The organism is Amycolatopsis orientalis (assembly GCF_000943515.2).
In the GTDB taxonomy this organism is placed as follows: Bacteria; Actinomycetota; Actinomycetes; order Mycobacteriales; family Pseudonocardiaceae; genus Amycolatopsis; species Amycolatopsis orientalis.
Genome location: NZ_CP016174.1, coordinates 7346825 through 7808197, shown reverse-complemented (window position 1 = coordinate 7808197; position 461373 = coordinate 7346825). Strand labels below are relative to the sequence as shown.

373 protein-coding genes, 1 tRNA gene, 3 rRNA genes, 6 pseudogenes and 1 riboswitch (2 of these 384 only partly in view) are annotated in these 461373 nt (G+C 68.9%); of the genes and pseudogenes, 224 read left to right on the top strand and 159 right to left on the bottom strand.

Features of this window, described 5'->3' with window-relative positions:
• From SD37_RS33835 to SD37_RS33825, 3 genes are all read right to left on the bottom strand, one after another.
• Positions 1-2836, bottom strand: the 5' portion of a protein-coding gene (locus tag SD37_RS33835; protein WP_044851306.1) for an AfsR/SARP family transcriptional regulator. 344 nt of this gene lie to the left of the window's left edge; 2836 of the gene's 3180 nt are visible here — the first part of the coding sequence; the start codon lies at positions 2834-2836; its stop codon lies beyond the left edge, outside the window.
• 32 nt (positions 2837-2868) lie between these two features.
• Positions 2869-3420: a YbhB/YbcL family Raf kinase inhibitor-like protein gene (locus tag SD37_RS33830; RefSeq protein ID WP_044851305.1), complete on the bottom strand. Its 552-nt coding sequence runs from the start codon at positions 3418-3420 to the stop codon at positions 2869-2871.
• Between the two features lie 205 nt (positions 3421-3625).
• On the bottom strand, positions 3626-4423 hold the full coding sequence (locus SD37_RS33825) for an NBR1-Ig-like domain-containing protein (protein WP_236725180.1): 798 nt from the start codon (positions 4421-4423) through the stop codon (positions 3626-3628).
• Positions 4424-4652: 229 nt separating this feature from the next.
• Here SD37_RS33825 and SD37_RS33820 point away from each other — a divergent pair, with 229 nt between their 5' ends.
• Positions 4653-5474: a peptidoglycan-binding domain-containing protein gene (locus SD37_RS33820; protein ID WP_044851304.1), complete on the top strand. Its 822-nt coding sequence runs from the start codon at positions 4653-4655 to the stop codon at positions 5472-5474.
• 67 nt (positions 5475-5541) lie between these two features.
• On the opposite strand, the gene SD37_RS33815 is transcribed toward SD37_RS33820, so the two are convergent.
• Both SD37_RS33815 and SD37_RS33810 read right to left on the bottom strand, forming a co-directional pair.
• Positions 5542-5760, bottom strand: a complete 219-nt coding sequence (locus SD37_RS33815; RefSeq protein WP_044851303.1) for a hypothetical protein — start codon at positions 5758-5760, stop codon at positions 5542-5544.
• Positions 5761-5838: 78 nt separating this feature from the next.
• Positions 5839-6456 carry a TetR/AcrR family transcriptional regulator gene (locus SD37_RS33810; RefSeq protein WP_044851302.1) on the bottom strand — a complete coding sequence of 206 codons (618 nt, stop codon included), beginning with the start codon at positions 6454-6456 and terminating at the stop codon, positions 5839-5841.
• Positions 6457-6523: 67 nt separating this feature from the next.
• Here SD37_RS33810 and SD37_RS33805 point away from each other — a divergent pair, with 67 nt between their 5' ends.
• The 3 genes from SD37_RS33805 to SD37_RS33795 all read left to right on the top strand — a co-directional run bounded on the left by SD37_RS33805 (position 6524) and on the right by SD37_RS33795 (position 8481).
• Complete coding sequence (locus SD37_RS33805; protein WP_044851301.1) at positions 6524-7165, top strand: MSMEG_1061 family FMN-dependent PPOX-type flavoprotein; 642 nt, start codon at positions 6524-6526, stop codon at positions 7163-7165.
• A 13-nt stretch (positions 7166-7178) separates the two neighbouring features.
• Positions 7179-8087 carry a PDR/VanB family oxidoreductase gene (locus SD37_RS33800; protein ID WP_044851300.1) on the top strand — a complete coding sequence of 303 codons (909 nt, stop codon included), beginning with the start codon at positions 7179-7181 and terminating at the stop codon, positions 8085-8087.
• 97 nt (positions 8088-8184) lie between these two features.
• The gene (locus tag SD37_RS33795) at positions 8185-8481 is read left to right on the top strand and encodes a DUF1540 domain-containing protein (RefSeq protein WP_044851299.1); all 297 of its coding nucleotides are present in this window, start codon (positions 8185-8187) and stop codon (positions 8479-8481) included.
• A gap of 58 nt (positions 8482-8539) precedes the next feature.
• Here the strand turns inward: SD37_RS33795 and SD37_RS33790 are convergent, their stop codons facing one another.
• Positions 8540-10720, bottom strand: a complete 2181-nt coding sequence (locus tag SD37_RS33790) for an RICIN domain-containing protein (protein ID WP_044851298.1) — start codon at positions 10718-10720, stop codon at positions 8540-8542.
• A gap of 156 nt (positions 10721-10876) precedes the next feature.
• Complete coding sequence (locus SD37_RS33785) at positions 10877-11770, bottom strand: helix-turn-helix domain-containing protein (protein ID WP_044851297.1); 894 nt, start codon at positions 11768-11770, stop codon at positions 10877-10879.
• A 176-nt stretch (positions 11771-11946) separates the two neighbouring features.
• On the opposite strand from SD37_RS33785, the gene SD37_RS33780 reads away from it, so the two are divergent.
• Complete coding sequence (locus SD37_RS33780; protein WP_044851296.1) at positions 11947-13299, top strand: hypothetical protein; 1353 nt, start codon at positions 11947-11949, stop codon at positions 13297-13299.
• A 34-nt stretch (positions 13300-13333) separates the two neighbouring features.
• Here the strand turns inward: SD37_RS33780 and SD37_RS33775 are convergent, their stop codons facing one another.
• A complete protein-coding gene (locus SD37_RS33775) occupies positions 13334-13957 on the bottom strand; it encodes a TetR/AcrR family transcriptional regulator (protein ID WP_236725179.1) in 624 nt (207 codons plus the stop codon).
• A 79-nt stretch (positions 13958-14036) separates the two neighbouring features.
• On the opposite strand from SD37_RS33775, the gene SD37_RS33770 reads away from it, so the two are divergent.
• The 21 genes from SD37_RS33770 to mpaM all read left to right on the top strand — a co-directional run bounded on the left by SD37_RS33770 (position 14037) and on the right by mpaM (position 63132).
• Positions 14037-14750, top strand: a complete 714-nt coding sequence (locus SD37_RS33770; protein ID WP_044851294.1) for an alpha/beta fold hydrolase — start codon at positions 14037-14039, stop codon at positions 14748-14750.
• Positions 14751-14978: 228 nt separating this feature from the next.
• Positions 14979-16019, top strand: coding sequence for a VanH-AOV family D-lactate dehydrogenase (vanH, locus tag SD37_RS33765; protein ID WP_044851293.1), 1041 nt, complete (start codon positions 14979-14981; stop codon positions 16017-16019).
• On the top strand, positions 16012-17052 hold the full coding sequence (gene vanA / locus SD37_RS33760; RefSeq protein ID WP_044851292.1) for a D-alanine--(R)-lactate ligase: 1041 nt from the start codon (positions 16012-16014) through the stop codon (positions 17050-17052). The genes vanH and vanA overlap by 8 nt, the downstream gene beginning before the upstream one ends.
• Entirely contained in the window at positions 17049-17657 is a 609-nt protein-coding gene (gene vanX / locus SD37_RS33755; RefSeq protein ID WP_037311005.1) for a D-Ala-D-Ala dipeptidase VanX, read from the top strand. The genes vanA and vanX overlap by 4 nt, the downstream gene beginning before the upstream one ends.
• 325 nt (positions 17658-17982) lie before the next feature.
• Positions 17983-18546, top strand: a complete 564-nt coding sequence (locus SD37_RS33750) for a M15 family metallopeptidase (RefSeq protein ID WP_083255162.1) — start codon at positions 17983-17985, stop codon at positions 18544-18546.
• A 1274-nt stretch (positions 18547-19820) separates the two neighbouring features.
• Positions 19821-20786: a ParB/RepB/Spo0J family partition protein gene (locus tag SD37_RS33745; RefSeq protein WP_083255161.1), complete on the top strand. Its 966-nt coding sequence runs from the start codon at positions 19821-19823 to the stop codon at positions 20784-20786.
• 109 nt (positions 20787-20895) lie between these two features.
• The gene (locus SD37_RS33740) at positions 20896-21735 is read left to right on the top strand and encodes a prephenate dehydrogenase (RefSeq protein ID WP_044851290.1); all 840 of its coding nucleotides are present in this window, start codon (positions 20896-20898) and stop codon (positions 21733-21735) included.
• 196 nt (positions 21736-21931) lie between these two features.
• Positions 21932-23890 carry an ABC transporter ATP-binding protein gene (locus SD37_RS33735; RefSeq protein WP_044851289.1) on the top strand — a complete coding sequence of 653 codons (1959 nt, stop codon included), beginning with the start codon at positions 21932-21934 and terminating at the stop codon, positions 23888-23890.
• Positions 23891-23892: 2 nt separating this feature from the next.
• Positions 23893-33324: a non-ribosomal peptide synthetase gene (locus SD37_RS33730; RefSeq protein WP_044851288.1), complete on the top strand. Its 9432-nt coding sequence runs from the start codon at positions 23893-23895 to the stop codon at positions 33322-33324.
• Between the two features lie 432 nt (positions 33325-33756).
• Positions 33757-45924: a non-ribosomal peptide synthetase gene (locus SD37_RS33725; RefSeq protein WP_044851287.1), complete on the top strand. Its 12168-nt coding sequence runs from the start codon at positions 33757-33759 to the stop codon at positions 45922-45924.
• Positions 45925-46299: 375 nt separating this feature from the next.
• Positions 46300-51891: a non-ribosomal peptide synthetase gene (locus SD37_RS44165; RefSeq protein WP_044851362.1), complete on the top strand. Its 5592-nt coding sequence runs from the start codon at positions 46300-46302 to the stop codon at positions 51889-51891.
• Positions 51888-52097, top strand: a complete 210-nt coding sequence (locus SD37_RS33715; RefSeq protein ID WP_037311030.1) for an MbtH family protein — start codon at positions 51888-51890, stop codon at positions 52095-52097. Before SD37_RS44165 ends, SD37_RS33715 begins: the two co-directional genes overlap by 4 nt.
• Positions 52098-52234: 137 nt before the next feature.
• Positions 52235-53410 carry a cytochrome P450 gene (locus tag SD37_RS33710; protein ID WP_044851286.1) on the top strand — a complete coding sequence of 392 codons (1176 nt, stop codon included), beginning with the start codon at positions 52235-52237 and terminating at the stop codon, positions 53408-53410.
• A 115-nt stretch (positions 53411-53525) separates the two neighbouring features.
• On the top strand, positions 53526-54722 hold the full coding sequence (locus SD37_RS33705) for a cytochrome P450 (RefSeq protein ID WP_044851285.1): 1197 nt from the start codon (positions 53526-53528) through the stop codon (positions 54720-54722).
• A 128-nt stretch (positions 54723-54850) separates the two neighbouring features.
• Positions 54851-56071 (top strand): cytochrome P450, encoded by a 1221-nt coding sequence (locus SD37_RS33700; protein ID WP_044851284.1) that lies wholly within the window; start codon positions 54851-54853, stop codon positions 56069-56071.
• A gap of 44 nt (positions 56072-56115) precedes the next feature.
• Entirely contained in the window at positions 56116-57591 is a 1476-nt protein-coding gene (locus SD37_RS33695) for a tryptophan 7-halogenase (RefSeq protein WP_044851283.1), read from the top strand.
• 31 nt (positions 57592-57622) lie between these two features.
• The gene (locus SD37_RS33690; protein WP_044851282.1) at positions 57623-58849 is read left to right on the top strand and encodes a glycosyltransferase; all 1227 of its coding nucleotides are present in this window, start codon (positions 57623-57625) and stop codon (positions 58847-58849) included.
• A 67-nt stretch (positions 58850-58916) separates the two neighbouring features.
• Complete coding sequence (locus tag SD37_RS33685; RefSeq protein WP_044851281.1) at positions 58917-60146, top strand: glycosyltransferase; 1230 nt, start codon at positions 58917-58919, stop codon at positions 60144-60146.
• Positions 60147-60187: 41 nt separating this feature from the next.
• Positions 60188-61414 (top strand): class I SAM-dependent methyltransferase, encoded by a 1227-nt coding sequence (locus SD37_RS33680; protein ID WP_044851280.1) that lies wholly within the window; start codon positions 60188-60190, stop codon positions 61412-61414.
• A 5-nt stretch (positions 61415-61419) separates the two neighbouring features.
• Positions 61420-62232 (top strand): PIG-L deacetylase family protein, encoded by an 813-nt coding sequence (locus tag SD37_RS33675; protein WP_044851361.1) that lies wholly within the window; start codon positions 61420-61422, stop codon positions 62230-62232.
• A 51-nt stretch (positions 62233-62283) separates the two neighbouring features.
• Entirely contained in the window at positions 62284-63132 is an 849-nt protein-coding gene (mpaM, locus tag SD37_RS33670) for a daptide-type RiPP biosynthesis methyltransferase (protein ID WP_044851279.1), read from the top strand.
• Here the strand turns inward: mpaM and SD37_RS33665 are convergent.
• Positions 63113-64399 carry an aminotransferase-like domain-containing protein gene (locus SD37_RS33665; RefSeq protein WP_044851278.1) on the bottom strand — a complete coding sequence of 429 codons (1287 nt, stop codon included), beginning with the start codon at positions 64397-64399 and terminating at the stop codon, positions 63113-63115. The genes mpaM and SD37_RS33665 overlap by 20 nt on opposite strands.
• 359 nt (positions 64400-64758) lie before the next feature.
• On the opposite strand from SD37_RS33665, the gene SD37_RS33660 reads away from it, so the two are divergent.
• From SD37_RS33660 to SD37_RS33590, 15 genes and pseudogenes are all read left to right on the top strand, one after another.
• Positions 64759-65589 carry an alpha/beta fold hydrolase gene (locus SD37_RS33660; RefSeq protein ID WP_044851277.1) on the top strand — a complete coding sequence of 277 codons (831 nt, stop codon included), beginning with the start codon at positions 64759-64761 and terminating at the stop codon, positions 65587-65589.
• A 35-nt stretch (positions 65590-65624) separates the two neighbouring features.
• A pseudogene (locus SD37_RS33655) lies at positions 65625-67349 on the top strand (amino acid adenylation domain-containing protein); the annotation flags it as partial.
• A gap of 14 nt (positions 67350-67363) precedes the next feature.
• Positions 67364-68554, top strand: coding sequence for a cytochrome P450 (locus SD37_RS33650; RefSeq protein ID WP_044851276.1), 1191 nt, complete (start codon positions 67364-67366; stop codon positions 68552-68554).
• Between the two features lie 110 nt (positions 68555-68664).
• Complete coding sequence (hppD, locus tag SD37_RS33645; protein WP_083255160.1) at positions 68665-69723, top strand: 4-hydroxyphenylpyruvate dioxygenase; 1059 nt, start codon at positions 68665-68667, stop codon at positions 69721-69723.
• A complete protein-coding gene (locus tag SD37_RS33640) occupies positions 69720-70796 on the top strand; it encodes an alpha-hydroxy acid oxidase (RefSeq protein WP_044851275.1) in 1077 nt (358 codons plus the stop codon). The genes hppD and SD37_RS33640 overlap by 4 nt, the downstream gene beginning before the upstream one ends.
• 30 nt (positions 70797-70826) lie before the next feature.
• Entirely contained in the window at positions 70827-72179 is a 1353-nt protein-coding gene (locus SD37_RS33635; RefSeq protein WP_065913034.1) for a cation:proton antiporter, read from the top strand.
• A gap of 642 nt (positions 72180-72821) precedes the next feature.
• Positions 72822-74234: an NDP-hexose 2,3-dehydratase family protein gene (locus SD37_RS33630; RefSeq protein WP_044851273.1), complete on the top strand. Its 1413-nt coding sequence runs from the start codon at positions 72822-72824 to the stop codon at positions 74232-74234.
• A gap of 1 nt (position 74235) precedes the next feature.
• Positions 74236-75213, top strand: coding sequence for an NAD-dependent epimerase/dehydratase family protein (locus tag SD37_RS33625; protein WP_044851272.1), 978 nt, complete (start codon positions 74236-74238; stop codon positions 75211-75213).
• On the top strand, positions 75210-76319 hold the full coding sequence (locus SD37_RS33620; protein WP_044851271.1) for a DegT/DnrJ/EryC1/StrS family aminotransferase: 1110 nt from the start codon (positions 75210-75212) through the stop codon (positions 76317-76319). Before SD37_RS33625 ends, SD37_RS33620 begins: the two co-directional genes overlap by 4 nt.
• A 23-nt stretch (positions 76320-76342) precedes the next feature.
• Positions 76343-76960 (top strand): dTDP-4-dehydrorhamnose 3,5-epimerase family protein, encoded by a 618-nt coding sequence (locus SD37_RS33615; RefSeq protein ID WP_044851270.1) that lies wholly within the window; start codon positions 76343-76345, stop codon positions 76958-76960.
• Between the two features lie 108 nt (positions 76961-77068).
• Positions 77069-78169 (top strand): 3,5-dihydroxyphenylacetyl-CoA synthase DpgA, encoded by a 1101-nt coding sequence (gene dpgA, locus SD37_RS33610; RefSeq protein WP_044851269.1) that lies wholly within the window; start codon positions 77069-77071, stop codon positions 78167-78169.
• An 11-nt stretch (positions 78170-78180) separates the two neighbouring features.
• Positions 78181-78834, top strand: coding sequence for an enoyl-CoA-hydratase DpgB (gene dpgB / locus SD37_RS33605; RefSeq protein ID WP_236725177.1), 654 nt, complete (start codon positions 78181-78183; stop codon positions 78832-78834).
• Complete coding sequence (gene dpgC / locus SD37_RS33600) at positions 78831-80135, top strand: (3,5-dihydroxyphenyl)acetyl-CoA 1,2-dioxygenase DpgC (RefSeq protein ID WP_052674913.1); 1305 nt, start codon at positions 78831-78833, stop codon at positions 80133-80135. The genes dpgB and dpgC overlap by 4 nt, the downstream gene beginning before the upstream one ends.
• Positions 80132-80929, top strand: a complete 798-nt coding sequence (gene dpgD, locus SD37_RS33595) for an enoyl-CoA-hydratase DpgD (protein ID WP_044851267.1) — start codon at positions 80132-80134, stop codon at positions 80927-80929. Before dpgC ends, dpgD begins: the two co-directional genes overlap by 4 nt.
• 165 nt (positions 80930-81094) lie before the next feature.
• Positions 81095-82186 carry a 3-deoxy-7-phosphoheptulonate synthase gene (locus SD37_RS33590; protein ID WP_145926798.1) on the top strand — a complete coding sequence of 364 codons (1092 nt, stop codon included), beginning with the start codon at positions 81095-81097 and terminating at the stop codon, positions 82184-82186.
• Positions 82187-82192: 6 nt separating this feature from the next.
• Here the strand turns inward: SD37_RS33590 and SD37_RS33585 are convergent, their stop codons facing one another.
• Positions 82193-83107: an oxidoreductase gene (locus SD37_RS33585; RefSeq protein WP_044851265.1), complete on the bottom strand. Its 915-nt coding sequence runs from the start codon at positions 83105-83107 to the stop codon at positions 82193-82195.
• A gap of 94 nt (positions 83108-83201) precedes the next feature.
• On the opposite strand from SD37_RS33585, the gene SD37_RS33580 reads away from it, so the two are divergent.
• Complete coding sequence (locus SD37_RS33580; protein ID WP_044851264.1) at positions 83202-83879, top strand: helix-turn-helix domain-containing protein; 678 nt, start codon at positions 83202-83204, stop codon at positions 83877-83879.
• 62 nt (positions 83880-83941) lie between these two features.
• On the opposite strand, the gene SD37_RS33575 is transcribed toward SD37_RS33580, so the two are convergent.
• Positions 83942-85402, bottom strand: a complete 1461-nt coding sequence (locus SD37_RS33575; protein WP_174567874.1) for a trypsin-like serine protease — start codon at positions 85400-85402, stop codon at positions 83942-83944.
• Positions 85403-85921: 519 nt separating this feature from the next.
• Between SD37_RS33575 and rph the strand changes: the two genes are divergently transcribed.
• A complete protein-coding gene (gene rph / locus SD37_RS33570) occupies positions 85922-88510 on the top strand; it encodes a rifamycin-inactivating phosphotransferase (RefSeq protein WP_044851263.1) in 2589 nt (862 codons plus the stop codon).
• Positions 88511-88665: 155 nt separating this feature from the next.
• Here the strand turns inward: rph and SD37_RS33565 are convergent, their stop codons facing one another.
• The 4 genes from SD37_RS33565 to SD37_RS33550 form a co-directional block, all read right to left on the bottom strand.
• Positions 88666-93228 carry a DUF6531 domain-containing protein gene (locus tag SD37_RS33565; RefSeq protein WP_052674912.1) on the bottom strand — a complete coding sequence of 1521 codons (4563 nt, stop codon included), beginning with the start codon at positions 93226-93228 and terminating at the stop codon, positions 88666-88668.
• A gap of 153 nt (positions 93229-93381) precedes the next feature.
• The gene (locus SD37_RS33560) at positions 93382-94593 is read right to left on the bottom strand and encodes an amidohydrolase family protein (RefSeq protein WP_044851262.1); all 1212 of its coding nucleotides are present in this window, start codon (positions 94591-94593) and stop codon (positions 93382-93384) included.
• A 396-nt stretch (positions 94594-94989) separates the two neighbouring features.
• Positions 94990-95784 carry a hypothetical protein gene (locus SD37_RS33555; protein ID WP_145927002.1) on the bottom strand — a complete coding sequence of 265 codons (795 nt, stop codon included), beginning with the start codon at positions 95782-95784 and terminating at the stop codon, positions 94990-94992.
• A 216-nt stretch (positions 95785-96000) separates the two neighbouring features.
• Positions 96001-96741, bottom strand: coding sequence for a lipase family protein (locus tag SD37_RS33550; protein ID WP_037311140.1), 741 nt, complete (start codon positions 96739-96741; stop codon positions 96001-96003).
• A 172-nt stretch (positions 96742-96913) separates the two neighbouring features.
• Here SD37_RS33550 and SD37_RS33545 point away from each other — a divergent pair, with 172 nt between their 5' ends.
• Positions 96914-97681, top strand: coding sequence for a class I SAM-dependent methyltransferase (locus SD37_RS33545; RefSeq protein WP_044851261.1), 768 nt, complete (start codon positions 96914-96916; stop codon positions 97679-97681).
• A 110-nt stretch (positions 97682-97791) separates the two neighbouring features.
• Positions 97792-98619, top strand: a complete 828-nt coding sequence (locus SD37_RS33540) for an alpha/beta fold hydrolase (RefSeq protein WP_044851260.1) — start codon at positions 97792-97794, stop codon at positions 98617-98619.
• Positions 98620-98623: 4 nt separating this feature from the next.
• On the opposite strand, the gene SD37_RS33535 is transcribed toward SD37_RS33540, so the two are convergent.
• Positions 98624-99295 (bottom strand): NAD(P)H-binding protein, encoded by a 672-nt coding sequence (locus SD37_RS33535; RefSeq protein WP_044851259.1) that lies wholly within the window; start codon positions 99293-99295, stop codon positions 98624-98626.
• A 24-nt stretch (positions 99296-99319) separates the two neighbouring features.
• Entirely contained in the window at positions 99320-99748 is a 429-nt protein-coding gene (locus tag SD37_RS33530) for a GNAT family N-acetyltransferase (RefSeq protein WP_044851258.1), read from the bottom strand.
• A gap of 105 nt (positions 99749-99853) precedes the next feature.
• Between SD37_RS33530 and SD37_RS33525 the strand changes: the two genes are divergently transcribed.
• Positions 99854-100348, top strand: a complete 495-nt coding sequence (locus SD37_RS33525) for a SigE family RNA polymerase sigma factor (protein ID WP_044851257.1) — start codon at positions 99854-99856, stop codon at positions 100346-100348.
• Positions 100349-100359: 11 nt separating this feature from the next.
• A complete protein-coding gene (locus SD37_RS33520) occupies positions 100360-101208 on the top strand; it encodes a hypothetical protein (RefSeq protein WP_044851256.1) in 849 nt (282 codons plus the stop codon).
• Between the two features lie 192 nt (positions 101209-101400).
• Here SD37_RS33520 and SD37_RS33515 read toward each other — a convergent pair whose 3' ends face one another.
• The gene (locus SD37_RS33515; protein ID WP_044851255.1) at positions 101401-102384 is read right to left on the bottom strand and encodes a phage baseplate protein; all 984 of its coding nucleotides are present in this window, start codon (positions 102382-102384) and stop codon (positions 101401-101403) included.
• Between the two features lie 182 nt (positions 102385-102566).
• Here SD37_RS33515 and SD37_RS33510 point away from each other — a divergent pair, with 182 nt between their 5' ends.
• Together SD37_RS33510 and SD37_RS33505 are read left to right on the top strand one after the other, a co-directional pair.
• On the top strand, positions 102567-103742 hold the full coding sequence (locus tag SD37_RS33510) for an oxygenase MpaB family protein (RefSeq protein WP_044851354.1): 1176 nt from the start codon (positions 102567-102569) through the stop codon (positions 103740-103742).
• A gap of 441 nt (positions 103743-104183) precedes the next feature.
• Entirely contained in the window at positions 104184-105521 is a 1338-nt protein-coding gene (locus SD37_RS33505) for an IS1380 family transposase (protein ID WP_236725074.1), read from the top strand.
• Positions 105522-105784: 263 nt separating this feature from the next.
• On the opposite strand, the gene SD37_RS33500 is transcribed toward SD37_RS33505, so the two are convergent.
• A complete protein-coding gene (locus SD37_RS33500; RefSeq protein ID WP_044851520.1) occupies positions 105785-106750 on the bottom strand; it encodes an Lrp/AsnC family transcriptional regulator in 966 nt (321 codons plus the stop codon).
• Positions 106751-106865: 115 nt separating this feature from the next.
• On the opposite strand from SD37_RS33500, the gene SD37_RS33495 reads away from it, so the two are divergent.
• Positions 106866-108305, top strand: coding sequence for an FAD-dependent monooxygenase (locus SD37_RS33495; RefSeq protein ID WP_044851519.1), 1440 nt, complete (start codon positions 106866-106868; stop codon positions 108303-108305).
• Positions 108306-108311: 6 nt separating this feature from the next.
• Here SD37_RS33495 and SD37_RS33490 read toward each other — a convergent pair whose 3' ends face one another.
• The gene (locus SD37_RS33490) at positions 108312-108824 is read right to left on the bottom strand and encodes a MarR family winged helix-turn-helix transcriptional regulator (protein ID WP_044851518.1); all 513 of its coding nucleotides are present in this window, start codon (positions 108822-108824) and stop codon (positions 108312-108314) included.
• A 69-nt stretch (positions 108825-108893) separates the two neighbouring features.
• Here SD37_RS33490 and SD37_RS33485 point away from each other — a divergent pair, with 69 nt between their 5' ends.
• Entirely contained in the window at positions 108894-109280 is a 387-nt protein-coding gene (locus SD37_RS33485; RefSeq protein ID WP_044851517.1) for a tautomerase family protein, read from the top strand.
• Positions 109281-109320: 40 nt separating this feature from the next.
• Here SD37_RS33485 and SD37_RS33480 read toward each other — a convergent pair whose 3' ends face one another.
• The 5 genes from SD37_RS33480 to SD37_RS33460 form a co-directional block, all read right to left on the bottom strand.
• Entirely contained in the window at positions 109321-109761 is a 441-nt protein-coding gene (locus SD37_RS33480) for a VOC family protein (RefSeq protein WP_083255158.1), read from the bottom strand.
• Positions 109758-110264 (bottom strand): SRPBCC family protein, encoded by a 507-nt coding sequence (locus SD37_RS33475; protein WP_083255157.1) that lies wholly within the window; start codon positions 110262-110264, stop codon positions 109758-109760. Before SD37_RS33475 ends, SD37_RS33480 begins: the two co-directional genes overlap by 4 nt.
• Positions 110261-110596, bottom strand: coding sequence for an ArsR/SmtB family transcription factor (locus tag SD37_RS33470; RefSeq protein WP_044851516.1), 336 nt, complete (start codon positions 110594-110596; stop codon positions 110261-110263). Before SD37_RS33470 ends, SD37_RS33475 begins: the two co-directional genes overlap by 4 nt.
• A 186-nt stretch (positions 110597-110782) precedes the next feature.
• Positions 110783-111844 (bottom strand): alpha/beta hydrolase, encoded by a 1062-nt coding sequence (locus SD37_RS33465; protein ID WP_044851515.1) that lies wholly within the window; start codon positions 111842-111844, stop codon positions 110783-110785.
• Positions 111845-111878: 34 nt separating this feature from the next.
• Positions 111879-113204, bottom strand: a complete 1326-nt coding sequence (locus tag SD37_RS33460) for a cytochrome P450 (RefSeq protein WP_044851514.1) — start codon at positions 113202-113204, stop codon at positions 111879-111881.
• Between the two features lie 157 nt (positions 113205-113361).
• Between SD37_RS33460 and SD37_RS33455 the strand changes: the two genes are divergently transcribed.
• A complete protein-coding gene (locus SD37_RS33455) occupies positions 113362-114183 on the top strand; it encodes an SAM-dependent methyltransferase (protein ID WP_083255156.1) in 822 nt (273 codons plus the stop codon).
• 40 nt (positions 114184-114223) lie between these two features.
• Here the strand turns inward: SD37_RS33455 and SD37_RS33450 are convergent, their stop codons facing one another.
• On the bottom strand, positions 114224-116368 hold the full coding sequence (locus tag SD37_RS33450) for a putative bifunctional diguanylate cyclase/phosphodiesterase (protein ID WP_044851513.1): 2145 nt from the start codon (positions 116366-116368) through the stop codon (positions 114224-114226).
• A 405-nt stretch (positions 116369-116773) separates the two neighbouring features.
• On the opposite strand from SD37_RS33450, the gene SD37_RS43295 reads away from it, so the two are divergent.
• Entirely contained in the window at positions 116774-116935 is a 162-nt protein-coding gene (locus SD37_RS43295; RefSeq protein WP_167369679.1) for a hypothetical protein, read from the top strand.
• Positions 116936-116968: 33 nt separating this feature from the next.
• Here SD37_RS43295 and SD37_RS33445 read toward each other — a convergent pair.
• Positions 116969-117880 (bottom strand): annotated as a pseudogene (locus tag SD37_RS33445) (terpene synthase family protein).
• Between the two features lie 551 nt (positions 117881-118431).
• Between SD37_RS33445 and SD37_RS33435 the strand changes: the two are divergent.
• Together SD37_RS33435 and SD37_RS33430 are read left to right on the top strand one after the other, a co-directional pair.
• The gene (locus SD37_RS33435; RefSeq protein ID WP_044851511.1) at positions 118432-119808 is read left to right on the top strand and encodes a hypothetical protein; all 1377 of its coding nucleotides are present in this window, start codon (positions 118432-118434) and stop codon (positions 119806-119808) included.
• A 117-nt stretch (positions 119809-119925) separates the two neighbouring features.
• On the top strand, positions 119926-120267 hold the full coding sequence (locus SD37_RS33430; protein ID WP_044851510.1) for a hypothetical protein: 342 nt from the start codon (positions 119926-119928) through the stop codon (positions 120265-120267).
• A gap of 5 nt (positions 120268-120272) precedes the next feature.
• Here SD37_RS33430 and SD37_RS33425 read toward each other — a convergent pair whose 3' ends face one another.
• Both SD37_RS33425 and SD37_RS33420 read right to left on the bottom strand, forming a co-directional pair.
• The gene (locus SD37_RS33425; RefSeq protein WP_145926797.1) at positions 120273-121043 is read right to left on the bottom strand and encodes a hypothetical protein; all 771 of its coding nucleotides are present in this window, start codon (positions 121041-121043) and stop codon (positions 120273-120275) included.
• 150 nt (positions 121044-121193) lie between these two features.
• A complete protein-coding gene (locus SD37_RS33420) occupies positions 121194-121583 on the bottom strand; it encodes a peptidase inhibitor family I36 protein (RefSeq protein ID WP_083255155.1) in 390 nt (129 codons plus the stop codon).
• 184 nt (positions 121584-121767) lie between these two features.
• Here SD37_RS33420 and SD37_RS33415 point away from each other — a divergent pair, with 184 nt between their 5' ends.
• The gene (locus SD37_RS33415) at positions 121768-123939 is read left to right on the top strand and encodes an NACHT domain-containing protein (protein WP_145926796.1); all 2172 of its coding nucleotides are present in this window, start codon (positions 121768-121770) and stop codon (positions 123937-123939) included.
• Here the strand turns inward: SD37_RS33415 and SD37_RS33410 are convergent.
• Positions 123864-125231, bottom strand: coding sequence for a flavin monoamine oxidase family protein (locus SD37_RS33410; RefSeq protein ID WP_201788857.1), 1368 nt, complete (start codon positions 125229-125231; stop codon positions 123864-123866). The two genes, SD37_RS33415 and SD37_RS33410, sit on opposite strands and share 76 nt — an antisense overlap.
• A 167-nt stretch (positions 125232-125398) precedes the next feature.
• Entirely contained in the window at positions 125399-125839 is a 441-nt protein-coding gene (locus SD37_RS33405) for a MarR family winged helix-turn-helix transcriptional regulator (protein WP_167369678.1), read from the bottom strand.
• A 73-nt stretch (positions 125840-125912) separates the two neighbouring features.
• Between SD37_RS33405 and SD37_RS33400 the strand changes: the two genes are divergently transcribed.
• Positions 125913-126410, top strand: coding sequence for a hypothetical protein (locus SD37_RS33400; RefSeq protein WP_044851507.1), 498 nt, complete (start codon positions 125913-125915; stop codon positions 126408-126410).
• 433 nt (positions 126411-126843) lie between these two features.
• Here SD37_RS33400 and SD37_RS33395 read toward each other — a convergent pair whose 3' ends face one another.
• Genes SD37_RS33395 through SD37_RS33385 form a run of 3 tightly spaced genes read right to left on the bottom strand, consistent with a single transcriptional unit; the run spans position 126844 to position 129486 of the window.
• Complete coding sequence (locus SD37_RS33395) at positions 126844-127500, bottom strand: winged helix-turn-helix domain-containing protein (RefSeq protein WP_044851506.1); 657 nt, start codon at positions 127498-127500, stop codon at positions 126844-126846.
• Between the two features lie 31 nt (positions 127501-127531).
• Complete coding sequence (locus tag SD37_RS33390; RefSeq protein ID WP_044851505.1) at positions 127532-128221, bottom strand: helix-turn-helix transcriptional regulator; 690 nt, start codon at positions 128219-128221, stop codon at positions 127532-127534.
• The gene (locus tag SD37_RS33385) at positions 128218-129486 is read right to left on the bottom strand and encodes an AfsR/SARP family transcriptional regulator (protein ID WP_052674940.1); all 1269 of its coding nucleotides are present in this window, start codon (positions 129484-129486) and stop codon (positions 128218-128220) included. The genes SD37_RS33390 and SD37_RS33385 overlap by 4 nt, the downstream gene beginning before the upstream one ends.
• A 57-nt stretch (positions 129487-129543) precedes the next feature.
• Here SD37_RS33385 and SD37_RS33380 point away from each other — a divergent pair, with 57 nt between their 5' ends.
• From SD37_RS33380 to SD37_RS33370, 3 genes are read left to right on the top strand one after another with little or no spacing between them, the layout of a single operon-like run.
• Positions 129544-130215: a response regulator transcription factor gene (locus SD37_RS33380; protein ID WP_145926794.1), complete on the top strand. Its 672-nt coding sequence runs from the start codon at positions 129544-129546 to the stop codon at positions 130213-130215.
• Positions 130212-131462: a sensor histidine kinase gene (locus tag SD37_RS33375; RefSeq protein WP_044851504.1), complete on the top strand. Its 1251-nt coding sequence runs from the start codon at positions 130212-130214 to the stop codon at positions 131460-131462. Before SD37_RS33380 ends, SD37_RS33375 begins: the two co-directional genes overlap by 4 nt.
• A gap of 56 nt (positions 131463-131518) precedes the next feature.
• Positions 131519-133342 carry a fibronectin type III domain-containing protein gene (locus SD37_RS33370; protein WP_044851503.1) on the top strand — a complete coding sequence of 608 codons (1824 nt, stop codon included), beginning with the start codon at positions 131519-131521 and terminating at the stop codon, positions 133340-133342.
• Between the two features lie 12 nt (positions 133343-133354).
• Here the strand turns inward: SD37_RS33370 and SD37_RS33365 are convergent, their stop codons facing one another.
• Positions 133355-134617, bottom strand: a complete 1263-nt coding sequence (locus SD37_RS33365; protein ID WP_052674939.1) for a serine/threonine protein kinase — start codon at positions 134615-134617, stop codon at positions 133355-133357.
• Positions 134618-134774: 157 nt separating this feature from the next.
• On the opposite strand from SD37_RS33365, the gene SD37_RS33360 reads away from it, so the two are divergent.
• The 8 genes and pseudogenes from SD37_RS33360 to SD37_RS33330 all read left to right on the top strand — a co-directional run bounded on the left by SD37_RS33360 (position 134775) and on the right by SD37_RS33330 (position 144568).
• Positions 134775-135587, top strand: coding sequence for a hypothetical protein (locus SD37_RS33360; protein WP_145926792.1), 813 nt, complete (start codon positions 134775-134777; stop codon positions 135585-135587).
• Between the two features lie 4 nt (positions 135588-135591).
• Positions 135592-135912 carry a hypothetical protein gene (locus tag SD37_RS33355; RefSeq protein WP_044851501.1) on the top strand — a complete coding sequence of 107 codons (321 nt, stop codon included), beginning with the start codon at positions 135592-135594 and terminating at the stop codon, positions 135910-135912.
• A gap of 124 nt (positions 135913-136036) precedes the next feature.
• Positions 136037-138976, top strand: a complete 2940-nt coding sequence (locus SD37_RS33350) for a polymorphic toxin-type HINT domain-containing protein (protein WP_145926791.1) — start codon at positions 136037-136039, stop codon at positions 138974-138976.
• Complete coding sequence (locus tag SD37_RS42875; RefSeq protein WP_145926790.1) at positions 138976-139395, top strand: hypothetical protein; 420 nt, start codon at positions 138976-138978, stop codon at positions 139393-139395. Before SD37_RS33350 ends, SD37_RS42875 begins: the two co-directional genes overlap by 1 nt.
• Before the next feature lie 402 nt (positions 139396-139797).
• Positions 139798-140757, top strand: coding sequence for an AAA family ATPase (locus SD37_RS33345; protein ID WP_044851498.1), 960 nt, complete (start codon positions 139798-139800; stop codon positions 140755-140757).
• A gap of 2 nt (positions 140758-140759) precedes the next feature.
• A complete protein-coding gene (locus tag SD37_RS33340) occupies positions 140760-141884 on the top strand; it encodes a DUF58 domain-containing protein (protein ID WP_044851497.1) in 1125 nt (374 codons plus the stop codon).
• Entirely contained in the window at positions 141881-144010 is a 2130-nt protein-coding gene (locus SD37_RS33335) for a transglutaminase TgpA family protein (RefSeq protein ID WP_044851496.1), read from the top strand. The genes SD37_RS33340 and SD37_RS33335 overlap by 4 nt, the downstream gene beginning before the upstream one ends.
• A 7-nt stretch (positions 144011-144017) precedes the next feature.
• A pseudogene (locus SD37_RS33330) lies at positions 144018-144568 on the top strand (SAM-dependent methyltransferase).
• A gap of 50 nt (positions 144569-144618) precedes the next feature.
• On the opposite strand, the gene SD37_RS33325 reads toward SD37_RS33330, so the two are convergent.
• Positions 144619-145017, bottom strand: a complete 399-nt coding sequence (locus SD37_RS33325; protein ID WP_236725176.1) for a TetR family transcriptional regulator C-terminal domain-containing protein — start codon at positions 145015-145017, stop codon at positions 144619-144621.
• Positions 145018-145049: 32 nt separating this feature from the next.
• Here SD37_RS33325 and SD37_RS43975 point away from each other — a divergent pair.
• A pseudogene (locus SD37_RS43975) lies at positions 145050-145651 on the top strand (SDR family oxidoreductase).
• Between the two features lie 189 nt (positions 145652-145840).
• Positions 145841-146872, top strand: coding sequence for a hypothetical protein (locus tag SD37_RS33315; RefSeq protein ID WP_145926789.1), 1032 nt, complete (start codon positions 145841-145843; stop codon positions 146870-146872).
• Positions 146873-147035: 163 nt separating this feature from the next.
• On the opposite strand, the gene SD37_RS33310 is transcribed toward SD37_RS33315, so the two are convergent.
• Positions 147036-147914: an alpha/beta fold hydrolase gene (locus SD37_RS33310; protein ID WP_044851494.1), complete on the bottom strand. Its 879-nt coding sequence runs from the start codon at positions 147912-147914 to the stop codon at positions 147036-147038.
• A gap of 112 nt (positions 147915-148026) precedes the next feature.
• Here SD37_RS33310 and SD37_RS33305 point away from each other — a divergent pair, with 112 nt between their 5' ends.
• Positions 148027-148548, top strand: coding sequence for a CGNR zinc finger domain-containing protein (locus SD37_RS33305; protein WP_044851493.1), 522 nt, complete (start codon positions 148027-148029; stop codon positions 148546-148548).
• A gap of 149 nt (positions 148549-148697) precedes the next feature.
• Here SD37_RS33305 and SD37_RS33300 read toward each other — a convergent pair whose 3' ends face one another.
• The gene (locus SD37_RS33300; protein WP_044851526.1) at positions 148698-150212 is read right to left on the bottom strand and encodes a non-reducing end alpha-L-arabinofuranosidase family hydrolase; all 1515 of its coding nucleotides are present in this window, start codon (positions 150210-150212) and stop codon (positions 148698-148700) included.
• 647 nt (positions 150213-150859) lie between these two features.
• On the opposite strand from SD37_RS33300, the gene SD37_RS33295 reads away from it, so the two are divergent.
• The gene (locus SD37_RS33295; protein WP_145926788.1) at positions 150860-151282 is read left to right on the top strand and encodes a hypothetical protein; all 423 of its coding nucleotides are present in this window, start codon (positions 150860-150862) and stop codon (positions 151280-151282) included.
• 91 nt (positions 151283-151373) lie between these two features.
• Positions 151374-151697, top strand: a complete 324-nt coding sequence (locus SD37_RS42260) for a hypothetical protein (protein ID WP_272481912.1) — start codon at positions 151374-151376, stop codon at positions 151695-151697.
• 53 nt (positions 151698-151750) lie between these two features.
• On the opposite strand, the gene SD37_RS33285 is transcribed toward SD37_RS42260, so the two are convergent.
• From SD37_RS33285 to SD37_RS33275, 3 genes are read right to left on the bottom strand one after another with little or no spacing between them, the layout of a single operon-like run.
• Positions 151751-152593, bottom strand: coding sequence for an alpha/beta fold hydrolase (locus tag SD37_RS33285; RefSeq protein WP_044851490.1), 843 nt, complete (start codon positions 152591-152593; stop codon positions 151751-151753).
• Between the two features lie 22 nt (positions 152594-152615).
• Positions 152616-153620: an NADP-dependent oxidoreductase gene (locus SD37_RS33280; RefSeq protein WP_044851489.1), complete on the bottom strand. Its 1005-nt coding sequence runs from the start codon at positions 153618-153620 to the stop codon at positions 152616-152618.
• 1 nt (position 153621) lies between these two features.
• Positions 153622-154440, bottom strand: coding sequence for an oxidoreductase (locus tag SD37_RS33275; protein ID WP_044851488.1), 819 nt, complete (start codon positions 154438-154440; stop codon positions 153622-153624).
• Positions 154441-154567: 127 nt separating this feature from the next.
• On the opposite strand from SD37_RS33275, the gene SD37_RS33270 reads away from it, so the two are divergent.
• The 3 genes from SD37_RS33270 to SD37_RS43550 all read left to right on the top strand — a co-directional run bounded on the left by SD37_RS33270 (position 154568) and on the right by SD37_RS43550 (position 156457).
• Positions 154568-155152, top strand: a complete 585-nt coding sequence (locus SD37_RS33270) for a TetR/AcrR family transcriptional regulator (RefSeq protein WP_236725174.1) — start codon at positions 154568-154570, stop codon at positions 155150-155152.
• A 238-nt stretch (positions 155153-155390) separates the two neighbouring features.
• Entirely contained in the window at positions 155391-155828 is a 438-nt protein-coding gene (locus SD37_RS43555) for a helix-turn-helix domain-containing protein (protein WP_236725173.1), read from the top strand.
• An 80-nt stretch (positions 155829-155908) separates the two neighbouring features.
• Positions 155909-156457: an integrase core domain-containing protein gene (locus tag SD37_RS43550; protein WP_044851525.1), complete on the top strand. Its 549-nt coding sequence runs from the start codon at positions 155909-155911 to the stop codon at positions 156455-156457.
• Positions 156458-156909: 452 nt separating this feature from the next.
• Here SD37_RS43550 and SD37_RS33255 read toward each other — a convergent pair.
• Positions 156910-156982, bottom strand: a tRNA-Ala gene (locus SD37_RS33255).
• Positions 156983-157251: 269 nt separating this feature from the next.
• On the opposite strand from SD37_RS33255, the gene SD37_RS33250 reads away from it, so the two are divergent.
• From SD37_RS33250 to SD37_RS33215, 8 genes are all read left to right on the top strand, one after another.
• Positions 157252-159405 carry an RICIN domain-containing protein gene (locus SD37_RS33250; RefSeq protein WP_044851486.1) on the top strand — a complete coding sequence of 718 codons (2154 nt, stop codon included), beginning with the start codon at positions 157252-157254 and terminating at the stop codon, positions 159403-159405.
• A 100-nt stretch (positions 159406-159505) separates the two neighbouring features.
• Positions 159506-160060, top strand: coding sequence for an HdeD family acid-resistance protein (locus tag SD37_RS33245; protein WP_044851485.1), 555 nt, complete (start codon positions 159506-159508; stop codon positions 160058-160060).
• A gap of 52 nt (positions 160061-160112) precedes the next feature.
• Complete coding sequence (locus SD37_RS33240; RefSeq protein ID WP_044851484.1) at positions 160113-161768, top strand: NAD(P)/FAD-dependent oxidoreductase; 1656 nt, start codon at positions 160113-160115, stop codon at positions 161766-161768.
• Positions 161765-163186 (top strand): ATP-binding protein, encoded by a 1422-nt coding sequence (locus SD37_RS33235; protein ID WP_044851483.1) that lies wholly within the window; start codon positions 161765-161767, stop codon positions 163184-163186. Before SD37_RS33240 ends, SD37_RS33235 begins: the two co-directional genes overlap by 4 nt.
• A 140-nt stretch (positions 163187-163326) precedes the next feature.
• Entirely contained in the window at positions 163327-164415 is a 1089-nt protein-coding gene (locus tag SD37_RS33230) for a hypothetical protein (RefSeq protein WP_044851524.1), read from the top strand.
• Entirely contained in the window at positions 164415-165569 is a 1155-nt protein-coding gene (locus tag SD37_RS33225) for a toxic anion resistance protein (RefSeq protein WP_044851482.1), read from the top strand. Before SD37_RS33230 ends, SD37_RS33225 begins: the two co-directional genes overlap by 1 nt.
• Positions 165566-167191, top strand: coding sequence for a VWA domain-containing protein (locus SD37_RS33220; protein ID WP_044851481.1), 1626 nt, complete (start codon positions 165566-165568; stop codon positions 167189-167191). Before SD37_RS33225 ends, SD37_RS33220 begins: the two co-directional genes overlap by 4 nt.
• Positions 167188-167784, top strand: a complete 597-nt coding sequence (locus SD37_RS33215; RefSeq protein ID WP_044851480.1) for a hypothetical protein — start codon at positions 167188-167190, stop codon at positions 167782-167784. Before SD37_RS33220 ends, SD37_RS33215 begins: the two co-directional genes overlap by 4 nt.
• On the opposite strand, the gene SD37_RS33210 is transcribed toward SD37_RS33215, so the two are convergent.
• Both SD37_RS33210 and SD37_RS33205 read right to left on the bottom strand, forming a co-directional pair.
• Positions 167781-168575: an LmeA family phospholipid-binding protein gene (locus SD37_RS33210; protein WP_044851479.1), complete on the bottom strand. Its 795-nt coding sequence runs from the start codon at positions 168573-168575 to the stop codon at positions 167781-167783. The two genes, SD37_RS33215 and SD37_RS33210, sit on opposite strands and share 4 nt — an antisense overlap.
• Positions 168576-168620: 45 nt before the next feature.
• Positions 168621-168875: a hypothetical protein gene (locus SD37_RS33205; RefSeq protein ID WP_016331969.1), complete on the bottom strand. Its 255-nt coding sequence runs from the start codon at positions 168873-168875 to the stop codon at positions 168621-168623.
• 176 nt (positions 168876-169051) lie between these two features.
• Between SD37_RS33205 and SD37_RS33200 the strand changes: the two genes are divergently transcribed.
• Complete coding sequence (locus SD37_RS33200) at positions 169052-169630, top strand: class I SAM-dependent methyltransferase (protein WP_052674937.1); 579 nt, start codon at positions 169052-169054, stop codon at positions 169628-169630.
• On the opposite strand, the gene SD37_RS33195 is transcribed toward SD37_RS33200, so the two are convergent.
• Positions 169617-170654, bottom strand: coding sequence for a LacI family DNA-binding transcriptional regulator (locus SD37_RS33195; RefSeq protein WP_044851478.1), 1038 nt, complete (start codon positions 170652-170654; stop codon positions 169617-169619). The genes SD37_RS33200 and SD37_RS33195 overlap by 14 nt on opposite strands.
• Before the next feature lie 100 nt (positions 170655-170754).
• On the opposite strand from SD37_RS33195, the gene SD37_RS33190 reads away from it, so the two are divergent.
• From SD37_RS33190 to SD37_RS33180, 3 genes are read left to right on the top strand one after another with little or no spacing between them, the layout of a single operon-like run.
• Complete coding sequence (locus SD37_RS33190) at positions 170755-171567, top strand: ABC transporter permease (RefSeq protein ID WP_044851477.1); 813 nt, start codon at positions 170755-170757, stop codon at positions 171565-171567.
• Positions 171568-171579: 12 nt separating this feature from the next.
• Entirely contained in the window at positions 171580-172575 is a 996-nt protein-coding gene (locus tag SD37_RS33185) for an ABC transporter substrate-binding protein (RefSeq protein ID WP_044851476.1), read from the top strand.
• Positions 172572-173342 (top strand): ABC transporter ATP-binding protein, encoded by a 771-nt coding sequence (locus tag SD37_RS33180; RefSeq protein ID WP_044851475.1) that lies wholly within the window; start codon positions 172572-172574, stop codon positions 173340-173342. The genes SD37_RS33185 and SD37_RS33180 overlap by 4 nt, the downstream gene beginning before the upstream one ends.
• A gap of 9 nt (positions 173343-173351) precedes the next feature.
• Here SD37_RS33180 and SD37_RS33175 read toward each other — a convergent pair whose 3' ends face one another.
• Both SD37_RS33175 and SD37_RS33170 read right to left on the bottom strand, forming a co-directional pair.
• The gene (locus SD37_RS33175) at positions 173352-173942 is read right to left on the bottom strand and encodes a maleylpyruvate isomerase mycothiol-dependent enzyme family protein (RefSeq protein WP_044851474.1); all 591 of its coding nucleotides are present in this window, start codon (positions 173940-173942) and stop codon (positions 173352-173354) included.
• Between the two features lie 6 nt (positions 173943-173948).
• Positions 173949-175358, bottom strand: coding sequence for a M20/M25/M40 family metallo-hydrolase (locus SD37_RS33170; protein ID WP_044851473.1), 1410 nt, complete (start codon positions 175356-175358; stop codon positions 173949-173951).
• Positions 175359-175443: 85 nt separating this feature from the next.
• Here SD37_RS33170 and SD37_RS33165 point away from each other — a divergent pair, with 85 nt between their 5' ends.
• From SD37_RS33165 to SD37_RS33155, 3 genes are all read left to right on the top strand, one after another.
• The gene (locus SD37_RS33165) at positions 175444-176649 is read left to right on the top strand and encodes a hypothetical protein (protein WP_052674936.1); all 1206 of its coding nucleotides are present in this window, start codon (positions 175444-175446) and stop codon (positions 176647-176649) included.
• Positions 176650-176725: 76 nt separating this feature from the next.
• Positions 176726-177013, top strand: a complete 288-nt coding sequence (locus SD37_RS33160; protein ID WP_044851472.1) for a hypothetical protein — start codon at positions 176726-176728, stop codon at positions 177011-177013.
• Positions 177014-177135: 122 nt separating this feature from the next.
• Positions 177136-178395: an HNH endonuclease signature motif containing protein gene (locus tag SD37_RS33155; protein ID WP_044851471.1), complete on the top strand. Its 1260-nt coding sequence runs from the start codon at positions 177136-177138 to the stop codon at positions 178393-178395.
• Positions 178396-178983: 588 nt separating this feature from the next.
• Here the strand turns inward: SD37_RS33155 and SD37_RS33150 are convergent.
• The gene (locus tag SD37_RS33150; RefSeq protein ID WP_044851470.1) at positions 178984-181335 is read right to left on the bottom strand and encodes a helix-turn-helix transcriptional regulator; all 2352 of its coding nucleotides are present in this window, start codon (positions 181333-181335) and stop codon (positions 178984-178986) included.
• The gene (locus SD37_RS33145) at positions 181332-182474 is read right to left on the bottom strand and encodes an Hsp70 family protein (protein ID WP_044851469.1); all 1143 of its coding nucleotides are present in this window, start codon (positions 182472-182474) and stop codon (positions 181332-181334) included. Before SD37_RS33145 ends, SD37_RS33150 begins: the two co-directional genes overlap by 4 nt.
• Before the next feature lie 315 nt (positions 182475-182789).
• Here SD37_RS33145 and SD37_RS33140 point away from each other — a divergent pair, with 315 nt between their 5' ends.
• From SD37_RS33140 to SD37_RS33130, 3 genes are all read left to right on the top strand, one after another.
• The gene (locus SD37_RS33140; RefSeq protein ID WP_044851468.1) at positions 182790-183866 is read left to right on the top strand and encodes an IniB N-terminal domain-containing protein; all 1077 of its coding nucleotides are present in this window, start codon (positions 182790-182792) and stop codon (positions 183864-183866) included.
• 126 nt (positions 183867-183992) lie between these two features.
• The gene (locus tag SD37_RS33135; protein WP_044851467.1) at positions 183993-185759 is read left to right on the top strand and encodes a dynamin family protein; all 1767 of its coding nucleotides are present in this window, start codon (positions 183993-183995) and stop codon (positions 185757-185759) included.
• Complete coding sequence (locus tag SD37_RS33130; RefSeq protein WP_037303290.1) at positions 185756-186961, top strand: GTPase; 1206 nt, start codon at positions 185756-185758, stop codon at positions 186959-186961. Before SD37_RS33135 ends, SD37_RS33130 begins: the two co-directional genes overlap by 4 nt.
• Here SD37_RS33130 and SD37_RS33125 read toward each other — a convergent pair.
• Entirely contained in the window at positions 186958-188358 is a 1401-nt protein-coding gene (locus SD37_RS33125) for a glycoside hydrolase family 28 protein (RefSeq protein WP_044851466.1), read from the bottom strand. The genes SD37_RS33130 and SD37_RS33125 overlap by 4 nt on opposite strands.
• A gap of 95 nt (positions 188359-188453) precedes the next feature.
• Positions 188454-188855, bottom strand: coding sequence for a PPOX class F420-dependent oxidoreductase (locus tag SD37_RS33120; protein ID WP_044851521.1), 402 nt, complete (start codon positions 188853-188855; stop codon positions 188454-188456).
• A 141-nt stretch (positions 188856-188996) separates the two neighbouring features.
• Between SD37_RS33120 and SD37_RS33115 the strand changes: the two genes are divergently transcribed.
• The 5 genes from SD37_RS33115 to SD37_RS33095 all read left to right on the top strand — a co-directional run bounded on the left by SD37_RS33115 (position 188997) and on the right by SD37_RS33095 (position 194722).
• The gene (locus SD37_RS33115) at positions 188997-190214 is read left to right on the top strand and encodes a family 8 glycosyl hydrolase (protein WP_044851465.1); all 1218 of its coding nucleotides are present in this window, start codon (positions 188997-188999) and stop codon (positions 190212-190214) included.
• A gap of 169 nt (positions 190215-190383) precedes the next feature.
• Positions 190384-191349 carry an ABC transporter substrate-binding protein gene (locus SD37_RS33110; protein WP_044851464.1) on the top strand — a complete coding sequence of 322 codons (966 nt, stop codon included), beginning with the start codon at positions 190384-190386 and terminating at the stop codon, positions 191347-191349.
• The gene (locus tag SD37_RS33105) at positions 191336-192235 is read left to right on the top strand and encodes an amino acid ABC transporter permease (protein ID WP_044851463.1); all 900 of its coding nucleotides are present in this window, start codon (positions 191336-191338) and stop codon (positions 192233-192235) included. Before SD37_RS33110 ends, SD37_RS33105 begins: the two co-directional genes overlap by 14 nt.
• The gene (locus SD37_RS33100) at positions 192228-192995 is read left to right on the top strand and encodes an amino acid ABC transporter ATP-binding protein (RefSeq protein ID WP_044851462.1); all 768 of its coding nucleotides are present in this window, start codon (positions 192228-192230) and stop codon (positions 192993-192995) included. The genes SD37_RS33105 and SD37_RS33100 overlap by 8 nt, the downstream gene beginning before the upstream one ends.
• Positions 192992-194722, top strand: coding sequence for an aminotransferase class V-fold PLP-dependent enzyme (locus tag SD37_RS33095; protein ID WP_044851461.1), 1731 nt, complete (start codon positions 192992-192994; stop codon positions 194720-194722). The genes SD37_RS33100 and SD37_RS33095 overlap by 4 nt, the downstream gene beginning before the upstream one ends.
• Positions 194723-194906: 184 nt before the next feature.
• Here the strand turns inward: SD37_RS33095 and SD37_RS33090 are convergent, their stop codons facing one another.
• Positions 194907-196079, bottom strand: coding sequence for a macrolide family glycosyltransferase (locus SD37_RS33090; protein WP_044851460.1), 1173 nt, complete (start codon positions 196077-196079; stop codon positions 194907-194909).
• 289 nt (positions 196080-196368) lie between these two features.
• Here SD37_RS33090 and SD37_RS33085 point away from each other — a divergent pair, with 289 nt between their 5' ends.
• Positions 196369-197931 carry an alpha/beta hydrolase gene (locus SD37_RS33085; protein ID WP_044851459.1) on the top strand — a complete coding sequence of 521 codons (1563 nt, stop codon included), beginning with the start codon at positions 196369-196371 and terminating at the stop codon, positions 197929-197931.
• Between the two features lie 56 nt (positions 197932-197987).
• On the opposite strand, the gene SD37_RS33080 is transcribed toward SD37_RS33085, so the two are convergent.
• Positions 197988-199205: an IS30 family transposase gene (locus SD37_RS33080; protein WP_418189824.1), complete on the bottom strand. Its 1218-nt coding sequence runs from the start codon at positions 199203-199205 to the stop codon at positions 197988-197990.
• 130 nt (positions 199206-199335) lie between these two features.
• On the opposite strand from SD37_RS33080, the gene SD37_RS33075 reads away from it, so the two are divergent.
• From SD37_RS33075 to SD37_RS33050, 6 genes are all read left to right on the top strand, one after another.
• On the top strand, positions 199336-200238 hold the full coding sequence (locus SD37_RS33075; protein ID WP_044856207.1) for an ABC transporter ATP-binding protein: 903 nt from the start codon (positions 199336-199338) through the stop codon (positions 200236-200238).
• A complete protein-coding gene (locus SD37_RS33070; RefSeq protein ID WP_044856206.1) occupies positions 200235-200966 on the top strand; it encodes an ABC transporter permease in 732 nt (243 codons plus the stop codon). The genes SD37_RS33075 and SD37_RS33070 overlap by 4 nt, the downstream gene beginning before the upstream one ends.
• A gap of 41 nt (positions 200967-201007) precedes the next feature.
• The gene (locus tag SD37_RS33065) at positions 201008-201631 is read left to right on the top strand and encodes a hypothetical protein (RefSeq protein WP_418189793.1); all 624 of its coding nucleotides are present in this window, start codon (positions 201008-201010) and stop codon (positions 201629-201631) included.
• Entirely contained in the window at positions 201628-201951 is a 324-nt protein-coding gene (locus SD37_RS33060) for a transcriptional regulator (RefSeq protein ID WP_016332004.1), read from the top strand. The genes SD37_RS33065 and SD37_RS33060 overlap by 4 nt, the downstream gene beginning before the upstream one ends.
• On the top strand, positions 201938-203254 hold the full coding sequence (locus tag SD37_RS33055) for a DNA polymerase IV (protein ID WP_044856205.1): 1317 nt from the start codon (positions 201938-201940) through the stop codon (positions 203252-203254). Before SD37_RS33060 ends, SD37_RS33055 begins: the two co-directional genes overlap by 14 nt.
• Before the next feature lie 136 nt (positions 203255-203390).
• Entirely contained in the window at positions 203391-204542 is a 1152-nt protein-coding gene (locus SD37_RS33050; protein ID WP_044856204.1) for a CapA family protein, read from the top strand.
• 58 nt (positions 204543-204600) lie between these two features.
• Here SD37_RS33050 and SD37_RS33045 read toward each other — a convergent pair whose 3' ends face one another.
• Positions 204601-205626, bottom strand: a complete 1026-nt coding sequence (locus SD37_RS33045; protein WP_044856203.1) for a family 2 encapsulin nanocompartment cargo protein polyprenyl transferase — start codon at positions 205624-205626, stop codon at positions 204601-204603.
• 435 nt (positions 205627-206061) lie between these two features.
• On the opposite strand from SD37_RS33045, the gene SD37_RS33040 reads away from it, so the two are divergent.
• Complete coding sequence (locus tag SD37_RS33040; RefSeq protein WP_044856202.1) at positions 206062-206826, top strand: bestrophin-like domain; 765 nt, start codon at positions 206062-206064, stop codon at positions 206824-206826.
• A gap of 5 nt (positions 206827-206831) precedes the next feature.
• On the top strand, positions 206832-208043 hold the full coding sequence (locus SD37_RS33035) for a DUF6923 family protein (protein WP_236725490.1): 1212 nt from the start codon (positions 206832-206834) through the stop codon (positions 208041-208043).
• 1 nt (position 208044) lies between these two features.
• Here SD37_RS33035 and SD37_RS33030 read toward each other — a convergent pair whose 3' ends face one another.
• Complete coding sequence (locus SD37_RS33030) at positions 208045-209061, bottom strand: autoinducer 2 ABC transporter substrate-binding protein (RefSeq protein ID WP_174567873.1); 1017 nt, start codon at positions 209059-209061, stop codon at positions 208045-208047.
• A gap of 271 nt (positions 209062-209332) precedes the next feature.
• Between SD37_RS33030 and SD37_RS33025 the strand changes: the two genes are divergently transcribed.
• Positions 209333-209779: a DUF4396 domain-containing protein gene (locus SD37_RS33025; protein ID WP_418189832.1), complete on the top strand. Its 447-nt coding sequence runs from the start codon at positions 209333-209335 to the stop codon at positions 209777-209779.
• 3 nt (positions 209780-209782) lie between these two features.
• Here SD37_RS33025 and SD37_RS33020 read toward each other — a convergent pair whose 3' ends face one another.
• The 3 genes from SD37_RS33020 to SD37_RS33010 form a co-directional block, all read right to left on the bottom strand.
• The gene (locus SD37_RS33020) at positions 209783-211006 is read right to left on the bottom strand and encodes a glycoside hydrolase family 88 protein (RefSeq protein ID WP_044856235.1); all 1224 of its coding nucleotides are present in this window, start codon (positions 211004-211006) and stop codon (positions 209783-209785) included.
• Between the two features lie 220 nt (positions 211007-211226).
• A complete protein-coding gene (locus tag SD37_RS33015) occupies positions 211227-212453 on the bottom strand; it encodes a hypothetical protein (protein ID WP_044856198.1) in 1227 nt (408 codons plus the stop codon).
• 132 nt (positions 212454-212585) lie between these two features.
• Complete coding sequence (locus SD37_RS33010) at positions 212586-215537, bottom strand: AfsR/SARP family transcriptional regulator (protein WP_145926785.1); 2952 nt, start codon at positions 215535-215537, stop codon at positions 212586-212588.
• A gap of 143 nt (positions 215538-215680) precedes the next feature.
• Between SD37_RS33010 and SD37_RS33005 the strand changes: the two genes are divergently transcribed.
• A complete protein-coding gene (locus SD37_RS33005; protein ID WP_044856197.1) occupies positions 215681-216337 on the top strand; it encodes an SH3 domain-containing protein in 657 nt (218 codons plus the stop codon).
• A gap of 42 nt (positions 216338-216379) precedes the next feature.
• Positions 216380-217951, top strand: coding sequence for an alkaline phosphatase D family protein (locus SD37_RS33000; protein ID WP_044856196.1), 1572 nt, complete (start codon positions 216380-216382; stop codon positions 217949-217951).
• Positions 217952-218170: 219 nt separating this feature from the next.
• On the opposite strand, the gene SD37_RS32995 is transcribed toward SD37_RS33000, so the two are convergent.
• Both SD37_RS32995 and SD37_RS32990 read right to left on the bottom strand, forming a co-directional pair.
• Complete coding sequence (locus SD37_RS32995; protein ID WP_044856195.1) at positions 218171-219175, bottom strand: winged helix-turn-helix domain-containing protein; 1005 nt, start codon at positions 219173-219175, stop codon at positions 218171-218173.
• 143 nt (positions 219176-219318) lie between these two features.
• Positions 219319-220479 (bottom strand): glycoside hydrolase family 88/105 protein, encoded by a 1161-nt coding sequence (locus SD37_RS32990; RefSeq protein ID WP_044856194.1) that lies wholly within the window; start codon positions 220477-220479, stop codon positions 219319-219321.
• A 273-nt stretch (positions 220480-220752) separates the two neighbouring features.
• On the opposite strand from SD37_RS32990, the gene folP reads away from it, so the two are divergent.
• Positions 220753-221619, top strand: a complete 867-nt coding sequence (folP, locus tag SD37_RS32985; RefSeq protein WP_083255152.1) for a dihydropteroate synthase — start codon at positions 220753-220755, stop codon at positions 221617-221619.
• Here the strand turns inward: folP and SD37_RS32980 are convergent.
• Positions 221616-223136 (bottom strand): sensor histidine kinase, encoded by a 1521-nt coding sequence (locus tag SD37_RS32980; RefSeq protein ID WP_145926998.1) that lies wholly within the window; start codon positions 223134-223136, stop codon positions 221616-221618. The two genes, folP and SD37_RS32980, sit on opposite strands and share 4 nt — an antisense overlap.
• Positions 223137-223389: 253 nt before the next feature.
• On the opposite strand from SD37_RS32980, the gene SD37_RS32975 reads away from it, so the two are divergent.
• From SD37_RS32975 to SD37_RS32960, 4 genes are all read left to right on the top strand, one after another.
• Entirely contained in the window at positions 223390-224448 is a 1059-nt protein-coding gene (locus SD37_RS32975; RefSeq protein ID WP_044856193.1) for an ABC transporter substrate-binding protein, read from the top strand.
• Between the two features lie 16 nt (positions 224449-224464).
• Positions 224465-225247 (top strand): ABC transporter ATP-binding protein, encoded by a 783-nt coding sequence (locus tag SD37_RS32970; protein WP_044856192.1) that lies wholly within the window; start codon positions 224465-224467, stop codon positions 225245-225247.
• Positions 225234-226130 carry an ABC transporter permease gene (locus SD37_RS32965; RefSeq protein WP_044856191.1) on the top strand — a complete coding sequence of 299 codons (897 nt, stop codon included), beginning with the start codon at positions 225234-225236 and terminating at the stop codon, positions 226128-226130. Before SD37_RS32970 ends, SD37_RS32965 begins: the two co-directional genes overlap by 14 nt.
• Positions 226131-226218: 88 nt before the next feature.
• Positions 226219-227148 carry an acyl-ACP desaturase gene (locus SD37_RS32960; protein ID WP_044856190.1) on the top strand — a complete coding sequence of 310 codons (930 nt, stop codon included), beginning with the start codon at positions 226219-226221 and terminating at the stop codon, positions 227146-227148.
• Between the two features lie 102 nt (positions 227149-227250).
• Here the strand turns inward: SD37_RS32960 and SD37_RS32955 are convergent, their stop codons facing one another.
• Positions 227251-228891: a DEAD/DEAH box helicase gene (locus tag SD37_RS32955; protein WP_037303320.1), complete on the bottom strand. Its 1641-nt coding sequence runs from the start codon at positions 228889-228891 to the stop codon at positions 227251-227253.
• 276 nt (positions 228892-229167) lie between these two features.
• Between SD37_RS32955 and SD37_RS32950 the strand changes: the two genes are divergently transcribed.
• Together SD37_RS32950 and SD37_RS32945 are read left to right on the top strand one after the other, a co-directional pair.
• Complete coding sequence (locus tag SD37_RS32950) at positions 229168-230505, top strand: serine hydrolase domain-containing protein (protein WP_044856189.1); 1338 nt, start codon at positions 229168-229170, stop codon at positions 230503-230505.
• A 25-nt stretch (positions 230506-230530) separates the two neighbouring features.
• Positions 230531-232261, top strand: a complete 1731-nt coding sequence (locus SD37_RS32945; protein ID WP_044856188.1) for an acyl-CoA dehydrogenase — start codon at positions 230531-230533, stop codon at positions 232259-232261.
• A gap of 66 nt (positions 232262-232327) precedes the next feature.
• Here SD37_RS32945 and SD37_RS32940 read toward each other — a convergent pair whose 3' ends face one another.
• Positions 232328-234706, bottom strand: a complete 2379-nt coding sequence (locus SD37_RS32940; RefSeq protein ID WP_044856187.1) for a Tex family protein — start codon at positions 234704-234706, stop codon at positions 232328-232330.
• Between the two features lie 161 nt (positions 234707-234867).
• Between SD37_RS32940 and SD37_RS32935 the strand changes: the two genes are divergently transcribed.
• Positions 234868-236361: a chitinase gene (locus SD37_RS32935; protein WP_044856186.1), complete on the top strand. Its 1494-nt coding sequence runs from the start codon at positions 234868-234870 to the stop codon at positions 236359-236361.
• Positions 236362-236431: 70 nt separating this feature from the next.
• Here the strand turns inward: SD37_RS32935 and SD37_RS32930 are convergent, their stop codons facing one another.
• The 3 genes from SD37_RS32930 to SD37_RS32920 all read right to left on the bottom strand — a co-directional run bounded on the left by SD37_RS32930 (position 236432) and on the right by SD37_RS32920 (position 240737).
• Positions 236432-238099 (bottom strand): GMC oxidoreductase, encoded by a 1668-nt coding sequence (locus tag SD37_RS32930; protein ID WP_044856185.1) that lies wholly within the window; start codon positions 238097-238099, stop codon positions 236432-236434.
• The gene (locus SD37_RS32925) at positions 238096-239553 is read right to left on the bottom strand and encodes a flavin-containing monooxygenase (protein ID WP_044856184.1); all 1458 of its coding nucleotides are present in this window, start codon (positions 239551-239553) and stop codon (positions 238096-238098) included. The genes SD37_RS32930 and SD37_RS32925 overlap by 4 nt, the downstream gene beginning before the upstream one ends.
• 80 nt (positions 239554-239633) lie before the next feature.
• Complete coding sequence (locus SD37_RS32920; protein ID WP_044856183.1) at positions 239634-240737, bottom strand: winged helix DNA-binding domain-containing protein; 1104 nt, start codon at positions 240735-240737, stop codon at positions 239634-239636.
• Positions 240738-240815: 78 nt separating this feature from the next.
• Between SD37_RS32920 and SD37_RS32915 the strand changes: the two genes are divergently transcribed.
• Positions 240816-241844: an AraC family transcriptional regulator gene (locus SD37_RS32915; RefSeq protein ID WP_044856182.1), complete on the top strand. Its 1029-nt coding sequence runs from the start codon at positions 240816-240818 to the stop codon at positions 241842-241844.
• Here SD37_RS32915 and SD37_RS32910 read toward each other — a convergent pair.
• Positions 241771-242436: a TetR/AcrR family transcriptional regulator gene (locus tag SD37_RS32910; protein ID WP_044856181.1), complete on the bottom strand. Its 666-nt coding sequence runs from the start codon at positions 242434-242436 to the stop codon at positions 241771-241773. The genes SD37_RS32915 and SD37_RS32910 overlap by 74 nt on opposite strands.
• Positions 242437-242523: 87 nt before the next feature.
• Between SD37_RS32910 and SD37_RS32905 the strand changes: the two genes are divergently transcribed.
• Together SD37_RS32905 and SD37_RS32900 are read left to right on the top strand one after the other, a co-directional pair.
• Complete coding sequence (locus SD37_RS32905) at positions 242524-243420, top strand: phosphotransferase (RefSeq protein ID WP_044856180.1); 897 nt, start codon at positions 242524-242526, stop codon at positions 243418-243420.
• 112 nt (positions 243421-243532) lie between these two features.
• Complete coding sequence (locus SD37_RS32900; RefSeq protein WP_044856179.1) at positions 243533-243811, top strand: hypothetical protein; 279 nt, start codon at positions 243533-243535, stop codon at positions 243809-243811.
• A 10-nt stretch (positions 243812-243821) separates the two neighbouring features.
• On the opposite strand, the gene SD37_RS32895 is transcribed toward SD37_RS32900, so the two are convergent.
• From SD37_RS32895 to paaI, 3 genes are read right to left on the bottom strand one after another with little or no spacing between them, the layout of a single operon-like run.
• Entirely contained in the window at positions 243822-244415 is a 594-nt protein-coding gene (locus tag SD37_RS32895; protein ID WP_044856178.1) for a TetR/AcrR family transcriptional regulator, read from the bottom strand.
• The gene (gene paaK, locus SD37_RS32890; RefSeq protein WP_044856177.1) at positions 244412-245695 is read right to left on the bottom strand and encodes a phenylacetate--CoA ligase PaaK; all 1284 of its coding nucleotides are present in this window, start codon (positions 245693-245695) and stop codon (positions 244412-244414) included. Before paaK ends, SD37_RS32895 begins: the two co-directional genes overlap by 4 nt.
• Positions 245692-246084 (bottom strand): hydroxyphenylacetyl-CoA thioesterase PaaI, encoded by a 393-nt coding sequence (paaI, locus tag SD37_RS32885; protein WP_044856231.1) that lies wholly within the window; start codon positions 246082-246084, stop codon positions 245692-245694. The genes paaK and paaI overlap by 4 nt, the downstream gene beginning before the upstream one ends.
• A 204-nt stretch (positions 246085-246288) precedes the next feature.
• On the opposite strand from paaI, the gene paaZ reads away from it, so the two are divergent.
• From paaZ to paaE, 6 genes are read left to right on the top strand one after another with little or no spacing between them, the layout of a single operon-like run.
• Complete coding sequence (gene paaZ, locus SD37_RS32880) at positions 246289-248319, top strand: phenylacetic acid degradation bifunctional protein PaaZ (protein WP_044856176.1); 2031 nt, start codon at positions 246289-246291, stop codon at positions 248317-248319.
• Positions 248316-249260, top strand: coding sequence for a 1,2-phenylacetyl-CoA epoxidase subunit PaaA (gene paaA / locus SD37_RS32875; RefSeq protein WP_044856175.1), 945 nt, complete (start codon positions 248316-248318; stop codon positions 249258-249260). Before paaZ ends, paaA begins: the two co-directional genes overlap by 4 nt.
• Entirely contained in the window at positions 249257-249541 is a 285-nt protein-coding gene (paaB, locus tag SD37_RS32870) for a 1,2-phenylacetyl-CoA epoxidase subunit PaaB (protein WP_037303338.1), read from the top strand. The genes paaA and paaB overlap by 4 nt, the downstream gene beginning before the upstream one ends.
• A 1-nt stretch (position 249542) precedes the next feature.
• Positions 249543-250400: a 1,2-phenylacetyl-CoA epoxidase subunit PaaC gene (gene paaC / locus SD37_RS32865; RefSeq protein ID WP_044856174.1), complete on the top strand. Its 858-nt coding sequence runs from the start codon at positions 249543-249545 to the stop codon at positions 250398-250400.
• The gene (paaD, locus tag SD37_RS32860; protein WP_044856173.1) at positions 250394-250882 is read left to right on the top strand and encodes a 1,2-phenylacetyl-CoA epoxidase subunit PaaD; all 489 of its coding nucleotides are present in this window, start codon (positions 250394-250396) and stop codon (positions 250880-250882) included. The genes paaC and paaD overlap by 7 nt, the downstream gene beginning before the upstream one ends.
• Before the next feature lies 1 nt (position 250883).
• On the top strand, positions 250884-251954 hold the full coding sequence (gene paaE, locus SD37_RS32855; protein ID WP_044856172.1) for a 1,2-phenylacetyl-CoA epoxidase subunit PaaE: 1071 nt from the start codon (positions 250884-250886) through the stop codon (positions 251952-251954).
• Here paaE and SD37_RS32850 read toward each other — a convergent pair.
• Together SD37_RS32850 and SD37_RS32845 are read right to left on the bottom strand one after the other, a co-directional pair.
• A complete protein-coding gene (locus tag SD37_RS32850) occupies positions 251932-253518 on the bottom strand; it encodes an ABC-F family ATP-binding cassette domain-containing protein (RefSeq protein WP_044856171.1) in 1587 nt (528 codons plus the stop codon). The genes paaE and SD37_RS32850 overlap by 23 nt on opposite strands.
• Positions 253519-253645: 127 nt before the next feature.
• Entirely contained in the window at positions 253646-254884 is a 1239-nt protein-coding gene (locus tag SD37_RS32845) for an HNH endonuclease signature motif containing protein (RefSeq protein WP_236725169.1), read from the bottom strand.
• Between the two features lie 283 nt (positions 254885-255167).
• Between SD37_RS32845 and SD37_RS32840 the strand changes: the two genes are divergently transcribed.
• On the top strand, positions 255168-256256 hold the full coding sequence (locus SD37_RS32840) for a dihydrofolate reductase family protein (protein WP_044856169.1): 1089 nt from the start codon (positions 255168-255170) through the stop codon (positions 256254-256256).
• Positions 256257-256458: 202 nt separating this feature from the next.
• On the opposite strand, the gene cobN is transcribed toward SD37_RS32840, so the two are convergent.
• From cobN to SD37_RS32820, 4 genes are all read right to left on the bottom strand, one after another.
• Positions 256459-260040, bottom strand: coding sequence for a cobaltochelatase subunit CobN (gene cobN, locus SD37_RS32835; RefSeq protein WP_044856168.1), 3582 nt, complete (start codon positions 260038-260040; stop codon positions 256459-256461).
• A 53-nt stretch (positions 260041-260093) separates the two neighbouring features.
• A riboswitch (cobalamin riboswitch) is annotated at positions 260094-260171 on the bottom strand.
• Positions 260172-260281: 110 nt separating this feature from the next.
• Positions 260282-260527 (bottom strand): helix-turn-helix transcriptional regulator, encoded by a 246-nt coding sequence (locus tag SD37_RS32830; RefSeq protein ID WP_065913026.1) that lies wholly within the window; start codon positions 260525-260527, stop codon positions 260282-260284.
• 3 nt (positions 260528-260530) lie between these two features.
• On the bottom strand, positions 260531-261382 hold the full coding sequence (locus SD37_RS32825) for an ABC transporter permease (protein WP_044856166.1): 852 nt from the start codon (positions 261380-261382) through the stop codon (positions 260531-260533).
• On the bottom strand, positions 261379-262287 hold the full coding sequence (locus tag SD37_RS32820) for an ABC transporter ATP-binding protein (protein ID WP_044856165.1): 909 nt from the start codon (positions 262285-262287) through the stop codon (positions 261379-261381). The genes SD37_RS32825 and SD37_RS32820 overlap by 4 nt, the downstream gene beginning before the upstream one ends.
• 98 nt (positions 262288-262385) lie before the next feature.
• Here SD37_RS32820 and SD37_RS32815 point away from each other — a divergent pair, with 98 nt between their 5' ends.
• Genes SD37_RS32815 through SD37_RS32805 form a run of 3 tightly spaced genes read left to right on the top strand, consistent with a single transcriptional unit; the run spans position 262386 to position 265590 of the window.
• Positions 262386-263468 (top strand): precorrin-3B synthase, encoded by a 1083-nt coding sequence (locus tag SD37_RS32815; protein WP_044856164.1) that lies wholly within the window; start codon positions 262386-262388, stop codon positions 263466-263468.
• Entirely contained in the window at positions 263465-264088 is a 624-nt protein-coding gene (locus SD37_RS32810) for a precorrin-8X methylmutase (RefSeq protein ID WP_044856163.1), read from the top strand. Before SD37_RS32815 ends, SD37_RS32810 begins: the two co-directional genes overlap by 4 nt.
• Entirely contained in the window at positions 264085-265590 is a 1506-nt protein-coding gene (locus tag SD37_RS32805; protein WP_044856162.1) for a precorrin-2 C(20)-methyltransferase, read from the top strand. The genes SD37_RS32810 and SD37_RS32805 overlap by 4 nt, the downstream gene beginning before the upstream one ends.
• Here SD37_RS32805 and SD37_RS32800 read toward each other — a convergent pair.
• Complete coding sequence (locus SD37_RS32800) at positions 265581-266210, bottom strand: response regulator (protein WP_236725168.1); 630 nt, start codon at positions 266208-266210, stop codon at positions 265581-265583. The genes SD37_RS32805 and SD37_RS32800 overlap by 10 nt on opposite strands.
• 94 nt (positions 266211-266304) lie before the next feature.
• On the opposite strand from SD37_RS32800, the gene SD37_RS32795 reads away from it, so the two are divergent.
• Both SD37_RS32795 and helR read left to right on the top strand, forming a co-directional pair.
• The gene (locus tag SD37_RS32795) at positions 266305-269970 is read left to right on the top strand and encodes a WD40 repeat domain-containing protein (RefSeq protein WP_052675152.1); all 3666 of its coding nucleotides are present in this window, start codon (positions 266305-266307) and stop codon (positions 269968-269970) included.
• Between the two features lie 163 nt (positions 269971-270133).
• Entirely contained in the window at positions 270134-272308 is a 2175-nt protein-coding gene (gene helR, locus SD37_RS32790) for an RNA polymerase recycling motor ATPase HelR (protein ID WP_174567872.1), read from the top strand.
• Between the two features lie 11 nt (positions 272309-272319).
• Here helR and SD37_RS32785 read toward each other — a convergent pair whose 3' ends face one another.
• From SD37_RS32785 to SD37_RS32765, 5 genes are read right to left on the bottom strand one after another with little or no spacing between them, the layout of a single operon-like run.
• A complete protein-coding gene (locus SD37_RS32785; protein ID WP_083255151.1) occupies positions 272320-275424 on the bottom strand; it encodes an arabinosyltransferase domain-containing protein in 3105 nt (1034 codons plus the stop codon).
• A 33-nt stretch (positions 275425-275457) separates the two neighbouring features.
• Positions 275458-276213, bottom strand: coding sequence for a cobalt-precorrin-6A reductase (locus tag SD37_RS32780; RefSeq protein WP_044856226.1), 756 nt, complete (start codon positions 276211-276213; stop codon positions 275458-275460).
• Positions 276210-277205 (bottom strand): Gfo/Idh/MocA family protein, encoded by a 996-nt coding sequence (locus SD37_RS32775; protein WP_044856161.1) that lies wholly within the window; start codon positions 277203-277205, stop codon positions 276210-276212. Before SD37_RS32775 ends, SD37_RS32780 begins: the two co-directional genes overlap by 4 nt.
• Positions 277202-277963, bottom strand: a complete 762-nt coding sequence (cobM, locus tag SD37_RS32770) for a precorrin-4 C(11)-methyltransferase (RefSeq protein ID WP_044856160.1) — start codon at positions 277961-277963, stop codon at positions 277202-277204. Before cobM ends, SD37_RS32775 begins: the two co-directional genes overlap by 4 nt.
• Positions 277960-279108, bottom strand: coding sequence for a bifunctional cobalt-precorrin-7 (C(5))-methyltransferase/cobalt-precorrin-6B (C(15))-methyltransferase (locus SD37_RS32765; protein WP_044856159.1), 1149 nt, complete (start codon positions 279106-279108; stop codon positions 277960-277962). The genes cobM and SD37_RS32765 overlap by 4 nt, the downstream gene beginning before the upstream one ends.
• A gap of 59 nt (positions 279109-279167) precedes the next feature.
• Between SD37_RS32765 and SD37_RS32760 the strand changes: the two genes are divergently transcribed.
• From SD37_RS32760 to SD37_RS32740, 5 genes are all read left to right on the top strand, one after another.
• A complete protein-coding gene (locus SD37_RS32760) occupies positions 279168-281132 on the top strand; it encodes a putative cobaltochelatase (RefSeq protein ID WP_044856158.1) in 1965 nt (654 codons plus the stop codon).
• A complete protein-coding gene (gene cobO, locus SD37_RS32755; RefSeq protein WP_037303363.1) occupies positions 281132-281746 on the top strand; it encodes a cob(I)yrinic acid a,c-diamide adenosyltransferase in 615 nt (204 codons plus the stop codon). Before SD37_RS32760 ends, cobO begins: the two co-directional genes overlap by 1 nt.
• Positions 281740-283074, top strand: coding sequence for a cobyrinate a,c-diamide synthase (locus SD37_RS32750; protein ID WP_044856157.1), 1335 nt, complete (start codon positions 281740-281742; stop codon positions 283072-283074). The genes cobO and SD37_RS32750 overlap by 7 nt, the downstream gene beginning before the upstream one ends.
• The gene (cobC, locus tag SD37_RS32745) at positions 283067-284074 is read left to right on the top strand and encodes an Rv2231c family pyridoxal phosphate-dependent protein CobC (RefSeq protein WP_044856156.1); all 1008 of its coding nucleotides are present in this window, start codon (positions 283067-283069) and stop codon (positions 284072-284074) included. Before SD37_RS32750 ends, cobC begins: the two co-directional genes overlap by 8 nt.
• Before the next feature lie 62 nt (positions 284075-284136).
• A complete protein-coding gene (locus SD37_RS32740; protein ID WP_044856155.1) occupies positions 284137-284775 on the top strand; it encodes a hypothetical protein in 639 nt (212 codons plus the stop codon).
• 91 nt (positions 284776-284866) lie between these two features.
• On the opposite strand, the gene SD37_RS32735 is transcribed toward SD37_RS32740, so the two are convergent.
• Genes SD37_RS32735 through SD37_RS32725 form a run of 3 tightly spaced genes read right to left on the bottom strand, consistent with a single transcriptional unit; the run spans position 284867 to position 287262 of the window.
• Positions 284867-285628 carry an adenosylcobinamide-GDP ribazoletransferase gene (locus SD37_RS32735; RefSeq protein WP_145926783.1) on the bottom strand — a complete coding sequence of 254 codons (762 nt, stop codon included), beginning with the start codon at positions 285626-285628 and terminating at the stop codon, positions 284867-284869.
• Entirely contained in the window at positions 285625-286644 is a 1020-nt protein-coding gene (gene cobT, locus SD37_RS32730; RefSeq protein WP_044856154.1) for a nicotinate-nucleotide--dimethylbenzimidazole phosphoribosyltransferase, read from the bottom strand. The genes SD37_RS32735 and cobT overlap by 4 nt, the downstream gene beginning before the upstream one ends.
• Before the next feature lie 12 nt (positions 286645-286656).
• Positions 286657-287262 (bottom strand): bifunctional adenosylcobinamide kinase/adenosylcobinamide-phosphate guanylyltransferase, encoded by a 606-nt coding sequence (locus SD37_RS32725; RefSeq protein ID WP_037303371.1) that lies wholly within the window; start codon positions 287260-287262, stop codon positions 286657-286659.
• 36 nt (positions 287263-287298) lie between these two features.
• On the opposite strand from SD37_RS32725, the gene SD37_RS32720 reads away from it, so the two are divergent.
• A complete protein-coding gene (locus tag SD37_RS32720) occupies positions 287299-288231 on the top strand; it encodes a cobalamin biosynthesis protein (RefSeq protein WP_044856153.1) in 933 nt (310 codons plus the stop codon).
• Positions 288228-289685: a cobyric acid synthase gene (locus SD37_RS32715; protein WP_044856152.1), complete on the top strand. Its 1458-nt coding sequence runs from the start codon at positions 288228-288230 to the stop codon at positions 289683-289685. The genes SD37_RS32720 and SD37_RS32715 overlap by 4 nt, the downstream gene beginning before the upstream one ends.
• A gap of 33 nt (positions 289686-289718) precedes the next feature.
• On the opposite strand, the pseudogene SD37_RS42250 reads toward SD37_RS32715, so the two are convergent.
• Positions 289719-290279: pseudogene (locus SD37_RS42250) on the bottom strand (TetR/AcrR family transcriptional regulator); the annotation flags it as partial.
• 60 nt (positions 290280-290339) lie between these two features.
• Here SD37_RS42250 and SD37_RS32710 point away from each other — a divergent pair.
• Entirely contained in the window at positions 290340-291149 is an 810-nt protein-coding gene (locus SD37_RS32710) for an SDR family NAD(P)-dependent oxidoreductase (protein ID WP_044856151.1), read from the top strand.
• Here the strand turns inward: SD37_RS32710 and SD37_RS32705 are convergent.
• Positions 291130-291912, bottom strand: a complete 783-nt coding sequence (locus tag SD37_RS32705; protein WP_044856150.1) for a CbtA family protein — start codon at positions 291910-291912, stop codon at positions 291130-291132. The two genes, SD37_RS32710 and SD37_RS32705, sit on opposite strands and share 20 nt — an antisense overlap.
• A gap of 14 nt (positions 291913-291926) precedes the next feature.
• Positions 291927-292136 (bottom strand): CbtB domain-containing protein, encoded by a 210-nt coding sequence (locus tag SD37_RS32700; protein WP_037303377.1) that lies wholly within the window; start codon positions 292134-292136, stop codon positions 291927-291929.
• Positions 292137-292344: 208 nt separating this feature from the next.
• Between SD37_RS32700 and SD37_RS32695 the strand changes: the two genes are divergently transcribed.
• Positions 292345-293238 carry an ROK family protein gene (locus SD37_RS32695; protein WP_083255150.1) on the top strand — a complete coding sequence of 298 codons (894 nt, stop codon included), beginning with the start codon at positions 292345-292347 and terminating at the stop codon, positions 293236-293238.
• Between the two features lie 4 nt (positions 293239-293242).
• Here the strand turns inward: SD37_RS32695 and SD37_RS32690 are convergent, their stop codons facing one another.
• The 3 genes from SD37_RS32690 to gltB form a co-directional block, all read right to left on the bottom strand.
• The gene (locus tag SD37_RS32690) at positions 293243-294028 is read right to left on the bottom strand and encodes a DeoR/GlpR family DNA-binding transcription regulator (RefSeq protein WP_044856148.1); all 786 of its coding nucleotides are present in this window, start codon (positions 294026-294028) and stop codon (positions 293243-293245) included.
• A gap of 349 nt (positions 294029-294377) precedes the next feature.
• Positions 294378-295829 (bottom strand): glutamate synthase subunit beta, encoded by a 1452-nt coding sequence (locus SD37_RS32685; protein WP_044856147.1) that lies wholly within the window; start codon positions 295827-295829, stop codon positions 294378-294380.
• Positions 295822-300363, bottom strand: a complete 4542-nt coding sequence (gene gltB, locus SD37_RS32680; RefSeq protein WP_044856146.1) for a glutamate synthase large subunit — start codon at positions 300361-300363, stop codon at positions 295822-295824. The genes SD37_RS32685 and gltB overlap by 8 nt, the downstream gene beginning before the upstream one ends.
• A gap of 551 nt (positions 300364-300914) precedes the next feature.
• On the opposite strand from gltB, the gene SD37_RS32675 reads away from it, so the two are divergent.
• Positions 300915-301544 carry a YigZ family protein gene (locus SD37_RS32675; RefSeq protein ID WP_037303383.1) on the top strand — a complete coding sequence of 210 codons (630 nt, stop codon included), beginning with the start codon at positions 300915-300917 and terminating at the stop codon, positions 301542-301544.
• A gap of 17 nt (positions 301545-301561) precedes the next feature.
• Here the strand turns inward: SD37_RS32675 and SD37_RS32670 are convergent, their stop codons facing one another.
• The 3 genes from SD37_RS32670 to SD37_RS32660 all read right to left on the bottom strand — a co-directional run bounded on the left by SD37_RS32670 (position 301562) and on the right by SD37_RS32660 (position 303076).
• Positions 301562-302146: a GNAT family N-acetyltransferase gene (locus tag SD37_RS32670; RefSeq protein WP_044856145.1), complete on the bottom strand. Its 585-nt coding sequence runs from the start codon at positions 302144-302146 to the stop codon at positions 301562-301564.
• Between the two features lie 41 nt (positions 302147-302187).
• Positions 302188-302454, bottom strand: coding sequence for a hypothetical protein (locus tag SD37_RS32665; protein ID WP_037303385.1), 267 nt, complete (start codon positions 302452-302454; stop codon positions 302188-302190).
• 142 nt (positions 302455-302596) lie between these two features.
• Complete coding sequence (locus tag SD37_RS32660) at positions 302597-303076, bottom strand: Lrp/AsnC family transcriptional regulator (RefSeq protein WP_044856144.1); 480 nt, start codon at positions 303074-303076, stop codon at positions 302597-302599.
• 111 nt (positions 303077-303187) lie between these two features.
• Between SD37_RS32660 and SD37_RS32655 the strand changes: the two genes are divergently transcribed.
• Entirely contained in the window at positions 303188-304255 is a 1068-nt protein-coding gene (locus SD37_RS32655; protein ID WP_044856143.1) for a Glu/Leu/Phe/Val dehydrogenase dimerization domain-containing protein, read from the top strand.
• On the opposite strand, the gene SD37_RS32650 is transcribed toward SD37_RS32655, so the two are convergent.
• The 7 genes from SD37_RS32650 to SD37_RS32620 form a co-directional block, all read right to left on the bottom strand.
• A complete protein-coding gene (locus SD37_RS32650) occupies positions 304197-305447 on the bottom strand; it encodes an ABC transporter substrate-binding protein (protein ID WP_037303387.1) in 1251 nt (416 codons plus the stop codon). The two genes, SD37_RS32655 and SD37_RS32650, sit on opposite strands and share 59 nt — an antisense overlap.
• Complete coding sequence (locus SD37_RS32645) at positions 305444-306613, bottom strand: branched-chain amino acid ABC transporter permease (protein WP_044856142.1); 1170 nt, start codon at positions 306611-306613, stop codon at positions 305444-305446. Before SD37_RS32645 ends, SD37_RS32650 begins: the two co-directional genes overlap by 4 nt.
• Positions 306606-307484, bottom strand: a complete 879-nt coding sequence (locus tag SD37_RS32640; protein ID WP_044856141.1) for a branched-chain amino acid ABC transporter permease — start codon at positions 307482-307484, stop codon at positions 306606-306608. The genes SD37_RS32645 and SD37_RS32640 overlap by 8 nt, the downstream gene beginning before the upstream one ends.
• Entirely contained in the window at positions 307481-308257 is a 777-nt protein-coding gene (locus tag SD37_RS32635) for an ABC transporter ATP-binding protein (protein WP_174567871.1), read from the bottom strand. The genes SD37_RS32640 and SD37_RS32635 overlap by 4 nt, the downstream gene beginning before the upstream one ends.
• Positions 308254-309063, bottom strand: coding sequence for an ABC transporter ATP-binding protein (locus tag SD37_RS32630; protein WP_044856224.1), 810 nt, complete (start codon positions 309061-309063; stop codon positions 308254-308256). The genes SD37_RS32635 and SD37_RS32630 overlap by 4 nt, the downstream gene beginning before the upstream one ends.
• 182 nt (positions 309064-309245) lie before the next feature.
• Positions 309246-309872, bottom strand: coding sequence for a response regulator (locus SD37_RS32625; RefSeq protein ID WP_037303391.1), 627 nt, complete (start codon positions 309870-309872; stop codon positions 309246-309248).
• On the bottom strand, positions 309857-311026 hold the full coding sequence (locus SD37_RS32620) for a GAF domain-containing sensor histidine kinase (RefSeq protein WP_044856223.1): 1170 nt from the start codon (positions 311024-311026) through the stop codon (positions 309857-309859). The genes SD37_RS32625 and SD37_RS32620 overlap by 16 nt, the downstream gene beginning before the upstream one ends.
• 94 nt (positions 311027-311120) lie before the next feature.
• Between SD37_RS32620 and SD37_RS32615 the strand changes: the two genes are divergently transcribed.
• Positions 311121-313886: an FAD-binding and (Fe-S)-binding domain-containing protein gene (locus tag SD37_RS32615; RefSeq protein WP_044856139.1), complete on the top strand. Its 2766-nt coding sequence runs from the start codon at positions 311121-311123 to the stop codon at positions 313884-313886.
• A gap of 93 nt (positions 313887-313979) precedes the next feature.
• On the top strand, positions 313980-315182 hold the full coding sequence (locus SD37_RS32610; RefSeq protein WP_063774606.1) for a cytochrome P450: 1203 nt from the start codon (positions 313980-313982) through the stop codon (positions 315180-315182).
• Here SD37_RS32610 and SD37_RS32605 read toward each other — a convergent pair.
• Complete coding sequence (locus SD37_RS32605; RefSeq protein WP_044856138.1) at positions 315163-316077, bottom strand: phosphotransferase family protein; 915 nt, start codon at positions 316075-316077, stop codon at positions 315163-315165. The genes SD37_RS32610 and SD37_RS32605 overlap by 20 nt on opposite strands.
• A 41-nt stretch (positions 316078-316118) precedes the next feature.
• Positions 316119-316685, bottom strand: a complete 567-nt coding sequence (locus tag SD37_RS32600) for a TetR/AcrR family transcriptional regulator (RefSeq protein WP_037303397.1) — start codon at positions 316683-316685, stop codon at positions 316119-316121.
• Positions 316686-316798: 113 nt separating this feature from the next.
• On the opposite strand from SD37_RS32600, the gene SD37_RS32595 reads away from it, so the two are divergent.
• The 4 genes from SD37_RS32595 (at position 316799) to SD37_RS43970 (ending at position 320512) form a co-directional block, all read left to right on the top strand.
• A complete protein-coding gene (locus SD37_RS32595) occupies positions 316799-317989 on the top strand; it encodes a cytochrome P450 (RefSeq protein WP_044856137.1) in 1191 nt (396 codons plus the stop codon).
• 2 nt (positions 317990-317991) lie between these two features.
• Positions 317992-318207 (top strand): ferredoxin, encoded by a 216-nt coding sequence (locus SD37_RS32590; RefSeq protein WP_083255149.1) that lies wholly within the window; start codon positions 317992-317994, stop codon positions 318205-318207.
• Positions 318208-318260: 53 nt separating this feature from the next.
• Entirely contained in the window at positions 318261-319481 is a 1221-nt protein-coding gene (locus SD37_RS32585) for a GNAT family N-acetyltransferase (RefSeq protein WP_044856135.1), read from the top strand.
• 149 nt (positions 319482-319630) lie between these two features.
• Entirely contained in the window at positions 319631-320512 is an 882-nt protein-coding gene (locus tag SD37_RS43970; RefSeq protein ID WP_236725167.1) for a nuclear transport factor 2 family protein, read from the top strand.
• On the opposite strand, the gene mtnA is transcribed toward SD37_RS43970, so the two are convergent.
• Positions 320484-321449 (bottom strand): S-methyl-5-thioribose-1-phosphate isomerase, encoded by a 966-nt coding sequence (gene mtnA / locus SD37_RS32570; RefSeq protein WP_044856134.1) that lies wholly within the window; start codon positions 321447-321449, stop codon positions 320484-320486. The two genes, SD37_RS43970 and mtnA, sit on opposite strands and share 29 nt — an antisense overlap.
• 56 nt (positions 321450-321505) lie before the next feature.
• Between mtnA and SD37_RS32565 the strand changes: the two genes are divergently transcribed.
• Positions 321506-321904: a RidA family protein gene (locus SD37_RS32565; protein ID WP_044856220.1), complete on the top strand. Its 399-nt coding sequence runs from the start codon at positions 321506-321508 to the stop codon at positions 321902-321904.
• A gap of 146 nt (positions 321905-322050) precedes the next feature.
• Here SD37_RS32565 and SD37_RS32560 read toward each other — a convergent pair whose 3' ends face one another.
• From SD37_RS32560 to SD37_RS32545, 4 genes are all read right to left on the bottom strand, one after another.
• Complete coding sequence (locus SD37_RS32560) at positions 322051-322509, bottom strand: YfbM family protein (RefSeq protein ID WP_236725166.1); 459 nt, start codon at positions 322507-322509, stop codon at positions 322051-322053.
• A gap of 9 nt (positions 322510-322518) precedes the next feature.
• Positions 322519-323313, bottom strand: coding sequence for a PIG-L family deacetylase (locus SD37_RS32555; protein WP_044856132.1), 795 nt, complete (start codon positions 323311-323313; stop codon positions 322519-322521).
• Positions 323314-323407: 94 nt separating this feature from the next.
• Positions 323408-324097, bottom strand: coding sequence for a dienelactone hydrolase family protein (locus SD37_RS32550; protein WP_044856131.1), 690 nt, complete (start codon positions 324095-324097; stop codon positions 323408-323410).
• Positions 324094-324978, bottom strand: coding sequence for an arginase family protein (locus SD37_RS32545; RefSeq protein ID WP_044856130.1), 885 nt, complete (start codon positions 324976-324978; stop codon positions 324094-324096). Before SD37_RS32545 ends, SD37_RS32550 begins: the two co-directional genes overlap by 4 nt.
• 77 nt (positions 324979-325055) lie before the next feature.
• Between SD37_RS32545 and SD37_RS32540 the strand changes: the two genes are divergently transcribed.
• On the top strand, positions 325056-326408 hold the full coding sequence (locus SD37_RS32540) for a TrpB-like pyridoxal phosphate-dependent enzyme (protein WP_044856129.1): 1353 nt from the start codon (positions 325056-325058) through the stop codon (positions 326406-326408).
• An 82-nt stretch (positions 326409-326490) separates the two neighbouring features.
• Here SD37_RS32540 and SD37_RS32535 read toward each other — a convergent pair whose 3' ends face one another.
• The 4 genes from SD37_RS32535 to araD all read right to left on the bottom strand — a co-directional run bounded on the left by SD37_RS32535 (position 326491) and on the right by araD (position 332802).
• The gene (locus SD37_RS32535) at positions 326491-327702 is read right to left on the bottom strand and encodes a GGDEF domain-containing protein (protein ID WP_236725165.1); all 1212 of its coding nucleotides are present in this window, start codon (positions 327700-327702) and stop codon (positions 326491-326493) included.
• A gap of 138 nt (positions 327703-327840) precedes the next feature.
• Complete coding sequence (locus tag SD37_RS32530; RefSeq protein WP_044856127.1) at positions 327841-329052, bottom strand: MFS transporter; 1212 nt, start codon at positions 329050-329052, stop codon at positions 327841-327843.
• Between the two features lie 80 nt (positions 329053-329132).
• Entirely contained in the window at positions 329133-330935 is a 1803-nt protein-coding gene (locus SD37_RS32525) for a VanW family protein (protein ID WP_044856219.1), read from the bottom strand.
• A gap of 148 nt (positions 330936-331083) precedes the next feature.
• Positions 331084-332802, bottom strand: a complete 1719-nt coding sequence (gene araD, locus SD37_RS32520; protein WP_044856218.1) for an L-arabinonate dehydratase — start codon at positions 332800-332802, stop codon at positions 331084-331086.
• 35 nt (positions 332803-332837) lie between these two features.
• Here araD and SD37_RS32515 point away from each other — a divergent pair, with 35 nt between their 5' ends.
• From SD37_RS32515 to SD37_RS32505, 3 genes are read left to right on the top strand one after another with little or no spacing between them, the layout of a single operon-like run.
• A complete protein-coding gene (locus tag SD37_RS32515; protein WP_044856126.1) occupies positions 332838-333494 on the top strand; it encodes a GntR family transcriptional regulator in 657 nt (218 codons plus the stop codon).
• A gap of 2 nt (positions 333495-333496) precedes the next feature.
• On the top strand, positions 333497-334000 hold the full coding sequence (locus tag SD37_RS32510) for a metallophosphoesterase family protein (RefSeq protein WP_044856125.1): 504 nt from the start codon (positions 333497-333499) through the stop codon (positions 333998-334000).
• A gap of 18 nt (positions 334001-334018) precedes the next feature.
• Positions 334019-335014 (top strand): PHP domain-containing protein, encoded by a 996-nt coding sequence (locus SD37_RS32505; protein WP_044856124.1) that lies wholly within the window; start codon positions 334019-334021, stop codon positions 335012-335014.
• Here SD37_RS32505 and SD37_RS32500 read toward each other — a convergent pair.
• The gene (locus SD37_RS32500) at positions 335011-335862 is read right to left on the bottom strand and encodes a chitosanase (protein WP_044856123.1); all 852 of its coding nucleotides are present in this window, start codon (positions 335860-335862) and stop codon (positions 335011-335013) included. The genes SD37_RS32505 and SD37_RS32500 overlap by 4 nt on opposite strands.
• 105 nt (positions 335863-335967) lie before the next feature.
• Positions 335968-336609 carry a GOLPH3/VPS74 family protein gene (locus SD37_RS32495; RefSeq protein WP_044856217.1) on the bottom strand — a complete coding sequence of 214 codons (642 nt, stop codon included), beginning with the start codon at positions 336607-336609 and terminating at the stop codon, positions 335968-335970.
• 198 nt (positions 336610-336807) lie between these two features.
• Between SD37_RS32495 and SD37_RS32490 the strand changes: the two genes are divergently transcribed.
• The 6 genes from SD37_RS32490 (at position 336808) to hrpA (ending at position 345646) form a co-directional block, all read left to right on the top strand.
• The gene (locus tag SD37_RS32490; RefSeq protein WP_044856122.1) at positions 336808-338286 is read left to right on the top strand and encodes an APC family permease; all 1479 of its coding nucleotides are present in this window, start codon (positions 336808-336810) and stop codon (positions 338284-338286) included.
• Positions 338283-338846: a GNAT family N-acetyltransferase gene (locus SD37_RS32485; RefSeq protein WP_044856121.1), complete on the top strand. Its 564-nt coding sequence runs from the start codon at positions 338283-338285 to the stop codon at positions 338844-338846. Before SD37_RS32490 ends, SD37_RS32485 begins: the two co-directional genes overlap by 4 nt.
• A gap of 49 nt (positions 338847-338895) precedes the next feature.
• Positions 338896-339207: a hypothetical protein gene (locus SD37_RS32480; protein ID WP_044856120.1), complete on the top strand. Its 312-nt coding sequence runs from the start codon at positions 338896-338898 to the stop codon at positions 339205-339207.
• Positions 339208-339249: 42 nt separating this feature from the next.
• Entirely contained in the window at positions 339250-340458 is a 1209-nt protein-coding gene (locus tag SD37_RS32475; protein WP_044856119.1) for a cation:proton antiporter, read from the top strand.
• A 13-nt stretch (positions 340459-340471) separates the two neighbouring features.
• Entirely contained in the window at positions 340472-341635 is a 1164-nt protein-coding gene (locus SD37_RS32470) for a lactate 2-monooxygenase (protein WP_044856118.1), read from the top strand.
• A 180-nt stretch (positions 341636-341815) separates the two neighbouring features.
• A complete protein-coding gene (gene hrpA, locus SD37_RS32465) occupies positions 341816-345646 on the top strand; it encodes an ATP-dependent RNA helicase HrpA (protein ID WP_236725489.1) in 3831 nt (1276 codons plus the stop codon).
• Between the two features lie 74 nt (positions 345647-345720).
• Here the strand turns inward: hrpA and SD37_RS42870 are convergent, their stop codons facing one another.
• Together SD37_RS42870 and SD37_RS32460 are read right to left on the bottom strand one after the other, a co-directional pair.
• Complete coding sequence (locus tag SD37_RS42870) at positions 345721-346119, bottom strand: hypothetical protein (protein WP_145926781.1); 399 nt, start codon at positions 346117-346119, stop codon at positions 345721-345723.
• A 181-nt stretch (positions 346120-346300) separates the two neighbouring features.
• Entirely contained in the window at positions 346301-348007 is a 1707-nt protein-coding gene (locus SD37_RS32460) for a bifunctional 3'-5' exonuclease/DNA polymerase (RefSeq protein WP_044856117.1), read from the bottom strand.
• A 149-nt stretch (positions 348008-348156) separates the two neighbouring features.
• On the opposite strand from SD37_RS32460, the gene SD37_RS32455 reads away from it, so the two are divergent.
• Complete coding sequence (locus SD37_RS32455) at positions 348157-349794, top strand: acyl-CoA synthetase (RefSeq protein ID WP_044856116.1); 1638 nt, start codon at positions 348157-348159, stop codon at positions 349792-349794.
• 330 nt (positions 349795-350124) lie between these two features.
• On the opposite strand, the gene SD37_RS32450 is transcribed toward SD37_RS32455, so the two are convergent.
• Positions 350125-351063: a hypothetical protein gene (locus tag SD37_RS32450; RefSeq protein WP_174567870.1), complete on the bottom strand. Its 939-nt coding sequence runs from the start codon at positions 351061-351063 to the stop codon at positions 350125-350127.
• 256 nt (positions 351064-351319) lie between these two features.
• Between SD37_RS32450 and SD37_RS32445 the strand changes: the two genes are divergently transcribed.
• From SD37_RS32445 to SD37_RS32425, 5 genes are all read left to right on the top strand, one after another.
• Positions 351320-352570: a S8 family peptidase gene (locus SD37_RS32445; protein ID WP_083255148.1), complete on the top strand. Its 1251-nt coding sequence runs from the start codon at positions 351320-351322 to the stop codon at positions 352568-352570.
• Positions 352571-352669: 99 nt separating this feature from the next.
• The gene (locus SD37_RS32440) at positions 352670-353422 is read left to right on the top strand and encodes an SDR family oxidoreductase (protein WP_044856115.1); all 753 of its coding nucleotides are present in this window, start codon (positions 352670-352672) and stop codon (positions 353420-353422) included.
• Positions 353419-354483: a phosphotransferase family protein gene (locus SD37_RS32435; RefSeq protein WP_044856114.1), complete on the top strand. Its 1065-nt coding sequence runs from the start codon at positions 353419-353421 to the stop codon at positions 354481-354483. Before SD37_RS32440 ends, SD37_RS32435 begins: the two co-directional genes overlap by 4 nt.
• Positions 354484-355140, top strand: a complete 657-nt coding sequence (locus SD37_RS32430) for a histidine phosphatase family protein (protein ID WP_044856113.1) — start codon at positions 354484-354486, stop codon at positions 355138-355140.
• Positions 355141-355150: 10 nt separating this feature from the next.
• The gene (locus tag SD37_RS32425) at positions 355151-356068 is read left to right on the top strand and encodes an SMP-30/gluconolactonase/LRE family protein (RefSeq protein WP_044856112.1); all 918 of its coding nucleotides are present in this window, start codon (positions 355151-355153) and stop codon (positions 356066-356068) included.
• A 580-nt stretch (positions 356069-356648) separates the two neighbouring features.
• Here SD37_RS32425 and SD37_RS32420 read toward each other — a convergent pair.
• Positions 356649-357119: a VOC family protein gene (locus tag SD37_RS32420; RefSeq protein WP_044856111.1), complete on the bottom strand. Its 471-nt coding sequence runs from the start codon at positions 357117-357119 to the stop codon at positions 356649-356651.
• A 62-nt stretch (positions 357120-357181) separates the two neighbouring features.
• On the opposite strand from SD37_RS32420, the gene SD37_RS32415 reads away from it, so the two are divergent.
• Positions 357182-358129, top strand: coding sequence for a helix-turn-helix transcriptional regulator (locus SD37_RS32415; RefSeq protein WP_044856110.1), 948 nt, complete (start codon positions 357182-357184; stop codon positions 358127-358129).
• A 23-nt stretch (positions 358130-358152) separates the two neighbouring features.
• On the opposite strand, the gene SD37_RS32410 is transcribed toward SD37_RS32415, so the two are convergent.
• Genes SD37_RS32410 through SD37_RS32395 form a run of 4 tightly spaced genes read right to left on the bottom strand, consistent with a single transcriptional unit; the run spans position 358153 to position 361890 of the window.
• Positions 358153-358980, bottom strand: coding sequence for an enoyl-CoA hydratase family protein (locus SD37_RS32410; RefSeq protein WP_044856109.1), 828 nt, complete (start codon positions 358978-358980; stop codon positions 358153-358155).
• Complete coding sequence (locus SD37_RS32405) at positions 358977-359669, bottom strand: SDR family NAD(P)-dependent oxidoreductase (RefSeq protein WP_044856108.1); 693 nt, start codon at positions 359667-359669, stop codon at positions 358977-358979. The genes SD37_RS32410 and SD37_RS32405 overlap by 4 nt, the downstream gene beginning before the upstream one ends.
• The gene (locus SD37_RS32400; RefSeq protein ID WP_044856107.1) at positions 359666-361168 is read right to left on the bottom strand and encodes a benzoate-CoA ligase family protein; all 1503 of its coding nucleotides are present in this window, start codon (positions 361166-361168) and stop codon (positions 359666-359668) included. Before SD37_RS32400 ends, SD37_RS32405 begins: the two co-directional genes overlap by 4 nt.
• Complete coding sequence (locus tag SD37_RS32395; RefSeq protein ID WP_044856106.1) at positions 361165-361890, bottom strand: creatininase family protein; 726 nt, start codon at positions 361888-361890, stop codon at positions 361165-361167. The genes SD37_RS32400 and SD37_RS32395 overlap by 4 nt, the downstream gene beginning before the upstream one ends.
• Positions 361891-361938: 48 nt before the next feature.
• Between SD37_RS32395 and SD37_RS32390 the strand changes: the two genes are divergently transcribed.
• From SD37_RS32390 to SD37_RS32375, 4 genes are all read left to right on the top strand, one after another.
• Positions 361939-362760 (top strand): PaaX family transcriptional regulator, encoded by an 822-nt coding sequence (locus SD37_RS32390; RefSeq protein ID WP_044856105.1) that lies wholly within the window; start codon positions 361939-361941, stop codon positions 362758-362760.
• The gene (locus SD37_RS32385) at positions 362757-363539 is read left to right on the top strand and encodes a tryptophan 2,3-dioxygenase (protein WP_044856104.1); all 783 of its coding nucleotides are present in this window, start codon (positions 362757-362759) and stop codon (positions 363537-363539) included. Before SD37_RS32390 ends, SD37_RS32385 begins: the two co-directional genes overlap by 4 nt.
• Complete coding sequence (locus tag SD37_RS32380; protein WP_044856213.1) at positions 363536-364729, top strand: kynureninase; 1194 nt, start codon at positions 363536-363538, stop codon at positions 364727-364729. The genes SD37_RS32385 and SD37_RS32380 overlap by 4 nt, the downstream gene beginning before the upstream one ends.
• Before the next feature lie 159 nt (positions 364730-364888).
• Positions 364889-365959: a Glu/Leu/Phe/Val family dehydrogenase gene (locus SD37_RS32375; RefSeq protein ID WP_044856103.1), complete on the top strand. Its 1071-nt coding sequence runs from the start codon at positions 364889-364891 to the stop codon at positions 365957-365959.
• Between the two features lie 81 nt (positions 365960-366040).
• Here the strand turns inward: SD37_RS32375 and SD37_RS32370 are convergent, their stop codons facing one another.
• On the bottom strand, positions 366041-366229 hold the full coding sequence (locus SD37_RS32370; protein ID WP_037312797.1) for a DUF5302 domain-containing protein: 189 nt from the start codon (positions 366227-366229) through the stop codon (positions 366041-366043).
• A 74-nt stretch (positions 366230-366303) separates the two neighbouring features.
• Entirely contained in the window at positions 366304-367269 is a 966-nt protein-coding gene (locus SD37_RS32365; protein WP_044856102.1) for a winged helix-turn-helix transcriptional regulator, read from the bottom strand.
• Positions 367270-367400: 131 nt separating this feature from the next.
• Here SD37_RS32365 and SD37_RS32360 point away from each other — a divergent pair, with 131 nt between their 5' ends.
• Positions 367401-368888, top strand: a complete 1488-nt coding sequence (locus tag SD37_RS32360) for a carotenoid oxygenase family protein (RefSeq protein WP_044856101.1) — start codon at positions 367401-367403, stop codon at positions 368886-368888.
• 16 nt (positions 368889-368904) lie between these two features.
• Positions 368905-370128: an acetyl-CoA acetyltransferase gene (locus tag SD37_RS32355; protein ID WP_044856100.1), complete on the top strand. Its 1224-nt coding sequence runs from the start codon at positions 368905-368907 to the stop codon at positions 370126-370128.
• Here the strand turns inward: SD37_RS32355 and SD37_RS32350 are convergent.
• Entirely contained in the window at positions 370044-370454 is a 411-nt protein-coding gene (locus SD37_RS32350) for a hypothetical protein (RefSeq protein WP_044856099.1), read from the bottom strand. The two genes, SD37_RS32355 and SD37_RS32350, sit on opposite strands and share 85 nt — an antisense overlap.
• 331 nt (positions 370455-370785) lie before the next feature.
• The gene (locus SD37_RS32345) at positions 370786-371655 is read right to left on the bottom strand and encodes an alpha/beta fold hydrolase (protein WP_044856098.1); all 870 of its coding nucleotides are present in this window, start codon (positions 371653-371655) and stop codon (positions 370786-370788) included.
• 58 nt (positions 371656-371713) lie between these two features.
• On the opposite strand from SD37_RS32345, the gene SD37_RS32340 reads away from it, so the two are divergent.
• On the top strand, positions 371714-372463 hold the full coding sequence (locus SD37_RS32340) for a TetR/AcrR family transcriptional regulator (protein WP_044856097.1): 750 nt from the start codon (positions 371714-371716) through the stop codon (positions 372461-372463).
• A gap of 98 nt (positions 372464-372561) precedes the next feature.
• On the opposite strand, the gene SD37_RS32335 is transcribed toward SD37_RS32340, so the two are convergent.
• Both SD37_RS32335 and SD37_RS32330 read right to left on the bottom strand, forming a co-directional pair.
• A complete protein-coding gene (locus tag SD37_RS32335; RefSeq protein ID WP_037312814.1) occupies positions 372562-373194 on the bottom strand; it encodes a TetR/AcrR family transcriptional regulator in 633 nt (210 codons plus the stop codon).
• A gap of 201 nt (positions 373195-373395) precedes the next feature.
• A complete protein-coding gene (locus SD37_RS32330; RefSeq protein WP_044856096.1) occupies positions 373396-374760 on the bottom strand; it encodes a sensor histidine kinase in 1365 nt (454 codons plus the stop codon).
• A 77-nt stretch (positions 374761-374837) separates the two neighbouring features.
• Here SD37_RS32330 and SD37_RS32325 point away from each other — a divergent pair, with 77 nt between their 5' ends.
• Genes SD37_RS32325 through SD37_RS32315 form a run of 3 tightly spaced genes read left to right on the top strand, consistent with a single transcriptional unit; the run spans position 374838 to position 377133 of the window.
• On the top strand, positions 374838-375365 hold the full coding sequence (locus SD37_RS32325; protein WP_236725164.1) for a P-loop NTPase family protein: 528 nt from the start codon (positions 374838-374840) through the stop codon (positions 375363-375365).
• Positions 375362-376021, top strand: a complete 660-nt coding sequence (locus tag SD37_RS32320; RefSeq protein ID WP_044856094.1) for an ATP-binding cassette domain-containing protein — start codon at positions 375362-375364, stop codon at positions 376019-376021. The genes SD37_RS32325 and SD37_RS32320 overlap by 4 nt, the downstream gene beginning before the upstream one ends.
• Positions 376018-377133 (top strand): FtsX-like permease family protein, encoded by a 1116-nt coding sequence (locus SD37_RS32315; protein ID WP_044856093.1) that lies wholly within the window; start codon positions 376018-376020, stop codon positions 377131-377133. The genes SD37_RS32320 and SD37_RS32315 overlap by 4 nt, the downstream gene beginning before the upstream one ends.
• Before the next feature lie 13 nt (positions 377134-377146).
• Here the strand turns inward: SD37_RS32315 and SD37_RS32310 are convergent, their stop codons facing one another.
• From SD37_RS32310 to SD37_RS32290, 5 genes are all read right to left on the bottom strand, one after another.
• On the bottom strand, positions 377147-377848 hold the full coding sequence (locus SD37_RS32310) for a response regulator transcription factor (RefSeq protein WP_044856092.1): 702 nt from the start codon (positions 377846-377848) through the stop codon (positions 377147-377149).
• A 76-nt stretch (positions 377849-377924) separates the two neighbouring features.
• Complete coding sequence (locus SD37_RS32305; protein WP_044856091.1) at positions 377925-379397, bottom strand: apolipoprotein N-acyltransferase; 1473 nt, start codon at positions 379395-379397, stop codon at positions 377925-377927.
• Between the two features lie 69 nt (positions 379398-379466).
• Positions 379467-380273: a sugar phosphate isomerase/epimerase family protein gene (locus SD37_RS32300; RefSeq protein ID WP_044856090.1), complete on the bottom strand. Its 807-nt coding sequence runs from the start codon at positions 380271-380273 to the stop codon at positions 379467-379469.
• Positions 380273-381424, bottom strand: a complete 1152-nt coding sequence (locus SD37_RS32295) for a dihydrodipicolinate synthase family protein (RefSeq protein WP_044856089.1) — start codon at positions 381422-381424, stop codon at positions 380273-380275. The genes SD37_RS32300 and SD37_RS32295 overlap by 1 nt, the downstream gene beginning before the upstream one ends.
• Positions 381425-381502: 78 nt before the next feature.
• Positions 381503-382543 (bottom strand): LacI family DNA-binding transcriptional regulator, encoded by a 1041-nt coding sequence (locus tag SD37_RS32290; RefSeq protein ID WP_044856088.1) that lies wholly within the window; start codon positions 382541-382543, stop codon positions 381503-381505.
• Positions 382544-382581: 38 nt separating this feature from the next.
• Between SD37_RS32290 and pip the strand changes: the two are divergent.
• The 4 genes and pseudogenes from pip to lpdA all read left to right on the top strand — a co-directional run.
• Positions 382582-383520, top strand: a pseudogene (pip, locus tag SD37_RS32285) (prolyl aminopeptidase); the annotation flags it as partial.
• A gap of 66 nt (positions 383521-383586) precedes the next feature.
• Positions 383587-383994: a nitroreductase family deazaflavin-dependent oxidoreductase gene (locus SD37_RS44385; RefSeq protein ID WP_438938464.1), complete on the top strand. Its 408-nt coding sequence runs from the start codon at positions 383587-383589 to the stop codon at positions 383992-383994.
• Between the two features lie 63 nt (positions 383995-384057).
• Positions 384058-384831, top strand: a complete 774-nt coding sequence (locus SD37_RS32280; RefSeq protein WP_044856087.1) for a lysophospholipid acyltransferase family protein — start codon at positions 384058-384060, stop codon at positions 384829-384831.
• Between the two features lie 51 nt (positions 384832-384882).
• Positions 384883-386268, top strand: a complete 1386-nt coding sequence (gene lpdA, locus SD37_RS32275; RefSeq protein ID WP_044856086.1) for a dihydrolipoyl dehydrogenase — start codon at positions 384883-384885, stop codon at positions 386266-386268.
• A 77-nt stretch (positions 386269-386345) separates the two neighbouring features.
• Here the strand turns inward: lpdA and SD37_RS43965 are convergent, their stop codons facing one another.
• Positions 386346-386561 carry an AMED_5909 family protein gene (locus SD37_RS43965; RefSeq protein WP_335622496.1) on the bottom strand — a complete coding sequence of 72 codons (216 nt, stop codon included), beginning with the start codon at positions 386559-386561 and terminating at the stop codon, positions 386346-386348.
• A 121-nt stretch (positions 386562-386682) separates the two neighbouring features.
• Here SD37_RS43965 and SD37_RS32270 point away from each other — a divergent pair, with 121 nt between their 5' ends.
• Positions 386683-387426, top strand: a complete 744-nt coding sequence (locus SD37_RS32270; protein ID WP_044856085.1) for a DUF5919 domain-containing protein — start codon at positions 386683-386685, stop codon at positions 387424-387426.
• 10 nt (positions 387427-387436) lie between these two features.
• Positions 387437-387907 carry an NUDIX hydrolase gene (locus SD37_RS32265; RefSeq protein ID WP_044856084.1) on the top strand — a complete coding sequence of 157 codons (471 nt, stop codon included), beginning with the start codon at positions 387437-387439 and terminating at the stop codon, positions 387905-387907.
• Here SD37_RS32265 and SD37_RS42240 read toward each other — a convergent pair.
• The 5 genes from SD37_RS42240 to SD37_RS32245 form a co-directional block, all read right to left on the bottom strand.
• The gene (locus SD37_RS42240) at positions 387895-389751 is read right to left on the bottom strand and encodes an AAA family ATPase (protein ID WP_083255147.1); all 1857 of its coding nucleotides are present in this window, start codon (positions 389749-389751) and stop codon (positions 387895-387897) included. The two genes, SD37_RS32265 and SD37_RS42240, sit on opposite strands and share 13 nt — an antisense overlap.
• Before the next feature lie 766 nt (positions 389752-390517).
• Complete coding sequence (locus SD37_RS32260; protein ID WP_037312929.1) at positions 390518-390889, bottom strand: PH domain-containing protein; 372 nt, start codon at positions 390887-390889, stop codon at positions 390518-390520.
• Positions 390890-390941: 52 nt separating this feature from the next.
• On the bottom strand, positions 390942-391238 hold the full coding sequence (locus SD37_RS32255; protein WP_037312856.1) for a hypothetical protein: 297 nt from the start codon (positions 391236-391238) through the stop codon (positions 390942-390944).
• A gap of 76 nt (positions 391239-391314) precedes the next feature.
• Positions 391315-392400, bottom strand: coding sequence for a winged helix DNA-binding domain-containing protein (locus tag SD37_RS32250; RefSeq protein ID WP_044856083.1), 1086 nt, complete (start codon positions 392398-392400; stop codon positions 391315-391317).
• Positions 392400-393536: an epoxide hydrolase family protein gene (locus SD37_RS32245; protein WP_044856082.1), complete on the bottom strand. Its 1137-nt coding sequence runs from the start codon at positions 393534-393536 to the stop codon at positions 392400-392402. The genes SD37_RS32250 and SD37_RS32245 overlap by 1 nt, the downstream gene beginning before the upstream one ends.
• A gap of 62 nt (positions 393537-393598) precedes the next feature.
• Here SD37_RS32245 and SD37_RS32240 point away from each other — a divergent pair, with 62 nt between their 5' ends.
• Entirely contained in the window at positions 393599-394552 is a 954-nt protein-coding gene (locus tag SD37_RS32240) for a helix-turn-helix transcriptional regulator (protein WP_044856081.1), read from the top strand.
• On the opposite strand, the gene SD37_RS32235 is transcribed toward SD37_RS32240, so the two are convergent.
• Positions 394530-394991, bottom strand: coding sequence for a GNAT family N-acetyltransferase (locus tag SD37_RS32235; RefSeq protein WP_044856080.1), 462 nt, complete (start codon positions 394989-394991; stop codon positions 394530-394532). The genes SD37_RS32240 and SD37_RS32235 overlap by 23 nt on opposite strands.
• Before the next feature lie 100 nt (positions 394992-395091).
• Here SD37_RS32235 and SD37_RS32230 point away from each other — a divergent pair, with 100 nt between their 5' ends.
• From SD37_RS32230 to SD37_RS32215, 4 genes are all read left to right on the top strand, one after another.
• Entirely contained in the window at positions 395092-396003 is a 912-nt protein-coding gene (locus SD37_RS32230) for an NADP-dependent oxidoreductase (RefSeq protein WP_044856079.1), read from the top strand.
• Between the two features lie 260 nt (positions 396004-396263).
• Complete coding sequence (locus SD37_RS32225) at positions 396264-397520, top strand: HNH endonuclease signature motif containing protein (RefSeq protein ID WP_065913025.1); 1257 nt, start codon at positions 396264-396266, stop codon at positions 397518-397520.
• Positions 397521-397995: 475 nt separating this feature from the next.
• On the top strand, positions 397996-399891 hold the full coding sequence (locus tag SD37_RS32220) for a S8 family serine peptidase (protein ID WP_044856077.1): 1896 nt from the start codon (positions 397996-397998) through the stop codon (positions 399889-399891).
• 78 nt (positions 399892-399969) lie between these two features.
• The gene (locus SD37_RS32215) at positions 399970-400710 is read left to right on the top strand and encodes an SDR family oxidoreductase (protein ID WP_044856076.1); all 741 of its coding nucleotides are present in this window, start codon (positions 399970-399972) and stop codon (positions 400708-400710) included.
• 4 nt (positions 400711-400714) lie between these two features.
• Here the strand turns inward: SD37_RS32215 and SD37_RS32210 are convergent, their stop codons facing one another.
• Complete coding sequence (locus SD37_RS32210) at positions 400715-401749, bottom strand: SDR family oxidoreductase (protein WP_044856075.1); 1035 nt, start codon at positions 401747-401749, stop codon at positions 400715-400717.
• Between the two features lie 71 nt (positions 401750-401820).
• Between SD37_RS32210 and SD37_RS32205 the strand changes: the two genes are divergently transcribed.
• Complete coding sequence (locus SD37_RS32205) at positions 401821-402720, top strand: LysR family transcriptional regulator (protein WP_044856074.1); 900 nt, start codon at positions 401821-401823, stop codon at positions 402718-402720.
• Here the strand turns inward: SD37_RS32205 and SD37_RS32200 are convergent.
• Complete coding sequence (locus SD37_RS32200; protein WP_083255146.1) at positions 402700-404145, bottom strand: peptide ABC transporter substrate-binding protein; 1446 nt, start codon at positions 404143-404145, stop codon at positions 402700-402702. The two genes, SD37_RS32205 and SD37_RS32200, sit on opposite strands and share 21 nt — an antisense overlap.
• Before the next feature lie 101 nt (positions 404146-404246).
• Between SD37_RS32200 and SD37_RS32195 the strand changes: the two genes are divergently transcribed.
• The 3 genes from SD37_RS32195 (at position 404247) to SD37_RS32185 (ending at position 407185) form a co-directional block, all read left to right on the top strand.
• Positions 404247-405584, top strand: a complete 1338-nt coding sequence (locus tag SD37_RS32195) for an LVIVD repeat-containing protein (RefSeq protein ID WP_044856073.1) — start codon at positions 404247-404249, stop codon at positions 405582-405584.
• Positions 405585-405598: 14 nt separating this feature from the next.
• A complete protein-coding gene (locus SD37_RS32190) occupies positions 405599-406039 on the top strand; it encodes a hypothetical protein (RefSeq protein WP_044856072.1) in 441 nt (146 codons plus the stop codon).
• A gap of 66 nt (positions 406040-406105) precedes the next feature.
• A complete protein-coding gene (locus SD37_RS32185; protein ID WP_044856071.1) occupies positions 406106-407185 on the top strand; it encodes a hypothetical protein in 1080 nt (359 codons plus the stop codon).
• Here SD37_RS32185 and SD37_RS32180 read toward each other — a convergent pair.
• The 7 genes from SD37_RS32180 to SD37_RS32150 form a co-directional block, all read right to left on the bottom strand.
• On the bottom strand, positions 407151-408620 hold the full coding sequence (locus SD37_RS32180; protein ID WP_044856070.1) for a sensor histidine kinase: 1470 nt from the start codon (positions 408618-408620) through the stop codon (positions 407151-407153). The two genes, SD37_RS32185 and SD37_RS32180, sit on opposite strands and share 35 nt — an antisense overlap.
• A complete protein-coding gene (locus SD37_RS32175; protein WP_044856069.1) occupies positions 408617-409306 on the bottom strand; it encodes a response regulator transcription factor in 690 nt (229 codons plus the stop codon). Before SD37_RS32175 ends, SD37_RS32180 begins: the two co-directional genes overlap by 4 nt.
• Before the next feature lie 105 nt (positions 409307-409411).
• A complete protein-coding gene (locus SD37_RS32170; protein ID WP_083255145.1) occupies positions 409412-409957 on the bottom strand; it encodes a DUF4232 domain-containing protein in 546 nt (181 codons plus the stop codon).
• Between the two features lie 12 nt (positions 409958-409969).
• Positions 409970-411748: a choline/carnitine O-acyltransferase gene (locus SD37_RS32165; protein ID WP_044856068.1), complete on the bottom strand. Its 1779-nt coding sequence runs from the start codon at positions 411746-411748 to the stop codon at positions 409970-409972.
• Entirely contained in the window at positions 411745-412593 is an 849-nt protein-coding gene (locus SD37_RS32160; RefSeq protein WP_044856067.1) for a class I SAM-dependent methyltransferase, read from the bottom strand. Before SD37_RS32160 ends, SD37_RS32165 begins: the two co-directional genes overlap by 4 nt.
• Before the next feature lie 16 nt (positions 412594-412609).
• A complete protein-coding gene (locus SD37_RS32155; RefSeq protein ID WP_044856066.1) occupies positions 412610-413461 on the bottom strand; it encodes a HalD/BesD family halogenase in 852 nt (283 codons plus the stop codon).
• Positions 413462-413611: 150 nt separating this feature from the next.
• Positions 413612-416167, bottom strand: coding sequence for a bifunctional FO biosynthesis protein CofGH (locus tag SD37_RS32150; RefSeq protein WP_236725488.1), 2556 nt, complete (start codon positions 416165-416167; stop codon positions 413612-413614).
• A 185-nt stretch (positions 416168-416352) separates the two neighbouring features.
• On the opposite strand from SD37_RS32150, the gene SD37_RS32145 reads away from it, so the two are divergent.
• On the top strand, positions 416353-417960 hold the full coding sequence (locus tag SD37_RS32145; protein ID WP_083255144.1) for an IS1634 family transposase: 1608 nt from the start codon (positions 416353-416355) through the stop codon (positions 417958-417960).
• Here the strand turns inward: SD37_RS32145 and SD37_RS32140 are convergent.
• Together SD37_RS32140 and SD37_RS32135 are read right to left on the bottom strand one after the other, a co-directional pair.
• Positions 417899-418657 (bottom strand): SDR family oxidoreductase, encoded by a 759-nt coding sequence (locus SD37_RS32140; protein WP_044856208.1) that lies wholly within the window; start codon positions 418655-418657, stop codon positions 417899-417901. The genes SD37_RS32145 and SD37_RS32140 overlap by 62 nt on opposite strands.
• A gap of 8 nt (positions 418658-418665) precedes the next feature.
• Positions 418666-419463: an alpha/beta fold hydrolase gene (locus SD37_RS32135; protein WP_044856064.1), complete on the bottom strand. Its 798-nt coding sequence runs from the start codon at positions 419461-419463 to the stop codon at positions 418666-418668.
• Positions 419464-419922: 459 nt separating this feature from the next.
• Here SD37_RS32135 and SD37_RS32130 point away from each other — a divergent pair.
• The 3 genes from SD37_RS32130 (at position 419923) to rrf (ending at position 425100) form a co-directional block, all read left to right on the top strand.
• Positions 419923-421437: ribosomal RNA gene (locus SD37_RS32130) — 16S ribosomal RNA — on the top strand.
• Positions 421438-421765: 328 nt separating this feature from the next.
• Positions 421766-424900, top strand: a 23S ribosomal RNA gene (locus SD37_RS32125).
• Between the two features lie 83 nt (positions 424901-424983).
• Positions 424984-425100: ribosomal RNA gene (gene rrf, locus SD37_RS32120) — 5S ribosomal RNA — on the top strand.
• Together the 16S, 23S and 5S rRNA genes form the textbook arrangement of a ribosomal RNA operon.
• Positions 425101-425446: 346 nt before the next feature.
• Here the strand turns inward: rrf and cobF are convergent.
• Positions 425447-426214, bottom strand: coding sequence for a precorrin-6A synthase (deacetylating) (gene cobF, locus SD37_RS32115; RefSeq protein ID WP_044855842.1), 768 nt, complete (start codon positions 426212-426214; stop codon positions 425447-425449).
• A 96-nt stretch (positions 426215-426310) separates the two neighbouring features.
• Here cobF and SD37_RS32110 point away from each other — a divergent pair, with 96 nt between their 5' ends.
• Genes SD37_RS32110 through SD37_RS32105 form a run of 3 tightly spaced genes read left to right on the top strand, consistent with a single transcriptional unit; the run spans position 426311 to position 428867 of the window.
• On the top strand, positions 426311-426517 hold the full coding sequence (locus SD37_RS32110; RefSeq protein WP_037305529.1) for a heavy-metal-associated domain-containing protein: 207 nt from the start codon (positions 426311-426313) through the stop codon (positions 426515-426517).
• Positions 426514-426675 carry a hypothetical protein gene (locus SD37_RS43290; protein ID WP_167369677.1) on the top strand — a complete coding sequence of 54 codons (162 nt, stop codon included), beginning with the start codon at positions 426514-426516 and terminating at the stop codon, positions 426673-426675. The genes SD37_RS32110 and SD37_RS43290 overlap by 4 nt, the downstream gene beginning before the upstream one ends.
• Before the next feature lie 32 nt (positions 426676-426707).
• Entirely contained in the window at positions 426708-428867 is a 2160-nt protein-coding gene (locus SD37_RS32105; RefSeq protein WP_044856038.1) for a heavy metal translocating P-type ATPase, read from the top strand.
• Here the strand turns inward: SD37_RS32105 and SD37_RS32100 are convergent, their stop codons facing one another.
• Positions 428868-429149, bottom strand: a complete 282-nt coding sequence (locus tag SD37_RS32100; protein WP_009081418.1) for a metal-sensitive transcriptional regulator — start codon at positions 429147-429149, stop codon at positions 428868-428870.
• 167 nt (positions 429150-429316) lie between these two features.
• On the opposite strand from SD37_RS32100, the gene SD37_RS32095 reads away from it, so the two are divergent.
• Entirely contained in the window at positions 429317-429679 is a 363-nt protein-coding gene (locus tag SD37_RS32095) for a YciI family protein (protein WP_044855843.1), read from the top strand.
• On the opposite strand, the gene SD37_RS32090 is transcribed toward SD37_RS32095, so the two are convergent.
• Positions 429676-430341: a M protein gene (locus SD37_RS32090; RefSeq protein ID WP_236725162.1), complete on the bottom strand. Its 666-nt coding sequence runs from the start codon at positions 430339-430341 to the stop codon at positions 429676-429678. The two genes, SD37_RS32095 and SD37_RS32090, sit on opposite strands and share 4 nt — an antisense overlap.
• A 304-nt stretch (positions 430342-430645) precedes the next feature.
• Here SD37_RS32090 and SD37_RS32085 point away from each other — a divergent pair, with 304 nt between their 5' ends.
• On the top strand, positions 430646-431254 hold the full coding sequence (locus SD37_RS32085) for a maleylpyruvate isomerase family mycothiol-dependent enzyme (RefSeq protein ID WP_083255143.1): 609 nt from the start codon (positions 430646-430648) through the stop codon (positions 431252-431254).
• 7 nt (positions 431255-431261) lie between these two features.
• On the opposite strand, the gene SD37_RS32080 is transcribed toward SD37_RS32085, so the two are convergent.
• The 4 genes from SD37_RS32080 to SD37_RS32065 form a co-directional block, all read right to left on the bottom strand.
• Positions 431262-432596 carry a copper resistance CopC/CopD family protein gene (locus SD37_RS32080; protein WP_044855846.1) on the bottom strand — a complete coding sequence of 445 codons (1335 nt, stop codon included), beginning with the start codon at positions 432594-432596 and terminating at the stop codon, positions 431262-431264.
• Positions 432593-433171, bottom strand: a complete 579-nt coding sequence (locus SD37_RS32075) for a hypothetical protein (protein ID WP_044855847.1) — start codon at positions 433169-433171, stop codon at positions 432593-432595. The genes SD37_RS32080 and SD37_RS32075 overlap by 4 nt, the downstream gene beginning before the upstream one ends.
• Before the next feature lie 109 nt (positions 433172-433280).
• On the bottom strand, positions 433281-433967 hold the full coding sequence (locus SD37_RS32070; RefSeq protein ID WP_044855848.1) for a winged helix-turn-helix transcriptional regulator: 687 nt from the start codon (positions 433965-433967) through the stop codon (positions 433281-433283).
• A 46-nt stretch (positions 433968-434013) separates the two neighbouring features.
• A complete protein-coding gene (locus SD37_RS32065) occupies positions 434014-434853 on the bottom strand; it encodes an AfsR/SARP family transcriptional regulator (RefSeq protein ID WP_174567869.1) in 840 nt (279 codons plus the stop codon).
• Positions 434854-435075: 222 nt separating this feature from the next.
• Here SD37_RS32065 and SD37_RS32060 point away from each other — a divergent pair, with 222 nt between their 5' ends.
• The 16 genes from SD37_RS32060 to SD37_RS31990 all read left to right on the top strand — a co-directional run bounded on the left by SD37_RS32060 (position 435076) and on the right by SD37_RS31990 (position 457773).
• Positions 435076-437349, top strand: coding sequence for a TOMM precursor leader peptide-binding protein (locus SD37_RS32060; protein WP_044855849.1), 2274 nt, complete (start codon positions 435076-435078; stop codon positions 437347-437349).
• Between the two features lie 42 nt (positions 437350-437391).
• Positions 437392-438852: a SagB/ThcOx family dehydrogenase gene (locus SD37_RS32055; protein ID WP_044855850.1), complete on the top strand. Its 1461-nt coding sequence runs from the start codon at positions 437392-437394 to the stop codon at positions 438850-438852.
• Positions 438853-439164: 312 nt separating this feature from the next.
• The gene (locus tag SD37_RS32050) at positions 439165-440067 is read left to right on the top strand and encodes a helix-turn-helix domain-containing protein (protein WP_044855851.1); all 903 of its coding nucleotides are present in this window, start codon (positions 439165-439167) and stop codon (positions 440065-440067) included.
• Positions 440068-440209: 142 nt separating this feature from the next.
• Positions 440210-441187, top strand: coding sequence for a DUF1702 family protein (locus tag SD37_RS32045; protein WP_083255141.1), 978 nt, complete (start codon positions 440210-440212; stop codon positions 441185-441187).
• Positions 441184-443151, top strand: a complete 1968-nt coding sequence (locus SD37_RS32040) for a CRTAC1 family protein (RefSeq protein WP_044855852.1) — start codon at positions 441184-441186, stop codon at positions 443149-443151. Before SD37_RS32045 ends, SD37_RS32040 begins: the two co-directional genes overlap by 4 nt.
• 5 nt (positions 443152-443156) lie before the next feature.
• Positions 443157-444143 carry a hypothetical protein gene (locus SD37_RS32035; protein ID WP_044855853.1) on the top strand — a complete coding sequence of 329 codons (987 nt, stop codon included), beginning with the start codon at positions 443157-443159 and terminating at the stop codon, positions 444141-444143.
• Positions 444140-445492: a cytochrome P450 gene (locus tag SD37_RS32030; RefSeq protein ID WP_044855854.1), complete on the top strand. Its 1353-nt coding sequence runs from the start codon at positions 444140-444142 to the stop codon at positions 445490-445492. Before SD37_RS32035 ends, SD37_RS32030 begins: the two co-directional genes overlap by 4 nt.
• A 5-nt stretch (positions 445493-445497) precedes the next feature.
• Positions 445498-446055, top strand: coding sequence for a DUF5987 family protein (locus SD37_RS32025; RefSeq protein ID WP_044855855.1), 558 nt, complete (start codon positions 445498-445500; stop codon positions 446053-446055).
• Positions 446052-447704 carry a GMC family oxidoreductase N-terminal domain-containing protein gene (locus tag SD37_RS32020; protein ID WP_044855856.1) on the top strand — a complete coding sequence of 551 codons (1653 nt, stop codon included), beginning with the start codon at positions 446052-446054 and terminating at the stop codon, positions 447702-447704. Before SD37_RS32025 ends, SD37_RS32020 begins: the two co-directional genes overlap by 4 nt.
• Before the next feature lie 2 nt (positions 447705-447706).
• Positions 447707-448663 (top strand): carboxymuconolactone decarboxylase family protein, encoded by a 957-nt coding sequence (locus tag SD37_RS32015; RefSeq protein ID WP_052675144.1) that lies wholly within the window; start codon positions 447707-447709, stop codon positions 448661-448663.
• A gap of 165 nt (positions 448664-448828) precedes the next feature.
• Entirely contained in the window at positions 448829-454651 is a 5823-nt protein-coding gene (locus SD37_RS32010; protein WP_044855857.1) for a type I polyketide synthase, read from the top strand.
• A gap of 2 nt (positions 454652-454653) precedes the next feature.
• On the top strand, positions 454654-455094 hold the full coding sequence (locus SD37_RS32005) for an acyl-CoA thioesterase (RefSeq protein WP_044855858.1): 441 nt from the start codon (positions 454654-454656) through the stop codon (positions 455092-455094).
• 1 nt (position 455095) lies between these two features.
• Positions 455096-455686, top strand: coding sequence for a flavin reductase family protein (locus SD37_RS32000; protein WP_044855859.1), 591 nt, complete (start codon positions 455096-455098; stop codon positions 455684-455686).
• Between the two features lie 16 nt (positions 455687-455702).
• Entirely contained in the window at positions 455703-455870 is a 168-nt protein-coding gene (locus SD37_RS43285; RefSeq protein ID WP_167369676.1) for a DUF6222 family protein, read from the top strand.
• A complete protein-coding gene (locus SD37_RS31995; RefSeq protein WP_044855860.1) occupies positions 455867-457570 on the top strand; it encodes an acyl-CoA carboxylase subunit beta in 1704 nt (567 codons plus the stop codon). The genes SD37_RS43285 and SD37_RS31995 overlap by 4 nt, the downstream gene beginning before the upstream one ends.
• Positions 457571-457581: 11 nt before the next feature.
• On the top strand, positions 457582-457773 hold the full coding sequence (locus SD37_RS31990; protein WP_044855861.1) for an acyl-CoA carboxylase subunit epsilon: 192 nt from the start codon (positions 457582-457584) through the stop codon (positions 457771-457773).
• A gap of 64 nt (positions 457774-457837) precedes the next feature.
• On the opposite strand, the gene SD37_RS31985 is transcribed toward SD37_RS31990, so the two are convergent.
• Positions 457838-458023 carry a hypothetical protein gene (locus tag SD37_RS31985; RefSeq protein ID WP_044855862.1) on the bottom strand — a complete coding sequence of 62 codons (186 nt, stop codon included), beginning with the start codon at positions 458021-458023 and terminating at the stop codon, positions 457838-457840.
• A 290-nt stretch (positions 458024-458313) separates the two neighbouring features.
• On the opposite strand from SD37_RS31985, the gene SD37_RS43280 reads away from it, so the two are divergent.
• From SD37_RS43280 to SD37_RS31965, 5 genes are all read left to right on the top strand, one after another.
• On the top strand, positions 458314-458463 hold the full coding sequence (locus tag SD37_RS43280) for a hypothetical protein (protein ID WP_167369675.1): 150 nt from the start codon (positions 458314-458316) through the stop codon (positions 458461-458463).
• Between the two features lie 112 nt (positions 458464-458575).
• Complete coding sequence (locus SD37_RS31980; protein ID WP_044855863.1) at positions 458576-458884, top strand: DUF6235 family protein; 309 nt, start codon at positions 458576-458578, stop codon at positions 458882-458884.
• A gap of 309 nt (positions 458885-459193) precedes the next feature.
• On the top strand, positions 459194-459679 hold the full coding sequence (locus tag SD37_RS31975) for a DUF6423 family protein (protein WP_037305508.1): 486 nt from the start codon (positions 459194-459196) through the stop codon (positions 459677-459679).
• Positions 459680-459687: 8 nt separating this feature from the next.
• Positions 459688-461007: an FAD-dependent oxidoreductase gene (locus tag SD37_RS31970; RefSeq protein WP_044855864.1), complete on the top strand. Its 1320-nt coding sequence runs from the start codon at positions 459688-459690 to the stop codon at positions 461005-461007.
• A protein-coding gene (locus SD37_RS31965) for a DUF6187 family protein (RefSeq protein WP_044856042.1) crosses the window boundary here: on the top strand, positions 461000-461373 show its 5' portion. 100 nt of this gene lie beyond the right edge of the window; 374 of the gene's 474 nt are visible here — the first part of the coding sequence; the start codon lies at positions 461000-461002; its stop codon lies beyond the right edge, outside the window. Before SD37_RS31970 ends, SD37_RS31965 begins: the two co-directional genes overlap by 8 nt.

Genomic DNA, 461373 nt, shown 5'->3' with positions numbered 1-461373 from the left:
TGATGGCACGGACGTGCCCGAGCTCCGCTTCCTCGCCCATCACACTCGCCGCGACGGCGAGCTGCCGGGACGCCTCCTCGGTTTCGCCGCGCCAGTGGGCGAGTTCCGCCCGCGAAAGGGCCAGCATGCCCAGCGCGTCCGGCCAGGTGACCCGCTCGACGTAGCGCAGCGCTTCGGCGGTGGAGGCCGCGCTGGCCTCCTCGTCACCCAGCAGCCAGTACAGCTGGGCCTGTCGCGACCGCAGCCGGATGAGGTCCTCGACGGCACCGACCTCGGTCACGACCGTGATCGCCTCTTCGTAGTAGTCGCACGCGCGCGCGAACTCGCCGCGCATGGCCATCCGGTCCGCCAGCTCGGTCAGGGCGAACGAGATCCCGAACCGTTCGCCGATCGCCCGGAACTCGGTGAGCGCCTGCTCGAGATGGATCTCCGCGTCCGGTCCGGGGTGGCCGAGCACGATCCGCATCTTGCCGAGGTGCAGCCGGGCCAGTGCGCGCACCCAGGGGTCCGCGTCCTCGAGCACCGGTTCCCACGCGGACAAGAAGTCCGCCCCCTCCAGCATGCGGACCAGCGGCACCACGAGCCCCGTCAGCGGATGGGCCGACTCGCTGAGCCTGCTCAGCCGGTACGACTCGTGGATCCACTTCGCCGCGGTGTGCTCGTCGGCGAAACCCGAGCTCACGAACAGCGAGACGAGCCCGTACACGACGGCCGCGACCTCATCCGGCGACTCGCCGGGTGTCGCGACGGCCGCGCTGACCAGCTCCATGCCTTCGGCCCGATGGCCACTGAGCCACCAGTACCAGCCGGAGGCCGCCGCGAGCCGCATTGCCTCGGGCGCTTCGCCCGCCGCGAGTGCGCCGCGCATCGCGGCACTGATGTTGTCGTGCTCGGAGTTGAGCTTGGCGAGCCATTCCAGCTGTTCCGCGCGGCGGAGCATGGGCTCCGCGGCCTCGGCGAGTTCGGTGAAATAGGTGAGATGCGCGTGGCGCGCCAGTTCCGCTTCCCCCGCTTCGGCGAGCCGCTGCGCCGCGTACTCCTTGATCGTGCCGAGCATCCGGTAGCGCGGTGCCTCGTCGCCCGCGGCGACCAGCAGCGACTTTTCGGTCAGCGCGGTGAGCAGTTCGAGGACCTCGTACTGCTCGACGGCCTCGCTGATGCACACCCGCTCGGCCGCTTCCAGACTCGCGCCACCCGAAAAGACCGAGAGCCGGCACAGGACCGTCCGCTCGGCCTCGGACAGCAGTTCCCAGCTCCAGTCGACCATCGCGCGCAACGTCCGGTGCCGGGGCAGCGCCGTCCGGCTGCCGCCGGTCAGCAGGCGGAACCGGTCGTCGAGCCGGTTGGCGAGCTGGTCGATGGACATGGTGCGCAACCGGGCCGCGGCCAGTTCGATCGCCAGCGGCATCCCGTCCAGTACCCGGCAGACGCGCGCCATCGTCGACAGCGTGCCCTCGTCGGCCACGAAATCCTTGCGCACCACGCGCGCCCTGTCGCGCAGCAGCCGGACGGCGGGGGAGGACTCGATATCGCCGGGGGAGGCGTGCTTGTCCGGCAGAGCCAACGGCACGACGTGCCACAGGGCTTCCCCGGTGATGCCGAGCGGTTCCCGGCTCGTCGCCAGGATCCGCAGGCGGCGGCATTCGCCGAGCACCCGGTGGGCGAAGGCCGCGGCCGATTCGATCACGTGCTCGCAGTTGTCCAGGATCAGCAGCACTTCGCGTTCGCGGATCGCGGCGATGACCCGGTCGGCGGGTTCGGCGCCGCTCGAGTCGCCGAGCAGCGCGTCCCGCAGGCTGAGCGCGGCGAGCGTCGCCTGCGCGATGTTGTTCCCGCCCCCCTGCCCTTCGGGCCCACCCCCCTTGTTGTTCCCACCCTTGTCGTCACCGTCCGGGCCGAGGGGGGCGAGTTCCACCAGCCAGGCCCCGTCCGGCAGGTCACCGAGCAGGGTGCGGGCGGTTTCCGTGGCGAGCCTGGTCTTTCCCGAACCGCCCGGGCCGATCAGCGTGGTGAGCCGGTGCTCGGCGACGAGATCGCGGACCGCTGCGACATCGGCGTCCTTGCCGACGAAACTGGTCAGTTCGGCGCGCACGTTGGTCTTGCGGTTCTCCTCGCGCCGTCCCAGTTCGCCACGCAGCAGCGCGACGTGCACCGCGGACAACTCCGGCGAGGGATCGACGCCCAGCGCGTCGGCCAGTGCTTCCCTCGTGCGCTGGTAGACGAGCAGCGCCTCGGTGTCGCGGCCGGTCGCGGCGAGGGCCCGCATCAGCGCGGCGACGAGCCGCTCGCGCATCGGATGCGCGGCCACCAGGTCGGTCAGCTCCGTGACCAGGTCCGCGCCGTGGCCGAGGTCGAGTTCCGCGTCGAACCGGTCCTCCATGGCCGTCAGGCGCAGCCCTTCGAGCCGGGTGACCGCCGCGTCGAACGCGCCGCTGTCCGGCAGACCGACGTCCTGCATGGCCGCACCACGCCAGAGGCCGAGCGCCTCGCGCAGCCGTCGCGGCCCCTCGTCGCCGCGGGCCTGCCCGACAAGCCGTTCGAACCGCACCGCGTCGACGTCGTCGGGCGCCACCTTCAGCCGGTAGCCGTCCGTCTGGCCCTCGACCACGCCGTCCGGAAGCACCTTCCGCAGGCGGGAAACCAAGCGCTGCAAGGCATTCGTCGCGTCGGCCGGTGGCTGTTCGCCCCAGATCCAGTCGACGAGCGTCGCCTTCGGGACCACCCGGCCCGGTTCGAGCGCGAGGGCGATCAGCAACCCGCGCAGCCGGGCGCCCGGCACGTCGGCGAGGCCGCCGTCCGTGCGAACCTCGAAGGGGCCCAGCATCCCGATCTGCATTTCGCCGATTTTGCCACGATGATCGGCCGGTCTTACGACTTACCGCTGATCCTGGCCGAACCGACCGACGCCGCGGTGATCGCCCTGGCCGCGGTCTGGGTCGACGAACTGGAGTTCAGGCTGGTCAGCGACGTCCGGTCGAGGGCGTGCACGACGAATTCGTAGGTGTTCACCGTCGAGGGCGAGCAGGGGCCCTGGTAGCCGTAGAGGCTCGCGCTCCCGCGGTAGTAGACCTGCCTGGCTCCCGCGGGCACCGGCGGGCGGTAGGCGTGCTGGACGTTCTGGGGGAGCGAGGTCGTGCTCACCGGGATGTCGTAGATGACCCAGTGGATGAGGTTGGCGTTGTCGAGGTCGCGCATGACGATCGCGTAGCTCTTGGCGTCGGCGGGGGCGCCTGACCAGGCCAGTGGCGGGGACTCGTTCCGCTTGGCCGGATCGTTCCCGCCGCCGCTGGTGCACTCGTGGACCTTGGGGATGACGCCGCCGTCGGCGAAAGCGGTGCTGGACACGGTGAACGCGCTTTGTGCCGCCGACGCGGCCGGGGAAAGGGCGGTGGCGCCAAGGACGAACAAGGCGCAGAGCACGATTTTTCTCACTGGAGGCTCCCGACGATACTTCGGTCCGTTGGGGTGAGGGCTGCGCGCGCTGGACTTCAGCGTAGGGATCCCGGAATCCGGCGGCTAGCGCACTTTCCGGGGCTAACAAGGTGAATTCGCCGGTTCCGTGGCTCGTGAGTGGTAATGACGGTTCTAACCGTCATTACCACTCACGAGAACTGGACTCAGGGCGTCAGGGGCGTACGAGGACGGAGAAGTAGATCGGCTTGCTGGCGGGGAACAGTTCCCGGTCCTGTTCGTCGACCATCTTCCAGAAGACCTTGCAGTCCACCGGCGCGGTCGGCGGGGTGCTCACGGTCACCGTCACCTGCACGTGGCCCTGCGGGGCGGTGTCGTTGACGGGGATCCGTTCCGGGGTGCGGCAGGCGCCGGGCGCGACCGGGAGGTCCGTGCGCCGCAGGTACCGCTTCCGCCACTCGACCGTGCCGGTGTTCTTGATCTCCCACACCTTCACGAACTGGCTGCCCGGCTTGACCACGGTGTCGTCGGGGATCGTCACGTCGCTGACGAACCGGCTGGAGTCCCCGGGATGTGGTGGCTCGGCGACGTCTTCGCCGCCCGGCGCCACCAGGAGCACGACGACGGCGGCGATCGCGGCGACGAGGACGAGGGTCAGCGGCACCAGCACGCGTTTGGACCGCCACCGCGACCGCCACCGGGCGGGCGCGGGCGCGGGGTCCGGCTCGCGGTCGGCGGAGAGGACGTGCTGGACGCCCTGCCATCGGGCGTGCCATTCCTCTTCGTCACCGTCGCAGGCGCGGACGAACTCGCGGACGGTCTCCCACGGCTGAAGCCGTCTGCCGGTGACGGTGAGGTGCAGTGTCGCGTGGGACACCGCACCGGACTTCGCGGCCATCTTCCGGAAGGACGGCTCACCGGCCCGCGTCCGTAGCTTCCGGAGCTCGGCCATGAACGCTTCCAGCTCCGGTGCCCGTTCTCCCGGCACGCTCCCCCTCGCGATCGTGTCCAACGTGACAACGTTTTCCGTCACTCTGCGCGGCCGCGTAAGCATATCGCGAACCGCGCCCCGATCGCCGTGCCGACCAGCGGATTCGGCCGGGCGACGCGGCTGTCAAACGCTGTCAACCTGCGCTTTTGACGTCAGACGTTCCGTACAGGTGGTTCCGGACGCCCCCTCGCCGGGGCCAGTGTCGATCACGAGCTGTTCACCGGGAGCAGCACCGAGAGAAGGAGCAGTCATGCGCAAGGTGGCAACCGCCGCGATATTCACCGCTCTGTCCGGAGCCGCGCTCATGGGGGCGACGGCGGGACAGCCCGCGGTGGCCGCGCCGTCGGTCGACATGGAGGCCGTCGTCAAGGCCGCCATGTGGGACCCGTACAAGGCCGACCAGTCGATCACGCCGGGTTCCGGTCCGAGCGTCAAGGTGGTCGAGGAAGCGCTGGCGGCGAAGAACCTGCTCGACAAGAAGCAGGTCGACGGTCACTTCGGCACCTCGACGGTGACCGCGTACAAGAAGTACCAGAAGTCACTGGGACACAGCGGCCTGGCCGCGAGCGGTCTGCCCGGCAAGGGCTCGCTGACCGAACTGGGCAAGGGCCGCTACACCGTGTCGGCGCCGATCGGCGTCGGTGCGAAGACCAGCCTGGACGGCAAGACGGTGAACAAGCGCACCGCCGACATGATCGCGGCCGCGGAGAAGAAGGCCGGGGTCAAGTTCACCGTCACCCAGGGTTCGTACAACGCCGGCGGCGTCGGCGCCTCGGGTGGCACGCACGACGGCGGCGGCGCGGTCGACATCTCGGTGAGCAACCTGTCCAACAAGACCGCGGCGGTGAAGGCGCTGCGCGAGGTCGGGTTCGCGGCTTGGCACCGGACCCCGAGTCAGGGGAACTGGGCGGAGCACATCCACGGTATCGCGATCAGCGACACCGACATGTCGCCGCAGGCGCAGGCACAGGCCGGTGACTACTTCGAGGGGTGCAACGGCCTGGCGAGCCACGCCAAGGATGACGGTCCCCAGGTGAAGAAGGTGACCTGGGAGGAGTTCAAGCGCGGATGACCGCGGTGACCCGGGCGGGGCGGGCGGATTCGGCCGTCCGCCCGCTCGCGCCGGGTGAGCGTGAGCCTCAAGGCTCTCGACGCCGTGGTGCTCCTCGCCGTCGGGTGCGGGCCACGCCGACCCACAACAGCACCGACACCAGCGCGCTGGGCACCACGATCAGATAGACGGGCCACGCGCGGAATCCCGACACCCACAGCATCGTCGCCAGGCCGAGGGTGATGAGCGTCCACGCCATCGCGAGGGTGTTGCCCCGTCGCCTCCAGCGGAGGATGAGGCTCCGCACCCCCGCTGTTCTTCTCACACCGCTCGGCTGGTCCACGTCGGCTGGATACCCGTTCTTCGCCTGGTCAACCCCAAAAAATCAGCCGCGGAGGTAACCGGTGATCATCGCCACGAGTTCGTTCTCCAGCCGGGTGGTGTCGATGGAGGCTGGCGCGGCGATGAGCTGATGCACGGTCAGCTCCACGGTCGACGCCACGAGCCGAGCCGCGGTGTCCTTGTCCTCGACGTGGACCTCGGGGTGAGCGTGGAACAGATCGCGCAGATCGGCGATCATCTCCCATTCCAGCCTGGTGACCCGCGCCAGCACCTCTCCGGAGCGGGGCGCCTGCTCGATCATGATCCGCAGCAGTTGCGGATCGTCGAGATGGTTGTCGATCACCACGCGCACGAACTCCCGGACGATGGTCTCCAGCGGTTCCGGCGATTCCTTGTACCGGCGGAGGGTCACGGCGGCCCGGTCACCGTCGAGGTGGCGGGTCAGCAGCTCGGCCAGGATCGCGTCCTTGTTCGGGTAGTACTGATACAGCGAGCCGATCGAGATCCGCGCCCGTTCGGCGATGCGGTTCGTCGTCCCCGCGGCGTACCCGTACTCGGCGAAAATGTGAGCAGCGGCGGTGAGGATGCGCTGCCGGGTCAGCTCGGCCCGGACTTGACGCGGTCGTTTACGTGGCTGAAGCCGTCGTTGCTCCGACGTCATGACACCCCCTGTGAAGTGGCTTGAAAGCGAGTAGCCAGCGCACTGAACAATTGCTCATAATTATGGCATGACCAGCAGTTATCTCGTCCGTGACCGGCGTCCGCGCCGCCTCTCCTTCGACGAGGTGCGTGCCCGGCTCGGCGAGCCAGAGGCCATGATCAAGGCCAAGGTCCACGACCGCCTCGACCGGCACAGCCACCGCTTCATCGCCCATTCCCCGTTCCTGGTGACGGCCACGGCGGACGCGACCGGCCTGCCCGACTGCTCACCGCGCGGCGACTACCCGGGCTTCGCCAAGGTGCTCGGCGAACGCACGCTCGCGATCCCGGACCGGCCGGGCAACAAACTCGCCGACACCTTCCGCAATCTGGCCGAGAACGACGGGATCGGGCTGATGTTCGTGGTCCCCGGCGTGCGGGAAGTGTTGCGGGTCAACGGCCGCGCGTACCCGACCGACGAGCCGGACGTGCTCGCCAGGATGCGGACCGAGGGCAAGGCCGCGGAACTCGCGATCATCGTGGACGTGGCGGAGGTCTTCTTCCACTGTGGACGCGCGCTGATCCGGTCCCGGCTCTGGGATCCCGCGAGTCAGGCGCTGGCGGAGGAACTGCCGTCCGTCGGCGAGATCGCCGCCGACCAGATGGGGCTCGACGTCGAGCCGTCGGTGCTGGAGGACATGCTCGAAGCCGGCTACCGGCAGTTGTACTGAGGGGAACCCGCTGATGCAGCGAACGATTCTCGACCACGTGGAGCCGGTCGCCGAGGGCACCGTCTCGCTCGTCCTGCGTGCTGCCGAAGGCCCATTAGCCGCCTGGGAGCCGGGAGCGCACGTCGATCTGGCGCTGCCGAACTGGCTGACGCGGCAGTATTCGCTGTGCGGGGACCCGGCCGATCGCGAACGCTACCGGGTCGCCGTCCGGTACGACCCGCTCAGCCGGGGCGGCTCGGAGTACGTCCACCTCTTCCTGCGGACGGGCCGCACGCTCGAAGTCTCCTTGCCGCGCAACAACTTCCCCTTGCTACCCGCGCCGGAGTACCTGTTCCTCGCCGGCGGGATCGGCATCACCCCTCTCGTGCCGATGCTGGCGGAGGCCGTCGAGGCGGGCGCGTCGGCGAGGCTGGTGTACGTGGGCAGGTCGGCGGCCACCATGCCGTTCGCCGCCGACCTCCAGGCCACCTACGGCGACAGGGTGCGCGTTTACGCCACCGACGACGACGGCAGGCCCGATTTCGCCGCGTTGGCGGCCGGACTCGGCCCGCGGGCGCTCGTGTACTGCTGTGGCCCCACATCGATGCTCGACGCGGCCGAGGCGGCGTTCCCCTCGTCGCGGCTGCACATCGAGCGTTTCCGGCCCGTCGCCAAGGAGTTCGGGCCCGACGAACCGTTCGACGTTCGGTGTGTCCGATCAGGACGGACGGTGCCGGTCGCCGCGGGGGAGTCCGTGTTGGACGCGTTGACCCACGCGGGATACCCGATTCCCTCCGGTTGCCGAGAAGGGGTTTGCGGCAGCTGTGAGATCGCGGTCGTCGGCGGTGAGCCCGAGCATCGCGACGACATCGGCGCACCACCAGGACGCATGTACTGCTGCGTTTCGCGTGCGTCGTCGTCCACTCTCGACGTCGACCTCTGACCGGGCGGAGATCGACGTTTCGAATTGCCGGGGGCAGGCAGCGGTGTAACCCTGGAGGTACCGAACGACACCACCACCACGAAGTACAGGAGTCGTTATGACCACCACCGAAATGCCCGCTGTCCACGAATGCACCGTCAGTGGCTGTTCGTACAACCACGACGGGTGTCACGCTTTCGCCATCACGGTCGGCGGGGGCAACGGATCGGCCGATTGCGGCACCTTCGTCCCGCTCAACACCAAGGGCGGTCTCGATCGGGTGACCGCGCAGGTGGGCGCCTGTTCCCGTACCGACTGCCGCCACAATTCGTCGCTGGAGTGCACCGCGTCGAGTGTGCGGGTCGGCCCCGGCGAAGGTGACCACGCCGCCAACTGCCTGACTTACGCTCCGTAACGCCGGTCGTGAGTGGTAATGACGGTTCTAACCGTCATTACCACTCACGACCCGCTGGTCAGCCGATCGCCCACGACTGAAGGGCGGAACCGGTATCGGCCCGTTGTGTCACGGCCGCTCCGTCCGAAGTGGACGCCGTGGTCAGCAGCAGGCCGGAGCGCACACTTGTGAGCTTGTACAACCCTGTGGACTGCTTCGCCGCGGTCCACCGTTGGTTGGCGCCACCGGTGCACGTCCACTGGATGACGCGCGCACCCGCGGCGGTGGACCCGCCCTCGACGTCGGCGCACAGCTTCGAATGTACGTTCGTCAGGGTGTAGGAACCGTCGGACTGCCTGGTGAACAGCCACTTCTGGTTGTCGCCCGCGTTCGGCGCCCAGGTGATCAAGGGCGTGCCCGCCGAGGTGGACGAGTCCGGGTCGTCGAGGTTCTTGCCGGACGCGGCCAGGGTGTGGATCCCGTCGAGGGCGTCCGCGCCGAGATCGGTGAACTTCAGCGTCTGCTCGGCCGCGGTCCGGCCGCCGCCGACGGTGTTTCCGGTGGTGTCGGTCCATGACCGCAGCGGGGTGGTCTCCGCCAGGCGCGACGTCTTGCCGGACAGGCCGAGCACGAGCCCGCTGTAGCGGTTCACCAGCCTGAAGGTTCCTGCGTCCACAGTGGACGGGATGACGAACCACTGCTGGCCCACGGTCGTCGACGACGTCACGGTGGGCTTCGCGCCCCAGGCCCGGCCCGCCTGCACGGCGTCGACGCCGAGGAACTGGCCCGTCGCGGCGTTGGTGACGCGGTACGAGCCGTCGCCGTTGGCGGAGAACTGCCACGCCTCGCGGCCGGAGCCGGTCGCCGCCGCGACGGACGTCGCCTCGGTTCCGGCGCCCTGCGCGAGAACCCGGCCGTCGCCGAGGCCGATGCGGTACTTGCGGGAAGTGTCCACAGGGGACGGTGTCGGTGCGGACGACGTGATCGTCTGGGTGGTGTACTCGCCGCCCGCGCCGCCGGAGCACGCCACCGCGCAGTACGACCGGAACTGCTTGCCGACGATGGTGGAGTTCGTCTTGTTCGCGGCGTCGACGAACCAGCGGTACCAGGACTGGTTGGTGTAGCCGCCGGTGTCGCCGATCAGCCGCCATTTCTGGGTCGACAGGTCATCGGTCGCGTAATAGCGCTGCGGGACGACGCTGTCGACGGCCTCCGGCGCGCCGATGTAGAGGCCCAGATGCGCGTTGTAGGCGATGTTCATGATGAACAGATCGGATTTCCGCGGCAGTTGACCCGCCTCGATCTGCTGGCTGACGTTACCGGTGTTGGCGGGGTCGTAGTCGTCCGCGACAGGGGTGTAGCCGGTGTCGCCCGCCGAAACCACGGGCACCATGTTGCTCTCGCGGCCGCCGACGCCGGGCTGGCTCCAGCCGCCGTCGAACCACTTCTGCCACGAGCCGGTCGCCATCTTGCCCGAGATCGGCGCGCGGGCGACGTGGGCCAGCCCGGTCATCGGGCCGCCCGCGCCCGCCTTCGGCACGATGCGCGAGCCGTAGTAGACGTAGAAGTAGCCGGAAGCGGTGTCGACGAACAGGCGCGGGTCGCCGTCGCCGTAGTCGAACGTCTGGTGCGGGAACACCGAGGTGTCCCCGCGTTTCGTGCTGTAGGGCGAGGTGATCGCGTGGTCCTTGATGGCCCAGGTCCGGCCCTGGTCCTTCGACACCGCCCAGTCGATCGCGTCGTAGTGGGAGAACGAATACGCGCCGAACGGCTCGGGGGTGAACTCGTTGTGGATCAGGCCGTACCAGTCGCCGGTGTCGGGATCCACCCAGACGCCGACGAGGTCGCAGAAATTGCGCTGCGAATAGCCCGATCCGGCGGGCGGGTAGGTGGATTCCTTGCCGGTGGGGCTGTTGTTGCACCGCCAGGTCGTGTCGTCGTTGCGGTCGGCGGGGTTGGCCGGGTTCACCGCGTCGCTGATCGCGTTCTTGGTGAAACCGTCGAAATCGCGGCCGCTGTAGAAGTCCCATTCGCGCGGCTGGTCCGCGCCGTAGAGGGCGGCCGCTTGCTGGAAGTAGAAGGTGCCGTCCTTGTCGATGTAGGAACTGGCGGGCGTGTCGGTGGTCGGGCTGAACGACTTCTTGGCGTCGACCGTGACGGTGTACGTCGCGTCCGGCGGCGCGGCGTCAGACGACGCCGGTGCCACCATGGTCGCCGCCACGGCCAACGCCGCGGCGCCGAGAAGAGGCAGGGTCCGCATGACTCTCTCCCAAGGGTGACCCGCACCACAGTTGGCGGGGCGGTCGCCGATGTTATGAACGTTACTGCGCGTAAGTCAACGCGTTCGCTCAACTTCGCGCGTTGTTCATGCACTCAATGCGCGGAAAGTCCAAGCGGTGCCGTGTGAAGTCCAACCTCAGCCGGACTCGTCCGTCGGCACCAGCGGCGGGTCGTCGGGAGAGGGGATCCGCGAGCTCCAGCCGCCGGGGACGGCCTGGGCACGGGACTCGCGGAAGCGGCCGGGGGAGACGCCGACCCGGCGGGTGAAGAGCCTGCTGAAGTAGGCGGCGTCCTCGTAACCGATCGCCTGGGCCACTTCCTGCACCGGCATCCGCGTGGTGGCCAGCAGCTCCTTCGCACGATTCAGGCGAAGTGTCAGGAGGTGATCCTTCAGTCCCGATTCGGTGCTCCGGCGCACCGCCGCGCGCAGTTCGGGCAGGGTCATGCCGCGGCGGGCCGCGATCTCCGCGACGCTGATCGGCAGCAGGGCGTCCCGCGCCAGCGCCTCCAGCAGGGAACCGCCGCTGGGCGTGCTGTCGGCGCGGGCCCGCCGCAGCGCCACCAGCAAGTCGTGCACGGCCGCCGAGGCGTCGACCTGGGCCAGCGGGCTGCCGCCCCGCGCGCAGCGCACGATCCGGCTCACGATGTCGCGGACCGGCACGACGTCGCTCAGCGCCACCACCGGCGCGCCGGGCGTGACATAACCGAGCTCCACATAGGACTCGACGGCACTGCCGTCGAAATCGACGAAGCATTCTTCCCAGCCCTGCACCGGATCGGGCGCGTAGTGGTGCCCGACGCCGGGGACCAGCCACAGCAGTGCGGGCGCGACGACCTCCTGCCGTTCCCCGCCCGCCACCGCGAACCAGCCGCGGCCCTTGGACACCACGACGGCCACGTAGTGGTCGAGCACGCGCGGTCCCACGACGGGAAGGACGCCGTGCTGCAGTCCGACCCCCAGGCACACCAGGCCCAGCCGTCGGTGCACGGCGGAGGGCGTGAAGTACCGCATCCAGGTCCGGTAACCCATCTCCGCATCTTCGCGCAGGGATCCGCCCGCTGCCCGCCTGGCCGCCGAAAACTCCCTTTGGATCTTGTTTCACGGCGAAATCCTCGGCCGTGCTCCGCCGGTGGAAATTCAGGTATATGTGGAAGGAACAGCGTTGCCGGGGAGGACGGCACGCTGATTCAGCAAGGGGGAAATCGATGTACGACACACGTATCGCCATTGATCGACTCAGTCCGGCCGCCAAGCCGAAGATCAGAATCCTGTTCTACACGGATTTCGTCGGTTTCACCGGGAACAATGGCTTCGCACTGGGCATTCTCCGTGATCTGATCTTGGGGAACCAGCCGTTCTTCGCGGAGTTCGAAGTCGATTTGATCAACCGGCACGACGGGGGTCACGCGGCCAACAAACTCACCGCCGACCTGCTCGGCCGGTACCAGCAGGTGTGGTTCTTCGGGGTGCGGCTGTGCGATCTGCCGAATGAGCCGGAGAACGAACTCGTGGACGCCGAGGTCGCGGCACTGCGGTCCTGGATGGACGCCGGTGGCGGTGTCCTCGTCTGTGGCGACCACTCCAATCCGCGTCCGGTGGAAGCGGATCCGTCGCTGCCCGATTACCTGAATCTGGGGCGCGCGCTGGGTCATCGCATTCCGCGCGCGGGTGAATTGCGGGAATGGAACGACCGTCCGGACTCGAGTATCGAATTCAGTCACAACACCCATCAGCCCGACCCGTGGGGCAGCGACGTCAACATGCCCATCCCGAACGATCTCGACCCTTATCCGCAGGAACTGATCCTGCGCAAACGGGGCGGCAGGCCGCACGCGTTGTTCCAGGGCAGACGCGGTCCGATCACCGTCTTCCCGGACCACATGCACGAAGGTCAGCTGCTCATTCCCGAGCGGTATCCGGCCCAGGTGTGGCCGTCGGGACGCGCGGGGCAGCCGAAACCCGAGATCGTCGCGCGCGGCACCGACAAACGCAACGGTCAGGTCTACGGCGTGACCAGCGCGTACGACGGGGCGGCGGCCGGGGTCGGGCGGATCGTCGCGGACGCTACCTGGCACCACTACTTCGACCTCAACCTGTGGGGTTTCCAGAAGGGTGGCGAGGTGCTCGACAGGCTCACCGAGTACTACGTGAACCTCACGCTGTGGCTGACGCCGAAGCCGGTCAAGCAGGAGGTCAACGCGCAGTTGCTGTACTGGCTGTCGCACAGCATGAGCGTCCGCGCGGTGTTGCCGGAGGGCTTCCGGGTGCCGGGGATCACCGCGGCGGGCCTGGTCCGCGAAGTCGGCGGGCAGGGGGTGCTGGACGATCTCGTCTGGCCGCTGGAAGGGACACCGGCGGTGCCCGGGGAGCTGCTGCTCGGTGCCGTCGTCAAGGAATCCGTCGCCGCGCTGGACGGTGGGGACGTCGAGTCGTTCGACAGCGTCGGCGTCGTCGAGCGGGGCCTGCGCGCCGGGGCCGGGGAGTACGCCGCCGAACTGCGGGCGGCGCTCGGCGAGCTGGACGGCCTGGACGAGTTCATCTCGCAGGGGCTTCGCTGATCCACCGGACGGCGGCCCTGGCGCATCCGGTGTGTCAGGGCCGCCGTGCCGCGCGGTCCCCGGCCGGTTCGAGGCCGAGCGCGAGGTGCAGCTGACGTGCCCACCAGCGAACCTGGGCGGCCGGATCGTCCGCCGCCTCGCCCGTGAACCCGGCGCTGCGCCGGAAGTCGCTTCCGTACAGGGCCTCCATCGCCATCGCCTGGTGCAGGGCCGCGACCGCGAGCCGGGTGTCGTCGATCGGACTGCCGGGTGGCCGGAGTCCGTGGAGGGCGTCGACGAGCGGGGCGAGCATGCCGCTGCCCGGGTCGCGCCAGCCCGCCGCGTGCAGTGCCACCGCCAGCTCGCCGAAGCCGTCTTGGTACAGGGAATGGAGCGCCTCGACGAGTTCGAGCAGGTCGGCGTCGTGGTCCAGCCAGCCGGCGAGGAGTTCCCGGAGCGCGTCACGAAGGCGACGGCCCCCGTGCCGGAGGAGTTCGGCGAGCAGTTTCTCGCGATTGCCGAAGTGGTGCGCGACGCCGGCGTCGGTCATGCCGACCCGCGCGGCCACCGCGCGCATCTGGACGGCGGCCACCCCGGACTCGGCGAGCAGCGAAGCCGCGGCGTCGAGGATCTGACGGCGAGCCTCCTCGGGCGTCCTCCGTGCTCGGGGTGTCGTCACGATCGGCATCCTACCTTGAGCCGCCAAGGTGTCTGCGCTACCTTGACATCTCAAGGTAGCGGCGGCGGAAGGGTTCCCCATGACTCGATCAGCGACGGCCGAAGTCAGTCTCGACCTGGGCGAAGTCACCCTGCGGGGCACGGTGACCGGAGCCGGTCCGACGATCCTGTTGCTCCACGCGGGCGGGGAACGCCGAGACGTCTGGGTGCCGGTCGCCGCGGTGCTGGCCCGGCACGGGCTCCGGACGGTGGCCTTCGACCTGCGCGGCCACGGCGAAAGCTCCGGCCGGGCGACCACGCTCCAGGCCCTCGCCGGCGACGTGGTCGCGATGATCGGCCGCGAACCGGCGCCGATCGTCCTCGTGGGCGCCTCGATCGGCGGACTGGCCGCCATCGCCGCCCTCGCGGATCCGGCCGTCGCGGCCCGTGTGGCCGGTCTCGTTCTCGTCGACGTCGTCCCGGACCCCGCTCCGGCCCGGGTGCGCTCGTGGCTCGACTTCCATGGCCTCAGCGGCCGCTACACCCAGATCGTGGAGGACGTCCTCGGCTCGGGTCCGGCTCTGTTCGCGACGGCCGGGGCGCTGGACCTGCCGATCCTGGTCGTGCACGCCGGGCGGGATTCGCCGCTCAGCGAGTCCGACGTGCGCCGTCTGCGCGCCGCCAACCGCCGGGTCTCCGTCGCCCGCATTCGGGCCGCCGGGCATCTCGTGGCCAGGGACGCGCCGGAGGAACTCGCGAAGTTGGTGCTGGAGTACGCGGCGTTGTGGCGGGGTCACACTGGGTCGCGCAGCTAGGTCGGCGCTTGAGGTGCATGTGACCCGAGGCACGAGGCTCGCGGGGCGCTGATCGTGACCGTCAGTGACGACTCATGGCCGCCCGTGATCGACAACGCCGATGACCAGGCGTGTGACCACCGGGTTGTCGACGCCCCGAGTTCGTCACTCTACCGGTCGGTAACCTACCGTTGGCCTATTGAGAACCACGTAAGGGCCGGGATCGGCGCGCTGCTTACACTGCTGGGCATGACCTACAGCGAACCAGCACCGGCCGCGGACAGCCGCACGCGTTCGCTGGCGTCCGCGTCCTCCTCGGCCGTCCTGGCAATGGGGATCACGATTTACGGATGCGGACAGGACGAGGCCGCCTTGTTCCGGGAGATGGCACCCCGTTTCGGTGTGCTGCCCACCATCGTGGACGCGCCGGTATCCGAGGCCAATATCGATCTGGTGGCCGGAAACCGGTGCATCAGTGTGGGTCACAAGACTCGAATCACGAACTCCACGCTTCGCGCGCTCAGTGAGGCGGGCGTGGCGTATGTCTCCACCAGGAGCATCGGGTTCAACCATATCGACGTGGACTACGCCGCGAGCGTCGGCATCACCGTCGGAAACGTCTCCTATTCGCCGGACAGTGTCGCCGACTTCACGTTGATGTTGATGCTGATGGCGATCCGGAACGCGAAATCCATCATCCGCAGGGCGGATGTGCACGATTACCGGCTGCAGGACGTACGCGGGAAAGAACTGCGCGATCTGACGGTCGGCGTGATCGGAACGGGGCGCATCGGCGTCGCTGTCCTCCAGCGGCTTCGAGGCTTCGGCTGCGAGGTGCTGGCCTACGACAAGTACCCCCAGGCCGACGCCGATTACGTTGCCCTCGACGAATTGCTGCGGCGGAGCGACATCGTCACGCTCCATGCCCCACTCGACGCGGACACCTACCATCTCCTCGATCGGCACAAGATCGAGGAGATGAAGCACGGCGCGTTCATCATCAACACGGGACGCGGTGCGCTGATCGAAACCGAGGCCCTCATCGCGGCTTTGGACAGCGGCAAACTGGGCGGTGCGGCGCTCGATGTCGTCGAGGGAGAGGAAGGGATTTTCTACGCCGACTGCAGCGACAAGGCCATCGACAGCAAGCCGTTGCTGCGGTTGCAGGAGCTGCCGAACGTGCTCATCAGTCCGCATACCGCCTATTACACGGATCACGCACTGAGTGACACCGTTGAAAACTCTATCGTCAATTGCCTGAAATTTGAAAGCGGGAAACAGCATGGGTAGGTTGAAACTCGGCATCATCTTCGGGGGAACTGGCGAAGAGCACCCTATCTCCGTCAAATCCGCGCATGAGGTCGCGAACAGCCTCGACATCGAAAAGTACGAGCCGTACTACATCGGTATCACCCTGAACGGCGAATGGAAGCTCTGCGACGGCCCGAGCGCGGACTGGGAGTCCGGCAACTGCCGCCCCGTCATCGTGTCGCCGGACCGGAGCGCGCACGGCCTGCTGGTCCTCGACGAGGGCAAGTACGAAACGATCGCCCTCGACGTGGTGCTGCCGGTCCTGCACGGCAAGTTCGGCGAAGACGGCGCGATGCAGGGCCTGCTGGAACTCTCCGGCATCCCCTACGTGGGCTGCGACGTCCAGAGCTCCGCCCTGTGCATGGACAAGTCCCTCACCTACACCGTCGTCCGGAGCGCGGGCATCGCCACGCCGAACTTCTGGATCGTCACCGCGGACAACGACGTCAACCCCGACGAACTCACCTACCCCGTGTTCGTGAAGCCGGCCCGTTCCGGTTCGTCCTTCGGTGTCAGCAAGGTGTCCAGCAAGGAAGAACTGGCGGCCGCGCTGGAAACCGCGCGCGAGTTCGACTCCAAGGTGCTGATCGAAGAAGCCGTCATCGGCAGCGAGATCGGCTGCTCCATCCTGGGCAACGACGGGGATCTGCTGGCCGGTGAGGTGGACCGCGTCGCGCTGACCCACGGCTTCTTCAAGATCCACCAGGAAGAGAGCCCCGAGACCGGCTCCGAGAACTCGACCTTCATCGTGCCCGCCGACATCCCGGCGGAGTCGCGCACGCTCGTCCAGGAGACGGCGAAGGTCATCTACCGCACCCTGGGCTGCCGGGGACTGGCCCGCGTGGACCTCTTCCTCAAGGAAGACGGCAGCGTGGTGCTCAACGAGGTCAACACCCTTCCGGGCCTGACCTCGTACAGCCGTTACCCGCGGATGATGGCCGCCGCCGGTATCCCGCTCGGTGACGTGATCGACCGGCTGGTGGCGCTGACCCTGGCGGGCCGTAACGGATGAAGGATGATTTCGTCTACGTAGACGAGGTCGTGCCCGGAATCCGCTGGGACGCCAAGTACGCCACTTGGGACAACTTCACCGGCAAGCCGGTGGACGGGTACCTGGTGAATCGGATCGTCGGTACGAAGGCGCTGTGCGCGGCCTTGGAAAAGGCGAGGGACAAGGCCGAGTCGCTCGGCTTCGGCCTGCTCCTCTGGGACGGTTATCGTCCTCAGCGTGCCGTGAACCGCTTCATGAGCTGGGCGGAAGAGCCCGAGGACGGCCGGAAGAAGTCCCGGCACTACCCGAACATCGACCGGCCCCAGATGTTCGAAAAGGGCTACGTGGCGACGAAGTCGGGGCACAGCCGGGGTAGCACGGTGGATCTGACGATCTACCACCTGGCCACCGGCGAACTCGCCCCGATGGGCGGCGACCATGACCTGATGGACGTCGTCTCGCATCATGGCGCCGAGGGGGTCACGCCGGAAGAGGCGAAGAACCGCCTGCACCTCCGCGCCATCATGGAGGACTGCGGCTTCAACTCGTACGAGTACGAGTGGTGGCACTACAACCTGAAGGACGAGCCTTACCCGGACACCTACTTCGACTTTCCGATCGAATAGCCGGTCGGTTCGGAGCAGAGGGCCGAAGGGCGCTTTCCCCGCATGTGATGCGGGGAAAGCGCCCTTCGTCGCGTGAGATGCGGTGAAGGCCCCCTTCGGCCCGCGCCCACCCTCACCGCGCGGTCTGCGCGTGGGTCCGCTGGCCGTGAAGGACTCCTTAAGGGACTCAGGGTCCCTCAAAGTTCCCCTCACCCGGCTCGGACCAGCGCGACCAGGCTCAGTGACACCACCAGCCACAGCGGTAGCGCGTGAAGGCCCCCTTCGGCCCGCGCCCACCCTCACCGCGGCCTGCGAGGGTGCCCGCGGGCGGTGTTGACTGGACGGCATGATCAGCAGTGAACGAGTACGGACCACGGCCCGCCGGGTTCCCGGGCTCCTCGTCTCGGTGTTCCGCCGGGTCCGGAGGATCCTCTCGGCCGAGCGGCGCGGCGCGCTCGGCAAGGAACACGGAGCCGTCCCCCGCGGCACGACCGTTTTCGACGACGGGGTGCCCGGCGTGGCCAACCTCGATCCGGCTCTCCTCGCCGCTCTGCGCAAGGCCGCGAAGGACGCCGCGGACGACGGTGTCGAGTTGTTCGTCAACAGTGGCTGGCGCTCACCGGAGTATCAGACCAAGCTTCGCCGCGACGCGGTCTCGAAGTACGGATCCGAAGAGGAAGCCGCCCGGTGGGTCGCCACGCCGGAGCGGTCCATTCACGTGGCGGGCCGCGCGGCGGACATCGGGCCGCCCGCTTCCGCGGCGTGGCTGTCCGAGCACGGCGCCCGGTACGGGTTGTGCCAGATCTACCGCAACGAACCCTGGCACTACGAACTGCGCCCCGAGGCGATCGAGCACGGCTGCCCGCCCATGTACCCCGACCCCAGTCACGACCCGAGGCTGCGAGACTGATCCGAATGGGTGGCGGGTGAATCCCGTTGGAAGATTACCCACCACGCACCGCGACGTCGGACGGCTGCCCATCACGGGCCGCTAATCCGAAATCCACGCAGGGGTCGGGCAACGTCGGGAGGAAACACCACATGCCATCGCCGCAGGCCGGCCGCTCACGGCACCGAACAGGGCATCCCGAATTTCCGCTCGGCGAACTCGGGTAAAAACACACCGACGGGACGTTTGTTGTCAATCCCGGAGACACCTCGGCGCCATTCGTCACCAATGACGCTCTGCGGTATCCGCGTTTTCACTCACGCAGAGTGTCCATTCTTGCCGGACCGGACCACCTTTCGCGGCGCTGCCGCACGATCAGCCTGTGCCCACCCTGTGCCGGACGGGCCGGGAACGCCGGCACCCTGCCGACCACGGCGTCGCGGATGCCTCATCTCCCTGTCCAGCATGGCATCGACCGCTTTGCTCGTGGCATTCGACGGCGCACGGGAGCCCCTGGCCGTCCGGAGCCGCCACCTGGGGATTTCGTGCTTCCGGAACTCGATCGGCGTAAAGGACCGAGGAATGGAACGCCGATTCGACCATTCGTGTGAATAATTGTCGATGGACGGAACGTGGCCGACAGGTGCCATGATCATCACGCCCGGAAAAGCAAGCCCTGCGAACGGAGCAATCTGCCCTGCGAACAGCCTAGCCGGGTGACTCGGGGCTGCGCGGGTATCGCGCGGGGGCGTTGTACTAAAAGGGCGGGGAACGAGTCAATAGCCGAGAGAAAAGTTCCGGAAAGTGATCTTGTAAGCCGACCTGGCTGCGGAAATCACACTGTTTGTCAATTGCCGACAACGATTGATCATGTCATGCTGCCATGGTGGGCACTCACTGGGGCTGTGCGCACTAACTGGGGCTGAGGGGGTGCGACGGTGACTCGCGACCATGAGGAAATCGTGGATTTCCCACGGTGAGACCACTGATTCGAGCGCGAGGCCGGGTTTGTACCGCGATCTTGTCCAGCAGTGCGCGTTGGCTTCGTCCAACAGAACGTAAGACGGCTTGCCGAGCTGAGGCAGTCGAGTAGAACTGAAGGTGGCCCGGGTGCATACGGGGCTGCCGACGCTTTTCGAGGGGGGATCCTCAACGTCGAGGACACCCCGCCGCGCAGCCGAGTCCGGCGCCGGAGGCGGATCTTGGTGTCCAACCATCGAGGCTGAGCACTTGGACTGCGGGGTTTTCCATGCCATACCGCGAAGTTGCCGTATAAAAGATTCAATGGGGGCTAGGTGGATCCGACGAGAGTTGACCTATCCGCTCTCCCGATCGTCGAGATCGAGCTGTCCAGGCTGTCCTCCGTACGTTCGCCGCGAACCTCGGGCGAGGATCCGGAGCACGTCGAGGCGCTGTTGTCGGCCGAGTGGGAGCTTCCGCCTATTCTCGTGCACCGTCCAACGATGCAGGTGGTCGATGGTCTGCACCGGTTGAAGGCGGCGCGAGTCAGGGGCGACACGAAAATCCGCGCCAAGTTCGTCGACGGCACCGAATCCGATGCCTTCGTCCTGGCCGTGGAAGCGAACATCCGGCACGGCCTGCCGCTTTCGCTCGCCGATCGCAAACGGGCGGCCGTCCAGATCATCGGGACGCATCCGCAGTGGTCCGATCGGCGGGTGGCCTCGGCGACCGGTATCTCCGCCGGCACGGTGGCGGATCTGCGCAAACGTGGTGGCGAAGGCGGGAACGAGGCCAGGATCGGGCGGGACGGTCGGATCCGGCCCGTCGACAGCACGGAGAGACGAAGACTCGCCGCCGACCTGATCCGCAACGATCCCGGTCTTTCGCTCCGGCAGGTCGCCAAGCGGGTCGGCATCTCGCCGGAGACGGTCCGGGACGTCCGCGGACGGCTGGAACGCGGGGAGAGCCCGACCCCGGACGGGAGCAGGAGGCTGCGGACCAAGACACATCCGCTGAGCCTGACGGAGTCCGAACTGGGCCACGCGCTGGATCGCGAGCGGGTCGCCGTGCTGGAGCGGCTCAAGGCCGATCCCACCCTGCGGCTGAGCGAGGTCGGCCGGATCCTGTTGCGGATGCTCGCCATGCACTCCATCGACGGACAGGAGTGGGAGAGGATCCTGCGCGGGGTCCCGCCGCACCTGTACGGCGTGGTCGCCGGTTTCGCCAGGGATCATGCCCGCGTCTGGGCGGGTTTCGCGGATCATCTGGAGAACCGGGCGACCGATCTGGCCGCCGGCTGAGCGGGCACCCCGGCGGACGTCGTGGTCCACAGTGGACATAACGGCCCTTTCCGCCGCGGTGCCCGGTCAGTCGCTCGACATCGGCCGGTGCGCGGCTTAAGAAGTAGAGGTGACCATCGAGAAGGTGCTTGTCGTCGGGACCGGGCTGATCGGTACCTCGGTCGCGCTGGCCCTTCGCGAGAAGGACGTGGCGGTCCACCTCTCCGACGTCGACGTGCGGGCCGTACGGCTCGCACGGGACCTCGGCGCCGGCCGGGAATGGGCGGGCGAAGAGGTCGACCTGGCCCTGATCGCCGTTCCGCCGCATCTGGTGGGGGAGCGGCTGGCCGCGCTGCAGAAGCAAGGGGCCGCACGGGCTTACACCGACGTGGCCAGCGTCAAGGCCGATCCGATCGCCGACGCGGAACGGCTCGGCTGCGACCTGACCTCTTACGTGCCCGGCCATCCGCTCGCCGGCCGGGAGAAATCCGGACCGGGGGCGGCTCGCGCCGATCTGTTCGTCGGCCGTCCCTGGGCACTGTGCCCCGGCGCGCGGACGGACGCGGATGCCTTGCGGCTGACCGGGGAATTGGTGTCGTTGTGCGGGGCGAAGGCCGTCACGGTGGATGCGCGCGAGCACGATTCGGCGGTGGCGCTGGTCTCGCACGTCCCGCATGTGGTGGCGTCGGCGATGGCGGCGAGCCTGGCGGGCGGTGACGACGTCGCGCTGGGCCTGGCTGGGCAGGGATTACGCGACGTGACGCGGATCGCGGCCGGGGATCCCCTGCTGTGGCGGATGATCCTCGCGGGGAACGCCCTGCCGGTCGCGGCAGTGCTCGACCGGATCGCGGGCGAACTCGCGGCGGCGGCCTCGGCGTTGCGGTCCGGCGACCTGGACGGGGTGACCGATCTGCTGCGGCGCGGCGTCGCGGGACAAAGCCGGATCCCGGCGGGTTCCCCGGGACGCTGAGACGGCAACCGCCGCCTTCGTATTTTCGGTGTACAGCAAGCGAATTCCGTGCTGACCGGGGTCACCGGCGATTCCCCGGAAGGGCGATCCCCGACGCGTCCAAGTGTCGAAAATGCTCGCTTGGACCCACTCGTGGACATCGACTCGATTAAGCACGATTGAGATCGCCGACTTGGCTTACGAGAGAGGTGACCGGATGGAAGTGGTGTTGCGCTTCGAGGGGGTGGACAAGAGTGAGGACGACCCCGATCCCTGGGTGACGAAGGTCCGCAAGGGGACGGTGCGCCGGGTACTCGCCTACTTCCGCCCGCACATCGGCAAGGTGGCGCTCTTCGTTCTCGTCGCCGTGCTGGAGTCGCTCATCGTCGTCGCAACCCCCTTGCTGCTGAAGGAACTCATCGACGGCGGCATCGTCAAGAACGATCCCGGGGTCGTGGTCCTGATGGCCTCCCTCACGGCCGGACTCGCCGTGCTGGCCGCGGCGCTGGCGCTGCTGTCCGGCTACATCTCCGGAAAGATCGGCGAAGGGATCACCTACGACCTCCGGGTGCAGGCGCTCGACCATGTCCGGCGGCTGCCGATCGCGTTCTTCACCCGCACCCAGACCGGTGTCCTGGTCGGCAGGCTGCACACCGAACTGATCATGGCGCAGCAGCATTTCACCGGTTTGCTCATGGCGGCCACCAGTTTGGTCATGGTCGTGGTGGTGCTGGCCGAGCTGATCTACCTTTCGTGGCTCGTCGCCGTCATCTCGCTGCTGCTCATCCCGATCTTCCTCGTGCCGTGGATCCGGGTCGGGCGGGCGATCCAGCGGCGCAGCATCAAGCTGATGGACGCGAACACCGGCCTCGGCGGACTGCTCCAGGAGCGGTTCAACGTCCAGGGCGCGATGCTGTCCAAGCTCTTCGGCCGTCCGGACGAGGAGATGACCGAGTACGCGGACCGCGCCGGGAAGATCCGCGAGGTCGGCGTGAGCCTTTCCGTCTGGGGCCGGATGGCCTTCGTGATGATGGGGCTGATGGCCTCGCTCGCCACGGCGCTCGTCTACGGGATCGGCGGCGGGCTCGTGCTCGCGGGGGCCTTCCAGCTCGGCACGCTGGTCGCCATCGCCACGTTGCTCTCGCGGCTGTTCGGGCCGATCACCCAGCTGTCCGGGATGCAGGAGCTCGCGCAGACCGTCGTGGTCAGCTTCTCCCGGGTCTTCGAGCTGCTCGATCTGAAGCCGCTGATCCAGGAGCGCCCCGACGCGGTCGAACTCGAAAAGGACGTGGCGCCGGACATCGAGTTCGAGGACGTGGTGTTCCGCTATCCCACCGCGGACGAGGTCTCGCTGGCGTCGCTGGAACACCTGCGCGGCGAGCGGGAGCGCGGGGAGGTGTCGCCGGATGTCCTGCGCGGCGTGAGTTTCCAGGTGCGGGCCGGAACCCTCACCGCGCTCGTCGGCCCGTCCGGCGCGGGGAAGAGCACCATCACCCACCTGGTGTCCCGGCTGTACGACCCGAACTCCGGAAGTATCCGCGTCGGCGGACACGATCTGCGGGACCTCAGCTTCGCCTCGCTCCGCGACACGGTGGGCGTGGTCAGCCAGGACGCCTACCTGTTCCACAACACGATCCGGGAGAACCTTCTCTACGCGCGCCCGACAGCCACCGAGGAGGAGCTGATCGAGGCGTGCAAGGGTGCCCAGATCTGGGACCTGATCGAATCCCTCCCGCTCGGGTTGGACACCGTCTCGGGTGATCGCGGCTACCGCATGTCGGGCGGGGAGAAGCAGCGGCTGGCCATCGCCAGGCTGCTGCTGAAGCAGCCGACGATCGTCGTACTCGACGAAGCCACCGCTCATCTGGACTCCGAATCGGAGGCCGCCGTCCAGCGGGCGCTCAAGACCGCGTTGCGCAGCCGTACCTCGCTGGTGATCGCCCACCGGTTGTCCACGATCCGCGAAGCCGACCAGATCCTCGTGATCGACGGCGGCCGGGTGCGGGAGCGCGGGACGCACGACGAGCTGCTGGCCGAAGGTGGTCTCTACGCCGAGCTCTACCGCACGCAGTTCGCCGACCCGGCGAACGACGCGCCCAAGCCGGAAATCGAAGAAGCCGAGCTGGACGAGCCTGAGCCTCAGCCGGCGATCCAACCCATTGGCTTCGGAGGATGACGATGAATTCCGCAGCGCGGACCGCCGTGACGGTGCTGGAGCTGTTCGCCTCGCAGGTGGAGCGGATGCCCGGCGCGGTGGCCGTGGTCGACGGCGACCGGGTGCTGACCTACCGGGAACTCGACGAGGCCGCGGGCCTGCTGGCCGGACGGCTGGCGGCCCGGGGCATCCGCCACGGCGACCGGGTCGCGGTGATGATGGGCCGCTCGGCGGATCTGCTGGTGGCGTTGCTCGCCGTGTGGAAGGCGGGCGCGACGTACGTACCGGTGGACGCCGCCTATCCGGCGCCGCGTGTGGAATTCATGGTGCGCGATTCGGCGGCCGCGCTGATGGTGTGCTCGGTCGCGTCGCGTGACGCCGTGCCGGAGGGCATCGATTCGCTCGTGGTGGACGCCGCCACGGACGAGGACGGGCGTGCGGCGACGGCCACGGTGCGCCCGGAGGACCTGGCGTTCGTGATGTACACCTCCGGCTCGACGGGCAGGCCCAAGGGGGTGGCGATCACCCAGGGCAGTGTCGCGGACCTGGTGCGGGATCCCGGTTGGGCGATGGGGCCGGACGACGCCGTGCTGATGCATTCGCCGCACGCCTTCGACGCGTCCTTGTTCGAGGTCTGGACGCCGCTGGCCTCGGGTGCGCGGGTGGTGATCGCCGAACCGGGTTCGGTGGACGTCCGGCGCCTGCGCGCCGCGGCCGCGGCCGGGGTGACGAGGGTGTACCTGACCGCGGGGAGTTTCCGCGCGGTGGCGGAGGAGGCGCCGGAGTCGTTCGCGGCCTTCCGTGAGGTGCTGACCGGCGGTGACGTGGTGCCCGCGCACGCCGTGCAGCGGGTGCGGCAGGCCTGTCCCGAGGCGCGGTTCCGGAACATGTACGGGCCGACGGAAGCGACGATGTGCGCGACGTGGTACCCGCTGGAACCGGGTGAGGTACTGGGTTCGGTGGTGCCGATCGGGCGTCCGCTGGTCGGCCGCCGGGTCCAGGTGCTCGACGAATCGCTGCGCCCGGTGGGGCCGGGTGTGGTCGGCGACCTGTACCTCTCCGGATGTCTGGCGGAGGGCTACTTCAACCGGCCGGGGCTGACGGCGGAGCGGTTCGTCGCGGATCCCTCCGCGCCGGGACAGCGGATGTACTGGACGGGTGACCTCGCCCAGTGGACGGCGGACGGTGTGCTGCTGTTCGCGGGCCGCGCCGACGACCAGGTGAAGGTCCGCGGGTTCCGGATCGAGCCCGGCGAGATCGAGGCCGCGCTGATCGCCCAGCCGGAGGTCCACGACGCCGTGGTCGCGGCGATCGAGGGACGGCTGATCGGCTACGTGGTGGCCGAGGAGGGCGTGGATCCCGTTCTCGTCCGCGAGCGCCTACGCGCGGAATTGCCGGAATACCTGGTGCCCGCGGTCGTCCTCACGCTGGACGCGTTGCCGTTGACCCGTAACGGAAAGGTGGACAGGGCGGCGCTGCCCGCGCCCGAGTTCGCGACGGGCGCCGCGGGCCGTGAACCCGCCACCGAGGAGGAACGCGTCCTTTGTGGACTGTTCGCCGACGTGCTACGGCTCGACCGGGCCGGGGTCGACGACGGCTTCTTCGATCTGGGCGGGGATTCCATCTTCGCGATGCGCCTGGCGGCACGGGCGGCCAAGGCGGGCCTGCTGGTGACACCCGTCCAGATCTTCGAGGAGAAGACGCCCGCGCGGCTGGCGGCGGTGGCGCGTCCGGTACCGGCCGACGAGCCGCTCGACGGCCCCCTGCTCAGTTTGACCGAGGCCGAAGAGGCGGAGCTGGCGATCGCCGCTCCGGGTGCCGAGGAGATCTGGCCGCTGGCGCCGTTGCAGGAGGGGTTGCTCTTCGAGTCGATCCTGGACGACCAGGGCTCCGACATCTACCAGGTGCAGGTGATCCTGGAGCTGAACGGACCGCTGGACGAGGCCCGGCTGCGGGCCGCGTGGGACACGGTCGTCCACCGGCACCCCGAGCTTCGGCTCACCTTCCACCGGCTCGAGTCGGGAAAGACGGTGCAGGCCGTCCACGGCGACGTCGCCGTGCCGTGGCGGGCGGTGGATCTGGCGGGCGCCGACGACGTCGACGCGGCCGTCGAGGCCTTGGCCGGACAGGAACAGGGGAAGCGGTTCGATCTCGCCAAGGCACCGCTGGTCCGGCTGGTGCTGATCCGCACCGGCGAGGACCGGCACCGGCTGCTGTTCGTCATCCACCACATCCTGGTCGACGGCTGGTCGGTGGCGGTGATCCTCAACGAGGTCGCCGACGCGTACACGGCGGGCGGACGGCTGCCGGCACAGCGCGGCGGCGCCTCCTTCAAGGACTACCTGGCGTGGCTGGACCGGCAGGACAAGGACGCGGCGCGGGCGGCCTGGCGCGACGAGCTGGCCGGTCTCGACGAGCCCGCGCTGATCGCGACGACGTCCGTCGAGACGGACTACGACTACCGCGCCACCCACCTCACCTCGGCGCTGCACACCAGGTTGCTGGAGTTCGCCCGTGAGCACGGGCTGACGCCGAGCACGGTGGTGCACGCCGCCTGGGCGCTGGTGCTGGCGCGTCTCACGCGGCGGACCGACGTGGTGTTCGGCACCATGGTCGCGACCCGCCCCGCGGAACTCGAGGGTATCGAGTCGATGCCGGGCCTGCTGATGAGCGCGGTACCGGTGCGGGTGCCCCTCGACGGCGGCCAACCGGTCGTGGACCTGCTGACCGACCTGCACACCAGGCAGACGGCCCTCAAACCGCATCAGCATCTGGGCCTGCCGGAGATCCAGAAGGCGGCCGGACCCGGCGCGGGCTTCGACACGCTGCTGGTGATCGAGAACTACCCGCGGGAGTACGCCGCTCAGTTCACGCATCTGCGCACCATCGAAGGCACGCACTATCCGCTGACCCTCGGCATCACGCCGGGGGAGCGGTTCAAGATCCAGCTCGGCTACTGGCAGGGACAGGTTCCCGACGCCGTCGCCGAATCGCTGCTGGAGTGGTTCGTCGGCGCGATCGGCGCGCTGGTCGCCGATCCGGCCCGCCCGGTGGGGCGGATCGGGGTGGGCACCGCCGAGACGCGCGAGTGGGCCGCGCCGTTGGTGGCGGGAGAGCCGCTGCCGACGCTGGTCGGGCGGATCGCGGCGCGGCTGCCGGACAACGTGGCGCTGGTGGACAGCGCGGGTGAGCTGTCCTACGCGGAGTTGTGGGAGCGGTCGCTGAAGCTCGCGGCCGTGTTGCGGGACAACGGTGTCGGGTCCGAGAGCCGCGTCGGCCTGGTGGTGGGGCGCTCGTCCTGGTGGACGGTCGGCATGCTGGGCGTGTTGCTGGCCGGTGGCACTTTCGTGCCGGTGGACCCGGCCTATCCGGACGAGCGCAAGGAATGGATCTTCCGGAGTGCGGATCCGATGCTGGTGGTGTGCGAGGGGACGACGCGGCGAGCGGTGCCAGTCGAGTTCGCGGACCGGCTGCTGGTGGTCGACGACGTCGACCTGTCGGCGAGGCCGGAAGCGGAGCTGCCGCGAGTGGATCCGCGCAGCGCCGCGTACGTGATTTACACGTCGGGGTCGACGGGAACTCCGAAGGGGGTCGTCGTCACCCATACCGGACTGGGAAACCTGGCGCTGGCGCATATCGACCGGTTCCGGGTGACGCCGTCGTCGCGGGTCCTGCAGTTCGCCGCGCTCGGCTTCGACACCATCGTGTCCGAGGTGATGATGGCGCTGCTGTCGGGCGCGACGCTGGTCGTGCCGCCGGAGCAGGAACTGCCGCCCCGGATGGCGTTCTCCGAAACGCTGGAACGGTGGGGCATCACGCAGGTGAAGGCGCCGCCGTCGGTGCTGGGCACGGTCGACGCGCTGCCGCCGACCGTGGAGACGGTGGTGGCGGCGGGCGAACTCTGCCCGCCGGGTCTGGTGGACCGGCTGTCCGCGGACCGGCGGATGATCAACGCCTACGGGCCGACCGAGACCACGATCTGCGCGACGATGAGCCTGCCGCTGACGCCGCGCCAGCATCCGATCCCGTTCGGTGGCCCGGTTCCGGGGGTGCGCGGATACCTGCTGGACTCGTTCCTGCGTCCGCTGCCGCCCGGGGTGACCGGTGAGCTGTACCTGTCCGGGATCGGGGTGGCCCGCGGCTATCTGGGCCGTCCGGGGCTGACGGCCGAGCGGTTCGTGGCCGATCCGTTCGCCCCCGGCGAGCGGATGTACCGGACCGGGGACCTGGCCTACTGGACCGACCAGGGTGAGCTGGTGTCCGCCGGGCGCGCCGACGACCAGGTCAAGATCCGCGGGTTCCGGGTCGAACCGCGCGAGATCGAGTTCGCCTTGTCCGCCTATCCCCGGATCACTCAGGCCACGGTGACCGTCCGCGAAGACCGCCTGCTCGCCTACGTGACACCGGGCGACATCGACACGCAGGCGGTGCGGAAACATCTCGCGTCCCGGATGCCCCAGTACATGGTGCCCGCGGCGGTGGTGGCGCTGGACACCCTGCCACTGACGGCGCACGGGAAGATCGACCGGCGCGCGCTGCCCGATCCCGAATTCACCACCGGGGCGCCCGCCAGGGAACCGGCCACCGAGACCGAGCGGGTGCTGTGCGAGTTGTTCGCCGGTGTCCTCGGTCTGGAGCAGGTCGGGGTGGACGACAGTTTCTTCGATCTGGGCGGGGACTCCATCCTTTCGATGCAGCTGGCGGCGCGGGCACGGCGTTCGGGGCTGACGTTCTCCGCAGCCGACGTCTTCGACGGGAAGACCCCGGAGCGGATCGCGCGGCTGGCGGAGGAGTCGGCGCCGCCGGAGCCGGGGCGTCCGGCGAAGTCCGACGGTGTGGGCGAAGTCCCGTGGACGCCGGTGACGCGGCTGCTGGGCGAAGGCGTCACGGGATCGGCGTTCGCGCAGTGGATGGTGGTGGGCGCGCCCGCGGATCTGACGGAGGAGACGGTGGCGGCCGGGTTCGCGGCCGTGGTGGACGCGCACGACATGCTGCGGGCGCGGGTCGTCGACGAGGAGGGCGGCCGTCGCCTGCTGGTCGGCGAGCGTGGGTCGGTGACCGGGTCGGTCACCCGCGTGGGACTGGACGGCCGTCCAGTGGACGAGGTCGTCGAGGAGGCGGCGCGAGACGCCGTGAGCAGGCTGGATCCGTCGGCGGGCGTGCTGGCGCGGGCGGTGTGGGTGGACGCCGGACCGGACCGGATCGGGCGGCTCGTGGTGGTGGTGCACCACTTGTCGGTCGACGGTGTGTCGTGGCGGGTGCTGCTCTCGGATCTGCAAGCCGCCTGCGAGGCGGTGGCCGCGGGCCGGGAGCCGGTGCTGGAGCCGGTGGGGGTGTCCTTCAAGCGGTGGGCGGGCCTGCTCGGTGAGTGGGCGGTCTCCGCGGAGCGCGTCGGCGAATTGGCGGCGTGGCAGGCGATCCTCGGACAGGAGCAGCCGGTCGCCACCCGTGAGCTGACCACGAGTCAGGCCGCGAAGGGTGCAGTGCGCTCGCGGTCGTGGGTGGTGCCGAAGGCGGAGACGTCGGCACTGACCGGGCGGGCTCCCGTGGTGTTCCACTGCGGCGTCCACGAGATCCTGCTCGCCGGGCTGGCCGGAGCGGTGACGCGGTGGCGTGGCGGGGACACGGTCCTGGTGGACGTGGAAAGCCACGGCCGCCATCCGGCCGACGGGATGGATCTGTCCCGGACGGTGGGCTGGTTCACCAGCGCGCATCCGGTCCGGCTGGAAGTGGCGGGGACCGAGCTGGCCGACGTGCTCGCCGGTGGCCCGGCGGCCGGGCGTCTGCTGAAGACGGTCAAGGAGCAGTCGCGGGCCGTGCCCGGCGACGGGCTCGGCTACGGACTGCTGCGCTATCTCAATGACACGACCGCGCCGGTACTGGCGGAACTGCCGTCGGCGCGGATCGGGTTCAACTACATGGGCAGGTTCGCCACCGGTGAGGACAGCGGGGTCCGGGCGTGGCAGCCGGTCGGGGACATCGGCAGCTCGCTCGAACCCGGAATGGGCTTGCCGCACGCGATCGAGGTCAACGCGATCGTCCAGGACCTGCCGGACGGTCCCGAACTGACGCTCATGCTGGAATGGCAGGAGGATCTGCTCGGCGAGGCCGAGATCGACCAGCTGGGCCAAGGGATTCTGGCCGTGCTGGCCGGGCTTGCCCGGCAGGCGGAGGATCCCGCCGCGGGCGGGCACACCGCGTCCGACTTCGATCTCGTCGCCTTGGGCCAGGACGAGATCGAGGCCCTCGAAGCCGAATTCGCGGACGCCGGTGGGGTGGCCGACCTGCTGCCGCTGTCGCCGTTGCAGCACGGTCTCGCCTTCCACGCCGGTTTCTCCGGTGACGGCGTCGATGTCTATACCGCGCAGGCGGTCCTGGAGCTGACCGGACCGCTGGACATGCCATTGCTGCGGAAGTCCGTCCGCGCGCTGCTGGACAGGCACGCGAACCTGCGCGCCGGCTTCCGGCACGCCGCCGACGGGTCCGCGTACCAGGTGATCCCCGGTGCCTTGGCGGTGCCGGTGACCCTGGTGGACGTGACCGGGTCGGCGGATCCGGAAGCGGAAGCGGCGGCGGTGGCCGCGGCAGACCGGGCCCAGCCGTTCGATCTGGCCAAGCCCCCGCTGCTGCGGTTGACGGTGGTGGCCTTGGGCGAGAACGGCCACCGGCTGGTGCTGACCAACCACCACATCCTGCTCGACGGCTGGTCGACGCCGCTGCTGCTGGACGAACTGCTCACGCTGTACCGCGACGGGGCGGTTCCGTCCGCGCTGGCGCCGGTCAACCCGTACCGGGAGTACCTGGCCTGGGTGCGCGAAACCGATCGGGACGCGGCGATCACCGCCTGGCGCGACGCCTTGGCGGGGCTGCCGGAACCGACGCTGGTCGCGGCCGACCGGACGGTCCCGGTCCAGGTGCCCGGGCAGATGTGGGCCGAACTGGGCGAGGCGTTCGCCGGTGCGCTGGCGGCGCGGGCCCGCGAATGCGGGGTCACCGTCAGCACGGTGCTGCAGGCGGTGTGGGGCATGGTGCTGGCCGCGATCACCGGACGCGACGACGTCGTGTTCGGGGCGGTGGTGTCCGGCCGCCCGGCGGAACTGCCCGGGATCGAGACCATGGTCGGGCTGTTCATCAACACCGTCCCGGTCCGGGTCCGGATGGACCCCCGGCACACCTTCGCCGAACTGGTGAAGGAAGTGCAGGACGAGCAGATCGCCTTGCTGGCCCATCACCACGTCGGCCTCACCGACATCCAGCAGGCCGCCGGGCTGGGCAGGTTGTTCGACACCCTCGTCGTCTACGAGAACTACCCGCGACCCGCCGAGGCCGCCGACGCGGAACCGGATCGGTTGCGGGTGCTGGGAATGACCGCCGCCGACGCCACGCACTATCCGCTGGCGCTGGCCGTCGTCCCGGGCGAAAGCCTGCGGCTGCGGCTGGAGCACCAGCCCGCGCTGTTCACCACCGAGCAGGCGGCCGCCGTGCTGGAGCGGTTCACGCGGGTGCTCGAAGCCGTGGTCGCCGCTCCGGGGACGCCGCTCGCGGCGGTGCCGATCCTGTCCGAGTCCGAACAGCGAGAGCTGCGGGCGCGCAACGACACCGCGGTGCCGGTGCCGGACCGGACGCTGCCGGAGTTGTTCGCCGCGCAGGTCGCCGCCACCCCGGAGGCGACCGCGGTGACCTTCGAGGACCGGTCGCTGTCCTACGCCGAACTCGACGCCCGTGCCGATCGGCTGGCACGCCGGCTCATCGAGCGGGGTGTCGGTCCCGAAGGCCTGGTCGCGGTGATGCTGCCCCGGTCGCTGGACCTGGTCGTCACGGTGCTGGCGATCACCAAGACCGGCGGTGCCTGGCTGCCGATCGATCCGGTCTATCCGGCCGATCGTGTCACCTACATCCTCGACGACGCCGAACCGGCATTGGTGATCACGAGCGCCGCGCTGGCGGCCTCGCCCGCCGGTGAGGTGCTGGCGGCACGGCCCTCGACGGTGGTGCTCGACGATCTCGCGATCGCGGGCGGCGAGCACGTGCCGGTCGCCGACGCCGATCGGGTCCGGCCGCTGGATCCGCGTCATCCGGCCTACCTCATCTACACCTCGGGCTCGACCGGCCGTCCCAAGGCCGTCGTCGTCACCCACCGGAATCTGGCGAACTATCTGTTCCACTGCGGGACGAAGTACCCGGGGCTGCGGGGACGGTCGCTGCTGCATTCGTCGATCGCCTTCGATCTGACGGTCACCGCGATGCTCACCCCGCTCACCGTCGGGGGAACGGTCCAGGTCGGTGCGCTGGAAGACCTGATCGGCACGGTGGGAAGCGCCCCGGCGCTGTTCCTCAAGGCCACGCCGAGCCATCTGAAGACGTTGGAGACCGGCTCCCGGGAGATCGCCGTTCCCGGTGATCTCCTGCTCGGCGGCGAACAGTTGTCCGTCGAGACGGTCGCCGACTGGCGCCGGACGTACCCGAACACCGTGGTGGTCAACGAATACGGCCCGACCGAGGCGACGGTCGGCTGCGTCGAATACCGGCTCGAACCCGGGCAGGCGGCGCCGTCCGGCGACGTGGTGCCGATCGGCACCCCGATGACGAACATGCGGGCGTTCGTCCTGGATTCGTGGCTGCGGCCGGTGCCGCCGGGCGCGGTGGGCGAGTTGTACGTGTCCGGCGCGGGCGTGGCCCGGGGCTATCTGGGGCGGGCGGGGCTGACCGCGACGCGGTTCGTGGCCGATCCGTTCGGTGCCGGTGGGCTGATGTACCGGACCGGGGACCTGGTGCGGTGGAACACGGACGGGGAACTGGTCTTCGCCGGCCGTGTCGACGACCAGGTGAAGGTGCGGGGATACCGCATCGAACCCGGTGAGATCGAGGCGGCACTGGAGGCGCACGAATCGGTGGGGCAGGCAGTTGTCTTGGCCCGCGACAGTGCCTCCGGCAAACGGCTGATCGGTTATGTGACGCCTGCCGGGGTGGACGGGGCCGCGGTGCGCGCGGCCGTGGCGGCCCGGTTGCCGGAGTACATGGTGCCCGCGGCGGTGGTGGCGCTCGACGCGCTTCCGTTGACGGCGAACGGGAAAGTGGACCGGGACGCGCTGCCGGATCCCGACTTCAACGAACGCGTCTCCGGCCGGGAGCCGGTCACGGAGGCCGAACGGCTGCTGTGCGCGCTTTTCGCCGAGGTGCTCGGCCTGGAGCGGGCAGGCGCGGACGACAGTTTCTTCGAACTGGGCGGGGATTCGATCCTGTCGATGCGACTGGCGGCGCGGGCGCACCGCGAGGGAATGGCCTTCGGCGCACGCGAGGTGTTCGAGCTGCGGACGCCCGCCGGGATCGCGGCGATCGTCGAGCGGGCACCGGCTGTTCCCGCCGCGGCGGACTACGCCGCTTCCGACGTCGCCCTGCTGGAACTGAACCAGGACGAGATCGACGAATTCGAGGCGGAGTTCGACGCCTCGTGAGTGGTAATGAGGGTTAGAACCGTCATTACCACTCACGAGACCCCTCACGCCTCCACCGGTCTGGCCGAGGTGACCGGGCCGATCGCGCGGGACTGTGTGGATTCTGTTCATCTAACGGAACAAAATCCACACAGTCGGCGCCCTTCGGCCCGGTCCCTTCGCCCAACCAAGGCCGAGTTCGGTGGGTCGTGAGTGGTAAGTGTCGTTAGAACGACACTTACCACTCACGACCCGCCAGACCCACTACTCACGAGGCCGCGGGGCCGACTGGACATGTTGTCCGGCAAGGCCTTTCAGGCGGATGATTCTGCTGCCGGGGGACAGGCGGGGTCCGATGCCGCCCTCCTCGCGCCGAATCGAGACGGGATCGTCGAATTCGAACCCGAATTCGACGACGTACTTCAGGCCCTTCGCTGATTGAGGGAGATATCGATGAACCAGTCGCGGATTGAGGAAATCTGGCCGCTGTCGCCATTGCAGGCCGGGTTGCTCTTCCACGCGGTTTACGACGGCGAAGGGCCCGACGTCTACATAGGACATTGGATCCTGGACCTGACCGGACCGGTGGACGCGGCCAGGCTGCGCGCGGCCTGGGAGACGCTGCTGGCGCGGCACGCCCCGCTCCGGGCCTGTTTCCGGCAGCGCAAATCGGGTGAGACGGTGCAGATCATCGCCCGGCAGGTCGACCTGCCGTGGCGGGAGGTCGACCTCTCGCACCTCGACGACCCCGGGAAGGCCGTGCGGGAGCTGGCCGAAGAGGACCGGACGACGAGGTTCGACCTCGCGCAGGCGCCGTTGCTGCGGCTGACTTTCCTCCGTCTCGGCGACGACACGTACCGCCTGGTCGTGACCTGCCACCACACGATCATGGACGGCTGGTCGCTGCCCATCGTGCTGGACGAGATGTCGAGGCTGTACGGCGAATCGCCGGACCTGCCGGAAGTGACGTCCTATCGCGACTATCTCGCGTGGCTGGGCAGGCAGGACAAGGAGAAGTCGCTCGCCGCCTGGGCGGAACGCCTGCGCGGGGTCGACGAGCCGACGCTGGTGGTGCCCGCCGATCCGGGCCGTGCGCCCGCCGAACCGGAGAGCGTCGAGGCCGGGCTGCCGGAGAACCTCACGCGATCGCTGGGCGAGCTGGCCCGCGCTCACGGGCTGACGCTGAACACCGTGGTGCAGGGCGCGTGGGCGCTCGTGCTGGCGCAGCTCGCGGGCCGGACGGACGTGGTGTTCGGTGCGGCGGTCTCGGCGCGTCCGCCGGATCTGCCCGGCGTGGAGGGCATGGTCGGGCTGTTCCTCAACACCGTTCCCGTGCGCGTGCGCCTGTCCGGCTCGACGCCGGTCGTCGAGCTGCTGACGGAGGTGCAGCGGCGGCAGTCGGCGCTCATCCCCGACCAGTACGTGGGCCTGGCGGACATCCAGCAGGCCGTCGGTCCCGGCGCGGTCTTCGACACGTTGATCGTCTTCGAGAAGTTCCACCATGATTCCGGCGAACTGGGCTCCGCGGAGACCTTCGGCATCCAGGTCCATCAGGGCCGGGTCGCCGCCCACTATCCGCTGACGCTGGTCGCCGTCCCCGGTGAGTCGATGTACTTCAAGCTCGACTACCTGACGGAGTTCTTCGACCGCGACACCGCCCTCGCCATCGCCGAACGCTTCACCGGCGTACTGCGTCAGCTGACGCTTGCGGGCGACCTCACGGTGGCCGACGTCGAGGTGACGAGCGCGGCCGAGCGGGCCTTGGTGGTCGACGCGTGGGGAGTGACGTCGCAGGCGGCGCCGGGCGTGCCCGCGCTGGATCTGTTCGACGGCCAGGTAAAGCGCCGCCGCGACGAGGTGGCGGTCGTCGACGGCGACCGGACGCTGACCTACGGAGAACTCGCCGAGCAGGCTGAGCGGCTCGCCGGATATCTGCACGATCGGGGAGTGCGGCGCGGGGACCGGGTGGCCGTGGTGCTGGACCGCTCGCCCGAGCTGATCGCGACCCTGCTCGCGGTGTGGAAGGCGGGCGCGGCGTACGTGCCGGTGGATCCCGCCTATCCGGTGGACCGCGTGCAGTTCATGCTGGCGGATTCCGCGCCCGCGGCGGTGGTGTGCGCGGAGAGGTACCGGGACGCCGTGCTGGACACCGGCCTCGCCCCGATCATCCTGGACGATCCCCGCACACGGCGGGAGGTGGCGGACTCCGCTCGCCTGTCGGTCGTCACCAGTGCCGAAGACCTCGCGTACGTGATGTACACGTCGGGTTCGACAGGAACGCCGAAGGGTGTCGCGGTTTCGCACGGCAACGTCGCGGCGCTGACCGGTGAACCGGGATGGCGGGTGGGTCCCGGCGACGCCGTGCTGCTGCATGCCTCGCACGCGTTCGACATCTCGCTGTTCGAGCTGTGGGTGCCGCTGCTGTCGGGCGCCAGGGTGGTACTGGCCGGATCGGGTGCGGTGGACGGCGCGGCGCTGGCCGCCCACGTGGCCGCCGGTGTCACGGCCGCCCACCTGACCGCGGGGGCCTTCCGGGTACTGGCCGACGAGTCGCCGGAATCGGTCGCCGGGCTGCGCGAGGTGCTGACCGGTGGCGACGCGGTGCCGCTCGCGGCGGTGGAACGCGTCCGCCGGGTGTGCCCGGACGTGCGGGTGCGCCATCTCTACGGCCCGACCGAGGCCACGCTGTGCGCGACGTGGTGGCTGCTCGAACCCGGTGACGAGACGGGTGCGGTACTGCCGATCGGCCGTCCGCTCGCGGGACGGCGGGTCTACGTCCTCGACGCGTTCCTGCGGCCCGTGCCCGCCGGGGTGGCCGGCGAGCTGTATGTCGCCGGAGCCGGTGTGGCACAAGGATATCTGGGCCGTCCGGTGCTGACGGCGGAGCGGTTCGTCGCCGATCCGTTCGTATCGGGCGGCCGGATGTACCGGACCGGGGACCTGGCGTACTGGACGGATCAGGGCGCGCTGGCCTTCGCCGGACGGGCCGACGACCAGGTGAAGATCCGCGGCTACCGGGTCGAGCCCGGCGAGATCGAGGCGGTCCTCGCCGGTCTGCCGGGGGTCGGCCAGGCCGTGGTGCTGGCCAAGGGTGAGCACCTGATCGGTTACGTGGTCGCCGAAGCGGGACAGGACGCCGACCCGGTGCGGCTGCGCGAACTGCTCGGCGAGACGCTGCCCGAGTTCATGGTCCCGGCCGTCGTGCTGGTGCTGGACGAATTGCCGTTGACGGTCAACGGGAAGGTGGACCGGCGGGCGCTGCCCGAACCGGATTTCGCGTCGAAGTCGGTGGGCCGGGAACCGGTGACCGAAGCCGAACGTGTCCTTTGTGGAGTTTTCGCCGACGTGCTGGGTCTCGACAGGGTCGGGGTCGAGGACAGCTTCTTCGAGCTGGGCGGCGACTCGATCTCGTCGATGCAGGTCGCCGCGCGTGCGCGTCGCGAAGGGATTTCCCTTACCCCGAGGCAGGTTTTCGAACACCGGACGCCCGAACGTCTCGCTGCCCTCGCCCAGGAGGCCGTCACGGCGCCCCGCGTCGAGGCCGTCACCGGCGTGGGGGAGATCCCGCGGACGCCGGTGATGCGTGCCCTCGGGGACGACGCGCTGCGGCCCGGCTTCGCGCAGGCGAGGGTCGTCGTCACTCCGGCGGGGATGAACCCGGACGCGCTGGTGGACGCCCTCCGAGCGGTGCTGGACACGCATGATCTGCTGCGGGCGCGGGTCGAGCCGGACGGACGGCTGATCGTGCGCGAGCGCGGTGCGGTGGACGCGGCCGGTCTGGTCGCGCGGGTCGCCGGGACGGGCGACCTCGACGAGATCGCCGAGCGCGAGGTCAGGACGGCGACGGGCACGCTGGACCCGGCGGCGGGGATCATGGCGCGGGTCGTCTGGGTCGACGCCGGGGACGCCGAGCCGGGCCGGCTGGCCTTCGTGGCGCATCACCTCGCGGTCGACGCGGTCTCGTGGGGAATCCTCCTGCCGGATCTGCGGGCGGCCTACGACGCGGTGGTCTCCGGCGGAACCCCCGCCCTGGAAGCCCCGGCGACGTCGTATCGGCAGTGGGCGCTGCGGCAGACCGAACAGGCGCTCAGCGAGCGCACCGTGGCCGAACTCGACCAGTGGGTCGCCCTGCTGGACGGCGCGGACCCGGCACCGGCGGGGGACTCCGGGCAGGCACATTCGTGGTCCACGAGGCTGTCCGGCACCGAAGTGCGCACACTGGTGGCCCAGTTGCCGGGCGCGTTCCACTGCGGGATCCAGGATGTCCTCCTGGCAGGTCTCGCGGCCGCGGTGGCGCGGGTGCGCGGTACCGGCGCCGGGCTGCTGGTGGACGTGGAAGGGCATGGCCGCGAAGCCGCCGACGGCGAGGACCTGCTGCGCACCGTGGGCTGGTTCACCAGCGTCCACCCGGTCCGCTTCGAGCTGTCCGATGTGGACCTCGCGGCCGCCGGACGGTTGCTGAAGACCGTGAAGGAACAGATCCGCGCCGTACCCGGCGACGGAGCCGGCTATGGGCTGTTGCGTCATCTCAATCCCGACACCGGGGCGAAGCTGGCCAAGTCGCCGTCGGCGAGGATCGGCTTCAACTATCTCGGCCGGACCGTCCTCGCCCCGCGGGCCGCCGCGTGGGAGCCGGTGGGCGAAGGTCCGCTCGGCGCCGGCCCGGACATGGTCCTCGCGCACGCCGTCGAGGTCAGCGCGGAGGTCCAGGACACGCCTGCCGGACCTCGGCTGGGGCTGGCCATCGACGCCCGGGACGCCGACCCCGCCACGGTGGAGCGGCTCGGTGAAGCCTGGCTGGAGACGCTGACCGCCCTCGCGGCCCTCGCCGGGGATCCCACCGCGGGCGGGCACACGCCGTCCGACTTCGAACTCGTCGGCCTGACCCAGCGGGACGTGACGGAGCTGGAGGCCGCGGCACCGGGGCTGACGGACATCTGGCCCCTGTCGCCGCTGCAGGAAGGCATGCTCTTCGAACGGGACTTCGACGCCGACGGGGTCGACGTCTATCAGAGCCAGCGGATCCTGGACCTCGACGGGCCACTCGACGCGGAACGGCTGCGTGCGGCCTGGGACCAGGTCCTCGCCCGGCACGCGTCGCTGCGCACCGGTTTTCACCAGCTGGGGTCCGGCGAAACGGTGCAGGTCGTCGCCGGTGACGTCGAACTCCCTTGGCGGACGGTGGATCTTTCGTCTCTCGACGAGGCGGCCGCGGCCGCGGAGGTCGAGCGGCTGCTCGCGGAGGACCAGTCCCAGCGGTTCGACGTGACCGAGCCGCCGCTGCTGCGGCTGTCGCTGATCCGGCTCGGCGCCGACCGGCACCGGCTCGTGCTGACGTCGCATCACCTCGTGCTGGACGGCTGGTCGACACCGCTCGTCGTGGGCGAGGTCTCGATCGCCTACGCGGGTGAGCAGATCCCGTCGTCGGCACCGTCCTATAAGGACTATCTGGCCTGGCTGGGCGAGCAGGACGAGGAGGCGGCGCGATCGGCGTGGCGGGCGGAGCTCGCCGGCGCGGACGAACCGTCCCTTGTGGACGCCGAAGCGGACAAGACGCTGGTGATGCCCGGGGACCACGCCGAATGGGTGTCCGAGGAGACGACGCGCGCGCTCGCCGAGCTGGCCAGGGGCAACGGGCTGACGACGAGCACGATCCTGCAGGCCGCCTGGGCGCTGGTCCTGGCGCGGCTGGCAGGCCGGACGGACGTGGTGTTCGGGTCGGTGGTGTCGGGGCGCCCGGCGGAGGTGCCGGACGTCGAGCGGATGGTGGGGATGTTCATCAACACCGTCCCGGTCCGCGTGCGGCTCGACGGCGCCCGGCCGGTGCTGGAGCTGTTCCAGGATCTGCAGGCGCGCCAGGCGGCGTTGACCGAACACCAGTACCTGGGCCTGCCGGAGATCCAGAAGGCGGCGGGGACGGGGGCGGTCTTCGACACCATCGTGATGATCGAGAACTATCCGCACACCGCCGACGGTCTCGGCGACGACGGCGGGGTCGCGATCAGTTCCGTCGTCACCCGGACCGGCACCGGCTATCCGCTGACCATGAACGTCAGCCTCGGGGACCGGTTGCGGATCAACGTGGCCTACCGCCCGGACCGGATCGACGGCGCGACGGCCGCCGAGGTCGCCAGGCAGCTCGTGCGGGTGCTGGACCAGGTGGTCGCGCGGCCGTCGCTGCCGGTGGGCCGCCTCGGCGTGACGAGCGAAGCGGCGCGCGCGTCGGTGGTGGAACGCTGGAATGCCACCGGTGAGGCGGCCAACGAGACGTCGGTGCTGGAGTTGTTCCGGCGTCAGGCCGTTGCCTCGCCGGAGGCGGTGGCGGTCACGGACGGGGAACGCACCCTGTCCTACGCCGGCCTCGACCGGGAATCCGATCGGCTGGCCGGGCAACTCGCGGACGCCGGTGTGCGCCGTGGTGATCGCGTCGGCGTGGTGATGGACCGCGGCGCGGACCTGATCGTCGCCTTGCTCGCGGTCTGGAAGGCGGGTGCCGCGCAGGTCCCGGTGAACGTGGACTACCCGGGCGAACGGATCGAGCGGATGCTGGCCGACGCCGGCGCGTCGGTCGCGGTCTGCCTCGAAGCGAGCCGCAAGGCGGTGCCGGACGGCGTCTCGCCGGTGGTCGCGGACGTCCCGGCGATCGACGGCGGGCGGCACGAGGCGCCGCCGGTCGCGATCGGAGCGCAGGACGTCGCCTACGTGATGTACACGTCGGGGTCGACAGGCGTGCCGAAGGGCGTCGCGGTGCCGCACGGCAGTGTGGCGGCATTGGCGAGTGATCCGGGCTGGGCGCAGGGGCCCGCGGATCACGTACTGCTGCACGCGTCGCACGCGTTCGACGCGTCGCTGGTCGAGATCTGGGTGCCGCTGGTCAGCGGGGCCAGGGTGGTGGTCGCGGAACCGGGCACGGTCGACGCGGAACGGCTTCGCGAGGCGATCTCCCGCGGCGTGACCACCGTCCACCTGACGGCGGGCGCTTTCCGTGCGGTGGCCGAGGAAGCACCGGAGTCCTTCCGCGGCCTGCGCGAGATCCTGACCGGTGGGGACGCGGTACCGCTCGCCTCCGTCGAGCGGATGCGCCGGGCGTGCCCGGACGTCCGGTTCCGGCAGCTCTACGGCCCGACCGAGATCACCCTCTGCGCCACCTGGCTCGTCCTCGAACCGGGGGCGGAGACGGGCGGCATCCTGCCGATCGGCGGTCCGCTGGCCGGACGGCGGGCCTACGTGCTCGACGCGTTCCTGCAGCCGGTGGCACCGGAGGTCACCGGCGAGCTTTACCTCGCCGGGGCCGGATTGGCGCACGGCTATCTGGGCAACACCGCGGCGACGTCGGAGCGGTTCATCGCCGACCCCTTCGCCGACGGCGGGCGGCTGTACCGCACCGGCGACCTGGCGCGCTGGACGGCCCATGGCGAGCTGGTCTTCGGCGGGCGCGCCGACTCCCAGGTGAAGATCCGGGGCTACCGGGTCGAACCCGGCGAGATCGAAGCGGCGCTGACCGAGGTCCCCGACGTCGCACAGGCTGTCGTGGTGGCCAGGGAAGAACGTCCCGGCGAAAAGCGGCTGATCGCCTACGTGACCGCGGAATCGGGGCGGGGACTGGACTCCGCCGCGGTCCGCGCGCAGCTCGCGGCGCGGCTGCCGGAGTTCATGGTGCCCGCGGTGGTGCTGGTGCTGGACGGTTTCCCGTTGACGCTCAACGGGAAGATCGACCGCGCGGCCCTGCCCGCCCCCGAGTTCACGCCGAGGGCGGCCGGTCGCGAACCCCGCACGGAGACCGAGCGGGTGCTGTGCGAGCTGTTCGCCGAGCTGCTCGGACTGGACCGGGTCGGCGCCGACGACGGTTTCTTCGAACTGGGCGGGGATTCGATCCTCTCGATGCGGCTGGCCGCCCGCGCTCGTCGCGAGAATCTCGTCTTCGGGGCGAAGCAGGTCTTCGAGCACAAGACTCCCGCTGGGATCGCGATGGTCGCCGAGCAAGGCGGACAGATTCGGGACGAGGACGCCGAAGGTGTCGGCGAAGTCCCGTTGACGCCGGTGATGCGCGCGCTGCTCGAACGCGATCCGCGCGGGCTGACCCGCGAGGGTATGGCGCAGTGGGTGATCGTGGAGGTGTCCGGCGACCTTTCCGTGCCCGCGCTGGCGGCCGGTCTGGGCGCGGTGCTCGACACGCACGATCTGCTGCGGAGCCGGATCGTCGAGACCGAGGGCGCGGAGCCCCGGCTGATCGTGGCCGAGCGGGGAACGGTCGACGCGGCGACGCTGGTCGAACGGGTCGACGCCACCGCGGCTGACCTCGGTGAGATCGCGCAAGCCGCGGCGGCACGCCTCGATCCCCTCGCCGGGGTGATGGTCCGCGCGGTCTGGGTGGACGCGGGCGAGGGCCGCGCCGGGCGGCTCGTGGTGGCCGCGCACCACCTCGTGGTCGACGTGGTGTCGTGGCGAACCCTGCTTCCGGACCTGCAGACGGCCTGTGAAGCCGCGATCGCGGGCGTGCGGCCGTCGCTCGACCCGCCGGACGTCTCGTTCCGGCGCTGGTCGCGAACGCTGACCGAAGAAGCGGCGACGAGGACCGCGGAACTGCCGTCGTGGACGGAGATCCTCGGCGGGGCCAAGTCGCGGCTGGGTGAGCTCGACCCGATGCGCGACACCGTGTCGACCGCGGGACGCCGGTCCTGGACCGTGCCGCCCGGCCACGCGGGCACGCTCGCCGAGAAGGTCACTTCGGCCTTCCACTGCGGTGTCCACGAGGTGCTGCTGGCCACCCTGGCCGGTGCGGTGGCGAGCTGGCGCGGCGGCGCCGACGTCGTGGTCGACGTCGAAGGGCACGGCCGTCAGCCGCTCGGGGAGCTGGACCCGTCCCGGACGCTGGGCTGGTTCACCGACATCCATCCGCTCCGGCTGGACACGACGGGCGCCGACCCGGCCGAGGCGATCGCGGGCGGGCCCGCCGCCGGGCGGTTGCTCAAGCAGGTCAAGGAAAACGTGCGAGCCGTACCCGACGGCGGGCTCGGTTACGGACTGCTGCGCCACCTCAACGCCGAGACGGCGCCGGTGCTCGCGGCGCTGCCGAAGGCGGAGATCGGGTTCAACTACCTCGGCCGCTTCTCGTCGCGGTCCGGCGGTGACGCGAAGCCTTGGCAGATCACGGGAATCGCCGGTGGCGCGGCGGAGCCGGACACGCCGTTGCGGCACGTCCTGGAGATCGACGCCGTCGTGGTGGACGGCGCGGACGGCCCCGAGTTCAGCCTGACCGTGACCTGGGCACGGCGGATCCTCGACGACGCCGGGGCGGAGTCGTTCGCCGAGGCGTGGCTGGCCATGCTGACCGGGCTCGCCGTCCACGCCGGCCGCGAAAGCGCCGGTGGGCACACGCCGTCGGACTTCCCGCTCACCGCGCTGACGCAGCGCGAGGTGGCGGAGGTCGAGGCCGCCGTGCCGGACCTGTTCGACATCTGGCCGCTCTCCCCGCTCCAGGAGGGCTTGCTGTTCCACGCCACCGACGAGCGCGGCCCGGACGTCTACGCGAGCATGCGGAAACTCGTCCTCGACGGTCCGCTGGACGTCGCCCGCTTCCGCGCGTCCTGGCAGGCCCTGCTCGACCGGCATCCCGCCCTGCGGGCGAGTTTCCGTCAGCTGGAGTCCGGCAAGTCCGTGCAGGTGATCGCCCGCGAGGCGACGCTGCCCTGGCGGGAGACCGATCTGTCCGGGCTGCCCGAGGACGAGGCGCTGGCCGAATTCGACCGGCTCGCGGCGGAACTGCACGCCGAACGTTTCGACCCGGCGCAGGGACCGTTGCTGCGCCTGCACCTGGTGCGCCTCGGCGACCGCAGGCACCGGCTGATCTTCACGTCGCACCACATCGTGGCCGACGGCTGGTCGCTGCCGATCATCGCCGACGGGGTGCTGACGGCGTACGAAGCGGGCGGTGACGTCCGGGCGCTGCCCGCCGCGACGTCGTATCGCGACTACCTCGCCTGGATCGCCCGTCAGGACAAGACGGCCGCCCGGGAGGCGTGGCGGGACGAACTCGCGGGTCTCGACGAGGCGACCCACGTCGTGCCGCCGGACTCGATCATCACGCCGGTCGAGCCCGAACGCGTCGGGTTCGAACTCGACGACGAGACGAGCAGGCGCCTGGTGGAGTTCACCCGGCTCCACGGCGTCACGGCGAACACCCTCTTCCAGGGGATCTGGGCACTGCACCTGGCCTGGCCCGCCGGACGGAACGAGGTGGTCTTCGGCGCCGCGGTCGCGGGGCGCCCGCCGGAGATCCCCGGCGTCGAGTCCGCGGTCGGCCTGTTCATGAACATGGTGCCGGTCCGGGCCCGCCTCACCGGCGCCGAACCGGTCGTCGAGATGCTGAAGGACCTGCAGGAACGGCAGGTTGCGATGATGTCGCACCAGCACATCGGACTGTCCGAGATCAAACAGCTCGCCGGTCCGGGGGCGGCGTTCGACACGATCGTGGTGTTCGAGAACTATCCGTACTCGCCGCCCAGGTCCGGCGGCCCCGACACGCTCGTCATGCGCTCCACGGGGATTCCCAACGACACCGGGCACTATCCGTTGTCCCTGCGCGCGTCCGTGGCGGGCGGTGCCGTCCGCGGCGAGTTCATCTACCGGCCGGACGTCGTCGACCGGACCGGGGCCGGGGAGATGCTCGCGACGCTCCTGCGCGCACTCGACCAGGTGCTGGCCGAGCCGCGGACGCCGGTGGGCCGGATCGGCCTGATCGGCCCGGAGCAGCGTCGTCTGGTGGTGGACGAGTGGAACCGGACCGACGCGCCGCTCACCACGGACACGCTGCCGGTGGTGTTCCGCGGGCAGGCGGAGCGGACACCGGACGCGATGGCCGTCCAGGACGGGACGCGGAGCCTGTCCTACCGCGGCCTGCTCGACGAGGTGGAGGCGCTGGCGCGCCTGCTCGTCCGCTCGGGCGTGCGGCGTGAGGACCGTGTGGGTGTCCTGGTCGAACGCTCGGCCGAGCTGGTCGTGACCCTGATGGCGGTGTCGTTCGCCGGTGGGGTGTTCGTGCCGGTCGACCCGGACTATCCCCGGGAACGCGTCGAATTCATGCTGGCCAACTCGGCACCCGGGGTGCTGGTGTGCACGACGACGACCCGGTCGGCCGTCCCCGCGGAGTTCGCGGGCACGGTGCTGGTGCTCGACGAGCTGCCCACCGCCGGTCCGGCCGTCGCGTTGCCGCCGGTGGCACCGGAAGACGCGGCGTACGTCATCTACACGTCGGGGTCGACGGGGGTGCCCAAGGGTGTCCTGGTCACCCACTCCGGGCTCGTCAACCTGGGGTACGCGCATATCGAGCGGATGGCCGTCACGTCGTCGTCGCGGATCCTGCAGCTGTCCGCGATCGGCTTCGACGCCATCGTTTCCGAGCTCTACATGTCCTTCCTGGCCGGCGCGACCCTGGTCCTGCCGGACGCGGCGAACATGCCGCCCCGGATGACGCTGGGCGAAACGATCCGCCGGGCGGACATCACCCACCTGACCGTTTCGCCGAGTGTGCTGGCGAGCGAGGACGATCTGCCGGACACCCTGCGGACCGTGCTGACCGGCGGCGAGGCACTGCCGCCCGCGCTGGTGGACCGCTGGTCGCCGGGCCGCCGGGTGATCCAGGCCTACGGGCCGACCGAGACCACCATCTGCTCGACGATGAGTGCCCCGTTGTCCCCGGGACACGAGCAGGTGCCGCTCGGCGGCCCGATCCACAACGTGCGGCACTACGTGCTCGACACCTTCCTGCGGCCGGTGCCGCCGGGCGTGGTCGGCGAGCTCTACATCACGGGTGTCGGACTGGCCCGCGGCTACCTCGGCCGCCCCGGCCTGACCGCGGAACGGTTCGTCGCCAGCCCGTTCGCGCCCGGTGAGCGGATGTACCGCTCCGGCGACCTGTTCCGCTGGACCAGGGAAGGACAGCTGCTCTTCGCCGGCCGGGTCGACGCGCAGGTCAAGGTGCGCGGATACCGGGTCGAGCCCGCCGAGATCGAGGCCGTGCTCGCGGAGCATCCGGGGGTCGGCCAGGTGGTGGTCTCGGTCCGCCGGGACGGGCCGGGTGACAAGCAGCTGGTCGCCTACGTCGTGCCGTCGGCCGACACCGAAGGTGAAGAACTGATGTCCGCGCTGCGCGAACTGGCGGCCGAACGCCTGCCGGAGTACATGATGCCGGCGGCCTTCGTGGCGCTGGAGCAGATGCCGCTCACCCCGAACGGCAAACTCGACCACCGGGCGCTGCGGGCCCCCGACTTCGCCGGGATGTCCTCGAAACGAGACCCGCGCACGGCCATGGAAGCGCGGCTGTGCGAACTGTTCGCGGAAGTGCTGGGGCTCCAGCAGGTGGCTCCCGACGACAGCTTCTTCGAACTCGGCGGCGACTCGATCACCTCGATGCAGTTGTCGGCCAGGGCCCGCCGGACGGGACTGGAACTGACGCCGTGGCAGGTGTTCGAAGAGAAGACACCGGAACGGCTGGCGGTCCTCGTCAAGGACCTCCCGGCCGAGGGCGCGGAACCCGCGGCGCCGGAGCCCGCCGCGGGCACGCTCGTGGAACTTTCCTCTGACCAGATGGACCAACTCGTGGCCGGACTGGCCGGTGACTAAGCGCTTCAAGAGCCCGTTGGCGGAGCTGAAGACGTATCTCGAAAGGGACCACATGTGTGAACCCGCCCGGCCGGAGACTCGGCCCGGCTCTCGTCTGTCCATAAGGGACACTTCTCGAGACGGAAGTGGCCGGTTCGCGCTGTTTGCGCGCTTTGCCAAGGGGGTCGTGAGTGCTAATGAGCGTTCTAACCCTCATTAGCACTCACGACCCCGTACCTAACCGGACATAGAGAAATTAATCGGACACTCAACTGGGAGGAAGTGTCTCTTGTGGACACTGAAGCCCCGTCGGCGCGTCGCGTTTAGCCCGCTGAACGCGATCTCGGCGCGACAGGCGCCGCCCCGCCTCTTCGCGTGACCACTAAGGAGCAGATCGTGACCGTTGACGACACTCGTGCGAAGCCTCGCTCCAGCGTGGAAGACGTCTGGCCGCTTTCCCCGCTGCAAGAAGGGATGCTCTTCCATACCGTCCTGGACAAGGAGGGGCCGGACACCTACACGGTCCAGACCGTCTACGGGATCGACGGCCCGCTCGACGCGGGGCTGCTGAAGAGGTCGTGGCAGGCGCTCGTGGACCGGCATGCCGCGCTGCGGGCCTGTTTCCGCTACGTCAGCGGCGCCCAGATGGTGCAGGTCATCGCGCGAAACGCCGAAATCCCGTGGCGAGAGACGGATCTTTCCGGGCTGCCCGGCGACGGTGCCGATGACATCGAGAGCGCGGTGGACCGGCTGGCCGCGGACGAGGTGGCCGAACGGCTGAGCATCGAGTCGGCGCCGCTGATGAAGCTGCATCTGATCCGGCTCGGCCCCGAGAGCCACCGGCTCGTGCACACGCTGCACCACGTCCTGGTGGACGGCTGGTCGATGCCGATCCTGCACCGGGAACTCGCCGAGATCTACGCCGCGGGCGGCGACGCCTCCGGGCTCCCGCCCACCGTGTCCTATCGGGACTACCTCGCCTGGCTGGGACGGCAGGACAAGGAAGCGGCCCGGGCGGCCTGGCGGGCCGAGTTCGCCGGGCTGGAAACCCCCACCACGGTCGTCCCCGCCGATCCCACCCGGATACCGGACATCCACACCGAAGTCGTCGAGCTGTCCGCGGAGCTGACGGACGGCCTCGCCCGGCTGGCGCGCGGCAACGGGCTCACCCTGAACACCGTCGTGCAGGGCGCGTGGGCCGTCGTGCTGTCGCAGCTCGCCGGCCGCACCGACGTGGTGTTCGGCGCGACAGCCTCGGGGCGGCCCGCCGATCTGCCCGGCGTGGAGTCGATGGTCGGCCAGCTGCTCAACACCCTGCCGGTGCGGGTCCGGCTCGACGGCGCGAGGCGGGCCGTCGAGCTGTTCGCCGAACTGCAGCGCGACCAGGCGGCGCTCATGGCGCACCAGTATCTCGGCCTCCAGGACGTGCGGACCGTCGCCGGACCCGGAGCGGTCTTCGACACGCTCGTCATCTACGAGAACTTCCCCCGCACGGGACTCGACCGGCCGTCGGACGGCGGCCTGAACCTGCGCCCGGTGAAACGGGGGAGCAACTCCTCGCACTATCCGTTCACCCTGGTGACCGGTCCGGGCGAACGGATGCCGCTCATCCTCGACTACGACCACGGCCTGTTCGACCGGACGGCTGCCGAATCGGTCGTCGGCGCGATGGCGCGCGTACTGGAGCGGCTGGTCGCCGAACCCGACGTCCTCATCGGCCGTCTGTCGCCGGTGAGCGAGGCCGAGCGCGCGCTGGTGGTGAACGACTTCAACGCGACCGCGGGGCCGGTGCCAGGGGAGTCCGTCCCCGCCTTGTTCGCCCGTCGGGTGGCCGCGGCGCCGGACGCGGTGGCGATCGTCGACGCCGACGGCGCGAACCTGACCTACGCCGAGATCGACCAGGCGTCGGATCGGCTGGCCGGCCACCTCGCCGATCGGGGCGTCGGCCGCGGTGACCGCGTCGGCGTGGCCATGGAGAGGTCGCCGGAGCTGATCATCGCGTTCCTGGCGATCTGGAAGGCGGGCGCCGCCTACGTCCCGGTGGACGTCGAGTACCCGGCCGAGCGGATCTCGTTCATCCTCGGCGACTCCGGCGTCTCGACCGTCCTGTGCACCGAAGCCACCCGCGCGGTCGCGTTTAGCGGGCTAAACGCGATCGTGCTCGACGCGCCGGAAACGCGCGCGGCCGTCGACGGCTGTGCCGCCCCGGAGATCCGGCTGTCCGCCGACGACCTCGCGTACGTCATGTACACCTCCGGATCCACCGGTCTCCCGAAGGGCGTGGGCATCCCGCACGGCGCCGTCGCCGGTCTGGCGGGCGACGAGGGCTGGCAGATCGGCGCGGGCGACGGCGTGCTGATGCACGCGACGCACGTCTTCGACCCGTCGCTCTACGCGATGTGGGTGCCGCTCGTCTCCGGGGCGCGAGTCCTGCTCACCGAACCGGGAGTGCTGGACGCGGGCGGGGTCCGGCAGGCCGTGCGCCGCGGCGCGACCTACGTCCACCTCACCGCCGGTACCTTCCGCGCGCTGGCGGAGACGTCGCCGGAGTGCTTCGACGGCCTGGTCGAGATCGGCACCGGCGGCGACATCGTCCCCCTGCAGTCGGTGGAGAACCTGCGGCGGGCCCAGCCCGGTTTGCGGGTGCGCAACACCTACGGTCCGACCGAGACCACCCTGTGCGCCACGTGGCTGCCGATCGAACCCGGTGACGTACTCGACCGGGAGTTGCCGATCGGGCATCCGATGACGAACCGCCGGATCTACATCCTCGACGCCTTCCTGCGCCCGGTCGCGCCGGGCGTGACGGGTGAGCTGTACATCGCGGGCACGGGCCTGGCCCGGGGGTACCTGAACGCGCCGGGCCTGACGGCCGGCCGCTTCGTGGCTTGCCCGTTCGCCGCCGGGGAACGTATGTACCGCACCGGCGACCTGGCGCGCTGGACCCGTGACGGCGAAGTCGTGTTCCTCGGCCGGGCCGACGACCAGGTGAAGATCCGCGGTTACCGGGTCGAACTCGGCGAGGTGGAGGCCGTGCTGGCGGCCCAGCCGGGAGTGGTCGAGGCCGTCCTGCTGGCACGGGAAGACCAGCCGGGCGAGAAGCGTCTGGTCGGCTACTTCGTCTCGGACGGCAGCGACGCGGGACCGGAGGAGATCCGGCGGCAGATGGCCAAGGTCCTGCCCGACTACATGGTCCCGATCGCGGTCGTCGCGCTGCCCGGTCTGCCCGTCACCCCCAACGGGAAGGTGGATCGCCGGGCCCTGCCCGCCCCGGATCTCGCGGGAGGTTCGTCGGAGAAGGCGCCGGAGAACGAGACCGAAAAGGTGCTGTGCGCGCTGTTCGCCGAGATCCTCAGCGTCGACCAGGTGGGCGTCGACGACGCCTTCCACGACCTCGGCGGCAGTTCGGCGCTGGCCATGCGGCTCGTCGCGCGGATCCGGGAGGAACTCGGCGAGGACCTGCCCATCCGGCAGCTGTTCTCCTCGCCGACGCCCGCGGGGCTGGCGAGGGCGCTCGCCGCGAAGTCCCGCCCAGTCCTGGAAGTCGCCCAGCGACCGGACCGGGTGCCGCTCACCTCCCGGCAGCTGCGTGCCTGGCTGCTGGCCGATCCGGGCGGGGAGACGGCGGGCCTGACCACCTCGGTCGCGCTTCGCCTGCACGGCAAGCTGGACGTGCCCGCGCTGACGGCGGCGCTCGGTGACGTCGCGGCCCGGCACGAGCTTCTCCGCACGACCTTCCCCGGCGACGCGCAGAGCGTCCACCAGCACGTCCACGACACCCTGGCGATCGAGCTGACCCCGGTCGCGGCCACCGAGGACGACCTTCCCGGGTTGCTCGCGGAGCGACGCGAGTCGGTCTTCGACCTCACTCGGGAGGTGCCGTGGCGGTGTGACCTCTTCGCGCTCTCGGAGAAGGAGCACGTGCTTCATCTGCGGGTGCACCGGATCCTCGCCGACGACGACTCGCTGGACGTGTTCTTCCGCGACCTGGCGGCCGCCTACGGCGCGCGGCGGGAGGGCCGGGTCCCGCAGCGGGCGCCCTTGGCCCTGCAGTTCGCCGACTACGCGCTCTGGGAGCGGCGACTGCTCGAGGACGAGAACGAGCCGGGCAGCCTGGTCGGCGAGCAGGTCGCCTTCTGGCGGGACAACCTGGCGGGCATCGACGGGGAGACGGTGCTCCCGTTCGACCGCCCGCGGCCCGTCGTCCCGTCGCGGCGGGCGGGTTCGGTGGCGCTGCGGCTGGACGCCGGTCCGCACGCCCGGCTGGCGGAGACGGCGGAGTCGGCGGGCGCGGAGACGCTCCAGGTGGTGCACGCCGCGCTCGCCATGCTGCTGACCAGATCCGGGGCGGGCGACGACGTGGTGATCGGCACGACGCTGCCGCGGGACGAGGAACTCTTCGACCTCGAACCGATGGTCGGCCCGTTCACCCGGCCGCTCGCCCTGCGGACGGACGTCTCGGGCGACCCGACCTTCCTGGAGGTCGTCACCCGGGTGCAGGAGGCCGTCCAGGCCGCGAACCAGCACTTGGACGTGCCTTTCGAGCGGATCGTCGAGCTGCTGGACCTGCCGGCCTCGCTCTCCCGCCACCCGGTGTTCCAGGTGGGACTGGAGGTGGACGAGGAGGACATCGACGGCTGGTCCACGGCGGAACTGCCCGCGCTGCGCACCGGTGTCGAACCCGCCGGGACCGACGCGATGGAGCTGGATCTCGCGGTCAAGCTCACCGAGCACTTCGATGACGACGACGAAGCGGGCGGCCTGGAAGGCGCGCTGCGCTACGCCACCGATCTGTTCGATCAGGCCACGGCCGAGTCGGTCGCCCGGCGGCTGGTCCGCGTCCTCGAACAGGTGGCGGAGGATCCCCGGCGGCGGGTCAGCGAGCTGGACCTCTTCCTGGACGACTTCGAACGCGGCCGTCCGCCGATCGCCCCGGCGCGGTGGGCGGATGCCGTCCCCGCGGTGGTCGCCGAGCTGGCCGGGGACGACCCGGTCGGCGCGCTGGTACTGGACGAGCGGATGCGCCCCGTCGCGCCGGGCGCCGTCGGCGATCTCTACGTAACCGGTCCGGCGGTGGACGCGGCACCGGCGGACCTGCCGACCGTCCCGTGCCCGTTCGGTGAGGAAGGGCACCGAATGCTGTCGACGGGCCTGCTCGCCCGCAAGACCCCCGCGAAGACCTTGGTCGTCGTGGGGGAGCGGCGGCGGGCGAGCACTTCGGTGAAGACGGGTGACTTCGAGATCCTGTTGCCGCTCCGCGTCGGCGGCGATCGCCCGCCCCTGTTCTGTGTCCACGCGAGCGGTGGCCTGAGCTGGAACTACGAACCGTTGCTGCGGTACCTCCCGGCGAACCAGCCGGTCTACGGCGTGCAGGCCCGCGGCCTGGCCAGGACGGAACCCTTGCCGGGCAGCGTCGAGGAGATGGCGGCCGACTACCTCGCGCAGATCCGTGCGGTGCAGCCGTCCGGGCCGTACCACCTCCTCGGCTGGTCCCTCGGCGGCCGGATCGCACAGGCGATGGCCAGGCTGCTGGAGGAGGAGGGGGAGAAGGTGGGCTTGCTGGCCCTGCTCGACGCCTATCCCGTCTACATGGGACGCAAGACGACCGGTGCTGCGAGCGAGGAAGCGGCCCTGTCGAAGCGAAACCAGGCGGACCTGGACCTCGCGGGGCAACTGGTGAAGAGCGAGGCCGCCCGGGCGCGCCTCGAAGCCGTCATGCGGAACCTCTGGGACATCGGGCCACGGCACGTTTCCACGCCCTTCGCAGGCGACATCCTGCTCTTCGTGGCCACTGTGGACCGTCCCGAACATCTTCCCGTCTCGGTGGCGAAAGCCAGCTGGAAGGACTTCACCACCGGGACCATCGAGGCCCACGACATCCCGTCCAACCACTACGACATGGTGCAAACCGCGGCGCTGGGCCAGATTGGAGCCATCGTCGCCGAGAAACTCCGGCAGCGGCCGGAAGGTGAAAGGACACAACGATGACCAACCCCTTCGACAACGAAGACGGTTCCTTTTTCGTTCTGGTCAACGACGAGGGGCAGCACTCCCTGTGGCCGTCCTTCGCCGAGGTGCCGTCGGGCTGGACCCGGGTGCTCGGCGAGACCACCCGCCAGGAATGCCTCGCCTATGTCGAGGAGAACTGGACGGACCTCCGGCCGAAGAGCCTCATCCAGGAAGCGGGCGCCTGAGCGAACGGGTGTCCAGCCGCTCAACGCGGACGGTTGGACGGTGCGGTGGCGTAGTTGGGCTGTGAAGGCCTCCTTGAGGGACCCAGAGTCCCTCAAGGAGGCCTTCACGGACCACCCCTGCGAAAGGACCTTGTGCAGTGTTCGAGGAGAAGAACGCCCTCCGGGGAACGGAAATCCACCGGAGAGAGCGATTCGACCCGGGACCGGAGCTGCGTGCCCTGATGGCCGAAGGACGCATGTCCGTGATGGAGTCGGAAGATTCCCCCGGCGGGCGGACCGGGTGGCTCGCCACCGGGTACGAGGAGACCCGCCAGGTGCTCGGCTCGGACAAGTTCAGCGCCAAGCTGCTGTTCGGCGGGACGGCGGCGGGCCGCATCTGGCCCGGCTTCCTCAACCAGTACGACCCGCCGGAGCACACGCGCCTGCGCCGGATGGTGGCCTCCGCGTTCACCGTCCGGCGGATGCGGGACTTCCGGCCGCGGATCGAGGCGGTCGTCAAGGCCACCCTGGACGACATCGAGGCCACCGGCGGCCCGGTGGATTTCGTGCCCCGGTTCGCGTGGCCCATCGCGACGACGGTGATCTGCGACTTCCTCGGCATTCCCCGTGACGATCAGGCGGAGTTGTCGCGCGTCCTGCACGCCAGCCGGTCCGAACGATCGGGCAAACGGCGGGTGGCGGCGGGGAACAAGTACTGGACGTACATGGGCCAGGTCGCGGCCAAAACGCGGCGCGATCCCGGTGACGACATGTTCGGTGCCGTGGTGCGCGAACACGGCGACGACATCACCGACGCGGAACTGCTGGGCGTGGCGGCGTTCGTGATGGGCGCGAGCGGGGATCAGGTGGCCCGGTTCCTCTCGGCGGGTGCGTGGCTGATGGTCGAGCACCCCGAGCAGTTCGCCGTGCTGCGCGACGACCCGGACAGCGTCCCGGATTGGCTGAACGAGGTGGCCCGCTACCTCACCAGCGACGAGAAGACGACGCCGCGCATCGCGCTGGAGGACGTGCGGATCGGTGACCAGCTCGTCAAGAAGGGCGATGCCGTCACCTGTTCCCTGCTGGCTTCGAACCGGCACAAGTTCCCCGACCCGGAGGACCGGTTCGACATCACCCGGGAAAAGCCCTCGCATGTCACGTTCGGGCACGGTATCCACCACTGCCTCGGCCGCCCGCTGGCGGAAATGGTGTTCCGGACGGCGATTCCGGCGCTGGCACACCGTTTTCCCACGCTCAGGCTGGCCGAACCGGATCGCGAGATCAAACTGGGCCCGCCGCCGTTCGACGTGGAAGCCCTGCTGCTCGACTGGTAGCGCCGGTTGGTCGTGAGTGGCGATTCGGGTTCTAACCCGAATCGCCACTCACGACCACCGGTACCGAAGCCTCGCCGCCGCGGCCCCACCCTGCACCAGCAAAGGAGTTTTCCCGTTGAGTGAGGACGACCCGCGCCCGCTGCACATTCGCAGGCAGGGCTTGGACCCGGCGGACGAACTGCTCGCAGCCGGAGCGCTGACGAGGGTCACCATCGGATCCGGAGCGGACGCCGAGACCCATTGGATGGCCACCTCGCACGCCGTCGTCCGGCAGGTGATGGGCGATCACCAGCAGTTCAGCACCCGGCGCCGCTGGGACCCGCGAGACGAGATCGGCGGGAAGGGCATCTTCCGGCCGCGGGAACTGGTCGGCAACCTGATGGACTACGACCCGCCCGAGCACACGCGGCTGCGGCGGAAACTGACGCCCGGCTTCACACTGCGGAAAATGCAGCGGATGGCGCCGTACATCGAACAGATCGTGAACGACCGCCTCGACGAGATGGAGCGGGCGGGATCCCCCGCGGATCTGATCGCGTTCGTCGCCGACAAGGTGCCCGGCGCCGTGCTGTGCGAGCTGGTCGGCGTGCCGAGGGACGACCGCGACATGTTCATGAAGCTCTGTCATGGGCATCTCGACGCCTCGCTCAGCCAAAAGCGCCGGGCGGCGCTCGGCGACAAGTTCTCGCGCTATCTGCTGGCGATGATCGCCAGGGAACGCAAGGAGCCGGGTGAGGGGATGATCGGCGCGGTCGTCGCCGAATACGGGGACGACGCGACGGACGAGGAGCTACGCGGTTTCTGCGTTCAGGTGATGCTGGCGGGCGACGACAACATCTCCGGCATGATCGGGCTCGGTGTGCTGGCGATGCTGCGGCATCCCGAGCAGATCGACGCTTTCCGCGGCGACGAGCAGTCGGCGCAACGGGCGGTCGACGAGCTGATCCGGTACCTGACCGTGCCGTACAGCCCGACGCCCCGGATCGCCAGGGAGGACCTCACCCTCGCGGGGCAGGCGATCAAGAAGGGGGACAGCGTGATCTGCTCGCTCCCCGCCGCCAACCGTGATCCCGCGCTGGCACCGGACGTGGATCGCCTCGACGTCTCCCGCGAGCCCATCCCGCATGTCGCCTTCGGGCACGGAGTCCACCATTGCCTGGGCGCCGCGCTGGCCCGCCTCGAACTGCGCACGGTCTTCACCGAGCTGTGGCGGCGTTTCCCGGCGCTGAGGCTCGCGGATCCCGCACAGGACACCGAATTCCGGCTGACCACTCCCGCGTACGGATTGACCGAGCTGATGGTCGCCTGGTGATCGGCGGCTTCGTCCACGCGAGGTCGCTGGACGTGCCGCCTGATTACCGGTGAAATTGGGACGTCGGCGTGTTCGGGTCGATAAAGCCGAACGGCACTTTCCCGGTCAACCAAGGAGCTTCCAGTCGGATGGGGCACGATATCGATCAGGTCGCGCCGCTCCTGCGGGAGCCGGCGAACTTTCAGCTGAGGACGAACTGCGATCCGCACGAGGACAATTTCGAGCTCAGGGCGCACGGCCCTTTGGTGCGGATAGTCGGCGAATCGTCCACCCAGCTGGGCAGGGACTTCGTCTGGCAGGCCCACGGCTACGAGGTCGTGCGCAGGATATTGGGCGATCACGAGAATTTCACGACGCGGCCGCAATTCACCCAGTCGAAATCCGGGACACATGTGGAGGCCCAGTTCGTCGGGCAGATCTCCACTTACGACCCACCCGAGCACACCCGGCTGCGGAAAATGCTCACCCCGGAGTTCACGGTCCGCCGGATCCGCCGGATGGAGCCCGCGATCCAAGCCCTTATCGATGATCGTCTCGACATGCTGGAGGCCGAAGGGCCGTCCGCGGATCTCCAAGGCCTGTTCGCCGATCCGGTCGGCGCGCACGCCCTGTGCGAACTGCTCGGCATCCCGCGCGACGACCAGCGTGAGTTCGTCCGGCGGATCAGGCGGAACGCCGATCTGAGCCGGGGACTCAAGGCACGGGCCGCCGACAGCGCGGCGTTCAACCGGTATCTGGGCAACCTCCTCGCCCGGCAGCGCGCCGACCCCGACGAGGGTCTCCTCGGCATGATCGTGCGGGACCACGGCGACAACGTCACGGACGAGGAGCTGAAGGGCCTCTGCACAGCGCTGATCCTCGGCGGGGTCGAAACCGTCGCCGGGATGATCGGTTTCGGCGTCCTCGCCCTCCTGGACAATCCCGAACAGATCGAATTGCTTTTCGAGTCCCCCGAAAAGGCCGAACGCGTCGTCAACGAACTCGTCCGGTATCTGTCCCCGGTGCAGGCGCCGAATCCGCGCCTCGCCATCAAGGACGTGGTCATCGACGGGCAGCTGATCAAGGCGGGGGACTACGTCCTGTGCTCGATTCTCATGGCCAACCGCGATGAGGCGCTGACCCCGGATCCCGACGTCCTCGACGCGAATCGCACCGCGGTGTCGGACGTCGGCTTCGGGCACGGCATCCATTACTGCGTCGGCGCGGCCTTGGCCAGGTCCATGCTGCGTATGGCCTATCAGACTTTGTGGCGGCGATTCCCGGGACTGCGGCTGGCAGTGCCCATCGAAGAAGTGAAGTACCGCAGCGCGTTCGTTGATTGCCCTGATCAGGTACCGGTCACCTGGTGACCACAGGCCCGGCGAAATGACACACGACAGAGGAATGGTGGGAAATGTCGGTCGAAGATTTCGATGTGGTGGTTGCCGGTGGCGGGCCGGGTGGTTCGACCGTGGCCACACTGGTCGCGATGCAGGGCCATCGGGTGCTGTTGCTGGAGAAGGAGGTCTTTCCCCGGTACCAGATCGGTGAGTCGCTGCTGCCCGCCACGGTGCACGGCGTGTGCCGGATGCTCGGCGTCGCCGACGAGCTGGCGGGGGCGGGGTTCCCGATCAAGCGGGGCGGCACGTTCCGCTGGGGTGCCCGGCCGGAGCCGTGGACGTTCCACTTCGGCATCTCCGCCAAGATGGCCGGTTCGACGTCGCACGCCTACCAGGTCGAGCGGGCGCGATTCGACGAAATCCTGCTGAACAACGCCAAACGCAAGGGCGTCGTCGTGCGGGAAGGCTGCTCTGTCCACGATGTGGTGGAAGACGGTGAGCGGGTCACCGGCGCGAAGTACACCGACCCCGACGGCAACGAGCGTGAGGTGTCGGCGCGTTTCGTGATCGACGCGTCGGGCAACAAGAGCCGCCTCTATTCCAAGGTCGGCGGTTCGCGGAACTATTCGGAGTTCTTCCGCAGCCTCGCGCTGTTCGGCTACTTCGAGGGCGGCAAGCGGCTGCCGGAGCCGGTGTCGGGGAACATCCTGAGCGTGGCCTTCGACAACGGCTGGTTCTGGTACATCCCGTTGAGCGACACGCTCACCAGTGTCGGCGCGGTGGTGCGCCGGGAGGACGCCGACAAGATCCAGGGTGACCGCGAGAAGGCCCTCAACGCCTTGATCGCCGAATGCCCGCTGATCTCGGAATACCTCTCGAACGCGACCAGGGTGACGACCGGCAAGTACGGGGAACTGCGTGTCCGCAAGGACTATTCGTACCAGCAGGAGACCTACTGGCGGCCGGGCATGGTCCTGGTCGGCGACGCCGCGTGCTTCGTGGACCCGGTGTTCTCCTCCGGGGTGCATCTGGCGACCTACAGCGCGCTGCTCGCGGCCCGGTCGATCAACAGCGTCCTCGCCGGCGATCTCGACGAGAAGACCGCGCTGAACGAGTTCGAAGCGCGGTACCGCCGGGAATACGGCGTCTTCTACGAATTCCTCGTTTCCTTCTATCAGATGAACGTCAACGAGGAGTCGTACTTCTGGCAGGCCAAGAAGGTCACCCAGAACCAGAGCACCGACATCGAGTCGTTCGTCGAGCTGATCGGCGGGGTGTCCTCGGGTGAGACCGCGCTGACGGCCGCCGACCGGATCGCCGCGCGCAGCGCCGAATTCGCCGCCGCCGTGGACGAGATGGCCGGTGGCGACGGGGACAACATGGTGCCGATGTTCAAGTCGACGGTCGTCAAGCAGGCGATGCAGGAGGCGGGCCAGGTCCAGATGAAGGCGCTGCTCGGCGAGGACGCCGAACCCGAGCTGCCGCTGTTCCCCGGCGGACTGGTGACCTCGCCCGACGGCATGAAGTGGCTGCCGCACCACCCGGCCTGAACCCACGGACCCAGGAAACAGGGGAAGCGAAATGCGTGTGCTGTTGTCGGTGTGCGGAACCCGCGGGGACGTCGAAATAGGGGTGGCGCTGGCGGACCGGTTGAAGGCGCTCGGCGTCCAGACCCGGATGTGCGCGCCGCCCGCCGCCGAGGAGCGGCTCGCGGAGGTCGGGGTGCCGCATGTGCCGGTCGGCCTGCCGCAGCACATGATGTTGCAGGAGGGCATGCCGCCGCCACCGCCCGAAGAGGAACAGCGGCTGGCGGCCATGACGGTCGAGATGCAGTTCGACGCCGTCCCCGGGGCCGCCGAAGGGTGTGCCGCGGTGGTGGCGGTCGGCGATCTGGCCGCCGCGACCGGTGTCCGGTCGGTGGCCGAGAAACTGGGCCTGCCCTTCTTCTATTCCGTCCCCAGTCCGGTCTATCTCGCGTCCCCGCACCTCCCGCCGGCTTACGACGAGCCGACCACGCCGGGCGTGACCGACATCCGGGTGCTGTGGGAGGAGCGGGCCGCCCGGTTCGCCGACCGGTACGGGCCCACGCTCAACCGCCGCCGGGCCGAGATCGGCCTGCCGCCGGTGGAGGACGTCTTCGGCTACGGCCACGGTGAGCGGCCCCTGCTGGCGGCGGACCCGGTACTGGCACCTCTGCAGCCGGACGTCGACGCGGTGCAGACCGGTGCGTGGCTCCTGGCCGACGAGCGGCCGCTTCCCCCGGAGCTGGAAGCGTTCCTGGCCGCCGGGTCACCGCCGGTGCACATCGGTTTCGGCAGCTCGTCCGGCCGCGGGATCGCCGACGCCGCGAAGGTGGCCGTCGAGGCGATCCGGGCCCAAGGCCGCCGGGTGATCCTCTCGCGTGGGTGGACCGAGCTGGTCCTGCCCGACGACCGCGAAGACTGTTTCGCCGTCGACGAGGTGAATTTCCAGGCACTGTTCCGCCGGGTGGCCGCCGTCATCCACCACGGCAGCGCGGGTACGGAGCACGTGGCCACGCGGGCCGGTGTCCCCCAGCTCGTGATCCCCCGGAACACGGACCAGCCGTACTTCGCCGGGCGGGTGGCCGCGCTGGGGATCGGTGTGGCGCATGACGGCCCGACCCCGACCTTCGAGTCGCTTTCGGCCGCGCTCACCACGGTGCTCGCGCCGGAGACGCGGGCGCGGGCGGAGGCCGTGGCGGGCATGGTCCTCACCGACGGCGCGGCGGCGGCCGCGGATCTGGTGCTCGCCGCGGTCGGCCGGGACAAGCCGGTCGTTCCCGCGTGAACCACGCCGAGCGGGCCCGCCGGGACTCCGATGACGGCCCAGAACCCAGGAAACGGGGAAATACGTGATGCGTGTGCTGTTGGCGACGTGCGGAAGCCGCGGGGACGTCGAACCCTTGGTGGCGCTGGCGGTCCGGCTGCGGGCGCGTGGTGCCGAGGTGCGGATGTGCGCACCGCCGGACTGCGCGGACCGGCTGGCCGAGGTCGGGGTGCCGCATCTGCCCCTCGGCCGGTCGGCGCGTCCGGCGGCGGCGGGGGAGGCGAAGCCCCTGACGGCCGAGGACATGCTCCGGTTCACCACCGAGACGATCGCCATGCAGTTCGACCAGATCCCGGCGGCCGCCGAGGGCTGCGACGCGGTGGTGACGACCGGACTGCTGGCCGCCGCGCTCGGCGTGCGGTCGGTGGCCGAAAAGCTGGGTATCCCGTACTTCTACGCCTTCCATTGCCCGAGCTACGTGCCGTCGCCGTACTACGCGCCGCCGCCGCCACTCGGCGAGCCGCCCGCGCCGGAGGGGACCGACATCCGGGCGCTGTGGGAGCGGAACAATCAGAGCGCCTTCCGGCGGTACGGGGGCCCGCTCAACGACCAACGCGCCGCGATCGGCCTTCCGCCGGTGGAAGACATCTTCGAACACGGCTACACCGATCACCCGTGGATGGCGGCGGACCAGGTCCTGGCCCCGCTGCAGCCGACGGATCTCGACGCGGTCCAGACCGGCGCCTGGATCCTCCCTGACGAGCGGCCGCTTTCCCCGGAGATGGAAGCGTTCCTGGACGCCGGGACGCCGCCGGTCTACCTGGGATTCGGCAGCCTGCGGGCCCCCGCCGACGCCGCGAAGGTGGCCATCGAGGCGATCCGGGCCCACGGCCGCCGGGTGATCCTCTCCCGCGGCTGGGCCGATCTGGTCCTGCCCGACGACCGTGACGACTGTTTCGCCACCGGTGAGGTGAACCAGCAGGTGCTGTTCCGCCGCGTGGCCGCCGTCATCCACCACGGTGGCGCGGGGACGACGCATGTGGCCACGCGGGCGGGCGCACCCCAGATCCTGGTGCCCCAGATCGCGGACCAGCCGTACTACGCCGGCCGGGTGGCCGAACTCGGGATCGGCGTGGCGCATGACGGCCCGACCCCGACCTTCGAGTCCCTTTCGGCCGCGCTCACCACGGCCCTCGCGCCGGAAACCCGGGCGCGGGCGGAGGCCGTGGCCGGCACCGTCCTCACCGACGGGGCGGCGGTGGCCGCGGATCTGCTGTTCGCCGCGGTCGGCAAGGAGAAGCCCGCCGTTCCCGCGTGAACCGCCCACGAATTCTTCGAGCACAAGCACAGAGGAGACCCATGTCGACCACGTCCCAGTGCCGTATCTGTGACGGCACCGTCACCGAGTTCATCGACTTCGGACGTCAGCCGCTTTCGGACGCGTTCGTGGTTCCCGGTGACGAGAAGAAGGAGTTCTTCTTCCGCCTCGCCACCGGGATCTGCGAGTCCTGCACGATGGTGCAGCTGATGGAAGAGGTCCCGCGGGACCTGATGTTCCACGAGGCCTACCCCTACCACTCGTCCGGTTCGGCCGTCATGCGCACGCATTTCCACGAACTGGCCAAACGCTTCCTGACCACGGAGCTGACCGGCGAGGACCCGTTCATCGTCGAACTCGGCTGCAACGACGGCATCATGCTCAAGGCCATCGCGGAGGCGGGAGTGCGCCAGCTCGGCGTCGAGCCCTCCGGCGGTGTCGCGGATCTGGCCGCGGCCAAGGGAATCCGCGTCCGCAAGGACTTCTTCGAAGAGGCGACGGCGGCCGACATCCGGAAGAACGACGGCCCCGCCGACGTGATCTACGCGGCCAACACCCTGTGCCACATCCCTTACATGGACTCGATCCTCAAGGGCGTCACCACCTTGCTCGGCCCGAACGGCGTGTTCGTGTTCGAGGACCCGTACCTCGGTGACATCGTGGAGCGCACCTCGTTCGACCAGATCTACGACGAGCATTTCTTCTTCTTCACCGCCCGCTCGGTGCAGGAGATGGCCCGCCGCAACGGCCTCGAACTCGTGGACGTCGAGCGTATCCCGGTGCACGGCGGCGAGGTCCGCTACACCCTCGCCCTCGCCGGGGCCCGCAAGCCGACCGAGGCCGTGGCGGAACTCCTGGCGTGGGAGGCCGAGCGCAAGCTGTCCGAGTTCGCCACGCTCGAACGGTTCGCCGCCAACGTGAAGAAGGTCAAGGAAGACCTCATCGCGTTGCTGACCAAGCTCCGCGCCGAGGGCAAACGCGTCGTCGGCTACGGCGCGACGGCCAAGAGCGCCACGGTGACCAATTTCTGTGGCATCACCCCGGATCTGGTCGAGTTCATCTCGGACACCACGCCGGCCAAACAGGGCAAGCTCAGCCCGGGGCAGCACATCCCGGTCCGCGAGTACCGGGAGTTCGCCGACGATCACCCCGACTACGCGCTGCTGTTCGCCTGGAACCACGCCGACGAGATCATGAACGCGGAGCAGGCTTTCCGTGACGCCGGTGGGCAGTGGATCCGGTACGTGCCGAACGTGCACGTGAGCTGATCGCCATGTCCCAAGACCCTTACCCAGGCCGGATAGTGGCGATCTCACCGCATCTGGACGACGCGGTCCTGTCCTTCGGGGCCGGTCTCGCCAGGGCCACGCGGGACGGCGCGAAGGTGACCGTCCACACGGTTTTCGCCGGTACCGCGGTGGCCCCCTTCTCACCGGCGGCGGACCGGCTGCATTCGATCTGGGGCTTCTCCCCGGAGCAGGACGCGTCGCTTCATCGCCGGAACGAGGACATCGCCGCGCTCGGCCACCTCGGGGCCGAATACCGGCACGGCCGGTTCCTGGACGCCATCTACCGCAGACTCCCGGACGGCCGGTGGCTGGCGGACCACGTCCCGGGACGGCAGAAGCTGGCCATCGGCGAGTTGTCACCGCAGAGCCATCCGGAGCTGTTCTCCGCGGTGAAGGACGACATCGAGGCCGTCGTCGAAGAATGCGAGCCGACGCTGATCCTGACCTGTGGCGCCATCAGCGGTCACATCGACAACAAGATCGCGCGGGACGCCACGCTGCTCGTCGCACGGGAGAAGGACATCCCGGTGCGGCTGTGGGAAGACCTTCCGCACGCGATGTTCTCACCGGACACACCGGAACTGCCGGAGGGCTTTCAGCTCGGGTCTCCGGTCCGCGCCTCCGTCGAACCCGACCTTCGGACGCGGAAATTCGAGGCTCTGCGGCGCTATCCGTCGCAGATGTTGATGCTTCACGGACCCGACAAGGATCTTTTCGCTCAACTGGACGGGCATGCTCGGAAGAGCTCGGCACAGCCCGGATACGGCGAACTGACCTGGCCTGTCGTCTCTCGCTGAGACAACGGCCGAATCATTCCGGAGAAGAACATCGATCAGGGGGTTGTCCTCATGAGTGAACAGTTGACGCGTAGCCCGTTGCGGACCGCGTACGCCGACGTCCTGCTGGCTTCGACAGGCGAGCGAGGCGTGCTGTGCGATTTCTACGGCGAGGCCGCCGCGGAAATCTACCGGGATCTGGTACAGGCCGGGGAGGGCGGCCCGGAAGTGCGGGCGATCGCCGCCCGCGTCCGCCCGGGCTCCGGGCCAGTCTTGGAACTCGCGGCGGGTATGGGCAGGCTGACGTTCCCGTTCCTGGAGCTCGGCTGGGAAATGACCGCGCTCGAACTGGCTCCCGCGGTGGTCACCGCCTTCCGGGACCGGCTGGCCGCAGCGACGGCGGACGTCCGTGATCGATGCACGGTCGTCCAGGGCGACATGAGCGATTTCGCGCTGGGCAAGCGTTTCGGCACGGTGGTCATCAGCGCCGGCTCGCTCAACGTCCTGGACAGATCCCGCAGACCCGGCCTGTACGCGTCGGTCCGGGACCATCTCGAGCCCGGCGGGAAACTGTTGTTCGGCGTGCCCAAGCCGCCGCCGGCCAAACCCGAGCCCGAGCCGCTGGAGCGCAGGCAAGAGTTCACGGGCCGGAGCGGACGGCGGTACGTGCTGCACGCGAGGAACATTCCGGCGGAGGAGACCCAGGAGATCACCATCCACTACGCCGACGTGACGGCGGATCCTCTTCTCGTTTGCACGCACCGAATCTGGCATATCGGTGTGGAGCAGGCCATGGAGGAACTGACGCTGGCGGGCTTCGAGGTGACCGCGCCGAGTTCATTCGGGTCCATCGAGGGAAGCAGCGACGACATGGTGCTGGTGGAGGCGGTCGCCCGCGAAATCACGGAAGGCGCGGAGTGATGAGCGCCGCGAGCCGTGAGACGCCTTCTTCGATCAGTTCCGGCGTGAGCAGGCTGATCGAGAGCCGGAGCTGGTGGAATCCGCCCTTGCCACCGAAGAAATGATGCATCGGCGTGAACAGCACGCCGTGATCGCGGGCGGCGCGTTCCAGCAGTTCGTCGTCGACGACGAAGGGCACGGTGACGGTGACGAAGAAGCCACCGGTCGGCGTGTTCCAGGTGACGTCGGGGAACGCGCCGAGCCTGCGGTCGAGTTCGCCCAAGGTGAGCCGGAGATTGCGCTGGTAGATGTCGATCTCGCGGGCGTTGGCCTTGACCAGGCTGAAACCGTTGAGAAGGAGCTTTCCGGCGATCACCGCCTGCGCGATGGGGGAGGTGTTCACCGTGAGCATGCCCTTGAGCTTCGAAAGCTGGTCGGCGAGCAGACCGCCCCCGGGCACCTGCTGATCCGCCACCACGTAACCGACCCGGGCGCCCGGCATGCCGGTCTTGGCGAAGGAACCGATGTAGACCACGCTTCCCGACCGGTCGAGGGATTTCAGCGAGGGGAGCCGCTCGGCGCCGAAGAGCCCGTACGCGTTGTCCTCCAGGAGAAGGATTCCATGCGCTTCGGCGACTTCGAGGAGACGGTGGCGGGAGGCCAGGTCCATGCTCGTGCCGGTGGGGTTGGCGAAGTTCGGCGTCACATAGCAGGCCCGGACCCGCTTTCCCTGTTCGTCGGCGCGCTTCAGCTGGAGGGCGAGGTCGTCGGGGTCGATGCCGTTCTCGCCTGACCGGACCGGCCAGACCGGGGTGTCGGTGAGCAGCGCCGCCCCGGTCAGGCCGACGTAGGTGGGGGCGGGGGCGAGCAGCACGTCCCGCTCGCCCGCCCGCAGCGTGCGGAGGACCAGGAACATCGCCTCCTGGGCGCCCACGGTGACGACCACGGATTCGGGGGCGGCGTCGATGTCCTCGTCCTCGGCGAGATTGCGGGCGATGAGATCGGCGATGACACCCTTGGTGGTCCCGTATTGGAAGAGCGTGCGGGTGACCGCCGCTTCGTTCAGTTTCCGGTCACCGCGGAGGTGTTCACAATAAGCGTCGATGTATTCGTGAATAAGCCGCACGTCGAAGAACTCTTCGTACGGGCGGCCCGCCGCCATGGAAATGGCGACAGGATATTCGTCGATCAGCTCGTTGAGCAGGTTCATCGACGAGATGGCCGGATCGGTGAGCGATCCATGCAGGGTTTCCATGCTCAACTGAGTGGACAAACCGTTCGAATCCATAAATACTAGGATTTCCATCCGCCGCCGAAGTGTCAAGCGAGGTTCGTGGACGAGGCGTGCGTTGGTCGTGAGTGTCGTTGGTCGTGAGTGTTAAGTGTCGTTAGAACGACACTTAACACTCACGACCCGAGTACGCGGGCAGTGCCTGTCCATCACCGGCTTCTCCAGATAATCGATATCCGAAGGTACGGTCACACCTGTGCGCGGTAGACCGGGGAGAAAACGTTCTCCACGGTCACCGGCCGAGTAAGCGGCGCTGGACGCACGCTCCACATCAGACAGAACCCGGTGCCGGCGGCATTCGCCGGCGGTCATGTTGCTGCGCGCCGCGAATACGCGGTGAGCGGGGAAGGACCATCATGCTGATGACAACCGAGAACGGGATCCGGTTGTCTTACCACGACCAAGGCTCCGGTCCGGCTGTCCTGTTGCTGACCGGGACCGGGGCGCCGAGTTCCGTATGGGATCTGCATCAGGTGCCCGCGCTCCGCGCCGCCGGATTCCGGGTGATCACCATGGACAACCGCGGGATCCCGCCGAGCGACGACGGTGAAGGCGGGTTCACCATCGAAGACCTCGTCTCGGACGTGGCCACCCTGATCGACTACCTCGACGCGTCGCCGTGCCACGTGATCGGCACGTCGATGGGCTCGTACATCGCGCAGGAACTGGCGCTCGCCCATCCGGAGCTGCTGGATTCCGTGGTGCTGATGGCGGCGTGCGGCCGGAGCAGCCTCGTCCAGCGGGTGCTCGCCGAGACCGAGGCCGAACTGATCGAGCGGGGGACCGAATTGCCGCCGGGGTATCTCGCCGCCGTGCGCGCCATGCACAACCTGGGGCCCGCGACCCTCGCCGACGACGATCTCGCCGGCGACTGGCTCGACCTGTTCGAGGCGTCGGGGAACTGGGGGCCCGGGGTCCGCGCGCAGTTGTTGCTGAGCGCGCTGCCCGACCGCCGTGAGGCCTATCGCGCGATCAAGGTGCGCTGCCACGTCATTTCCTTCGAACACGACCTCGTGGCGCCGCCTGCCGCGGGACGGGAGCTGGCCTCCGTGATCCCTGGCGCCACGCACCACACGATCCCGGGTGGTGGGCATTTCGGCTATCTGGAGAACCCGGAGGCGGTGAACCACGAGTTGCTCGGGTTCCTGCGCTCCGGGTCCGGCGCACGCCTGGGGGAGACCGCATGACCGAGACGACCATGTCACCCGATCTCGCCGTACCCGCGGCGGGCACGACACCCGCGCTGTTCGAGGCGACCGCCGCCGCGGTGCCGGACAGGCCCGCCGTCGCGATGGGCACCACCACTCTGACCTACGCCGAGCTGAACGGGGAAGCCAACCGGCTCGCGCGGCGGCTCGTGGCGCACGGGGTCGGCCCGGAGCGGCTGGTCGCGCTGGCCATGCCGCGGTCGATCGAGTTCGTCGTCGCGATGCTGGCCGTGCACAAGGCGGGCGGCGCGTACGTGCCCGTCGATCCGGACTATCCCGAGGAACGACGGCGGCACATGCTGGACGACACGTCCGCGCACTGTCTGCTGTGCCTGCCTGGACAGGATGTCTCGGGTGCCGGGGACATCATGAGTGTGGTGCGCGAGCCGGGCGCGTCCGAGCCGAACCTGGACGATCAGGACCGGCTCGGTCCCTTGCTCCCCGATCACCCCGCCTACGTCATCTACACCTCGGGCTCGACCGGACGGCCGAAGGGCGTGGTGGTCACCCATCGCGGTATCCCGAATCTGGCCGCGGACTACGTGCGCCGTCAGCGACTGGGGCCGGACGACCGGTTGCTCGCCTTCGCGTCGCCGAGTTTCGACGCCGCCGTCGCCGAGTTCTGGCCGATGTGGGCGGCCGGTGGCTGCCTGGTGCTCGCGCCCGCGCCGGATCTCGTCCCCGGCGAACCGCTCGCCCGGCTGGTCCGGGAGCAGGCCATCTCCCACGTCACGTTGCCGCCGTCCGCCTTGGCGCCCCTGGAGGACGCCGGCGGCCTGCCACCGGGGGTGACGCTCCTGGTCGCGGGCGAGGCGTGCCCGGCACCGGTCGCGAAACGCTGGGCGAGCGACCGCGTCATGATCAACGCCTACGGCCCCACCGAGACCACGGTCGCGGTGACCGCGAGCGACCCGCTGACCGGCGACGGCACCCCGCCGATCGGGAAACCGATCACCGGCGTCCGCGCGTACGTCCTCGACGACCGGCTGCGGCCCGTCCCGGACGAAGACGAGGGTGAGCTTTACGCGGTGGGTCCCGGCCTCGCCCGGGGTTACCTCCACCGGCCGGGCGCGACCGCGGTGCGGTTCCTGCCGGATCCCTTCGGTGAACCGGGCGGCCGCATGTACCGCACCGGTGACAGGGTGCGGAGGCGGCCGGACGGCCAGCTCGTCTTCGTCGGCCGCGTCGACGACCAGCTGAAGGTCCGCGGTCACCGGATCGAACCGGGGGAGGTCGAGACGGCGCTGCTCGCGGCCGGCGGGGTGGCGCAGGCCGTCGTGACCGAGCACGAGAACAGGCTTGTCGCCTACGTGGTCGGTACCGCGGGTGAACGGGTTTCGGCCGAAGAACTCTTGCCACCGCTGCGAAAGCGGCTGCCCTCGTATCTCGTCCCCGACGTGGTCGTCAGCCTGCCGAGCCTGCCGGTCTCGCCGAACGGCAAGGTCGACCGGACCGCCCTGCCCACTCCCGAAGAGGAGCACGCCGGGCGGTCGGCCTCGGGCCGGGCGCCGCTCACCCCCACGGAGATCATCCTGGCCGAGTTGTTCGCCGAAGTGCTCGGCGTCGGCAGCGTCGGTGTCGAGGACAGCTTCTTCGAGATCGGCGGCCACTCGCTGCTCGCGACCCGGCTGGTGAGCCGCATCCGCGAACGCCTGAAGATCCGGCTGAGAGTGCAGGCCTTCTTCGACGCGCCGACCGTGGCACAGCTCGCCAAGGTGCTCGACGGCGCACTCACCTGACCAGGAGACCCTTGATGCAGACGACCACAGCCGTCGACCTCGGCAACCCCGATCTGTACACGACCTTGGATCGCCACACCCGCTGGCGTGAGTTCGCGACGGAAGACGCGATGGTGTGGAGCGAGCCGGGCAGTTCGCCCACCGGCTTCTGGTCCGTTTTCTCGCACCGGGCGTGCGCGGCGGTCCTCGGGCCGTCCGCCCCGTTCACCTCCGAGTACGGGATGATGATCGGCTTCGACCGTGAGCATCCGGACACCTCGGGTGGCCAGATGATGGTGGTCTCCGAACAGGATCAGCACCGCAGACTGCGCAAGCTGGTCGGCCCGCTGCTTTCGCGGGCCGCCGCGAAGAAACTCGCGGAGCGGGTGCGGACCGAGGTACGCGGTGTGCTCGACAAGGTGCTCGACGGCGAGGTGTGCGACGTCGCCGCGGCGATCGGCCCGCGTATCCCCGCCGCGGTCGTCTGCGAGATCCTCGGTGTGCCCGCCGAGGACGAGGACATGCTCATCGACCTGACCAACCACGCGTTCGGCGGTGAGGACGAACTGTTCGACGGGATGACGCCGCGGCAGGCGCATACCGAAATCCTCGTCTACTTCGACGAACTGATCGCCGCCCGCCGCGAGCGTCCCGGCGACGACCTCGTCAGCACACTGCTGACCGACGACGAGCTCTCGATCGACGACGTGGTGCTCAACTGCGACAACGTGCTGATCGGCGGCAACGAGACCACCCGGCACGCGATCACCGGCGCGGTGCACGCCTTCGCCACGGTGCCCGGCCTGCTCGCGCGGGTGCGGGACGGCGACGAGGACGTCGACACCGTCGTGGACGAGGTGCTGCGCTGGACCTCGCCCGCGATGCACGTGCTGCGGGTGACGACCGGCGAGGTCACGATCAACGGACAGGACCTCGCGCCCGGGACACCGGTGGTCGCGTGGTTGCCCGCCGCGAACCGGGATCCCGCCGTGTTCGACGATCCGGACACGTTCCGCCCCGGGCGGAAACCCAACCGGCACATCGCTTTCGGGCACGGGATGCACCACTGCCTCGGGTCCGCGCTCGCCCGGATCGAACTGGCGGTCGTGGTGCGGGAACTGGCCGAACGGGTGTCGCGAGTGGAACTGGAGAAGGAACCGGCCTGGTTGCGCGCGATCGTCGTGCAGGGCTACCGGGAACTCCCGGTGCGGTTCACCGGGCGCTGAGCCCACGTCCGTCCGATGTGGACGGAACTGTCAAACGGACAGCGTTGATGCGAAATGGGGTTCGCGTCATCCTGGCCATGAGGATCACATCTATTCCACGGAGGAATGTCTTGTCTTCTCAAGAGAGCACGCAGAATTTCGAGATCGACCAGGTGGAAATGTATGTGGCCGACCTCGAGGCGGCCGCGTCCGGCTGGATGGACAAGTACGGGTTTTCCGTCGCCTCCACCGACCGGTCGGCCGACCACCGGAGCGTGACGCTGCGGCAGGGCCCGATCGCGCTGGTCCTCACCGAGCCGACGTCGGACCGGCACCCCGCGGCCACCTATCTGCAGACCCACGGTGACGGCGTGGCCGACATCGCGCTGCGGACTTCCGACGTGGCCGCCGCTTTCGATGCCGCGGTGCAGGCCGGGGCACAGGCCATCCTCGAGCCGGGGGAGCGCGCGGAAGGGGTCATCACGGCCACCGTCGGCGGTTTCGGCGACGTCGTGCACACCCTGATCCAGCGCGACACCGTCGAATCGCCGGAAGCCTTCCGCGGCAGGGGCGGCGTCGACCTGCTCGCGATCGATCACTTCGCGGTCTGCCTGAACGCGGGGGATCTCGGCCCCACGGTGGCGTACTACGAGCGGGCGCTGGGGTTCAAGCAGATCTTCGAGGAGCACATCGTCGTCGGTGCGCAGGCGATGAACTCCACCGTCGTGCAGAGCGCGTCGGGAGAGGTCACCCTCACCCTGATCGAGCCCGACAAGACCGCCGACCCCGGCCAGATCGACGACTTCATCAAGGAGCACCACGGTGCGGGCGTCCAGCACATCGCCTTCACCAGTGCGGACGCGGTCCGCGCGGTCAAGGAGCTTTCCGCGCGGGGAGTGGAATTCCTGAAGACCCCGGACACCTACTACGACCTGCTCGGCGAGCGGATCCAGCTGGAGACGCATTCGCTGGACGATCTGCGGGAGACGAAGCTGCTCGCCGACGAGGACCACGGCGGCCAGCTGTTCCAGATCTTCACCGCGTCCACGCATCCGCGTAAGACCATCTTCTTCGAGATCATCGAGAGGCAGGGCGCCGGCACCTTCGGCAGCTCCAACATCAAGGCCCTGTACGAGGCCGTGGAGCTGGAGCGGACCGGGCAGAGCAAACTCGGCCCCGCCCGTCGATGACCCATCTCTGTCTGGACGACCTCGAGCGGGCGGCGCGGACCGCCCTCCCCGGCGAGATCTGGGACTTTCTCGCCGGGGGCAGCGGCGCGGAGGCCTCACTGGAGGCCAACCGCGCCGCGCTCGAGCGGATCTTCGTCATCCCCCGGATGCTGCGGGACCTGACCGGCGCCACCGGCGAGGCCGACGTCCTCGGACGGCCGGCCGCCGTGCCGATGGCGGTCGCTCCGGTGGCGTACCAGCGGTTGTTCCATCCCGAGGGCGAACTCGCGGCCGCCCGCGCGGCACGGGACGCGGGTGTGCCGTACACGATCTGCACTCTGAGCAGTGTCCCGCTGGAGGAGATCGCGGCCGTCGGCGGACGGCCGTGGTTCCAGCTGTACTGGCTGCGTGACGAGAAACGCTCGCTGGAACTCGTGCGCCGCGCGGAGGACGCCGGCTGCGAGGCGATCGTGTTCACCGTCGACGTGCCGTGGATGGGACGGCGGCTGCGCGATCTGCGGAACGGCTTCGCGCTGCCCGATTCGGTGACCGCGGCCAACTTCGACGCCGGGGACGCCGCGCACCGCCGGACCCGCGGTCAGTCGGCGGTGGCGGAGCACACCGCGCGCGAATTCGCGCCCGCCACTTGGGAATCCGTGGAAGCGGTCCGGGCGCACACGAACCTTCCGGTGGTGCTCAAGGGGATCCTCGCGGTCGAGGACGCGACCCGCGCCGTCGACGCGGGTGTCGGCGGCATCGTGGTGTCCAACCACGGAGGCCGTCAGTTGGACAGTGCCGTGCCGGGCATCGAAATGCTGGGTGAGATCGCCGCCGCCCTCTCCGGATGGGACGGCGAAGTGCTGCTGGACGGGGGAATCCGGAGCGGTGGCGACATCCTCAAGGCGATCGCGCTGGGGGCGTCGGCCGTTCTGGTCGGGCGGCCCGTGATGTGGGGGCTGGCCGCGGGCGGCGAGGACGGCGCCCGGCAGTCGCTCGAGCTGCTCGCCGTCGAATTCCGGAACGCGCTGGGCCTCGCGGGCTGTGACTCGGTGAGCGCGGCCCGGCGGCTCGGTACGAGGGTCCCCGGCCGCTGACGTCGATCAGACCTTTCCCGAAGGAGGAAAGTGCTTCTCTCGCTTCCCGCGCCGATCGCGCCGATCGCCGCCCACAGTCTCCTGGTCTTCTTGCTCCAGGTCGGCTTGCTGCTCCTGCTCGCCGTCGTCTTCGGACGGCTGGCCGCCCGGTTCGGGATGCCCGCCGTCGTCGGCGAATTGTTCGTCGGGGTGCTCCTCGGTCCTTCGTTGCTGGCCTGGGCCGCACCAGGGGTGCACGGCTGGCTGTTCCCGGCCGTCGCCGAGCAGTACCACCTGCTCGACGCGGTGGGGCAGATCGGCGTCATCCTGCTGGTCGGCCTCACCGGTATGCAGATGGACATGAAGATGATCCGGCGGCGCGGCGGCGCCGCCGCGGGGGGCAGCTTCGGCGGCCTGATCATCCCTCTCGGCCTGGGGATCGGCGCCGGTTTCGTGCTGCCCAAGATGCTGATCCCCGACGGCACCGACATCACCGTCTTCGCGCTGTTCCTCGGCGTGGCGATGTGCGTCAGCGCCATCCCGGTCATCGCAAAGACTCTCATCGACATGAACCTGTTGCACCGCAACGTCGGGCAGCTCACGCTCGCCGCGGGCACGATCGACGACGCGTTCGGCTGGTTCATGCTGTCGGTCGTCAGCGCGATGGCGGTCCACGCGGTGACCACCGGCACCGTGCTCCTTTCCCTCGCCTACTTGATCCTCATCGTCGTCTTCGCCCTCACCCTCGGCAGGCCGCTGGCCAGGGGCGTGGTGCGGATCGCCGCCAAGTCCGAGGGAGCAGGGCCCACGGTCGGCGCCGTCGTCGTCCTGGTGCTCCTCGCCTCGGCAGGTACGCAGGCTCTCGGCCTGGAGGCGGTCTTCGGGGCCTTCGTCTGCGGCATCCTGATCGGCACCGCGGGCAAGGTGGAGCCTGCCAAGCTGGCCCCGTTGCGCACGGTCGTCCTGTCGGTGTTCGCGCCGGTCTTCTTCGCCACGGCCGGATTGCGGATGGACCTCACCGCGCTCATCCGGCCTCAGGTCCTCCTCACCGGCCTGGCGGTGCTCGCACTGGCCATCATCGGCAAGTTCGTCGGCGCGTACGCCGGCGCGCGGCTCAGTGGCCTGAACAAATGGGAAGGCTTGGCGCTCGGCGCCGGGCTGAACGCGCGGGGCGTCATCGAGATCGTGGTGGCGATGGTCGGCCTGCGGCTGGGGATTCTCAGTGTGGAGGTCTACACGATCGTCATTCTCGTCGCGATCGTCACCTCGCTGATGGCGCCGCCGATCCTGCGGTTCGCGATGAAGAGAGTCGAGCAGACCGCCGAAGAGCAAGTGCGCGAGACCGAACAGCGGGCCTGGCAACCACGAACGACGACGAGTGAACAGGAACAGCCGCTCCATTGAGGAGTGGCCTGGTGTCGCGGCTCCATTGGGGTCGTGAGTGGTAATGAGGGTTATGGAGGGGTAAGGCAAACGTGGCGTGATCGGCTCGCTGCCGTGAAGGTCCCCCTTGTCTGCCCTCACGGTAGTGAAGGAGGCCTTTACTACCGTGTGCCCGGCGAGGGGTTCCCCGAGGAGGCGGGGCGGGCCTCCTGACTGTCCATAAAGGACAATTTCCAGCGACTCGGTGTCCGATTGGTGCTTATTTGTCCGGTTCTGGACGGGGTCGTGAGTGGCAATGAGGGTTAGAACGCTATTTGCCACTCACGACCACCTCGCGAGGCCGGGCAAACTGCTCAGGTCGGACATTGATCGCCGGGAAAGTGTCCCTTGTGGATACCCGTGGTCACGGCCCGGCTTCCGTCAGCCAGTCCGGACCCGCACCGGGACGCGCCACATTTGGCTTACCCCTCAATAGAACCCTCATTACCACTCACGACCCCTCTCGCCGTCTTTGTCTTGTCCCTCAAGGGGATTGGACGATCTGGACCACTGTGATCGCTCGAAGCTACCTTTCAAGGGACACGGGGGTGACGTGGCGATGACGGTCAGTACCCGCGTCGAAAGCCCGAGTACCGCGAAACGGTCATGGCGAGGAGCCCTGTGATGCTGTCTTGGCTGGAGCCTCCCGGTACGGTGCGTCCCCGCGACGATCGCGACCACGAGGAGCGCATCGCCTTGTCGGCCGCGAACACCGACGGTGTGCAGATGCGGACCGAGGACGTCCGCGCCTGGATCGCGGAACGCCGTGAGGCCAACGTCTTCCACGTCCAGCACATCCCGTTCGCGGAACTGGACCAGTGGCGCTTCGAAGGCGGGACGGGCAATCTCGTGCACGCCAGCGGACGGTTCTTCACCATCGAGGGCCTGCACGTCGTCGAGCACGACGGCCCGCACGGTGACGGCCCTTACCGCGAATGGCGGCAGCCGGTCATCAAACAGCCCGAAGTGGGGATCCTCGGCATCCTCGCCAAGGAGTTCGACGGCGTCCTGCATTTCCTGATGCAGGCCAAGATGGAGCCGGGAAACCCCAATCTGGTACAGCTTTCCCCGACCGTGCAGGCCACCCGCAGCAACTACACCAAGGCGCACGGCGGTTCGAACGTCAAGCTGATCGAGTACTTCGCCCCGCCCGACCCCGACAGGATCATCGTCGACGTCCTCCAGGCGGAGCAGGGATCGTGGTTCTACCGCAAGTCCAATCGCAACATGATCGTCGAGACCGTCGACGACGTGCCGGCCTGCGACGACTTCTGCTGGCTCACCCTCGGCCAGATCGCGGAACTGATGCACGAGGACGAGACGATCAACATGAACGCCCGGAGCGTGTTGTCGTGTCTTCCTTACCGCGACACGGCTCCCGGCGCGGTGCTCTCCGACGTCCAGCTGCTGTCGTGGTTCACGAACGAGCGTTCGCGGCACGACGTACGGGTCAGCCGCATTCCGCTCAAGGACGTCCACGGCTGGAAACAGGGCGCCGAAGCGATCGAGCACGAGGACGGCCGCTACTTCAAGGTCCTCGCGGTCGCGGTGAAAGGCAGTAACCGCGAGAAGGTCAGCTGGACCCAGCCGCTGCTCGAATCGGTCGGGCTGGGGGTCGCCGCTTTCCTCGTACGCGACTTCGGCGGCGTACCGCACGTTCTGGTGCACGCCCGGGTCGACGGCGGTTTCGTGGACACGGTCGAGCTGGCACCGACAGTCCAGTGCACGCCCGAAAATTACGCGCACCTGCCACCGGAAAGCCAACCGCCCTTCCTCGACACCGTCCTCGACGCTCCGCCGTCGCGGATCCTTTACGAGGCCATACATTCCGAAGAGGGCGGTCGCTTCCTCAACGTCAGGGCCCGTTATCTCGCGGTCGAGGCGGACGACACGGTCGAGGCGCCGCCCGGCTACGCCTGGGTCACCCCGGCCCAGCTCACCGCGCTCACCCGGCACGGGCATTACGTCAACGTCGAGGCGCGCACGCTGCTCGCCTGCCTCCACGCCGCGGCGGCGCAGCCCCGGATGGGCGTGTGAGATGAAGACGATCACCGTCCTCGGCGCGTCGGGCTTCGTCGGCTCGGCGGTCACGCGCGCGCTGGTGCGGCAGCCGATCCGCCTGCGCGCGGTGGCGCGCGGGCGTTTCACGCCGCCGTCGGGCCGGGCCGAGACCACCGTCGTCGCCGTCGATCTCACCGACCGCGCCGCGCTCGCCGAAGCGGTCGCGGGATCGGACGCGGTCGTGTACCTGCTCCTCGCCGACGGCGGCTGGCGCGCGGCCGAAACCACGGCTGCCGCCCGCGTGAACGTCGGCGTGATGCGGGATCTCGTCGAGGTCATCGGAAGCGGCGGCGGAACGCCCCCGCTGGTGGTGTACAGCGGCACCAGCATGCAGGTCGGGGTGCCCCCTCGGGAGCCGCTCGACGGCAGCGAGCCCGACCTCCCGGTGACTGCCTACGCCATGCAGAAGCTAGCGGCCGAAGAGATCCTCAAGGAGGCCACGGCGAACGGCCGGGTGCGCGGTATCAGCCTGCGGCTGCCGACCGTTTTCGGGGAGAACACGGTGGAAGGCGGCAAGCACGACAGCGGTGTCGTGTCCGCCATGGCGCGGCGCGCGTTCGAAGGTCAGGCGCTCCCCATCTGGGGCGACGGCACGGTGCGGCGCGACCTGGTCCACGTCGACGACATCGCGGCGGCCTTCACAGCCGCGCTGGCCGCACCGGATTCACTGGTGGGTGCCCATTGGCTGCTCGGCGCCGGCCGGGGCGATCGGCTGGGGGAGGTTTTCCGGCTGGTGGCGAGGGAAACGGCCGAGCACACCGGACGGGACCCGGTCGAGGTGATCCGCGTGGAACCACCCGCACACGCGCCCACGACGGATTCCCTGAACCTCGTCGTCGATTCCACGCCGTTCCGGAGGATCACCGGCTGGCGCCCGGAGATCTCGCTGTCCGACGGAGTACGCCGCACCGTCGCCGCTTTGACGTCATCAGTTGAGGGAAAGGTTCGCACATGACCACGCGTGTATGGGACTACCTGGCCGAATACGAGGCCGAGCGGCTCGACCTGCTCGACGCGGTCGAGACGGTCTTCAACTCGGGCCAGCTCGTTCTCGGCGCGAGCCTGCGCGGCTTCGAAGCGGAATTCGCCGCCTATCACGGGGTCGGTCACTGTGTCGGCCTCGACAACGGCACGAACGCGATCAAGCTCGGCCTGCAGGCCCTCGGTGTCGGACCGGGCGACGAGGTGATCACGGTGTCGAACACCGCCGCCCCGACCGTGGTCGCCATCGACGGCACCGGCGCCACCCCCGTCTTCGTCGACGTCCGCGAAGACGACTTCCTGATGGACACCACACAGGTCGAGGCCGCGATCACCGAGCGCACCAAATGCCTGCTGCCCGTGCACCTGTACGGCCAGTGCGTGGACCTGGCCCCGCTGAAGGCACTCGCCGCGAAGCATGGACTGTCCCTTTTGGAGGATTGCGCCCAGGCGCACGGAGCCCGGCAGAACGGGACGATCGCCGGTTCGACCGGTGACGCGGCCGCGTTCTCCTTCTATCCCACCAAGGTGCTCGGCGCCTACGGTGACGGCGGCGCGACCATAACCTCCGACGAAGCCGTGGAGCGCAAGCTGCGGAGGCTGCGGTACTACGGCATGGAAGAGCGTTACTACACGGTGGAGACGCCCGCGCACAACAGCCGTCTCGACGAGGTCCAGGCCGAGATCCTGCGGCGCAAGCTCAAGCGGCTCGACACCTACATCGACGGACGCCGTGCCGTCGCCCGGCGTTACGAAGAAGGTCTCGGCGACACCGAGCTGAAACTGCCGAAGACCACCGCCGGCAACGAGCACGTGTACTACGTGTACGTGGTACGCCACCCGCGGCGCGACGAGATCCTCGAACGCCTCAAGGCGTACGACATCCACCTGAACATCAGCTACCCGTGGCCGGTGCACACCATGACCGGGTTCGCCCACCTCGGCTACGGGACGGGTTCGCTGCCGGTCACCGAAAAGCTGGCGGGCGAGATCTTCTCGCTCCCGATGTATCCCGCGCTTTCCACCGATCTGCAGGACAAGGTCGTCCACGCGGTCCGCGAAGTGCTGTCCGCCCTCTGACCGCTCCACCATCAGGAGTAGCTGTGCAAGCACGCAAACTGGCCGTCGAGGGCGCGATCGAGTTCACTCCCCGGGTCTTCCCCGACGACCGCGGCCTGTTCGTCTCGCCGTTCCAGGAAGAGGCCTTCGCCGAGGCCCGCGGCGGCCCGCTCTTCCGGGTGGCGCAGACGAACCACAGCATGTCCAAACGCGGCGTGGTGCGGGGAGTCCACTACACCATGACGCCGCCGGGGATCGCGAAGTACGTCTACTGCGCCCGCGGCAGTGTCCTGGACATCGTGGTCGACATCCGGGTCGGTTCGCCGACGTTCGGCCGGTGGGACGCGGTCCTGCTCGACCAGCGCGACCACCGGGCGATGTACTTCCCGGTGGGCGTCGGTCACGCGTTCGTGGCGCTCGAAGACGACAGCGTCATGTGGTACATGCTCTCCGCGAGTTACGTACCGCGGAACGAACTCGCCCTCTCGGCGCTGGATCCCGCGCTGGACCTGCCCATAGATCCCGGTGTCGAACCGATCCTGTCCGATCGGGACAAGGTGGCCATCACCCTAGCCGAGGCCGAACGACAGGGCCTGCTGCCGGATTACGCCACCAGCCTGGAACTCGAGCGACGGCTTTCCGAAGTCCCGCTCACCGCCTGACTTTTCCCGCCGAACGCCCATTTCGATCCGAAAGGTGAGATCAATGCCCGCTGCGCAGGTCAAGCAGCTGCTCCGAAGCAAGCTCAGAACTTGGGGATGGATGTATCGATGACTACCGGAATCGAACTCACCGAAGAGCTGTCCGTCCTCAATGGACTGACCGAGATCACCAGATTCGCCGGCGTCGGGACCGCGGTCTCCGAGACGTCCTATTCGCAAACCGAGCTGTTGGACATCCTCGACGTCGAGGATCCCAAGATCCGCTCGGTCTTCCTGAACAGCGCGATCGACCGGCGTTTCCTCACCCTCCCGCCGGAGAACCCCGGCGGGGGCCGCCTCGCGGAACCGCAGGGCGACCTCCTCGACAAGCACAAGAAGATCGCCGTCGACATGGGATGCCGCGCGCTCGAAGCGTGCCTGAAGTCGGCGGGGGCGACGCTTTCGGACCTGCGTCACCTGTGCTGCGTCACCTCGACCGGCTTCCTGACCCCCGGCCTGAGCGCGCTGATCATCCGCGAGATGGGCATCGACCCGCACTGCAGCCGCTCGGACATCGTGGGCATGGGCTGCAACGCCGGACTGAACGCGCTGAACGTGGTCTCCGGCTGGTCCGCGGCCCATCCGGGCGAACTCGGCGTCGTCCTGTGCAGCGAGGCGTGTTCCGCCGCCTACGCCCTGGACGGCACCATGCGGACCGCGGTGGTCAACAGCCTCTTCGGCGACGGCTCCGCGGCCCTCGCCGTCATCTCGGGCGACGGCCGGGTGGCCGGCCCGCGTGTCCTCAAGTTCGCGAGTTACATCATCACCGACGCGGTCGACGCGATGCGGTACGACTGGGACCGCGACCAGGACCGCTTCAGCTTCTTCCTCGACCCGCAGATCCCCTACGTGGTCGGTGCGCACGCCGAGATCGTCGTCGACCGGCTCCTGGCCGGGACGGGACTGCGCCGCAGCGACATCGGCCACTGGCTGGTGCACTCCGGCGGCAAGAAGGTGGTCGACGCCGTCGTCGTCAATCTCGGCCTGAGCAGGTACGACGTCCGGCACACCACCGGGGTGCTCCGTGACTACGGGAACCTGTCCAGCGGCTCCTTCCTCTTCTCCTACGAGCGACTGTCCGAAGAGGACGTCACCCGCCCCGGAGACTACGGCGTGCTCATGACCATGGGGCCCGGGTCCACGATCGAAATGGCGCTGATCCAATGGTGAGGCAAGGCGAAATGAACGGCGAACTTGTCCTGCGTCTCGACGGCGCCCGTCCGCTTTCCCCCGCGTCGGTCGAGGAGCTGAGCGCACTTTGTGACCGCGCCGAGGACGACCGGGAAGCGGGCCCGGTCACCGTCCACGTCACGGGGGTGCCGTCGGAGGGATGGACCACCGGGCTGACGGTCGGGCTGGTCTCCAAATGGGAACGGGTGGTGCGGCGGTTCGAGCGGCTCGGCAGGCTCACGGTCGCCGTCGCGTCGGGCGAGTGCGCCGGAACGGCCCTGGACCTCCTCCTCGCCGCCGACCTCCGGATCGTCACCCCGGGGACCCGGTTGCGGCTCGCCGCCGTCGGCGGTTCGACCTGGCCGGGGATGTCCGTGTACCGGCTCACCCAGCAGGCCGGTGCGGCGGGGATCCGGCGGGCCGTGCTGCTCGGAACCCCGATCGAGGTCGACCGCGCGCTCGCCCTCAACCTGGTGGACGAGGTGTCCGAAGACCCGGCGAAGACGCTGGCCGGACTGGCCGAGGCGGCCGCCGCCCTCGACGGCGCGGAGACCGCGATCCGCCGTCAGCTGATCTTCGAAGACGGCTCGACCACCTTCGAGGACGCGCTCGGCGCGCATCTGGCCGCCGCGGACCGGGCGTTGCGACGGGAAGCCACCTCGTGACCACGGATTCCCCGACGCTGTCGCTTTCGCCGGGGCTCGACCATCGGGCCCTGGCGAAAGCGGCCCAGCGTGTCGACGAACTGCTCGACGGCCTTCCCTTGCCCTCGGCCAGGACGCCCGCCCAGCGCGAGGCCGCGTCCTCGGCGCTGGACGAGATCAGGGCGGCGCGGACGGAGTACGTGGAAGCGCACGCCGAGGAGATCTACGACCGGCTCACCGACGGCCGCACCCGCTCTCTGCGCCTCGACGAACTCGTCCGGGCCGCCGCGTCGGCCTATCCCGGCCTGGTGCCCACGGAAGCGCAGATGGCGGCCGAGCGCTCCCGGCGGCAGGCGGAGAAGGAGGGGCGCGAGATCGATCAGGGCATTTTCCTGCGCGGGATCCTGAACGCGCCGAAGGCCGGGCCGCATCTGCTCGACGCCATGCTCAGGCCCACCGCCAGGGCGCTGGAGCTGCTGCCGGAGTTCGTCGAGACCGGTGTGGTGCGGATGGAAGCCGCCTCCCTGGAGCGCCGCGACGGCGTCGCGTACCTGACCCTGTGCCGCGACGACTGCCTGAACGCCGAGGACGCCCAGCAGGTCGACGACATGGAGACCGCGGTCGATCTGGCGCTGCTCGACCCGGCCGTCCGGGTGGGGATGCTGCGGGGCGGCGTGATGAGCCATCCCCGGTACGCGGGGCGCCGGGTGTTCTGCGCGGGGATCAACCTCAAGAAGCTGAGTTCGGGCGACATCCCGCTCGTCGATTTCCTCCTGCGACGGGAATTGGGCTATATCCACAAGATCGTGCGCGGGGTGGCCACGGACGGTTCGTGGCGCTCGCGCGTGATCGACAAGCCCTGGCTGGCGGCCGTCGATTCCTTCGCCATCGGGGGCGGGGCCCAGCTCCTGCTCGTCTTCGACCACGTGGTGGCGGCGTCCGACGCCTATTTCTCCCTGCCCGCGGCGACCGAGGGGATCATCCCCGGGGCCGCGAACTACCGGCTTTCCCGGTTCACCGGGCCGCGGCTCGCCCGGCAGGTGATCCTCGGCGGCCGCCGGATCAGGGCGGACGAGCCGGACGCCCGGTCGCTCGTCGACCAGGTCGTCCCGCCGGAGGAGATGGACGCGGCGATCGAGAGCGCGCTCGCCGCCCTCGACGGCGACGCGGTGCGCGCCAACCGGCGCATGGTGAACCTCGCCGAGGAACCGCCGGACGGATTCCGCCGGTACATGGCCGAGTTCGCCCTGCAACAGGCTTTGCGCATCTACGGCGCCGACGTGATCGGCAAGGTCGGCGGCTTCGCGGCGGGGTCGCGATGAGTGAAACCCGGGTGCGGTACGAGAAGAAGGACCACGTCGCCTACGTGACGATGGACCGGCCCGCCGTGCTGAACGCGATGGACCGGCGGATGCACGAGGAACTCGCCGGGATCTGGGACGACGTCGAGGCCGATGACGACGTCAGGGCGGTGGTGCTCACCGGCGCCGGGGACCGCGCGTTCTCCGTCGGACAGGACCTCAAGGAACGCGCCCGGCTGAACGAATCGGGCGTCGCGCCGACGACGTTCGGCAGCGGGGGACAGGCGGGGCATCCCCGGCTGACGGACCGGTTCACGCTGTCCAAACCGGTGGTCGCCCGGGTGCGCGGGTACGCGCTGGGCGGCGGTTTCGAGCTGGTGCTCGCCTGCGACATCGTCATCGCCGCCGAGGACGCGGTCTTCGCGCTGCCGGAGGTCCGGCTCGGCCTGATCGCCGGGGCGGGCGGCGTGTTCCGGCTGCCCCGGCAGCTGCCGCAGAAGGTGGCGATGGGCTATCTGCTGACGGGGCGCCGGATGGACGCGGCCACGGCGCTGCGCCACGGGCTGGTCAACGAGGTCGTCCCGGCGGCCGAGCTGGACCAGTGCGTCGCGGGCTGGACCGACAGCCTGGTGCGGGCCGCCCCGCTTTCGGTCCGCGCGATCAAGGAGGCCGCGCTGCGGTCGGTGGACCTCCCGCTCGAAGAGGCGTTCACGACGTCCTATCACTGGGAAGAGCGCCGACGGCGGAGCGCGGACGCGATCGAGGGCGTCCGTGCCTTCACCGAAAAACGCGATCCGATATGGACGGGACATTAGTGACTGCCCGAAGCAGGGCGACACTGGACACGGCCTTTTCCGATATTTTGAATGCTGGATGACCGGTAATGCCGGAATCGAAGTCCGTTGTGGCTTTTCCACGTTCCTTCTTCGTCGTTCACCCGAGACCGCCGGCCGGGCCGGCAGAAACCTTGGATATCTGTGATGACAACCATTGCCGCGGTCGATCTCGACAACCAGCGCATCGACCGGATGGTCCCCTTGGTCACCCCCGCCCTCCTGCACCATGAACTCCCGCTCAGCGCCACCGCGGCCGACACGGTGCGGGAAGGCCGCGAAACCGTCGTCCGTGTCCTCAACGGTGAGGACGACCGGCTGATCGTGATCGCCGGGCCCTGTTCCATCCACGACCCCGCCGCGGCACTCGAGTACGCCGACCGCCTCGCCGCCATCGGCGCCCGGTTCGTCGACGACCTCGTGATCGTCATGCGCGTGTACTTCGAAAAGCCGCGGACGGTCGGCGGCTGGAAGGGGCTCATCAACGATCCCCATCTCGACGGCAGCGGCGACGTCAACCACGGGTTGCGCATCGCCAGGGACCTCCTTCTCGAACTCGCGGAAGGCGGCCTGCCCACGGCGAGCGAATGGCTCGACACCACCATTCCGGCCTACCTCGCCGACACCGTCTCCTGGGGCGCGATCGGCGCCCGCACCGTGGAAAGCCAGAACCACCGCATGCTCGCCAGCGGTCTGTCGATGCCCGTCGGCTTCAAGAACCGCCGCGACGGCGATGTCACCGTCGCGGTCGACGCGATCCGCGCCGCCGAGGCACGCCACGTCGTCCCCGGCGTCGACCCCAGCGGCCTGCCCGCGATCCTGCACACCGTCGGCAACCCCGATTGCCATCTCGTGCTGCGCGGCGGGAACAGCGCGCCCAACCACAACCCCGCCTCGGTCCGGGCGGCGCTCACCACGCTCCAGAACGCCGGGCTGCCCCGCCGGGTCGTGATCGACGCCAGCCACGACAACAGCCGGAAGGACCACCTCCAGCAGCCCGTCGTCGCCGAGCAGATCGCCCAGCAGATCAGGACCGGCCAGCGCGGGATCGCCGGTGTCATGCTGGAATCCAACCTCAAGGCGGGCCGCCAGGACCTGCACCCCGATCAGCCGCTCACCTACGGCCAGTCGATCACGGACGCGTGCATCGACATCGCCGCCACCCAGAACGTGCTCCAGACCCTCGCCACGGCGACCGCCGCCCGCCGCCGGAGCGGCAAGCGGGCGGACGACCGGTAGCGGGCCTCAGGTCCCGACGGCGTCGAGCAGCGCCAGCTCGTCCTCGCCGAGCCGGAGCGCGCCCGCCGCGACGTTCTCCTCCAGGTGGGCGGGGTCTCCGGTGCCGGGGATGGCGAGCACGTGGTCGCCGCGGTGCAGCGTCCAGGCGAGCCGGATCTGGGCCGGGGTCGCGCCGTGCGCGGCGGCCACCTCGGCGACCGCGGCCTCGCCGGGAACGGTGTCGCCCGCTCGCGGAGTGGCGCCGGGAACCTCGGTCGTGACGGCGAAGAAGGGCACGAACGCGATGCCGTGCTCGGCGCACAGTGCGAGCAGCGCGTCGTCCTCCCGGTCGGTCAGGCCGTACCGGTTCTGCACACAGACCACCGGCGCGATCGCCATGGCCTCGGTCAGCTGGTCGGCCACGATGTTGGAGACGCCGAGGTGCCGGATCAGCCCGGCCTCGCGCAGGTCCGCGAGCACGCCGAAGTGTTCGGCCAGCGAACCGGTTTCCTTGCCCATCGCGGCGCCCCAGCGCAGGTTGACGACGTCGAGGTGATCGAGCCCGAGCTGGCGGATGTTCTCCTCGACCTGACCGCGGAGCCGGTCGGGCCGCGCGAACGCGAACTCGCCGTCGCGGTCACGGCCGGGGCCGACCTTCGTGGTGATCACCAGGTTTTCGGGGTAGGGCTGGAGCGCGGTGCTGATCAGCTCGTTCGCCGAACGCGTGGGGGTGAAATAGAACGACGCGGTGTCGATGTGGTCGACGCCGAGTTCGATCGCGCGGCGCAGGACCGCGATCGCGCCGTCGCGGCTCTTGGGTTTCTCGTCCCAGGGCATCCCGGTCAACCGCATCGCGCCGAGGCCGACGCGGTTGACGGTGAGGTCGCCGAGCCGCCAGGTGCCGGCGTCGGCGGACGGTGCGGTGTCGTGAAGGTTCGTCATGCCGACCAGAGTCGTGACGGGGAAGCCGGAAGTCAGGAAATGGCAACAAGCTGCCACCTGGTCGCGGACGACGACACTGGGGCAGTATCGGGGTATGCGGACGAATGACGGCCTCACTCGGGCGGGCGACGCGGTCACGGTCGTACAAGGCGAGGAAGAGCTGTTCCGGCGGGTGGGGCATCTGTTCGCCACTGTGACGGACCTCGCGTGCGCCGCCAACGACCTCGCGACCTGGGTGGCCGACCGCCGGTCGGACGAGGTCCCCGCGGCGGCGGAACGCCGTGCGGGTGACCTGCGGATCCGCAAGATCTACCGGTCCGGCGTGCTGCTCGACTCGGTGTCCGCGCAGGAACTAGCCCGGCGGCGCGACCGGTTCGGCGCGCAGATCCGCATCACCACCGAGGACCTCAACGAGACGATCATCATGGACGGCAGGCTGGTGATCCTGGCCGGTGACCTCGTCGCGGGGCAGCGCGGCTACAGCGTCATCACCCAGCCGGAAACCGTTCAGGGCGTGATTTCGCTGTACGAGACGGCCTGGCGATCGGCCACCGATCTCGCCGTCTTCGACGCGCGCGTCTCCGAAATCCGGCAGCTCGCGCCCGCGGTGCTGGACCTGCTCGGCAGCGGGGTCAAGGACGAAGCCGCCGCGCGGTCCCTCGGCCTCGGCGTGCGCACCTACCGGCGCCGGGTCGCCGAGCTGATGGCCGCGCTGGGCGCCGAATCGCGGTTCCAGGCGGGCGTCCGGGCACGGGAACTGGGCCTGGTCTAGGCCGCAAGCCGGGTCGTGAGTGGTAATGACGGTTAGAACCGTCATTACCACTCACGAGTCCGTCAGCCGTTCGGAGCCGTGATGACCGCGAACTTCGAGCCCTGGCTGGCGATCCGCTCGCTGAGATCGGTGATGATCGTCTCGATCGGCGCGTAGTTGTTCAGTTCCCCGGCCTGGCACGGGCCCGACCGGGACTGCTGGTTGCCGATCAGGATGCCCAGCGCCGTGTGATCGGCCTGGCTGAACAGCGGTCCGCCGCTGTCGCCGGGACGGGCGCACAGATCGGTGTTGATGCCGACGTCCGTGGACAGGACGCGGCCGCAGCGGGTGCCGACGAGGTAGCCCGCGCCCGCGCCGCTGTCGACGGAATCGGGGTAGTTCACCGCGCTCGACGCCGTCCCGCCGGCGCAGACGACCCAGCCCGCCTTGATCTCGGCGAGCTTGTGGGTGCCGGTGATGTACTCGTCCACCGAGGTGGCTTGCTGGCCGCACGGGGTGTCACTGTTGCTGTCCATGCCACCGTTGCGGCAGTACTTCAGCACCCGGTTGCGCCCCGTCTGGCCTTCGAGCCATTTCGTGGCCGCCGCGTCGTTCACGTACGGCAGCGCCGCGTAGTCGTACGGGTAGGAACTCTTCTCGATACCGTGCTGCTGCACGACATCGTTGCCGTTGTGCTGGGTCGGCGTGTTGTTGGTCTTGGTCCGCATGCAGTGACCGGCGGTCAGAACCCAGCCCTTGCCGGGGAAACCGCCCCCCGTGGACCGCAGGTTGAAGGCGCTCGTGCAGCCACCCCAGGTGCCGTCGTCCCGCTTCATGTCCAGCCGGAGGCCACCCCGCATGGGGCCGTATTTGCTGCAGTAGAGCGGATGGCAGAAACCGAGGTCCACATTCGGCGTGGACAGCGCGTTCGGATTCGCCAGGACACGGGAGACGACCATGCCGGATTCCGCCGCCGTCGCCCGGCGAGCGGTGTCGGTTTCGGAAGCCACGCGCGTGGACACTCTTTCCCGCGCCACCCAAGCGCGTTCCCACAGCACGACGCGGTTCTCGGCTTCACTCACCGCCGGCAGATAAACCGCTTCCGGCCCCGCACCGACCTTCGCCGCGACGCGTTCCTTCGCCGCCGTCAGCTGCCGCAACGAATGCTGGACCCGTTGCGTACGGACGCCGGACCGATCGGGCATCGCCTTCAGATACGGCTCGGCCGCCGCCGGCTCGGTCATGGCCACCACGAGCTCGCCCTTGCCCTGGTCGAGCCACATACCCCCGTACTCCGCGCCGCGATCACGGCTCAGCAGCTCGTCCAGTTTGATACCGTCCGTCTGCAATTCGAGGCGGCGTAACGCTTCCTGCTCGTCCACCTGGTAGGTCCGGACGAGGTATTGCACAGATTCCCGCACCGCGGCGGGGTCGAGCGAGGTATGGAACGACGGCACGGTCTCGGCCGACGCGGGTCCGCCCAACGCGGTCGTCGCCGCCAGTACCGAAACGGCCAGTGCCCCCAGCCTTCTAGCTCTCCGCACGAGATCTCCTCACCTGTCGGGGACTTCGTGACCATTCAACCGGAGGACACCCGGCGGAAGGGTGGTTTTTCCCGGGACATTTAAGCGGAAGGCAGATGTGGCGCGATCGGCTCAATGCCGTGAAGGTCCCCTTACCTACCCTCAAGGTAGTGAAGGAGGCCTTCACTACCTTGACTGCCTCATGAGGCAGGGGTGGACCAGTGTTGTCCACAAAGGACAAGTAAAGCCGAGTCGGCGTCCGATTGATCGCCGGTGCGGTCGGCTGGGGAACCGCCACCCCGTATGGGTCAGGCGTGGTGACGAAGATCACGATCGCCGCTGCGGTGGCGAGGTTTCCCGAGGCGAACCAGGCGCGGGCGGGAAGCCGGTCGATGAGGACACCGCCGAGGAGGGCCGAATTCCCCCGCCCCTTTCAGGTTATACCAGATTCGCGCACCTCATGAAGCGCCGGAATTTGTTCCATACTGCCCGTCGCGCGACCGACCGACGAACGATGGAGCTGGCGAATTGGGTTATGTGATGGGTTTCGGGCAGATCGACCGGACGAACCTCGCGGAGGTCGGCGGAAAGGGAGCGCATCTCGGTGAACTCTCGCGGATCGACGGTGTCCGCGTCCCGGACGGATTCTGCGTGACGACGGACGCGTACCGGAAGATCCTGGCCGGGACCCCGGCGATCGGTGATCGACTCGACCGGCTCTCCCGCGTGTCGCCGGACGACCGCGCGGCCATCGCCACGGTGAGCGCGGAGATCCGCGACGCAGTCGAAGGCGTCACGATGCCGGACGACCTGGTGGCCGAGATCGGCGAAGCGGTCGCCCGGCTGGGGGAGGGGGCCGCCTGCGCGGTGCGGTCGAGCGCGACGGCCGAGGACCTGCCGACGGCGTCGTTCGCCGGCCAGCAGGACTCGTATCTGAACATCGTGGGCACCGAGGACGTCCTCCGGCACATCCGGCGGTGCTGGGCCTCGCTGTTCACCGAACGGGCGGTGACCTACCGGCTGCACAACGGCTTCGACCACCGGAGCGTGTTCATGGCCGTGGTCGTGCAGCGGATGGTGTTCCCCGAGGCGGCGGGCATCCTGTTCACCGCGGACCCGGTGACGTCGAACCGGAAGGTCGCCACCGTGGAGGCGGGCTGGGGGCTCGGCGAGGCGCTGGTCTCCGGTCTGGTGAACGGGGACGTCTACACGGTGCACGACGGCGAGGTCGTCTCGACGTCGATCGCCACGAAGCAGCGGGCCGTCCAGGCGTCGCCGGACGGCGGCACCCAGGACACACCGGTCGCACCGGAGCGGCAGACGCGGCCGGCGTTGACGGACGCGCAGGTCGTGCGGCTGGTGGCGCTGGGACGACGGATCGAAGCGCACTTCGGGCGACCTCAGGACATCGAATGGTGCCTGACGGGCGAAGACATCGACGTCGTCCAGAGCCGCCCGATCACCACGCTGTTCCCGCTCCCGCAGGTCGATGACCAGGAGAACCACGTCTACATCTCCGTGGGGCACCAGCAGATGATGACCGACGCGATGAAGCCGTTGGGGCTGTCGCTCTGGCAGCTGACGACCCCGCGGCCGATGGCCGAGGCCGGTGGCCGGCTGTTCGTCGACGTGGCCCCCATTCTGGCGACGTCCGCCGGTCGCGCGAGCATCATGGGGACGCTGGGCAAGTCCGACCCGCTGATCCAGGACGCGCTGCGGACGGTGCTCGACCGCGGCGACTTCATCCGTTCTGTCCCGGACGAGGGCGGTCCTGCCGGACCCGGCGGCGCCGCGCCCACCCCGATCGAGACGGATCCGGCGATCGTCACCGACCTGATCGCGCGGAACCAGGAATCGGTGGCCACGCTGCGCCGGGAGATCCAAGGCCTGTCCGGCCCGGCGCTGCTCGACTTCATCTTCGACGACCTCACCGAACTGCGGCGGCTTCTGTTCGAGCCGCGGAGCCACCAGGCGATCATGGCCGGGATGGACACGTCGGAGTGGCTCAACGACAACCTCGGGGAGTGGCTGGGGGAGAAGAACGCGGCCGACGTGCTCACGCAGTCCGTGCCGCACAACGTCACTTCGGAGATGGGGCTGGCGCTGCTCGACGTCGCGGACAGGATCCGGCCGCACGGGGAGGTCGTGGAGTTCCTGCGGAAGGTGGCCGACGACGGCCGGGACGATTTCCTGGACGACCTGCCGAGCCTGGCAGGCGGGCAGGAGGCCAGGGACGCCATCCAGGAGTACCTCGACGAGTACGGCATGCGCTGCGCGGGCGAGATCGACATCACCAGGACGCGCTGGAGCGAACGCCCGGCCACGCTCGTGCCGCTCGTCCTCGGCAACATCAAGAACTTCGAACCCGGCGCGGGCAAGCGACGTTTCGAACAGGGACTCCAAGAGGCACAACGGAAAGAACAAGAACTGCTGACGCGGTTGCGGGCACTGCCCGGCGGGGAGGAGAAGGCTGCGGAGACGAAGCGGATGATCGACCGCGTCCGCACCTTCGCCGGTTACCGGGAGTATCCCAAGTACGGCATGGTGAGCCGCTACTTCGTCTACAAGCAGGCGCTGCTGCGGGAAGCCGAACGCCTTGTCGGGAAGGGTGTCCTTCGGGAGCGGGAGGACCTCTACTACCTGCGGCTGCAGGAATTCCACGACGTCGTGCGCGCAGGAGAGGTGGACCACGAACTCATCCGGAAGCGGCGGGAAGCGTTCCGGTCCTACGAGGCGCTCACCCCTCCCCGGGTCCTCACCTCCGACGGCGAAGCCCTCACCGGCGACTACCGGCGTGACGACGCCCCGCCCGGCGCGCTGGCCGGTCTGGCGGTCTCGGCGGGCACCGTCGAAGGCCGGGCCCGGGTCGTCGTGGACATGGCGCAGGCCGACCTCGAAGCGGGCGACATCCTGGTCACCGCCTACACCGATCCCAGCTGGACTCCCCTGTTCGTCGCCGTTTCCGGCCTGGTGACCGAGGTCGGCGGCCTGATGACGCACGGGGCGGTGATCGCGCGGGAGTACGGCCTTCCCGCCGTCGTGGGCCTGGAAGGGGCCACCCGGCTGATCCGGGACGGGCAGCGGATCCGCGTCAACGGCACCGACGGATACGTCCAGATCCTCGACTGACGGCCCCCGGCACAGCCGCTGCGCCTGTGGCGATCATCAAGTCCGTGAAGGCCTCCTTGAGGGACCCAGAGTCCCTCAAGGAGGCCTTCACGGACCGGGCTGGGGAGTGGGCACCTGAGACACGGTTCCAACGTAAGTACCGCTCACGACCCGCCTCACTTCGTGTGCCGGTACGGCCGGGTGTGGCCGGTTTCGGCGTTGTGCTTGGTGATGTGGTCGATCCCGCTCGCCTCGAGCCGCGGGTACTCGGTCACCTTGAACACGTTGTCGTCGCGGCGGTGCGGGTAGATGTCGTGTCCCTTGCCCGGCCAGCTGGGGAACACCACATGGGTGTCCTTGTTGGAGTTCTTGGCGAAGGTTTCGGAGACGTAGTCCCATTTCTCCTGGACGAGCGGCTTCCTCGGGTCCTTCGGATCGTTGATCCACCCGGGCATCGTGATGTTGTTGTCCTTGAGGGTTCCCTCAAGGGTGTTGCCACCGTTCTGCTTCGCGATCTTGGTGGCCTTCTCCTCGACCGAGCCGAGGTACTCGTCCTCTTCCCCGCGCTTGCGCTTCTTGTGGCCGCCGGACCAGAAGAAGTGCTTGTCCGCCTTCAGTATCTCGTCGAGCTTCGGCTTGAACTTCTCGAATTCCTCTTTGGACATCTTGTCGACGCGGACAGGCGGTTTCCGCGGGCTCCTCCGCAACGGCGGATTCTGCCCGCCGGAACCGACCGGCTGTGGCCGCGACTGGCTGCCCGGCCCGTTCTTGCCGCAGGAGCCGACAAGGCCGAGCGGGTCGCCGGCGAGCAGCGGCTGGCCGACATAGCCGACGGGGTTGGGCGCGGCCGCGAGCCCGAGCGGATCCTGGCTGAGGTAGCGCGCGGTCCGCGGGTCGTAATACCGGAAGACGTTGTAGTGCAGCCCGGTTTCCTCGTCGCGGTACTGGCCGGGGAACGCCAGCGGCATCGCCGCGGGATCGGCGCCGGGCACCGGCGCGCCCCAGAAACTGCTGCGATCCCGCCAGACCGGGGTGCCCCGCTCGTCGAGCAGTTCGGTCGGTGTCCCCGCGGGCGACGTGATCACCGCCCGGAACCGCGCCTGGCCGACGGCGCCGGTGTGCTCGACCTGCACGACCGGGCGATCGTCGTCATACCGTTCCCAGGTGAGGAACCGATAGGACCCGTCGGCGGGACGGTGTTCCACCCGCTCGACGAGGGTCATCTCGCTCCACAGGAACCGGACGTCCACGGTGAGCTCGGGTTCGCCGTCCGGCCCGGTCGTCCAGCGGCGCTTGGCGAACCGCCGCCCCAGCGGGTCGTAGTGGTAGGTCCAGAGCGCGCCGTCGGACGTCTGGGAGGAGCGCAGCCGGTCGAGGTGGTCCCAGGTGAGGACGCAGGACCCGTCGGCGTGCTGCCAACCGGTGACCCTGCCCTGTTCGTCGGCGCCGTAGCGGGTCTCGCCGGCGGAGACGAGCAGGTTGCGGTCGTAGATCCGCGGTCCCGGCAGCGACGGCGTCACCGCCGAGGTGATGTTGCCCGCCGCGTCGTGGGTGAACCGCTCCACACCGGCGGGGCCGCGCGCCTCGCTGACCCTTCCGGCGCTGTCGAAGGAGAACCGCCACGGCCGGATCGCGTCGCCGACCGCGGCGAGCCTGCCGTCCGGGCGGTAGCCGTAGGTGCGGGTCCCGACGCCCGCCACGTCTTCCTCGGCGAGCCGGTCCTCCGCGTCGAATCGACGCCGGAGCACCACGGACCCGTCGACATCGCGCCTGATCTCGCGTCCGGCGTCGTCGTAAGTGAAGGCGACCTCGTGCCCGGCGATCCGTAGAGACCGCGGCAGCCCCGAAGCGTGGAAGCGCCACTCACTGTCCACTCCGGACGATGTCCGGCGGACGAGCGTCTCGCCGTCGTAGCGCCAGCACACGCCGAGCCCGTTGATCGTGTCGGCGACGACGGAGTCCGTGCCGTCACGGAGGATTTCGACCCGCGACTCGGCGTTCTCGGCAACGGTCAGCCTGCCGAGCGCGTCGTATTCGTACCGCGTCACGTCGTCCGGGGTACGCCGTGCCACGACGTTGCCCAGGAGGTCGTAGTCGTACTCGGTCACCTGGCCAAGGCCGGTGGTCATGCGGCGCAGCTGCCCCGCCGCGTCGTAGGCGTAACCGATCCGGCGGCCGTCGTAGTCGACCTCCTCCACGAGCCTGCCCGCGGCGTCACGGACATACCGCCAGACGAGGCCGTTCGGATTGGTCACCGAGCTGAGCCGCAACTCCCCGTCGTAGCCGTAGAGCGTGCGCCCGCCCGCGGCGTCGGTCTCCTCCAGCACGAGGCCGAACGGGCCGTACTTCCGGCGCCGCGCGGCACCCGTCGCGTCGCGGTACTCGACGACCTGGCCTTCCGCGTCGTGCACCCACGTCTCGCGCTCGCCGTGCGGCCCGAGCCGCCAGGCACGACGGCCGTCGATGGTCCAGCCGAGTTTCACCGTGCCGCCGGAGGCCGTGTGCACCACACGAGGGCGGCCGTACGGATCGCGATCGCCGGGGCGGACCGAGCGGTCCGTCACGGGCGCGTCGCCGAGCGGATCGGGCGCGTCGGGGATGGCAACCGGCAGCCCGGCGCCGACGAGGGTGGTGGCCGGGTCGAACGCCGGGACCACCCGTTCGGTCTCCCCGTCGCCCGCCCGCAGCCGGACCTCGCCGCCGTCGGCGGGCGCCAGCCGCACCGTGGATCCCCCAGGGCGGTTGACGGCCACCAGTTCGCCGTCCTCGTCGTACTCGTAGCCGGTTTCCCGGCCGAGTTCGTCCACTTGGGACAGCAGTTCGCCGCGGTGGTTCCACTGGTAGCGCCGGGAATTGCCCAGTGGGTCGATGCGCTCGATCAGCTGGTCGGCGTCGTTGAGGCGGTAGGTCCACGTGTGGCCGACGGCGTCGGTGTGCCGGGTCACGCCGGGCTCGTAGGCGAACGTGGCGTTGTAGTACCCGTTCGCCCCCACGGCACGGACGCAGCGGCCGGCGTCGTCGTAGACGTACCGGTACCAGGTGCCCGTGCGATCCCGCCAGCCGACGAGCCGGTGGCCGAAGTCGTAGTCGAGGGTCATCGGACGGCCTGCGAAGTCCAGGACGGCGCTCAGCTGGCCGTGCCGGTTGTACGAGAACCGCGCCAGCGGTACCTGTTCCGGCGCGCCGAAGGCGACTATCCGCCCGTTCGCGGTGCTGATCACGAGTTCGACACCGTCGTCACGGCGGAGCTTCACGGGCGTGCCGTCGGCGGCGTAGTCGAATTCGGTGCGGGCGCCGTCCTGCTCGATGGCCGTGAGCGGCAGGATGCCGGCGGTACCGGCGAAGTGCAGCTCACGATCGCCGGTCGAGAGCCGGTAGCCGTCCGGCGTGCGGTGCAGCCGGTGGCGTGGGCCTTGCCGCGGCAGCACAGGTTCTCCCGCGGGGAAGGGAAAGTCCAGCACCATGCCGTCTTCGGAGTGTAATCGGATCCGGTCGCCGCCGATTTCCAATCGCTGGTCCACTGTGGACGTCCATGATGGACCAAACCACCGGCCAGCGGTGTAGGACGACAGATGCGTGCGGGACAGCTCCAGGTCCGCCGCGTCGCCGGGCAACGTCACGTCGACCTGGGTCATGACGACCTCGCCGGTCGCGACGTCGACGGGGTCGCCGCAGTAGTTCTTGGAATCCGACGGGATCGAGCGGTCGGCGTCGCCGTCCTTCTTGGTGGAGTCGTCGCGGCTGCCGCCCCGCCCGCCGCTGCCGCCATTGCCACCGTTGCCGCTGCCGCTGGCGTTCGTCTGCTCGTTGTCGTGCTTGGTGTTGCCCTTGTCGCCGGTGTTGCCACCGCCGTCGTTCTTGCCGCCACCGTCGCCCTTGCCGTCGTGGCCGGCGCCGGAGGAGGTGGTGCTCTCGTCGTTCTTGTCCTTGCCGTTGTCGAGCCCGCGGTCCTTGGTCTTGACCGGGGGAGGGGTGTCCACCTTGCCGCCCTGGAGCTTGCGCATGGCCTTGGCGGCGTCGTCGAAAAGCGTGTCGGCCCGCTTCAGCAGCGGCATCAGGCCCTTGAGCGCCTTGACGAGCTTGGTGGTGATGTCGGCGATCTTCGAGGCGGTCTTGGCGACCGCGGTCACGACCTGCGGCACCACCCAGGTCAGCCCGATGCCGAGGGTGAACAGCACTTGCAGCGCCCAGCTGATCAGGTGGCCGACGAGTTCGGCGATGATGTCGCGGACGAGGGTGCGGACGGCCGCGACGACCTCACCCGCGGTCTTGACCCCGCTGGACGCCCCTTCGCAGCCCTTCTGCGCGGCCGTGAGGACGTCGGTCATGTCCTTGGTCCGCTGCCGGTACTGATCGGCGGCGGTCCCGGTCCACGACTGCAGGTCGGCCTCGACCATGCCGGTCAGGTCCGTGCCGATGGCGCCGAGTTCCTTGGCGGCGTTGGCCCAGGTTTCGGCCTGTGCCCTGATCTGGTCCGCGTCGCCGGTCAGGGCGTCGAGCGCGTCGGAGAGCGGGCCGACGTGCTCCAGCAACCAGCCGACACCCGCGGCGAGGATCGAGCCGAACGGGTCCATGGCCATCGACAGCGCGTCGAGGGCCGTGCCGACGGCCCCCATCGCGACCGACGCCCAGTCGCCCTTCTCGATGCCTTCCTTGAGGTCGTTCGCCGACTCGAGCAACGGCACGCCGGAGTAGCCCTTGGTGGAATCCTGGCGTTCAGCGATCAGGGGGTTCGCCATGCGGTGTCGTCTTCTTCCTCGGGATCCTTGACCGACATCCTTACCATCCCCGGGAGCGCTTCCCTTCGACGCGCGGAAGATCATGCCCCTTCACCGGGAAGGATGGAACTGAAGGGCAACGCCCCGAGGATCTCCCCTGGCCGGGCGGGCCGATCAGCGGCTCACCACCGACAGGCCGTCCGCCACGACGACGCCGTCGTGCAGCACCGTGCGATCCTTGCCGCGGTCCATCACCGCGCTCGTCGGCGTTTCGCCGTCCACCAGCAGCAGATCGGCGCGGTCACCCACGCCAACGCCGGGACGGTCGGCGATACCCATGAGCCGCGGGACGTCGTGGCTCATGATCGACGCGCCTCCCGTCGTCGCGACGGCCAGTGCCATTTCGATCAGGTCGTCGCGGCGGAAACCGTGCGTGAAGGCCAGCTGCCAGGTGCGGTCGAGCAGATCGCAGTTGCCGTACGGGCTCCAGTAGTCCCGCTGGCCGTCTTCCCCCAGGCCGACGCGCACACCGGCCGTCGTGAGGTCCGCGAGGGACAGCTGGCCGTCGACGGACGGCGCGACGGTCGCCATCGCGATGTCCAGCTCCGCGAACGTGTCGATCAGGCGGCGGCTCACCGCCTCCGAGACCGAACCCAGCCCGTACGCGTGCGACAGGGTCACCTTGCCGCGCATGTCCAGGGCACGCACCCGCTCGATCACCAGATCCGTCGAGAACACGCCCAGGTGCCCCGGCTCGTGCAGGTGGATGTCCACCTCCACGCCGTATTTCTCCGCGAGCCCGAACACGATGTCGAGATGTCCCTTGGGGTCCCTGTCCAGCGAGCACGGGTCGATCCCGCCGACGACCGCGGCACCCGAGCGCAGCGCGGCCTCCAGCACGTCCGCGGAGCCGGGCTCGCGCAGGATCCCGGCCTGCGGGAACGCGATCACGTCGACGTCCGCGTGCCCGGCGAACCGCTCCTTCGCGGCGAGCACGGCGTCGAGCCGCTCCAGCCGGCAGTCGACGTCCACCTGCGCGTAGCTGCGCACCCGCGTGGTGCCGTTGGCGATCATGCGCTCCAGCGTCCCGGCGACGCGCTCGGGCAGCGGAACCTCGGCGTCGCGCCAGTTCTCGCGGTCGTTGAGCATCATCGCCCATACGCCCGGCGCGCCCGTGTGGGGCCGGAACGGGAGGCCGATGCGGGTGGAGTCCAGATGGACGTGCACGTCGCTGAACGACGGGAACAGCAGCCGCCCGCGCCCCTCGACCGTGTCCGGCGCGGGGGTGACGGCGGGATCGTGCGGCCGCACCGCGGCGATCCGGCCGTCGGCCACCTCGACGTCGCTGCGCTGTCCACCCCACGGGCGGACGTCACGGATCAACACGGGGAGCACCTTTCTCGACGGGGCCAGGTCTCGTGAGTGGTAATGATGGTTCTATTGAGGGGTAAGGCAAAGTTGTCGTGACCGACACCCCCGACTGCGCGTTCTCCCGAAGCCGCGGCACCTCGGTGAAGACTCCGGGAGCCGAGCATGTCTCCAATGTGGCATTGGAGACGCTGAGCGCCCCCAATGCCACATTGGAGACATCAGACCGCGGCGCGAGCCGATAGCGCACGCAACACGCCAAGTTTGCCTTACTCGCCAACAACCAACCCTCACTCGCGCTCCCGCTGAGCCTGGTGGCGATGGTCCGAGCTGGCCGTGAAGGCCTCCTTGAGGGACTCAGGGTCCCTCAAGGAGGCCTTCACGGCCAGCCGCCAACGAACTCACCCCGTCGGGTCAGGGGCGGTAGATCTCCTTGACCATGGTGATCTCGTCGTCGCCGTTCACGCTGATCTTCGCGAGCACCGGGTTACCTTCCCGCAGCTGCTGGATCAGCTGGTCCTGCCCGCACGGCAAGTCGCCGTAGCCCTCGTCGTCGACGGTGACCGATTCGCCAGGGCACAGGGTGGCCGCGCTGAACACTTGGCCGCCCTCCTGCAGCGGAAGCCGGTAGGTCTGGCCGCTCCGCGTGTCATCGATCAGCTGGAAGCGCACCATCCGCACGACGGCGTCGTACCCGCTGAACCGCACCCGCTGCGTGGAGTTCGGGAACTTGCGGGCCTGCTGGTCAGGTGCCTTCCCGGTACCGCCCGAGGGCCTGGTCTCCAGCTGCAGGGAATCGTTGGGCACGCCGCAGACCACCGCACCCTGGCCACCCGCGGAACCCGCTTGCCGGGCACAGGTCCACTTCCCCTGGACGTCCAGCACCCGCTCGCCGGGCCCCTCGGCCTGCGGAAGCTTCTGGTAGTACTCGGTGATCACGGTGAACGCCTCGGTGCAGCCCGGTTTGGTGCCGTCGGTGGCGGCCACCGCGATCAGGTTCATCTTCGGCCGCCCCGGCGCGCCGACCTGGCCGCCTTGCTCACTGCAGTTGACGTCGCCCTCCGCCGCGCCGCCGGTTCCGCCGGTGGCCGCACCCTGGGCGCCACCCACCGGTGCCTGCCCGGCGACCGCCGCGTTCTTCACCGGAGAACCATTCCCGGCGACATTGTTCCCGCTGCACGCGGAAAGGAGTGCGGCAGCGGAGACAATCCCGCCGACAAATCGGGTTGCTCTGGAGTCTCGGCTCGCCGCGGAGTTGCTCGCAGGTTCGATCCGGCCTGCCCACTCGTGCAGAACCTCGGCCGGCCGAGCAACCCCTGGTGGAACCCACAATCTCGACGCTCGTAACCTGCGACGAGCAGCCGGTGCGCCGCCCGGGGATCCCGGGCGACACACCGGCGACGGTGTGGATCGTGCCGCGACGGGTTACGGAATGACGCGGTTGCGCAGGTTGTTCGGGTACGGTCCTTCGCCGTGAATGTTCAGCTCGTTGCCCACCTCGAAACTGTAGTACGGGTGCGAGGTGAAATAGCTGTCCAGATTAGTGCCGCCGAAGCAGATCAGATCCGCCCCGCCACCCGAATTGGGGCCGTTGCACAGGCTCAGCGTCGGATAGCGGAACGAGTCCAGCGGCCGGAAACCGGCGCCGCCGGGCCCGGGCACGGGCAGATGCCCGATCAGCCCGCCGGGGTCACCCGGCCAGTTCGACTCCACAGGCTGCCGCCGCCCGTCGGCGAACAGGACACCCTGGATGTTGCGCCCGGGCGGCTCGGTCTCCAGCACGGTCCCCGCGACGAGCGCGCCGAGGCTGAACCCGACGATGTACACCTTGGTGTCGAGGTCGCAGCCGAAGGTGACGTAGAGGTTGTAAAGCGCGGTCCTGAGGTTCGCGACGCCGGCGTCGACGTCGGCGTACAGATTGATGTCACCCGCGCCGTTCGGGTACGGGATGCGCACCGGATCGGCGCCACCGGGCGCCAGCGCCGGGTCCAGCAGCTTCTGGGCGCCGCCGTCCTGGTACCCCGGCACGACGAACATGACCGGCCCGCACGGCCCGTCCGGCCGGGCCGCGGCCGCCTGCGCCGCCCCCGCACCGGCGATCGCGCCTGCCAGGGTGACGACGGACAGGACGGCCGTCGCGAGTAAGCGTGCTCTGCCTTTTTTCATCGGTTTCTCCCCGCTGTCGAATTACCGGATGAACGGTAATGAGCGCCGATGAAATACCGATGAAACAGAATAATTCGAGCGGCAGTCCGCCCAACGCAAGGTCGAGAACCGATACGGTTGGCGGGCCGGCCTGCCGAAGACGCTGCCGTGCGGGACCGACCCAGGGGGGCAAATGAACGAGACGCTGGACGAGACCGTCGCCGACATCATGGCGAAGGTCAGCACAGCGATCGCCGACGGAGACAGCATGTTCGCCGGCAACAACATCGACCACTACATGAGCGTGTCCAAGGACGCGTTGCGCGCCGTACTCGCCGCGTTGCAGGTCAGCGGGCGGCCGGAGCCCAAGCGGATCCTGGACTTCGGGTGTGGTTACGGCCGGGTGATGCGTTCGCTGCGCGCGGCCTTCCCGTCGGCGGAGCTGATCGCGTGCGACATGGACCCCGCGGCGCTGGCCAGCTGCGCCGAGGCGTTCGGAGCGCGGGCGGTCATCGGTGCTCCGGACGTCGACCACATCGAGCAGGTCACCGATGTGGACCTGCTCTGGTGCGGTTCCGTGCTCACCCATCTCGATGCCCCGAATTGGGGTCCGCTGCTGCGGTACTTCTCTCGCGCGCTCGCTCCCGGCGGTGTCGCGGTGGTCACCACGCACGGCCGCCGGATGGCGATGCGCGCCGAGGCGGGCAAGGACTACGGGCTGGACGCGCGTGCCACCGACCGCATGCTCGCCGCGTACAAGGCCTGCGGGTTCGGTTACAACGACTACGCCGGCAACGACGGGTACGGCATCTCGCTCAGCTCGCCCGGCTGGGCGGTGCAACGCGCACTGGAGGCGCCCGACCTGCGCCTCGCCGGATACGACGAGGCCGCATGGGATCTCCATCAGGACGTGATGGTGCTGGTCAAGGACGCCAACGCGAAGCTGAAGGCGGACCTCTGAGCAAGGGGCCGGAGGTCGCCCGATCTGCCGCTGGGCTGGTGGCAGGATAGTACCCAAAGATGTCTTTTCAGACTCTCGGCCGTGAGCCGGGCTCCGGTCACAGTGGGCCTATGAGCGGAACCACCGAAACAAGCGTGCGAAGGAGCGAAGTCCAGGTCGACGGCGAATCGGCCAGCTACCTGACCGCCGGCGGGGACGGCCCTGTCGTGCTGTTGCTGCACGGAACGTATTGGAGCCGGGTCTGGCTCCCGGTGCTGGGCCGCCTCGCGGAGGCGGGGCTGCGGCCCATCGCGGTCGACCTCCCCGGACTGGGGCGCTCGGGAGGCGAGCTCACCCTGGAAACGGCCACCGTCCCCGCCCTCGCGGAGTGGGTGGCGCGCTTCGCGTCCGCGATGGGGATCTCCAGGCCGATCGCCGTGGCGGCGCATGACATCGGCGGCGCCATCGCCCAGCATCTCCTCGTCCGCGGGCAGCTGGAGGTGTCCCGGCTGGCCTTGGTCAACTCGGTCACCTACGACTCCTGGCCGGCGCCCCATGTGGCCCGGTTCCGCGACCCGGCGGTCACCGGCGACGATCTCCTCGCCGCCCGGCGGCGGGCCGTGGCGTCGGCGCTGGGCGGGGCCGCCACCGAACAGCTGATCGCCGACTATCTGGACCCGTGGACCGACCCGCGGGTCCGCCGCTCCTGGGTGGCCCTGGCGGGTGCGGCCGAAAGTCGCTACACCCTCGAACTCATTCCCGCGCTGAAGCGGTCCACGACACCCAAGTTGCTGATCTGGGGCGAGGACGACGAATTCGAGACGGTGGAGTACGCCGAGAAGTTCGCTTCGGAGATCCCGCACACCACGCTCATCCGGATTTCGGAAGCGGACCACATTCCCACGGAGAACGCTCCCGGCCGGATCGCCCGCGCACTCGTCGACTTCTTCACGGCTTGACGAGCTATCCGTCGATCGCCTTTTCGATCGGGGTTTCGCCGCCGACCACGACGTAGATACGGCGGGCGGTGTCGGGCCGGTCTAGGAGGGCCACGAGCACGGCGGCGACGTCGTCCCTGGCGACCTGGTCGGACCGGATCCGTTTCGGCCCGATCCTGTCCCCGGCGGTGAGTTCGACGGTGCCGTCGCCGTCTTCATCGGTGAGCACGCCGGGCCGCAGTACCGTCCAGTCGAGGTTCTCGCGGGCGAAGATGTGCTCTTCGGCGGCGCGCTTGGCCCGCAGGTAGGTGGCGTACCCCTCGCCGATGCCGCTGTCGTCGGCACCGCCCACGTTGATGGAGCTGACGTGCAGGAACCGCCGCACACCGGCCTTTTCGGCCGCGTCCATGACCAGCACGACGGCGGCCCGGTCCATCTTGTCCCGGCGTGCGGAGGCGGCGCTGTTGCCCGAGCCCGCCGAGAAGACGGCGGCGTCCGCGCCGGCCAGGGCGGCCGCCACCTCGTCCACCGTGGCCTGTTCGAGGTCGAGCACGACGGCTTCCCCGCCCGCCCGGCCGATGTCGTCGACGTGGCGCGGGTTGCGCACGATGCCCACGACGGAGTCGCCGCGTTCGGTGAGGAGCCGGGTCAGCCGCAGAGCGATCTTGCCGTGGCCGCCGGCGATGACGATCTTCATGGTGTTCCCGATCGGGTTCCGGGGCTACAGCGGTCGAACGAAGACCGGTTCGCCGTAGTGGGTGCGGTCGGTGCCCTGAAAACCGCAGCGGCGCCAGAAGCCTTCGGCGCCGCCCTTGACCGGTACGACGCTGGTCTCCAGGGTCTTCCAGCCACCCGCGCGCAGTTCGTCCACCAGTAGTTCGACCGCGCGGCCGCCGATGCCGCGGCCTTGGTGGTCCGCGTCGACCATGAACCTGACCAGGTGCGGGGTTCCGTTCTCGACCTCGACGAGCAGGACGCCGACCGGGGTGTCGTCGTGGTAGATGGCCCGCAGGATCGCGTCCGGCTCGTAATTGCCTTCGGCGACGGTGTAGGCGGCAGGAGCGACGAGATGGCGTTGGTCCTCGGCCAAGCGAAGCTCGCAGACCGCGCGGACGTTCTCACGGGACAGCGGCATCAACGACACGGGCATCGCCCGACTCTATGGCACTCTCCGGGTTCCCGGGCCATTTCGGGCAACCCCGGCGCGCTCACCCCCGGTTGTAGGAGGTGTGAGGGAAAACCATGGGAGGCCTGGGTGAAGCGGTCCGACGAAACGGCGTACCGGGAGTACGTCACGTCCCGGATGGAGGTACTGCGGCGGACGGGCTATCTGCTCTGCCGCGACTGGCATCTCGCGGACGATTTGGTGTCGATCACGATCGCCAAGCTCTACCGGCATTGGAAGCGGGCGAGCGGCGTCGACCACCTCGACGCCTATGTACGCCGGATCCTGGTGCGCACCTGGCTCGACGAGCGCGGCAGGCCGTGGCGGCGGGAAGAGCTGTCGGGCGATCTGCCCGAACCGGCGATGGAGCCGAATTCGGCGGTACTGGACCGGGCGCAGCTGTTCGCCCTGCTCGAAGCCCTGCCGCCGCGGCGCCGGGCCGCTGTCGTACTGCGCATCTACTGCGACCTGTCGGTCGAGGAGACGGCCGCGATCCTCGGCTGTTCGGCGGGAACGGTGAAGAGCCAGACCGCGCGGGGCCTCGTCACGTTGCGGGCGCGGCTGGCCGAAACCACTCTGAGCTGAAGGAGATCGAGATGACCAAGGAACGGATCGACGAGATCATCGGCGCGGCCCCTCCGTCCACTGTGGACGTCGATGCAATTATGGCGCGGGAGCGGAAGACGGCCTGGCTCCGGCCGAACCCCTGGGTCGTGACGGCCGCGGGCGTGGCCGCCGTCGCCGTCGGAGCGGCTTTCGTTCTCGCACCCGGATCATTCGGCACGGTGCGCGCGGCGGCTCCACCGTCCTCGGCGCCGGAACTGCCGGAACCCTGCAAGATCCCCACCCTGATGGGCCCGGTGCCGACGGAGAAACCGGCCGACGCGACGACGCGGCTCACCGGAGTGCTGTCCGCGGCGGTGACCGCCCGGCTCGCGGCGGGCACGACACTGGCGCCCAACGCGGTGGCCTACCCCGTGGGAGAACCCGGGCGCGGACCGCTGCAGGTCGTGCATTCGGCGAGGCCGGTGAGCAACGACGGCGGTGGCGTGTGCAGTGGCGGCGAGGACGAGTTCCTCGCGGGGGCGGCCACGGTCCTCTCGGGGAAAAAGGGGAGCGTCCAAGCGATTCTGGGGCGGATGGGCGGCCGCCTGAACCTGCCCGCCGACTGTGCGGACCAGGCACCCGTGGATATGGAACAGGTGTGCCGGCGGTCGTTCGGTCCGAAGGGTGAGGTCATCGTGGCGGCCACCTTGACCGTGCGCGGCGGGCCGACGATCCACCGGGTCGACGTCTCCCGCGCCGACAAGATCGGGGTGGTCCTGGAGGCCGCGAACACCGTCGACGCCAAGCGGGACCGGAAACCGGACAGCCCGGTGCCGCCCCTCACCCTGGAACAGCTGACCGAGATCGCGCTCGATCCCGGGATGACGCTCTACCCGTGAGCCGTCACGAGTTCCGCGCCGTCCCGGTGGAGGCCGGGACGGCGCGGCTCGGGGCAGGGCGCGGTCGCGTAGTGGGGGCGGGGTGAAGGCATCGTGGAAACGAGCGGTCCCGAGCGCGGATGTCTCATGCGCCTCGTTGGGGACGATCAGCCTCTCAAGCGTGGCGCTCGCGACCCTTCCGTCCGCCGGGACTCAGTCGATGAGGACGTTCTTGTAGAACAGGTTCGCGTAGCGGTTCGGACTGTCCATGCTGCTGCGCGAACCGAAGCCCAGGTACAACCGGGTCTCCCCGGCGAGGCTCCGGTAGATCCCGAGCCCCTCCGGCTCGCGGAACACCAGTGATTCCCCGGCCTTGGTCAGTGCGCGGCTCTTCACCTTGCCGGTGTTCATGTCGATGCACGTGACGTAAGAATCGATGTCGGCGGGGTCGGCATGGCCGTTACCGTCCAATGTGTACAGATATTGGCCATGAATGGTGTATCCCTGGAACGTCACCGGCTCGGCGGCCAGCGCGGGCTGCGGGAAGTGCACCAGCGGCGCGCTGAAGTCACCGGCGGCGGCGGAGGCGAGCGGGTAGACGCTGATGAACATCTTGCCACCCTCCTTGCGGCGTACCGCGATCCGCTTGGTGATCGGATCGGTGGCGCAGGTGATCGTGTCGCTGCCGGTGAGGAACTTCTTCACCGACGGCGTGCCACCGTTGACGAACTTGAACCTGGCCAGCGCCGTGCCGCGCCCGGCGCTGGTGGGGTCGTCCGAGTCGCATTCCATCCAGATGTAGGAGTCGGTGCCCACCGGTTCGACGCCGATCGACACCCCGTGCCCGGCGTTGCCGAGATGCATCGAGCCCTGGATCTCCCCGGAGAAGTTGACCTGGGTTATGCACAGGTCGTCCCCGGTCCCGCCATCGCGGGCGTTCACGATGAAGATGCGCACGTTCTGGTTGTCGAAGGCGAAACCCTGCATGACGTGGTGCGCCTCGTGCAGGATCTTGCCGCGGAACTCGTCGTAGGACGGCTTGGTGAGGTCGAAACGCTTGGACACCGGCATCGCGGCGGAAGCCGGACCGGCGAACACCGCGCCGGTGCCGAGCAGTGCCGTCGTCGCGGCGAGCCCACCGCCCATGCGCAGCAGCGAACGGCGAGAAACGAGATCCCGGGACACCTGCTCGGACATGAACGCTCACCTTCGTCGATTTTCGCGGTCCGATCGAAAATTCTTCAAGCTCGTACAAGATTCGTACAAAGTGGCCCCGAACCCGCGGTGTCACGGACAGCGAGCGGGCCGCCATCAGATCGGGTTCGACCTTTCCCCGGACGGCGCTAGCGCGGCGTTCCGGTATGGATGAGGCTGACCCGATGCCGGAAACGCTCGAACCGCCGGGGCTTTCCGCCCTGGAAAGACTGAAATACCAAGGTGATCCGCTCGCCGATGCCGTCATCGCCGAGTTGGTGGCCGATGAGCGGACGAGTGCGGTGAACGAGGTGCTGGCGCAGTTCAGGGACAACGACCAGCCCATTCCGGAGAACCTGCCGGAATCGGTCCGCCGGTACCTGATCGAGACCGACACACCACCGGATTGGGTGGACCTCGACCGGGTCGCGCGTGCGTACGAATTCTTCGTTGACGACGGCGTGCACGTCGCTTCGGTGCTGTCGTTCGGGGCGATGGTGAACTGCTACGCCCAACCGCGGCCGTCCCGCGTCCTTTCGCTGACCCACCGGCTCAATCAGCCGCACCGCCGGCTGTCGGAGACCTCCCAGTTCGTGCTGAACCTGATGGGCCCCGACCCGTTCGGCTCCGGTGGTGGCTTCGTGCCCACGATCCAGAAGACCCGGCTGATCCACGCGGCCGTCCGGTACTTCATCACCCGGTCCGGTGACTGGGATGTCGAGGCGGACGGCGTCCCGTTGTGTCAGCAGGACATGCTCGGAGCCCTGCTGATCTTCTCGGTTCAGGTCATCGACGGGATGCGCCGCATGGGCATCACGGTGACCGACCGCGAAGCCGAGGACTATTACTATGTTTGGCGGGTGACGGGCACGATGCTCGGCATCCCCGCCGAAGCGATGCCCGAAACACTGCGAGAGGCCCAAGAACTGAACGCCGGACTCGTCGAGGCGAGCTACGGTCCCTCCGCCGAAGGCATCGAACTGACCCGTAACCTCCTGCGCCTGTACGAAAACATGGTGCCCGGCAAAGCCTTCGACGGCGTGGTCGCCGCGATGGTCCGCCAAGTCGTCACCGAGGACGTCGCCGACTGGCTGGAGGTGCCACGCTCACGCGGCTGGGGCCGCGCGGTCGGCGCGGGCGTGCGGGCCATGCGACTACTCGAACGGTCGGAAGACCGCAGCCGGATGGCCACGGCGGTGCTCGACAAGGCCGGTGATCTCCTGCTCGGGGGCAGCGTCCGCACGCTCACCGATGGACAATCCACCACATTGACCATCCCGGCGGACCTCCGGGAGAAATGGCTGGCCGCGGGCGTCTGCCCCGTCACGGGCCGTCGAGATCGAGCGGCGGCATCGCCGTGATGCCTGGTGCCCAGGTGTCGCGGAATCCCGGCTGGACGGCCAGGTCGACCAGTTCGATCCTGGCTCCGATGCTGTCGAGACGGTGGTAGGTAAAGGAGCGACCGTACGGGCATGAGTCGAACTCGATCGGTGCGCCTCGGCTCGCCAGGGTCTGTTTGTCCGCCGTGATGTCCTGTGACCAGTAGCCGATGTGGTCGAAGCGGGAACCGCCGGTCGCTGTCTACCAAATCCGCGGTGTCACAAGCCACAGCATTGGTGCCCACGTCCATGAAGGAATTGGGACACTGAACCTGGATCCACCGGTGTTGTTGGCGGGGTTGACGTGTCGTGGGCGCGCAAATGCCCTCTGGCTTGGGATGATTGTTCTTGCGACGAAACAAATCCACCTAGCGAGAGGGCATCTGCTGGATGCGATCTTCTCATACCGCCGGATCGGTGTCGGTGAGGTTCGATGATGCGGGTCTCGTGTCGTGCGCGGGGCTGGTCCCGGTGCTGCGGCTGGCCGAGGACATCGGCCTGGGCGGCCTGATCGAACAGCGGGTTGACCTGGGGATCCCGGTCGGTGCGAACACGGACGCGAAAGCACTCTCGGTCGTGGCGGGCATGGTCGCCGGCGCGGACTCAATCGAGGACCTGGACGTGATCCGGCATGGCGGGATGCGCCGGTTGTTCACCGGTCTCCGCGCGCCCTCGACGTGTGGGTCGTGGCTGCGCGGGTTCACCCACGGCCACGTCCGTCAGCTCACCTCGGCCGCCTCCGAGGCTCTGATCCGGCTGGCCGGGCGGGTGCCGTCGCTGCTGGCCGGCGTCGAGCAGCTGGCGTTCATCGATATCGATTCCAAGATCAAGGAAACCTACGGTCACGGCAAACAGGGCAGCGGGTTCGCCTATAACGGGATCCGCGGCCTGAACCACCTGATCGCCACCCTGTCGTCCCCGGTCTGCGCGCCGGTGATCCTGACCGCCCGGCTGCGCGGCGGGAACGCTGATTCCCGCCGCGGAGCGGCGTCGATGATCACCGAGGCGATCGGTCTCGCCCGCCGGTCCGGCGCGACCGGGACGCTCGTGGTCCGCGCGGATTCAGCGTTCTGCACCGGCCCGATCATCACCGCGATCCGCCGGACGGGCGCCTCATTCTCGGTCACCGCCCAGAAAAACGCGGCGGTGATGGCCACGATCAACGCTATCGGCGACGACGACTGGGGCCAGGTCGCTTACCGGCACCCGATCCCCGACCCCGAGACCGGTGAGTGGATCACGCACGCGGAGATCGCCGAAACAGTCCACACCGCGTTCACCAATGCCACCACCAACCCGGGCCAGATCACCACCGCGCGGCTGATCGTGCGCCGCACCCCGAGATTCACCACCACCGAGCAAGGCGAGCTGTTCCGCACCTGGAACTACCACGCCGTGTTCACCGACACCGGCTTCGACCTGCACACCGCCGACGAGTACCACCGCAAACACGCGATCATCGAACAGGTCTTCGCCGACCTCAACGACGCCGCCCTCGCCCACTTCCCCTCCGGCCGCTTCGCCGCCAACCAGGCCTGGCTCACCCTGGCCTGCCTCACCCACAACCTGCTCCGCGCCACCGGCAGCCTCACCAGCATGTTTCACGCCAAAGCCCGCACCGCAACCCTCCGCCGACATCTCATCACCATCCCCGCCCGCATCACCCGCACCGCCCGCCGCATCACCCTGCGACTACCAGCCAACTGGCCCTGGCAACACCACTACCAAGCACTCTTCACCGCAACACACCAAAGACTCTGACCCCCACCCCAACAACCAGGACCACAGTGGACACACCGGATGAGACGTCCGGCACCCCACCCTGCCACCAGCGAAAACACAAGATCGACAACATTGGCGAGATCAACACCCGCATCCACCGGTGGATCCAGGCTGAATGTCCCAATTCCTTCATGGACGAACCCGTCCCTTGAGCGAGGTGGGACACTCTTGTCCTGCCGGAATCCGGCCGCGTGCCTCTGCGCCCCTGTCCGCACGTCTGACGCGTCCCCGGCATGGTGTCGCTACGTGTGGTTCGCGGCCCGCTTGACGGTTCTGATCACCGGTGCGGTTTCGATATGGGTGATGGCGGGCAGCATGGCCACCCGGGTGGTCAGATACCGGTACAGCTCCCGTTGGTTCGCGCACACCACGCTCGCGTACAGGTTCGTCGGCCCGGTTGTGGCGGCGGCGAAGGCGATCTCGGGGTGCCCGGCCAGCGCCGCGCCGGCCTCTTCCAGGTGCGTGGGCGCGACCGAGAGCCAGAGCAGGGTTCGGGGGCCGAGGCCGAACAGGCTTCCGTCGACGTCGATGTCCAGGTACAGCACCCCGCGTTCGCGAAGTTCGGTCATCCTGCGCCGGACCGTCGTCGGCGACCAGCCGGTCACCGCGGCCAGCTGCTCGAGTTCGGCCCTGCCGTCGGTGGCGAGTGTGGCGAGGAGTTCGCGGTCGCCGTCGTCGAGTCGTACCGGTCCCGGGCGGTGTGGCACCGGGACGGGCCGCAGCCGCGCGATCGCTTCCTCGTCCAGCGACCCGAGCTTGGCGACCAGGCTGTCCGGGCCGCCGTAGAACGCGTGCAGCACGGAGTGTGCGGTCACGCCCTCCACCCGTGGGGTGCGCGGGAGCTTGGCCAGCAGCAGCGTCTCACTGTCGGTCTCGCTCTCGGTGCGGACCGTGCAGGTGATCTCCGTTCCTCCGGAAGTGAGGCTCACCCAGGACGTGTCGGGTCGCCGGGCCAGCGCCTCGGCGACCTGGACCGACGCGGTGGGCGCGCAGCGCACCCGCAGGAACCACAGCACCGCGCCCAGCGCGGTCGGGTCGACCCCGCCGAGCACCCGCAGCGCCCCGGCCGACCGCAACCGGGCGTAGCGGCGGGCGATGGTGCGATCCGACACGCCGAGAACCTCGGCGATCGTGCTGAACGGGGCCCGGCCGTTGATCTGCAAGGCGTGCGCGAGACGACGATCCAGCTCGTCGAAGTCGGATTCCACCGGTCCGAGCCTAGCTCGTGTCGTATATCGGCACAATCAAGCCTGTTTCTGGCGTGACCGCGTCGGCGGGCGGAGCGTTGCTCTCGTCTTGATCCGCACAATCAGAGGAGAACCGATGGACACCGATGTGCTCATCGTCGGCGCGGGCCCGACCGGACTGACGCTGGCCAACGAACTGCGGCTGGCGGCGGTGTCCACCGTGCTGGTCGACAAGCTGCCCCAGCGCAGTATGTTGTCGAAGGCGGGTGGCGTGCAGTCCCGCACACAGGAGGCATTCGACCAGCGCGGCCTACTGGAACCGTTGCTGGCTCTCGGAAATCACCCGGTCGGCACCGCCCACTTCGCCGGTATCGCGCTCCCGCTCACCCGGGACAGGCACCGTCATCCGTGGCGCTCCATCCCGCAGGTGGTGATCGAGGGGTTCCTCGAGCAACACCTTGCGGCACAAGGCATCCAGATGCGGCGCGACCACGAACTGACCGGCATAGCCCAGGACGTGGACGGGATCACCGCGACCTTCGCGGACAGCGACGTCGTCCGCTCCCGTTACCTGGTCGCCGCGGACGGCGGCCACAGCACGGTCCGATCACTGCTGCGGGCCGAGTTCCCCGGCAGGGCGGGCACACTGACCACCGTCGCCGCCGACGTGCGGTTGAGCGGTGACGACCAAGCGATGACGCACGCCCGGAGCGAGGACGGGCATTGGGCGATGGTGTTCCCCCTCGGCACCGATCCGCAGGGCAGGCCGCTGCGCCGGCTCTCGCTGGGCGGGCCGGGCCGGTCACTGCCCAGGGAGGCTCCGGTCACCGAGGACGAGATCCGCGAGGGGCTGCGCGCCGTCTTCGGCTCCCGGGTGAAACTGCTCGAAGTCCGCTACGCACGCCGCATCACCAACGCGGCCCGGCAAGCCGCGCGCTACCGGCACGGGCGGGTGTTCCTCGCCGGTGACGCCGCCCATGTCCATCTCCCGATCGGCGCGCAGGGCATGAACACCGGGATCCAGGACGCGCTCAACCTCGGCTGGAAACTGGGTGCCGCGGTGCACGGCTGGGCTCCGGAGCATCTGCTCGACACCTACCACGCCGAACGTCATCCGGTCGCGGCCGCCGTACTGCGCAACGTCCAGGCACAGAGCCTGCTGATGGATCAGGAAGGCACCCGCGACCCGGATCTGATGGCCGTCAAAGAACTGTTCGCGGCTCTGACGCGACTGCGGGACGTGCAGTACCACCTTGACGACACGCTGTCCGGGATGGGCATCCGCTACCCCATGCCGGGCGCCGGAGAGCATCCGCTCGTCGGCCTTCCCTCGCCCGATTTGGACCTTGGCCCGGTCCGGTCGCACGAGCTGCTGCGGCGCGGACGCGGCGTCCTGATCGACCCGGCCGACAGGTTCGCCGAGGTCGCCGCCACCTGGGAGGACCGGGTGGACCGCGCGGGTCAGGGCGCCGATGCCGAGCCGATGCTCATCCGGCCGGACGGCTACGTGTGCTGGGCAGGAGACCCGGACGCCCTCGAACCCGCGCTCGGGCACTGGTTCGGCGAGCCGCGCTGATTGTCGTCACGTGGCGGGTGGGAGCCCTTGGTCGACGTCGGCGGGTTCTTCGGTCGCCGCGGTTCGGTCGGATGCGTCGGAGAAGGCGGCTTCGTAGGCGAGCAGGGTGTCGACGAAGGTTCGTCGTTGCGCGGGTGTCAACGGCGCGAGGGCCCGGCGCCATGCGTGCGCACCAGGGGTGAGCCACTCGGAGATGGCCGGGCGGCTGTCGGGGCTGATGTCGATGATGCGCCGGCGCCGGTCGGCCTCGTCCTCGCGCCGCTCCAGGACCCCTTTGCGGCTCAGGTCGCTCACGATCAGGCTCACGGTGGTCGGGGCGACGTCCAGTTTCCCGGCCAGCTGGGAGACGGTCAGCGGACCGTCGAGCAGCAGCAGGGACAGCAGCGAGAGATGTCTGGGGGCCAGGTCGAACGACCGGAGCCGCTCGGGCACCGGCAGCCGCTTGGCCCGGCCGACCAGTCGCGGCATCAGCAGCAACAGCTCCCGGACGGCGTCGTCCGCGGCATCAGGCGTTGACATGCACCGACCTCACCTATTACCTTTGTTTACAAAGGTTGTTTGATTTCAAATGTAATTCTTGGGGGCATCATGCCGCATCTGACCGTGCACGTCCTTGAAGACGACCTGGTCGGCCGAGAGGCCGAGTTGATCGAAGCGCTGACCGACGCGGTCGTCGCCGTGTACGGGGACTGGGCGCGGGACATCGTGGATGTGCGCCTGATCGGTCTGCCGCCAGGCCGATGGGGCATCGGCGGCAAACCGGCGCAAGCGCCGTCGCCGAGCGTGTTGTTCGGTATCAAGGAGGCCGCGTTCGGCCGGCCGGACGCGGAGGACATCGTGGCCCGGCTGGTGTCCGGAGTGACCGATGCGATCGTCGCCGTATTCGGTGAACCCGTCCGTTCCGGCGTGAGCGTCGAACTGGTGGGTTCGCCTGCCGGTCGTAGCGGCATCGGCGGTGTGGTGATCACGTCGTAGACCAGCCGCGAGAAACCGCTGTGCGCCCTGCCGCCGGGGATCAACGCCAGGGCATGTGCTGGAGGCACCAGGTATTGCCGTCGGGGTCGGCGAAGTACGCGTAGAACACTCCGCCGAGGTCCTCGACCTTACTGACCTCGACGCCGCGTTCGACGAGTTCGGCGCGGGCCGCTTCGATGTCGGCGACCACCAGGTGCAGACCGCGCAGTGTTCCCGGAGGCATGTCGAGGGTGGGGAGACCTTCGGCGAGGGTGATCGAACATGCCGAGCCGGGTGGGGTGAGCTGGACGACGCGGACACCGGGCTTCGGGTTGACGTCGACGTCGAGGCGGAACCCGATCTTGTCCCGGTAAAAGGCTTTGGCCCGTTCGATATCGGTGACCGGCACCGGCACCAGTTCCAGCAACAGCGTGCCGGGCGGGACGGGTGGGTTGCCGGAATCCTGGGTGATCTCGGTGGCGGGGGCGGGCGTGTCGGTCATGGTTGACGCCTTTCTTGGATGAGGGTGGCGAGCAGGGCGGCGAGCCGGTCGTATGCTTCGCCGGCGCCGCGTTCCATCGGGCTGCGCACGACCGCGTCGCGGATCTCGGACGAGGAATATCGCGCGGTGACGGTCATGGCGGTGCGTCCGGCTGTCTCGTCCAGAACCGTGGTGACCAGTGCCTCGCCTTCGGCCCAGTCGCGGTGGATCTCGGTCTGGACGAGGCGCGCCGGCGGCACGACCTCGTGGAACAGCCCATGGAGTTCCATCTCGGCGCCGCCCGGGCCGGTGGAGACGAACCGCCAGGCACCGCCGGGGCGCGGGTCGACCTCGCAGACGGTGAGCTGCCAGCCGCGGGCGCCGTGCCAGCGGCGGAGCAGTTCCGGTCGGGTGAGCGCGGCGAAGACCAGCGGCGCGGGAGCGGCGAAGGTGCGGGTGAGGACGAGGTCGGTGGTCCCGGACGCGACGACCCGCAGCCCGAGGCCGGGGTGCGGAGATGTCACGTTCCGCCGCCCTGCAGGTCGTCCAGCAGCGCATCCAGTCGCTGGTAGCTCGTTTCCCAGTAGTCGCGGTAGTCGGCCAGCCAGTCCGTGGCCGTCTTGAGCGGTTCGGCCACCAGGCGGCACGGCCGTCGTTGCGCGTCGCGGCCGCGACTGATCAGGCCGGCTCGTTCAAGCACCCGCAGGTGTTTGGAGACGGCAGGCTGGCTCATCGCGAAGGGTGCGGCCAGCTCGGTGACCGTGGCATCACCGGTCGCGAGCCGGGCCAGGATGGCCCGCCGGGTGGGGTCGGCCAGTGCCGCGAACGTGGCGTCCAGCGTGGCGCTTGCAACCATGTAGATAACCTTCCGGTTCGATAACCAGATGGTTTTATATACGTCAGGGTTCGGGTTGTCAAGATCGCGGACGTTCGGCGTTGGGCATCGCCGCAGTGATGGCGTCCGTCAAGGTGGGTCGTGAGTGTTGAGTGTCGTTCTAACGACACTCAACACTCACGACCCGCAGTCAGCCGGGCCCCGCCATCACCCGGACAGTCCCATGGTGCCTGCCCACTGTGTGACGGCTCGGTGGTAGTCGGGTGCGTTGGGTGCGTAGTTGATCGAATGGCCGTAGCCGGGCAGGACGTAGGTCCGCAGTCGTGCCGCCGCGGAGTAGTACGGCGCCTCGGACCGGAGCAGACCTTCCGAGGAGGTGCAGTCGGTCGCGAGCGGGCCGCAGAGCCCGGCGTCCCCGCCGCCGAGGACGACCAGCACCGGCACCGTGATCCGCCAGCTGTACGGGAGCACGGTGGCGAGGGCGGCGGCGTCGAGCAGTTCGCCTGGGGCGACGACGTCCTTGCTGGCCTCGTCGTAGGCGGTCATCTCGGGGACGTCGGGTCCGGGGGCGTGGAATGCCGTGTACCGGGTGCCTGGCTGGGTGGTCAGGTAGGTGGGGTCGAGCCCCAGCCGCGACAGTTTCGGGTCGAGTGCGACGGGAATGAACGAGCCGAAGATGATCAGGGCGCCGGGAGGATTGATGTGGTGTGCCAGTCCGGTGATCAGCACGCCGTCCACGTCGTGGTAGGTGCCTGCTTCCAGCACGGTGATGGCGGAGCCGAGCGAGTGTCCGCCGAGAATCACCTTGTCGAACCGCGGGCCGACGTCGCCGTGCCGGATCGCTTGGATCACTTGGTGTACGACGTCGGCTTCGGTGAACGCGGTCAGCAGTGCGCTGGGCGGTTTGGAGCTGGCGCCGGTGCCGAGCCGGTCGAGGGCGAGGGTGGCGTAACCGGCCTTGTTCATCGCGAGCCGGAACGAACGGGTTTCCGGCGCGAGCGCGGCGTCCCAGTACACATTGTTGTAGGTGGCACCGGGAACCAGCACCTGGACGGTTCGCGCGCCTTGCGGTGGTGCGCACAATGTCCCGTGCACGAGCTGGGGAAGCAGTGCGTCCAGCCACACCGGGATGGTCACGTCCTGGCAGGACGCCGCATCGGGCTGAGCCTGCGCGGGCGCCGGGAGTGACCCGGCCAGCAGGATGGCGAACAACACCGCGCCGGCACGACGCAGCGGACGGCGATTCGCTCTGCTGTGACGCCAAGGCATGAAACAAACCTCCACTGGAATAGTGTTCCGTCGATCATGGGAAGCGTGGGACCGCTGTCATCGGCATCCTGCTCGGATACGCGGTGGTCGTGTATTTCACCCGGATCGGCTTGCCCGGGACGGGAATCAGCCGCCACGCGGCGGCGATCGTGGCCACGACGATCGCGATTTCGGTCAGGGCGAAGGAATTCCCGATGCATTGGTGGGCACCCGCGCCGAACGGGATGTAGGCCCCGCGGGGCAGCTCCTTGGCTCGCCCGCCCGCCCAGCGGTCCGGGTCGAACCGTCCGGGGTGGTCGTGGAACCTCGGATCGAAATGCATGGCGTGCGGGCTGATGATCACCTCGGTGCCCGGTGGCAGGCGCACACCGCCGAGATCGACTTCCGTGGTGACGCGGCGCATGAGGATCCACAGTGGATACATCCGCAGAACCTCGGTGATGACCTGCCGCGTGTAGACCAGTCGTGGCACGTCTTCGGCGGTGGCCTGCCTGCCGCCGAGCACCTCGTCGATCTCGTCGTGGAGCTTCTGTTCGACCTCGGGGTGGCGGGCGATTTCGTGGAACAGCCAGGACAACGCCAGCGCACTGGTCTCGATCCCCGCGGTGAGCAGGGTGATGACCTCGTCGCGCACCTGCTCGTCGGTCATCCCCTCCCCGGTTTCGGCGTCCCTGGCCAGCAGCAGCATGGACAGCAGGTCGCTCCGGCCGGGCTGCTCGGCACGCCAGTTGTCGATGAGTTCTTCGACGATCGTGCGCATGCGATGGATGGCTCCGTCGAACCGCCGGTTGGCCGGAATGGGAAGCTTTTCCACAAAAGCGGGCGAGAGCACGCGGATCATCCCGTACTTGAGGATGACCGGGATCGACCGGCGGGCCTCCTCGATCGCGGCCTTGCCCAGTTCGGTCGAGAACAGCGCCTCACCGACGATGGCGACCGCGAGTGCCTGCATGTCGTGGTCCACCTCGCGCACCTCGCCCGGCCTCCACGAGCTGACCAGTTCGGCGGCCGCGCTCGTCATGATCTCGGCGTACCCCGCGATGCTGGCGTGGTGGAAGGAGGGTTGCATCAACCGGCGCTGCCGCCGGTGGAGAACACCGTCGGAGAGAGCGAGTCCGTTGCCGACGAACGGGCGGAACTTCTCGAACATCGCGCCCTTGCGGAAATCGCTGCCGTCGGTGACCAGTACCCGGTACGTCAATTCCGGGCTGGTCACGAAATACGTTTCCATCGGGCCGAGGTAGATCCGCACCACGTCACCGCGGGCGTACAGCGTCGACGTGAATCCGAAGCGACGCCGGAGCATCGCCGGAGTGTGTCCGAGCAACGGCCATCGACCGGGCGCAACCGGTACAGGCATCCGCACTCCATCGCCGACGCGGAAGGGAACAGAACACGCTAGCGCCATTCGGCGGCGGCCCATAGCACTCGATCAGGTGACTACGCGGCCGCGGCCCGATCACCGCGCCGGACTGGGTAAGCTCGGCGGCCTCCCGAGGAAAAGCGATCGGATTGGGGTGTTGACACTGACGCGACGGCCGGACTGGGTCCCGCCGGGCACCGACGACACGGTCCCCAGCGCCGCCCGGATCTACGACTACATGCTGGGCGGCGGCCACAACTTCGCGGTCGACCGCGAGGCCGCCACGCGGGCCGAGCAGTTCATGCCCCACGCGCGAGGGGTGGCGAGGCTCAACCGCGCGTTCCTCCGGCGGGCTGTCCGGTTCATGATCGACCAGGGCATCCGCCAGTTCCTCGACATCGGTTCGGGTGTGCCGACCGTCGGCAACGTGCACGAGATCGCGCAGGACGCCAACCCGGAATGCCGGGTGGTGTATGTGGATCACGACCCCGTCGCGGTCGCGCACAGCCAATTGATCCTCGACGGCAACGACCGCGCCACCGCGCTGAAGGCCGACGCCCGTGACCCCTCACGCATCTTCGGCGATCCTCAGCTGCGTCGGCAGCTGGATCTCGACGAGCCGATCGGCATGCTCTTCCTGTGCATGCTGCACTGGATCCCGGACGAATACGACCCGGCCGGCCTCATGCGCCACTACATCGACGCGATGGCTCCCGAAAGCTACCTGGCGATCACGCACATCACCGAGGACTACCTGCCCTACCAGGTCCGGGAAGCACTCAGGATCGCGACAAGGGGCGGCGACCAGGTCACGTCACGCCCCTACGAAGAGGTGCTCACCATGTTCGGCGACCTCGAACTGCTCGAACCCGGCCTGGTCGGCTGCGGCACCTGGCGCCCCGCCGGGCCCGGCGACATCGCCGAGGACCCGAAGCTGAACCAAGTCCTCTACGCCGGAATGGCACGCAAACCCTGAAGCGGAACGCCGGGTGACTGTCCACTCAGGACACACGACTTCACCGGCCTTGTGGCGGACCGGCCCGTCCACCGCCGATGAGGGATCCGATGTCGGTCGCGGGGCCCTTGCCGCCGGTGAAAAGCGGGCCCGTCCCCAGCTCGACACCCGCTCGCTGCCACCACCGTGCCTGCTCGCCGGTTTCCAGATCACCGGCGAGCACAGTGATCCCGGCCTGACGGACCAGTGCGATCATGGTCTTCGCCCCGGCGAGGACGAGCGAATCCTCATCGACGGCGTGCCGTACGAGACGGGAGCCGAGGCGTACGGCGTGGACCGGGAGGTCCTCCAGCAGCGCCAACTCGCCTGGTGTCACGCCGAAGTCGAGCAGTACCAAGCTGATTCCCAGGCCGGCGAGCACGCGCGCGTTGTCGGCGATCTCGTGCCCGCCCACGAGCAGTGCCCCGGACGGCAGGCCGAGCCACAATCGGTCGGGGGCCGGCGCGGCGCTGTCGAGAATTCCCCGGATCGCCTCGGCGGGCCGGGGATCGGCCAGCTGGTTCGGTGTGAGCGGGACCAGCAGCGGCAGGTCCGCGCCGCCCGCGACGTCCGTCCAGCCACGCTTGACCAGCCACGCGCCGAGCGCGCCGATCAGCGCGGTGTGCTCGGCGAGTTCGAGGTAGCGTTCCCTGGGCAGCAGGCCCAGCTCAGGGTGTTCCCACCTCAGCCGCGCTTCGGCCCCGACGATCTCACCGTCGGCCAGACGTGTCAGCGGCTCGTAGGCGATGCCCAGCTCGCCGTTCTCCCAAGCGCCGGGCATGGTGGCCACCAGGCCGATGGTCTCCCTGGCCCGGCCGTCCCGTGTCGGGTCGTACCGTACCCACCGGCCGGGCCCCTTGCTCTTGGCCCGCCGCAGCGCCAGATCCGCCGAACGCAGCAACTCGGCTGGTTCGACGGTGCGGGGAAGGTCTTCGACCACGCCGAAACTCGCCGTCACCGCCAGGCCCTTGCCGTCGATGTAGACCGGCTCGGTCAGCGTCTCGTCGATCCGCTCGATCATCGTGACGACGTCCGGCGTGTTCGCCGAATTCTCGATCAGGATGCCGAACTTGCCGCTCTCGAACCGGGCGACCATCGCGTTCTCGCCCGCCACCACGGATCTGAGCCGGTCCGCGGCGGTCCGCAGCAGGCTGTCTCCGGTCTTTCTGCCGAGACCATCGGTGACCAGCGACAATCCGTCGAGATCGACGTGGTACAGCGTCGCCGGATTCGGCTGGTGCAGCACGTGTTCGAGGTGCGTGCTGAAGAACTGCCGGTTCGGCAGGCCGGTGAGCATGTCGTGCAGCAACTGGTGCCGCAGCTGGTTCTGCAGAAGCATCAGCTCCGCTTCGTCGGCCACGATCGTGACGTAGCCTTGTGCACCGCGTAAGAGCGAAGCGGTCAGCGTGGCCTGGAACAGGTCGCCGTCCTTGGTGACGAAGCGCGGGCGCGATCGCAGCCTGTCGATCTTGCCGTCCCGGAGATCGCGGTAGCCGTCCCACAGGAGCCGCCGATCCGTCTCGTGGACGAACTCGAACAGGTTGCCGCCCGCGACCTCGTTCGACGCCCGGTCCAGGATCCGGTGCAGGGCGGGATTCGTGCGGACGAGTTCCCCATCGGGCCCGGTGACCGCGATCCCGCTCGGCGAACCGAGGAAGATCTCGTCCAGCTGGGCCTCACTGGCCCGCCACTCACGCTGCGACTCCCGGACCGCGTTCAGCAACGCCTGATCGCTCGTGTCCCGCTGCTCGACGGCCTCGGAACGGATCGCCTCCACGTAACCGGACGCGAGTGCGCCGAGCAACCTGGCGACGCGCTCTGGGAACCGATCGGCGGGGCGCGGATCCGACGGCGCCAGCAATGCGGCGGCGAGCACGTCCACCGTGCACTGCAGGCTCGTTTTGCCGACACAGTGCAGCCGGACCAGTTCGGCGCCGACCTCCGCCGCGCTCTCGGTGTCGGGCCGGTCCCCGGCCACCGCCTCGAGCAGCCGATCGAGCAAGCCGAGCAACTCTCGTTCGATCTGGTCGTGCGAAAGGGGGAGGTAAATGGTGCTGCTGAGGAGATAGGCCCATTTCCGCGCGACCTTGACGCGCTCCCGCCGTGACGCGAGAGGCCGCGTTCCGGCGGGCCGCTCCTGACCGTCGGAAGGTAGTGGCCTGGTCATGAAGCTCGACCCCTTGATCTCCGTGTCCTCGACCGGCCGCCCGCGCCGATTCCGCTTTTCGTCCGAGGCCGATCAGGGTACGGCAGGTCCACCACCGGGTGATGCCCCAACGGATCCTCCTGGTGGCGCCGTGGATCTGCGAATCGAGTTCGGAATTCCCCGAAATATCGCCTGTTCTGCCGAGCCCGCGGGCCGTCGCCGCGTAGCTCGTTCGCCTTGAGACGAAAAGCCTAGTCGTTACCGCCGAGTTCATGACTGGTCCATCGGTGTGACGGCGCATCAACCGATGGGGTGCTGGAAATATTTCCCGATGAGCCCGGAGTTGGTTAATCGCGACTTCGCCGACCATCAGAGCGCTGCCTGATCCTGGGGCGATAGCAAAGGTCCCTTGCTCTCTTGCGTCCTATGGGGACCCCTCATGACATCCCGGAGCACTTAGCAGCTCGTTTCGGCGGGAAGGAGCACGAGTCGCTTCCGGACGATGACGTGATGGACGGCGACCGGACGCGGTCCCAGGCCGATATGGCCCTCGCCGAGGCGCTCGCCGGTCTGCGGACCGTGCCCTGACCGTGCTGGAGGGCCTGGTGGGTCTCGCGCACCTCATCGCCCGCCGCGATCACGGGGGAGTTCGGAGCCGGGCAGTTCGTATGCGCGGGCGAGACCTTCCAAGTAGCCGACGTATGGGCGGCCTTGACCCGCGTCAGGTGCGTAGCGCGGCGATTCGCCGCACCAGTCGTGATTGCCGCGCATGCACGCTCGCAGTGCTCCGGCGTACCGGCACAGCCGCGCCCACTCCGTGTCGGAGAGGTCGAGTTCAGCGCGCACCGCGGGCAGGGAGCGCTGCAGTACGACGAACGAGTCGGTCCAGTCCTGGACCATCGTCCGGCAGTGGTCCACCGCCTGCCTTGTTTCCCAGCCATGGTGCCGGCACAGGACCAAGACGATGTTGTGCAGGTCGCCGTCGGCGACCTCCTTGTCGAGTGACAGCACGTCCTGGACGACATCGATCACCTGGGTGGAGAGGTGGCAAAGCCGCCGGACGGTGTCATGGCCGGCCACACGTCGGGGGAGTTCGCAGTCGTTGATCCGCTCCGCCGGCATCATGATGATGTCCGTGGCCCCGGTCCGGATCCGGAGATCAAGATAGGTTTCGGGGCGCAGGATCGCTTCGTTCCGGCGATTGGCCGCCTCCTCGATGTAGCTTTGCAGAAATCAGGTGAAGCAGGCGGCGGCGCGGGCCCGCCAAGCCGGACTCATTCCCTCGATCAACCGCTCCCAGACATCGGTGAAGGCTTTCTCCGCTGGAGACAACGGTGAGCGGCCATCGGCCTCGAGAATGGCGACATGGCGCCGAATGAGCCGGCGTACGTGATCCGGGCGGTCGGCGAGCGGACCGTCGAACTGCCCGTCGGCCGCCATCATCCAGCCGTAGAAGTCGGTGGCCAGCAGTAGTTCGGGACCGCGCGCGTACGGGTGGAAATGTGCCGCGCACCGATGCGGAGCCCAGGACATCACGCGGTCGACAGCGGCCGGGCTGTCCAGCAGGCCGGAGTCCACCAGCCAACGACGATGCCACTGTGCGGCTTCGGTCAAGACCGGCAGCTCAGCCGCGGGAAAAGGCAGATCGAACACGACGCGTTCCATGGCGGCTCCTTGTCGGCCGGGTCTGCGCGGCAGGACTCCGTAGTACATCGTGGGCGTTTCGTGGCATAAGCGCGGTGTTCACCTTGGCGTTGATTGTGTTGAACGGCCGGATGCTCGACGGCATGGAGCACGACCTGATCCGACGTTGCTCTCACCGCGTGGTCGGCCCGGTTCATTCGGGTGAAGCCAAGAATCCTTCTACGTGAAACCGGCGATGGTGGCCTAACGTTTGATCGTTGGCCTCATCACGAAGGAGGATAACGGGACACAGGTTCGCGACATTTGTCGTTTTGGGAAGAGTGCTGCTCCGCGCGAAACAGGCGCGACCATTGCGGCAGCTCGAATACCGGTTTGAGCACTCTGATCGTCGCAGTGCTGAACATCGGCAGCGCTTCACCCGGACCCTGTGAGGAGACATCATGCCGCGCCGTGCCCGCAATGACCGGCTCCGCGCACTGTTGACCACCGCCCAGTGGAGTTACGACAATCTGGCGCGCACGGTGAACATGGCAGGCGCGGAATCCGGCTTGCGGTTGCGCTACGACCGCACCGCTGTCGCGCACTGGCTCTCGGGAAGTTGCCCACGGGCCGAGGTGGTGCTGCTGATCGCCGAGGTGCTGACCCGCAGGCTCGGCAGGCCGGTCACCCGCACCGAACTCGGTTTCGCGGTGACCATGGCCGAGGAGGAGGCCGCCGGGTCGGCCGGCGCGCTGACCGTGCTCGCCGATCTCGTCCGGACCGATCTGAGCGTCGTGGGCCGCGGCAGGCTCGCACGTTCCGTGTACCGGCTCGACGTGCTGGCGGTACCGATGTGGCCGGAGCGGGCAGCGGAGGACCGCCGTCACGATCGACCGACTTGGCGGACATCCGGCACGGTCGGCATGGCGCAGCACATGGTGCGGGTCTTCGCCGCGGCCAATCATCAGTTCGGCAGTGGCCACGCGAGGACCGCGCTGACCACCTACCTCGCCGACGACATTCTCCCGCAGCTGGCGGGCGGGAACAGCGATGCCGATCACCACGAGCTTCTGGGGTCCGTTCTCGACCTGACGTTGCTGACGGGATTCGCTTGTTTCGACAGCAACGAGCACGGGCTGGGGCAGCAGTACTACCGGATCGCGCTCGATCTCGCGGTCCTGATCCTGGACCCGGTCCGGTACGCGATCGTGCTCCGGGCGCTCAGTCTGCAGGCCTGTCACCTCGGGCACGGAACCGCCGCGTTGGGCCTGGCCCTCGCGGCGCTCACGGTGGGGGATCGTCATGTCGAGCCGCACACCAGTGCCTTCCTGCACGCACAGGTGTCGCTGAGCTACGCCGTCCTCGGCCGGAGCCAGGCCGCGCTCGCCGCTCACCAACGCGCTCGGGAGAACCTCCGCCGGGCGACCGGGGCGAGACCGGTCTTCGGCTCGTACAACCGGGGCGAGCTGAACTATCACGCCGCGTCGATTCACGTGTTCGACGGCGACATCGCGGGAGCGGTCACGGCGCTTCGCCGAGCGCTGCGCCACTATCCACCCGGTGAGCGCCGCTCGCTGGCACTGACACTGGCCGAACTCGCCGAACGGCAACTGGACCTCGGTCTGCTCAGCAGAGCCTGCACCGTGACGCATCGCTTTCTCGATGTGTACCCAGGTCTGCGTTCCGGCCGCGTCACAGCCGCGTTGGAGGATTTGCGGAAGCGCCTTCAGACGTTCGGGCGGCACCCGGAGGCGCGTGTCCTGATCCAGCGATGTGCCGCAGTGCACGGCCCCGCCCCGATGGCGCAGGCGTTTGATCCAGCAACCCGCAGGGCATGAGCGCAATCACCCGGAGCGGGGCCCAAGGCTACGCGAATGGGTGGAGATCGATTCATTCCGGCCGGAAACCGAGCAGTCTCCATCAGGTCCAGGCCACGACCAGAACGGATCTCCCCGATGCGCTCACACACAATTCGCGTCGCCCTCGCGAGTGTTCTCGCCCTGGCCTCGACGCCGGCCGGCACCGCGTCCGCGGACGAGCAAGAATTCCTCTATCGCTACTACGACGATCAGCAGGAACTCCAGGCGGGCTCCCTGGTCGATCCGCCCGAAGGTGAGTGCATCGAGATCCCGGAAGTCGCGGCGGGCACCGGTTCCGCCTTCCGGCCGGAGAACTGGACCGAGAGTATCGCGAAGGTGTATGACGAGAGCGGCTGTGCGGGGATTCCTTCCTTCAGCCTGCGCCCGAGCGGCCAGGGTTCGGATCTCGTCACCTTCCGTTCGGTGGTGTTCATCTAGGCCCGTCAGCCGTTGGTGATCCTGGCCGCGTTTCCGAGCATGACGCGAATCGCCGCCTTCACGTTTTGCAGTGCACCGGCGTTTTCGCCGATCTTCCGTTCCTGGTAGGCGGTCTCCACGGAGGCCCAGATGCCGACGAGGTTCACCTCGCGTTTGCATCGCACGTCCGCGGTCGCCGTCGCGATTTCCCTGGCGTTCGCTTCCAGTCCCTGGAACTCGGGATTGTCGTTGGGCTGCCACGGATCGGTGTAGTCGAATCCGGCTCGCGCCATGCACGCGCTCCAAGCTCGGAAGGCCGCCTTCACCCGGCTGTCGGCCTCCGCCTGCTTCCCCGCCTCCTCACCGAGCCGCAGGACCAGTTTCTCGTCGTGGGCCGCACCTTCCGAGAGCTTGCGCCGCGCTTCGCCCTGACAGCCGCCCTCGGGAACGGGTTTTCCCTGGTAGGTGCGCTCACCTTTACCGGAGGCGATCGGACGCCCCTCAGGCGGGATTTCCGGCTGCGGAGGCTTGGGTTGCGGGGGCACGGTGTAACCGGAGGCCTTCGCCTTGGCCTCGTCGGTGAGGCCGTACCGGAATTCGTTCACCCCGGCGTTCTCCGGCGGCGCGTCCGGCAGTGGACCGAGGTCGAAACCGAACCCGAGCATGCAGTTCTTGAACGCGGTGTTCCGCGCCTTGCCGATGGCCGCATTCTCCGCCCGCGTCGGCGAATAGGCGTCCAACGGCAGCGCGAACTTCGCGAGATCGGCGGTGTCCACCCGTGCGGGTACGGGCTCCACCGGCTGTGAACTCCCGGCGGAGGCGGAACAACCCGCACACGACAACACCGCACCCACGAGAAGCGACAAAGACCAGCTACGCGACATGGTTCATCCCCCCGGTGCCTGCCCGCCGTCGCCGGTGAGCAGGCACCACTACGACGGTTTCCGTTATCCGGTGAAGAACTCGTGAGAACTGGCCGTGTTGTCGTAGCCGGGCAGGGTCCACTTCTCGGTGTTCTGGTTGATGACGTCGAGCAGCCTTCCGCTGTAGTTGGCGTGCTCCCAGATCCGCACCCGGAGGATGTTGCCCTCGTTCTTGACCGAGGACACATTGTCGTTCACCGTCGTGCTGGAACCATAGAAAGTCCACTGCGAGTAGTCACGGGCGCCCCACTCGTAATCCGCGACACCTCCGCTGAGGTACGCGTCCCGATACACGCAGAACTCGCTGTCTTCGCAGACACCGTTGAGCTGGCCTGCCTGCGCGGGCGCCGAAACCAGCACACCCGCACCACTCGCGATCAGCGCGGCCAACGCGCCGATTGCCATCCTTCGCATATTTCACCCCAGTCTGATGATGCTTGACCGGGATGTTCTAGCAAGATCCGCTGTCAGCGCACTGTCACGTCGTTCGCCGTCTCGCGCATCGCCGACGACGTGTCGAGACGGCCGGGCTTGGGCCATTCGAGTGAGCAGGCGGTCTGTTTGTGATGCCGCGTGGTCGCGTTCCGATGCTATGGCAGTGAGAAGGCGACAAAGTTTGCTGTTCGGCCTCGGGTTGCTCGCCGTGGCGCTGGTGTGGTGGGTGGTCCAGGTCGCCTTCCTGCCCTCGGACTCCCGGAGCACCGCCGCCACCTACGGACAATTCGTCCTCGCCGCGGTGGGGCTCGCGGTCAGTGTCGCCGCGCTGTGGAGGACGATTCTCCCGCCGTCGTCCGTGGGACTCGACGAATTGTCGGACCGGTTCGCGGCGGCAATGCGCGCTCAGGCCATGACGGCGGCGATGGAACGCGGCCTGATGCAACCTCTGCCACTGCCGCTCAAGTGGACAGGCGTCTCCAAGGGGATCACCGGCAGTGTCGCGGGCGCGACGGCACCCCGTGGCGCGGGAGCGTGGTTCCCGCCGTTGCCAGGTCTGGACACCATCACCTCGGCGGACCTTCGGATGGGCAACCGCGACAAGCTGCACAGAATCTACGGCGCCCTTCCGTCGGGACGCTTGATCCTCGTCGGACCACCGGGATCGGGCAAGAGCTCGACCGCCGTGCTGCTGCAACTGGACGCCCTGCGCCACCGGGACGCCGCCGCCGACGCCCACGACCGCCGGAGAATCCCGGTTCCGGTGATCCTCACCCTGCACGGCTGGGATCCGGAATCCACTCCGGTCATGGACTGGCTGGTCAGCAGGCTGACGCTGGTGCCCATGCTCCGCGGCCGGGCGGGTGCGCGTCACGCGCGGGCTTTGCTGCAGGGGCACATCACCGTCATCCTCGACGGGCTCGACGAGATCCCGGAGCACCTGCGGCCGACCGCGCTGCGTGTGCTCAGCGAGCAGGCGACGTTCCGCTTGATCCTGCTCAGCCGCACGAAGGAGATGGCCGACGCGGCGCGACAGCACCTGCTCGTCGGCGCGGTCGCGGTGCGGCTGGAACCGTCGACGCCCGCGGCCACCGTCCGCTATCTGCTCGACCCGCTCGCCGCTCCGGCACCCTCCGCGTGGAAGTCGATCGCCGCGACGGTCAAGGAAAAGCGCCCCGGTCCGCTGGCGTCGGTGCTGAGCAGCCCGTTGTGGGCGAGCCTTCTGCACGACATCTACCCGCCGCTGGGAAACCTGGACGCCACCGTCGACGAGCTGCTCGACACCGAACGCTTCGCGGACTCGCGGACGATCACCCAGCACCTTCTCGACCAGGCTGTCGCGGCCGCCTACACCAGCCGTCCCGCACAGAAACCGTCTCCATACAAGCCGGCGACGGTGCGGCGCACCCTCGGGGTCATCGCGAGCAGACTCCACCGAGACAGCACCCGAGACTTCACCTGGTGGGGGATGATCGCGTGGTCGCCGTTGTCCGGCCGACTGGTTTCCGCGATCCCGACGGTGCTCTTCACGATTCCCGCGATCCTGGCCGCGGCGGCGCTGATCGCGGTACTGGCGGGCGACCTCGTCTGGGTCACGCTCGGCGCCGTCGCCGGGATCGGCCTCGCGGCGAAGTTCTTGGCGCCCGCGGCCAGATATCCCCTCACGCTGGGGGGCTCGTTCAAATCCCGGAACCTCCGGCGAGGCATCCTGCTCGGCCTCGGTCTCGGCCTGGGGTTCGGGCTCGTGGCTGGCTCTCAAGGAGGATTCGCCGGGGGTTTCGCGTCCGGCTATGTCGGGGGACTCGGGGTGTGCCTGCCGGTCGGCCTCGTCGGCGGCTTGACGGTCGGCCTTCTCGATCAGCTGGCTCAGCAAGGACGAAACGACGTAAACCCGCCCAGTCCGGTGAAACTCTGGCACGCCGAAGTGGCGACCGCCCCCTTTCTGATCTTGACCTTCGCGTCGGCGGGCGCGCTCGTTTTCGGGCTGATCGGGGGAGTGATCGGCGGCGCCGATAGCGTGCTGGAAGAAGGCGCCATGGGGGCGTTCATCGGGACGGCCATCGCCGTCGCGGTGTGGACGGCCCTGTCGAAGACGATGCGAGCCGCCTGTGGCCAGCTCTACCTCACGGTCCGGTACCGGACCCCCTTCCGGCTCGTGCGGTTCCTCGAGGACGCGCGTTCACGGCACATCCTCAGAACAGTGGGCCCGGTCTACCAATTCCGGCACGCCACACTCCAAGATCATCTCGCGGCGCGAAGTCAGCCGGCGTCGCCCGCGTCCACCGCGACCGCGTCCGCCGCGGCTTCGCCCGAGCGCACCGCGCCGTCGATGTAGCCGTACCAGCGCGCCGAGGTTTCCGTTCCGGCCCAATGGATCCGGCCGACGGGAGCGCGTAGTGCGGAGCCGGCGCGCGTCCACGCGCCCGGCGGGAACACGGCCGAGTAGCCACCACGGGCGAACGGTTCCTGATTCCAGTCCCGTTCGACGAAGTTCGAGGGGGTGGCGGCCCGCGGGCCGAACAGACGCGCCAGCGCGCCGAGGAGGATCGCCCGGCGGTCACCGGGAGAGCGGGCGGCGAGGTCTCGGGCGGCCGCGCCGTTGACGAAGGCGAGCAGTACGCCGCGCCGGCCGGAGGGTGGGCTGCTGTCGACGGTGAGTGCGATCGGGGCGCGCAGACTGAGGGCGGCGCCGGTGAGGCCCGCCGATCGCCAGAACGGTTCCGGATAGGTGGCGACGTATTTGATCACGCTGCCCATGGGGAGTCGTTGCAGCAGGTTGTCGCGTGCGGCCGGTAACGGCGGGTGGTAGACGATCCGGGACGCGAGCGGGGGAGGGACCGCGACCACCACCCGGCCCGCCCGCCATGCGGTGCCGTCGTCGACGGTGACCACGACACCGGAACCGTCCTGCTCGATCCGCCGGACCGGCGCGTCGAGCCGCAAGGCGCCGCCCAGCCGATCGGCGAGCTTGGTGGCCAGGCCGTACGCGCCGCCGTCCAGCCGGTCTTGCTGCGCGCCGCCCTCGACGTCGGTCAACGCCGACAGGTCGCCTCCGGACTTCACGTAGAAGAGGGCGTGCAGCAGCGACAGTTCGCTCGGTTCACAGGCCCAGATCGCTTGGCAGGCAAGGGTGAGGAACCGTCGCCCGCCCCGGGTCCTCGCTGTGCGGTCGATCCAAGAACGCAGGGTCTGCCCGTCGAGCGCCAGTGCGTTCGGGCTGCGCCAAGGTGTCCGGGTGTCGATGGCGCGGGCGAGCCTGTCCAGGCGGGACTGGGCTTGCGCGACGTCGAGCAGCGTCACCGGGCCGAGTTTCGGCACCATGCCCCGAAACCGTCGTAACCGTCCCGTCTCGGTCTGCAGCAGGTTTTCGCCGTCCGTGTAAGTCGGTACGGTGGCCACCCCGAGTTCCGCGGCCAACGCGTACACCCGGTCTTGGCCCGGTCCGATGAACTGGCCACCGAGGTCGACGATCTCGCCGTCGAGCTCGATTCCGGCCGTGCGGCCACCGACTTGAGGACAGGCTTCAAGGAGAAGAACTTCGGCTCCGCGAGCACGGAGACGATCGGCGCAGACGAGACCGGCCATACCGGCGCCGACGACGATGACGTCGGGATCATGGTGGGACACTTGACCTCCTGGGTGTGTTGGACGTGTTCGCGGCCTGCACGAACACGCCAGCGCACCCACCTGCCACCACGGCGCTGACTTCGTCTTCAGTTGTGGGCGTAGATCCTTCCCGTCCATTGGTGCGGATGTCAACAGGGAGACCGAAAGAACGTCCAACCCCCGGCCCGTCACTTGTCCCTGTCGAGCCCCGGTGGGGTGTTCAACGCGTCCAAGAGGAGACGCGTGCTGCGAGCGTAATCGGCGTAGGACACGCCACTGCGTCGCACCAGGCCGCGGAACCGGCGCTCCAGCAAGGCGCGGCACTGCTCGACCATCTGCTCGCCTTCGACCGTGAGGCTCAACCGGCGCCGGTTCCCGCCTGCCGGATCCGGTCGCGCGTCGAGCAGGCCCATGCGGGCGAGCACGCCGGTCATCCGGCTCGCCGACGGTTCCGAGACACCCAGTTCCTCGGACACCGCCCGCTGGGTGGCCTCGCCCAGTTTGCCCACGATCAGCAACATCCGGAACCGGCGGTACGAGAGTCCGTGCTCGGCCCGCAATATCCGGTCGGCCGACCGGTCCAGCCGGGCCGTCAACGCATGCAGATCGAAGCTCAAATCCTGCGGCACGAACAACCTTAACATGCTAACTTAGTGAGACAAGTCACGGCTGCCGGTATGCCGGTCGCGAAAGGTGAAGCGCATGGTCCACCTCGCCCTGCTGGTCATCCATATCGCCACCGGCACCGTCGGCTTGCTGCTCGGCCCGGTGGCCATGCGTCAGGACGTCCGGCGCTTCGTCTCCGCCGAGCGTTCCACCGGCGTCATCAGTGCCTGGTATCGCGCGATGGTCCTCCTCATCTGCCTCTCCGCGACAGGGCTGGTGATCGAACGCCGTACCGACCTGTGGTGGCTGGTGCCGGTCTCCGTGCTGACCTATGGCCTGGCCGTACTCGCCAAAGTGTCGGCGAGACGTCGTCACCGGGCCTGGATCCATGGCTACGTGCACGGTCAGGGCGGCTCGTACATTGCACTGGTCACCGCGCTGATCGTGGTCGCGCTCGTGGTGGACGGACCGGTCAGCGGCCCCGCCGAACTGATCCCGTGGCTCGCGCCGACCGTGATCGGCACCGTCCTCATCGAGGTGTGGCGCCGTCGGCTGAGCGCGGCATTGGTCGTGAGTGGTACGTGCCGTTATTGAGGGGTAAGCCAAATGTGGCGCGTCCCGGTGCGGGTCCGGACTGGCTGACGGAAGCCGGGCCGTGACCACGGGTGTCCACAAGGGACACTTTCCCGGCGATCAATGTCCGACTTGAGTAGTTTGCCCGGTCTAGCGAGGTGGTCGTGAGTGGCAAATAGGGTTCTAACCCTCATTGCCACTCACGACCCCGCCCAGGACCGCACAGATCGACATCAACCGGACACCGAGTCGCCGGAAACCGTCCCTTATGGACAGTCGCGAGGCGTGTCCCGCCTCCTCGGGGAACCCTTCACCGGGCACACGGTAGTGAAAGCCCTCTTCGCTACCGTGAGGGCAGACAAGGGGGACCTTCACGGCAGCGACCCGATCACGCCACGTTTGCCTTACCCCTCTATAGAACGGCACTTACCGCTCACGACCGTTACGGGGGCTCTCACCCACGCAGGACGTACCCGACACCGCGGACGGTGTGGATCACCGGCGGTCTGCCGAGCTTGTGCCGCAGCTGCGCGATCAGCACCTCGAGCACGTTGGGCGCCGGGGGCACCTGTTCGTCCCAGCCGGCGTCCATCAGGTCGCGGCGCCGGACGGGCTCGCCTGCCGTGGTCATCAGCCGGTGCAGGACCGCGAATTCCTTACCGGTCAACGCCAAAGTGACGCCGCCGCGTCGCGCCTCGTGCCTGCCGACGTCCAGTTCGAGGTCGAGGAAGTTCAGTACCGGCGGCGCCCCGGGGTCGCCGCGGCGGCACAGGCTGCGCACTCGCGCGATGAGTTCGGCCATCGCGAAGGGTTTGACCAGATAGTCGTCGGCCCAGGCCAGCCCGGCGATCCGGTCGGCGACCGTGTCCCGCGCGGTCAGGAACAGCACCGGGACGTCCCAGCCGTCCCGGCGGCGTTCGCTGACGTAGCCGAGGGAATCCCCGGCGGGCAGCATCCGGTCGAGCACGACGCAGTCGTAGGCGTTGACGCTCAGCGCCTCGTCGGCGTCGGGGAGGTCCTTGGCGACGTCGACGGCGAACCCGGAGCCGCGAAGTGACGCTTCGACGGCCAAGCGGAGATCCTCGTCGTCCTCGGTGACCAGTACGCGCACACCTCGACCGTAGCGTGACGCGCCCGGGGCCTCACCCCGCCCGCTCCAGCAGCCAGCCTCGGTCGGCGGCCTTCGCGCCGGCCTGGAACCGGCTGCGCGCGCCGAGCCGGTTCATCAGCTCGGCCACCATCCTCCGGACGGTCCGGACGGAGACGCCCAGCCGGGCCGCGGCGGATTCGTCGGTGTGGCCGTTCACGAGCAGCTCCAGCAGGTCCAGCTCCCGCCCGGTCGGCCCGGGCCCGGAAGAGCGCGGTGTTCCCGCCGTGAACGGCGTGCCGGTGCGCCACAGCCGTTCGAACAGCTCGGCCACGGAGCGGACCACACCGGGCAGGCGGAACGCGGTGAGTTCGTGGTGGCCGTCTCCGCGCTGCTCGCCCGGCAGCAGCGCGAGCCCGCCGTCGACGACGAGCGCGGCCATCGGTACGGCGGCCACGGTGCGGATTTCGGCGCCCTGGCGGACGAACGCGTCCAGTTGTCCGGCGACGTCCGGGATGGTCCTCGCCCGCGCCGGTGCGAGTACCCGGTAACGCACGCCACGCCGCAGGTTGTCGCGGTCGGCATCGCGGAACGCCGTCACCCGCGCGGTCGTGCCGGTCAGCACCACCGCGACGAGCACCTCGCGGGTCGCCGCCGAAATCGTGACGTCGATCCCCTCATGCGGGGATCGGCCACCCAGAAGCGAAAGGTGACGCTGATTGAGTCCATAGTGGATGGTGGTCATGCGACACGCTCCAACTGTCCGGACCGCGCCCGCTCGGCTCCCAGGTGGACGGTCCTGGCCCCGGCAAGCGAGAAGTCGTGCCCGCGCGTCGTGATGATGGCGGCGCTGTGGCCGGTCGCGGGCAGCAGGGCCTCGACCTGGCCACGGGTCGCGGCGTCGTCGAAGACCAGCAGGAGCCGCCGCCCGGCCACTTCGGAGCGCCACAGTGCGGCCCGTTCGTCCACATCGGACGGGATCAGCGCGGGCGGGAACCCGATGCCGCGCAACAGCCGCTCCAGCACCGCCGAGGTGGTCAGTGGCCGGGACCCGCCGTGCAGCTCGACGAAGAACTGGCCATCGGGAAAGCGCTCGCTGATCCGATGCGCCACGGCCACCGCGAGCGCCGTCTTGCCCGACCCGGCCGCACCGCTGACGACGACGGCGGGTGCGCATCCGGTCAAGGCCCGGCCCAGTGCCACGAGTTCCCGGCCCCGGCCCACCAGCGGTTCGACCGCCCTCGGCAGTTCGCGCCGCGGCCGGTCCGGTGTCCCACCGCCGTGCACCGCCCGGAACGCCTTCATCAGCTCGGGACCCGGGCGCACCCCCAGTTCGGCGGCCAGCGACCGCCGCGCCCGGTGGAAGGTGGCCAGTGCCTGCGCAGGCCGCCCCATCTCGTGCTGGGCCCGCATCAGCCGCGCCCAGACGTCCTCGCGCAGCGGGTCGTCCGTGGCCAGCGCCTGCAGCGTGGCCACCGCCTCGGCCGTCCGGCCGAGCCCCAGCTGGGCGTCGGCCAGCGACTCCCGCAGCTGCCGGTGCAGCTCGTCGAGCCGCTCGACGGCGTCGTCCGCGAGGACGTCCAGTCCCTCGAACGGCCGCCCCCGCCACAGCCGCAAAGCCTGCTCCACCAGCTTCAACGCGGTCCCCGGCGCTCCCTCGGCCAAGGCCCGCGTGGCGTCGTCGGCCAGCGCCGCGGCACAGTCGGCGTCCAGCTCACCGGGTCCGACGTGCAGCCGGTAGGCCCCCGCCCGGCCCTCGATGCGCGGGCCGTCGTGCTCCGGCAGCAGCCGCCGCAGCTGCCACATGTAGGTCTTCAAGTTCGCTTCGGCCGAAGCCGGCGCGGCCTGTTCCTGCCACGTGTTCTCGATCAGCCGGTCCACCGCCACCCACGCGTTAGGCTGCACCAGGAGCGCGGCCAGCACCGCGGCGGGTTTCCCGCCGGCCGGCCGCCTCGTGACGCCGTCGCGGCCACACACCTCGAGTGGCCCCAGGACCTGGAAGAGCACCATGCTCACACCCCCCTGCTTCGTGTGTCCCTACGATCGCGCCATGTACCTGAGGTTCCGATGACAGCGGCGCGCGTGCTGGTCGTGGAGGACGACGAAGACCTGCGTGTGGCGATCACCGCCGAGCTGAACGGGAGCGGCCTGAGCGTCCGCGAGGCCGGTGACCTGGCGCAGGCCGACGCCGAGCTGGCCGTGGGCGGGTTCGCCTGCGCGGTGTTCGACCGGATGCTGCCCGACGGCGATTCGATCGGTTACGTCCACCGCCGCCGCCAGGAGGGCTGGGCGGTACCGGTGCTGTTCCTGACCGCGCGCGACAGCCTCGCCGACCGGGTCGCCGGATTCGAGCACGGCGGCGACGACTATCTCGTGAAACCGTTCGCGGTGGCCGAGATGAGTGCCCGCGTCCACGCGCTGTACCGCCGCGCGGGCGGCGGGCGGCCGTCGGTGCTGCGGCACGGGGACCTCGAAATGGACTGCGCCCGGCGGCAGGTGCACCGCGGCGGCAAGCTGCTCACCTTGAGCGACAAGGAGTTCGCTGTGCTGGAGTACCTGCTCTCCCGGCCGGATCAGGCCGTCGGGCGCGACGAGCTGATCGAGCACTGCTGGGATACGAGCACCGACCCGATGTCCAATGTGGTCGACGTGGTGATCCGCCGTCTGCGGGTGAAGCTGGGCGAGGCCGAGATCATCCACACCGTCCGCGGCCGCGGCTACCGGATCGCGGCCCGGTGAAGGGCGCCGCGGCCGATCGCCTCCGCCGGCTGAGGTGGCTGCTCACGTGGCTGTTCACCGGGCTGAACGCCGCCGGGCTGGTCGTGTTCGCCTGGCTCGCCGTGAGCGCCGACCTGCAGCAGCGCGAAGTCCAGCTGGACAGCGAACTCGTGCGCGTCACCGCGCCGGTCAAACGGCTGATCATGGGCGAGGGCGACGCCATCACCACCACCTACGTCGGCCAGGACGAAGTGAACCGGCAATGTCCGCAGTTCGTGATCCTGCCCAGCGGCGCGGGCGGGTTCGCGCCGTACACGAGCGGCCGGACCTGCGTGCCCGTCGACCCCAAGCGGTTGCAGACCTTCGCCGACCTGGCGGTGCGGAACGGGGCCGTGCTCAACGGTTACAGCAGCGGGACCGCGGGCGAGATGGTCCGCGTCGGCGTCGAACCCTTTCGCAACCGCAACAACCAGGAGTCGGGCGCCATCGTCGCGGTCGCCGACGCGCGGGACGCCCTCGCCGCGCACGAACAGCTGAAACTGATGGTCATCGGCGGATGCGTGCTCGTACTGGGGGCGCTCGGCGTGGCCGGGCATCTGCTGTCCGGCCGCGCGATCCGGCCCGCGACCGCGGCGCTCGAACAGCAGGAGGTGCTGCTCGCCGAGACCGCGCACGACCTGCGCACGCCGGTCGCGGCACTGCGCGCGCTGGCCGAAGCGGCGCTGCGCAACCCGGACGAAAGCGACGAACTGCTGCCGCGGACCGTCCGGCTCGCCGGGCGGATGGGCGGCATCATCGACGGCCTGCTCGTACGTGCGCGGCTGGCGGCAGGCGTCGAGTCACTGGCCATCCAGCCGGTGAGACTGGACCAGCTGGTCGGGAGCGTCGTGGCGGAGACACCCGCCGAGGGCGCGCAGGTGACGCTGGTCGCGGCGCCGTCGACGGTTTCGGCCGATCCGACGCTGGTCCAGCGTGCGGTGGCCAACCTGCTCGACAACGCGCTGCGCTACGGACGGCGTCCAGGTTTCGAGGCCGTCGTGCACGTCACCGTCGCCGGTGGTCAGGTGACCGTCGCCGACAGCGGACCGGGGATCGACGCGTCGGTCGCGGAGGAGACGTTCGACCGGTTCACCAGCGGCGGCGGATCGAGCGGGCTCGGCCTGTCGATCGTGCGGTGGGTCGCGCTCGCGCACGGTGGCAGGCTCCGCGTCTACAACGCCGAAGAGGGCGGCGCGATCTTCGAATTGAGGCTGCCCGAAGTATCCTGACCGGCGAATGTATCCGAGTGGCTACATTCTGTACCACGGTCTTCTATGATCGGGTGGTGCCGGAGAGGGGATTCAAGCGGCGTCTGCCGCTCACCGTGCTGGTCACCACCTGCGTGGCGATCGTGGTCGCCGTCGCCACCGGGGCGGTGAAGCCGGTCCCCGGACTGGGACTCACGCAGGCCGGGCACTGGGTCGCCAATCCCGCTCTCGGCCTCGTCTTCTTCGTCAACGGCGCCAACCGGAGTGTCGACGCCCAGGCCGCCGTGCCGGGCCTCGAACCCGGCTCCGACGTCGTCCAGGGCGACAAGAGCACGTACGTGGTCGGCGAGCGGCGGATCATCGAGTTCGGCAAGTCCGATCTCACGGTGAGCCGCACGGTGGACCAGCCGGTGACCGGCGAACGGCCGGTCCTGCTCGAAACCGCGGGCGGGCCCTACCTCGTCTTCCGCGAGGCCGGGCGGGTCGTCCGGCTGGGCGACGAGTTCGCGTCGATCGACACCGGTGGATCGCTCGGCGATCCGGTGGCGACCTCGGACGGCACGGTCTGGCTGCAGCGCACGGGCGACGGGATGCTGTGCCGGCTGCCGAAGGGCGCCGCAGCCATCGGGTGTCCGGTGCAGGCCGTCCGCGGGCACACCGGAGCGCTGACCGTCGTCGGTGACACCCCCGCGTTCATCGACACCACGGCGAGCACCCTGCACTCGGTCACCGAGACGGGGCTCGGCAAGCCGCTGGCGCTGAACGCGTCCTTCAGTCCCGCCGCGCAGATCGCCCCGGCCGACGCGGCGGGCCGGGTCGCCATTCTCGAACCGGGCTTGCGCAAGCTGTACTTCGTCGACGCGAGCGGCCTGAGCAGCGGACGCGAACCCGGCCGCCCCAAGACGATCGACCTGTCCGAAGGCCAGTACTCGCGGCCGACCGCTTCGGCGTCGTCCGTCGTCCTGCTCGATCTGACCCGTGGCACGGTGCTCACCTACACCCCGGACGGCGCCTCGCGGCACACGATGCCGATCCCGCCGGAGAACGGGTCGCCGAAGCTCTCGCGCGGGGAGGACAAGCGGGTCTACATCGAAGGCGCGCAGGGCAACCACGTCCTCGTGGTCGATCAGGAGGGCACGGTCGGGCAGGTCGCGGTGACCGCGGACAAGCCGCCGGTCCCGCGACCGACGACGCCCCCGCCCTCGACGGTCCAGCTCCCCCCGCAACGGGGCGACGCCGAGGGCCAGCCGAAGCCGCCGAAATCGCAGTCGCAGGCGAAGCCGCCTCCGCCTGTGACGCCCCCCAAGGCGCTGGCGGCGAGCCCTCCAGGCCTTCCCGGTGGCCTCCGCGCCACTTTGGCGGGCACCACGGCGAACGTCACCTGGGACGCGGCGACGCCGAACGGTGCGGCGGTGACGGGCTATCGCGTGTCGTGGACGCCGTCGTCCGGGGCGGGCGCGGGTTCGGCCGCGCTCGGCGAAGGCGCGCGGTCGACGTCGATCCCGAATCTGCGCGACGGCGTGACGTACACGATCACGGTCGTGGCGGAAAACCGCGCGGGGCGGGGCGCCCCGGCCACGACGAGGGTCTCCCGGCCCGCGGTGCCGAAGCCGACGATCACCATCAGCCGCGGCAAGACCGGCACCTACAACGAGACGTGCGAAGCACCGGCGTGCGCCAAGATCCACGTGGTGATGAAGGGCTTCAAACCCGGCACCCGCGTCCTCGTCAGGCCATGGTCGAGCGATCCGGATTACGACAACGAGGGTCACACGTGCGTCATCCCGGCCAGTGGCAACTGCACTTTCGAGGCGTTCGACTTCGGTCAGGTCGGCAACCAGGTGTGGGTGGAATCCGACACCGGCGTGAAATCCAACGTCATCACCTGGAGGTCGGGCTAGGCGGTCCGCTCACTAGCGGACGCAACGGGCGCCGCGGATGCCCTTGCTCTCGCTTTCGTAGGGCTGCAGGCCATCGGTCGCCTGGACGACGAAGCAGTACTGGCGGCCGCGTTCGACTTCGATTTTGGAGGTCGTCGCGCCCTCGACATAGCGCGTCTTCCGCGGCAGGTCCATACCCGCGACGATGACGGCGTAGTGCAGCGTGGAGTCGGTGCCGCTCCAGGAAAGTTCGACGTAGTCGCCATGGTCGACGGGATTGGCGAGTTCGATCCGCACGGGTTTGGCGGTCGTGGTGGGTCCGCTGGTCACGGGGGCGCCGCTCGCGGGCGGCACGTTCAGCTCACTGGGCCGGTTCCGCAGCACCAGGACCGCCGCCGCGGCGAGGACCACGACCCCGGCCGCGATACCCGTGATCAGCCAGGTCTTCCCCTTGCGGCGGGACCTCGCGTGTTCCGGGCCGAAGTCCAGGATCGGCGCGCCGAGGGGGCGCGGAGTGGCCGCGGTACCGGGCGTCGCGCCGAGCCTGGTGGCGACCAGGGTGGCGTCGATCGGGCGGGCGCCGGGGTCACGTGCCAGCAATGAGGTCACGAGCGGGGCGAGCCCGGAAGGAAGGCCGGGCCGATCGATCGGCGGCACCGGCCCGCTGAGCACGCGCAGCGTCAGTTCGTCCACGGTCTCGCCCGGCTCTTCCCGCGCCGGGGAACGACCGGTGAGTGCGAAGTACAGCAGCGCGCCGAGTCCGTAGAGATCGGTGCGTTCGTCGAGGACGCCGTCGGTGATCGTTTCCGGCGCGAGGAACCCGACTTCGGAGTCGCCGGGGAACGCTTGGCGCAGCGCCAGTCCGAAGTCCGCCAGCACCGGTGCGCCGGACGCGCGGAACAGGACGTTGCCGGGCGTCATCCCGCCGTGGACCACACCGGCCTGGTGCGCCGCGGCCAGCGTCGTCGCGAGGGCTTCGCCGAGGGAAAGCACGTCCTGGAGGGAAAGCGGCCCGAACGTCCTGACCAGGTCGGCCAGCGACTGGGTGCAGAGTTCCATCCGGACACCGAACCGGCCGTCGGGCAGTTCCTTCGCTTCGGCGGGGATGAGGACCGTGCCGAGCTCGCTCAAGGAGTTCAGCGCGGAAAGTTCCTTGTCCAGCTCGCCGCGGACGCGGCGGTCCACGCGGCCGGGATACACCTTGAGCGCGAAGGCTTCGCCGGTCGCCTCGTCCATTCCGGCCAGCACGGTGGCCACCGGGCCCTCGCCCAGGGGCACCAGCTCGTCGTCGTCCATCGTCCCCAGTCTGTCATCCGCGGGCCTCCGACGGCGAGCATGTCCGGTTATTGCCGCCTCCGCCGATGTACCGCGGATGTATTCGCCATGGACCCCGTGAAGTCACTCTTACCGCCACGGCGGTGGTTCTTCCTCGCCCATGACCAAGGAGGCGAACATGAAGCGGAATCTGCGGCGCGCGGCCGTTTACGGAGTGGCCGGGCTGGCGACCGCCGCGCTCGGCGCGACGACGGCGAACGCGCTGGTGGACAGCTCGGCCGACAGCGCGGCTCCGGCACCCGCGCCCGCTCCGGCGGCGACACCGGCTCCCGCTCCGGCGCACGTGCCCGGAGCCGCGCCGGTCGCGCCGAAGCCGGTGAACGTCCTGCCGAAGACGCACACGGCGGCGGCCGCACAGCCGGCCACGCCGAAGCGCGCGCACCACGTCAACCCCGCCGCGGCCCATCGCGCCGCCGTCCCGGTCGCGTTGTCCAAGCCGCAGGTGAAGAAGGTTCGGCAGGCCCCGCAGCAGAAGATGTTCGTGGTGCAAGCGGCCGCCCAGACCCCGGCGGCGGCTCCGGTCCGGATGGCTCTCGCTCCCGCCGCGCCGAAACTGGACGCCGCGGTCAAGGCGGTCGACGACGCGCGCAAGTCCGTCAAGGGTGCCGAAAAGACGTTGCGTGATGCCAAGAAGCGCCTTGTCCAGTCCGAAAAGGACCTGAAGAACCTGCTCGACTCGATGAAGCCGATGCCGGGCAAGAAGCCCTGCCACGACCACCACGGCGCGCACGACCGGATCAAGAAGGCCGACCTGCCCGACGACCTGGCGAAGCGGCTTGCCGCCCTTCGCGCGGAAGGCAAGACCGTTTCGAAGACCACCCACAAGTCGGGCAACACCGTCACGAAGACGGCGAGCTCGTCGGGCAAGGGCGCTTCCTCGTGGTCCAGCGCGACTTCGACCAACGGCACCGTCTCCGCCGACGCCTGGTGACGCCATGACCGCCACGCTGGAACCCACCCGGTACATCGTGATCCCGCAGGACGTCTGGGAACACCAAGACGCGCCGCCACCGCCTGACGACGAGTTCGAGCCGGATCCGGAAGACGACGCGGAATACCTGGCATGCGAACCCGAACCGTTGAGCCTGGGCGCATACACGGGCCTCGGTGGCGCTACGGGCTCGCTGGCCTTCGGCATCGCGGCGGGCGCGCTCGTCACCTCGCCGCTGGGCCTGGCGATCGGCGTGGTGGCGGGCGTCTTCGGTGGCCTCATGGGCCACTCACTGGCCGAAGAAGTCTACGAGCGAACGCACTGAGCCGAGGTCGTGAAGGACGCCGTTCAGGCCGCAGGGGGTCCTGAACAGCGTCACTTCACGACCGCCAGGCACCCGTTCAGACAGCGGTAGGGCGGGGGTACCTACGACGGAAGCGAGGACTGTGGTGACCAACAAAGCAGACCCGACGCGGGTCGTCCTCTGCTCGGTGGCCGGCGGTGTGCTGACCGCGGTGTTCGGCGTGCTCGGTGCGACGGACGCGCATGCGGAGCCCAGGAACACCGCCGGTCAGCCTTCCGGTGCCCCAGTCAAGAAAGTGCAGCCGCGCAAATCGAACAACAGCGGCTCCGCGAACGCGGCCGAGAAAAAAGTAGAAAAGTATGACAAGTTCAAGAAGGACACCGAGGAGAAGAAGAAGGGTCAGGGGGGTAGTTCGTCGGCGATTGCGGATCGGGATATCGCGAAGCGGGATAAGGATGCGGATGAGCAGCGGCGTGGTCGGACGGCGGGGTCGTCGGCTATCGCGGATCGTGAGGTGAAGAGGGAGGATGAGAAGAAGGAGCAGGCGAAGAAGGCGAAGGCGCTCAATTTCAAGAAGGATACCGAGGAGAGGCTGAAGGGTCAGGGGGGTAGTTCGTCGGCGATTGCGGATCGGGATATCGCGAAGCGGGATAAGGATGCGGATGAGCAGCGGCGTGGTCGGACGGCGGGGTCGTCGGCTATCGCGGATCGTGAGGTGAAGAGGGAGGATGAGAAGAAGGAGCAGGCGAAGAAGGCGAAGACGCTCAAGTTCAAGAAGGATACCGAGGAGAGGCTGAAGAGCCAGGGGGGTAGTTCGTCGGCGATTGCGGATCGGGATATCGCGAAGCGGGATAAGGATGCGGATGAGCAGCGGCGTGGTCGGACGGCGGGGTCGTCGGCTATCGCGGATCGTGAGGTGAAGAGGGAGGATGAGAAGAAGGAGCAGGCGAAGAAGGCGAAGACGCTCAAGTTCAAGAAGGATACCGAGGAGAGGCTGAAGAGCCAGGGGGGTAGTTCGTCGGCGATTGCGGATCGGGATATCGCGAAGCGGGATAAGGATGCGGATGAGCAGCGGCGTGGTCGGACGGCGGGGTCGTCGGCTATCGCGGATCGTGAGGTGAAGAGGGAGGACGAGCAGAAGGAGCAGGCGAAAAAGGCGGAAGAGGCTGCTTTCGAGCGGTTTTTGAACGGCGATGGACGGATCACCAAAGATGGTGGCGGGCTCCGTGACATGGTTCGCGACGTGCTGACCGCCGGTCCTGTGTCCAAACCGACCGATGAAATCCCTGGGACATCACCTCAGGTCCCGCCAACTTCCGATCGGGAACCGGGCAGAGGCGATCCGAACGACCACTTGGTCGGCAACGTGGCCGACGAGGCACGGGAAAGCATCGTGGATCATCTGGAGTCTCTCGGAGAATCCATACAGACAGCCGCAGACCTCTCGGCGATGACCAGAATCCCTGTGCCCAAAATGGACCCGTGGACGGCGGCGTCGACTGCCACTGTCCCCGCACAGGAGCGGAAGGCGGCAGAGGAACGCAACGAGCAACGCGCTAAGGCACTCGTTGACGCGCTGCAAGACCCCGGCAAAGTGCTCCGGGAGATCGTCCGCCCTTACGAGGAAGACTGGAACAGTGACAAGCCGGAACGTGTCATCGGCCGAGGGATCGTCGACGGTGGCAGCGTAATCCTCAGCGGTGGTCTGAGTGCTGTCGTCAAAGTGTCCAAAGCTATTGACGCGTTGACTGGAGGGCGGAGCCCCGAATCCGGTCCCAGCGCCGGCTTGCCACGATCGGACGGTGAACCCGGTAGCGGAGAACTGGCGACGGAAAGTCCCCTGCCAGGCAACCCCACGCCCAATCCGGACAGTGCTCCCACCGCACTGGACCCACAGAACCCGCCCGAACGTGCCGGCAACGCGGCGCCGGACGCCCATGCTCCGGCGAATGACCAGGGCGCCAAGGGCGACACGACCACACCAGGGACACCTTCCCGCTCGACGAACGATGGTGACAGGCCCGGGACCACGGTGCTGCCGACCCAGGCGACGCACCTGCCTACGCTGCCCGGTAAAAACCGCGGCGAAACCCAGGCTCGCCGCTCAGGCGACACACCTCGCGGGGACACCTCCGACAAGGACGGCTCGAGGCGCGGGCCCACCCAGCGGGACACCGGCACACCGTCCTCGCGGACAACCGACGGCAGCGAATCCAAGCAGCGGACGAACGACCGTGCGCCGGAATCAGCCACGAAAACCTCTCCGGAATCGCGGGAGTCGGCCGACGCGGCGAACCGGTGCCCCACGCCGAACAGCTTCGTCCACGGCACCCCCGTCCTGCTAGCCGACGGTACCTATAAACCGATCGAGCAGGTCAGGCTCGGCGACCGGGTACTGGCCACCGACCCCGGCACAGGCCTGACCCAGGCCCGGCCGGTGATCAACCTCATCCCCGGTCAGGGCCTGAAGGAACTGGTACGGATCACCGTCGACACCGACGGCGACCAGGGCGACGCCACCGGCACCGTCACCGCCACCGACGAGCACCCCTTCTGGGTTGCCAACACCGGCCACTGGACCGACGCCGAAGACCTGGACCGCGGTGACCTGCTCCGCACATCCGATGGCCGCCTCCTGCAAGTCGTGGCCGTACACGAGTGGGCACAGCAGCAACAGGTACACAACCTCACCATCGAAGGCCTGCACACCTACTACGTCAGTGCAGGTGGGTCTTCGAGCGGCGCTGATATGTTAGTGCACAATGCTTCGAAATCCTGTCGAAAACCAGCAAACCTGCTTGCGGCGGAAAAAGTGGACATCGACATGGTGCATGTTCTCGACCGTCATACAGCTGGCGGAAAGACGTATCAGCAAAGCGGAAAGAAAGACAAGTTCTTTGATCAAATGTCGCCACGAGAGATCGCCAAGACGATTCGAGAGGCGTATGCATCCTCTACAATGGCTGGGTCATCGCAAGGTCCTCGAGTGTTTCTTCGAGGCACGGCGAATGGTTTGACCATCGAGATGTGGTTCAATAAAGAGACGGGTATTATAGAGACCGCATACCCAGTCGGGAGAGGCTGATGAGATTTCGAATCTTGCAAGACTTCGCGACGCTTGAGCTTAATGAGAAATCAAAGACGATTTGGGGTTCCATTTGGGTGGAACTCGGCGGTCGCTCATTTCCAGAAGTGCAGTGGAGTGACATGTCAGTAGCTTTTCTTGTGGATCTTTTATTGGTTGCAAACGAGGTTGACGAGGGGTCAGTCAATCTGTATCGTGTACGTTTTTTTGACGGCCCATACTGGGTGACTATTGGCGGCGCGAGAGAAAACGCGATCGAGGTACACGCGAACGATCCTGACGAACAAGGGGCCGCTACCATAACCAAAAGTGAATTTGTAGCCACCGTGCGACGCGCGGCAACTTCGCTACTCGAAGCTTGCCAGGAGCGAGGCTGGTCGGAGTACAGCGATGTCCGAAGGCTTGCAGCCAACCTGTAGCTGACCGTCGTCACACATGGATGACATGCCGTAACGGTATCTGGTCGCCGCCAGCTCCAGCGCGGCTCTCCTCGGTTGTCGACTGAGACGCCGTTGTAGGCCAGCACCTTTACGATCAATAGGTTCCTCGCCGCGCGACTGAGGACGATCCTGCCACAGGAGGCGAACCTATGACGGCGAAGTACTCACAGGGCAACGCGAACCTCCCAGTGAGAGAATTCGTCGTTCTCCGGACACGCGGCAACGACGGTGCCGCTGTCACAGTCGGCATAAGTGACAGTCCGCGGCCGAGCAAGCCGCCGATGTACCGCGGAAAGACCGTTCCTGTACCTAGCCGGTTACGCTGAGCAGGTGGCATGATGAGCCGAACGGTCCAGTGGGATCGACTTCGCAGGGGGCAAGGTGAGCAAGTCCAGGGCCGGGGAGGCCTATGAACTGATCGCGGCGAACATCCAGGGGGTGATCCGCGGCAAGCCCGAGGTCGTCCGGCTAGCCATCGCCGCGCTCTTCGCCGAAGGCCACTTGCTCATCGAGGACGTCCCGGGTCTCGGCAAGACCACGCTGGCCCGCTGCCTCGCCCGCAGCATCGGCGGGAGCTGGAGCCGGATCCAGTTCACGCCGGATCTGCTTCCCGGCGACATCACCGGCGTCACCGTCTACCACCAGAAGGACGAGCGGTTCGCTTTCCATCCCGGCGGCGTGTTTTCGAACATCGTGGTCGCCGACGAGATCAACCGCGGGACGCCGAAGACGCAGTCCGCGTTGCTCGAGGTGATGGCCGAGCGGCGGGTCACGGTCGACGCCGTCGGGCACGAGGTGCCGCGGCCCTTTCTCGTCATCGCCACCCAGAACCCGATCGAGATGGAGGGCACCTACCGGCTGCCCGAGGCCCAGCTCGACAGGTTCCTCATGCGGATTTCCGTCGGTTACCCGGATCTGCAGTCCGAGGTCATGGTGATCATGGGTGACTGCGCCGGTGTCTCCGCGGACGAACTGCCGGCGGTGGTCGACATCCCGATGCTGCTGGACGCCATCGCCGAGGTCCGCGCCGGTCACCTCGATCAGGCCGTCTGCGAGTACGCGGCCCGGCTCGCGGCGGCCACCCGTGAGCATTCCGCCGTGCGGTTCGGTGCGAGTCCGCGTGGGAGCATCGCGCTCGTCCGGGCCGCGCAGGCGATCGCCGCGACCGGGAGCCGTCAGTTCGTCACCCCGGACGACATCAAGGAGGTCGCCGTCCCGGTCCTGGCGCACCGGCTCGTGCTCACCGCGGAGGCCGAGATCAATCAGCGCGGTCCCGCGGACATCGTGGCCGAGGTGCTCGCGGCGGTTCCCGCACCGGCGATGAACCACGCGGGCCGCTGACCATGCGGCTGACCGCCCGCGGAGTGGTCCTGCTCGTGGTTTCGGCGCTGCTGCTCGCCGCCGCCGAGTGGGCGGGCTATCCGCTGTTCCGCGTCCTGGGCGCGGTTGGGCTGGCCGCGGTGGCCGCCGCGGTCGTCGTCACCGCACGCGGCCTGCGTGTCGACGTCGCCCGCGCGGTGTACCCGGACCGTGTCGAACGCGGACGTCCGGCGCTCGCGAAGCTGACGGTCCGCAATCTCGCCAAGCATCGCCAGCGCGGGTTCGACGCGTGGGACAGAGCGGGCGCCGACGTCCAGACGGTCCGGATCCGGCCGCTCGCGCAAGACGCCGAAGCCACCTACCGCTACGAACTGCCGACAGGCCGCCGCGGCAGGCTCCCGGTCGGACCGCTGACGTTGCACCGCGTCGACCCGTTTGGCCTCGCGAGGAACCGGCTTTCGGCGGGGGAGACCGCGGAACTCTGGGTGCATCCGCGGCGGCATCCCGCGCGTGCCCTGATCGGCGGCTACCCGCGCCACCACCACGACGGCAGCACGACCGACGACTCCCTGCGCGGCTCGCTCGATCTGCGCGACGTCCGCGAATACCAGCCCGGCGACGAAGTCCGGCACCTGCACTGGAAGGCCACCGCGCGCACCGGCCGGATGATGGTCCGCGACTACGCCGATCCCCAGCAGCCGCGGTTCACGCTCCTGCTCGACACCCGCCGCGTGTCCTTCACGGCCGAGGTCTTCGAAGAAGCCGTCGACGTCGCCGCGTCGCTGCTGCACGCGTCCGCGATGGCCGGGAACCACACCCGGCTCGTCGGTTCCGGCGGTCTCGACCTCGCCACCGCCGGTGGGCCGCTCGCTTCGCGGCTTCTGCTCGACGAGCTGTGCCAGATCGGCCAGGACGCGGGGGAGGCGCTCGTGCCGCGCGAGCTGGCGGCCGCGCGCGACCAGGGCGGCTGCCTGATGGTCGTCACCACCGGCGGGCTCGACGGCCTGGCCGTCCTGCGGCCGCGCTATTCCTCGCTGTTCCTCGTCGACCTCGCCGCGACCGAGCCGATCGTCGTCCCGGGCGTCCGTGTGATCACCGCCGAGGACGCCGCGCACGCGGTCCGCCGGTGGAACGAGGTGGTGGGATGAACCGCCTCACCGTCGCGTTGATCCTGCTGGCCGCCGCGGTCGCGGGACTGTTGTTCGTCCCTGTTTTCGGCGTGACGGCACTGCTCGCGCCCATCGGTGTCCCGCTGATCCTGGCCTTCGGCGTCACCGAACTGTGTGCGCGCTGGGAATCCCTGGTGCCGTGGCGGGCGTTGCTGCTGCTCATCGCCGGGCTGATCGGTGTCGTCGAAACAGTCCTCTATCCGACGACGGCCGCCGGATTTCCCACCGGGGCGACGTTTTCCGCGCTCGCGGACGGCGTCACCGAATCCTGGCGGCTCGCGCTGCAGTCCACCTGGCCGGCGCGGCCGGAGCCGTCCGCGCTGCTGTTCGTACCGCTGCTGACGCTGCTGGCCGGGGTGCTGGGCGTGGAGCTGCTGCGGCTGAGGCGGCCGATCCTGGCACTCCTCCCGAGCTTCGCCGTCGTGGTGGTGAGCCAGCTTTTCCAGGCTGTATCAGGGTTCTCCGCGTTGTTCGGCGGGCTCGGGTACGCGGCTGTCGCGGGTGGGGTGCTCATCCTGATGCCGCAGGCGGACGTCGAGGGGCACCGCCGGAAGATGCCCGCGCTGATGCTGGCCGTGCCCGCGTTCGTCCTCGGCGTCGCGGGCGCGCTCGTCGCAAGCCTGGTCCTGCCCGTGCCCGGCCCGGCGTACTCACTGAAGCAGGATCGGCTGGCCGAACTCAACGCGCGGGTCGCGAGCCCGCTGGACGACCTGGCCTACCGGCTGGAACACCCGGACACGCCGGTGTTCTCCTTCCGCGGCGACGCCGACACCGACCGGTGGCCCCTTGTCGTGCTCGACGATTTCGACGGCGTCAACTGGACCCCTGGCAGCCGCTACCGGCGGCTCGGCACCGAACTGGCGCCCGGCCCGGCGGTGGCGGTGCCCACGCACCGGAGGTCCGCGACGATCACCGTCAGCGGCCTGTCCGGACCATGGCTGCCCAGCCAGACCTGGCCCGCTGCGGTCGGCGGGATCGCGCCGCTGATCGAGGAGTCGCAGGGCACGCTCTGGCTGCCGCGCCCCGATGACGGCCCACGGCAGTACAGCTTGAGCTGGTGGTCGCCCGAGATCCGCCCGGCGGAACTGCTCGACGCGGAACTCGACTCGGCCGCGCCCGGTGGCCTGGCTGGCATCGGTGACGTGCCGCCCGAGGTCGGCAGACTCGCCAGGGAAGCCGTCGGCGGGCTGCGTCCGAGCTTCCGGATCGCGCTCGCGCTGGAACGGTTCCTGCGCGAGAACTACCGGCAGGCCACCGGAACCGACCTGCCGAGCGGGCACAGCTGGCCGCAGCTGCGGAAGTTCCTCTTCGAGACCAAGCTGGGCACGAGCGAGCAGTTCGCGAGCGCGTACGTCGCCCTCGCGCGGACGCTCGCCATCCCCGCGCGGCTGGTGGTCGGCTTCCGGACGCCGGACAAACCGGATGCCAGCGGCGGTTACACCGTCCACAACGGCGATGTCGTCGCCTGGCCCGAGGTCGCCGTGTCCGGCGTCGGCTGGGTGGCTCTGGATCCGACGGGCTCGGCGCGGACCGGGACAGGCAGCGCGAGCAGCCTCGCGGCGGTGACCGCGCAGGCGCGCACCCAGCTGCCACCGGCCGAGCAGTTGCAGGACCAGCCGCTGCCCGGTGGCGATTCCGGGTCTGGCGACGGCGGCGCCGGGGACGGTGGCTGGACGTTCCCGTTCGGTCCGGTCCTGATCGCGCTCGTGGCACTGGTGGTGGCGTGGTTCGCCGGGATTCCGCTGGCGAAGGGCGTACGGGCGTGGCGACGGCGGCGTCAGCCCGGCGTCGCTGCGGTGCTCGGCGCCTGCCGGGAGGTCAAAGACCGGCTGCGCGAGCACCGCGTCCCCTGTACCGCGGGGATGACGGTTCGCGACCTGGCGACCGTCGCGCACGACAGCGGCCACCAGTCCACAGTGGAGGGACTGCACCTCCTGGCGTCCACAGTGGACGTCGCATTGTGGTCGGGGGTGGGCACCGGCCCGCATTCCGGTACGCAGGCATGGGCGGCGGTCCGGGAAGTCCGGCGCGGCCTGGCCCGGCGTGGCCTCCGTGCGCGGCTCCGTGCCGCGGTCGACCCACGGACGTTGTTGCCCGCGAGATGACCTGAGCATGGACGAGGCGGCCCGGCTGAGCGCGGCGGTGGACAAGGTGTCAGTGGGGCGGGTTTCATGGTCGGGCAGGGGATCCGGCAGTTCGTGGACATCGGTTCCGGCCTGCCGACGCAGGGCAACGTGCACGAGGTCGCCGACGAGGTGGCGCCGGGTGAATGCCGGGTGGTCTACATCGACAACGAGCCGATCGCCCGGCCGCATGCGCAGATCCTGCTCGAGGAGACCGCGGACCCGGCCCGGCACGCCGCGCTGGGTTTCCACCGCGCGATGCTGCCGCCGGGCAGCTTCCTGGCCCTGTCGCATATCCATGTCGCGCCCGAGGACGTCGAGACGCAGAACGCGGGCAAGCGGGTGGCGCGGGAGTACGGGCGCCGGACCAACCACGCCGCGATCATGCGGACACGTGAGCAGATCGCCGAGTTCTTCGGAGACCTGGAGCTGGTCGAGCCCGGTCTGGTGTGGCTGCCCCAGTGGCACCCCGACACCGCGGGCGCCGACAAGGACGCCGCACTTTCGCGCGGCCTGGCCGGCGTCGCACGCACTCGCTGACTACTTCGGCTTCGATCCGCTCAGGCTGGTTACGCACCGGAGGCCGGGGTCTACGCCCGCAAGCCCGCGATCGCGGCGTCGACCGCGGCCAGGGCCGCCTTCCTGTCGACACCTGCCCTCGATACGAGCGAGAGGCCTTGGACCACGTACAGCAGTAGCTGGGCCTGGGCCTCGGGACTGGCGCCATCGGTGACTTCCCCGGCGGCTTGTGCGCGGCGCAGCGCGTCGGTGACGATGTCGGTGAACCGGCGATAGGAGCGCGCGACGATTTCCGTGGCTTCGCTGTCGTGCGGTACGAGTTCGGCGGTCGTGTTGCCGACGAGGCAGCCGTTCGGCGTCCCGAAGTCGGAAATCAGTTCGTCCAGGCGCGCCGGGTGGGTCAGGATCTCGCGAAGCGCCGGGAGCAGGGGATCAGTGTCGAGCGCGGCGGTCAGGCGCCGCTCGTACACCTCCCAGTAGGCTGGACGAGGTCGCCCGGCAATTGGAGGGGCCGCTGCTGACCATCGTCAGCGACGCCGGCGACATACCCGGTCAAGCGGCGCTCGCGGCGAGGCTGCGCGCTGAATGGCCCAAGCTCGACATCCTGATGAGCAACGCCGCCGACATCACCCATCTCCCGATCGGGGAATGGACCGAGGAAGCGTTCGACAGGCTCGTCGCCACTAATCTCAAATCGCCGTTTTCCTGATTAAAGAGCTGCTCCCGCTCTTCTCCCGGAAATCCTCGGTCATCCTCGTCGGTTCGGTCTCCGCCTTCATCGGACACGAGAACGCGACGGTCTACGGTGCGGCCAAGGCGGGGCTGCTGTCCTATGCCCGTGGACTGACCTACGAGTTGAAGCACCGGGGTATCCGCGTCAACGGACTGAGCCCGGGGCCGACCGTCACCAACGCGTTCGCGCCGCTCGGGCCCGAGCGCCAAGCCGCCGTCTACGAGGAACTCCGCCGGACCGTGCCCCTCCACCGCCTGGGAACGGCCACCGAACTGGCCAAGGCGGCCGTCTATCTCGCCTCGGACGAGTCCGCCTACACGGCCGGCACCGTGTTGCGCGTCGATGGCGGCATCGGAGAACTCGCTTACTGACGATCCTCACCGACGGCTCTTGAGCTACACGGATGCATTTAACGGCACGTACAGGGGCTCTCCTTATCATTTTTCGTTCGCGTGCGGGCGGTAACCCCTAATTACGCGAAAGCACCCCTATCTTTGCCCACTCCCATGGTGGTGAATGCGATCCTTGGTCGCGTTCACCGATACTTTCTGGAGGGAAACGTGCACAGATACCGTTTACTAGGTGGCGCATTGCTGCTCGCGGCGGCCTTGCTCGTCCCGACCTCGACCGCATCCGCCGCGGCGGCCTGCACCTGGCGTCCGACGGCGCTTCCCGTGCCGGGCAAGGGCGGGCTGCCGACCGCGACCGACCACCAGGGCGGCTTCGCCGGCACCGCCGGCACCGCCGACGGCCAGCGGGCGATCACGTGGAAGAACGGCGCGTACTCCGTCTTCCCCGAGATCGGCTTCAGGCGCAGCTACGAGGTGACCGACGAGAACCGCGCGGGCACGATCGTCGGCACCGCACAGTTCCACCTCTGGGGGGGCTACTACCAGAGCACGGCGTTCCGCTCTCGGGACGGCGTGCTGGAGGAGCTGCCCAAGCTGGGGAACAACACCAAGGCCGCCGCACTCGGCATCAACGACGCGGGCGACATCACCGGCTACGTCTGGGAGGACGGCCTCGGCCTGAAGACGGTGGTGCGTTGGCCTGCCGCACAACCGGGCACCGTCACCACACTCCCCGGTCTGCCTCCTGACCCCACCTGGCCCCAGGCGGTCGACGAGGACGGCTCGGTGCTGCTGCTGCGCGACTCCGGTCTCGCGATCTGGCGGGCCGGCACGATCACGCAGCTCGGCACGTTGCCGGGCCTGCGCCATCCCAGCGGCGACGCGTTCTCCAACGGGCGCGTGGTCGGCTACGCCGTGTACAACGACAAGAAGGTCGGCGTCTACTGGGACCAGCAGGGCGCCGCGCACGTGCTGCCCAACTCGAGCTACAACCTGTCCAATGGCAACCCGCGTTTCGACATCAATCGGGACGGCCTGATCACCGGCCGGATCGACGAGGAGCACGGCGGCAACGACCTCAAGGGCACCGGCTACGGCGTGTGGAAGCTGGGCGCGTGGGTGTCGAACTTCGGCGACATCACGGTCGACCTCCCGTCCCGGATCGGCGACGACGGCACGGTGGCAGGGGCACGCATGGACGCCGAGCGGATCTTCCACCCGTACGTCTGGCGCTGTTCCTGATCACCGGCCGGGCGTCCTGACCGGGCTTGGTCGGACGGCTGGTGCAGCAGCACACCGACGCCCGCGTCGGCCCCGGTCGCCTTTCACATGCGGCCGGGGCCGACGCGGTGTGGTGCGGTGATCAGCACGTCCGCACGGGCCGGCGTCACTTGTCCGGGTGTGGTCAGTGCAAGGTGCGGTCGAGGAAGTCTCGGATGAGTGCGGTGATTTCCGGGCCGTGTGTCTCCAGTGCGAAGTGTCCGGCGTCGAGAAGGTGCAGCTCGGCGTCGGGCAGGTCGCGAAGGAACGCGCGGGCTCCGTCGGCGCCGAAGATCTCGTCGTGCTCACCCCAGGTGATGAGCGTCGGCGGCCGGTGCTCGCGGAAGTATTGCTGGAAGGCCGGGTAGGCGTCGAGATTGAACTGGTAGTCCCAGAACAGCTGCAGTTGCGCCTCCTTGTTGCCGGGGCGGTCGAGCAGGGCCTGATCGAGGGTCCAGGTGTCCGGGGTGAGCCGGTCCAGCCGGTCGGCGGGGACGCCGTGGGTGTACTGCCAGCGGGTCGCGTCGAGGTCCAGGAGCTTGCGCACCTCCGCCTCGTGGGATTCGCGGTCCTTGGCGTGCGCGAACAGAACGTCCCAGAATGGTGTGAATCCTTCGACGTAGGCGTTGCCGGATTGCACCAGCAGCGCGCTGACCCGTTCCGGGTGACGGCTCGCGATACGGAGCCCGATGGGTGCGCCGTAGTCCTGGATGTACAGGGCGAAGCGGTCCAGGCCCAGCGCCTCGATGAGGCCCATGGTGATCGCGGTCAGGTTCTCGAACGAATAGTCGAACTCGTCGACGGCCGGGGCGTCCGAGTGCCCGAAGCCGATGTGGTCGGGGGCGATGACGTGGTAGCGGTCGGCCAGTGCGGGGATCAACGTGCGGAACATATGCGACGACGTGGGGAAACCGTGTAGCAGCACCACGGTTGGCGCGGCCGGATCACCGGCTTCCCGGTAGAACACGCCGCAGCCGTCGATGGTCGCCGTGCGGTGCAACACGGGCTGGGTGGATTCGGACATGGGTGAGTGCTCCTCGCGACTGGTTCTAACCGGCTAACTACTTGAGAACGGTTAGAGATAAGCAGGAGGGGACCTAACCTGTCAAGCGTTCGACGGAGGGTAGGATGACGCTGTGCTGCAACGCCCCCTGGTCGGCGAGCCGATCGCTCTGGACCTGCTGAACACCACGTGGCCCGATCGTGGTGAGCAGCGGGACGTCTTCGACGAGCCTGGTGGGGTCGGCACCTGGCTGGCCGAACGAGGCCTACCGGATACGCCGGGGGCTGAGGAACCGTTGCGGCACACGCGTTCCGTCCTGCGCGAGGTGCTCGAACGCCCCAGTGCTTCCGCCGAACGCGAGCTGAATGAGGTGCTGGCGCGCGGCCGTTTGCGGCCGGAGCTGCGGCAAGGCGGCCCCGAAGAAGTGATCGAGGTCGAGGAAGCGGCTTGGCGACCTGCGTGGCTCGCGGCGTACGGCTACTTGAGCCTGCTTCGCACGCGCCCGGAACGGATCAAGCGATGCTCGGCGTATCCGGCGTGCACGCTGTACTTCGACGACACGACCCGGAACGGCACCAGGCGATGGTGCTCCATGGAAACCTGCGGCAACCGGGCGAAAGCCGCTCGTCACTATCGCCGCGAACGTTCGACCTAGGCGTAGTGTCCGGGGTCCGCACCCGGTTCGCGTGGCGGCGGCTGCCCGGTCACCCAGTCCTAGTGTCCCGAACTTGAAGGACCGGCGCCCTCACCCGATGAGCGGTGAGGGCGCCGGCCCGACGGTCGAGACGGTCCTGTGTCAGACGATCAGCGCTGGAGCGTCAGCACGGCCGGCCGCCAGGGCAGGGAGTTGTACGGGCCACTGGAGCCCGGGGGAAGTCCCTGGTAGAGCAACTGGAGGTTGCAGGGGTCGACGGTCTTGGTCTGATCCGGGTTGCTCCGGACCAGATCGCCGTGGCTGATGTCGTTGGACCACGTGGCGCCGCTGTTGGCCTTGCCGGCGAACGGGTTGCTCTCGGTGGCGGCCTGCGGGGTCCACGAACCGTTGAGGCTGCTGGAGGTGAACGAGCGGAAGTAGCGTCCGTTGGCCCCCATCGCCTCGACGATCATGAGGTATTGGTTCTGGTCCTTGACCTTGTACACCTCGACGGCCTCGAACAGGTTTTCCCTGGTGTCGCTCATGATCGTCGTGTACGACGTGCCGAAGCTGCCGGGGAAGTTCCCGATCGGCATGCTGGCGCGGTAGATGTTGCCGTTGTCACCGGCGAAGAACAGGTACATGTTCGTGCCGTCGCCGATGATGGTCTGGTCGAGGGCGCCGCCGCCGGGGATATTGCCCGAGAAGAGCTCCTGCGGCGCCGACCAGCCGTTGGCGTTGGTGGGATCGTTGGTGGTCCGATAGCTGAACGTGGTCGGACCCCACTGGTAGGCGAGCACCCAGATGTTCTTCGGTGCGAAGTAGAACAACGTGGGCGCGACGGTGCCGATGTTCATCGTGTTCTGCGGGGCGGAGGCCATGTCCGACCAGTTGGTGAACGTCCCGAAGTTCATCGAGCCGTAGTGCTGCCCCGACGCGTCGACCGTCGAACCGTAGACGAGGTGCTTACCGTTGTAGACGACGTTGGTGAAGTCCTTGAGCGAGATCCAGTCCGACTTGGGGTTCGCCAGCGCGCCCGTCGACGACCAGCGATAGCTCGACGGGAGCCGGCACGATCCGCCCGGCGTGTCGCCCACGCGGACGAGTTTCCACTGCTGGTTGGCCCCGTTCCAGTCGCCGTACTGCACGACCGCCGCTCCGTCCGCGGTGGAGAGGCCGGTCACCTCCACGGCCTTGCCGCTGTTGTTGTTGAGCAACCTGACGTAGCCGCTGTCGGAGTCCGCGAGCCGGAACTGCTGGTTGGTGCTGTTGTTGTCCGTCCACTGCTGGATCTTGCCGCCGTCCGCGGTCGACCAGTTGCCGACCTCGAGGACCTTGCCGGAATTCTTGGATTTCAGCCGGTAGTAACCGTTTCCGGAATCCACGAACTGCCACTGCTGGTTGGCCCCGTCGTGGCGGGACCACTGATGGACCACCGCCCCGTCGGCGGTGGAAGCGCCCGCGACGTCGATCGCCTTGCCACTGTTGCGATTGACCAGCACGTACCACGCGTTCGTGTCGACGGTCGCCGCCGACGCCGTACCGGTGTCGAGCGCGACCGCCGTGGCGGTCGCGAGAATGGTCACGAGCAAGGTGCTCAGCGCGGACGCCCAACGACCGCGCCGGACGCCGGCCGCACGGTGACGCGCTACCTGGCGCCGCCCGCTCGGGGGAACTTGGCCCATCGAATCCACAGTGATTCTCCTTCAGAGTCAAGGCCACATCGGGCCCGATATGCGCGACAAGGAGACCCGATCCCCGCACTCACGATTCGGTCCGATGAGAGCACGGGTCGGATCTGTTCCCTTGGCCGTACTGGACGACTTATTCCGTACGCGGCCGAAAGGCCCTCGATCTCCGCGGCATTGCCGTTGTTGCGTTCTACGGCTTAGCCGCTGTGGCTAGGCGACGCGCCGCCCACGCGGTTGACGGTCCTGCTCGGATTCGCCGTTGAATCTCATGACAGCTCCTTGTCGAGACAAAGGTTCAGCAGAGACAGCACCATAGTGTTAGCGCTAACATTCGAGCCACAAAACGCGTTCACGCCACAGGACTTCGAGGGAAACGGTGAACATCGCCGCTTTGTGAGGCTGCCAGATTCCTCCCGAACCTTCAAGAGGCAACTGTGCGAAGGTGTCCGCGTCGAACGGAAGAAAGATGCGCTGTCTCGCCGGAACGGAAAGTATTCGAAGACAAGCCGGGCCCGGGGTCGGCGGGTGGAAACAGGATGTCTCGGACTGCTGAGGCAACCGCGACAGCGTTCTGGGCGTGCTGAGGGCATGACGTCGTCGAGGTCCTGGCTGCCCGGAATGGCCGTGTTGTGGCTTCCCTGATGTTGCTGGTCTGCGGGCTCGCGGTGCTGTGGCTCGGTGTTTCCCTCGCCGCGGATGTCAACCGGTCGGCAGGGCTCGTCCCCGGGCGGGTCGTGGCGACCGGGGTCCGGATGACCTTGACCGCGGACGTCCAATACACCGGACCCGACGGCGTGACGAGGACGGAAACCTTCGAGCATCACATGCCGCGCAAGATCCACCAGGGGAGCCGGGTACAGATCCGGGTGTGGCCGGACGAGCGACGCGCGGAATTGGACGAAGGTGACAAGCACACCGACGTGATCGTCATGGGCAGTGCGCTGACTGTGCTCAGCGCGGGCGCCCTCGTCTTGCTGCTGCTGTGGCATCACGGCGTGCGGATGGAGAAATCCCGAGCGCGGTTCCACCTGTGGTGGTGCTGGTTGGTTTCCTTCTGGCGGTGACGGTTCGCCGACCCTCCGCCGGGCTGGTTGCTCCGGCTACTGGGCAGTAACTGAAGTTCGCCACGCCAATTCTCAAAGTAAGTGGTGTTTCGTGACTGTGGAGCTAAGGGGAACTTACTGCAACACAAAACCCCAGGTAGAAGCCCTGGAGGCGCTGCTCCGGAAACTCCCCGATCCGTCCCCGCCCGCTGACCGGCCGAAACCAGGTCGTGCCCGGCAACTCGACGCGTTCCACCTCTACAACCTCGGCTGGTCCCTCGCCCGGGTCGGCGAACACCTCGGCGTCGACCACACCACCGTGCTGACCAAACTCCGCGAACGCGGCATCCCACCCGCGACACCCACGGACGACCACGATCGTGAGGTCCATTGTTCTTGTCTCGATGTCGAGGGGCATGCCCGTGGCCATGGTTGATTAGTCCGCGTCGACGTAGTGTTTCTCTCGGCAGTGTCCGACGCCGCCGAGAGTCACGACTCGAAGAAGGTCAGGGCTTCGTCGACGAACTTGTCGTGATATTGGAAGATGCCGCCGTGTCCGGCATCGGGGTAGAGCGTGAGCTGGGCATTGGGCAGGCGCCGGGCCAGGTCGGCGGAGTTGCCGCTGGGCACCATCCTGTCGTGGTCGCCGTTGGCGACGAGGACCGGATGGTGGATGACGCTGAGGTCGGATGGCTGCTGGCGTCCCCAGGTGTGGATGGCTTTGAGCTGGTTGCGGAATGCGGTGACGGAAATCGTTTTATCCCGGTTTTCCGTGCGTTCCTTCAGTCGGTTCACGAACTGCCGGGCCGTGGCCTTTCCGTTGGCCGTGCGGGTGAAGAAGAGGTATTCCTTCGGGTCTTTGAAGGTCAGCACGGCTTTCAAGGTGTCGAGCAGCGTGATCGGAGTGACCTTGTCGATGCCTTCGCCGCCGGCTGGGCCGGTGCCCGCGAGGATCAGCTTGCGGACGAGTCGTGGTTCCTCTTCGGCGATCACCTGGGCGACGAAGCCGCCAAGTGAGAATCCGAGGAGGTCAACCTGATGGTAGCCCAATGCCCGGATGAAGGCGACGGCGTCGCGTGCCATCGCGGTCACCGAGCGCGGCGTTGTGCCTTGTGAGGCACCGACTCCCCGGTTGTCGAAGGTGATCACGTGGTGTCGCGCGGCGATGCCGTCGACGACCCTGGGGTCCCAGTTGTCCAGGACCGCGGCCAGGTGGTTGAGGAAGATCACCGGGGTGCCGGTGTCCGGCCCCAGTTCCCGATAGGCGAACTTCGCTCCGCCGATGCCGACGGTCTTGGTCGGCGCGTCCTGGTAAGTGGTGAGCACGCTCATGGTTCAGCTCCTGCCTGATGGTTTATTTCACCTTGATGACGACTTTGCCTTTGGTGCGACCCTTTTCGACGTACGCCATGGCTTCGTTGGTCGATTCGAACGGGAAGACGCGGTCCATGACCGGCCGGATGATCTCGGAGTCGATGAGCGACGTGATCTCGCGGAGCTGGGCTCCGCTCGCCCGCATGAAGAGGAACGAATAGCTGATTCCGCGGCGCTTGGCGGCTTTCCTGACCCGATGACTCAGGACACGCGTCACCGGCCGCAGGATCCATGGCTTTCCGATCTCCCTCGCGAAGGCGGGGTCCGGTGGGCCGGAGATCGAGATGAGCTTTCCGCCGGGCTTCAGCACCCGCAGGGACTTCATGAGCGTCGCGTTGTCGAGGCTGTTCACCACTACGTCGTAGTCGCGGAGAACGGTTTCGAAGTCGTCCTTCCGGTAGTCGATCACGACATCCGCGCCGAGACTGGTGACCAGGTCGATGTTGGCCGCGCTGGTCGTCGTCGCCACGCTCGCGCCGAGATGCTTCGCCAGCTGGATCGCGAAGGTTCCGACGCCACCGGATCCAGCGTGGATGAAGACCTTCTGCCCCTTCTTCAGGCCGGCGATTTCGATCAACGCCTGCCAGGCGGTCAAGCCGACCAGCGGGACGGAGGCCGCTTCCTCCATCGTGAGGTTCTTCGGCTTCGCGGCCAGGTCGTCTTCGTGGATGGCGATGAATTCCGCGAAGGTGCCGATGCGGTCCTTGTCCGGTCGCGCGTAGACCTCGTCGCCCGGTTTGAACTTCCGGACCCGGGCCCCGACTTGGACCACGACGCCGGCCACGTCGTTGCCCAGGACCAACGGCAGGCGGTAGGGCAGGATCAGCTTGAACTCCCCATCCCGAATCTTGGCGTCCAGCACGTTGACGCCCGCGGCGTGAATCTGGACCAGCACGTCGTTTTCGCACACCTCGGGCTCGGGCACGTCGGCTGCCCGCAGGTCGTTGCCGGTCTTTCCGTAGCGATCGAGCGTGAATGCCCGCATGTCAGCCCGCCATCCGGTGGAGTTTGCGGACGCTCTTGTCGAAGGCCTGCGCGGGGGCGATGCGGCGCAGCACGCTGACGCGTCCGGCCGTCGAACCCGCCGTGTAGCGCAGTTTCGGTTTCGGATCGGTTGCCGCCGCGGCGATCACCTTGGCGACGACGGCGGGATCGTCGCCGCCGCGCATCGACTCCCTCATGACGTCTTCGAAGACGCGCCGTCGGTGCGCGTAGACCGCCAGCGGAGTGTCTGCCTGCACCTGGTTGGCGTCGAACGGAGTGTTGACCGGGCCGGGCTGGACCCGCAGCACCCGCACGCCGTATTCGCGGACCTCATGGTCCAGTGATTCGGAGTACCCCTCGACCGCGTGCTTGGTCGCGACGTAGTTGGCCATGAAGGGGTTGGGCACGAAGCCGGCGACGGACGAGACGTTGATGATGCGGCCGCTGCCGCGGGTGCGCATGTGCGGCAGGACGGCCTTCGTCATGCGGATGAGGCCGAAAACGTTGACGTCGAACACGTTCTGGGTCTGGGCGACCGAGAACTCCTCGGCGGCGCCGTTGGCGCCGATCCCGGCGTTGTTGACCAGCACGTCGAGCCGTCCAAAGCGGTCGAGCACCTGCTCGACGACGTTGGCGACCGACTCGTCCCTGGTCACGTCGAGGTTCAGGAACGTCACGCCGTTGCCGGGGGCGATGTGCGAGGTGTCGCGGCTCGTTCCGATCACCGTGAAGCCTGCGGCAGCGAGGGTGAGCGTGGTGGCCTTGCCGATGCCGGATGATGCGCCCGTCACCAGCGCCACCTGCGGAGATGTTGTCTTCATGGCTCCCATCCCTTTAAATTACGATCGTACTACCATAGGCACGACGAGACCTCGCACGCAAGGGTTCGGGGGGATTTGAATTATGACCGTACTAACATGGGTGACAGGCTGAGCGGAGGAGCGAGTGGTGCGGTACGGGAAAGAGCACAAGCTGGCGACGAGACAGCGGATCGTCGAGACGGCCGGTCGCCGATTCAAGCGCGACGGCATCGACGGCTCCGGTGTCGCCACGCTCATGAAGGACGCGGGCCTGACCAACGGCGCCTTCTACGCCCACTTCGAGTCCAAAGAGGGTCTCGTCGCCACTGCGGTCTCCGAGCAACTACGCGGCCAGCGCGAGTGGCTCACCTCATTCGAACCCGGCCGCGCCGGGATCGAGGCGATGGTGCGCACCTACCTCTCACCCGAACATCGCGACAACCCCGAGGACGGCTGCCCGTCCGCCGCCCTGCTCGACGAGATCAGTCGGTGCACGGATCCGACCAAGCAGGCGTACACGGACAGCGTCCTCGGGATCATCGACGACATCGCCACCCGACTGGTACCGCACGATCCACAGTCAGCACGCACCACGGTGCTCAGCGTCTACGCCCTGATGGTCGGAACCCTGCAACTCGCCCGCGCCCTCGCCGACCGGCAACTCGCCGACGACGTGCTGGAACAAGGCATCCGCAACGCCCTGACGGTGCTGGACGCCGCATCCGCGAACTGAGCCACCGCATCGCCGAAAGTGTTGCCTTCACGGGTGTAACGAAGTCGCATTGCCAGGATGAAACGAGATTTGGCAAGTCAGCGGGTGGTGGTCACCGGCGCGGGGAATCGGGGCGCAGGCGACGTCGGCCACCTCGACACCGACGCGGCTACCTGACCCTGTGGGGTTCCAGAAGTCGGCTCATGTATCCTGGCCTGGGGTAATGGCAGGCTCGGCGGGCAGGGCATGATCGGCAGCCATGGCGTTGCGTCTGCTCTATCTGATCTTCCTGCGGCTTGTGGGTCTGCTGGTGTTGCTTGGGCGCTCGTCGGCATCCAAGGACGTCGAGTTGCTGGTGCTACGCCACGAGGTCGCCGTGTTGCGCAGAGGCAACCCGAAACCTCCTCTGGACTGGGCCGACCGGGCTGTTTTCGCGGCGTTGGTCCGGCTGTTGCCCAAGACGCTGCGGATACATCGGCTGGTTACCCCGGGCACGATCCTGCGCTGGCACCGTCGGCTGGTAGCCGCGAAGTGGACCTATCCACACCGGCACGGGCGTCCGCCCGTCGACGACGCGATCGCCGGGCTGATCGAACGGATGGCCAGGGAGAACCACAGCTGGGCTATAAGAGGATTCAGGGTGAGCTGCTCAAGCTTGGACACCAGGTCGGTTCCTCGACGATCCGGCGGATCCTGAAGCGTGCGCGCATACCTCCCGCGCCGGACCGGCACACCGACACGACCTGGCGGCAGTTCCTGCGTACACAGGCCTCGACGATGCTGGCGTGCGACTTCTTCCACGTCGACTGCGCGCTTACTCTCAAGCGGATCTACGTGTTCTTCGTGCTGGAGGTCGGCAGCCGCTATGTCCACGTCCTCGGCATGACCACGAATCCGGACGGCAGGTGGACCACTCAGCAGATCCGCAACCTCGTGCTGGATCTCGGTGATCGAGTCAATGAGTTCAGATTTCTGATCCGCGACCGGGCCGGCCAGTTCACGGCCTCCTTCGATGCCGTCCTGGCCGACGGGGGCATCGAGACGATCAGGATTCCGCCGCGTTGCCCACGGGCGAACGGCTACGCCGAACGGTTCGTGCTCACGGCCAGAACCGAGCTCACCGACCGTATGTTGATCCTCAACGAGCGGCATCTGCACGCCGTGCTCGCCGAGTACGTCCGGCACTACAACGGTCGACGACCGCACCGCTCCCGCGAGCTTCGCCCACCCCGGCCGACCCACCCCGTGGCAGACCTCAACTCTCAGCGGATCAAACGACAGCGGCTTCTCGGAGGCATGATCAACGAGTACGAGCGAGCCGCGTAAATCCACTGGTCAGCACCGGTGACCGACTTTTGGAACCTCACAGGTTTTCCGCGACGATAGCTGCTCCGATCGCGAGGAGATGCCCAAGACCCGCTCGCACCGGATTCGGCTGCTGGCTGTCGTCGATGAACACCAGTCGCATCATGACTCCGTTCCGATCACTGCATTGACTGTGTCGTCGAATCGTCATAGTCGTAACACCGGAGCCAAACTGATTCCGCTCATGTGACCCGGCGCAGGCGGAGGACAACGACGATAGAACCACCCGAACGGGTTACGGGACTGGGGCAGTGTTGATGACCCCGTTTCAAACGGGGTCATGAGCGTGCCCCAGTTTTGCCCCAGTTACTGAACGGTAGCCGAAGTTCGGCGCGGCGTTTCTCAAAGTGTGGCGAAACGAAAAAACCGCCCGACCTCGGCAAACTTGCCAGGTGGGCGGTGTTTCGTCACTGTGGAGCTAAGGGGACTCGAACCCCTGACCCCCTCACTGCCAGTGAGGTGCGCTACCAGCTGCGCCATAGCCCCGGAGCGAAGTTGTACTCCGCATCTCGTGTGTCCATACATTACACCGCCCGCGAAGGCCGTTCACGCGGGGGTCACCTTGTGTGGGCGCGACCGACCGAAACCCGGCTGACCTGCATCTTTGAGGCTTATTTTTAGTTGTGTATTGACTCCGCGTGTGACCGCCGTTACGTTTTCGACCATCGTGACGCCGAGGTCCCCGCCCGCTACGCCGCGTCTCCATTGGGCTCCGCCTCAGCTCGCCCTGCCCCAATGACGCGGAGGAGGTCCGGATGCGGGCCAGAGCAGCTCTGTTAACCCTGTTTTCCCTGGTCGGAGCGCTGATCGTGGTGGCTCCGGCGGCGCAGGCGGCCATCGTGCCCGACGCTTGGTACACGGTGACCGCCACCAGCGGGAAGTGCGTGGACGCGCGGGCCGCCGGGACGGCGAACGGGACGGTCGTCCAGCAGTACGCGTGCAACCAGACCTTCTCCCAGCAGTGGCAGTTCCAGCCCACGTCGGGCGGCTATTACCGGGTCAACACCCGCAACGACCCGGCGCGGGTGTGGGACGTCGCCGACGTGTCGACGGCCGACGGGGGACTGGTCCATCTGTGGGCCTACGGCGGCGGGAACAACCAGCAGTGGCAGCCGGTCGAGGAATCCGGTGGGGCGTATCACTTCGTCAGCCGCAACAGCGGTAAGTGCCTGGACGTCCCGGGAGCCTCGACCGCGGACAGTGTCCAGCTCCAGCAGTACGCGTGCAACGGTTCCGGCGCGCAGTCGTTCCGGCTCACGCCGGTTTCCGGCACCGCGAACCCCGATCTCGGGCCGAACGTGCTCGTCTTCGACCCCGGTATGGCGCAGTCGGCGATCCAATCCCAGGTCAACAGCGTGTTCTCGCAGCAGGAGACCAACCAGTTCGGGGCGAACCGCAAGGCGTTGCTCTTCAAACCGGGCGTGTACAACGTCGACGTCAATGTCGGGTTCTACACGCAGGTGCTCGGGCTCGGGCTTTCGCCGGACAACGTGACGATCAACGGCGCGGTGCACGCGGAGGCCGACTGGTTCCAGGGTAACGCGACGCAGAACTTCTGGCGTGGCGCGGAAAACCTCTCCGTCAACCCCAGTGGCGGAACGGATCGTTGGGCCGTTTCACAGGCCGCGCCCTACCGGCGGATGCATGTCCGCGGCAATCTGCAGCTCGACGACGGCGGCTGGTCCAGTGGCGGCTGGATGTCCGACTCCAAGGTCGACGGCCAGGTCCGGTCCGGTTCGCAGCAGCAGTGGATCTCGCGCAACTCGCAGTTCGGCGGCTGGACCGGCTCCAATTGGAACATGGTGTTCGCGGGCGTCGACGGCGCGCCGGCGACGAGTTTCCCGAATCCGCCTTACACCACGGTTAACACGACGCCGGTCGTGCGGGAGAAGCCGTTCCTCTACGTCGACAACACGGGCGCGTACCAGGTTTTCGTGCCTTCCACGCGCACCAACGCGTCGGGCATCACGTGGGGCGCCAACCAGCCGGGGGCGTCGCTGCCGATCAGCCGGTTCTTCATCGCGAAACCCGGCACGACGGCGTCGCAGCTCAACGCGGCCCTCGCCGAGGGTAAGGACCTCCTGATCACGCCGGGCGTCTACCACCTCAACGAGACGCTCCGTGTGACCAGGCCGGACACCGTCGTGCTCGGCCTCGGACTGGCGACGCTGGTCCCGGACAACGGCATCACCGCGATGACGGTGGCCGACGTCGACGGCGTGAAGGTGGCGGGCGTGCTGATCGACGCGGGCACCACGAACTCGAACACGCTGATGGAGGTCGGCCCGGCGAACTCCGCGCAGGATCACGCGGCGAACCCGACTTCGCTGCACGACGTGTTCTTCCGCGTCGGCGGGGCGGGCGTCGGCAAGGCCACGAACAGCCTGGTGGTCAACAGTGACGACGTCATCGGCGACCACCTGTGGATCTGGCGCGCCGACCACGGCAGCGGGGTCGGGTGGGCCACCAACACCGCCGACACCGGCCTGATCGTCAACGGCGACGACGTCACGATGTACGGCCTGTTCGTCGAGCATTATCAGAAGTACCAGACGATCTGGGCGGGCAACCGCGGCCGGACGTACTTCTACCAGAACGAAATGCCTTACGACCCACCGAAACAGGCCGCCTGGATGAACGGGTCGACCCGGGGTTACGCGGCCTACAAGGTGGCGGACTCCGTCACGGCCCACGAGGCGTACGGGCTCGGCAGCTACTGCTTCTTCAACGTGAACCCGAGTGTGGTCGCGGATCGCGCGATCGAGGTACCGAACACCCCGAACGTGCGGTTCCGCAGCATGGTCACCGTCTCCCTCGGCGGTAACGGGACCATCGCCAGGGTCATCAACAACACCGGCGGACCGTCGAATTCGGGGACGAACGTGGCCAACCTGGTCGCGTATCCCTGAGGAACCCCGGTGCGCGCCGTGATGGCGGTCGCGGCGCGCACCGGCCCCCGAACGGGTGGTGTGCCGCGCGCACGCCCTCCGGCGCTTCGATACTCGGAGCATGCCTCTCGTCGGTTTCACCGCCATCGAACCCCGCCTGGCCTGGCCGCTCGCCGCCCTCCGCGGGGTCTTCGCCGTCTTGTTCGGGGTGCTCGCGCTGATCTGGCCGGGCACGACCGTCCTGGTGCTGGCAATCCTCTACGGCGTCTACGCGATTTTCGACGGCATCGGCGGCGTGATGCAGGCCTTCCGGCCGGGCGACGCCGCCCACCGTGCCGCCTACGGGGTGCTGGGCCTGCTCGGCATCATCGCCGGGGTGCTGGTGCTGCTCTGGCCGGGGATCACGGTGCTGGTGCTGGCGCTGCTCGTCGGTTTCTGGGCGATCTTCACCGGCATCGTCGAGATCGTCGCCGCGATCCGGCTGCGCAAGCAGATCGAGGGCGAGGCCTTCCTCATCGCGGCGGGGGCGCTCTCGCTGATCGCGGGCATCGTGATCGTGTTCAACCCGGTCGCCGGCGCGTTCGGGATCGCGCTGCTGGTCGGGATCTACGCCCTGATCTACGGCGTGATCCTGCTGGTACTGGCCTTCCGGCTGCGCAAGCTCGCGCGAGCCTGAGCGCTTCCGGAGCGGCGAGTCCGGTGAACGCGGGATCGCTTAGGCTGATCCGGTGAGCCAGCCGATCCTGTTGACCGTCGACGACGATCCCGCCGTATCCCGTTCGGTCGCCCGCGACCTGCGCAGACGGTACGGGAAGGACTACCGGATCATCCGGGCCGATTCCGGGGCCGACGCCCTGGAAGCACTGCGCGAGATCAAGCTGCGCGGCGACGCCGTGGCCGCGATCCTCGCCGACTACCGGATGCCGCAGATGGACGGCATCGTCTTCCTCGAGAAGGCGATGGACCTGTTCCCGAACGCCCGTCGCGCGCTGCTGACCGCCTACGCCGACACCGACGCCGCGATCCAGGCCATCAACGTGGTCGACGTCGACCACTACCTGCTCAAGCCGTGGGATCCGCCGGAGGAGAAGCTCTACCCGGTCATCGACGCGCTGGTGGAGACCTGGCGCGCGGTGGGGGAGCGGCCGGTCGACGAGATCAAGCTCATCGGCCACCGGTACTCGTCGCCGTCGTTCCACCTGCGTGACTTCCTGGCGCGCAACGCCGTGCCGTACCGCTGGTACTCGGTCGACGACGACGAGGGCCGCCGGATCCTGGAGGCCGCGGACGCCGCGCCGCAGGACATCCCGGTGCTGGTCACGCCGGACGGCACGGTGCTGCGCCAGCCGTCCGGACCGGAACTCGCCGACGCCGTCGGGCTCTCGACGCGGCCCGCGCAGGAGTTCTACGACCTGATCGTGATCGGCGGCGGGCCGGCCGGGCTCGGGGCGGCCGTGTACGGCGCGTCGGAGGGGCTGCGGACGGTCATCGTCGAGCGCAAGGCCACCGGCGGGCAGGCGGGCACCAGCTCCCGGATCGAGAACTACCTGGGCTTCCCCGACGGGGTTTCCGGCGCGCAGCTCACCGACCGCGCCCGCCGCCAGGCGTTGAAGTTCGGCGCGGAGGTGCTCACCACCCGCGACGTCGTCGGCCTGGAGGCGCGCGGTTCGGCGCGGGTGGTCATGTTCGGCGACGGGACCGAGATCGCCGCGCATTCGGTGGTGCTGGCCAGCGGCGTCACCTATCGCGCCCTGAACGCCGAGGGGATCGAGAAACTCACCGGCCGCGGCGTCTACTACGGCTCGGCCGCCACCGAAGCGCCCGAGTGCAAGGGCGAGCACGTCTACATCGTCGGCGGCGCGAACTCGGCGGGCCAGGCGGCGGTGTTCTTCTCCAAGCACGCCGCCGACGTCACGATCCTCGTCCGCGGCGAGTCGCTCGAAGCGTCGATGTCGCACTATCTGATCGAGCAGATCGCCGGGATACCGAACATCCACGTCCGCACCCGGACCACGGTGGTCGAGGCCCACGGCGACGACCATCTCGAACGGCTCACCCTGTGCGAGAACGGTGGCGCGACCGAGACCGTGCCCACCGGCCATCTCTTCATCTTCATCGGCGCCGCGCCGCGGACCGACTGGCTGGGCACGGAGATCCTGCGGGACGACCACGGTTTCGTCCGGACCGGACCCGATCTGCTGACCGACGGCGCGCAGCCGCCCGGCTGGCCGCTGGACCGCGACCCGCACTACCTGGAGTCGTCCATCCCCGGCGTGTTCGTCGCGGGTGACGTCCGGGCGGCGTCGGTGAAACGTGTCGCTTCCGCCGTCGGCGAAGGCGCCATGGCGGTCACCCTGGTTCATCGTTATCTGGAGGAGCAATGAGCGTTCTGCCCCGGGAGGAACTGCGCGGGCTCTTCCTCTTCGAGCACCTCAGCGAGGAACAGCTGGACTGGATCGACGAGCACGCCGTGCTGGAGCGGTACGCCGGCGGCACGACGGTCATCCGCGAGGGCGAGCCGGCCACCTGTTTCTACCTTCTGCTGTCCGGCGCGCTGCGGATGACGCGGCTTGTCGGCGGCACCGAGGTCGAGACGATCCGGTCCGACCAGCGGGGCGCGTACTGCGGCGCGACGCAGTTCTTCGTGCACCAGGAGACCGAGCACACTTACGGCGCTTCGGTGCACGCGGTCAGCGACCTCACCTTCCTGACCCTGCCCGCGGCCGAGTTCGCCACCGAGTTCCGCCGCTGGTTCCCGATGGCGACGCATCTGCTGGAGGGCATGTACCTCGGCTGGCGCAACAGCGACACGGTGATCGGCTCGCGGCGGCGTCTGCTCGCGCTCGGCGAGCTGTCCGCCGGGCTGACCCACGAACTCAACAACCCGGCCGCGGCCGCCGTACGGGCGACGGCCGCGCTGCGGGAGCGCGTCGCGGGGATGCGGCACAAACTCGCGCTGCTGGCGAAGAAGAACGTCGATCCCACGTTGCTGGAGCAGTTGCTCGACATCCAGGAGCAGCTGGTCAAGCAGGTCGCCTCGGCGCCGAAGCTGACCGCGATGCAGCAGGCCGACCGCGAGGACGAGATCGGCGACTGGTTCGACGACCACGGCATCGACCAGGGCTGGGACCTCGCCGACATCTACGTCCGCGCCGGGCTGACCGTGCCGGATCTCGACCGCCTGCTGGAATCGGTGGGGGAGACCTTCCTCGACGGCGCCGTCCGCTGGCTGGCGTACGCGCTCGAGACCGAGATGCTGATGGGCGAGATCGAGGATTCGACGACGCGGATCTCGGTGCTGGTCGGCAAGGCCAAGCAGTACTCCCAAATGGACCGTGCGCCGCACCAGTGGATCGACGTCCACGAAGGACTCGACTCCACGCTCGTCATGCTCGCCGGCAAGATCGCGCCGGGCATCCGGGTCGTGAAGGAATACGACCACACGGTGCCGAGGATCCCGGCGTACGCGGGCGAACTGAACCAGGTGTGGACGAACGTCATCGACAACGCGCTCGGCGCCATGGGTGCCGAGGGCACGCTGACGCTGCGGACCTCCCGGGTGGACGATCACGTGCACGTCGAGATCGGCGACACCGGCCCGGGGATCCCGGTGGAGATCCGGCAGCGGATCTTCGAACCGTTCTTCACCACGAAACCGGTGGGGCAGGGGACCGGGCTCGGCCTGGACATCTCCTGGCGCATCATCGTCGAGCGGCATCAGGGCGATCTGCGGGTCGATTCGGAACCCGGGAACACGCGATTCACCGTCTGCCTGCCGGTCTCGGAGCAGTCCGTGATCTGATTTTCCTTCTACCCCAACGGTTCGCCAGGAGTTGACGACTTCCTCCGTTCACGCATCGTTCATTTCGAAATGGCTCGCCCGCGCGTCAAAAGAGGTGAACGGGCTGAAGGATCGGGCCTGTGAACGAGGGGGTGGGCTCGGTGAAACGCCGTCTGTCGATCGGCCTGGCCATGGTGCTGCTGCTGGCCGTGGTGGCCGTGATCGTCTGGGGCCGGGGAGGCGACGAAGACACCGCGCGAGGTACCGGCCTGACCACCGTGCGTGGTGTCATCGGTTCGGAGAAACTCGCGTTCTTCTCCGACAAGCGGGTGACGGACGCCTTCGCGAAACACGGCCTGAAGGTGGAGGTCGACACCGCGGGGTCGCGGCAGATCGCGAACATGGACCTCGGCGGGTACGAGTTCGCGTTCCCGTCCTCGTCACCCGCCGCGCAGCGGATCCAGCGTGACCGCAAGGTGACGGGCGTGCACACGCCGTTCCAGTCGCCGATGGCGGTCGCGACCTTCGAACCGATCGTGAACCTGCTGGCCGCCAACGGGATCGTGCGCAAGGGGGCCGGCGACTACCAGGTGCTCGACATCGCGAAGTACCTCGAACTCGCGCAGAAGGGCACCCGCTGGGACCAGCTTCCCGGTAACACGGCCTTCCCGGCGCGCAAGAACGTGCTGGTCACCACCACGGACCCGCGCGAATCGAATTCGGCGGCGATGTACCTGTCGATCGTGTCCTTCGTCGCCAACGGGAACAACGTCGTCAGCACGCCGGAAGCCGAAGCGAAGGTGCTGCCCGGGGTGTCGAAGCTCTTCATCGACCAGGGATACACGCAGAACAGCACGGAAGGGCCGTTCGAGGACTACCTCGCCGCCGGGATGGGCAAGACACCGATGGCGCTCATCTACGAATCGCAGTTCGTCGACAGGCTGGTGCGCGCGGACGGCTCGATCAGGCAGGACATGCGCCTGCTCTACACCGCGCCGACGGTTTACTCGAAGCACACGCTCGTCCCGCTGAAACCGAACGGCGACCAGGTCGGCAGGCTGCTCGCGACCGACCCGGAACTGGGGAAACTCGCCGCCACCTTCGGGTTCCGCACCGGTGACCCCCGGCTGTTCGCCGACGTCGTCACCGCGGCCAAGGCGCCGGTGCCCGCCGATCTGGTGGACGCCGTCGAACCGCCGTCGTTCGAAACCCTGGAGCGTCTGCTCGACGCCGTGAAGAAGCAGTACTGATGGACGAGTTCACGCTCACTCCACCCGAACCGGTGGAGGCGATCCCGGCCGAGCGGGCGGCAGGCCTGGTCACCCTCGGCCCGGAGGTGCACGCCGAAGTCGCCCGGCGCGCCGAGGAATTCGCGCGGCGGCTCGAAGCCCTCGACGTCCGATCGCCGGAGTTCACCCGGGTCTTGGACGAACTGCTCGCGGTCGGCGAGTCCGACATGCGCGCGGCGGCGTCGGTCGCGGGCGCGCTGCTGGACCGCTCGACCCGGGCCATGGGGGACCTCTCGTCGCCGCGACAGCAGGCGACGGTCAGCCTGGCCGGGCTGCGGCGGGCCGTCGCGGAGATCGATCCCGCGAAACTGCCGATCACCGGCCGGAAACTGATGGGCCTGATCCCGGTCGTGGGGAGCGCGAAGAAGGCGCTGGAGCGCTACCGCGCCGCCAACGAGCCGGTGAACGCGCTGGTCCTGGATCTGCGCGCGCGGCAGGACGTGCTGCGACGGGACAACGCCGCGCTCAAAGGTGAGCGGGAGCGGCTGTGGGCGACGCTCGGCAAGCTGTCGGAGGCGGCCGCGTTCGCCGAGGCCGTCGACGCGGCGATCGACCGGCAGGCGGGGATCTTCGACCTGACCGATCCCGCGCGGGCCAGGTCGTTGCGGGCCGACGCGCTGCATCCGATCCGGCAGCGGCACCAGGATCTGCTGACCCAGCTCGCGGTGAGCGCGCAGGGCTACCTGGCGCTGGATCTTTTGCGGCGCAACAACGACGAGCTGATCCGCGGGATCGAGCGGGCGGTGTCGACCACGGTCGCGGCGCTGCGGGTCGCACTGCTGGTGAGCGGGGCGCTCGCCGGGCAGCGCGACGTCCTCGACGAGGTGCGGGCCGTGCAGGCCACCACCGACGGGCTGATCAGGGCCAACGCGGAAATGCTGGAACTGCGCAGCGCCGAGATCCAGCGCGCGGGCAGTGATCCCGCGGTGGCGGTGGAGACGATCCGCGAGTCGTTCGAGCGGATTTACCGGAGCATCGACGCGATCGACGAGTTCAAGGCGGGGGCCGTCTCGACGATGGCGACGACCGTGGAGGCGCTGTCCGGGGAGATCCGGCGGGCCGAAGACCATCTGCGCCGGTCTCACGAGACGGCGACGGCCGAGGGGGCATCGTGAAACGCTGGGCGGTACTGGCGATCAGCGCGGTTTGCGCGCTGTCACTGGTTTCCTGTGACTCGGGCGAAGGCGAGGAACGGGGGCTGGGGGAGGCCGAGCCGGGCACCTTGCGGGTGCTCGCGGGCAGCGAGCTGGCGGATATGCGACCTCTGCTCGAACAAGAGGCGGCGGCCACCGGGGTCAAGGTCAAATTCCAGTTCACCGGCACGCTGGAAGCCACCGAGTCGCTCGCGGGCGGGAAGGCGGACGGCCAGTACGACGCCGTCTGGTTCTCGTCGAACCGCTATCCCGCGGCCGTTCCCGAGGCCGCGAAGCGGTTGGGCGAGCAGGTGAAGATCATGAGTTCGCCGGTGGTGCTCGGTCTTTCCGCCTCGGCGGCGCAGCGGCTCGGCTGGACCGGGCGGCCGGTGGGCTGGGGCGAAATCGCCGAACAAGCGGGGAAGAAGGCCTTCACCTACGGCATGACCGATCCGTCGGCGTCGAACTCCGGGTTCTCGGCCCTGGTCGGGGTCGCCTCGGCGCTCGCGGGCGCGGGCAACGCCGTCGACGCCCGGCAGATCGCTTCCGTCACCCCGAAGTTGACCGAGTTCTTCAGCGCCCAGGCGATGTCGGCCGGCTCTTCGGGCTGGCTTTCCGAGGCCTACCAACGACGCGCGACCGGCCAGGATCCCGGCAAGAAGGTCGACGGCCTGATCAACTACGAGTCCGTCCTGCTGTCGATGAACGCGAGCGGGAAGCTTCCCGAGCCGCTGACGCTGGTGTATCCCTCCGACGGTGTCGTCACCGCGGACTATCCGCTGACATTGTTGCAGAGCGCGAATCCCGACGCGCGGGACGCGCATCGCAAACTGGCCGAGCGGCTGCGCACGCCGGACACGCAGCGCAAGATCATGGAGACCACGCAGCGCCGTCCGGTCGTCCCGGGTGTCCAGCTGGGACAGCAGTTCGCGCCGAAGGACCTCGTCGAGCTGCCGTTCCCCGCGACACAGCAAGCGGTCGACGCGTTGCTGGGCGCGTACTTCGACAAGATCCGGCGTCCCTCGCGGACGCTGTACGTGCTCGACACGTCCGGTTCCATGGCGGGGGACCGGATCGAGGCGCTGCGGGCCGCGCTGATCGGGCTGACCGGCGCCGACGGTTCGCTGACCGGGCGGTACCGGCGGTTCCGCAGTCGCGAAGAGGTCACGATGCTGCCGTTCGACACGGTGCCCGGCCGCCCGGAGACCTTCGTCGTCCCGGAAGGCGATCCCCAGCCCGCGTTGGACAGGATCAAGCACTTCGCCGAAGACCTCGACGCGAACGGAGGTACGGCGATCTACGACAGCCTGGAGCGGGCATACGGCATCATGGGGCCGCTGGTCGCGCGCGATCCCGACCGGTTCACCTCGATCGTGCTGATGACCGACGGGCAGAACGCGAGCGGTTCCACGTTCGCGGACTTCCAGCGGAAGTTCCCCTCGCTGCCGGAGGCGGTGCGGCAGATCCCGGTGTTCACCGTGATCTTCGGTGAGGGCGACTCCGCCGAACTGGGCGAGGTCGCGAAACGCACCGGCGGCAACGTGTTCGACGCACGCGGCGATGTACTGCCCAAGGTGTTCCAGGAAATCCGCGGGTACCAATGATCCGGTACCTAGGCTCCACGAAGAACCTCGCCGGCTGCGTCGGCGGGCTGATCGGGCTCGTGCTGTACCTGACCGGCGTCGTCGATGGACTGTGGCCGGTGGTCGTCGCGGGGCTGTACGCGGTGTTCGCCCTGCTCGCGCCGCCCGAGCGGGTCCGGTTGGTGCCGGTGGACGCGGTCACCGAAGCCGGGCGGCTGCGCGCGGACCTCGCCTCGGTGGTGGGCAAGGTGACCGCACAGGAGCAGCGGATGCCGGAGTCCTCTGTGGACGGTGTGCGTCGGATCGCCGAGGTCCTCGACGATCTGCTCGCGCGGCCGGACCGGCTGGCCGCCGATCCGGACGTCCGGCACGCCATCCTCCGGCTGGCACGGACGGATCTGCCGCTTTCCGTGCAGACCTACCTCAACCTGCCGTGGTGGTTCGCCGCCAAACGGCGGGCGAGCGGCGAGCGGAGCGCGTCCGAAGAACTCCTCGCGCAGCTGGATCTGCTGGAGACCGAAGCACACCGGGTCGCGGAACGGTTCTACGCCGGGGACGTCACCCGGCAGGCCGACCACACGCGTTACCTGCGGGAACGAGGCGACGGGGGCTAACGGCCGCCGAGCCGCGGCAGGGTCAGCGTGGTCACCGCCGTCATCACCCAGCCGACCAGGTCGCCGAGCGGGATGGTGGACAGCTTCTCGGGCCATTCCTCGGCCAGCGCCTGCAGGACGAGGTGGCCGTCGTGCGCTTCGACCGCGGTGAGCCGGATCCCCCTCGGCAGTTCCGGCAGGGGGAGCACGATCGGCTTGAGGCGGGACGGCGGGCCGAACCGGCGGCGTCCGATGTGGACGGACATCGGCCGCAGGACGACGGAGTCACCCTCCACAGTGGACTCCAGGGCGAGATGACCCCAGCGGGGGCGTTTCTCCCAGCGGATATGGAAGTGCCCGTCGTCGCCGGGGGTCACGATGATGCCCGGCCGGGCTGCGGCGACGCGCTCCCGCAGCACCTCCGGGGAGACCCGGATCGCCATCCGCACCTGCTCGGGGATGGCCGCCGGGGAGGGGAGGGAACGGAGCCGGACGTTCGACGCCAGCACGGTGATGCGTTCCAGCCGGGTCTCCGGCCAGTCGACGTCCTCCACCACGATGCGGACGTCGCCGACCCGGCCGGTCGCGGCGAGGCTGAGGCTGTCGGTCTGGTAATCGAGTTCGGTCAGGGTGAGCCCGACGTCGTGCCCGTCCACCTTGGTCGTCAGCCGCCGCCCGACCAGCTGTTCGGTCACGGTCTTCAGTACCGCGGCCGGGGTCACGGGCACGTTCGGCAGCAGCGCCCGTCCGGCGGCGGCCAGTCCGAACAGCTCGGGAAGGGGGTTCAGATCGAACCGTCTGCCTTCGCTCATCCGTCCAGTGTCGCCGAACGGGACGCCGGTCGCCGCCGCAGGGGGTCAGCGGGCCGCGAAACGGGCGATGACGCCCGCCAGGATCACCCAGAACGCCGCGGCCAGACCGTAGTCGAGGATGACCGCGAGATTCGGGTCACTCACCGGGAAGAGGCCAGGCCAGAACAACGCCAGCGGCCGGGCCAGTGCCTGGATGAAAATGAAGAAACCGTTGCCCGCGTTGGCACCTGCGAGCACCATGACCATGTACAGCAGTTCGATGAAAGCGAACAACGCGCCGATACCGGTGATGACCCGCACGGCCGTGTTGCTTCTGCTGGTGGTTCGCCATCTGGACATGCCTGAAAAGTTCCCGGATTCCGCGATGACAAACGTTTCAGCGGCCAGGTTGCGCCGATTGGCCGCACCCCGTCTACTCCCCGGAGGCGGCTCGTGACCGAGCGCTCGCAAAGTTGATATCGATTATCATCTTCAGTATGACTGTCGAGCACTGGAGTGAGGGCTGGGAACGCCTCATGGCGCGGTATCAACCGGGACGCGCGCGGGCGATCGAGCGGCTGATCGAGCTGGTCGAGACCCGATGCGCGGGTCCGGCGCCGCGGATCCTGGACGTGGGAGGCGGGACGGGCACGCTCTGCGCCCGCCTGCTCGAACGTCTGCCCCGGGCGGAGCTCACCCTGCTCGATCTCGATCCGGTGATGCTGACAATCGCGGCCTCGTCCCTGCCGTCCTCGGTCGAAGTGGTCCGGGCGGACCTGCGTGATCCGGGCTGGCCCGAGCGGCTGCCGCGAACCGGTTACGACGCCGTGCTCGCGGTCATGGCGCTGCACTACCTGCCGCCCGGCCGGCTGGCCGAGCTGTACGCCGAACTCGCCGGGCTCGTCCGGCCCGGTGGTCTGCTGGCCACTGTGGACGACATGCCGGACGCCTCGGCACCCGGAACGCCTCCCGTGGTCCCGGGCGACGGTGAAGTCTCCTGGGCCGCGTGGTGGGAACAGGTCGCGGAGGATCCGATCCTCGGCCCGGCGGCCGTGGTGGCCTTCAAATCCCGCTGACCGGCGCGGTGCTCGCGCGCAGGACGACACGGCCGCGCACCCGCTCGATCCGCGCGCGTCCGGCCCGCTCCGGCAGCATCGCCAGTTCCAGCACCCGTTCGCCCAGGCCCTCCAGCGGCAGCGCGACCGTGGTCAGCGGCGGCGTGAGGTCGCGGATCATCTCGATGTCGTCGAATCCGGCCAGCGAGACGTCGCCGGGCACGCCGATCCCGTGGTCGCGCAACGCGGCGAGCGCCCCGGCGGCCATGACGTCGGTCGAGGCGAAGACGCAGGTGACGCTCAGGCCGCGGTCGATGAGCCGCTGAGCGGCCGCGTAGCCGCCGTCACGGGTGAAGGGGCCTTCGACGATGTTCTTGCGCTCCACCGTGACACCGGCGTCGGCGAGGGCTTCGAGGAAACCGCCGACGCGGTCGACGACGGTGGTGAGCAGCCGCGGTCCGGACAGTACGGCGAACCGGCGGTGCCCGAGGCCGAGCAGGGCCCGCGCCAGGTCGGCGGCGCCTTCACGGTTCTCCGGCAGGACGGCGTCGGCCCGCAGCCCGCGATGTCTGCTGATCACCGCGACCCGGCCGCCGGTCGCGCGGTAGCGGTCCAGCTCCCGGCGCAGGCCTTCCTGCCGTCTCCGGTCCTCGAAGCCGGACCCGATCAGCAGCATCGCCCGCACGCGATGGCCGCGCATCATCGAGGTGTAGGCGACTTCGCGATCCGGGTCGCGGAACGTGCTGCCGAGGACGACCTGGAGGTCGTGGCGGTTCGCCGCGCGCATCACGCCGCGCGCGATGCCGGCGAAGTAGGGATCGCCGACGTCGTGGCAGATCACCCCGACCGTCCGGCTGGACGAACGGGCCAGCGCCTGCGCGTGCGCGTTGGGGGAGTAGGCCAGCAGTTCGGCCGCCCGCAGCACCCGGTCGCGCAGGGCCGGGCCGACGCTCGCGGTGCCGTTGAGCACCCTGGACGCGGTCGCGAGCGAGACCCCGGCCGCCCGCGCGACGTCACCGAGGGTGCTCTGGGCCTGTTGGACCATTCGTGCTCCCTCCCTTGACCGTGTGGCGGGCGGATTCTACGGTACGCCAGAAAGCGCTTTCAGAAAGCGTTTTCATCCTGGGGTCGGTGCGGGAGGTTCGATGAAGATCACTCGCCGGGGCAAGAGGGCCGAAGGCCTGCTCGAACGGACGTGGCGGCCGGTCGTCCTGCTCGTCGTACTGGTACTCCTCTGGCAGCTGGCGACGGCCACCACCGGCTTCATCGAGCCGTACCTGGTGCCCTCACCCGCGGCCACCTTGGACGTCCTGCTCGGTCAGTGGCCGTATCTGTGGCAGCACACCTGGGTCACCACCTACGAAACGGTGCTGGGCTTCGTACTCGCCGCGCTCGTCGGCGTGCTCACCGCGGTGACGCTGGTGTCGTCACCCACCGTGGAGCGGACGGTCTATCCGATCCTGCTGTTCGCACAGGTCATCCCGAAGATCGCGATCGCGCCGCTGTTCGTGGTGTGGCTGGGGTTCGGGCTGGAGCCGAAGATCCTCGTCGCCGTCCTGATCGCGTTCTTCCCGGTGGTGATCTCGATGGTCACCGGGCTGAAATCGGTCGACCCGGAGATGCTGCAGCTCGCGTCGGTGATGGGCGGCGGCCCACTCAAGACGTTCTGGAAGATCCGGTTCCCCGCCTCGCTGCCGCATTTGTTCTCGGGGCTCAAGGTCGCCGTGACGCTGGCCGTCACCGGCGCGGTGGTCGGCGAGTTCGTCGGCGCGAACGAGGGCCTCGGTTACCTGATCCTGCAGGCCAACGGGAATCTCGACACCCCGATGCTGTTCGCCGCGCTGATCGTGATGGCAGGCGTCGGCGTGGTCCTGTTCGTCCTGCTCGAAATCGTCGAACGCCTGGTGCTGCCGTGGCACGCGAGCCGCCGGGCCGAGGCCGTCACCACCACCGTCTAGCAAGGGGTTGCGATGAGGAAACCAGCGATACTCGCCGTTCTGCTCGCCGCGACCCTGGTGCTCGCCGCTTGTGGCGGCGACGGCGGACAAGGCGCCAGGGCGGTCACCCTGACCCTAAACTGGTACCCGTACGGCGAACACGCGCCCTTCTATTACGGTGTCGCACAAGGGATCTTCGCCAAACACGGGATCGACCTGAAGATCCAAGCGGGCCAGGGTTCCGGGAAGACCGTGCAGGCCGCCGCCGCGAATCAGACGGACTTCGGCTGGGCCGACACCTCGGCGCTGGCCGTCGCCGTCGAACAGGGCGTCGCGGTGAAGAGCGTCGGAGTGTTCCTGCAGACCACACCCGCGTCGGTGCAGTTCTTCCAGGAGAAGAACATCAGGAAACCGCAGGATCTCAAGGGGCTCAAGGTCGCCACCACCGCCGGTGACGCGCTCACGAAGACGTTCCCGGCCTTCCTGAAACAGAACGGGATGGCCGAGACCGACGTCCAGATCCAGAACATCGATCCCGCAGGCAAGATGGCCGCGGTCCTCTCCGGCCGCGCGGACGTCCTGCTCGGTTTCGCTTCGGACCAGGGGCCGACGATCCAGGAGAAGGCCGGGAAACCGGTGTCCTACCTGAGGTTCTCCGAATTCGGGCTGAACTACTACAGCAACGGCCTGATCACCTCGGGCGGCAAGCTCGCCAAGGATCCGGACCTGGTGAAGCGCATGGTCACCGCCACGGCCGAAGCCTGGTCGGCCGCGGAGAAGGATCCGAAGGCCGCCGTCGACACGATGAAGGGGGCGTCGCAGCAGCTGCCGTCGCCCGCGGTTTTGCTGGAGCAGTTCAAAACCACGGTGACCCTGTTGCACACCGACGCGACGAAGGCTTCCGGGCCGGGCGTGAACTCCGCCGCGGACTGGAAGTCGACCATCGACACGTTCCTGCGGACCGGCGTCATCACCAAGGCGCAGGATCCGGGCGCGTACTGGGAAGAAAGCGTGGCACCCCAGGGATGACCGTGACACTCGGGACGGCCGCGGTCGAACTCGACGCCGCCGCCGTCCGCTTCCGTTCCAAGAAGTTCGACGTCACCGCGATCCGCGAGGTCTCGCTGGCGGTGGAACCCGGCGAGTTCGTCTCGATCGTGGGGCCGTCGGGCTGCGGGAAATCGACCCTGCTGAAGCTTGTTTCCGGCCTGCTCAAGCCGTCTTCCGGCGCGGTGCGGCTGCTCGGCGAGCCGGTCACCGGGCCCCGGCACGACATCGGCTACGTCTTCCAGCGCGCGGCACTGCTGGAATGGCGTTCGGTCCGGCGCAACATCCTGCTGCAGGCCGAGATGCGCGGTATGCCCGCCGCCGGGGCGGCACGCCGGGCGGACGAACTCATCGCGATGACCGGACTCGCCGGTTTCGAGACCGCCTTGCCCCATGAGCTTTCCGGCGGGATGCAGCAGCGGGTCGCGTTGTGCCGCGCGCTGCTGCACCGGCCGCGGGTGCTGCTGATGGACGAACCGTTCGGCGCGCTGGACGCGCTCACCCGCGAGCAGATGAACGTCGAACTGCGGCGGATCTGGCGTGAGACGGGCACGACCGTCCTGCTCGTCACGCATTCCATCGCCGAGGCGGTCTACCTGGCCGACCGGGTGGTGGTGATGACCGCGCGGCCGGGTTCGGTGCGGGACCTGATCCCGGTGGAGCTGCCGTCGGAGCGGGAGTACTCGGAGACGTTGGCCCGTCCCGAATTCAGCGCCACCGCCGCGCGTATCCGGCGGCTTCTCGGCTAGCGCGAGTCTCTAGTCCGCGAGCGGAGCCCCTCGCCACTGCCAGCCCGCGCGGGACGGCCGCCCGGGCAGGTCGACGCGGTCTGTCGCCCACAACAACGCGATCCAGGGATCGACGCCGGCGGCGTCCACCTCCGGGAACATCCGCGCGAGCACGCGGGAACAGACCTCTCGGGGCGGGTCGAGGGTGACGCCGAGCCCTCTGGCCATGTCCTCACCGTGGACCAGGGCCTCGACGCAGCCCATTCCGGCGAAGCCCTCGATGTCGGCGTGGCCGCTCGGGTGGTACGCGCGGACGTCCGGGGCCGCCGTCCGCAGCACAGCGCCCAGGATGCCGCCGCCGACGGTGATGAACTCCAGCAGTTCCGAGGGCGTCGCGGCGCTGTCGGCGACGGCTTCGAAACGGACGAACCGCGGCGTCGACGGCCGGGCGAGCACCAGTCCGGCGTAGGAGATGAGACAGTCGCCGAGGTGCTCGGCCGTCCGCCAGGCGTTCAGTTCACCGGTGCCCGGCGCGGCGGGCCAGTCACCGTCCGATGCCCGGCGAAGTCCTTCGACCACACTCGCGATCGCCGCGTCGAGATCGTCGGGCGTCACTGTCATCAGGCATCAGCTCAAGGGCGTCGGGAAAGCCACCGGACCGCGGCGGCCGTTCTTCCCGACCGCGCGCACACCGAAGAACACGTTGTCCTTCGACAGATCCACCCTAGCCTCCGTCCTGTCACCGACCGCGATCACGTGGGTCCATTCGGCCGCCGTCGTCTCCCGCCAGACGACCTCGTAGCCGCCGAGATCCGGGTCGGTTCCGCGCCGCCACACCAGATCCGTGTCGTTCGTCAGCCGGTTCGTGCGGATCCGGACGTCCTCCGGGGCGCCGGGCGCGGTCGCCAGCGACCACAGGGTGGCGGCGTTCACCCGCGCGACCCTGGCGATGAACGGGAAGTCGCAGAACTCCGGCAGGTCACCGAACTGCTTGCCGTTCTCCACCCGGACGTCCTGGTGCTGATGCGCGTAGTCCTCGTGCGGTTCGGTGAAGCGCGCGGCCGGATATCCCTGTTCCAGGAAGGGGATGTGATCGCCGCCCCGGAGGTAGCGGTCCCGCCGGTAGACCACCCGCACGGACATCCCGGTCGCGTCGTTCTCCGCGACCGACCGCACGAACCGGGCCAGCTGGCGCGACGGCGAATCGTTCTCGCCGCCGACCGCGCGCCGGATGTCGGCCTGTGCCGGGGTTTCCGACGTCGGCACGCCCTCGGCGAACAACCGGATCGTATGCGGGTCCCGCGTCCCGTCGTCCGCCCGGCTCGAACCGACGATGTCGTTGGTGAACATCGCCCGCACGTCCGTCCCCGCCGCCTTGTAGCTCGTCGCCAGATGCCGCGCGCCGAACAGGCCCTGTTCCTCGCCCGCGACCGCGGCGAACACGATGGTCGCGGCCGGGCGGCGCGTGGCGAGCACACGGGCGAGTTCCATTACGACGGCCACCCCGGACGCGTCGTCGTCGGCCCCCGGCGCGTCCTTGGTCGCGTCGAGCGGATCCGAACACCGCGAGTCGTAGTGCCCCGAAACGACGTGAACGCGTTCGGGCGTGGTGGATCCGCGCAGGGTGGCGACGACGTTGGTGATCGTGGTGGCCACCGGGATCCGGGGCGGGGCGGGCGGCTGAAGGTACGACTGCAACTCGACCGTCATCCGGCCACCCGACTTCGCGGCGGATTTCTCCATTTCCGCGAAGATCCAGGCACGGGCCGCACCGATCCCGCGGACCGGATCGGTCTGCGAGGACAACGTGTGCCGCGTCCCGAAGGCGGCGAGCCTGCGCACCGTGGCCTCGATACGGTGTTCGTCGATCTCCCGCAGAATCGCCCGCAGTTCCGGGTCGGGCCGTTGCGGCCGGACCGCTCCGCCGGGCCCGCGATCGCCCGGTTCCTCGGCACCGGCCGGGACTCCGGTGAGGGCGACCGCCGACAACGCGGCGGACGTGGACAGGAACACTCGTCTGGACCTCTCCTCAGCCATCCTTCGTTCCTACGCGCCCCTCGATCGGGCGTCTACCCGCGAAAAGGATGAGCGCGGCGGGCGGTGGATGGGGGAGGATCGACGGGTGATCTTCGCGAAAAGGAAGTCAGTGGCCGAGGCGCTCCAGGAAACGCTGGAGAGCCGGGGGTTCGCCGTCGACGTGCTCGTCGAGGCGCTCGTCCGTGTCGACAAGTCCGGCGACGCCTCCGAAATCGCGGCCGCCTTCGCGCTGATCACCGAGACCCCGGCGCTCGTTTCCCTGATCGACGACTATTGCCGCCCGGCGTATTGGACTTCCTCCCACTACCCGCGCGTCTTGAACGAAATCGCCGACAGGCTGAAGGCGAGAAGGACGGGTCCGCTCACGACGGTGATCGCCGCTTCGCATGGTGACGGCCGTGTCCGGGAACTGGCGGTCAGAAGGCTGCTGGAAGATCCGCGTCCGGAGCAGCTTCCGTTTCTGTTGCTGCGCATGACCGACTGGGCCGAGCCGGTCCGCGACCTCGCCCGGGCGGGCGTGATCGCGTTGCTGCACGATCGGACGGCGACGTTCTTGGTGGTGGCGGCCGAAACGATGCTGCACCTCCGACGGCGGCAGCGCGGGGAGTTCGGCGTGAAGCAGCTGTACGCGGCCGCCTACGACGCTCCGGACGACGTGCTCGGCAAACTGAGCCGCTCGGTGAGTCCCGCGGCGCAGAGGTTCTTGTTCGAGGTGCGTACCCGGCGTGGCGACCTCACACTCGACGACCTGGTACGGCTGGCCCTGCGGAACATCGACAAGAGCATCCGTGCGCGTGCCGGCGATGCCGCGGCCCGCGACGCCGTCTGGACCGGCCGCGTCGACGTCCTGCGCAAACTGGCCGCGTGCCGTCACGACGAGGTCCGGATCAGCGCGCTGACCGGGCTCTCACGGCTCGGCCACCTCGACGAGATCGTCACGCTGCTGGACGACCGGTCGACCCTGATCCGCGCCCTCGCCCGGGACGCCGCCCGGCGCACGGGGGTGGACGCCGTCGCCCGGTATCGGGCGATCGTCGCCGCTCCGGCGGAGAGGCCTTCGCTGGGCGCGATCGCGGGGCTCGCCGAATCGGGGCGCGCCGAGGACGGGCCGCTGTTGTATCCGTTGCTGAGGCATCCGATGGCCAAGGTGCGGGCATACGCCGTCGGGGCACTGCGGATCCTCGACGCGGTGCCGGTCGATTTGGTGAAGCCGATGGTCGACGATCCTTCGAAGCGGGTCGTCCGGGCGGCTTTGCGGGCTTTACAGACGCGAGGTTCCGCGATGCGGTGACGGGTTTCGACTGCTTGTCAGGAGTGACCTGACGACATGACCTGTTGTCAGGCCACTCCTGACGAAAGGTGAGACGGTGAACCGCTGCTCCTTCTGCAGGCGCTCCGCGGAGAGTGTCGACACTCTGGCTGCCGAGACCATCGCGAACAAGCCTGCGGGGCTGAAGCGGGCCACGCCGGTGTGGGAGAGCCTCGATGATGAGGCGCTGCTGGCTCATCTGCCGCGCATCGAGGCGATCCGTCATTCGGTCGACGACGACTTGCGGGCCTGGGTCGGCGAAGCGCGGAATCGCGGCATTTCTTGGGATCGGGTCGGTGCTTCGCTCGGCATGCGTCGTCAGTCGGCTTGGGAACGGTTCTCGTAAGTATTTCGGGCGTGGTTCGGACGTGGGCTTGTAGGTTTGGGCGGCCATCACTCTTTAGTAGTAAATGTTCCCCTTTGCCACTGCGGCGAACATGCGTTCGATTTATTTGGTATTATGGAGTCGTGTCCGAGACGATCCTTCCCGAGTTGCCGCAGGAGTTGTGGCGCGCCGGCAAGCTGGAGCTTGCCCATGGCGTGCAACAGTTCCTGCAGGTGATCAGGGTCGCCACCGCCGGACTGGGACAGTATCTGGCGGAGATCGAATCGCGGGGCGCGAAAGACTTGTACGGCTACGGGTCGACGATCAAGTGGTTCGCTGATGTGGCCGGTCTTTCCTTCGGTGAAGCGCGGCCGGTGGTGAATCGGGCGATCGCATTGAATCCCACGCGTGGTTTGGATGGGACCGAGCTTCCGGCTGTGGCACCTGCTACCGCTGCTGCGGCCGCTGAGGGGGCGGTCGGGGACGAGCGGATCGATCAGATCCTGACCTTCCTGGCGAACCTCCCTCTCGATACATCGGTGGAGGACCGGGAGCACGCTGATAAGACCCTGGCCGAGCTGGCCCGGCACGCCGGTCCCCGGCAGCTGGCGAAAGCCGAACAGAACATACTCGGCTGGCTGGATCCGGACGGCGCTGAGCAGAAAGAGCCTGAGCCGAAGCAGCCGCGCCGGGAACTCACTCTGGAACGCCGCAAGGACGGGTTCTGGAAACTGAAAGGGCTCCTCGACGACGAGGCCGGTGCGCGCACGGCGGCCGCGCTGGAGGCCTACGCTGCGCCGCGCCCGGTGGACGAGTTCGGACAGGCCGATTTGCGGACGAAGTCCGAACGTCTGGGTGATGCGTGGGTGGACCTGGTCGACCTCGCGATCGCCTGCCCGGACCAACCGGGCACTTCCGGTTACCGGACGCTGGTGCACGTCACCATCGGCCTCGACAAACTCAAGTCGGGCCTCGGGACCGCGTGTGTGGACTACGTCGGGACGATGACCGCCCGCGAGGCCCGGATGGCGGCCTGCGACTGCCTGATGCTGCCGGTGGTGTTGAACGCGGCTGGTGAGCCGCTGGATGTGGGGCGTCTGAGACGGTTCGTCACTCCCGGTCAGCGACGGGCGTTGAACATCCGCGACGGGGGCTGCGCGTTCCCGGGCTGTCATCGGCGGCCGAAGAACTGTCATGCCCACCACATTCACCACTGGGCAGACGGCGGACCTACTGACCTCCGGAATCTCACGTTGCTCTGCGGCTTCCACCACCGGCTGATCCACCACGGCGACTGGCAAGTCCGCATGGCAGCCGACGGCCTCCCCGAGTTCATCCCACCCCAGTATCTGGATCCGCTCCGAAGAACCCGGCGCAACATCCTGCACCGCGCCGCCGCCTAACCCCTGCATCCCCCGAGGAGCCCGCGCCAGCCACACCGGCGACGGGCCCCTCGCCATGCCCACACCCCTCCCGCCGCATTTAGCCGACTAAACGCGCACCATCCCCAGAGCGCACCGGCACACACAGGTCACGAAAGCGTCCCTCGCCGCCCACTGCCCCCCCGGAACCTCGCACTCCTGAAATACGCGGTGACGCTGCAACTGTGTGGATTTCAGATCATCCGCGCACCAAGACCCACACAGTGACAGCCCCACCCGTACCTCTGGGACACGCGAACCCCACTAGGGCAGCCCGACCGCACCCCACCAACGCTCCGAGCGGCCCGCATTTAGCCGACTAAACGCGACGGCCGACCCCCCACGGCGTGTTCGCGGGTTGGCGGGGTGAGGCGATCGTCCCGGTGTTGTGTCGTGAAGGCCGTCTTGAGGACGTTCAACGTCCTGTAGGGCCCTTCGGGACACGCGAAATCCCACTCGGCCGACCGACCGCACCCACCAACGCTCCGCGCGGACCGCATTTAGCCGACTAAACGCGAAGGTCGCGTCGCCAAGGATCCCGCATTTAGTCGGCTGAATGCGAAAGGCAGGTCAGGCGTCGCCGGACGAGAGCAGGTCCCGCAGCATCGCCAGCAGCTCCCGCCGGTCCCCGGCACCGAGCTTCCCCCGGATCCGGGCCATATGGTGCTCCACCGTCTTGCCCGAAATGAACAGCTTGCTCCCGGCCTGCTTGTACGTCAGCCCGTCGACGACCAGCCGGGCGACCTCCAGCTCACGCTCGCTCAAGGCGCTCAGGCCGGTGGTCGCGGCGGGTTCCGGGGCCCGGCCCTGGAACTGCCGCGCCGCTTCGAGCAGTTGCACCATCGCCTTCCGGTCCGAGGTCCGGATCGCCGCCTGGCCGGCCAGCCGCGACGCGTCCCAGCAGAGCCCGAGTTCGTGCAGTTCCGCCGCGGACGCGGTGATCGGCTCGGGATCGAAGGTCCCGGTCAGCACCGCGAGCCAGCCCGCCGCGGCGGCGGCGAGGGCCGCCGGATATCGCCCGCACGAGGCGAAATCGTTCAGGGCGGCCAGATGGTCCTCGGCCAGGGAATGATTTTCGACGGTGATGGCGGCGTGCAGCTCGTGCCACCGTAGGGTCGCCGTCCACAGTGGAGGGTTGCCGAGAGCGTCGAGCACCGTATGCGCCCGTTCCAGCTGTCCGGCCAGTTTGTCGCTCGCACCTGCCCGCGCGGCCGCGATCGCGAGTTCTCCCAGCGGCAGCAACGAAAACAGATCCGGCTGCTGCCGCATCGAAGCCTGATACGCCCGATCCCAGGAGCGTTGCAGACCGGGAAGGTCGCTCGCCCGTCGCGCCAAGCCCAGCTGAAGAGTGGCGGCGAAGAGTTCGTCGCGGGCTTCGAGGCCGTCTGGCGGCATCAGGGATTCGGCGGCGGTCTTGAGGTCGCCCCCGGTCATCGCGACCCAGCCGAGCAGCAGCCGGTGCCGTTTCGCGAGCAGGTCGCCGCCGATCCGCCCGCTCACCGCGCGGCTCAGCACCGACTCGGCCAGCGCGAGTTCGCCGGAATGCAGGCCCACCAACGCCGCGAGGGCCGCCGGACTGTCCGGGAGCGGCGCGGGCGCCCCCGCCGACTCCAGCATCGACGCCGCGCCGAGCAGAGCCGACAGCGTTTCGGCGCCGCAGCCGGAGACCGAGTCGGTGATCGCGCGGGCCGTCCGTGAGGCGGCGCCCGCGAACAGGGTCGGGACCTCGGGGGTCTCCAGCACGCCACGGGCGGCTTCGAGTTTTCCGGTGCCCGTCAAGGCGATCGCGGCGAACGCCTTCGATCCGGCCCGGCCGGACCATTGATACAGCTCCGCGCTGTGCGCGAGTTCGCCACGGTGCGCCAGGACGGTCGCCGCCACTTCGGCGCCCGCGGCCCTGGCGTCCGTATCCGAGGTGCTGCCGAGCATGCCGTCGCCGAGCCGGAGAGCGGTGTCGAGATCCCCGGCCAGTGCCGCGGCGTGCGCCCAGCCGACGGTGAGCGCCGCGCCGCGCCCACCGGCCTCGGACGCGGCTTCGTAGAACCGCGCCGCGAGTTTCGTGTCATCGGGCATCGCCTCACGCGCGGCCGCCTCGAAGGCCGCCGCCGCGCTCGCGCCCGAACTTCCCGTCCCCAGCAGTGAACGGGCGAGATCCAGTACCGGAAGTCCGTCGCGCAGCTGGAGTTCCACCAGCCGCTGCAGCACGGTCAGCCGCCGCCCGGGGGGTCCCCACGCGCGGACGGCTTCGGCGGCGATCGGCAGCAGCGCGTCGTCCTCGCCGAGCAGTCCGGTCGCCCTGGCGCCGTCGAAGACCTCGGCCAAACCGTCCCGGTCGCGGTTGAGCAGGGCCGCCAGGAGGTCCAGATTCCGGCCCGCCCCGGCTTCGGCCGCGATCAGGTAGCGGTGCACGTCGTCGTCGAGTTGTTCCAGCTCACCGCGGAAGTCCGCGAGCTGCCCGGTGACCGCGCGGAGCACGAGTCTCGGCACACCACCGGTTCTGGCGTGGACGGCTTCGGCCGTGGCCGCGTCGCTGCCGGCGTGCTGGACGAGCAGCCGGACCTCGTCGACGCCGAAAGCGCCCAGCGACACCGATCTGCCGAAGGAGTCGGTGAGCGCGCGCAGCGCTTTGGTCCGCGTCGTCGTTCTACAGGTCAGGACGACGGGCGCGGTCGTTTCCTCCGCCCGCGCCCGGAGCTTCGCGATCTCTTCGTCGTCGAGCTGGTCGGCATCGTCGACCAGCAGGGCCTCGACTCCGGCACTCGCGTAGTGGCGTCCGAGCAGGCCGAGCAGATGGGTTTTCCCGTGCCCGCCGGGGGCGACGACGGTGACCCGCACCGGAAGCTCCGGGGCGGCGGTCACCTCGTCGAGCAGACGCCGGGCACCCGGATGGACGATGCCGGGCTTGTCGAGCAATGCGTTCAACAGCGACCTTCGGGGGATGTCGTGGCAGCGGCGGGGGCGGCCGGCGCGCAGGTGCTGGCGGCGGGCGGGGGCTGGTGGCCCTTGTCCGCGGTGGCTTCTCGGGTGGTCAGGGTGAGCAGCAGGGTGGTCGCGGCCAGCACCACGACCGCGGCTCCGGCGACGAGGGGCTTGCGTCGGCTGAGCAGTTTCGCCGCCCCGGTGCGTTCTGGCAAGGGGAACGGGGTGATGTCCACCGGCGGCCGTTCGGGCCGTTCGGTGAGCTCCTCCGGCGCGTCGACCCGGGGCAACAGGGTGGTTTCCACGGTCGCGACGGCGTCGGATCGCGGGCCACCGGGTTGAGGAATGTCACGTCCCGCGGCGATGTTGGCCGCGCCGGTCGCGATCGTGAGCGCGGGGTCGCTCGAAACGAAGAGGGGGCACGGCGTCCGGCCCGGCACTCCGGGAGCGTCGCCGGTGAGCACGATCCCCGCCAGCGCCTGCGGCTGGACCCCGGCGCCGTGCGCGAGTTCGAAGACCTTGCCCACGGCCTCGGCGGGGTCGACGCCTTCGACCGATTTGACCGGCTGCCAGCCGTTGATCCCGGCGGCGGCGATCGTGACCACCGCGCCGTCCGGGCCGAATTCGCAGACACCGGCGGTGACGCCGCCTTGGGGGGCGAGGTACGCGTGCAGGGCGGCGATGGGCGCGGCGACCAGCGCGGCGCGGGGGAATCCGGCTTCGGCCAGCGCCCGGCGCAGCAGCTCGCGGCGGAACGAGCCCCAGCCCCCGGGGTGGGTGAGCACGAGGTGCCGCGGTTTCTCGCCGAACCGTTCGGCCGCCTGGTCCACCGCGGCGTCCACGAGGACGGCGCTGAGTGATTCGGCCGGGAAGCGTTCGCCGCCGACGATGACCGGGACGTCGTCGCCGACCCGGTCGTGGAACCCGGTCAGCAGCCGGGCGGGCGCGGACCGGCCCGCCTCGAGGGCCGCGTCACCGGTGAGCAGGTAGCCGTCGTCGTCGAGGAACACCGCGGACGCCGCCGCCGGACCGTGCGCGCCGAGCCACAACGGCTCCGGCATGCCCCAGCCGTCGCCCTGGTCGACGCAGGTGGCGGCGGTGGTGCGGGTCGAGGCGATATCGATGCCGAGGACGTAGGGCAACGAGCATCCTCCTTCGCTTGACCAGCCCCTAAGGACCAAGTGAGCCCCTAAAGACCAACTAGGGCCGTTCACCCGTACGGCTTGACCCTTATGGGTGAGAGCTGGCATTAAACCCAACAGGGCGCGTCTCGGTTAAGCCCCTAACGCCCTAACGATGTCATACCGATCCCCTATTGGCTGAGTGAGCGACGACCGGGAGTGATCCCCGATGTGCGGGGAGGCACCCCCTCACTAGCTTCGGTGACCTGCGATGAGCCGTGCCCTCCGGGCGCTGCGCTCGCTCCATCGACCTAGACCCCACAGGAGAGTCCTTTCATGGGTTCCGTCCAGACCCTGCACGACTTCACGCTGAACCTGCTGAACGACACCGCGGCCCGCGCTGCGTTCGCCAACGACCCGCAGCAGGTGCTGGCCGACGCCGGCCTCGGTGACATCAACGCCGCCGACGTGCACGAGGTCGTCCCGCTGGTCCTCGACTTCGTCCCGGTCGACGCCGCCACCGGTGTCACGGGCACCGCCGCCTCCACCGCCGACAACCTGGCGGGCTTCGGCGGCGTCGCGAACGTCGTCAACGGCACCGACGGCGAGTGCGCCGACGGTGTCCAGGGCGCGATCGACCAGCTCACCGCGCTGACCGCCGGTCTCCCGGTCGACGTCCCCGCCCTCCCTGCCGTGCCGAGCCTCGGTGACCTGCCGGGTGAGCTGCCCGTCGACGTCCCGGGCCTGCCGGGCCTGCCGGGTGAGCTGCCCGTCGACGTTCCGGGTCTCCCGGGCCTGCCGGGTGTCCCGGCCGTCTCCGACGTGACCGACGTGTCGAACGCCGCCGCCGGCGTGACCGCCCTCGCGCAGAACACCATCGGCAGCTTCGGCCTGACCGACGACCTTTCGCGTGGCCTCGACTCCGCGTCGCTCGGCCAGGCCGGCGGCATCGCCAACGGCGCCGTCGACACCGCGACCGGCCTCGTCCACGACGTCCCGGCCGTGGACGCCGTGCAGGTCCCGGCCGTCGACTCGGTCCCGGCCGTCGGCGACCTGACCAGCGACCTGCCGCGCGCCGACGGTATCGCGGGCGGTGCCCCGAACTTCCTCTCCGAGGTGGGCGACCTGACCAGCGCCATCGGTCACGTCGACGTCGCCGACGTCACCACCAAGGTGCACGACATCGCGGGCAAGGCGCACGACATCGGCAACGGCAACGGCATCGTGAACGACGTGACCGACAACGTCGCGACGGACGTGACCGACAACGTCGTGAACGACGTCGCGAACCACGCGGGCGTCAACGACGTGCACGACGTCGTTTCCGGGGTGGCCAACAACATCGGCCACGTCGGCGACATCAACATCGGTGCCGGCGACATCGCCTCGGGCAACGACATCCACATCGGCTGAGCTGAATATCCTTCATATCTCACCGGGTGAACGGGCCCCGCGACCACACCAGGTCGCGGGGCCTCCGCCGCGTGTTGGCCCATGCCACATTGATTCCGCGCTTGGTTAAGGGAACACTGCATCCCCGTGACAGCCCCCGCCTGGCTCGACGTGCTCAACGAGACCTTGGACGCCTGTGTCGTCCACGGTCGCGCCGACCTGGCCGAACGACTCCGGCGCAGACGTGACCAGCAGGCACCGGGCACCCGGATCGCGGTGGTCGGTTTTCCCAAACAGGGCAAGGGTTACCTGCTCAACGCGTTGCTGAACGCCCCGGTCTGCGCGGTCGGCGACGCGAGTACGCCCGCCGTCCCCACCGAGATCGGCTACGCCCACGATCCCGCCGCGACGCTGGTCGGGCACGCCCGTGAACGGGTGCCGGTCGGCGAGCTGGCCAAGGAACTCGAGGTGCGCCCGCCCGGTTCACTGCGCCGGGTCGAGGTCGGCCTGCCGCGCGAACTGCTCGGCACGGGTCTCGTCCTGGTGGACACCCCCGCCATCGGGGATCCCCGGTCGCCGCGGACGGCCGCCGCCCTCGACGTCCTCGCCGACGCGCACGCGGTGATCCTCGTCTCCGACGCCACGCAGGAACTCCAGCCCGCCGAACTCGCGCTGGCCCGGCACATCCGGACCTGGTGCCCGGCCTTGGTACTGGCGCTGACCAAGATCGACGTCAGCCCGGACTGGCGGGAACTCGCCGCCCGCAACCGGGCCGCGCTTTCGGAGACCGGCGTCGTCGCCGAGGTCTTCCCGGTCTCCGCGACGGTGCGCCAGGCCGCCGCGAAGGCCGGTGACGTCGACCTCAATGGACGGTCCGGTTTCCCGGAACTCCTGAACTGGGTGGGGGAGCAGGCCGCGCGCGGAGGCGAACGCACCCGCGCGCTGGCCGCCGCGGTGAGTGTCCGCGCGGCGGCGGTCGAGCTGGTCGAGACGTTGCAGACGCGGCTCAACGCCGTCTCGCAGGACAGCGGGATCGACCAGGTCACCCTGCTGCACCAGGCACAACGGCGGACCGAGGAACTGCGGCGCCAGAACGTCCGCTGGCAGAACCTGTTGTCGGACGAGATCACGGATCTGATCTCCGACGCCGAATACGACCTGCGCGAGCGGACCCGGGTGATCGTGCGGCATATCGACCGCACCTTCGACGAGGGCGATCCGGTCCAGATCTGGCCGGATTTCCAGACCTGGCTCGAAGACAACCTCGCCGAGGCCGTCGAGACGAACTACAACTGGGTGTCCGACCGGTCGACCTGGATCGCGCACGCGGTCGCCACCGTCTTCGGGCAGCGGTACGGTCAGGCGCCGGAGCTGCCGCTGACCGGATCCGGGGTGGACTCCATCCCCGAAGTCGGCACCCCCAAGATCGAACGATTCAAGATCGGCCAGAAACTCTTCACCGGATTGCGCGGTTCCTACGGCGGTGTCCTGATGTTCGGCCTGGTCACCAGCCTCGCCGGGCTGCCGCTGATCAACCCGGTGTCCCTCGGCGCCGGTGTCGCGTTCGCCACCAAGAGCGTGCGCGACGAAGGCGGGATGCGGTTGCAGCGGCGGCAGGCCTTGGCGAAAGCCGCCGCGCAGCGCCATGTCGACGACGTGTTCATCCGGTTCAGCAAGGAGATCAAGGACGAGATCCGCCACGTCCAGCGGCGGCTGCGCGACCATTTCGCCGCGCTGTCGGACGAACTCGCGGAAGAGCTGACGCGCCAACGGGAACTGATCGTCGCCGGCTCCGCCGAACGGGAGCGGCGCACGCAGCGGGTCAAGAAGGAGATCGACCGGCTGGCCGCGCTGCACCGGAAGGCGGGAGCTTTAGGAGTGACCGCCCGTGATATCCGGGAACTCTCCGCGTGACAGCCCTGGATGTCCGTGAACTGCTGACCGACGCCGCGTCGCTCTACCGGGACCGTCCGCACGCGGTGGCGATGCTGCAGGAATGCCTGGAGCGGCTGGAAGAACCGCTGCGGGTCGGCTTCGTCGGCACCCCGGGGACCGGGAAGTCCACTTTGGTCTCCGCGCTGGCGGAATGGCCGACCCGGGCATTGCGGGAACTCGAGTTGTTCGACACCCCGGCGCTGGCGGAACACGTCGACGCGACGGTGCGCCTGGTGCGCCACCTCGAACCCGACGAACTCGCCGGTGCCCGGCAGGCGGGCGGTTCGGCGTTCGCGCGGCAGAGCGCGGTGAACTCGGTGCTGGTGCTCGGCCGGGCCGACGAGGTCGGCGCGGGCCGGATCGACGCCCTGCTCACCGCGAAACAACTGGCGCGGCGGGCTTGGCGTGAAGACCCGCGGTGCGCGGGATTCCAGGGCGTCATCGCGGTCGCCGGGCAACTCGGGTACGCCGGGCGCGCGCTCCGCGACGACGAGTTCGAGGTCCTGCGCGCCCTCGCGTCGGTCTCCCGGCAGGATCTGGAGCGCTACCTCCTGTCCGTGGATTCCTTCGTGGACGACCCGTTCCCGGTGCGGATCCCGCCGGAGTCACGGAAACACCTGGTGACACGGTTCGGGCTCTACGGCGTCCGGCTGGCGATCACGCTGATCCGCACCGGCTGCGAGAGCAGGCTGAAACTCTCGGCGGAACTCGTGCACCGCAGCGGTCTCGGCGACCTGCGGGACACCCTCGCCGGATGCTTCGTCGCCAGGGCCGAAGCGCTGAAGGCACGCACGGCGGTGCTGCGGCTGGAAAGCCTGCTGGCCGCCGAACCGCGTCCGCACGGCGACCGGCTGGCCGCCCGCGTGGAGCGGTTCGCCGCGGCCGCGCACGACTTCCGGGAACTGCGGCTCATCGCCGACATCCGGGGCGGCCGCACGGCGTTGTCCGGGGAAACCGCCGAGGAGGCGGCAAGGCTGCTGGGCGCACAGGGACTCGCGCCCACCGAACGGCTCGGTCTCGAACCCGACGCGGACCCGGCCGAGATCCACGAGAGCGCCGAGGGCGCGCTCGTCCGCTGGCGGCAGGAGGCGGAACGGCCGGACGCCGCGCACGCCGAACGCGCCGCCGCGCGGGTGATCGTGCGTTCGGTGGAGGGGCTGCTCACCCTGTTCGTCGCCTAGAGCGGTTTCCCGTTCACCTTCACGTTGCTGATCACGACGTTCTTCGCGTTGCTGATCTGCGGTTTCGGGATGTCGATGTTCGTGAACGCCGAATCGGCGAGCCGGAACCCGGTGAGCGGGCTCTCCGGCGAGCCAGCGATCTTCAGCGCGAACGGCGAGTCGTCCAGCCGGATGTCGCGGGCGTCGATGTTCCGGATCACCGGATGCACGATGTCCCCGAACCCCGGCCCGGTCAGGCTGTAGTTCATGTCGACGAAGATCGCGCCGCGGTCGACCGGGCCGCCGCTCAGATCGCGCACGTGGATGTTCTCGATCACGCCGCCGCGGCGTTTGTTCGTCTTGAGGTACAGGCCGTAGAAGGCCTTGTAGGACGAACCCTGGTGGATCCGGTTGCGCTGCGCGAAAACGTCGCGCACCCCGCCGGACATCTCACTGCCGATGGTGATCGCGCCCCAGCGGCCGTGGTAGTCGTTGTCCTCGATGACGATGCGCTCGCTCGGGACGCCGACCCGGCGCCCGTCGGTGTCCCGGCCGGATTTGATCACCGTGCCGTCGTCGCCGGTGTCGAAGGAACAGTGGTGGATGTGCACGTCCGCGCAGCTCTCGGGGTCGACGCCGTCGACCATCGCGCCCCGGCTGTGGATCTTGATATCGCGGACCGTGACGTTCTCCGACAGCACCGGATGCACCGTCCACATCGCCGGGTTCCGCAGTGACAGGCCTTCGACCAGGATGTTCCGGCAGCCGTAGAACTGGATCATGTTCGGCTTGAGGTAATGCCCGTCCCCGAACTTTCGTTTTTCCACCGGGACGCCGTCGACGGCCATCTGCTGGAGCCGGTCCCAGTCCGGCCCGCGTTGGCCGTCGTAGTCGAACCACGGGCCGGCCTGCGCGTTCCCGTCGATCGTGCCCGCGCCGGTCAGCGCAAGGTTCGCCTGCCCGCGGGCGTAGACGAAGGGGGAGAAGTTGACACATTCGATGCCCTGCCAGCGGGTGTACACCGCGGGAAAGGCGGAAGCACTGGCGGAGAACTTGATCGTCGCCCCGGCGGCGACATGAAGGTCCACATTGGACCTTAGGTGGATCGCGCCGGTGCGGTAGGTGCCGCCGGTGACCAGCACGCGTCCGCCGCCCGCCGCGGTACAGGCGGAGATAGCGGAGGCGAACGCCTTCGTGTTGTCCTTCTTGTCGTCGCCCACGGCGCCGAAGGAGCGGAGGTCGAAGGTCCGGTCCGGGAAGCGCGGCGGGACGATCCGGGCGAGGATCTCCGGGACCCGGTCCCACGGATCCGCGGAAGGCCCCGCCGAAACGGCCGCCGGAGCCAGGGCCGCGCCGGCGGCGAGGAGCCCGCCCGTCAGTCCGGCCGTCTTCAGGAAGTCCCGCCGTGAACCAGCCATGGTCTCTCCTCCGCCGTGTCATACATCATGTACAGGATGTGATGTGACACGGCGGCGGTCAACAAATGTCCCGCTCAGCGGCTGAAGGATCCTCCTCAGGCGTTGCCGAGGACGCGTGTCACGGTGATCTCGATGACCACGCGTTCCGGGTTGGGCTTGGGCTGCCGGTAGCGCGCGGCGTACCGGTTTTCGGCGTCGCGCACCGACTCCGGGTCTTCGCGCAGCACCGCGCGTCCCTCCAAAGTGGACCAGCGGGGCCCGTCCAGCTGGCAGGCGGCGACCGGTATGCCCTTTTCGCCCGCTTCCTTGACCATCCGGGCCTTCTTGGACGAGCGGAAGGTGATCACGCGGGCGATCCCGGCCTCGAAGTCCACCGTGACCCCCACGGCGACCACATGCGGGGTCCCGTCGGGGCGGACGGTGGTCAGGGTGGCGAGATGCCGCTCGGTCCAGAAGTCCCGGAAGGTCTCGCCGCGCGTGCTCAGGTCGATCGTCATGATGCTCACGCTAGGACACCGTTCACGTGAGCGACATCCGAGGTAATAGTAAGGAAACTTTCTTAACGCTCTTGTCTTTGCCCGATCCGGATGTCACGCTCGGAACGCGCCGCCGCCACCAACGACGTTTCCGGAGGAGCAATGAGAAAGACCGTTCGGACAGTGCTGGCCGCGGCCGCGCTGACCGCCGGGCTGGTCGCCACGACCGCCCCCGCCACCGCGGCCACCACTCAGGGAACCCCTTATCTTCCCGGCGTGCTCCGCCCGTCGGTGTCCCAGGCGACGCAGGACGCGGCCCTCGCCAAGTACTACGACTACTGGAAGAAGAACTTCCTCACCACCAAATGCGGGACCGGCACGTACGCGGTGAAGGCGCCCGACGCCGACCACGCCTTCGTCGCCGAAGGCCAGGGCTACGGGATGACCATCGCGGCGATGATGGGGGACAAGGACCCGCAGGCCCGCACCGTCTTCGACGGCATCCTGAAGTTCGTGAAGGCGCATCCTTCGTCGATCGACAAGGATCTGCACGCCGCCGAACAGGACGAGAGCTGCAAGAGCGTCAACGGCACCGACTCGGCGACGGACGGCGACCTCGAAATCGCCTACGGCCTGCTCATCGCCGACAAGGTCTGGGGCAGCGGCGGTTCGGTGAACTACAAGGCCGAGGCGCTGCGGATCATCAAGGCCATCAAGCGCAGCGAAGTGCACCCCACCACCAAGTTCATGCGGCTGGCCGACTGGGCGGACGAGGGCAAGTACATCAACAGCTCGCGTTCCTCCGACTGGATGCCGGGTCACCTCCGCGCGTTCGAGAAGGTCACCGGGGACTCCTTCTGGGGTCAGGTCCGTACCCGGCAGGAGCAGGCCGTCAGCCAGCTTCAGCAGCAGTACGCGCCGAAGACCGGGCTGATCCCGGACTTCGTCGTCAACACCAACTCCACGCCGAAGCCCGCCCCTTACAACTTCCTCGAAGGCAAGGACGACAAGTACAGCTACAACGCCTGCCGTGACCCGTGGCGGCTCGGCGTCGACGGCGTCACCGTGGCGGGCAGCCCGGCGCAGGGCCAGGTGCGGAAGATGAACACCTGGATCCAGCAGAACACCGGCGGCGACCCCACCAAGATCACCACCGGCTACACGCTGTCGGGTGCCAAGATCTCGGGCGAATCCGGCCAGCATCCCTGCTTCACCGCGTCGTTCGCCATCGCGGCGATGAACGACCCGGGCAGTCAGGCCTGGCTCGACAAGCTGTGGACCTCGATCACGACGTGGTCGCCGAACGCCAAGGACTACTACGGCACCGGCATCACCGTGCAGGTCCTGTTGATCCTCTCGGGTAACTACATCGCCGTCTGAGCAAGGACGGCCGCCGGTCGGTCAAGTGTCATAAGGGGTCCCCATAGGACGAAATTCGTCCCATGGGGACCCCTTATGACATCTCTGGACAAGATTTCAACTGCGTGTTGACCTCTTAAACAGCCAGTTGTAGCGTCGGCCACCACCCGAGGCACCGTGGAGGTCCGTCATGCCGTCGACGCCGCACACCCTGACCCGAACCTGGCGCTTGGCCGTGCTCACCGGCCTGGCCACGCTCGTCACCGCGGCCTGCGGAGGCGGGCCCGACGGGGCGGGCGGCCAGGAACCCGCCGCCGGCGCGCCCGCCGCGATCCCCGACACCGCCGCGCTGATCGCCGGGATCCAGAAGGACGCGGGAGTCGCCGGGACACTGCCCGCCAAGTACGCGCAGGCCGGGATGGTGCACCTGGCGTCGAACCTGCAGTCCGCGCCCAACAACTTCTACGCCGCCGACGGCAAGACCCCCATCGGCTACGAGGTCGACCTCGCCAAGGCCATCGGCGCCAAGCTGGGCGTCACCGTGCACCACCAGGACATGGCGTTCGGTTCGCTGATCACCAGCCTCCAGTCCGGCCGCGTCGATCTCACGATGGCCGCGATGAACGACACGAAGACCCGCCAGGCGCAGATCGACTTCGTCGACTACTTCTCCTCCGGCATCACGATCATGGTCCGCAAGGGCAATCCCGACCGGATCGCGGGCCCGGACACGCTGTGCGGCAAGAACGTCGCCGTCGTCCAGGGCACCAGCCACCAGAAGTTCGCCGAAGAGCAGAACGGCAAATGCGCGCAGGCCGGGAAGCCCGCGCTGACCGTGACCGCGACCGACAGCGACACCCAGAACCAGAACCAGCTCCGCACCGGCCGCGTCGCCGCCATCCTCAACGACCTGCCCAGCGCGGTCTACATCTCGCGGACCGCGGGTGAGGGCAAGTTCTTCGAGGTCGTCCCGGGTGAGCCGATCAACGGCGGGCCGTACGGGATCGGCGTCAACAAGGACAACAAGCCGCTGGCCGAGTCCGTCCAGAAGGCACTGCAGTCGCTGATCGCCGACGGCACCTACGGCAAGATCCTGCAGGCCTGGGGCGTCGAGCAGGGCGCGGTCAAGGAGGCGAAGCTCAATGGCGGAAGTTGAGCCGTTGCCGATCGTCCGGCTGCGCCACTGGGGCCGGTGGGTCAGCGCCGTCGTCATCCTGGCGTTGCTGGTCCTGCTCGGGATCGCGCTCGGGAACGCGCAGATCCGGTGGGATTCGGTCCCGGAGTTCCTGTGGTACCGGGTGATGGCGGTCGGTCTGCTCAACACCGTGCTGCTCGCGGTGATCGCCCAGGGTTCGGCGATCGTCCTCGGGATCGTGATCGCGCTGATGCGCCGGTCGGTGAATCCGGTGGCGCGCTGGTTCGCCGCCGGTTACATCTGGCTGTTCCGCGGTCTTCCGGTGCTGCTGCAGATCCTGATCTGGTACAACCTGGCGCTGGTCTTCGAGTTCATCTCGATCCCGCTCCCGTTCGGCGGCTACCTGCTCCACGAGCAGACCAACGTGCTGATCACGGCGTTCACCGCGGCGCTGCTCGGCCTGGCGCTCAACGAGAGCGCGTACATGGCGGAGATCGTCCGCGCCGGGTTGAACAGTGTCGACAGTGGACAGACAGAGGCGGCGAAGTCGATCGGGATGACCCCGGGCGCGACGCTGCGCCGGGTGGTGCTGCCGCAGGCGATGCGGGTGATCATCCCGCCGACCGGCAACGACTTCATCAACATGCTCAAGGGCACGTCGATGGCGTCGGTGATCGGCGTGACCGAACTGATCCACGCCGCCAACAACATCTCGTCCAACAACCTGCTGGTGATGGAGACCCTGCTGGCCGCGGCGGTCTGGTACATGGTCGTGGTGACCGTCGCCGGGGTCGGACAGCACTATCTGGAGCGAGCCTTCGATTCCGAGGACCGGGCACGCGGGCCGTTCTCCCGTGCCGCCAAGGCCTTGCGCACCGCGCCGCTGGTGAGGAGTGAACGTGTCTGAACCACTGCTCAAGGCCGTGGGGGTCCGCAAGAGCTACGGGCACACCGAAGTGCTGAGCGGGATCGACCTTCAGGTCCACAAAGGACAGGTGGTCTGCCTGCTCGGCCCATCCGGCGCCGGAAAGAGCACGTTCCTGCGCTGTATCAACCATCTGGAGACGATCGACGCCGGAGAGGTCTGGGTCGACGGCGAACCGATCGGCTTCCGGCTCCGTAACGGGAAACTGTACGAATTGAAGGAACGCGAGGTCGCCCGGCAGCGGCGCGACATCGGCATGGTGTTCCAGCGGTTCAACCTGTTCGGCCACCGGACGGTGCTGCAGAACGTCGTCGAAGGACCGGTGCGGGTACTCGGCGTCGCCTCGGAGGAGGCGCGGACGCAGGCGCTCGACCTGCTCGACCGGGTCGGCCTCGCGCACCGGGCCGACGCCTATCCGGCCCAGCTTTCGGGCGGGCAGCAGCAGCGGGTCGCGATCGCCCGATCGCTCGCGATGAAGCCGAAGCTGATGCTGTTCGACGAGCCGACGTCGGCGCTCGACCCGGAACTGGTGGGCGAGGTGCTGGCGGTGATGGGTACGTTGGCCGCGGAGGGGATGACGATGGTCGTGGTGACGCATGAGATGGGGTTCGCGGCCGAAGCCGCGGACGAGGTGGTGTTCATGGCCGACGGCGCGGTCGTCGAAACCGGACCGCCGGGGCAGCTCCTGAGCACCCCGCGACACGAGCGGACCAAGCAGTTCCTGGCACGGGTCCTCGCATGACGCGGATCTCGCCGCGGTACCTGCTGCAGTTCGACGAACCGGCCGGGTACCTCGACTTCGCCCGGTTCGGCCCGCCGTCGCACGCCGTGCTCGACACGACGGCGAGCCTGCTCCACTCCTCGACCAGGGCCGGTCCGTCCACTGTGGACGACCTGATGCGGCAGGAGACGAGGGCCAAGGCGGCCGCGGCGCGCCTCTCCGGCAGCGACACCGACCACACGGTGCTCTTGCCGCACACCAGCCTCGGGCTGTTCCAGGCCGCGTTCAACGCCCCGCCCGGCGAGGCGCTGGTCTCGGCGGCGGAGTTCCCGGCCAACACCTACCCGTGGGCGCGCGCCGAACAGGCGGGACGGCTGACCGTGCGGCGGCTGCCACTGGGACACGTCACGGCGGACGCGGTCAAAGCGGCACTGACGCCGAAGACTTCGCTGGTCAGCGTGAGCGCGGTCGACTTCCGCACCGGCTACCGCGCCGATCTGGCGGCGATCCGGGAAGTGGTGGGAGACCGGCTGCTCGTCGTCGACGGCATCCAGGGTTTCGGCGTCACCGAGGCGCCGTGGGAGGTCGCCGACGTGCTCGTCGTCGGTGGCCAGAAATGGCTGCGGGCGGGCTGGGGCACCGGCTTCGCCGTGCTGTCCGACCGCGCGCTGGAGCGGATGGAACCGATCCTGTCCGGCTGGACCGGCGCCCGTGACCCGGGACTGTTCGACGACGAGATCCATCCGGCCGACGACACCGCGGCCGCGTGGTCGCTCTCGAACCTGAGCCCGATCACCTCGGGCGCGTTCGCGGCGGCGCTGGAACTGGTCGAAGAGGCAGGCGTCGCGGCCATCTCCGGCCGGATCGCCGAACGCGTCGGCGAACTCGAAGAAGTGGTGAAATCCGTCGGGGGAGAGGTGGTTTCGGCCGTCGGACGCCGCGCCGGGATCCTCGCCTTCACCTGCGATGGGCACGCCGCCGAACAGGTGGGCGCCGCACTGGCGGATGCCGGGATCGCCGCGACCGTCCGGCCCGAGCACGTCCGGCTGTCCCCGCACGCGTCGACGCCGGCGAGCGCGGCCGAACAGGTGCGGACGGCGTTGGAACGCCTGAGGAAACCGGCCACCGTGATCGCTCCGGGCGTTCCGGCGGCCGGGGTGGCGTCGAGCGATCTGCTCACGGCGCTCGTCCCGGCGGTGCACGCGCTCGCCGCGATGCTGGGGCCGGGCAACGAGGTCCTGCTGCACGACCTGAGCAGGCTGCCGGACTCGATCGTCGCCATCGCCGGGGACCTCACCGGCCGGACGGTCGGCGGCCCGATGACGGATCTGCTGCTGGGCCTGGTCCGCCGCGGTACCACGCAGGACCTGACGAACTACGAGACCCACGGCCCCGACGGCCGCGCGATCCGCTCCTCGACGCTGTTCCTCCGGGACGCCGACGGGGTCGCCATCGGCTGCCTGTGCGTGAACCGGCTGACCGACGGCGCGCCGAAGGCCGACGGGCACGAACCCGAGACGTTCCCGCCGGACGTCGACAGCCTGCAGCGGTTCCTGGTCGGGCGCGCGGTGGCGAAGGCCGGGATCCCGGTGGACCTGATGAAGAAGCGGCACAAGGCGGCCGTGGTCCGCGAACTGGACGAGGCCGGGTTCTTCCTCATCAAGGATTCGGTGGACCACCTCGCCGGGGAGCTCGACGTCACGCGGTACACGATCTACAACTACCTGAACGAGATCCGGGGCACCTAGCGCGTGTTATGAACGGGACTTTCATTGCAAAATTTGCGATGAAAGTCCCGTTCATAACGCTTCTTTCATCCTTAAGCAGCTATGTGGGCACAGTCGTGAGTGGTAAGTGCCGTTAGAACGGCACTTACCACTCACGACCAGACCTGACCTCGCAAGTAGCCGACTACTTGCGACGGCCGCACGCCTACTTCAGGAAGGACTCGACGGCATCGGCCGCCCGGTCGGTCCCGCCGTTCGCCCGCGTCTCGGCCTGGATCTCGGCGAGCCGCGCGGCCACCGAGGGCGACCCGGCCACCCTTTCGACGGCGGCCCGCAACGTCGAGGCGGTCACGTCCGAAGCCGCGAGTTCCTCACCCACGCCCAGTTCCGCCAGCTTCGCCGCGTTGCCGAAACCGTCGGTGGCCAGCGGGATCGCGACGGTCGGCACGCCGTACCACAGCGATTCCGTACAGCCGCCCATGCCGGCGTGCGTGATGAACGCCGACGCGGCCTCCAGCACCGCGAGCTGCGAGACGAACGGGTGCACCTCGATATGCCCCGGCAGTGGCCCGAGTTCGGCCGGATCGGTCTGACCGATCGAGATGACCACGTGCCAGTCCGTATCGCGGAACCCGTCCACACACGCGCGGAACAGGTCGATCTGGTCGGTGAACGCGGTACCGAGCGACATCAGCAGGACCTTCTTGCCGTTGTCCGGCGGGGTCCAGCTTCGGTCGGCCAGCCGTTCCGGGTCCAGTGCCGGGCCGACGAAGCGGACCGACGGCGGAACCCGGTCGACGTTGGGCTGCATGGCCCTCGGGAGCAACGCCAGCACCTGCGGCGGATGGGAGATCCATTCCCAGGCGTCGGCCTCGATCCCGTTTTCCTTCAGCCACGCGGTGTAGGTGACGTGATAGTCCATTCCGGACGGTGAGGTCCGGATCGACGTCAGCATCTCGGCCAGATCCTCTTCGTAGCCGTCCCAAGCGACGTACGTCGGGGACAACTGCACGGCCGGGACGCCGTAGCGCCTGCCCAGGATCGGGGCCGGGAGGCCGCCGATGTCGTACAGCAGCAGGTCCGGGCGGTTCTCGTCGTAGAAGCCGGTCAGCACCGGCATCGCCTGGATGCCCTCGTCGAGGAAGACCCGCATCTGCGAGGCGGGATCCTCCGGCCACGCGGCCTGGTCGCCGAGCGGGAGGATCGACGGATGCGGGACGACCTCGGCCCCGGTCGGTGCGATCAGCCCGGTGAGCGGCTCGCCCACGGCGTAGCTGACCCGGTGCCCGCGAGCGACCAGCTCACGGATGACGGCCAGCGACGGGTAGATGTGACTCGGCGCGGTGCAGCCGATCATCGCGATGTGTTGCTTCTGCATGATGTCCTGTCCGGGTCCGTGAAGGAACGTCAGACGGCGCGCAGAAAAGGGGCCGCCCGATCGCGGGCGGCCCTGCGGTCACGCCGTCTCAGGCGGTGCGCATCCGGATGTGGTAGGTCATGATCGACACCGTAGCGCCCGCCGCCTGCCCGCCCAACCGATTAACCGGTTGCCCGGTTTGCCGCGATCGGGACCCGCCGTTGGTAGGGACCTTCGCCGGAGGGGTTCCCGTCGGCGCGGTCGTGGATAGGGTTTCTGGGCTTTCACCTTGGAGGGAAAGGGAGAAACCGTGAGACGTGTTCTCATCACCGCGCTGGCCGTGGCCACCCTGGCTTCGGTCGCGGTGACCGCTCCGGCCGTCGCCGCGGAAGAGGCGCAGCCTGCCGAGACGATCACCTGGGGCGCGTGCACCGACCCGGCGCTCGTCACCGCCGGCGCCGAATGCGGCACCCTGTCCGTGCCGCTGGACTACTCGAGGCCCCGCGGCGAGAAGATCCAGCTCGCGCTCAGCCGTGTCAAGCACAAGACGCCGGAGGCGCAGTACCAAGGCGTCATGCTCACCAACCCGGGCGGGCCCGGCGGATCCGGGCTGCTCCTGGCGACCCGCGGGACGCGGGTGCCGAACCACGCCGGTGACGCCTACGACTGGATCGGTTTCGACCCGCGCGGCGTCGGCGCCAGCAAACCCGCGCTTTCGTGCATTCCCGACTACATGGACTACAACCGGCCGAACTACGTGCCGACGACGCCGCGGCTGGAGAAGACCTGGTTGCAGCGCTCGAAGTCCTACGCCGAAGCGTGCGCCAAGAACAACAGCCGCGCGCTGCTCGACAACATCAAGACGACCGACACGGTCAAGGACATGGAGAGCATCCGCAAGGCGCTCGGCGCGGAACAGCTGAACTTCTACGGGTACTCCTACGGCACCTACCTCGGCCAGGTCTACGGAACGCTGTTCCCGCAGCACGTCCGCCGGATGGTCCTCGATTCCACTGTGGACCCTCGTAATGTCTGGTACCAGGCCAATCTCAACCAGGACGTCGCCTTCGACGTCAACCTCAACATCTGGTTCGGCTGGGTCGCGCAGCACGACGACGTCTACCACCTCGGCAAGACGCAGGCCGCGGTCAAGCAGGTCTTCGACGAGCAGCTGAAGAAGGTCGCCGCCGTCCCGGCGGGCGGGGTCATCGGACCGGACGAGCTCCTCGACGTCTTCCAGCAGGCCTCCTACTATCAGCTGCGGTGGACGCTGCTCGGCAACGCGTTGGCGAAGTTCGTCAACAACGGTGACTGGCAGACGATGAAGGGGCTGTTCGAGACCTTCGGCGGTCGCGGCGACGACAACGGCTACGCGGTCTACCTCGCCGTGCAGTGCACGGACGTCAAGTGGCCGCAGAGCTGGCAGCAGTGGAAGTTCGACAACTGGCGGACCTATCAGAAGGCGCCGTACTTCACCTGGCAGAACGCCTGGTTCAACGCGCCCTGCCTGTATTGGCCGTCGAAACCGGGCAAGCCGGTCAAGGTCGACGGCAAGAAGGTGCCGAGTGTGCTGATGATCGGCGAGACGCTCGACGCGGCGACGCCGTACGAAGGCAGTCTTGAGGTGCGCAGCCGGTTCCCCGGCGCTCGCCTGATCGGTGAGCCGGGCGGCACGAGCCACGCGATCACCCCGCGCGGCAACGCCTGCGTCGACAACCGGATCGCCGACTACCTGGCGACCGGGGCCCTGCCCGACCGCAAGCCGGGCCGCACGGCCGACGTCGAATGCGCGCCGCTGCCGCTCCCGGTGCCGCCTCCGGCACCCGCCGCTGCTTCGGCCCCCGGCGCGGCGCTCTCCCGCGTCCCCGCCTAGCGCAAATCCGTGAAGGCCTCCTTGAGGGACCCAGAGTCCCTCAAGGAGGGGCGGATTCACATGGTGGTTGCAACACGCATTGTTTGTTGGTCTGAGAGTAGTGCTTCGAGGGCTTCGGCGGGTGTGTGCCAGCCGAGGGTCTCTCGGGGTCGTCCGTTGAGTTCGGTGGCGACGCGGGCGAGGTCGGCTGGGGTGTGCTGGGTGAGGTCGGTGCTTTTGGGGAAGTATTGGCGGAGCAGGCCGTTGGTGTTCTCGTTGGTGCCGCGTTGCCAGGGTGCGTGAGGGTCGCAGAAGTAGATGTCCAGGCCGGTGGCCAGGGTGATCTGCTGGTGGTGGGCCATTTCTTTGCCTTGGTCCCAGGTCAGGGACTTGGCCAGCAGTGGTGGCAGGGTGTGGATGATCTCGGTCATGGCGTGAGCGACGGTGGCGGCGTCGCGTCCGTGGGGCAGGTGCAGCAGCATCACGAACCGGGTCGAGCGTTCGACCAGGGTTCCGATCGCGGACTTGTTGTCCTTGCCCAGGATCAGGTCGCCTTCCCAGTGCCCGGGGACCGCGCGGTCGGCGGCCTCGGCGGGCCGGGCGGAGATGTTGACCATGTCCTTGAGCCCGCCGGGGGTGCGTTCCCGGCGGGCCTGGGCCTGACGGCGTGGCATCCGCAGTGCCCGCCCGGTCCGCAACGCGGCGGTCAGTTCGCGGCGCAGCGCACCCTTTCCCTGGACATACAAGGATTGGTAGATCGTTTCGTGTGACACCCGCATCTCCGGCCGGTCGGGGAACTCCAGCACCAGTCTCCGGGAGATCTGACGCGGGGACCATTTCCGGTCCAGTCCGGCCTGCACCACCTGGCGCAACGAGGCGTCCGCGGCCAGTTTCGCGACCTTCGGGCGTTTCGCGCGTTCCTCAGCCGCGTGCTGGGCACTGACCGCCCGATAGGCACCGGAGGTGCCGGTGTTACGGGCCACCTCGCGTGACACCGTCGAGGCCGGGCGGCCGATCACCCGCCCGATCGCGCGAGGCCCCTGCCCTGCCGCGGTCAGGCAGGCGATCTCTTCCCGCTCGGCCAGGCTTAACCGGACCGGACCAGGCCGGGTGGGTGCGTTACCGATCACCCCGCCAGCCTGCCGGAACAACCGCACCCCCGTCGTCGGGGACAAGCCCACCGCCCGGGCCGCCGGCTTCGCCGCCACCCCGGCCCGGACCTGCTCCCAAAACGCCACCCGCACCGACCGCGGCAACCACCGATGAACCCGCACCACCACAACCCCGCCCTCCATCAGACGGTGTTGCAACAACCCCATGACTCCGAGAGGCCTTCACGGATTTACGGGGTTTCCGCAGCAGGGGACTTTGTGTTACAAAGTGCGTATCGACTTTGTAATTCAGAGTGCTCGAAGGGGGAGAGTCATGGCGGACGCGTTCAGCCTCGAAGGGCTGAGGAAGCGCTTCGGAGACGTCCTGGCCGTCGACGACGTCAGTGTGCGGGCCGCACCGGGGAAGGTGGTGGCGCTGCTGGGGCCCAACGGCGCGGGCAAGTCGACCACGATCGACATGCTGCTGGGCCTGACCAGGCCGGATTCGGGCCAGGTGCGGGTCGCCGGGCTCCGCCCGGCCGAGGCGATGGACCGCGGCGTGGTCGGCGCGATGGCGCAGAACGGGACGCTGCTGAGGGACGCCACGGTCGCCGAACTCGTCGGCCTGTTCGCCTCGCTGCACCGGAACCCGCTGCCGGTCCGCGAGGTGCTCGAGCGGGCAGGCGTCACCGAGTACGCGAACCGCCGCTGCGGGAAGCTTTCCGGCGGCGAGCAGCAGCGGGTGCGCTTCGCGCTCGCCCTGGTCGGCGATCCGGATCTGCTGGTGCTCGACGAGCCGACGGCGGCGATGGACGTCGACGGGCGGCGCCGGTTCTGGGCGTCGATGCGCGAGTACACCGGGACGGGCCGGACGGTCCTCTTCGCGACGCATTACCTCGCCGAGGCCGAGGACTACGCCGACCGCGTCGTGCTCATGCGCCACGGCCGGGTCGTCGCGGACGGACCGGTCGGCGAAGTGCGCGCCGCGGTCGCCGGCCGGGTGCTGCGGGCCGTCGTCCCGGACGCCACCGAAGCCGCGCTGGCCGCGCTGCCCGGGGTGTCCCGTGCGGTGCTGCGGGCCGGGCACGCGGAGCTGAGTTGCGCCGATTCCGACGCCGCCATCCGCGGTCTGCTGCGCGAGTTCCCGCTCGCCGCGAACATCGAGATCACCGCCGCCGGGCTGGAAGAGGCTTTCATCGCGCTCACCGCCGACGAGGCCGAAGGAGCGTTGAAATGAACCTGGACTACCTCGCGCTGGAGATCAAGCGCATCATCCGCAGCCCGCAGTTCGCGGTGTTCACCATCGGCATGCCACTGGCGATGTTCCTGGTGTTCGGCGGGATCTTCGGCGCCCGCGAACTCGCGCCCGGGATCTCGACCGCGACGGTCACCATGGTGAACATGGCCGCGTACGGCGCCATGACCGCCGCGCTGTTCACCGGCACCCGCGTCGCCACCGAACGTACCGACGGCTGGCAGCGCACCTTGCGGCTGACGCCGATGCGGGCGCCCGGCTATCTGCTGGTGAAGGTGTCGGCGGGGCTGTTCGTCGCGCTGCCCGTGCTGCTGGTGATCTTCGCGGCGGGGATGATCCGCGGCATCCGGCTCGAAACCGGCCAGTGGCTGACGATCTTCGGCGCGCTGTGGCTCGGCACGCTGCCGTTCGCCGTACTGGGCCTGATGATCGGCCTGTTCGGCAAGGGCGACACCGTCCAGGCGGTGGCCGGCGCGCTGATGCTGCCGCTGGGCATGTTCGGCGGGCTGTGGATCCCGCTGCAGGTCCTGCCCGGCTGGATGAACACCGCCGCGCACCTCATGCCGACGTACTGGCTTGGCGAGATCGGCCGCGCGCCGGTGCTGGGCTCACCGGGTCTGCCGACCGCCGTACTGGTGCTCGCGGCCTGGCTGGTGGTGCCCGCACTCGTGGTGATGGCGAGGTTCCGGCTTGACACGGCGAGGCTGTGAACCCGTGTTAGCTTTCCGAGGTGCCGGAGGATGAGCGGGCTGTGCCTGAGCGGGAAGACGACGCGCGGCCGATGACGCCCGAGGAGTCGCTCGCGCTCATCGCCAAGCAGACGGAGGAGACCCGGCGTGAGATCGGGCCGAATCCGGCCGTCCTGCTCGCCGTCTGGGGACTGGTGTGGCTGCTCGGTTTCGGGCTCGTCTTCCTCTCGGCCCCACCCACTTCGTTGCTGCCGTTGTGGGCGGCCGCCGCGATCGCCGTCGCCGCCTTCGCGGGCGCCATCGCCTACTCGGCCATCTACGGCATCCGGACGAGCCGTGGTGTCCGCGGCCCGTCCCGGCTCGTCGGGGCGATGTACGGCTGGAGCTGGATGATCGCGTTCGGCGGGCTGACCGTCGTGAACACCGGTCTGGTCCGGCTCGGCCTCGACCCCGAACTGATCCCGCTGCTGTGGTCCGGCACCTCGCTCATGCTCACCGGCCTGCTGTACCTGGCGGGCGGGATGCTGTGGCAGAGCAAACTCCAGTACGGGCTCGGTGTGTGGATCATCCTGTGCGGCGCGGCGAGCGTGCTGGCGGGCGGGCCGCACAACTTCCTCGTGCTGAGCCTGGCGGGCGGTGGTGGCTTCCTGGTGGCGTCGCTGGTCTTCCTGGTGCGGTCGCGATGAGCGAAGACGGGCTGCCCCAGCTCGATCCGGTGATCCACGCGCAGGCGCGGCTGCGGGTGACAGTGGCGCTGTCGAGCCTGGGGCCGGGCGACAGCATCACCTTCCCGCGGTTGCAGCAATTGCTGGACATGACGCCCGGCAACCTGTCGACGCATCTGCGCAAACTCGAGGACGCCGGCTACGTCGGGATCACCAAGGCCTTCGAACATCGCACGCCGGTGACGCTGGTCGAGCTGACCACCCGCGGCCGGGCGGCGTTCGAGGAGTACACGAAGGCCCTGCATCGGCTTCTCGAGGTGCCGGGCGATGGGCGGGCATGACCGGTGGGTCATCCACCTCGACATGGACGCGTTCTACGCCTCCTGTGAACAGCTGACCCGGCCGACCCTGGCCCGCCGTCCCGTCCTGGTGGGCGGCGCGGGCCCGCGCGGGGTGGTCGCCGGGGCGAGCTACCAGGCACGCGAACACGGGATCAAATCGGCGATGCCGATGTCGCAGGCCCGGCGGCTGCTCCCGCCCAACGGGGTCATCCTGCCGCCGCGGTTCAAACTCTACGAACTGCTGAGCACGCGGGTGTTCGACCTCGTCGCCCGGTACGCGCCCGTGCTGGAACGGATCTCCCTCGACGAGGCCTTCGCGGAACCGCCTTCGCTGGCCGGGGCGTCGTCGGAGCAGGTGCGCGAGTTCGGTGCCCGGCTGCGGGAGCACATCCGGTCCGAGATCGGGCTGGTCGCCTCGATCGGGGCGGCGTCGGGCAAGCAGGTCGCCAAGGTCGCGTCGGATCTGGCGAAACCGGACGGGCTGCTCGTCGTCGATCAGGGGACCGAACGCGAGTTCCTCGCGCCGCTGCCGACCAGGGTGCTGTGGGGCATCGGCCCGGTGGCGGAGGGGAAACTGCGCGCGATCGGCGTCCGGACGCTGGGGCAGCTGACCGCGTTGTCCGACGCCGACGCGGTGTCCACTTTGGGCAGTGTGGTCGGGCGGGATCTGCGGCGGCTGGCCACCGGCGTCGACGACCGGCCGGTATCCGATCGCGCCGAACTCAAGCAGGTCAGCGCGGAGACGACCTTCGACCGCGACCTGATCGACCTGGTGAGCCTGCGGCGCGAGGTCCGCGACCTCGCCGTCCACGCGCACAAGCGGCTCGTCAACGCCGAACGGGTCGCGCGGACGGTGGTGGTGAAGCTGCGGCACACCGACTTCAGCACGGTGACGCGTTCGGAGACGATGGCTTCGCCCACCGACGAGTTCGACCAGCTCGCTTCGATGGCGGAACGACTGCTGATCGACCCGTCGGACTTCGGCGGGGTGCGGCTGGCCGGGGTCGCGTTTTCCGGGCTTTCGGTGCCGCATCAGGATCCGCTGTTCACCCTGTCCGTCCCGGTGGCCGACGCGCCCGTCGTCTCGCGGGCGCCCGCGCCGGTGCCCGTGGTCTCGTCGAGCTGGCGTCCGGGGGACGACGTCGTCCACGAGGAGCACGGGAGCGGGTGGGTGCAGGGTGCCGGGCACGGGCGGGTGACCGTCCGGTTCGAAACGCGGTCCAGCGGGCCGGGGGTGGCGCGGACCTTCCTCCAGGAAGACCCCGCCCTCCGCCGGGGCGACCCCGCCGATTGCCTCGCCTGACCCCGTCTGACCTCGCGTTCCGTCCTCTGGGTGCGGTAGTTGCGCGCGCAACTACCGCACCCAGAGGACGAAACGCGAGGAGATCGGAGGGCTTAAGGCAGGATGGGGAGGGATTGTCACCCGAACGAGGGAATCGATGTTCAGCACCCATGCCCGTCCGGTCCGTGCTCGCGCCGGGGCGGCCCTCCTCGGCGTCGCCCTGCTGCTCGGCGCCTGCAGTCCGGCCCCCGAGCAGCCGCCGGGCGCCCCGCCCGCCGCGTCTAGTGCCCAGGCGAGCCAGGCGCCGGGGGAGTCGTTCACCGTGGTCGCGACCGGCGACGTGCTGATCCATCCCGCGCTGACAGACCAGGCGAAGCAGGACGGCAACGGCGAGATCGACTACCGGCCGCTGCTGGCCGGGGTGAAGCCGCTGATCTCCGGAGCCGACCTCGGCATCTGCCACCTCGAGACCCCGCTCGCGCCGAAGGGCGGCCCGTACAGCGGCTACCCGTCCTTCAGCGCGCCACCCGAGATCGTCGACGCGCTCAAGGACACCGGATACGACACCTGCTCGACGGCGTCCAACCACACGATCGACCAGGGCGCGGAGGGCGCGGGCCGGACGCTCGGCAAACTCGACGAGGCCGGGATCAAGCACACCGGTTCGGCGCGCTCGGCGGAAGAGGCGAAGAAGCCGCTGATCATGGACGTCAACGGGGTGAAGGTCGCCCAGATCTCCTACGCCTACGGGTTCAACGGCATCAAGGTGCCCGCGGGGAAACCCTGGCTGGTCAACCAGATCGACGCCGAAGACGTCATCGCCGAGGCCAAGGCCGCGCGCAGGGCGGGGGCGCAGATCGTGCTCGCGAGCCTGCACTGGGGCACCGAATACCAGCACGATCCGACCGCGGAACAGCGCTCACTGGCGAAGAAACTCCTCGGTGACGACGCGATCGACCTGATCATCGGCCACCACGCGCACGTCGTGCAGCCCTTCGAGCAGATCAACGGCAAATGGGTCGCCTACGGCCTCGGCAACAGCGTCGCCCGGCATTCGGAACCGAAGGGCTCGACCGAACAGGGGGCGGCAGCGCGGTTCCGGTTCGTGCGGGACGGTGAGCGCTGGAAGGTCGACAAGGCCGAGTACGTCCCCACGCTGGTCCAGCTCGGCCCGCCGATCCGGCTGCTCGACCTGACCGCGGGCCAGGGCGGCGACGACGCGCTCAAGGCCGCCGCGCTCAAGGACACCGACGAGGTCGTGCTCAGCCGCGGCGCCGGTGAGCAGGGGCTGACCCGCCCCGGCCGCTGAGACACGGGTGGGCCGGGCACCGCGCCCGGCCCACCCCTGCCCTTCTCCGCGCCCGCCTTCAATATCGTCGCCGCACCACAAGTTTCGCGAGGGCCGCGAGTTCGGCGCCTGGGCGGGGCGCCGGATCCGCGACGGAGAGATGATGCAGCGCGCCGGTCAGGAGCGCGTCGGCCTGCTCCTGGCTCCACGCCCGGCCGCCCGCCCGTTCCACCAGATCCGCCGCGTGGGGCAATTCCGCGGCGTCGAGGTTTTCCTTGCGGTACAAGGCGTCCAGCTCTCGTCCGGCATCCGTCCCGGAGTGGAGCGCGGCCACCACCGGCAAGGATTTCTTCCGGTTGGAGAGATCCGAGTGGACCGGTTTCCCGGTCACCGCCGGATCACCCCAGATCCCGAGGAGATCGTCGATGTGCTGGAACGCCAGCCCGAGTGCCCTCCCGTACTCGGTCAGCCGGTCGACCTGGTCCTGCCTCCCTTCCCCGGCGAGCGCGCCGAGCGTGCACGACGCCCCGAGCAACGCGCCGGTCTTCCCCTCGGCCATCCGGACGCATTCGGCGGTGTCGACGTCACCGCGTTCTTCGAACTTCAGATCCGTGCTCTGCCCTTCCAGCAGGTCGATCACGGCCGTGCTCAGCACGCGCAGCGCGGTCTGCCCGAACGGCGAAATCACCTCGAAAGCCTGGGACAGCAAGGCGTCCCCGGCGAGGATCGCGGCGCCGGTGCCGAAGATCGTCCACGCGGTCGGACGATGCCGCCGGGTGGTGTCGGAGTCCATCACGTCGTCGTGCAGCAGGGAGAAGTTGTGCACCATTTCCACCGCGACCCCCACCGGGACGGCGATTTCGGCGTCGCCGCCGACCGCCTGGGCGGCCAACAGCGCCAGCGCGGGTCGCAACGCCTTCCCGCCGTCCGAAGTGGACGGACGGCCGCGCTCGTCCCACCAGCCGAAGTGGTAGCCGGCGATCAACCGCATCGATTCGGGTAGCCCGCCGACGGTTTCGCGCAGCGCCGGTTCGATCAGGGTCCGGCTCCACGTCAGGACTTCCCCGGCAGGCCGGGCGCCGGTGCGGGTGTCGATGGTCGTCAACGGAGACTCCCTTTCAGCCTTCGCGCCCGATTTCGGGAATGATCCGCAGTGCTCGCAATTCGCGGATGCCCATTCGAGTGGGGTGGACGCAAAATCAACATAGCAAGCGGTAATGCCCGCATAAACACACGATCGGGTTCCGGGCTATGTTCACCTGTTTGCCGCGTCGGCCGGTCCGTGGCCGCCCGCGACGGCCGTTCGGGCGACGAAGCCGCACGTGAAGCCGGGACGCGGCACGCTGGTGACGTCTCGTGTCGGCGGATCACCCGGTCGTGAAGCCTTCTTCCCTGACCGGTGACGCGCCTTTCCTGCCTGTGGCGAAAAATGTTTCGAGTACTGAGAAATTGGGCCACCCGTATGAATTGATTCAATTACCCTTTTCGCCGCGTCGAACGGTGAACTAGCTTCAGCAGTCTTCACGGGGTAGGGAGTCGAATGGGTATTTACCTGACCGGCATCGCCTGGGTGGTCGGCGCGGCGATCGGGGCGGGCTTCGTCGGCTATCTCGTCCGCAAGTTCGGTTGGGACGAGGGGCGGCGTGACAACAACGACGCCGCGGGCCAGGTGTTCACCATCGTCGGCGGGTTGCACGCGGTCCTGGTCGCGTTCATCCTGATCTCCCTCTTCGACTCCGCGAGCGCGGCGCGCGACGGCTCCTATCACGAGGCGGACAGCCTGGTCGCCGCCGTCTGGGCCGCGGATTCACTGGGGCCCGAGGTCAAGGACGAGGTCCGGAAGCTGAGCGCTGAGTACATCACCACGGTCGAGCAGCGGGAATGGCCGCTGATGGCGGGCGGCGCCGAGGCCGTCCCCGACACCGGGTGGACGCAACTCGACCGGTTGCGCAAGGCGGTCGAGAAGGCGTCCTCGGACGACGACTGGGTCCGTGAGCGCAAAGCCGAAGCGGCCACCCAGCTCTGGCAGGTCTACGAGGCCCGGCAGAATCGGCTCAACGCGGTCGAGGGCGGCCGGGTCGGTGGCGTCGTCTGGTTCGCGCTGATCCTGGGCAGCCTCATCTCCGTACTGCTGCCCAACCTGTTCGGCGGCACCCGGCTGGCCGCGCATCTGGTCATCGTCTCCACCCTGGCCGGCACGATCACCCTGCTCCTGTTCGCGATCTACCAGCTGCAGAACCCGTTCGGCGGCGGGGTGCGGATCCCGCCCGACGCGTTCACCTCCGCGCGGGCAAGGATCGTTTGAGCACCGTGGACGGGGTGACGCGGGCGGCGGCGACGGTGGCCGTCGCCGGGCTGGTCGGCGCCTCGGCGCTGCTGGCCCCGATGGCCGCGCGCGCCGCCGAAACCTGCCTGGTGGTGCAGGCCGAGACCCCGTCGCACGGGACGTCGAAGCTGCGCTGGCTCGACGTCGGTTCGGGGACCACGCTGCGGGTGACCGACGCGGGATACCGGCTCAACGCGCTCGGCTACTCCGCGACGCGGGATCTGGTCTTCGGTATCACCGACGGACCGCGCCGGGGCGCGCACGCGGTGACGATCGATCGCGACGGGGAGGTCCGGGACCTCGGCCTGGTCACCCGTGCCGGGAACCGGCTGCCGGTGTGGAGTCCCGTCGCGGGGGTGACCGCCGGCGCGATCGGCGGGAATCACTGGTACCTGCTCAGGAACGGCACACTGTACACAGTGGACTTGACGCCGGGGGAGCGGTACCTGCGGGTGATCAGGACGGTGTTCCTGAGGCCGATCACCCTCGCCCACGACGTCAACGACTTCGCCTACCACAACGGACTGCTCTACGGCGTTTCCACCACCTGGCGCGGAAAAGGCGCCGTGATCACCATCGACCCGTCCTCCGGCAAGGTCCGTGAAGCCGAGAACGCCCGGTTCCCGCCGGCCGAGGTCTACGGCTCCGTCGTCCTCGGCCGCGACGGTGCCTTGTACGCCACCGCGAACCGGATCGGCGGGCGCAGCGTGCTCTACCGCCTGGACCGCGGAGGGCAGGTGACCGAGGTGACTTCGGGCCCCCCGCTGGCGGGTTCGGACGCCGCCGGCTGTCTCAGCGCGCCCGAAGTCCCCGAGCCGCCGAAACCGGAACCGCCCAAGCCGACGCCCACTCCCACACCCACTCCGACGCCTGCGCCCACCCCGGCGCCGACGTCCGCTCCCACGCCGACACCGGCCCCCACACCCACACCGACGCCCACTCCGGCGCCGACGCCACCACCGAGTCCCACGCCGACGCCGACCTCGGCTCCGCGGTCCATTCCGGCGCCCAAAGTGGACGAGTCGCCCATCCCCGTGCCGAAACCGACCCGGGCGGCCGCTCTCCCGGACCGTGAGAAGGCGGCGGAGACCGACTCGCACGCGCGCACGAAGGAGAAGCGGCGCTGGGGCCTGACCGCGCTGGTCCTGATCCTCGGCGGTGGCGCGGCGGCGGGCGCCGTCCGGCGGGCCCGGTGAGTCAGTACTTGAACTGGTCCACGTTCTCGCGCGTGATCAGCAGCGGGTCACCCAGCAGCACGGTCTTCGTGGCGTCGTCGTACTTGATCGCGGGGAGTTCGAGGTTGACCTTGTTCGACGGGCCGAGTGGCTTGCCCTCGGCGATCTGCTTTCCCGCCCACGCGGTGAGGTAGCCGAGTGATTCGACGTTCCACAGCACCGAAAGCGAGGCGGAACCGTCCAGCAGGTACGGCTTGATCGCCTGCGGGGTCCCGACGCCGACGGTGAAGACGCGGCCGATCTTCTGCTGCGAGCGGACCGCTTCGGCGACCCCGGGCGCGGACGTCGTGCACTCGCCGACGAGGCCGGTGAGGTCCGGGTACTTCACCATCAGGTCCTTGGCCAGCGTGGTGGCGGTTTCCCGGTCTTCGCCGGCGTAGACCGTCTCCACGAGCTGCGCGTGGGGGTACCGGGTAGCGGTATAGGTGCGTTGGACGGCGATCCACGCGTTGAGGTTCTCGGCGGCCTTGCCACAGGAGACGATCGCGTACTTGCCCGCGCCGCTCATCTTCTTCATCAGGGCGTCGGTGAGTGCCTCGCCGATCCCTTCCGGCGTCGCCTGGTTGACGAAGAGTTCGCGGGCGGTGCCCGGCGCGTCGGTGTCCGAGGTGATCACGTGGACCCCCTTCGCCCGCGCGTCGGAGATCACCGGTGCCATCGCCTTCGGATCGTTCGGGGCGATCGCGATGACATCGACCCGCTGGTCGACGAGGTCGCGCACGATCGAGACCTGCGCGGCGGGGTCCACTGTGGGCGGCCCGACGGACACCCATTCGACGCCGAGCTGCTTGGCCGCGGCGTGCCCGCCGGTGTTCATCGCCTCGAAGTACGGGATGCCCGCGACCTTCGGCACGAACGCGATCCGGATCGGCTTGGCCGCCGTCCCGGCCGGTTGCTCGCCGTCGCAGCCCGCCATTCCGAACACCATGCCCATCATGAGCACAACGGCCACCACGAGCGTCTTCGTCGGCCCTCGCATCTCCACCCCATAGTCACGGAACTACCTGAAACCAGCCGATCGGTCTGCGCGCGGTGGAGACCTCCGGCGAAACTAAGGGTCCCCGGTTACCCCGGTCAACCGGATGAGCGCAAAGGGTTACGGAAGTGAGTTCATCGACCTGGCCCGATTACCGGGTCGGCCTACGGGGGTGACGGTGAGCGACCGGGGAGACGCGGGTCACTGCGCCAGCTATACGGGTGGGGGGTATATTGCCCGTATGAACGAGACACGGCATGGAGCAAGCTGGTCGATGGCGGCGTCGGCGACCCTGCACTGCCTCACCGGCTGTGCGATCGGTGAGGTCCTCGGCATGGTGATCGGCACGGCGTTCGGCCTGCACAACGCGGCGACGGTCGTCCTGTCGATCGCACTGGCCTTCGTCTTCGGTTACGCGCTGACCATGCGCGGCGTGCTGAAGTCGGGCCTGCGGTTCGGCGCGGCGCTCAAGGTGGCGCTGGCCGCCGACACCGTCTCGATCGCGGTCATGGAGATCGTCGACAACGGGGTCATGGTGGTGGTGCCGGGCGCGATGGACGCCGGGCTCACGAGCCTGCTGTTCTGGGGCGCGCTGGCGGCCTCGCTGGCCATCGCGTTCGTGCTGACCGTGCCGGTGAACAAGTGGATGATCGGGCGCGGCCTGGGGCACGCGAAGGTTCACGCGCACCACGGTGGCCACGAAGGACACCACGCGCACTGAACCTCATGAGACGCTGGAGAGGTCGATCGCCTGGTCGATCTCCTTCGGCATCAGCACCCGCAGGAGACCTTCGAGCAGGTAGTAGTCGGCGTAGGGCAGTGAAACCTCGACGCCGTCCTCGGCTGGACGGTGCCGCGTGGCCCGCGCCACGATCGCCTCGGCGCGGGTGGACCTCGTGGTCAGGCAGGTGTCGCACAACGCGGTGAGGATCCGGATCGCGGCCTCGCGGTAATGGGGCCGGTTCGCGGCCTTCGCCAGGTCGAGCAGGCCGCACGCCATCACGGCTCCGGCGGAGGAGTCCTTGATGTCGTGCGGTGCCTGCGGCGCGAGGTAGTCCCACACCGGGACGTTGTCCGGAGTCAGCGCGCGCAGTGCGAAATCGGCCAGGCGTTGGGCGGTCCGCAGGAACAGCGGGTCGCCGGTGCGGCGGTACATCGTGGTGAAACCGTAGATCGCCCAGGCCTGGCCGCGCGACCAGCACGACGACGGGCCGTAGCCCTGCACGGAGTTCGGGCCGATCTCGGCACCGGTACCCGGATCGAAGTCGAACACGTGCGGGGTCGAGCCGTCCGGGCGCAGGAACACCCGCTCGGTGGTCTTCGCGTGCGCGACGGCGATATCGAGGTACTTCCGGTCGCCGGTCTGTTCACTCGCGAAGGTCAGCAAGTCCAGGTTCATCATCGTGTCGACGATGACCCGGCCGGCGTTGCCCGGCGTGCCGAGCGCGCCCCACGCCCGGATGAAACGCCCCTTTTCGTTGTAGCGCTGGATGAGCGACGCGGCGGCGTTGAGCGCGCCGGTGCGCCACTTCTCGTCGCCGGTGAGCCGCCAGCCGGTGACCCACGAGGGGTAGAACAGGAAACCGAGGTCGTGATGGGTCGTCTCGTACTGGCGCGGCGCGAGCTTTTCCGCGGACGCCATCGCCAGTTCCCGGAATCGCCGATCTCCACTGTAGAGCGACGCGAGCCACAAGGTGCCCGGCCAGAAACCGCCGATCCAGCCACCGTTGGCGGAATAGGTCCATTTCTCGAATCGGGTGATCTCCGGAAACGCCGTCACGCCGGGGGCGACGGCCCGCAGTTTGGCGACCGCGTAGTCGGCGGCGCGACTGAAAGTCCTTGGCACGGCGGCCTCCGAGTCCGCCGCGAGGGCGACCGGAGGGATCGCCGTCGCCGCCACCGCGGCACCGGCGGCGGTCGTCAACAGGGTGCGCCGGGAAACGCTCACGAGGCCCGCCATTCGTCCGTGGGAATTGCGTCACGGGAGTTTCGCACGACGATTACGCGCTTGTGAATAACTGTGTCGTTCAGTGGGAAGGACGCGAGTGGTGGTCGTGAGTGGTAAGTGTCGTTAGAACGACACTTGCCACTCACGACCAGGTGCCCCCCCCCGGAAAGGGCGAAGGCCCGGCGCAATGGGGGTGCGCCGGGCCTTCGCGTTCAGGGGGTCACGCGCATTTGGGCGCGACGGGCAGGTCCGATCCGGTCTGCAGGTAGGTGTCGGAGATGTAGTGCCCCGGGCCGATCCGGTCCCAGATGTTGCTGGTGCCGAACTTGCCGGTGACGGTCTCGCCCTCGACGTAGCATTCGATGGTGACCTTCGCGTAGTTCGCCGCGAGGCCCTTGACGGCCGCCGTGGTGCTCGCCGAAGCCCGCACGTTCATCGGGTCGCCCGCCGTGCTGACGACGCCGGTCGGGCCGGAGCCGGTCCACAGGTAGGAGACGTTGACCCAGCCGTTGTCGGTCATCTTCAGGCCGTCCCAGAAGGTGCCGTCCGCGAGGTCGATCCCCGCCGGGTTGGCCACCTTGCGGCCGAACTCGTCCTTGCCGCCGTTGTAGCCGTCCACGTACGCGGCCTGCGCCTCGGGCTTGCCCTGCGGCAGGTTCTTCCACATCTGGCGGGTGTCCGACGGGTTCCAGTAGTCGTCCTTGGTGTTCCACGGGCCGACGTCCCACACCGGCGCGTACTCGCACCGGCTGTTGTCGGTGCGGCAGATGCGGACCGTGTAGTTGCCGGTGTTCTTGGGGGCGAGGCCGCGGCCCGAAGGCAGGGCGACGAAGTGGTCGCGCGACTTGATCACGTGCCCGTTGGCAGTGGTGCCCCCGGTGAGGCCTTCGCGGGTGCCGTAGACCTTGTAGGTCAGCGGGGCCGCGGCCGCGCCGATCGCGTTGGCCTGCGGGCCGAGTTCGCCCTGGAGCGTGACGTCGCTGACCTTCGCGGTCACGCCGTCGGTCAGGGTGCGCAGTCCGATGCGGACCTGGACGGTGGAGACCGAAGTGGACAGCTGGGCGGCGCCACCCTCGGTGGGGGTCCACTCGGTCCAGTCGTTGCCGTTGAGCTTTCCGCGCACGTCGACCTCGACGGCGGTGCCCTTCGGCGCGTCGGCGGTCACCTGCGCGGTGACGCGGTTCACCGGCTTTCCGAGCCGCTGCTCGGCGAGCAGCAGGTAGCCCTGGCTGCCGATGGAGTCGGGCTTTCTGTGCCAGGCGGCGTTTTCCAGGCTGAGCACGCCGCCGTCGCTGCGGACGTTGACGTCGTCGCCGTCCACAGTGGACAAGTCGGCGCGCCAGGTTCCCTCGGGCGCCGCGTTCGCGGGGCTGGCGGCCAGCGCGGTGACCGCCCCCATGGCCAGCACGGCCGCCATCACGCGGCGGGCCGTTACGGTCCGGACCATTCCGGTCTCCCTTCGAGCACTGTCGGTTGCTACGAAGGGAGCTTCGCCGGGCCCTGTACACGATCGATACAAACGCGATTCGGCACCTGGTCGCGCTGCGTACTCGCGCGTCCAAGTGCCGAATTTGTTAAGTCAGGCGCTCGCGGAATCGTCGTAAGAGGCTTCAGCGGATTCCTGGAGCCGCGAAGCGAGCGCGGATTCCTGTGGCCGCGCGGAGAGTTCCCGCCACAACGCCAGCGCGCGTTCCGAATACGTCCGCGACCGCTCCGGCTGGCTCAGGGCCTCGTGCAGTTCGCCCAGCAACTGCGAAACCTCCGCCTCGGACCGGCGGTCCCCGTTACGCCGGTGCACGCTCAGCGAATTCACCAGGAGCAGTTGCGCGTGGGCCAGATCGCCGCTGTGCAGATACAACTCGCCGAGATTCTGGTTCGCGTAGCCGACGCAGTGGTCGTCGCCGAGTTCGTTGAAGATCGCGATGGCCCGGTCGACCCGCTCGCGCGCGCCCGCGAGGTTGCCCTGATGCTGCCGCAGCATCGCAAGCCGTTTGAGCGCGTGCGCCTCCCGGTGCCGGTCGCCGATCGCCGCGGACTGTTCGAGCGCTTCGGTGAACCAGCGTTCCGCGTCGGCGAACCGGCGTCGTGCCAGCCACACCGCGCCGATCGCGATCCGCGCGACGGCCTCGCCGTGCGGATCACCGGCCGCCGAGAACTGGTCGAGCGACGCATGACAATGCTCCAGTGCGACGGTGTCCTCGCCCTTGATCCGCAGCACGGTGCCGAGCCCGGCCAGCGCGATCGCCGCGCCCCGCGCGTCGCCGATCTTGTCGAACAGCAGTTGCGACTGCTCGAACGCGATCAGCGCTTCGGCGTAACTGTCCTGGTACAGCTGGATCTGCCCGAGGTTGCGCTGGATGACCGCCTCCCCGCGGATCTCGCCGGACCGGCGGGCGGCGGCCAGCGCCACGGCATGGGTCTGCAGCCAGTCGTCCTGGTGTCCGCGCTGGTCGAAGTACGGCGCGAGGGCGGCGGCGAGCCGCCACGCCAGCGCGTCGAACCCGAGTTCGGCGGCCAGCGAGACGGCGGCGACGCAGGTGTGCCGCTCGGCGGCGAACCACGCGGCCGGATCCTCGATCAGCCGCTCCGTCCCCGGCGGGAGGGCGGGCTGGACGGCGGTGTCGTCCCGGTAGAGCCCGAAGAAATGGATCGGCAGCCGGTCCGCGGCTTCGACCGCGAGCGCGAGATAGCCCTCCAGTACCCGTTTCGTGGCGTCGCGGGCCTTCACCGGGACGTCCTGCGCCCGCAGCTCGACGGCGTAGCACCGCAGCAGGTCGTGCAGGCGATAGCGAGGTTCGCCGGTGCCGTCCGAGCCGGTGAGTTCGACCAGGTGGGCGTCCACGAGCACGTCCAGGACGTCGTCGGCGTGCGGCCTGCCGAGCAGGGCCGCGACCACCCAGGCGGGGAACTGGACCGAGCCGAGCCCGCCAAGGCCGCGGAAGGCGGCCGCCGCGGACATCGGCAGCAGGTCATAGCTGAGGGTGACACTGGCCCGGACGGCCAGATCGCCGACCCGGAGTTCGTCGAGTCTTCGCCGCTCGTCCCGGAGCCTGTCCGCCAGGACGCGCAGCGTCCAGCCGGGCCGGTGGGTCAGCTTCGCCCCGGCGACCCGGATCGCCAGCGGCAGATGGCCACACTGGCGCAGGATCGCGGTCGCGCACTCCGGCTCGGCGGTGACCCGCTCCGTGCCCACGATGCTTTCGAGCAGCCGCGCGGCCTCGGCCTCGGGCAGGAGATCGACGTCGACCGGGGTGGCCCCGGCCAGATCCGGCATACGCACCCGGCTGGTGATCAGCACCGCGCAGGTGCCCGCGCCGGGCAGGAGGGGCCGGACCTGCGCCGCGCTGCCGGCGTCGTCGAGGACGACGCACATCCGCATGCTCGCCAGGCGGGAGCGCAGCAGTGCCGCGCGTTCGGGAAGATCACGCGGCAGGCCCGCGTCCGGGACGCCCAGCGCGCGGAGCAACTCGGCGAGCACGGTCATCGGGGGCCGCGGCGAGGACGACGTCCCGGCGAGATCGACGTGCAGCTGGCCGTCCGGGAAGTCCTCCCGGACCGCGTGCGCCACCCGGATCGCGACCGAGGATTTCCCGACCCCCGGTGCCCCGGAAAGCACCACGATCGCGGGCTTTCCCTGTTCGCGACGGCGGTGGAAAAGGCCGACGACGTCGCCGACCACCCCTTCGCGGCCGGTGAAGTCCGGCAGGTCCAGCGGCAGCTGGCAGACCGACGCCGTCTGCCGGGCGGGGGAGACGGACACGGCCTCCGGGGCCACGGAGGGCGCCGAGACCAGCGAGGCCCGCAATTCGCGCAGTCGCGGTCCCGGTTCGGTGCCGAGTTCGTCGGCCAGCACCTTCTCGGCCGCTTCGTAGGCCTCGATCGCGTCCGCCGTGCGGCCGTCGGCCCGCAGCGCGACGATCAGCTGCCGCCAGAGTTCCTCGCGCAGCGGATGCTCGGTCACCAGGCCGCGCAGTTCCGCGACGGCTTCGGCGGTGCGGCCGAGTTCGATCCGCGCTCGCAGCCGCTGTTCGGAGACCACGAGCCGCGATTCCGACAGCCGGGCGACGGTGGCGCCCCAGCCGTGGTCGTGGGGCAGCCCTTCGAGAACTTCCCCGCGCCACAGCGCTTCGGCTTGATCCAGCAGGTCGAGAGCGGTTTCGGCCTCGCCCCGGCCGAGGGCGTCCTGCGCCAGCGTGGCCAGTTCGCCGAACCTGATGTGGTCGATTTCCTCAGGGGTGGCCTTGAGGATGTATCCGGACGCCCGGCTGCCGATCCGTTCCCCGAGGGCGGGATCGCGATCGGCGAGGCGTTTGCGGAGTGAATGGACGTAGGTGCGGATGTTCGCCGCCGCCGAACGGGGCGCCGACGAAGGCCACAGGACCTCGATCAGCAGTTCGGTGGAGACGACGACATTGGGCTGGAGCAGGAGCGCGGCGAGGAGCAGACGGGGTTTGGGGCCGCCGAGCGGCACCACCTGTCCGTCCACCGCCACTTCGAGCGGACCGAGAACGCGAAACCCGAGAATAGTCACCTAAACCGCCAATACGGCAGGAGCCCCATATCGGCTGATCGTATTGCCGTACGGCCATGGTTGGCTAGATCCATTCGCATGCACGTGCAGACAGTGCTTGGCGTTTGTACGGGATGTGTACGACTCCGGTCGACGCTGCGGCCATGAAACGTTCAGTTCACCGGCGGCTCGCCGGTTTCTTCCTCGTGCTGGCGACGGCGGGTGCCTTCGGTCTCGCCGCCGCGACCCCCGCGCTGGCCGCGGCGACCGGGACCGTGAAGACGGCGGGTGATCCGCTGAACGTGCGCCGTGCGCCGAGCACCTCGTCGTCCGCGGTGCGCACGGTGGCCAACGGTGCCTCGGTGACCATCGACTGCCAGACGATCGGGACCGAGGTCACCGGTCCGCTGGGCACGACGACGTTGTGGGACTACGTTCCCGCGCTCGGGGGTTACATTTCGGACGGATATGTCTACACCGGCTCCGATCAGCGGATCGCGCCCGACTGCGGCGTCGGATCCGGCAGCGCCGAATGTTCCACCGGTGTCTGCGCGGGTGAAGGACAGTTCCGTTCCTCCGATGCTCATTTCCTGGTCTACGACAAGGACGCCGACGGCAAGTCCGCCGTGGTCGCCTACTGGCTGAAGGGCGGCGCGGGCCCGTTCTACGTCTGGGCGTCCGGCGGTAACGGCACGCACGTCGACAAGGCCGTGCCGGTCGCGAAGGGTTCGTGGGTCTATTACAAGGTCTGCGTCGCCAACGCCGCCGCGAATCCGGTTCTCGAGGCATGCAGTGGCGGCATCACCGATTACGCCGCGTGAAATCCCTCCCCGTTCTTCCCCACTTCGAAAGGTTGAATTCTCATGGGTCAGGTGAACCGGCGGGCGGTACTCCTCGGTGGAGCCGCGGCGGTTTCGGCGGCGGCGTTGTCGTCGACGTTGCCTTCGTGGGCGAACGCGAGAACGATGGCGGCGGCACCCGCCATCCACGATCCGTTCCAGCTCGGGGTCGCCTCGGGTGATCCGTTGCCGGACAGTGTCGTGCTGTGGACGCGGCTCGCCCCCGCCCCGCTGAACCCCGACGGTTTCGGCGGGATGCCGGACGCTTCGTACACAGTGGACTGGGAGATCGCGAACGACCAGGCGTTCTCGTCGGTCGTCCAGAACGGCACCGCGACCGCCGCCCGTGCCTCCGGGTACAGCGTGCACATCGAACCGGTCGGGCTCCAGCCGGGCCGCGAGTACTTCTACCGCTTCAAGACCAGCGGTTACATCTCGCCGGTCGGCCGGACCCGGACCGCGCCCGCGGCCGGTGCGGCGGTCAGTCAGCTGAAGTACTGCTTCTCCTCCTGCCAGCACTGGGAGGAGGGCTGGTACCACTCGTACAAGGGAATGCTCGCCGACAACCCGGAGCTGGTGCTGTTCCTCGGCGATTACATGTACGAGCGGAAATCCGGCCGCGCCGCCGCGGAACTGAATCCGCGCCGGCTCGCCTTCACCGAGGACGTGCAGACGCTCGCGCAGTACCGCGCCCGGCACGCGCAGCACAAGACCGACGCCGATCTGCAGGCCGCGCACGCGATGGCGCCGTGGATCGTGGTCTTCGACGACCACGAGGTGATGAACAACTGGAACGGCACCACCAGCCCCGCCACAGCCGAGCGGAAGGCCAACGGATTCCAGGCGTTCTACGAGAACATGCCGATCCGGTCCACCGCCAAGCCGAGTGGTTCGACCATCCGCCTGTACCGACAGTTCTCCTGGGGCAACCTCGCCCGGTTCCACATGCTCGACACCCGGCAGTACCGCAACGCGCAGGTGCCCGACCCTTCCGGCGACGCCGGACCGGCGTGCACCGACATGCGGTCGACGTCGCGCAGCATCCTGGGCACCACGCAGGAGGCCTGGCTGCTGAAGGCGCTGGAGACCCAACCGGCGAAGTGGGACTTCCTGGGCCAGCAGGTCTTCTTCGCCACCCGTGACGGCGACGGCAACAAGGCGACCTGTGAGAGTCCCGACTCCTGGCAGGGTTACGAGGCTTCCCGCGACCGGATCGCGAAGGGCATCGTGGACCGCAAGGTGCCGAACCCGATCGTGCTGACCGGCGACGTCCACCGGCACTGGGCGGCCGATCTGCGCCGCGACTACTTCAACCACAGCGACCCGGTGTTCGGTTCGGAACTGGTGACGACGTCGGTGACGAGCAACAGCGACACCGCGACCGATCCGTCGTCGACGTGGCTCTCGAACAACCCGCACATCAAGTACTGCCGCGGGAAACGTGGCTACGTAAGGGTGACGGCGTCGCAGTCACAGATGCGGGCGGACTTCATGACGGTTTCGGACACCGCCGAGTACGACTTCTCGAAGGTGACCTTGGCCGCCGACCGCAGCTACGTCGTGGAGGCCGGGAAGCCCGGGCTGCAGCGGGTTTAGGGGCTCGTGAGTGGTAAGTGTCGTTCTAACGACACTTACCACTCACGACCAGATCCGACTCCGCTCCCTCGCGACCTGGCGTCGGGTGTGAGGTGGCTGAAGGGGCCTTTCCTCTCATCTCATGCGGCGAAGGGCGCTTTCCTCTCATCGCATGCGGGGAAAGCGCCCTTCAGCTCCTGCCAAACCCCCGGACCACGGTCCGTGAAGGCCCCTCACGACTCAGGCGAGCAGATCCACGAGTGCGTCACCGCGGGGCGTCCGGACCACGAGGACGACCTGACCCTCGCGGTGACGCTGGATCAGCCCCGCCGAGACGAGCTGCTCGCAGTGGTAGGTCGCGGTGCTCGCGGCGCAGGACAGCAGATTCGCGATCTCCCCCATTCGCGCGGGCTTTCCCAAGTGCCGCAACAGTTTCGCGCGATGGGCGCCGACGACGAGATCGAGCCCTTCGACACCGGGGCGTGCTTCGGACCGGCCGTTTTCGAGCAGGCCGTCCAAACCCGGGAGGGGATACGCGATCCAGATGGCGTCCTCTTCGTCGAAATTGGACACCACCGACCGGCCGCCCGCGAGCATCGGGACGAGGATCAGTTTGCGGCCGCGGGTGGTGTAGCGCGCCGGTTCGGCGTCGGGCAGCAGCAGTGAGCCGTTGCTGAACCGGAAATGGGGCCGCAGCAGGCCGAGGACCGCGTCGGTCCCGCCGCGGACGGAGGCGACGCCGATCCGTTCGATCTCGCGGTCGAGCAGGGGCCGGGCCTTGGTCCACAGGTTCTCGGTCGCCACCCTGGTCGCGGTGAAGGCGTCCGCGAGCGAGGCGACCCAGCGTCTTGGCTGATCGGCCGCCTGCCGCCACTGGGCGGGCAGCCGGTCGCCGAAGACCTCTTCGATGCCTTTCAAAACGTCGGCCTCCGTGAGATCCCGCAGCATTTCCGCCTGGTAGACGGCGGAAGCGTCCTCGGTGGGACTGATCGGCACGATGAAATCCGGCTGGACGGAGGTGCCCCGGCGGGCGAGCGCGCTCGCCGCGCGGTATCCCTGCTCCGGGATCGCCGAACCCACCTGGCGGCGCCAGGGGCCGGGTAGCCCGCGGTCGTACCCGCCGACGACCTCGACGAGCATCGAAACCAGTGAGATGTGCGGTGAAACCGTCACACCGACCGGGATCGTGCTGGTGTCACCGAGTTCGAGCCGGGTATAGGAGGCCTGGGTCGGCGTCTCGCGCATCCGGTCGTCCCTCCTGGGAGTGGGCGTCGCAGCACGCGATGTTAGCGCCTCCGGTCAATACCCGGCACCGCCCGCGAACGAACCGAAGGGCGCTTTCCCCTGGTCAAGACCCGGGAAAGCGCCCTTCGGCCGGTGCGGCGACCTCAGAAGGCGAGTTGCTCATTCATGATGAGAAACGCGCCGAGACCATGGAAATCGTTGGTGTTGCGCTTACGCGCGTAGTAATACGCGGTATCGCCGACATTCGTGCCCTCGGAAATGTTCTTGATATCGGTCAGCCCGTCGGAACCGGTGGAAACCTGGGAGAGGACCCCGGCGTAGCCCTTCGCGGAGACCGGTCCGTACTCCGTGCCGACGTATCCGCGCTCGACGGCACGGGAGAGCAGGAACGTGTACATCGCCGAGGCCGACGTCTCCAGCCAGTTGTCCTTGTCGCCGCCGCGGTCGACGATCTGGAACCAGCGGCCCGAAGCCCGGTCCTGCCACCGGGTGTAGCCTGCCGCGAGGAACTTGACGACGTCGACGAGCCGCTGACGTCGCGGATGGCCCACGGGCAGGATCTCCAGCAGGTCGATCGACGTCATCCCGAGCCAGCCGATCGCGCGGGCCCAGTGGTACTTCGAATGCCGCCCGGGGCCCGAGGCCCACGATTCCGAGCCGTCCTCGTCGTAGGCGTGGTAGAGCAGGCCCTTGGCGGGTTCCTTGAGCCGGTCGAAATAGACGGTGACGTTCTTCGCCGCCTCTTCGTAGCAGTAGCCCGTGTCGCCGAAGGTCTTGCCGTACAAGGCGAGGAACGGCTGCGCCATGTACACGCCGTCCGCCCACAACTGCCCGACCTTGCTCGTGGCGTGGAACATCCCGCCGTCGGACGTCCGTGGATAGGACGGGAACCGGCGGCGCAGCTGGTCCGCCGCGGTCTTGTACTTCGCCTGTCCGGTTTCGGTGTACAGCAAGGGGAACATCTGCCCGGAGCGCATCGCGTCCAGGTTGGTGAAGCCGTTGGAGATCCCGGTTTCGGTGACGAACCGGTCGTACCAGGCGAGGATGTAGTCGAGGTAGCGCTTCTCGCCGGTGCGCCGGTACACCAGGTACTGGCCGTAGAGGTACAGGCCGCGGGTGTAGCCCCAGCCGCCGAGGGTGGCCGGGGTGTAGCGCTTCATCGTCGAGTCGACGACAGCGCGGGACCAGTCCACCGGCGCCGCGGCGGCCATCCCGGGCAGCGCGAGCGCGCCGAGGGCGCCCGCGGTTCCCGCCAGCACCGTGCGCCGCGAAAGCCTTGCCGCGCGAAGAGGATCTTGGGACATTCTTGGCCCTTCCTGCGCCGGGGACTCCCGGGGGAGTGGGTGGCCGGGATGCCGATCCGCCGTCCGTCGGCATCCCGACCAGCTCTGGGGGCGACCGTGTCGCCGGGCTGAACTTCCTTGCGGGACAACAATTACCCGCCCGCTCGACGGCGAGTCAAGAGAGATCCGATCTCTTGTGTCATATATCAGATATAGCCACTCGAATGGGCGCTCCCGGTGTCCGGGACGGTCCCACTGGGCGGCACTTCGGGGGTTCTCTCCTACGATCGGGGGGTGAACGAGCTGACCTTCCGCGGGCGCCGCGTCGCCCGTGATCGCGCCCTGGTCATGGCGATCGTCAACCGCACGCCGGATTCCTTCTACGACAAGGGCGCGACCTTCTCCGACCCGGACGCGCTCGCCGCCGTCGCCAGGGCCGTGGAGGAGGGGGCGGACATCGTCGACATCGGCGGGGTGAAGGCCGGCCCCGGTGCGGAGGTGGACGTCGAAGAAGAGATCCGACGGGTGGTGCCGTTCGTCGAACGGATCCGGGAACTGCATCCCGACCTGGTGATCAGCGTCGACACCTGGCGCCACGAGGTGGGCAGGCGGTCGGCGGAGGTGGGCGCGGACCTGATCAACGACACCTGGGCCGGCGCCGATCCGCGGCTGGCGGAGGTCGCGGCGGAGTTCGGCACCGGTTACGTCTGCTCGCACACCGGCAACGCCGTCCCGCGCACCCGCCCGTTCCGGGTGCGGTACCCGGACGTCGTCGCGGACGTCGTCGCGGAGACGACGGCGCACGCCGAGGCCGTCGTCGCGCTCGGCGTCCCGCGCGAGGGGGTGCTGATCGACCCGACCCACGACTTCGGCAAGAACACCTGGCACAGTCTCGCGTTGCTGCGGCACGCGCGGGCACTGGCGGACACCGGCTGGCCGGTGCTGATGGCACTGTCCAATAAGGACTTCGTCGGCGAGACGCTCGGCGTGGAACTCGCGGAGCGCGTCGACGGGACCCTCGCCGCCACGGCCTGGGCGGTGGCCGAGGGGGCGAAGGTGTTCCGGGTGCACGAGGTGAAGCGCACGCGACAGGTACTGGAGATGATCGCCTCGATCCAGGGGGAGCGCCCGCCCGCGCGGGCGATCCGCGGGCTCGCTTAGCCGTCCAGCGGGATCACGGCCGAAACCGTGCTGCCGGAACCGGCGTCGCCCAGGACGACGAGTTCGCCGCCGAGGGCGCGGACGCGGTCGCGCAGGCCGTGCAGCCCGGAACCGCCGCCGATGTCGGCCGCGCCGGTGCCGTCGTCGTGGACCTCCACCCGCAGACCGTCCTCCTCGACGCCGATGCGCACGCGGACCTCCCCGGCCTGCGCGTGTTTCAGGGCGTTGGTCACCGCTTCGGAGACGACGAAGTACGCCGTCGCCTCGACTGCGCCGCTGAGCCGGGGCACGTCGGCGGCCGCGAGGTCGACCGCGAGCGGGATCCGGTCCAGCAGCGACCGGACGGCGGGGATCAGCCCGGCCTCGGTGAGGATCGCCGGCCGCAGCCCGCGTGCGAGTTCGCGGAGTTCGGTGACGGTGGCCTGCAGTTCGTCGATGGTGCTCCGCAGCAGGGACGCCACGGCGGGGGTCACCTCGCCGCCGAGCCGCCGTTCGGCCATCCTCAGCAGCAGCACGACACTCACCAGCCGCTGCTGCGCGCCGTCGTGCAGGTCTCGTTCGACCCGCCTCCGCTCGTCGTCCGCGGCGGCCACGATGCGGGCGCGGGAGGCATGGACCTCGACGAGCCGCTCCTCCAGTTCCGCGGCGAGCCGCTGGTTGTCCAGTACCAGCCCGGCGGCGGCGTTGAGCGCGTCGATCGACCGGCTGTCCTTCCACACCTCGTCGTCCTGGACGAGTGCCGCCAGCCCGGAGCCGTCGCGTTCCAGCAGGAGCCGGATCATCTCCGCGTTGCCGACCCGCGCCCGCAGCACCCCGACCAGGAACGCCAGCGGCCACAGGCAGAACGAGATCCGGTAGACGTCCAGCAGCGGTTCGGAGACCGGATGCCCGGAGCCCAGCGCGCTGCCGACCGTGGTGCTCACCGCGCCGATCACGGCGATGGCGACGACCGGGGAGAGCAGCCGCCGCTGCGGGAGACGGCCGGCGAGCCAGCGGTAGAGCAGCACCACGACCACGCCGCCGCCGATCAGTGCGCCGACCAGTTCCAGCAGCCGTTTGACCAGTTGTTCGGACTCCGGCGAGGCCGCGACCGCGGCGAGGTTCCGCGGATCGTCGTTCACCAGCAGGCCGAGCACCGCCGAAGAGAAGACGACGGCGTACGCGGTGAAGACGAGTACGCGTTCCCCCCGCGTCCGGAGACTCCCGTGCGGAAAGACGAGGACGAGATGCGCGATCACCGGGCTGGACGCGGCGGTCAGCGCGAGGCCGACGGTATGTGTGACGGGTTCTTGGGCGAACTGCAGGTCCTCGGCGAACAACGCGAGCCCGGCCACCGCGATGAGCAGGCCGGTGGGATTCGAGGAACGGCGCACATGCGCGACGGCGCCGGCGAGGAGGAAGAGGAACCCGGTCGTCGTCGACAGGGTGGTGTCCAGCACGGTGTGCGTGCCGTCGGCGATCTTGAGCGTCATCGCCAGCACGACCATCCCGATACCGGCGGTCAGCACACCCGCCATCGCGACGGTCCGAGGGTGTTGCACCACTAAGCGTGATTCGGCCGTTCGGCCCGGACCGTTACACCGTGAGGACGCCGGGGCCGGGTCACCGGACTGGGACGCCCGTCCTGATATGTGGAACAGCAGTTCTACCCGGTGTCAAGTTTTCTCAGCATCTTTCCCGTCATTCGGATGGCGATGCAGGCAGGCGGGCTGACATGCGACTCTCGCGCCACCACCCGAGCAGTGTCGTACCCTCCGAAAGGCGACTCCCGTGCGCACCCACCACAGAACCCGTCTGCTGGCCGCGGCCTTCGCCGCCCTGACCCTGGCCGGTTCGATGGCGGGGTGTTCGCGCGCGGACAGCGGCCCCAAGACGGAACAGAAGAGCCAGGGCGCCGCGGCCGAGGTGCGCGTCGGGTACTTCCCGAACGTGACGCACGCGCCCGCGCTGATCGGGGTCAAGAACGGCTTCTTCGCCAAGGAACTGGGCTCGACGAAGCTCACCCCCCAGACGTTCAACGCCGGGCCCGAAGAGGTCAACGCGCTGCTCGGCAACTCGCTCGACATCGCCTTCATCGGCTCCGGCCCGGCGATCAACGCCTTCACCAAGTCCAAGGGCGCCATCCAGCTCGTGTCCGGCGCGGTCACCGGAGGCGCGCAGCTGGTGGTGAAACCCGAGATCGCCGCTCCCGAGCAGCTCACCGGCAAGAACATCGCCACGCCGTCGCTGGCGAACACCCAGGACGTCGCGCTCAAGAAGTTCATCGCCGAGAAGAAGCTGGCGGGCGTCAAGATCACCAACCTCGACAACCCGAAGACGTTCGACGCCTTCAAGAAGGGCGAACTCGACGGCGGCTGGCTGCCGGAACCGTGGTCGTCGCGGCTGGTGCTCGACGCGGGCGCGAAGGTCTTGGTGGACGAGAAGAACCTGTGGCCGGAAGGCAAGTTCCCGACCACGGTGGTGATCGTCCGCAGCGAGTTCCTCCAGCAGCACCCGGAGACCGTCACCGCCATCCTCAAGGGTGAGCTCGCCGCCATCGAGTGGGCGAAGACCAATCCCGCCGAGGCGAAAACGGTGGTCAATGGAGAACTCAAGGCGCTCGCGGGCAGCACACTGAGTGAGGCGGTCCTCGACCGCGCGTTCTCGGGCATCGAACTCGGCATCGACCCCGTCGCGTCGACGTTCGCCCAGCTCGCGCAGGACTCGGTGACCGCGGGCGTGGTGAAATCGGCGGTGGACCTCAAGGGGTTCGCCGATTTCGGCCCGCTCAACGCCGTGCTCTCCGAGCAGGGCAAGCCCGGCGTGAACGCGTCCGGCCTGACGAAGTGACCGGAGGGGATCAGCGATGACGACCACCTTGGAGCCCGGCCTGTCCACCGGTGTCGCCGTGCGGCTCGACGGCGTCCGGAAGGCGTTCGGGCCGACGGGCCGCGCCGTCGTGGCCCTCGACGGGATGGACCTGACCGTCGCCCCCGGCGAGTTCGTCTGCCTGCTGGGCGCGTCCGGCTGCGGCAAGAGCACGCTGCTGAACCTGGTCGCCGGCCTCGACAAGCCGACGTCGGGCTCGATCACCCTGGAGACCTCCCGGCCGGCGGTGATGTTCCAGGAGGCCGCGCTGATGCCGTGGCTGACCGCGGCCCGCAACGTGGAACTCCCGCTGCGGCTGGCCGGTTTCGGCCGGACCGAGCGCCGTGAGAAGGCGGCCGAACTCCTCGACCTCGTCCGGCTCGGCGGCGCGGGCGACAAGCGGCCGCACGAGCTGTCCGGTGGCATGCGGCAGCGCGTCGCGCTCGCCAGGGCGCTGGCCGCGACCTTGCGCGTCGGCGGTGACCCGGAACAGTCGCTGCTGCTGATGGACGAGCCGTTCGCCGCGCTCGACGCGATCACCCGCGATGTCCTGCAGGGCGAACTGCTGCGCGTCTACCGCAGCACCGGGACCTCGGTGCTGTTCGTGACCCACGACGTCCGCGAGGCCGTCCGGCTCGGCCAGCGGGTCGTGCTGCTCTCGTCGCGGCCGGGCCGGGTCGTACGGGAATGGCGCGACGTCCAGGCGTCCGACGCCGAAGAACTGACGCTGGAGATCACCGGTCACCTCCGGGAGGTGATCAGTACCCATGCCGCGGCTTGACCGCCCCGGCGTCGAGGTGGCCGTGGAGGCGGACGAGGCCGTCGGCGCGGGGCTCGACTCGCTCGACACCCCCGCCGGGGAACGCCGGGAAAGCCGCGGGAAGCGGTTCTTGCGCGGTTTCGTGCCGCCGGTGGTGTTCCTGGTCCTGCTGATCGCGCTGTGGCAGGCACTGTGGGCCGCCGCGTTCTGGCCCGAGTCGATGCTGCCCTCGCCGCTCGCGGTCTGGGACGAACTCGTCGGCATCACCGTCGACGGCGAGATCTTCGAGTTCGTCTGGACCTCGGTGCACCGCGCCGCGCTGGGCTTCCTGATCGGGGTGGTCATCGGGACCCCGCTGGGCCTGCTGGTGGCGAAGGTCCGGCTGGTCCGTGCGGCCGTCGGACCGTTCCTGACCGGCCTGCAAAGCCTTCCGTCGGTGGCCTGGGTGCCCGCCGCGATCCTGTGGTTCGGGCTGAACGACGCCTCGATCTACTTCGTCGTCCTGCTGGGTTCGGTGCCGTCGATCGCGAACGGCCTCGTCGCGGGCATCGACCAGATCCCGCCGATCCTGCCGCGGGTCGGCCAGGTGATGGGCGCGGGCAGGCTCTCCTCCGCCCGGCACATCCTGCTGCCCGCCGCGCTGCCCGGTTTCCTGGCCGGGCTCAAGCAGGGCTGGGCGTTCTCGTGGCGTTCGCTGATGGCCGCCGAACTGATCGCGCTGTCCCCGGCGCTCGGCAAGGGACTCGGCGCGTACCTGAACGAGGGTTCGTCGTTCAACAGCATGGAAGCCGTGATCTCGGCGATCTTCCTGATCCTGCTGGTCGGGGTCGGCATCGAGCTGATCGTCTTCCGGCCGCTGGAACGGTCGGTCCTGCGGGCGCGAGGGCTGACCGCGTCGCTTTAGTTCATCTCCGGGACCTCGCCTACCTACGAGACCGTAAGTTACGGTGTCGTAGGTAGGCGTTTTCCGTTATCCCGGAAGGACGAGACGCATGACGGTCCCCGAAACCACCCGGCTGATGCTCGAGCTCGAGGGGACGGTCGAGGAGAACCTCAACCGGCATCTCTCGGTCGCCAAGGAATGGATGCCGCACGAGTACGTGCCGTGGAGTGAGGGGAAGAACTTCGCCGAACTGGGCGGCGAGCCCTGGGATCCCGAGCAGTCGCGGGTGTCGCCGATCGCGCGGACCTCGCTGGAGGTCAACCTCCTCACCGAGGACAACCTGCCGAGCTACCACCGCGAGATCGAGCGGGCGTTCGGGCGTGACGGCGCCTGGGGCACCTGGGTGCACCGCTGGACCGCCGAAGAAGGCCGTCACGGTATCTGCATCCGTGACTACCTGCTGGTGACGCGTGCGGTGGACCCGGTCGAGCTGGAGCGGGCGCGCATGCAGACCATGCAGGCCGGCTACGACAGCGGCGACAAGGCGTTGCTGAACGTCTTCGCGTACGTGTCGTTCCAGGAACTGGCGACGCGGATTTCGCACCGCAACACCGGGCGGTACACGCAGGACCCGTTGTGCGAGAAGCTGCTCTCCCGGGTCGCGATGGACGAGAACCTGCACATGGTCTTCTATCGGAACCTGGTCCAGGCGTCGCTGGAGCTTTCCCCCGACGCGATGATGCGCGCGATCACCGACGAGGTCGTCCAGTTCCAGATGCCGGGCGCGGTGATCCCGAGTTTCGTGCGGAAGGCCGCGCTGATCGCGAAGGCGGGTATCTACGACCTGCGGATCCACCACGACGAAGTGATCTGGCCGCTGCTGCGGCAGTGGAAGATCTTCGAGCTGGAGGGGCTCGGCGAGGTGGGGGAGAAGGCCAGGGACGAACTCGACCAGTTCCTGAAGGGCCTCGACACCCAGGCGTCGCGGTTCGAAGAGCGGCGCGCGGCCGCCGAAGCCCGCTCCGCCGCACGGCGTTGAGTGCCTGGGGTCCGGTCCCGAAACGTCATGAGGGGTCCCCATAGGACGAAATTCGTCCTATGGGGACCCCTCATGACACTGCTGGAGCAGGCGAGGCGAGCCTCAGCGGGAGCGGCGGCCGCCCGCGCGGGTGCCCGAGGAGAACGCGGCGGCACCGCCCCGGCGGGCCGGAGCCCCACCGGACTGGTTGCGCGAGGACTGGGACTTCGCGGCCCCGGAAGCCCGGCGCGGCTGCGACTCGGCCGCGCCGCGGCGAGCCTGTCCGCCCTTGGGCGCGCCCTCGCGACGTCCGGTGGTCTCGGCAGCACGACGGCCCTGACCGGCGGGAGCGCCACCACGGCGGTCACCCTCGGCCCGGGGCTGACGCGAACGGCCTTCCGAGGAGCTACCGCGACGCCCGCCGGAAGCACCCCGGCCACCGGCGGACGGACCACGGCCACGGCCTGTCCGGTTACCGCGACCGCGGCCGGCCGGACGGTCCTCTTCCTCGTCGCCCTTGCCCAGGATGGCCTGGCCACTGGCGGAGACCTTCTTCGGCCGGGTGTCCACGATCGGCCGCCGCGGCGACGCGGTGAACGAACGCTCGCCGGGAGCCAGCTCGGCCAGCAGCGGGTGGCCGGGGCCGAGCTGCGTCGTGGTCGGCTTGATACCCGCCTTGCGGGTGAGGTCGCGGACGTCGCCGACCTGCGCGTCGGTCATCAGCGTGACGACGGTGCCGGACGCCCCGGCCCGCGCGGTCCGGCCGGACCGGTGCAGGTACGCCTTGTGCTCGACCGGCGGGTCGGCGTGGATGACCAGCGTGACGTCGTCGACGTGGATACCGCGGGCGGCGATGTCGGTGGCGACCAGCGTCTTCGCCGCACCGGAGGAGAAGGCCTCCAGGTTGCGCGTCCGCGCGGTCTGGCCGAGGTTGCCGTGCAGTTCGACCGCCGGCACGCCGGAGGCCATGAGCTTGCGCGTCAGCTGCTTGGCGCGGTGCTTCGTGCGGGTGAACACCAGTGTCCGGCCCGGCGCCGCGGTGAGGTCGATCAGCACCGGCAGCCGGTGGGTCTCCTCCAGGTGCAGCACGTGGTGCTTCATGGTCGAGACCGGCGACTGCGCCGAGTCGACGCTGTGCGTGACCGGGTCGTGCATGAAGCGCTTGACCAGCACGTCGACGCCCGCGTCGAGGGTCGCGGAGAACAGCAGCCGCTGGCCGCGCTCCGGGGTCTCGGCCATGATGCGCCGGACGTCGGGCAGGAAGCCCAGGTCGGCCATGTGGTCGGCCTCGTCCAGCACGGTGATCTCGATGTTGTCGAGCTTCGCCTCACCCGAGCGCATGTGGTCGGCGAGCCGGCCGGGGCAGGCGACGACGATGTCGACGCCGTCCCGCAGCCGGGTGATCTGCGGATTGGGGCTGACCCCGCCGAAGATGGTGGTGACCTTGAGGCCGAGCGGCTTGGCCAGCGGCAGGAACGACGCCTCGATCTGGGTGGCCAGTTCGCGGGTCGGCGCCAGTACCAGCGCACGCGGGCGGCCGGGGCGGCGGCGCGTCGGCCCGGCGGCCAGCCGGGTCAGGACGGGCAGCACGAAGCCGTAGGTCTTGCCGGAGCCGGTGCGGCCGCGGCCGAGGACGTCGCGGCCCGCCAGCGAATGCGGCAACGTGGCGGCCTGGATGGGGAACGGGCTGGTGACGCCCTGTTCGGCGAGCGCGTCCACGAGGGTCTTGGGCAGGCCGAGTTCGGTGAAAGTAGGTGTGCTCATAAGCGTATGGGCGCGAGGCGCGCCCTGGTATCTCCGTAAGGGATCGGAACGGTTGTCCTGCCCGGCGCAGACCTCGGGGGGCCGCGGCGCGTGGTCTTCGACAACGAAACGCGGCCCGAGGCAGAACTGAGCGGACCGCAACCCCAGTGTACTGGGTCGTGATCTCCGCGGCTACGTGATATCGCCCGCATCGGCCCGGCGAGGTTCGTCTGTTCGTACGAGACGGAGGCGTCGGTGCGGTGGAACGCTGGCCTGACCGTACGAAAGGGGACACGGGTGTCGAACGTTCAGGAGCTGCGAGGCGTGCTCGACGAGGGGGCACGCGAGGCGGGCGTCCCGGGGGCCGTGGTGGGGGTGACGCATCGGGGCGAGGAGTCGGTGTTCGCCACCGGTGTGTCCAGTGTGGACACCGGGCTGCCGGTCGATCCCGGCACCCTGTTCATGATCGGGTCCACCAGCAAGACCTTCGCCGCGACAGCCGTGCTGGCCCTGGTCGAGGACGGTGCGCTGGAGCTGGACAGGCCGGTCGTCGAATACCTTCCCGATCTCCCGCTGGCGGATCCGGTGGCGCGGAAGACGGTGACCCTGCGCCATTTGCTCACGCATTCGGCCGGGTTCCTCGGCGACGTGGACTTCACCACCGGATGGGGCGACGACGCGCTGGCGCTGGCGATCGCGAAGTTCGGCGAGCTGCCGCAGAACTTCGCACCCGGCGAGGTGTTCTCCTACTGCAACGCCGGGTTCCAGCTGGCCGGACGGGTCGTCGAGGTGGTGGCGGGTGAACCTTTCGAGGACGTGGTCCGCACCCGGCTGCTCGAATCCCTGGGCATGACCGAGTCGTATTACCTGCCGTGGGAGGTGCTCACACGCCGTCACGCCGTCGGCCACGTGGTGCGCGACGGCGTACCGGCGGTCGAGCACACCGTGGGCCTGACCCGCGCGGACAGCGCGAGCGGCGGGCTGTGGTCCACGGCGGGTGACCAGCTGAAGTGGGCCCGGTTCTTCCTGGCCGGCGAGGCAGAGGGCAAGCCGCCGGTCAGCGCCGCCACCCGCGACCTCCTGCGCGCGCCGCAGCGCAAGGCCGCGCTGCGGTTCGAGGAGGTCGGGCTGAGCTGGCTGCACACGAGCCACGGCGACGCGCGCCTGGTCCGGCACGGTGGCAACGTGAGCAACCTGCAGCTGTCGGACTTCGTGACGCTGCCCGAGGAGGACTTCGCCGTCACGGTGCTGACCAACAGCGCGGGCGGGGCGGCGCTGGGGGCGAAGATCGTCGACTGGTGCCTGGAGAAGCTGGTCGGGTTGCCTCCGCTCACGACCTTGCCGCCGGTGCCCCAGCCGGACATCGCCGAATACCTCGGCCGCTACCAGACCGGTGACCTGGCGTTCGTGGTGAGCGACCGGGACGGCGCGCTGCAGGCCCAGATGGTCGCCGAGATCGAGGACTTCCCGTCGCCGCCGCCGTTCGAAGCCGTTTTCGTGACGGAAGACTCGATCGCCCCGGCCGCCGACACCCGGCGGCCCACCGCCCGCTTCCTGCGGAATGAGCACGGGGAGGTGACTTCGGTCGAGTTCGGTGGCCGGACGGCGAAGCGGCACGCTACGGTTACCGAGTAGTAACTTCGGCTGACCAGGAGTGACGATGAGCGAAAAGGCGACCGCGTTGTTGCTGAACCCGGGTGGGTACGACCCACGGCAGTTCGACCCGGAGACGCGTCGCCTGCTGCGTGCCACCATCGAGTGGTTCGAACAGCGAGGCAAGCGCAAGCTCGTCGAGGACTACCACGACCGGACCTTCTACGCGGACTTCATCGAGTTCGCGGGCAAGGAAGGGCTGTTCTCGACGTTCCTCACTCCCGGCGCCAACGCCGAGGGCGATCCCGACAAGCGCTGGGACACCGCGCGCGTCGCGGCGCTGTCGGAAATCCTCGGCTTCTACGGGCTGAATTATTGGTACCCCTGGCAGGTGACCATCCTGGGCCTCGGCCCGGTGTGGCAGAGCGCGAACGAGGCCGCCCGCAAACGCGCGGCGGACTCGCTCGCGGCCGGTGGCGTCGCCGCCTTCGGACTGTCCGAAAAGGAGCATGGCGCCGACATCTACTCGTCGGACCTCGTGCTCACCCCGGACGGTGCGGGCGGCTACCGCGCGAACGGGTCGAAGTACTACATCGGCAACGGGAACTGCGCGCGGACCGTGTCGGTCTTCGGCCGCATCGACGGTGTCGAGGGCCCGGACCAGTACGTGTTCTTCTACGCGGACTCGGAGCACCCGAACTACCACGTGGTGAAGAACGTCGTGCCGTCCCAGATGTACGTCGCCGAGTTCAAACTCGACGACTACCCGGTGTCCGAAGAGGACATTCTGCATGTCGGCGCCGAAGCGTTCTCCGCGGCGCTGAACACGGTCAACATCGGCAAGTTCAACCTGTGCTTCGGCGGCATCGGGATGTCGACGCACTCGCTGTACGAGGCGATCACGCACGCGCACAACCGGGTGCTCTACGGCAAGAAGGTCACCGAATTCCCGCACGTGCGCCGGGAGTTCGTCGAGGCGTACGCGCGGCTCATCGCGATGAAGCTGTTTTCAGACCGCGCCGTGGACTACTTCCGCAGCGCGAACCCGGACGACCGCCGGTACCTGCTGTTCAACCCGATCACCAAGATGAAGGTGACCACCGAGGCGCAGAAGGTCATCGGCCTGGTCGCGGATGTGGTGGCGGCCAAGGGTTTCGAGGCCGACACCTACCTGGCGATGTCCAAGAACGACATCGACGGGCTGCCGAAGCTGGAAGGCACGGTGGCGGTGAACCTCGCGCTGATCGCGAAGTTCGTGCCCGCGTACCTGTTCGCGCCGCAGGCCTACGAGCCGGTGCCGACGCGCACCGACGCCGCCGACGACGAGTTCCTGTTCCGGCAGGGCCCCGCCCGCGGCCTGTCGAAGGTGCGGTTCCACGACTGGCGCGAGGCCTACGCCAAGGCGTCCGCGATCCCGAACGTCGCGCGGTTCACCGAGCAGGCCGAGGCGCTGGTGAAGCTGTTCACCGACGCGGCCCCGGACGAGGCGCAGCAGCAGGACATCGACTTCGGGCTCGCGCTGACAGAGCTGTTCACGCTGGTCGTCTACGGGCAGCTCGTGCTGGAGCAGGCTGAGATCACGGGCATCGAGACCGAGGTCGTCGACCAGATCTTCGCCATCCTGGTGCAGGACTTCAGCGCCACCGCGGTCGAGCTGCACGGCAAGTCGTCCTCGACCGAGGCACAGCAGGCGCTCGCGCTGGCGTCGATCCGGAAGCCCGTCGTCGACGCGGCCCGCTTCGATCACGTGTGGTCGCTCGTCCGTGACCTCTCCGGCGCCTACGCCATGAACCCCTAAAGATCCGTGAAGGCCTCCTTGAGGGACTCTGGGTCCCTCAAGGAGGCCTTCACGGACTTCTGAGCCTTACTTGCCGAAGCCGGCCTTCCGGAGCGCGTCCGCCATGGCGCCGCCACCGCCGGAGTTCCCGCCGCGGTCCCGGCCGCCACCGCGTCCGCCCTGGCCGCCGCGCTGACCGCCGCCTTGGCGCTGACCGCCACCACCCTGGCCGCGGTCACGCCCGCCGCCTCCCTGCTCGCGAGCAGGCTTGCCGGGTTCGTCGTCCAGGCGCAGGGTCAGCGAGATCCGCTTGCGCGGAACGTCGACTTCCAGCACCTTCACCTTGACGATGTCGCCGGGCTTGACGACCTCACGCGGGTCCTTGACGAAGTTCTTCGACAGCGCGGAGACGTGCGCGAGGCCGTCCTGGTGCACGCCGACGTCGATGAACGCGCCGAACGCGGCCACGTTCGTCACGACGCCTTCCAGCCGCATCCCCGGCTTGAGGTCGCCGATCTTCTCGACGCCCTCGGCGAAGGTCGCGGTCTTGAACGCCGGACGCGGGTCGCGGCCCGGCTTTTCGAGTTCGGCGAGGATGTCGGTCACCGTCGGGAGGCCGAAGGTCTCGTCGACGAACTCCGTCGGCTTCAGCGCCTGCAGCGTCCGCGAGTTGCCGATCAGCGAGCGGATGTCGGTGCCGGTCGAGGACAGGATCCGCCGCACCACCGGATAGGCCTCCGGGTGCACCGAGGACGAGTCGAGCGGGTCGTCGCCGTCCGGGATCCGGAGGAAGCCCGCGCACTGCTCGAAGGCCTTCGGGCCGAGCCGCGCGACCTCCTTGAGCCCGCTGCGCGTCTTGAACGGACCGTTCTGGTCGCGGTGCGCCACGATGTTCTCCGCCAGGCTCGTCGTGATGCCCGAGACGCGGGTCAGCAGCGGCGCCGACGCGGTGTTGACGTCCACGCCGACCGCGTTCACGCAGTCTTCGACCACCGCGTCGAGCGAGCGCGACAGGGAGATCTCCGACAGGTCGTGCTGGTACTGCCCGACCCCGATCGACTTCGGGTCGATCTTCACCAGTTCGGCCAGCGGGTCCTGCAGCCGCCGCGCGATGGAGACCGCGCCGCGCAGCGACACGTCCATACCCGGCAGCTCCTGCGACGCGAACGCCGACGCCGAGTAGACCGACGCGCCGGCCTCGGAGACGACGGCCTTGGTCAGCTTCAGTTCCGGGTGCTTCTTGATCAGCTCACCGGCGAGCTTGTCGGTCTCGCGGGAGGCGGTGCCGTTGCCGATCGAGATCAGGTCCACCTTGTGCCGGGCGCACAGCGCGGCCAGCTCGGCGATCGACTGGTCCCATTTGTTGGCGGGCTGGTGCGGGTAGATCACGTGGGTGTCGACGACCTTGCCGGTCGCGTCGACGACGGCGACCTTGACACCGGTGCGGAAACCCGGGTCGAGGCCCATCGTGGCGCGGGTGCCCGCCGGGGCGGCGAGCAGCAGGTCGCGCAGGTTCGCGGCGAACACGCGGACGGCGTCGTCCTCGGCCGACTGGCGCAGCCGCATCCGCAGGTCGATGCCCAGGTGCAGCAGGATCTTCGTGCGCCAGGCCCAGCGGACGGTGTCGGTGAGCCATTTGTCGGCCGGGCGGCCCTCGTTGGAGATCCCGAACTTGTGCGCGATGCGGACCTCGTAGTCGGTCGGCCCGGTCTTCGGCTCGTCGGACGGCTCCTCGGGCTCCATCGTGAGGTCGAGGATCTCCTCCTTCTCGCCGCGCAGCATCGCGAGGATCCGGTGGGAGGGGAGTTTGGTGTAGGGCTCGGAGAAGTCGAAGTAGTCGGAGAACTTCGCGCCCTCGTCGGCCTTGCCTTCGCGCACCTTCGAGGCGAGGCGGCCCTGGTTCCACATCTTCTCGCGCAGTTCACCGATGAGGTCGCCGTCCTCGGCGAAGCGTTCGACGAGGATCGCGCGGGCGCCGTCGAGCGCGGCCTGCGCGTCCGCGACGCCCTTGTCGGCGTCGACGAACACCGCGGCCGCGGCGTGCGGGTCGGTGTTCGGGTCGCTCAGCAGCCCGTCGGCGAGCGGCTCCAGCCCGGCCTCGCGGGCGATCATCGCCTTGGTGCGCCGCTTGGGCTTGTACGGCAGGTAGATGTCCTCCAGGCGGGACTTGGTGTCCGCCGCCATGATCGAGGCTTCGAGCGCCTCGTCCAGCTTGCCCTGGCTGCGGATCGACTCCAGTACCGCGACCTTGCGCTCGCCGAGTTCCCGCAGGTAGCGGAGGCGTTCTTCGAGCGTGCGGAGCTGGGTGTCGTCCAGCATCCCGGTGGCCTCCTTGCGGTACCGGGCGATGAACGGCACGGTCGATCCGCCGTCCAGCAGGTCGACGGCCGCCTTGACCTGCCCTTCGCGCACACCGAGTTCTTCGGCGATCTTCTGCTCGACTGTCTGCAGGCCCTGCACGCTCACTCCCACGCTCCTGAATCCGCCCTCGGGTGCTCTCGGACCCTGCATTCTGCCGCGCGTACCGAGCCGACTTTCGTATGGCCTCCCCTAACCGAACCCTTGACAGGTGTATTGGTCTGTACCATTTTGATGTGGCCGACGTCACCCGTTCGTGGAGGCCAGCTGTGAAAGTCAAGCCGAAACACGCGTTCCTCGCCCTGTTGTCGTCACTGGCCGTGTGCCTGGGGGTGACTTTCGCGGTCTCGGGCAGCGCCTCGGCCGCCAACATCCTCACCAATCCGGGTTTCGAACTCGGGACCACGAGCGGCTGGACCTGTTCCGGCGCCAACGCCGTGGTCAGCACGCCGGTCCACTCGGGCAGCCGCGCGCTCAGCGCCACGCCCGCCGGACAGGACAACGCCCGCTGCTCGCAGAGCGTGCCGGTGAAGGCCAACACCGCGTACACGCTGTCCGCGTGGGTGCAGGGCAGCTACACCTACCTCGGCGTCACCGGCACCGGGACGGGGGACAAGAACACCTGGACCCCCGGTGGCGGTAGCTGGAGCCAGCTCTCGCTGAGCTTCACCACCGGCGCGTCGACCACGAGCGTCGAGATCTACCTGCACGGCTGGTACGGCCAGCCCGCGTACTTCGCGGACGACGTCAACCTCGACGGCCCCGGCGGCTCGCCGACCACGACCCCGACCACGCCGACGACTTCGAATCCGCCGACGACCACCACGACCAGCGAGCCGCCGACGACCACGACGAGCACCCCGCCGACCGGGAACCTGCCGAAGCACGTGATCACCGGGTACTGGCAGAACTTCTACAACGGCGCGAAGGCGCTCAAGCTCGCCGACGTCCCGACGAAGTACAACATCATCGCGGTGTCCTTCGCCGACGCGACGGCCACGCCGGGCGCGGTCACCTTCACCCTCGACCCCGGTCTGTCGAGCCAGCTCGGCGGCTACACCGACGCGCAGTTCAAGGCCGACATCAAGACGGCACAGGCGCGCGGCCAGAAGGTCATCCTGTCCGTCGGCGGTGAGAAGGGCACGATCCGCGTCGATTCTTCGGCCGCCGCGACGAACTTCTCGAACAGCATGAAGTCCCTCATCGCGACCTACGGCTTCGACGGCGTCGACATCGACCTCGAGAACGGCGTCAACGCGACGTACATGGCGCAGGCGCTGCGCAGCATCCACGCGGCGGGCGGCACGGTCATCACCATGGCGCCGCAGACGATCGACATGCAGAGCCCGGCGGCGGAGTACTTCAAGCTGGCGCTGAACGTCAAGGACATCCTGACGATCGTCAACATGCAGTACTACAACAGCGGCGCGATGCTCGGCTGCGACCAGAAGGTCTACTCGCAGGGCACGGTCGACTTCCTCACCGCGCTGGCCTGCATCCAGCTGCAGGGCGGGTTGCGGGCCGACCAGGTCGGGCTCGGCCTCCCCGCGTCGGGTTCGGCGGCGGGCGGCGGTTACCAGGCGCCCGGCAACACGGTCAACGCGCTGAACTGCCTGGCGAAGGGCACGAACTGCGGCTCGTTCAAGCCGACGACGACGTACCCGACGATCCGCGGCGCGATGACCTGGTCGATCAACTGGGACGCTTCGCAGGGCTACGCGTGGTCGAACACCGTAAGCGCAGGCCTCTCGACCCTCCCGTGACACGCATTTAGTCCTCTGGATGCGGTCCTTGCGCACGCAAGTACCGCATCCAGAGGACGAAACGCGGGGGTCAGAGCGGGGTGAGGGGGAGGCGCAGGGCGGCCGGAGCGTGTGGGGGCACCACCGGTTTGAGAGGGGCGACGGGGGAGAGGCGGCGGTAGGGGGAGCCCAGCGGCGGCCGCGGGTCGGCCTCGCCCTTGTTGGGCCACAACGACATCGCGCGTTCCGCCTGCGCGGTGATGGTCAGCGACGGGTTCACCCCGAGGTTCGCCGAGATCGCCGAGCCGTCGGCGATGTGCAGGCCGGGATAGCCGTGCACCCGTTGGTACGGGTCGACGACGCCGGTCTCGGGGCTCTCGCCGATGGCGCAACCGCCGATGAAATGCCCGGTGATCGGGATGTTCGCCAGATCGGTCCACGCGCCCTGCGCCAGTCCGCCGATCTTGTCCGCGACCCGCCGGGTGACCTCGTGCCCGGCCGGGATCCACTCCGGGTTCGGGTCGCCGACGCCCTGTTTCGTGGTCATCCGGCGGCCGAAGAGCCCGCGTTTCGTGTACGTGGTCACGGAATTGTTCAGCGTCTGCATCACCAGCAGCCCGACCATCCGCTCCGACCAGTGCCGCGGATTGTGCAGCCGCGCCAGGTGCCGCCAGTTCCGCCGTAGCTCGCGCAAGCCCAGTACCCACCGGCGTTTGCCAGGCTCGGCGTCGACGAGCACCGTCGTCAGCAGTCCCATGAAGTTGCTGCCCTTGCCGTACCGCACCGGTTCGACGTGGGTGACGGCGTCGGGATGGATCGACGACGTGATCGCGACGCCGCGGGTGAAGTCGGTGTCCTTCCGCAGTGACCGTGCGGCGAGCACGGCCTCGGAGTTCGTCCTGGCGAGCAAGCCCAGCCGCGGCGACAGGTTCGGCAGCGTGCCGGCCTCCTTCAGGGAATGCAGGAGCCGTTGCGTCCCCAGGGAAGCGGCGGCGAAGACGACCTCCGTGGCGGTGAAGGTCCGCTTGCGCTTGCGCACCCAGCATCCTGTTTGGACGGTGTCGACCGCGTACCCGCCTTCGATCGGCCGGACCGACACCGCGGTGGTCAGCGGATGGACCTCCGCACCCGACTTCTCTGCCAGGTACAGATAGTTCTTGACGGTCGTGTTCTTCGCGCCGACCCGGCAGCCGGTCATGCATTCGCCGCAGTGCGTGCACGGTTTCCGCCGAGGCCCCTCGCCGCCGAAGAACGGATCGACGTCGCGTTTCCCGAAGTAGACGCCGACCGGGGTCGGCCGGTAGGTGTCTGCGATGCCCATGTCCTCGGCGACCTCGCGCAGCACCCGGTCGGCCGGGGTGACCAGCGGGTTCTCCACCACGCCCAGCATCCGTTTCGCCTGGTCGTAATGCGGGGCGAGTTCGGCCTTCCAGTCGGTGATATGCGCCCACTGCGGGTCTTGGTAGAAGGTGTCCGGGGGTTCGTAGAGCGTGTTCGCGTAGACGAGTGAGCCGCCGCCGACGCCCGCGCCGCTCAGCACGAACGTGTTCTTCAGCAGGGTCAGCCGCTGGATGCCGAAGCAGCCCATTTTCGGGGCCCACAGGTACTTCCGCAGCCGCCACGACGTCTTCGCGAACTCGTCGTCGGCGAATCTGCGGCCGGTCTCCAGTACGCCGACGCGGTAACCCTTCTCGGTGAGCCGTAACGCGGTCACACTGCCGCCGAAACCGGAGCCGATCACCAGCACGTCGTAGTTCATCGCGGGCCCGCCGTCCGGTAGTCGCCGAGGTCGAGGGTCTTCGTCCGGCGGTCGTATTCGCTCACCAGCCCCGGCCAGTTCGTGCTCACGCGGCCGTTGTCCTGGCGGTACCAGCTGGCGCAGGCCGTCCAGACACTCTGGCCCAGCCGTCGCTGGATCTCCTCGTCGTAGCGTTGCTCGACCTCGGGGACGACGTCCATATAGGACACTCCGGGGCGGCTGAGGTGTTCGACGGCTTGGCGGATGTAGCGGGCCTGCCGTTCGATCATGTAGATGATGGAGCCCGCGCCGAGGTTGGTGTTGGGGCCGTAGACGCAGAACAGGTTGGGGAATCCCGGCACGGTCATGCCGAGGTACGCCCGCGCGCCGCCTTTCCACGCGTCGGACAGTGACCTGCCGCCGAGCCCCTCCACCTTGAGTTCGCCGAGGAAATCCGTTGCCGCGAAACCGGTTCCGTAGACGATGACGTCGGCCTCGTGCTCGACGCCGTCCTCGGTGAGCACCCCGGAGGGGGTGATCGCGCTGATGCGCCGGGTCTCCACCGCGACGTTGTGCCGCGCCAGCGCGGGCAGGTACTCGTTGGTGAACAGGATCCGCTTGCAGCCCAGCGGATAGTCCGGGGTGAGCTTCGCGCGCAGGGCCCGGTCCTTGATGTGGCGGCGGCGCAACTGAGCCGCCCGTAGCTCGAAGACCTTGGCCAGTGACGGATGTTTCGTCATCGCGTAGGTCGCGTACTCGGCGAGGAGGAAGATCCGGAGCCTGCCGAGCAGTTGCGTGGCCGGCAGCGAGCGGAACAGCCGTTGCTGCCAGCGCCGGTAGGCGGTGTCCCGTTTGGCCAGGATGTAGGGCGCGGTGCGCTGGAACACCGTCAGCTCCGCGGCCTGACGCTGGAGTTCGGGCACGAACTGGATCGCGCTCGCGCCGGTGCCGATCACCGCGACCTTCTTGCCGCGCAGGTCGACGTCGTGGTCCCAGCGCGCGGAGTGGAAACTGGGGCCCTCGAAGGTGTCCTGGCCGGGGATGTCCGGCTGGACCGGCCGCGAAAGCTGTCCGACGGCGGGGACGAAGACGTTCGCTTCGTACGTCTCTCCGCCCGCGGTTTCGATACGCCAGAGCCCGCGCTCCTCGTCGAAGACGGCATCGGTGACGCGGGTGCCGAAGCGGATGTGCGGTTCGAGTCCGTAGCGGCGCACCACGCGTTTGAGGTAGGAGTGGATGTCGGGCTGCAGTGAGAACCGCTTCGGCCAGTCGGGATTGGGTTCGTAGGAGAACGAGTACAGCGGTGACGGGATGTCGCAGCCCGCGCCGGGGTAGGTGTTCTCCCGCCAGACCCCGCCTGGTTCGTCAGCGCTCTCCAGGATGGTGAAGTCGTCGATCCCGGCGCGTTTGAGCTCGATCGCCGTCCCGACCCCGCCGAAGCCCGTCCCTACGATCAGCACGCTCGTCTTGCCCATGCCGATCGAAGTTACGCACCGATCAGCCCTCCCGGAAGTGCACGTCCGGCCACTCAATCGAGATTTCCGGCCACCAGCCTTCAGTGGACGAAATGCACGGAGTGGGATTCGGACGTCGGGTGCGCCCAGACCAGGAGGCGGTGGGCGGAGCTTTCGAGAGTGTCCAGATCGCGCTTCGGGACGCGTTCGAAGGGCGTGATGACGACCGAAGCCGCCTTCTTCACCGTCTTGATCTCCCAGAAGCCCTTCACCGATCCGTCGACCAGGATGGTGCCCTTGACCAGGCCGTTCTGGGTGATGACGACCTTGCGGTACTCGTCGCTGATCACCCGCGTGCGGTCGGCGTAGGACAGGATCGTCTGGTCGAAAGGTCCCAGCAGCCGCGCCGGCGCGGGAATGTCCGGATCCGGCCGCGGCGCGTCTTCGAGGTCGAACAGCTCGCGCCCGTTCTCGTCACGGAACACCCGCAGTTCCGGGCGCAGCCGCTCGGCGACCTCACCGAGTTTCGTGATCCCGGCCCACGCCTGCGCGTCCTGCACGCCGGCCGGTCCGAACGCCGCCAAATAGCGCCGGAACATCGCTTCCGGCGACGGCGCCGAGTCCGGCTCGGCGCCCAGCCAGTCCCCGGTGGTCTGATACGTCGGCTGTCCCGACTTGCCCCATACGCCCCGCGGCGGGATCTGCACGAGCGGCAGCAGTGCCCGCGCGACGTGCACCAGCGACGACGGCGCGACGCCCTCCCAATGCTTCGCCAGTTCCGCGCCGAGGCCTGCCGACGAAAGCGGCCGCTCGCCGAGCAGTTTGCGGGCGGTGCGGGCGATCTCCTGGTGGTCAAGGTCCTTGATGTCAGGGCCGAACTGGGTGTTGCCGGTCACCGAGCGGTCGTAGAGGGGCTGCACGATCGGCCGCCACGCGAGCGCGTCCTCTGGGGTCACCAGGTGCACCGTGCCGCGCATGAGCGCGATCCGCACGACGCTCTTGTCCAGCAGCAGCTTGGCCAGGTCTTCCTGGCGGAAGCCGTGCAGCCGCGTCCACAGCGCGAAGTACGGCGGGTTGGGGGCCTGCGCCTGCAACCCGGCGAGGTGCTGGACCGCTTCGAGCGCGGTCATCTTCGAACGCCGGAGCAGCAGCTGCCGGTCCAGCATGGCGCGGTTCAGCGCGCGCCTGCTCAACGTGTCGGACATGACGATCACCCTAATGGGCATCCAGGACAGTTATGGTCCTCAATGCGCCGATCGCTGCCGGGATCCATAATCCCGGCCATGGAACTACCGCCGCCGGTGATCCGGGACTGGGACTACCCGCGCGGCACGGCGAGCATCGTGCTCATGGCCCGCTTCGCCGCCGAGAACGGCATCACGGGACTGGAGAACTACGAGCACGCCCCGGTCGACGGCCAGGTCGACGCGCGCCAGGAACTCGCGGTGGTCCGCGCCCTGGTCCGGGGGCTCGGCGGCGGGGACGATGTCGCGCTGCGGCTGAGCAGGCGGTACCGCGTCAGCGCGTTCGGCATCTTCGGCTTCGCGTGCATCAGCAGCCCCACGCTGGGCGACGCGATGCGTTTCGCGCTGAAGTACCTGGACCTGAGCTTCACCTTCTGCATCCCGCACGTGACCCTGGAAGCAGGACGGCTCGCGCTGACCATGGACGACAGCCGCGTACCCGCCGACGTCGCCCGCTTCCTGGTCCTGCGTGACCTCGGCGCCATCCACACCGTCATGCGCGACATCATGCCGGACATCTCCTTGCGCTCCCTGGCGTTCCGGCATGGACGTCCGTCCTCTGTGGACGAATACGTGCGGACCTTCGGGCTGGCGCCCTCGTTCTCGGCGCCGTCGCAGGTCGCCACCCTGGATCCGCTCCTCCTCGACAAACCGCTGCCACAGGCCAACGACCAGACCGTCGCGGTCTGTGCCGCGCAATGCGAGCTGCTGGTGTCGAGGAAACGGGAGCGGTCCGGGATCGCCCAGCAGGTCCGGGAAAGACTGGTGCGGCTCGGCGGGGTCGACGCGGGGATGGATGAGGTCGCGCGGCAGCTCGCCCTCAGCCCCCGGACGCTGCGGCGACGGCTGTTCGAGGCCGGGACCGGCTACCGCGCGCTGCTGGACGAGGTCCGCCAGGCGCTGGCGGAGGAGATGCTCGACACCGGCGCGCTCAGCGTCGAGGACGTCGCGCTGCGCCTGGGCTACGCCGAGGCGTCGAGCTTCATCTACGCCTTCAAACGCTGGAAGGGGATGACGCCGGCGGCCTATGCCCGGCGGAACGCGTTGCGAGGACGGCCGGGTAAGTGACCCGCAGCAGGTGCAGGATCGACTCGGTGAGGAAGACCCGCAGCTCCTCCCGGCCGAGCGTGCCGCGGATCAGCCACTCGCGGGACGCCGCGCGCAGCATCCCGCCGTACGAGCGGATCATCGCACGGAGTTCTTCACGGCCTTCGGTGATGTCGCTCATCAGCGCGGCCGCGAGCACACGGTCGGCGGCGATCTCGTCACCCTCCAGCATGATCCGCTCGACGTCCGGATCGCGGCCGACGGCCTCCTGTCCGATCGCGGTCAGCCACGCCTGCTCGTTGCGCTCGACGACTTCGATCCAGTGCCGGACGCTGATCGCGAGCCGTTCCTCGGCGGTGGTGTCGGGCAGGTTCTCGACCACCGGCGCCGGCACGATCATCATCTGCCGGACCACTTCCAGGTACAGCTCGCGCTTGCCGCCGAAGTAGTGGTTGATCAGCGGCCTGGCCACCCCGGCGGCCTTCGCGATGTCCGACGTCGACACGGAGGCATACGTGCCCGCGCCGAACAGCCGTCGCGCCGCGGCCAGGATCTCGGCACGCCGGGCGGCCGGTTCGAGGCGGCGCCGCCGGCTCTCCGGCTCGGTGTCCATGGGCCGAGCGTAGCCGTTGTCAGAGAACCCCGTAGTGCGCCGCGAGTCCTGCGAAATATCGTCCAGGCGGGGATACGCTGAGGACGTATGCGCCATACCTGGAACGACCTCCCCGGCACCGTGCGCGCCGCGATCGAGGCCGAGACGGGACCCGTGAGCCGAGTCGTGATACCGGCGGCCGGGCGTAACTCCGACTTCGCCGCCACACTGCACACGCGGCAGGGAGCGGTGTTCTGCAAGGGCATTGCCGACGCCGGAGGCAAGCGGGGAGCGATGCACCGCCACGAGGCGGATATCGCCCCGTATCTGCCTCCGGCCATATCGCCACGTCTGCTGTGGAAAGCCGAGGCGGACGGCTGGCTCGTGCTCGGCTTCCGCCATATCGCCGGCCGCCATGCCGATCTCTCGCCTGGTTCGGAGGACCTGCGGTTGGTTGCCGAGGCGGTATCCGTCATGGCCCGGGAACTGGGTGGTTTCACCGCGCCGAAGGTCCCGGTGCTGTCCGAGAAAATGGCGTGGATGGCGGGCTGGCGCCGCTTGCGCCATCAGCCCCTCGCCGGACTGGATCAGTGGAGCCGGGACCGACTCGACCTTTTCGTGAAACTGGAGGCCAAGGGGATCGAGGCGACGGTGGGGGACAGCCTGATCCATACCGACCTGCACCAGCTCAACATCCTGGTCGGCGGCGGTCGCGCTTGGGTGATCGATTGGGCCTGGTCTCAGACCGGCGCGGCGTGGATCGACGCCGCGCATCTCGTGGTCCGCCTCATCGATCAGGGCCACGACCCGGAAACCGCCGAGCACTGGGCGGCCACCACGTTCGCCTGGCCCGGCGTGTCACCCGAGGCCCTGACCGCCTTCTCCGTCGCGTTGCTGGGGATGTGGACCTACCTGCACCACACCGATCCGCTGCCGATGCGCGCCGGGGTCACCGCGGCGGCCCGGCGATGGGCCGAACATCGCCTGGTCATGGGCCGGGCGTAACTGTTTCAGGTGAGCGCTTGTCGTTACTCATTCGGAACAACCCACCGGTAACCCTCCGAGGCCCGGCGGCGACGTTGGGGGCGGGGGGACCGGGCGTCTTGGGTAGGGACGAATGGCCAGTGCTGAGCGCGATCCGGTCCGCCGTTCCGGGCGGTGGGTCAGTGTGCGCCTGCAGCACCGTGACGTCCGGATCCAGGGTGACACCGAGGACGAATGCGTCTCGTACGCGGGCATCGTGATCACCAGCTTCGAGAACGGCGCCAAGGTCGGCGAGCGGTGGATCCCGCTCGGCGTCGATCCGTCGGAGGCCGACGACGAACAGCTCATTCAGCAGCTCCGTGACGCGCTGATCTGGCAGGCGCGGCAGCCACCGAAGGCCGCCGGGGAGTAGCTGAAGCGCCCTACTGGGTCCGAAGGCCGTCGAAGGCGATCTTGCAGACCGCGTCCGCCAGTTCCGTGCCCGCGGAGCCCCGGCGCGGCCGGTACCACTCGATCAGCGAGTTCACCATGCCGTACAGCAGCCGCGCGGTGACCGCGGGATCGATGTCGGGCCGCACGTCGCCCTCGGTTTCGGCCTGTTTGACCAGTTCCGTGACCAGCCGGTCGAATTCGCGCCGCCGCGCCAGCGCGGCCCGTTCGATCTTGGTGTTGCCGCGGACCCGCAGCAGCAACGTGACGAACGGCAGCTGCTCCACCAGCACGAGGACACTGCCCCGCACCAGATGCTCCAGCTTCTCGATGGCCCTGCCCTCGAAGGACTCCGTCTCGGCGGCGACGGCGAACAGGCCGTTCAGCGCGCGGTCGACGGCGAGCCGCAGCAGTTCCTCCTTGCTCGGCACGTGGTGGTAGATCGCGGATTTCGTGATGCCGAGCTTGCGGGAGAGGTCCTCCATGCTGGTGCCGTCGTAGCCGCGTTCGTTGAACAGCTTGACGGCGACCTGCAGCAGCGATTCGAGGTCGTAGCCGGGGCGCCCCCGGCGGGCTGGCGTGCTCAACCGCGGTCCCGCTCGTCGAGTACGCGGCGCATCTTGCCCAGCGAACGCTCCAGAGTGTCCGGGTCGACCACCTCGACGCCGACGCTCACGCCGACCCCGTCCTTGACCCCGGCGATCAGTCGCGCGGCGGCTTCGGCGCGCTGCTCGGCCGTCGCGTCCGGGCGGGCCTCGACGCGGACCGTCAGGTGGTCCATCCGGCCCTTCGTGGACCGGATCAGCTGGAAATGCGGGGTGAGCGCGGGGGTCACCAGCACGACTTCCTCGATCTGCGTGGGGAAGACGTTGACGCCACGCAGGATGATCATGTCATCGGTGCGGCCGGTGACCTTCTCCATCCGCCGGTACGCCGGTCGCGCGGTGCCCGGGAGCAGCCGGGTGAGGTCGCGGGTGCGGTAGCGGATGATCGGCAGCGCCTGTTTGGTGAGCGAGGTGAACAGCAGCTCACCGGTGCCGTCGATCGGTTTTTCGGTGAACGGGTCGATCACCTCGGGGTAGAAGTGGTCCTCCCAGATGTGCAGCCCGTCCTTGGTTTCGACGCATTCCTGCGCGACGCCGGGCCCCATCACCTCGGACAGGCCGTAGATGTCGACGGCGTCGATGCCGACGCGCTCTTCGATCTCCGCGCGCATCTGCTCGGTCCACGGTTCCGCGCCGAAGATGCCGACCTTGAGCGAACTGGCCTGCGGGTCGACGCCCTGCCGTTCGAACTCGTCGAGCAGGGTGAGCATGTACGACGGGGTGACCATGATGATCTCGGGCTTGAAGTCGGTGATGATCTGCACCTGGCGCGCTGTCATGCCACCGGACGCGGGAATCACCGTGCAGCCCAGTTTCTCGGCGCCGTAGTGCGCGCCGAGACCGCCGGTGAACAGCCCGTATCCGTAGGCCACGTGGACCTTGTCGCCCGGCCGCCCGCCCGCCGCGCGGATCGACCGCGCCATCACCGTCGCCCAGGTGTCGATGTCTTCGGCGGTGTAGCCGACGACGGTCGGCTTGCCGGTGGTGCCGCTGGACGCGTGGATCCGGCTGACCTGCGATTCCGGCACCGCGAACATGCCGAACGGGTAGTTGTCGCGCAGGTCCTGTTTGGTGGTGAACGGGAACTTCGCCAGGTCTTCCAGCGCCTTGCAGTCGTCCGGGTGGACGCCCGCCTCGTCGAACTTCCTGGTGTAGAACGGCACGTTGTCGTAGGCGTGCCGCAGGGTCCACTGAAGGCGGTTCAGTTGCAGCGCCTGGAGTTCGTCGATGGTCAGGTTCTCGGCGTCGTCGCGGAAGCTCATCGTCCCGATGCTTTCTCGATGGTGCGGCTCCGGCCGCGGAATTCGGCGACGACCTCCGGCCCCTCGGGGGTCTCCCGGTGCACGGTGACGTCGTAGATGCCGTTGCGCCCGTAGCGGGTCCGCTCGGTGGCGGTGGCGATGAGGTGGTCGCCGAGCCGTCCGGCCGTGACGAAGGAGATCTCCGCGCCGGACGCGACGGTCACCGGGCCATGGCTGTTGCAGGCGCAGGCGAACGTCGTGTCGGCGAGCAGGAAGACGTAGCCGCCGTGCGCGATGCCGTGGCCGTTCACCATCGTTTCGGTGATCCACATGGTGGCGACGGCGCGCCCTTCGGCGGCCTCGATCAGCTCGATCCCCAGCGCGCTCGACGCCAGATCGTCGGCGAACATCGCGTGCGCCGCGTTGGTCGTCATGACACCACCTGGTTACTGACCGAATGGACGGTTGTTAAAGGGCGTCGCCAGTAAAGGCGCGCTTCCGCGTGGATGTCAAGGATCCGCCGCCGTCCGGGGGTTTGCAAGACCCGGACGGCGAGCTACAGTGAATTACTGAACGGACGGTCTGTAATTCACCATATTCGAAGGGTCGGCCCCATGGCATTGCTGCGCAGCTACGTCTCCGGCGGGTGGCACACGGCGGAAAACGACGGAGTACCGCTGCACGACGCCTCGACCGGTGAGGAGGTCGCCCGGGTCTCGTCCGAGGGCATCGACTTCGCCGCAGCGCTGGAATACGGCCGCCGCACCGGCGGTCCCGCGCTGCGTGAGCTGACCTTCCACCAGCGCGCGGCGTTGCTGAAGGCGCTGGCCTCGCACCTGCGCGAACACCGCGACGAGCTGTACGCGCTGTCGGCGCGCACGGGCGCGACCAAGACCGACTCGATGGTCGACATCGACGGCGGCATCGGCGTCCTGTTCGCCTACTCCAGCAAGGGCAAACGCGAACTGCCGAACGACACCGTCTACGTCGACGGCAACGTCGAGCCGCTGAGCAAGGGCGGCACCTTCGTCGCGCAGCACATCGCCGTCCCGCTGCGCGGGGTCGCCGTCCAGATCAACGCCTTCAACTTCCCCGTCTGGGGCCCGCTGGAGAAGTTCGCGCCCGCGTTCCTCGCCGGGGTGCCGAGCCTGATCAAGCCCGCCAGCCAGACGGCGTACCTGACCGCGCGCCTGGTCGAGATCATCATCGAGTCCGGCATCCTGCCCGAGGGCACGCTGCAGTTCGTCGCCGGCAGCGTCGGCGACCTGCTCGACCACGTCACCGCGCAGGACCTGGTCTCCTTCACCGGCTCCGCTTCCACCGCGCAGAAGCTGCGCGCGCATCCGGCGATCGTGCGCAACTCCGTCCGGTTCAACGCCGAGGCGGACTCGCTGAACCTGTCGATCCTCGGCCCGGACGCCAAACCCGGCACGACCGAGTTCGACCTCTTCGTCAAGCAGTTGACCACCGAGATGACGGTCAAGGCCGGCCAGAAGTGCACCGCCATCCGCCGCGCGTTCGTCCCCGCGGACCTGCTGGACGACGTCGCCGAGGCCGCGAGCGCGCGGCTGGCGAAGGTCACCATCGGCAACCCCACCGCCGAGGGTGTCCGCATGGGTGCGCTGGCCAGCCTGGAGCAGCGTGAGGAGGTCCGGCGGTCGCTGAAGGCGCTGCTGGACGTCGGCACGGTCGTCTTCGGCGACCCGGAGCGGGTCGAGGTCGTCGGCGCGGACGCCGAGCGTGGCGCCTTCATCTCGCCGGTCTTGCTGAAGGCGGACCCGGAGCGGTCCGAGCCGCACGAGGTCGAGGCGTTCGGCCCGGTGTCGACGCTGCTGCCCTACACCTCGACCGAGCAGGTCGTCGAACTCGCCGCCCGCGGCGGCGGCAGCCTCGTGGGTTCCGTGGTCTCCGCGGACAAGGAGTTCGTGCGCGAGGTCGTTCTCGGCGTCGCGCCGTACCACGGCCGCCTGCTGGTGCTCGACGCCGACGACGCCAAGGAGTCCACCGGCCACGGTTCGCCGATGCCGCAGCTGGTCCACGGCGGCCCCGGCCGCGCCGGTGGCGGCGAGGAGATGGGCGGCGTCCGCGGCGTGCTGCACCACATGCAGCGCACGGCCGTCCAGGGCAGCCCGGAGGTGCTCAGCACGGTCACCGGCCGCTGGGTCACCGGCGCGCCCCGGACCGAAAGCGACGTCCACCCGTTCCGGAAGTCGTTGGCGGAGCTGAAGATCGGCGACTCCGTCGTCGCCGGGCCGCGTGAGGTGCTGCAGTCCGACGTCGACCACTTCGCCGAGTTCACCGGCGACACCTTCTACGCGCACACCGATCCCGAGGCCGCCGCGGCGAACCCGCTGTTCGGCGGGATCGTGGCGCACGGGTACCTCGTGGTGTCGTTCGCCGCGGGCCTGTTCGTCTCGCCGGAGCCCGGCCCGGTGCTGGCCAACTACGGCCTGGAGAACCTGCGGTTCCTCACCCCGGTCAAGGTCGGCGACACCCTCACGGTGACCCTGACCGCCAAGCAGATCACCCCGCGCATCGACCAGGAGTACGGCGAGGTCCGCTGGGACGCCGACGTGACCAACGCCGACGGCGACTCGGTCGCCAAGTACGACGTGCTCACCCTGGTGGCGAAGGAGCAGTCATGACAGCGACGCTGCCTGAGGAAGACCTCGAACAGCATTTCGAAGCGACCATCGCGCGTGATCAGCGGATCGAGCCGCGCGACTGGGTGCCCGAGGGCTACCGCAAGACGATGATCCGGCAGATCGCGCAGCACGCGCATTCGGAGATCATCGGCATGCAGCCCGAGGGCAACTGGATCACCCGCGCGCCTTCCCTGCGGCGCAAGGCGATCCTGCTGGCCAAGGTCCAGGACGAGGCCGGGCACGGGCTGTACCTGTATTCGGCGGCGGCCACGCTCGGCGCGGACCGGGCGGACCTGACCGACAAGCTGATCAACGGCAAGCAGAAGTACTCGTCGATCTTCAACTATCCGACGCTGACCTTCGCCGACGTCGGCGTGATCGGCTGGCTGGTCGACGGCGCGGCGATCTGCAACCAGGTCCCGTTGTGCCGCAGCTCGTACGGGCCGTACGCGCGGGCGATGATCCGCATCTGCAAGGAGGAGTCGTTCCATCAGCGGCAGGGTTTCGAACTGCTGATGACGATGATGCGCGGCACCGAGAAGCAGCGGGAGATGGTGCAGGAGGCGGTGAACCGCTGGTGGTGGCCGTCGCTGATGATGTTCGGGCCGCCGGACGCGGATTCGCCGAACACCGCGCAGTCGATGGCGTGGAAGGTCAAACGCCACACCAACGACGAGCTGCGTCAGCGCTTTGTCGACATGTCCATTCCGCAGGCTGAGGCGTTGGGCGTCACCTTCCCGGATCCGGACCTCAAGTGGAACGCCGAGCGCGGGCACTACGACTTCGGTCAGGTCGACTGGGACGAGTTCAAGAACGTGCTGAAGGGCAACGGTCCCTGCAACGCCCAGCGCATCGCGCACCGGCGGCGGGCACAGGAAGACGGTGCGTGGGTACGCGAAGCCGCGACAGCCCACGCCGCGAAGAAAGGTGCCTCGGCATGAAGCACGACTGGCCGTTGTACGAGGTGTTCGTCCGGGGCAAGCGCGGCCTGAACCACGTCCACGTGGGTTCGCTGCACGCCGCGGACGACGACATGGCGCTGCATCACGCGCGGGATCTCTACACCCGCCGCAACGAGGGCGTGTCGATCTGGGTCGTGCGGGCGAGCGCCATCACGGCGTCCTCGCCGGACGAGAAGGACCCGTTCTTCGCGCCCAGCGGCGACAAGGTGTACCGGCACCCGACGTTCTACGACATCCCCGACAACGTCCCGCACATCTGACATGAGTTTCGACAACGCCTACGAGGCGATCACCGAGGAGAACGACTCCCGCTGGGCCTTCGGGACCGGCTTCGAGGACCCACTGTCCGGTGTGGACACGACGGTTCCGTCCGGTGTGGACGGTGCTCGGCTGGCGGCCTACTGCCTGATGCTCGGCGACGACGCGCTGATCTTCTCGCACCGGCTGCAGGAGTGGTGCACGAACGCGCCCGAACTCGAGGACGAGGTCGCGATCGCGAACATCGCCCTCGACCTGCTCGGGCAGGCCCGGCTGCTGCTCGCCCGTGCGGGCAAGGCCGATGGCAGTGAACGCACCGAGGACTCCTACGCCTTCTTCCGGAGCGAGCAGGAGTACCGCAACGTCCGTCTCGCCGAACTCGACGGTGGCCATTTCGGGCATCTGATCGCACGGCTGCTGGTCTTCTCGATCTGGCGGCTCGCCCTGCTGGAGCGGTTGCGGACGAGCGTGGACCCGGTACTCGCGGCCATCGCGGACAAGGGTGTCAAAGAGGTCGCCTACCACCGTGACTACGCGGCGCAGTGGACCGTGCGGCTGGGCGACGGGACCGAGCTGTCGCACGAGCGGATGCAGGAGGGCCTGGACGCCGTCTGGCCTTACGTCGACGAGCTTTTCGCCGCACACCAGGACGAGTTCGTCGACTCGCCCTCGCTGCGCGGGGAGTTCGACGCCATCCTCGACCAGGTGCTGGCCGCCGCGAAGCTGACGCGGCCCGAGGTCGGCGCCATCGCCGGGGTCTCCGGCCGGATGGGCCGCGACGGCGTGCACACCGAGCGGATGGGCTTCCTGCTGGCCGAACTGCAGAGTGTCGCCAGGGAACATCCGGAGGCGACATGGTGACCGCGTACGCCGTGGCGGCCACGGTGACCGATCCGGAACTGCCGATGCTGACCCTCGCCGACCTCGGCGTGCTGCGTGAAGTGTCCGAATCCGGCGGTCGGGTGGTCGTCGCGATCACCCCGACCTACACCGGCTGCCCGGCGATGGACACCATGCGCGACGACCTCGTGCACGCGCTCACCGGCGCGGGCTACGGCGAGGTCGAGGTCCGCACGGTGCTCCAGCCCGCCTGGTCCACCGACTGGATCACCGAGGACGGCAAGCGGAAACTGGCCGAGGCCGGGATCGCGCCGCCGGGGGCCGCGCCGCGGCGGACCGGCCCGATCCCGCTCACGCTGAGCCCGCCGGTGTCGCCGGTCCGCTGTCCCCATTGTGGTTCCGCGGACACCGAGGAGCAGTCCCGGTTCAGCGCGACGGCGTGCAAGGCCCTGCGCCGCTGCCGGTCCTGCCTCGAACCGTTCGAACACGTCAAGGAGATCTAGCGTGACCGCAACCCTGCGCCGCACCGGGTTCCACACCCTGAAGGTGGCTGACGTCCAGCGCCTGTGCGACGACGCCGTCGCGGTGACCTTCGACGTGCCCGAAGACCTCGCCGAAACCTTCCGGTTCAAGGCGGGCCAGTCGCTGACCCTGCGTCGCGAAATCGACGGCCGGGACGAGCGCCGGTCGTACTCGATCTGCGCACCCGCCGGTGCGGCGCCGCGCGTCGGCGTCCGGGAGGTGCCGGGCGGCCTGTTCTCGTCGTGGCTGGTGCGTGACGTGCGCCCCGGCGACGAGATCGAGGTCGCCGCGCCGACCGGCAACTTCACCCCGGAGCTGGAAACCGCCGGGCATCACGTGCTGATCGCGGCCGGCTCCGGGATCACGCCGGTGCTGTCGATCGCTTCTTCGCTGCTCGCCGATTCCGACGCGACGGTGACCGTGCTCTACGGCAACCGGCGCACGGACACCGTCATGTTCGCCGACGACCTCGCCGACCTGAAGGACCGCTACCCGGCGCGGCTCGAACTCGTGCACGTGCTCTCCCGTGAGCCGCGTGAGGCCGAACTGTTCACCGGCCGCCTCGACGCCGAGAAGCTGCGGCGCCTGTGCACGGTGCTGATCCCGCCCGGGGACGTCGCGCATTGGTGGCTGTGCGGTCCCTTCGAGATGGTGACCGGCGCGCAGGAACTGTTGCGCTCTCTTGGTGTTCCCGATGAGCGCGTCCACCAGGAACTGTTCTATGTGGACACGCCGCCGGAGCCGGTACATCACGTCGATCCGGCCGTCGTGGGTTCGTCCAGCGAGGTCACGCTGGTCCTCGACGGCCGGTCGACGACGATGACGCTGCCGCGCAGCTCCTCTTTGCTCGACGGTGCGCAGAAGTACCGGCCGGATCTGCCGTTCGCCTGCAAGGGCGGGGTGTGCGGCACCTGCCGGGCGAAGATCTGCGACGGCAAGGTGGACATGCGGCGCAACTTCGCTCTGGAGAAGGCCGAAGTCGACGCCGGTTTCGTGCTCACTTGCCAGTCGGTGCCGATCTCCGAGGCCGTCACCGTGGATTTCGACGCCTGACGAGAGGCACCCTCCGGGTGATGCCGATGTCGGCCAGGAACGGCCGGTCGTGGCTCGCCACGATCAGCGCGCCCCGGTAGGCCAGGAGCGCCTCGGTGAGCCGCCGCACACTCGCCAGGTCGAGGTTGTTCGTCGGCTCGTCGAGCAGCAACAGCCGCGGCGTGGGTTCGGTCAGCAGCAACGTCGCCAGCGCGGCGCGGAAGCGTTCCCCGCCGGACAACGACGCCACCGTGCGTTCGGCCGCCGTGCCCCGGAACAGGAACCGCGCCAGCCTGGCGCGGATCTCGTTGTCGGTGAGCGACGGCGCGACCAGCCGCACGTTGTCCACAATGGACAGGGTGTCGTCGAGGATGTCGAGCCGCTGGGGGAGCAGCCTGGCGGGGACGAACAGCCCCACGTCACCCGACTTCGGCGGGAGCTCGCCGGTGATCGTGCGGAGCAGGGTGGTCTTACCCGACCCGTTGGGACCGACGAGCGCGATCCGCTCGGGCCCCATGACGTGCAGGTCCACCGCCGGGCCGAACCGGGGCACGGCGTCGATCCGGAGCACGTCCGTGCCACGGGGAACCGTGGTCTCCGGCAGTTCGACGCGGATCTCGGCGTCCTCGCGCACCAGCCCTTCCGCGGCTTTCAGCGCCTCGACGGCGGTTTCGAGCCTGTCGGTGTGGAGGTTCCGGTACTTGCCCGCGGCGATCTGCGCGTCCTCCTGACGTTTGCGCATCCGTCCCTTGGGTTCGCGTTTGGTGTCCCACATCTTCTGGCCGTAGCGGGCCCGCCTGGCGAGTTTGATCCCGGCTTCGACCAGCTCCCGTTTCTGTCGCTTGACGTCGGATTCCGCCGCCCGGACGTGCCGCCGCGCGGCTTCCTGCGCGACCTCGACGGCGTGCTCGTAGTCCGCGAGGTTGCCGCCGTAGGTGGTCACCTCGCCCTCGCGGACCTCGGTGATCCGGTCGACCAGCTGGAGCAGTTCGCGGTCGTGCGAGACGACCACGAGGATCCCGCCCCAGCCCTCCACCTCGCGGTGCACGAGTTCGCGCGCCCGCAGGTCGAGGTTGTTGGTCGGTTCGTCCAGCAGCAGGACGGCCGGACGGCGCAAGAGCAGCGCGGCCAGCCCGAGCAGCGTGATTTCGCCGCCGGACAGCTCTCCGGCCCGCTGGTCCAGGCGTACGGCGTCCAGGCCGAGCCGGTCGAGGACGGCGCGGCTGCGCTCCTCGACGTCCCAGTTGTCGCCGATGGTGGTGAGGTGCTCCTCGGCGGTGTCACCGCTCTCGACGGCCTTGATCGCCGCGCGGATCGCCGTCACACCCAGGACGTCGTCCACCCGCCGCTCGGTGTCCAGGACGAGGTTCTGCGGCAGGTAGCCGATTTCCCCCGGCGTGGTGATCGAACCGGACGCGGGCCGCAGCCCGCCGGCGAGCAGCCTGAGCAGCGTGGACTTGCCGGAACCGTTGGTGCCGACCAGGCCGGTGCGGCCGGTGCCGATGGTGAGCGAAAGGTCCTTGAAGACCGGGGCGCCGTCGGGCCAGGTGAAGGTGACGTCGGAAAGCGTCAAGGAAGAAGACATGAGACTCCCTGCGAAGGAGGTGGATGAGGGCGCAGGTTCGTCTCAGAAGATCATTCGGCCAGGTTAGCCCGTGCGTGGCCGCGTGGCGATCGATTTTCCGGCTGATTGCCGTTTCGCGGCAACAGGGTCAGAACGGTGGTTCCTCGGTGCGGGGTGTGTGCAGAGGAGGTGGCGTGCTGTCGTAGGTCTGGCCGGTCGGTGTGGTGATCGTCAGCGTCCCGTCCGGTGCCAGCCGGTAGATCCACCCGGGCTCGTCCTTGAGCCGATGGTCGCGGCGGCAGAAGTCGATGAGGTCGCCGGCGTCGGTGTTCCCCTGGAACTGCCACGGGATGGAGTGGTCGAGATCGCAGGCCTGAGCCGGCCGGTGACACCCAGGTCTGCGGCATTCGCGGTCGCGGACCCGGACGAACTCGTCGAGACCGGCCGTCGGGCGATACCGGTCCCGGCCGAGATCCGCGACCTGACCTGACAGCGGGTCGGTGATGATCCGCCGTAGCACCGTGTCGGGTCCGCTCGCGATGTGCCGCGCCAGCGACGCCGGGATGTGGCCGTGCCCGGCCATTTCCGCCGGGGCGTCGTTGAGTCCGAGGTAGGTGAAGAGGTCCAGATAAAGGAATACTTCGGCGCGTTCACTTTTCCCGCCGCTGCCGCCCAACAGGAGGTCGAGAGCGACATCGGCGCGAAGCTGGTCCAGAGTGCGGGTCTCGCCACCGGTCTTGAGCGCGCGAGCCTCGCGGTTGATCCGGTTGTAGGCGGCGGTGACCTTCTCCACCGGGCCGTCCTCGATCTCCAGCGAGGCCACGCCCGCCTCACCCTGACTCACCACGAGCCGGCGGCCTTCGCGGGCCCGCTCGCAGCGCTTGCCCGCGCCCTCACGGTCGACGGTCGCCGCCGCGTGGTTCGCCGCTTTGCGGATCTGTTCGGCATTCTTGCCGGGCAATCGGTCTTCCAGCAAGGCGTCGGCGGCGAGCGCGTTTTCGTCGGACAGCCACGCCGTGGCCGTCACGACTTTCATCGCGCCGAACCCGTCCACCTGACCCTTGTCCAGCAAACCCAGGGTGCGGGGCAGCCTGGTGGTCAACGCGTCGGCGGCGGCGACCAGCCCGGCCGCGTACTTGTCACCCACCGACAGGGCGAACGCGACCTCCTGGGCGACGCTACGCGCGCCTTCGCGATGTCGGTTCAGCTGGGAAAGGGCACGGTAACGGATCGCTTCCAGCCGGGCGATCCCTGCTGACGCCGCTTTCGCGAGGGCGACGGATTCGTTGTCGTCCAACGAATCCGCGGCGGTATTGATGGCCTTCAGGTTGTCGGGATCGGTGATTTCCTCGAGTAGCGCCACAGCGGTGGCTCGGTAAGTTTCCACCCACTCAACCTACGACCCGCCACTGACAGTTCTGGATCATGCGACTGCCGCTACCGTCGCCGATATTCGGTAATGCTGCTCGTGGCAAGGGAAATCGGGGATGTGCGGTTGGCGATATTCGCCCGATAGTGGTAAGCGGTGCGCGGACAGGAATTCTTGACCGTTGTCGTGGGCTCAGGAGGTCGCGTACTGCCGAATTCCGGCAACGGAGGACCTGACACACCACCCCGAGCGCCGGTCTGTCACCTCGGCGACCCGCGACCGGCGAGGGCATACTGACGACGTGAGCGAACGCCCCCACATCCTGCTGTCCGCCGCGGTCTCGCTGGACGGTTACCTCGACGACGCGACCGACACCCGGCTGATGCTGTCCAACGAGGACGACTGGGCCAGGGTGGACGGTCTGCGGGCGGCATCCGACGCGATCCTGGTCGGCGCGAACACGGTCCGCGCCGACAACCCCAGGTTGCTGGTCCGCTCGCCGGAGCTGGTGCGTGAGCGCGTCGCCGCCGGACGGCCGGAACAACCGGTCAAGGTCACGCTGACGCGCAGTGGGTCACTCGATCCGGCGGCCCAGTTCTTCACTCTCGGCGACGCCGAGAAGCTGGTGTACGCGCCGCCCGGGGTCGTCGCGGGCGTGAAGGCGACCGTGGTCGAACTGCCGGGCTTGCGCGAGATGCTGGCGGATCTCTTCGCCCGCGGCGTGCGGCGGTTGATGGTCGAAGGCGGCGGCGCGATCCACACCCAGTTCCTCACCGAAGGACTGGTCGACGAACTGCATCTGGCGATCGCGCCGTTCTTCGTCGGCGATCCGCGTGCGCCGAGGTTCACCGGCCCCGGTGCCTTCCCGCGCGGGCTGAACCTGGTCAAAAGCAGCCGGCTGGGCGATGTCGCCGTCCTGGAGTACCACGCCACCCCGGAACCGTCCGAAGTGGACATTCTGCGGCTGCGTGAGGCCATCGCACTGGCGGATTTGTGCCCACCGCGGACTTTCCGCGTCGGTGCGGTCATCGCCGACGCCGACGGCGAAGTGATTTCCACCGGCTACTCGGGGGACGGCGATCCCGCCAACCACGCGGAAGAAGCCGCGCTCGCGAAGCTCGAACCCGGTGACCCGCGGCTGGCGGAGGCGACGATGTACACGTCGTTGGAGCCGTGCAGCTCGCGGACGTCACATCCGCGAAGCTGCACCCAGCTCATCCTCGACGCCGGCCTTCCCCGAGTCGTGTTCGCCTGGCGTGAGCCGTCGGTGTTCGTCGACTGCGTCGGCGCCGAAACGCTGGAAGCGGCCGGACGCCGGGTGATCGAGGTGCCAGCCCTCGCCGCCGACGTCCGCCGCGCGAACACCCATATCCCGGGTGTCCACCCCTGAACTTACTTGCAGGCGTCGCAGCAGCCGCAGCCCAGACCGGTGCACGCCGAGCAGCAACCGTGGCGAAGCACGACCTTCAACAGACGCTTGATCATGGCTGTCCTCCCGATCCTTGACGTCCCACCGCCCTTGTCACGCTAAGTTCTGCGCATACGACAGTGGTACCGCCGGGCGGGCCATGGCGCTGCTCCAGCGGGTGACGTCAGGATTCGAGGTCGCCCTCCAGCGAGAGGTAGACCTCACGCAGCTGAGCCAAAAGATCGGCGTCCGGCTCCGCCCAGAGTCCCCGGTCGGCCGCCTCGTTCAGGCGCTCGATGATGCCGCGCAGTGCCCACGGATTGGCCTGGCGCAGGAACTCCTGGTTGACCTCGTCGAGCACGTAGGACTCGGTGAGCTTCTCGTACATCCAGTCGCCGACCACCCCGGCGGTGGCGTCGAAACCGAACAGGTAGTCGACCGTCGCCGCCAGCTCGAAGGCGCCCTTGTAACCGTGCTTGCGCATCGCGGCCAGCCAGCGAGGATTGACCACGCGGGCACGGAAGACGCGGGCGGTCTCCTCGCCGAGGGTGCGGGTGCGCACGGCGTCCGGGGTGGTGCTGTCGCCGACGTACGAGGCGGGCGCGGTCCCGGTCAGCGCGCGGACCGTCGCGATCATCCCGCCGTGGTACTGGAAGTAGTCGTCGGAGTCGGCGATGTCGTGCTCGCGGGTGTCGGTGTTCTTGGCCGCGACCACGATCCGCTTGTACGAGTTCTCCATGTCCTCGCGTGCTGGCCTGCCGTCGAGGTCACGGCCGTAGGCGAAACCGCCCCACACCGCGTAGACCTCGGCGAGATCCTTGTCGTCACGCCAGTTCCCGGAGTCCATCAGCGGCAGCAGGCCCGCGCCGTACGCGCCGGGCTTGGAGCCGAAGATCCGCGTGGTGGCCCGGCGTTCGTCACCGTGCGCGGCGAGATCCGCGCGGGTGTGGGCGCGGACGAAGTTCTGTTCGTCCGGCTCGTCCAGGTTCGCGACGAGCCGCACGGCGTCGTCCAGCAGCGCGATCACGTGCGGGAAGGCGTCGCGGAAGAACCCGCTGATCCGCACGGTGACGTCGATGCGCGGACGGCCCAGTTCGGCGAGCGGGATCGCCTCGATGCCGGTGACCCGGCGCGACGCCTCGTCCCACACCGGCTGGACACCCAGCAGGGCGAGGACTTCCGCGGCGTCGTCACCCGAGGTGCGCATGGCCGACGTGCCCCAGACCGAAAGGCCGACCGACCGCGGCCAATCCCCGGTGTCCTCGCGGTATCGCCGGAGAAGCGAGTCGGCGAGCGCCTGCCCGGTCTCCCAGGCGAGGCGGCTCGGAATGGCCTTCGGGTCGACGGTGTAGAAGTTGCGGCCGGTGGGCAGCACGTTGATCAGGCCGCGCAGCGGGGAACCGCTGGGGCCTGCCGGGATGTAACCGCCGTCGAGGGCGTGGAGCACGGCGTCGATCTCGGCGCCGGTGCCCGCCAGCCGCGGCACGATCTCGGTGGCGGCGAAGGTGAGCACCCGGGCGACGTCCTGGTGTTCCGGCACGTCGGCGACGACCTCGGCGACGGCGGCGGGGGACCAGTCCCTGGCTTCCATCGCCTCGACGAGCGACCTGGCCTTCTGCTCGATCGCGTCCACTTCGGACAGTGGTGCGTCGCTGTTCTCCTTGAGCCCCAAGGCGGATCGGAGTCCGGGCACGGCGCCCTGTTTGCCGCCCCACATCTGCTGGGCCCGCAGCATCGCGAGCACGAGGTTGATCCGCGCCTCGCCTTCCGGCGCGACACCGAGGATGTGCAGACCGTCGCGGATCTGGGCGTCCTTGACCTCGCACAGCCAGCCGTCGATGTGCAGCAGGAAGTCGTCGAATTCCGCGTCGTGCGGACGTTCTTCGACGCCGAGGTCGTGGTCGAGCTTCGCGGCCTGGATCAGCGTCCAGATCTGCGCGCGGACCGCGGGCAGTTTCGCCGGGTCCATCGCGGCGATGTTGGCGTGCTCGTCGAGGAGCTGTTCCAGCCGGGCCATGTCGCCGTAGCTTTCGGCGCGGGCCATCGGCGGGATCAGGTGGTCGACGATGGTCGCGTGCGCGCGTCGTTTCGCCTGCGCGCCCTCGCCGGGATCGTTGATCAGGAACGGGTAGATCAGCGGCAGGTTGCCGAGGACGGCGTCCGGCGCGCAGGAGTCCGAAAGGCCGGCCGTCTTGCCGGGGAGCCATTCCAGCGAACCGTGCTTGCCCAGGTGGACGACGGCGTGCGCGCCGAACTCCTCCTCCAGCCACCGGTAGGCGGCCAGATAATGGTGGCTCGGCGGGAGGTCCGGGTTGTGGTAGATCGCCACCGGGTTCTCGCCGAAGCCCCGGGGCGGCTGGATCATCAGGATGACGTTGCCGGACTGGAGCGACGCGAGCACGATGTCGCCGTTGTCGACGTAAAGCTCGCCGGGAGCGGGCCCCCAGTGCTCCTCCATGCCCTCACGCAGTTCCGCGGGCAGCCCGGCGAACCACTCGCGGTACTTGTCGGCGGGGACGCGGATCGGGTTGCCGGACAGCTGTTCCTCGGTCAGCCACTCCGGATCCTGCCCGCCCGCCGCGATGAGCGCGTGGATCAGCGCGTCACCGTCGGGCTGGTCGGTGCCGGTGGGCTCGACGCCGGGGAACGGGTCCTCGCCGAGGTCGTACCCCTGCTCGCGCATACGGCGCAACAGGGCGATCGCGGACGCGGGAGTGTCGAGGCCGACGGCGTTGCCGACGCGGGAATGCTTGGTCGGGTACGCCGAGAGCATCAGCGCGATGCGGCGCTCCGGCGGCGGCGTGTGGCGCAGCCGGGCGTGCGCCAGCGCGATCTTGGCGACCCGGGACGCGCGTTCGGCGTCCGGCACGTACTTCGGGAGGCCGTCGTCGTCGATCTCCTTGAACGAGAACGGGACGGTGATCAGCCGCCCGTCGAACTCGGGGACGGCCATCTGGTTCCCGGCGTCGAGCGGGGAGAGGCCGTCGTCGTTCGCCGACCAGGTCGCGCGGTCGCTGGTGAGGCAGAGGGCCTGGAGGATCGGGATGTCGAGGGCGGCCATCTCGGAGACGTCCCACGCCTCGTCGTCGCCACCGGCGCCGACCTCGGACGGCCGGGTGCCCCCGGCGGCCAGCACGGTGACCAGGAGCGCGTCGGCCTTGGCCAGTTCGGCCATCATCTCCGGCTCGCGGGTCCGCAGGGACGCGCAGTGGATCGGGAGCGCCCGGCCCCCGGCGTCCTCGATGGCGTCGGAGAGGGAGTGGACGAACTCGGTGTTGCCGGAGAGGTGATGTGCGCGGTAGTAGAGGATCGCGATGACCGGGCCCTCGGTGTTCTTGGGCTCGCGCTCCAGGACACCCCAGAGGGGCTGCACGGCGGGCGGCTCGAAGCCGTCGCCGGTGAGCAGGAGCGTGTCGCTCAGGAACCGGTACAGCTGGGTGAGGTTGGCCGGGCCGCCCTGCGCGAGGTACGCGTGCGCCTCCGCCGCCGTGCCCGCCGGGACCGTGGACAGCTTCATGAGCTGCGCGTCCGGGGTCTGCTCGCCACCGAGGACGACCACGTGCGCGCCGCTCGCGCGGACCGTGTCCAGACCCTCCTGCCAGCTGCGCTCGGATCCGAGGATCCGGACGACGACGATCTGGGCGCCGTCGAGCAGGGCGGGCAGTTCGGCGAGGTCGAGCCGGGCCGGGTTGGCCAGCCGGTAGTCGCCTTCGCTGGAACGGGCGCTGAGCAGGTCGGTGTCCGAAGTGGACAGAAGCAGGATCACGGCAGTCCTCACTCGGGGTGTCCGCGCCCCGGGTCGTGCGGTCGCGCCGGCGGGAGTTCCTGGCTCCCCCTCTCTCGTGCCTGGGAGGGGTGACAGTGGCGGGACCGCCCCGGACTCTCACCGGGTTCCTCCACCTGCCGACGCGTGGGTTCCAGCCCACTCTCCGGGCGGCCCGGCCCGGCGTCAAGGTGATGTGTTCCGTCTCGTGAGTGGTAATGACGGTTAGAACCGTCATTACCACTCACGAGACGGAACGCTCCGAGGAGTCCCCGATCCGCGGGAAAGGGGCGGTGGAGAAGATGATCTCCACCGCCACTTCGAAGAACTCCGCGATCCGCAGGGCGAGATAGAGGCTCGGGCTGTACTCGCCGCGTTCGAGGTACCCGATGGTCTGGTAATGCACGCCCAGCGCATCGGCGAGTTCGCGGCGGGAGATGCCCCGCTCCGCCCGCAACATCGCGATCCGGTTGTAAACGACCTCGCTCATGAGCTAACCAATTCGCTGCATCGCCTTTTCGCGTCGTGCCGCCACCGAGGACCCGGACTCGCGCCGCGCCATCCGCCGCAGCACCACCGGGGCCAGCGTCAATCCGATCACGGCCCACACGGCCAGGACACCCAGGGTCTCCCATGGCCGCCAGGACTGCCCGATCTCGACCATCACCGTCGAGTCCGGCAGCAGCGCCGACCGCATGCCGAGGCCGAGCCAGTACATCGGGAACACCTGTCCGATGTACTGCAGCCATTCCGGCAGCGCGGTGATCGGGTAGAAGATCCCAGAGATCGCGCCGATCCCGAGGGTGGGCAGCATGATCAGGCCGATGCTGCGCGCGTTGGTGGTCAGTGAGCCGAAGATCGCGCCGATCGGCATGGTCGCGAGCAGGCCGAGCGCCAGCACCCACAGCAGACCCAGCCACGACGTGAGGCCGCCGGGTGCGATGCCGTCGAACAGGAACAGGCAGGGGACCAGTACCAGCAGGATCCCGATGACCGTGTTGCAGGAAACCGTGACGACCTTGCCGACGAGGTAGCCGATCATGCCGTTCGGCGTGGCCTTGGCGCGCAGGAGTGTGCCGTCCTCGCGTTCGACGGCGAGGACGCCCGCCATGCCGAGCATGCCGCTGAACACGATCGACGCACCCAGCACGCTCGGCACGGTGGCGGCGGCGAGCGAGAACTCGGTCCCCGGCAGCTTCGAGTCGCGCATGAAGAACATGACGATCACGAAGATCACGGGGAAGAGGAACGTGTTGAAGAGGTCTTCCCGGTTGGTCATCATCTGGCGGCCTTCGATCCAGCCGCGTTGGACGCCCAGCCGGATGCTGTGCTGAACCGCGTTCATCGCGCACCCACCTCCACGAGCGGCGTTTCCGCCTTGCGGACCAGCGTCATGTACGTGTCCTCCAGGGAGGCCCGCCGGACCTCCAGATCGCCGATGGCGTCCCCGTGCTGTTTGAACAGTTCGTGCACGTACTTCGTCGACTCGGTGGTCGAGTGCACGAACCGCTGGCCGTCCAGTGTCCAGCGCACCTCGGCCTCGCCGGCGATCTGCCTGCTCAGCGCGTCGGCGGAACCGTCGGCGACGATCCGGCCGTGGTTCAGGATCAGGATCCGGTCGGCCAGCTTCTCGGCCTCGTCGAGGTCGTGCGTGGTCAGCAGGATCGTCGTGTCGTCGTCATCGGTCAGACGGTGCACGAGGTCGTGGAACTCGCGCCGCGCCTCCGGATCCAGTCCGGCGGTCGGTTCGTCGAGGAACAGCAGTTCCGGACGGCCGACGATGCCGATCGCGACGTCGAGACGGCGCCGTTGCCCGCCCGAGAGCATCCGGACCTTCTTGTCCGCGTGCTCGGTCAGGCCGACCGCGGCGACCAGCTCGTCCGGATCCCACGGCCGGGTGATGCGATCCGTCGAGTACGGCGCGTAGTAGCCGCCCAGGTGCGCCAGCAGTTCGCGCACGCGCCATTTCGCGTGGTCGCGCCAGGCCTGGAGGACGACCCCCAGCCGCGCCCTCCAGTTCTCGTCCGCGTTCGCCGGGTCGATGCCCAGCACGCTGACCTCGCCTTCCGAGCGCATCCGGAAGCCTTCGAGGATCTCGATCGTCGTGGTCTTGCCCGCGCCGTTCGGCCCGAGCAGGCAGATCACCTCACCCCGGTGCGCGGTGAAGTCCACCCCGTGGAGGACGTCGTTCGTTCCGTACCGCATCCGCAGATCTTTGACGGAGATCATCACGTCGTGTGGATCTCTCATTGGTCACCCCCATCTCAGTGCTGCGACCGAATGTAGCACACCTACTACATAAGATCCGAGTGCTGCTAACACCGAACTGAGGCATCTACAGTGAGCGCATGTCCACGAGCGCACGTGTCCGAGCCGACGCGTGCCCCGGCGTTTTCGCCACCCACGACGCCGCCGACGGACCACTCGCGCGCGTCCGTCTTCCCGGTGGTGCCATCACCCAGGCCCAGTTCAGGGCCCTCGCGGACGCCGCCGACGACCTCGGCGACGGGGCGCTCCACCTGACCTCCCGCGGCAACGTCCAGCTGCGCGGCGTCACCCGGCCCGGTCTCGCGGCCAGGCTCGCCGCGGCCGGCCTCCTGCCCGCGCCGTCGCACGAACGCGTCCGCAACATCCTCGCGTCGCCACTGAGTGACCTCGCCCAGCGTCTCGCGCCCGCCCTCGACAAGGCCCTGTGCGCGGCCCCCGAGCTGGCCGGACTCCCCGGACGCTTCCTCTTCGCCCTCGACGGCGGCCAGGGCGACGTCGCGGGCGAGGGCGCCGACGTCTGCTGGCGCGACGGCGCGCTGCTGCTCGACGGCGCCGACACCGGCCTGCGCGTCACCGCGGAGCACGCCGTCGAAGCCCTGATCTCGGTCGCGCGTGCCTTCCTCCAGATCAGAGGCACGGCCTGGCGAGTCAGCGAACTCCCCGGCACGGACGCGCTGCTGCACGGCGTCCCAGGGGAGCGAGTCGAACCGGAGACTTTCGCGGCGAAGCCCGGCCTGCCCATCGGGCCGATCGGCGACGGCGCCGTCGGGGTCGCCCCGCCCCTCGGCCGGCTGACTTCCGCGCAGGCGCGCGCGATCGCGAAGGCCGGAAACGCCGTGGTCACGCCATGGCGCTCGATCCTCGTCCTCGGGAAGCCGGCCGGGGACACCGGTCTGATCACCGATCCGCGTGAGCCGTCGCTCGGCGTCAGCGCCTGCATCGGACATCCCGGCTGCGCGAAATCGCGTGCCGACGTCCGGGCCGACGCCGCGCGGATCGGCCGCACGCCGAGGGCGCATTTCGCCGGTTGTGAGCGGCGATGCGGAAAACCCGCCGGTGAGCACGTCGACGTGCTCGCGGCGGAGGACGGATATCTGGTCGACGGGACGTGGGTCCCGGCCGACGAGCTGGCGACAGTGTTGGCGGAGAAGGGACAGCAGTGATCGACTACATCCGGGACGGGGCCGAGATCTACCGGCATTCGTTCGCCACCATCCGCGAGGAGGCGGATCTCGCGATCCTCCCCGACGACGTCGCGGTACTGGCCGTGCGGATGATCCACGCCTGCGGGATGGTCGACCTCGTCGACGATCTCCGCTACAGCCTGGACGTCGTGGAGTCCGGCCGCGCCGCCCTCGAAGCGGGCGCGCCGATCCTCTGCGACGCCACGATGATCGCCTCCGGCGTGACCCGCAAACGTTTGCCCGCTGCCAACGCGGTGTTGTGCACGCTGACCGACCCGAAGGTGCCGGGCCTGGCCGAGCGGATGGGCACCACCCGCTCCGCGGCCGCGCTCGAACTCTGGCGCGACAAGCTGCCCGGTTCCGTGGTGGCGATCGGCAACGCGCCGACCGCGCTGTTCCGGCTGCTGGAACTGCTCGAAGAGGGCGTCGGCGCCCCGGCGGCGATCATCGGTGTCCCGGTGGGGTTCATCGGCGCCGCGGAGTCCAAAGTGGAACTCGTGAAGCGGGCACCCGCGCCGTATCTGGTGGTGCACGGACGCCGGGGCGGCAGCGCGATGGCCGTCGCCGCGATCAACGCGATGGCGAGTGAGGTCGAATGAGCGGGCTCGGGAAACTCTGGGGTGTCGGGCTCGGGCCCGGTGACCCGGAACTGATGACGGTCAAGGCCGCGCGGCTGATCGGCGAGGCCGACGTCATCGCCTATCACAGCGCGCGCCACGGCCGGAGCATCGCGCGGTCGGTCGCCGAACCGTATCTGCGGGACGGCCAGCTCGAAGAGAAGCTGGTCTACCCGGTCACCACCGAGACCACCGACCACCCCGGCGGCTACGAGGGCGCGATCGCCGACTTCTACGAGCTGAGCGCGAAGCGGCTCGCCGAACACCTCGACGCCGGACGCGACGTGGTCGTGCTCTGCGAAGGAGACCCGTTCTTCTACGGCTCTTACATGTACATGCACGAGCGGCTCGCCGACCGCTACGAGGCGACCGTGGTGCCGGGCGTGACGTCGGTCAGCGCGGCGTCGTCGGTGCTCGGCCGTCCGCTGGTGCAGCGCGACGAGGTCCTCACCATCCTGCCGGGGACCCTGCCCGCGCCGGAACTCGCGCGGCGGCTGGCCGACACGCAGGCCGCGGCGGTGCTCAAACTCGGCCGCACGTTCGGCAACGTCCGGGAGGCGCTGGCCGAGGCCGGGAAGCTGGACGACGCCTTCTACGTCGAGCGCGCGACCTGGCAGGCGCAGCGCGTCGAGCCCTTCGCCGACGTCGACCCCGAGTCGGTGCCGTACTTCTCGCTGGCGCTGCTGCCCAGCCCGGCTTACGCGTCGCGGCTCGCTGACGAACCCGAAGTCACCCGGAAGCGGGAAACGCCCACCGGTGGCGAAGTCGTGGTCGTCGGGCTCGGTCCGGCGGGCCCGGACTGGCTGACGCCCGAGGCGGCCGAGGAGCTGGCCGCGGCGGAGCACATCGTCGGCTACGGCCCGTATGTCGCGCGAGTGCCGCAGCGCGCGGGACAGCAGCGGCACGCGTCGGGTAACCGGGTCGAGGCCGAACGCGCCGTCGAAGCGCTGGAACTGGCCTCGAACGGGGCCAAGGTCGCGGTGGTGTCCTCGGGTGATCCCGGCGTGTTCGCCATGGCGTCGGCCGTGCTGGAGCAGGTCGCGGCCGGGCACGGCGCCGGCGCGCGGGTGCGGATCGTGCCGGGGGTGACCGCGGCGCAGGCGGCCGCGTCCCGGGTCGGCGCGCCGCTCGGGCACGACTACTGCGTGCTTTCGCTGTCCGACCGGCTCAAGCCGTGGGAGATCATCGAACGGCGGCTCGACGCGGCGGGGGCCGCGGATCTCGTGCTCGCGCTGTACAACCCGGCGTCCCGGACGCGGACCACGCAGCTTGCACAGGCCCGTGAAGTCCTGCTCCGGCACCGCGCGCCGGAGACACCGGTGGTCGTCGCCCGCGACGTCGGCGGCCCGGAGGAGGACATCCGCGTGGTCACCCTCGGCACCCTCGATCCGGCGACCGTGGACATGCGCTGCCTGCTGATCGTGGGTTCGTCGAAGACCCGCGCCGAGAACGGGGTGGTCTGGACGCCGCGCACCTACGAGTGACGGCCCAGCCCGGCGTTGCGCGCCTGGCCCAGCAGGGTCTCGCGGTCGTCCGTGCCGACCTTGGCGTGCACCGCCGAGACGACGTTGCGCACGGTCTTGGCCGCGAGACCCAGCCGCCGCGCGACGTCCGCGATCCCGAGCCCGCCCGCCAGCAGATCGAGGACTTCGTGTTCGCGTGAGGTGAGCTGCGGGAACGCCTGGATCGGCCGTGCCGTGTTCAGCAGGCCGTAGAGCCGGTTCGCGGCGTGCTCGCCGAAGACGACGGCGCCCGCCGCGACCCCGTGGATGGCGCGGAGGAGGTCTTCGGGGCCCGCCGTCCCGGCCAGGACACCCCGGGCGCCCGCGCGCATCGCGGCGACCCAGGTCTCGTTGTCGCCGGGCGGGGTCAGTACGAGCACGGCGGTCTCCGGCACGCGGGACGCCACCTCGCGCGTCACGGCGAGGCCGTCGAGACCGGGCGGCCGCACGGGCAGGACGAGGACGTCCGGCCGCAGCGCGGCGGCGCGTGCGAGCGCGTCGCGGTCGTCGGTCGTGTGGGCGAGCACCTCCAGTTCCGAGGACACGGGCAATTCGGCGACGCCCGCGAAGACCACTGTCACCACTGGGGTTCGAATCGGCACGCCCTCGGTTCTAGCGCAGAAATTTTGTACAGTGTCCGGCCGTTTTCGGTGAACAATGACCATTCGATAACGCTTCGACGATCAGGGGGGCCTGGTGCCGAGACGCGAGCGCCCGCTGGGGCCGGGCGACGACGTCGTCGTGCGGTTCGCGGCGGATCTCCGCCTGCTCCGGGAGAAGGCGGGCGGGCCGACCTACCGCGAGCTTTCGGCCCGCGCGGGCTACTCGGCCGCCGCGCTGTCCGAGGCGGCGGGCGGCCGGAAACTGCCGGGGCTCGCGGTGACGACCGCATACGTCACCGCGTGCGGCGGTGACATCCAGGCATGGGAGGACCGCTGGCGTGAAGTCGCCGCCGGGCTCGCCGCGGCCGAAGGCGAACGTGACGAGACCGAGCTTCCGTACCTGGGCCTCGCCGCGTTCCAGACGACCGACGCGGCCCGGTTCTTCGGCCGGGACCGGCTGGTCGCCGAGCTGACCGGCAAGCTCGCGCGACATCGGCTCGTCGGCGTCTTCGGCGCTTCGGGTTCGGGGAAGTCGTCCGTCCTGCGGGCCGGGCTGGCGGCGAAGAGCGAACGTCCGCCCGTCGTCCGGACTCCCGGCGCGCATCCGCTCGAAGCGGACCTCGACGCCGAGGGACGGCTGCTGATCGTCGACCAGTTCGAAGAGGTCTACACGCTCTGCCGGGATCAGGACGAGCGCGACCGGTTCATCGACACGCTGCTGGCAATCGCCCGCGACGAGCACGGAACCCAGGTCGTCCTCGGCGTCCGCGCCGATTTCTACGGGCACCTCTGCCGTCACGCGGGTCTCGTGGCGGCGCTCACCGACGCGCAGGTGATGGTCGGCCCGATGACCGCCGACGAACTCCGGACCGCGATCGTCGAACCCGCCGTCCGCGCGGGCTGCCGGGTCGAAGCGGCGCTGGTCACGACGCTCGTCGCCGACGCCACCGGTCAGCCGGCCGTATTGCCGCTGGTGTCGCACGCGCTGCTGGAGACCTGGCGGCGGCGCCAGGGGATCACGCTGACCAGCGCCGCGTACGAGGCGGCGGGCGGGATCCTCAACGCGATCGCGCAGACCGCGGAGTCGGTCTACACAGCTCTGGAGCCGGACAGGCAGCGCGTCGTCCGGCAGATCTTCCTCCGGCTGACCGCGCTCGGCGAAGGCACCGAAGACACGAAGCGCCGCCTCAACCGGCGCGAACTCGACGACGATCCGGCCACGACGGAGGTCCTCGAACGCCTCGCCGAGGCGCGCCTGCTCGTCCTCGACCGCGACGGCGTCGAGATCGCGCACGAGGCCCTGATCCGCGGCTGGCCGAGGCTGCGGGACTGGCTCGCGGAGGACCGCGAAGGGCATCGGCTGCACCGTCAGCTCGCCGAAGCGACCGACCTCTGGGAGTCACTGGACCGGGACAAGGGCAGCCTCTACCGCGGCACCCGGCTCGGTCTCGCGGCCGAATGGGCGGCAAGAGTGCCGGACGCGCTGAGCGCCCGCGAACAGGAGTTCCTGCAGGCGGGGCTCGACGCCGAAGCCGAAGAGGCCGCCGTCGGCCGCAAACGGACCCGCAGGCTGCGAAGACTCGTCGCGCTCCTCGGCGTCCTGCTGCTCCTGGCGGGTGTGGCCGTGGGATACGCCGTCGACGCCGGGCGGACCGCCACCGATCAGCGGAATGTCGCGCTGGCACGGAAGGCCGTCGTCGACGCGAAGGGGCTGCGGGACTCGAACCCGGCGCTGTCGACACAGCTCAGCCTCGCCGCGTACCGGCTCGCGCCGATCCAGGAGACCCACGACGGCCTGCTCGCGTCCATGGCGGCGCCGTTCGCCACCAGGATGCCCTTCGATCCCGGCGACGTCACCGTCGCGCTGAGCGGGCAGCTCATGATCACCTCCGACTCCTTCCGGGAGACGAAGGTGTGGTCCATCGCCGATTCGCGGCATCCGGTGGTCCTCTCGACGCTGCCCGGTTCGGCGGAGGTCCGCGGCCCGCTGGCGTTCAGCCGGGACGGCCGGGCGCTGGCGACCGTCACCCGCGAGCACGTCGTCCGGCTCTGGGATCTGACCGACCCGCGGCATCCGGTGCGGAAGGCGGACATCGCCGGGCACAGCGAAGTCCTCCTTTCGGCCGACTTCGGACCCGATGGCCACGTCCTCGTCACCGGTTCCGCGGACCGCACGATCAGGCTCACCGACGTCACCGATCTCGGCGCGCCGAAACCGCTCGGCGCCCTTCCGGCCGAGCAGCTCGAACGCGCTGTCTTCAGCCCGGACGGACGGCTGCTCGCGGTCACGAACACGAACTGGACGGCGGAACTCTGGGACGTCACCACGCTGTCCGCGCCACGACGACTCTCCGTCCTTTCCGGACACAAGGACATCCAGCTCACCGCGTCGTGGAGCCCGGACGGGCGGCGGCTGCTCACCACCAGCTGGGACCGCACGGCGAGGCTCTGGGACGTCACCGATCCGGCGGCGCCCCGGCCGCTGACGACGCTGAACACCCCGGCCGTGGTCTGGGCCGCCGGGTTCAGCCCGAACGGCAGGCTGGTGGTGACCGCCGGGGACGACCAGTCCGTGCGCCTGTGGGACGTCACCGGGCAGGCGAAGGAACTGCCGCCGCTTTCCGGGCACACCAACGCCATCTGGTGGACCGCGTTCTCCCCGGACGGCAAGACCATCGTGTCCGCCAGCGCCGACCGGACCGTCCGGTTGCAGGACGTCGGCGAACTGGCGCTGTCTTCGAGCGTGGGCTGGAACGCCGGCACGTTCCTCGACCAGGGGCGGATCCTCGTCACCGCCGGGGACGATCTGCGGCTGTGGGCGATGGACGATCTCCGCGCCCCGAGGCAGCTCGCGAAGCTCCCCGGCCTGGCCACTGTCACCGCCGTCGCGGTCAGCCCGGACCGGCGCAGCCTCGCGGTGGCCGCGCACGACGGCGCGGGGGTCGCGGGGACGTTCGTGCTGCAGCGCTGGGACATCAGCGATCCGACAGCACCGAAACCGCTGGCGTCGACCGAGGTGAAGCCCACGTACTCGCTCGCGTTCAGCCCGGATGGGAAGACCTTCGCCTCCGGCCACGACGACGGGCCGATCCAGCTGTGGGACATCAGCGATCCCACCCGGTTCGCCGAGCCGCGGGTCCTCCCGGTCGGCGACGGCACCGTGTGGTCGCTCGCGTTCACCCCGGATGGACGGACGCTCGTGGCGAGCCAAGGCCTCGACTCGTCCTCGGTCACCCTGTGGGACGTCGCCGATCCTCGGCGGCCCGGCCTCGTGTCGACGCTGCGGCCCGATTCCGGCGCGCTGTTCAAGATGGCACTCAGCCCCGACGGGCGCACCGTGGCGGCGGGCAGCGGCGACCGGAACGTCTACCTCTGGGACATCTCCGATCGCGCGCACGCCGTGCGCCTGGCGAAACTGGGCGGCAATCCCGAGGGGGTCGGTCCGCTCGCGTTCGGCCCGAGCGGCAGGGACCTGGCGGCGTCGGCCTTCCGGACGGTGCGCGTCTGGGATCTCACCGATCCACGGAACCCGGTCGAGACTGCGCAGCTCACCGGGTTTTCCGCGACGGTCAACTCGCTGGCGTACCGGGACGACGGGCAGACGCTCGCGATCGGGAGCAGCGGGGTGCAGCTGTGGCAGACGGACGCCGAGCGCGTGGCCGAGGAGATCTGCAAACTGGCGACGCCGAGGATCACCAGAGAGGAATGGGAGAGGTACTTTCCGGGGATCGAGTACGCGCCACCCTGTGGGGGCTCGTGAGTGGCCAGAGGCGACCTGCGTGGAGATGGCCCGAATGGCCGAGAAGTGTACGAAGGTAACTCCCTCCGTAATAAACATATAGCGCATGGGGGGACTTGCCACAAGACCCCCGTCATGCTTCAGACTCACTCGCCGTAGCCGAAACCTGGCGAAATGGGAGTCTGTGTCAACTCAGGGTCATGAAGAAGAGCTGCGGTCCGAGCGCGAATACGTCGCCGGGCTCTACGCGCGCCTGGACGCCGAACGCGCGCGGGTGAAGGGGGAGTTCCAGGCCGCGCTCGGGGGAACCGGCGGGACGGCCATGGAACGGGACGTCGAGGTCCGTGCGCTGGCGAGGGAGTCGCGGCGGCTGGACGTCGTGGACAACGGCTTGTGCTTCGGCAGGCTGGACAGCGTTTCGGGGGAGACCTCCCATATCGGCCGCATCGGTCTCTTCGACGAGGAGAACGACTACGAACCTGTGCTGCTCGACTGGCGGGCACCGGCGGCGCGCCCGTTCTACACCGCGACCGCGGCGACGCCGGAGAAGATGCGCCGCCGCCGCCAGTTCCACACGCGCGGACGTGAGGTGCTCGGTTTCACCGACGAGGTGTTCGGCCGCCCCGGCGGTGACGCGGAGGGGGACGCGGCGCTGCTCGCGGCCGTGAACGCGCCGCGCGGGGAGGGGATGCGCGACATCGTCGCGACGATCCAGGCCGAGCAGGACGAGATCATCCGGCACGAGCACCCCGGGGTGCTGGTGATCGAGGGCGGTCCGGGTACCGGGAAGACCGTGGTGGCGCTGCACCGCGTCGCCTACCTGCTCTACACCCAGCGCGAGCGGATGGAGCGCCACGGCGTGCTCGTCGTGGGGCCGAATCCGGCGTTCCTGCACCACATCGGCCGGGTCCTGCCGTCGCTGGGCGAGACCGACGTGGTGTTCATGACCACCGGCGACTTCGTCCCCGGCAAGCACGTCACCGCCGAGGACGAGCCGGAGGTGGTGCGGCTCAAGGGTTCGCTGAAGATGCTGGACGTCCTCAAGGCGGCCGTCGCCGACCGGCAGCGGCTGCCGGAGGAGCCGATGCCGATCGACCTGACCGACGTCACCGTCCGGATCGACGCCGAGACCGCGGAATGGGCCAGGGACGAGGGCCGCAAGAGCGGGCTGCCGCACAACGAGGCCCGCGCGGTGTTCGCCGACATCGTCACCTACGTGCTCACCGAACGGGCGATCGCGCGGATCGGCCGGGGCTGGCTGAGCCGGGACGAGCGCGACGAGTGGGAGCGGCTGCGCAAGGACCTGCTCAAGGAACTGGCGGAGAGCGAGGCGTTCACCGCCGCGCTCGACGCGCTCTGGCCGGTGCTCACGCCGGAAGCGCTGCTGGGGTCGCTCCTCGCGTCGGAGGACCGGCTGCGCGCGGCCGGTGCCGACCCGGCGTTGCTGCGCGCCGACGGCGAGGCCTGGACGGTGTCGGACATGCCGCTGCTCGACGAACTCGTCGACCTGCTCGGCCGCGACAAGACGGCGGAGAAGGCGGCCGACCGGACGGTCGCGCGGGAGAAGAAGGCCGAGGCCGAGTACGCCGAAGGTGTGCTGGACACGCTGAAGCTGGACCGCGAGGAGATGGACGAGGACATCATGCTGTCCGCGGAGAACCTCCTCTTCGCCGACGAACTCGCCGACCGGTTCGTCGAGCACGACACGCGCAGCCTGGTCGAACGCGCGTCCGCGGACCGGGACTGGACCTACCGGCACGTCGTGGTCGACGAGGCACAGGAACTGTCCGAAATGGACTGGCGGGTGCTGATGCGCCGCTGCCCCAACCGGTCGTTCACCGTGGTCGGCGATCTGGCACAGCGCCGGTCCGAGGCCGGGGCGCGGTCGTGGGCCTCGATGCTGGAGCCCTACGTGCCGGGCCGCTGGGTCTACCGGTCGCTGACGGTGAACTACCGCACGCCCGCGGAGATCATGGCCGTCGCCGCTTCGGTGCTCGCCGAGTTCGCACCGGATGTCCGGGCGCCGGAATCGGTCCGCGCCAACGGGGTCCGGCCGTGGGCGCGGAAGGTGACCGGGGATTCCCTGGCCGGCGCCATCGAGGACTTCGTCAAGGACGAAGCCGGGCGTGAAGGCACCAGCGTCGTCATCGGGCCGCCCGGCGTGCCGGGAACGGTACCCGCGTCCGAGACGAAGGGGCTCGAGTTCGACGCCGTCCTCGTCGTGGATCCGGACCGGATCCTCGCCGACGGTCCCCGTGGCGCGGCCGAGCTGTACGTCGCGCTCACCCGCGCGACGCAGCGACTCGGCGTCCTGTACCGGGATGCTCTGCCGGAGGCGCTGCACGGACTGGCCGCATGAGACGGTAGGGGCTAGCGCGTCGGGTCCTTGCCGTTCGGCTGCCGCGGCCCGGGACCCGGCGACCACCAGCCGGGGACGACCTTCTCGCCGTGGATGATCGTCGGCGCGATCCCCTCGGTGAACGGTTCGACCTGCAGCAGCTGACCCCACGACTGGCTCGGCTGGCCGATCAGGTAGCTGGGCACCTCGGGTTCGTCCGCGACCTCTTCGAGCCAGCCGATCGGGCCGCCGTTGGTGCTGGACGCCCAGTTCGCCTCGTCGGCCACGGCGCCGGCGGTGATCCGGTAGTCCGGCATCTTCGAGATGCCGTCGTGTGAGGTCACCGGCTGCACGCACGGGTAGACGAACGACGCGGGCCAGTCGACGTACACCTGCTTGCCCGCGATCTTCTCGGTCAGCGTGGTGAACGTCGGCACGCGGGGCGCGGACGCGGCGATCCAGCCGTCCTCGGTGAGGTCGTTGTCGACGATGTTGATCCGCACGGAGGTCGTCTCGGCGGGGAGGTCGCGCAGGTTGATCCGGGTGTCGTTCCAGCCGTTCGTCCCCGCCCCCGGCGGGAGCACGAACTGGCTGCGGACGACCTTCACGCCTTCGCCGGTGTTCACGCCGTAGTCGAGGCTGACCGACGTCGGCCGCCGCGCCGCGCCCGCGGTGGCGACCACGATCTGGCCGTCCGCGGGCTTTTCGGCGAGGGCGTACCAGTCGCTGCGCAGCCGTCCGGCGCGGGTCTCGGGGTCGAGGAAGCTGCTCCACATCGGCACTTCGTCGGGTTTGAACCCGTGCGGCGGTTCGGCCAGCGGGTCCTTGTCGTCGAGCGCGCGGGTGTGGAACCCGGTCTGCACGCGGCCGTTGTCCTGTTCCGGATCGGGCAGCGGCGGCGGGGTCTGCCCGGCGGGCGGCTCCTCCTTCTTCACCGGCACCGTCCGCTGTTCGGGCTGGGCCCGCAGGATGCTGGTCGCGGCGTCCCGTTCCACCATCACGTGGTCGGAGAGGTTGCAGCTCTTGCCGGACAGGTGACCGAAGTTCGCGGCGCCGAGGCTGTAGGAACCGGCTTGGTTGTGGATCGCCCACGCCATGCTGACGAACTCGCCCGTGGCCATCAGACCGCAGACGACCACCAGCGAGAGCGAGCCGAGCCGCAGCGACCGGCTCCGCCCCTCCTGCGGGCCCGCGGGCAGGCCCGGCCGGTGCGCGCGGACGTTCTCCACGAACGCGTAGATCCCGGCGATCGCGGCCGCGCCCAGCAGGAGCGTCGACAGCGGGATCCCGCCGATCGACGGCGCCACCGCGGTCCACTGCACGCCGAGTTTCGAGACGAACCAGTAGGAGTTGGGCCCGGTCGCGGCCAGCGCGCCCACCACGAGCAGCCCGGCCAGGAACGCCGCCCGGTTGCGCCGGGACCGCAGCACCGTCGAACTGGTGGCCAGCGCGGTCAGCGCCGCCATGGCCGCGCCGACCGCGGCGAAGGCGCCGAAGTGATGCGTCCACTTGGTCGGGGTCAGCGCGAGCAGCAGGAAGAACAGCGCGACCGTGCCGATCAGGCGACGGCTGGGGCCGAGCGCGGCGCCGGGGATCCGGCCGCGGCGCAGCAGCACCACCAGGCAGGTCCCGGTGCACAGCAGCACGAGCAGCACGGGGAACCGGCGCGGCACCGAACCGTCCGGCAGGCTTTCGAAGAGCAACTGGTAGCGCGCGAGTTCCTGGAACCACGACAGGTTCGGGCCGACCTGCGTGCGGATCCGGGTCGCCTCCTGGACGGTGGCGAAGGTCTGGTCGGCGAACACCACGACCAGCACCAGCAGGCCGGCCGCCAGTACCGGCGCGAGTACCGGCAACCAGCCGTTCTCGGCGCGCTGGCGGACCAGTTTGAACAGCGGGCGGGCGGCGACCAGGAACGGGGCGACGGCGATCAGCCCGGTCGGCGTCGCGGCCAGGGTGAACCCGGCCGCGGTGAGGCCGAGGGCCAGCGGCAGCAGGCGGCGGGTCACCAGCGCGCGCTCGACGGCGCAGATCGCCAGCAGCGAGCCCAGCGCGGCGACCGGTTCCGGCCGGACACCGTTGTTGAACGGCATCCACCAGACCAGGAACACCGCGGCGGCGGCCCAGCCCGCGGCGCGGCTCGTCCGGACCTGGGTGCCGAGGCGGGGCATGACCTCGCGGCTGATCAGCAGCCAGCTCAGCACGCCGAGCAGGAACGACGGGAGCCGGATCCACGGCGGCACCGTGCTGACGTGCGCCATCAGCTGGTACACGTGGTAGAACCAGCCGAACGGCGCCTCGGCGACGCCGAACCAGCGGTGGTAGTTCGTCAGGTAGCCGGTCTCTTCCGCGACTCTCGACATCGTGAGGATGTAGCCGTCGTCGGAGGTGACCGGGCCGATGAAGACCCAGGCGCCGAGCGCGATGATCACCGTCGCGTCGCGGGCGGTCAGCCGCCACCAGCCGACCGGCGCCCAGCGGGGCGCGCGGCGCGCGAAGCCGGAGTCCATCCGCCACACCGCGATCAGGCAGCCGATGAACGACAGCGCCGCGATCACCCCGATGATCCACTTCAGCACCGTGGGTGAGGTCTGGTAGCGGGTATCGGGGACCACCGAGACGTGCAGGCCTTCGATCGGATCCTTGCCGGCGTTGAGCGACGAGTAGATCCCGACCAGCCGCGGCCGGACGTCGCCCTCGGCGTGGAACACCGTGGTCTTGGCGACGGTCACCGTCATCTGGTTCGCGTCCGCCGTCAGCTTGACGTCGCAGGTGTTCTCCGGCAGCGGCTGCTGCACGATCTGCTGGCCCTGGCTGGAGGCGAGCAGCACGCCGTTGTCGATGCGCAGCTGCAGGCCGACACCCTTGCCCGCGCGCGGGTCGGTGCGGCCGTCGGGCACGGTGGAGAACAGCAGTGCCGGGCCCTGCGTGCGCGCGTCCAGCGAACGGATGGTCTGGCACGGCAGATCCACGCGCAGGTCCTGTGCCCAGTACCCGGTCAAGGGCGCGTTGACGGAGCGGGTGTCGCCGGCCGTTGGCCAGACGACCTCCGCTGTGTCCTGCACCACCGGCAGGAAGGGGAAAGCCAACGCGCACAAGGCGGACAGCAACCCCAGCGTGACAGCGATCAGACGCATCGGCGCAACGCTAACGGGTCTGGTCCGAACGGCTTACGCAGGGCTGCCCTTGGTCGTGACACCGAGCCAGGTTAGGGCGTCGCGAACGGTCGTCACGCTGGCCGTCCCGGGTCGTCGGTAACCCTCGAGTCGTCGGACGACGACCACCGGGACGCCGAGTTCACGGGCCGCGGTGAGTTTCGCCGCGGTCATCGCGCCGCCGCTGTCCTTGGTGACGAGCACCTCGATGCCGTGCCGCACCATCAGCGCGCGTTCCTTCTCCACCGTGTAGGGCCCTCGGTCCAGGAGGACCTCGTGCCGCCGGGGGAGCGGCACCTCGGGCGGGTCGACGCAGCGGATCAGGAACCAGAGGCCGTCCAGCCCGGCGAAGGCGGCGAGCCCCTGCCGCCCGCTGGTGAGGAAGACGCGTTCGCCGAGGTCCGGGAGCAGGCGCGCGGCGTGCGCGAGGTCGTCGGCCCAGTGCCAGCTGTCGCCGGGTCCCTCGGTCCAGCCGGGTCTGGCGAGCCTGAGCAGCGGCGTGCCCGTCATGCGGGCGGCTTCTGCCGCGTTGGCGCCGATGCGCTCGGCGAAGGGATGGGTGGCGTCGATCATCGCGGTGACGTCGTTCTCGGTCAGCCAGCGCGCGAGACCTTCCGGGCCGCCGAAGCCACCGACGCGGACTTCGCCGTCAGGCAGTTTCGGGCGCGCGACCCGGCCCGCGAGCGACGACACGACGTGCTCGCCGCGCGCCACCAGCTCCGTCGCCAGCTCGCGGGCTTCACCGGTGCCGCCCAGGATGAGCAGCGTCATCGAGCCACGGCCGCGCGCCACCGTTCCAGCGTGCGCAGGTTGGCGAGCGTTTCGGCCCAGGTGAGTTCGGGTGCCTGCCGGTCGGCGAGATGCGCGGCCACGTGGTCGGCTTCGCGAGCAAAGAGGCCTTGAGTCGCTTCCACCTCGATCACCTCGGGCTCGCCGCCCTCCGGCGTGAGGATGATCTGCGAGGTCTTCGGCTTGCGCATTTCGTGGATCCACGCCGGTTTCGGCACGTACAGCTGTCCTTGCGAGCCGTAGACGCGGATGTGGTCGTCCTGGGTCAGCTGGAAGCCGCACGCCAGCTGCGCGAGGACGCCACCGGGCAGTCGCAGCAGGCCGAACGCGACCTCGTCGACGCCGTTCTCGTCGAGCCTCGCCATCCCGAGGACCTCTTCGGGCTCGACGACGTCCTGCCCGGTCGCGGCCTGCGAGACCAGCCGCGCGAGCGAAGTGCAGTAACAGCCGACGTCGAAGATCCCGCCGCCGCCCAGCGCGGGATCGGTGAGCCGGGGAGTGGCGAAGTTGTAGCTGAAGGCGACGTCGACGGCGCGGACCTCGCCGATGGCGCCGCTGGAGATCAGCTCGGCCAGCCGCCGGATCTGCGGGTGCAGCCGGTACATGAACGCCTCCATGAGGAAGACGTCGTTGGCGCGCGCCGCTTCGATGACCTTCTCGGCTTCACTGACCGAGACCGTCAGCGGTTTCTCGCACAGGATGTGCTTGCCCGCCTCGGCCGCGCGGATCGCCCACGCGCCGTGCAGGGGATGCGGCGTCGAGATGTAGACCGCGTCGACGTCCGGGTCGGCGAGCAGATCCTCGTAGGAGCCATAGCATTTCGGGACTTCGAAGCGCGACGCGAACTCGGCCGCCCGATCACCGGACCGCGCGGCGACGGCCTCCAACACGCCGTGCTTGCTCTCGTCGACGCCCGCCGCGAACTCGGCGGCGATGGTCCCGGCGGCCAGCAGGCCCCAGCGCAGTTCCTTCATAACGACTCCGGTTGGTTCGCGCGATCACGGGTGGCCGAGTACAGGAAGCTGTCGGGAAACCCCTCGGCCGCGAGGACTTCGCCGACGAAGATCATCGCCGCCCTGGTGATGCCGGCTTCGCGGGACTGCGCGGCGATGGTGCCGAGGGTGCCCCGCAGCACCTGCTCGCCCGGCTGACTCGCCAGCGCCACCACGGCCGCCGGGCAGTCCGCCCGATAGAAGGGCAGCAATTCGTCGACCACCTGCTCGACGCGGTTGATCGCCAGATGCAGCGCGAGCGTGGTGCCGGTCCGCGCGAAGTTCTCCAGTGTTTCACCCGGTGGCATGGCGGTGGAGCGCGCCTGCGCCCGGGTGATGACCAGGCTCTGGCCGACTTCGGGCACGGTCAGTTCGCGGTTGAGCAGCGCGGCCGCGGCGGCGAACGCGGGCACGCCGGGCGTGACGTCGTAGGGAACGCCGGCGGCGTCGAGACGGCGCATCTGCTCGGCGACCGCGCTGTAGATCGACGGATCACCCGAGCACAGCCGCGCGATCTCATGGCCCTTCTCATGCGCTTCGACCATGCGCTCGACGATCGCGGGCAGAGCGAGGTTGGCGGTGTCGATGAGCACCGCGTCGCCGGGGCAGTACTCCAGAAGCGCTGTCGGCGTCATGCTGCCGGGATACAGGCAGGTTTCGCAGCGGCCGAGCAGGTCACGCCCCCGCACGGTGATGAGGTCGGCGGCGCCGGGGCCCGCGCCGATGAAGTGCACTGTCAAGGTTTGCTCCGATAGGTCCACTGTGTCACGGCACGCGCCGGGGTCCAGCCGGTGAATCCGCCCAGCGGCGCCGCCTGTTCGACGCCGATCCGGATCAGCTCACCACCGTGTTCGGTGTACGCGCGGGCGAGGGCCTGCTCGGATTCGAGCGTGACGCCGTGCGCGACGATCCGCGCGCCGGTCGCCAGGCAGGCGTCGAGGACACCGGGCACGGTCAGGCCGCCACCGATGAAGATCGCTTGCGGCCCGGGCAGTCCTTCGAGTGCTTCCGGTGCGGTACCGAGCACCACTTCGAGTTCCGGGACGCCGAGCGTGTGCGCGTTCCGGGTGATCCGCGCGCCCCGCTCCGGCGACCGCTCGATCGCGATCGAGCGGTTCAGCGGATGCGCCCGCGACCACTCGATCCCGACGCTGCCCGCGCCCGCGCCGACGTCCCACAGCAGTTCGCCGGGCGACGGCGCGAGCCTGGCCAGCGCGGAAGCGCGGAGATCGCGTTTCGTGAGCTGGCCGTCGTGCTCGAAGGCGTCGTCGGGCAGACCGGTCAGCGGCAGCGCGGGGCCGTCGGCCTCGATGGCGAACACGGTCAGCGTGCCGGGGCCGACCCGCTCGTCGGGCCCGCCGAGATCGGACAGCGCGGTGACGCGGCTCTTGCCGTAACCACGGGCCTTCAGCAGGTCGAGCAGGTCTTCGGCGTTCGCGCCGAGGACGAGGATCTTCCGGCCTGGCGCGAGCGCGCGGCTCACCCGGCCGATCGCGCGGCCGACGACGGTGACCACCTCGGTCTCCTCCGCCGCCCAGCCGAGCTTCGCGCGGGCGAGCGTCACCGAGGAGAGCGCAGGCAGGATCTCGACGTCGTAGCCGCGCTGGACGAGCGTCGTGCCGATGCCGGACAGCAGGGGATCGCCGCTGGCCAGCACGCAGACACGGCCTTCGCGTCCGGCGAGGAAGTCGTCCAGGCTGGGAAGAAGCGGGCTGGGCCAGGGCTCGCTTTTCACCCCGGCGGGCAGGTAGGCGAGCTGACGCGGAGCGCCTACGACCACGTCGGCGTTCATCACCGCTTCCCTGGCCTGCGAGGACAGGCCGGGCCAGCCGTCGGCCCCGATACCGACCACGGTCAGGGGTGATTTTTCGCGCACCTCGGTCACGCTAGACGACGGATTTCCTATGCGATGATCGGCCAGAGGTCGTCGACGACAGGAGTGCTGTGAAGCCCTACCCGTTCACCGCCGTTGTGGGGATGCCGGATCTGCGCCTGGCGCTGGTGCTTTCCTCCATCTCACCCGCCGTCGGCGGGGTGCTGGTGCGCGGGGAGAAGGGCACGGCGAAGTCGACGATGGTGCGTGCGCTGGCCGGTCTGCTGCCCGGGGTCGACGTCGTGGACGCGTGCCGCTTCTCCTGCGATCCCGTCGAACCCGACCCGGCCTGCCCGGACGGCCCGCACGCCGAGGGCTCGCCCGCGCACCGCCGTCCCGCCCGGCTGGTCGAGCTGCCGGTCGGCGCGGCCGAAGACCGCGTGATCGGCTCGCTGAACCTGGAACGCGCCCTGGCCGACGGCGTCACCGACTTCCAGCCCGGTCTGCTCGCCGCCGCGCATCGCGGGCTGCTGTACGTCGACGAGGTCAACCTCCTGCACGATCACCTGGTCGACACGCTGCTCGACGCCGCCGCCATGGGGCGCGCGACCGTCGAGCGCGAAGGCGTCTCGGTGTCGCACGCCGCCCGGTTCGTCCTCATCGGCACGATGAACCCCGAGGAAGGCGAACTACGGCCGCAGCTGCTGGACCGCTTCGGCCTCACCGTCGAGGTGGCGTCCAGCCGGGATCCCGAACTGCGGGTCGAGGTCGTCCGGCGGCGGCTCGCCTACGAGGCGGATCCTGACGGTTTCGCCGGTCAGTACGCCGCGGCCGACGCCGAACTGGCCGCGGACATCGAGGCGGCGCAACGGCTTCTGCCGTCGGTCAAGCTGCCCGACGACGCGCTGCGGCAGATCGCCGAGGTCTGCGCGTCGTTCGAGGTCGACGGGATGCGCGCGGACATCGTGACCGCCCGCACCGCCGTCGCGCACGCCGCCTGGGCCGGGCGCACCGAGGTGACCACCGACGACGTCCGGGTCGCGGCCCGGCTCGCGCTGCCGCACCGCCGTCGCCGCAATCCCTTCGACGCGCCCGGAATCTCCGAAGAGCAGCTGGAACAGGCGTTGCAGGACGCCGAACCCGAAGGTCCCGGCCCCGACGATGACGGTCCCGGTTCCGGTACCCCACCGGAGGGCGGCGAGGCTTCGGGTCCGCCGCCGTCGGAGGGCGGCCAGGAACCGTCGGGCGGCGGCCAGAGCGGCGGGGACCAGAAGCCGGTCGGAGCCGGGGAAGCGTTCCGTGCCAGGCGTTTCGAGGTGAAGGGCACCGGCGAGGGGGCCGCCGGACGGCGGTCCAGGGCGATCACCGACAACGGCCGGACCATCGGCGTCCAGCCCGCCGGGGTGAAGGACGGGCATCCGCATCTGCTCGCGACCGTGCGCGCGGCGGCGCCACATCAGCGCTCCCGCGGCCGGAGCGGCGCCGGACTCGTGGTGCGGCCCCAGGATCTGCGGTTCGCGCGGCGGGAAGGGCGCGAGGGCAACCTGGTGCTGTTCTGCGTCGACGCGTCCGGTTCGATGGGCGCGCGGCAGCGGATGCGCGAGGTCAAGACCGCCGTGCTGTCGCTGCTGCTCGACGCCTATCAGCGCCGGGACAAGGTAGGCCTGGTGACCTTCCGCGCCTCGGGGGCCGAACTCGCGCTCCCGCCGACGATCAGCGTCGACGCCGCGGCGTCCCGTTTGGACGGTCTCGCGACCGGCGGCCGGACCCCGCTGGCGGAAGGACTCCTCGAAGCGGCGAGGGTGCTGCGGATCGAAGCGGTCCGCGATCCGCTGCGGCGCCCGCTGCTCGTCGTCGTCACCGACGGCCGTGCGACCAGTGGCGCCGACGCCGTCAAGCGGGCACAGCAGGCGGCCGGGCTGCTGGCCGGCAACGTGACTTCGATCGTGATGGACTGCGAGAGCGGCAAGATGCGCCTCGGGCTCGCCGCGGAACTGGCGGACCACCTTGGGGCGGAACATGTTCCGGTCGCCGAGGTCGCCGCCGACACGCTCGCGGGCGCCGTCCGCAGCCGTATCTCCGGAAAGGCGGCGTAATGCCACAGGGCAAACCGGAAACCGTGCCGGCCGACGGGCTCACCACCCGTCAGCGCCGCAACCGCCCGCTGCTCGCCGTGCACACCGGCGAGATGAAGGGGAAGTCCACGGCCGCGTTCGGGATGGCGCTGCGCGCGTGGAACCAGGGCTGGTCGATCGGCGTGTTCCAGTTCGTCAAATCGGCGAAATGGCGCGTCGGTGAGGAAGCAGCGTTCCGTGCGCTCGGCAAGCTGCACGACGACACCGGCCAAGGCGGGCCGGTGGAATGGCACAAGATGGGCGAAGGCTGGAGCTGGGCGCGCAAGTCCGGGTCCGAGGAGGACCACGCCGCCAACGCCCGCGAGGGCTGGGCCGAGATCAAACGTCGTCTCGCCGCCGAAACCCACGACTTCTACGTCCTCGACGAGTTCAGCTACCTGCTCAAATGGGGCTGGCTCGAAGTGGACGACGTCGTCTCGGCGCTGACGGAACGCCCGGGTCATCAGCATGTGGTGATCACCGGCCGGTACGCGCCGCCCGAGCTGATCGAGGCGGCGGATCTGGTCGCCGAGATGACCAAGGTCAAGCATCCGATGGACGCCGGGCAAAAGGGCCAGCGAGGCATCGAATGGTGAATCGCGTGGTCATCGCCGCGCCCGGATCCGGACACGGCAAGACCACGATCGCCGCGGGGCTGATGGCGGCGTTGCGCGCGCGGGGACTGAAGGTGTCCGGGCACAAGGTCGGTCCCGACTTCATCGACCCGAGCTACCACGCCCTCGCGACCGGGCGGCCCGCGCGGAACCTCGACCCGTTCCTGCAGGGCGAGGAACAGCTGATCCCGTTGCTGCTGCACGGTTCCACCGGGGCGGACATCGCGGTCATCGAAGGCGTGATGGGCCTGTTCGACGGGGCGCTCGGCACCGAGGGCTACGCCTCGACGGCGCATGTCGCCCGGTTGCTGGACGCGCCGGTCGTGCTCGTCGTGGACGCCTCGGCCGCGTCGCGCAGTGTCGCGGCCACCGTGCTCGGGTTCGCGCAGTACGACACCCGCGTCCGGCTCGCCGGGGTGATCCTCAACAAGCTGGGCTCGCAGCGGCACGCGGACGAGATCGTCACCGCGCTGGAGGCGACCGGGGTTCCGCTGCTGGGCACCTTGTACCGCAACGAAGAGATCCACGCGCCCAGCCGTCACCTCGGTCTCGTGCCCGCGGCGGAGCGGGCTGGTGAATCGGAGCGGCTGCTGCCGGAACTGGCCGGGTGGATCAGCGAAGGCGTCGACCTCGGCGCCGTCGTGCAGGTCGCGCGCTCGGCTTCCCGGCTTTCGGGGGAGCCTTGGCGGCCGCCGCTTTCCCATGACGGCCCGCGCACGGTGGTCGCCGCCGCGGCCGGTCCGGCGTTCACCTTCCGCTACACCGAGGCGGTGGAACTGCTCGCCGCCGCCGGCGTCGACGTCGTCGATGTGGATCCGTTGCAGGACAAGGAACTTCCCGAAGGCTGCGCCGGACTGTACTTCGGCGGTGGCTTTCCGGAGGTGCACGCCGAAGAGCTGTCGGCGAACGTCGGCCTGCGGACGGCGGTGGCGCGCGCCATCGGCGACGGGATGCCCGTCGTGGCGGAATGCGCGGGGCTGCTGTATCTGTGCCAGGACATCGACGGGCTGCCGATGACCGGCGTCCTCGACGCTTCGGCCACCATGACCAAACGCGGGAAACTCGGCTACCGCAAGGCGTTCTCACCCGCGGACAGCGTGCTGGCCGTCGCGGGCCAGCGCGTCACCGGGCACGAATTCCACCGCACGATCGTCGAACCCGGCAGCGGGCCGACGCCCGCCTGGGGCTGGGACCGCACGCCCGACGGGTTCGCGTCGGCGTCGCTGCACGCGTCGTACCTGCATGTGCACTGGGCAGGCTATCCCGAACTCGCCGAACGGTTCGCCGCCGCGGTGCACGCCCATGGCTGAGTACGACCTCTGGCACCACGGCGACCGCGAGGTCGGCGACGGCCTGGTCGACCTCGCCGTCAACGTCCGGCTCCCCGCACCGCCCGCCTGGCTGCGGGCCGAACTGGCGGCGGCACTGGACGATCTGGCCGCGTATCCGGACGTCACCGCGGCGACCGAGGCCGTGGCTTCCCGCCATTCCCTGCCGCAGTCGCGGGTGCTGGTGACTTCCGGCGCGGCCGAGGCGTTCACGTTGCTGGCGACGGCATTGCGGCCGTCGTGTGCGGTGGTGGTGCATCCGCAGTTCACCGAGCCCGAAGCCGCTTTGCGGGCGGCGGGCCATACCGTGCACCGGGTCCTGCTGTCGCCGGACGACGGTTTCCGGTTGCGGCCGGTTCCCGAAGAGGCGGATCTGGTGTTCGTCGGGAACCCCACGAATCCGACTTCGGTCCTGCATCCGGCGGCGGATCTGCTCGCCTTGGGGCGCCCTGGCCGCTTGGTCGTCGTCGACGAGGCCTTCCTCGACGCCGTCCCCGGCGAGACGGAAAGCGTTGCGGGACAACCGGGTTTCGCCGTCCTCCGCAGCCTGACCAAGACGTGGGGGATCGCCGGGCTCCGCGCCGGTTACGCACTGGCCGAGGAGTCCGTTGTGGACAGTCTGCGCGCGGTACAGCCGCCGTGGTCGGTGTCGTCGCTCGCCGCCGTCGCCGTGGTGGCCTGCTGTCGCCCGTCGGCGCTGGAAGAGGCGGAAAAGCTGGCGGTGGCGGCCGAGTCCGACCGCGAGTACCTCGTTTCCGGCCTGACCGCACTGGGCGTCGAGGTGCTGGGGGAGCCGCGGGGGCCGTTCGTACTCGTGCGGCTGCCCGGCGCGGACGGCGTCCGGGACCGGTTGCGGCAGGCCGGGTTCGCCGTCCGGCGCGGGGACACCTTCCCGGGCCTGGACGCGCGGTACCTGCGGATCGCGGTGCGGGACCGCCCCACCGTGGACCGCTTCCTGACGGCGTGGCGAGCGGTGTCGTGAGTGGTAATGACGGTTAGAACCGTCATTACCACTCACGAGCCGTCAAGTGCTTGGATGAGCCGGTGAACTTCGTGATCGGCGTCTTCGATCTCTTCGCCTACACCATCCCCGGCGCGCTGTACGTCGCGTTCTTCGGCTACCTCGGTACGAAGCTGCACATCCTGACGGCGGCGAGTATCGGCGGCGTGCCCACGGTGGTGCTGGTCGTCGTGATCGTGGTGCTGAGCTTCCTGCTGGGCTATCTGGCCTATCCGCTCGGCGACGCGATGGAGCGGATCGTGCCGCGCCGGCGGCAGCGGAACCCCGCCGAGGAGTTCCTCCGCCGCATGCCCTCGGCCGGAGATCGCGCCTTCGTCCGGGAGAACCCGCATCTCCTGCTGGGCGCGCTGCAACTGCACGACAAGGAGGTCGCGGGCGACGTCACGCGGCTGCGCGCCTCCGGCCTCATGGTGCGCAACTGCGCGCCCCCGCTGCTGTTCGGGGCGATCGCGGCGATTGTCGAGATCTTCGCGGGCAAGCATCCGTTCCTCGCCGCCGGGATCGCGGTCCTGCTCATGTTCGCGTCGATCACCCTGATCGCGCAGGGCCGCAAACTCGGGCTCTGGGCCGGGATGAAAACCCTCGAACTGTGCTTCTGGCTCCCGGAAATCGACGAGAAACTGGCTGCGGTCCGGGAACCCGCGGCCCCCACCGGCACCTGACCCCGCGTAGTTGGTCGTGAGTGGTAAGTGTCGTTAGAACGACACTTACCACTCACGACCCACGCAACCGACGACCACCGCCACCGGCTCTTCAGAACGACAGAGCCAGCAAAACCCCCGCGACAGAGACCTCCACGCAGCCCCCGAGCACGTCCCCGGTGACCCCACCCAGCCGCCGAACACAGCGTGCCAGCAACACCGACGCGGCCAGATACCCGATCCCCACCGCGATCAGGCCTCGCCACCACGAAATCGGCCACCACGGAAGCACCAGCGCCGCCGAACCCGCGAGCACGGCGAACACCACCGCGGCCACCCACACCGGCACTGAACCGGCCACGGTCGCGCCCAAGCCTTCGGGCCGCGCGGAGGGGACACCCCGCGCGCAGCACAGGGAAAGCACGCCGCGTCCGGTGACGACCGCGAGCGCGGCCGCCGCGATCCCGTGCCCGGCCGCGATCGCCCCGGACAGCGCGCCGGTCTGCACGAGCAGGACCAGCACCAGCGTCGCGATCCCGGTCGGCCCGGAATCCCCGCGCCGCATGACCTCCAGTGCCCGCGCGCGGTCGTACGACGCGCCGAGCCCGTCGGCCGTGTCGGCGAGTCCGTCCAAATGCAGCCCGCGGCTCCCGAGCGCCACCGCGCCCAAGGCCAGCGCCGCCGACGCGAAAGAGGGCAGGCCGATCAGCTCACCCGAGTAGACGATCACCGCGGCGACGGCCGCGAGCGGCACCGCGGCCACGGGGGCGAGCACCATCGCGCCTCCGGCCACCCGCCGGTCGATCACCCCCGGCGCGGGCACCCGGACCGTGGTCAAGGTGCCGAAAGCCATCTTCAGCGCATCGACGATCAAGCGAGATCCGCCAGCAGGCCCATGTCCGCGAGGATCGCCCGCGCCGCCCTCAGCGTCGGCACCGCCTGCACCGCGCCACTGCCCTCACCGAGGCGCAGCCCGAGGTCGAGGATCGGCTCCAGGCCCAAGGCCTTCAACGCATACGCCTGCGAAGGCTCTGTCGAACGGTGCCCGGCCAGCCACCACTGCTCCGCACCCGGCGCGATCTCGCGCGCCACGAGCGCGGCGGCACCGGAGAAGACGCCGTCGAGCAGGACCGGCACGCCGCGGACCGCCGCCTGCACGAGAAACCCCGCCGTCGCGGCGAGACAAGCGCTGCCGAGCGCGGTCAGCAACGCGAAGGGGTCCTTCACCCCGCCTGCCCGCTGAAGCGCCGCCTCGACGACGGCGACCTTCCTCGCCCGCCCGTCCTCGTCGATGCCGGTTCCCGTACCGACGACGTCGTCCGCCGCCAGGCCGAGCACCGAAGCGACCACGGCCGCGCAGATCGTCGTGTTGCCGATCCCCATGTCGCCAGGGATGAGCAGATCCGCGCCGCCGTCGATCTCCTCGTCTGCGATCGCGAGACCGTGGTCGAACGCCGTCCGCGCCTCGCCCTCGGCGAGCGCGTCCTCGACGTCGATCGAACCCGAACCTCGTCGCACCTTGTGCGCGGTGACCTCGGCGGGCACGTCCGCGCCGTCCCAGTCCACCGCGATGTCCAGCGCCCGCACCTTCGCCCCGGCCAGTTCGGCCAGCACGCCGACGCCGCTCTTCCCGGCCAGGAAGACCCGGACCATCGCCGCGGTGACCTCGCGCGGATAGGCCGACATCCCGGACACCCCGTGGTCACCGGCGAACACGACCACCCGGACGTCGTCCAGCGGCCGCGGTGGGACGGTGCCGTGCGCGGCGCTGAGCCACGCGGCCAGGTCCTCGAGCCGTCCGAGCGAACCCAGCGGCTTGACCAGGCCGTCCAGCCTGGCGCGGGCGGCGGCTTCGGCGACGGCGTCCGGGGTGGCGATGGCGAAACGCATGGCGACGGCTCCCTAAGGCAGATCGAGCATCCGCCCGGCCACGACCAGCACGGTCCGGTCGGAGACGGCGGACACCCGGTTGTTCAACGCGCCCAGCACATCACGGAACACGCGTCCGGACACCGTCGCGGGCACCACACCGCTGCCGACCTCGTTGCTGACCGCGATCACCGGCACGTCGGCCTGCGCCCACGCCGCCAGGAAGTCCTCCAGTCGTTCGTCGAGCCGCCGTTCCCAGCCTTTCCGCTGCTCCCACGCGCCGACCTCGTCGAGCACCCGGCTGATCCAGGTGCCGAGACAGTCGATGAGCAGCGGATGCGTCGCCGTGCGCAGCACCGTGGCCAGGTCGGTGGTCTCGATCGTCTTCCACGTGCTCGGCCGCCGCGCGCGGTGGGCGGCCACGCGGGCGGCCCATTCGGGGTCCTCGGCGCTCGGCGGCAGTCCGGGCGCGATGTAGGTCAGGTGCGGGTGGCGGGACGCGAGCCGCTCGGCGTGGTGCGATTTCCCGGAGCGGACGCCGCCCAGTATCAGCACCTTGCCGTCGTCGCGCGAGTAGCGGCGAAGTGCCCGCGCGAGAGTCTCCAGAACCCTCGCGAGGCGATGCGTCAGCTTGGTCATACCCCGCATTCTCGTGCACGCGCTACCGTTCGCCACGTGCCACTCCGACAAGCCGCCACCGCAGCCGGACTCGTTACCGGTTACGTCGCCGACGCCGTCTTCGGAGATCCACGACGAGGGCATCCGGTCGCCGGCTTCGGCCGCGCCGCGCAAGCCCTCGAACAGCGGGTTTGGGCCGATTCGAAGGTGCGGGGCGCGGCGTACACCGCCGTCTGCGCGGGAACGGTCACCGGATTGGGGGTCGCGGCCCAGCTGCTGACCCGGAAGCGCCCGTTCGCGCGGTTCGCGCTGACGGCGGCGTCCACCTGGGTGGTCCTGGGCGGACGGGGGCTCGCGGCCGAGGGCACCCGCATGGCCAGGCTGCTCGACGACGGCGATCTGCCCGGCGCGAGGCAGCGGCTTTCGCATCTCTGCGCCCGGGACGCCACCGGGCTCGATACCGAGCAACTGGCGCGCGCGACCACCGAGTCCATCGCCGAGAACACCTCGGACGCCGTCGTCGCGCCGTTGCTGTGGGGAGCCGTCGCCGGTATCCCCGGTCTGCTGGGTTACCGGGCGCTCAACACCCTGGACGCGATGGTCGGCTACCGCTCGCCGAAGTACGCGAACTTCGGCTGGGCCTCGGCACGGGCCGACGATCTGGCCAACCTGGTCCCGTCGCGCGTCGGCGCGGCGCTCACCGTGGCGTCCGCGCCACTGGCGGGCGGATTCGCCGGACCCGCGTTCCGGACCTGGCGCCGCGACGGGAAACACCATCCGAGCCCCAACGCGGGCCAGGTCGAGGCCGCCTTCGCCGGCGCGCTCGGGGTCCGGCTCGGCGGGACGAACAGCTACGGTGGCCGCACCGAACGCCGCGGTGTCCTCGGTGACGGCCGTGAGCCGGAACCGGTGGACGTGCGCCGCGCGGTCCGGCTTTCGAGGGCCGTCGGTCTCGCCGCGCTGGCCGTCGCGGTGGCGGTCACGCGGTGAGCGGCCTGCTCGTCGCGGGGACGACGTCGGACGCGGGCAAGAGCCTGGTCACCGCCGCGCTCTGCCGCTGGCTTGCCCGCCAGGGGGTGCGGGTCGCTCCGTTCAAGTCGCAGAACATGTCGAACAACTCGATGGTGTGCGCGGACGGCGCCGAGATCGGTCGCGCGCAGTGGCTGCAGGCGCGGGCGGCCCGCGTCGAACCCGAGGCCGCGATGAACCCGGTCCTGCTGAAACCCGGGAGCGACCGCCGCAGCCATGTCATCGCGCTCGGGAAGCCCTTCGGCACGCTGGAAGCCGGGGAGTACGCGACAGGCCGGGCGGGGCTCGCCGAGATCGCCTTCGACACCTTCGCCTCCCTGAGACGGCGCTTCGACGTCGTGCTGTGCGAAGGGGCGGGCAGCCCGGCCGAGATCAACCTGCGCGAGGGCGACTACGTCAACATGGGACTGGCACGCCGGTTCGGCCTGCCGGTGGTGGTCGTCGGCGACATCGACCGCGGCGGCGTCATGGCCGCGATGTTCGGGACCCTCGCCCTCCTCTCGGCCGAAGACCAGGCGCTGGTCGCGGGCTGGCTGGTCAACAAGTTCCGCGGCGACGTCGGCCTGCTCCGGCCGGGGCTGGAGACGCTGGAGAAGCTCACCGGCCGCGAGGTCTTCGGTGTGCTGCCCTGGCTCGACCAGGTGTGGATCGACTCCGAGGACGCCCTGGCCGCCGCGGGATGGGGCGCCACCGGCGGCTCCCTGCGCGTCGCGGTCGTGCGGTTTCCGCGTGCCTCCAACGCGACCGACGTGGACGCCCTGGCCGCGGAGCCGGGGGTCTCGGTCACGCTGACGGCCGATCCGGACACGGTCCTGTCCGCCGACGTGGTGATCCTGCCGGGTTCCCGCGCCACCGTGGACGATTTGGCGTGGCTGCGTGCCCGCGGCCTCGCCGACGCGGTCCGGAAACGGGCCGAGACGGACCGCCCGGTACTCGGGATCTGCGGCGGCTACCAGATGCTGGCCACCGAGATCGAGGATGACGTCGAGTCCGGCGCGGGCACGGTTCCCGGCCTCGGGCTCCTGCCGACCCGGGTCTCGTTCGGCACCGGCAAGGTGCTGGCCCGCCCGACAGGTGAATGGCGCGGCCAGCCGGTGGAGGCGTACGAAATCCACCATGGCGTGGTGTCGGCGACCGGCCCCGCCGAGTCCTTTTTGGACGGCTACCGGAGCGGGCCGGTCTGGGGCACGATGTGGCACGGCGCCTTCGAGAACGACGGTTTCCGTCGCGCCTGGCTGGGCGAGGTGGCGGATTGGTCACCCACCCCCGGAGCGCAGGGATTCGGGGTGCTGCGGGAGAGCATGCTGGACCGGCTCGCCGACGCCGTCGAGGAACACGTCGGCACCGCGCGGCTCCTGCGTCTGATCGAAACGGGCATCGACGTCGACCTGCCCTTCGTCCCGCCCGGCGCCTGAGCGGAACCGCAGCGCGCGCAGCACCAGCCGGACCACCGACTCGACGAACCCCTCGGTGAGCGGTCCGGTCCGCAGCAGCCACCGGTAGTAGACCGCTCCGTAGTACAGGTCCACCGCGTCGTCGATGTCGGCGCCGTCGATCTGTCCCGCCTCGGCGCCTGCCCGGAATCGTGCCCTGGTCGCCTCCAGCCACGGCCGCATCAGCCGCTCGTCGAGTTCCGCGGACAGTTTCGCGTCGCCCTGGATCGCGGTCAGCAACGCGCGGTAGAAGGCCTCGAAGCCGCTGTCCGCCAAGGGGTCCACAGTGGACCGGAGCGCCGTGCGCAGATCCGCTTCCAGATCGCCGGTGTCCGGGAAGTCCAGCTCACCCTCCCCTTGGACCAGCGTCAAGTACGCGTCCAGCACCAGCGCGCCCTTGTCCGGCCACCACCGGTAGATCGTCTGCTTCCCGACCCCCGCCCGCGACGCGATCGCCTCCACCGCCAGCTTCGGATAGCCGACCTCGCCGAGCAGTTCGGTGGTCGCGGTCAGGATCGCCTGCCGCGAGCGTTCGTTGCGCCGGGTCGGGTCCGGGGACTTGACGTTTCCAGCCATGCCGGTATCGTAGCACCACGAGACGAGACGGACCGTCTCGCGGAATCAGAAGGAGTGGACATGCGCACTTGGTTCATCACCGGAGCGGGTCGCGGACTCGGCCGGCTCGTCGCCGAGCACGCCCTGAAGGCGGGGGACAACATCGTCGCCACCGCCCGTCGCCCCGAGGTCCTCGACGATCTCGGGGAAGCGAGCGACGGCAGACTGGTCGTCCTGCCCCTCGACGTCACGGACAGAGCCGCGGTCTTCACCACCGTCGAGAAGGCGGCCGAAGTGTTCGGAAGGCTCGATGTCGTCGTCAACAACGCGGGCTACGGCCTGATGGGCGCGGTCGAAGAGGTCGGCGAGGACGACGCGCGGGCCATCATGGAGACGAACTTCTTCGGTGCGCTGTGGGTCAGTCAGGCCGTGCTCCCCGTGCTGCGGAAACAGGGTGCTGGCCGGATCGTGCAGATGTCGAGCGTGAGCGGCCTGATGGGCGTGCCGACCATGGGCCTCTACAACGCGAGCAAATTCGCCCTCGAAGGCCTCAGTGACGCGCTCGCGCAGGAGGCCGAAGGCTTCGGCGTCCACGTCACACTGGTCGAGCCGCGGATCTACGCGACCGATTTCCTGGGCGCCAGCCTGAAGATGTCCCCGATGAACCCGGCCTACGACCCGGTACGCGCGGCGCTGATGGCGAAGTACGCCGACGGTGTCCCCGGCGACCCGGTGAAGGTCGCCGAGGCCGTCCTCGAACTGGTGGCCAGTGACGCGCCGCCCCGCCGCCTGCTGCTCGGCGACGGGGACTTCGACGTCATCGTGGACCTGCACCAGGACCGCGTCGCAGAATGGCGCTCGTGGGAATCGGTCAGCCGGGCTGCGGGCTAGACACTTCCTTGCGCGCCAACGCCTTCTCGACCAGCGCGCCGAAGGTCAGGCCGAGCGCGGCCCACAGCACCACCTGCGTGCCGACAGAGGCGATCCGGAAGGACCACAGGGTGGAACCGGGGAATCCGGTGGGGACTTCGTCGATCGACGGCAACAGCGCCGCCGCCACCGAAATCAGCACGAGGTACCCGCCCGCGGCGATCAGACCGCCACGCCAGGCGCCGAGCTTGTCGGCCAGCTTCCGGCCGAACGCCGCGGCGAGGATGCCGATCAGCAGGGAAAGCGCGACGAAACCGAAATACAGGGAAGTCCGGCTCCCGATCGTGCCCGCCTGCCCGACCGCAGGTGGATTCCCGGGGTATTTCAGGAACGGCACCAGGAACACGACCACGAAGGCGCCGCCGGTGAGCAGGGCGGCGGTCACCCGCGGACGCAGCGTGCCGAGCCGTCCGTAGACGAAGGCGAACGCCAGCGAGAACAGCCCGCCGACGGCGACGCCATAGAGCCCGACGCCGGTCAGCAGACCCACCGTGCTCTGCACCCCACGGGTGACGAGTTCTTCCTCAGCGGCCTCCGGCGCGGCGTGCTCGTGAGCACCGGGTTCGCTGTGTGCGTCGGGGGCGCTGTGTGAATGCGCGGCGGTGCCTTCGAGACCGATGGCGGTCTCGACCGAAGGCTCACCGAAGAAATAGGCGAAAAGGGTCGCCAGGACGCCAGCGACCAGGCCCGCGAGCATGCCGCGGACCAGCAAGGTCCTCATCATGGGGCGCTTGCCGCCTAGTGGCAGGGGAAGGCCAGCAGGTGCCGGCCGTCGTGGACGAACTCGTGGACGTACGAGTTCGCGAACACCGACACCGCACCCTGCTCGGCGCTGATGAAGTACAGCGTGATCAGCGAAAGGAGGATGACGAGCACCGCCCAGGGCAGGATCTCGCGGACGGGGATCCGGATGGGGGCGGGAACTGCGGATACCGCTGGGTACGACATGGCGGTGGGACCTCCTCGGGCTAGCGCGGCCTCTTCAGGGGTGACACGACGGCACCGGGTCTGGCTTCCCCTGACCCTGAGGTCCGAGGTCACAGTGGCGCGACCGCGCGGAATCTCACCGCGTTCCGGTTGCCGACGTCTGGCCGGTCGAGCGTAGGTCTCCGCAAAGCGTCCGGTCAATGTGACAATCGCGGGTATGACACCTGCGGTGGCGGCACTCGATGTCGGCGGCACGTCCATCAAGGCGGCCTTGTACGACGCGGACCTGAAGGATCTGGCCAGTTTGCGCGAGCCGACGGCGCGGGGGGCGGACGGCGAGGCGCTCGCCGACCAGGTCGCGAGGATCGTGGAAACGCTGGGGAAGAAGGCGGGCACCGGCACGCCGGACGCGGTCGGCGTGGTCATCCCGGGCATCGTCGACGAGGTCGGGCGGGTGGCGCGCTTCTCGGCGAACCTCGACTTCCGGAACGTCCCGTTCGGCGAGATGCTCGACAGCAGGCTGGGACTGCCGTTCGCGTTCGGGCACGACGTCCGCGCGGGCGGGCTCGCCGAGTTCCGCGTCGGCGCGGGCAAGGGCTGTGCCGACGCCGCCTTCATCCCGGTCGGCACCGGTATCGCGGCCGCGCTCCAGCTCGACGGGAAGCTGTACGCCGCGGGCGGCCTCGGCGGCGAGGTCGGGCATATCGACGTCGGCCACCGGCTGCCGTGCGGCTGCGGCGCGACGGGATGTCTGGAGGCCATCTCGTCGGCGTCGGCCATCGCCCGGCGCTACAGCGAGCACACCGGGCGACCGGCCGACGGCGCCGAGCAGGTCGTCGACGCCGCCCGGCACGGTGACGAGGCCGCGATCTCGGTGGTCAACGACGCCCTCGAAGGCCTCGGCCACGGCATCAAGACCCTGGTCACGTTGCTCGCGCCCGAGGTCGTCGTACTCGGCGGTGGCCTGTTCACCGCGGGCGACTACGTCCTCGAACCGGTCCGCGCCTGGCTGACCGCGAACCTGCAGTTCCAGCGGATGCCGGAACTGCGGATCGCGCAACTCGGCGACGAGGCCGGCAGGCTCGGCGCCGCCCTGCTGGCGCTCGACCGGCTCAGTGCCTGACCGGTCAAGCCTTGACCACCCGCACGCCTTCCTCCTCGAAGGCGTGCACCCGTTCGGGATCCGCGCGGCCGTCGGTGACGAGGACGTCGACCTCGGCGGTCGCGCAGATCTTCGCGAACGCGTGACCGCCGAGTTTCGCGGCGTCGGCGAGTACGACGACCTGCCGCGCGCGGGCCGCCATCAGCCGGTTCGTGCTCGCGTCGCCCTCGTGGTGCGCCTGCGCGCCATGCACCGGGTCGAAGGCGTCCACGCCGAGGAACACGAGATCCAGTGAGATCTGGTCGAGGAACAGCTGGGACAGCGGCCCGGACAGATCGAACGACTGCTGCCGGGCGACCCCGCCGGTCACCACGATCTTGATATTCGGCCGCACGGCGAGTTCGTGGGCGATGTTGAGCGCGTTCGTCACCACGGTGAGCAGCGGGCCACCGCTCGGCTCGCCCATATCCGGCCGCGTGGCGAGCGCGCGGCCCACCTCGGTGCTCGTGGTGCCGCCGTTGAGGCCCACCACCATGCCGGGGTCGACCATTCTCGCCGCGGCGGCCGAGATCCGTTGCTGCTCGGGCGCGTTGCGCGCGGCCTTGTGCCGCAACGGAAGGTCGTAGGCGACGTTGCTCGCGACGGCGCCGCCGCGGGTGCGGACCACGAGATTGCGGCCCGCCAGGTGATCCAGATCCCGGCGGATCGTCGCGGGGGATACCCCCAGTTCGTCCGCCGAGACTTCGACGTCGACCTTTTCCCGCTCTCCCACCATGTCCAGTAAGGCCGTCAGCCGTTCATGCCGATTCATCCGAGCTCCCTCCCCGAAGCTTGATGTCGCTTACCGCACCGGACAAAGTACTACGCGTCGCGATACGAGCGGGGAGAAGCGGCGGATTCGGGAAGCCGGGGGAGGAATGGGACGAGCGGGCGCCGGCCACCCCCAGTGTGACCGGCGCCCGTCCGGTGGCCGGTACGCCCAGAACCGGCCCGCCTCGGAGGCTAGCGGCGCCGGCTCCGCACTGATATCCGCTTTGCGTCCATTCCGGTGACGTTTACCGGATATCCGCCTGCCCCAGCACAGCATTCAGTCCTCTGGTCGCGGTAGTTCGCCGTTGAACTACCGCGACCAGAGGACTGGATGCGGGGGAGATGGGGCTCTAGGAGATGGGGCGGTCGGTGGGGGCGATCGGGGCGGGCAGGACGTCACGTCCGGTGAGGAACGCGTCGACGCCGGCCGCCGCGGAGCGGCCTTCGGCGATCGCCCACACGATGAGTGACTGGCCGCGGCCCATGTCGCCGGCCACGAAGACGTTGTCGACGCTGGTCTTGAACGCCTTGTCGCGGGCGACGTTGCCGCGCTGGTCCAGTTCGACGTCGAGCGCCTCCAGCAGGCCTTCCCGCTCCGGGCCGACGAAGCCCATCGCGAGCAGCACCAGCTGCGCCGGGAGTTCCTTCTCGGTACCCGGGACGGGGACGAACTTGCCGCCCTCGTTGCGCACCTCGACCAGCTTCAGCGCGCGGACGCGCCCGTCGGCGTCGGCCAGGAACTCCTGGGTGTTGACCGAGTACAGCCGCTCGCCGCCCTCTTCGTGCGCGGACGAGACGCGGTAGATCATCGGGTACGTCGGCCAGGGATGCGCGTCCGACCGCGAAAGCGGCGGCTTCGGCATGATCTCCAGCTGCGTCACCGATTTGGCGCCCTGCCGGTGCGAGGTCCCGACACAGTCCGCGCCGGTGTCGCCGCCGCCGATGACGACGACGTCGAGCCCTTCGGCGCTGATCGGCGAGACGTCCAGTTCACCGGCCGCGACGCGGTTGGCCGGCGGCAGGAACTCCATCGCCTGGTGGATGCCCTGGTGCTCGCGGCCAGGGATCGGCAGGTCGCGCCACGCCGTCGCGCCACCGGCGAGGACCACTGCGTCGTACGACGACTTGAGTTCCTCGACGGTGAGATCGACGCCGACGTTCACCGACGTCCGGAACTCCGTGCCCTCGGCCCGCATCTGGTCGAGGCGGCGGTCGAGGCGGCGCTTCTCCATCTTGAATTCGGGGATGCCGTAGCGCAGCAGCCCGCCGATCTTGTCGGCCCGCTCGAAGACCACGACACTGTGGCCCGCGCGCGTGAGCTGCTGCGCCGCGGCGAGTCCCGACGGGCCGGATCCGACCACCGCGACCTTCTTGCCGGTGAGCGCCACCGGCGGTTGCGGCGTGACCCAGCCTTCTTCGAAGGCCCGGTCGATGATCGAGATCTCGACCCGCTTGATGGTGACGGGATCGTCGTTGATCCCGAGCACACACGCCGTCTCGCACGGCGCCGGGCAGAGGGTCCCGGTGAACTCCGGGAAATTGTTGGTCGCGTGCAGCCGCTCGGCCGCGTCACGCCAATCGTCGCGCCAGGTCAGCGTGTTCCACTCGGGGATGAGGTTCCCGAGCGGGCAGCCCTGGTGGCAGAACGGGATACCGCAGTCCATGCAGCGCCCGGCCTGCTTCTGCAGTTTCGACGTCGCGAAGTCCTCGTACACCTCGCGCCAGTCCATCAGGCGCAGGTCGACGGGACGGCTCTTCGGCGTCTCGCGAGTGGTGGTCAGAAAGCCCTTGGGGTCAGCCATGTGCGGCCTCCATGATCGCCTCGTTCACGTCACGCCCGTCCCGCTCGGCCTTCGCCTGCGCCGCGAGCACCCGCTTGTAGTCCTTCGGCATGACCTTGCCGAACCGTTCGACGGCGGCCTCCCAGTCGGCGAGCAGCGTGCGCGCGACCGCGGACTCCGTTTCGTCGTAATGCTTTTCGAGCGCCTCGCGCAGGAAGTCCACATCGGACGAATCCAGCGGGTCGACGTCGACCATCTCCGGGTTGACCCGGTGCACCGGCAGGTCCAGCACGTAGGCGACACCGCCCGACATACCGGCCGCGAAGTTGCGGCCCACCGCGCCGAGGACGACCACCCGCCCACCGGTCATGTACTCGCACCCGTGGTCACCGACACCTTCGACGACGGCCAGCGCGCCCGAGTTGCGCACGCAGAACCGCTCGCCGACCTTGCCGCGGATGAAGATCTCGCCGCTGGTCGCGCCGTAGCCGATCACGTTGCCGGCGATGATGTGCTCTTCGGCGTGGTAACGCGCCACCTTCGGCGGCCGCACGATGAGCCGTCCGCCGGACAGGCCCTTGCCGACGTAGTCGTTGCCGTCGCCGTAGAGCCGCAGGGTGATGCCCTTCGGCACGAACGCGCCGAACGACTGACCCGCGGTCCCGGTGAAGGTGACGTCGATCGTGTTGTCCGGCAGGCCTTCGCCGCCCCACCGCTTGGTGAGCTCGTGGCCCAGCATGGTGCCGACGGTCCGGTTCACGTTGCGGACCGGCAGTTCCAGCCGGACCTTGTCGCCGGAGGACAGCGCGCCCTCGGCGAGCTGGATCAGCGTGTTGTCGAGCGCCTTCTCCAGTCCGTGGTCCTGCACCGTCTGCTGGTGACGCCGTCCGGCGGGAGCCATCTCGGGCACGTGGAAGATCGGCGACAGGTCGAGCCCGGCGGCCTTCCAGTGGTCGATCGCCTTGCGCTTGTCGAGCATCTCCGCGTGCCCGACGGCCTCGCCGATGGACCGGAAGCCCAGCTCCGCCAGGTACTCCCGGACCTCCTGGGCGATGAACTCGAAGAAGTTCACCACGTACTCGGCCTTGCCGCTGAACTTCTCGCGCAGCTTGGGGTTCTGCGTCGCGACGCCGACCGGGCAGGTGTCGAGGTGACACACGCGCATCATGATGCAGCCGGACACGACCAGCGGCGCGGTCGCGAAACCGAACTCCTCCGCGCCGAGCAGCGCGGCGATGACGACGTCGCGGCCGGTCTTGAGCTGGCCGTCGGTCTGCACCACGATCCGGTCGCGCAACCGGTTGGCAAGCAGCGTCTGCTGGGTCTCGGCGAGGCCGAGTTCCCACGGCCCGCCCGCGTGCTTGATCGACGACAGCGGGGAAGCGCCGGTGCCACCATCGTGCCCGGAGATGAGTACGACGTCCGCGTGCGCCTTGGACACGCCCGCCGCGACCGTGCCGACGCCGACCTCGGACACGAGCTTCACGTGGATCCGCGCGGCCGGGTTGGCGTTCTTGAGGTCGTGGATCAGCTGCGCGAGATCCTCGATCGAGTAGATGTCGTGGTGCGGCGGCGGGGAGATCAGCCCGACGCCCGCCGTGGAGTGCCGCGTCTTCGCGATCCACGGGTACACCTTCGCGCCGGGCAGCTGGCCGCCCTCGCCGGGCTTCGCGCCCTGCGCCATCTTGATCTGGATGTCGTCGGCGTTCACCAGGTACTCACTCGTGACGCCGAACCGTCCACTCGCGACCTGTTTGACCGCGCTGCGACGCTCCGGGTCGTAGAGCCGGTCCGGATCCTCGCCGCCCTCACCGGTGTTCGACTTTCCGCCGAGCCGGTTCATCGCGATGGCCAGGGTCTCGTGCATCTCCGCCGAAATGGAGCCGTAGGAGATCGCGCCGGTGGCGAACCGCTTGACGATCTCGGAGACCGGCTCGACCTCCTCGATCGGCACCGCGGGACGCTGGCCGATCTTGAAGTCGAACAGGCCGCGCAGCGTGTACAGCTTCTGCGCCTGGTCGTCGACGGCCTTCGTGTACTCCTTGAAGACCTCGTACTTCCCGGCACGCGTGGAGTGCTGGAGTTTGAACACCGTCTGCGGGTTGAACAGATGCGGCTCGCCCTCGCGGCGCCACTGGTAGTCCGAACCGGTCTCCAGCTCGCGGTGGTTCGCGCGGAACCCGTCGCGCGGGAACGCCCGCCGGTGCCGTTCGGCGACTTCCAGCGCGAGCGTGTCGAAGCCGACGCCACCGAGGCGGGAAGTGGTGCCGGTGAAGCAGTTCTGGATGACCTCGTCGCCGAGCCCGACCGCTTCGAAGATCTGCGCGCCGGTGTAGGAGGCCACTGTGGACACTCCCATTTTCGACATCGTCTTGCGGACGCCCTTGCCCAGCGCCTTGATGAGGTTCGCGGTCGCCTGCTTGGCGGTGACCCCGGGGATCAGGCCCTGATCGGCCATCTCCTCGACGGTCGCCATCGCCAGGTACGGGTTCACCGCGGCGACGCCGTAGCCGATCAGCAGCGCGATGTGGTGGACCTCGCGCGCGTCGCCCGCCTCGACGATGAGGCCGACCTGCGTGCGGGTCTTCTCGCGCACCAGGTGATGGTGCACCGCGCCGGTGAGCAGCAGGGACGGGATGCCCGCGTGGTCTTCGTCGATCCCGCGGTCGGACAGCACGATCAGCCGCGCGCCCTCGGCGATGGCCGCGGACACCTCGGCGCGGATCTCGTCGAGCCGTCGCACGAGTGCCTCGCCGCCACCGTGGACGTCGTAGGTGCCGTGGACGGTGACCGACTGGAACTCCGGCAGGTCACCGTCGTCGTTGACGTGCACCAGCTTCGCGAACTCGTCGTTGTCCAGCACAGGGAACGGCAGCACGATCCGGCGGCACGACGACGCGTCGCCGCTCAGCAGGTTCGGCTGCGCGCCCAGCTGGGTGCCCAGCGCGGTGACCAGTTCCTCGCGGATCGCGTCCAGCGGCGGGTTGGTGACCTGGGCGAAAAGCTGGATGAAGTAGTCGAAGATCAGCCGCGGTCGGCTCGACAGCGACGCGATGGGGGAGTCGTTGCCCATCGACCCGATCGGCTCCGCGCCGGTGCGGGCCATCGGTTCGAGCAGGACGTCGAGTTCCTCTTCGGTGTAGCCGAAAGCCTGCTGACGGCGCACGAGCGCGGCGTGCGGCGGGATCTCCCGGTCACGTTCGGGGAGCCCGTCGAGCGGCAGCAACCCGTCCTCGACCCATTCGTCGTACGGATGCGCGGTCGCCAGCTGGTCCTTGATCTCCTCGTCCTCGATGATCCGGCCGGCCTCGGTGTCCACGAGGAACATGCGGCCCGGCTCCAACCGTCCTTTCCGGACGATCGTGGACTGCTCCAGCTCCAGCACGCCGACCTCGCTGGCGAGGACGACGAGGCCGTCTTCGGTGACCCAGTACCGCGCCGGGCGCAGGCCGTTGCGGTCGAGCACGGCGCCGATCTGGGTGCCGTCGGTGAAGGACACCAGCGCGGGGCCGTCCCACGGCTCCATCAGCGTCGAGTGGAACTCGTAGAACGCGCGGCGCGCGGGGTCCATCTCCTGATGGTTCTCCCAGGCCTCCGGGATCATCATCAGCACCGCGTGCGGCAGCGACCGGCCGCCGAGGTGCAGCAGCTCCAGCACCTCGTCGAAGGACGCCGAGTCGCTCGCGCCCCGCGTGATGACCGGGTAGATCCGCTTGAGGTCCCCGGGGATCAGGTCGGATTCGAGCAGCGCCTCACGCGCGTCCATCCAGTTCCGGTTGCCGCGCAGGGTGTTGATCTCACCGTTGTGGGCGACGTACCGGTACGGGTGCGCCAGCGGCCACGACGGGAAGGTGTTGGTGGAGAAACGGGAGTGCACCAGGCCGATGGCGCTGGTGACGCGCTCGTCGGTGAGGTCGGCGAAGAACTTCTCCACCTGCGGCTCGGTGAGCATTCCTTTGTAGACGATCGTGCGCGAGGACAGGCTCGGGAAGTAGACGTCGTCCTCGGTCAGGGCGTGTTCGGCGCGTTTGCGCACCACGAACGCGGCGCGTTCCAGCGCCAGACCGGACAACGAGTCCTGCCGGCCGGCCAGGAACAACTGGCTGAAATACGGCATCGTCTCGGCCGCGCCCGTCCCGACGTGTTCGGTGTGGACGGGAAGGTCGCGCCAGCCGAGGACACGCATGCCCTCTTCGGCGGCGACGCGCTCGATGGTCGTCATCGCCCGGCCGCGGACGATTTCGTCCTGCGGAAGGAAAGCCGTGCCGACGGCGTACGCGCCGGGCTCGGGCAGGTCGAAGCCGACGACCTCACGATAGAACTCGTCGGGGACCTGGATGAGGATCCCGGCGCCGTCGCCGGTCTCCGGGTCGGCGCCGCGGGCCCCGCGATGTTCCAGGTTCCGCAGCGCGATCAGCGCTTTGGCGACGATGCCGTGATCGCGTTTACCGGAGAGGTCCGCGACGAACGCGACACCGCAGGCGTCGTGTTCGAACTCCGGGTCGTACAGGCCTTCGGGGGCCTTGCTGCCCTTGTAGCTGGCATGGTGGGTCACGGCTGGCCGCCTCCCAAGGCGTCGGCGCGACCGGTACCACTCCGTTCGGGTGGTTCGTGCGTGAACCAGTTAACAGAGTGGTCCGGGACCGCGATGGTCAGTCGAGAGGGAACGATCCCGCCCGCGAATACGGGGGCAGGCCTCGTGGAGCCGCACTGCATTGGGCGGCCGATGCGCATATCGGTGCTGCTGTGCACGTGGGCGCCGCCCGGCCGCTGTGGTGGGTGGCTGGCGGGTACACGTGTTACTCCCGGGTTCGCCGGTCTTATGACGATAGTGTGAATTCGCTGTTATCGACATACGTCGCTTGGTCGGGGTGGGAAATGCCACGCGGGCGTTGACTTCAAACATCATCTGCCCACGGGCTGGAACGACATGTCCACTGAGTGGGGCACTGGCGCCCTGACCTGCGTGAACGAACGCTCACGTCACTCGGGAGTGTGACCTGGATCGCGCATTCGAGTGCGTATCGTGGGTGTTGTGATCACCTGAAGTGACCGGCGGATCGCCCGAACGGCAGAGCGTCCTGACTGGTTTGAGAGGCTTGGCCGATGGCGGATCGTTATCTCACCGTGGCGGGCACCGGGGTCCACGAGATCGAAATCCGGCGGTCACGCTTCCTCTGCGCCCTCGCCCCGGTCACCTCGGAAGACGCCGCCCGGGCGGTGATCGCCGCCCGGAAGAAGGCCGATCCGGCGGCCCGCCACCACTGCCACGCGTTCGTCCTGGGCGCGGACGGCCGGACCCAGCGCTCCAGTGACGACGGCGAGCCCGCGGGTACGGCGGGCACCCCGATGCTCGAGGTGCTCCGCCGCCGGGAGCTGACCGACACGGTCGCCGTGGTGACCCGCTACTTCGGCGGGGTGCTGCTCGGGGCGGGCGGGCTGATCCGCGCGTACGGCCAGGCCGTCTCCGAGGCCGTCGACGCCGTCGGGGTCCGGGAGTACCGGCGGCTGCGGCTGGTGGAGGTCATCGTCGACTACGACCGGGCCGGACGGCTGGAGAACGACCTCCGTTCGTCGCCGTACCTGCTGCACGCGACCCGCTTCGAGGACGTCGCGCACTTCGACGTCGGGCTCGCGCCGGACCAGGGTGACGCGTTCCATGCCTGGCTGGCCGATCTGACCGGCGGCGAGGCCCTCGCGGAGGAGATCGGCGAAACCTGGCTGCCCACCCCCTGAGCCCCCATTGCCCGCGTTTAGTCCTCTGGATGCGGAGCGCTTCGGGTCAGGGCGCGCCATTCCTCCAGCGTGATGGCGTACTCGACCTCGCCCTCTTCCGTGCCGGGGATCGGGTCGTCGAAGTCCTCGTGATAGGTCCGGACGTGCCGCATCCCGATCTTCTCCATCACCCGCCGCGACCCCAGGTTCACCGCCATGGTCGCCGCCCAGATCCGCCGGGCCCCGAATTCGGTGAAGCCCTTTTCCAAGATCGCGAGCGAGCCTTCGGTCGCATACCCCTTGCCCCAGGAAGACCGGTTCAGCCGGTAACCCAGTTCCGGATCGTCGGTGTGATGACCGCGCAGCGGGCGGAAATGGAACCACCCCAGGAAAGTCCCGCTGGATTTCTCGATCGCCGCCCAGAACCCGTAACCGGGGAAACGCTCGTAGTAAGCGAGAAAGGCGGGAAGGTCGTGGTTTTCGATCTCCGCCCTGTCGGCGGGTTCGCCCCCATTGAGGTACCGCATCACTTCGGGATCGTCGTAGAGCGCGAACAGGTCGTCGACGTCGCCGCCGGTGAACTGCCGCAGCAGGAGCCGCTCGGTCTCCAGGAAGACACGCATCGGCAAAGCGTGGCGCCGGGGAAACGCTTCGGCAACCCGTTTTACGCGGCGAACTCCGGTGCGGCGACCCCTAGTGCCCTCGCCCCCGCCTGGGTGAGCAGGGCGGGCACGCGTTCGCCCCAGCGCCCGACCCTGGCGGCCACCACCAGGCCGAGATGGGCGAGGCGGTGCGCGGTGTGCTGGTCGCAGCAGGCGAGGCCGTCGACGAACAGGTCCGGCTCGCAGCTGCAGCTGATCTCGGCGTGGCCCTCGGCCACGGCTCTCAGGGTGGCCCGCTCACGATGGTTCAGCTCTGTCCGAACGTCCATGGCGTGCCTCCTTTCTGGTCCGCTGAAGAACAGTCAAACCCATACCCCCGACAGTTTCCGTCTTCTCCGATGCGAAGTCTTGGATTTCGGGCGTACTTAGGGGTGGCGAGTCGCGAATTCAAGGGTGAACGGGTGCTCACCCCTACGGGTTCTCTCCCGGTATTCGTCGCGGCAGCGGTTCCAGCTCGGTCTTGCGCAGATGCCGGAAAATGATCGAACTGCGGAAGCCGACGATCTCCTTGCGCTTCGACAGCCGATCCACCAGGAACGCGTGGAGCTGATCGACGTCCTGTGCGGCGACGTGGATCAGGAAATCGTCACTGCCGGCGGTGACGAACACCGAAAGGACCTCCGGCAATTCCGCCACCGAACGCTGGAAGCCGTCGATCACCTCCCGGCTCAGCGGCCGCACCTGCGCCGACACCATCGCCTGCACGCCGCGGTTGAGGCTCCGCAGGTCGATGTCCGCGTGATAGCCGCGGATGACGCCGCGTTCGCGCAGCAGCCTCGTCCGTTCGAGGCAGGTCGACGGCGCGACGCCGACCTTGCGGGCGATGTCGCGGTTCGACTGCCGCGCATCCGCCTGGAGTTCCCGGATGATCGCCGAATCAAGTTCGTCCACGCCCGTTCCTTTCTTCGCTCTGCCGAATATCGTTCGCCAGATCGACCATCAGCTTGAAGATCAGCCTAGCTTCAGCGCATCAAGCCGACTGAATGCGTGGAGGGAAGCGGAATGTCCGTACAGAACTGGGAGCAGGTCGTCGTCCGGCGCGGGCGCCGGTCCGGGGTGACCACGATGGTCGCGGTGCACTCGCGCACGCTCGGCCCGGCCGTCGGCGGGTGCCGGTTCAAGGTCTACCCGGGCCTCCGCGACGCGATCGACGACGTGCTGAGGCTGTCCGCGGCGATGACCCGCAAATGCGCGGTCGCGGGGCTGGACTTCGGCGGCGGCAAGAGCGTCGTCGCGCTCGACCGGGTACCCGGCCCCGGGCTACGGCGCGAGATCCTGCTCGATCACGCCGACCTCATCGCGTCACTCGACGGCGCGTATCTCGCGGGTCCGGACGTCGGAACCGGTCCCGACGACATGCTCGTGCTGCGTGAGCGGACGCCGCACGCGTTCTGCGTGCCCGAAGAGCACGGCGGCACCGGATCTTCGAGCGGGCCGACCGCCGCCGGGGTGCTCGCCGCGTTGCGGGCGGGAGCCCGGGCGGTCTTCGGTGACGCCTCGATGAAGAGCCGGAAAGTGGTCATCAGCGGATACGGCTCCGTCGGCGCGCATCTGGCCGCCGCACTGGCCGAGCGGGGCGCCGACGTCACCGTGTCCGATGTGGACGAACGACGGCTCCGTGCCGCCGGTGAACAAGGACTCCGCCGGGTCCGGCCGGAGCAGGTGCTCGGGCTCCGGGCCGACGTCCTGATCCCGGCCGCCGTCGGCGGCGTGTTCGGCCCCGCCACCGAGGTCGCCGCTCCGCTGGTGGTCGGCCCGGCCAACAACCAGCTCACCGAGGACGCGGTCGCCCCCGTCCTTGCCGCGCAAGGGGTGCTGTGGATCCCGGATTTCGTCGCGAGCGCCGGGGGAGTCGTCTACACCCTCGGCCGCGAAAAGGAGAACCTCACGCACACCGAGGCGCTCGACCGGGTCGAGACACTGGAAGCGACCACGCGAAGGATCCTCGACGCCGCTTCGGCCAACGGCACCACACCGCTGGCCGAAGCGAACGCACTCGCCGAAGCCCGCCTCACTTCTGGTGCGGGGCCACGTACTCCTTCGCCTCGGGAGCCTCGAACAGCGGCTTGACGTAGCGGACCCCGCCCTCGGCCGACGCGTCCGGCGTCGCCGCGTACACCTGGCGCGTCGCCGGGGTGCCCGCCTTCGAGAAGTCCAGTGCCGCCACCAGGTCCTCCGTACTTGCCGACGTCGTCTGCTTCAGCGCCGCGGCGATGCCCTCCCGGGTGAGGTCCTTGTTCTCGCACGCCTTCTTGAGCACCGCGCCCCACACCTCGCCGACCGCGTAGCCGTAGGGGATCCCGCCGTTCGGGGTCTCCTTGTACGCGGCCTTGTACTTCGAGGCGACGTCCTTGGCCTTCGGGATGTCGGCGGAGAACGGGACACTGCTGGCGACGATCGTCAGCTTGTCCAGCGCGTTCGCGGCCGGGCTCTTGAGCAGCACCGGGTCGAACGTCGGGTTGTTGCCGAGCACCGGCACGTTCAGCCCGAGCGCCTTGTTCGCCGCGAGCGCGGATCCGGTCTGCGCCGGGGTGGTGGTCAGGACGATGGACTTCACCCCGGCGCCCTTGAGCCCGGTGACGATGTTGGTGAGGTCGTTGTCGGTCGAGGTCACCTTGACCTCCTTGACCGTCAGATTGTGCTTCTTGGCGTAGAACTGCGAGCCGCGCAGGCCGTTCTTGCCGTACTCACCGTCGATGTAGACGTGCCCGATCGTGTCGCCGTCCTTCACCAGGCCCTTCTCCTGCAGGTACGACAGCCCGTCGATGATCTCCAGGTCGTAGGTCGTCCCGACGATCATCACGTACTGGTTGTCGAGCAGTTCCGAAGACCAGGACGCGGGCGCGGCGACGGTCTTGTCCGCCGCGATGTTCTGCTTCAGCGCGGCGACCACGGGGGAACCGAGCAACTGGACGAACCCGAGCACCTTCGGCTCGATCTGCGGATACAGCGTCTTCGCCGTGTCGGCCTTGTAGCCGTGATCGACGGTCTCCAGTTTGACCTTGCGCCCGCACACCCCGCCCGCGTCGTTGAAGTCCTTGGCCCACAACTCGTTCCCCTGCGTGATGCCGAGTCCGAGGTTCTTGAACACCCCGGTCTTGTCGGTCATCACGCCGAGCGTGATCTCCGAAGCCGTCACTCCCTTGCCGGCCTTGACCCCCGAGCCGTCCGCCCCCGAGGACCCCGAGTCGCCCGCCTTCGTGCTGCACGCCGCGAGGGCGAGGACCGCCGCCAGTGCGACGGCCGGATATGTGCGCTTCATATGCCTTGCTCCTCTGGAAGATGAGGTTTTCTAGCGGGGGTGAGACGCCGGGTGAGCCGGCGGCCGATCGCGGCGAGCCCACCCGGTTCGAAGAGCACCACGAGGATGATCGCGGCGCCGTAGACGAAGGAGCTGACCAGGATCGGGGTCAGTGCGCCGTCGCCGGTCCCGGAGAACCAGCCGAGGTCGGCGGAGTACAGCGAAAGCACCTGCGGCAGCCCGTTGACGATCAGCGCGCCCACCAGCGCGCCGGGTACCGAACCGAGTCCTCCGATGATCACCATGGCCAGGAAGGCGATGGAGACGTTGATGCCGTAGGTGCCGAATTCGCTTTCGTCGGGTTTGAGGATGTCGAACCACAGCACGGTCATCGCGCCCGCGAGTCCCGCGTACGCCGAGGAGACCGCGAACGCGCCCGCCTTGGCCCTGGTGACGCTGACGCCCATCACCGACGCGGCGGCCTCGTTGTCCCGCACCGCCCGCCACGACCGCCCGACCCGGCTGGAGACCGCCGCGCGGGCGACGACGAACGCGAGCACGGTCAGCAGCAGGAAGAGGTACCAGAGCCGTTCCGCCTGCCGGATCGGCACGCCCAGCAGGACGATCTCGGGACCACCGTTGGTGAACGGGAAGCCGAACAGGGAGAACGGTTCGGGGGTGCGCCCCGTCGACGTCCCGCCGGTCAGCCGCTCGGCGGACTGTCCTAAGTAGAGTCCCAGGAACACCAGGGACAGCGACGCGACACCGAGGTAGATCCCGCGAAGCCGTCCGGAGACCGGCGCGAACGCCAGCCCGAGCACCGCCGTGATGACCACCGCGCCGACCAGCGACAAGCCCGGGTCGAGGCCCAGCCCGGACACGCGCTCGTCGTCGGTCGGTCCGGAAAGGACGGTGTACCCGGTCGCGCCCGCCAGCAGGAAGAACGCGTGCGCCAGCGACAGTTGCCCGGCCTGCCCGACCAAGAGCGTCAGCCCGATCGCGCCGACCCCGCCGATCATCATGTACTGCCCGGCCTTCAGCCAGGCGGCGTCGAGGTAGAGCGGAATCGCGAGCAGGACGACGAGCAGCGCGATCCAGGCCAGCGCCTTGAACAGCCGACCCCGATCGCGTTTCACGGGAGGCGTCGGCGGTGCGGCGGGCGGCGTTTTCACGGCGGTGTCAGACACGGGTGCTCTCCCTCGTCCCGAACAACCCCGACGGCCGCGCCACCAGGACCACGAGCATCACCAGGAAGACCGCGCTCTTGGAGAAGTCGAACGACACGTACTGCGCCGAAAGAGCTTCGACGAGCCCGACGACCAGCCCGCCCACCACCGCGCCCGCTGTCGAGTCCAGCCCGCCGAGGATGGCCGCGGGGAACGCCGCGAGCGCGATGGAATGCGTGCCGCGGGACAGTCCCGCGCCCGAGAAGTCCTGGGTGGCGATGAACAGCACCGCGACCCCGGCGAGCAGCCCGGCGACGACCCACGCCGTCGCCGTCACCCGGGAGCTGCGGATCCCCATCAGCGCGGCGGCTTCGCGGTTCTCGGCCTGCGCCCGCATCGCGATACCCCAGTTCGAGTACTTGAACGCGAGGGTGAACGCGGTGATCAGCACGGCGGCGACGAGCAGTGCGACCAGCTGCGTGCGGAACAAGGTGATCCCGCCGAGCTGGAACGGCCGCGCGTCCCAGGCGTCGCCGAGGAACGGCAACGTGACGCCGAGGCGCCGGACGATCTCCTCGGTGACGATCACATCGACGCCGATGGTCAGCAGCGCCAGGCTGTTCGCGTCCGCGTGCCGCGAACGGGACAGCAGGAGTCGTTCCAGTAGCAGGGCGAGCAGTCCGGCCGAGGCGATGCCGACCAGTGACGCACCCGCCCAGCCGAGGGATTCCCTGGTGACCACGACCAGGTAGCCACCGAAGAGCACGAGCGAGCCGTGCGCGAAGTTGACCACTTCGGTGGCCTTGAAGATGATCACGAAACCCAGCGCCAGCAACGCGAACACCGCGCCCTTGCCGAGTCCGTTGACGACGAGCTGCACAAAAGTGTTCACGCGCTGGCCTCCGTGCCGAGGTATGCCTTGATCACGTCCGGATCCGACTGGACCTCGGCGGGGGTCCCGTCGGCGATGCGCCTGCCGAAGTCGAGGACGGTGACCCGGTCCGCGATGCCCATCACCAGCCCCATGTCGTGTTCGACGAGCAGAATCGAGATGCCGAGTCCGCTCGAGATGTCGCGGATCGTCCCGGCCAGTCCGGCGGTCTCGGTCGCGTTCATCCCGGCCGCGGGTTCGTCGAGCAGCAGCAGGACCGGTTCGACGGCGAGGGCGCGGGCGAGGTCGACGCGTTTCACCGCGCCGTAGGGCAGCGCGCCGACCGGGAGGTCCACCAGCGCGCCGATCCCGAGGAAGTCGCAGATCTCCTTGGCGCGCGCGGAATGCCGCCGTTCGGCCCGGACCGTCCACGGCAGCCGGAGGCCGCAGGCGAGGAAGCCGCCCTTGGTCAGCGACTGGCGGCCGAGCATGACGTTGTCGAGCACGGTCGAGCCGGGGGACAGCGCGGCGTTCTGGAACGACCGGCCGACGCCGAGGCCTGCCAGCCGATGGGGCGGGAGTCCGGAAAGGACGGTGTCGCCGAGCCGGACAGTGCCGCTGTTCGCCCGGTAGAGCCCGCTGATCACATTGAAGCAGCTGGACTTCCCGGCGCCGTTCGGGCCGATGAGCGCGTGCAGCGAACCGGAGCCGACGGTGAAGGAGACGTCGTCGAGGGCCCGGATCCCGCCGAAGCGCAGGGTCACGTTCTCGACGTGCAACTCCGGCGGCGTCATCCGGCCCACCTCGACAGGCTCCGGCCCGCCAGCTGCTCGCGGGCGTCGGCCGCTTCGGCTTCGGCGGTGGCCTGGGATTCGGCGTGGCCGCCGAGGTAGAGCCGCTGGACGTCCTCGCTCGCGGCGAGTTCGGCCGTGGTGCCGGACAGGGCGACCCGGCCGACTTCGAGGACGATCGCGTGGTCGGCCACCCGCAACGCCATCACGGCGTTCTGCTCGACCAGGACGACCGCGGTGCCCTGGTCGTGGATCTCGCGGATGATGTCGCCGATCCGCTCGACGATCTTCGGCGCGAGACCGAGCGAGGGTTCGTCGAGCAGCAGCAGCCGCGGTCCGGACATCAGCGCGCGGCCGATCGCGAGCATCTGCTGCTCGCCGCCGGAAAGCAGGCCGGCGCGCTGTTTGGCGCGTTCGGACAGGACCGGGAAGAGCTCGTCGACGCGTTTCCTCGCGGCGGCGCGCTGCTCGGGGGAGCGGGCGCCGATCCCGCCCGCGCGCAGGTTCTCCTCGACCGTCATCCGCGCGAAGACCTGGCGTCCTTCGGGGACACCGACGACGCCGAGACCGACGATGCGGGCGGGGTCGAGCCTGGTCAGCGGCTTGCCGTCGTAGCGGACCTCACCGGCCGAAACCGAGCCCCGGTGCATGCGCAGCGTCCCGGAGATGGTCCGCAGCAGGGTCGATTTCCCGGCGCCGTTGCTGCCGAGGACGGCCAGTACTCCATCGGGTGAAACGTCGAGGTCGACCCCGTGCAGTGCGGCCACCGATCGGCCGTACCGCACCTCAAGATCACGGACACTCAGCAAGCCGCCTCCTCCGTTCGTGTGACGCGAGTCACGATCGGTGGCGGTCATCCTGCGTGGGCACCCTCCGTCGCGTCACCCCCACCTGGAGACCCACCCGGCTACGAAACGGCAACTACCGCATTTAGTCCTCTGGATGCGGTAGTTCGGCGTCGAAGTACCGCATCCAGAGGACTAAACGCGGGTTACAGGAGGCCGGCTTCGGAGGCCTTGCCGATGGCTTCAACCCGGTTGCGGGCACCGAGTTTGTGCAGCGCGGACTGCAGGTAGGTCTTCACCGTGTTCCGCGCCAGCCCGGTCGACTCCGCGATCTCCGGATTCGTCTGACCCTGCGCGGCGAGTCGTAAAACCTCGTACTCGCGCCGCGTCAGGCCGCTGCGGGCAAGCGCGTCGGATCGCTGGCCGTCGTCCGGGAAGATCCGCGGATCGACGACGCGTTCACCCTTGAGCACCTGCCGCAACGCCGCCACCAGATCCGTCCCGGCGACGTCCTTGAGCAGGCAGCCGTGCGCGCCGGAGTCCAGTGCGGCCCGCACCCCCTGATGGTCGCCGTGCGCGGTGAACACCACGATCCGCCCGGCCGGATGCACGCGCCGGAGTTCGGCGATGACCTCGGGCGCGAGCATGTCCGGCAACCGCAGGTCCAGCAGGATCAGCACCGGTTTCAGCTCGGCCGCCCGCTGGATCGCCGCCCGGCCGGTCTCGGCCGAGCCGACGACGGTCATCGCCGGGTCGTAGCGCAGCAGCAGGCTCACCCCGTCGCGGACCACCGGATGGTCGTCAACGACGAGGACGGTCACCGGCGCCGGCACGGTTCCGGTACCCAGGCGCGCAGCGTGCACCCATCGTCGTCGTCCCGGACCAGGCTGACCCGGCCGCCGAGCCGCGCGGCGCGTTCGGCCAGCGAGCGCAGGCCCATCCCGGTGCCGGGCCCGGGTTCCTCGCCCCGGTGACCGGCCCCGTCGTCGGCGACGACCACCTGCACGCCGTCTTCGCTGGGCAGCAGGCTGACCACGACCGACAGCGCGTCGGCGTGTTTCTCGACGTTGAGCAGACCTTCCCGGACGGCCGCCACCAGCAGCCCGGTGCGCTCGGCGTCCAGCCGCGGCACCGGGGCGAGCTGGACGAACCGCGCCGGGACCCCGCAGCGGGCCTGGAACGAGCGGCAGTGCTCGGCCAGTTCCACCGGCAGCGCGCGTTCCGGACTGGACTCCGACAGCGCCAGCAGCGATTCGCGCAGCGCCCGTGACGCGGCCGAAACGTCGCCTTCCAGCCGCCGCAGCCGCGATTCGAGCGCCGGGTTGTCACTGATGTCCTCGTGCAGGTTCCGGACCTGGACGCCGATGGAGAACAGCAGCGCACCGACCGAATCGTGCAAGGCGCTCTGCATCCGGAGCCGTTCGGCGGACAGCGCCGTCGCGCGGTCGGCCTCGGCGACCGACGCCAGTTTCAGCGCCCGGCCCGCCTCACCCGCGATGGCCTCGAGCGACTTGACCGCGTCGTCACCGAAATCGCGGCGCTCGCGCATGGCGGCGTACGCGATCGCGACGGTCTCGGTCCCGTTCACGATCGGGACGGCGATCATCGCGGCCAGGCCCTCGCCGCGGACCTGCGCGTCGAACTGGTGGGTGATACTCGGCGAGCTGACGTAGTCGTTGACCCGGACCGGCCTGCCCAGCGCCAGCACCCGGCCGCCGATGCCCTGGCCGATGGGCACGGCGAGGTCCTGCAGCGCGTCCGTGCGGGTGCCCGACATCCAGCGGATCACCGCCTCCTCGGGGGCGGTGATCTCGGCGACGAAACCCGAATGCGTGCCGATGGATTCGCGGATCAGCCGCGCGGTCCCGTTGAGCGCCGCGACCCTGTCGAGGGTGGCGAGCAGCGCTTCACGCTCGCGCAGAAGCCCGCCGAGCACCGCGCTGTGCTCGGCGGCGAGTTCCTCCGCGACCTGGCGTTTCGCCGTCACGCGCTCACGATCGCACACCGGACGTGGTTTCCGACACACCCGTACGGAGAGGTTCACCGATGCGTTTCCGGCCTCGGTTGTCTTGAATGGACCCGTGGAGATCCTGGCCGACGCCGCGACACTGGCCCTGTACACGACCGACGCCTCCAACTACCGGCACGTGCCCCAGGGCGTGGTGCTGCCGCGGAACGTCGACGACGTGATCGCGGCCGTCGCCGCCTGCCGGGAGGCGGGGCTGCCGGTGATCGCCCGCGGCGGCGGCACCAGCGTCGCGGGCAACTCCTGCGGGCCGGGCGTCGTGATCGACACCTCGCGTCATCTCGGCGGCGTCCTCGACCTCGATCCCGTCGCGCGGACGGCGAGGGTGGCCCCCGGGACCGTCCTCGATCACCTCCAGGCACTCGCCGCGCCGCACGGCCTCCGGTTCGGCCCCGATCCGTCGACGCATTCCCGCTGCACGATCGGCGGGATGATCGGCAACAACGCGTGCGGTTCGCATTCGGTCGCCTACGGGCGCACGGTCGACGTCGTCCGCGAACTGGACGTCCTGCTCTACGACGGCACCCGGCTGACCGTCGGCCCGACCTCACCGTCCGAAGTGGACGCACGGGCGGCCAGGCCGGGTACGGAGGGCCGGGTCTTTTCGGAACTCCGCGCGCTCGTCCGGGACAATCTGGCGTTACTGCGCACCGAACTGTCCACCTTCGGCAGGCGGGTGTCGGGGTACGGACTGGAACACCTGTTGCCGGAGAACGGTTTCGACGTCGCCAAGGCGCTGGTCGGCAGCGAGGGCACCTGTGTCACCGTGCTGGAGGCGACGGTCTCCCTCGCCGAGGTCCCGAAGCGCAAAGTGCTCGCCGTGCTCGGTTTCGGGTCCGACATCGCCGCCGCCGACGCCGTCCCGGCGATCCTGCCCTGGTCGCCGCTCACCGTCGAAGGTGTCGACGCGGACCTCGTCGCCTTGCTGGAACCCGGCCGCGCCGAGGGCCTGCCGCCCGGTGGTGCCTGGCTGTTCGTCGAGATGGCCGACCCGGACAAGGCGCGCGGCCTGATCGACGGACTGCGCGGCGCCCTGACCGGCGCCGCGCTGCTGGACGACGCCGCCGCGCAGAAGCGGCTGTGGCGCATCCGGGAGGAGGGCGCCGGTCTCGCGACGCGGCTCGCCGGGGGCGAGGAGGCATGGCCGGGCTGGGAAGACGCCGCCGTCCCGCCCGAACGTCTTGGCGCCTACCTGCGCGAGTTCAAGGAACTCATGCGACGGCACGGCCGCAAGAGCGTCGTCTACGGCCACTATGGTGAGGGCTGCCTGCATTTGCGGCTGGACTTCGACCTGCTTTCCCCGCGAGGGATCGCCGGGTTCCGGTCCTTTCTCGAAGAGGCGGCGGATCTCGTCGCCGCGCACGGCGGCTCGCTGTCCGGAGAACACGGCGACGGGCAGGCCCGTTCGGAACTGCTGCCCCGGATGTACAGCCCCGAGATCCTCGCGCTTTTCGCGCGGTTCAAGGGGATCTTCGATCCGGCGGGCAAGATGAACCCCGGCATCCTCGTCGACCCGAGGCCGGTCGACGCCGACCTCCGCGTCCGGCGCGCGCCGCTGGACCTCGAAGACGTCACCGCGCTCGCGTACCCGGAGGATCGGGGGAGCTTCGGGCAGGCGATGCGGCGCTGCGTCGGCGTCGGGAAATGCCGCAACACCACCGGTGCCGGCGTGATGTGCCCGAGTTACCGCGCCACCCGCGAGGAGAAGCACTCGACGCGGGGCCGCGCGCATCTGCTCGCCGAGATGGTGAACGGTGAACTGATCACCGACGGCTGGCGCTCGAAGGAGGTCGCCGAGGCACTGGATCTCTGCCTGTCGTGCAAGGGCTGCCTGTCCGATTGCCCCGTCGATGTCGACATGGCGACCTACAAGGCGGAATTCCTGCATCACCACCACAAGGGGCGGCTGCGCCCGGCGTCGCACTACTCGATGGGCTGGCTGCCGTTGTGGCTGCGCGCCGCCGCGCTGGCGCCGCGGCTGGCGAACACGATGTCGCGCCGGTTCTCAGGTCTGCTGAAACGACTCGGCGGGATCGCGCCGGAACGGGACCTGCCGACCTTCGCCCCGCTGCCGTTCACCAAGCGGCGCGAGGATCTCCGGCGCTGGGCGACCGGAGCCCGGCCGGTGGTGCTGTGGCCGGACTCCTTCAACAACTACCTGACCCCGGACGTCCTCGACGCCGCGGCCGAGGTGCTCACCGCGGCGGGCTACGACGTCGTCCTGCCCGACCGCGGTGTCTGCTGCGGCCTCACCTGGGTGTCCACCGGACAGCTCGACACCGCGAAGAAGGTGTTGCGCGGCACGCTTTCCGTGCTCGAACCGTATCTGCGGGCCGGTTACCAGGTCGCCGGGCTGGAGCCGAGCTGCACCGCCCTCTTCCGCGGTGACCTGGAGGCCCTGCTGCCGGGCGACCCGGTCGCGGAACTGCTCGCCGCTCAGACCAGGACGTTCGCCGAACTCGTCGAGGACTCACCGCTCGAATTCCGGTCGCTGGACGTCGAAACGCTCAGCCAGGTCCACTGTCATCAGCATGCCGTGCTCGGCTTCGGCGCCGACGAGGCCGCGATGCGCGCCGCGGGTGTCCACAATTCCACAATGGATTCCGGCTGCTGTGGACTGGCGGGCAACTTCGGTTTCGAACGCGGGCACTACGACGTCTCCGTCGCCTGCGCCGAGGATCGCATGCTGCCCGCGATCCGGGCCGCGGCCGAGGGCACCGAGGTGGTCGCGGACGGCTTCAGCTGCCGGACCCAGATCGAGCAGCTGGACGGGCGTCGCGCGCTGCATCTGGCCGAACTGCTCCGGCGCGCACTGCCTTAGCGATTATCACGGTATGAGAAGGATCTTCGGCTCTTCGGGCGGGTGAACGGCCGGAAGCTTCCGGTGCCGGGTTCCCCCGCTCATCATCGGCCCATGACAGCCACCTATCCCGCCGCGAAGGACGATCCCGCGACCCCGATGGGCGAGATCTACGCCGAGTATCCGCCGATGTCCAAGGTCGTCTTCCCGAGCGGCTGCGAAGGCTGGCTCGTGACCAGGTACGACGACGTCCGCTTGATCTTCTCCGACACGCGGTTCTCCCGGGATCTGCTCGCCCCCGGCGCGCCGTGCCTCATCGAGCCGGGCGACTTCTCCACCGGCGAGCACAGCATCCTGAACATGGACCCGCCGGACCACACGCGGCTGCGGAAACTGTCGGCACAGGCCTTCACCGTCCGCCGGATCGCCGCGCTGCGGCCCCGGATCCAGGAGATCGCCGACGATCTCCTGCGCGCGATGGCCGAACACGGTCCGCCGGTGGATCTGGTGGAGACGTTCGCCTTCCCGCTGCCCACGTCGGTGATGTGCGAGATCCTCGGTGTCCCGTTCGAAGGCAAGGAGCGGTTCCGTCAGTGGTCGCGGGTGATCGTCACGCCGATGGCGTACAGCCCGGCCGAAGTGGCACAGGCCCGGCGTGACGGGGCGGAGGACATGGCGGCCCTCGTCGCCGTCAAGCGGGTGACCCCGGGCGAGGATCTGCTGAGCGTCCTCGTGCACGCCCGCGACGAGGACGGCGACAGGCTCACCGAGGCCGAGTTGATCGACCTGGCCACCCAGCTCCTGCTGGCCGGGCACGAGACCACGGTCAGCCTGATCGCGACCGGGATCGTGCTGCTGTCCCGGAATCCGGACCAGTTCGCCGCGTTGCGCGCGGATCCGGAGCTGACCACGGGCGCCGTCGAAGAGATCATGCGGTTCGACGGCCCTGCCGACGCGTCGCTGCTGCGGGTCGCGCTGCAGGACGTCGAGCTGAGCGGCGGACTGGTCCGGCGCGGCGAGGCCGTGCTGGCGCACACCGGTGCGGCGAACCGGGACGAGAGCGCCTTTCCCGGCGCGTCGCGGTTCGACATCCGCCGCCGGAACGCGCCGCAACTCGGCTTCGGGCACGGACTCCACTTCTGCCTCGGCGCCGCGCTCGCCCGGCTCGAAGGGGAGATCGCGTTCCGGACCCTGCTCGACGGGCTGCCCGGACTGGATCTCGCGGTTCCCGCTTCGGACATCGTCTGGCGGCCGCCGCTTTCGATCCGCGGTCCGGAGGCCGTGCCGGTGACGTGGACTACCACCAAATCCGGCTGAGGTTCTCCAGCGTCGGTTCTTCCGGCGCCGGAAGAACCTTGAGGTACCAGGTGAAATTGCTGTAGACGTGCAAAAGCGCATACGCCAGGCAGCGCCGGGAGAATTCCTCGTCCGGCGTGCTGCCGTACCCGGTGAGCAGTCGCCGCAGAAAGTCCTTGTCACCACCGGAAACGAACAGTCCGACGGCGACGAAGTCGTACTCGGCCGCGCCGCGCATCGCGGGTTCGAAGTCGAAGAGACCGGTCAGGCGAGGGTGTTCGCCGTCGTGGGTGACCATGACGTGGTCGCGCATGAATTCGGTGTGCAGCGGGACGACGGGCGGGCTGCCCAGTTCGACGGAATCGAGGAACGCCGGGATCTGCCCGATCCAGCTTTCCCCGAGTCCGGTCCGGCGGTGATGTTCGACGGCGTTCGCCCGCTGCTTGGCGAGGAACACGGTCCAGTCCGGCGGATCCAGGACGTCGAGCCGAGGATCGTGCAGGGAATGCAGGGCGGCCAACGCCTCCCCGAGTTCCGGTGCGAGCCGGTGTTTGTCCTCTGTGGACAGTTTCGGCCAGGCGTCCTTCAGCGTCTCGCCGCGCAGGCGCTCCATGAGGACGTAACCCCAGCCGTCCCGCTCGCCGACGCCGTGCACGGCGGGCGTCGGGATCGGCAGTTTTCCGTGCAGGACTTCGAGCATCGTCCGCTCGGTGGCGAGTTCGTCGAGGTACACCGGCGGGAAGAGCTTGAGCACCAAGTCGTCGCCGACGGCATAGACCGGCAGCGAGCCTTCGGTGAACGGGACGACGTCGCCGAGACCGAGCGACCCGGTCAGCGAGGTCACCGCCGGGAGCAGGTCTTGCCTGGTCAGAGCGCGGAACTCGGCTTCGGTGCCGGCGGGTGGGAACGAGGTCACGGAGGCGACCGTAGAACAGGGGAGCGCGGTCGGCGACCGAATTACCCGCTGCGTTCCAGCAGCGTCCGGGCCGCGCCGAGCACGAGACGGCAGACGTCGTCGGGATCCGCGCTGGCCAGCGGTTCCTTGCCGGTGATCTCGCGGACCAGGCCGATCCCGAGCAGCCAGGCCAGGATGAGATCCGCCCGCAGGTCGGCGTCGTCGGCGTCGGTCAGCGTGGCCAGCACCTTCGCGTACTCCTCGCCGAGCTGGCGGCGGACCGCGCCCGCGGCGCTGTCGTGCCCGGTCGAGCGCAGGTAGGCGTCGAGGGTGCGGTCGCGGCCGGTGTCGGACTCCAGCATGCTGCGCAACGCCGTGCCGAGCAGTTCGTCCGGTGGGGTGGTGGCGATCTGCTCGCGTCCGCCGCGCGCCAGGACCTCCTCGAAGAGCGCGTCCTTCGAACCGAAGTAGCGGAACAGCAGCGCCTGGTTGACCCCGGCGAGTTTCGCGATGTCGCGCACGGTCGTCCGGTCGAAACCGCGCTCGGCGAACAGGGCCGCCGCCGCGTCGAGCAGGGCGGCCCTCGTCGCGGCCGCGTCCCGCTTGCGGACCTGCGGTTCTTCCGTCATCGGGCTCAGGTTAACGGTACGTCGCACGGTAGGCGCATTGACGCTGTCCGTGATCATGGTTAGCGTTGTAAGCAGCCGCTTACAAACCGCCGAGCCGGGGGGTTTCCGGACAAATGACCACCACTGAAGCCGAATTCGTCGCTTACCCGTTCAACGAGGACGCGGGGCTCGAACTCAACGAGGCCTACGCCGCCGCCCGCGACGCCGAGGGCATGCTCCGCGTCCGCCTGCCGCATGGGGAGCCCGCCTGGCTCGCGGTGCGGTACGCCGACGCGCGTTTCGTCCTGGGTGACCGGCGGTTTTCCCGCGCGATGGCCACGGACCGGGACGAGCCGCGGATGGCGCCGGGCAGGCGGCCCGGCGGGATCCTGAGCATGGACCCGCCGGACCACACGCGGCTGCGCACGCTGGTCGCGAAGGCGTTCACCATGCGCCGCGTCGAACTGCTGCGGCCGAGGGTCGCGGAGCTGGCGGCGGGGCTGATCGAGGACATGAAGGCCAAGGGGCAGCCCGCGGATCTGGTCGAGGACTACGCGCTGCCGATCCCGGTCGCGGTGATCTGCGAACTGCTCGGCGTCCCCGTCGAGGACCGGCCGAAGTTCCGCGTGTGGAGCGACGCCGCGCTGTCGACCAGCCCGCTGACCACCGAACAGATGATGGCCAACCAAGAGGAGCTGCGGGCGTACATGCACGTGCTCGTCGAAGAGCACCGCGCCCAGCCGCAGGACGATCTGATGACCGCGCTGATCGAAGCGCGCGACGTGCGGGACAAGCTGAGCGAGCTGGAACTGGTCGACATGTGCATCGGCATCCTGATCGCCGGGCACGAGACCACCGCGAGTCAGATCCCCAACTTCGTCTACGCCCTGCTCGAACAGCCGGAACAGCTGGCCCGCCTGCGCGCGGACCTGGACCTGATCCCGGCGGCGGTCGAGGAACTGCTGCGGTTCATCCCGCTGGGTGCCGGAGCCGGATTCGCCCGCTACGCCACCGAGGACGTCCATGTGGGTGACGTACTGGTGAAGGAAGGCGAACCGGTGATGGTCGCGATCGGCGCCGCCAACCGGGACGCGCTCCAGTTCACCTCGGCGGAAACCCTCCGGTTCGACCGGGAGGCCAATCCCCACCTCGGTTTCGGGCACGGCGTGCACCACTGCCTCGGCGCGCCGCTGGCCAGGCTGGAACTGCAGGAGGCTTTGCGGGCGTTGCTGCGCGATCTTCCCGGCTTGCGCCTCGACGGCGATATCGTGTGGAAGACGCAGATGCTGGTGCGGGGGCCCCGCTCCATGCCGATCGGATGGTGACCATGAGCTGGAAAGTCGAGGTCGATGGCGGAACGTGCATCGGCTCGGGGATGTGCGCTTCGCTGGTGCCGGAGGTCTTCGAACTCGAAGGCGCCACGGCGACGGTGACGAAGAGCGAGGTGGATCCGGACGAGGTCGTGCTCGACGCGGCGGATTCGTGTCCCGCGATGGCCATCGAGGTCAAGGAGAAGGGCGAGGTGATCGGGCCCCGGCCCTGAACTTCGCCTTTTAATACGTGGCGGTCGTCGGTGAAGGGGCGTAGGACGGCTGAGTGAGCGATGACAACTTGACCATCCGCACCCTGACCACCGACGACCTGTCCGCGTTCGCGGAGTTGCTCGCGAGCGCTTTCCTCACCGATCCCACGGAAGGGTTGAAACACCGCGAAGAGCTGGTGTTCGAGCCGGACCGTACGCACGGGGTGTTCGACGGCGACGACCTCATCGGAACGGGTGAACTGCTCACCCGCGAGATCACCGTTCCCGGTGCCGGGCAGACGCCGCTCGCCGCGGTGACGTCGGTCGGTGTCGCGCCGGGGCACCGCAGGCGGGGTGTGCTCACGCGGATCATGCGGGAGCAGCTGCACGGCCTGCACGAGAACGGCGGCGAACCGATCGCCGCGCTGTGGGCGTCCGAAGCGATCATCTATCCGCGCTTCGGTTACGGCCTCGCGACGCAGTTCTACCGCGCGAAGGTGCGCGCGAAGTCCGCGTACCGGCCCGGCGTCGAACTCGAAGCCGAGCGGGTCCGCGAAGTCGGCCGCGAGCAGGCGATCCCGCTGATCAAGGCGATCTACGAAAAGGAAGCGCCGCAACGGGTCGGCGCGCTCGGCAGACTCGAGTCGACCTGGGAATTCCTGCTCGACGACCCGGAGTACCGGCGCCACGGCGCGACCGCGCTGAAGTTCGCCGTCCTGCCGGACGGCTACGCGATCTTCCGGCTGAAGAACGACTGGAACGAAGAAGGCCCGCGCGGCACACTGACCGTGCAGGAACTCGTCGCGACCACCCCGGAGGCGTACGCGACGCTGTACCGCTACCTGCTCGACTACGACCTGGTCTTCACGCTGGAGACGTTCGCCGCCCTCGACGAACCGCTCATCCACCTTCTCGCCAACCCCCGCGCCATCACCCGGTCCGCCGGTGACGCCCTGTGGCTCCGGCTCGTCGACGTCGACCGCGGCCTGGCCACCCGCCGCTACCACGGTCCGGTGGACCTGGTGTTCGGCGTCCGTGACGCCTTCTGCCCGTGGAACACCGGGAACTGGCGGCTCACCGCCGCGGCCGACGGGAACGCCGAGGTGAAGCGGGTGGAGGACGCCGCGGATCTCGAACTGGACGTGACCGACCTCGGCGCGATCTTCCTCGGCGGGACCCGGCCGAGCACGCTGGCCGCGGCGGGCCGCATCAAGGAGCGGACCGCCGGCGCGGTCGCGCGGGCGACGGCGGCGTTCGCGGCCGACCGGGAGCCGTGCTGCCTGGAATCCTTCTAACGCCTCTCTCTCGCTTCTGTGCGGTTCGGTTGGCGCGTTTAGCCGGCTAAACGCGGTGTGAGGAGCGCATTACCTGACGGGTAATCGACTCCACGCGGTCTCCTTGCCAAGGTGAAGAGGTGCGAAAAGTCGCGAGATTCCTTGGTGTGATGGCAGTTCTGCTCGGTGTGACGGTGACGGGAGGCGGAACGGCGATGGCGGAAGCGGACGAGGCTTGTTCGATCCTGGAGCGGCTGGGCGATCGTGTCGAAGGCGCGGTGTCGTCGTCCGCCTGCGCTTTCCTCACGAAACAGACGGAGTTCGGGGCGATGCGCTCGGACACCGCGGAAACCAGGGAAGCCCGCGTTCGTTTGTACGGCACCGTTTTCGCGGCGGACGGGACGCTCGCGGAGTCGGGCAGCGCGGCGCCTGTGCGAGGCAGGGCGGCCATCGAGGACAACCTGCGAACGCTGCTGGGAGCCTTCCCGACGTTCCGGTTCACCCCGGTCAAGATCGTGGTGAACGGCGACGTCGTCTTCTACGAGGCGGCCAACGAAGCGGTGATCAGCGGCCGGATGGTGCGGTATCCGGCCGTCTACCGAGTGGTGCTCAAGGATGGCGAAGTCGTCCAGGGGCGGCGCTATCACGATCGGACGGAATGGTTCCGCCCCCTCGAACAGGAAGCCCTCCGTGAGCTGTTCGCCGGTGTCGCCGACGACTGTCCTCGAAAGGGACCGGCCTTAACCGGGCCGGGACTGACGGCACCGGTGACGGATCCGGTCTGCCATCTGCGCTATCTCGGCAGGTTGACGGCGGCGATGACCGACGTCCGCCTCGCGGCCGATCAGGCGGCGGGGCCGCACACGAAGTTCCAGGAGTATCGCGGGACAGTGCGGGCGAAGGGGCGGACGATCCAGTTCGGGACGATCGTGCGCACCGAACCCGGCCTGGTCCGCTACTACTTCGACACGCTCCCGCTGAGCTACGACGACGCGGAGATGGCCGCTCTCTTCGCCAAGCTGCTCACGGCCGCAGCACCCCCCGCTCCGTGACCACGGCGGTGACCAGCTCGAACGGCGTCACGTCGAAGGCCGGGTTGAACACCTCCGCGCCGTCGGGCGCGACCTTCGTGCCGCCGAAGCTCAGGACCTCGGCGGGATCGCGTTCCTCGATCACGATCCCGGTGCCGTCCGGCATCGTGCTGTCCACAGTGGACGAAGGGGCGACGACCACGAACGGCACCCCGTGGTGCCGCGCCGCGATCGCCAGGCCGTAGGTCCCGATCTTGTTGGCCACGTCGCCGTTGGCGGCGATCCGGTCGGCGCCGACGAGCACGCAGTCGACCAGGCCGCGGGCCATCGCGGCGGCGGCCGCGCCGTCGGGCTGGATCCGGTACGGGACACCGGCTTCGGCCAGTTCCCAGGCGGTCAGGCGGGCGCCCTGCAGGAGCGGCCGGGTCTCGTCGACCAGCACGGATTCGACCAGGCCCCGGGCGTGCAGGTGCCAGACGACACCGAGCGCGCTGCCCCAGCCGACCGTCGCGAGGCGGCCCGCGTTGCAGTGGCTGAGCAGCCGCAACGGCCGCCGCTCGCAGCCTTCGAGCACCACTTCGGCCGCCAGCCGGGAGGCCTCGTGGTTGATCCGCTCGTCCTCGTCGAGGATTTCCAGCGCTTCGGCGAGGACGGCTTCCGGCCCCTCCGGGAGCTTCGCGAGCGCACGGGAGACACCCCAGCTCAGGTTGATCGCGGTAGGCCGGGCCTGGGCGACACGTTCCGCCTCGGCCTCGACGTCACCCGCCGCGCGGGTCGCGAGCACCACGCCGAGCGCGCCCGCCGCGCCGAGTGCCGGGGCACCGCGGACGGCCAGCCGCTGGATGGCGTCGACGAGTTCCCCGACCGTGCGGAGTTCGAGCAGGCGGTACTCCGCGGGGAGAGCGGTCTGGTCGATGATCGTGACCGCGTCGCCGGTCCAGTCGATCGTCCTGCGCATGGTTCCCCCGGAAATCCAGTTGGCCGGCCGAGGCCGGTTCGATGAGGATGCGGCTCGTGACCATTCAACGCCACCATCCGCCCGGTCTGCACCCCACGCCCACCTACCACCACGTGACCATCGTCGAAGGGCGGCGGGACGTCCACCTCGCCGGCCAGTGCCCGCTCGCCGAAGACGGCAAGGTCGTCGAGGGTGATGTGCTCGCCCAGGTCGACCAAGTGGTCGCCAACACCGCTGCGGCGCTCGCCTTCGCCGAGGCGACCCCGGCCGACGTCGTCCGCACGGTGATCTACGTGGTGACGCCGGACGCCGACGTGCTTTCGGCGGTGTGGGACCGGTTCGTCGAGTCGGAGATCGGCGAGGCCTTCACCACCGCGAGCACGCTGCTCGGTGTCGCGCAGCTCGGCTACCCCGGGCAGCTCGTCGAACTCGACGTCACCGCCGCGACGGCCTGATCCCTCCTGCTGTGCTTCCTGCTCGCGCGCGCCCAGGCGGCGAACTCGCGTGATTGGGCGCGGAACTCGCGTGATCGAAGCCGGAAGTCACGTGCTTGGAGCCGGAAGTCACGGCTCCAAGCACGCGAGTCACGGCGCGGAATCCGTCAGGTGATTATCGTGACGACTGGCTCCCCGGCCTTCGCCGCCCCCGCGAAGAAGGTGACCAGGCTGTTGTAGTTGCCCCGCACGTAGTCCAGGGCATCGGGGTTGTCCCAGATCGACGGGTAGATCCCCTCGGCCTCGAAGTCCGAGAGCTCGACGCCCTGTGAGAGCCGGTCGAATCCGGTCCGCGACAGCTCCGCCGAGATCGTCCGTACCTCGTCCGCGGTGAAATGCCGCGGCGGCCCGTCACTGTCGGCTTCCCCTAGCAGTGTTCCGCCCAGCACGAAGTCGACCTCGAACCCGGCCCGCCCGCCCAGGAACCACAGTGCGTGCCAGGCCTTGTCGACGTCCACCGCCCGCTCGGTGCCGTCGGCCTTCTCGGCGTACTCCCAGTACAGCTCGGGTTTCTCGCTCAGTTCACGGAGTTCGCCGGACGTGACCCGCAGATACGCGCCGCACATGCCCATAGGTCAGAGACCCGCCATGAGATCGGTCTCGGTGATGCCCGGCCCCTGGCCCGCGCGGATGAACCACTCGGTGCCGAACGCCTGCGCGAAACCCTCGTCGGGCATCGCGAGGAAGAACGATTCCTCGCTGATCTGGCTGGCGTGCGCGCGCATCGCGGCCCGCTTGTGGGGCAGGTACTCGGTCACGTCGACCCGCGCCGTGAGGATCGCCTCGGGCTTGCCGAACTCCATGCCGTCGTCGAAATCGGGGAGGTCCTCGGGCTTCATCTGCCCGGTCCGCACCGCCTCCTCCATGCCACGGCGCATTTCGTCACTGTTGCTCGTCGCCTCGTAGACCCGCGGCGTGCCCGCCAGCTCGGCCGCGCGCATGCCGACACGATGGACCTGGATGTGGTCCGGGTGCCCGTAGCCGCCGTTGTCGTCGTAGACGGTCAGGACGTCGGCCTGCTCCTCGCGCAGGATCGCGGCGAGCCGCTGCGCGGCCTCCTCGACCTCGGCCTGCCAGAACGTTCCCGGCTCGTCGTTGCGGGGTTCGCCCATCATGCCGGAATCGGTGTACCCCAGGAACTCCACGCGCTTGGCCCCCAGTATCTCGGCCGAAGCGTGCGTCTCTTGGACGCGGCGCTGCCACAACTCCTCTCCTTCGTCGAGGAAGCCGTCCGGCACCTCGCCGACCTCGCCCCGGGTCGCGACGACGAGCACGACACGGTGGCCTTCCTCGAAGGCCTTGCGCATGACGCCGCCCGCGACGATGCACTCGTCGTCGGGGTGGGCGTGAAAACTCACCAATGTGGCCATGGTGGGGAAACTACCGCGAGGCACCGACATATTCCGTCGTGAGTGGTAATGACGGTTCTAACCGTCATTACCACTCACGACCCCCACCACTCACTCAAGCGGGGAAGACCCTCCTGAGAAAGTCCAGCGTCAGCGCCCAGGCCGCCGCGGCGGGCTCGGGCTGGTGGAACATCGGCGCCACGTGGTTGTGGAACGCGTGCCCCGCGCCCTCGTGGACGTGGATCTCCGCGCCGTCATGGGCGGCCACCGCATCCGCCAGCTTCCGCACGCCCTCGATGGGAATGTAGGGATCCGCTCCGCCGAACTGGAACTGGATGGGGCAAGTGATCTTGTCCAGCAACGGAAGCTGCCCCGGCACTGTCGAGCCGTAGTACGACACGGCGACGTCCGGGTCGCCCTCGGCGGCGGCCGCGTAGGCCATCGAGCCGCCGAGGCAGAAGCCGAAGACGCCCGCGCGGCCATCGGTCGCGGGCAGTGACCGGAGCATCGCCAGGGTCGCGAGCACGTCGGTGACCGCGCGTGCCGGGTCGAGTTTGCCGGAGACCTCCATCGAGGCGGAGATCCCGGCCTCGTCGTGGGTGGCCGACCAGCCGGGGGCGATCCGCCAGAACAGCTCGGGTACGGCGACGACGTAGCCGAGCGCGGCGAGATCGGCGGCGACGGACCTCAGGTAGTCGTCGAGGCCGAAGATCTCCTGGATCAGGACCAGGCCCGGGCCGGAGCCCGATTCGGGCAGCCAGAGCGGGGCGTCGAACGAGCCGTCGGCGACGGTCACTTCGGTCATCGGATTCCTTCCAGAGCGCGGACGAGCGAGTCTGTCACCAGTGCGGCCTGCGTGCCGTCGGGGTCGAGGTCGGGATCGAAGATGGTCAGTTCCAGCCCGGCCGCGCCGGGGAGCGCGAGCAGGCCGCGAAGAAGCTCGACGAGCTTGTCCGGGCTGAGCCCGCCGGGATCGGGACTGTCCACAGCGGACACGAACTCCGGATCGAGGGTGTCGATGTCGACGTGGATCCAGAATCCGTCCAGCGGTGCGAAGATCTCGCGCGCGGCCGCGAGCGCGCCGCCGGTCCCGGACGCCATGATCTCCTGGCTGGTCACCGTCCGGAGACCGGCTTCCCTCGCCTCGGCGGACTCCTCTTCGCGAGCGCCGAGCACGAGGACGTCTTCGTCGCGGACGTAGGGCGCCAGACCGTCCACATCGGCCAGTTCCGGGGCGCCTCGGCCGGTCACGACGGCGAGTGCCTCGCCGCCGACGGAAGCGACGTGATCGGAGTTGCCGAGGTGGCGGAAGTCGTCGTGGCCGTCGAAGTAGACGATGCCGAAGCGACCTTCGCGGCGCAGGGTGAGCATCGCGGCGAGCGCGATCGAGCAGTCGCCGCCGAGCACCACCGGGAAGCCGCCGCCCGCGCGGATCTTCGCGAGGCGGGCGGCGAGGGCCGCCGTGTAGGCCGCGATCCCGGCGGCGTTACGGACGCCGCCGTCCGGTGACCAGTGCGGCAGATAGCGCGGTGGGGTGACCACCCCGCCGTCGGTCGCCCCCAACCGGGTGAGCAGGCCATGGTCACGCAGCGCGCCGGGTGCTTTGTAACAGCCCGGAACCACTCCTTCGGCGGGTGGACGCAGGCCGAGATTGGACGGCGCGTCCAGCAGTACGAGATTCCCCATGTCCCCACCGTAGTAGCGATCCCTGGTGCCGCGCTGTCCGTCCCTTTAGGTTGGAAGGCTCGACCGGAGGAGGCGCCATGGTGGAGCGGACGAAGTACATCCTCGACGAAGCCGACATGCCGACCAGGTGGTACAACGTCATCCCGGATCTCCCGGAGCCGCCGCCCCCGCCGCTGCATCCGGGCACGCGCGAGCCGGTCGGCCCGGACGACCTCGCGCCGCTGTTCCCGCAGGCGCTCATCGCCCAAGAGGTCACCACCGACCGTTACGTCGACATCCCGGAACAGGTGCTGGAGGTCTACCGGCTCTGGCGGCCGTCGCCGCTGTTCCGCGCGAGGCGGCTGGAGAAGGCACTCGGCACGCCCGCCCGCATCTACTACAAGTACGAAGGCGTCAGCCCGGTCGGCTCGCACAAGCCGAACACCGCCGCGCCGCAGGCGTTCTACAACGCGGCGGAGGGCGTCACCAGACTGACCACGGAGACCGGCGCCGGTCAGTGGGGGAGCGCGCTCGCGTTCGCCTGCGCCACCTTCGGGCTCGAATGCGAGGTGTGGCAGGTCCGTGCCTCATACGACCAGAAGCCGTACCGCAAGCTGATGATGGAGACCTTCGGCGCGACGGTGCATCCGAGCCCGTCCGAGCTGACGGAATCCGGCCGCGCGATCCTGGCCGCCGACCCGGCGTCGACCGGAAGCCTCGGCATCGCGATCAGTGAGGCGGTCGAACAGGCAGCGCAGGCGGAGAACACGCGGTACGCGCTGGGGAGCGTGCTCAATCATGTCCTGCTGCATCAGACGATCATCGGCGAAGAGGCGCTCAAGCAGTTCGAACTCGCCGGGGACACCCCGGACGTGCTCATCGGCTGCACCGGCGGCGGTTCGAACTTCGGCGGGCTCGCCTTCCCGTTCCTGCGCGAGAAACTCGCCGGGCGGATGGACCCGGTGATCCGGGCGGTCGAACCGGCCGCCTGTCCCTCGCTCACCCGCGGCAGGTACGCGTACGACTTCGGGGACACCGCCGGGCTGACGCCGCTGCTGAAGATGCACACCCTCGGTCACGACTTCATCCCCGACCCCATTCACGCCGGCGGCCTTCGCTATCACGGGATGTCGCCGCTGATTTCGCATATTTACGAGCTCGGGTTGATCGACGCGATCGCCATCGGCCAGGAGGACTGTTTCGCCGCCGGAGTGCGGTTCGCCCGCGCGGAGGGCATCATCCCGGCGCCCGAGCCGACGCACGCGCTCGCGGCGTGTATTCAGGAAGCGTTGCGGTGCAAGGAAACCGGTGAGGAGAAGGTGATCTTGACCGCGCTGTGCGGGCACGCGCACCTCGACCTCCCGGCGTACGGTGCGTACCTGGCGGGCGACATGGTGGACAACGCGCTGCCCGACTCCGCCCTCGAAAAGTCCCTCGCCGGGCTCCCGTAGGTCGTGCGCGAGTGTTATGAACGGGACTTTCATTGCAAATTTTGCAATGAAAGTCCCGTTCATAACACACCGGAGGGCCGGATCAGCCGGTCACCTGGTAGCCCGAGGTCCGGTTCCGCCCGGTGGCCTTCGCCTCGTAAAGCGCCCTGTCCGCGACGGCGATCAAGTCGTCGAGGTCGGTCACGCCCGGCCGGTCGGCGAGACCGATCGACACCGTGACGTGCTCCGGCAGGCCGCCCCGGTTCGCGATACTCGACCGGATCCGTTCCGCGATCGCGTGCGCGTGCACCGCGGGGGTGCCGGGCAGCAGGACGACGAACTCCTCGCCGCCGAACCGGCCCACCAGATCCGTGCCGCGCACCTCGGTGCGCAGCGTTTCCGCGATGGCGGCGAGATACCGGTCGCCGACCAGATGACCGTGCCGGTCGTTGATCTTCTTGAACCGGTCGACGTCGAGCATCAGCAGGCTGGTGTGCCGTCCAGCGCGCCGCGCGCGGTCGAGTTCGTCGGTGGCGGCGTCGCGCCACGCCTTGGCGTTGAGCAGTCCGGTCTTGGCGTCGCTGCGCGCCTGCCGTTTCAGCTGACGCAAAAGTACGCCGCGATGCAGCACCAGCGTGATCCCGACGATCAGCAGCAGCACCACCGGCCAGTCCCGCAGCGCCCACGCCACGACGACGCCGAGCGCGATCGTCGCGGCTTCGAGCGCGTACTCGAACGGCTTCGCCATCGCGTCGCGCAGCCTGTCGTGCGGGGTGCCGTAGTACACCGCGACGGTCATCAGCACGGTGTTCACCAGCAGGAACACCCCGCCGGCCGCGACCACCACGCCGAACGACCGGACGTCGCGGGGCAGGACGTCGAACGGGACGGCGTACCGCGTGAGAAAGGCGGAGGCCGCGAAACCCGCGAGCACGGTGGCCGACATGGAGAACGTCCGCCGGAACAGCGGGTTCGGCTGCCCCCGGAACCAGCGGTAGAAGAACGACACGGCGATGACCAGCGCGGCGAGTCCCGGGTGCACCAGGAGGACGGCGGCGAAGGTCCAGACGCTGTCGAGCGAGATGTGCGGTGTGCCTGCGAACCGTTCCCGCACTCGTTCCACCGGCCGCGACAACTCCGTGTACAGCACGGCGCTGGCGATCAGGATCGCGAACGGGACGGCGTCGCCCGGGCTGACCGGGAGGTGGAGAAAAGACCAGGCGGATCCGGCGATCGCCGCGACGTCCACCAGGAGGACGAAGCCGATCAAGCCGCGGTGGGGTAGCCGCCACAGCGCCCAATTCGTTAGCGCCACGGAGACGAACGTAATCGGTTGGATACTAGGTGTCACTACGCTGTATGGGTAGGCGTGGGTGCACCACGCGTGACCGGGCCGGGTAGTGGAGGGGGTGAGCCCAATGCGCGGGCAGAACTGGTGAGTACCGGGTTCCGGTCAAAGGGGGTGAAGAGGGGCCACTTGGCGCCAAGCCCGGGTGGCCGGAACAGCCACTACGAGACCGGCCAGTGCGATGACCGAGACCGTCGTCGCGGGTGAACCGAGTACGCCGACGAGCAGGCCGCCGGCGATCAGCCCGATTCCCTGCACGGCGATGAGTCCCGACCCGGCGAGGCCGAAGGCCTGGCCTCGTTCGGTGTCGGGCACCAACCGCATGAAGGTGGTACTGGCGGTGACCTGGTACGCCGCGCACATCCCGGACAGCACGAGCAGTCCGGCGGCGTAGGGCAGCGATGGGCGGAACCAGAACGCCGCCAGCGGAAGGATCGCGCCGAGCGCCAGCGTCCCGACCAGCCGCAGCCGCATTTCTGGCCGCACCAGGCGGCCGAGGACGAACACCCCGAGCACGATCCCGGCCGGATGCGCCGCGAGCAGCAGCCCCGCCGTCACCGCCCCGCCGCCGATCTCCGCGGCGTAGGGCACGGCCAGCCCTTCCGGCACGATGACGAACCCCGCCAGCCACGCCAGGCCGACCAGCGCCCGCAGCCGCCGGTCCCGCCAGATGGTGCGGGCACCGGCCGAAAGCCGCCGCAGCGTCGACGTCGCCGGTCCACCGGCCCCCGAAGCGGGCCGGGCGCGGACACCCAGCCATAGGACGAGCGCCGAGACGCCGAACGTCACCGCGTCGAGGGCGAGCCCCTTGCCCGGCCCGATCGCGGCGATCACCGCGCCGCCCAAGGCGAATCCGGCGAGCTGGCCGACCTGGTTGGTGATCTTCAGCAGCGACTGCCCGAGGACGTACTGGTCGCCGCTCAGCACCGAGGGCAGGACGGCGGCCTGCGCGGCGGTGAACGGGGCGTTGGCCAGCTGCACCACCACCAGTACGGCGGCGAGCGCGGGCAACGGGATACCGGGGATCGCGAGCACGGCGACCAGAAGCGCCCGGACGACGTCGGAGCAGACCATCACCGCGCGACGCGGGAACCGGTCCGCCAGCCCGCCGAGCAGCGGTCCGCCGATCAGATCCGGCAGGTAGGTGAGCGCGTAGGTCAGCGCGGGCCAGGTCGCCGAACCGGTCCGCTGGAACACCAGGACCGACAGGGCCACCCTGGCCACCTGATCGCCGAGGATGGACTGGAGTTCCGCGAACCAGATCGCCCGCAGTTCACCGACCGTGAGGAGCTGCCGGAAGGTCGCCGTCGAAGTCACGAGGTGACACCCCCGTCCCGTCGGGTGCGCCACTCAGGGTACCGCCCCGGACGCGTTCGGTGAACGCGTCCGGGAGGAAATTACTCCGTACCGCAGGTGATCTTCGGCTGGGGGTTGTAGTGCACGTTGCGGGTGTGGCGCCGGATCTCGCGGCCGGTCGCGGCGTCCTTGATGATCCGGGTGTCCGACGTGGTGAAGCCGGGCGCGCCGTTGCTGGGCTTGCAGTTCTCGGCGGGGCCGGGTTTCGTCGGCGGCTCGGACGGGTTGGAGCGGCCGCCCGGGATCGACTCGACGGTGTACTTCTTGGTGCCCCACAACCGGATCGTGATGTCCGACGGCGTCCAGATGGTCTGGATCGCGATCCCGGTGTCCCCGTCGTTGGTGAACTTCAGGTCGATGACGCTGCCGCCGTTGTGGTTCTGGAACACCGTCGCCTCGCGCGCGGCGGGATAGCGGCTGATGTAGTAGCTGTGTTCCTTGTGCTCGGTGTCCTTCATCCCGGCGAAGTACGAGGCGTTGTACAGCGTGGTCGCGAACTGCGAGATCCCGCCGCCGACCTCACGGCCGGGCGCGCCGTCCTTGATGACGCCCGCTTCGACGTAACCCTGTGCCGCGCCACGCGGTCCGGTGAACCCGTTGAGGCTGAAGGTCTCGTTCGGTTTCACGATGGCGCCGTTGACCTTCTGCGCCACGACCCGGATGTTCGTCCCCGAGTCCGGGGCGAAGCCGCCGGTCTTGAACTCGCTGACGACCTCCTTGATGCCGAGCTGGTTCGCCTGCTCGGTGGTCACCTTGGCCGGGGTCTTCTTGTAGGTCACCGGCAGCTCGCGGGGCGCGGTGCGCTTGAGGACGTCGAGCACCGGCTTGAGGCTCGGCTCCCAGTCGACGACGTTCGCGTCCTCGGACGGCTCGACGGTCGGCTTGCCGCCTTCGAAGACGATCTGCGCGTCCTTGCCCTCTTTTTCGGTGGACTTCAGCTGCGGACCCGCGGCTTCGATGATCTTGTTGTTGTCCACCTTCGGATTCAGCACGCCGCCGTCGGCGGGTTCGAAGGTCAGCGCGCCCGCGATGGCGTCCGGTTTGACGACGGCGTCCTTGCCTTCGCCCTTGATCACCAGCGGCGCCGCCACGGCGGGCTTCGCGACCTGTTCGAGGGCGGCGTGGACGGCTTCCGGCGAGACCTTGACCGGGGTCTGGGTGACCGCGAGGGTGAGCGGCTCGCCGGTGGCCCAGCGGTCCAGGATCGTCTGCTTGGCGGCCTCGACGTCGAGCTTCTGCCCGGTCTTCGGCTCGACGGCGACCGGCTTGGCCTCTTCGAACCGGACGGTGCCTTCGACGGGATCGCGGTCGATCTTGCCGCGCAGGCCCTCCATCGCGGCGGTGAGCTTGCCGTCGTCGGTGTGGGTGACGACGCCGACCTCGGTGGTCGAGAAGAACGACGCGATCCGCGTGAACGGGTTCAGCGGCTGGTCACCCGCCTGGTCGAGGGTGGCGGGCCAGTCGAGGCGCAGGCCTGCCGCGTTCGGCGCCAGCGACTCCTCGACGTCACCCGCGACGAGCTTCACGGGCCGCGTCAGCCGCGGCTCGATGCCACCCCTGAGCTCCTTCTCGGCCGCGGTGCGGTCCATCCCGCCCACGTCGACCCCGGCGACGGTGACGCCGCGGGGGACGCTGCCCTGGGAGACCAGCAGGTCGAGGGCGTAGGCGACGACCAGCAGGCCGAACACGCCCCCGCCGATGAAGGCCGCCTTGCGGTAGCCGCGACGGCGTTTCGGTGGCGCGGTCTCCGGCGGCGTGGCAGACTCCCCGAACCCGGGCGTGACGACCGGGAGAATGTCCGTCTGCTCGGCATGGGACTCGGGCCAGCGCGGTTCCTGCGGCAACTTTCCACCCTCCACGGCCGGCGAGGTCGCCGGACGGCACGTCGTACCTCCGGGCATTCCACGTGTCCGGACGTGTGTTCAAGATACGGGGCGCCGTTTGTCGGCTTGCAACTCGCCCGGTCGGGTGAGCAGTCACTCCGCCGGGTGATCACTGGGCGTCAGGTTCGGGGTTCTCCGCCACCTGAGCGAGGAAATCGAAGTCGCAGCCTTCGTCGGCTTGCGTGATGTGTTCGGTGTACAACGCGCCGTAACCTCGTTCGTAGTGCGGCGCGGGCGGTGTCCACTGTGCCCGGCGGCGCTCCAGCTCCTCGTCGGCGACATCGAGGCTGAGCCGTCGGGCGGGAACGTCCAAAGTGATCGGATCGCCGTCGCGGACCAGCGCCAGCGGTCCGCCGACGTGGGATTCCGGCGCCACGTGCAGGACACAGGCGCCGTAACTGGTCCCGCTCATCCGCGCGTCGGAAACCCGGACCATGTCCCGGACCCCCTTGGCCAGCAGGTGATCCGGCAGCGGGAGCATCCCGTACTCGGGCATGCCGGGGCCGCCGAGCGGACCGGAGCCGCGCAGCACCAGCACGGAGTCCTCGGTGATGCCGAGCGCGGGATCGTTGATGCGCTTCTTCAGGTCCTTGTAGTCGTCGAAGACCACCGCGGGTCCAGTGTGGACGAGCAGATGCGGCTCCGCGGCGATGTGCTTGATCACCGCGCCCGACGGCGCCAGATTGCCGCGAAGGACCGCGACGCCCCCTTCGGCGGCGACGGGATTGTCTCGGGTGCGGATGACGTCGTCGTTGTGCACCCGCGCGGTTTCCAGCGTCTCGCCGAGCGTCCGGCCGGTGACGGTGACGCGATCGGTGTGCAGCAGGTCGGTCAGCCGGGAGAGCAGGCCGGGCAGGCCGCCCGCGTAGTAGAAGTCCTCCATCAGCCAGTCGCCGCCGGGCCGGATGTTCGCCAGTACCGGGACCCGGCGCGCGATGGCGTCGAAATCGTCGATGGACAGCGGGATCCGCCCGCGGCCGGCCATCGCGATCAGGTGGATGACGGCGTTGGTGGACCCGCCGAGCGCCAGCACGGTGGTGATCGCGTCGGCGTACGCGCGCTTGTCGAGGATCTTCGTGATGGTGAGGTCCTCCCAGACCATCTCCACGACGCGCGCGCCGCTCGCCGCGGCCATCCGGTGGTGCGCCGAATCGACCGCCGGGATCGAGGCCGCCCCGGGCAAGGTCAGGCCGAGCACCTCGGCGACCGACATCATCGTCGAGGCGGTGCCCATCGTCATGCAGGTACCGGGGGAGCGGGCGAGCCCACGCTCCAATTCGGACAGTTCCGCGTCGCCGATCAGCCCGGCACGCTTGTCGTCCCAGTACTTCCACATGTCGGTACCGCTGCCGAGGACCTCGTTCCGCCAGTGCCCGCGCAACATCGGCCCGGCGGGTACGAAGATGGCGGGCAGTCCAGCGCTCGTCGCGCCCATCAGCAACGCGGGTGTCGTCTTGTCGCAGCCGCCCATCAGGACAGCGCCGTCGATGGGATAGGACCGCAGGATCTCCTCGGTCTCCATCGACAGGAGGTTGCGGTACAGCATCGGGGTCGGCTTCTGGAAGGTCTCCGACAGCGTCGCGACCGGGAACTCCAGCGGGAACCCGCCCGCCTGCCACACCCCGCGCTTCACCTGTTCCACGCGTTCGCGCAGGTGCATATGGCAGGGGTTGATGTCGCTCCAGGTGTTGAGGATCGCGATGACCGGCTTCCCGAGGTGTTCCTCCGGGTTGTAGCCGAGTTGCCTGGTCCGGGCCCGGTGGCTGAACCCGCGGAGTTCGTCCCCGCCGAACCAGCGATGGCTGCGGAGTTCCTCAGGGTCTCTCATGAACACGAGTATGGCATCTCATATATGATCGCCCTATGTCATCGACCTTCAGTCTGCCCGCCTCGCGCACCGAAGTGGTGCTCGAGGAGATCCGCCGCGGCATCCTCACCCGTGAGCTGAAGCCCGGTCAGCCGCTGGTCGAAGCCGAACTCGCGGCCCGGCTCGGGGTGTCGAAGACGCCGGTCCGCGAGGCGCTCAAGGTGCTGTCGAACTCGGGCCTGGTCACCTTCAGCCCGTACAAGGGCGCGTCGGTCTGCGTGGTGGACGCGGAACTGGCGAAGTCGGTCTACGACGTCCGCATGGTGCTGGAGCCCGAGGCCGTGCGCCGGTCGGTGGAACGCCGCTCGCCGGAGCTGCTCGAAGACGCCGCCGAGGCGCTGAAGGAGGCGTCCGCGGCGATCGCGGACAAGGACCAGGCCGCGCTCAGCCTGCTCAACCGCCGGTTCCACCGCGCGCTCTACAGCGGCTGCGGCAATCCGCTGATGGTGTCGATGCTGGACGACCTCAAGGATCGCGCCGCGTTGATCAGCGTGGTCGGCTGGGAGACGAATCCCAGCTGGCGCAAGGAATGGACCGAGCACAAGGCGGTACTGGCGGCGGCGAAGAAGGGCGACGCCGACGGCGCGGCCGGGCTGCTGCGCGCCCATATCGGCGACTTCCTGGACCGCGTCCTCGGCGCCATCGAGGGGTAGCCATGCGGCTGGTGCTGATCGCCGACACCCATCTGCCGCTGCGCGCGAAGGCGCTGCCGGACCCGGTCTGGCGCGAGGTCGACGCGGCGGACGTCGTCGTCCACGCCGGGGACTGGGTCGAGGCCGCCCTGCTCGACGAATTCGAGGCGCGCGGCGCGCGGCTCATCGGGGTCTACGGCAACAACGACGGCCCGGAGCTGCGCGACCGGCTCCCCGAGATCGCGCGGGTCGAACTCGACGGGGTCCGGCTGGCCGTCATCCACGAAACCGGCGGCAAACAGGGGCGCGAGCGTCGCTGCGACGAACTCTTCCCGGACACGGACGTCCTCGTGTTCGGGCACAGCCACATCCCGTGGGATTCGGTCACGCCGAAGGGGCTGCGGCTGCTGAACCCCGGCTCGCCGACGGACCGGCGCCGCCAGCCGTTCTGCACCTACCAGACCGCCGAGATCCGTGACGGCGAATTGCGCGATGTCGCGCTGCATGAGCTGCCCTTACGCCGCTGACGGGGTAAACAGGTAGCCATGGAACCGGCGCAGGCGTTGAGGGAGATCGCGTTCCGGCTGGAGCGCGCGGGCGAGCCGACCTACCGGGTGCGGGCTTTCCGGCAGGCGGCCTCGGTGATCGCCAAGGTCAAGCCGGACGATCTGCGCAAACGCGCCGAAGCGGGCACGCTGACCGCGTTGCCGAACATCGGCAAGGCGACAGCGGCCGTCGTCGAGGACGTCCTCGCCGGACGCCGTCCCGCGTACTTCGAGAAGATCGGCGAGCCGAAGCTGCCCGACGGCGGGCCGATGCGGGCGGCGCTGCGCGGCGACTGCCACACCCACTCCGACTGGTCCGACGGCGGAAGCCCGATCGAGGAGATGGCCGAGGCCGCCCGCGCGCTCGGCCACGAATGGATGGTGCTGACCGACCACTCGCCGCGGCTGACCGTCGCCAACGGTCTCTCGCCCGAGCGGCTGCGGCGGCAGATGGACGTCGTCGCGGAACTGAACGAGACGATGGCGCCGTTCCGGATCCTGCACGGGATCGAGGTCGACATCCACCTCGACGGCACGCTGGACCAAGAGGAAGAGTTGCTGGGACAGCTGGACTTCGTCGTCGCGAGTGTGCATTCGAAGCTGCGGATGCCCGCGCGGGAGATGACCCCGCGGATGATCGCGGCCGTGCAAAATCCGCACGTCCGCGTGCTGGGGCACTGCACCGGACGGCTGGTGATGGGCGGCCGGGGGAAACGGCCGGAGTCGGAGTTCGACGCGGAGGCGGTGTTCACCGCGTGCCGGGAGAACGGGGTCGCGGTCGAGATCAACTCGCGTCCCGAACGCCGGGATCCGCCGACCCGGTTGCTGAACCTGGCGGTGGAGCTGGGCTGCGACTTCGCGATCGACAGCGACGCGCACGCGCCCGGCCAGCTGGACTGGCTGGCTTACGGCTGCGCACGGGCCACCGAGCTGGGGATCGAGCCGGACCGGGTGATCAACACGCGGACCGCGGAAGACCTGCTGGCCTCGCGCTAGCCGATCTCGTAAGGGTCCCCGTACACCGCCCACTTCAGCGGGGTGTGCAGGTCGAGGTTGCCGTCGTCGAGCCACACCAGCTGCGCGGTGTCGATCCGCGAGGTGTCCGCGTGCGCCTCTTCCTGCTTCATGACCACGCGCCGGGCATCGAGGAACGCCTTGAGGTACGCCGTCTCGTCACCGCCCTGGGACGGCGGCTTGGCCGACTGGAGCGCGGTGGACCGGATGCCGCCGAAGCTGTCCTGGCTGGTGCCCGGTCCGTGCATCACGATGGCGTCGTAATAGATGAATTGTCCCAGTGCGCCCAACCCGTCCGATTTCGCCTGATTCACCGCAGGATCGAAATAGACGCGATCGCGTTCGCTGTTCTGTGCGGCCTTGAAGTCCTCACGACCGGCGGCTTCCCGCCACGCGTTTTCGAAACCGCTGCCGAGGCCTTCGTGGGAATCGCTGCCGTCCACCTCGCGCAGGGCGGGAAGGTAGTCGGCGAGTGGATTGTCCGGCACCGAGTTCGTGTAGCGCTCGACGAGTTCGAGCATGTCCCCGGTCCCCGAGCAGAACCCGATGATGCCGGCGGTGTACCCGCGGCCGTCACCGATGTCCTCGATGTAGGAGTACTGCGCTTTCCAGTCCAGCGAAGAGTTTTCCGCACTGGAGACGATCTGCATCGCGATCTCCTTCTTCTCCGGCGAGGCGAGATCGCCACCGGAGGCGAAGATCGACGCCGACGCCGGGGCGGGCGCGGCGGAGGCGAGAGAGGAGAGCGCGACAGGGCCGGAAACGGCGAGAACGAGGACGGAAACCGCGCCGAGAGCGCGACGCATCGCGGGCCGCAGGGCGTTACTCATGAAAGGTGTCCCTTTCCACGGAGAATGGGCATTTACTTCTCAGGTGTAACTGCGGCGTGCGCACACGATAACCACGAGTGAATGGTCACGGCAAGGGCTGGGCGCTCAGCGCCGGTCCCCGGTGTAGACGACGGCGGCGCAGACGGCTTCGACGCCCGTGATCAGGTCGGCCAGCGCCCGGGGGAGTTCCCGGTGGGTGGTCTCCGCCCAGGAGCGCAGCCCGGCGCGGTCGAGTTCCGGTTCGCAGAGATCATCGAGACCCACGGTCCAGGCCAGCAGGGCCAGGCAGACCGAATGCGGATCCGGCCGTTCGGTGCCGAGTACGGCGGCCCTGGCCTTGCTGCGCGCGGCGGTCGACATCAGCAGATCCCGCGGCGGATAGCGCCGGATCTTCCGCATCAGCACCCGGTCGGTCTCGCGGCTGACCACCCCGGCGGCGAGCAGATTGTCCGCGACCTTTTCCCCGAGATCCTGGCGGAGGTGGTCGACCCATTCCCGGACGGTGTGCCGTTCGCCCTCCCCGCGGATTTCCGAGAACACCCGATCCAGCGCGGGATGCGCGAGGCGCGCTCGCGACAGCGGGCGGATTCGCTTGCCCTCCACGGTGATCCGCTCGGCGAGGAGGAGATCACAAAGCGCGGAACCGGCCATTCCGATGCCGAGTCCCGTGCGGCGCAGCGCGGGTTTTCCGGTGAACTCGTCGTGGGCTAGGAAGAACAGGGAATCGACCAAGGTCAGCCGACGCATGAATGGCATGCCCCCCGGCGTTGTAGTGCGGACGGCCAAACTAGCGGTAGCCGTCCGTCTGTCGCGACCCGAGGTCTGTTTTTAGCCTGAACGGACGTATCTGGCCGCGGTGCCCGGCCCTAAGGTGGGATGGCTTCGCAAGATCAAGAACGCGCGTCGACGCGTTCGCCGCCAAACCGACGTCCGGGGGACGGGTTCATGGGTACGCACAGACCGCGGCGCGGTCTCGGCCATCGGCGGCTCGGAGCCGCCCAGATCGTCTTCTTCGTGGTGGCGGCGGCGGGTCCGCTGTTCGCCATCGCGGGAGGGGTCCCGACGAACTACGGGGTCACCGGCAGTCTCGGGGTGCCGCTGTCGTTCCTCCTGCTGGCCCCGATCCTGGGGCTGTTCGCGGTCGGGTACGCGGCGATGAGCCGCTACATCACCAACGCCGGCGCCTTCTATCCCTACGTCGCCAACGGGGTCGGGAAATCCACCGGCGCGGGGATCGCGTTCGTCACGCTGATCACCTACAACGCCATCCAGATCAGCATCTACGGCCTGTTCGGCTGGGCGGTGTCGACCTGGCTGGGGACGCTCACCGGTTCACCGCCGCCGTGGTGGCTGTGCGCGCTGGTGCTGGTGGTGATCGTCGGCGCGCTCGGCGTGCTGCGGGTCGACCTCAACGCCAAGGTGCTCGGGGTGGCGCTGTGCCTGGAGGTCGCCGTCCTCACGATCGTCGACGTCGCGTTGTTCGCGAATCCGGCCGGTGGCAGCGTTTCGTGGGTGCCGCTGGCGCCGTCGAGCCTGTTCACCACCGGCGTGGGCGCGGTGTTCGCGTTCTCCGCCGCCGCGTTCATCGGCTTTGAGGGCGCGGCGACCTACGGCGAGGAGACGCGCGAACCCAGCCGTACGGTCGGCCGGGCGACGTTCGCGGCGATCGGGCTCACGGCGGTGCTCTACGTCGTGTCGTCGCTCGCGCTGGCCGTGGGCGCCGGACCGGACGTCATCGTCACCACCGCCGCCGCGCAGGGGCCGGATCTGCTGTTCAATCTGGCGGGTGCGCATCTCGGCGGCACGTTCTCCGCCATCGCCTACACGCTCTTCGTGACCGGCCAGTGCGCGGCGCTGCTGAGCTTCCACAACGCCGTCGCACGGTACTTTTTCGCGCTGGGCCGGGAAGGGCTGCTGCCGCGCTCGCTCGCGAAGACGAGCAAGCGCACCGGCGCGCCGGTGGCCGGATCGCTCACGCAGACCACGCTCGCCCTGGTGGTGGTGGCCGCGTTCGGGATCGCCGAACGCGATCCGGTCACCGAACTGTTCACCTGGCTCGGCGCGACGGCGTCGATGGGGGCCGTGGTGATCATGATCGCCGTCTCGCTTTCGGTGATCGGGTTCTTCAAACGGCGCCGCGCGGCCGAAAACGCCTGGCGCCGCTGGATCGCGCCCTCGATGGCGATCCTGGCGCTGTCGGCCGTCCTCGCGCTGATCCTGCTCAACTTCGACCTGCTGCTCGGCCCGGCCGGGACGTTCCTGCTGCGCTGGGGGCTGCCCGGCCTCGTGGTCGTCGCGGCTCTGGCGGGTTTCCTGCGCGCGGAAGTGCTGCGGACCCGGGATCCCGAGACCTACGCCGGGATCGGCGGCCCGCTCGAAGACGACGGCGAACGCGAACCCGCCGGGCTGGAGGCCCGGCGATGATCGTGCGAGCCGTCGAACCGTCCGAAGTGGACACTGTGGTCGACGTGCTGTCCGAGGCCTTCCACGAAGACCCGGTCAGCGTGTGGGTCTTTCCCGGGGACGGGCGCCGCGCCGTGGCGTTGCCGATCTTCTACCGCGCGGTGGTGCGCGGGGCACTGGCCATGGGCGGCCACGTCGACGTCACCGGTGACCTGTCGGCCGCGGTCGTCTGGACGTCCAGCGGTGCGGAGGGCGAGCCGGACGGCGACGCGCTCGCCGGACTCGCCGACGACGAGCTGGGACGGCTCGGCGCGCTGGTCGACGTGATGATGAAGTGCGGCCCCGGCGGGGAATACCACCACGCGCAGTTCATCGGTGTCCGCAAGAGCCTGCAGCGGCAGGGGATCGGCGCCCGCCTGCTGCGGCACGGGCTTGACCGGTACGGCGCCGAACCCGCCTACCTGGAGGCCAGTTCCCCGGAGAGCGCGAAACTGTACCGGCGGCTGGGTTTCCGTGATCACGGACCGGCCTTCGCGGTCGAAGGCGGGCCGCCGATGTGGCCCCTGTGGCGTGATCCGTGACGGATCCCTCGTCGATTTGTCTATAAAGGACTGGTAAAGTGGCGGCCAGATGACGACGAACCGTGCCCCCGCCCCACGGCACCGTTCCGTCTTCTTCCTCCTGATCTTGCTCGTCTTCGTCTTCGGCACGCCGACCGTTCCCCACGGGCACTCCGTCGCCCCGGCGGACGATCCCGTCGCCGTCTTCGCGACCCATCCGCTTCCCGCCTTCCATGGCGGGCAAGGTGTTCCGCTCCCCGACGTACCCGCCGCGACGGCGGCCGTCGACCTCTCCGACGCCGGGCCCGCTCCCGAGCGGGGCGAACCCGCCGTCGTCACCCGCGCGCTGCCCCGTGCCGCCGCGCGGGCGCCTCCGCGCTGATCCGGTCCTCACGTCCCGAATCAGCCACCATCGGAGGTCTCCATGAGTTCCGGTCATGCCCTGCTGGCCGTCGGCGGGGCGTTCCTCGCCGCCGGTGTGATCGCCAGAGCGGGCGCCCGCATCGGGCTGCCCACCATCCCCCTGTTCATGCTGGCCGGCTTCGTCTTCGGCCCCAACACCCCCGGACTGTCCCTTGTGGACGATCCGAGCGAACTCGGCGTGCTCGCCGGGCTCGGCCTCGTCTTCCTCCTGTTCTACCTCGGCCTCGAGTTCTCTCTCGACGACCTCGCCAAGGGCGGGCGCAAACTCGTCTGGTCCGGCCTGATCTACCTGATCCTCAACATCGGCGGCGGACTCGCCTTCGGCTTCCTGCTCGGCTGGGGTACCAGGGAAGCGCTGGTCATCGCCGGTGCCATCGGCATCTCGTCGTCGGCGATCGTCACCAAGCTCCTGCTCGAATCGCGCCGGATGAACAACCCCGAATCCCGGCTGATCATGGGCATCATCGTGATCGAGGACCTGTTCCTGGCGCTGTACCTGGCGTTGCTGCAGCCGGTGTTGTCCGGAGCCGGGAGTTTCGGCTCGGCCATGGCCGATTTCGGCAAGGCCTTCGCCTTCCTGATCGTGATGGCCGCGCTCGCCCGCTGGGGCGGCCGGGTGGTGTCGAAGCTGTTCGGTTCGGCCGACGACGAACTGCTGACCGTCTGCTTCGTCGGTGTCGCCGTCATGGGCGCCGCCGTCGCCGAAGAGGTCGGGGTGTCCGACGCCATCGGCGCGTTCATGGTCGGCATGATGCTCGGCGGATCGAAGGTCGCGCCGCGGATCCACAAGCTGGTACTCCCGCTGCGGGACGCGTTCGGCGCGCTGTTCTTCTTCATCTTCGGGCTCAGCATCGACCCGAACGCGGTCGGCTCGGTGGTCGTGCCGGTGCTGATCGCCGTGGCGCTGACGATCGTGCTGAACCTGGGCGCGGGCGCGCTGGCCGCCCGGCTGCACGGCTTCGACCGGCAGGCCGGGGTCAACATCGGGCTGACCGTGCTCACCAGGGGTGAGTTCTCCCTGGTGCTCGCCGCGATGGCGACGGCGGCCGGACTGGACTCGCGGGTCGCGCCGTTCGTCGCGGGCTACGTCCTCCTGCTGGCCGTGATCGGTCCAGTCGCGGTCATCCGCTCGGAGAAACTCACCTGGTTGCTACCGGCGGGTATCGTCCGAGGCTCGACCCGCCGCGACGAGCCGGTCAGGGCGACGTGACGAGGAGGCCTGGGTGACGGAGCGGTTCGGCGGCTACCAGAACGAGATCTACCTGCAGGGGCTCGGCGGGACCTTCCCGCCGTGCTCCACCGACGCCACGAAACTGGAGGAGTCGGCCAGGGAGATCCTGGAGCCGGGGCCGTTCTGGTACGTCGCGGGCTCGGCCGGTTCGGGCGCCACCGCGCGCGCCAACCGGGAGGCGTTCGACCGCTGGCGCCTGGTGCCCCGGATGCTCACCGGCGCGACCGAACGCGACCTGTCCACGACCGTGCTGGGTACCCCGGTACCGGCGCCGGTGCTGCTGGCGCCGGTCGGCGTCCAGTCGATCGTGCACGAGGGCGCCGAGCCGGAGGCCGCGCGGGCCGCGGCGTCGGTCGGCCTGCCCTACATCATGTCGACGGCGTCCTCGACCAGCATCGAGGACGTCGCCGAGGCGAGCGGCGAGGGGCCGCGGTGGTTCCAGCTGTACCGGCCCACCGACAACGACGTCTGCGCGAGCATCCTGGCGCGGGCGAAGGCCGCGGGGTTCAGCACGCTCGTGGTCACGCTCGACACCTGGACCCTGGCGTGGCGCCCGAACGACCTCGACCACGCGTACCTGCCGTTCATCAAGGGGGAGGGCCTCGGCGTCCCGTTCAGCGACCCGGTGTTCCGCGGGCTGCTGGAGAAGACGCCGGAGGAGGATCCGCCCACCGCGATCCTGCGCTGGCTCTCGATGATCACCGGCACCGACAGCACCTGGAGCAGGCTGCCGTTCCTGCGCGAGCACTGGGACGGGCCGATCGTGCTCAAGGGCGTCCAGCATCCCGACGACGCGCGCCGCGCGGTCGACGCCGGAATGGACGGGATCGTCGTGTCCAACCACGGCGGGCGCCAGGTCGACGGCGCCGTCGGTTCGCTCGACGTGCTCCCGGAGATCGTGAGCGCGGTCGGCGACCGGATGGAGGTCCTGTTCGACTCCGGCATCCGCACCGGCGCCGACATCGCCAAGGCGCTCGCGCTCGGGGCGAAGGCCGTGCTGGTGGGGCGCCCGTGGGTGTACGGGCTCGCGCACGCCGGGGGCGACGGCGTCCGGCACGTGCTGCGGAGCCTGCTCGCCGACCTCGACCTGACCATGGGCCTGTCCGGTCACCGCACCCTCGCCGACCTCACCCCCTCCTCGCTCACCCACTCCTGACCTTCGCGTTTAGCGGGCTAAACGCGGCCGGGCGTCGCGTTTAGCCCGCTAAACGCGGGTGGTGGTGGTGACGTGGGGGATATTCGGAAGCCTCGATCGTCACGCACGGCTATCCTGGTGCCGGTCATGGCTTCTCAACCTTCCCCGCTCGGCGCCCTGCGCGCTCGCCTGCCCGCATTGATGTCGCGCGACGAGCACCGCCTCCGGCGTCGGCTCGACGGTGCCCGCAAGGCGCGCGACGCCGAGAGCATCGCCGCGCGGATCGAGGCCGACATCGAGGCCGCCGAACTGCGGGTCACCCGCCGCCGCGACGGCGTCCCGAAGATCTCCTACCCCGAAGAGCTGCCCGTCAGCCAGCGCAAGGACGAGATCGCCGCCGCCATCCGCGACCACCAGGTGGTGATCGTCGCGGGGGAGACAGGCTCCGGGAAGACCACCCAGCTGCCGAAGATCTGCCTCGAACTCGGCCGCGGCATCCGCGGCCAGATCGGACATACGCAGCCACGACGACTGGCCGCGCGCACGGTCGCCGACCGGATCGCCTCCGAGCTGAACACCGAACTCGGTGAAGCCGTCGGCTACAAGGTCCGGTTCACCGACCAGTCCGGCCAGGACACCCTCGTCAAGCTGATGACCGACGGCATCCTGCTCGCCGAGATCCAGACCGACCGGATGCTGCGGCAGTACGACACGCTGATCATCGACGAGGCGCACGAGCGCAGCCTCAACATCGACTTCATCCTCGGGTACGTCAAGCAGCTCCTGCCGCGCCGTCCCGACCTCAAGGTGATCATCACCTCGGCGACGATCGACCCGGAGCGGTTCTCCAAGCACTTCGACGACGCCCCGATCGTCGAGGTCTCCGGGCGGACGTATCCGGTCGAGGTCCGTTACCGGCCGATCATCGATCCCGACGATCCCGATGCCGACCAGGACCGGGACCAGACGCAGGCCATCTGCGACGCCGTCGACGAACTCCAGCACGAGGGGCCGGGCGACATCCTGGTCTTCCTCTCCGGCGAGCGCGAGATCCGCGACACCGCGGACGCACTGTCCAAACAGGACCTCAGGAACACCGAGATCCTGCCGCTCTACGCCCGGCTCTCGTCGTCGGACCAGCATCGGGTGTTCCAGCGTCATACCGGGCGCCGCGTCGTCCTCGCCACGAACGTCGCCGAGACCTCGCTGACCGTGCCGGGGATCAAGTACGTCATCGACCCCGGCACCGCGCGGATCTCGCGGTACAGCCATCGCACCAAGGTCCAGCGGCTGCCGATCGAGCCGGTCTCGCAGGCTTCCGCGAACCAGCGCAAAGGCCGCTGTGGACGTACCTCCGACGGAATCTGCATCCGGCTGTACTCCGAAGACGACTTCGACGCCCGGCCCGAGTTCACCGACCCGGAGATCCTGCGGACCAACCTCGCGTCGGTCATCCTGCAGATGACCTCGCTCGGACTCGGTGACATCGCCGCGTTCCCCTTCGTGGAACCGCCGGACCGCCGCCAGGTCACCGACGGTGTCCAGTTGCTGCAGGAACTCGGCGCCTTCGACATGTCCGACGGCAAGAAGCTCACCGAGACCGGCCGCAAGCTCGCGCAGCTCCCGGTCGACCCGCGGATGGCGCGGATGGTGCTGGAGGCCTCCCGCAACGGCTGTGTGCGCGAAGTGATGATCATCGCCGCCGCACTGTCCATTCAGGACCCGCGGGAGCGGCCGGCGGAGAAACAGCAGGCGGCGGACGAGCAGCACGCGCGGTTCGCGGACAAGACGTCCGACTTCCTGGCGTACCTGAACCTGTGGGAGTACGTCAGCGAGCAGCAGAAGGCGTTGTCCACCAACCAGTTCCGCCGGCTGTGCCGCAACGAGTACCTGAACTACCTGCGTATCCGTGAATGGCAGGACATCTTCAGCCAGCTGCGTCAGCTGGCCAAACCGCTCGGCATCACCCTCAACACCTCCGGCCCGGCCGATCCGCAACGCGTGCACACGTCGCTGATCGCCGGGTTGTTGTCGCATGTGGGGCTCAAGGATCCGGCCAAGGGCGACTATCTCGGCGCGCGCGGGGCGCGGTTCTCGGTGTTCCCGGGTTCGGCGCTGTTCAAGAAGCAGCCGCGGTTCGTGATGTCGGCCGAGCTGGTGGAGACGTCGCGGCTGTGGGGCCGGGTCAACGCGCGGATCGAGCCGGAATGGGTCGAACCGCTCGCCGGTCACGTGGTCAAGCGGAACTACTCCGAGCCGCACTGGGAGCGCAAGCAGGGCGCGGTGATGGCGCTGGAGAAGGTGACCCTGTACGGGGTCCCGCTGGTGGCCGACCGCCGCGTCAACTACGGCCGGATCGACCCGGAACTGAGCCGCGAACTGTTCATCCGGCACGCGCTGGTGGAAGGCGACTGGGAAACCCGGCACCACTTCTTCCGCGAGAACCGCGCGCTGCTCGAAGAGGTCGAGGACCTGGAGAACCGGGCGCGCCGCCGCGACATCCTTGTCGACGACGAGACGCTCTTCGAGTTCTACGACCAGCGCGTCCCGGCCGAGGTCGTGTCGGCACGGCATTTCGACAGCTGGTGGAAGAAGGCCCGCCACACCGAGCCCGACCTGCTGAGCTTCGAGAAGACGATGCTCATCAACGAGACCGCGGGCGGCGTGCGCGAGGCCGACTACCCCGATTTCTGGACTCAGGGCAGCCAGACCTTCAAACTCACGTACCAGTTCGAACCGGGTGCGGACGCGGACGGCGTCACCGTGCACATCCCGCTGCCGGTGCTGAACCAGGTCACCCCGGACGGCTTCGACTGGCAGGTCCCCGGCCTGCGCGAAGAACTGGTGACGCAGCTGATCAAGTCGCTGCCCAAGGCGATCCGGCGCAACTTCGTGCCGGCACCCGACCACGCGAAGCTCGTGCTGTCACGGGTCGGCCCGGCCGACGGGCCGCTGCTGCACGCCGTCGCGGACGAGCTGGAGGCCCTGCGCGGGGTCACCATCCCGGACGACGCCTGGCAGCTGTCCTCGGTACCCGAGCATCTGAAGATGACCTTCCGCGTGGTGGACGTCCGCGGCAAGAAGGTGTCCGAGGGCAAGGACATCGAGGCGCTCAAACGAGACCTGAGCGGCCAGGTGCGGGCGACCATCTCCAAGGCCGCCGACAGCATCGAGCGTGAGGGCCTGACGACGCCCGCGTTCGGCGAGCTGCCGAAGGTGTTCGCGAGCAAGCAGCGCGGGCACGACGTCAAGGCGTATCCGGCGCTGGTGGACGAAGGCGGCACCGTGGCGGTGCGGCTGCTGGACACGCCGGGTCAGCAGGAACAGTCGATGTGGGCGGGCACGCGGCGGATGCTGCGGCTGAACCTGCCGTCGCCGATGAAGTTCATCACCCGCAACCTCGGCAATTCGTCCAAACTCGTGCTGAACCGCAATCCGCACGGTTCGGTGGCGGCGCTGCTCGAAGACTGCGTCGACTGCGCCGTCGACAAACTCGTCGCCGACAACGGCGGCCCGCGCTGGGACGAGGCCGGTTTCGCGGTCCTGCAGGAAAAAGTGCGTGCCGGGCTGAACCCCGGAGTGCTCGACGTGCTGACCAACGTCGAGAAGATCCTGCGCGCGGCCAACGACGTCGAGACCCGGCTGGCCGACACCCGGGGCCCGGCCGATTCGCTCGCGGATATCCGCGCGCAGCTGGACGGCCTGGTGCACAAGGGTTTCGTGACCGAGACGGGGCAGGACAGGCTGAAGCACGTCGTGCGGTACCTGCGCGGGATCGAACGGCGGCTGGAGAAGCTCCCGACCGAACCGACCCGCGACATCCAGCGCACCGGCGACATCGCGTGGCTGCGCAACGAGTATCAGGCGGCCCTCGACGCGGTGCCGCCGGGGACGTCGTCGCCCGCGCTGCGGGAGATCCGGTGGATGATCGAGGAACTGCGGGTCAGCTTCTTCGCCCAGACGCTCGGTACCGCGCACCCCGTCTCGCTGAAGCGCGTCATCAAGGCCCTGGACGACGCCGCCGTGAGCTGAAAGCGTCCTTCACCGCGTGGGATGCGGTGAAGGACGCTTTCCTCGCGTGAGATGCGGGGAAAGCTCCCTTCAGCTCACTTGACGATCAGGGTTGTGGTCGCGACGGTCGCGGAGAGCATGGCGGCGAAAGCCGAGAACGTGGCGGCTTGCCCGCCGACGCTACTGAACACCCGCTTCGTCAGCTTGCTCCAGTATTGCTGCTTGACGGCCATGGCAAGTTTTTGCCATTTATGTTGTCGAAGGTGGCAGCCGAGCAGGATTCCGTGAGCGTTATTGCGGCAGGGTGTGTCATTCCGTGTTTCGGCGCAGCACCACATCGGAGCTTGGAACAGGCAGTAGAGCACCACGAAACCCGAAAGTATCGCGATCGCGCCAGGGCCGATCGAGGGTGTGAACCAGAAGCACACGACGGCGGCCAGCAAAAGGTATCCCCACAGGCTTGCCACCTTCTTCTTGCGCGACCTTTTCGCCATCTTCCGGAATCTACCCACACTTCGACGTCGGTCGATAGCGCTGGTCAGTCGACCATGTCCTTTCGATTCCTCTACCCACGGTGATGAAAAGGATAACGATGCCTCCGGTGTTGTACGCCGTGTGGTCAGTGGTAACGAGTCGGGTTCATGGGGCGAAAGTGGCCCTGGACGACGCCGCGGGTCACTTCGCGTCGGCGTAGGTGTCCACGGCGGCGATGTGCAGCGGGAACCGGACGGGGCAGGCGGCCCCGAACAGCATCCGCGCCGCCTCGGTCATGCTGTCCACAATGGACTGCGAGACCTCGTCCGCGAATTCGGCCGGGGTGTGCACCAGGACCTCGTCGTGCTGGAAGAACACCAGATGCGCGGGGGCGGGGAGCTTGCCGCGCAGGGTGGCCAGCAGGACCGCGGTCATGTCGGCCGCGCTCGCCTGCACGACGAAATTGCGCGTGAACCGGCCCCAGTTCCGGGACGCCTGACGCGCCTTCAGCTCACCGGCCTCGTCCTCCGCGGCCCCGCCGGTCAGCGCGCGCCACGCCTCCGACGGCGCCGGCGACGTCCGGCCCAGGCGGGAGCGGACCCGCTCGCCGCGTTCCCCGGCCTGCGCGGCACGCTCCACATAGGACACCGCGTCCGGGAACCTGGTCCGCAGCAGGGCCAGCAGCGGCCCCGCCTCGCCGGACGTGCCGCCGTACATCGCCGAAAGCATCGCGATCTTCGCCCGATCGCGGTCGGTCCTCTCGTCCCAGGCGGGCACCGGCACGCGGCGCACGCCGGAGAACATCGCCTCGGCGAGACTCGCGTACAGATCCGTGGCCGCGGCGACCTCGGCCAGTTTGCGGTCCCCGGACAACGCCGTCAGCACCCGCGGCTCCAGCTGGGCGGCGTCGGCGACCACCAGTTTCCAGCCCGGATCGGCGCGGACGCAGGTCCGCAGGATCTTCGGGATCTGCAGCGCGCCGCCGCCCCGGCTGGCCCAGCGGCCCGAGACGACCCCGCCGACGATGTAGTGCGGGCGGAACCGGCCGTCGTGGACCCACTCGTCGAGCCAGGTCCAGCCGTTGGCCGAATGCAGCCGCGCGAGTTCCTTGTACTCCAGCAACGGTGGCACGGCGGGATGGTCGATGTCGCGGAGCAGGTACTTCCTCGCCGAAGTGATTTCGATGCCTTCGCGCCCGAGCGCCCGGATGACACTGGCGGGGGCGTCCGGGTTGACCGGGCGCCCGCCGAACGCGTCGCTGATCTTCGCCGCCAGCTCGACCAGCCGCTTCGGCCGGTGCCCGGCCGGGACCCGCGGGCCGAGCTGGTCGGCGAGCAGTTCGAGGTGCAGGTCCGCGCGCCACGGCAGCCCGTCGGCGGACATCTCGGCGGCGGCCAGCGCGCTCGCCGATTCCGCCGCGAAGAGCAGCCGAAGCCGCTCCGGATGTTCGGCGAGTGCGACGCGCTTCTCCTGCTCAGCCAGTACGACGCGGGCGGCGTCGACCACCGTGACGCCGGAGGGCAGCCGCGGGCCCCGCGTCTCGAACAGGGTCGGCTGGTCGTCCTCGGCCCAGAGCGGCGGCTCGTCGGCGGGCGGCTCCTGACCGGTCGCCCTGGCCAGCGCCGCACGCAGGCTCCGCGATTCCTTCGGACGGCCTTCGTGCGCCAGCAGCAGCCCCTCGGTCAGCTCCAGATCGTGGCAGCGCCGGACCCGGACGCCTGCCTTGATCAGGGCCGGATACGTCCGCTCGACCGACGGGAACACCCATCGGGGTGACCGCCGCGCCTCCAATCCGCGTACTTCGTCGACGAACCGCGCCAGGCTCAGGCCATGGCGCGCCGGCTCCCCGGAAATCGAGATCGCGAAGTCGCCATCCTCCTCTTGACCTGCGATCGCCTGCACACTCACATTGTGGTGGTTCCCCCCGACATTTCTGTCACCAGACGGTTAGTGCGCCTGCGCTATCGGTCGGCTACTGTCGAGTAGCAACCCCATACCGCCGGTACGTGAACGACGGCGGTATGGCGTCTCGCCGCAGCAGCAACGGAGGTGCCCGGATGAGAAACCCCACCGGCCTCGCCACTCTGGTGGCGGGCAAGGTGACCGAGACCGTGCGCAGCATCGACGTGATGCGCCAAGCGGGCCTGCTCCCGATCCCGCGGGTCGACGAGGGGCTGCGTTCGCTGGTCATGGTGCGGAAATGGGGCCCCTTCGCCGGCGCGAACATGATCGCCGCCCGCCGGGACCCGACCGCGACGGGGATCATCGACGAACTCGGCCCGCTGACCTTCAAGCAGCTCGACACCCAGTCGAACGCGCTGGCCAGGGCCTGGGCCGAACGCGGCCTCGGCCCCGGATCGGTGATCGCCGCGCTGTGCCGCGACCACCGGGGTCTCGTGCTGACGATGCTCGCCTCGGGCAAGCTCGGCGCCAAGCTGCTGCTGATGAACACCGGTTTCGCCAAACCGCAGCTCGCGGACGTCGCGAAGCGCGAAGGCGTCACCGCGCTCGTGTACGACCAGGAGTTCACCGACCTGCTGGACGCGGTCGAGGGCGACGTCGAGCACTACCTGGCGTGGGTCGATCCGGGCGCCGAGCTTTCCGGGCACGAGACCCCGATCGTCACCGAACTGATCGCCAGCACCGATGACCGCCCGTGGCCGGCGCCCGCCAAACCGGGCGGGTTCATCCTCCTGACCAGCGGCACCACCGGGACGCCGAAGGGCGCGCCGCGGCCGCACACCTCCGCGCTCGCCTCCGCGCAGTTCCTCGACCGCATCCCGCTGCGGACCGGCGAGGCGACCTACATGGGCGCGCCGCTGTTCCACGGCACGGGGTTGTCGCAGTTCATCCTGTCCTTCGCGCTCGGTTCGAAGGTCGTCATGCGGCGCAAGTTCGTGCCGGAGGAGACGCTGCGCGGGGTCGCGGAGAACCGCTGCACCACGCTGGTCCTCGTGCCGACGATGCTGCAGCGGATCGTCGATCTGCCCGAAGAGGTCCGCGCCAAGTACGACACGTCGTGTCTGCGGATCATCTTCGTCGCGGGGTCCGCGCTGTCCCCGGACCTGGGCAACCGCGCGACCGCCGCGTTCGGCGACGTCGTGCACAACCTCTACGGCTCGACCGAGGTCGCGGTCGCGACGGTCGCGACGCCCGAGGACTGGCGCAAGGCGCCGGGCACCGTCGGCCGCGCGCCGGTGGGCTGCAAAGTCGCGCTGTACGACGAAAAGGGCGGCAAGATCACCGAGCCGCACGTCACCGGCCGGGTGTTCGTCGGCAGCGGGCTGAGCTTCCAGGGCTACACCGACGGGCGGAACAAGGAGATCATCGACGGGCTGCTCTCCAGCGGCGACGTCGGCCACTTCGACGAGGACGGCCTGCTGTTCATCGACGGTCGTGACGACGAGATGATCGTCTCCGGCGGCGAGAACGTCTTCCCGATCGAGGTGGAGAACCTCCTGGTCGAACGCGAAGACGTGATCGAGGCGGCGGTCGTCGGCGTCGAGGATCCCGAATTCGGGCAGCGGCTGAAGGCCTTCGTGGTGCGGGCCGAGAAGTCCGATTTGGACGTCGACGGGGTCCGCGAGTACGTCAGGGCCAACCTCGCCCGGTACAAGGTGCCGCGCGACGTGGAGTTCCTCGACGAGCTGCCGCGCAACGCGACCGGGAAGGTGCTGCGCAACAAGCTGCACTAGGTAGGAGCCCAGCCTCGTGAGTGGTATTGACGGTTCTACTGAGAAGTAAGTCAAACGTGTCGTGATCGGGTCGCCGCCGTGAAGGTCAGGGCGCGCACGGTTCTGAAGCGGGGTCGTGAGTGATAAAGAGCGTTAGAACGCTACTTGTCACTCACGACCCCACCCCGAAACCACGCAAACTGCTCAAGTTGGACACCTGTACCCGGAAAGGGTCTCGTGTGGGCACCCGGGGTCGACGCCGCTTCCGCCAGCCAGTCCGGACCCGCGCCGGGGCCGCCACATTTGCCTTACCTCTCAGTAACCATCATTACCACTCAAGAGACGGCAGAGCTAGTACTCCCAGTCGATCCCGAAGACGCCGGGACCGAAGTCGAGCGCGACAGCGTGGACGCCGCTGCCCTGGTCCGGTTTGAGTTCCTTCCGGTCCAGCGGCGACGTGCCCTGCCGCGAATACTGCCAGCAGTTCGCGGGAATGGTGCCCGGGTCGAACCGGACCTCCAGCAGGTACTCCCGCACGGGACGCCGGAACTCGCGGTAATGCGTGTTCCGGCATTCCGGGTACGGCGGCCCGGGGTTGGTCAAGGAGTACTCGATCAGGTGAGTCTCGCCGCGGTCGATCGGCCGGTCGAAGAGCAGTTCGGCCACGGTGAGCCCGTGTTCGACGTCGACTTCGGCGCGGCCGACGTGGCAGTTGCGCAGCGTGTTCAGTACCGGCGGCCCGGCGTCGGGATCGCCTTGGGCGTAGACCAGCAGCCAGCGGTCCTGGCCGTCCGCGCCCGCCTGGAACACCGCCCGCGCGGTCACCGCGCGCTGCCCGCCGTCCGCGGCGATCTCGCACAGATCGTGCAGGCCGACGAGTTTCAGCTGATGGTGCTGTTCGAGCGCGTTGGGCGCGCCGACCTTCTCCAGGAGGACCTGGAGCGCTTCGAGCGGGAAGGTCAGCGGCTGTTCGGTGGTGGCGCGGCTCCGGCGTGACGACGCCCCGCGCGGCCGGGGTGGCGGCAGCAGGCTGAGCAGGGAACCGGCGGGCACCGCCAGTACCTCTTCGAGGACCCGGACCGCGGACAGCGAACTCTGCCGTTCAGGCTGACGTTTGCCCGATTGCCAGTAACTCAGCGCCGTCACGCTCACCGACGCGCCGCGCGCCAGTAGCCGGGCCTGGATCCGGTCGAGGCTGAGGCCGCTGGTGGCGATGGCCGACCGCAACGTCGTCGCGAAGGCCGTCGGTGGCTGGTCGTCGTCGTCCGTGATCGCGCTCCCCGCCACCATATGCCGCCCGACCGCCCCCGTCTGCCGTTTCCGATCCGGTTGATAACAACACGAATAACATTATCAGTCTGGGGTAACGCACCAGTGGCACTGTCTGCCTGGCGAAAACGACTTTCCGGACGAGCGGGACTGCTCCTTTTGGCCTAGTACTGGTAACTGTGAATCATTGCCCGGCCACCAGCGCACCGGCTTGCATGGCTCTCAGCAACGATCATCCTCCCGGGTGATCGCACGTGGCGCGGCAGGAAGGGAACCAGTGAGCAAGTCCCGGAAGAACCTGAAGTCCCGAAAGACCCGGAGCGGCTTGATGGCGGGGGGCGCCCTCGCCGGGGTGACCGCGGCGGTCGCCACGTTCGGCGCGGGTGCGGCCCAGGCCGACCAGCAGGGCGAGATCCGCGGCGCGGGTGCGGCCAACGCGGTCGGCGGCAGCTACATCGTCGTCCTCAAGCCCACCGCGGTCGGCAAGGGCGTGGCCACGGCGAACGAGGTCACCGCGAACGTCGCCGCCAAGGCACAGGGCCTCACCGGTCAGTACGGCACCACGCTTTCCCGCACGTTCGGTTCGGCGCTGAACGGCTTCTCGATCAAGGCCGACGAGGCCGCCGCGAAGCGTCTCGCCGCCGACCCGCAGGTCGCCTACGTCGTCCAGAACAAGACGTTCAAGATCAGCGAGACCCAGGACAACCCGCCGTCGTGGGGCCTCGACCGCGTCGACCAGGCGGACCTTCCGCTCGACACCAAGTACACCTACCCGACGAAGGCCGACAACGTCACCGCCTACGTCATCGACACCGGTGTCCGCGGCTCGCACAAGGACTTCGGTGACCGCGCGACCGGCGGCAAGGACTTCGTCGACAACGACGACACCCCCAACGACGAGCACGGTCACGGCACGCACGTGGCCGGCACCATCGGCGGCACGGAGCACGGCCTGGCCAAGGGCGTGAAGATCGTCGGCGTCCGCGTGCTGGACGCCAACGGCAGCGGCACCACCGAGGGTGTCGTCGCCGGTGTCGACTGGGTCGCGGCGAACGCCAAGGGCCCGTCGGTCGCCAACATGAGCCTGGGCGGCGGCGCGGACGACGCCCTGGACGCGGCGGTCAAGGGTGCCATCGAAAAGGGCGTGACCTTCGCGCTCGCGGCGGGCAACGAGTCCACCGACGCCGGGACCACCTCGCCGGCGCGGGTCAAGGAGGCCATCACGGTGGCCGCCAGCGACAAGACCGACAAGCAGGCCAGCTTCTCGAACTACGGTTCGGTCGTGGACCTCTACGCGCCGGGTGTCGACATCACCTCGACGTGGGGCACCGGTGACGACGCCACGAACACCATCAGTGGTACCTCGATGGCTTCGCCGCACGTCGCCGGCGCTGCCGCGCTCTACCTCTCGGCCCACCCTGACGCCACCCCGGCCCAGGTCGCCGAAGGCCTGGTCGCCGCGGCCGCCGACGGCAAGATCAGCAACCCGACCGGGGGCACCGCGAACAAGCTGCTTCAGGTGAAGTAGAGCCCTTTCGGACAGGCTGCCCCCGGCGAACCCCAGGCGTCGGGGGCAGCCCCCTGTCCGAGGGACGCCGGACTTGTTACCAACGGGTACGCTCCAGACATGGTGCTGCGGAAGAACATCCTGATCACCGGGGCGAGCTCCGGACTCGGCGAAGGAATGGCCAGGCAGTACGCCGCCAGGGGCCGCAATCTGGCACTGGCCGCGCGGCGGCTGGACAGGCTTGACACCCTCGCCGCGGAACTCAAGAAGGCCTATCCCGGAATCACCGTCGTCACCCGGAAGCTGGACGTGAACGATCACGACCAGGTCTTCACCGTCTTCGAGGAGTTCCGCGAGGAACTCGGATCCCTCGATCGCGTGATCGTGAACGCGGGACTCGGCAAGGGGCAGCCCATCGGCTCCGGCCGGTTCGACGCCAACCGGCAGACCCTCCAGACCAACTTCCTGGCGGCGGCCGCCCAGATCGAGGCCGCCGTGGGCATCTTCCGCAAGCAGAAGGACGGCCACCTCGTGGTCGTGTCCTCCTTCTCCGCGCTGCGCGCCTTCCCCGGCAACCTGACCGCGTACGCCGCTTCGAAGGCGGGCGTCTGGGCGTTCGCCGAGGGCACCCGGATCGAGTTGATGAAGACGCCGATCAAGGTCACCACGCTGCTGCCCGGGTTCATCGAATCGGAGATGAACGAGGACATCTCGAAGGTTCCGCTCGGCACGAAGGCCGAACCCGGCGCGCAGGCGATGGTGAAGGCGATCGAAGCCGAGGGGGCGAAGGCGTTCGTGCCGTCGTGGCCGTGGAGCGTGCTCGCGAGGGTGTTCCGGTTCATCCCCGCGTCGGTGCTGAAGAAGTTCGCATGACCCTGGCCGCGGACAAGACCGTCGAGGTACGCGGTGAGGATTCCTTCGACCCCGCCGCGGTGCACGGCTGGCTGGCCGCGCGGGTGCCAGGGCTCGGCGACACGCCGCCCGGTGTCCGCCAGTTCCCCGGCGGGGCCTCGAACCTCACCTACCTGCTGACCTATCCGGACCGGGAACTGATCCTGCGGCGCCCGCCCGCCGGGCACAAGGCCGCGTCGGCGCACGACATGAGCCGCGAGTTTCGGGTCCAGCAAGGGCTGCGGCCCGTCTTCCCCTACGTGCCCGAGGTTCTCGCCTTCTGCGACGACGAAACGGTGCTGGGCGGGGACTTCTACGTGATGGAACGGCTCGAAGGCCTGATCCTGCGCGGAGATCTCCCCGCCGGGCTGGAGTTGTCGCCGGAAAGCGCGCGCGAACTGTGCGGCAAGGTCGTCGACAGGCTGGTGGAGTTGCACGCCGTCGACGTCGAGGCCGCCGGGCTGGCCGACCTCGGCAAGGGCGCCGGCTACGTCGAGCGTCAGGTGCGCGGCTGGTCCGAGCGGTTCCGCAAGGCGCGCACGGAGAACGTCCCGGACTGCGCCGAAGTGATGGCGTGGCTGGCGGAGAACCAGCCGTCCGAGGTCAAGATCTGCTTGATCCACAACGACTACCGGCTCGACAACCTGGTGCTCGACGACGCTCTCGACATCGTCGGCGTCCTCGACTGGGAGATGGCCACCCTCGGCGATCCGCTGATGGAGCTGGGCAGCACGCTCGCATACTGGGTACAGGCCGATGACGACGACGTGATGAAGCTCAGCCGCCGTCAGCCGACGCACGTGCCGGGGATGTACACACGCGAGGAGTTCGTGCGGCGGTACGCGGAGCGGTCAGGGCTCGAGATCGGCGACTGGACGTTCTACGAGGTCTACGGCCTGTTCCGGCTCGCCGTGGTGATCCAGCAGATCTACTTCCGGTTCCACAATGGACAGACGCACAACCCGGCCTTCAAGGATCTGTGGCAGTTCGTCGGCTACCTCGACGGGCGCTGCCGCCGGATCATCGCGAAGGGGGACGCGTAGGTGGGCGCGATCTACCTGGTCCGCCACGGACAGGCATCGTTCGGCGCGGAGAACTACGACCAGCTCTCGCCGCGCGGCTTCGAACAGTCCACTGTGGCCGGTGCGGAACTGCTGCGGCGCGGTGTCGAGTTCACCCAGGCGCGGTCGGGAACCCTGGCCCGCCAACGGGACACGGCCGCCACGGCGTTGAAGGTGCTCGGTTCCGGGATCGCTGTCGTCGAGGACGAGCGCTGGAACGAGTACGACCACGTCGACATCGCGAAGTACCACGCCGCTGGGGTGCAACAGACCGATTCGCGGGCGTATCAAGCCGCGTTGGACGGTGCGCTGAACGCCTGGGTCTCGGCGGGCGAGGACAGCCCGTGCGCCGAAACCTGGCCAGCGTTCCTGGCGCGGGTCAAGGCCGCGCTGGCCGATGTCGTGGCCTCGCTGGGTAAAGGTGAACACGCCGTCGTCTTCAGCTCCGGCGGGGTCATCGCCACGGTCTGCGGCGCGCTCATGGGCACGCCGGAGGCCGGGCTGCTGAAACTGAACCGGGTCACCGTGAACGCGGGCATTACCAAACTGGTGTCCGGTCGCGGCGGGGTGACCATGCTGTCGTTCAACGAACATCCGCATTTCGAGGCGGAAGCCGCGGAACTGCTCACCTACCGCTAGGAGAAACGCGATGGCGTTCGGCGAGGTCAAGGTCATCCCGGTCAACGGGCACGGTCCCGAGGACGTCCTGGTCGACGATCAGGGACGGATCTACACCGGTGTCGACGACGGGCGCGTCCTTCGCGTGGCACCGGACGGTTCGCGGATCGACGTCCTCGGCGACACCGGCGGGCGTCCGCTCGGACTGGAGTTCTTCGGCGACGACCTCCTCATCTGCGACGCGAAAGCCGGACTGCTCACGATGCCGCTCGCCGGTGGTCCCGTGACCACGTTGGCGACTTCGGCGGTCGGTCTCGATTTCGTGTTCTGCAACAACGCCGCCGTGGCTTCCGACGGTTCGGTGTACTTCACCGATTCGTCGCGGCGGTTCGGCATCGAGAAATGGCGCGACGACCTGATCGAGCAGACCGCCGGCGGCCGTCTGCTGCGGCGGACCCCGGACGGGAAGATCGAGCAGCTGGCCGACGGTTTCCAGTTCGCCAACGGTGTCGCGCTGCCGCCCGACGAGTCCTATGTGGCCGTCGCGGAGACCGGCGCGTACCGGGTCTCGCGTGTGTGGCTGACCGGCGCCAACGCGGGCGAACGCGATGTCCTCGTCGACGATCTGTGGGGCTACCCCGACAACATCTCGACCGGCAGCGACGGGCTGATCTGGATCACCATCGCCAGCCCGAAGGTGCCCGCGCTCTCCTTGATACGGAAGCTCCCCGCGCCGCTGCGGGCCGGTGTCCGGGCGTTGCCGACCGCCTTGCAGCCCGCGCCCGCGCGGGAATGCGGGGTGCGCGGGGTGACCCCGGACGGGAAGCAGGTCCACGAACTGCGCGGCGAGATCGACGGGTTCCATGTGCTCGTCGGCGTTCGCGAGCGGGCCGGGACGCTGTACTTCGGATCGCTGGAGGACAACGCGATCGCCGTGACCACGGTCTGAGGCGGCCGCACGTCGAGCCTCGTGAGTGGTAGGCCGTGAAGGGCTCCTTGAGGGACTGGCATTTGTTTACCCTCTGCCCCGGGCTCGGGTTCCAGGGGCCGCATGGTGCTTGGGTCGTGAGTGATGAGGAGCGCGGGATGTCTCCTGCGCCTCGTCTGGGACGTTCAGCGTCTCAAGCGTGGCGCTCGCGACCCTCTCGCAGCTGACTCCCTGTCACTGACGACCACCCCCGGCCCGCTCCTCGCGGCAACGTCCTGAAGGCCCCCTTTGCGACGCTGAACGTCTCAAAGGGCCCCTTCGAGACACCTCGCGCAGCCCAGACGTCAGCCGTAGGTACACAAATGAAGGGTTCCGTGAAGGCCTCCTTGAGGGACTCTGGGTCCCTCAAGGAGGCCTTCACGGCCAGCTCGGACCATCGCCACCAGTCACAGCGGTAGCGCGTGAAGGCCCCCTTCCCTCGGCTCAGCCGAGGAAACTCGACCTTCACGCCTTACTTCCCCGCGAGCAAAGCCGCGGGCTACGAGTAGGTACCTCAGAGAGTTCGTGAGAACCATCATTACCACTCACGAGCGCGAAGGGCTCAGTCCAGGCAGAACTCGTTGCCCTCGGGGTCGTTCATCACGATGAAGCCCAGGCTCAGCGGCTGCTCGGGCTCGAAGCGCTGGACCCGCTTCGCCCCGAGCGCGACCAGCCTGTCGCACTCGGCTTCCAGCGCCGCCATCCGCTCGTCGCCCTGGAGCCCGGGGGCGGCGCGGATGTCGAGGTGGACGCGGTTCTTGGCGATCTTGTCCTCTGGGACCTGCTGGAAGAAGATCCTCGGCCCTTCCCCGGCGGGATCTTCCAGCGCCGAGCGGGTGTTGCGCTGATCCTCGGGCACGCCGACGCGTTCGAGGAACTCGGCCCACGCGTCCAGCGGGTCGGTGCCTTCGGGCACCTCGACCCCCGGCGGCCCGGGGTGGACGTATCCCAGGGCGTCGCGCCAGAAGGTCGACAGGGCCTTCGGGTCGAGGGCGTCGAAGGTGACCTGGATTTCGCGGCTCTTTCGGTTCATGGGACTACTCTGACATGCCTAGCGGACAGGATCGGTCCGCTACCTCTGCGACGGTGGGTGACATGGAGGACGAGCTAGGGACGACGGAGCGGGTGCTCACCCTGCTCGGGCTGTTGCAACAGCGCGCGGTGTGGACCGGGCCCGAACTGGGCGAGCGGCTCGGTGTCACCCCGCGCACGATCCGGCGGGACATCGAACGGCTGCGGGCGCTCGGCTTTCCGGTGGCGGCCAGCAACGGGGTCGGCGGCGGTTACCAGCTCGGCCCCGGTCACGACATGCCGCCGTTGCTGCTCGACGACGAGGAGGCGATCGCCACCGCCGTCTCCCTGCTCGCCGGCGCGGGCAGCGGGGACGCCGCGCTCCGGGCGCTGACGAAACTCGACAGGGTGCTCCCGACCCGGCTGCGGCACGAGGTGAGCGCGCTGTCCGGCTCGGTCGTCTCCTTCGACGGAAGCCGTGCGCCGATCGACCCCGACGTCCTCATGACCCTGGCGCGCGCGTGCCGCGACGAGGTCGAAGCGGGCTTCGGCTATCCGTCCTCCTCGGGCCTGTCGCAGCGCCGGGTCGAGCCGTACCGGCTGGTGGCTTCCGGGCGGCGCTGGTACCTGCTCGCCTACGACCTCGATCGCGCGGACTGGCGGACCTTCCGCGTGGACCGGATGACCGGGGTTTCCGCGCGCACGTGGCGATTCCGCCCGCGTCCGGCCCCCGACGCCGCGGCCTACGTGCAGGAGAACATCGCCAGCCGCGTCTACCGGCACCAAGCGCGATTCCTGGTGCACGCGCCCGCTCCGGTGGTGCGGGCCCAGATCCCGGCGTCGGCCGCTGTCGTGAAGGAACGGGATGGCGCGCGGTGCGAGGTGGTGAGCGGGGCCGGGGACCTCGACTTCCTGCTGATGCACGTGGTGCTGCTGGGGCACGCGTTCGAGGTGCTCGAGCCTGCGGAGCTGGGGGAGCGGTGCCGGGTACTGGCCGAACGGTTGCTGGGAGCCGCCCCAGATCGCGTTTAGCCGACTAAATGCGGCAGGAGGGGCTACCGGCCGGTCCAACGGGGCGCGCGTCCGGCGCTCCAGGCCGCGTAGAACTCGCCGTGGTCCTTCGCCGTCATCAGCAAAGCCTGGGTGATCGCCTCAAGTTCGATGGAACTCCCGAGGTCCATGTCCAGTTCCCGCGTCAGCAGCACTTTCGTGGTCCCGTAAGCCAAAGCCGGCCCGTCCGCCAGGCGCCGGGCCAGCGCCGAAGCCTCGGAAGCCAGGTCGGAGTCGGGCACGACCTTCGAAGCCAGCCCGATCGTCTCGGCCCGCACGGCGTCGATCTTGTCGCCCAGCATCAGCAACTCCGTCGCCCGGCCCAGCCCGACCAAGCGCGGCAGCAGGTACGCCGAACCCATATCGGCACCGGCGAGCCCGACCTTCGTGAACAGGAACGCGAACTTCGCCGACGACGCCAGCAGCCGGAAGTCACTCGCCAGCGCGATCACCGAACCCGCGCCCGCCGCGACCCCGTTCACCGCGGCGATCACCGGGATGGGGCATTCGCGCAGCGCCTTCACCACCGCCCCGGTCATGCGGGTGAACTCCAGCAGTTCCGCGGACTCCATCTTCTGCAGCTCGCCGATGATCTCCTCGACGTCGCCACCGGAACAGAACCCGCGTCCGCGGCCGGTGATGACCAGCACCCGGACGTCGCCGCGGTGCGGCAACTCGGCCAGCAGGTCCCGGAGGTCCGCGTAGACGTCGAAGGTGAGCGCGTTCAGCTTTTCGGGCCGGTCCAAGGTGACCGTGGCGACGCCATCGTCCACAGTGAACTCGAAATGCTCCCAGTTCGCCGTGATCGGCGGCGTGGCGCGGAACGGGCTCATGACTGGATCCCACCTCCATCGAGGACGAGTGTCTGTCCGTTGATCGCGGCCGCTTCGGGCGCCGCGAAGAAGGCCACCGCGTGGGCGACCTCGTCGGGTTCGAGCAGGCGGCCGAGTGGCGACGCGGCCGCGAGGGCGGCTTCCGCGTCGGCTTCGTCCCGGCCGGTCCGTTCCCGGATCCGGGCCACGGAGGCGGCTGTCATATCCGTGCGCACGAAGGCCGGGCAGACGGCGTTCGCGGTGACGCCGGTGCCGGTGACCTCGGCGGCGGTGGCGCGCATCAGCCCGACGGCGGCGTGTTTCGACGCGGTGTAGCCGGCCGTGTAGCGGTAGCCGATATGCGACGCCGTCGAGGCGACCGTGACGATCCGGCCGGTGTCGCGGGACCGCATCCCGGGCAGAACCGCCCGTGTGCACAGGAAAGCGCCCGTCGCGTTGACCTCGAACTGGGTACGCCACTGCTCCAGCGACGTCTTCGCCAGCGGGGCGCTCGCCGAGATCCCGGCGTTGTTCACCAGCACGTCCACCGGCCCCAGTTCCTCGAAGTACCGCGCGACGGCGTCCTCGTCGGTGACGTCGCAGTCGGCCCGGCCGGGCGCGTGCACCCGGTCACCCGCGGCCCGGAACCGGGCGGCGATGGCCGCGCCGATCCCGCGTGTCCCGCCGGTGACGACGACGATCCTGCTCACTGCGCCTCCACCCGGCGCAGCGCGCGCCGATCGAGTTTCCCGTTGGCGGTGCGGGGGAGTCCGGTCACGAACACCACCTCGCGCGGGTATTTGTGTTTCGCCAGCTGCGCTCGCGCGTGATCCTGGAGTTCCTCCGCCGTGACGGAAGCGCCCTCGGCCAGTACGACGCAGGCCCGCGGGACCACCAGGCCGTCGACGGTCACCCCCACCACCGCGCAGTCGACGACGGCGGGATGACCGATGAGGCAGTCTTCGATCTCGCTCGGCGCGACGAACACGCCGGACACCTTCAGCAGGTCGTCGGCGCGGCCGTGATGGTGGAAGCAGCCGTCGGCGTCGCGGCTGAACAGGTCGCCGGTGCGCAGGGTGTCGCCGCGGAACGTCCGCGCGGTCTTCTCCGGGTCGCCGTGGTACTCGCGGGCGATGGTCGGCCCGGTGACCTCCAGTGTCCCGATCTCCCCGTCCGGCAACGCTTCCCCTGTCTCGTCGAGGATCCGCGCGGTGTAGCCGGGGACCTCGCGGCCGAGGCTGCCGATCCGCTGGGCGCCGGGGGTATTGGAGATATAGATGTGATACGCCTCCGAGGAACCGATCCCGTCGATCACCGGGACCCCGAACAGGTTGTCCCACTTGCGATGCAGCTCCGACGGCAGCGCCTCGCCCGCCGACGTCGCGAGCCGCAGCGAACTCATGTCCACTTCCGCCGCCGCCGGATCGGCGATCATCGCGCTCATCATGGTCGGCACGTTGACCAGGATCGTCGGCCGGTAGCGCTCGATCAGCGAGAACAGCAGGCTCGCGGTACTGCGCTGCGGGAAGACGATCCCGGACGCGCCCACCCCGAACGGGAACAGCGCGGTCAGATCACGCGCGTAGCCGAAGAACAGTTTCGGTACGGCCAGCACGCGGTCGTCCTCGCGCAGGTCGAGCACGCCGAGCGCGTACCGCTCGAAGCTCTCCAGCGCACTCCGCGCCGGATGCACGCAGGCCTTGGGCGAACCGGTGCTGCCGGTGGTGAACTTCCAGATCGCGACGTCGTCCGGCGTGGTCGGCGCGGGCTCCAGCGCGGCGGAGGCGGACGCGACCAGCGTGGCGAACGAGTGCTCGCCGGGCTCCAGCACGGCATCGCCGACCACCAGCAGGTTCCGTGCCCCGGCCTCGCGCAGCGCGGGCAGCGTCGAGGAGTCGGCGATGACGACCACGGCCTCGGTGTAGTTCAGGTAGTAGGCGTAATCCTTGGGCTGCAGGAAGGAATAGACCTCGGCGGTGACGGCGCCGATCTTCTGCGCCGCGTACCAGACGGCGACGAACTCGACGCTGTCGTTCAACGCCAGCAGGACCCGCTGTCCACTTCGGACACCGAGGTCGCGCAACACGTTGCCCGCCCGGTTCACCAGGGCGGCGAGGTCCCCGTAGGTGACTCCCTCGTCGCCGCACAGCAACGCTGTCCGCCCGGCGGGGAGGCGGTCGACGAAATGGGTCGCCAGATTGAAGGTCATGCCAGCTCCCGGATCGCTTCGACCAGGATGTCGGTGAGCACCGAGAAGGTCTCTTCGCCTTCTTCGGCGGTCGCCAGGGCGGGGGCGCCGCAGTAGGCCTCGGTCATCCCGGCCGACGCGAAATCCGTGACCCCGCCGCGGGCCAGGTCGACGTGGACCGGCGGCAACCCGCGCTGGATCGCGGCGTCGACCAGGTCGGGCCGGTCGGCGAGCACGAGCGACGTCTCGTACCGCCCGGCGTGGCACTCGCCGGAGCGGAACTCGTCGGTGAGGCGCGAGGCGTACCGGCGGCGGACCAAGTCGACGAAGCCGACTCCGGCGGTCTCCGCCACCCGCCGCAGCACGGCCAGATGTGCCGGCTCGAAATGGTTGTTGACCAGGAGGATCCGGGTGAGTCCCTGCTCGATGAGCGCGCCGCAGATCTCGGTCAGCAGCGCGTGCAGGGTCTCCTCGCCGACGGAGATGCCGCCGGGGAACCCGGCCGCGAATCGCGTCACGCCGTAGGGCACCTCGGGCAGGATCAGCACCCGCACCCCGGGATCACCGGCCAGCCGCGCGGCGGCGCGCTCGCACATCCCCCGCGAGATCAGGGGATCGGTGCCCAGCGGCGCGTGCGGTCCGTGCGGTTCGACGGCGCCCACCGGCAGCAGCAGCACCGGGACACGCTCGTCGGACGCGAGCGCCGCGACCTGACGCGAGCTCAAATCCGCGAAGTACGTCACCCGAATCAAGCTACACCGCAGCGGCCTGAGGTGTATAGAGTTGCGCCCATGCCCGCCTCGCCCCCGCCCCACGGCGACCCGGCTCCCCAGGAGCTGGTGATGACACTGCTCGGCACCTACGTGTCGCCGCGCGAGAGCCGCCGTGTCTGGTCCGGCGGCCTGGTCGGCGTGCTGGCCGGACTCGGCTTCTCCGACGGCGCGGCACGGATCGCGCTGGCCAGGCTCGCCCGCCGCGACCTGCTCGCCCGGCACAAGGCGGGACGGCTGGTCCACTACTCGCTGACCCGTCGCACGATCGCGCTGCTGGAGGACGGCGACCGCCGGATCTTCTCCCTCGGCCGCCGCGAACGGGAGGTCGGGCAGTGGACCGTGCTGTGGCAGAGCATTCCGGAAAGCCGCCGCCAGGCACGGGAACGGCTGGTCCGCCGCCTGCGCTTCCTCGGCTTCGGCCCGGTGCAGGACGGCACCTGGATCGCCCCGCACGACCGCGAGGCCGAGGTGCTCACCCTGCTGGCCGAACTCGACGTCTCCGAATACGCCGGGCTGATGCTCGGCACGCCGTCGCCCGCGCTCGACGTCCGGCGCTTCGCCGGCCGGGCCTGGAACCTCGACGGCCTCGCCGCGCGTTACGACGCGTTCGTCCGAGATTTCGGCGGATATTCAGGCGACCTGCCTGACGCCGAAGCGTTCCAGGTCCGAACCTGGATGACGCACACCTTCCGCGCCTTTCCCTCGCTCGACCCGGAACTCCCGGTCGGGCTGGTACCGGCTCCGCCGAGCCGGGCGGCCGCGGTCGAGCTGTTCCACGATCTTTACCAGGCGCTGGCCCCGGCGGCGCAGCGCCACTTCGATGGAGTGACCGAACCATGAACGAAACCCAGGCCGCATTGAGTTACACGTCCTACCTTTCGCTGGACGAACTGCTGGACGCGCAGCATCCGCGATCCGACGAGCACGACGAAATGCTCTTCATCGTTATCCACCAAGTGTATGAACTTTGGTTCAAACAAGTTCTCCACGAGGCGCTTTACCTGCAGGAGCAACTCGAGGCGGGTAACACCGCTCACGCCGTCCGCACACTGCGCCGGATTCTGACTATCTTCAAGGTGGTGGTCGCGCAGATCGATGTGCTCGAGACGATGACTCCGAGCCAGTTCACCGGTTTCCGGGCGCGACTCGACGCTTCGAGCGGGTTCCAGTCGGCTCAGTTCCGCGTACTGGAGGCCGTTCTCGGCCGCCGGGACGAGCGGGTGTTCGCGCATTACCCCGAGGGCGGTGAGCAGCGTGCCCAGATCGCGGGCGCGATGTCACGGCCGTCGCTCTTCGATTCCTTCACCACCTACCTGGCGGTGAAGGGATACGACGTCCCGACCGGGCGCGATGTCACCAAGCCACTCGAACCCTCTCCAGCGCTCCAAGAGGTTCTGTTGCGGGTCTACCGCGACGACACCGGGCCGTCCGTCGTGGCGGAGCACCTGGTCGATCTGGACGAAGGGATGCAGGAGTGGCGGTATCGGCACGTGAAGATGGTCGAGCGCACCATCGGAGACAAGACCGGGACGGGGGGTTCGTCGGGAGCGCATTACCTGCGTACGACGCTTTTCTCTCCGATGTTCCCGGACCTTTGGGCGGTGCGGAGCCGGCTGTGACGAACCTCGGCGAACTCCGCCGCGACCCCAACGCGCTCGCGGCGCACTACACGAAATTCGGTGTGGCGGACCGGATCCTGCTGACCGGGCATTCCCACCAGGCCTGGCCGGACGTCGCGGAGGAAGGTCTTCTCGAAGCCTTCGCCGACGCCGCCGAAGAGGTCGACACGAAGTGGGACAGGGCCTTCGCGAAGGCCGAGGAGATGCGGGCCGGGTTCCGGGCGCTGCTCGGTGACCCGCACGGCGCCATCGCGCTCGGCGCCAGCACCCACGATCTGGTGATCCGCTTCCTGTCCGCGATGGACCTGCGCGGACGGCCCAGGATCGTCACGACCGACGGCGAGTTCCACACGCTGCGCCGTCAGCTGGCACGGCTGGCCGAGGAAGGCGTCGAGGTGATCCGGGTCCCCGTGACGCCGGTCGCCACGCTCGCCGAACGCGTCGCCGCCGAGGTCACCGAGGACACGGCCGCGGTGCTCGTCTCGGCCGTGCTGTTCGAGACCTCCCGGCTCGTGCCGGGGCTGGCCCACCTCGCCGACGTCTGCCTCAAGCAGTCGGTGAACCTCGTCGTCGACGCCTACCACGCGCTCGGCGTCGTCCCGTTCTCGTTGCACGACCTCGGGCTCACCAACGCCTGGGTGCTCGGCGGCGGCTACAAGTACCTCCAGCTCGGCGAGGGCAATTGCTTCCTGCGGATGCCCGCGCACGCGCAGGAACTGCGCCCGGTCGTCACCGGCTGGTACGCCGAGTTCGGTGCGCTCGCGGACGAGCGCCGTCCCGGCCAGGTCGCCTACGCCTCCGGATCGGACAGGTTCGCCGGCGCCACCTACGACCCGACGAGTCACTACCGGGGCGCGCGCGTCTTCCGGTTCTTCGCCGAACAAGGGCTCACGCCCGAGTTCCTGCGGGAGGTGTCGCGGCACCAGGTCGGTTACCTCGCCGAGGGTTTCGACAGGCTCCGCCTGCCCGAAGCCGTCATCACGCGTGACCGGGAGACGCCGCTGGACCGCATCGGCGGCTTCCTGTCCCTGAAGTGCGCCGACGCCGGTGCGCTGCAGGCCGCCCTCGCCCGGCGCGGGGTCCGGACCGACAGCCGCGGCGCGTACCTGAGGTTCGGACCGGCGCCGTATCTGTCCGACACTCAGCTCGATTCCGCGCTCCGCGTCCTGGAAGAGGTCGTCAACGGCTGAGACGGCCCGCCCCCGGCTTGGCGAACGGGCCGGGGCGATCTAGGTTTGCGATGTGGCACCGTCGCCGCCGGACGACCTTCGTCGGGGATTGTGCCTTGTTGCAGGAACTTCGCACGTGAGCCACAAGCAGCGTGCACTCCAGGACAAGGAGTCACCACAGTGACGGAAGTGTTCGGCCAAGGTACCGGCCATGAACAGGTCGTCTTCTGCCAAGACCAGGCCACCGGCCTGAAGGCCATCATCGGGATCTACTCGACGGCGCTCGGGCCGTCGCTCGGCGGAACCCGGTTCTACCCGTACGAGTCCGAGGAAGCCGCGCTGGCGGACGTCCTCGCCCTGTCGAAGGGGATGGCGTACAAGAACGCGCTCGCCGGGCTCGACCTCGGCGGCGGCAAGGCCGTCATCATCGGCGATCCCACCAAGCACAAGACCGAAGCGCTGTTGCGCGCCTTCGGCCGGTTCGTCCAGTCGCTGGGCGGCCGCTACATCACCGCCTGCGACGTCGGCACCTACGTGCAGGACATGGACATCGTCGCGCGCGAATCGGAGTTCGTCACGGGCCGCTCGCCGGAGAACGGGGGCGCCGGCGACTCCTCGGTGCTCACCGCTTTCGGTACCTACCAGGGCATGCGTGCCTCCGCGGACGCCGTCTGGGGCGTCCCGGACCTCGCGGGCCGCAAGGTCGGCGTCGCCGGTGTCGGCAAGGTCGGGCACATCCTGGTCGGGCATCTGATCGAGGCGGGCGCGCAGGTGGTCATCACCGACGTGTCGCCCGCGGCGATCGAGCGCACCCGCGCGGCGTACCCCGGCGTGGAGGTCGTCGAGGACCTGGACACGCTGATCCGTACCGAACTCGACGTCTTCGCGCCGTGCGCGCTGGGCGGGGTGCTCACCGACGAGACCGTCGGTGAGCTCCGGTCCAAGATCGTCTGCGGTGCGGCCAACAACCAGCTCGCGCACCCCGGCGTCGGCAAGCAGCTCGACGACCGCGGCATCCTCTTCGCGCCGGACTACCTGGTCAACGCCGGTGGCGTGATCCAGGTCGACGACGAACGGCACGGCTTCGACTTCGCGCGGGCGAAGCGCAAGACCACGGCGATCTTCGACACCACCAAGGCGGTGTTCGCGCTGGCCAAGGCCGACGGTGTGCCGCCGGCGACGGCGGCCGACCGGCTGGCCGAGCGCCGGATGGCCGAGGTGGGCGGGCTGCGCTCGATCCTGACGGTGTAGGGCCCGGAAATGTTATGAACGGGACTTTCATTGCAAAATTTGCAATGAAAGTCCCGTTCATAACACGGGGTGGGCTGGGACTCAGCCGCTCTTGCGACGGAAGGTGCGCTTGTTCGCGGCCGGACCGTGGGCGTGCAGGTTCTTCGCCCCGCCGCTTTCGTGGGCCGAGCCGGAACGGGCCTGGGCCTGCTTGCGCTCCAGGGCTTCGCGGAACTTGCGCTTGGTGTCGTCCTCTTCGCCATCCGCTGGGGACGGTGCCGGTTCAGTCATTACTACCTCCGAGGTGACGACGTGTGACCACGCCAGCCTGTCAGGAACGGACCGGCTTGGCGAGTCGATTTACGTCACCTGGACGGTCTGGGCAGCTGGACCGGCCCGCCGAACCGGATCCGGTTCCGCAGCAGCGGCCGCCAGCAGTGGTCACACAGCAGTATCGGCTTCAGTCGGTCACCGCAGTCGACGTGCTCAAGCGTGATGTCCGGCGCCTGCCCCGGCACCTCGAACCCCCGTGACCACTCGGCGATGAACGCGAGCGCGGGGAAGAAGGCGAGCCCCTTCGCCGTCAGGCGGTAGTCGTGGGCGTCGGTGCGGGTCTTCGCGGCGCCCGTCCGCAGGACGCCGACGTCCACGAGCTTGCTGAGCCGCCCCGACAGCACACTCGGGCCGATCCCGAGTTCCCGTTCGAACTCGGAGAAGTGCCGCGCCCCGAGCAGCGCGCTCACCACCAGCCCGGTCGACCAGCGGTCGCCGAGCAGCTCCATGGTGTCCGGGAAGAACATCAGCGGATCGCCCGCGAGGGACTCGGCGTCCTTGCGGCGGAAGCGTTTCGTCGCCGTCGCTTCGACGACGCCGGTGTCGTCGAGCCGTCGCGCGCGGACGTCGCGGGCGTCGACCCGGCGTTCGCAGGACGCGCAGCCCAGCGGTGCCGAGGTGGCCAGTTCGCAGTCGAGGTGGATCAGCGTCGGCAGGACGGCGCGCCGCCCTTCGACCCATTCCCGCTCCCAGGCCCAGATCGAGATCAGCAGCGGCCAGAGGTCCAGGCCGCGTTCGGTGAGCCGGTACTCGTGCCGGGTGCGCCGCGCGTCCCGGTAGGGCGTGCGGACGAGCACGTCCGCGTCGACCATTTCCCGCAGCCGCCCGGAAAGCGCGGTGGGGGAGATACCGAGACGCAGCCGCAGTTCCTCGTAACGGCGGAAGCGCAGGAAGAGGCTTTGCAGGATCAGCAGTGTCCACTGGTCCCCGAGCAATTCGAGCGCCCGGCGGAGCGGATCGCCCGCCGGCCTGACGCGCTGCGCCGTCGCCTCTGTCACGTACGTCCCTTCCGCGAGTCGTCGCCGTCAGCGTACTACTGACTACTGCAGAAGAAGTCTATTGACAGCTGGCTACAGAAATCATAGTGTCTCAGCCAATCGGTCAACGCGAACCCGCCGGGGAGAAACCGATGACGAGCGCCTCCGAGCAGCCGATCCTCGTGGCAGCCGCCACCGCGAAACCCGAGGTCAACCCGTACCTGATGGGCGTCTACGCCCCGGTCGGCGAAGAGATCGACGCGAGCGATCTCGAGGTCATCGGCAAGATTCCCGCGGATCTCAACGGGGTGTACCTGCGCAACGGGCCCAACCCCAGGTTCGAGCCGGAAGGCCGCTACCACTGGTTCGACGGCGACGGCATGATCCACGCGGTCCACCTGGAGAACGGCAAGGCCCGCTACCGCAACCGCTGGATCCGCACGAAGGCCTTCGAAGCCGAATCCGAGGCGGGCAAGGCGCTGTGGAAGGGCGTCATGGAATCGCCGAAGGGCAATCCGTTCGGCAACTCCCACGGGCTGAACGTCAAGGACAGCGCCAACACCGACCTGATCTTCCACCGCGGCCAGGTGCTCTCCACCTGGTACATGTGCGGGACGCCGTACGCGATCGACCCGCTTTCCCTGGAGACGCTGGGCGCCGAGGACTTCCTCGGCACGCTGGTCGGCGACATGATGGCGCATCCGAAGGTCGACGAGCGCACCGGCGAGATGTTCTGGTTCGACTACGGGCCACGGCCGCCGTACCTGCGCTACGGCGTGATCAGCGCGGACGGCAAGGTCGCGAGCACGACCGAGATCGAACTCCCGGGCCCGCGCCTGCCGCACGACATGGCGATCACCGAGAACTACGCCGTGCTGATGGACTTGCCGCTGGTCCAGGACATGGAGGCGGCGCGCAACGGACGGCACAAGCTGCTGTTCGACCGGTCGTTGCCGAGCCGGTTCGGGGTGCTTCCTCGCTACGGTGACGGTAGCCAGATCCGCTGGTTCGAGGCCAGCCCCTGCTACATCTACCACGTCGTCAATTCCTGGGAGCAGGGCGAGGAAATCGTCCTCGACGTCTGCCGCGTCCAGCGTCCGCATGAGCAATTGGCCGCCCCGGCAGCGGACGCCCGCACCCCGCTCGCCAAGATGTTGTCGTACCTGCGGCTGGACGCCTCTCTGCACCGCTACCGGTTCAACCTGCGGACCGGACAGTGCCTGGAGAACCAGCTCGACGACGACAACACCGAGTTCCCGTCCGTCGACTCGAGGGTGGTCGGCGGCCGGAACCGGTTCTCCTACGCGGTGCACATCTCGCCGGAGTCGACGCTCAAGTTCGACGGCCTGGTGTGCTACGACAATCGTGCCGGCTCCAAGACCGAACATCGCTTCGGTCCGGGCCGGTGGGGCAGTGAGGCGCCGTTCGCACCCCGCGACGGCGCGGCCGCCGATTCCGATGACGGCTATCTGGTGACCTTCGTCCAGGACGAGCGTGAGGGGCGCTCGGAGCTGGACATCTTCGACGCCGCCGATCTCGCTGCCGGACCCGTGGCCAGGGTCCTGTTGCCCCAGCGTGTCCCGCTCGGTTTTCACGCGACCTGGGTCCGGGCGGACCAGCTGGAACCTTCCCGTGGTTGAGTGATCCGGAAAGCCGATGACGGTCTTCGTATTGGGCGGGGCACAGACCGATTTCGCGCGGAACTTCGCGAAAGAGGGCGGCGGGCTCTTCGGGATGTTCGCCGAAGTGGTCCCGGACGCCCTGGTGGACGCGCAGGTCGAGGCGGGTGAGATCGGCGTCGCTCACGTGGCGAACCTGGCGGCCGAGTTGTTCACCGGCCAGGCCCAGCTCGGCGGGCTGCTGGTGGCGGCCATCCCGGATCTGGACGGCGTGCCCAGCGTCCGGCACGAGGCCGCTTGCGCCTCCGGCGGGACGGCGGTGCTCGCCGCGAGCGCCGACCTCGAATCCGGCCGTTACGACGTCGCTCTGGTGACCGGGCTCGAACTCATGCGCAACGTCGACGCGCGGTCCGCGGCCGGGCACCTCGGCTCCGCGGCCTGGGTCGGCGCCGAGGCACGCTCGGCCGAATTTCCTTGGCCCGCCTTGTTCGCCGACGTCGCCGACGTCTACGACTGGCGATATGGACTCGATCCCGCGCATCTCGGCCTGTTCGCGCGGAACGCGTTCGCGAACGCCGCGCTCAATCCGATGGCGCAGGCACGCGACTGGACCTTCCCCGACGGTTCGTTCGGCCAGGACGACCGGCTGAACCCGGTCGTGGAAGGCGTGCTGCGCAAGAACGACTGCGGCCGCATCTCCGACGGCGCGGCCGCGATCGTGCTGGCGTCGCCGGAATTCGCCGCCGAGTGGGCGAAACGCGCGGGCCGCGACCTCGCGGACGTCCCGAGGCTGGCCGGATTCGGCCACCGGACGGCGCATTTGTCGTTGCGGGGCAAGCTGGATCGCGCCGAAGGACAGGAGTACCTGTTCCCGCATCTGCGCGGTGCGGTACTCGACGCGTACTGGCGCGCGGAAGTCTCCGGCGCCGAGGAGATGGACGTCGTCGAACTGCACGATTGCTTCACCATCACCGCGCTGGTGGCGCTGGAACATCTCGGCGCGGCCCCGCCCGGAACGGCGGGACGGCTGATCGAATCCGGCGGGATCGCGCGCGACGGCGTCCTCCCGGTGAACCCCGGCGGCGGGCTGCTCGGCCTCGGTCACCCGGTCGGCGCGACCGGGGTGCGGATGGTGCACGACGCCGCGCGCCAGGTCGCGGGCACGGCCGGACCGCTTCAGGTCGAGGGCGCGCGGAACGTGCTGACCTTGAACGTCGGCGGATCCTTCACGACCGTGGTCGCGATGGTCGTCGCCCGCTGAAGCCACCGGCCACGCCGTGCCGCCCCGGCGACCGCGCCGGTCGCCGTCGCGCCGAAGAACACGACCGCGGCCACCCCGGTCTCGGCGGTGAACTGGAGTTCGCCGAGCGTGCCGACGGTGAATCCCGAATGGACACTCCAGGCGATCACCGCCGTCCCGGCCGCGGCGGCCGCGCTCGTGACCACCCCGGTGACGAACACGACGAAACCCAGTGCCGCCAAGGAGAAACCGTGTCGCTCGGCCGCGCCCAGTAGCCCTGCCAGCGATGCCACGCCGACGACGGACGCACAACCGAACGGGAAACCGAAACCATCGGAATTCCTCATCCGCCCAGTCAACTCCGCGTGACCGGACGTGCGGCCCGTGTGAACGGGTTCCCTACGCGGAGGCCGGGATTCCTGACGGAATTCTGATGGTCGTGAGTGCGATACGGGACTGTGTGGATCTTGTTGCGTTAGATGAAGCAAAATCCACACGTCCCTGACCGCCACAAAGCCTGACGCGTCAGGTCTTGCGCGCGTGCGTGATCAGCCCCTGTGACGTGAAGAAGTACGTGAAGGCCTCCTTCACTACCTTGAGAGTAGGCAAGGGGGCCTTCACGTACTTGAGGATACGGTCAAGCTAGAGGTAAGCGGACATCGCGCCGCGCCTGAAGCTTCAAGCCTTCCGCGCGTGCGCGAGGATCGCGTCCGTGATCGCGGGCCACAGCTGCCGCGGCAGTTCGTGCCCCATTCCGGGATACAGCACCAGTTCCGCGTCCGGGATCGCCGCCGCGGTCGCCTTCCCGCCGCTGACGTTGATCAGCGGATCGCTCTCGCCGTGGATGACCAAAGCCGGAACGCGGACCTCGCGCAGCTTCGCCGTGCGGTCACCCGAAGCGACGACGGCGGCGGCCTGCCGCAGCCCGCCCGCCGGGTGGTTCGCCCGGTCGTAGTTGCGCGTCGCCCGCATCCGCAGGTACTCCTCGTCGGAGGGATGACCGGGCGAACCCACGAGCTTGAACCACGCGACGCCGTCTTCGATCGCCTGCTCGCGGGTGGCGGCGGGCGGCTTGGTCAGCGCGGCGAGGGCCGCGTGTTCCGGGTGCCCGACCGACGGATCCCCGGTGGTCGACATGATCGACGTGAGGCTGAGCAACCGCTCCGGGGAGTCGATCGCGAGTTGCTGCACGATCATCCCGCCCATCGACGCGCCGACGACGTGCGCGCGGTCGAAGCCGAGCGCGTCGAACAGGCCGGTGACGTCGGACGCGAGATCCGAGAGCAGATACGGGGCTGTCGTCAGGTCGCCCGCCGCGAGGGCGCCGAGGTCCGGGACGGCGAGATCGTCCAGATAGGACGAGAGGCCGATGTCGCGGTTGTCGAACCGGACGACGTGGAACCCGCCCTCGGCGAGCAGTTCGCAGAAGCCTTCCTCCCAGGTGACCATCTGGGCGCCCAGTCCCATCACCAGGACGAGCGGCGGGTCCGCGGGGGAGCCGAAGGCGTCGTATTCGAGTTCGAGGCCGTTCACGCGCGCACGGGGCATGGCGCCGATCCTGCCCGGATGTCCGCCGCCGTGCCACCGGCCGGTTACGGTTGACCGCATGCCGACATTCCCCGAAGACGTGGGTTCCCGCTCCCGGTCACGCGCGGCCTCCGGGCGGCCGGCGGTCACCAGAGACCGGATCGTGGACGCCGCCGTGGAGCTGTCGGCCCAGTCGGGCCTGGAGAACTGGACGTTGCGGCAGCTCGCGGCCGCGGTCGACGCCTACCCCGCGGTGGTCTACCACCACGTGGGCGACCGGGACGCCGTGGTCGTCGCGGTGCTGGACCGGGTGGTCGGTGAACTGACCCTGCCCGACAAGACCCTGCCGTGGCGGGCCTGGTTCGACGAATTCCTGCCCACCGTGCGCACCGTGCTGCGCCGCTATCCCGGTTCGGCGCGACGGCTGGCCCTGTTCGGGCCGACGGTCGAGGCCGCGGTGCCGACCATGGACGCCGGTATCGGGCGTCTGCTCGCGGCCGGGTTCGGCGCCGAGGCGCCGTTCGCCTACAACCTGCTGCTCGCCACCGCCTGCCAGTTCGTCGCGATGGAGGACGACCGCGAGAGCGCGATGGCGCTGCAGCTCGACCGGAGCGAGGGCTACGCGGCGTACCGTCACCGTGACGACCTGCCGGGGATGGCGGCGCTCGGCGAGTCGATCGCGGCGCTGGTCGCCGACCCAGATCTCGCGGCCGGGTACTACGAACGCCTCTACGGTTACGCGGTCGAGCGCTGTCTCGACGGGCTGGAGCACCGGCTCGCCCAGCTGAGTGACCGTGAGGCGGTCTTGGACGTTCGACACCAAGGGTGACGCCGGATCGGCGTAGTGTGGAGTGATACCGGGGGTTCGCCGCCGGTCCGGAGCCCCTGGCACCAACCTCCCCCTCGCGGTGCCGGGGGCTTCTCCGGTCAGCTTCGCGGGGCGGCGCGCTGGATCTCGGGGAAGACCTCGCCGACCAGGGTGACCAGCGACTTGCTGAGCAGCGTGTGCACCTGCCCGCGATCGAGCGAGCCGCGGACGAGCCATTCCCGGCCCGCCGCCTTGACCATTCCGCCGAACGCGCGGACCAGCGCGTTCAGCTCCTGCCCGTGCTCGCTTTCGCGGGACAGGCCGACGGCTTCGAGCACCCTGTCCGCCGATTCGCGATCGGCCTCCTCCAGGATCCGCTCGACTTCGAGGTCCCGCCCGATGCCCTCCGGCGCGATCGCGGCCAGCCACATCTTCTCCTGGCTGGTGACCATGTCGAGGAACCAGTCGATGGCGACGTCAGCGCGCAGTTCGAGCGGGCCGTCGGGCAGGATCTCGACGGCGAGCCGCGGCACGGTCAGCGCCCGCCGGATGATCTCCAGGTACAGCTCGCGTTTCGTGCCGAAGTAGTGGTTGATGAGCCCCCTGGCGACCCCGGCCTCGGCCGCGATGTCCGATGTGGACACTTCCGAGTAGGGACGGTCCGCGAAAAGGCGGGCCGCACAGGCGAAGATCTGTTCCTTACGCTCGTCCGGTTCCAGTCTCCGCCATCTCGGCGCCGGCTCGGTGGTCATACTTCATATCTTCCCACGATCGATTCAGCCCGGCTTGACGGTCGCTGAATTTCTGTGACATCGAAAAGCAAAGTGTCAGTTAATCCGGCGTGTACCGTCTGTTGGCCCGCTGGTCTTTACCGTCTTCTTTCAGGTGGCATGCCGTGCGCGCTGTCGGGGCGCGTTTGCCTCCTACCGGCCCGGCCTGGCGAGTAACCCCCCCTAGCTCGCCAGGCCCGGGCCTTCTTCTCGCGGTGAGGGACGTTCGGCGGGCAGAAGCAGCGTGAACGTCGTCGGTGCCGGACTGGACAGCCGCAGCCGCCCGCCTTCCGCCTCCGCCAGGCTCCGCGCCAGCCGCAGCCCGATCCCGTGCCCCTGTGCCTCGTCCCTGGTCACGAACGGATCCGTCCCGTCGGGGATGGTGCCCTCGTCGCTCACGTCGATGGCCAGCGCGTCCCCGGCGTCGCGGGCGACGACGGTGACCGTGCCGCGGCCGTGTGTCGCCGCGTTGTCCAGCAGCACGGCGAGCACCTGCCGGACGGCCGCGTCCGCCGCCCGCGCGGGCAGGGCCTCACGCCCGCTGATCCGCAGGGCACGACCACGTCCGGCGAGCAGACCGTGCCAGGTCTGGCGGACCTCTTCGAACAGCTTGCCCAGGTCGAGCAGGGCCCGCGGCGCCCGGCTCTGCGTCGCCAGCGCCAGCAGGTCGTCGATGGTGCGTTCCAGCCGGTCGGCCGACGCGATGCCGTCCCGGATCGTCGCGTAGGGATCGCGGTCGGGGCTCTCCAGCGCCGCCTCCAGCTGCAGGCGCAGCCCGGTCAGCGGCGTCCGCAGCTGGTGGGAGGCGTCGGAGGAGAACGTCCGCTCGCGCTCCAGCGTCTCGCCGATCCGCTCGGAGGTGGCGTCGAGTGCTTCGGCGACCTGATCGATCTCGCGGACCCCGGTGCGACGGGTACGCACGGTGAAGTCGCCCTCGCCGAGGCGTTCGGCGGTGACGGCCAGCTCCTCCAGCGGCCGCGCCAGCCGGGCGGAGATCCGCAGCCCGATCAGCCAGCTGGCCGCGATCGCGATCCCCGCGAGCCCGGCCATCTTCAGCCAGGTCGACCGGATCCGGTCGTCCAGGACGGCGCGGGGATGGGAGGCGCGGATCACCCCGACCACCGCCGGCCCGCTGAGCACGGGTTCGGCGAGGACCACCTCGTCGCCCAGGAGCCCGCTGGCCCGGTCGCTGTCGCGCGCGCTGCGGACGAAGTCGTCGGCGTGGGCCGGGCCCTGGCCGGTGAGGAGCCTGCCGGTCGGCGAGTAGACCCCGATCACGATGCCGAGCGTCCGGGTCTGCCCCTCGGGCCCGAGTTCGGCGGGCCTCAGCTCCGGGACCCGGCCGTTGGCGAGATCGCCGGTCACCGCGAGGGCGACGGTGTCGGCGGCGCGTTCGAGGTCGTGCGTGGACATGCTCTCGTGGAACTTGGCGACCGCGAGGGCCAGCGGCACCCCGAAGAGGGTGATCGCCAGCACCGCGGCCAGCACGGTGAGGGTCACGATCCGTCGGCGCACGGACAGAGTGTGGCCGACGAGGAAGAGGATCACCCGTCAGACGCGATATTTTGCCGTCCGTTGACCTGAGATCAAGGCGATGTTGACCCCGTTCGCCTTACCTTGGGGCCATGCGCCGACGTGCCGCCGTCATGGCAGGCCCGGGGCCCGGATCCGTCCCCCTCGTCCGGTTCGCCGTCCCGGGCGATTGTGTGGCAGTGCTGCCCGCCGGAGGAGGCGACACCCCTCTCGGTGGTCGCGGCGTCGGCGTGCTGCTCAGGCGCGGGAATCTCTTCGGCCACCTCACCGTCGGGCAGAACGTCGTGCTGGCAGGCAGGCTCGCCGCCCGCCGTGCTCCCGAGAAAGCCCCGGAAGACGCCACTGACCTGCTCGCGCTGACCGGGCTCGCCGGTCGCGGTGACGCCTATCCGGCCGCGCTCTCGGCGCTGGAAGTCGCGCGGGCCGGGGTTGCCGTCGTGCTGGCGGGCTCGCCGGAGGTCGTCTTCGCCGACGAACCGGCGGGCGAACTCGACAGGCTCGCCGCGCTCGAACTCATGGACCTGTTGTGCGTCGTCGCCCGGCGCGGGACGGCCGTCGTCGTGGCGACCCGTGATCCCGACATCGCGGCGGCCGCGCACCGGATCGTGAGAGTGGCGTGACGACACCGCTGGTCCGCACCGAGGAACTGGCGTACACCTATGGCACCGGGCTGACCGCGGTGGTGGCGGTGCACGGCGTCTGCTGCGCGATCGCCGCGGACACCCGCGCGGTGCTGACCGGCCGGGCCGGCTCCGGGAAGACCACGTTGCTGCATCTGCTCGCCGGGATGAAGAAACCGACGGCGGGCACGATCGAGTGGCCGTCGTTCGAGCCGGAGCCGCCGGGTCCCGAACTGATCGGGCTGGTCCTGCAGGACGGCGGGCTCCTGCGCGACCTCGACGTCCGGCTCAATGTCGCGTTGCCACTCGTGCTCGCGGGCCGCACCGGCATCGCCGTCCGTGACGCCGTCGACGACGCACTCGACCTGGTCGGTCTCGCCGGCTTCGCGAAGAAGGCCCCCCGTGACCTGACCGGCGAGCAGATGCGGCTGGCCATGCTGGCCAGGGCGCTCGCACCGGCGCCGAAACTGATCCTCGCCGACGACCCGGCGGGGTGGCTGGACAAACCCGCGGGGGAACGGCTGCTGGACCGGCTCGTGCGCGCGGCGGACCGGCTGTCCGCGGGGCTGCTGGTGGCCACGGCCGAGCCCGCCCCGCCCGGGCTGTTCGGCGAGTGCTGGGTGATGGTCGACGGGAAGCTGGTGCGGGACCGGTGATCGCGGCGATGGCGTTGTGGGTCGGCGGGATCGCACGCGTGCGTCCCGCCCGGCTCGGCGTGTCCGCGGCCGGGGTCGCGATCGTCGTCACGCTGCTCGCGGTGCACGGCTGGACCGGGAACCCGGCACCGCCGTGGGTCCCCGCGATGGCGCTCGTCGTGCTGCTGGCCACCCCCTCGGAGCGGTCACTGCGCTCGGATCAGGACCTGCTGCGTGCCCGCGGCGCCACCGGCGGGCAGGTCCTCGCGCTCGCGTCGGCCGAAGCCGTGGCCGCCGGGCTGGCCGGCGGCGTGGCCGGGGTGCTGCTGTCACTGGCAGGCGGGTTCCTCGCCACCCCCGATGTGCCGCTCGTCTGGGAAATCGTTCTCCTGCTGCTCGCGGGGCCGGTCGTCGCGGCACTGGCCTTCCTGCCCGCGGTGCTGCGCGAGTGGTATTTCGTCCCCGCCGACGACGGCCCGCCCTGGTGGTCGCCCTACGGTCTCGACATCCTCCTGCTCGCGCTCGCGTTCTTCTGGCCGCTGCTGGGCTGGGCCGGCGGCACGATGCTGCTGTGGCGGCTGGTGGAGCTGGGACTGCGCAAGGGAAAACGGGTGATCGGCGGCGTGCTCAGGCCGCTCGTCTCGGGGCTCGCGGGGGTACTCGCGTTGTCGATTTCGTGGCGCAGCGCGATGCTGGCGCGCTCGGTGGTGCTGGTCGCGCTGGCGGTGGCGTTCGCGATCTCGACCGCCTTCACCAGGGACGGCTGCGACGCGGCCACTGTGGACATGCTGGCGTCCCTCGTGCTCGCCGCCGCCGCGGCGGGACCGTCGTTCGGGCTGGCGCTCAACGAACGCCGTCGTGACCTGCTGATCGTGAGCACGCTCGGCGGGAAACGCCGTCAGGTGGCGGCCTTCATCGCGGGCGACGCGCTGATCGTCGGCGTCGGGGGACTGATCGCCGGGCATCTGCTGGGCGTGCTGTTCATCCTGTTCGCACAGGTGGAGCGGACCCCTTCACCCCACGGCTACTTCGGCCTGCTGGCGGCGGTGGTGCTCGTGTCGTGCGTGGCGGCGTCGGCGCGGATCGCGCAGCTCGCCGCCCGCGACGAGGTCTCCGACCTCCGCGACTACTGACGCCTGGGAAAACTCAGCCGTCGAAGGGCTGTTCGAGGCGGTAACCATGGCCGCGCAGCGTCGAGATCCGCGGCGCCTGCTCGGGAGTGGGCGACGACTCGGTCAGCTTCCGCCGCAGCGCGGCGATGTGGACGTCGAGGGTCTTCGTGGAGCCGTACCAGTGTGCGTCCCACACCTCCGACATCAGGGTGTCCCGGCTGACCGCGACACCCGGCTGCTCGGCCAGCCGGGCGAGCAGGTCGAACTCCTTGGCCCGCAACGAGATCTCCCGGCCGCCGATGCTGACCCGCCGTCCGGCGGTGTCCACCCGCAGATGCCCGACGGCGATCGCGGGCCTGCTCTCCGGCGGTGCCGTCCCGCGCCGCAGATGCGCCCGCACCCTGGCGAGCAGTTCGCCGAGGCGGATGGGTTTGGTGAGGTAGTCGTCGGCCCCGGCCTCCAGACCCACCACGACGTCCATCTCCTCCTGCCGGGCGGTGAGGATGACCAGGACGGCGCCGGGGAGTTCGGCGCGCAGCCGGCGGCAGACCTCGACCCCGTCCAGATCCGGCAACCCGAGATCGAGCAGGACGAAGTCGATGTCCCCGGCGGCCGCGGCCGCGAGCGCGGTGCGCCCGTCGCGCTGCCACGAGACCTCGTAACCGTGCAGGCGCAAGGTCGATTCGAGCACGCCGCCGATCGCGTCGTCGTCTTCCACCACCAGCAGCTTCGGCATGCGGAGGAGCTTAACCGTTGAACACTGTTCTTTTCGGCCAGGACGTTACGAAGGCCACCCACTCTGTAACAGGGGGCTAACGGTTGCGCCGATATGTCCATAAAGGACAGCAGGCGGCCAGGGCGAGGCACAGCCAGGCGAACACGTCCCCGATGGCGCTGTACACGGTCTCCGTTCGCGGCCGTACCGGCAGATCCGCCACGAGCGTCTGCTGGTCGGTGCGGAAATAGTCCGTCTTTCCGAGCACTCGTCCGTGGCTGTCCACCGCCGTGGAGATCCCGTGGGTGGACTGGCGGAACAGCGGGAAACCGTTTTCCACCGCCCGGAACGTCGCCTTTTCCGCGTGCAGGGCCGCGAAGCCCGTCCAGTCGTTCGCGGGGACGAGCAGCAGCGCGGTGTCCTTGTCCGCGGCCTGACGCGTCAGGCTGGGGAAATCCGCGTCATAGCAGATGACCGTCGCGAGTCGTCCGTACGGCGAATCCGCGGTCGGCACGACGCCGGGGCCGGGCGTCATCGGCTCCATCGGTGTCGGATGCGTCTTGTCGTAAGTCCACAGCACTTCTCCGGAGGGGCCGACGAGCACCGCCATGTTCCGGATGTAGGGAGCCTGCGCGGTGTAAAGCGCGTAGGCGAGTCCGACGTGGATACCCGCTTGCTTCGCCTCGGCGCCGACCCGGCTCAGCAGCGCCGCCTGATCGCGTTCCAGCACCCGGGCGTGGGCTTCCGGCCAGACCACGATCTTCGCGCCCGCCGACGCCTGCTGTCGTGTCCTGGCAACGAGATCGTCGGTGACCGGGGCGAAGGCGGCGCCGACCGCGGCGGGATCGGCCGCGCTCACTTCCTGGGCACGCCAATATTTCACGCCGATCCGCTCCAGTGCGTGGGAACTCGCCCTGTCGGCCTCCGCGGCGGGGCTGATCCCCGCGATCCGCACCGTCGGGGTCGTGGGAGCGTCGAACAGCAACCGCGCCCCGCCCGCGGCGAACACCAGGCCGAGCAGGCAGACGTGGACGAAGACCGTGCGCTTGACGCGTGGCCACCCTTCCGTCCACACGGTGTTCGCCACCGAGGCGAACCACGCGAGGACGAAGGTGAGGCCGTACACGCCGGTCACGGACGCGAGCTGGAGCAGCGGCAGATTCCCGGACTGGGTGCTGCCGAGCGCGCCGAAGTCGCCGAACCCGGTGACCAGCGTGAAGAGGTATTCGCCTGCCACGAGCGTCGCCGGGAACACCAAGGTCCTCAGCGCGCCGGCACGTTCGGCGAACAGACGGTCGGCCACGAACGCGGCCGTCTGCAGCAGGACGAGCAGGCCGAAGGCGAGCAGCGCGGGCAGGACGAACAGCAGGCCGGTGACACCGAGCCAGAAGACCTGCCCGATCAGCAGGGACAGTCCGACCATCAGAACCGCGCGCCGGAGGGGCGCCCGCCGGGCGTAGCGGAGCAAGAAGATCGGGAACACCCAGGCGGCGAGGGGGACGTTCCAGTCGGTGTGGACGGCGAGCAGGAGCAACGCTGTGCCCAGCCACCAGAGCAGCCGTTGATTCATAGCGTGAACGCTAGGAAACAACGGCTGCCCGGACAGCGCACCAAGGGAAGGCGCGAACCCTTACTTTCGTCAGGAAACGTGGTCGCGATACGCCTTGACGGTCTCCGCGAGCACCTCGCCGCCGGGACGGCGCCACAGGTCAGCGTCGAACACCTCGACCTCGATCGGCCCGGTGTACCCGGCGGCCTCGACGCACGCCTTCAGGTGGCGGTGGTCGATCGGCCCGTCACCGGGCAGCGCGCGACCGAGCAGGGTGTCCGTCAGCGGCACCTTCTGGTCGCAGACGTGGAATCCGGCGATCCGCCCGGTGGCCGCCGCGATCGATTCCTCGATCCGCGGGTCCCACCACACATGGAACTCGTCGACGATGACGCCGACCTGCTCGGCCGGGTGCTCCAGCGCGATCGCCAGCGCCTGATCCACTGTGGACAGCACCGATCGTTCGGCGCACTGCATGGGATGCAGGGGTTCCAGGCCGAGCCGGACCCCGCGCTCCCCGGCGTAGGGCGCGAGTTCACCGACCGCGTCGGCGACCCGCTGCCTCGACGTCGCGAGGTCGCCGTGCACACCGCCGACGACCAGGACCAGGACGTCCGCGCCCAGCGTGGCGGCTTCGTCGATCGCCTCCCTGGTCTGCGCGACACCGTCCACAGGGGATCCTTCGGGAGTGATCCCGGTGAAGAAACCGCCACGGCACAACGACGACACGCCGACGTCGTACTCCTTGAGCAGCCGGGTCGTCTCCTCGACACCGGTCTCGGCGACCTTGTCCCGCCACAGGCCGATCCAGCGGACGCCCGCCTCGGCGCAGCCCGCGACGGCCTCCGGCAGCGACCACGCCTTCGTGGTGATCTGGTTCAGGCTCAACCGGTCCATCAGGACACCCCCGCCGCGGCCAGCAGCGGCCGGATCCGGGCGACGGCGAGCTCCGGATCGGCGAGCACTCCGGCGGCGTCCGCCAGGCGCAGCAGCTCGGCCAGATGTGTGATGGAGCGGGCGGATTCGCGGCCCGCGACCATGCGGAAATGGTTCTGGTGCCCGTTGAGATAAGCGAGGAAGACGACGCCGGTCTTGTAGTTCCTGGTGGGGGCGCGGAAAATGGCGCGGCTGAGCGCCACCGTCGGATCCAGCAGATCGTGGAATCCGGCCGTGTCGCCTTCGTCGAGCCGGGCGAGCGCTGCCCCGGCGACCTGTGCGACGGCGTCGAAGATGCCCAGAAGTGCTTCACTGTGGCCCTGATCGTCACCGGCGATCAGTTCCGGATAGTTGAAGTCGTCGCCGGTGTAGCACGCGACGCCCTCGGGCAGCGCGCGGCGGAATTCGGTCTCGATCGAGGCGTCGAGCACCGAAACCTTCACTCCCGCGATCACCCCGGCGTGGTCGGCGCACAGCCTGCCCAGTTCGCGGGCGGCGTCACGGACGTCGCGGTGCCCCCAGTAGCCGGCCAGTGCCGGGTCGAACTGCTCGCCCAGCCAGTGCAGCAGGACCGGGCGGTCCGCGCCGGAGAGCAGCTTCCCGTACGCGGCATGGTAATCCTCGGGGCCGGACGCCGAAGCGGCCAGCGCGCGGCTGGCCATGACGACCGGGATGGCCCCGGCTTCGCCGACCAGGTCCAGCTGCTCGCGCCAGGCGTCCACAATGGACTCCGCGGCCGCGTCACCGGCGGGAAGCTGATCGGTCCCGACCCCCGCGACCCAGGGCCGCCCGGCGGCGAGTGCCCCGGTCCTCCGGATGAGGTCCTTGGTGGTCGCCCAGTCCAGGCCCATCCCGCGCTGCGCGGTGTCCATCGCCTCGGCCACGCCGAGTCCGCAGGACCACAGGTGTTCGCGAAAGGCGAGCGTCGTCTCCCAGTCCAGTACCGCGCCTTCCTCGGGATCGGCGGGGGCGAGGGGGTCGGCGACCACGTGCGCGGCCGCGTAGGCGATCCGGGAGGACGGGGGTGCCGCCGGTTTCGCGGGCGTTTCCGCCCCTCTCGGCGTCCAGTCCGCCAGTCCGCCGTCGGCGGTGGGCAGGGCGATCAAGGTCATCGGGTCTCCGTGGCGCGTGCGTGAGAAAGCGCTTTCTCGAACCACGGTAAGTCACCCCGAGGGCCGCACACAAGGGTTTCAGCGAGCGGGGGAGGCGGTGCTGCCGCGCAGGACGACCTCGCCGGACATTCGCACCACCCGCGGCCGGGTGCCGGGGGCGGCCTTGAGTGCCAGGTCCATGGCCCGGGCGCCCAGTTTTTCCAGCGGCAGCGCGACGGTGGTCAACGACGGCGTGAGATCGCGCACTACCGGTATGTCGTCGAAACCGGCGATCGACATCTCGCCGGGCACGGAGACCCCGGCGTCGCGCAGGGCGGCCATCGCGCCGATCGCCATCACGTCGGTCACCGCGAACACACACGTCGGCCACTGCTTCCGCGGGCGGGCGAGGACCTTCTCCATCGCCTCGTAGCCGCCGTCACGGGTGAACGCCGCCTCGGCGACGTCGTCCTCGCGCAGTTCGGCGCCGTGCTCCAGCAGTTCCGCGGCGAAGCCGTCGAGACGGTCGACGACGGTGGTGAGGCTCCTCGGCCCGGCGAGGACGGCGAACCGCCGGTGCCCCTGGTCCAGCAGCGCCTTCGCCAGCGCGGCGCCACCGCCCCGGTTGTCGGGCTGGACGGTGTCCACTTTGAGCCCCCGGTGCCTGCTGACCGCGGCGACATGCCCGCCGCCGCGCCGGTACGGCTCGAGTTCGGCGGCCATCGCCTTCTCCCACGCCTTGTCCTCGAAGGCGGAGCCGATCAGCAGGATGGCCGAGGCGCGCTGGGCGCGCAGCGTGGAGACGTAGGCGACTTCCTTGGCCGGATCGCGGAACGTGCTCGCGAGCATCACCAGGAGGTCGTTCTCACTCGCCACGCGCATGATCCCGCCCGCGATGGCGGCGAAGTACGGGTCACCGACGTCGTGGCAGATCACCCCGACGGTCGGCTGTGAGCCACCGGCCAGCGCCTGAGCGTGAGCATTGGGGGTGTAGGAAAGGTCGGCCGCCGCGGCGATCACCCGTTCGCGGAGATCCCCCCGGACGGTGGCGGTGCCGTTGAGTACGCGGGACGCTGTCGCGAGCGACACGTCCGCGGTGCGCGCCACATCTTCCAGCGTCACGTGGGGGCGGGCCTTCATCGATCCTCCAAGCTGGCGTTTGGGGCATAGTGGCGGACATGCGCGGCCTTTACCCGGAAATCGAACCTTACGTCCAAGGGATGTTGCCTGTCGGTGACGGCAATGAGATCTATTGGGAGGAATGCGGCGATCCCGAGGGTAAACCGGTGATCTTTCTGCACGGTGGCCCGGGAGGTGGTATCAACCCGAGGCACCGCAGGCTGTTCGATCCGGAGCGCTACCGGATCGTCCTTTTCGATCAGCGCGGCTGCGGGCGCAGCACCCCGAACTGCGCCACCCCGGAGGCGGATCTTTCGGTCAACACGACCTGGCACCTCGTCGACGACATCGAGCGGCTGCGCGCACATCTCGACATCGAACACTGGATGGTCTTCGGCGGCTCGTGGGGGAGCGTGCTCGGGCTGACCTACGCGGAAACGCATCCGGACCGCGTCACCGAACTCGTCCTGCGCGGGGTGGCCACCTTACGGGTGAAGGAACTGCAATGGCTTTTCGGCGGGGGAGCGGCCTTCCTCTTCCCTGAGGCGTGGTCGCGCTTCCTGGATCCGGTGCCGTATTCGCGCCGCCAGGAGAACCTGATCGAGGTCTATCACGAACTCCTGCACCATCCGGATCCCGCGGTGCACGGACCCGCCGCGGTCGCGTGGAGCCGGTGGGAGGGCGAAACGGTCAAACTACGCCCGCACGAGGAGGTGATCGACGCGTTCACCGAGCCGGAGTTCGCGCTCGCCATCGCCAGGATCGAGAACCACTACTTCCGGCACGGCGGCTGGCTGGCCGAAGATCAGCTGTTCCGGGACGCCGGGAAGCTCCGGGGCATTCCGTGCGTTCTCGTCCAAGGACGCTACGACGTGGTCACCCCGGCCATCACCGCCTGGGAGCTCAGCCAGGTGCTCCCCGGTGCGGAACTGGTGATGGTCGGCGACTCGGGTCACGCGTTCGACGAACCCGGCACCCTGCACGAGTTGATCAGCGCGACCGACCGGTTCGCGTCAAACTGGCAGGGCGCCGCAGCACCACAGGACGAGGAGAGGAAGACACGCATGCTTTTCGGTGACGAGCACGTCCGTCGCTACGAGGAGACCGATGGCGAGGTGGGACACGACTGGGAGAAGGGCGCGCCCTGCCTCATCCTCACCACCAAGGGCCGTAAGACCGGCGAGGACCGCAAGTTCGCGCTGATCTACCAGTTCGACGACGGCGACAACCCCGTCATCGTCGCCTCGAAGGGCGGCGCGCCGGAGCACCCCGGCTGGTACAAGAACCTCGTGGCGAACCCCGAGGTGAAGGTCCAGGTCAAGGCGGACAAGTTCACCGCGCGCGCCCGGACCATCGAGGGCGAGGAGCGCGCGAAGCTGTGGGAGAAGCTGGCCGCGGTCTGGCCGGACTACAACGAGTACGCGAAGAAGACCGACCGTGAGATCCCCGTGGTGGTCCTCGAGCGCGTGTGATCCGCACCGCGTTCGTGCGTGGTTTCAGGCGCTCCGGGGCGAGTTCGGCTACGAATTACCTCCATGGCGCCGATACCCCGCGAACGCTGGACCACACTGAGGCCCGTTTCGGGTGACTTGCTGACTTTCCGCCAGATGATCGCCTTCGGCCGGCGCTTCGCCCGCGCCGGCCGGGGCGCCTGGTTCAGCCTCGCGATCAACCTCGTCTGGCCGTTCCTGGTGCTGTTCACCCGGTTCCGGGTGCGCGGCGGGGAGCATCTGCCGTCGTCCGGCGGGGTGCTGGTGGCGTCGAACCACCTCTCCTTCGCCGATCCGACCACGGTGACGGCGTACTGCCTGGCGCACGGGCGCGTGCCGCGTTACCTGGCGAAGGCGAGCCTGTGGGACGCGCCCGTCGTCGGCTCGGTGATGCGCTCGGGCAGGCATATCCCGGTCTATCGCGGGGCGCCCACGGCGTCGGGCGCGTACCGCGACGCCGTCAGCGCCGTGCGTGAGGGGGAATGTGTCGTCATCTTCCCCGAGGCGACCTTCACCAATCACCCGGACGGGTGGCCCATGCGCGGCAAGACCGGAATCGCGCGGATCGCGCTGGAGACCGGCGTCCCGGTGATCCCCCTGGCGAACTGGGGCACACACCACCTACTGCCGTCGGACGCCGTACTGCCACGCGCCTTCCCGCGCAAGACGGTGAACCTGATCGCGGGTCCGCCGGTCGATCTTTCTGACCTCATGACGCCCTCGCCGTCCCGCGAAGTGCTGGAAGAGGCGACGAAGCGGATCATGACCGCGGTGACCGATCTGCTGGTCGAGATCCGGGGCTCCCGGCCGCCCGCCTGAGTAGGCAGTCTCACCCTTCGGACCGAGGCGGCGAAGGGTAGGTTTCGAAGTATGAGCGCACACTATGACGTCGTTGTTCTGGGCGCCGGGGTCGGCGGTTACGTGGCGGCGATCCGGGCGTCGCAACTGGGGCTGAGCGCGGCGGTCGTGGAGGAGAAATACTGGGGCGGGGTCTGCCTCAACGTCGGTTGCATCCCGTCGAAGGCACTGCTGCGCAACGCCGAACTCGCGCACATCGTGACCAAAGAGGCGAAGTCGTTCGGGATGCAGGTCGAAGGCAAGGTCACCTTCGACTACCAAGCCGCCTTCGACCGCAGCCGCAAGGTCGCGGACGGTCGCGTCAAGGGCGTGCACTTCCTGATGAAGAAGAACAAGATCACCGAATACGACGGGCACGGCACCTTCCTGGACGCCAACACCATCGAGGTCAACGGCGAACGGGTCACCTTCGACCACTGCGTGATCGCCACCGGCGCCACCGCGCGCCTGCTCCCGGGCACCACCCGCAGCGACCGCGTGGTCACCTACGAGCAGCAGATCATGGAGAACGAGCTGCCGGAGAGCATCGTCATCGCCGGCGCGGGCGCGATCGGCGTCGAGTTCGCCTACGTGCTGCACAACTACGGCGTGAAGGTGACCATCGTCGAATACCTCGACCGGATGGTCCCGCTCGAAGACGCCGAGGTCTCCGCCGAACTCGCGCGCCGCTACCGGAAACTCGGTATCGAGGTGCTGACCTCCACCAAGGTGGAGTCCATCGACGACACCGGTGACAGCGTGCTGGTGACCGTGTCGAAGAACGGCGAATCCCGGGTCCTCGAAGCGGACAAGGTGTTGCAGGCCATCGGTTTCCAGCCGCGCGTCGAAGGCTACGGCCTGGACAAGACCGGTGTCGAACTGACCGACCGCGGCGCCATCGCCGTCGACTCGCGCGGCCGCACCAACGTCCCGCACATCTTCGCCATCGGCGACGTCACCGCGAAACTGATGCTCGCGCACGCCTCCGAGTCCATGGGCGTCGTCGCCGCCGAGACCATCGCGGGCGCCGAGACGATGGAACTCGACTTCGTGATGATCCCGCGCGCCACCTACTGCCAGCCGCAGATCGCCAGCTTCGGCTGGACCGAGGAACAGGCCCGCGAGAAGGGCTTCGACGTCCAGGTCGCGAAGTTCCCCTTCACCGCCAACGGCAAGGCACACGGCCTCGGCGAGGCCGTCGGTTTCGTGAAGATCCTGAGCGACGGCGAACACGGGGAACTCCTGGGCGCGCACCTGATCGGCCCCGAGGTCACCGAACTCCTGCCGGAGCTGACCCTGGCGCAGCAATGGGACCTGACGGTGCACGAGATCGCGCGGAACGTCCATGCCCACCCGACCCTGGGCGAGGCCGTCAAGGAAGCGGTCCACGGCCTGGCGGGCCACATGATCAACATGTAATCCTCGTGAGTGGTAATGACGGTTAGAACCGTCATTACCACTCACGAGTCAGGGTGTTGTCGACCTGAGCCGTGCGGCTATCTCCTCGGCCTTACGCTCCTCGTAACCCACCCAGTACCTGAGTTCGTGGTGGTGTCCCGGTCCACATCGGACACCTCTCGGTACATGCGGGCGTTGGCTTGGTGAAACCTCAGCCACTCCGACATGCCCGCTTCCGCCTGAGGGCGTCGGGCCGCCGCGGCGGCATGCGCGTCACGGAGGGTCTGTGGCCTCTGTTCGCCGACCACCTTCATCGATCACCTCCCTGTTCTCACCACTTTCCCTGAGGACGCGGGACGTGATCACCTCACGGCGGGACATCTCTGGACGTCCTTGGTACCGTCGAAGACGTCCCTAAAAGTCCCTGGAGGGCGGATGCCGAACGAACGCCTGCGGGACGCACTGCTGCGCAACGGCCTCACGCCGAAGCAGGTCGCCGACGCCACCGGGGTCGATCAGAAGACCGTGGAACGGTGGATCACCAAGGGGCGTACGCCGTACCCGAAGCACCGCCACAAGATCGCAGCCATGGCGCGCGAGTCCGAAACCTACCTCTGGCCGGACTCGGTGGCCCCCGAGCGCAAAGCCGAGACGGCCGCCGCCGAGGTCGTGCGCGTGTTCCCGCACCGCAACGCCATCCCCGTCGAGCTGTGGGACCGGCTGATCAAGGAAGCGTCGGACACCGTTGAAGTCCTGGTCCACGCCGCGCTGTTCCTGGTGGAGCGCCCGCGGTTCATCAAGGACTTGACAGCAAAAGCCCAGGCCGGGGCAAAGGTCCGGCTGATTTTCGGAGATCCCGAAGGGGAGAGTGTCGCTCTGCGTGGCGACGAGGAGCAGCTAGGCGACGGGACGCTTGCGGCGCGCATCCGCAACGCACTGGCGTTCTACCGGCCGCTGATCGGGGTAGACGGGGTGGAGATGCGCTTCCATAACACGACCCTCTACAACTCGATCTTCCGCTTTGACGACGAAATGATCATCAATACGCACGTCTACGGCTTCCAGGGAGCCCACGCTCCATCCCTGCACCTCCGCCGGCTATCCGCCGGGGACCTCTTCGAGACCTACTCGGAGAGCTTCGAAGCCGTCTGGAACCTCGCCAAGCCCGCCACCTTCTAGGAGGCCACACATGGCACGCGTCGACTACTACAACGACCCGAACGCCCCGAAGGCGAACAGCATCGCGGTCGCGGTGTCCGCGTTCATCCAGGACGACGAAGGCCGGATTCTGATGATCCGGCGGACCGACAACGACCTGTACTCGATCCCTGGTGGACAGCTTGAACTCGGCGAGACGCTGTCACAGGCGGCAGTGCGGGAGGTGCGGGAGGAGACCGGCATCGAGTGCGAGGTGACCGGTGTAATCGGGCTGTACTCGAACCCCAACCACGTCATCGCCTACGACGATGGCGAGGTTCGCCAGGAGTTCTCAATCTGCTTCCGTGCTTCAGTTATCGGCGGGGATCTGCGAACAAGCAATGAAAGCAAGGAGGTGAATTGGGTATTTCCGTGCTCCTTGGCAAATCTCAATATTCATGAGTCTATTCAGCTTCGGTTAGATCATGCGTTGTCCAGTCTATCTAGCCCTTACTTTTCGTAGTTAAATCCATCAAGTATCGCCAAGAAATCCCGTATGTCGTCGCATATGGCTGACCCTGGAATATACTTGGACAAGTCAACGGCATTCACGGATAGGCCCTTTAGGATCTCCTTTGCGCGCACATCCATGATGGCTTGAGGAGCATCTCGGTCGGTAAAGTTTGCGCCGACTGCTATTCCGTGCTGATCGCGCATGTAATCCACCACTGAATCCTCGGTTCTTCCCGAGCATGCTGCAAGTGCTGGTGGCCAAAGTAGGTAGCCCTCAATGTAGCGGCGCCGCCATTTGCAGGCCTTAAAATCTGAAATCTCTGCGTAGTTGCGATCTCGTAGATTATCGCCAACGGTTCTAATGGGCTCGTCATCACGATCTCGTAGGCTGACAGCCACAATTCCGGGTATGTCTTCGCACAGTGCTGACCACAGACTCTTTCTGTCTCTCTGCGGTGCAGTAGAGAGCCACTCCACCCATTCTTCGTGCCAAGGTATGCCAGCAGCTAAAGCAAGATTCTTTAAGATTGGAATGTCGGACGTACCTTCGACGAATAGAATGCGCCTCGTCTGTTGTGCCCGGTCGATTCGTGGGGCATAGTCTGAACCTAGTCCTTCGAGAAGTCCGACCTTCTGGTGTTCCTTTCCTAGGTAGCGCGCCGATCGACCTCGTCTGATCTCAAGAATTCGCGCGGGATCTGCATGGCGAAGTATTTCACTCGAATGTGTTGCTAGAAGCACCTGCTTGCCTACTGAATTGGCAATAGCATCGAGCCTTCTTAGCATTTCTTGCTGCAAGGTTGGGTGTAGGTGTGCATCGGGTTCGTCGAACAGAAGTACATCTGCATCGGGTGATGTCGCTAGCGTGTAGACGCTCAGCCATTGCAGGAAGCCGCTTCCTTCGACCATGAGGTCTCGCGGATTGTAACCATTGTGGCGCTTCATGTTGAAGCCTTCCACGGTGCCCTTGTCCACTAGAACTTCGATGTAACTATGGTACTCTTCGCGAAAGTCTCTCACTGTCAGTTCGGCGCCAAATACTACGCGCAGAGCTTGCATGAGAAGCTCCCACGGGTCTTGCTCCCGTAATTGCCGAAGGTCTGCGCCGCTGATCTTTGTCCTGGGTCTTCCGTCTGCAGCCGGTCGGGCCTTGAGTTCGTTACGTTTGGCCTGGTTGGAAATCTGAAGGTCGAGTAGCATATTCCGTAGTACGGCGCCTGCTAAGCCCTCGCCGATCCGGCGTCGCCGGATAGCTCCGTTGATACGTTCCTCGCGAGATCTGATGCCCGCAAATGGTGGTAGGTAGGCGATTCGGGGTGTTGGATCCCCGGATGCAAGGTTGCTGTTTGATGTCTTAATAAACAAGCGGTCATTTACGAGAGCTAATGCAAATCCAAGTTCCTTGGTCTCTTCCCCATGCTTCCAGCGGCAAGACAGCTTAAGTGTGTATCCTGGGTCTGTGCTTCCCTTGACATGGGTAGTTTTCAAGTTTGTCCACAAGTGCTTCAGCGTGGGAACATTGATCGGCGAGAACTGTTCGTCGCCGAGTCCGAACCCTTGGCGCTTTGCCTCCGGATCTGGAAGGATCCCTTCTGGGCCCCTTTCCATAATAGTTGCGGTGCGGCAGAATTCCCAAACTGCAAGCCCGTGCAACAATGAAGTCTTTCCAGAATTGTTTCCGCCTGCGACTAGAGTTACTCCCGGATTTAAAGTTATCGTACTATTCTCGAATTGTTTGAAGCGCTGAAATGTGATGCTATCGATTGTTAGCAGCCTTTTAATGTCAGCGACGTCAGGTTCATCTTGTTGGGTTTCTTCTTCAAGTGGAAGTGTCGCATCGTCATTGCCTGTCATCTGCGCAACCGTTCGGTGTAGGAAGATATTTAATGCTCGATCGCTGCCGAATTTGGCTCTATGGGATCAAGGCGCGCCGCTGTCTGCGGCGCGATGGTTATCTTGCGTTCGCGTCTCGCCTGCGGGCGCCCCTTGCCCGACACGGCGGGCTGCCGCTTCGCTCCGCCCACCGGCCGGGCGGTGCGCCCGCTGCCGCCGTGGACAGGTGCAGCCGCCAGCGGCAGCGCGCAGGTACGCAAAAGAGCACGTCGGCCTCCTCGCTCACGCGATCGTGTTCAGAGGTCGCGAACGGACCAACGGCTGTTACGCGGAGCCACAGCCCCGATGCCAGATCGTCACAACGGCCGTCACGCCGCGTCAAGGCGGGAAAGCGTGCCTTGACCCGACGCGACGGCCGCGTGGATGGCTTCGTATCGGGGAGATGGGGGAGGAGCGGGCGAGTGCCGGGCCGTCTCGAGGCCGTCAGACGTCGGGTAGGGGCGAGAACACGCGAGAAGTGTCCAGCCCTATTCGCGCAGGTCAGCGACCGAATGCCGCGATCATGCGCACGTCAGAAAAGCCCCAGAACCAAAAGATCAACATGTAGCCCCTCGTGAATGGTAATGACGGTTAGAACCGTCATTACCACTCACGAGACTGGACCGACTCGTACGGCGCCCTGGGGCGACCCGTGACGATGTGGGAATCAGGACACTCAACGTCCCGATTCCCACATCGTCAGTCCCGGAGGACGCGCCAGCCGCAAGTAGTCGACTGAACGCGGGGGCTAGAGCGTGTGGGTGGCGATCAGCTGGCCGATCGCCCGGATGTCCGAACCCCGGAACTCCAGGCGCACATTCCCCAGGCCGCTGAACCACAGGTCCAGCTCGGCGTCCAGGTCGAAGGTGCCCGCGGTTTCGATCGAGAACGCCTGGATCTTGTTGTACGGCAGCGAGGTGAAGTCCTTCTTCTTGCCGGTCATGCCCTGGACGTTCACCGCGATGAGCCGCTTGTTCGTGAACACGACGAAGTCTCTCACCGCCTTGAACGACGAGATGATCTGTTCCCCCTGGATGATGATCGGCTGCACGGTCGGCGCGATGTCACCCGGTTTGCAGGGCGTGAGTTTGAAGACGGTGTCCTTGGAGAAGTCAATCATGGTCTCCACAGTACGGACTTCCGCGCGACGGCGACGAGTCCATAAAGGACGATCAGTTGACGCCTTCCATGGCCGCCTTCGCCACGTCGCTGCCCTTGTCCGCCTCGCTGGCGACCTTCACCAGCGCGGCCGTCGCCTGGTCCCGGCTTTCCTCCGCCTTCACGCGTCCCGCCGAGGCCGCGTTCACCCCGAAGAAGGCGCCGACCACCGTGCCGATCACCGTTCCCGCGGCGGTGATCACCGCCGTGACGTCCGACGTGTTCGGGTACCGCATGACCGCAGCCACCGCGATGACCGCGAGCGCGCTCAGCCCCGCCAGCACCGTCATGAATCCGTAGTTCCTGCCCATGGCCCGCTCCCTTCAGGCTCCTTGCGGCAATGCTTCGCCCATACGGCGCCCTTCGTTACGGCAAAAGGCCGGACCGTTATCCGCCGATACCGAAACGCACTTCGTGGCGCTGGCCGGGTACTACGAATTCCAGTAGCCGGATGCCCTCTTCGGTGATCGAATCGCGATCAGGCAGGGGTTTCCGCGATTCGATCGTCAGGGTTGCCCCGGCGATCGCCCAAATGGCCAGGAATTCACCATCGACGAGCAGGGTGCCCTTGCGGCCTCCGTTGCCCGGCGGCAGCGGTACGCGGCGGCCGTCCGGGATGACTCGGACGCGGTCGGCGTGGGAGAGCAGGACGTTGTCGTATTCGGGCAGGAATCGGGGCGGCGCGGGGGTTTCCGCGTCGGGTCGTGGGGCGTCGGGGAGATCGAACAGTTCCTTACCCTCGGTGTCGGTGAAGGTCCGTAGCCGCGGCCGGAGGCGTTCGAAGACCTCCTTGAGTTTGGTCAGTCCGGACCAGACCTGCGCGTCGCGGACGGTCGCCGGGCCGAACGCGGTGAGGTAGCGCAGCACCAGATCGTCGAGGGAGATGCCGTCCGTGATCGGTTTGCCGACCCATTCGTCGAGCAGGGAGAACGCGACCGGTCCTGATCGGCCCCACAGCCCTCGCGGCGTCACGTGCGCCAGCGGGAGGTGGCTGTTGACCGCGTAGGCGAGGGTGGCCGGATCGGCGTCGGGCCATCGCTCGGCCAGCGCGCTCCGGATCTCGGCGCGGGTGCGCGGCCGCGCCGCCAGCAGGGCCCGTCCCGCTTCGGTGATCGCGGCGAGGTCGAGCCCGGCGATCTCCCGCGAGTAGTGGCCGAGGAAACCGCGTTCCACCACCGGTTTGACGGTCGGCCACAGCGCGAGGCAGTCATCGGCGGTCACCAGGTGCACCGTGCCCCGCATCAGCGTCGACCGGACGACCTCGCGGGCGGCCAGCGGTTTCGCCAGTTCGTCCGCCTGGAAGTTCCGCAGCCGGGACCACAGGCCGACGTAGGACGCGTCGGGTGCCTGCGCTTGGAGACCGGCCAGCTGCTCGATCGCGCTGATGGCGGGCAGGTCGGAGCGGTCCAGCAGGAGTTGCCTGGCCAGGGTCGCGCGGTTGAGCGCGCGCGGGCTCAGGATTTCCGTCGCCATCAGCGGTGCCCGCGAAGGAAGGTACGGAGGTCTTCGGCGAGCAGCTGGGGGACCTCCATCGCCGGGAAATGGCCACCGGTGTCGTACTCGGACCAGTGCTCCACCGGCCCGTCCTGGAGGCTCCGGATCGTGGTGTCCCCGGCGAAGACGGCGATTCCGCGCGGCGGTCCAGCGGGCGTTTCGGCGCCGCCGTCCCAACCGCCCTGCGACAGCTGACGGTAGGCCTCCATGCCTTCGTAGGTGGCGTGCGCCGAGGACGCGCCCGCGCCGGTGAACCAGAACAGGCTGACCGCGGCCAGCAGGTGATCACGATCGACGGCCTCGTCCGGCAGCTCCTTGGCCGGGTCGGTCCATTCGGCGAACTTCTCGACGATCCACGCGAGCTGACCGGTGGGGGAGTCGTTCAGCGAGTACGCCAGTGTCTGCGGCCGGGTCGCCTGAAGGTGCAGGTAGCCGAGGCCGTCGGACTGGAATCGGTTGAAGCGCTCGCCGCGTTCACGGTCCTTCTCGGAGAGGCCGTCCAGTTCGACGGCCGGTCCGAAGGGCATGCCCGCGCTGGTGCCGGTCAGGTGCACACCCACCGTGCGGTGCGGAGCGATCATCGAGAGGATGCCCGCGACCCCCGCGCCGGCGTCCGTGCCGTGGACGCCGAAGCGTTCGTAGCCGAGGCGGTCCATCAGCGTCGTCCACGCCTGGGCGATGCGGAACAGATTGCCCCAGCCGGGGCCCCGCACAGGGTTCGAGAAGCCGTAACCGGGCAGGGACGGGATGACGAGGTGGAACTCGTCGGTCAGCAGCCCGACGATCTTCCGGAATTCGAACGGCGAACTCGGCCAGCCGTGCGTGAGGATCACCGGCAGCGCGTCCGGCCGGGCGGAGCGGACGTGCAGGAAGTGGATGGTCTGGCCGTCGATCTCGGTGGTGAACTGCGGGATCTCGTTGAGCTCCGCCTCCTGGGCCCGCCAGTCGAAGCCGTCGGCCCAGTACTCGGCGAGTCCTTTGAGGTAGGAGACCGGGACGCCCCGGCTCCAGTCGTCGGCGACCTCCTGCGGCCAGCGGGTGCGGGCCAGCCGTTCGGTGAGGTCGTCCAGTTCGGCCTGGGGGATGGCGATGCGGAAGGGCTTGATTGCGGTCATGGGGCTAGATTAGGAACGATTGCGGAAAGGTTCGTTCCGCGATTGCGGACAAGGTGGGATTCATGGCGGAAACTTCGGCGAGGCTGCTGCGGCTCCTGTCCCTGCTGCAGGCGCGGCGGGTCTGGACGGGGCCGGAACTGGCGGATCGGCTCGACGTCACGACCAGGACCATCCGGAACGACGTCGAGCGGCTGCGCGGACTGGGCTACCCGGTCGACGCCACTCCCGGTGTCTCAGGTGGCTACGCCCTGGGCGCGGGCGCGGCGATGCCGCCCCTGCTGCTCGACGACGAGGAGGCCGTCGCGGTGGCGATGGGCCTGCGCACGGCCGCGGGCGGCACGATCGCGGGTATCGAGGAGACGTCGGTCCGCGCGCTGGCGAAACTGGAACAGGTACTGCCCTCGCGGCTGCGCCACCGCGTCGAGGCGCTGAATTCCGCGACGCTCGCGGTGCAGGGCGGCGGCCCTACGGTCGACGCGGAGGTGCTCACGGTCATCGCCAACGCCTGCCGCGACCGCGAGACCCTGCGGTTCGATTACTTGGGGCACAACGGATCCGAGACACGACGACAGGTCGAACCGCACCGGGTCGTGCATATGAGCCGCCGGTGGTACCTCGTCGGCTGGGACGTCGACCGGCAGGACTGGCGCACCTTCCGCGCGGATCGGCTGCGGCCGCGTACACCCAACGGACGACGGTTCGAGCAGCGTGAACCCCCCGAAGGCGGCGTGGTCGCCTATCTGCAGCGTGGCGTGGGCGCGGCGCTGTGGCGGCACCACGCGACCATCCGGCTGCACGCCCCGGCCGCCGAAGCCGCGGCCAAGGTGCCGCCCGCCGTCGTCGTCGAGGCCGTCGACGAGCGGACCTGCCTGCTCAAGGCCGGTGCGGACACGCTGGAGTACCTGGCGCTCTACCTCGGCCTGCTCGACACCGATTTCGACGTCGTCGATTCCCCGGAGTTCGCCGGGCACCTGCGCAAACTGATCGGCCGGTTCAGTCGTGCGGTGGGCGCTTGACGTCGAAGACCAGTTCCGGACGTTCCCAGGTGATCTTCGGTGGCCGGGGCGCGACGACACCGACGCGGCGCGCGCCCATCCGTTCGTAGAAGCCGGCGGCGGGCGGATGGGAGACGACGCGGATCTCGGTCATGCCGAGTTCGGCCGCCTGGCCGAGCATATGCTCGATCAGCCACGCGCCGATGCCGGTGCCCTGGGCCGAATCGGCGACGAACAGCAGGTCCAGCTCGGCCGGGTACTCGATCAGGCTGTAGAAACCGACCACTTCCCGCTGGGCGTGGGCGACGAACGCGGGATGGGTGGCGAGATAGTCCTCGGTGACCCGGTAGCCGTCGAGAATCGACGCGTATTCCCCTTGATAGGCGGCCGATTCGTGCAACAACGTGGTCACTGTTCCTGCGTCGGAAGCGTTTGCCCTGGAGATGCGGTAGCTCGTCACGTGCGCAGCTTAGAACGTGGCACCGACAACTCTTGACCTCCAGTTAACTGGAGCTACCAGAGTGGGTTCCGACAGCTGGGGAACGAACTGGAGGAACGACATGAAAGCCGCCGCGTTCACGGAAGCCGGTGGCCCGGAAGTACTCCGGGTGCTGGAGTTGGCGGAGCCGCACGCCGCAGGCGGGGAGGTCCGGGTGCGGGTGAAGGCGGCGGGGGTGCAGCCCTACGACGCGGCCGTGCGGGCGGGCTGGGAGCCCGCGGGGCTCGAGCTGAGCTGGCCGCGGGTCCCAGGGAACGAGTTCGCCGGGATCGTCGACGAGGTCGGCGCCGGGGTCACCGCCCTCACCGCCGGGACCGAAGTGCTCGGGTTCACCGCCGTCCAGGCCTATGCCGAGTACATCGTGGTCCCCGCCGAGAACGTCACGCCGAAGCCGCCGGAGATGCCCTGGGAGGTCGCGGGCGGCTTCACCGCGGGCACGCAGACGGCGTACCTGGCGCTCGACGCCCTGCGGATCGCCCGCGGCGAGACGCTGCTGATCCACGGCGCGGCCGGAGCGGTTGGAGCCGCCGCCGTGCAGCTCGCGATCCTGCGTGGCGCGGAGGTCGTCGGCACGGCGAGCGAGGGGAATCAGGACTACGTCCGTTCGCTCGGCGCCACGCCGGTCGTGTACGGCGACGGTCTCGCCGAGCGGGTGCGTGCCCTCGCGTCGTCCGGTGTCGACGCGGCGCTCGACGGCGCGGGCGGGGTCGCGTTCGACCTGTCGCTGGAACTGGTCGGCGACCCGGACCGGGTGCTCACCCTCGTCGAGCATGGACGTGCGGCCGAGGCCGGGGCGCGAGTGGTCACCGGGACGCGGTCGGCCGAGCGGCTGGGGATGCTCGCGTCGCTGTATGTCAAGGGGGAGTTGCGGTTCCTGGTGCGGCGGACTTACCCGTTCGGCGAGGCCGCGGCGGCGCATCGGGAGATCGAGACCGGGCACGGGCGGGGGAAGGTGGTGCTGACCTTCCCGTGACGGGGGTGGCCGGGGCGCGGTGGTGTGGGAGGACGTCGCCGCGCCCTGGTCGGAATCGGTGCGAGGTGACGTTTGTGCCGATGACGGTGAGCTTCAGGTCCTTGCTCCGGCAAGGTGGAACTGGCGGAAGGAACTCATTCGAACTGAGCGTTGCGTTACGTCGCCTCTGGTCGAAAATCACTCTTCAGTATTAAGCGGGCCGTTTACCGGTTACGTAGAATTACGAACATGTGTTCGAATTTCTTTGGTATTATGGAGTCGTGTCCGAGACGATCCTTCCCGAGTTGCCGCAGGAGTTGTGGCGCGCTGGCAAGCTGGAGCTTGCCCATGGCGTGCAACAGTTCCTGCGGGTGATCAGGGTCGCTACCGCCGGGCTGGGGCGGTATCTGGCGGAGATCGAGTCTCGTGGCGCGAAAGACTTGTACGGGTATAGGTCGACGGCCAAATGGTTCGCCGATGTAGCGGGGTTGTCGTTCGGTGAGGCGCGACCTGTGGTGAATCGCGCGATCGCGCTGAATCCCACGCGCGGGTTGGATGGGACCGAGCTTCCGCCTGTGGCGCCTGCTACCGCTGCTGCGGCTGCTGAGGGGGCGGTCGGGGACGAGCGGATCGATCAGATTCTGGACTTCCTGGCGAGCTTGCCGCTCGATACGTCGGTGGAGGATCGGGAGAGTGCGGAGAGGACCCTGGCTGAGCTGGCGCGGCACGCGGGTCCCCGGCAGCTGGCGAAAGCTGAACAGAACATACTCGGCTGGCTCGATCCCGATGGTGCTGAGCCGAAAGAGCCTGAGCCGAAGCAGCCGCGCCGGGAACTCACTCTGGAGCGCCGCAAGGACGGGTTCTGGAAACTGAACGGGCTCCTCGACGACGAAGCAGGTGCCCGCACCGCCGCCGCCCTGGAGGCCTACGCGGCACCCCGCCCGGTCGACGAATTCGGACAGGCCGATCTGCGCACCAGACCCGAACGCCTCGGCGACGCGTGGGTGGACCTGGTCGACCTGGCGATCGCCTGCCCCGACCAACCCGGCACCTCCGGCTACCGGACGCTGGTCCACGTCACCATCGGCCTCGACGAGTTGAAGACCGGGCTTGGGACCGCGTGTGTGGACTTCGTCGGGACGATGACCGCTCGCGAGGCACGGATGGCGGCCTGCGACTGCCTGATGCTGCCGGTGGTGCTGAACGCGGCTGGTGAGCCGCTGGATGTGGGGCGTCTGAGACGGTTCGTCACCCCCGGTCAACGCCGGGCGTTGAACATCCGCGACGGGGGCTGCGCGTTCCCGGGCTGTCATCGACGGCCGAAGAACTGCCACGCCCACCATATTGAGCACTGGGCAGACGGCGGACTTACTGACCTGCGGAATCTCACGTTGCTGTGCGGTTTCCACCACCGGCTGATCCACCACGGCGACTGGGAAGTCCGCATGGCAGCAGATGGGTTGCCGGAGTTCATCCCGCCCCAGTATCTGGACCCGTTACGGCGAACCCGGCGCAACACCCTGCACCGCGCCGCTTAACCCCCGCACCACCCGGGGAGCCCGCGCCAGCCACACCGGCGACGGGCCCCTCGGCATGCCCACAGACAGAACGACCCACCGCAGATGCCCGAGGCTCAGACGACTCGCCCACCACGGCACCCGGGCCTCCATCGCGCCGCCTAACCCCGCATCACGCCAGGAGCCTGCCGATCACACCGGCGAAGGGACGCACCGTCCACCCTGGACCGTCACCCCATCAGTCCACTCGGTCCTTTGTCGCTTATTACCTGTCTGGGCGTAATCCAGGATTTCGGTCTTTTCGGACTGACCGCACTCTCACTCTGTGGACCCTCGCCCCTTCCAGACTTTGGTCGGTGGTCCGATCACCGTTCGCTCTTTAGATTCTCCCCATTACACCCGGTCAGGGGTAATTCATTCGGGCAGCCGAAGGGATTTCCGTGACGAGGTGTCACGTCGTCAGCGCGTGTCGGGCGCGCGAATAAGGGAGAGTTCGATGAGCAGATTCAGCCGGGTGGTCACATGCTCGGTTCCGGTCGCGGTCGGCGCTTTGCTGCTTTCGACCGCGGTTTCCGGCGCGCAGCCGTCGGAAGAGGCTCGTACGCAGGCCGGGATCACCGCGCTGCAGAGCATCAAGAAGAGTCTTACCCCGGCTGAGCGCAAGCAGTCGAGCCAGCTCGTCATCGAGAAGCGCCTCCGCGCCGACAAGGGCCTGGCGGGCAAGCTGTCCGAATACCGCACCGGGCTGGGCGTGAGTGACGCCGGAACCGTCGCGGTGGACATCAAGGGCGCCGGCCAGTCGCTGGTGGACGCCGTCAAGGCGGCGGGCGGCACCGTCCGGTACGCCTCGCCCACCGGCGCGATCCGCGCCGATCTGCCGTTGAACGCCGTGGACGCGATCGCCGGTCGTGGCGACGTCGCCGAGGTCAAGGCCGCCTCCCAGGCGATGACCTGGAACGAGTCCGCGCCGCAGGACCGCGGCCAGGCCGCCGCCAAGCAGGCCGTCGCCGCACTGCAGGTCGCCGAGGGCGACAAGGCGCACGGCGCCGACACCGCCAGGACCAAGTACGGCGTCACCGGCGCCGGCCAGAAGGTCTGCGTGCTCTCGGACGGCGTCAAGTCGCTCAAGGCCTCGCAGACCGCCGGTGAACTCCCCGCCGTCGACGTCCTCCCCGGCCAGTCGGGCAGTGGTGACGAGGGCACCGCGATGCTCGAGATCATCCACGACATGGCGCCCGGCGCCGCGCTCGGTTTCGCGACCGCGTTCACCAGCGAGCAGAGCTTCGCCGACAACATCCGCGCCCTGCGGACCACCGGCAAGTGCACGATCATCGTCGACGACGTCTCCTACTTCGACGAGTCGCCGTTCCAGGACGGCCCGGTCGCGCAGGCCGTCAACGACGTGACGGCGGCGGGTGTCCTCTACTTCTCCTCCGCGGGGAACTCGGGCAACCTGACCGACGGCACCAGCGGCTACTACGAAGGCGACTTCCGCGGCTCCAGCAGCAAGATCTCCGGCATCACCGGTACGCCGCACGACTTCGACCCGACCACCACGACCCAGCTGTACAACGCGCTTTCGCCCGGCTCGCTCGGTCGTTACGTCACCCTGTTCTGGTCCGACCCGTGGGGCAAGGCCACCAGCGACTACGACCTGTTCATCCTGAACTCGTCCGGTTCGGTCGTCGCCTCCAGCGAAGGGTCGCAGAACGGCACCCAGAACCCGTACGAGATCGCCCAGGTCCCGGCCTCCGGCTCGGGCTACAAGGTCGCCGTCGTCAAGTACAGCGGCTCCGACCGGTTCATCGCGCTCAACGTGATCCGCGGCCGTTTCGTCGCCTCGGGTTCGCTGAAAGCCTTCAGCACCAACGGTGTGACTTCCGGTCACTCGGCGGCGGTCAACGCCTTCAGCGTCGCGGCGACCCCGGCGGCCGTTGCTTTCGGCCGTGCGCTCGAGACCGGTGACCCGGCGAACCCGGCCGGTCCGTACCCGGGCCTGTTCACCGGCGCCAGCAAGTGGGAGCGGTTCACTTCGGACGGTCTCCGCCACCAGTTCTACAACCCGGACGGTTCGGTGATCACCCCCGGCAACGTGTCCTCGACCGGTGGTGCGACGCGGAACAAGCCGGACATCACCGCGGCGGACGGCGTGGCGACCTCGGTGAGCGGCTTCCAGCCGTTCTTCGGGACCTCCGCCGCGGCGCCGAGTGCCGCCGCCATCGCCGCGCTGCTGCTGCAGGGCAAGCCGACCGCGACCCCGGCGCAGATCAGGAGCGCGCTGACGTCGACCGCGATCGACCTCGGCGCCCCGGGCTACGACCCGGTCACCGGGGCCGGGGTGATCATGGCAGGCCCGGCGCTGGCCGCGCTGGGGGTCGCCCCGAAGAGCTAGGATCAGCTGGAAGGACCGGCCCGGTGTGCGTGCGCGCACCGGGCCGGACCTGTCCCGGCACGGTCGGCGAGGAGGATCATGGGCAACGGCAGGACCGCGGTCGTCACCGGCGCGGGTTCGGGGCTCGGCCGGGAGATCTCCCGCGCGTTACTCGGCGCCGGCTACCGGGTAGCGCTCGCCGGACGCCGCGCGGACGCGCTGGCCGAGACCGCGGACGGGCATCCGGACGCGCTTCCCGTGCCCGCCGATGTCGCCGATCCCGATTCCGTCGCCGCACTGTTCGAAACGGTCCGCGCCGCATGGGGGCGCTTGGATCTCCTGGTCAACAACGCGGGCGTTTCGGTGAGCGGCACGGTCGACGAACTGTCCTTCGCGGACTGGAAACGCGCCGTCGACACCAATCTGACCGGGATGTTCCTGTGCGCGCAGCAGGCCGTCCGCCTGATGAAGGCGCAGGAGCCGCGCGGCGGCCGGATCGTGAACAACGGCTCGATCTCCGCGCACGCCCCGCGGCCCGCGAGTATCGCCTACACCGCCACGAAACACGCCGTCACCGGGCTGACGAAGTCGATCTCCCTCGACGGCCGCGCCTGGAATGTCGCTTGTGGACAGGTCGACATCGGCAACGCCGCCACCGAGATGACGCTGCGGATGGCCGACGGTATCCCGCAGGCCGACGGCAGTGTCAAGGCCGAGCCGACCTTCGACGCGCGGCACGTCGCGGACGCCGTGCTGTACATGGCAGGCCTGCCGCTGGACGCGAACGTCCAGTTCCTGACCATCACGGCGACCACGATGCCGTACATCGGACGCGGCTAGCCGCTCACGGGATGACCTTCGCCTTCCGGAACTCGTCGAACAGCCGGAAGAACATCCCCGGAGTCTCGATGTATTCGTGGAAACCGGCGCGCCGCGCCTTCGAACCGTCCGCGAACATGTCGTAGTCCCAGCCGAACACGAAGTCGGCGAACTTCCACGACGACGAAACGGCGCTGTAGGGCACCTCCAGACCGTACTTCGCCGCGATCGAAGTCCAGAGTTCTTCCTTGTCCGCCATGACGGCGTCCAGTGACATCGGCAGCGGCGGCGCCACCTCCAGCTCGAAATAGCGGGCGATCCGCGGCCAGAGGTCGTTCCATCGGAACAGGTCGCCGTTCGCGATGTTGTATGCCTCGTTCTCCGAATCCGCGGCCCAGACGGTGGCCTTCGCCAGCAGCCCCGCGTCCGTCATCTCCAGGAGGCTGTCGTAGGCGCCGGGTTTGCCGGGGAAACGCAGCGGCAGGCCGAGTTCCTTCGAGATCGACGCGTAGACCGCGATGGCCAGCGCGAGGTTCATCGGGTTGCCGAGCGCGGTGCCGCCGACCACCGACGGCCGGATCGCCGACCACGTCCAGGCTTTCCCCTCCTGACGTCGCTCCAAAAAGGACTGCTGGTCGACGTTGAACTCGGGCGGCATATGCCCTGCGTCATCCTCGCGCGCCGGTGTCTTGAACGGGCCGAGGTGGGCGCCGTAGACCTTGTAGCCCTGCATGAGGCTGATGTGGCGGAGCCCGGACGCGGCCGGCTCGATCGCGTCGACGAGGTTGGTCAGCATCGCCAGGTTCGGCGCGACCAGTTCGGCCCAGGTCGGTTTGTCGACATAAGCTGCGTAGAACACGTGCGTGACGTCGTCCAGGCCGCTCAGCTTCGCGCGGGTGTCGTCGGCGTCGAGCAGATCGACGGCGATCTGACCGGGGCCGCCGCGGCGCGAGAGGCCGATGACGCGCCAGCCGGACTGCGTCTCCAAGTACTCGATCAGGTTCTTGCCGATGACCCCGTTGGCTCCGGCGACCAGGGCGACCTTGCGTTCTTCGTTCATGTCACCGAGCCTGGCCCGGCGGAGTTGATAAGTCCAAGGCATAGATCTCACCGCTCCGATAAGATTCGTTCATGACCAGCCTGCGGCAGCTCGAATACCTGGTGACCGTCGTCGACACCGGTTCCTTCACCCGGGCCGCGGAGTTGCTGCACGTGACGCAGCCCGCCTTGTCGCACCAGATGCGCGCGCTGGAGAAGGGCGTCGGCGGACCGCTGCTCGAACGCCTGCCGCGCAGTGTCCGGCTCACGCCGATGGGGCGCGCCATGCTGCCGCACGCCCGCGCCACCCTCGCCGACGCCGAACGCGCGCGATGCGCCGCCCGGCAGGCGTCCGGGCTGGAGGCCGGGGAACTGCAGATCGCCACGGTCTACTCGGTCGGCCTGGGCGTCCTGCCCGCCGCGCTGCGGGTGTGGCGCAGGGAGCGGCCGGAGGTCGACGTCCGCCTGGTGGAGTTCCGGCACGCGGACGAACTGCGCGACGCGATGGCGGCGGGGGAGGCCGACGTCGCGGTCGGCCCGGTCCCGCCGGGCTGGGACGGGCCGGTGCGCGAACTCGGCACCGAGGAGTTCGTCGTCGTCCTGCCGATCGACGGGCCGCGGGAGGACGACGGCACGGGCGTCGTCGACCTCGCGACCCTCGCCGACTGCGCGTGGGTGCACTACGCGCCGGGCAACGGCCTGGCCGACCTCGTCGACCAGGCCTGCGCCGCGGCGGGGTTCCAGCCGAGGGCGGCGGTCCGGACCGAGCAGACCGCGGCGGCGCCGGTGCTCGCGGCGGCGGGTCTCGGTCCGGCGCTGGTCCCGGCCAACGTGCTGCCCGAAGGCTTCCCCGGCCGCGTCCTGCGGCCCGAGCCGTCGATCCGGCGCACGCTCGCCGCCTACTGCCGGAGCACACCCGATCCGCTGACCTCGGCCTTCATCGACGTCGTGGCGGGGGAGTGCACCCTCGGGTCATCGCACCGAAATCGCTGACAGGTCCACGCTCCCGAACGGGGTCGCCTTCACGTCGCCGACCCGCTCCGCCCAGACGGCGTGCCCGTGCCCGGACCACAGCGGGGCGACCGGCAGATCCCGCAGCAACTGGTTCTCCGCCAGCCGGTAGACCTCGCCGCTGTCGCCGGATTCGGTCTCCTCGGCCGATTTCAGCAGGTCGGCGAACCCGTCGCTGGAATAAGCGGTGAGTTCGACGATCTTGGCCAGTACCTCTTGCGGGCTCGGTGTCGCGAGGTCCAGGTCGATCGCGAACGGCCCCTTGCCCGGATCGGCGGCGAGCGGGACGCCGACCGCCGCGGTCACCTGTTCGGCCAGCGGCCGCACCCAGTTCCGCTCCGACCGTTCGAAGTGGACCGCCGATCCGGCCGGGAACTCCGCCTGGCCCAGCAGGGATTTCGCGGCGCCGGCGTCGAAGGTGCACGGGCGGCAGGTGCTGCTGCGCTCGCCGGGGGCGACGGCGGGCGGCAGGAGTGACTTCGCCGGGTCCACCTGCCTGCCGAGGACACCGGCCTCCAGTGCGGCGCGGTCGATCCCGAGCGCGAAGCCGTGCCGGACCGTGGAATCGGAGAAATGCTCGGTCGTCAAAGGGAAACCGAGGTAGGAGACGGTGGGCAGGGCCCACATCACGTGCCGCTGCGCGAAATCGGTGTGCATGGCCTCGTGCCGGTCGCCGGGGACCACGATGGAGAGATCGAGTTTCCCTGACTTGACGCCGTCGTACAGTTGCGCCGCGTCGCCGACGTTCAGCTCGATCACGCGTGCCTTGCCCGGCGAGTCCGTGACCCGGACCAGTTTGCCACCCGACGGCTGCCAGGCGCCGTCCATCCGGAACGGTCCGTTGCCGACCGGCTGGGAGAAGAACCGGATCCAGTCGCGTGACGCCAGCGCCGACGCGGGCAGCGGCACCAGCGCGGGAGATGAGAGCAGTGCCGGGATCTGCCCCGACGGCCGGTCGAGGACGAGCCGGATCGTGAGCGGATCCGGCGCGGTGATCTCCTTGGCGCGCAGCAGATCCTTCAGTACCCGGGAACCGGCCCAGCTTTCCTGGGCGACGGTCTTCCACGTGTCCACATAGGACTGGGCGGTGACCGGCGTGCCGTCGTGGAACTTCCCGCCGTCCTTGAGCTTGACCGTCCACGTCACCCGGTCGGTACTGGTGACCGATTCCGCCGCCCGTGGGGTCATTTTTCCCGTCGCGGGGTCGTAATCGCCCAGCGGCGTCCACAGTGCGCTCGTGACCAGCCTGCCGGTCTGGTCGCGGACGTCGGCGGGGTTCGTCGACGCCGGCGCGGACACGCCCACGCGAAGTACGTCCGGTGCGGGCGGTTCGCCGGATTCCGTGCAGCCCGCCGTGACCAGGGCGGCGGCGAGGAGCGGGGCCAGAAGTCGCAAGCGCATGGTCATGTCATAGCAGTCCCGCACCGACCAACGGCGGTTGTGCCGGGCAAAGCGGTGGTCCTAGGGTGCGGGTACCAGCCTGGGAGGTTTCTGTGCGAGGAAACTGGTTGCTTCGTTCATGCCTGGCGATCGCCACGGTCACCGCGACCCTGATCGCCACCGGATTGCCCGCCGCCGCGTGCGGCGAAGAGGACAAACCGGCGAGTGAGAAGGCCCGGGTCGCGGGGGCGCCCGGCGCGGTGAAGAACGTCAAGGCCGTCGGCAACGTGCCCGACGCGCAAGGCGCCATCGCGATGGGATTCCTGCAGTACGGCCACCGCGACGTCATGGCGGTTTCCGGCGAGTTCGGCCTGAAGGTCTACGACCTCACGAAGAATCCCGCGGCGCCGAAGCTGATCGGCGAGGTCAGCCTGCCCGGCCTGTGGGAGACCGAGGACACCGAGGTCGACGCCGAACGCAAGCTCGTGTTCCTCGCCAGGGATCCGCGCGCTTACGGCGGCACCACGCAGACCGGTGAATCCGGCATCTACATCATCGACCTGAAGAACCCGGACAAACCGGCCATCCTGAGCTACACCCAGGTGCCGGCCGGCCATACGACCAGCTGCGTCGACGGCTGCCGGTACCTCTGGACCGGCGGCCCGGCGAAGGCCGCGAACCAGCCCGCCGAATGGGGCGGCCGCCCGATCTGGGTGACCGACATCCGCGATCCGCGGAACCCCAAGACCTTCCCGAACCCGATCGAACTCGCGCGCAACGACGGCAAGACCGACTACGTGCACGACGTCCAGGTCGACGACGAAGGCGTGGCGTGGGTGTCCGGCCGCGGTGGCGTCCGCGGCTACTGGACCAGCGGATATCACCGCGATCCCCTGCTGGGCAAGGTCCGCCGCGCGACCGCGTTCAACCCGATTCCCTACGCGGGTGGCGGGATCGAGGAGACGGCGGCGCCGTCGAAGTTCATGCACAACAGCTTCCACCCGGCGGGACACCGGTCGGCCGACGGCGCCGACTCGAACCGCTGGCACGGCCGCGATCTCATCTACGCCACCGAAGAGAGCTTCCTCGACGGCTGTGCCGGTGACGGTGTGCTGACGATTTCGTCGCTGCAGAACTCGTACAACGGGGAGGGCTGGCGTTCGACGCCGGAGAAACCGTTCCGCCTCAAGTCCGTCGGCACGTGGAGCGTCGCCGGGCAGGAGGGCAGCGACCCGACGACGGGTGACTGCTCCGCGCACTACTTCGACGTCCGTGGCAAGGTCCTCGTGCAGTCGTTCTACACGCAGGGCACGCGGTTCCTCGACGTCAGCGACCCGACCGACCCGAAGCAGATCGCCTACTTCCGCCCGGCGGACGCCAGCGCGTGGGCGCCCTACTGGCACAAGGGTTACGTCTATGTCGCCGACAACACCCGCGGAATCGACATCCTGAAGCTCACCGCTTGAGCCAAGATGTCCCCATGCGCACCATGGGGAAGATGTTGGGGAGCACGGCCGCGGTCGTCCTGATCGCGGCTTGTGCTCCGCCTCCGCCCGAAGTACCGCCCGTGCTCACCGATCCGGCGCCTGTCGCCGAGACGTTCCCGGAGGTCGGCGAGATCGCCGAGGTCTCTTGGGTCGACGAGAAGATGGGCGGCCCCGACGGCCGGCTGGAGGCGCCCGGGCCCAGCGACTTCCGGCTCACTGCCCTGGTGAAGCTCGGTCCCGAAGCCGTCCCGAAGGTACTGAGCAGCTACAAATGCTCGCAGGGGGAGCTGCCGGACACGCCGGAACGGCTGAAGCCGCTCATCCCCGCCAAGGTTTCGTGGCTCTCCTGTGAGCTGCCCATGACCACGAGGTCCAGGACCGTCTACGTGGTACCCGGTTCCGAGCAGGCCGTCTTGATCGCGCAGACCATGTGACAAAGCCGTGCGGAACCGGTGACGCGCGGTCACCGTGGCCGCATGATCCGTTTCTAGCTTGGCGTCATGACCACCTTGCTCGAACGGCCCCCGGTCGTCGTGGCCGTTCCGGAGAAGACCCCGCGGCGGAGGATCACGGCCCTGTTCGTGATCGCCGTCCTCGTCGCCGGGTACACCGGGCTCCGAGTCCCGGGGGAGTGGGCGGCGACGCTGCAGTCGGTCTCGCTGATCGACGGGTTCCACCGGCGCTTCCTCGTCGGCACGCTGCTGTACCCGTTCGGCCACGACTACGCGGTCTTCGCGGTCGCGAGTTTCGCGATCCTCGGTGCCCTGCTGACGGTCGTGACGATCGCGTTCTTCCGCGGCCGCACCGAGAGCCGTCGGCTGGTGATCGTCGGCTGGCTCCTGATCCCGGCGGGCGGGTACCTCTTCCACGAGGTCGGCTACCTCGACCAGACGCTGTATCTCCTGCTGTTCGGGGCGTTGTGGGCGCTGCACCGGAACCGGGCGGCGCTCGCGAGCGCGGTGATGGCGCTTTCGATGACCGCACACGAAATCGCGCTGCTCACGGTCCTGCCGGTGTTCGGTTTCGTGGTGCTCCGGAAGTACTCGTTCGGCCGCGCCTGCGCGGTGCTCACCCCACCCGCGTCGCTCGGTCTGCTGATCCTCGTGCAGCCACCCGCCGCACCCGGCGCGGTCGAAAGGCTCCGGCAGTCACTGTCCACAGCGGACTTCGCGTATCGCGGTGACGCGCTCGAGTTGTTCGGGCGCACGCAGGCCCAGAGCTGGCAGCTGTACTCGATCACGAACGTGTTCCTCTACCTGGTGCCGATCGCGGTCGTGGTGCTCGGTGGTTTCCTGCTTCTGCACCGGCCCTCGCTCGGGACCGTCCTGCCCGTGGCCGCGATCGCGGCACCGATGTTGCTCGCGTTCGGCGGCTGGGACGACGCGCGCTGGGGCTTCTTGCTGGTGAGCAATTTCGCGATCGTGCTGTGGCTATGGCTCGGCGATCGGGAACTGAAGCCGCCTCGGCTCGGTGCCTTGACCGCGGTCCTGTTGATCCTCACGCATATCCCGATGCCGTACTTCGACGGCTACGCGCCCCGCAGCCTCACGCTGGTGACTCCCGTGGAAGACGCACGGTGAAGACGGCGCCGCGGTCGTTGTGCACGGTGATCTCCCCACCGTGGATCAGCGCGTTCTCCCGCGCGATCGACAGCCCCAGCCCACTGCCTTCGGTCGCCTGGCGTGCGTGGTCACCACGTACGAACCGGTCGAACAGGATCGGGCGCAACTCCTCGGGAACCCCCGGTCCGGAGTCGGCGACCCGGATCGTCACGACGTCGCGCTTGCCTTCCAGCGTCACCTCGATCGGGGTCCGGCCGTACCGGGCGGCGTTGACCAGCAGGTTGCACACGATGGTGTGGACGCGGCGCGGGTCGGCGGGGACGGTCGTGTCGCCGGTGCTCGTCACCTGGACCGGCGTCCCCGGCACGCTCACCTCGATCGCGTCCTCGACGAGCGCGGGAAGGTCGACGAGTTCGGGACGCAGATCGGCGGAACCCGCGTCGAACCGCGAGATCTCCATCAGGTCTTCGACCAGCCGTGCCAGCCGCCGGGCCTGGGTGCCGAGCAACTCGGTCGCACGGGTCCTGATCTCGGGGCTGGCGTCGTCGAGGGTGTCGACCGTGGCGACCATCGACGCGAGCGGGGTCCGCAGGTCGTGAGCGACGTCGGCGACGAACCGTTGCTGCTGCCGGTCCTTGGCGCGCAGCTCCTCGATCGCCGCGCCGACCCGGTCGGCCATCGTGTTGAACGCCCCGGCGAGGTCGGCGAGTTCGTCGCGGCCCTTCACCGGGACACGCACGTCGAAAGCGCCGTCGCCCAGATCGCGGGCGGCGGAGGCGACGCGCAGCACCGGCCGCCGGATCCGGCCCGCCGCGAAGACGGCGGCCGCCACGCCGAGGACGGTGACGCCGAGCGCGAGGTACGCCAGTTTCCACCGCTGGGCCGCCAGATCCTGCTCGAACGTGGTGAGGTCGAAGAACTGCACCACCCAATACGCGACGAAGTTCGCGCTCACCACGAGGAGCTTGCGGCCACTCGCCGGATCGACGGTGATCGCCGAGAGCAGCTTCCCCGGACCTGAGGTCCGCAGAAGGACCACGTCCTTCACGCTTTCCAACGCGGCCCGCCGGTCAGGAGGGTTCGCGTTCCTGGTGCCGGTCGTCCAGTCGAAGCTTTTCGACGAGGACTTGATGACTTCGGGAGGTCCTTCGGGTGCCTTGAAGTCGTCGTTGGTCAACTGGGGGTAGCTCGTGACCAGCATCCAGTCCGCCGCTGCCGTGTCCATTCCCTGCGAGAAGAGTTCCAAGGCGGCGGGGTTGCCCGCCATGAACTGTTCGAGGTGGGGCCATGCCTGCCCGAACATCGCCCCGAACGAGGTCTTGGCCGCGGCGGTGAACCGCTCGATCGCGTCGTCCTCCTGGATCTTGGCTGCGCTGAAGGCCATCGCGACCGTCGCCGTGGTGGTCACCACCACGACCGCCGCGGTCACCCTGGCGCGGAGTCCGAACCTCATTCGCCCACCAGCCGGTAGCCGAGTCCGCGCACGGTCTTCAGCACCACGGGATTCGCCGGATCGTCCTCGATCTTCGCCCGCAGCCGCGCGACCGCCGCGTCGACGATCCGCGAGTCCCCGACGTAGCCGTAGTCCCACACCCGTTTCAGCAGCGACTGCCGGCTCAGCACCTGGTTGGGATGCTCGGCGAACTCGACGAGAAGCCGGATCTCGGTCGCGGTCAGCGGCAGTTCGACGCCGTCGCGGGTCACGCTCATCGCGCCCGCGTCGATCTCCAGCCGTCCCACGCGCAGCAGACCCGCCGACGGTCCGGGCGCCGTGACGGCGCGACGCCCGATCGCCTTGATCCGCGCGTCGATCACCCGCGGTTCGGCGGGTTTGACCACGTAGTCGTCGGCACCGCATTCCAGCCCGGCGACGATGTCGATCGGGTCGCCGCGGGCGGTCAGCAGGACCAGCGGCAGCCTGCTTCGCGCGCGGATCCGGCGGCACACCTCGAAGCCGTCCATCCCCGGCAACATGACGTCGAGCAGCACGAAATCGAGGTCGAGCCGGTCGGTGAACAGCGCCTCCAGCGCCCGCTCCCCGGTGGGGGCGACGACCACGTCATGACCGAGTGCCTTCAGCGCGAGTGTGAGCGCTTCGGCCAGAGCGACGTCGTCCTCGACGAGCAGGATGCGCGGCATGGTTCCCCCAAGATCGAAAGGCTCACCGATCGTAAGGGCGCTCTGTCGCACTCGCCCGGTCTCGCGGCGGAACCGTCGCAGAGCCGTGCGGTCTCGTCACAAACCTCAGTTCTTGAGCTTCGGGTTCCAGGCCGTCAGCGTCAGCTTGCCGGTGGTGCCGAGATCGGTGTCGACCGTGATCCGCTGCTCCGGGTCGCCCTTGGCCGCGGCGACGGTGACGTACGCGCCCGCTTCCGGTGAACCCACGGTGACGGTGTTCGACCAGGAGACCACCGACAGCAGGGTGCCGCCGGGCTGGATCGTCTGCGGTGCCACGCCCGGGTCGATCGCCATATACGACGAGCCGTGTTCCACCTGGACGTTCATCGGCCGCTTTTCCTGGTCCAGCAAACGGACTTCGGGATAGCCGGTGAGCGTGCGCGGGGCGGTGCCGCAGTTGGTGAGGGTGAGCACGATCGCGCGGTGGCCCAGCGCGGCCTCGACCGGTCCGGACTTCACCGTGACACCTGTGTCGAGACAGCCCGCCGGTTCGACGGTGCCCGGCTCCGGCGTGTGCACCGTCAGCGGGGCGGGCGCCGGTGGCGGCGAGGCCGTACATCCCGCCACCACCAGCGCCGTTCCCGCCATTACGAAGATCGCTTTCCCCAGCACGGAGGAACCGTACTAGGCCAGCAACTCCTGCAGTTCGCGGATGGCGCCGGCCAGTTCCGTCGCGAACAGCTCCATCTCGTGCGCCACATGCTTCGGCGTGCACAGGTAGATGTTCAGCCGGTCCGGCAGCAGCACGTACGCGACACCGATGCACTGCGGGCTGGTCGACCCGAAGCCGAAGTACTGGATGTTCACCGACGGCGCCGAACTGGTGCTCAGGTAGTCGTTGCGCATCTTCAACCAGCCCGGCGACGAGTACAGCGCCGGGGACTCCTCGACGCCGCGCCGCTTCTGGATCAGCTGCAGCTCCCACAGGTGCTGCTCCGGCGCTTCGCCCGCTTGGCACTCCTTCGCCCGCGTGACGTGCTTCGCCGCCGCCGCGCGGAAAGCCGCCTGACGGGTCTGCCGGTCCGCGGCCGGATCGTCCATCACCTGGACGAACCACTGCACCTCGGGCGTCACCACCCGCATCGCTTCGGTACGCCCGTTCTGGTACTGCCGCGTCGCGATCGACTCGTACGTCGCGCCGGTGATCCCCTTCGCGCGTTTGTGCGCGAGCTGATACGCCATCTGCGCGAAGCCGTCGGGGGACATCCCCAGCTCCTTCGCCCGCTTCGCGCCGAAGTCGGTGAAGGACACCGTCTTCGTCGCTGTCGCGTCGGCGTACGCGGCGAAGGACGCGGCCGCGGCACGGGCGTCCTCGCGGAGCGCGTCGCCCAAGACGAACTCGATGACCTCGGACGCCGGGACGCCGTCGGCGGGCGGGCGCTCCAGCCGCGAACCGCTCAGCAGCGCGTCGGTGAACCCGAGGATCGTGGTCCCGTCGAGTTCGCAGTGCTCGACGTTGATCCCCGCCGTGCCGTCTTCGAACACGATCAGCGACACGGCCTTGTCGAACCAGCGGTTGCCGCTGTCGCCGTGCAGCAGCTTGTCGCAGGCCTCCTGCGTGTCCGCCGGCGTGAAGTCCTCCAGGCACAGGCAGAACAACGCCGTCTCGATCTCGTCGAGCGCGGCCGCGTTCCCGGCGGCGAGCAACGCTTCGCGCGTCGCCGCCCACTCCGCCCTGGCCTTGGTGGTGAAATGCCCGGCGGCGCTCTCCGGATCCTCGACGAAGTTCCCCGACTTGACGATCGTCTGCAGCCCCGCGACCAGCTGTTCGGGGGAATACGGCCGTCCGTCCGGCGCGATGACGTCCATCCGGAACGGGGTGTCGCGGTGGAAGACCACGATATGCCGTGCCCTCGACGGTCCCGGCCAGTCCTCGCGGTACGGCGTGCGCGCGGTGTCCTGCACGGCGCCGGGGATCCGCGTCGCCGAGAACAGGTACTTGTGCTGCACCATCGACTGCGGCTGCCCGCGCACCACGATCGGCGGGATCAGTTCCTCGTCCAGCTTCAGCTTGTAGTCCACCGCCGACGCGGCCAGCTCGGCCGCCCGCTCCAGCTGACCCAGCGGGGACTCGGAGAACAGGAAGAAGAAGTTGGCGTTGAGCGCGATCCGGTCGCGGCGGCCGAGGTAGCGGTACGGCCAGAAGGTGTCGAGCCAGCTGCGCACCCCTTCACCGCGGTCGAACTCCTCGAGCGCGCTCTGGAGTTCGTGCGCCGGGCTGCCTTCCGCGAGGAATTCGGCGACGGCGCGTTCGGTCTCCGCCAGCTCGCCGGGGGTGAGCAGCGGCGAGCACCATTCGAGGAACCGGCGGCAGGTGTCTTCCAGGCTGGGGACGGGGACCCTCGGCAGGATGTCCTCGTTGCCGAACGTGCGGGTGGACGGTTCCGGACTGCTCACGATCATCCTTGATCTAGAAGGGGCAGGGCGTTCAGCACGGCGGCGAGCCCGTCCGCCGTACCGTTCGGGCGGGAGACGAACAGCCGCGCGTACAGCCGGCCGTCGGCTTCCAGCCCACGCGGGTCGACGCCCGCGACGGACAGGTTGTCCAGGATCTGGGTCCGTTCCTCTTCCGAAGCGAATTTCCGCTGCCGGAAGACACCGTCGACCCCGGCCGTTTCGTACCCCAGTTCGGCGAGGCTCGCGGCGACCGGTTCGTAGGAGAACATCCGCAGCACGAAATGCGCCATCCACGGCCGGGCTTCCCGCGCGATCCGCACGAGGGTCTTCTCCGTGACGTAGCCGACGCAGCCTGTCGAGATGACGATGTCGACGTCGGCCAGCAGCGCGCGCTGTTCCTCCGTCGGGTCCTCGCTCTCCAGGTCCGCGTGGATCGCTTCGTCGATGAACCCCGCGGAGAGCGCGTAGTCCAGTGCCGGTGCGGAGGTGTCGAGGCCGATGAAGCGGACCCCGTCGCCGCCGTCGTGCCTCTCGGCCATCCGCCGGTCGTGCGCGATCAGCTCGTCCCTGCTCAGCGACTCGCTGTTCGCGTAGTGGTCGTACAGCCGCTCCATCGAGGTGTCACAGCGGTGCAGCGCCGCGTTGACGCCGTAGGAACACCCGAGGTCGAGCACGGTCGGCTTCTTGACGTCCTGATCGGCGCGGTATTCGTCGATCAGCTGCGCGAAGTAGGCCTTGGCCTGCTGGGGGATGGCGTAGTCCAGCCTGCGCAAGGTGCCGAAGAAGGCACGCGGATCGGGCTCGGTGTAGATGTGGTCGAAGGAGATCTTGCCGGTCGAATCCCAAGGCACGGGCCAAACTCCTGACTCAGTCGAGCAGCTCGTCGCCCCGGACGGCGGCCGAGGCGACGTGCTCGGGCAGGACCCTGCCGAACAACTGTCGCGTCCGTTCCGGACTGCCGATGACCCCGGGGCGCTCGCTGTACGCGAAGATCGCGGAATGGCGGGCGATTGCCCCTTGAACAGTACTCACGCGGTGAAGCGCGAAGCGTCCGCGAAACAGCTGAAGATCGCCGGGACGCAGAGTGAGTCGCCGGATCAGGTGATCCCCTTCGCCCGCCAGGACGGCACGGACGTCGTCGAAGTTCTCCGCCCGTTCCGAGCGGATGTTCGGGCAGTATTCGAAGACACCGCCGTCGGCGGCCTCCTGGGTGAGCATGCTGACGGTGAATTCGTTGGTGTCGAAATGCCACGGATGCGAGCGCCCCGGTTCGATCACGTTGAGCACCAGTCCGGACAGCGGATCGGCGAGTTCGTGGAGGGCGGGGAGGTCGAAACAGTCGGAGACGAATCGCTGGAACTCGTGGCTCGTGTACAGCTGCTGGATGATCGCGGTCGGCGGGATCCGGTCGCGGGCCACGAAGGCGTTGCCGCGTTCCATGATCGTGCGGCCGGGATGGCCTTCGGGGAGCGGAGTGTCGACGGCGATGTTGTAGGCGTTGACGCGTTCGACCTTCGCGTACGCCTCCGGAGCGATCTCCGCGCCTTCGCGCCGAAGGACCTCGTGCAGTTCAGGGCGGATGAAGTCGGCCAGGACACTGCAGCCCGTTTCCCGCAGTTCGGCGCGTGTCCGGGCGACGATTTCGCGCCAGGCCGGGCTTCCGGGCTCGGACAACGGATAGCGGGCGGTATCGGCCACTTGGACTGCGCTCGCGGTCATCGACGTCCTCTCGCCTGCCCGGAAGTGATTCTCGGGTTTAGCACAGAAAACGCCCGTGGCCCCCGCGCCTTGTGAGCGGGGACACACGCAAAGTGATGGCTCCCTTACCCGCGTCCGTACGCGGGTAAGGGAGCCATCAGGGACTTTTCGTCAGCCGGTGACAAGCGGCAGCAGCGGCCGCCGGACCGCGGTCGCGACACCGTCCGACGCCTCGGCCGCGGCGATCCGCTCGGGCGTCGGCGTGCCGTATTCGGTGGTCCGCTGCCGCAGCGGACGGCCGAGCGGCTCGACCATCGCGCGCATGTCGCTGATCGTCTTGTACGACCCGTTGGCCGCACCCGCCATCCGGCTGATCGTCTCCTCCATCAGCGTCCCGCCGATGTCGTTGACCCCGCCCTGGAGGACGGCGCGGCTGCCTTCCTCACCGAGTTTCACCCAGGAACTCTGGATGTTGTCGATCATCCCGTGCAGCAGAAGCCGGGCCAGCGCGTGCACCGCGCGGTTCTCCCGCAGCGTCGTCCCGGCCCTGGCGAGCCCGGCGAGGTAGATCGGCGAACTCTGGTGGATGAACGGCAGCAGCACGAACTCGCTGAACCCGCGCCGCCCGTTGCGTTCCAGGCCTTCCCGCTGCAGCTTCGCCAGCAACTTCAGGTGCCCGACCCAGTGCGCCGGGGTGTCGACGTGGCCGTACATCATCGTCGACGTCGTCGTGATGCCGAGTTTGTGCGCGGTGGTGACGACGTTGATCCACTCCGACGTCGGCAGCTTGCCCTTCGTCAGCACCCAGCGGACGTCGTCGTCGAGGATCTCCGCGGCCGTGCCCGGCAGCGAGTCGACACCGGCTTCCTTCGCGCGGGCCAGCCAGTCCTCGATCGACAGGTTCGTCCGCGAAGCGCCGTTGACGACCTCCATCGGCGAGTACGAGTGCAGGTGGATGTCCGGCTGACGGCGTTTCACCTCGGCCGCGAGATCGAAGTACGCGGTGCCGGGCAGATCCGGGTGGATGCCGCCCTGCATGCAGATCTCGGTCGCGCCCGCGGCCCACGCCTCGTCGACCCGGTCGCCGACCTGCTCCAGCGAAAGCGTGTACGCGTCGGCGTCGGTGCGCCGCTGGGCGAACGCGCAGAACCGGCAGCCGGTGTAACAGACGTTGGTGAAGTTGATGTTCCGCGTGACCACGAAGGTGACGTCGTCGCCGTTGACCTCACGGCGCAGGTCGTCCGCGATCCGGGCGAACGCGTCGAGTTCCGGGCCGTCGGCGTGCAGCAGCGCCAGCGCCTCGTCGTCGGACAGCCCGGCGGGGTCCTTTTCCGCGCTGCGCAAGGCATCCCGGATGTCGAGGTCGAACCGCTGCGGCGCGGTCTTGATGTTGCCCTTGATCTCCGCCCAGTCGCCGTAGACCGAATCGAAGTCGCTGCGCCGGTCTTCCGTGCGGCCGATGGTGTCGACCTCGACGTGCAGATCGGTCCGCCCGGCCTCCTGCCAGCCGCCGTCCGGCTCCTGCCACGGGATGCCCACCGGGATCGCTTCCTCGATCGCCAGCCCGGTCTCGGCGTCGGTGAGCGGCGCGAGATGCGCGTTCATCCGCGGGTCGAGCCACGGCTCCCCGGTCTTGACGTACTCCGGATAGATCGGCAGCCGCTCGCGCACGGTGAACCCGAGCGCTTCGGTGCGGCGCTTGAGTTCGTCGATCTGCGGCCACGCGCGTTCGGGGTTGACGTGGTCGGGGGTCAGCGGGGAGACGCCGCCCCAGTCGTCGATGCCCGCGTTCAGCATCAGCTCGTACTGCTGCCCGATGAGGTTCGGCGGCGCCTGGATGCGCATCTTCGGCCCCAGAACCAGCCGAGCCACGGCGATGGTCGCGGCGAGTTCTTCGAGATCGGCGTCCGGGGTCGCGCGCATCTTGGTGTCCGGCTTCGCCCGGAAGTTCTGGACGATGACCTCTTGGATACCGCCGTAGGTCTTGGCGACCTTGCGGATCGCGAACAGCGAGTCGGCCCGTTCCTCGAAGTTCTCGCCGATGCCGATCAGGATGCCCGTGGTGAAGGGCACCGAACTGCGGCCGGCGTCCTCCAGCACGCGCAGGCGGACGTCGGGGTCCTTGTCGGGCGAACCGTAGTGAGGGCCGCCCTTCTCGGTGTAGAGGCGCTTCGCGGTCGTCTCCAGCATCATGCCCATCGACGCCGAAACCGGCTTGAGGCGCTGGAAGTCCTGCCAGGTCAGCACGCCGGGGTTGAGGTGCGGCAGGACGCCGGTCTCCTCCAGCACCCGGATCGCCATCGCGCGGACATAGGACAGCGTGTCGTCGTACCCGTGCGCGTCGAGCCAGTCCTTCGCCGCCTTCCAGCGGTCCTCCGGACGGTCGCCGAGGGTGAACAGCGCCTCCTTGACGCCCATCGCGGCGCCCTTGCGCGCGATGTCGAGGACCTCGTCGGGGGAGAGGAACGGCGACTCGACCCGGCCGGGGACGGTCGCGAAAGTGCAGTAGCCGCACCGGTCCCGGCACAGGCGGGTCAGTGGGATGAACACCGAACGGCTGTAGGTCACCACGCCGGGACGGCCTGCAGCGACGAGTCCGGCGTCACGGACCCGGGAGGCGTGCTCCGACAACGTCTTGAGATCGTCACCGCGCGCTTGGAGCAGGATCGAGGCCTCGGTGAGGTCGAGGGTCTTCCCGTCGCGCGCCCGGGCGAGCGCCCGGCGCATCGCCGAGGTGGTGGGGGCGGTCGCGTCAGCGTCGAGTGCCATTCCCGCACGCTATGGCCGGACTCGCCCCACCTGCCAGTGTGCATCCGGCCACCACCTCACCCACCTGGGTGTGGTCACTGTTTCCGCTGGTCAGCGAGTGATCACGGTTGCCGATCAGCGGGCCGCGGTGTATTACCTAAAGTGTGGCTTCGGTGATCGGCAAGAAGGTCGGCGGGCGGACGTACTACTACCTCGTCACCTCCGCGCGGGTCGGCGGAGAGCCCCGTGTGGTGTCCCAGCGTTACCTCGGCACGGCCGAGGAGATCGGGCGCGCGATGGACGGCGACGTCTCCGCGCCCGGCGAAGCGCGTCACCGGACCTTCGGCGACGTGGCGGCGGTCTGGGCCACGCTGAACCGGCTCGGCTTCGTCGAGCGGGTCGACGAAGCCGTCGGCGCGCAGCGAGCCACGACCACGCTGGGGACGCATCTCGCGCTCGCCGTCCTGCACCGGGCGACCGCGCCGGACACGGAGCTGGCCACGTGGTGGGAAGACGGCGTCGCACGGGATTTCCTGAAGGCCGACCTGGCGAACCACTGGCGAGCGCTGCACCGGCTCACCCCGGACCGGATCGCGCGGATCGAGGCCACGGTCGCCGACGCCGTCCTCGCCTGGCTGGGGACGGGCGGCGCCGCACTCGCCGTCGACGTGCCGCAGTTCGCCACCTTCACCACGGCCGACCCCTGCCGCTGCGAACTCGCCGGGCTGGGCCTGGTGGTGACCAAGGACGGCGCGATCCCGCTGGCCTCGCACGTGTACCCGCGCGAGGGGGCGCCGCCGTTCGCCGCGCTCGCCGACGACCTGCGCGGACGGCACACCGCGGGCGACGTCACGCTGGTCTTCACCGCCGGTCAGGCCGCGCAAGTGGATCTCGGACGGCATTTCGTCGGCGCCCTGCCGTTGTCGGAGCATCCGGAGCTGCTGGCGAAACCGTCGTCCGCGCGTAAACCCGTCGACCCCGAGCGCTTCGCCGGGCTGACCGCCCTCGACACCAGGGCGATGGTCGCCGGGGTGCGGCGGCGCGTGATCCTGACCCATTCGGAGACCCTGCACAACGCGCAGGCCCGCGCGTTCGGTGACGAACTCGGCACCGCGACCCGCGAGCTCGCCGGCCTCGACGCGGCGCTGGCCGCCGGTATCTACCGGGGCGACCGGAGCCAGGTGAACGCCGAGATCGCCCGGATCACCCGCGGCCGCCGGGTCGAGCGCGTGCTCTCGCCTTCGCTGACCGGAACCAGGTCGGGGGAGATCCGGCTGACGTGGAAGGTCGACGACGCCGCCGTCTCGCGGCTGCGCGACGAGTTCTTCGGGAAACAGGTGCTGGTCACCGACCACGACTGGCCCGTCGCGGAGGTCGTCACCGCCTACCGGGCGCGGACCCACCTCGACTCGACGTTCCGCTGGCTGACCGGCACCGCCGTCGCCGGGCCGTCGCCGCGCTGGGACTGGACGCCGCACCGGATCGCCGTGCACACGCTGGTCACGGTGCTCGCGTCGACGGTCACCCACCTCATGCGGCGCGAGGCCGACCGCGCCGGAATGAACCTCTCGGTCCGTGAACTGATGGACAACCTGGCCGGGATCGGCGAGACGGTGCTGCGTTATCCGTCGACCGGCGGTCGCCCGCGGACCCGGCGCCTGCTGACCGAGCGGAGCCCGGAACAGCAGGCGCTCTTCGACCTCTTCGGGCTCAGTTCTCTCGATGGATCTGGAGCGGCGAGAAGCTCTGCACGACCGGCATCAGCTCGATGACGTTGATGTTCACGTGCTCGGGCTGCGAAGCCGCCCAGAAGACGGACTCGGCCACGTCGGCGGCCGTCAGCGGCGTCGTGCCCTTGTAGACGTCGTCGGCCTTGCTCTGGTCGCCCTCGAACCGGACCACGGAGAACTCCGTGCCACCGACCATGCCGGGCTCGACGTTGGTCACCCGGACGCCGGTGCCGTGCAGGTCCGCGCGCAGGTTCAGGCTGAACTGGTGCACGAACGCCTTGGTCGCGCCATAGGTGTTGCCACCGGGGTAGGGATAGGTGCCCGCGATCGAACCGATGTTGATCACGTGCCCGCGGCCGCGCTCGACCATCCCGGGCAGCAGCGCGCGGGTGAGGTGGACCAGGCCGGTGATGTTCGTGTCGATCATCTGGTCCCAGTCGTCGAGCTTCGCCCGGTGGGCGGGCTCGAGCCCCTTGGCGAGGCCGGCGTTGTTGACCAGCAGGTCGACGTCGGCGAACTCCTTGGGCAGGGATTCCGGCAGGGCGGCCACCGCGTCGGCGTCACGGACGTCCAGTTCGTAGGGGAGGACGTTCTCGCCCAGCTCGTCGGCCAGCTTGGCCAGCCGGTCCTTGCTGCGCGCTGCCGCGACGACCTTGGCACCGTCCGCGGCGAACCGGCGGACGATCTCGACGCCGAACCCCGCGCTGGCACCGGTCACGAAGACGGTCTTGTGGGACATGGAGAAGATCACCCAATCTCTTTCAAGAACCGTGCGAACACGGCGTTGAACTCGGCCTCGCGCTCCAGGTTAGGCATGTGGGCGGCCCCCTCGATCACCGCCAGGGTGGAGCCGGGCATGAGTTCGTGCATCAGCTCGGCGTCCGAGACGGGGGTGTACTCGTCCTCGGTGCCGACGACGATCAGGCTCGGCACCGCGACCTTCGTGAGGCTCTCCCGGTAGTCCGGCCGCTCGGCCCGTCCCCTCAGTGCCGCCGCGGCCCCTTCCCTGGGCGTCGTGCGCATCATGCCGAGGACGTGCGCCGCCACGTCCGGCATCGTGCGGACGTTCTCCGGCGAGACCATCTTCGTCAGCACCTCGTCCGCGTACGGGTTCAGTCCTTCGGCGAGGACGCGGTCCGCCATCGCGTTGCGGACGCGCTTGCCCTCCTCGGTCTCCTCCTGGGGAGAGGTGTCGGCGAGCAGGAGCCCGGCGACGCGCTCGGGGTAGGTGCGGTGGAACTCCATGACGATCTGCCCGCCCATGGAGAGGCCGCCGAGCACGAAGCGCCCGAGGCCGAGCCGATCCGCGAGGCGGGCGATGTCCTTGGCGAAGACGTCGAGTCCGGTCTTGCCAGGGACCACCGTGGTCTCGCCATAGCCGCGGAGGTCCGCGGTGATGACCCGGTAGCCCTCGCGACTGAAGCGTTCCGCCTGCGGACGCCACATCGTGCGGTTGAAGGGGTGGCCGTGGACGAGGACGACGGGCAGCCCGGTGCCGAGGTCGTCGTAGGCGACGGTGATGCCGTCGAGTTCCGCAGTGCTCATGGAACCGAAGCTAATCGGAGCAATCGGGTAGATCAATACGGTGCAATGTACTCGGAGCAATGTTCTTCGCGCGGTGTTCTCCCCGGCGTCTCCGGCGGTCCCACCCGGCGATCATCGGCTCAGGGCCGGTTTTGTGGCTCTGACCTGCGGGAATGTCGTTAAGGTACCCCCCTGTTTTCGGGGGTTTCCGGCCATGTAAAGTTCTCCAAGTCGCCAGGGAAACCGGGTGGCCGACCGGGACACGAACCAAGCTCTCGCTCAGCGCGATTGAGTGGGTGTCCCACCAAAAACTGCTAGGAATGACTGCTTCGGATAAGGCCGTGTGAGTGCGGTGCGATCTGGGGTGTGTTGCTTGAGAACTCAACAGTGTGCTAGTGAACTAAGCCAGTAGAGCTTATGTATTTGAACCTCGTTTGAGGTTCCTTTGAGAGCATTAAATTGCCTCGATCAAATTTGACATTGTTGGAGAGTTTGATCCTGGCTCAGGACGAACGCTGGCGGCGTGCTTAACACATGCAAGTCGAACGATGAAGCCTTCGGGTGGATTAGTGGCGAACGGGTGAGTAACACGTGGGCAATCTGCCCTGTACTTTGGGATAAGCCTGGGAAACTGGGTCTAATACCGGATATGACTGAGCCTCGCATGGGGTTTGGTGGAAAGCTCCGGCGGTACAGGATGAGCCCGCGGCCTATCAGCTTGTTGGTGGGGTAATGGCCTACCAAGGCGACGACGGGTAGCCGGCCTGAGAGGGTGACCGGCCACACTGGGACTGAGACACGGCCCAGACTCCTACGGGAGGCAGCAGTGGGGAATATTGCACAATGGGCGCAAGCCTGATGCAGCGACGCCGCGTGAGGGATGACGGCCTTCGGGTTGTAAACCTCTTTCGCCAGGGACGAAGCGCAAGTGACGGTACCTGGATAAGAAGCACCGGCTAACTACGTGCCAGCAGCCGCGGTAATACGTAGGGTGCGAGCGTTGTCCGGAATTATTGGGCGTAAAGAGCTCGTAGGCGGTTTGTCGCGTCGTTCGTGAAAACTCCACGCTTAACGTGGAGCGTGCGGGCGATACGGGCAGACTTGAGTTCGGTAGGGGAGACTGGAATTCCTGGTGTAGCGGTGAAATGCGCAGATATCAGGAGGAACACCGGTGGCGAAGGCGGGTCTCTGGGCCGATACTGACGCTGAGGAGCGAAAGCGTGGGGAGCGAACAGGATTAGATACCCTGGTAGTCCACGCTGTAAACGTTGGGCGCTAGGTGTGGGCGACATCCACGTTGTCCGTGCCGTAGCTAACGCATTAAGCGCCCCGCCTGGGGAGTACGGCCGCAAGGCTAAAACTCAAAGGAATTGACGGGGGCCCGCACAAGCGGCGGAGCATGTGGATTAATTCGATGCAACGCGAAGAACCTTACCTGGGCTTGACATGCGCCAGACATCCCTAGAGATAGGGCTTCCCTTGTGGTTGGTGTACAGGTGGTGCATGGCTGTCGTCAGCTCGTGTCGTGAGATGTTGGGTTAAGTCCCGCAACGAGCGCAACCCTTATCCTACGTTGCCAGCGCGTTATGGCGGGGACTCGTGGGAGACTGCCGGGGTCAACTCGGAGGAAGGTGGGGATGACGTCAAGTCATCATGCCCCTTATGTCCAGGGCTTCACACATGCTACAATGGCTGGTACAGAGGGCTGCGATACCGCGAGGTGGAGCGAATCCCTTAAAGCCGGTCTCAGTTCGGATCGCAGTCTGCAACTCGACTGCGTGAAGTCGGAGTCGCTAGTAATCGCAGATCAGCAACGCTGCGGTGAATACGTTCCCGGGCCTTGTACACACCGCCCGTCACGTCATGAAAGTCGGTAACACCCGAAGCCCATGGCCCAACCCGCAAGGGGGGGAGTGGTCGAAGGTGGGACTGGCGATTGGGACGAAGTCGTAACAAGGTAGCCGTACCGGAAGGTGCGGCTGGATCACCTCCTTTCTAAGGAGCAACACATCCACCCCGCCGGGATACCCGGACCAACGGTGGTGGAGTGGGCACGGCTCAACACCCGACTGTGGTGTTGCCGGGCTTGCTCAAGGAATTGTGGAACTACTGGTTTATGCCGGTTCGCTTGATGCCCGCACGGGCTAGTACTGCTTCTCTTCGGGGAGCGTGGAACGTGTGTTGTGGGGTCAGGGGGTACTCGGTGTTCATTGGCACGCTGTTGGGTCCTGAGGCAACACGCCGAGGGGCTGGACACAGTCCCGGGGACGTTTGTTTCTGGTGTGGTGTTTGAGAACTGTAGAGTGGATGCGAGCATCTTTGTGGTCAAGTTATTAAGGGCACATGGTGGATGTCTTGGCTTCAGGAGCCGATGAAGGACGTGGGAGGCTGCGATATGCCTCGGGGAGCTGTCAACCGAGCTGTGATCCGAGGATTTCCGAATGGGGAAACCCAGCACCAGTTATGTGGTGTTACCCGCATCTGAATATATAGGGTGCGTGGAGGGAACGCGGGGAAGTGAAACATCTCAGTACCCGTAGGAAGAGAAAACAACCGTGATTCCGTGAGTAGTGGCGAGCGAAAGCGGAAGAGGCTAAACCATGCACATGTCAAGCTGTCAGGCGTTGTGTGTGTGGTGTTGTGGGACCCGCCTTGAAGAGACTGACATTTCTTCGGGTTGATGTGCTGGTTAGTGGAACGCCTTGGGATGGGCGACCGGAGTGGGTGAGAGTCCCGTACGCGAAAACCAGTTTCAGAGACCTTGGTGGTGTTCCCGAGTAGCAGCGAGCTCGTGGAATTTGCTGTGAATCTGCCGGGACCACCCGGTAAGCCTAAATACTTCCTGAAGACCGATAGCGGACTAGTACCGTGAGGGAAAGATGAAAAGTACCCCGGGAGGGGAGTGAAAGAGTACCTGAAACCGTGTGCCTACAAGCCGTCAGAGCCCGAGCACATCCTTTGGATGTTACGGTGATGGCGTGCCTTTTGAAGAATGAGCCTGCGAGTTAGTGCTGCGTGGCGAGGTTAACCCGTGTGGGGTAGCCGTAGCGAAAGCGAGTCTGAATAGGGCGATTGAGTCGCGTGGTCTAGACCCGAAGCGGAGTGATCTACCCATGGCCAGGCTGAAGCGTCGGTAAGACGACGTGGAGGGCCGAACCCACTTAGGTTGAAAACTGAGGGGATGAGCTGTGGGTAGGGGTGAAAGGCCAATCAAACTCCGTGATAGCTGGTTCTCCCCGAAATGCATTTAGGTGCAGCGTCACGTGTTTCTTGTTGGGGGTAGAGCTACTGGATGGTCTAGGGGCCTTACCGGGTTACCGAAATCAACCAAACTCCGAATACCAATAAGTGAGAGCGTGGCAGTGAGACGGCGGGGGATAAGCTTCGTCGTCGAGAGGGAAACAGCCCAGAACACCAGCTAAGGCCCCTAAGTGTGTGCTCAGTGGGAAAGGATGTGGGATTGCCCAGACAACCAGGAGGTTGGCTTAGAAGCAGCCACCCTTGAAAGAGTGCGTAATAGCTCACTGGTCAAGTGGTCCTGCGCCGACAATGTAGCGGGGCTTAAGCACACCGCCGAAGCTGTGTCATTCATACAATACATCGGCTCACACTCTTGAAGTGTGTGTCTAGTGGTGTGGATGGGTAGGGGAGCGTCCTGCATCCAGGGAAGCGGCGGCGGAAGCCAGTCGTGGAGGGTGTGGGAGTGAGAATGCAGGCATGAGTAGCGAATGCAGAGTGAGAAACTCTGCCGCCGGATGACCAAGGGTTCCTGGGCCAGGCTAATCCGCCCAGGGTAAGTCGGGACCTAAGGCGAGGCCGACAGGCGTAGTCGATGGATAACGGGTTGATATTCCCGTACCCGAGCACGTGCGCCCAGGATGAGGCGGTTGATACTAACCACCCAAAGCCGGTTACCGATGTCTTCGGACGGAGGTTTCTGTGTGGAGCGTGGGATCTGATTCCGTAGTAGTCGAGTGATGGGGTGACGCAGGAAGGTAGCTCCGCCAGTGAGTGGTAGTACTGGTGTAAGCGTGTAGGCCGAAACATAGGTAAATCCGTGTTTCATCAAGGCTGAGACGTGATGCGTAGCCGATTGAGGTGAAGTAGAGTGATCCTATGCTGCCGAGAAAAGCCTCTAGCGAGTGCGTGCACGGCCCGTACCCCAAACCAACACAGGTGGTCAGGTAGAGAATACTAAGGCGATCGGGTGAACTGTGGTTAAGGAACTCGGCAAAATGCCCCCGTAACTTCGGGAGAAGGGGGGCCAGGGTTCTTGAAGTCCTTTACGGACTAGGGAATCGTGGCCGCAGAGACCAGCGGAAAGCGACTGTTTACTAAAAACACAGGTCCATGCGAAGTCGCAAGACGATGTATATGGACTGACGCCTGCCCGGTGCTGGAACGTTAAGAGGACCGGTTAACCTTTCGGGGTGAAGCTGAGAATTTAAGCGCCAGTAAACGGCGGTGGTAACTATAACCATCCTAAGGTAGCGAAATTCCTTGTCGGGTAAGTTCCGACCTGCACGAATGGCGTAACGACTTTCCGGCTGTCTCAACCACAGGCCCGGCGAAATTGCACTACGAGTAAAGATGCTCGTTACGCGCGGCAGGACGGAAAGACCCCGGGACCTTTACTATAGTTTGGTATTGGTTTTCGGTTCGGCTTGTGTAGGATAGGTGGGAGACTGTGAAGCTGGCACGCTAGTGTTGGTGGAGTCGTTGTTGAAATACCACTCTGGTCGGATTGGGAATCTGAACCTCGGACCATGATCTGGTTCAGGGACAGTGCCTGATGGGTAGTTTAACTGGGGCGGTTGCCTCCTAAAGAGTAACGGAGGCGCCCAAAGGTTCCCTCAGCCTGGTTGGCAATCAGGTGTTGAGTGCAAGTGCACAAGGGAGCTTGACTGTGAGACAGACATGTCGAGCAGGGACGAAAGTCGGGACTAGTGATCCGGCACCACCTGGTGGAAGGGGTGTCGCTCAACGGATAAAAGGTACCCCGGGATAACAGGCTGATCTTGCCCAAGAGTCCATATCGACGGCATGGTTTGGCACCTCGATGTCGGCTCGTCGCATCCTGGGGCCGGAGTAGGTCCCAAGGGTTGGGCTGTTCGCCCATTAAAGCGGCACGCGAGCTGGGTTTAGAACGTCGTGAGACAGTTCGGTCCCTATCCGCCGCGCGCGTAGGATACTTGAGGAAGGCTGTCCCTAGTACGAGAGGACCGGGACGGACGAACCTCTGGTATGCCAGTTGTCACGCCAGTGGCATGGCTGGTTGGCCACGTTCGGAAGGGATAACCGCTGAAGGCATCTAAGCGGGAAGCCTGTTCCAAGATGAGGTATCCCACCCCTTGTGGGTTAAGGCCCCCAACAGACCATTGGGTTGATAGGCCAGAAATGGAAGCACAGTAATGTGTTGTCGAGTTGACTGGTACTAATAGGCCGAGGACTTGCCCACAAAGATGTTACGCATCCACTCTACAGCTCTGAAACACCACACAACCACCAGCAAGATTCGGTGGAGTGGTTGTTTCACAGTGTTTCGGTGGTCATAGCGTCAGGGAAACGCCCGGTCCCATTCCGAACCCGGAAGCTAAGCCTGACAGCGCCGATGGTACTGCAACCGAAGGGTTGTGGGAGAGTAGGACACCGCCGGACTAACCTTAGAAAAGGCCCAGATCGGTCGAGAACCCCCGGTTCTCCCGATCTGGGCCTTTTTCTCGTCCCCACCCCACGCGTTTAGTCCTCTCAACGCACACCCGAGAGACCTACCTCCCGCATCCAGAGGACCAAACGCATGATCGGGGCGGGCCGCGGAGGTTCCCGACAATGAGTCACCGGGCCGGTCACACGAGACCGTGTGGATTCCGGGACATCTAACGTCCCACAATCCACACACCCCCACCAACGAACCAGTCACACACCGCGAGCGAGGCCACCGCTCCCCACATCCAGAGGACTCAACGCATCGGGGTGGGGCTCACCGGGCTACGCATTCAGAGGACTAAACGCGTGGGGCGGGGCGGCGGAGGTGGTAGATGTCCATGATCCAGCCCTTGCGGGAGCGGGCTTCGGTGCGGACGGAGCGGATCCGGGACGCGAGGGCGGTGTCCAAAGGGCCGGAGAGCAGGAGTTCGTCCGCGGTTCCGAGGTACGCGCCCCAGTAGATCTCCAGTCCCTCGTCGACGAACCGCGAGAACGTGCACTGGGCGTCCAACATCACGAAGACGTCGTCGACGTCCGCGGGCCAGCCGGCCTCGAGACGACGGCCGGTCGTGATCAGCACCGGCCGTCCGATCTGGTTCATCGTGGTCCGGTGCCGGGACGTCAGCGCGGCCACGCTGCTGACCCCCGGGATGACCTCGTACTCGAACTCGACATTCCCCCGCGCGAGTACGGCGTCGAGCAACGTCAGGGTCGAGTCGTAGAGCGCCGGGTCTCCCCAGACGAGGAACGCGCCCCGCTCGCCTGGACCGAGGGAGCGGATCATCTCCTCGTAGACGTCCGTGCGGAGCCGGTGCCAGTCGGCGACGGCCTTCCCGTAGTCGTCCGGAGTACGGTCGCGTTCGGGGTCCTGTGCCCGCACGACGCGGTACCCGGGCCGCTCGACGAACCGGTCCAGGATCTCCTGGCGCAGGCCCACCAGGTCCTGCTTCTCTGAACCCTTGTCGAGCACGAAGAAGACATCGGTCTCGTTCAGGGTGCGGACGGCCTGGACGGTCAGGTGTTCCGGGTCGCCGGCACCGATGCCGATGGCGAAGATCTTCCTCATCGTCGCAGTGTGCCCGGCCCCGCCAGGCACACCCCTACCCCCATGGGGTATAAATAGGGTGATCGCTTCGTCTGTCCTGTAGAGGAGTTCGTACCGATGGCCGAAACCACCTACACCGTCAAGGGCATGTCCTGCGGGCACTGCGCCGCCTCGGTCACCGAGGAGGTCAGCGGGATCGACGGCGTCAGCGCCGTGAACGTGGACGTGGCGGGCGGCAAGGTCACCGTCACCAGCGAGGCCCCGCTCGACGTCCAGGTCGTCGACGCGGCCGTCACCGAGGCCGGTTATCAGCTCGTCTCGTGAGCACCGCCGTCAAGGTGTCGGCGTTCGCCGCGGCTCTGGTCGCGGTGTTCGTCGTCGCCTGGGCGATCGGCTCCGCCGTGGGGCCACTGGACGAGGCGCCGGTTCCGCCCGCGCCGACCAGTGAGCACGGCGGACACCATCCGGGAGGCACGCCGTGACGACCCGGCGCGTCGAACTGGCCATCGGCGGGATGACCTGCGCGTCCTGCGCCGCCCGGGTCGAACGCAAGCTGAACAAGGTCGACGGCGTCTCCGCGACGGTCAATTACGCCACCGAGAAGGCTCAGGTCGATTTCCCGGCCGCGGTCTCGGTGGACGACCTCGTCGGCGTCGTCGAGTCCGCGGGTTATACGGCCGAGCCGCCTCAGCCGGACGACGACGCGGACCAGACCGACGGGTTGCGTACCCGGCTCATCGTCTCCGCGGCGCTCGCCGTTCCGGTGATCGTGCTGGCGATGGTCCCGGCCTGGCAGTTCACCTACTGGCAATGGATCTCGCTGGCGCTGGCCGCCCCCGTCGTCACCTGGGGCGCGTGGCCGTTCCACCGGCCCGCCTGGACGAACTTCCGGCACGGCGCCGCCACCATGGACACCCTGATCTCCCTCGGCGTCGCGGCCGCCACGCTCTGGTCGCTCTACGCGCTGCTGTTCGGCACCGCCGGGACACCCGGGATGCGGCACGGCTTCGATCTGACCATGGAACGCGGATCCGGCGCGGGCAACCTCTACCTCGAGGTCGCCGCCGGGGTCACGACGTTCCTCCTGGCGGGCCGCTACTTCGAGGCTCGGTCCAAGCGCCGCTCCGGCGCCGCTCTGCGCGCGTTGCTCGAACTCGGCGCGAAGGACGTCGCCGTCCTCAAGGAAGGTGCCGAGAGCCGGGTCCCGATCGGCGAACTGAAGGCCGGTGACGAGTTCGTCGTGCGGCCGGGGGAGAAGATCGCGATCGACGGTCTCGTCACCGACGGCGGGTCGGCGGTCGACCTCAGCATGCTGACGGGGGAAGCCGTCCCGGTCGAGGTGACCGTCGGCGACGCCGTCGTCGGCGGGACGGTCAACGCCGGCGGCAGGCTCGTCGTCCGCGCCACCCGCGTCGGGGCCGACACCCAGCTCGCGCGGATGGCGCGACTGGTCGAAGACGCGCAGAACGGCAAAGCGCGGGTCCAGCGGCTCGCCGATCGCGTCTCGGCCGTCTTCGTCCCGGTGGTGATCGCGCTCGCGGTCGGCACCCTCGGCTTCTGGCTCGGCGCGGGCAGCGGAGCGGACGCCGCCTTCACCGCCGCCGTCGCGGTCCTGATCATCGCCTGCCCGTGCGCGCTGGGCCTGGCCACGCCGACCGCGTTGCTGGTCGGCACCGGTCGCGGCGCGCAGCTGGGCATCCTGATCAAGGGCCCCGAAGTGCTCGAATCCACCCGGAAGGTCGACACCGTCGTCCTGGACAAGACCGGCACGGTGACCGCCGGGAAGATGAGCCTCACCGGCGTCCACGGTGCCGAGGAGACCGAGGTCCTCCGGCTCGCCGCGGCCGTCGAGCACGCTTCCGAGCATCCGATCGCCCGCGCGATCGCTTCCGCCGCCGAAGAGCGGCTCGGCGAGCTACCCCCGGTCAAGGGGTTCCGCGGCGTCGAGGGCCTGGGTGTCGTCGGCGAGGTGGAAGGCAAGACCGTTCTGGCCGGGCGCCCCGCGCTGCTCGAACAGCACGACATCGCCGTCGGCGAGGAGTTCTCCCGGCTCAAAGCGGCCGCCGAGGAACGCGGCGCGACCGCCGTGGTCGTCGCCTGGGACGGTGAGGCGCGGGGCGTGATCGTCGTCGCCGACACGGTCAAGCCGACGTCGGCCGAGGCCGTCGCCGGACTGCGGGCGCTCGGGCTCCGGCCGGTCCTGCTCACCGGCGACAACACCGGCTCCGCCGAGGCCGTCGCGGCCGAGGTGGGGATCGACGAGGTCATCGCCGAGGTCCTGCCCGCCGGCAAGGTCGACGTCGTCAAACGCCTGCAGGCCGAAGGCCGGGTGGTCGCCATGGTCGGTGACGGTGTCAACGACGCGGCCGCGCTCGCGCAGGCCGACCTCGGCCTGTCCATGGGAACCGGGACGGACGCCGCCATCGAGGCGGGTGACCTGACGCTCGTGCGGGGCGACCTGCGTGCCGCCGTGGACGCCATCCGGCTCTCGCGCCGGACGCTCGCCACGATCAAGGGCAACCTGTTCTGGGCGTTCGCCTACAACGTCGCCGCGCTGCCGCTGGCCGCGCTCGGCCTGCTCAACCCCATGATCGCCGGGGCGGCGATGGCGTTCTCCTCGGTCTTCGTGGTCACCAACAGCCTGCGGCTGCGAAGGTTCGCCACCGCCGGGTGATCAGGAACGGACCAGCCGGGCGATGGCGTCCGAGGCTTCCCGGACCTTGAGGTCGGCCTCTTCCCCGCCCGCGGCGGCGGCCTGCACCACACAGGTGGCGAGGTGCTCGTCCAGCAGTTCGAGGGAGAACGACTGCAGTGCCTTGGTGGCCGCGGACACCTGGGTCAGGATGTCGATGCAGTACTTGTCCTCTTCGACCATCCGCTGCAAGCCGCGGATCTGCCCCTCGATCCGGCGCAGGCGCTTGAGATAGGCCTCTCGCTCGCTGCCGTAGCCCGTCATTCCGCACCCGTTCTCTCGTCGATCCCCAACCTCCGGCCAGTATACCCTCCCCACGTATCCGCCCGGGCGGGCGAAATTCGTGGCTGCCAGGATGTCGAGGACGATCCGGCGGCTCCGACTCCTGCGTGAGCGGCCGGGCACCGGCCGGACGACCAGGAGGAACACCGATGAAGTACATGATCATGATCACGATGAACCCCACCGCGTGGGACGCCCTTCCCGAGGCGGAGCGCGACGAGGTGGTCGCCAGGATCGACCCTTTCATGAAGAAGCTGTCCGAGAGTGGCGAACTGCTCGGGACGCAGGCGCTGGCGGAGCCGAAGGAGAGCACTGTGGTCCGGGTGCGTGACGGCGTCCCGGTGGTCACCGATGGCCCGTACGCGGAGTCGAAGGAGTACCTCGCGGGCTTCTACCTGGTCGAATGCGACAGCAAGGAACGCGCGATCGAGATCGCCGGCCAGATCCCGGACGCGCATGTCAACGCGATGGAGATCCGGCCCGTGGTCTTTTCTTCCGGCGACAACGCCTAGGTAGTGGTGGCCGCTTCGGCGCCGGCGCGGGGCTCTGACCTGCTCCGGCGCTGAACGGGCACTTCCGGTTTCGGATCCACGGTGACCGCCAGGACCGTCCCGGCTTGCGCGAGCAGTTCGCGGGCTCCGACCAGCTGTTTCAGCACGTCATCGCGCAGCCTGAGGGCCTCGTCGGCTTTCTCTCGCGCTTCGGCGACCAGGCGTTCGCCCTTCTCGGCGGCGTCCTCGAGCAGTTTTCGCGCCCGCGCCTGCGAAGCCTCGTCCCGGGCGGCGAGCGCACGCATCGCCTCGGCCCGGCGCAGCGTCATGGCGAGTTCGAAGTCTTCGGCGACCCGCTTCCGTTCCGCTTCGGCCTTGGCGGCCTCCTCGGCGGCGCGCGCGGTGATGTCCTCGGCTTCTTCCCGGGTGAGTTCGAGCATCCGGCGCGACCGCTCTTGCAGCGCGTCCGGGGCGATCGGCACACGACTGATCCGGTCGACGGTGTTCTTCAGTTCGCGGTTTTCCTCTTGTGCGGCGGTGAGCCTGGCGGCGAGGGCTTCTTCGCGACGGATCGCTTCGTCGCGTTCGGCGGCCACTCGCCGTAGTTCGGTTTCCACCTCGCGAACGAATTCCCGGACCTGCGCGCGGTTGAAGCCACGCCACGCCAGATCGAAGCCGGGCATTTCCATTGGTCACCTCCACAGTGGGCGATCCGTCACCGGTGTGAGATTTTTCTTGCCACACGGGGCTTTCCCTGTCCAGTGTGCCTGAAGGCGCAACGACGCGCGTCACTGGTGGGTGATCTTTGCGCTGAGCGGTCGGCGCAAGCGGGGAGAAGGGTGATCCTTCTCCCGATGGGAGAATGGACGACCATTGCTTTCCCCCACAGGAGGTGGCCGCGTGACGAGCAGCCGAATTCGGGTCCCTGGCTGGAATACGGCGACGGCGGCCGAAGGATATCGGCAGGTCAGAGAGAACATCGCGATCTTGCTCACCGATCACGCCGGCGCGGGCGACCGGATCGTCCCCGCTTGTCCACAGTGGACCGTGCGGGAACTGCTCGCTCATCTGACGGAGATCTGCGACCGGGTGATCACCCGGTTCGGCGGTGAACCGTGCCCGAACCCGGAGCGGGCGTCGGTCGCCGCGCTGCTGCGTCTCTGGAGCGAACGCGGGCCCGAGGCCGACACCCTCCTCGCCGCGGACGGCGACGGCAAGAGCCGCGGCGACATCATGGTGATGGACGCCTTCACCCACGAACTCGATCTCCGGTACGCGCTCGGCGCCCCGTTGCCCGAGGCGCATCCGGCCTGGCTCCGCGGTTTCGAGGTGCTCGTCAGTGGCCTCGGCGCCTCGCTGACCAGGCACGGGCTGCCCGGAATGCGGATCGAGACCGAGGGTGCGAGCTGGATCGCCGGGACCGAACCGGTCGCCGCGGTGCTCTCGGGACCGCCCGCGGACCTGTACCGGTCGCTCGCCGGGCGCCGGAGCCCGGCCCAGATCGCCGCACTCGACTGGCTGGGCGATCCCGAGCCGTGGCTCCGCGCCTTCACCTGGGGGCCGTTCCTCCCGCCGGACGAGGCGACCGAGGGCTGAGCGCCCCTCAGCCGGTCGGGGACATCGACGAAAGCGCAGCGGCCAGTGCGAGCACGACGGCCACGATCAGCACCTCGGCCCCGACGCTGATCCGCAGCCGGCGCAGGTCGGCGGTCACGACGCCGGTGCCGCCGCGGCCGGTGATCCCGCGGCGCACCGCGGCGCGGCTCACGTTCGCCACCAGCAGCAACGCGGCGAACCCGGTCAGCTTCAGCAGGAAGACAATGCCGTAGGCCGACGTCCAGAGCGCTTCCACCGACGGGACGAGCCGGAAGCCCAGGTAGGCGCCGCTGACCACCATGATCACGATCGACGTGGTCGCGATCGGGTGGAAACGCGCCAGGGCGGGCTCGGCCTCCTCCGCCGGATACCGGCCGCGCAGCAGCACGGCCAGCTGGATCAGGCCGCCGACCCAGACCGCCATCGCGCCGAAGTGCGCGAGGTCGGCGCTGACCGAGAGGAACATGATCTTGTCGGCCACCGCGTGCCCGGTCGCGGAGAAGCTCAGCATCACGAGGAACCCGGCCGCGATGCCGAGGTTCTCGTACCGTGACCGCAGCCGTTCCGGGAGATCGCCCGCCAGCAGCCGCCGCACGAGCACGGCGATCGCGGCGATCGCGGCCAGCCGCAGGAGCAGCAGTTTCCCGTAGGCCACTCGCAGGGTCGCCTCGATCAGGGCCGGGTCGAAGACCGCATCGACGCCGCGGCCCGCGACGTACGGGCCTTGCAGCAGGAACCCGGCCACGGCCGTGACCGCCGAGAGCCAGACGCCCGCGGTGATCAGCTTCCGCGCCGCCGGGTCGGTCCGGCCGCCCGGACGGCAGACCAGCACGAACACCAGCCCGCCGAGCAGCGCGACCCCGCCGAACGAGCCCCAGCGGAACGTGGTGAACAGCGCGTCGGTCACCGGGTCTGTCCCGGTCGACGCGGACACCGCACCCGCCGAGGTGATCAGGGGGCCGGTGCCGACGACGAACGCGATCGTGCCGCGCACCGGATGCGAATCGGTCGAGACGAAGGCGTACTCGACGAGGTAGCTGCCGTCGGGGAGATCGGGTTCCAGCCTGACGGCGACCTGCTCGGCGACGTCACCCGGCTGGAACACCGGCCCGGTGGCGACGTTCGTGCCCTGGGTGTCGACGACCTTGATCGAGTTCGGCTGGATGCCGATGTTCTCCGACAGGGTGACGGAGACCTGCGCGGGCGCCGAAGTGAGCCGGGCGCCGTCGGCGGGGTCCGAGGAGAGGAGTTCGACGTGGGCCGAGGCCGGGGCCGCGGCGAGTACCGCGACCCCGAACCACACCGCCACGAGAGCGAGGAGCGCGAAGAGTCTCCTGGTCACGACGCCGCGGTCGCCAGCTCACGCCGGCTTTCGGGCGAACACGTGCAGCCGGTCAGCTCCCGTTCGGCGGCGGAGGCCTTCCGGTGCACGATCATCGCGATGATCATCGGGATGGTGACGACCGTGTTGTAGAACAGGTGCAGTTCCACCCGGGGGATGAACAGCTGGATGATGCTGCTCGGCGCGGTGCCACCGCCGAGCCGCCAGCCGGTCTGCGCCTGGATCAGCAGGAGCAGATGTTCGATGTGGTGCCAGAACTGCAGGCCGAGCGCCAGGTTCCACCACTGACGCGAACGGCCGGCGAACCCCTTGCGCAGGGCGAACAGGAAGATCAGCATGATGATGGCGTAGCCGTAGTGCAGCCATTCGGAGCTGATCAGCTTGGGGAACGGGATGCCGAGTACGCCGCGGGCGTCCGGCGTCTTCCAGCCCAGGACGTAGATCTGGAACGCCTGCACGAGGTGTTCCGCCCAGTGGGCCACCACGACCACCGCGAAGGTGAGGAGCGCCGCGCGGTGGTACTTCCCGTTGAGCGACGCGAGCAGGCCTGGACGTGCGGAATCGAGTGCGGCCATGAAAGGGCTCCTTGGGGGAAAGACCGACCGGTGACGGATACCGACGATATCTGCCGTATCGGCGGTTTCCGTTACTCTGAATTGCGGAATGACCTGCGGATTAGGCCGTTCAGCGCACGACGATGCCGGGCGCCGCCTTCGGCGCGGCCGGGATGTGGAACAGCTGGGTGAACAACTCCAGGTACTCCGTCGCCCCTTCGAGCCGGACCTTGCCGGTCCGCAGCGCTTCGGCCGGGGACAGCTGGCCGCTCAGCAGATCCGTGATGAACGGGCCCAGCGGTTCGATCATCGCGTCGGCGCCGGGATGCGCGCCGTCCGCGACCTTGAGGGCGCCGTCCTCGATGATCGCGTGCAGGACCATCCCGCCCGGGTAATGCAGTTCGTAGGTGGCGTGGATGCCCTTGGCCTTCTCGCTCTGGAAGGTCGTGTACAGCGAGAGGATCGCCGCGTCCAGGGTGAAGACGTCCTCAGGCGCGGGCCGCCCGAGCGACCGCGCGCCCCAGAGGCCCAGGTCCAGCACGATCTGGTCGAGTTCGCCGCCGTACTCGGTGAGTTCGTAGACCACCGCGGCGTCGAGCTGGGGGAGCAGGCGGCGGCGGAGCACGCCGGACTGCTCGAGTTCGTTGAGCCGGGCGGACAGCGTGCTCGCCGGGATCTTGGGCAGGCCTGCCTGCAGCTCGGTGAACCGCTTCGGGCCGAGGACGAGGTCACGGACGATCAGCAGTGACCAGCGTTCGCCGATGATCTCCAGCGCGCGGGCCAGACCGCAGAACTGTCCATAGGTACGACTGCTCATCCGCCGATCCTCACTTTCGTTCCGTGCCGGGAGTGTGCTCCGCCGTTCACGCCGGTTCACCCTCGGAAAGCAGGCCGTGGTGCAGGACCTGCAGTTCGTCGCAGGGTTCCACGCCGAGTTCATTGTTGAGCCTCGCGCGCACCTGGCGATAGGTCGCGAGGGCGTCGGATCGCCGTCCGCTGCGGCCGAGTACGCGGATCAGCTGGCCGTGCAGGGCCTCGTCCAGCGGGTTCGCGCTGACCAGTGAGCGCAGTTCGCCGATCAGCTCGTGCCGCATCCCGGCCGCGATATCCGCCTCGATGCGCAGGTGCAGGGTGCTGCGCCGCTGTTCGACCAGGTCGACCGCGTACGCCGACAGCACCGGTCCACAGTGGACGTTCGCCAGCGGCGGTCCCGACCACAGGTCGAGCGCGGACCGGAAGGCCTTCGCCGCTTCGACGTGCTCGTCCCGCACCTGGAGTTCCCGGCCCTTCCTCTGCAGCGTCTGGAACTCGAAGACGTCCACCTGCTCCGGCTCGATCCGGAACACGTACCCCGGCGGTTTCGTCGCCAGCATCACCTCGCCGTAGGGGGCGAGGTCGTTCTCGTCGATGCACCGGCGCAGCTGGTAGATGTAGGTGTGCATGGTGGTGCGGACGCTGCGCGGCGGGTCGTTGGCCCATAGTTCCTGCACGATCGTGTCGATGTGCACGATCTTCCCCGGGCTCATCACCAGCATGGCGAGCACCTGCAGCAGCTTCGGCGTCGTCGGCGCGTAGTCGATCCCGTCCCGCACCAGTTCGAGCGGGCCGAGGAGGGTGAAGCGGACGGGGCTTGCGGACAGGTCCGGATTCGGGTTAGGTGCCGAGCCGTGGTGCGTGTCCGATACTCGTGATCCGGCATACATCGCAAGCGCCCTCCAGCTCGATACGCGTCGTGTCCCGTTTTCCAGTACGTCGACAGTGACAGAGCGGCGGGGCGCCGGGCCAGTGAGCCGTCCACCAGGTCCCGCGTGCGTGCGTCCCGGGAAAACATGGGTTTTTCACATCCGACCCGTGAAGAGCGCACTGGCCGGTGCCCGTCCCCGCCCAGCAGGATTCGGGGGACCGAACCGACCATGGGGGTTCTCATGCGCGAGGCATCGTCGACGTCCGGCTCGATCAGCGGTGGCCTGGGGTTCAAACGGCACCTGCGTGCGGAGATCAGCGAAGGGAACGGTGCCTACCTGTTCTCGGAACAGGGTGTCATCGCGATGCGCGGCGCGCAGGTCGCCTCGGTGGCGGCGCTGCTCGACGGCACCCGTGACCTCGACGGGCTCCTGTCCGCCTGCCCGGAGGGGATGAGCACCGAACAGGTCACCGGCGTGCTGGCCAGGCTGGTCGAGGCGGGTCTGGTGACCGTCCATGTCCCGGACGAGCTCAGCGGGGACGAGCGCGCGCTCGCGTACTGGGACGCGTGCGGTCTCGACGCGTCCGCGGTGGCCTCCCGCCAGAAGCCCGCGACCGCGAGCCTGACCGCGATCGGCCGCGGTGTCGACACCTCGCAGGTGGAGAACGCGCTCGGCGCGAGCGGGATCGAAGTGGTCGCGACGGCGTCGGAGCTGGCGATCGTGCTGTGCGACGACTACCTCGACCCGAGGCTGGCCGAGATCGACGCGGAGCACCGGCGCACCGGGAGGCCGTGGCTGCTGGCCCGGCCGTCGGGTTCGCAGGTGTGGATCGGCCCGATCCTGCAGCCCGGCCGGTCCGGCTGCTGGCACTGCCTGACCAACCGGCTGTGGGGGCACCGGCACGCGGAGGCGTGTGTGCAGGAGGTCCTCGGGCACGACGGTCCGGCCTCGTTCCCGATGCCCGCCGTGCCGCCGCTGACCGCGGCCGCGTCGCAGCTGATCTCGCTCGAAGCGTCGAAATGGCTGGCGGGCCACCGGTATCCGGGTCAGCAGGCGGTGTGGATCCTGGACACCCTCGACCTGCAGGGGCGGCTGCACGAACTGCGGCGGCGCCCGCAGTGCCCGGAATGCGGTGACGAGGGGATCGTCGCGGCGCGGACGGCCGAGCCGGTCGTGCTGCGGGAGGCCAAGAAGGCGACGTCGGGCGGTGGCGGGCACCGGACGCTCACCCCGGTCGAGGTGCTCGACCGCTACGGCCATCTGGTCAGCCCGGTCACCGGCATCATCAAGGAGATCGCCCGTGACCCGAGGGCGCCGGCGTTCGTGAACGCCTACCGTTCCGGGCTCAACGTCGCCCGCCGCGTCCGCGGGGAGGCCGGGTTGCAGGCCGGGCTGCGCGGCGACAACGGCGGCAAGGGCGCGAGTCCGCTCGACGCGGAGGTCGGCGCGCTGTGTGAGGCGCTCGAACGGTTCTCGGCGAACTACCAGGGCGACGAACTGCGCATCCACGACACCTTCCGCGCGCTCGGCGACGACGCCGTCCACCCGAACTCGTGCATGCTCTTCGACGAGCGTCAGTACGCGGGCCGTGACGAATGGAACGCCAGGCACGCGATCTTCCAGCATGTCCCCGAACGGTTCGACGACGACGCGGCCGTCGACTGGACGCCGTTGTGGTCGCTGTCGCGGCAGCGCCGGAAGCTGATGCCGACGGCGTACCTCTATTACGGCGTGCCGCCGGAATGCGGGATCGGCGGGATGCGCGCCGACTCCAACGGTTGCGCGGCGGGCAGCAGCCTCGAAGACGCGATCCTGCAGGGCCTGCTCGAACTCGTCGAACGCGACGCCGTCGCGATGTGGTGGTACAACCGGCTTCCCGTGCCCGGCATCGACATCGCCTCGTTCGACGACCCGTGGGCCGAGGAGATGGCCGGCCAGTACGCGCGGGCCGGCCGGGAGCTGTGGGTCCTCGATCTGACCGCGGATCTCGGTGTCCCGGTGATGGTCGCGCTGTCCAGGAGTATCGCCGGGCCGCGCGAGAACGTCATGATGGGCTTCGGTGCCCACCTGGATCCCAGGACGGCGCTGCGGAGGGCGGTCAGCGAGCTCAACCAGATGATCCCGGCGGTGCTCGAGAACGACGTCGAACTCGACGATCCCGACGCGGCGCGGTGGCTCCGGCACGCTACGGTCGCGAACCAGCCGTATCTGCTGCCGGCGCCTGGACGGTCGGCGAAACGGGCCGCGGACTTCAAGTTCGTCCGGCGGTCCGACGTGCGGGACGACGTGGAATCGTTGGTGCGCAAGCTTTCCGCGCTCGGGATGGAGACGCTGGTGCTCGATCAGACCAGGCCCGACATCGACCTCCCGGTGGTCCGGGTCGTCGTTCCGGGGTTGCGGCCCTTCTGGAGCCGCTTCGCCCCGGGACGGCTGTTCGACGTCCCGGTGCGGCTGGGCAGGCTCGCCGAGGCGACCCCGTACGAAAGATTGAATCCCTTCCCCATGTTCTTGTAGACCCGGCTGGAGCAGCAGTTGAGGACAGATCCCCCCGGCGGTGTGGCCGAGACGATCCCCTTGTGGTCGCTCACCGACGACAGCCTTGTCGAGATCGGTGAGGACGGCTCACTCGTGGTCGTCACGCGCTGGGGGGAGTTCGATTTCGACCACGCCGAGCCACTGGTCCGGGAATCGTTGCGGCGGATGGCCTTGGGGCCGGTCTCGCTGGCGAACGTGACGTCCTCGTGGGAGCCGGTCGAGCGGGAGCCCGATCTCGAAGGCGAGCTGAGCTGGACGGCCGAGGGCGCCGACGCGCTGCGGCAGGCGCTCAAGGAACTCGGCGGTTCCGTCGTGCATTCGCTCGGGCTCGCCGACGGGAGAGGCCCGCTGCTGTCGGTGATCCCGGTCGCGCTGGCACCGGTGTTCGGTACGGAGGAGGTCCCGCCCGCGCGCCCGATCCGGTTGTCCCGCTTCTGTTCCCTGCGTTCCGACGCCTACGGGATGGGGCTGGAGTCGCCGTCCGCGCGCTACCGCGTCGTGCTGTACCAGCCGTGGGCGGTGCACGTCGCGGCGACGCTGGCGACGGCGAAGTCGGTGGGGGAGATCGTGTCCACGACCGGGATCGAGGCCGGGGTGGTCGCCGCGATCGTCTCCTATCTGGTGGCCGCGGGTGTCGTCCAGCTCGCCGGGGAGCACGGCCGGTTCGCCGAGGACGAAGACCCCGAACTGAGCCTGTGGTCCCCGGACGAACTGTTGTTCCACACCACGAGCCGCACCTGGCGGCCCGGTGGCCCGGCGGCTCTGCCTGGGCTGGGGAATCCGCCGGTGGTCAAGGCCGCCCCCGGTGAGGGGCCGGTCCATCCGCTCTACCGGCCCGATCTGGCCGCCCGCGCGGTGACCGATCCCACGCTGACGACGTTGCTGGAGAACGATCACACCTGCCCCGAGTTCACCGAGAGTGTCCTTTCGGCCGAGCAGATCGGTGAGTTCCTGTTCCGCGGCGCGCGGATCCGGTCGATCGGGCCCGCGCACTTCCCGCACGGGCAAGCTTCCGAAGGGCCGGTGCACAACGCCTCGCAGCGGCCGTACTTCAGCGTCGCGTGCCTGTACGAACTCGAGCTGTACGTCTCGGTGAACCGGTGCTCGGGGCTGGATCGCGGGATCTACCACTACGACCCGCTCGACCACCGGCTCAGCCTGGTCAACGACGACGAGGCCGATCTCGCCGCGATGCTCGACATGGCGATGATCGGCGGTGGCAACCACCGGCGGCCCTCGGCGCTGATCACGGTGACCGCGCGGATGCCGCGGATGGCGTCGGTGCTCGGCGGTGGCGCGTACTCCACGACCCTGTCGCATGTCGGCGCTTTGCAGCAGACGCTCTATCTCGTCGCCCGCGCCATGGGGCTGGCCGCGCACGCCGTCCCGGTCGACGCCGGCGACCGCGTCGACCGCGCCCTCAAACTCGACTGGCCCGCCGAGGTGGGCGTCGGTGAGTGCGTTCTCGACTTCCCCGCCTGAGCGGACGGCGGAACTCCTGTGCTTGAGCGGCGCACCCAGGCGCCGGTCCGTGAAGGCCTCCTTGAGGGACCCAGAGTCCCTCAAGGAGGCCTTCACGGCGGTCGTTTTGGGAGGGGGGCGCGAGCGCCACGCTGAGACGCTGATCGTCACAGGCGAGGCGCAGGGGACAGGCCTTTCGACCGTTCGCCGATCGAGCAGCACCGGATAACCCCAGGTGAGGCTCATCTCGATCGCGTGTCGAGTGCTCTGAAACAGCCGGCGCGTTTGCTGGCGTGCAGAGGAAAAGCGACAGCGAATCCGAGGTTGGTCTTGATGCAGCTACGAACAGTCGCCACGGCGGCGAACGAGAAAGGCGCCATCGAACCCGGTCGGCTTCCCGAGCCGGCGTCTCCCCTGCAACCCGCGGTGCTGCAGGCCATCTCGTCGATGCACGCGAGGTACTTCGACCCGATCACCCTGGGCGACCTGGCATCGGAAGTCTTCGTCAGCCCGTTCCACTTCTCGCGGATCTTCACCAAGGCGACCGGGGTGACCCCCGGCAGGTATCTCACCGCGATCCGGCTCTTCGAAGCGAAACGACTGCTGCTGACGACATCGCTGACGGTGTCGGACATCGTGTGCAGTGTCGGCTACAGCAGCGTCGGCACGTTCACCAGCCGCTTCACCCGTGCGGTCGGGATGACCCCGACCCAGTACCGCGATCCCGAGGTCGGCGAGCTGCTGGTGGCGCTGGCACCGCATTTCCAGCGGCTGCCTTCGTTGGAGGCATTGCACAACGCCGGAATGGGCTGCGCGTCGCTGCACGCGGGCACCGGGACGATCAGTGTGCGGATCGAGACCCCGCGCGGGGCCGGTCCGGCGAGTGTCCTCATCGGACTGTTCGCCGAGTCGATCCCGCAGTGCGGCCCGGTCGCGTTCGGCGGCAGGGCGAACGTCCTTTCGGCGGACATCGAGATTCAGAACGTCCCGGAGGGCCGGTGGACCGTGATCGCGGTCGCCGAGCACGCCGCCGGGACCGCGGCGTCGTCGTTCTCGGTGGGCACCCTGCCCGGCCGCGTCGACATCACCCGCTACGGCCGTGTCCACCTGCGGATGCCGATGCGCACCCCGCAGCCCACCGACGCGCCGATGGCGATCACCCTCGCCGGCGGCCCGACCTCCACCGGCAACCGCATGACCCTGCCCGCCCCCGACTATCTCCGCGCGGTGGCCTGAGCCAGGCCTATTCCCCGGTTCTCCCGGTTACGCAAACCGGGAGAACCGCGGGCGCAACCGTGGAGTAGCTGGGGCATCGGCACCCATGTGAGCCTTTAACCAGTCCGCATAATTCGAATCCACCCGTTAGGGGGAGAGTGCGTTGGGCAATGGTTGGCGCACGGTCAGGCGTCGCATCCTGACACCGGACGTCTCCGAGACGTCGCTGGACAAGCGGGGTTTCCACAAGAAGAGCCCGGCCGCTCAAGAATTGCTGGAGACCGTCGGCGAGAAATTCCTGCTCGGGTACGCGCACGCTGTCGAAGCGCGTTCCATCGAACAGGCCGAAGAATGGCTGGAACGTATTCCCGTCAAATACCGCGGCTTCGCCTATGAAGGCGCCGGAATGGGATACGGAATGCTGGACGGGTTGCCGGGCGGTGGCCGCGGGCGTATCGCGGACTTCCTCGACGGCCCCGGCGAGAAGCACGACTACATCATCTACGTCGGTGTCGGCTGGGCGATGGCGCGGCTGCCGCGCTTCCGCTGGCCGTCCGCCGAGGACTTCGACCCGTTGCTACGCTGGCTGGTGCTCGACGGGTACGGCTTCCACCAGGCCTACTTCAAGACAGCGAAGTACATCGACGGTCAGTTCCAGGACCCCGGTTTCTCGTGGCCTCCCGGCAACAACGGCTACGCGCTGCGGGCGATCGACCAGGGCATCGGCCGGGCGCTGTGGTTCGTCTGCGGCACCGACGTCGACCTGGTCACCGAGACGATCGCGCGGTTCCCGAAGCGGCGCCACGGAGATCTGTACGCCGGGGTCGGGCTCGCCTCGACGTACGCGTGCGGTGTCACCTCCGACGAACTGCTGAAGCTCGCCGAATTCGCCGGCGAGTACCGCGGGAATCTGGCCCAGGGCAGTGCTTTCGCCGCCGAGGCCAGGGTTCGCGCCGGACTGCTGATCCCCGAGACCGAGGTCGCCACGCAGGCGATCTGCGGGCTGCCGGCCGAGCGCGCCGCGGCCATCACCCAGGAGGTTCGTCCGGCCGTGGTCGTCGACGGAGAACTCCCGGCCTTCGAAACCTGGCGACAGCGCATCGCCACCGAGGTACTCACTTCTGGAGGTGCAGGTAAATGACCGCGACCTTGGGCTGGCTCCGCAAGCAGCTTGCGGGCATCGTGGCGCTGTTGCTGATGGCGGGACTGTTCGTGGTGGCACAGCTGCCCACGGTCTCGACCGCCGAGGCGGACACCATGGCCTCGAAGTACGCGTTCGAACCCCTGACGATCGCCTTGCCGGAGGCGGCGAAGAGCCAGTCGATCCGGACGGTGAACAAGGAGTACGAGCACATCCGCGCCTGGATCTCCTCGGTCGGCGCCGCGGTCGCGGTCAACGACCTCGACGGCGACAAGCTCGCCAACGACCTGTGTTTCGTGGACCCGCGCAGCGACCAGGTGGTCGTCACCCCGACGCCGGGCAAGGGCGGTGACCGGTACGCGCCGTTCGCGCTCGACGCCGCGCCGCTGCCGATGGGCAAGTACATCGCCCCGATGGGCTGCGTGCCGGGCGACTTCAACGAGGACGGCCGGGTCGACCTGCTGGCCTACTACTGGGGCCGCACGCCGATCGTGTTCCTCGCGAACCCGTCCGCGGCGAACCTCGCCGCGAAGTCCTACGTGCCGGTGGAACTGGTGCCGGGCAACAACGTCAAGAATGGCGAGTATTCCGGTCCACTGTGGAACACCAACGCCGCGACCGTCGGTGACTTCGACGGCGACGGCCACCAGGACATCTTCATCGGCAACTACTTCCCCGACAGCGCGGTGCTCGACGACCGCGTCGAGGGCGGGGTCGAGATGAACAAGTCGATGTCGCACGCCGACAACGCGGGTGGCAAGTACATCTTCCGCTTCACCGGTGCCACCACCCAAGGCGGCAAACCTTCGGTCACCTTCGAATGCGACGACCAGGCCATCCCGGCCGACGCCCGCGGCGGCTGGTCGCTGGCGGCCAGCGCCACCGACGTCGACGGCGACAACCTGCCGGAGCTCTACATCGGCAACGACTTCGGGCACGACCGCCTGCTGTACAACAAGTCCACGGCGGGCAAGACCTCCTTCGCCGAGGTGAAGGGGATCCGCGGGCCCAACGAACCGAAGTCGAAGGTGCTCGGCAACGACTCCTTCAAGGGAATGGGCGTCGACTTCGCCGACCTCGACCACGACGGTCTCTACGACCTGTACGTCAGCAACATCACGACGTCGTGGGGTATCGAGGAAAGCCACTTCCAGTTCATGAACACCGCCAAGGACACCGCGGATCTGCGCGGCCGTCTGCAGGGCGGCGAGGCGCCGTGGGTCGACCGCAGCGCGCAGGCCGGCACCGCGTGGTCCGGCTGGGGCTGGGACGTCAAGATCGCCGACTACAACAACAGCGGCGAATCGGTGATCACCCAGGCCACCGGCTTCGTCAAGGGTGACGTCAACCGCTGGCCGCAGCTGCAGGAACTGGCGACGTCGAACGACGAACTGCTGAAACACCCGTACTTCTGGCCGAACATGGTCGCCGGTGACGACGTCGGTGGCGACCACACCCTGCACTTCTGGGCCAAGGGCTCCGACGGCCGCTACACCGACCTGGCCCCGCGCCTCGGTCTCGCCGTCCCGGTGCCCACCCGCGGTATCGCCTCCGGCGACGCCGACGGTGACGGCAAGCTCGACTTCGCCGTGGCCCGCCAGTGGGAGCAGCCGATCTTCTATCACAACGTCAGCCCCGACGCGGGTTCGTACCTGAACCTGAAGCTGGTGCACGACAAGGCCTCGGCCGACGGCCCGCTCAAGGCGGCCGGTACCGCGGCGATCGGCGCGCAGGTCACCGTCGTCACCCCCGACGGCAAGAAGTACATGGACCGCGTCGACGGCGGCAGCGGCCACTCCGGCAAGCGCAGCCACGAGGTTCAGATCGGACTCGGCAAGGTCACCGGTCCGGTGAAGGTGTGCCTGCAGTGGCGCGACCTGACCGGGCAGATCCGCACGCAGGAAGTCCAGCTGACCCCGGGCAGCCACACGTTCCAGCTCGGCGCTCAGGCTAAGGAGAAGTGACCGTCATGGCTGAGCAGACACTCGCGGCACCGAAGAGCAACAAGACGATCACGGCCCTTCGCCGGTTCGCGATCTCGATCACCATCTTCAACATCATCGGCTACACCGTGCTCGGTTTCGAGCAGCCCTACACCTATCCGTTCATCGCGCTGGCGACGGCGTACACCACGGAAATCCTGCTGGAGATCATCGGCGCCCGGGCGCAGGGCCGTCCGGTCCGCTTCCGCGGCAACGGTTTCAAGGGACTGGTGGAGTTCCTCTTCCCGGCCCACATCACCGGTCTCGCACTGAACATGCTGACCTACGTCAACGACCAGGTACTGGTGATGATGTTCGGTGTCGTGGTCGCCGTCGGCGCCAAGTGGGTCCTGCAGGCCCCGGTGCGCGGCAGGCTCCGGCACTACATGAACCCGTCGAACTTCGGCATCACCATCATCCTGCTGGTGTTCCCGTGGGCGAGCATCGCGCCGCCCTACCACTTCACCGAGCAGGTCGACTCCTGGGTCGGCTGGCTGATCGTCGGCATCATCATGATCTCGGGCACCGTGCTCAACGCGCTGCTGACCCAGCGGATGTGGCTGATCGGCGCGTGGCTCATCACCTTCGCGCTCCAGGCGATCATCCGGGGACTGGTGTTCGACACCGCGATCCCCGGCGCGCTCGGGATGATGACCGGCGTGGCGTTCGTGCTCTACACGAACTACATGGTCACGGACCCGGGGACGACCCCGTCGAAGCCCGCGTCGCAGGTCCTGTTCGGTTCCGGGGTGGCGCTGGCGTACGGGTTCTTCATGATCGTGCACGTCGCCTACGGCCTGTTCCTGGCGACCGCGCTGGTCTGCCTCATCCGCGGCATGTTCCTGTGGGGCCTGCACTTCTCCAAGAAGGCCACCGAGAAATGGGAGGCCGAGCAGGCGAAGTCGGCGGAGATCACGGCCCTGCCCAAGCCGGCCGAGAAGCCGGAGACGGAAACCGGGGCCGTGGCGGCATGACCTCCGGTACGGAATCCACCCGGGGGGCGCGTCTCGCGCCCCCCGGGCCGCCGCGCAGAGCGACCTTCGGTCTGTTGAAGAAGCTTTTCACCGACCGGCTGGCGCTCATGTCGGATTCGGCGGAGGCGCACGGGGACGTCGTCCGGATCGCCATCGGTCCCAAGACGATGTACCTGGTGAACCACCCCGAGCTGGCGAAACACGTGCTCGCGGACAACGCGGCCAACTACCACAAGGGAATCGGCCTCCAGGAGGCGAGGCGGGCGCTCGGCGACGGGCTGCTCACCAGCGACGGCGAGATCTGGAAGAAGCAGCGCCGCACGATCCAGCCGGTGTTCCAGCCGAAGCGGATCGCGCGGCAGGCCTCCGTCGTCGCGAACGAGGTCGAAGGTCTCGTGAAACGCCTGCGCGACGCACGCGGACCGGTGGAGATCCTGCACGAGATGACCGGGCTGACCCTCGGTGTGCTCGGCAAGACGCTGCTGGACGCGGACCTCGGCGGGTTCACCTCGCTGGGCCATTCGTTCGAGGCCGTGCAGGATCAGGCGATGTTCGAAGCGGTGACGCTGAGCATGGTCCCGCAGTGGGCTCCGCTGAAGAAGCAGCTGCGGTTCCGGGAATCGCGGGACGATCTCCGGCGCATCGCCGAGGAACTCGTCGAGCAGCGGTTCGCGAACCCGGTCGAGAACGGCGAAGACGTCCTGTCCCGGCTCATCGACTCGGCGGGGACGCGCGAGCAGATGCGGGACGAGCTGATCACCCTGCTGCTGGCCGGGCACGAGACGACGGCGAGCACGCTGGGCTGGGCGTTCCACCTGCTCGACGAGCATCCGGACGTCGCCGCGAAACTGCGGGCCGAGGCGGATTCCGTACTGGGCGACCAGCTGCCGACCCACGAGGATCTGCACCGGTTGCCGTACACCGCGAGGGTCGTCGAAGAGGTCATGCGGCTGTATCCGCCGGTATGGCTGTTGCCGCGGGTGGCGCAGGCCGACGACGAGATCGGCGGCTACCACATCCCGGCGGGCTCCGACGTCGTCGTCGTGCCCTACACACTGCACCGGCATCCGGCCTTCTGGCCGGAACCGGAGAAGTTCGACCCGGACCGGTTCGATCCGGACCGGCCGAGCGGCCGTCCGCGCTACGCCTACATCCCCTTCGGCGCCGGGCCGAGGTTCTGCATCGGCAACAGCCTCGGCGTGATGGAGGCCGTTTTCGTGCTGACGATGGTCCTGCGGGACCTCGAGCTCAGGAAACTCCCGGGCTACGACGTGGTTCCCGAGGCGATGCTGTCGCTCCGGGTGCGCGGCGGGCTGCCGATGACCGTGCACACCAGGAACAGGAGGTAGGTTCCGTGGATTCGGACGAACAGACCAAGGTGTCCACCTTGGAGGCCTACGCGGACACGATCGTCCCCGGGGAGAAGCGGTTCCCCGGTGATCACGCGATCGCCGGGGCCTCACCGGGCCCCGGCGCGGTCGTGGCAGGTGCGCTCGAACTGCTGCACACCGAGGCGACCGGGGTGACGGTCGGGCTGCCGTATCTCGCGCAGTCCCTCAACGAGCACGCGAAGGTCTACGCCAAGGAACACGACCTCACCCTCGACGAAGGACTTCCTCCGTTCGTCGCACTGTCTTTCGTGGACAGAACGGCGCTCGTACGGTCGCTGACCGCGCCGGGGCATCCGGAGAAGGACGGCTGGGTCAGTCTCGCCTTGTTCTGCAACATGTCCTTCGACAGCGCGGCGCACAAGCACACCGCCGAAGCCATCGCCGAGGGCCACCCTGGCCTGCTGGCGATGGGCTACACCGCGCCGGACGCGGACGGCCTGTGGCGGTTCCCGAAGTTCTCCTATCGCCGCGAACTGGCGAAACTCCACCCTGACACCACGCCCTCCGGGAGCCCCGCATGACTGCCTACGACAAGACCGACGTCGTCATCGTCGGCAGCGGGTTCGGCGGTTCGATCCCCGCCTACCACCTGGCCGCGGGCGGGGCGAAGGTCACCGTGCTGGAACGCGGGCCGTGGCTGGAGACGAAGGACTTCGAGCACGACTACCTGCTCGGCTCGTCCTACACCCGGGCATTCGACTTCGTCGTCGGCGACGGGATGAGCGTGCTGGGCGGGAACTGTGTCGGTGGCGGAAGTGTCGTGTACTTCGCCGCGATGCCGCGGGCGCCGAAGTTCGTCTTCGAACGGCACGGCAGCATCGGCCGCCGCATGTGGCCGTCGGCGATCACGCGGGATTCACTGGAGCCTTGGTACGATCGGGTTTCGGACTCGCTTCCGGTGTCCAAACAGGACTGGAATGACGTCTCGTACGCCGGTGGCCTGTGGGCGGCGTTCTGCGACCACTCCGGGCGCACCGCCAACCCGGCGCCGGTCGCGGTGGACAACGACCGCTGCGTCAACTGCAACTTCATGATGGCGGGCTGCCGCTTCGACGCGAAGCGCTCGCTGCTGACCAACTACCTGCCCGCCGCGCTCGCGCACGGCGCGAAGATCCGGCCGCTGCACGAGGTCCAGCGCATCGAGCGGATCGACGACGGCGACTACCGCGTGCATTTCAACGTCGTCGACGACGAGGACTACCGCGTGCACTCCGGCAGCGGGACGATCGACGCGAAGATCGTCATCATCGCCGCCGGCGCCGGGGCGACGCCGGTGATCCTGCAGCGTTCGGAGTCCGCGCTGGGCACCATGCCGCACGCGGTCGGGCGGTACTTCTCGGGCAACGGCGAGCGGCTCAACACCGCGATCATCAACGAGGAGCGGGTCCGCGAGGTGCTCGGACTGTCCCGTGAGGACGGCAAGGTCTACGAGGCCAACCACATCGGCAAGGGCCCGACCGTGGCGAACTGGGACAAACTCGACGGTTCGCTGCCGGAGTACGAGCGGTATTCGCTGGAGCAGCTGTACTTCCCGCCCGGGCTCGGCACGATCCTCGCGCAGGTGCCGGACGGCGACGAACCGCGCTGGTTCGGGACGCAGAAGAAGGAGATCCTCAAGCAGTGGGCGTCCTGGCTCACCATCTTCCTGATGACCGAGGACGACAACGAGGGCGTCTTCGGCGCGCCGCCGCCCACCGGCAACGCCTACCGCATCTCCCAGCAGATGCTCGGCCGCGGGCCGCTGAAGTACGACCCGACGCCGAACACCCTGCACGGCTGGTCGCTGGCCGACGCGGAGTGCAAGGAGATCCTGGAGAAGGACGGCCTCGCGAAGGTCTCGCCGTGGACCAACGACGTCGTCGGCGCGTACACCGTGCACCCGCTGGCGTCGTGCCGGATCGGTGACGACCCGGAGACCTCGGCGCTGCACCCGAACCACGAACTCCGGAACCATCCCGGGATCTTCGTGACCGACAGCGCCTCCGTGCCGGGTGCGCTGACGGTGAACCCGGCGATGACGATCGCGGCGCTGGCCGAACGTTCGGTGCCGGGGATCGTGCGGGCGCTGCAGGCACGCGGGGTCGACGTCTCTTACGGTGCCCCGGCGCCGGACGGATCCATCACCGGGCGCAAGGCCGTCAGCAAGCTGTCCCTGGTCGCCGGAAGCTGATCGTGGCGCCGAAGGTGGTGCGGCTCGCGCTGCGGCGGGTGCTGCGGGAGGTCCGGCACGTCCGGCCGGTGTCCTACGGCCGGGCGACCGGGCAGGTGCGTGCGGTCTACCGGCAGGTCGAACGGGACTTCGGCATGCTGGCCCCGCCGGTGGCGCTGCATTCGCCGTCACCACCGGTTCTCGCGGCGAGCTGGCTGATGCTGCGGGAATCGCTGGTGGCGGCGGGCGCGACGGGCCGGGCGGACCGGGAGGTCGTCGCTTCCCTGGTGTCGCGAGCGAACGCGTGCCCGTACTGCGTCGAGGTCCACGGGATGGCGCTGGCTTCACTCGGGCGTTCTTCGGCGGCCTCCGCGATCGCGGAGGGGCGTCCGGTCGCGGATCCCCTCGCGGGGCCGTTGCCGCCGGCGGCTCGTACGGAGCTGACCGCGGTGGCGTTCACGTTCCACTACCTGAACCGGGTGGTGAGCGTGTTCCTCGGACCGTCGCCGCTGCCTTCGTCCGTGCCGGATTCCGCACGGGCGAAGGCGAAGGCGGTGTTGGGCCGGTTCTTGAAACCTGTCGAGGACGCCTCACCCGGTCTGTCCTTGCCGTTGCTGGGGCCCGGTTCCCGGGATTTCTCCTGGGCGGCCGGGAATCCGGTCGTCGAAGATGCCTTCTCCCGTGCTGAATCGGCGTTCGCCTCGTTGGCGATTCCTGCTTCGGTACGTGAGATCGTCGAGCGGGAACTGTCCACTTGGGACGGCTCACCGTCAGGTGTGAGCCGGTCCTGGGTGGACGCTTTCGACGATCCCGCCGTTCGTTTGGCTTTGCTGGTGGCGAAAGCGCCTTACCAGGTCGACGACGCCCTGGTCGCCGCCGTGGGTCTGGGTGACCGCGAACTGATCGAGCTGGTGGGCTGGGCGGCTTTCACCGCCGCCGCGCACCGTGTTTCGCGGCACCCCACGCGTTTCGTCCTCTAAAGGCGTGCGGGCCTTCAACAACATGAGAGAAGACTGCCAGCCCGGCTCAGGGTCATGCTTGACCGGACTGCAGATGCGGACGGCGGCGTGTTTCCGAGGGCAGAGCCCGGCGCCGGGGCCGGATTCCATGACTTGAGTGGTTGAGAGCTAGGGGAGTGCGGTGGCATGAGCGTTGAGCGGATTTCGATTGTCGGTATCGGTCTCCGATACCCGGACGCCGGTTCCCCGGATGAACTGTGGGAGAACGTCCTCGCCGGCCGCCGGGCGTTCCGGAGACTGCCCGACGAGCGGATGAACCTTGAGGACTACTACTCGCCCGATCCCAAGGCTCCGGACCGTTTCTACGCCAAGAAGGCCGCGGTCCTGCGTGACTACGAGTTCGACCGGATCAAGTACAAGGTCGCGGGCAGTACGTTCCGGTCCACCGACACCACGCATTGGCTTGCCCTCGACGTCGCGGCGCAGGCCTTGGCGGACGCGGGTTTCCCCGAGGGCGAAGGGCTGCCGAGGCAGGCGACCGGCGTGGTGATCGGCAACAGCCTCACCGGTGAGTTCTCGCGGGCCAACATCATGCGGCTTCGCTGGCCGTACGTGCGCCGCACGGTCGCGGCGGCGCTCGCCGAGCGCGGCTGGGCCGAGGGTGACACCGCCGAATTCCTCCACGACCTCGAGGCGCAGTACAAGGCGCCGTTCCCCGAGATCGACGAGGACACCCTCGCGGGCGGGCTGGCCAACACGATCGCGGGCCGCGTCTGCAACTTCTTCGACTTCGGCGGCGGCGGGTTCACTGTGGACGGTGCCTGCTCATCGTCGCTGCTTTCCGTGGTCACCGCGGCGAACGCGCTGTCGGAGGGCGACCTGGACGTCGCCATCGCCGGTGGTGTCGACCTGTCGATCGACCCGTTCGAGGTGATCGGCTTCGCCAAGACCGGCGCGCTCGCCAAGCGCGAGATGAAGGTCTACGACGCCGACTCCAACGGTTTCTGGCCCGGTGAGGGTTCCGGGATGCTCGTGCTGATGCGCGAGGACGACGCGATCGCGCAGGGCAAGCGGATCTACGCCTCCATCGGCGGCTGGGGGGTCTCCTCCGACGGCAAGGGCGGCATCACACGGCCCGAGGCGTCCGGGCACCGCCTGGCGCTCAAGCGCGCCTACGAAAAGGCGGGCTACGGCGTCGAAACCGTGTCCTACTTCGAGGGCCACGGAACCGGGACCGCGCTGGGCGACGCCACCGAGATAGAGGCGCTCTCCACCGCCCGCCGCGACGCCGACCCGCTCGCCGACCGGGCCGCGCTCAGCACGATCAAGGGCAACATCGGCCACACCAAGGCCGCGGCCGGGGTCGCCGGGCTGATCAAGGCCACGCTGGCGGTCTACCACCAGGTCATCCCGCCCGCGACCGGCCACTTCGAACCACACGATTCGCTGGTCGGCGACTCCGCGCGGATGTACGTCCCGGCCGAGGCCGGGCTGTGGCCCTCGGACCACCCGGTCCGCGCGGGGGTTTCCGCGATGGGCTTCGGCGGCATCAACTCGCACGTCACCGTCACCGAGGCGCCGGGTGCCGCCCGGCGCAAGGAACTCGACGAGAGGACCCGGTCGCTGGTCGCCGGACGGCAGGACAGCGAGCTGCTGCTGCTCGACGCCGACGACGCCGCGTCGCTGCGCGGTCAGCTCACCGGGCTCCTGGAGGTCGTCCCGAAGCTCTCGCTCGCGGAACTCGTCGACCTCGCGGGCACGCTTTCGGCGGAACTGTCCGGAAAACCGGTGCGGGCGGCGATCGTCGCGACCAACCCGGAGGACGCCGAGCGCAAGCTGGCCAAGCTGCTCGACCTCCTCGGTGAAGGCGAACCCGAGGTCTTCTCCGCCGGTGAAGGGATCTTCGCCGGTTCGCGCACCAAGAGTCCCAAGATCGGTTTCCTGTTCCCGGGTCAGGGTTCCGGGCAGGGCACGGTCGGCGCGGTGCGCAAGCGCTTCGCCCACGCCGACGACATCTACCGCGCCGCGGGACTCTCGACCGGCGCCGACCAGGTCGCCACCGACGTCGCGCAGCCGCGGATCGTCACCGGCTCGCTCGCCGGGCTCCGGGTCCTCAAGAGCCTCGGCATCGAGGCGCAGACGGCCGCCGGGCACAGCCTCGGCGAGCTGACCGCGCTGCACTGGGGCGGTGCGCTCACCGAACGCGAAGTCCTCAAGCTGGCCAAGATCCGCGGCAAGGTGATGGCGACCGCGAGCGACGGAAACGGTGCCATGGCGGGGATCGCCGCCACCCCGGGCGTCGCCGAGCGGCTCGCCGAGGGTGAAGAGGTCGTCATCGCCGGGTACAACGCGCCCGAGCAGACCGTCCTTTCCGGACCGTCGGAGGCGATCGACCGGGTCGTCGCCCGCGCCAGGGCGGAGGGTTTCACCGCCACCCGCATCAACGTCTCGCACGCCTTCCACTCGCCCGCGGTCGTCCCGGCCGCCGAGGCGATGACCGAGGAACTCACCGCGTTCGAGTTCGCACGGCTCGACCGGCCCGTGGTGTCGACGGTGACCGGCGACGTCCTGCACGCCGCCGAGGACCTGCGCGATCTGCTGCGCGACCAGGTCGTGCTGCCGGTGCGGTTCCGTGAGGCGGCCGCGAAGGTCGCCGAGCGCAGCGACCTGGTGATCGAGGTCGGCCCCGGCCGGGTCCTCACCGGGCTGTTCGGCGAGATCGCGCCCGGCACCCCGGTGCTCGCGATCGACACCGACAGCCCCACGCTGGCCGCGGTGCTCAAGGTCGCCGGCGCGGCGTTCGCGTTCGGCGCCCCGCTGGAGACCTCGGCGCTGTTCGCCGGCCGGGTCGTCCGGGCCCTGCCGGTGGACGGCGAGTTCTCGTTCCTCGCCAGCCCGTGTGAGGCCGCGCCGTCCATCGGCGCGGAACTGGCCCGCGACCGGGTCGCCGAACCCGCCGAGGCGGCCGCTTCAGGGGAGGCATCGGAGAACGGGGGCAGCAGCACGCTGGACCTGCTGCGCAAACTCGCCTCCGAGCGGGTCGAACTGCCGCTCGAGGCGGTCACCGCCGACACGCATCCGCTCGACGACCTGCACCTTTCGTCGATCACCGTCGGGCAGCTGGTCAACGACGTCACCCGCGCGCTCGGCCGTCCGGCGCTGGAGGGCATGCCGAACTTCGCGACCGTCTGTCTCGGCGAACTCGCCGAGATGATCGACGAACTCGCGCAGACCGCCAAACCCGCCGACAGCAACCAGGCCGAGGTCGCCGGCGTCGGACCGTGGGTCCGGCCGTTCGCGGTCGAGTACGTCGTCGCGCCGAAGCCCGCGCCCGACCTCACGACCGGCATCTCGACCGCGGAATGGACCGCGTTCGCCCCGGCCGGTCACCCGCTGGCGGAGCCGCTGCGCACCGCACTCGCGGGCGCCGGTGTCGGCGACGGTGTCCTCCTCTGCCTGAACGAGGACAGCGACGCCGACGACGTCGGGCTGTTCCTGGACGCGGGCCGCGCGGTGCTGGCCGCGCCCAACGGCACGCGGTTCGTCGTGGTGCAGCACGGTCTCGGCGCTTCCGGCCTGGCGAAGACGCTGCGGCTGGAGGACCCGTCGGCCCGGACCACGATCGTCGATCTGGCCGACGTCAACCCGGTCGACCCCGAGGCCGTCGGGGCCGCGGTGTCCACTGTGGTCACCGAGGTCGCGGCGACGAACGACTTCAGCGAGGTCCGCTACGACTCCGCCGGGGTCCGCACGGTGCCGAAGCTCGGCGCCCTGAAACCGGCCGAGACGGAAGGCACGCCGCTCGGCACCGACGACGTCCTGCTCGTCACCGGTGGTGGCAAGGGAATCACCGCGGAGAGCGCGCTGGCGCTGGCCAAGGACTCCGGCGCGAAACTGGCCCTGCTGGGCCGGAGCGACCCGGCCGACGACGCCGAACTGTCGGAGAACCTCGGCCGGATGGCGGCGGCGGGCATCACCTACCGCTACGAACGCGCCGACGTCACCGACGACCGGCAGGTGGCGGACGCCATCGGCCGGATCCAGGCCGAGTTCGGCCCGGTCACCGCGGTCCTGCACGGCGCGGGCCGCAACGAGCCCGCCGCGCTGTTCTCGCTGACCGAGGAGACCTTCCGCAAGACGCTGGCGCCGAAGATCGGCGGTCTCAACGCCGTCCTCGACGCCGTCGACAAGGACAGGATCAAGCTGCTGGTCACCTTCGGCAGCATCATCGGGCGGGCGGGCCTGCGCGGTGAGGCGCACTACGCCACGGCCAACGACTGGATGACCGAACTGACCGTGCGCTTCGGCCTCGAACACCCGCAGGCGCGGGCGATCGCGCTCGAATGGTCGGTCTGGTCCGGGACCGGGATGGGCGAGAAGCTCGGTGTCGTCAGCGCCCTGATGCGCGACGGCATCACCCCCATCCCGACCGAGGAGGGCATCGAGATCCTCCGCCAGGTCGTCGGCGATCCGGCCGCCCCGTCGGTACTGGTCGTCTGCGGCCGGACCGCGGGGCTCGCCACCCTGCCGGTGGAGAAGCGCGAACTGCCGCTGAACCGCTTCGTGGACCGCGCCGTGGTGCACTACCCGGGGGTCGAGCTGATCACCGAGGCCGACCTCTCCGCGGGCAGCGACCCGTATCTGGCCGACCACCTGCTCGACGGTCAGCTGCTGTTCCCCGCGGTGATCGGGATGGAGGCGATGACGCAGGTCGCCAAGGCCACGCTGGCCGCGGAAAGCCTGCCGGCGCCGGTGTTCTCCGACGTCGAGTTCCTGCGGCCGATCATCGTCTCGCCGGGCGGCTCGACCACGATCCGGCTCGCCGCGCTGGCCAGGGACGCCGAAACGGTGGACGTGGTGCTGCGCAGCGGGGAGACCGGGTTCAGCGCCGACCACTTCCGTGCCCGGCTGCGGTTCAGCCGTCCGGATCCGCTCGGCGACACGGTGGTCCGCGACGTCGCGCTGCCGCCGGTCCCGGTCGACCCGACGACCGAGCTGTACGGCACGGTCCTGTTCCAGGGCAAGCGGTTCCAGCGGGTCACCGGCTACCGGCGGGCCAGCGCGCGGCACGCGGTCGCGGAGATCGCGACCGGCGCCGAGGTCGACTGGTTCGCCCCGTTCCTCCCGCAGGAAAAGCTCCTGGCCGACCCGGGCACCCGCGACGCGATGATGCACGCGATCCAGTGCTGCGTCCCGGACGCGACGCTGCTGCCGCAAGGGATCGAGCGGCTGTACCTCGCCGAACCCGGCGAGCAGCATCCGGAGTACGTGCTCCTCGACGCCCGTGAGCGGTCGCAGGACGGCGACAGCTACCTCTACGACCTCGACGTCCGCAACCCCGACGGGAAGCTCGTCGAGCGCTGGGAAGGACTGAAGCTGCGCGCGGTCCGCAAACGCGACGGGGAAGGGCCTTGGGTCCCGTCGATGCTCGGATCCTATTTGGAGCGTTCCGCCGAACGGCTGCTCGGTTCGTCCCGGGCGATCGTCGTCGAACCGGATCCGGTGGGCGTTTCCGTCGAGACCACGACGGAACGACGGGCGCAGACGGCGCTGGCCGCCGGCCGCGCGGTCGACGCCCCGCTCGAGATCCGCTACCGCCCGGACGGGAAACCGGAGGCCGACGGGGTCGAGGTGAGCGCGTCGCACAGCGCCGACCTCACCCTGGCGATCGCCGGCAGCGGCCGGATCGCGTGCGACGTCGAGACGGCGATCGAGCGGACACCGGAGGACTGGGCCGGATTGCTCGGCGAGGACCTGCTTTCGGTCGGCGAACTGCTCGCCGCCGACGCCCGCGAACCGCTCTCGGTCGCGCACACCCGGGTCTGGAGCGCGCTGGAATGCGTGCGCAAGACCGGCGACATGACACAGGCGCTCACCGTGCACCGGGTCGACCCGGACGGCTGGGCGGTGCTTTCCCACGGCAGTGCCCGCATCGCCACCTGGGCGACGACCGTCAACGACCGGACCGATCCCGTCGTCTTCGCGGTGCTCCAGGGAGAGGAGAACTGACCATGGCCGACTACTACGAGATCCTGCATACGGTCGGGTTCGAAGAGACCAACCTGGTGGGCAACGTCTACTACGTGAACTACGTGCGCTGGCAGGGCCGGTGCCGCGAGATGTTCTTGAAGGACAAGGCACCCGCGGTGCTCGAAGAGGTCCGCCGCGACCTCAAGCTGTTCACCCTCAAGGTCGATTGCGAGTTCTACGCGGAGATCACCGCGTTCGACGAGCTGTCCATCCGGCTGCGGCTGGAAGAGCTGACCCAGACCCAGATCCAGTTCACCTTCGACTACGTCCACCTCACCGACGAGGGCGAGCGGCTGGTGGCGCGCGGACGGCAGCGGATCGCGTGCATGCGCGGTCCGAACACGGCGACGGTGCCCAGCCGGGTGCCCGAGCAGCTGCGTGAGGCGCTGGCCCCGTACGCGGTCAACGGCAAGGGAGAATGACGTGGGCACGAGCGCGCCTGCAGAAGAATCCCCGGAGCCTTCGCGGCCGGTGCTGAAGCGCCTGCCGACCCCCGCCACCCGGCGCCGGTTGTCGGCGCAGGCCGGGCTGCGGGAGGTGATGGGCCAGTTCGCCACCGGGGTCACCGTGCTGACCGCCGGCGGCGAACGGGCACACGGGATGACAGCCAACGCCGTCACCTCGGTGTCGCTGGAGCCGCCGATGGTGCTGTGCTGCGTTTCCCGGGCCGCCCGGATGCACGACGCGATCGTGACGGCGGGCTCGTACGCGGTCACGGTGCTCGCGTCGGACCAGAAAGACCTCGCGAAGTATTTCGCCGACTGGCGCCGCCCGGCCGGGCTCGCGCAGTTCGACTCGGTGGACTGGACGGCCGGGCCGCAGACCGGCGCCCCGCTGCTCGACGGCGCGCTGGCGTGGCTGGAATGCGAACTCGCCGAGGTCCACGAAGGCGGTGACCACTCGATCTTCCTCGGCCGGGTGGTCGCCTCCAGCCGCGGCACCGCCCAGGATTCGCTGGTCTTCTACGGCGGCGGCTACCACCAGATCGACGGCCGGGTACGGGCATCGGCCTAACGGGAGAGGAATTGTCATGACCATCAACGAATCCACCACGCCCGCCCCGGCCCTCTCGCCGGAGCGGCCGCCGGTGGTGACCACGATGCCTCGGCTCGGGCGGGGGGTGTGCTGGCGCGACATCGTGCGCGAGATCGAACTCGACGAGCTCGAGCGCGAGGCCCGTATGGGGGAGGCGGCGTGACCCTGCAAGGCGATCCGGGCGCTCAGCGCACGGAGGACTCCGAGGTGGTGCCGCTGCCGGAGGACCGGCTGCGGCGTCCCCGGATCCCGAGGGCGACCGACGGGCAGGTGATCCCGCTCGCCCGCGGCGCCGAACCGGTGCATCCGCCCGAACCGACGATGCCGTTGCTGCGGTCCCAGCGCGACGAACTGCGCGAACACATCGTCGACGGGCGGCTCGACGGCGTCCGCCGTCAGCACTCGCTCGGCAAGCACACCGCGCGTGAACGACTGGAACTGTTGCTGGATCCCGATTCCTTCACCGAGGTCGAGTTGTACCGTCGGCATCAGGCGAGTGGGCTCGGGCTGGCGGAGAACCGGCCGTACACCGACGGCGTCGTCGCCGGTTCCGGCACCATCGACGGACGGCGCGTGTTCGTCTACGCGCAGGACTTCACCGTCTTCGGCGGTTCGCTCGGCGAGGCGCACGCGGCGAAGATCCACAAGGTGATGGATCTGGCCATCGCCACCGGTTCACCGCTGATCGGGCTCAACGACAGCGGCGGGGCGCGGATCCAGGAAGGCGTCATGGCGCTCAACGGCTACGGCGGCATCTTCCGCCGTCAGGTCGAGGCGTCCGGCGTCATCCCGCAGATCAGCGTGGTACTGGGACCGTGCGCGGGCGGGGCGGCGTATTCGCCGGCGCTGGCGGACTTCGTCTTCATGGTGCGCGACACCGCCCGCATGTACCTGACCGGCCCGGACGTCGTCGAGACGGTGACGGGGGAGCGCGTCAGCCACGACGAACTGGGCGGCGCGGACGTGCACGGGGCGTCGTCCGGCGTCGCGACCGTGGTGCACGACGACGAGGAGAGCTGCCTCGCCGACGTCCGCTACCTGGTGTCGCTGCTGCCGTCGAACTACCTCGACCCCGCGCCGCGCGAGCCGTCGCAGGACGCGGGCAAGGACCGGCGGCCCCGGTTCGCCGAACTCGTCCCCGTGGAACCGAACAAGCCTTACGACATGCGGGACGTGTTCGCGGAACTGGCCGACGACGGGGAGTTCTTCGAACTGCACGAGCGATGGGCCCGGAACGTGCTGTGCGCGCTCGCGCGGATCGACGGGCGGGTGGTCGGCCTGGTCGGCAACCAGCCGGTGGTGTTCGCCGGGGTGCTCGACGGGCCGGCTTCGCAAAAGGCGGCGCGGTTCGTGCGGTTCTGCGACGCGTTCAGCATCCCGCTGGTGACGCTCGTGGACGTCCCGGGCTTCCTTCCCGGCGTCGAGCAGGAGCATTCCGGGATCATCCGGCACGGCGCGCAGCTGCTGCACGCCTACTGCGAGGCGACCGTGCCGCGGATCCAGGTCATCCTGCGCAAGGCCTACGGCGGCGCGTACATCGTGATGGACTCGCGGTCCATCGGGACCGACCTGTCGCTGGCCTGGCCGACCAACCAGATCGCCGTGATGGGTGCCGAGGGCGCGGTCAACGTGCTGTTCCGCAAGGACCTCGCCGCCGCGGCCGATCCGGACGCGTTGCGCGCCCACCTGGTCGCCGAGTACACCGAGGAGTTCATGAACCCGCAGTACTCGGCCGAACGCGGCCTCGTCGATGACATCATCGACCCGGCCGACACCCGCTCGGCCGTCGCCAGGGCCCTGGACATGCTGCAGGACAAGCGAAAGGCGGCACCCCAGCGCAAGCACGGCAACCACCCGATCTGAACGGGGGACACATGTCACCGTCTGAAAAGGACACGACGCCGGTCTTCCGGGTCCTGCGGGGGGACCCGGAGGACGTCGAACTGGCCGCGCTCGTCGCCGTCTTCGGCGCGCTCGCCTCGGCGGCGCCCCCGCCCGTCACGCCCGCGCGCTCCGCGTGGTCGTCGCAAACGAGGGCGACTTGGCGTACTTCGGTCTTGCGCTGAGAGAAAGGCTCGTGAGTGGTAATGACGGTTCTAACCGTCATTACCACTCACGAGCCTTTCTCTTTTAAGCGACGGTCGCGAGCCGGTGTGCGGCCTCGGTTTCCCGCCGCGGCGGATACGTGCTGTGGTGCGGGTGCACGGCGACGTAGAGGATCCCGCCGGCCACCACCGTCTCCAGGTCCGTTCGCTCCCCAGGCTCGAACGGGCCCCCGCAGGCGGCGCAGGTCCGCTGCCGCTCCGCCGCGCTCATGGGCGGTCCCGTTGTTCGGGGACGGCCGGGTCCGGCCACGACAGGCCGAGCAGATCGACGTCCAGTTCGTCGTCGGCGTAGATCTCGTACGGGTCGAGGCGTTCGGTCATGGTGTGCTCCTTGGGTTTTCGGCTAGGACAAGAGCACTACCGGGGCCCCCTCACCGGCGACTTGTTATTTGCTCATCGCGGACTCCAGTCATCTTCGAGCGTGCCACGATCGCACTCCGATCGGCGGGGGCCATCCTTGGTTGTCAAGTGAGCGGTTCATCGAAGGCCGGGAGGAACGTCATGACGGCACAGGTGCGAATTTGGGTCGTGACCGATGATTTCGACCCGCGCGGGATCACCGACACCGACGAGACGGTGGTCGTTCCGGAGCCGAGACGGGCCGCCGAGAACGAATTCGTATCCGAGAACGTCATCCTCGGATACAACTAGCGACATGGGCCGCGACCAGCACGGACAGCATGAACAAAGAAGACCACCGGGTCCCGCGGACGGGAGAATGAACACCGTCCGCGACCTGGCGAGACCTCGAGGAGGCCTTCGGATGGCTATGCGCCTCCAGCTCACGTCGGGTTTGCAGGTGCTGGAGGAATGGGCCGCCAACGCGCCACAAGCGGACCGCAACGTGATTTACGAAGCGCTGTTCGCGGTCGCCGACGGGTCCGCTTTCCTCATTTACGACATTTTCGGAGATGGCCGCGATCCGCATCAGTTCATCATTCTGGTGAAACACGACCTCGTCATCAGAATAGGGCTCAAGCGGACCGATTCCTCGTTCGAGATCGTCTATATCGGCGCCTTGGAGCACGGTACACCCGCCGCGGCGTGGGCCGAGGATTCGGACGGGTCCTGACCTGCTGTGCGGCCAGGTGAGTCCGGCCAGGACGAACTTCATACCGCTGAATGGCCGAGTGTCGTCCTCGATACCCGCACCCTTTCGCACCAATGGATCGTGCGTTCCTCATCTTGACATCTTCCGCTTCGGCGTGAAATTCTTCCGGTGTTTGCGGATGGGGAAATCATAGCGGCCGGACAGTGTTGCCGAAACAGTGTGGTCGAAAAGGCTGCGTGCGGTCATCGAGGTATGGAGGCACGGAAAATGTCGTCACCCGAATTCCCTGGACTGGACGTTTCCACGCGGGTACGCGCGCGTGACATTCAAATGGCCGGTGTCGCCGACGTCCGCCGCCGGGTACTGATGATCTCCGGCGCGATCGACACCACCGACCACGACGTCTCGGTCAGTGTCAACCTGCCGGAGCCGGGCCGCTGGCAGGTGATCAAGTCCGAGACCAACCTGACCGACAAGACCTGGGTCGCGATGCAGGTCGTCACCGACGAGGATTCGACCTTCGTCAACGACGCCGAGACCCTCGTGCTTTCGCGCCAGTTCTCGAAGTCCTTCATGACGCCGGACCAGCGCCGTCTCACCTTCTACGACGGTGAGGTCCGCCCCGGCGAGGCCGTGCTGAAGGTGTACTCGCTGGACGCGGGCGGGCGGAAGCCGACCTACTCCTACTCCCGCTACAGCCCGATCGCGACCGACACCGCGGAGCAGTCGCAGCAGACGCTGGAAGAACTGATCAGCAACGGGATGAAGCAGCGTCCCGTGATCGAGCTGATCGTCCCGGTGACCGTGATCGGCTGAGCACGCCGGTGATCACCTTCGTCCCGGAACCCCATCTGCTCGACTCGCCGCGCGGGCGGGAATGGCCGGTCCTCCCGGCCACCCGCGCGACCATCGCCCCCGAACCGCCGCCCGGTGCCGACGTGGTCATCGTCGGGGCCGGACCGGCCGGGCTCGCGGTCGCTTCCGCGCTGTGGCACCACGGCGTCCGTGACCTCGTCATCGTCGACCGCGACGGCCGTCCCTGCGGCCGGTTCTTCGACCGGATCGACCTGCTCGGCCAGCGCGTGCTGCGCTCGCCCTATGAACACCACCCCGGCGTCGAGGGCTATCGCGACTGCGAACTGCTGGACTTCGCCCGGCTGCACTGGTCGGTGCTGACCCCGGTGGAGCGCCGGGAGATCCGGATGGCGCAGGCCGGGCACCGGTCGGTCGTCCCCGTCGACGTCTTCGAGGCTTACTGCGCCCATCTGGCCGCCGGCCACCACGTCACGGAGCGGACCTGGCGCGGCTCGGTCCGCGAGGTGCTGCCGACGGCGGCCGCGGTCACCGTGCGCGCCGACCGGTTCTCCGTCACCGCGCGGCACGCGGTGCTGTGCCTCGGCGAGGAACGCCGTCCGGCCCCGGACACCTGGTGGGGCGGCGGCTATCCGCCGCGCGGCGTGAGCTACTGGGACGAACCCGTTCCCTCCGGCGGAAAGCGGCTCGCCGTCGTCGGTGCGGGCCTCACCGCGGCGCATCTGATCACCAACGGCCTCGCCCAAGGCCGCGAGGTGCACTGGGTGGTCCGTGAAGCGGGCGAGCGCTACCAGTGCGCCGATGTCAATTCGTCGTTCTTCCGCCCCGAAGGCCGCGCCCGCTTCGACGGTGTGAGCTGGTCCGAACGACTCGAGCTGATGGGCCGCTTCCGGCGCGCGTCGATCATGTTCGAGTTCCGGCCGGCGCTCGAAGCCGCCGAAGCCCAAGGCCGGTTGGTCGTGCACCGGGGCAAGGCGATCACGAAGGTGACGCCGGGAGTCGGCCTCCACCTCGAAGGCGGTGAGACGGTCGCCGTCGACCACGCCGTCCTGGCGCTCGGCACGACGCCGTCGATCGGGGACGGCCTGATGCCCGGCGAAGCCGTCCTCGACCGCGGTGGCTGGCCACAGCTGGACGAACGCACCTTCGCCTACGTCGGCGCCCCTCGCGTCTTCGCCGTCGGCGCGGCCGCCGGAATGGCGCTGGGCCCGGCCGCCCGCAACATCGACGGTCACCGCGTCGCCACCGCCCGGGTCGCGGCCGCCATCGCCGGGAACCTGCGCCGGGAACCCTCGCCGCGGGTCGCCGCAAAGGATGTCGCCCGTGTCTGAGCCCTACGACTCCCGGTTCACCCTGCCCTCGATCGACGACGCCCCGTCGACCGAGGCCGGGGTGATCCTGATGGGACTGGACGCCGAACGCCTGCTCGCCGGTGTCGGCCTCGCCCGGATCGCCGACGAGCCCGCGCTGGTCGCCCTCGCCGTCGACCAGGCCAGGCACGACGCGCTCGACCTCGGCACCGACGCGCTGGTCACGGCGGGGATCGCCCGCTGGCGCGCGGTCCGCCCGCTGATCGAGGCGGGCCCGGAGATGACCACGGCCGGTTCGCTGCGCAAGGAATGGGAACAGACCACGGCGCGGGTCACCGCCACGGTGACCGGGCTGGGACCGGCCTCGGTCGCCTGCCTCGCCGCCTG

Excerpts from the sequence above, each read along its gene's own strand:
- SD37_RS33820 (WP_044851304.1), top strand. The coding sequence starts at position 4,653 with ATGCGCAAGGTGGCAACCGCCGCGATATTCACCGCTCTGTCCGGAGCC.
- SD37_RS33810 (WP_044851302.1), bottom strand. The coding sequence starts at position 6,456 with ATGACGTCGGAGCAACGACGGCTTCAGCCACGTAAACGACCGCGTCAA.
- SD37_RS33805 (WP_044851301.1), top strand. The coding sequence starts at position 6,524 with ATGACCAGCAGTTATCTCGTCCGTGACCGGCGTCCGCGCCGCCTCTCC.
- SD37_RS33800 (WP_044851300.1), top strand. The coding sequence starts at position 7,179 with ATGCAGCGAACGATTCTCGACCACGTGGAGCCGGTCGCCGAGGGCACC.
- SD37_RS33795 (WP_044851299.1), top strand. The coding sequence starts at position 8,185 with ATGACCACCACCGAAATGCCCGCTGTCCACGAATGCACCGTCAGTGGC.
- SD37_RS33790 (WP_044851298.1), bottom strand. The coding sequence starts at position 10,720 with ATGCGGACCCTGCCTCTTCTCGGCGCCGCGGCGTTGGCCGTGGCGGCG.
- SD37_RS33785 (WP_044851297.1), bottom strand. The coding sequence starts at position 11,770 with ATGGGTTACCGGACCTGGATGCGGTACTTCACGCCCTCCGCCGTGCAC.
- SD37_RS33780 (WP_044851296.1), top strand. The coding sequence starts at position 11,947 with ATGTACGACACACGTATCGCCATTGATCGACTCAGTCCGGCCGCCAAG.
- SD37_RS33770 (WP_044851294.1), top strand. The coding sequence starts at position 14,037 with ATGACTCGATCAGCGACGGCCGAAGTCAGTCTCGACCTGGGCGAAGTC.
- vanH (WP_044851293.1), top strand. The coding sequence starts at position 14,979 with ATGACCTACAGCGAACCAGCACCGGCCGCGGACAGCCGCACGCGTTCG.
- vanA (WP_044851292.1), top strand. The coding sequence starts at position 16,012 with ATGGGTAGGTTGAAACTCGGCATCATCTTCGGGGGAACTGGCGAAGAG.
- vanX (WP_037311005.1), top strand. The coding sequence starts at position 17,049 with ATGAAGGATGATTTCGTCTACGTAGACGAGGTCGTGCCCGGAATCCGC.
- SD37_RS33750 (WP_083255162.1), top strand. The coding sequence starts at position 17,983 with ATGATCAGCAGTGAACGAGTACGGACCACGGCCCGCCGGGTTCCCGGG.
- SD37_RS33735 (WP_044851289.1), top strand. The coding sequence starts at position 21,932 with ATGGAAGTGGTGTTGCGCTTCGAGGGGGTGGACAAGAGTGAGGACGAC.
- SD37_RS33730 (WP_044851288.1), top strand. The coding sequence starts at position 23,893 with ATGAATTCCGCAGCGCGGACCGCCGTGACGGTGCTGGAGCTGTTCGCC.
- SD37_RS33725 (WP_044851287.1), top strand. The coding sequence starts at position 33,757 with ATGAACCAGTCGCGGATTGAGGAAATCTGGCCGCTGTCGCCATTGCAG.
- SD37_RS33715 (WP_037311030.1), top strand. The coding sequence starts at position 51,888 with ATGACCAACCCCTTCGACAACGAAGACGGTTCCTTTTTCGTTCTGGTC.
- SD37_RS33700 (WP_044851284.1), top strand. The coding sequence starts at position 54,851 with ATGGGGCACGATATCGATCAGGTCGCGCCGCTCCTGCGGGAGCCGGCG.
- SD37_RS33695 (WP_044851283.1), top strand. The coding sequence starts at position 56,116 with ATGTCGGTCGAAGATTTCGATGTGGTGGTTGCCGGTGGCGGGCCGGGT.
- SD37_RS33690 (WP_044851282.1), top strand. The coding sequence starts at position 57,623 with ATGCGTGTGCTGTTGTCGGTGTGCGGAACCCGCGGGGACGTCGAAATA.
- SD37_RS33685 (WP_044851281.1), top strand. The coding sequence starts at position 58,917 with ATGCGTGTGCTGTTGGCGACGTGCGGAAGCCGCGGGGACGTCGAACCC.
- SD37_RS33680 (WP_044851280.1), top strand. The coding sequence starts at position 60,188 with ATGTCGACCACGTCCCAGTGCCGTATCTGTGACGGCACCGTCACCGAG.
- SD37_RS33675 (WP_044851361.1), top strand. The coding sequence starts at position 61,420 with ATGTCCCAAGACCCTTACCCAGGCCGGATAGTGGCGATCTCACCGCAT.
- mpaM (WP_044851279.1), top strand. The coding sequence starts at position 62,284 with ATGAGTGAACAGTTGACGCGTAGCCCGTTGCGGACCGCGTACGCCGAC.
- SD37_RS33665 (WP_044851278.1), bottom strand. The coding sequence starts at position 64,399 with ATGGATTCGAACGGTTTGTCCACTCAGTTGAGCATGGAAACCCTGCAT.
- SD37_RS33660 (WP_044851277.1), top strand. The coding sequence starts at position 64,759 with ATGCTGATGACAACCGAGAACGGGATCCGGTTGTCTTACCACGACCAA.
- SD37_RS33650 (WP_044851276.1), top strand. The coding sequence starts at position 67,364 with ATGCAGACGACCACAGCCGTCGACCTCGGCAACCCCGATCTGTACACG.
- SD37_RS33640 (WP_044851275.1), top strand. The coding sequence starts at position 69,720 with ATGACCCATCTCTGTCTGGACGACCTCGAGCGGGCGGCGCGGACCGCC.
- SD37_RS33630 (WP_044851273.1), top strand. The coding sequence starts at position 72,822 with ATGCTGTCTTGGCTGGAGCCTCCCGGTACGGTGCGTCCCCGCGACGAT.
- SD37_RS33625 (WP_044851272.1), top strand. The coding sequence starts at position 74,236 with ATGAAGACGATCACCGTCCTCGGCGCGTCGGGCTTCGTCGGCTCGGCG.
- SD37_RS33620 (WP_044851271.1), top strand. The coding sequence starts at position 75,210 with ATGACCACGCGTGTATGGGACTACCTGGCCGAATACGAGGCCGAGCGG.
- dpgA (WP_044851269.1), top strand. The coding sequence starts at position 77,069 with ATGACTACCGGAATCGAACTCACCGAAGAGCTGTCCGTCCTCAATGGA.
- dpgB (WP_236725177.1), top strand. The coding sequence starts at position 78,181 with ATGAACGGCGAACTTGTCCTGCGTCTCGACGGCGCCCGTCCGCTTTCC.
- dpgD (WP_044851267.1), top strand. The coding sequence starts at position 80,132 with ATGAGTGAAACCCGGGTGCGGTACGAGAAGAAGGACCACGTCGCCTAC.
- SD37_RS33590 (WP_145926798.1), top strand. The coding sequence starts at position 81,095 with ATGACAACCATTGCCGCGGTCGATCTCGACAACCAGCGCATCGACCGG.
- SD37_RS33585 (WP_044851265.1), bottom strand. The coding sequence starts at position 83,107 with ATGACGAACCTTCACGACACCGCACCGTCCGCCGACGCCGGCACCTGG.
- SD37_RS33580 (WP_044851264.1), top strand. The coding sequence starts at position 83,202 with ATGCGGACGAATGACGGCCTCACTCGGGCGGGCGACGCGGTCACGGTC.
- rph (WP_044851263.1), top strand. The coding sequence starts at position 85,922 with ATGGGTTTCGGGCAGATCGACCGGACGAACCTCGCGGAGGTCGGCGGA.
- SD37_RS33565 (WP_052674912.1), bottom strand. The coding sequence starts at position 93,228 with ATGGCGAACCCCCTGATCGCTGAACGCCAGGATTCCACCAAGGGCTAC.
- SD37_RS33550 (WP_037311140.1), bottom strand. The coding sequence starts at position 96,741 with ATGAAAAAAGGCAGAGCACGCTTACTCGCGACGGCCGTCCTGTCCGTC.
- SD37_RS33545 (WP_044851261.1), top strand. The coding sequence starts at position 96,914 with ATGAACGAGACGCTGGACGAGACCGTCGCCGACATCATGGCGAAGGTC.
- SD37_RS33540 (WP_044851260.1), top strand. The coding sequence starts at position 97,792 with ATGAGCGGAACCACCGAAACAAGCGTGCGAAGGAGCGAAGTCCAGGTC.
- SD37_RS33535 (WP_044851259.1), bottom strand. The coding sequence starts at position 99,295 with ATGAAGATCGTCATCGCCGGCGGCCACGGCAAGATCGCTCTGCGGCTG.
- SD37_RS33530 (WP_044851258.1), bottom strand. The coding sequence starts at position 99,748 with ATGCCCGTGTCGTTGATGCCGCTGTCCCGTGAGAACGTCCGCGCGGTC.
- SD37_RS33520 (WP_044851256.1), top strand. The coding sequence starts at position 100,360 with ATGACCAAGGAACGGATCGACGAGATCATCGGCGCGGCCCCTCCGTCC.
- SD37_RS33515 (WP_044851255.1), bottom strand. The coding sequence starts at position 102,384 with ATGTCCGAGCAGGTGTCCCGGGATCTCGTTTCTCGCCGTTCGCTGCTG.
- SD37_RS33510 (WP_044851354.1), top strand. The coding sequence starts at position 102,567 with ATGCCGGAAACGCTCGAACCGCCGGGGCTTTCCGCCCTGGAAAGACTG.
- SD37_RS33495 (WP_044851519.1), top strand. The coding sequence starts at position 106,866 with ATGGACACCGATGTGCTCATCGTCGGCGCGGGCCCGACCGGACTGACG.
- SD37_RS33490 (WP_044851518.1), bottom strand. The coding sequence starts at position 108,824 with ATGTCAACGCCTGATGCCGCGGACGACGCCGTCCGGGAGCTGTTGCTG.
- SD37_RS33485 (WP_044851517.1), top strand. The coding sequence starts at position 108,894 with ATGCCGCATCTGACCGTGCACGTCCTTGAAGACGACCTGGTCGGCCGA.
- SD37_RS33480 (WP_083255158.1), bottom strand. The coding sequence starts at position 109,761 with ATGACCGACACGCCCGCCCCCGCCACCGAGATCACCCAGGATTCCGGC.
- SD37_RS33470 (WP_044851516.1), bottom strand. The coding sequence starts at position 110,596 with ATGGTTGCAAGCGCCACGCTGGACGCCACGTTCGCGGCACTGGCCGAC.
- SD37_RS33465 (WP_044851515.1), bottom strand. The coding sequence starts at position 111,844 with ATGCCTTGGCGTCACAGCAGAGCGAATCGCCGTCCGCTGCGTCGTGCC.
- SD37_RS33460 (WP_044851514.1), bottom strand. The coding sequence starts at position 113,204 with ATGCCTGTACCGGTTGCGCCCGGTCGATGGCCGTTGCTCGGACACACT.
- SD37_RS33450 (WP_044851513.1), bottom strand. The coding sequence starts at position 116,368 with ATGACCAGGCCACTACCTTCCGACGGTCAGGAGCGGCCCGCCGGAACG.
- SD37_RS43295 (WP_167369679.1), top strand. The coding sequence starts at position 116,774 with ATGGGGACCCCTCATGACATCCCGGAGCACTTAGCAGCTCGTTTCGGC.
- SD37_RS33435 (WP_044851511.1), top strand. The coding sequence starts at position 118,432 with ATGCCGCGCCGTGCCCGCAATGACCGGCTCCGCGCACTGTTGACCACC.
- SD37_RS33430 (WP_044851510.1), top strand. The coding sequence starts at position 119,926 with ATGCGCTCACACACAATTCGCGTCGCCCTCGCGAGTGTTCTCGCCCTG.
- SD37_RS33420 (WP_083255155.1), bottom strand. The coding sequence starts at position 121,583 with ATGCGAAGGATGGCAATCGGCGCGTTGGCCGCGCTGATCGCGAGTGGT.
- SD37_RS33400 (WP_044851507.1), top strand. The coding sequence starts at position 125,913 with ATGGTCCACCTCGCCCTGCTGGTCATCCATATCGCCACCGGCACCGTC.
- SD37_RS33390 (WP_044851505.1), bottom strand. The coding sequence starts at position 128,221 with ATGACCACCATCCACTATGGACTCAATCAGCGTCACCTTTCGCTTCTG.
- SD37_RS33385 (WP_052674940.1), bottom strand. The coding sequence starts at position 129,486 with ATGGTGCTCTTCCAGGTCCTGGGGCCACTCGAGGTGTGTGGCCGCGAC.
- SD37_RS33380 (WP_145926794.1), top strand. The coding sequence starts at position 129,544 with ATGACAGCGGCGCGCGTGCTGGTCGTGGAGGACGACGAAGACCTGCGT.
- SD37_RS33365 (WP_052674939.1), bottom strand. The coding sequence starts at position 134,617 with ATGGACGACGACGAGCTGGTGCCCCTGGGCGAGGGCCCGGTGGCCACC.
- SD37_RS33360 (WP_145926792.1), top strand. The coding sequence starts at position 134,775 with ATGAAGCGGAATCTGCGGCGCGCGGCCGTTTACGGAGTGGCCGGGCTG.
- SD37_RS33355 (WP_044851501.1), top strand. The coding sequence starts at position 135,592 with ATGACCGCCACGCTGGAACCCACCCGGTACATCGTGATCCCGCAGGAC.
- SD37_RS42875 (WP_145926790.1), top strand. The coding sequence starts at position 138,976 with ATGAGATTTCGAATCTTGCAAGACTTCGCGACGCTTGAGCTTAATGAG.
- SD37_RS33340 (WP_044851497.1), top strand. The coding sequence starts at position 140,760 with ATGCGGCTGACCGCCCGCGGAGTGGTCCTGCTCGTGGTTTCGGCGCTG.
- SD37_RS33335 (WP_044851496.1), top strand. The coding sequence starts at position 141,881 with ATGAACCGCCTCACCGTCGCGTTGATCCTGCTGGCCGCCGCGGTCGCG.
- SD37_RS33310 (WP_044851494.1), bottom strand. The coding sequence starts at position 147,914 with ATGTCCGAATCCACCCAGCCCGTGTTGCACCGCACGGCGACCATCGAC.
- SD37_RS33300 (WP_044851526.1), bottom strand. The coding sequence starts at position 150,212 with ATGGGCCAAGTTCCCCCGAGCGGGCGGCGCCAGGTAGCGCGTCACCGT.
- SD37_RS33295 (WP_145926788.1), top strand. The coding sequence starts at position 150,860 with ATGTTGCTGGTCTGCGGGCTCGCGGTGCTGTGGCTCGGTGTTTCCCTC.
- SD37_RS33285 (WP_044851490.1), bottom strand. The coding sequence starts at position 152,593 with ATGAGCGTGCTCACCACTTACCAGGACGCGCCGACCAAGACCGTCGGC.
- SD37_RS33280 (WP_044851489.1), bottom strand. The coding sequence starts at position 153,620 with ATGCGGGCATTCACGCTCGATCGCTACGGAAAGACCGGCAACGACCTG.
- SD37_RS33275 (WP_044851488.1), bottom strand. The coding sequence starts at position 154,440 with ATGAAGACAACATCTCCGCAGGTGGCGCTGGTGACGGGCGCATCATCC.
- SD37_RS43555 (WP_236725173.1), top strand. The coding sequence starts at position 155,391 with ATGGCGTTGCGTCTGCTCTATCTGATCTTCCTGCGGCTTGTGGGTCTG.
- SD37_RS43550 (WP_044851525.1), top strand. The coding sequence starts at position 155,909 with ATGCTGGCGTGCGACTTCTTCCACGTCGACTGCGCGCTTACTCTCAAG.
- SD37_RS33250 (WP_044851486.1), top strand. The coding sequence starts at position 157,252 with ATGCGGGCCAGAGCAGCTCTGTTAACCCTGTTTTCCCTGGTCGGAGCG.
- SD37_RS33245 (WP_044851485.1), top strand. The coding sequence starts at position 159,506 with ATGCCTCTCGTCGGTTTCACCGCCATCGAACCCCGCCTGGCCTGGCCG.
- SD37_RS33235 (WP_044851483.1), top strand. The coding sequence starts at position 161,765 with ATGAGCGTTCTGCCCCGGGAGGAACTGCGCGGGCTCTTCCTCTTCGAG.
- SD37_RS33225 (WP_044851482.1), top strand. The coding sequence starts at position 164,415 with ATGGACGAGTTCACGCTCACTCCACCCGAACCGGTGGAGGCGATCCCG.
- SD37_RS33215 (WP_044851480.1), top strand. The coding sequence starts at position 167,188 with ATGATCCGGTACCTAGGCTCCACGAAGAACCTCGCCGGCTGCGTCGGC.
- SD37_RS33210 (WP_044851479.1), bottom strand. The coding sequence starts at position 168,575 with ATGAGCGAAGGCAGACGGTTCGATCTGAACCCCCTTCCCGAGCTGTTC.
- SD37_RS33200 (WP_052674937.1), top strand. The coding sequence starts at position 169,052 with ATGACTGTCGAGCACTGGAGTGAGGGCTGGGAACGCCTCATGGCGCGG.
- SD37_RS33195 (WP_044851478.1), bottom strand. The coding sequence starts at position 170,654 with ATGGTCCAACAGGCCCAGAGCACCCTCGGTGACGTCGCGCGGGCGGCC.
- SD37_RS33190 (WP_044851477.1), top strand. The coding sequence starts at position 170,755 with ATGAAGATCACTCGCCGGGGCAAGAGGGCCGAAGGCCTGCTCGAACGG.
- SD37_RS33185 (WP_044851476.1), top strand. The coding sequence starts at position 171,580 with ATGAGGAAACCAGCGATACTCGCCGTTCTGCTCGCCGCGACCCTGGTG.
- SD37_RS33180 (WP_044851475.1), top strand. The coding sequence starts at position 172,572 with ATGACCGTGACACTCGGGACGGCCGCGGTCGAACTCGACGCCGCCGCC.
- SD37_RS33175 (WP_044851474.1), bottom strand. The coding sequence starts at position 173,942 with ATGACAGTGACGCCCGACGATCTCGACGCGGCGATCGCGAGTGTGGTC.
- SD37_RS33170 (WP_044851473.1), bottom strand. The coding sequence starts at position 175,358 with ATGGCTGAGGAGAGGTCCAGACGAGTGTTCCTGTCCACGTCCGCCGCG.
- SD37_RS33140 (WP_044851468.1), top strand. The coding sequence starts at position 182,790 with ATGGGTTCCGTCCAGACCCTGCACGACTTCACGCTGAACCTGCTGAAC.
- SD37_RS33125 (WP_044851466.1), bottom strand. The coding sequence starts at position 188,358 with ATGGCTGGTTCACGGCGGGACTTCCTGAAGACGGCCGGACTGACGGGC.
- SD37_RS33120 (WP_044851521.1), bottom strand. The coding sequence starts at position 188,855 with ATGACGATCGACCTGAGCACGCGCGGCGAGACCTTCCGGGACTTCTGG.
- SD37_RS33115 (WP_044851465.1), top strand. The coding sequence starts at position 188,997 with ATGAGAAAGACCGTTCGGACAGTGCTGGCCGCGGCCGCGCTGACCGCC.
- SD37_RS33110 (WP_044851464.1), top strand. The coding sequence starts at position 190,384 with ATGCCGTCGACGCCGCACACCCTGACCCGAACCTGGCGCTTGGCCGTG.
- SD37_RS33105 (WP_044851463.1), top strand. The coding sequence starts at position 191,336 with ATGGCGGAAGTTGAGCCGTTGCCGATCGTCCGGCTGCGCCACTGGGGC.
- SD37_RS33095 (WP_044851461.1), top strand. The coding sequence starts at position 192,992 with ATGACGCGGATCTCGCCGCGGTACCTGCTGCAGTTCGACGAACCGGCC.
- SD37_RS33090 (WP_044851460.1), bottom strand. The coding sequence starts at position 196,079 with ATGCAGAAGCAACACATCGCGATGATCGGCTGCACCGCGCCGAGTCAC.
- SD37_RS33080 (WP_418189824.1), bottom strand. The coding sequence starts at position 199,205 with ATGGAGGGCGGGGTTGTGGTGGTGCGGGTTCATCGGTGGTTGCCGCGG.
- SD37_RS33075 (WP_044856207.1), top strand. The coding sequence starts at position 199,336 with ATGGCGGACGCGTTCAGCCTCGAAGGGCTGAGGAAGCGCTTCGGAGAC.
- SD37_RS33070 (WP_044856206.1), top strand. The coding sequence starts at position 200,235 with ATGAACCTGGACTACCTCGCGCTGGAGATCAAGCGCATCATCCGCAGC.
- SD37_RS33060 (WP_016332004.1), top strand. The coding sequence starts at position 201,628 with ATGAGCGAAGACGGGCTGCCCCAGCTCGATCCGGTGATCCACGCGCAG.
- SD37_RS33055 (WP_044856205.1), top strand. The coding sequence starts at position 201,938 with ATGGGCGGGCATGACCGGTGGGTCATCCACCTCGACATGGACGCGTTC.
- SD37_RS33050 (WP_044856204.1), top strand. The coding sequence starts at position 203,391 with ATGTTCAGCACCCATGCCCGTCCGGTCCGTGCTCGCGCCGGGGCGGCC.
- SD37_RS33040 (WP_044856202.1), top strand. The coding sequence starts at position 206,062 with ATGGGTATTTACCTGACCGGCATCGCCTGGGTGGTCGGCGCGGCGATC.
- SD37_RS33030 (WP_174567873.1), bottom strand. The coding sequence starts at position 209,061 with ATGCGAGGGCCGACGAAGACGCTCGTGGTGGCCGTTGTGCTCATGATG.
- SD37_RS33025 (WP_418189832.1), top strand. The coding sequence starts at position 209,333 with ATGGCGGCGTCGGCGACCCTGCACTGCCTCACCGGCTGTGCGATCGGT.
- SD37_RS33015 (WP_044856198.1), bottom strand. The coding sequence starts at position 212,453 with ATGGTCCGGACCGTAACGGCCCGCCGCGTGATGGCGGCCGTGCTGGCC.
- SD37_RS33005 (WP_044856197.1), top strand. The coding sequence starts at position 215,681 with ATGAAACGTTCAGTTCACCGGCGGCTCGCCGGTTTCTTCCTCGTGCTG.
- SD37_RS33000 (WP_044856196.1), top strand. The coding sequence starts at position 216,380 with ATGGGTCAGGTGAACCGGCGGGCGGTACTCCTCGGTGGAGCCGCGGCG.
- SD37_RS32995 (WP_044856195.1), bottom strand. The coding sequence starts at position 219,175 with ATGCGCGAGACGCCGACCCAGGCCTCCTATACCCGGCTCGAACTCGGT.
- SD37_RS32990 (WP_044856194.1), bottom strand. The coding sequence starts at position 220,479 with ATGTCCCAAGATCCTCTTCGCGCGGCAAGGCTTTCGCGGCGCACGGTG.
- SD37_RS32980 (WP_145926998.1), bottom strand. The coding sequence starts at position 223,136 with ATGGCGGGTGTGCTGACCGCCGGTATCGGGATGGTCGTGCTGGCGATG.
- SD37_RS32970 (WP_044856192.1), top strand. The coding sequence starts at position 224,465 with ATGACGACCACCTTGGAGCCCGGCCTGTCCACCGGTGTCGCCGTGCGG.
- SD37_RS32965 (WP_044856191.1), top strand. The coding sequence starts at position 225,234 with ATGCCGCGGCTTGACCGCCCCGGCGTCGAGGTGGCCGTGGAGGCGGAC.
- SD37_RS32960 (WP_044856190.1), top strand. The coding sequence starts at position 226,219 with ATGACGGTCCCCGAAACCACCCGGCTGATGCTCGAGCTCGAGGGGACG.
- SD37_RS32955 (WP_037303320.1), bottom strand. The coding sequence starts at position 228,891 with ATGAGCACACCTACTTTCACCGAACTCGGCCTGCCCAAGACCCTCGTG.
- SD37_RS32945 (WP_044856188.1), top strand. The coding sequence starts at position 230,531 with ATGAGCGAAAAGGCGACCGCGTTGTTGCTGAACCCGGGTGGGTACGAC.
- SD37_RS32930 (WP_044856185.1), bottom strand. The coding sequence starts at position 238,099 with ATGAACTACGACGTGCTGGTGATCGGCTCCGGTTTCGGCGGCAGTGTG.
- SD37_RS32925 (WP_044856184.1), bottom strand. The coding sequence starts at position 239,553 with ATGGGCAAGACGAGCGTGCTGATCGTAGGGACGGGCTTCGGCGGGGTC.
- SD37_RS32920 (WP_044856183.1), bottom strand. The coding sequence starts at position 240,737 with ATGTCCGACACGTTGAGCAGGCGCGCGCTGAACCGCGCCATGCTGGAC.
- SD37_RS32915 (WP_044856182.1), top strand. The coding sequence starts at position 240,816 with ATGGAACTACCGCCGCCGGTGATCCGGGACTGGGACTACCCGCGCGGC.
- SD37_RS32910 (WP_044856181.1), bottom strand. The coding sequence starts at position 242,436 with ATGGACACCGAGCCGGAGAGCCGGCGGCGCCGCCTCGAACCGGCCGCC.
- SD37_RS32905 (WP_044856180.1), top strand. The coding sequence starts at position 242,524 with ATGCGCCATACCTGGAACGACCTCCCCGGCACCGTGCGCGCCGCGATC.
- SD37_RS32900 (WP_044856179.1), top strand. The coding sequence starts at position 243,533 with ATGGCCAGTGCTGAGCGCGATCCGGTCCGCCGTTCCGGGCGGTGGGTC.
- paaK (WP_044856177.1), bottom strand. The coding sequence starts at position 245,695 with ATGAGCTTCCGCGACGACGCCGAGAACCTGACCATCGACGAACTCCAG.
- paaI (WP_044856231.1), bottom strand. The coding sequence starts at position 246,084 with ATGTTCGCCGACGATCTGGCGTCGAGCGCGCTGGGGATCGAGCTGATC.
- paaZ (WP_044856176.1), top strand. The coding sequence starts at position 246,289 with ATGGCATTGCTGCGCAGCTACGTCTCCGGCGGGTGGCACACGGCGGAA.
- paaA (WP_044856175.1), top strand. The coding sequence starts at position 248,316 with ATGACAGCGACGCTGCCTGAGGAAGACCTCGAACAGCATTTCGAAGCG.
- paaB (WP_037303338.1), top strand. The coding sequence starts at position 249,257 with ATGAAGCACGACTGGCCGTTGTACGAGGTGTTCGTCCGGGGCAAGCGC.
- paaC (WP_044856174.1), top strand. The coding sequence starts at position 249,543 with ATGAGTTTCGACAACGCCTACGAGGCGATCACCGAGGAGAACGACTCC.
- paaD (WP_044856173.1), top strand. The coding sequence starts at position 250,394 with ATGGTGACCGCGTACGCCGTGGCGGCCACGGTGACCGATCCGGAACTG.
- SD37_RS32850 (WP_044856171.1), bottom strand. The coding sequence starts at position 253,518 with ATGTCTTCTTCCTTGACGCTTTCCGACGTCACCTTCACCTGGCCCGAC.
- SD37_RS32830 (WP_065913026.1), bottom strand. The coding sequence starts at position 260,527 with ATGAGCGAGGTCGTTTACAACCGGATCGCGATGTTGCGGGCGGAGCGG.
- SD37_RS32825 (WP_044856166.1), bottom strand. The coding sequence starts at position 261,382 with ATGAACGCGGTTCAGCACAGCATCCGGCTGGGCGTCCAACGCGGCTGG.
- SD37_RS32820 (WP_044856165.1), bottom strand. The coding sequence starts at position 262,287 with ATGAGAGATCCACACGACGTGATGATCTCCGTCAAAGATCTGCGGATG.
- SD37_RS32815 (WP_044856164.1), top strand. The coding sequence starts at position 262,386 with ATGTCCACGAGCGCACGTGTCCGAGCCGACGCGTGCCCCGGCGTTTTC.
- SD37_RS32805 (WP_044856162.1), top strand. The coding sequence starts at position 264,085 with ATGAGCGGGCTCGGGAAACTCTGGGGTGTCGGGCTCGGGCCCGGTGAC.
- SD37_RS32785 (WP_083255151.1), bottom strand. The coding sequence starts at position 275,424 with ATGCGTCTGATCGCTGTCACGCTGGGGTTGCTGTCCGCCTTGTGCGCG.
- SD37_RS32780 (WP_044856226.1), bottom strand. The coding sequence starts at position 276,213 with ATGACGCTGCTCATCCTGGGCGGCACCGGTGAAGCCCGCGAGCTGGCG.
- SD37_RS32775 (WP_044856161.1), bottom strand. The coding sequence starts at position 277,205 with ATGAAGGAACTGCGCTGGGGCCTGCTGGCCGCCGGGACCATCGCCGCC.
- cobO (WP_037303363.1), top strand. The coding sequence starts at position 281,132 with ATGCCACAGGGCAAACCGGAAACCGTGCCGGCCGACGGGCTCACCACC.
- SD37_RS32750 (WP_044856157.1), top strand. The coding sequence starts at position 281,740 with ATGGTGAATCGCGTGGTCATCGCCGCGCCCGGATCCGGACACGGCAAG.
- cobC (WP_044856156.1), top strand. The coding sequence starts at position 283,067 with ATGGCTGAGTACGACCTCTGGCACCACGGCGACCGCGAGGTCGGCGAC.
- cobT (WP_044856154.1), bottom strand. The coding sequence starts at position 286,644 with ATGCGTTTCGCCATCGCCACCCCGGACGCCGTCGCCGAAGCCGCCGCC.
- SD37_RS32725 (WP_037303371.1), bottom strand. The coding sequence starts at position 287,262 with ATGACCAAGCTGACGCATCGCCTCGCGAGGGTTCTGGAGACTCTCGCG.
- SD37_RS32710 (WP_044856151.1), top strand. The coding sequence starts at position 290,340 with ATGCGCACTTGGTTCATCACCGGAGCGGGTCGCGGACTCGGCCGGCTC.
- SD37_RS32705 (WP_044856150.1), bottom strand. The coding sequence starts at position 291,912 with ATGATGAGGACCTTGCTGGTCCGCGGCATGCTCGCGGGCCTGGTCGCT.
- SD37_RS32700 (WP_037303377.1), bottom strand. The coding sequence starts at position 292,136 with ATGTCGTACCCAGCGGTATCCGCAGTTCCCGCCCCCATCCGGATCCCC.
- SD37_RS32690 (WP_044856148.1), bottom strand. The coding sequence starts at position 294,028 with ATGAATCGGCATGAACGGCTGACGGCCTTACTGGACATGGTGGGAGAG.
- SD37_RS32685 (WP_044856147.1), bottom strand. The coding sequence starts at position 295,829 with ATGGCTGACCCCAAGGGCTTTCTGACCACCACTCGCGAGACGCCGAAG.
- SD37_RS32675 (WP_037303383.1), top strand. The coding sequence starts at position 300,915 with ATGGCGGATCGTTATCTCACCGTGGCGGGCACCGGGGTCCACGAGATC.
- SD37_RS32670 (WP_044856145.1), bottom strand. The coding sequence starts at position 302,146 with ATGCGTGTCTTCCTGGAGACCGAGCGGCTCCTGCTGCGGCAGTTCACC.
- SD37_RS32665 (WP_037303385.1), bottom strand. The coding sequence starts at position 302,454 with ATGGACGTTCGGACAGAGCTGAACCATCGTGAGCGGGCCACCCTGAGA.
- SD37_RS32655 (WP_044856143.1), top strand. The coding sequence starts at position 303,188 with ATGTCCGTACAGAACTGGGAGCAGGTCGTCGTCCGGCGCGGGCGCCGG.
- SD37_RS32650 (WP_037303387.1), bottom strand. The coding sequence starts at position 305,447 with ATGAAGCGCACATATCCGGCCGTCGCACTGGCGGCGGTCCTCGCCCTC.
- SD37_RS32635 (WP_174567871.1), bottom strand. The coding sequence starts at position 308,257 with ATGACGCCGCCGGAGTTGCACGTCGAGAACGTGACCCTGCGCTTCGGC.
- SD37_RS32610 (WP_063774606.1), top strand. The coding sequence starts at position 313,980 with ATGACAGCCACCTATCCCGCCGCGAAGGACGATCCCGCGACCCCGATG.
- SD37_RS32600 (WP_037303397.1), bottom strand. The coding sequence starts at position 316,685 with ATGACGGAAGAACCGCAGGTCCGCAAGCGGGACGCGGCCGCGACGAGG.
- SD37_RS32595 (WP_044856137.1), top strand. The coding sequence starts at position 316,799 with ATGACCACCACTGAAGCCGAATTCGTCGCTTACCCGTTCAACGAGGAC.
- SD37_RS32590 (WP_083255149.1), top strand. The coding sequence starts at position 317,992 with ATGAGCTGGAAAGTCGAGGTCGATGGCGGAACGTGCATCGGCTCGGGG.
- SD37_RS43970 (WP_236725167.1), top strand. The coding sequence starts at position 319,631 with ATGGCAGTTCTGCTCGGTGTGACGGTGACGGGAGGCGGAACGGCGATG.
- mtnA (WP_044856134.1), bottom strand. The coding sequence starts at position 321,449 with ATGCGCAGGACGATCGACTGGACCGGCGACGCGGTCACGATCATCGAC.
- SD37_RS32560 (WP_236725166.1), bottom strand. The coding sequence starts at position 322,509 with ATGTGCGGCGCGTATCTGCGGGTCACGTCCGGCGAACTCCGTGAACTG.
- SD37_RS32555 (WP_044856132.1), bottom strand. The coding sequence starts at position 323,313 with ATGGCCACATTGGTGAGTTTTCACGCCCACCCCGACGACGAGTGCATC.
- SD37_RS32550 (WP_044856131.1), bottom strand. The coding sequence starts at position 324,097 with ATGACCGAAGTGACCGTCGCCGACGGCTCGTTCGACGCCCCGCTCTGG.
- SD37_RS32545 (WP_044856130.1), bottom strand. The coding sequence starts at position 324,978 with ATGGGGAATCTCGTACTGCTGGACGCGCCGTCCAATCTCGGCCTGCGT.
- SD37_RS32540 (WP_044856129.1), top strand. The coding sequence starts at position 325,056 with ATGGTGGAGCGGACGAAGTACATCCTCGACGAAGCCGACATGCCGACC.
- araD (WP_044856218.1), bottom strand. The coding sequence starts at position 332,802 with ATGAGAGACCCTGAGGAACTCCGCAGCCATCGCTGGTTCGGCGGGGAC.
- SD37_RS32515 (WP_044856126.1), top strand. The coding sequence starts at position 332,838 with ATGTCATCGACCTTCAGTCTGCCCGCCTCGCGCACCGAAGTGGTGCTC.
- SD37_RS32510 (WP_044856125.1), top strand. The coding sequence starts at position 333,497 with ATGCGGCTGGTGCTGATCGCCGACACCCATCTGCCGCTGCGCGCGAAG.
- SD37_RS32505 (WP_044856124.1), top strand. The coding sequence starts at position 334,019 with ATGGAACCGGCGCAGGCGTTGAGGGAGATCGCGTTCCGGCTGGAGCGC.
- SD37_RS32500 (WP_044856123.1), bottom strand. The coding sequence starts at position 335,862 with ATGAGTAACGCCCTGCGGCCCGCGATGCGTCGCGCTCTCGGCGCGGTT.
- SD37_RS32495 (WP_044856217.1), bottom strand. The coding sequence starts at position 336,609 with ATGCGTCGGCTGACCTTGGTCGATTCCCTGTTCTTCCTAGCCCACGAC.
- SD37_RS32490 (WP_044856122.1), top strand. The coding sequence starts at position 336,808 with ATGGGTACGCACAGACCGCGGCGCGGTCTCGGCCATCGGCGGCTCGGA.
- SD37_RS32485 (WP_044856121.1), top strand. The coding sequence starts at position 338,283 with ATGATCGTGCGAGCCGTCGAACCGTCCGAAGTGGACACTGTGGTCGAC.
- SD37_RS32480 (WP_044856120.1), top strand. The coding sequence starts at position 338,896 with ATGACGACGAACCGTGCCCCCGCCCCACGGCACCGTTCCGTCTTCTTC.
- SD37_RS32475 (WP_044856119.1), top strand. The coding sequence starts at position 339,250 with ATGAGTTCCGGTCATGCCCTGCTGGCCGTCGGCGGGGCGTTCCTCGCC.
- hrpA (WP_236725489.1), top strand. The coding sequence starts at position 341,816 with ATGTCGCGCGACGAGCACCGCCTCCGGCGTCGGCTCGACGGTGCCCGC.
- SD37_RS42870 (WP_145926781.1), bottom strand. The coding sequence starts at position 346,119 with ATGGCGAAAAGGTCGCGCAAGAAGAAGGTGGCAAGCCTGTGGGGATAC.
- SD37_RS32455 (WP_044856116.1), top strand. The coding sequence starts at position 348,157 with ATGAGAAACCCCACCGGCCTCGCCACTCTGGTGGCGGGCAAGGTGACC.
- SD37_RS32450 (WP_174567870.1), bottom strand. The coding sequence starts at position 351,063 with ATGGTGGCGGGGAGCGCGATCACGGACGACGACGACCAGCCACCGACG.
- SD37_RS32440 (WP_044856115.1), top strand. The coding sequence starts at position 352,670 with ATGGTGCTGCGGAAGAACATCCTGATCACCGGGGCGAGCTCCGGACTC.
- SD37_RS32435 (WP_044856114.1), top strand. The coding sequence starts at position 353,419 with ATGACCCTGGCCGCGGACAAGACCGTCGAGGTACGCGGTGAGGATTCC.
- SD37_RS32425 (WP_044856112.1), top strand. The coding sequence starts at position 355,151 with ATGGCGTTCGGCGAGGTCAAGGTCATCCCGGTCAACGGGCACGGTCCC.
- SD37_RS32420 (WP_044856111.1), bottom strand. The coding sequence starts at position 357,119 with ATGAACCGAAAGAGCCGCGAAATCCAGGTCACCTTCGACGCCCTCGAC.
- SD37_RS32415 (WP_044856110.1), top strand. The coding sequence starts at position 357,182 with ATGGAGGACGAGCTAGGGACGACGGAGCGGGTGCTCACCCTGCTCGGG.
- SD37_RS32410 (WP_044856109.1), bottom strand. The coding sequence starts at position 358,980 with ATGAGCCCGTTCCGCGCCACGCCGCCGATCACGGCGAACTGGGAGCAT.
- SD37_RS32400 (WP_044856107.1), bottom strand. The coding sequence starts at position 361,168 with ATGACCTTCAATCTGGCGACCCATTTCGTCGACCGCCTCCCCGCCGGG.
- SD37_RS32390 (WP_044856105.1), top strand. The coding sequence starts at position 361,939 with ATGCCCGCCTCGCCCCCGCCCCACGGCGACCCGGCTCCCCAGGAGCTG.
- SD37_RS32385 (WP_044856104.1), top strand. The coding sequence starts at position 362,757 with ATGAACGAAACCCAGGCCGCATTGAGTTACACGTCCTACCTTTCGCTG.
- SD37_RS32370 (WP_037312797.1), bottom strand. The coding sequence starts at position 366,229 with ATGACTGAACCGGCACCGTCCCCAGCGGATGGCGAAGAGGACGACACC.
- SD37_RS32360 (WP_044856101.1), top strand. The coding sequence starts at position 367,401 with ATGACGAGCGCCTCCGAGCAGCCGATCCTCGTGGCAGCCGCCACCGCG.
- SD37_RS32355 (WP_044856100.1), top strand. The coding sequence starts at position 368,905 with ATGACGGTCTTCGTATTGGGCGGGGCACAGACCGATTTCGCGCGGAAC.
- SD37_RS32350 (WP_044856099.1), bottom strand. The coding sequence starts at position 370,454 with ATGAGGAATTCCGATGGTTTCGGTTTCCCGTTCGGTTGTGCGTCCGTC.
- SD37_RS32345 (WP_044856098.1), bottom strand. The coding sequence starts at position 371,655 with ATGCCCCGTGCGCGCGTGAACGGCCTCGAACTCGAATACGACGCCTTC.
- SD37_RS32340 (WP_044856097.1), top strand. The coding sequence starts at position 371,714 with ATGCCGACATTCCCCGAAGACGTGGGTTCCCGCTCCCGGTCACGCGCG.
- SD37_RS32335 (WP_037312814.1), bottom strand. The coding sequence starts at position 373,194 with ATGACCACCGAGCCGGCGCCGAGATGGCGGAGACTGGAACCGGACGAG.
- SD37_RS32325 (WP_236725164.1), top strand. The coding sequence starts at position 374,838 with ATGCGCCGACGTGCCGCCGTCATGGCAGGCCCGGGGCCCGGATCCGTC.
- SD37_RS32310 (WP_044856092.1), bottom strand. The coding sequence starts at position 377,848 with ATGCCGAAGCTGCTGGTGGTGGAAGACGACGACGCGATCGGCGGCGTG.
- SD37_RS32305 (WP_044856091.1), bottom strand. The coding sequence starts at position 379,397 with ATGAATCAACGGCTGCTCTGGTGGCTGGGCACAGCGTTGCTCCTGCTC.
- SD37_RS32300 (WP_044856090.1), bottom strand. The coding sequence starts at position 380,273 with ATGGACCGGTTGAGCCTGAACCAGATCACCACGAAGGCGTGGTCGCTG.
- SD37_RS32295 (WP_044856089.1), bottom strand. The coding sequence starts at position 381,424 with ATGACCTTGATCGCCCTGCCCACCGCCGACGGCGGACTGGCGGACTGG.
- SD37_RS32290 (WP_044856088.1), bottom strand. The coding sequence starts at position 382,543 with ATGAAGGCCCGCCCCCACGTGACGCTGGAAGATGTGGCGCGCACCGCG.
- SD37_RS44385 (WP_438938464.1), top strand. The coding sequence starts at position 383,587 with ATGCTTTTCGGTGACGAGCACGTCCGTCGCTACGAGGAGACCGATGGC.
- SD37_RS32280 (WP_044856087.1), top strand. The coding sequence starts at position 384,058 with ATGGCGCCGATACCCCGCGAACGCTGGACCACACTGAGGCCCGTTTCG.
- lpdA (WP_044856086.1), top strand. The coding sequence starts at position 384,883 with ATGAGCGCACACTATGACGTCGTTGTTCTGGGCGCCGGGGTCGGCGGT.
- SD37_RS43965 (WP_335622496.1), bottom strand. The coding sequence starts at position 386,561 with ATGAAGGTGGTCGGCGAACAGAGGCCACAGACCCTCCGTGACGCGCAT.
- SD37_RS32270 (WP_044856085.1), top strand. The coding sequence starts at position 386,683 with ATGCCGAACGAACGCCTGCGGGACGCACTGCTGCGCAACGGCCTCACG.
- SD37_RS32265 (WP_044856084.1), top strand. The coding sequence starts at position 387,437 with ATGGCACGCGTCGACTACTACAACGACCCGAACGCCCCGAAGGCGAAC.
- SD37_RS42240 (WP_083255147.1), bottom strand. The coding sequence starts at position 389,751 with ATGACAGGCAATGACGATGCGACACTTCCACTTGAAGAAGAAACCCAA.
- SD37_RS32260 (WP_037312929.1), bottom strand. The coding sequence starts at position 390,889 with ATGATTGACTTCTCCAAGGACACCGTCTTCAAACTCACGCCCTGCAAA.
- SD37_RS32255 (WP_037312856.1), bottom strand. The coding sequence starts at position 391,238 with ATGGGCAGGAACTACGGATTCATGACGGTGCTGGCGGGGCTGAGCGCG.
- SD37_RS32250 (WP_044856083.1), bottom strand. The coding sequence starts at position 392,400 with ATGGCGACGGAAATCCTGAGCCCGCGCGCGCTCAACCGCGCGACCCTG.
- SD37_RS32245 (WP_044856082.1), bottom strand. The coding sequence starts at position 393,536 with ATGACCGCAATCAAGCCCTTCCGCATCGCCATCCCCCAGGCCGAACTG.
- SD37_RS32240 (WP_044856081.1), top strand. The coding sequence starts at position 393,599 with ATGGCGGAAACTTCGGCGAGGCTGCTGCGGCTCCTGTCCCTGCTGCAG.
- SD37_RS32230 (WP_044856079.1), top strand. The coding sequence starts at position 395,092 with ATGAAAGCCGCCGCGTTCACGGAAGCCGGTGGCCCGGAAGTACTCCGG.
- SD37_RS32220 (WP_044856077.1), top strand. The coding sequence starts at position 397,996 with ATGAGCAGATTCAGCCGGGTGGTCACATGCTCGGTTCCGGTCGCGGTC.
- SD37_RS32215 (WP_044856076.1), top strand. The coding sequence starts at position 399,970 with ATGGGCAACGGCAGGACCGCGGTCGTCACCGGCGCGGGTTCGGGGCTC.
- SD37_RS32210 (WP_044856075.1), bottom strand. The coding sequence starts at position 401,749 with ATGAACGAAGAACGCAAGGTCGCCCTGGTCGCCGGAGCCAACGGGGTC.
- SD37_RS32205 (WP_044856074.1), top strand. The coding sequence starts at position 401,821 with ATGACCAGCCTGCGGCAGCTCGAATACCTGGTGACCGTCGTCGACACC.
- SD37_RS32200 (WP_083255146.1), bottom strand. The coding sequence starts at position 404,145 with ATGACCATGCGCTTGCGACTTCTGGCCCCGCTCCTCGCCGCCGCCCTG.
- SD37_RS32190 (WP_044856072.1), top strand. The coding sequence starts at position 405,599 with ATGCGCACCATGGGGAAGATGTTGGGGAGCACGGCCGCGGTCGTCCTG.
- SD37_RS32185 (WP_044856071.1), top strand. The coding sequence starts at position 406,106 with ATGACCACCTTGCTCGAACGGCCCCCGGTCGTCGTGGCCGTTCCGGAG.
- SD37_RS32180 (WP_044856070.1), bottom strand. The coding sequence starts at position 408,620 with ATGAGGTTCGGACTCCGCGCCAGGGTGACCGCGGCGGTCGTGGTGGTG.
- SD37_RS32175 (WP_044856069.1), bottom strand. The coding sequence starts at position 409,306 with ATGCCGCGCATCCTGCTCGTCGAGGACGACGTCGCTCTGGCCGAAGCG.
- SD37_RS32165 (WP_044856068.1), bottom strand. The coding sequence starts at position 411,748 with ATGATCGTGAGCAGTCCGGAACCGTCCACCCGCACGTTCGGCAACGAG.
- SD37_RS32155 (WP_044856066.1), bottom strand. The coding sequence starts at position 413,461 with ATGACCGCGAGCGCAGTCCAAGTGGCCGATACCGCCCGCTATCCGTTG.
- SD37_RS32150 (WP_236725488.1), bottom strand. The coding sequence starts at position 416,167 with ATGCGCCGGGCGCTCGCCCGGGCGCGCGACGGGAAGACCCTCGACCTC.
- SD37_RS32140 (WP_044856208.1), bottom strand. The coding sequence starts at position 418,657 with ATGTCCCACAAGACCGTCTTCGTGACCGGTGCCAGCGCGGGGTTCGGC.
- SD37_RS32135 (WP_044856064.1), bottom strand. The coding sequence starts at position 419,463 with ATGAGCACTGCGGAACTCGACGGCATCACCGTCGCCTACGACGACCTC.
- cobF (WP_044855842.1), bottom strand. The coding sequence starts at position 426,214 with ATGAGGAAGATCTTCGCCATCGGCATCGGTGCCGGCGACCCGGAACAC.
- SD37_RS32110 (WP_037305529.1), top strand. The coding sequence starts at position 426,311 with ATGGCCGAAACCACCTACACCGTCAAGGGCATGTCCTGCGGGCACTGC.
- SD37_RS32105 (WP_044856038.1), top strand. The coding sequence starts at position 426,708 with ATGACCTGCGCGTCCTGCGCCGCCCGGGTCGAACGCAAGCTGAACAAG.
- SD37_RS32100 (WP_009081418.1), bottom strand. The coding sequence starts at position 429,149 with ATGACGGGCTACGGCAGCGAGCGAGAGGCCTATCTCAAGCGCCTGCGC.
- SD37_RS32095 (WP_044855843.1), top strand. The coding sequence starts at position 429,317 with ATGAAGTACATGATCATGATCACGATGAACCCCACCGCGTGGGACGCC.
- SD37_RS32090 (WP_236725162.1), bottom strand. The coding sequence starts at position 430,341 with ATGCCCGGCTTCGATCTGGCGTGGCGTGGCTTCAACCGCGCGCAGGTC.
- SD37_RS32075 (WP_044855847.1), bottom strand. The coding sequence starts at position 433,171 with ATGGCCGCACTCGATTCCGCACGTCCAGGCCTGCTCGCGTCGCTCAAC.
- SD37_RS32070 (WP_044855848.1), bottom strand. The coding sequence starts at position 433,967 with ATGAGCAGTCGTACCTATGGACAGTTCTGCGGTCTGGCCCGCGCGCTG.
- SD37_RS32065 (WP_174567869.1), bottom strand. The coding sequence starts at position 434,853 with ATGTATGCCGGATCACGAGTATCGGACACGCACCACGGCTCGGCACCT.
- SD37_RS32060 (WP_044855849.1), top strand. The coding sequence starts at position 435,076 with ATGCGCGAGGCATCGTCGACGTCCGGCTCGATCAGCGGTGGCCTGGGG.
- SD37_RS32050 (WP_044855851.1), top strand. The coding sequence starts at position 439,165 with ATGCAGCTACGAACAGTCGCCACGGCGGCGAACGAGAAAGGCGCCATC.
- SD37_RS32040 (WP_044855852.1), top strand. The coding sequence starts at position 441,184 with ATGACCGCGACCTTGGGCTGGCTCCGCAAGCAGCTTGCGGGCATCGTG.
- SD37_RS32035 (WP_044855853.1), top strand. The coding sequence starts at position 443,157 with ATGGCTGAGCAGACACTCGCGGCACCGAAGAGCAACAAGACGATCACG.
- SD37_RS32030 (WP_044855854.1), top strand. The coding sequence starts at position 444,140 with ATGACCTCCGGTACGGAATCCACCCGGGGGGCGCGTCTCGCGCCCCCC.
- SD37_RS32020 (WP_044855856.1), top strand. The coding sequence starts at position 446,052 with ATGACTGCCTACGACAAGACCGACGTCGTCATCGTCGGCAGCGGGTTC.
- SD37_RS32010 (WP_044855857.1), top strand. The coding sequence starts at position 448,829 with ATGAGCGTTGAGCGGATTTCGATTGTCGGTATCGGTCTCCGATACCCG.
- SD37_RS32005 (WP_044855858.1), top strand. The coding sequence starts at position 454,654 with ATGGCCGACTACTACGAGATCCTGCATACGGTCGGGTTCGAAGAGACC.
- SD37_RS43285 (WP_167369676.1), top strand. The coding sequence starts at position 455,703 with ATGACCATCAACGAATCCACCACGCCCGCCCCGGCCCTCTCGCCGGAG.
- SD37_RS31990 (WP_044855861.1), top strand. The coding sequence starts at position 457,582 with ATGTCACCGTCTGAAAAGGACACGACGCCGGTCTTCCGGGTCCTGCGG.
- SD37_RS31985 (WP_044855862.1), bottom strand. The coding sequence starts at position 458,023 with ATGAGCGCGGCGGAGCGGCAGCGGACCTGCGCCGCCTGCGGGGGCCCG.
- SD37_RS43280 (WP_167369675.1), top strand. The coding sequence starts at position 458,314 with ATGACGGCACAGGTGCGAATTTGGGTCGTGACCGATGATTTCGACCCG.
- SD37_RS31980 (WP_044855863.1), top strand. The coding sequence starts at position 458,576 with ATGGCTATGCGCCTCCAGCTCACGTCGGGTTTGCAGGTGCTGGAGGAA.
- SD37_RS31975 (WP_037305508.1), top strand. The coding sequence starts at position 459,194 with ATGGCCGGTGTCGCCGACGTCCGCCGCCGGGTACTGATGATCTCCGGC.